The organism is Mesorhizobium sp. Pch-S, from assembly GCF_004136315.1.
In the GTDB taxonomy this organism is placed as follows: Bacteria; Pseudomonadota; Alphaproteobacteria; order Rhizobiales; family Rhizobiaceae; genus Mesorhizobium.
Map to the genome: position 1 here is coordinate 343,436 of NZ_CP029562.1, position 456,445 is coordinate 799,880.

The following is a 456,445-nucleotide window of genomic DNA, read 5'->3' on the forward strand; positions in this document are numbered from 1 at the left end:
GTCGTTCGCGAAATGGGCTACCTCACGCTTGGCAGCCGCCTCAGGCGGATCGGCGAACGTTTTCAGTCCGAGGTGCAAAGCGTGCTGGACGATCTGGATGTGCCGGTGCAGGCCAGCCAGTTTCCTGCCCTCGCGGCCATCGACCGCCTTGGTCCGCTGACGGTCGGCGATCTGGCCGAAGCGATCGGCATCACGCAGCCCGGCGCCACACGCATCATGACGCAATTGAGCGAAATCGGACTGGTCGATGTCAGGCAATCGTCGGAAGACCAGCGACGCCGGTTCCTCAGCCTGACAGACAAGGGGCGCCAGCTCGTTGAAACCTCGAAACGCAATCTCTGGCCCCGCATCGATGCCGCAGTAGCGGAAATCTGCGGAGACCTGACCGGCCCGCTGCTCGAGCAGCTGACCGCAATCGAACATGATCTCGACGCCACCCCGTTACATCGCCGTATCGCAAGGCAGCTCCATGACCCCGCTTGATCGCCCCATCTGGAGCGCACTCGCCTCACGCCATGCTCACCTTTCCGAGGGTGGCTCGCTGGCGAAACGCTACCAGCCAACGGTCTCCGCCTTTGCGGCGACCATGGACGATACCGCGTCAAGCCTGCAGGCGCTTTTCGATCTGTCGTCCGACGGCCGGAGCCTGCTTTTCCTCCAGGCCGACACGGTGAAGGTCCCGGCCGGCATGACGATCGTGTCGGCCGCCGCAGCTGTGCAGATGATCGCGAGCCATCCGTCAACGGTCGAACAGGACGACCGCATCGCGCTTCTCGGCGAAGCCGATATCCCGGCGATGCAGGCACTGGCGGAACTCACCAAGCCGGGCCCCTTCACGGCACGCGCTCTGGAACTCGGTGCTTTCTGGGGCGTGAAGGAAGACGGTCGGTTGCTCGCGATGGCTGGTGAACGCATGAAACCGCAAGGGTTCAGTGAGATCAGCGGCGTCTGTTCGCATCCGGATGCTCGTGGCCGCGGTCTCGCCAAACGACTGTCGATGTTCGTGGCGGGTCGTATCATCGAACGCGGCGAAGAGCCTTTTCTGCATGCCTACGCAACGAACACAGCCGCGATCGCGCTTTATGAATCCATCGGATTTTCAGTGCGCTCGGCCATGCGTGTGGCAGTCCTGCAGCGCGCAGCAAACTGACGAAAGACCGCCTGAACAAAAGGTCGCAGCCATGTTGTCCACGGCAGGTGACTTAGGTTTGACACATTCGACTGGTTTCTGTTTGCTTCCGTCGCCGCACACGGCCGCCGCATGGGAACGGCGTACAACAACAAACAATGAGGACCATCAATGCGTACCCTGCTCGGCGCCATAGCCGCCACCGTGCTTGTCGTGACTGCCGCTTTCGCGGGCCAGGCGGAAGGCAAGATCAAGAAGGTCGACAGGGAGACCCTGACGCTGACGCTGGATGACGGCAAGGCCTACAAGCTGAATGCCGAAATGGATCTGGAAGCTTTGAAGCCCGGCACCGACGTCGTCATTGCCTATGACGTCAGCAATGGCGAGAACGTCATCACCGACATGGAGCTGCCCCAATAAGGCAAACCAGCGACAGCTCGCTGAAAGTGCGCTGCGGTTTTTGTTGCGGAATAGAGAAAGAGTTGCAGCGTTCCGGGTAAAAGCTGAAATGCGCCGGAGCGTCATGCCGCTGCACCGGCGTTCTCTGTTGGAATTCCGGTCGCGCAGTACCCGCTCTTACTGCCGGGCCTGGATTTCGCTTGCCATCACTGTCCTGTTACGGCCCGCAGCTTTTGCCTTGAGCAAGGCCGCATCGGCGCGTGTGACAAGCGTTTCAATCGAGCCATCCTGCGGGGATGCCGCAACGCCGATGGAAGTCGACACCGTTCCGAGCACCCTGCCGGAATGGGAAAGCGTGGCGCCGCCGATCTTCCGACGCAACCCGTCCGCAAGCTCTGCGGCCTGGTCTTCTTCAAGCCCGGGCAGGAGCACGGTGAATTCCTCCCCGCCGAAACGGTAGGCAGTGCCTGCCGGGCCTACCGTCTCACGCAATATCTGCCCGACATACTGCATGACCAGATCGCCCGCGTCGTGCCCGAACTCGTCATTGAAACGCTTGAAATGATCGATGTCGACCATCAGGCAGGCTATTTGCTCGCCGCTACGGTTCTGGCCGTGCTGCTGCAACGTTTCGTCCAGGAAGCGACGATTGAACAGGCCGGTCAGGGGATCGCGCACGGCAAGCTCGATCAGCTTCTCCCGCAACTGCAGGTTTGCGATCGCAAGGCCGACATTTTCCGCAATCAGTTCAAGATAGAGCCTGGCGCCACCGGATCCGAGCGCGTTCTCTCCACGCTCTTCGGTGTAGATAAGGCCGATCATGTCACCTTGGGCCGTCAACGGCATGCAGAGCGCGGTCGGGCCTGACGCCTCGAGGTGTCGGCAAGGAACGTCGGAGCCCTTCGTCCCGCTTTCGTGCGAACGGCCGCGGCGAAGCCCCCAACAGGCAGAGGCCGGAAATGCCGCCTCCGAACGCTGCGGTTCGAGCCATACGCCGGCGCGTGTCAGCGCGGTCTTGCTGTCGTTGAGGATGTACAGACCTCCGGCGAGGTCGGGGAATATTTCGGGAATGAAGCGAACCACGACCTCGGCAAGCTCCGCCTGGTTCTGGCATGCCTGCACCCGGTGCATCATTTGCAGAATCATGTCCTTGGTGCGCTGGTCGGCCCTTTGCTCGGCATCCAGCCGCTCCCGCTCGATCAGATTCGTGCGGAATATCTCGATCGCGTCATTCATTTCGCCGATCTCGTCGGCGCGCCGCTCAACCGGCACTTCGACGGTATAGTCCTGCTTGGCGAGCCGGCTGACGATCCCGGTCATCTGCATCAACGGCTTCACCACCCGTCGCCTCAGGACGAAGTAGAGAACAGCGACAAACAGCGCGCCGGTGACCGCAAGCATGATCTTGGCAACCAGGCTCCACCAGTTGCTGCGGTCGCGAGCCGCTTCAAGCTGTGCTCCAGTGCGCGCCGCAGTCAGGTCGCGAAAATGCGCGACGGTCTGGACAAGCGCACCCTGGACCCGCTCGTATCCCGCGCCGAACAGACCCTCCTGGGCAGCGGTCTTGTCTCCGCGCTGAAAGGCCTCGATCGCTGCCAGTTCGATCTTGTCCAGTGCCTCCGCATCCCGAACGACAGCCTTCAGCGCTTCTGCTTCGCCCGGCGCCAGTCCCTGGGCGGCCAGCTTGGTTGCCGTTGCCTCCCTGCTCCGTTCCGAATTCTCCCCTGCGCGAAACGCCTCCAGGTAGCGCTCATCGCCGCGCATCACGTAGAGCCGCGCATCATCACTTCCCAGTTCGGCGCCGAGCGCAAGATCCTCGGCCAGCGTATCGAGCGCCAGATGTTCCTCGACCGCAGCGCGCTCCTGGAGGGCGCTGTGCGAAGACATCATGAAGGCGCCGCCCGAAAGCGCGGTCAGGACCACGGTGATGCCGTAGGCCCAGTTGGTGATGGAGGTGATTCTCATCGTCTTACGGTGCCAGCCGCTGTTTGAAGCAGGAATGAGGAGAAACGCGCATGCGCAATACGGTACGGTCGAACTGTACTACGCTGTAGCTCTTTGTTTTTACGCACTTCCAGACGCAAGCCGCCGCGTATGTCTGCTGGAATTGCTCTAGAGCCACTCCAGATGGCGGCCCTGCACCCTCAGAACCCGGTCCTGCGGAATTTCCAGCGAGGCTGCTTCATCCTTCGAAGCTTCGGCAATCATCCGGAACAGGCAACGTATCACACCACCATGCGTGACGCAGACGGTCTCACGTTCCATGGCCTGGAACACCGGCTGGATACGCGACAGCAGCTTCTGATAGCTCTCCGCGCCCGCGCCCGGCGGCGTGAAATCCCATTTATCTTCGCCACGGGCACGGCTTGCACCCGGATACCTGGTCTCAAGTTCGGGATAGGTAAAACCCTGCCAGTCACCAAAATTGAGCTCGACAAGCCGCTCGTCGGTCCGATAGCCGGCCGGCTCCTGTCCCATGGCCGCGCGCAACAGCTCCATCGTCTCGCGCGTACGCAGCATCGGGCTGGAGACATAGTCAAAACCGGCCTTTGCGGTGCCGATCAAATCCGCGAGCTTGCGCCCATTCTCCGATGCCTGCCGACGGCCGAGATCGTTGAGATCCGTATCGGCCTGCCCTTGCAGACGGTGCTCGGCATTCCAGTCGGTCTGGCCGTGACGCACGACATAGATAAGCGCAGACATGGCGCGCGAACGACCTCCGGTACGATGCTGGAATGCCGGGCGGAAGCCTCAGTCCTTGAGGACGGAGATATCCGGCGCGTCGACGGCCTTCATGCCGACGACGTGATAGCCCGAATCGACGTGGTGGATTTCTCCGGTGACGCCGCGCGACAGGTCCGACAGGAAATAGAGGCCTGAATCGCCGACTTCTTCGGGCGATACCGTGCGCTTCAGCGGCGCATTGTACTCGTTCCACTTCAGGATATAGCGGAAGTCGCCGATGCCGGAGGCTGCAAGCGTCTTGATCGGTCCGGCCGAGATGGCGTTGACGCGGATGCCCTTGGCACCGAGGTCGACGGCAAGATAACGCACGGATGCCTCCAGCGCGGCCTTGGCGACACCCATTACGTTGTAGTGCGGCATCACCTTTTCGGCGCCATAATAGGTCAGTGTCAGCATGGAACCGCCATTTGTCATCATCGGCTCGGCGCGCTTGGCAATGGTCGTGAAGGAAAACACCGAGATGTCCATGGTGCGCAGGAAATTGTCGCGCGTGGTCTCGACGTAACGGCCGGTCAGTTCCTCCTTGTCGGAGAAGGCGATGGCGTGCACGACAAAGTCGAGCCTGTCCCACAGCTTGGCGACATTCTCGAACACCGTATCCAGGCTTTCCGAATCGGTGACATCGCAATGGCCGACGACATGGGCGCCGAGCTCCTCGGCCAAAGGCTCGACGCGCTTCTTGAATGCCTCGCCCTGGTAGGTCAGCGCGATCTCCGCGCCGTGATCCACACACGCCTTGGCAATGCCGTAGGCAATCGAACGGTTGTTGGCGACGCCAAGGATAAGGCCGCGCTTGCCGGCCATCAGGCCCTGTCCACCCACCATATGAGCGCTCTCCGCATAGTGATCCGCTTTGAACTGCCCTATCGCACAGGCGCTTGACGCCTTCAAGCGATGATGAGATGGCCCGGCGTTGCTTGCCGGCTGCGTTTAGCCGACCGGCGAAGCTGCGAGATCAGAAAAGCCGGCGGTAGACCAGGAAGCCGGAGCGTTCGGCGACCTGGTCGTAAAGCCGCATCGCCGTCTGGTTGGTTTCGTGGGTCTGCCAGTACACTCGCTTCGAACCCGCTTCGCGGGCACGGTCATAGACCCCCTCGATCAGCGCCTTGCCGATCCCCTTGCCGCGCGCATCCTGCGACGTGAACAGATCCTGCAGGTAGCAATTCGGTTCGATGGCCGTGGTCGAGCGATGGAAAAGATAATGCGTCAGGCCGAGCAAGCGGTCGCCGCTTTCCGCCACCAGTGCATGAACCGGCTCATAGGCATCGAAAAACCGCGACCAGGTCATCTGCGTGATCGCTTCCGCAAGCGCTGTCGGACCGGAACGACCATAGAAGGCGTTGTAGCCTTCCCAGAGCGGCAACCAGCGATCGAAATCCTGGCGAAGGATCGGGCGAACAATGACTTCCGTGGACATGAAGAGGTGCCGCTGCTGTGAATGTCAGCGGCATTGCTACTCACGGTCCCCTTCGCCGCAATGGATTGCCTGAGCCAATCTTTTGGACCAGGAACTCCAATGCGCGCAGTTCAGCCTTGTTTCTTGACCAGCGCTTCCAGTTCCGGATCGCCGCCTTCCGGCAACATGATGCGGACATGGGCATAGAGATCGGCGTGACCGCCTGCCTTTTCGGGCAGTCCGCGTCCCTTGATGCGCAGCACCTTGTCGGAACTCGACCAGGCCGGCACGGCAAGCGCAATACGCCCGGTCGGGGTCTCGACCGCCACCTTGGCGCCAGTGACCGCGTCGTGCAGCGATACCGGCAGATCGACATGCAGGTCACGCCCCTCGATGCGGTAACGCGGGTGGCGTCGGAACCTGATCTTGACCAGCGCATCGCCCGGCTGGCCATAACCCTGCTCGCCCTGGCCCTTGAGGCGAATGGTCTGACCATCTTCGACATAGGCCGGCAATTTCACCGCGACCTTGCGGCCATCCGGGAAGATCGCGGTTACCTTCTCGGCACTCGCGGCTTCCTCGATCGTCACGTCCAGCGTCACGTTGATGTCGCCGCCAGCCGGCGCCTGCCTGCGGCGGTCGCCACCACCAGCGGCATTTGCGCCAGCAGCGCGCTGCTGGTTGAAGGCATCACCAAAAATCTGGCTGAAGATATCCCCTGCCCCCTCACCGAAGGGGCTGCCCCCGCCGGAGCGGAACTCAAAATGCGATGCCCCCGGCCCCTGCTGGCGACGGAAGCCGGCGAAAGGATCGCCACCGGCAGCGTTCTCGAAGCCCTGGAAGCGCGGCTTGCCGTCGGCGTCGATCTCGCCACGATCGAAAGCCGCACGCGATTTCTCATCGCCGAGAATCTCATAAGCCTGATTGGCCGCAGAAAAGCGATCCTTGGCCTTGGGGTCGTTCGGGTTCTGGTCCGGGTGGTGCTTCTTGGCGAGTTTCCGAAACGCCGATTTGATGTCCTTGGACGAGGCGTTCCTGGCAACTCCCAGCACCTCATAGGGGTCGCGCATCAATCCTGCTCATTGAACGGGTGAATTCAGAGTTGTGTCCTATATGCGCCTTGATAGGAAGAAATTCCAGTGGGCGCGGGGAAAATCAGAGCGCCTTGAATTCCTGCGTCTTCCAGGTGCCGACAGGCGTCATGCAGATCGCCCCCTTGTACATGGTGACGCCGTCATAGCTTTCGCGCGAGACGTCGAACTGGCGGCAGCGCCCCTTGCTGGCATCACCGGTCTCAGCCAGCGCGGTGATGGTACCGCGGGAACCGGTTGCGGAATTGGCCCAGGGCACAGCCTGGTTGGCCAGTCCCTGCAGATCTGCCGAAGACGCTGCGTTGCGGATCGTTGCTTCGTCGGAAGCCATGCCGGTGTCGATGGCGTTGTTCGTACCCGACGAAATCGAGCCCGTAACGATGGAGCGATCAACTTCCGCCTTCTCCAGGCTGAAGCCACCGGCGCCACAACCAGCAAGGACAAGCAATGCGCAAGGCGCCGCCGCCCTCAGACAGGACGAAAGGAAAGTGCCCACTGGCCGGCTGTCAAAAATGTGCGCGATGCGCGACAATCGGCAAATCCTCGGCCAGTTCACATCGGAAAAACTATGAACGAGACAGTCTTAACAACAGGTGACTTTACGGAGAGCGCGGAGCCTTTCCGGCTGTTCGCCGCCTGGCTGGACGATGCCTCCAAATCCGAACCAAACGACCCCAATGGCGTGGCGCTTGCAACCGTCGACGCCGACGGCATGCCGGATGTGCGCATGGTGCTGCTCAAAGGCTTCGACGACCATGGATTTGTCTTCTACACCAATTTCGAAAGCGCAAAGGGTCGCGAAATTCTGGGCAGCATGAAGGCAGCAATGTGCTTCCACTGGAAATCGCTGCGCCGCCAGGTGCGCGTGCGCGGCCCGGTCGAGATCGTGTCCGAGGCGGAAGCCGATGCCTATTATGCGTCGCGCCCGCGCGGCAGCCGGATCGGAGCATGGGCCTCGAAGCAATCGCGGCCGCTGGAGAGCCGATTCGCTCTGGAGAAGGCCGTCGCCGAATACACTGCCCGCTATGCCATCGGCGATATTCCACGCCCCGGACATTGGTCGGGTTTCCGCATCGTGCCGCAGACGATCGAATTCTGGCACGATCGCCCGTTCCGGCTCCACGACCGCATCGTGTTCAGCCGCAACGCCGACGGCGGCTGGGACAAGAGCCGCCTCTACCCATAATTTTCCCTGGTCCATTGCGCGCGCAGCCACTCGCCACCACATCCGCACGGACTGGGGTGTCAGGAGAAACGAATGCTGCGTTTGCTACCAGCGCGTTTCCGTTTTTCACGGAAACGCGGAAACACTCCACCTCTTTGTTCTCGCGCAATTCCGGACGCAAAACCGCTGCGCACTTTTGCTGGAATTGCTCTGGGAGGACTGCTCGTGATCACCACACAATTTGGAGCCAAGGCACAAGAAAAGTCCCCCATCCCACCAGACCCTGAAATCCGCCGTATCCTCGAACAGCGCATCGATGTCGAAAAACAGAGCCTCGGCATCGTCGTTGGCATCATCGACACCAATGGCCGCCGGATCGTCCCATACGGCCGTTTCGGTGCGAATGATGCCCGTAAGGTCGACGGCGACACGATCTTCGAGATCGGCTCCATCACCAAGGTCTTCACCGCGCTCGCCCTCGCCGACATGGTCGATAAAGGCGAGGTCTCGCTCGATGACCCGGTGGCAAAATATCTGCCTACCAACGTGACGGTGCCGGAGCGCGACGGCAAGACGATCACGCTCAGGGAGCTGGCCGTTCACATGTCCGGTCTGCCGCGCCTGCCCGACAATCTCGCGCCGAAAGACCAGGACGATCCCTACGCAGACTACACGATCGAGCAGCTCTACAGCTTCTTGTCCGGGTACAAGCTGCCGCGCGATATCGGCAGTGAATTCGAATATTCGAACCTTGGCTTCGGCCTGCTTGGCCACGCGCTGGCCGCACGCACCGGCACCGACTACGAAGGTCTGATCGCCCATCGCATCACCAAACCACTCGGCATGGACAGCACTGGCATCACGCTTTCGCCAGCCCTGGAAGCGCGGTTCACACCCGGCCATGACCAATCCCTGCAAAACGTGCCGGCCTGGCAATTGCCGACGCTGGGCGGTGCCGGTGCCTTACGCTCCAGCACCAACGACATGCTGACCTTCCTGGAAGCCGCGATGGGCAAGCGGGAAACGCGGCTGCAAGCCGCCTTCGCGCTCAGCGAGACCACACGACGCGACCTTGGCGGTAGTGGTGCGCCCCAAATGGGCCTTGGCTGGATGATCACCAAGGTCGGCGACGACGAGATGGTCTGGCACAATGGCGGCACAGGCGGATACCGCTCCTTCATGGGCTTCCTGGTCAAGGCGAAAGTCGGCGTCGTGGCATTGTCCAACACATCGACCGAGATCGGCGTGGACGACATTGGCCGCCATCTGCTCGACCCGACCGCCAAGCTCGCGGAAGCGCCCAAGGTCAGGGTGGCTGTGACCGTCGATCCCGCTCTCTACGATCGTTACGTCGGGCGCTATCAACTGGCGCCGAATTTCACCCTGACGATCCGGCGTGCGGGCGACCGGCTGATGGTACAGGCAACCGGCCAGCCCGAAATCGAAGTCTTCCCCGAAAGCGAGCGCGAGTTCTTCTATAAGGTCGTGGACGCCCAGATAAGCTTCGAAATCGGCGATGTCGGCAAGGCCAAGCGGCTGACCCTGCATCAGAACGGCGCCGACATGCCGGCCGAGCGGATCGAGTAGATGCTGTTCGCGTGAGGCGGATCGTGTAGGATTTGCCGGTCGCATCCTCGATGGGAAAGACCGGCAATGACCTTGTTCCTCGCATTCCTGGGGGTGTCGTTCATCGTCATCGCCACGCCCGGACCGGATACCGCGATCACGATCCGCAACAGCTTGCTCGGCGGCCGTGCCGCCGGACTGATGACGGCACTCGGCATAGCCTGCGGACAGGCGATCTGGGCGCTTGCGACCAGTGCCGGTGTCGTCACCTTGCTGACCGCCTCGGAACCGGTTTTCATGGCCGTCAAATATGCTGGCGCGGCATATCTGGTCTTTCTTGGAATTCAGGCGTTGCGCGAGGCACTCTGGCCAGGGGCAAGCGAGCACGGCGATGCCGTGCCGCAAGCCCACACCCGGCTGTCCGCTTTTTCCGCCTTCCGGCAAGGCATCATCAGTGATCTCGGCAACCCCAAGATGGCGGTGTTCTTTGCCAGCCTCTTGCCACAGTTCGTGCCCGCCAGCGGCGCCACTTTCTCGGCCCTGCTGTTCCTGGGCATCGTCTTTTCGGTGCTGACCTTCGTATGGCTCGCCTTCTACGCGACGCTCATCGCCAAGGCGGGCGACTTCCTGCGCCGGCCGAAGGTGCGACGCGCGATCGAAGGTGTAACGGGAATGCTTCTGATCGGGCTCGGTGTTCGTATTGCCGCGGAGCATCGTTAAGGCGGCACGAATCCCGTTGCGCAAAGATGTGCTGGATTCATCCGAGCAAAAGTGCGCAACGGGGCTTTGCGTAAGAACTCGCGTAAAGGAGGACTGAGAGCGTCTCCAAAAAATGCGGAAACGCTGGCGCATGGCCACCCTGGCAAGATGCCGCGGATCATAAATCCTGTGGTGGTTTGAGCAGGGCGTTCAACTGGGTCATCGCCTGGCCAATGCTTACCTTGTCACCCCGAAAGGCAGTGTCTGGGTCGATTTCGCCGCTATTAGCCTCAACCTGTCCAACCGGAAGCATCAACGCGGGCATTGTTTCAGCAATCCTCATCTTAAGGCCGCCTAGCACCTCGCGAAGCTGGGCCGCGCATTTTCCGCCACCATGCCCACCATAGGTAATGATGGCAGCGGCTTTGCCACGCCATTCGGAATAGAGGTGATCTATCGCGTTCTTCAACGGCGCAGGGTACCCCCAATTGTATTGAGGCGTCACGAACACGAAGGCGTCAGCCGCCGCGACCTCATCGCTCCACGCTTTCGTGTGCGGCTGTACGTAGCCGTCTCTTGCCGGCACTCCCGGTTCGTCGTCCATAGGCAGCGGCCAGTCACGCAAGTCCGTCACAGCAAACGTGGCCGGCATGGTTGCACGGCCGATCTCTGCAACCCACAGCGCAATTGTCGGGCCGATGCGTTTCGGACGGACACTCCCGATAATCACAAGCACGCGCGGCATGAGTCTTGTTCACCCTTAAGGAGTTCGGGCACGAAGGCCGTTTCAGGCGTTAAATGGTAGCGTGCACACCTTTTCGGGAATATCGATTGCGATTTCCGGGTGGCAAGGCGTTTATCCAGACATTACAAATATTTAATGCAGGCGTTCAGGTTCGGTTCACACCTCGGCTGCGAAGCTCCTCGCATCCGAAGTTTCTAACCGAACGAGGAATGTGATGAAAAAGCTGATTTCAACTCTTTGCGCGGCAGCAACTGTGTTCACCGCTTTTGCCACGTCGGCGACGCCGGGCCAGGCCGCTCCGATGCAGAGGCCGACCGTCGAAACGGGCAGCGACATCCTGCAGGTTCAGAACCGCCGCGGCTTCTATCGCGACGGCAACCGCTATTATTACAACGGGCACCGTGGCTACCGTGATGCGCGGCCGGGCTGGAAACGCCACAACGGCATGTGGTTCCCGCCGGCCGCCTTCATCGCCGGCGCCATCATCGGCGGCGCGATCGCCAACCAGGGACGCCCTGTCTATCGCCCTGCCTACCCTGCACGGCTCAGCAACGCGCATGTGCGCTGGTGCTACGACCGCTACCGCTCCTATCGGGTCTCGGACAACACCTTCCAGCCCAATTACGGGCCACGCCAGCAGTGCATCTCGCCCTACCGGTAAGCAGACGATCTGATGCCAACGGATCAGCCCGAAAATCGAATCCGATTTTCGGGCTGATCGTCAGGTCCACAATGTTTGGCTATCTGCTCGGCTAGCCCGCCTTCTTGCGGTTCATGAAGGCAACGAAAGCGGCGCGGGCCTCGTCGGACTGGAGGCGCTCGCCGAAATGCCGCCCCTCTTCCTCGATGCGGGCGATGACCTCCTCGCGCGAGCCCAACATCAGGTCTCGGGCGATTTTCAGCGCCTGCGGCGGCTTGGCCGCGATCTCCTCGGCCTTGGCAAGCACCGCTGCCTCCAGCGTATCCTCATTGACGATGGCATAGATCAGGCCAGCTGCCTTGGCGCGCTCTGCCGAGAAGCCTTCGCCCAGCCCAAGCAGGGCGAACGCATCCTGGCGTCCGATGATGCGCGGCACGAGCAGGCTGGACGCCGCTTCCGGCACAAGGCCGAGATCGACGAAAGGCGTGCGGAAGACGGTGCGCGGCGTGGCGAAGGTCAGGTCGCAGTGCAGGTTGAGCGTGGTGCCGATGCCGACGGCAATACCGTCAACGCCCGACAGCAGCGGCTTTTGCGATCGCGCCAGCGCCAGCAGGAAATCCCACACTTCTCGGCCACCTTCGCCACCGGTGGCGACGGCGAGGAAATCGGCAAGGTCGTTGCCGGACGAAAATGCGCCCGGCAGGCCGAAGAAGACAGTGGCGCGCACCTGCGGATCGGCATCCGCATCAGCCAGCGCCGCCGCCATCGCGGCGTACATGGCGCGGGTGAGCGCATTCTTCTTGTCGGCCCGGTTCATACGGATGACCTGAACCGCGCCCTGGCGCTCGACTACGATGTGATCCGTCACGATTGTCTTCCTTCGTTGTGAAATGGTCAGGCCGAGATCAGCGCCTTGCCGGCTTCCGCCAGGCTTTCGGCGCCACCGAGCACCCGCTCCTTGAGCGCCGCGGTTTCGCCCAGCATGTTCTCGGCATAGAAACGACAGAGTGGCAGGCGCTGCTCGGCGGCGAGTGCACCGCGTGCCAGATAGGCACCACCCGCAGCCAGCGAAATCAGCCTGAGATATGGCGTGGCGCCGGCAAGGGCGGCTTCCTGACGACCATCGGCAAGGCATGCCTGCAGGAAGTCTGTCGCTTCCGTCAGATCGGCCAGCGAACGGTCGAGCAGGTCCGCCGTCCGACCGAAGCCGGGGCGGTTCGATGCACGCACATCAGCGGCTACCGCCTTCAGTTCATCGATGTAGCCATGCACATGTCGGCCGCTGCCCAGTGGCAACTTGCGCGTCACCAGGTCGATAGCCTGGATGCCGTTGGTGCCTTCGTAGATCGGCGCGATGCGCGCATCGCGATAGTAGGCAGCGGCTCCTGTTTCCTCGATGAAACCCATGCCGCCATGGATCTGCACGCCGAGCGACGCAACATCGACGCCGGCATCCGTCGAGAAAGCCTTGGCCAGTGGCGTGAGCAGATTGGCACGGTCGCGCCAGTGGTCCGCAGCCTGGCTTTCAGCGACATGCGCCATGTCGAGTGCGTGCGCGCAGGAATAGCTGATCGAACGTGCGATCTCGGTCAGCGCCTTCATGGTGAGGAGATTGCGCTGCACGTCGGCGTGATGGACGATCGGCGCCATGCCGTTGCCGGCATAGCTGGCCGCCTTGCCCTGCCTGCGTTCATTGGCATAGGCAAGCGCCTTCTGGTACGCGGCTTCGGCCACGGCCACGCCCTGCATGCCGACAGCGAGGCGGGCGTTGTTCATCATCGTGAACATGCAGGCGAGGCCCTTGTTCTCCTCGCCGATCAGCCACCCGATGGCGCCGGGCGTGACACCTCCAAAACCGTCGCCATAGATCATCGTGCATGTCGGCGAGGCGTGGATACCGAGCTTGTGTTCGATGCCCGAGCAGAACACATCGTTGCGGGCGCCGAGCGAACCATCGTCGTTGACCAGGAACTTCGGAACCAGGAACAGCGAGATGCCGCGCGTGCCGGCAGGAGCATCGGGCAGGCGTGCCAGCACCAGGTGCACGATGTTGTCGGTGAAATCGTGCTCGCCATAGGTGATGAAGATCTTCTGGCCGAAGATTCGATAGGTGCCGTCGCCCAAAGGCTCTGCCCGGGAGCGCAATGCGGCGAGGTCCGACCCGGCCTGTGGCTCCGTCAGGTTCATCGTGCCCATCCATTCGCCCGATACCAGTTTGGCGAGGTATTTTGCCTTGAGCTCGTCGGAGGCGTGCTTGTGCAGTGCCTCGACTGCGCCCATGGTCAGCGTCGGACCGATGCCGAAAGCCATCGCGGCCGAGTTCCACATCTCGAGTGCAGCGACACCGAGCATGGTCGGCAGTGCCTGCCCACCGAATTCCTCGGGAGCGGAAAGGCCGTTCCAGCCGCCGTCGATCCAGCGGCGGTAGAGGCCCTTCCAGCCCGCCGGCATGGTCACGGCGGCGTCCTTCAACACCGCGCCGGTCTCGTCGCCGATCTTGTACAGCGGCGCGACCTCTTCCGTCGCGAAACGCCCCGCTTCTTCCAGCACCGCATCGACCAGATCCTCGCCGAGTTCACCGAAGGCCCCGGCATCGAGAGCGGGTTTCAACCCTGCGACATGTTTCAATGTAAAGGCGATATCCGCGACTGGTGCCCGATACATGCAGTCTCCTCCTCTGTGCCGCGCAATCCTGCCGCGTACCCACGTTGCAATGCAACAGTGCTATGGTGCAACGCCCACCAATATACTTTTACGTAAACGTCAAACTTTGTCACGCGGATTTTGCGGAGGTTTCAGCGGGAACGGAGCCGAAAGACTACTGTCGCGGGAGGCGGATAGCAGAGCCGATATCCTCTGCCTGGCAAGCCAGTATCCCCTATTCATGCACCAAAGCGACCTTGCCGAAGTGAGATCCACTTTCCAGGTGGTGAATCGCGGCCGCCACTTCAGTCCAGTTGAACGTCCGGTCGATCACCGGTTTCAGGTCCAATGCCTCGATCGCGCGGACCATCGCCTCGAAAGATTCACGGGAACCGACCGGTATGCCGCGAACCTGAACCTGCTTCCTGAAGATGTCGAGCGGGTTGATCGTGCCATCCTTGCCGCCAAGGTAGCCGATGACGTTGATCTGTCCGCAACGCGCCGATGCCTTCAGCGACTGCTCGAAGCTGCGCGGTCCTCCCACTTCGATGACATGGTCGACGCCACGCCCGTCAGTCAGATCGAGAACAGCGTCGGCCCATTCCGGGTTTTGCCTGTAGTTGACGCTGGCGAAGGCACCCAACGCCTGGGCGCGACGCAGTTTCTCGTCACTGCTCGAGGTGACGATGACCCGTGCCCCGTTCGCCCTCGCGAAAAGCAGCGCAAAGAGCGCAACGCCACCGGTGCCCTGAACCAGAACAGTGTCGCCGGCCTTCACTGCCCCCAGAGTGACCAACGCATGCCATGCGGTCACGGCAGCACATGGCAAGGTCGCGGCTTCGACATCGCTGAGGTTCCTCGGCGCCAGCACCGCGGCCTGTTCGTCGAGCACCGCATAGTCCGCAAGCAAGCCGTCGATCGGGCCGCCGCGCTGATAGGCTGGCTCTGCCATGCGGAACGAGCCGCCTGCCCAGCGCTGCCAGAAGGTCGAGCAGACACGATCCCCGACCTTGAAACGCGTCACTTCCTCACCGATCGCAACCACCTCGCCGACACCATCCGACAGCGGCACGAGCGGCAAGGCGAAGACGGTGTGATAGCTACCGTTGACGATCTCGACATCACGATAGTTGAGGGCTGTGGCTCGGACCCTGATCAGGATCTCCTGGCGGCGCGGTACCGGCTGCGGTCGATCAACGACACGAAGGTTTTCGACGCCTGGCCTGTCCTGCAAAACGATCGCTTTCATCAGCGGTATCTCCATTTTCGACACCGCCAGAATGGCCTTGCGTCATTCAGCCTTCAAATTCATAATATGCAAAATAATTATGTTGATACTGCATGATTGAAGAACTGCGCACTTTCGTTCTGTTTGCCGAGGAAGGCTCCATCCAGAAGGTGGCGCAGCGGTTGCCGCTGACGCAGCCCGCCGTCAGCCGGCAGATCCAGAGGCTTGAGCAGGCACTGGGGGCCCAGCTTCTCGACCGCAGGCAAAAACCGCCGACGCTGACGCCGACAGGTGTGGACGTCCTGGCGAGAGGCCGCGAGATCCTGGACGGCTTCGCGAAGCTGAGGGCCATTGCCGCTGCGCCGGAGCCGGAAGGCGTGTTCCGCCTCGGTCTCGTCAATGGCCTCGCCCATCACAGCCTGGCGGAGCGCATCGCAGCCGTCGTCGCCCGCTTTCCACAGGTGTCGCTGCGCCTCAAATCCGGCTGGAGTGCCGATCTTGCCGAACAGCATCGTCTCGGCCTGCTCGACGCGGCAATTCTGCTGTCGGACAAATCCCGGTTCCATGAAGCCCAACCCATCGGCGAGGAAGAACTGGTGACGATCGCCTCGCACACATTGATCGCAACGGGAGCCCAGCAACAGAGCCGCTGGGTGTTGAGCCCGGAGCCCTGTGACGCGCGCCGGCGCCTTGCCGGCCGCCTTGCCGAACAGGGCCGCCCCCTGCTCGTCGCCGCCGAGATCGAAGATGCCGGCCTGCAGATGGGACTGGTGCGGCAAGGACTGGGGCTCGGGCTTTTCCCGAAGCGCTTGCTCGACCGGACAAAACCCGAAGGCGTCGAGCCCGTCGAGGTCGCAGGCGCAAACCTGAAACTCGACGTCCTGATGGTGCGCTCACCGCATCTTGGCCCGATGGCCAGGGTCGCGGACGACCTGGCCGACGAGATCCGAGCATTCATGAGCGTATCTTCTTAGCCAATAAACGGCAGGAAAACCGTTCATTAACCATGGCCGTTCAGGATCGACCGTCAGAGAGCGGGGTACGCCCTTGAACGGCCGCACGCGACAGTTCTTCCGCATGGCAACGCTGGCAGCAGGCCTGGCAGCGGCGACAGGCGCGGCCACGGCATCGGACTTTTCCGAACCCTGGAAAAAAGAAGACCGCGCGCTCGTCGTCGACGCCTATGAATACAATCCCATCGACTGGAACGCGCTTGCCTCCGACAAGCGCATTGTCGGCTTCATCAACAAAGCCTCGGACGGAATGCCGCCGCCCTATTCCTGCACCGGCACGGAGACGGAGCAGCGGCTGTGCAAGGCGCTCTGGCGCCGGCATGCGGTGGCACGTGAGCTTTTCCAGACACGCAAGGTGGTGGCGAAGGCGCTGGGGTTGGAATGGGGCGCCTATCATCTCGCCCGTCCGGGCAATCCGGTAGAGCAGGCCGACAATTTCATCGATTTCGCCGAGCCGGTCCCGACGATCTGCTTGCCCTCGACATCGAGGACAACGACCCCGAAAAATGGATGTCGCTGGAGGACGCGGAAGAGTTCGTGCGGCAGGTGCACCGGCGCGTGGGTCGCTTCCCGATCCTCTACACCAACGAGGTCACCGCAAGCCACATCGCTACCAACCGTTATCGCTACCGCCTGCTGTCGCGGCTGCCGCTCTGGTATGCGCGCTACAAGCCGGAAGTCGGCGCCAGTTTCCCAAAGGGTCACTGGAACAGCTATGCGCTCTGGCAATTCGCCGCCCAGGCCAATTGCGGCCGGCTGTCCTGCCCTTACCGCGCCGCAGGGACGCCCAACGACATCGACATCAACGTCGCGCCGATGGACGCGGCTGAATTGCGCAGCCAATGGCCGTTCGGTGCATTGATCGACGTACCGGTCGACTACCTCGCAAGCGTGCCGGTGCCGTTGTCACGGGAGGCCGGCATGCGCGGCGAACGCGTTGCCTATGCGTCAGTGGCCGCGCCACCGACGCTGGATGAACTCGGCGCAGCTCTGAAAGCGCGCTGGAGTGCCTTGCGCAATGCGTTGCGGCGTCCGCCCTTGCTGGTGGCAAAACAGATGCACGGCATAGCCGGCTATGTCGCTGCAGTGAGGCAAAAAACGCAGGCTGTGCTGATATCACAGGACACGCCGCCAGATGGCATCGATCCGATCGCGACAGGATCGATCAAGCCTGCCAAAGCAGCCACCACGCCGGCGGACCGCTGATTTTCCGAAACTCGCTAGCGGTGGATCGAGGTGTGCACCACCTCGCCGTCTTCCTTGACGAAATCACCGATGTCGGGATTGGCGAGCACTTCCAGCACCCGCTCCGAGGGCCGAGCCAGAACGACGCCCTTTTCGGCCACCACGATCGGCCGGTTGATGAGGATCGGGTATTCCATCATGAAGTTGAGGATTTCTTCGTCGCTGAAGCGCGGATCATAGAGCCGCAACTCCGCATAGGGCGTATCCTTCTGACGCAGCAGCTGCTTCGGCGTCATGCCCATCAGGCGCAGCAGTTCGACCAGCCTCGCACGCGACGGCGGCGTCTTCAGATATTCGATGATCTCGGGCTCCTCGCCGGAAGCGCGGATCATGGCCAGCGCATTGCGCGAGGTGCCGCAGGCAGGGTTATGGTAGATGGTGACGCTCATTGCCCCTCTTCGCGCTCGACCGCGCGCCAGCCGATGTCGCGGCGACAGAAGCCCTGCGGCCAGTCGATGCGGTCGACGGCGGCGTAGGCGCGCTTCTGTGCCTCGCCAACGGTGCGGCCAGTGGCCGAGACATTGAGCACGCGCCCGCCATTGGCGACCAAAGCACCTGCATTGACCGCGGTGCCGGCATGGAAGACCTCGGCGCCCTCGGCCCGCGCCGCATCGATGCCGCGGATCACTGATCCCTTTTCGGGCGTACCAGGATAGCCCGACGCTGCCATCACCACCGTAAGTGCCGCCTCATCCCTCCAGCGTACCGACATGTGGCCGAGCTGACCATCGGCGGCGGCGTTCAGCAGCACGAGCAGATCGTCCTTCAATCGCATCATCAGCACTTGGCATTCGGGATCGCCGAAGCGGGTGTTGTATTCGATCAGGCGCGGACCCTGCTCCGTCATCATCAGCCCGGCGAACAGCACACCGGCAAAAGGCGACCCGAGTTCGGCCATGCCGCGCATGGTTGGCTCGATGATCTCGCGCATGGTGCGCTCGACCATGTCAGCCGTCATCACCGGCGCCGGAGAATAGGCGCCCATGCCACCCGTATTGGGACCGACATCACCATCGCCGACGCGCTTGTGGTCCTGCGCCGTGCCGAAGGGCAGCGCCGTTGTGCCATCGCACAGGCAGAAGAAACTCGCCTCCTCGCCGGTCATGAATTCTTCGACCACGACTTCGGCTCCCGCGCTGCCGAACGAACCGTCGAAACAGGCGTTCAGCGCCTCGATCGCCTCAGGCAAAGTCATGGCAACCGTAACACCCTTGCCGGCCGCAAGCCCGTCGGCCTTGATGACGATCGGCGCCCCGACCTTTTCGACATAGGCGCGCGCATCGGCGAGATTGTCGAAACGGCCGTAGGCGGCAGTCGGGATGTTGAAGCGGGCGCAGAGATCCTTGGTGAAGCCTTTCGACCCTTCCAGACGCGCCGCCGCCTTGGAGGGCCCGAAGACACGGATGCCGGCGGCGCGCAGATCGTCGGCAATGCCGGCGACCAGCGGCGCTTCCGGACCGACGACGACGAGATCGATCTTCATATCACGGCAGAATGCAGCCACGGCGGCATGATTGCCGATGTCGAGCGCAACGAGCTCCGCCTGCTCGGCGATGCCTGGATTGCCGGGCGCGGCGTAAAGCCTGGTAAGCAGCGGCGATGCGGCGAGCTTCCAGGCCAGCGCGTGTTCGCGTCCGCCGGAACCGAGGAGAAGAACGTTCATGTCGGCAACCTCGCCCATCCGTGTAGCCAGCTCTGGCTATTGGCGATGACGCGGCAGGTCAAGGCGCGATCGCCCCTATCAACCGCTACGGCATTGCCGACCGGCGGATGGCCGCCTATCTGCGCGTAACAGACACAGGATTTGTCATGCCCGTCATAATCCAACGCGCCGCCCCCCTCCTCTTCGACACCGCTGGCAAAGCCGACTTCAGCTTCGAGGTCGATGCCTATCTGGAACCTGCCTTCGGCGCACCCGTCTCCGAATGGCAGCGCATTGCCACCGAGCCCTATGTGAAGAGCTACGACAAGGCTGACGAAGACGATGGCGAATGGGATGACGACAGCGCACTGTTCGTCGCACTGCTGGACGGTGCACCCATCGGGCGGCTTTCGGTAACCCGCAACTGGAATGGCTACGGCCTGCTCGACCATTTCGGGGTCGACCGTCCGCACCGCACCAGCGGTATCGGCCATCGCCTGTTCGATCACGCGAAGAGCTGGGCGCGGGAGCAGGGCTTGCCCGGGCTCTCGCTCGAAACCCAGAACAACAACCTCACCGCCTGCCGTTTTTATGAGCGCCAGGGCTTCCAGCTCGGCGGGATCGACCGGTTTTTCTACCGCGGGCTCTATCCTGACACCCGCGAGATCGCACTGTTCTGGTATCTGCCGTTCATGCCAAACGCCTAGAGCGTTTCCGTTTTTCACGGAAACGCGGAAACGCTCTAAGTTTTTTTTCGCCGCATTTTTGTAACGCCAAGTGATCTCACTTGGCTACAAAATGCTCCAGGCGCGCAGTCTGGACAAGGCTGCGAGACACCATGTCTGCTTGACGCCCGCCCCGCAGCCTGCCACTCCACGGCGATGGAAACCATACAGTCGAAATCGGCCCAGGGACGTGTCGCCGACGCGCCGAGCGGGCACTGGGTCTATCGCGTGCTGCCGCGCTGGCTGTGGCCCTACGCGCAGCTTGCGCGCTGGGATCGGCCGATCGGCTGGCAGTTGCTGCTGTGGCCCTGCTGGTGGTCGGCCGCCCTCGCAGCCAGTGCCTATGCGCGGCCGGAAGACAGCCTGCTTTCACTGCTGCCCCTGCCTTCGACGTTGATCCTGTTCCTGCTCGGCGCCATCGCCATGCGTGGCGCCGGCTGCACCTATAACGACCTTGTCGACCAGGACATCGACAATCAGGTGGAGCGTACCCGTTCACGCCCGCTCCCATCCGGCAAGGTGAGCCGCAGGCAGGCCTGGACCTTCCTTGTCCTGCAGGCACTGGTCGGCCTGATGGTGCTTGTCCAGTTCAATGGTTTCGCCATCCTGCTCGGCGTCTTTTCACTGGTGGTGGTGGCGATTTATCCGTTCCTGAAGCGCTTCACCAACTGGCCGCAATTCGGGCTCGGCCTTGCCTTTTCTTGGGGCGCGCTGATGGGCTGGGCAAGCGAGTTCGCCGATCTCGATGCACCGGCCTTCCTGCTCTACATCGGCTCGATCATGTGGGTCATCGGCTACGACACCATCTATGCCCACCAGGACAAGGAAGACGACGCCATCGTCGGCGTACGCTCCACCGCTCGCCTGTTCGGCGAACACACCAAGTCCTGGCTGGCCGGGCTCTATGCCGGCGCGCTGATGTGTTTCGCCGTCGCCTTTGCCTCCGCACAGGTACCGGTCGTAGCGCTGGCGGGGCTGATCGCCGCCGGTGCGCACATGGCAAGACAGATCGTGACGCTGGACATCGACAATCCGGAGCAGTGCCTCAAGCTGTTCCGGTCGAACAACCAGGTCGGCTGGCTGATCTTCGCCGGCCTGATCGGCGGAGCTGTCTGGGTAGCGGTGAAGCCGCTGCTCTAGCGCAGGAAAAGTGCGCGGCAGTTTTCCGTCCGGAATTTCGTGACGCAAAGAACGGGAGCGTTTCCGAGAAAATCGGAAACGCTCCCGCCATCCCGACAACGGTATTTCGCTGTAAATGCAAAAGGTCAGCAACTTTTGAGTCGCTGACCTTTGCTTAGAGAATACACTCCAGACGGCCCTTATTCGCGGGCGATGATCTCTTCACCGCCAATGACCAGCCTGAGACCGAGATTGCCGGTACGACGGCGGGCCAGGAAGCGTGGGCGACGCGTGGTGGAAATGCGTCCCTTGCGGCGGGCACGCGGCGGCTGCGTCTTGATCGCGACACCGAGCGACTCCTCCAGTGTGCGGGCTACACCGTCCGCTTCGATCAGCAGCATCGGCAGGCCGAAGGCTTCCGCCCAGGCGCGCCAATCGGCGGCGATGTCGTCGAGATCATCGGCGACCAGCAGCGGCACCGACAGCATCGAATCCGTGTGCAGCAGTTCCAGCGTCACGGTGACATTGCCGTCCTCGTCTTCCATGGCGCGCGCGGCAACGCCACGGAACGCTCGGGCCGGGAGGGCGATCACGACGGGCATGCCGCTCATCTGCAGCTTGCGCCGCATGACGGCGCCGCGCCGGTCGATGGTGAGTGTGATGTCGCCGGCGTCGTCGCGGGCGGCGTAGCTCACCACCTGCGGCAGGCGAAACGGGTCGAGGCGCATGTTGCGCCCAGCCCAGACTGGCTTCAGTCCGGTGTTCATGGATGCCTTCCTGTCTCTCCTGAGAGCCGGGTATCCCGGTCATCTCCGTGCGGGTTTTCCCGCCTCGTTATGGGGAGAGACTAGCGGCGGCTCCTTACCGGCCCGCTTAAAAAAGTCGGTTAAATTTTGCTGATCTTCCAGATGGTTATTGGAATCCCACCAAAAGCGGCCTTCGAAACCATCAGATAACCTTACCGGGATTCATGATGCCTGCGGGATCGAAGGCAGCCTTCACCCGGCGCATCAGCTCGATCGCCATCGGCGGCGCGGTGGCGATCAGTTCGTCGCGTTTCAGCTGGCCGATGCCGTGCTCGGCCGAAATGGAGCCGTTCAGCGAACGCACGACATCGTGCACGGCCTTGTTCATCGGCCGGTAGAGATCGAGGAAGGCCTGGTCGCTGTCGTCGACGGGCCTGGAGATGTTGTAGTGCAGATTGCCGTCGCCCATATGGCCGAAGCAGACGACGCGGGCGCCGGCACTCACCGAAGCGACCGCCTTGGCGGCACGCTCGATGAAAGTCGGGATCGTCGCGATCGGCACGGAAATGTCGTGCTTGATCGAAGCGCCTTCGGCTTTCTGCGTTTCCGGCAGCGTCTCGCGGAAGTTCCAGAAGGCGTCGGCCTGCCCAAGACTCGCGGCAATCACCGCATCATCCGCCAGTCCCTTTTCCAGCCCTTCCGACAGGATATCCTCGATCAACGCCCTGGCGTCCTCGGCGGAACGCCCGGAGGAGACCTGCATCAGCACATACCAGGGCCAGTCGTCGGCCAGCGGACGGATCACACCGGCGCCATGGCGCAGCGTGAAGTCGTAAGGGGTCTTGGCGATCAGCTCGAAGGCAGTCAGCGCCGGCCCAGCGCGGTCTTCCGCCAGATTGAAAAGGCCAAGCGCCGCCTGCGGCGACGACAGGCCGACAAACGCGACCTCGCGTCCCTTCGGCTTGGGAAACAGCTTCATGACGGCGGCGGTGATGACACCCAGCGTGCCTTCGGCTCCGACGAACAGGTTCTTCAGATCGTAGCCGGTGTTGTCCTTCTTCAGTTTGCGCAGGTCGTCGAAAACCTCGCCGGTCGGCAACACCACTTCGACCCCGAGGCAAAGTTCACGTGTGTTGCCATAGGCGAGAACGCCTGTGCCTCCGGCATTGGAAGAAAGATTGCCCCCGATCTGGCACGATCCCTGCGCCGCCAGCGACAATGGAAACAGCCGGTCGGCGGCATCGGCTGCCTCCTGCAACGTCTGCAGGATGACGCCGGCTTCGACGGTTGCCGTATTCGACTGCACGTCGATCTCGCGGATGCGGTTCAACCGCGACAGCGAAAGCACCATCTGATGCCCGGACGCATCCGGCACCTGCGCACCGACCAGCCCGGTGTTGCCGCTCTGCGGCACGACCGGCGTGCGCGTCTCGGTGGCCAGGCGCATGATGCGGCTGACTTCCTCCACACTTCCGGGTCGCAGCACCAGCGGCGTCCGCCCGTGCCACAAACCACGCCGTTCGATGAGATAAGGCGCGATATCCGTCTGGTCGCGCAATGCGTACCTGTCGCCGACGATATCGGCGAAACGCTGGAGAAGGCTGGACGAAAGATCGATGTCGGTCATGTCCAAGAACTAGAGCATTTTGTAGCCAAGTGGAATCACTTGGCGTTACAAAAACGCGACGAAAACAAAAACTTAGAGCGTTTCCGCGTTTCCGTGAACAACGGAAACGCTCTAGGACGCCGCGAGAGGTTTGTCACGCGGCGCGGCAGCACGGGCGAGCCGGTCGTTGATCGCTTCGCCGAGCCCGTCCCGAGGCACCGGCTCGACGGCGATCACCGCTGCGCCAGCTCGATCGAGGTCCTGCATGAAAGCGAACAGATTGGCAGCGGCTTCAGTGAGGTCGCCGCGCTCCGACAGGTTCTTGATGGCAACGGCGTCCCGCCAGCCGGCAGCGCGCGTCGGACCGAAGGCTAGCAACGCCTCGTCCTGCTCCACCTTTTCCGCATCGAGCCGCATTGCCGCGCCCGGCGCGTAGTGCGAGGCGAGCATGCCCGGAGCCTGGATGCCGGTGGCACCGCGCAACAATCCGGAACCGGCAACGGCCTCGACATCGGCGGCAGCGATGCCGCCCGGGCGCAGGAGACGCAAGCCACCCTGCTCCGCCTTGACGATGGTCGATTCCAGCCCGACCGGCGTCGCGCCGCCATCGACGACCAACCTGATGCGTGCCCCCAGATCGTCGGATACCGCGCGCGCGGTCGTGGCGCTGATCCTGCCTGAAGAATTGGCAGACGGTGCCGCCAGCGGACGACCGAGACGACGGATGAGCTCGCCGCCGAAGCCCTTAGGCATACGCAGCGCGACCGTATCCAATCCTGCGCTCACCAACGGATGGATCCCGGCCTCCTGGCGCAACGGCAACACCAGCGTCAGTGGCCCCGGCCAGAAGGCTGCGGCCAGCTTGCGCGACAGCGGGTCGAAAATCGCGATCCGCTCGGCCATCGCCATGTCGGCGACATGGGCGATCAGCGGATTGAAACGCGGCCGGCCTTTGGCTTCGAAGATGCGCGCAACCGCCTGGCCGTTGGTGGCATCGCCGGCAAGGCCATAGACGGTCTCCGTCGGAATGGCGACAACCTCGCCGGCCTCGAGCAGAGCCAGCGCCGCCTCCAGGGCTTCGGATGCAGGTATGATGTCAGCCACGGTCACGACCTTTCTGAGCGGCTGCGTAATACGCGGCGTGGTTATGGGCAAGCCTCCCGCGCCTATCACTAAAATGCACGTGACCCGCGTAAGTCGATATCAACAGGATTGCCCTAGTGTGGTGGATGGGAACTCGGGCAAGGGGATATCTTCATGCGTGGCATGGCGGTCGCATTTTTTGGCCTGTGGATCGCAGGCACCGCGCAGGCATCGTCGCTGGTCTACTTCAGCGACGCCGCGCCAATGGCAACACCTTCGGTGATTGCCCCGACCGCCGATCCAACGGCGGGCAGATCAGTGGTACAGGCCGGTGAAACCGGAATGCCGGTAACGCAGGAAAAGGTCTCGGCCATTCCGGAGCGGAGCGGACCGGCAGGCACGACCATGGTGATCCGCGATGGCGTGGTGGGCACTGCATTGCCGCGTCACGTCGCCAAACCGGCGATGGCGAATGGTAAACTCCCGGCAACCGCGGTATCCGCAAAAACCGGCAAGGACGGTCTGGCGGGAGAACACAAGGTGACGCCTTAAGCGCACCGTCCAGGCGGGCAAGACGGCAAGAGCCACCCTGCCCGCTCGGCGAGTTTCGATCACTACAGCATCTGACGACGCAAGGCCGTCCGGCTGTTCGCAAGCCGGATCAGGCTGCGGCCTTGGCTTCGTCTTCCTCGCCGTCGTCCTCGGCGGTCTCTTCACCGTCTTCCGACTCGTCTTCGTCCTCGGCGGTTTCATCGCCATCCTCGGACTCGTCTTCATCGTCGGAATCGTCTTCGGCTCCCTCGCCGTCGTCGTCCTGCTCGTCTTCGTCGTCCGAAAGCACGACCTCGTCGTCGTCACGAGCTTCGAGTTCGTATTCAGGGGTAGCTTCGAGCAGCGCCTCGTCAGAGGCCAGGGTGTCTTCAATCATTTCGGGTTCGGCAACGAATGTCATGAAAGCCTCCGTGGGTTTTGGAGCGTTTCCGTTTTTCACGGAAACGCGGAAACGCTCTAACTCTTGTTTCCACGCAACTCCGTACGGAAAACCGCTACGCAGTCTTCCTGGAGTTGCTCCGGTTAACACCCGAGTTGTCCCACGCCGACATCATCGCCATATGACTGTAAGCCGGCTCGGCCGGCTATTTCACAAGTCGCTGAATTAGCTCGCAGGGGCGCCGCAAAACGTTCCAAATCCAGCTGTCAGCCGGCGATCTTCGAGAAATCGGCGACGCGGTCGGTGGCGGTGCGGATGCGCGAAAGCAGTGCCAGACGGTTCGCACGCACGGCGGTGTCATCGTCGTTGACAAGAACCTTGTCGAAGAACATGTCGACCGGCTCGCGCAGCGTGCTGAGCGCTACCATGGCGCCGGAGAAATCTTCTTTGGCAATGGCCTCGCCAGCCTGGGCTTCGACCTGACCAATCGCGCCGAACAGCTTTTTCTCGGCATCTTCGCGGAACAGTACCGGGTCGACGGCCGCAGCCACTGCTGTGCCCTTCTTTTCCTCGGCCGCAAGGATGTTGGCAGCACGCTTGGTGCCGGCCAGCAGGTTCCTGCCGTCCTCGGCGTCGAGCAGCTTGCCGAGCGCCTCGACCCGGCGCACGACGGTCAACAGGTCATCGGCATCCGGCGTGATGACGGCGTCGATCAGATCGTGCCGCGCACCCTGATCGCGCAGATAAACCTTCAGGCGATCGTGGAAGAAGGAAAGGAGGTCTGCGAAAAGCGCCTCCCGCTTTTCCTTGCCGACGACAAGCGGGTAGCCGTTCATTGCCAGATAGCTGACATGCCCGAGTCTCAGGCGGGCTCCGTTCTCGATCAAGATCCTGATCACGCCCAGCGCCGCGCGACGCAAGGCATAAGGATCCTTCGAACCGGTTGGCTTCTCCTCGATTGCCCAGAACCCGACCAGCGTGTCGAGCTTGTCGGCCAACGCCACCGTGACTGAAACCGGGTCGGTCGGAACGCGGTCGGAGGGGCCCTGCGGTTTGTAATGTTCTTCGATCGCTGCCGCGACGGAAGCATTTTCAACCTGGAGCAGCGCATATTTGCGCCCCATTGCGCCCTGCAGTTCCGGGAACTCGCCGACCACCTCGGTCTGCAGATCGGCCTTGGCCAAAACAGCCGCGCGTTCCGCCAGCGCAGGATCGGCGCCAACCATCGGCGCTATCTCCCGTGCAAGCCGGCGGATACGCTCGACACGTGCGCCCTGCGTTCCCAGTTTGGCATGGAAGGTGACGTTGAGATGATCGAGCCTGGCCATGCGCTGGTCGAGTGGCCTGGCAAGATCCAACGCGAATTTTGCGGCCGAGCTTTCCAGAGCGCCAAGGTCGGGCAGGTCGCCCTGGTCGGTGTTCCAGAAATAGAGTGCATCCGACAGGCGTGCACGCACGACCTTGCCGTTGCCATGCGCGATCTCGGCGCCGCCATCCTTGGCCTCGATGTTGGCGGTGAGGATGAAGCGGTTGGACAGATTTTCCGCCTCACCCTGCGGACGGGTGACAAAGCACTTCTGGTTGGCACGGATGGTGAGGCGGATCACTTCCGGCGGGATTGCCAGGAAAGCCTCCTCGAACTCGCCCATGAGCACGACAGGCCACTCGACCAGGCCGGAAACTTCCTCGAGCAGCCCCTCGTCCTCGACCAGGTCCAGCCCATTGGCGAAGGTCAGGTTGCGGGCATCGGCCAGAATGATCTCCTTGCGCCGCTCGGCATCAATGACGACCTTGGCGGCCTCGAGCTTCGCGGCATAATCGTCGAAACGCTTGACCGTGATGGCCTCTGGCGCATGGAAGCGGTGACCATAGGTGACATTGCCGGCACGGATGCCGTCGATTTCGAAATCGACGACCACCGGCTCTTCGGTTTCCGGTCCGAAGGTGCAGACGATGGACTGCAGCGGGCGCACCCAGCGCAACGCACCAGGTCTGGCCGAGGCCGGCCCCCAGCGCATCGACTTGGGCCACGGAAAGCTGCGGATGATCGCAGGCACCAGTCCGGCGATGACCTCCTCGGCGGCGCGGCCAGGCTTGGAGATATGGGCGACGTAGAAATCGCCCTTCTTGGGATCGGCATGGACGTGCGCGTCAGCGATCGAAGCGAGTCCGGCCTTGCGCAGAAAACCCTGGATCGCCTGTTCCGGTGCGTTGGTCGACGGGCCCTTGATCTCCTCGCGCACATCCTTGGAGCGTGCGGTCAAGCCACGAATGTCAAGCGTCAGACGACGGGGCGTCCAATACTCGCGCGCCGCCTCATAGGTAAGACCCGCCTCGACCAGACCGTCGGTCAGCATCTTCTTCAGGTCACCCGCAGCCTTGCGCTGCATGCGGGCGGGAATCTCTTCGCTGCGAAGTTCAAGAAGCAGATCGGGCATGGTCGGTCTCAAACGGGAAAGCTGCGGCGGCAATAGCAAGTCGCCCGCGCCCTGTCACCCTTCGTACGAAACAACGGACAAATGAAAATTTCGGCGGGTGTGTCGGAAAGCGGCCATCTCACCCGTCCTAGGAGCACAACGACATCCCCGACACACAGCGCTGAAGCGGATGACGCTCAGACGGGAACCCATTGGCCGAAACCATGAAAACGGCATCGACATTGCTCCAGGTCATCGCGCTCAGCGCCTGCTTCGTCAATCAGGTCGAAGCACCGGCCGAGTTCCGGATGCCTGGCGTGCGGCAAGCCTTGAGGACGATCGCGGGGCCTGACCGTGAGTCGCTCCTTGCCGCGATCATCGACGTTGAAATGGCCGACGAAGGGTAAGCTCAGGCAGCCAGTCCACCAGCCTCGGTCAACAGGAACGCTTCACCGCATGCCTTGGCCAGATTGCGCACGCGCAGGATGTAGCTCTGGCGCTCGGTGACCGAGATGACGCCACGTGCATCGAGCAGGTTGAAGACATGGCTGGCCTTGATGCACTGGTCGTAGGCCGGGAACACCATCCTGTGCATGGCCACATTGGCGTTCGCACTCGGCGCCCCGGCATCCAGCAGCGCCTTGCACTCGGCTTCCGCATCCTCGAAATGACGCAGCAGCATGGCCGTGTTGGCATGCTCGAAATTGTGTCGCGAATATTCCTGCTCTGCCTGCAGGAAGACCTCGCCGTAAGAAACGCGCTCCGGCCCCTCCATGCCGTTGAAGTTCAGGTCGTAGACGTTGTCGACGCCCTGCACATACATGGCGAGCCGCTCCAGCCCGTAAGTCAGTTCGCCGGCGACCGGCGCGCATTCGATGCCGCAGACCTGCTGGAAATAGGTGAACTGCGACACTTCCATACCATCGCACCAGCACTCCCAGCCGAGCCCCCAGGCGCCCAGTGTCGGGCTTTCCCAGTCGTCTTCGACGAAACGAATGTCGTGCAGCAGCGGATCGACGCCGATAGCCTTGAGCGAACCGAGATACAGTTCCTGCAGGTTGGACGGATTCGGCTTCAGAATGACCTGGTATTGATAATAGTGCTGCAGCCGGTTCGGGTTCTCGCCGTAGCGGCCGTCCTTCGGACGCCGGGATGGCTGCACATAGGCAGCATTCCAGCGACGGGGGCCGAGAGCGCGCAGTGTCGTCGCCGGATGGAACGTACCGGCACCCACTTCCATGTCGTATGGCTGCAGGATGACGCAACCATGCGCAGCCCAGTAATTGTGCAGCGTCAGGATAAGACCCTGGAACGAACGCTTGGGATCCAGATTGGCGGGCAATTCGGCGGTCACGGCGGCCTCGATGGGAGCTGCAGGATGCGCCACTCCCTAGAGCCGAGGGGCAAGGGCGTCAAGGCAAGGATACCAACGGTCATACTGAATGACCGTTGGAGCGCGCCGCGCCTGTTGGCGCGAAAGCTGGAGCGTTTCCGATTTTCACGGAAACGCGGAAACACTCCAACTGTTTAGGGGCTCTCTGGCGGCCCGGATGGGCCGTGCCGGCGATTGAGGCGTTCTGGATGTGTCAACATCCAGAACCTTTGGTATGAGACGATCACGGAAGGTTGGTGCCTGTCAGTCCGCCAACTCACCCGAGAAATTCGTGCCCTCGTTCTGGTTGTCGCAAAAGGCGAGTATTCCCTGAAATGCGGGTTTCTTGATCGCCGGCGGACCATAAAAACTGATGCTGAACGTCCCCCAATAGGTCGACCCGTTCTGCTCGGTCGGGCAATGCGTGACCTTCGCAACATCCTGCCAGGTACCGCTGAGAACATTGTCGGCCAGCTTGCCGACGGTCTTGCCTGCATAATTGTCAAAAACGATCGTGTATTCGCCCGTCTCGAGCCGGCTGATGGTTATTGGACCATTGCCCGTGTTCCAGCGGCCGTCGATCTTGATCTCGTCGGCCATGGCCAGAGAAGGCAGCAAGACAGCAGCAGACAAGCAAACCCGCAGCATCGTGCGATCCCCAGGCTGAACCAGCATGATCATGGCTGGCAGTGTGGAGAGAAGTCAACGCGATGCAGCAGTCTGAACGGCAAAAACCGCTGGAAGGCCGCTATCAGGCCTTCCAGTTCACGACACGAACCAACTCACCCCTTCGGAGCCGTCGGCTTGGGTTTGGGTGCTTCCTGGGCGGTCTTGTTCTCAAGCGGAGGCAACCCCTTGAGCAGCTTCTGTTCGACAGAGGCCAGCACGTCCGGTTCAGGCTTCAGGTCGCGGGCGTGGCGCCATTGGAAGGTCGCCTCCAGCTTGCGGCCGACACGCCAGTAGACGTCGCCCAGATGGTCGTTCAGAACCGGGTCTTCCGGCTTCAACTGTACGGCACGCTCCATTTCGCGCACGGCGTCGTCGTAACGGCCAAGCTTGTAGTAGGCCCAGCCCAGCGAATCGATGATGTAGCCGTCGCTCGGCCGCAGCTCGGCGGCCTTCTTGATCATATCCAGCGCTTCCTTGAGGTTGGTACCCATGTCCACCCAGGAATAGCCGAGATAGTTCAGCACCTGCGGCTGGTTCGGGTAGAGCTCCAGCGCCTTGCGGAAATTCGGCTCGGCCTTCGGCCATTCCTTGATGCGCTCATAGGCAATTCCGCGCTGGTAGAAGATGTTCCAGTCGGCCTTGGTCGGCGTCTTCAGCACCGAGACCGCCTTGTCAAAGAGTTCAGACGCAGAGCGGAAATCCTGCTTGGAAGCATAAACGCCGCCAAGCGCCAGGTAGCCGCGCATGTCCTGCGGATTGGCTTCGACGAGCACTTTCAGCTGCTTGATCGCTTCGTCATTGCGGCCGAGATCGGCGAGATTCAGGCCGGTCTGCAGTTCCGAAACTTCCTTCAGCGGCGAAGATGCTGGAATGCGGCGGTAGAAGTCGATGGCACGCTCACCATCCTTGAGCTGCTCGGCAACGGCGGCAAGCTGCACGAGGACGACATCGCTGTCCGGCTTCAGCGCCAGTGCGTATTCGAGGTACAGCCGCACGAACGGCTCACCGCCACCCCGATTGAGCGCGGTGGCGAGATTGAGCAGAATCTCGGACGATCCTTCCGAAGGGTTCACAACCAGCGGATCCGGCTTCTCGCCCTTGCTGATCCGGTCGCGCAGCGCGACGATCTCGATCTTACCTGGGCCGAATTCTTCCGCCTGCTTCAGCACCGACAGCGCCTTGTCCTTGTCGCCCTTGCGGGCCAGGAAGATCGCATAGGCCTGAGCTGCACGCATCCAGGTCTCGGGAGCTGCTCCTCCAGCAGAAGTATTGCCAATTGCCTCGGCATAAGCGGCATCGGCTTTTTCCGTCTTTCCGGCCGCATCGGCGATCAGCGCGCGGTGATAGGCCTTGAAGAGGTCGAACCACTCAGGCCCTTCCAGCTTGCCGACATAGTCCATCGCGTCAGTGCCCTGACCGGCACCCTGCATGGCCCAACCCGTCATGACGCCACTGATCAGCTTGTCGAGATCCGCGCCGAGCGACAGCTTCAGCCAATACTGCGCCTTGGTGAAATCCTTTTTCTTGAAACTGTCGACGGCCAGCGCCAGGCGCGAGAAGCGCTCGATATCCGGCACCTCCTTCAGCTTGTCGGCGTAGGGCAGCGATTCTTCGAAGCGTCCTTGCGCGATCAGCGAAAGCATCAGGCTTTGCTGAAGCTGGGTATCCTCCGGCGCGAAGGCCAGCGCCTGCTTGTAGTAGTTGATGGCGTTGTCGAGATCATTGTCGTTTTCTGCGACCCTGGCCGACAGGTAGGCCCCGGAGAACGAATTGATTTCGACAGGTGCTGATGTCTGCGCAGCGAAACCGGACTGCGTCTGGGCCGCAAGGCCCGCGAGAATAGCCAGGCTCGAAAGCCAGCGAGCACGTCTTTGCCGCATCGTATCCCTTTCTGGCGGGCTCCTCCCCAGCTCAAGCGGGGATCGCCAAGAATCCTTCATTCCGGCAAAGCATGGCCTTTTTGGGGTCGCGCATCAATCCGGCAGGCAGTCACAATGCGGACATCGTCTTAACAAAGCATGGCTTCCGGCAAGCTCGCCCACGCGGGGAGGAACACCGCGCCGGACTTGCAGCCAAAAACGTGCCGCCGCAAAGCCCCCGGCTCAATTCACGCGGCTGATGCAGAAATCGATGACGTCGATCAGTGCTGCTTTCTGAGGCGTCCCCTCGAGCGGCGCCAGCGCATCACGGGCGATCTCGCCGAAGTGACGGGCACGGCCGATCGTGTCGGAGATGGCGGCGTGCTTTGTCATCAGGCCGATCGCCTTTTCGAGACCGGCGTCATCGGCCGCGTTCTCCTCGATGGCCCGTTTCCAGAAAGCGCGCTCGGCAGCGGTGCCGCGCCGATAGGCAAGGATCACAGGCAGCGTGACCTTGCCCTCGCGGAAGTCGTCGCCGACATTCTTGCCGAGATCCTTGGAGGAGCCGCCATAGTCCAGCGCATCGTCGATGAGCTGGAAGGCAAGTCCGAGATTCATGCCATAGGAGCGCAAGGCCGCGCGATCGGTGCGCGAGGCGTCGGCGATGACGGGGCCGACTTCGGCGGCGGCTGAGAACAGAGCGGCAGTCTTGGCCTTGATGACCGCGAAATGTTCGTCTTCCGTGGTGTCGAGGTTCTTGGCGGCAGCGAGTTGCATGACTTCGCCTTCGGCAATGATCGAGGCGGCCGAGGACAGGATGTCGAGCGCATCGAGCGAGCCGACGTCGACCATCATACGGAAAGCCTGGCCGAGCAGAAAATCACCGACCAGCACGCTGGCTTGATTGCCCCAGATCATGCGCGCCGTCTTCTTGCCGCGCCGCATGCCGCTTTCGTCGACGACGTCGTCATGCAGGAGAGTGGCGGTGTGCATGAACTCGACGCTGGTCGCCAGCTTGACGTGACCGTCACCAGAATATCCAAACATCTGCGCCGCCGCGAGCGTCAGCATCGGGCGCAGCCGCTTGCCGCCTGACGAGATCAGGTGATTGGCAACCTCGGGGATCATCTGCACATCGGAACCGGCCTTGGACAGGATCAGCTCGTTGACGCGCCCCATATCCGACGCAGTCAGGTCGATCAGGTCCTTGATCGACGCAGTCTCCCGCTTTCCGTCTTCGAGGTTGAGAACAACACCCACGCCAAAACTCCCGTCCGCCGCGCCACGGCGCGCTGCCTTGATAGGACTCTAGCGGCCGGAGCGCATACGGCAAGTGGCGAATTGGCGCGGATTGCGCAAGAGGGTTCCGGAGCAAAGCGTTTACATCGCGGAAACAAGCTGCGAGTTTGCCGCCATGATCGAGCTCATCCGCACCAACGACGCTGTTGTCATCTCCTTTGTCGAATCGCTGATGCGCGATGCCGACATAGGCTTCCTCACCGCCGATCAGAACATGAGCGTGCTGGACGGCTCCATCGGCATCCTTCCACGCCGGATCCTGGTCGAAGACGAGCGCATCGAGGATGCCCGCCGCATCCTCACCGACGCCGGCATCGCCAACGAAATCCGTCGAACATGACAGCGGCCGCACCGGCCGGGGCGCCCAGACACACGGTGGATGCCTTCCATCGTGGCCGTTTCTGGCTTGTTCAGCCGGCCGATGCCGGACATCGCGCCGGCATGGACGCAATGATGCTCGCCGCCGCCATACCGACCGATTTTGCCGGACTGGTGGCCGATTTCGGTGCGGGCGCAGGGGCTGCGGGGCTCGCCGTCGTTTCGCGCTGCGAAGGCGCAAGGGCGACACTGGTGGAGCGTTCCCCAGAAATGGCGACCTTTGCCGAGGCGTCGCTGGCGCATCCGGCCAACCAGCATCTCAGCGACCGGGTGACGGTGCTGCGCGCCGACGTCACGCTGACCGGCAGGGCGAGAAGCGCCGCCGGACTCCCTGACAAGCAGTTCGGCTTCGTCATCATGAACCCGCCCTTCAATGCCGGCGAGGATCGCGCGACCCCCGACGCGTTGCGGCGCGAGGCGCACGTCATGGAGGATGGGCTTTTCGAGGCCTGGGTGCGCAGTGCCGCGGCCGTGGTCAAGCCGCGCGGCGGCATTGCGATCATTGCGCGACCGGAATCCCTGGCGGTCATTCTCGACGCGTTGGCCGGCCGTTTCGGCAATACAGAGATCGTGCCCGTGCATCCCCGCGCCGATCAAGCGGCAATCCGCATCGTTGTCCGTGGCCTGCTCGGCGCGCGTGGCAAGCTGACGCTGAGGCCGCCACTCGTACTGCACGATGCCTCGACCAAGGGGCTTTTGCCGTTGGCCGATGCCATCGCCAATGGAACGGCCACGCTTTTCGGAGATTGACCATCCTTCACCATTGCCGTCTCGCGGCAAATGCCTACATGCCGCTAGAGCGCCGAACGTCCTTCTGGATGCGCAAAGGATGCTCTAACACTTTGATTTTGCGTATGATCTTTCCGGAAATCGGTCCCCATTTTCGGGGTCATGTGCTAGCCCAACAGGAGAACCGCATCCCGTGCGTCGCCTTTTCAACCGCATCCTGCCGAAATCCTGGCGTTCCACCGATATCGTCGTACCCGTCATCCGGCTGCATGGCGCGATCATGGCCGGCGGCAGTCAGTTCCGGCAGAACCTGTCGCTGGCTTCCACCGTCGGCTTGATCGAAAAGGCGTTTTCCTTTCCTGGACCGGCTGTTGCGATCTCGATCAACTCGCCCGGTGGCTCCCCCGTGCAGTCGCGGCTGATCTACAAGCGCATCCGGGACCTGGCCGTTGAGAAGAACAAGAAAGTCTTCGTCTTCGTCGAGGACGTCGCTGCCTCGGGTGGCTACATGATCGCGGTCGCAGCCGACGAGATCATCGCCGACCCGTCTTCGATCGTCGGTTCGATCGGTGTCATTTCCGGTACTTTCGGCTTCACCGACCTGATCAAGAAGATCGGCGTCGAACGTCGTGTGCACACCGCCGGCAAGAACAAATCATCGATGGACCCATTCCAGCCGGAAAGGAAAGAAGACGTCGAGCGGCTTAAAACACTGATGCTGGAATTGCATGAGACCTTCATCGATCTGGTCAAGGAACGCCGCGGAGCCAAATTGAAGGACGATCCAGACCTGTTCACCGGCCTGTTCTGGACCGGCAAAAAGGGGTTGGAGCTGGGCCTTGTCGATGGGCTGGGCGATATGCGCAGCACCCTCAAGGAACGCTTCGGCCCGAAAACACAACTGAAACTCGTCAGCCAGCCCAAGGGGTTGTTCGGCCGCTTCGGACTGTTCGGCTCGTCAAGCGGCTTCACCGCCCCGGCCCTGGCTGCCGCAGGCGTCGACGCAATTTTCGATGCGGCCGAAGAACGCGCGCTGTGGAGCCGTTTCGGCCTTTGAAAAGCCACGGGAACGGTCTACGATGATTGCTTTCCCGACCCGAACGTCCACGATCAGGGACCCTTGAGGAAGGAGTTTCGATATGCCGCAGATCATCTTCTTCATCGTCATCGGCGTCGTTGCCTATGTCGGGTACCGCTCCTTCATCAAGGAAGCTGAACGGGTCACAGCCAAGGTCCGGCGCACCGAACAACAGCGAGCCAATGGTGCGATGGGAACGCTGGTGAAAGACCCCAAGACCGGCGAATATCGGCTGGCCAAGGATTGAGCACCACGGCATTTGCCCCTGTATCCGCAGATCATGCCGTGGACGCACGCCTGGCGCCCGCGAAGGTCAATCTCGCACTCCATGTTACCGGCCGACGGCCCGACGGCTATCACACCATCGAGAGCCTCGCAGTCTTCACCCGCTTCGGCGACCGGATCGAAGCGCACAGGGCAGATGAGGATCATTTCAGCGTTTCGGGCCGTTTCGCCGGCCTGGTTCCAGCCGATGAGACCAATCTGATCCTCAGGGCGCGCGACGCGCTGCGCCAGCATGTCGGCCCGGAAAATGCCCCCGCGGTGGCGATTTCACTCGAAAAGAACTTGCCGGTGGCCTCTGGTATCGGCGGCGGTTCGAGCGATGCGGCGGCGGCGCTGCGCGCGCTTGTCTCGAGCTGGGACCTCGACATCGACGAGGCGCAGCTGGCGCGGATCGGCCTTTCGCTTGGAGCCGACCTGCCAATGTGCCTCAAGGCACAGCCGCTGCTTGCCTACGGTGCGGGCGAGAGGATTTCGGCCGTATCGAAATTCCCTGCCCTTGGCCTGGTCTTGGTCAATCCGGGCGTGGCAGTCGCCACCCCCGATGTCTTCGGGGCCCTCGTCCGCCGCGACAACGAAGCCCTGCCACCGCTACCGAAGACCATCGATTTCCACAGCCTGCGCAGTTGGCTCGAGGCGACCCGCAACGACCTCGAAACCGCCGCCGAGACGATCGCACCGCTGATCGGCAAGGCCAGGGCCGCACTGCTGCAGGCCGACGCCGCCTTTGCCCGCATGTCGGGTTCGGGAGCGACCTGTTTCGGCTTGTTCGAAACCGGCAATGTCGCGAAACGCGCGGCCGCCAGTATCCGCTCGCGCCATCCGGACTGGTTCGTCGCTGCGACTCGGTCCCTGCCATCCGAGGCGCTGGAAGACCAGCATGTCTGATGCAGACCGTCCCTTCATTCCTGTCCGTTTCGCGGTGCTGACCGTTTCCGACACGCGCAGCCTCGCCGACGACAAATCTGGCCAGACCCTGGCCGACCGCATAGAATCTGCCGGCCATATCCTGGCCGCTCGCGACATCGTTCCGGACGATCGCGCCGAGATCCGCGACAGGGTCCTGGCCTGGTCCAGGGATGAAGGCGTCGATGCCGTCATCACCACCGGCGGCACCGGCTTCACCGGCCGCGACGTGACGCCGGAAGCATTGGAACCGATCTTCGAGAAGCGCATGGACGGCTTCTCCGAGGTTTTCCACCGCATCTCCTTCGACAAGATCGGCACCTCGACCATCCAGAGCCGGGCAACCGGCGGTGTCGTCAACGCTACCTTCGTCTTCGTGTTGCCCGGGTCGCCCGGCGCATGCAAGGACGCCTGGGATGGTATCCTGAAGGCCCAGTTCGACTACCGCCACATGCCCTGCAATTTCGTGGAGATCATGCCCAGGCTGGATGAGCACCTGCGGCGCAGCGGCAAGTAATTCGCGGCCAGCGGGGCTTTGCCTTCGTCCCGAAGCCGGTCAGGGTGTCTGGCCTCTGAATTGACATTTCGAAACGAAGGTCAAGGCTCTATCCTTCCCTGAAAGGGAGGCGGCGATGACCATTTACAGAGGCGGATGCCATTGCGGCAATATCCGGCTGGCCTTCGAGACAGCGATTGCCCCCACGGACATCGAAATCCGCGCCTGCCAGTGCTCGTTCTGCCGCAGACACAACTCGCTGGCGGCAGCCGACCCAGACGGCATGCTGACCATCGGCGTGCGGAGCGAAGCGCTGCTCTCGCGTTATGCCTTCGGCCTCAGAACAGCCGAGTATCTGGTCTGCCGCGACTGCGGTGTCTATGTCGCGGCGGCAACCACGGACAGCGTCGAGCAGCGGGCGATCGTCATCGTCAACGCGCTGGACGCACGCAATCAGTTCCGCAGGGAGCCAATCCCCACAGTCTATGACGCAGAAACGCGCGATGAGCGTATCGTCCGTCGCAGAACCCGATGGACGCCGGTGAAATGGTCCAGTGAACCCTGAAGCGCGCCGCTTGGTTTCTATGCAATGCTTGACGCAGAACCGCTGCGCACCTTTGCGGGGGTTGTTCTAAGGTCGCCGAAAGGCGGTCGGACCACCATAGAGATAACCGATGCGGGCAACCGCATCCTTCAAACCCTCGAGCGCCACGGTCATGGTGTGACCATTGGCATGGATCATCATCTCGCTGTCGGTCATGATCGCGACATGGCCTTTCCAGAACACCAGGTCGCCGCGCCGCAAGCCCGAGTAGTCGGCGTCTATATTCAGAAGCTCCCCCAGCGAGGCGACCTGCATGTCAGTATCGCGGAGCACATCGCGGCCAGCCATGCGCATTGAAAGCTGCACCAGGCCGGAACAATCGATGCCAAAACCGGAAGCGCCGCCCCACAGATAAGGCGTGCCGAGGAACGTTTCGGCAATCGAGACAAAGTCCGTCGCATGTTCGCCGATGGGTCGCAGATGGCCGGCGATGATCGTCTCGCCCGACGGCAGCACTGCGTAATGCGTGCCGCTCGTCTCGGCGGTGCCGGCGACCGCCACGGTCGAACCCATCGACAAATGTCCGCTGCGCGGAAAGCGCAGGTCCGGCCCCGGGTAGACGAAGGTACGCGGGGCAGAGACGATATGCGTCGCAACCGCTTCGCGTGGCTTCAACTCCTCGACCAGGACATAGCCGACATATCCGTCACGCTCACCCTGAACCCAGGCCCAACCGTCGGCTTCGTCGAACACCAGGACGTCGTCCCCGGACAGAAACTGCGTGTCGATACCGGAATCAGGTCTTGGCGTACGACGCAGATCGACGACTGAAGTCGCTATCCGGGCTGGCCGGCCGCTGACGAAACGGTCGGCTGCCACCTCACCTTTCAGGCGGATATCGGCAAGATCGGTGCGGAAGGCATGCAGGCGGGCGTCGTGGGCGGTCAAGGCATCAACTCGGCTGTTTGGAAATCAGATCGGCAAATTATGCGCCTTGGCTATGATATCATCGCCAAGGCGCTCGACATAGAGCGCACCCTCGACCGTGCGCTTGACCAGTACATTGCGCCTGTCGAGCTCGTCGCGGTGGCGTGAGACGAGCTTGAGTACGCCCATCGTGTCCAATGCGCGGGTGATGACGGGCTTGGTGACATCGAGGCGGATGGCAAGGCCCCGAACCGTGTGCGGCGGCGGATCCAGATAGATGGTAAGCAGGATCGCCAGCTGTCGCGCCGTGAGATCGGGGGCGTCGCCGCGCACCTGCGAGAGCATGACCTGCTGCCACAGTCGCAAGGCCTGGCTGGGACGCAGAGCGATCGACATCCATCCAGCATGACGGAAAATCGTTTCGTGTCCGTTTCAGTCCCGAGCTCAGCCGAAGCGGCCGGAAATCACCCGTTCCAGCGCGCGAATGGCCTGTGCCTCGCCACCGGCCGGACCATGGGGCCGCTCGGCGGGATTCCAGGCGAAGATGTCGAAATGCGCCCAACTCGAGCTCTTCTCGACAAAGCGCTTGAGGAAAAGAGCAGCCGTGATCGAGCCTGCGAAGCTGTCCGCCGTCACATTGTTCATGTCGGCGATCTTGGACGACAGCTTGGCGTCATAGGGTTTCCAAAGCGGCATGCGCCACAGTGGATCCTCCACCGCAACCGCAGCCGCCGCGAGTTCGGCAGCGAGCGCGTCGTCATCGGTGTAGAAGGGTGGCAGGTCTGGGCCAAGCGCGACACGCGCGGCACCGGTCAGCGTGGCCATGTCCACCAGCAACTGCGGCTGCTCGTCGTCGGCCAGCGCCAGCGCGTCCGCCAGCACAAGACGGCCTTCGGCATCGGTGTTGCCGATCTCGACCGTGATACCCTTGCGGCTGGTCAACACGTCGCCTGGACGGAAGGCATTGGCGGAGATGGAATTCTCCACGGCCGGGATCAGGACACGCAGCCTGACCTTCAGACCCGCGGCCATGATCATCGAGGCAAGGCCAAGCACATTGGCCGCGCCACCCATATCCTTTTTCATCAGCAGCATCGAGGCCGACGGCTTGATGTCGAGCCCACCGGTGTCGAAGCAGACGCCTTTGCCGACCAGCGTCACTTTTGGTGCGCCCTTCGGCCCCCAGGTCAAATCGATGAGGCGTGGCGCTTCCGCCGAGGCGCGGCCGACGGCATGGATCATCGGGAAGTTCTTCTTGATGAGGTCGTCGCCTTTTGTGACGGAGATATCCGCCTTGTGTTTTTTTGCCAGCGCGCGCACCGCCTTCTCAAGCGCTTCCGGCCCCATGTCGCTGGTCGGCGTGTTGACGAGGTCGCGGGTCAGAAAGACGCTTTCGGCAATACGCCCGATACGATCCGCGTCAACACCAGCCGGCAATGCGAAACGCAACGCCTTGCCATGTTTCTTGCCGTAACGGGTAAAGACGTAGCCGCCAAGCACCAGCGCCAGTGCGGAAAGCTCCGGATCAGCAGGCGGTTCCGCGAAATGCCAATCGCCGGCGGGCAGCGCCCTGGCGAGAGAACCGGCCTGCAAAGCGCCCTCGCCTGCGCCGAATAGTGCACCGCCGATCGTGCCGTCCTTCCCGGGCAGCACGAGCGTGCGTCCCGCCTCACCTGAGAAGCCGTTGGCCTTAGCCCAGGCAAGCGCGTCAGGCGGCAGCAGCGCAGCATCCAGCCCATCCTTGCGAACGAGGTGCACGGGCAGCGCGTTGCGGGGTTTCTTTGCGACGAGTTCGACTGGCATTTTCAAGCTCCGCGGGCGCCCACGACTCGGCGCTCTTAACCATCCGTTAGGGTTAACAGAATATTTCTCGGCTAGGGAAGACGGCCGGCGCACGGCCCCCGGAAGAATGGAGCCCGCCCCCATGCCCATCACCCTCCCCGCCCGCAAGACAGGCAAGCGGTTGATGACTGCAGCGCTTCTGGCCGTGCTGACGGCCGGTGTCGCCGGCTGCGGCACCACAGACCGCATGTCGACGGGCTCGATCGGGCGTGGCAGCGGCAAGCCGGTGGAACTGATGTCCTCCAGCGAACTGCGCGATGCCACTGGCCGGCTCGGCGAATCCTATGCGCGCAATCCCAATGACAAGAACATCGCACTGAAGTACGCCATTGTGCTACAGATGAACGGTGATGCCGATCAGTCCCTGGCGGTGATGCGCAAACTCGCCATCGCCTATCCAAAAGAGCGTGATGTGCTTGCCGCCTACGGCAAGGCGCTCGCCGCGAACGGCCAGTTCGAGCCGGCGCTCGACGCTGTACGACGCGCCCAGACGCCGGAGTATCCCGACTGGAGACTCGTCTCCGCCGAAGGAGCCATCCTCGACCAGCTCGGTCAACGCGACGAAGCCCGGCAGCTGTACCGAAAGGCACAGGACCTGAAGCCGAACGAACCGTCGATCCTGTCCAACCTCGGCATGTCCTACCTGCTGGAAGGAGATTTGCGCACGGCGGAAACCTATCTGCGCTCGGCCAGCTCACAGCCGAATGCCGACAGCCGCGTGCGACAGAACCTGGCACTTGCCGTTGGTCTCCAGGGTCGTTTCGACGAGGCGGAGAAGATCGCCTCCCAGGAATTGTCTCCCGAGCAGGCGCAGGCCAATGTCGCCTATCTGCGCCAGATGCTGTCCCAGCAAAACGCGTGGAGCCAGCTCAAAGCTCAGGACAAGGGCAAGAAGCAGCCTGCGGCTGCCGTCAACTGATCAAACCACGAGACTTGAAGCCATTGGAAAACCGCGCCGGTGCCGCGCGGTTTTTTCTGTCTGGAGCGACTTCCTGATCGCGGTGCTACTGCTGTGAGGACGACCGGCTTTTCTCGCCGAATATGCCGCGCTCGCTGACGGTAATGCCGGCAGGGCCGAGAATGATGGCGAAGAGCACCGGCAGAAAGAACAGGATCATGGGTACGGTCAGCTTCGGGGGAAGAGCAGCTGCTTTCTTCTCTGCCTCGTTCATGCGCATGTCACGACTTTCTGCAGCCAGCACCCGCAAGGCATGCGCGACGGGCGTACCGTAGCGCTCAGCCTGAATGAGTGCCTGGGAGACCGCCTTCACCGAATCCAGCCCCGTACGGCCAGCGAGGTTTTCATAGGCCTGACGACGTTCCTGCAGATAGGAGAGTTCGGCGTTGGTCAGCACGAACTCTTCCGCCAGTTCAGCGGATTGCGCGCCGATCTCATCCGAAACCTTGTGCATTGCGGCTTCGACGGACATGCCCGATTCCACGCAGATCAACATCAGGTCGAGCGCGTCTGGCCAGGCCTTCAGGATGGATTGCTTGCGTTTGGTGGCACGGTTGGAAACATACAGAACCGGCAGATAGAAGCCGGCATACCCCCCAAGAATGCAAACGAACAGCTTCACGAAGAAAGGCTGTTCCCCGAGAGAGCCAAGTACGAAGACGTAAAAGACTGCCAATGCCAGACCCAGGAATGGCAGCACCAGTCGAAAGAACAGGAACTTGGTGAGCGGGTTCTGGCCACGGAAACCGGCCATCTTCAGTTTCTGCAGCGTCTTCTCGTCCGCCAGCGCGCGCTTCAGATCCAGTCGTTCGACAATGTTGCGCATGCCGACCGACTGTTCCTCGCGCAGCCCCTTGCGGCGTCGATCGGCTTCGGCGGCAAGCCTTGCGCGCTGTTTGGCGCGCAGCTCGTCGCGTTCCAGTGCCACAGACTTCATTCGCACTTTGAGAGGATCGCGGGCGAAGGCCGGCAAAAGCGTGAAAACGGTGGCGAAAACGGCAATCGCCACCAGAATGGCGATCAGAAAGGCCGGATCGGTAAGGGTGCTGATTGTCTGACCGGTCATCGTCCTACACTTCGATATTCATCATTCGCCGCATCACGAAGATGCCGATCGACATCCAGAAGCCAGCGACACCCAGGATTATGTTTCCCGTGCTGGTCGTAAACAGCGGCATCAGATAGTTCGGACTTGTCAGATAGACGAGAAACGCCACGATGAAGGGCAATGCGCCGATGATCGCCGCAGAGGCTTTGGCTTCCATCGACAGCGCCTGAATCCTGGCCTTCATTTTCTTGCGGTCGCGAAGCACACGCGACAGATTGCCGAGTGCCTCTGAAAGGTTGCCGCCGGCCTGCGACTGAATCTGGATAACGATGCCGAAGAAACCGGCTTCGGCGCATGGCATTGTCTCAGGCATGCGCAACGCGGCTTCCGGGATGGACATGCCCACCTGCTGGGCATCGACGATCCGCCGGAACTCACTCTTGACCGGCTCCGCGGCTTCATTGGCGATCAGCCGAATGCCATCGTTGAGTGGCAGGCCTGATTTCACGGCGCGAACAATCACGTCCAGCGAATTGGGAAATTCGTTGAGGAAGGCTTTGACACGGCGCTTGCGGCAAAAGGAGATAAACCAGCGCGGCAAGCCCAGGGCACCGACCAGCAAGGCGGCAGGCACGGCAAACAGCGGCGCACCGGCCAGGAAGGTCAGGAAGCAGAGCGCGATGCCGCTGACAACCGAATAGACGTAGAAGCGCTCCATTGTCATGGTGAGGCCGGCCTGGCGGATCTGGATTCGCAGAGGCGGATTCTTGATGGTGCGCGTACTGGTCTTCTGCTTCTCGTCGAGATCCTTCAGCGTGTCCTGCAAGGATTTGCGGCGTTTGGCCGCCTCGTTCATCTTTTCACGAGCTGCTTTCACGACCGCCCGGTCGCTCTCCGCGGCCTTGATGGTTTCCAGGCGCTTGCCGGCCTGTTTTGCAGCGCTCATGCTGTTGAACATCAAAGCATATGCAATCGCGCCGGCGCTCGTACCGGCGAGAACGACGAAGATCAGAACGGTGCTGTCGATACCGAACATCGGCAAGATTCCTCGCGCCTTGGGATCCCTACTCGGCCCTCTTCTCCATTGCCTCGAGCGCACTCGCCAGGTGCTGCTCCTCACCGTAGTAGCGGGCTCGCTCCCAGAAATGCGGGCGGCCGATGCCGGTCGATACATGCTCGCCGATAAGCCTGCCGTTCATGTCTTCGCCCTTGATGTTGTAGAGGACGAGATCCTGCGTGATGATCACGTCGCCTTCCATGCCGATCACTTCGGTGATGTGGGTGATCCGTCGCGACCCGTCGCGCAGGCGCGCGGCCTGGATGATGACATCAACGGAACCGACGATGATCTCGCGCACCGTCTTCTGAGGCAGCGAGTAGCCGCCCATCGCGATCATGGATTCCATGCGGTTCAGGCATTCACGCGGGCTGTTGGAGTGGATCGTTCCCATCGAGCCGTCGTGACCGGTGTTCATGGCCTGAAGCAGGTCAAAGACCTCCGGTCCGCGTACCTCGCCGACGATGATGCGGTCTGGCCGCATGCGCAGGCAGTTCTTGACCAGATCCCGCATGGTCACCTCGCCCTCGCCCTCAAGATTGGGCGGACGCGTTTCCAGGCGCACCACATGCGGCTGCTGAAGCTGCAGTTCAGCCGAATCCTCGCAGGTGATCACCCGCTCCTCGCGGTCGACATAGTTGGTCAGGCAATTGAGCAGCGTCGTCTTGCCGGAACCGGTCGAGCCTGAAATGACGACGTTGCATCGAACCCGACCGATGATCTTGAGGACTTCCGCGCCCTCGGGCGAAATCGCACCGAAACGAACGAGCTGGTCGAGGGTGAGCTTGTCCTTCTTGAACTTTCGGATGGTGAGCGCGGTGCCGTCGATGGCCAGAGGCGGCGCAATGACGTTGACGCGTGACCCGTCCGGAAGACGGGCGTCGCAGATCGGCGAGGATTCATCCACGCGGCGACCGACCTGGGAAACGATGCGCTGGCAGATATTCAAGAGCTGCTGGTTGTCGCGGAAACGGATACCTGTCGTTTCCACCCGGCCGTTGACTTCGATGTAGACGTTGCGGGAGCCGTTCACCATGATGTCGGCGATGTCGTCGCGTGCCAGCAGCGGTTCGAGCGGCCCGTAACCCAGGACGTCGTTGCAGATGTCCTCAAGCAGATCTTCCTGCTCGGCGATCGACATCGCGAAGTTCTTGATCGCGATGATGTCGTTGACGATGTCGCGGATTTCCTCGCGCGCGCTTTCCGGGTCGAGCTTGGCGAGCTGCGACAGATCGATCGTGTCGATGAGAGCCGAGAAGACCTGGCTCTTGGTGTCATAGTAGCCTTCGCCGCGCTCGCGAGGTGCCCGTTTGGCTTCCACGGCCATGCTTGGGGCTTCGATCGCCCGCCGTGCCGGTGCGGCGGCCGGCGGCGTCTGCTGCGGCGCGATCGGCGCAGATGGACGAGGTGCTACCGCAACCTCCAAAGGCGCGGGTGCGAGCTGCCGGAATTCCGGCGTCGCCCGACTGCCATCGTCACTGCCTCTCTTGCCAAACATGATCTGCTACCCATCCCGCCCCAGGCGGTTACTTCTTGTTACGCCTGAGCTTGCCGAGAATGTTGCCGAGCCCGGCTTTTTTCTTCGCCTTGAGTTCGCTGCGGCCCGTCAGCACATGGGCGATCTCCTTGATCGTGGCCACGACCGGGTTCTTGGCGTCCATTTCGCCAAGCATACGACCGTTGTTGGCGGCATTGCCGAACAACAGGGGCTCGAAGGGTATGACGGCCATGGGCATGATGCCCAGAGGCTCGGCGAAGTCGTTGGCCGAGATCTCGGGGCGCTTGGGAACGCCGGCCTGGTTCAGGATCAGCTTGGGAGCCGGGTCATTCGGCCTCAGCCGTTTCAGCATGTCCACCAGGTTCTTGGCGTTGCGCAGATTGGCCAGCTCCGGCGTTGCGGTGATGACGATCTCGTCGGCCTTGATCAGCGTGTTCTTGCTCCAGCCGCTCCAGATGTGGGGCACGTCCAGAACCAGCAGGGGTGCGGTGCGCTGTGCCGTGTCGATGATCTGGCTGAAAGCTTCCGGCTCGAAGTCATAGACACGGTCAAGCGTGGAAGGCGCCGCCAACAGGGAGAGATGTTCGGCACACTGCGCCAGCAGGCGATCGAGATAGACTTCGTCGATGCGCTCCGGCGAAAAAACCGCTTCGGCGATACCTTGCGCAGGGTCCTGGTCAAAGTTGATGTTCGCGGTACCGAAGGCGAGGTCCAGGTCGGCCACGACGACTTCCGACTTGAACAACGAGGAGACGGCCCAGGCGACGTTGTGCGCGATCGTGGAGGAGCCGACGCCACCCTTGGCGCCGACGAAGGCCACCGAGCGGCCAATCGGCTCCGCTTCCGGATCGACAAAGATCGAGGTGACGACGGCGACGATATCGGCCATCGAAACCGGGGCGACCACATATTCCGAAATGCCGGAACGGATCAGTTCGCGATAGAGGCCGACATCGTTGTAGTGTCCGATCACCACCACCTTCGACGAAGGGTCGCAATATTCGGCGAGCTGTCCGAGCTGCTCGAGCATCTCCTTCGGCTCGGCCCGCGTCTCCAGCACGATCAGATTGGGTGTCGGAGCGGAATGGTAGAAGTCGACCGCCGTGGGAATGCCACCCATGTGAACTTTCAGATGGGCCTTGGCCATGCGCCGGTCCATGCCCGCGCGCTCGATCGGGTTGGCGACACCTTCAGTCTCGCAGAAGGCCTGGATGGAAATACGTGGGACAGGCCGCAACGACTGCATTGCAGCGATGTCCTGGTGCGAGACATCGCCGTCTTCCGCCGAAGGATCGTAGGCGAGATTGGTCATGCTTTTGCCCTTTGATCTCCGACCGTCAATATTCGACTTCTGTGCGCGGCGCCGGCGTGTAGAATGGCGCCTTCCGGTACCCGTCGATGACCACTCCGCGCCGCGTCGCATCGACCGGCGTCTGCTGACGCGGTCCCAGCAGATCGTTCGGATTGGCGATCTGGGCAGCGAGGTTGTTCTGATAGGAGCAGCCGAAGTTGGTGTAGTGCTTGTTCTCGGTCGTATCGCCGATGTCCGCCGACCAGCGACCGCATTTGTCGGTATGGGCACGCATGGCAGAATACGTCACGCGCACCGGCGCCGCTATATCTCCCGCACCAGCATCATAGGAGATGAATGCAATACGGTCGCGACGAATACCGTTGGTGGAGGCGACCTTTGCGAGACCACGGGCCGTGGATTGAGCAGCAATCTCATTGGCTGAGCCCGAAGGTACTGAAATGGTCAGCACTGAAGCGGCAGCGCGGTCATAGCCCTCGAGAAAGCCAAGCAGCGACTCGCTTTGTGCTCGCGTCATGCCACGGTCACTCGCTCCGACCGGGATATCCAGCGTCTTGTCCTGCTGGGAGATCATGATCGGGTGATTTGTACGATAATCGTCCGGGATTGCACCCACCGTAACGCTGTCGCGGTTGGCGCAGCCGCCGAGCAGTGCAACTGCGAGCGCCATCGCAGGCACAAACATCCTCGTGCCTCGACCCTTCAGCGCCAGCTGCGGGACCCTGTTGCTTGCCGAATAGGACATATCCATTCCCCGCTTACTTGTAGATGAAGCCGACGACGCCGTGATATCGGCCGGCGGGTTTATCGGTCTGCATGGTGCCGTAAACTCGGTTGATGCGACCGAGGAACATGCCAGCTCCATCACTGGCTGCATTGAAATTGTCGTCGGGCTTTGCAAGGTCGTTGCGCGCAGTCGGACGGGCAAGATAGGGAGTGACGATCACGACGAGCTCTGTCTCGTTGCGCACGAAGTCGCGGCTACGGAACAAGGCGCCCAGAACCGGAATCTTGCCGAGACCAGGCAGGCCGCTGACAGCCTGACGGATGTCGTCTCGGACCAGCCCGGCGATCATCATCGAGCCGCCGGAGGGCAATTCGATGGTCGTGTCGGCCAAACGCTTGCGTATCGACAGAATGCTCATGCCTGGAAGATCCCTCAGGCCCTCCAGGGTTGCCGTACCTTCGGTCGTCGGCTCGGAAACGGACGTCCGAACCTTCAAGCTTATCCGCCCTGCGGAAAGCACAACCGGCTGGAATTCGAGCCCGATTCCGTATTCAAGGCGCTCGAACGTGTATTTTACGCCTTTGTCCTCCTCACCGGTGCGTTCCTTCACCATATTGAACTCACCACCGACCTTGAATGTGGCTTTCTCCCCCGAGACCGCCGTCAGCGTCGGCTCTGCCAGTGTTTTCATCACACCGGACTGCTCCATGGCATTGATGTATGCTTTCAGCGAATTGTTGCCGATTGCTGCGGTCGAGAATTGAGAGAGCGGTTTGCCCAAGCCATAGGGCGGCGAGCTCAGGGAGCTCCAGCTGATGCCATTCGAGCCGCCATTACCGACCATGTTGACGCCGAGCTGCTTCATGACCGACCGGCTTACCTCCGCCACAGTCACTTTCAGCGTTACCTGATCGTCGCCCATGATCTGGAGCAGGTTCACGATCTGGCTCTTCTGGCGGGTCTGGTCGGGGTTGTTGATGTCCACCCCGCCATCACGAGAGCCGCCCACCGCGGTTTGCGAATATTGGCCGGTGGTCGCTTCACCGCCTGTCACGAAGATGGTGGCGAGATCGACGGCACGCTTGGAATCGAGCGGCGTGTCGACGGTGCCTGTCAGGACGACGTTGTCGTTGAGAAGTTCGACCTTGATGCTCGAATTTGGAATGAAGCGTTTGAGGTATTCCTCAAGCCCCGCGACGTCGCGCTCGACTGCGAGATCAAGGCTCACGATCTGCTCGCCGTTGGGGCCGAAGACGAAGATGTTGGTTTCGCCGACTGCCTTGCCGAACAGATAGATGCGGCGCGACGTGCGCGTCACGGCGTCAGCCACCGTTGGATTGGCGACGAGGATGTCATAGGCGTCGTTCGGCAGATCGATGACGATCGACTTGTTGAGACCCAGCTTGACGCGCTGGCTGGCAGCTGTATTGCCGACACGCGCCTTGCCGCTCGCAGCCTGCGCTTCAATGGTGCTCGCCAGACCGGTCCCGAGCAAGAGGAGACCGACGGCAAGGGTGGTGGCGAACCGGGACATGACCTTCATTTCCTTGCCCCCACCTCGGAAACTTCGCCGGATTTGATGAGACGCACCGTGCCGCGCCGTCCGTTGCCCGAGACGAGGTAGTCGGCTTCGCTCACGTTCTTCTCCTGGGTGTCCTTGATCGAGCGCAGCGCCAGCGTCAGCCGATCGGCCATCTGCTGCGCCACGGTGATGATCTCGGCCTGCTGGGGCGTGAGTTCCAGCGTCGCCGTCTGGCCAACGCGGGTCTTCTTGCCTTCTTCGTCTTCCTGGATGGTCTGGTCGATCGCCAGGACCCGGATGTTCTTCAGAATGGTTTCCGTCGTGAAGCCACCACCGCTGTTCGCCGGATCGGCCTTGCGCGTCATGATGACGTCGACGAAATCGTTCGGCAGGATAAAACCGCCGGCAGACGTATCCGCGGCAATCGCCGTTGCAACGGCCCGGGTGCCGGACGGCAGTATGGAGGACATGAAACTCTGCCCCTCGCCGATGAGCTTGGAGCGGCGGACCGGTTCACCGGTATACATGGCAACGCGCGCGACCGAGCTCTTGAGCTTTTCAGCGGCTTCGGGGTCGCTGGCGCGGGTGATGAAGTTGGGATTCACGCCGTCGGCCGGCCAGGATTCCCATTTGATGCTGGATTCGAGCGGACTTCCCATCGCGACGTCGGCGCTCAGCACCAGTACGTCCTCCAGCGCGATTGTTGGCTGCTGGGGGCCTGTTTCGACGATTTGAGGTGCCGGCGGAACGGCCATGTTCTTGGCGACATAGCCGGCACCGCCCGCAGCGGCCACCGCCACACTCAAAATAATCAACCGGGATGCCGGCATCGCCCCAATCCACCCTGACAAACCACCTTAGCCAGGTCGGACTGTGCGTCCAAAATCGTCAAATTATGGTTAATGGAGTTCTAATTCGACGATCTAGAGGAATCGGTTTCCAATGGCCGCGCAGACACCCGCAAGGACAGTACAACCAAAAACTTCCGTGATCGACACGGTTTGCAACTAGACCGAGAGCTTCGCCAAGGCCCACAGCACCAGCGGCGATTCCGGAAAAGCAAGCAAACCGCCCAGGCCCAGTGCAATTCCGTAAGGCACGCCCACCTTTTCGTCGGCGAAATGGCGAAGGAACGCATTGTGGCTGGTAAGCAATGCCAGCGGCGATTTCCGGTAGACGAGAATGGCGAGCGTCAATCGCCGCCGATGAGGGATGCAAACACCAGATACTGGAGAAGGTTCATGTTGAAGCCCATCCAGATGGAGGTTGCAGCCAGAAGCTTGGCATCGCCCCCGCCCATGCCACCGATGGCAAACAGGCCGAAAGTAACGCACAGGACCAGCATGCCGGTTGCCAGATGCAGACCGTAAGCAGCCCAATCCATGCCGGTGAACGGTGCCACTGCCATGAAGGTCACAGTCAGAACCACCGACACACGGTTGGCGATCGTCATCGACAGCATGTCTGAGACCGCCGCGAACAGCATGCAGAAGGGAAAGACGACAAAGATCAGTGCTACAAGCATGGCCTGCCATGGAATGAACAGCGATGGGAAGACTCTAGTCCAACTCAGTTAAGGATAGATGAGCCGAACCACACAAAAGCCACGTATACTGCCTGCAGGCCGAGTCCATCGCACCGTTTTGCCCCCACCGACCAGGGCCATTTAACCCTTGGTTCACCAATCTCGTTCATCTTCCTTTCGATTTTTACCGTGCCGGAGACCGAGATGTCCCTGTCGAAACCGCTGATCGTGGCCATGGCCATCGCCGCCACGATTGCCTCACCCGCCTGGGCCGAGGTCGGTATCGAGGTTACCATGAACCAGGCCAGGATCGTGAAACTGCCACGGGCTGCCGACACCGTGGTCATCGGCAATTCGGCCATCGCCGATGCTGCCGTACAGGATGCCTCCACAATCGTGCTGACCGGCAAGGGTTTCGGCGTCACCAACATCGTGGCTCTCGACAGTCAGGGCAGCCCTATCCTGGACGAGCAGGTCACAGTCGTTCGCCAGGCCGTCAGCTCGGTCCGTATCTATCGACGCTCGCAGGTCCAGACGATGTCGTGCACGCCCTACTGCGAGAGCGCGACGAAGACCGAAGCCGAGAAGGTTTCCGAGACAGAAATGAACGCCGGCCAGTAAGCGGCTTCGAAGACGTTCGGTGCTCAGTCTGGTTAAGCTCGGGTAAAGACTTCATCCGCTACTTTATGGATCTGCAAAACGGGCCTTCAACAGGTTTGGTCTAGGCTTCCGGCGGGTTCGGCTTGAGGGTTCCAGGCGTATGGGGCAGGAAGACAAACGCGATAAGGCGCGCGCGACGCGGCGTGTTGGCTTTCTTGCCCGTTTCGCACGCGATCGTCGTGGCAGCACAGCCATCGAATTCGCAGCTCTCGCCATCCCCTTCGCGCTGCTTGTCTTCGCGATCCTCGAGAGCTGCCTTTCCTTTGCCGGCCAGGAAGTGCTGACAAATGCCACCGACGATCTCGCTCGCCAGTTGCGGACCGGCCAGCTTAAGGCCAATGCCGTCACCGTCGAGTCCCTGAAGACGAAGATTTGCGACCGGCTCAACGTGCTGACGGTCAACGACTGCACCAACCGCCTGAAGATCGACCTGCGTAACTACGCATCGTACAAGGATGCAGCGGATCATTCCTACCAGATCGTCAATGGCGACATCGTGCTCATGGACGGAGCCAATGTGGATTCCAAGCAGTTCGTCGCCGAACCTGGCGGCGAACAAACGATCAACATGCTGCGCGTCTTCTACAAATGGCCGGTGTTCACCGACCTGCTGAAAAAATCGATGGCCAACCTGAAGGACGGCTCCACCCTGCATTTTGCAACCAATACCTGGTCGAACGAACCTTTTGGCAAGTGACCGGGTACCCTCGCGAAGGAACCGAAATGCAGCTTCAAATGCCGAAATGGCCGACGGTTGCAAGGCTCACGGCCGCCGCGAAGAGGCTCGGCAGGGACAATCGCGGCGTAGCAGCGGTCGAATTCGCCTTCCTGGCTCCCATTCTGCTCATGATGTACTTCCTGACCCTGGAGGCGTCGCAAGCGATCGAAACCAACAAGAAGGTAAGTCGCCTCGGCAGCATGGTGGCTGATCTGATCGCGCAGAATCCAGCGAGTTCCATCACCAAGAGCGATATCCAAAGCGTGATGGATATCGGCAAGACGACGCTGCTGCCCTATGCTCGCTCCAAACCGACGATTACGATCACCGGCCTGCAGCTGACCTCGGATCCGACACCAAAAGCCAAGGTTGCATGGTCGCGCAAGCTGGACGCCGATACTTTCAGCCAAGGTCTTGCGGTGGGCACAGAAGTCACAATTCCTTCCGCGCTCGCTATCAAGGATACATTCCTGGTCAAGGTGGACAGCAACCTCGACTACAAACCGCTGATCATCTGGTCGGCAGGGGGTGAGCAGCTTGGACTGCTCAACACCTTCAAGAGCATCGCGATGGGCGAGAGCTATCTGCTGCGGCCACGCACCGTATCGAAACTCGATTGCACGGACTGCTAACGGACAGGTTCGTCGTTCGCTCGATCAGGTTCCGGTACCGGCTGGACAACCTCGCGCAGGATCGTTTCAGCCACTGCGTAGTCACGGTGGCTGACGGCAGCGAACCCGCCGGAGTGTCTGGGCTCCAGCAGGCCGTATGTTTCCGGCGTCTGCCCCTTGAGATTGGTCAGGAAGACCAAAAGACGCCGCTTGGCTTCCGGATCGAGGTTTTTCAACACAGCGTGCGGTCCATAGCGCAGCAGACCCGATTGCCAGATCACCTGAAGCGAACCCGCAGGCAGACCCGCCTCCGTCAATCTTGCGGTCGTGCCACCGGCCGCCGCATCGCTGCCGGAACCAGACGGTGTCCAGCCGAAGATGGCATCGGCCTTGTTGTCGACCAGCATCGCCTCGGCAGCAGAGGCCGAGGGGGCGCGCTCCAGAAACGGGCTCGCCTGCGAAAAGGAAATCTGGGCCGACGCCAGTTCCGCCAGAGGCAGCAGCCAGCCCGCAATGCTTTCTGCCGGTCCCACCGCGATACGATGCGCGGCCATGGCCTGTGGTGCGGAGACCTTTCCGTCCCGGGTGATCAGGATCGAACGGATACCGGTCGCCCCGTCGTCATCCGTCGGCGCGACAAGCGGCTCGACGCAGCCGCAGCGCTCGGACGCCGCCGCATAGGCCAGTGCAGAATAGATTGCGTATTCGACGCGGCCGGCCGCCTGCGCGTCGATCAGCGTCGCGTAGTCCGGTGCGACCAGGAACTCGACCTTCATGCCGAGCGCCATGGAATAGGCCCGCGTCAAGGCTGAAAGACCAGGCACCGTGTTGCCAGCGCCTGGTTCCGCGACGATCCCGATCCTGAATGTGCCGATGTCGTCGCGCCAATCGGCGTGTGCGGGCGAAATGGCGATGGTCAGTGCCGCCGTGGTGGCCAGGATCTTCAAACGGCGCAGGAGACGAAAACGACGCAGCATCGGTCCAGGATTGATCCTCTTGCGCAATTCGGACGCGGCTTTGCAGAGAAGTCGCTTGCCTCCATTATCGACGCAAGCCGTTGCCGTTTGGTTTCCGAATTGCCAACGCCGTTGCGCGATCCTATGTCTTGGCCGACAAACAAACCGACAGGCTCGAATGGCGCGCGCTTTCATCTTCGTTCTGGATTCCTTCGGTATCGGCGGCGCAGCCGACGCCGACAAATACGGCGACGCAGGCTCTGACACGTTTGGTCACATTGCCGAAGCCTGCGCCACGGGAAAGGCAGACCGTGACGGTCTCCGCAACGGACCGCTCGCCGTGCCCAACATGGCAGCACTCGGCCTCGGTCGCGCCGCCAGGACGGCAACGGGTTTTGTGTTTCCCGACGCCCCTGCCGGACAGGGTACTTTCCACGGCGCAGCGCAAGAGGTTTCGAGCGGCAAGGACACGCCCTCCGGTCATTGGGAGATCGCTGCTCTGCCGGTTCGTTTCGACTGGGGCTATTTCCCCAATACCATCCCGGCCTTTCCCGCCTCGCTCACCGAAGCGATGATCCATGAAGGCAAGGTGCCGGGCATCCTCGCCAATCGCCACGCATCGGGAACCGGCGTGATCGAAGAGTTCGGCGAGGAACACATCCGCACCGGTATGCCGATCTGCTACACGTCGGTGGATTCCGTGCTGCAGATCGCCGCGCACGAAGCCCATTTCGGCCTCGAAAGGCTGTATGATTTCTGCAAGATCGTGCGGCGACTTGTCGATCCGTTGAACATTGGCCGGGTCATCGCACGTCCCTTTATCGGCGAAACCGCTGCAACCTTCAGCCGCACACCCAACCGCCGCGATTTTTCCGTCCCCCCGCCCGAGCCGACACTTCTCGACCGACTGACGGCGCGCGGCAGCCGCGTCATCGCCGTCGGCAAGATCGGCGACATCTTTGCCCATCGCGGCATTTCGGAGGTGCGGAAAGCGCCGGGCAACATGGCGATGTTCGACAAGGCGCTCACCGCGATCGACGATGCGCGCGACGGTGATTTCGTCTTCGCCAATTTCGTCGACTTCGATACCGATTTCGGTCATCGCCGTGATGTCGCCGGCTATGCAGCGGCGCTCGAAGCTTTCGACAAGCGCATCCCCGAAGCCCTGGCAAAACTGCGGACTGGCGATCTCTTCATCTTGACCGCCGACCACGGCAACGACCCGACCTGGCGGGGCACAGACCACACACGTGAGCGAATTCCAGTGATCGGCATGGCCCCGGGCCTTAAAGGTGGCGACATCGGACTCAGACCAACTTTTGCCGACATCGGCGAAACCGTGGCCGAACATCTCGGCCTGGCGACTGGGCGCCATGGCACCTCGTTCCTCGCTGAGCTTGGTGACCATGCCTGAATTGCCAGAAGTTGAAACCGTTCGGCGCGGGCTGCAACCGGTCATGGAAGGTGCCCGCATCACGGCCGTGGAGGCGCGCCGCCCTGATCTGCGCTTTCCTTTCCCGGAACGCTTCGTCGAACGTCTCCAGGGCAGACGTATCACCGCGCTTGGCCGACGCGCCAAATATCTGACCATGCACCTGGATGACGGGCCATTGCTGATCTGCCATCTCGGCATGTCCGGCTCCTTTCGCATCGAACAGGCCAATGGCACCGATATGCCGGGTGACTTTCACCATGAGCGTTCGAAAGCCGAAGCGCACGACCATGTCGTATTCCATCTCGAGCCGGCGCTCGGAGGCGAGGCGCGTGTCGTTTTCAATGACCCACGTCGCTTCGGCTTCATGCTGTTCGGTGAAGGCACGGCCGGCGAGCACCCCATGCTGAAGGATCTCGGCATCGAACCGACCGGCAATGCTCTGGACGGCCCGCTGCTTGCCTCCCTCTTCGAGGGCCGCAAGACGCCGCTCAAGGCGGCGTTGCTCGATCAGCGACTGATTGCCGGCCTCGGCAATATCTATGTCTCGGAAGCGCTGTGGCGTGCCGGCCTTTTACCGACGCGCGCGGCCGGCACGATTTCCGGAACCGGCAGGAAGGCTCGAGAGCAAAGCGAAAAGCTGGCCGTGGCGGTGCGTTCGGTGATCGCCGACGCGATCGCAGCCGGAGGCTCTTCGCTGAAAGACTATGTGCATACGGACGGCTCGCTGGGTTATTTCCAGCACTCCTTCGCCGTTTATGACCGTGAGGGAGAGGCCTGCTCCAAGCCGGGCTGTGGCGGGCATATCGAACGGATCGTTCAAAGCGGCCGCTCCACGTTCTATTGCCGCTCCTGCCAGGAGTAGGTTAGACGGGTCTCACCGCAATGAGGAGACCCAGCCATGGCCTATGAAACCATCATCGCCGAAACCCGCGGCAAGGTCGGGCTGATCACGCTGAACCGGCCCAAGGCGCTGAATGCGCTGAATTCACAGGTGCTCGCCGACATCCTCGAGGCGGTGAAAGCCTTCGAAGCTGACGCCAACGTCGGGGCAATGGTGATTACCGGATCCGAAAAGGCCTTCGCCGCCGGCGCCGACATCAAGGAGATGCAGACTAAGACCTATGTCGAGGCCTTCATGCAGGACTTCTTCGTCGGCTGGGAGGAGCTCACCCGCGCCCGCAAGCCGGTGATCGCGGCAGTGGCCGGTTATGCGCTGGGCGGCGGCTGTGAGCTGGCGATGATGTGCGATTTCATCATCGCCGCCGACAATGCCAAGTTCGGCCAGCCCGAAATCACGCTGGGCGTCATGCCCGGCATGGGTGGGTCGCAGAGGCTGACACGCTTTGTCGGCAAGTCCAAAGCCATGGACATGGTGCTGACGGGACGCATGATGGACGCTGCGGAAGCGGAGCGCTGCGGTCTCGTCTCGCGTATCGTGCCGGCGGCTGAGCTCCTCGACGAGGCGCTGAAGGCCGCAACCAAGATCGCCGACTTCTCTCTGCCGGCCGTCATGATGGCCAAGGAAGCCGTGAACCGCTCCTACGAGACGACGCTGGCCGAAGGCCTGCGATTCGAACGGCGTGTTTTCCACTCGATGTTTGCGCTCGATGACCAAAAGGAAGGCATGGCCGCTTTCGCCGAGAAGAGAAAAGCCAACTTCAGCAACCGTTGAGGCCGCCAATGCACGGAAAATACACGCCAACGACGTTGACGCGTCGGAAAAGCTGAACTATAAGCCGCCACGACTGAGGCGGCCCTATGGCTGCCCATTGTTTTTTGCGCCCTGCGGCACGCCGCAAACGCTTACCACAGAGATAGAAGAGAGGCAGTATGGCCAATACCTCGTCGGCCAAGAAGGCTACGCGCAAGATCGCCCGCCGTGCGGCAGTGAACAAGAACCGCCGTTCGCGCGTGCGTACCTATGTGCGGAAGATGGAAGAAGCGCTGGCAGCTGGCGACAAGGTTGCCGCCGAGGCCGCCTTCAAGGATGCCCAGCCGGAATTGATGCGCGCCGCCACCAAGGGCGTGCTGCACAAGAACACGGCTTCCCGCAAGGTCTCGCGCCTTGCCCAGCGCCTGAAGACGCTGTCGGCCTAAGCCACAAGGCATCACGAAATTCTGAGAACCCGGCGCTCACGCGTCGGGTTTTTTCGTTTGCCGGCAAGGACTTGAAATGAACGTTCAACAACTGCCGCTACGGCAGTTATCGAACATGTCGAGAACTTTGCCGGCATCTTTGTTCAGGACGCGGTCACGAAACCACGACTGAATCCCGGACGGCATAAATAACCTTTTAACTTCAGCAGGTTAGCAAAGACCGACGCGGGATTGTCCACAGCTTGTTCACATCGCCAGCCGGGCTTCGGGAAGAACTCAATGTCAAGCGATTTTTTAAAAATTATTTCGCGCCAGCTACCCTTTTTCATATTCGCCGGAAAAGGGTTTGAATCACAAGAACTTTGCCTCGGGAGGCGCGCGTAAGGGGACCAAAAAGCCCCTCGGTGGTTGCCAGATTCGTTAAAAATCCGTTAGACGCGGCCTTGCCCTTTCCACAGCGATTTCTGTAATGTCTGGTCATCGAGAGGGGCGGGCCGTTAGGCTCTCGACCTAGCCCAAAAACAGGCAAAATCTGCAACGCGGGAGCAATTCCGCGAAAGGCTAGGTCTGTCCTTTCGATGCGTAGTGGGGACCGGGGTTAACAGGGCATGGCAGGTCGGACGTAGCTGGCATTTTTTGCCGGGTGGGTTCGTTTTGTCTTTGTCGCTTCGGGTTGCATCGATGGGGGTTGTTTACCCTTCCATGCGCTAGACCATGTTTCCAGCCAGCGGCGGCTGGAAGCTTGGGAGGTACCAGACCGCGAGAAGGCCGCGAAGATCGGCCCACCGGTACAAGTCAGACAAAGTAACGAGGATCTGAATGATACAGAGTGGCACAAACAGGGAGCTCGGCGGCAGCTTTCCTTTTTCCGGGGACATCGTCGGAGAAGGCGCTATGGCTGCAAGCAACGAGGCTGAACAACGTTTCGAGCGTATCAGGGCACAGCTGAAGGCGCGCCTCGGCAGCGAGGTCTATTCCAGCTGGTTCGGCCGCATGAAGCTTGTGGAGCTCTCCAAGGGCGTCGCCCGCATGTCGGTGCCGACCGCTTTCCTGCGCTCGTGGATCAACGGTCACTATCTCGACGTCATCACCGAGCTGTGGAAGCAGGAAGAAACCGGTATCCTCAAGGTTGAGGTGGTCGTTCGCAGTGCCACGCGCCATGCCGCCCCTGATCTGGAAGCTGCCCCGCTGCGCAAGGTCGCCAAACAGGCGCAGACCACGCTGTCCTCCGGCACCACGTTGGGCGCCGGCAAGCAGGAGCGTGCTCCCCTGGCCCGCGGCGCAGCAGCCGAGCCGGATTTCCGCCAGAATGTGCTCGGTTCGCCACTCGACCCGCGCTACACCTTCGGCTCGTTCGTCGAAGGCCCGTCGAACCGCGTGGCTTTCGCGGCAGCGCGTGCCGTTGCCGAGTCCGCTTCAAGCGCGGTGCGCTTCAACCCCTTGTTCCTCCACGCTACCGTGGGACTGGGCAAAACGCATCTCCTGCAGGCGATCGCAGCGGAATCGCTGCGCCACAATCCGAAGTCGCGCGTCGTCTATCTGACCGCTGAGTATTTCATGTGGCGCTTCGCCACCGCGATCCGTGACAACAACGCGCTTACCCTGAAGGAACAGCTGCGTGACATCGACCTGCTGATCATCGATGACATGCAGTTCCTGCAGGGTAAGTCGATCCAGCACGAATTCTGCCACCTCATCAACATGCTGCTCGACAGCGCCAAGCAGGTGGTGGTTGCCGCTGACCGGCCGCCGTCCGAACTGGAGTCGCTGGAGCCGCGCGTCCGCTCGCGTCTCAATGGCGGCGTCGCGCTCGAGATGGCTGCACCTGACTACAGCATGCGTCTCGCCATGCTGAAGCAGCGTCTGACCACTGCCAAGCAGGACGACACCTCGCTCGACATCGCCGACGATATCCTCGACCATGTCGCCCGCACTGTGACCGGCTCCGGCCGCGAGCTGGAAGGCGCTTTCAACCAGCTGCTTTTCCGGCAGTCGTTCGAGCCCCAGATCACGATCGACCGCATCGACGAGATCCTCGGTCATATCTATCGCACCGGCGAACCGAAGCGCGTGCGCATCGAGGATATCCAGCGCATCGTGGCACGCCACTACAATGTCTCGAAGACGGAACTGCTCTCGAACAGGCGTACCCGCACCATCGTCAAGCCGCGGCAGGTGGCGATGTATCTTTCCAAGGTGCTGACTCCGCGCTCGCTGCCGGAAATCGGTCGCAGGTTCGGCGGCCGCGACCACACCACAGTTCTCCACGCCGTCCGCAAGATCGAGGATCTGTCGGGCGCCGACAACACGCTGGCGCAGGAGCTCGAACTGCTCCGCCGGCTGATTAACGACCAGGCTTGACGAGCCGGGCGGCAACGAAGCCGCCGGCACCCGCCGTTATCCCCGACAAAGCCCGCGGAACCGCTCGCTGCCGGTTCCGCGGGCTTGCGTTCAAGGGGTTTTTCCTGTCAGCTTGGCTAGAATCTGAATGTGTTCAGACCTTTCGCAGGGCGCCGTTTCTCGGAACCTCGAAAGTCATTCAAGCGAGCCTTTATCGTCATGCGTGTTATCCTCGAACGGTCCAATCTCCTGAAATCCCTCAACCACGTCCACCGCGTGGTCGAGCGCCGGAACACCATCCCGATCCTGTCCAATGTGCTGTTGATGGCCGAGGGCGGCAGCCTGGAGATGAAGGCCACCGACCTTGATCTGGAAGTGACCGAAGCCGCCCCCGCCAAGGTGGAACAGTCGGGCGCCACCACCGTGCCGGCGCACCTGCTCTACGACATCGTGCGAAAGCTCCCGGATGGCGCCGAGGTGATGCTGAAGACGGACGAGGACGGCAATGCCATGACCGTCATCTCCGGCCGGTCCAGCTTCCGGCTGCAGTGCCTGCCGCAATCCGACTTCCCGGAACTGTCGGCCGGCACCTTCTCCCATATCTTCCGGCTTGAAGCGACCGCTCTCAAACGCCTGATCGACAAGACCCAGTTCGCGATCTCGACCGAAGAGACACGCTACTACCTCAACGGCATTTTCCTACACACCCACGAGGTGGGCGGCAAGCTCAAGCTGCGTTCGGTGGCGACCGACGGTCATCGCCTTGCGCGCGCCGAGATGGATGCACCGGCGGGCTCGGAGGGCATGCCGGGCATCATCATCCCACGAAAGACCGTCAGCGAGCTGCAGAAGCTGGTCGACGATCCGGATGTCGCGGTAACCACCGAGCTTTCCGACACCAAGATCCGCCTCACCATCGGCAGCGTGGTTCTTACATCCAAGCTGATCGACGGCACCTTCCCCGACTACCAGCGGGTCATTCCGACGGGCAATGACAAGAAACTGGTCATTGATCGCCAGAGTTTCGCGGCCGCGGTTGACCGCGTTTCCACGATCTCCTCGGAACGAGGACGTGCGGTGAAGCTATCGATCTCCGATGGCCAGGTCACGCTGGCGGTCAACAATCCCGATTCCGGCAGCGCGACGGAAGAATTGGCGGCCGACTACGCCGCCGATCCGATCGAGATCGGCTTCAACGCGCGCTACCTGCTCGATGTTGCCGCTCAGCTCAGCGGCGGCGAGGCGAGGTTCATGCTGGCGGATGCCGGTTCCCCTACCCTGATCCACGACACCAGCGACGAGAACGCGCTCTACGTGCTGATGCCAATGCGCGTTTAGTCGCGCGCATCGCCTTGATCACATGACAAACGAACCGAGCCGGGAAGGCGCAGTCGGCGCACAGACCCACCTCACCCGGCTCGCCCTCACCAATTTCCGCAACTATGCAGCGCTGTCACTTGACCTGAAACCGGGCGCCGTTGTCTTCACCGGCGACAACGGTGCGGGCAAGACAAACCTGCTCGAGGCCATTTCGCTTTTCACTCCGGGGCGTGGCCTGCGCCGAGCGCCCTACGGCGACGTCGCCCGCGAAGGGAGCGACGGTGGTTTCGCGCTGCATGTCCGTCTCGACGGCCCTTCCGGAGAGGCCGAGATCGGTACCGGCGTTGCAGGTGGTGACGCCCCCGGCGAAGGCGGTCGGCGCGTGCGTATCAATGGCGCGGCGGCACGTTCGGCCGAAGATATGCTGGAATGGTTGCGCGTCGTCTGGCTGACACCGGCGATGGACGCGCTGTTTACAGGCCCCGCCGGCGATCGCAGGCGCTTCCTGGACCGGCTGGTGCTCGCGATCGACGGCAGCCACGGCCAGCGAGCGCTGGACTACGAAAAGGCCATGCGCGGCCGCAACCGCCTGCTTGCCGAGGGCACGCGCGACAGCGCCTGGTTCGACGCGATCGAGACGCAGATGGCTGAGACTGGCGTGGCGATCGCAGCCGCCCGCAGCGAAATGGTACGGTTGCTGTCTGCGATGATCGAGAAACTGCCGGGTGACGGACCTTTTCCGCAGGCTGACATTGCACTCGCAGGCGAGCTCGAAACTGAAATCGATACCATGCCGGCGGTCGAGCTGGAGGAGAAGTTCCGCCGGGCGCTCGCCAGTGGGCGCGACCGCGACCGTGCCGCCGGCCGCACGCTGGACGGACCGCATCGGTCGGATCTGCTGGTACGGCACCGCCCGAAGGCAATGCCGGCGGAGCTCTGCTCAACCGGGGAACAGAAGGCATTGCTGGTCGGACTGGTGCTCTCCCACGCCCGCCTCACCGGCGAGATGTCCGGTCTCACCCCCATCCTGCTGCTTGACGAGATCGCGGCGCATCTCGATGCAGGTCGGCGCTCGGCGCTTTTTTCGATCCTGGAAGAGCTGAATTGCCAGGCGTTCATGACAGGCACCGACGCAGCACTGTTTTCCAGCCTGCGCGGTCGCGCGCAATTCCTCAGTGTCGACCACGGCGCCGTTGTGCCAACCGCTGACGCCTGACAACCGCCAGGCAGGACGGTATGGTGCCCGCATGAACACCCCTGCCCTCTCCGACGAAGAACTCGAACGCTACGCGCGCCATGTCGTGCTTCCGGAAATCGGCGGAGCTGGCCAGCAGAAGCTGAAACGAGCCCGCGTGCTGGTTCTCGGCGCCGGCGGGCTTGGTGCGCCGGTGCTGGAATACCTCGCGGCAGCCGGCATCGGCACGCTCGGTATCGTCGACGACGATACCGTGTCGCTTTCCAATCTTCAGCGCCAGGTCATTCACGACACGGGCGCGGTTGGAACATCGAAAGGCGAGAGCGCCAGGGCCGCGATTGCCCGCATCAATCCGCATGTCATCGTGGAATTGCACAATTTGCGCCTGACGGCTGAAAACGCAGCAGGCATCGTTCGCGCCTATGATGTCGTGGTGGACGGCTCAGACAACTTTGAAACCCGCTACGCGCTGGCCGATGCCTGTACGGAGGAGAAGAAACCGCTCGTACATGCCGCCGTCGGCCGCTTCGACGGCTCGATCACCGTCCTGAAACCCTTTGAAACCGGGACCGACGGACGCCCGAACCCGACATATCGCGATCTCTTCCCTGAAGCACCGCCACCTGGCCTGGTGCCGTCCTGCGCGGTTGCCGGCGTCCTCGGCGCGCTCACCGGCGTTATCGGCACCCTGCAGGCAATGGAGACGATCAAGCTCGTAGCCGGAATCGGTGAACCCCTGGTCGGGCGCCTGCTGCTTTACGACGGGCTGGCCGCGCGTTTCGACACCATTCGCTACCGGAGCCAGGGATGAGCACCGAAATCGCAGTGAGCAGACTGCCCGCTGATTTCGAACGCTGGGACGAACTACTCACCCTGATCATGCGCGCCTTCGCCTACATGGATGGGGTGATCGACCCGCCATCCTCCGCGCACCGGCTGTCGGTGGATGGCCTGCGCGAAAAGGCAGGCACGGAAACCGGCTTTCTCGCGATGCAGGACAATCAGATCGTCGGCTGCATCTTCGCTGCCGAGCACGCGCAGCATTTCTATGTCGGCAAGCTGGCGGTCGAGCCTGGCTTCCAAGGCCGAAAGATCGGACGCGAGCTGATGCGAGCCGCCGAAGCTCTTGCCCGCGCCGCCGGCAAGCCTGTGCTCGAATTGCAGGCGCGTGTGGAACTGACCGGCAACCAAGCGGCTTTCAGCCGCCTGGGCTTTGTCGAAACCGAGCGAACCGCCCATGCCGGCTACAACCGACCGACATCGGTGACGATGCGCAAGACGCTGTCATAGGCCCGTTATCGCAGTGTTCGGTTCGCGACGCCCCCGCGTGCAGAGGCGCCGCCCGATATCTGTCAGAAGCGACGATCAGGCTCGGGCCGGCAGCACGCGATCCGGTGGACGATGTCCGTCGAAGAAGGTGCGGATATTGATGATGACCTTCTCGCCCATATCGATGCGCCCTTCCAGGGTCGCCGACCCCATGTGCGGCAGCAGCACCACCTTGTGCTTTGCGGCGAGCCTGAGCAGCTTGGTGTTCAGCGCCGGCTCGTTCTCGTAGACGTCGAGGCCGGCGCCGGCGATCTTGCCATCCTGCAGCAACTTGATCAGCGCATCCTCGTCGATGATGTCACCGCGCGCCGTGTTGACGATGTAGGCGGTGGGTTGCAGCAACGCCAGCCGCCGGGCTGAAAGGAGATGGAAGGTGGCCGGCGTCGAAGGGCAGTTGACCGAAATGATGTCCATGCGGGCCAGCATCTGGTCGAGGCTTTCCCAATAGGTTGCCTCGAGTTCGTCCTCTACGCTTTGCAGGACGCGATGGCGGTTGTGGTAGTGGATCGAGAGCCCGAAAGCCTTGGCGCGGCGTGCGACCGCAGTGCCGATACGGCCCATGCCGACGATGCCGAGTCGTTTCCCCCAGATACGCCGGCCAAGCATCCACGTGGGCGACCAGCCGGGCCATTTCCTGTCCCCGGCGAGCACGTTGGAACCTTCGGCGAGCCGCCTCGGCACCGCAAGCATCAGCGCCATTGTCATATCGGCGGTGTCTTCGGTCAGCACATTCGGCGTGTTGGTGACTGCGATACCCTTTTTCGAGGCCGCGGCGACATCGATGTGATCCACGCCATTGGAGAGGCTGGCGATCAGCTTGAAATTCGGCCCGGCCTGCTCGATCAGCTCGGCATCGATGCGATCGGTGATGGTGGGAACCAGCACATCGGCTTCCCGCAACGCCGCGGCAATCTCCTCGCGCGACATCGGCTTGTCTTCAACATTCAGCTTGGCGTCGAACAACTCGCGCATCCGCGTCTCGACAGGATCCGGCAATTTGCGCGTGATCACAACGAGAGGCTTCTTTTTGCCGGCCATCGTTTCCTCGTTCCCGGGATGCTGTTGAGACCTCTTTAACCAAGACCGGCGAAACTGCAAACTGGTCTCGGTAGCCATGCCTCATGTAACAAGTGGGACCGCCGAAGACAAAGAAAAAGGCGCGCGCACAGGATCGCCGACGGCGCCGGAAAAAGGAACGAACGTGTCTGGTTTCGCGTCGCTACGTCTGATTCTCTCCGCGACAATGCTTGGCCTGCTCACGCTTACTCCGGTCGCGACGGCGCAAAATGCCGCAGCGCCGGTTCAGACGGTGACGTTGGGGCCAAGCGGCCTGCCGTTGCCCCGGTTCGTCAGCCTGAAATCGGCCCGGGTCAATTCACGCGTCGGCCCGGGCGTCAATTATTCGGTCGACTGGATGTACACCAGGGCGGGACTGCCAATGGAGATCGTGCAGGAGTACGACACCTGGCGGCGCGTGCGTGATGCCGACGGTTCCGAGGGCTGGGTGAGCCAGGCTCTGCTGTCGGGCAAGCGCACCGCGATCATCGCGCCTTGGCAACGCGGCAAGGATATCCGCATCAATCTCGTGAAAAGCGCGGCCAAGGATGCCAGCGTGGTCGCTATGATCGAGCCTGGCGTCATCGGCTCCATCAAGTCCTGTGACGGGCAATGGTGCGAGATGAGCCTGAGCGGCCATACCGGCTGGATCAGCCAATCGCTGGTCTGGGGTGCCTACCCCGGCGAAAAGATCAACGAATAGCAGCAGTCCGGCGACACAGCATCACTGCCGGATCGATTCTATCGGGCGGAGATCAGTCGCGCTTGGGACGCAGGCGCACCACCACGTCGACATTGGCAATTTCCATGCCCTCCGGCGGCTCCGGGAGGTTGCCGACCGTAACCGGCCCGCTTTCAATGTCGAAAACCCGGTTTTCACCTTCGATAAAGAAATGATGATGGTCGGAGGTGTTGGTATCGAAATAGGTGCGGGAACCTTCGACAGCCAGGATGCGCAGCAAGCCGGCTTCGGTGAACTGATGCAGCGCATTGTAGACCGTGGCCAGCGAAACAGGCACACCGGCGGCCAGCGCCTCTTCATGCAGTTCCTCTGCCGACAGATGACGATCGCCCTTGGCAAACAGCAGGTCAGCCAGTGCAATACGCTGGCGAGTCGGCCTCAGGCCGGCTTCGCGTACCCGCTTGTCCACAGTCATGCCGTCTTTCCGATCGTCCAAACCGATCAACCCACCTTCATGTTCCACCCGCAACTGCCCACCGACAGCGGCAAAAATCAGGCGGAAATCCACGTCCCGTATTATGTCAGATATATTCTGTAGGCCAAATCCGATCAATAGCGCGCATTGACCCGGGGAAATGGGCAGGCTAGAGCCAGCGCGACATCTCCGGCGTCGCTTTCCGGCGCGAAGCGGACTGTGTTACTAGAAATCGGACACGGGCATGACATCGCCCGGCGAACGACGGGGAAAGACTAGATGGCGGATCGGAAATCGAGCTACGACTACGACGATCTGCTGGCGTGCGCGAAGGGCGAGCTGTTTGGCCCCGGCAATGCCCAGCTTCCTTATCCGCCGATGCTGATGTTCGACCGCATTACCGAGATCAGCGAGACTGGCGGCGCTTTCGACAAGGGTTTCGTGCGCGCCGAATTCGCCATTCACCGCGACCTCTGGTTCTTCCCTTGCCATTTCATCGACAATCCCGTGATGCCTGGTTGCCTGGGCCTCGACGCGCTCTGGCAGCTCACCGGCTTTTTCCTTGGCTGGCTCGGCGAACCGGGCAAGGGCATGGCACTGTCGACGGGCGAAGTTAAGTTCAAGGGCATGGTCACGCCTTCCGTCAAGAAGGTGGAGTACGGAGTCGATTTCAAGCGCGTCATGCGCGGCCGACTGGTGCTCGGTATCGCCGACGGCTGGTTGAAAGCCGATGGAGAACCCATATACGCGGCCACTGACCTGCGGGTGGGCCTGGCAAAACAGTCAGCTGCCTGACACCTGCACTCAACGAAAAAAAACGAGGAGCGCAACATGAGACGGGTCGTAGTCACAGGCCTCGGCATCGTATCGTCCATCGGCAACAATGCCGAGGAGGTCAGCGCCTCTCTCCATGACGCCAAATCCGGCATCAGCTTCTCCAACGACTTCGCCGAGCATGGTTTCAAGTGCCAGGTCTGGGGCGCCCCAAACCTGGATACGACAGACCTCGTCGACCGCCGTGCTGCTCGTTTCCTGTCGCAAGGCGGCATGTGGAACCATGTCGCCATGAAGCAGGCGATCGCCGACAGCGGGCTCGAGGAAAACGAGGTTTCCGGTAACGAACGCACCGGCATCATCATGGGCTCCGGCGGTCCGTCCACACGCACGATCGTCGAGGCTTCGGAAACGACGCTCAAGAACAGCAGCCCCAAGCGCATCGGACCGTTTGCCGTGCCGAAGGCGATGTCGTCGACGGCCTCGGCGACGCTGGCAACCTGGTTCAAGATCCACGGCGTCAACTATTCGATCTCGTCTGCCTGCTCGACTTCGGCCCACTGCATCGGCAATGCGGCGGAGATGATCCAGTGGGGCAAGCAGGACATCATGTTCGCCGGCGGCCACGAGGATCTCGACTGGACGATGTCCAACCTCTTCGACGCGATGGGCGCGATGTCGTCCAAATTCAACGATCGCGCCGCAACCGCCTCGCGTGCCTATGACGTCAACCGCGACGGCTTCGTCATCGCGGGCGGCGCGGGTGTGCTGGTGCTGGAAGAACTCGAGCACGCCAAGGCGCGCGGCGCCAAGATCTACGCCGAACTGACCGGCTACGGCGCAACCTCCGACGGCTATGACATGGTTGCCCCGTCCGGCGAAGGCGCTATCCGCTGCATGCGACAGGCGCTCGCGACGGTGAAAAGCCCGGTCGACTATATCAACACGCACGGCACCTCGACGCCGATCGGCGACTCGAAGGAGATCGGCGCAATCCGTGAGGTGTTCGGCGACAGGCTGCCGCACATAACCTCGACCAAGTCGTTGACAGGTCATTCGCTGGGCGCGGCAGGTGTGCAGGAATCGATCTATTCGATCCTGATGATGCAGGGCGGCTTCATCGGCGAAAGCGCGCATATCGAGGAACTCGATCCCGAATTCGATGGTGTGCCGATCGTGCGCAAGCGTATCGACAACGCCAAGATCGACACCGTGCTGTCCAATTCTTTCGGCTTTGGCGGCACCAACGCCACGCTCGTCTTCCAGCGCCATTCCGCATAGGGATTTTCACATGGACGGTTTGATGAAGGGCAAGCGCGGCCTGATCATGGGCGTTGCCAATGATCATTCCATTGCCTGGGGCATCGCTCAGAAACTCGCCGAACAGGGTGCCGAGCTGGCCTTCACCTACCAGGGCGAAGCCTTCGGCCGCCGGGTCAAGCCCTTGGCCGAGAAGGTCGGCGCTTCACTCGTCGTGCCATGCGATGTCGAGGACAGTGCCTCGGTCGCAGCCACCTTCGATACGCTGAAGAGCGCGTGGGGTAAGCTCGACTTCATCGTCCATGCCATCGGCTTCTCGGACAAGACCGAGCTGAAGGGCCTCTATGCGGACACCACGCGCGACAATTTCGTGCGCACCATGGTGATCTCCTGCTACTCCTTCACGGAAGTCGCGCGCCATGCCGCGGCGTTGATGCAGGACGGCGGGTCTATGATCACCCTCACCTACGCCGGCTCGGTGCGGGTGATGCCCAACTACAATGTCATGGGGGTGGCCAAGGCGGGCCTTGAAGCCAGCGTGCGTTATCTCGCCAACGATTACGGCCCGCGTGGCATCCGCGTGAACGGCCTGTCGGCCGGTCCGGTACGGACACTCGCAGGTGCCGGCATTTCAGATGCGCGCTACATGTATTCCTACCAGCAGCGCAACGCGCCGCTGCGCCGCACCGTCGGCATCGACGAGATCGGCAACTCGGCGCTTTACCTGCTTTCCGATCTCTCGTCTGGCGTGACCGGGGAAATCCACTACGTCGATTCCGGCTATCATGTCGTGTCGATGCCCACGCTCGACGAACTGAAGCGGCTGGATGGCGGCAAGGATTGAAGCCGCAAGGCTCGCGCTAGCCCCGTCGATTATCCTCACCAAAGTAGAAAGAGCCTATCGTCCACAGCGAAGGATGGGCCCTTGCCTTTTGGTTAACTTTCATGAAACGTTAGTCAACTTTTGTTGCCGATAAAATGCGACGAATCGCAGGAAACTTATTTTAAGAGGATCGCGGTTAGAACATCCTGCAGATTGGGACCCTGCGTATGCCCTCTGTCAAGAATCCTGGCCGAACGCCACTTTTCCGGCTGATCACCATCGCCAGCGCGGGCATGGGCAGCTTCATCCTGGGCTTGTGGGGCATCAAGATCGGTCTCGGCGACAGCCTGGCAGAACTTCCGCTCAACACACTCGTGGCCATCGTCGCAGGTCTTTGCGCGCTGGCTGCGGCCTGTGCAGCGATGTCCTTCTTCGCCGGTGTCGACGAATCCGCTGATTACGTTTTCTCCGAAACCAATTTCGACAAGCTGACGGGAACGCTGGCCAAGCACGCCATGGTCGGCAAGGTGGCGGAGGCTGCCTCCTCCACGCTCAAGACCGGCGAGCCGGTCTACCTGCTCAACATCGACATCAATCGTTTCAGCCAGATCAATGACGCGATCGGCTACACGCAGGTCGATGATCTCATCCGACTGTTCGCCCATCGCCTGAAAGCGCTTCTGCCGCGTGAAGCCGTCGTCGGCCGCGTCGGCCCGGGTGAATTTGCCGTACTGTATCCGGACAAGCGCCTGCCGGGGTCGATGGAGGCACTGGTCGAGCAGCTGATCGATGATCTGATCGCCCCCTACCAGCTGAAGACCCATCAGCAGTCGGTCAGCCTCTCGGTCGGCGTCGTGGCCATGCCAAAGGACGGCATCGATCCAGTGCTGCTTTTGCGTCGGGCCAATCTTGCCTTGCAGAACGCGCGAGCAACCAACGCCGCCGGCACGTGGTCGGTCTTCCAGCCGGAAATGGGCAAGGTCGCGGATCATCGGCAATGGGTGGAGTCCGAACTGCACACGGCGTTCGAGCGCGGCGACTTCGACTTGCACTATCAGCCGCAACTCGACCTCGCCGCAGACAGGGTCGTGGGCTACGAGGCGCTGATCCGGTGGAATCACCCGGAGCGCGGAACGATCGCGCCGATGGAATTCATTCCGCTTGCGGAAGAAACCGGAATGATCGGCCCGATCGGCGAGTGGGTGCTGCGCAAGGCCTGCAGCGACGCCCGCCACCTGCCGGAAGACTGTTTCGTGGCGGTCAACATCTCGCCGGTACAGTTCATGACCAAGGATTTCCTGGCAATGGTGCGCAACACCATCGCCAGGACCGGCATCAAGCCGTCAAGGCTGGAGCTGGAGGTGACCGAGACCGCGATGATGCAGGACAAGGAACGCGCCGCCGCTATCCTCAAAGAATTGTCCGACATGGGCATTTCGGTCGCCGTCGATGATTTCGGCACGGGCTATTCCAACCTCAGCTACCTGATCGACTTCTCGTTCCACAAGTTGAAGATCGACCGCTCTTTCGTCAGCCGCATCGACACCGATTCCGGCTCCGGAGCAGTCGTCTCGACGATTGTCGGCCTGTCGCGCGCACTGGGCGTATCAACGATAGCCGAAGGCGTGGAGACCGAGAGCCAGGCAACCATGCTGAAGGCTGCAGGCTGCGAGGTGGTGCAAGGCTACCTGTTTGGCAAGCCGGCGCCGCTGCGTGTCATTGGCGGACAGGCGCAAAGCGTCGAGCATCTGGCTCAAAACCAGCGTCGTGCCGCAAACCTGCACTAACAGACAGGCGTTCTCCGCCGATCAGCGACGCGCCAACAGCACCTTGAAAGCGTCATTGCGCCCCAGTTCCACGTGATTTGCAAAAGCGGTGGCGAGAACGGGTTCGTACGGTAACTGCCGGTTCGCCACCATGAACAGGCGCCCACCCGGTCGCAATGCCTTCGCCGCGGCGCGGATGATCGAAGCCCCAAGCTGTGGTTCTGCCGCGTGGCCCTGATGGAACGGAGGGTTCATGACGATCGCGTCATAGCGCTCGCCGACCGCTTCAGTTGCAAGATCATGCCAGAACCGCCTCGCGGGAAGGCCCGGCATCAGCCGTGCCAACGTTCGGCCCGCCGCCTGCAAAGAGGCATGGTCGGCCTCATATAGGTCAAGCCCGCTCAAGCCAGCAGCCCGCTCGGCCAGTGTGACCGACAAGTAGCCCCAGCCCGCGCAGAAATCGGCGACATGGCCCTTGATATCTGCAGGCAGATACCCGCCCAGAAGCCGTGACCCCGCGTCGACGCGATCGAAGGAGAACATGCCGGGCGCGGTCTCGTAGCGATCTTCGACCAGAAGCGACGGATTGGCAGCACGCAACCTGGATGCAGCCTCGCTACCTTGTCGGGCGAACCAGAAGACCTGACCATGGTGTTTCGAAAGATGGCCCTCTATGTCAACGAATTCCCCCAGCCGCTTGCGGAGGCTCGCAATACCATCTTCCTTGCCGCCCGCGACGACGATCCGGCCGTCGTCGGTCGTGCGTTCGATGGCTTCGGCAATGCGCGTTTCGTTGAGGCCGCGATGGCGACCCGCAACAACCAAGGTGAGGTCGTAGCCCTCCCCTTCGGGCTCAGGCGCAACCAAGTGCGCAGACGCTGCCAGATGGCGAAAATCCGGGCGAAATCCCTGAACAAGGTGCAGAGCAGCCCCGAAGCCAGCGGGCAGCCGAAACCCCGGCAGAGCGCCGAGAAAGAGCGCACGTGTGCTTTTTCCTGGCAGAGGCAACACATCGGCCTCAAAAGGATGGAACAGGGTTTTGAGCGTATCGGAACTCATGACGGGACGTTCTGCCGCGGATGACTGGGATCCACGGCACCTTGCAGATAATCGGCGATGCGAACGGACCATCCGTCGATGTCTGCGCGGAAGGCTTCCTGCGTCATCCCTGCCACCATGTCCTGCCCTTTCGCAGTCAGCGGCACATAGCCATAGGAGACAGCCACCCTGGTTCCATCACCGTCAGCACAGCAGTCCACCTGGACGAAGGCAACCCGCAAAGCCGGCGTTGTGCGGAGGTAACGGACGTGGTGTCGCCCCGGCTGCCAATCCAGGCAGGTCCAGATCGTCGCTTCCTCGCCGCTGCCGGTGCGAAAGATCATGTCCTGGCCGGTCTCACCTGTTGCTGGAAAGATGTAGTCAGGCAACCAGCCCGGCACCCAGGCTTCCTCCCCTTTCGGGCTGAACAGAAGGAATGCCTCATCGACCGGCAAGGCGACATGAATCTCATGCCTGAAATCGCGGCGCATCATCAGGCATCCTTGTCAGGATGGAGATGACTGTCCGCGCTGGTCAGCCGGCAACCGTAAGCATCCCTCAACTTTGCGATCGTAGCCAGCGTCTCGCTGGAGAAGGCCGACCTGCCTTCGAAGGCATGCAACACAATGCCTTCGAGCAAATCGCCGAGGCTCATGCCTTTTTCAGCCGCAAGGCCTTTCAGAACCTTGAGAAGCGGCGTCGCCAAGCGTACGCCCGTTTGCGTTCTATCAATCATGCCATATGTTACCAAGGTACATCGGTAACTTCAAGGCATCATGTGAAACGCCTTGTTCAGAAAAAGTCCGTCGAAAGCCTGCTCCAACCTTCTCCCGCAAGCCCACCGATGAAGATATCGTTCCGCTGAGCCGCATTCAGGAATTCGGCGCGTGTGGTGCCGATGCAGACATTGGCCCGGTGGCGAAAGAACATGACCGGCTGCTGTGACAGCGCGGCCAGGTAACGGGGCTCTACACGACCTTGCGCCGCTACATATCCCCTGTCCTGGAAATGCAGCAGCATCGCATCGACAGCCTGCTTCTCCGCACCAGACCTTGCAATGACGTTCAGGACCTCCGCCACACCGTTCGATTGGCTGTAGTAGCAGCAAAGCCCATTTGGGACGCCCGCCTGATCTTCGATCGAAAGCAGCTGAAGCATCCCCGCGGCTCGATTGTCCGCCGCCATACGAAGGAGCCAGTTCAGATCCCGCCCTGTCCAGGCCGGATGTGCCGCATAGCTCTGGAGTAGACCGGGAATGAGAGAAACGGCTTCGTCCTGTGCTACTTCCTTCACCGCGGCACGGGATTTTCCAGCGTTGCTGACCCGGGGAAGCGGGAACAGCGGATTGAGCATCCTGCCAACAGACGCAGCGCCAAGTTTGCCCAGGATAGGACGCCGCTGTGTCATGAGATTCACAGCATAACTCGCCGGCTTGAATATGCGGGTCCACCCGAGCGCGTATGTGGTGAGCGATATGCCACCGACGGCTTCGAAATGTCTAAGGCTCACCGGCGCCGCGCTGTCGCTGAATTGTACCGTCTCTTCGCCAGGGCGCAGGGCAAGCGTCAGTTCGGCGGGTCCGCGAGGAGCACCTCCCGGCTTCATCATGAAAGCACAGAGCAACCGCCCCATGATCGATCGTCCGCCGACGGTGTAGGGAACCGGCAGGATAGAGACCGCGCTGTCTATTTCCCCGCGCTCATTTTCATGCACGACGCTCCCGATGATGGGATCGTAGTAGGGATTTTCGAAGAAGAGTTGCTGAAAGTAGCGATCGAAATTTTCGTTGCAGGATGTCGAAACGGGGCGGAAAACCTGTTTGAAAAGAGCACGGATGGCCGGGATGTCATCAATCTTCATCGCGCGCACGCGTCGCGATTTCACGTCCCTTACAGATGCCGAGATATACCCCACCCAGGCCTCTTTCACTTGGTTGTCTTGGCTGGCTCCTGCATCTCGACCTTGGCAGACGGATGAATGACGTAGCCCACGATGTCAGCGCAACACTCACCTCAATTACGTAAAGAATCGCTGAAGTAGTTACCGCTGTTTCCGGGATAGGCGCAGACAACCCGGTCATGCCCCGCTGCAGCAGGGGTAAGCCGCCGCGGCCTTGTCATGAGCAGCCTCAAGCGGTGCTCGGTAGCGACATAACGCGAAGGGCGACCAGCGGGTTTGTCCGCGCTGGTCGCCCCAAGCATATATGCTGCTTAAAAGAAGTCCGTCGAAAGCCTGCTCCAGCTTTCGCCCGCGAGGCCGCCGATAAACATGTTGTTTCGCTCGACCGCATTGAGGACGTCGGCGCGCGCAGTGGTGACGCAGACATTGGCCCTGTGGCGAAAGAACATGTTCGATTGCTGTGAAAGTGCCGAGAGATAGCGCGGGTCCACCCGGCCTTGCGCCGCGATGTACCCCTCCTCCTGCAGATGGAACAGCATGACGTTGATGGCCTGCCTTTCCGTCCCGGACTTCGTGATCACATTCAACACTTCGACCATGCCATTCGGGCGACTGTAGTAGCAGAAGAAGCCGATTGGTGTGCCCGTCGGATCATTGATCGCAAAGAACCGAAGCGCGCCCGCGGCTCGATTGTCCTCCGCCATGTGCAGAAGCCAATGCAGATCCTTCTCTGTCCAGTCCGGATGCGCGGAATAGCTTTCGAGCAGGGAAGGAATGAGCGAAACCGCTTCGTCCTGCGTTATTTCCTTCACCGTGACATGGGACTTTGCGATCTTCTTTATCGGAGGAAGCGGAAACAGCGGGTTGAGCATCCTCCCCGTCGAGGTCACCCAGCCGCCCAGGATCGGATGCCGCCGCGCCGCAATGGTCGCCACATAGCTTGCCATCTGGAATATGCGCGTCCAGCCAAGCGCATGCGCTCCCAGTGTCACGCCCCCGATGGCTTCGAAATGCCTGAGGCTCACGGGTGCGGCCGTGTCGCTGAAGTTAATTGTCTTCTCGGTCGGGCGTATGCTGAGCGACAACTCGGCAGCGCCACGCGGAGAAGCTTCCGGCTTCATCATGAAGGCACAGAGCAGCCGCCCCATGACAGATTGCCCGTCTACGACGTAAGGAACCGGGAGGATCGAGAGAGCGCTGTCTATTTCCCCGCGTTCATTCTCATGAACAACACTCCCGATCTCCGGATCGTAATAAGGATTATCGAAGAAAAGTTTCTGGAAGTATTGATCAAAGTTTTCGTTACAATCTTTCGAATTCGGGCGGAAAACTTGCTTGAAGATGACACGGATTGCCGGAATGTCATCAACATTCATCGGGCGCAGCATATACCGCGATTTCACGCCGCTTACGGATGTCGAGATATGTCCCATAACAGGCCTCGATTGCTCGAATGACGTATTGGGCAATACTACATACGCGGATCGCAAATATGTAAATAAGTCCTTAATGAGTTTCTTCTAATTCAGTTAATTTTGGCGCCCTCATGCGACGAATGCAACGGGAGAAGACCGGCCGCTGTCGGGAGTCGCCTGATGGCTGAGTCAGCCTGTCGACCCAACAAAAAGGGCGCGACCGAAGTCGCGCCCTTTTCAGATTCAATAAGTTAAGTCGATCAGGCGGCGGTTTCTTCGCCTTCCGCCTTCTTTTCGCGGGCGATTTCCTTGCCAGTCTCCTGGTCAACGATCTTCATCGAAAGACGGACTTTGCCGCGCTCATCGAAGCCCATCAGCTTGACCCAGACCTTGTCGCCTTCCTTGACCACATCGGTGGTCTTGGCGACGCGCTGGTCGGACAGCTGCGAGATGTGCACGAGGCCGTCACGCGGGCCGAAGAAGTTCACGAACGCACCGAAGTCGGCAGTCTTGACGACCGTGCCCTCGTAGATCTCGCCGACTTCCGGCTCGGCCACGATGGTGTGGATCCACTTCTTCGCCGCCTCGATTTCCTTGGCGTTCGACGAAGCGATCTTCACGGTGCCGTCGTCCTCGATGTTGATCTTGGCGCCGGTCTTTTCGACGATTTCGCGGATGACCTTGCCGCCCGAGCCGATGACGTCACGGATCTTGTCGGTCGGGATGTGCATCACCTCGATGCGCGGCGCGAACTCGCCGAGTTCCTTGCGGCCTTCGGAGATGGCCTTGGCCATTTCGCCGAGGATGTGCAGGCGGCCGTCCTTGGCCTGACCCAGCGCCACCTTCATGATCTCCTCGGTGATGCCATCGATCTTGATGTCCATCTGCAGCGAGGTGATGCCGTTCGCAGTGCCAGCCACCTTGAAATCCATGTCGCCGAGATGATCCTCGTCGCCCAGGATGTCGGAAAGCACGGCAAAACGCTCATCTTCCTTGATCAGGCCCATGGCGATACCGGCGACCGGCTTGGCCAGCGGCACGCCGGCATCCATCAGCGCCAGCGAGGTACCGCAGACGGTGGCCATCGAGGACGAGCCGTTGGACTCGGTGATCTCGGAGACGACGCGCAGCGTGTACGGGAACTGTTCCGCCGAAGGCAGCATCGGATGAATGGCGCGCCAGGCCAGCTTGCCGTGACCGATTTCACGACGGCCAGGCGAACCCATGCGGCCGGTTTCGCCGACCGAATAGGGCGGGAAGTTGTAGTGAAGGAGGAAGGTCTCCTTGTACATGCCAGTCAGCGAGTCGACATACTGCTCGTCTTCGCCGGTGCCGAGCGTGGCAACCACGATCGCCTGGGTCTCGCCGCGGGTGAACAGCGCCGAGCCGTGGGTGCGCGGCAGGATGCCGACTTCCGAAACGATCGAACGGACAGTCTTGAGATCACGACCATCGATGCGCGAACCGGTATCGAGGATGTTCCAGCGCACGATCTTGGCCTGGAGTTCCTTGAACACGGTGGCAACCTGCTCGGACGAATACTTCGCTTCCTCGCCTTCGGCCGGGGTGAAAGCAGCCTTGACCTTGGCCTTGGCGGCATCGACGGCGGCATAGCGGGCCTGCTTGTCAGTGATCTTGTAAGCGGCGCGCAGGTCGCTCTCGGCTACGCCGAGCATTTCCTTCTCCAGATCGCCGAAGGACGGCGGGGTGAAGTCGCGCGGATCCTTGGCGGCAACCTCGGCCAGCTTGATGATCGCCTCGATCACCGGCTGGAAAGCCTTGTGGCCGAACATGACAGCGCCGAGCATCAGCTCTTCGCCCAGTTCCTTGGCTTCCGATTCGACCATCAGCACCGCATCGCTGGTACCAGCGACCACGAGGTCGAGCTTGGATTCCTGCATCTCGTCGATATGCGGGTTAAGCACATATTCGCCGTTGATGTAGCCGACGCGGGCACCACCAATCGGACCCATGAACGGAACGCCCGAGAGTGTCAGCGCTGCGGAAGTGGCAACGATCGACAGGATGTCCGGATCGTTCTCGAGATCGTGCTGCACAACGGTGACGACGATCTGGGTGTCGTTCTTGTAGCCGTCGGCGAAGAGCGGACGGATCGGGCGGTCGATCAGGCGGGAAACCAGCGTTTCCTTTTCGCTCGGACGACCTTCACGCTTGAAGTAGCCACCCGGGATCTTGCCGGCGGCGTAGGTCTTTTCCTGGTAGTTGACGGTCAGCGGAAAGAAATCGAAACCGGGCTTGGGCTCCTTGGCCGAAACGACGGTGGCCAGAACCACGGTCTCGCCATAAGTCGCTAGCACGGCGCCATCAGCCTGGCGCGCGATCTTGCCGGTCTCGAGGATGAGCGGACGGCCGCCCCATTCGATTTCCACTTTGTGTTGCTTGAACATATCTTGTCCTTCATATGCGGAAGGGGCCGCGCCATCCAAACATGCGCGACGCCCCCTTCCTGGCTCCTTTGTCGGGCAGCCACGGGCAAGACAACGGGAGGCTTGAAAATGCCGGGCCGGCGCCCGTGCAAGCATCCTGCAATCCTGCCCCATGACCGTCCACGGGCGGTTTCATGTGGCCCTCTGCCTACAGAAACCGGGTCGGGTCGTTAGAGCGTGATCTTTTCCGAAAACCGGTTCCCACTTTTCGGGATCGCGCTTTAGGCCCGAATGCGCGACCGGCGAGCCCTCGATGAGAACCCGCCGGCCAATTCGTCAGCGACGCAGTTCGAGCTTCTCGATCAGCGTCTGGTAGCGCGCCTCATCCTTGCGCTTGAGGTAATCAAGCAGGCTGCGACGCTGGGAAACGAGTGCGAGCAGGCCACGACGGGAGTGGTTGTCCTTCTTGTGGTCCTTGAAGTGCTCGGTCAGGTTCTTGATACGCTCGGAAAGAATGGCAACCTGCACTTCCGGCGAACCGGTGTCACCGGCGACGGTGGCGAACTGAGCCAGCAGTTCCTTCTTGCGTTCAGCAGTAATCGACATCGCATTTTTCCTTTCTCAATGGAGGAAACGAGGCGCCCAGAGCCGGGATGTCGTCCAGCAAGGGTCGGTGAGCATCACGCAATCCGGCGCGATGTTGCGGCGCGTATAGTGCAAAAGAACGCAAAAAGCCAGCGCATATTCGCAAGGCTGGCCTGAGCGCAGCGCGGACCGGCACCTTTGCCTGCTTACAGCCACTTCTTCCATTTGAAGAAACTGACCAGCCCTATCGCCACCAGAGCCATGAAAACCAGGGCAGCTGGATAGCCGTAGTAGGCCTTCAGTTCCGGCATGTTCCAGGGCGATGTCGCAGGATCGAAGTTCATGCCCCAGACGCCGACCAGGAAGGTGAGCGGAATGAAGATCGCCGAGACAATGGTGAGCAGACTGATCACCTCGTTGGTGCGTGCCTGGCTGAGCGACAGGTGCATTTCGATCAGTCCCGTCGTCATGTCGCGCTGCGTATCCGCCAATTCCACGAGCCGATAGGCATGATCCAGCGTGTCGTTCAGGAAGATCTTCGTCTCCGGCTTGATGTAAGGGGCATCAGAGCGAACCAGCCCGGCCAGCGCATCTCGCAGCGACAGCATCGTCCGGTGCAATTGGCCCGCATGCCGGCGCTGTTCGTGCAGAATGCGGACCTGCTGCTTGTGTGGATGACGCAGCATCGCGTCCTCGACCTCGTCGGTTCGGGCGCTGGCGTTTTCGATCAATGGAAAGAACGAGTCGACGATGGCATCGATAAGGGCATAGGCGAGATAGTCTGCTCCGCGCGAACGCAAACGGTTGGGCGTCGAGGCAACGATGCGCTTGCGCACCGGATCGAAAGGATCACCTTCGCGCTGCTGGAAGGTGATGACGAAGCCCTTGCCGAAAAACAGGGAAATCTGCTCGTAGCGATAGGTGGCGGGATCATCGACCATATTGACGACGACAAAGGCATGGTCGTCAAAAAACTCAGCCTTGGGCCGCTGGCCGGTGTTGACGACGTCTTCCAGAGCCAGCGGATGCAAACCGAACTGCTTGCCGATCTGCTCGATCAACTCGACATTTGCCAGGCCGACACAATCCAGCCAGACAAGTGGCCATTTTTCGCAATGCGTCTTCAGGTCATCGAGGCTGGCACCGTCGATCTTTTCGCAGCGGTCGCGATCGATCAGCGTCAGATTGAGCTCACTGCGCCGTGCCCTGGGGTCGGCAATCAATGTTCCAGGCGAAGCACCAATAGGTGAGCGCTTCGCCATTCCCGGCTCTCGCTTCCGAACCGTTTCCGCTTTTGTCATGCGAGCCTCGAGCGAATCCCTGGCGCGGATATTAGGGCATTTCCGCTTTTCTCCGAATCCCGGAAATGCCCTAACCCGTTGTTTCTACGCAATTCCAGGTACGCGGGCGTTGCGTGCTGTGGTGAAACGGGCCTCAGCCCGCAAAAACCCGCTTGGGCTTGAACATACCCTGCTCGATGGCGCCAATGGCGACCAGCTTGCCACGTGCGGTCGCACAGGCTTCTTCCGCCTCCAGCGGCGCATCGCGACCGCGGATGATGACGGAATTACCAAGCCTGATCTTCGTGGCCGCATCATCGCTGATGGCGACCTGCGGCAGGCATTCCAGCGCGGCAGCGGTGTCGATCAGGAAATCGTCGAGGGCGGCATGGCGTTCGGTATCGGAGAACGGGGCATCGTCACCTTCCGCCGCAGGTGGCAGCGCCGCCTCCAGTTCAGCGATGGTGACAAAGTCCTCGGATGTAAAGGGATCAACCTCGGTGCGACGCAAGTCCGCGATATGACCGAAGCAGCCGAGGTCGCGTCCCATGTCGCGCGCCAGTGAACGCACATAGGTGCCCTTACCGCATTCGACCTCGAAAATGGTGCGGTCACTGCCATGTTCAACGATATCGAGCCGACCGATCTCGACCTCGCGTGCCGGAATCTCGACCGTCTCTCCATCACGAGCGAGATCATAGGCGCGCTCGCCGGCGATCTTGATGGCGGAGAACTGGGGCGGCGTCTGCATGATAACGCCGGTGTAGTTGGGCAGCAGCGCGCGGATATCCGCCTCGCTCGGACGCATGTCCGAACTCTTTGTCACCGGACCTTCCAGATCGTCGGTGCTGCGCTCCTCCCCCCAGGCGACGGTGAAGCGGTAGATCTTGGCGCCATCCTGCACATAGGGCACGGTCTTGGTGGCATCGCCGAGAGCGATCGGCAGCATGCCGGATGCCAGCGGATCGAGCGTGCCGGCATGTCCGGCCTTTTCCGCCTGGAACAGCCATTTCACCTTCGACACCGCTTCGGTCGACCCCATGCCGACCGGCTTGTCCAGGATCAGCCAGCCGGAAACCGGTCGGCCCTTCTTCTTACCGCGACGCGCCATTACTCGTCGTTCTCCTTGTCCTTGTCATTCTCATCGTGGCCGAGGTCGCGCGCCACTTCCGGCGAATGCAGCAACTCGTTGATCTTCGAGAAATTGTCGTAGCTGGTGTCGAGCCGGAAGCGGAATTCCGGCATGTATTTCATCTGTCGCAATGCGGGCGACATACGCCCGCGAATGAAGCGGGCATTGCGGTTCAGCGCCTCGACAACCGCCTTGTCGTCCTTGGCGCCAAGCGGCGCCACGAAGGCAGTGGCGATCTTCAGATCAGGAGACATCCGCACCTCCGAGACCGAGATGACGGTCGTCTCGATGAGGTCGTCACGCACGTCACCGCGCTGGAGAATATCGGACAGGGCATGACGCACCTGCTCGCCGACACGGAGCATGCGCTGGGAAGGGCCGCTGGATTGCTGTCTATTCATTTCAATCTCTCGGATGTGAAAGCTGCACGGACAGGTGATTGCAATGGCGCGCCGGCCATTTGCCTAGAAATTACAATCACATGAGGCCGTCCAGCCATTGGCCGGATCTTAGGTGGATCGATGCGGGTGACCCCGAACATTAGCCGACCTAATCCGTTTGCGGAGTGGGACCGCAGCCACGGTTGTCATCAAGGGAGAGCGGCTGAAGCCGCCCTCCCGTTTTCGCCAGGCCCTTAGAGCTTGCGGGTCACCATCTCGACGCGGAAGCACTCGATGATGTCGCCGACCTGAATGTTTTCGTAGTTCTGGAAGGCCATGCCGCATTCCTGGCCGACCGGAACTTCCGGAACTTCGTCCTTGAACCGCTTCAGCGTCTTCAGCGTACCTTCGTGGATGACCACATTGTCGCGGATCAGGCGTACGCCCGCACCGCGTTCGACACGGCCTTCGGTGACGCGGCAGCCCGCAACCTTGCCGATCTTGGTGATGTGGAAGACCTCGAGGATCTCCGCATTGCCAAGGAAGGTCTCGCGACGCTCCGGCGAAAGCAGACCCGACATCGCATCCTTAACGTCATCCACCAGGTTGTAGATGATGTTGTAGTAGCGGATTTCGATGCCCGCCTGCTCGGCGGCGGTCCGGGCCTGCGCGTTGGCGCGGACGTTGAAGCCGATGATTGCCGCACCCGAGGTTTCGGCCAGCGTGACATCGCTTTCGGTGATGGCACCGGCGCCGGCATGGACGATGCGCGCCCTCACCTCGTCGGTGCCGAGCTTGTCCAGTGCAGTAACGATCGCTTCGATGGAACCCTGCACGTCGCCCTTGATGATGAGCGGGAATTCCTTCAACCCGCTCGCCTGAAGCTGCGACATCATCTGCTCCAGCGAACCGCGCTGGGTTGCATGCTTGGCAACCGCCTTGTCGCGAGCCAGGCGCTGACGATACTCGGTGATCTCACGGGCACGCGCTTCGTTGTTGACGACCGCGAAACGGTCACCAGCCTGCGGTGTCCCCTGAAGACCGAGGATCTCCACCGGCATTGCCGGCGGCGCTTCCTGGACGTGCTCGCCGCGGTCGTTGACCAGCGCACGCACACGGCCCCATTCGTTGCCGGCAACCAGGATTTCGCCTGGCATCAGCGTGCCGGTCTGCACCAGAACGGTGGCAACCGGACCACGGCCCTTGTCGAGGCGAGCCTCGATGACAACGCCTTCCGCCGTGCGGTCGGGATTGGCCTTGAGGTCGAGGATTTCGGACTGCAGCAAGATGGCTTCCAGCAGTTTGTCGAGGCCCGCGCCGGTCTTGGCCGACACTTCGACGTCGAGCACTTCACCGCCCATCGATTCGACGAACACTTCGTGCTGCAGAAGCTGCGTACGCACCTTCTGCGGGTCCGCAGCCGGCTTGTCGACCTTGTTGATGGCCACGATGATCGGCACGCCAGCCGCCTTGGCATGGCTGATGGATTCGATCGTCTGCGGCATGACGCTGTCGTCTGCTGCGACGACCAGAATCGCGATATCGGTGGCCTGGGCGCCACGAGCACGCATCGCCGTGAAGGCGGCGTGGCCAGGCGTGTCGATGAAGGTGATCTTCTGGCCGTCCTTCTCCACCTGATAGGCACCGATATGCTGGGTGATGCCACCGGCTTCGCCGGACACCACATTGGCATGACGGATGGCATCGAGCAGCGAAGTCTTGCCGTGGTCGACGTGACCCATGATGGTCACCACCGGCGGACGCGAGACGAGATCCTCGTCGCGATCGGCGATGTTGAAGAGGCCTTCCTCGATGTCCGACTCGGCGACGCGCTTGACGGTGTGACCGAATTCCGAAGCCACCAGCTCGGCCGTGTCGGCGTCGATGACGTCGCCCGGCTTCAGGATCTGGCCCTGCTTCATGAAATACTTGACCACGTCCACCGCGCGCTCGGACATACGCTGCGCCAGTTCCTGGATCGTGATGGTTTCAGGCAGCGTCACTTCACGCACGACTTTCTCGCGCGGCTCATTGTGCATCGCGCGCTTGAACTTCTCCTGCCGACGACGCATGGCCGACAGCGAGCGCGCACGCGCATCACCATCTTCCGAAGACAGCGCCGTATTGAGCGTGAGCTTGCCGCGACGGCGATCTTCCTCGGCCTTGGTCGGCTTGGCCGGACGCGCCAGTTCGGGCGTCGCGAGACGGCGCGGCGGCAAAGCAGACGACGGAGCACTACCACGGTTACGCGGCTTGGCTTCTTCCTCCTCGTCACCCCCTGCCTGCTCGGCAGTCTGCGGCGCGCGACGGCGTGCCTCTTCCTCGGCACGGCGACGTGCTTCGGCCTCGGCCTTGATACGAGCCTCTTCCTCGGCCTGACGGCGAGCAGAATCCTCGCGCTCGCGCTTGCGGCGTTCCTCTTCATCGGCGCGACGCTTGGCATCCTCGGCGGCACGCTGGCGATCTTCCATCTCGCGTGCCTGCGAGCCCTCAAGCGCCCGGCGACGGGCCTCCATCTCGCCACGCGACAGCTCGTTCAGCACCATGCCGCCACGATCGGGCTGCGGTGGCGGCGTCGGACGACGCTGCTCCTGCACGACCGGCGCTGCCTGCTGCTGCGGCCGTGGCTGCGGTTGAACCTGCTGGGGCTGGACCTGAACCTGCGGCTGCGGAGGCTGGGGCTGAGGCGCAGCCGGCTTCGGCGTGAACACCGTCTGCGGGGCCGGAGCAGGCTGCTGCTCGCCCGGCTTCACGAACTTGCGCTTGGTCTCGACCACGACCTGCTTGGTGCGGCCATGCGAGAAATTCTGGCGCACGGGCTCTGCTCGATGCCCGGGCGCTTCAGCGTCAATGTCTTCTTGGGCGTAACACTCAGCGTCTTGTCGTCGCCCGAATTCGTATCACTCATTCCATATCCTCTGCGGCATCATCATCGCCGGCAACAGCCGCAATCATTGCCAGATCGTCCGGGGAACCGCCCCGGTAACGGTCGAGCGCAACCATGCGCTTCACGGCCGCCTTACCCGCGTCGCTCGCGAGAACGGCAGCATGTATCACATTTGTCCCCCCCAATGCCAAACCCAAATCCGCTTCCGCGAAAAGTTTGTATGCGGGAATAGCGGGGCCGCCGAGATGGGCGGTCGCCCGGCGTGCCTGGGTGATCTTGCGCACTCCATCATCGGAGGCTTCGAAAGCATGCAGGACAAGTGCCGCCTTGCCGGAGCGCACGACACTATCGACCTTGGCGGCGCCGAGCGCAACAGCGCCGGCCTTGCGGGCCAAGCCGAGCGCGCCCAGGGCCGAGCGCACGAACAAGCCCTCGACCATCGCGCCGAGTTCCGGCGGAACGATGACCTGCTTCTTGAAGGCGCGGGCAAAATGCCCCTTGGCAGAGGCTTTGTCGACAGTGGCGCGGTCGGCGCTGACCCAGCAGCCCCGACCAGGCAATGATCTTTTGAGATCTGGAACGACGGCCGAATCCGGACCGACGACGAAACGGATCAGATCATCCGTTTCGGCGGTCTTCCTTGTGACGATGCAGGTGCGATCGTTCATCTCGGACAAGGGTTGCTCCGGCCGGTCTCATCTTACGCGCCGGTGGTTTCGGCTTCAGCGGCCTCGGCCTGGGCTTCCTCTTCGGAAATCCAACCAGCCTTGAGGCGCGCCGCCAGAACCATCTGCTCGGCTTCAGTCTTGGAAATACCGTGCGCGGCAAGCACGCCCGGGAATACCTTGGTCTCTCCGTCCTTGCGCTCTTTCCAGCCGACGAGATCGTCGGCAGCGTAGCCGGCAAAGTCCTCGATGGTCTTCACGCCGTCTTCGCCCAGCGTCACCATCATGGCAGTGGTCACGCCCGGGATTTCACGCAGCTCGTCCTTGACGCCCAGCTTCTTGCGGGCGGCATCGTGCTCGGCCTCGACCTTTTCCAGGTGCTCGCGGGCGCGATTCTGGATCTCGGTGGCGGTGTCGTCGTCGAAGCCGTCGATCGACGAGATCTCGCCAGCGTCGACATAGGCGACTTCCTCGACCGAAGTGAAGCCTTCCGATGCCAGCACCTGGCCGACCATTTCGTCGACGTCGAGGGCTTCCATGAACAGATTGGAGCGTTCGACGAATTCCTTCTGGCGACGCTCGCTCTCTTCCTGCTCGGTCAGGATGTCGATGTCCCAGCCGGTCAGCTGCGAGGCAAGGCGCACGTTCTGGCCGCGACGGCCGATGGCCAGCGACAGCTGGTCGTCCGGCACCACCACTTCGATGCGTTCCGCATCTTCGTCCAGCACCACCTTGGCGACTTCCGCCGGCTGCAAGGCGTTGACGATGAACGATGCCGCCGAGGGCGACCACGGAATGATGTCGATCTTTTCGCCCTGCAGCTCGCCGACGACGGCCTGCACGCGCGAACCACGCATACCGACGCAGGCGCCGACCGGATCGATCGAGGAATCGCGGCTGATGACGGCGATCTTGGCGCGCGAGCCCGGGTCGCGGGCGACCGACTTGATCTCGATGATGCCGTCGTAGATTTCCGGCACTTCCATGGTGAACAGCTTCGCCATGAACTGCGGATGCGTGCGCGACAGGAAGATCTGCGGGCCGCGCTGCTCGCGACGCACGTCATAGACATAGGCACGGACGCGATCGCCGTACTTGTAGTTTTCGCGAGGGATGAGCTCATCGCGGCGGATGATCGCCTCGCCGCGGCCGAGATCGACGATGACGTTGCCGTACTCGACGCGCTTGACGGTACCGTTGACGATCTCGCCGATACGATCCTTGTATTCGTCATACTGGCGGTCGCGCTCGGCCTCGCGCACCTTCTGCACGATGACCTGCTTGGCCGACTGCGCGGCGATGCGGCCGAAATCCATCGGCGGCAGCTGTTCGGCGATGAAATCGCCGAGCTGCGCATCGGGATTGCGCTCGCGGGCAGAGAACAGCGAAATCTGCGTGGCGTAGTCCTCGACGTTTTCAACGACTTCCATCAGGCGCTGCAGCTTCATCTCGCCGGTGTTCGGGTTGATGTCGGCGCGGATGTTGGTTTCCTGACCATAACGCGAACGCGCGGCCTTCTGGATCGCATCGGCCATGGCGGCAATCACGATCGACTTGTCGATCGACTTTTCGCGCGCGACTGCATCTGCAATCTGCAGCAGTTCGAGCCTGTTGGCGCTTACAACCATCTTAGTCTCCCTGAACAGGGCCGCCTGACCGGCAGCCGCTCATTCACTTCTCAGCTTCGGTTTCTTCTGCGGCATCAGCGTCGCCGCGGTGTTTCTTGGCATCCTTGCGGGCCCGATTGTCCTTCGACAGGGCTTCGCGGATCAAATCGTCGGTCAGCACGAGATGGGCCTCGGCGATCGCCTCATAAGGAATGCGTACTGTCGGCTCTTCGCCGTAAGCTGCCTTGTCGCGCTCCAGCAGGATGCCTTCGGCATCGGCTTCCGCGATCTTGCCCTTGAAGCGCTTGCGGTCGGCGACGAGGACCGAGGTCTCCAGCTTCACCAGATGACCGGCCCAGGCAACGAAATCCGATGTGCGAACCAATGGCCGGTCGATACCGGGCGAAGACACTTCCAGATGATACGCCTTCTCGATGGGATCGTCGACATCGAGCGCTGGCGAGATCGCCCGGCTGACTTCTTCGCAATCCTCGACGGTCATGGTGCCGTCTTCGCGCTCGGCCATGATCTGCAGCGTCAGACCGTGTTGACCCGACAGGCGTACACGCACGAGACGGAAGCCCATGCCGCGCAAAACGGGCTCGACGATGATGGCGATGCGGGCATCGATACCGCTTTCGCGGATGATACGGTCGTCGCTATCGGCCTGGCTTGAAGTCATCCGGTGTCCGCTGCTCGAATCTCTTGGCGACGGCCGGTAACAAAAAAGAGCGGGACCGGGTGGACCCACTCTTCGTCATACCGACCAAGAATTTGAAGCCGATATAGCAATGGCAGCGGCGAAATGCAAGGCTGGCAAGAAACAGGGAGCGCTTTCCTCATCCATGCGCGTCCTGCATGGCAGCCTTGCCTTCGAAGCCCTGTTAGACCAGCCGCCGGCATCCTATCTTTTGTGCAGCGCAGCAAAAAGCTGCGCAAAGAGATGGAGCAAAACCGTGCGTACCAGCAGAACCGCGATCCGCAACCTGATCGACATCGTCGGCAGCGCGATCAACGCAGCCGGCGCCGTGGAAGGCAATCGGGCGCCGAAGGGCAATGATCTTCGTCGTCTCGGCATCGACCCGGTCGAATTCGCCAAGATCCGCCGCATCTAGATACGAAAAGCGGAGGCATCAGCCTCCGCTCCGATAGATCCAGCCGGCGGGCTCGAAGCCACCGGGCACAAGAGTCGCCTCAGTCGCTGTCGCCGCCAAGCTGCGACAGGACCTGGTCCTTGCCCCGCCAGCGCAGGTAGAGCGGCACCACCACCGCCGCAATTGCGAGCACCCAAAGCCCTATCGCAATCCACGAGTGGAACAGCACCGAAGGATCGCCCTGGCTGATGGCGACCGCGCGGCGTAATTGCTGTTCGGCGAGCGGCCCCAGGATCAATCCCACCACCACGGGCGCGATCGGATAGTGAAAGCGCCGCAGTCCATAGCCGAGCAGGCCGAAAGCCAGCAGCATGCCGAGTTCGAATGTCGACGGATTGGCACCGATGGTGCCGAGGGTCGCGAACATCAGGATGCCTGCGTAGAGCCATGGCGTCGGAATGGTGAGCAGCTTCACCCAAAGTCCGATCAAGGGCAGGTTCAGAACCAGAAGCATCAGGTTGGCCACCAGCAGGCTGGCGATCAGGCCCCAGACCAGTTGCGGATTGCTGACGAACAGCAACGGCCCCGGCTGAAGCCCGAACTGCTGGAAACCGGCCAGCATGATGGCGGCAGTCGCCGTCGTCGGCAGGCCTAGCGTCAGCAATGGCACCAGCGTGCCCGCCGCGGAAGCATTGTTGGCGGCCTCGGGTCCGGCGACGCCCTCAATGGCGCCCTTGCCGAATTCCTCCGGTTTCTCCGCCAGTTGCTTTTCCACCGAATAGGACAGGAAGGTACCGATCTCCGCGCCACCGGCCGGCATGGCGCCGATGGGGAAGCCGATTGCCGTACCGCGCAGCCACGGCTTCCAGGATCGACGCCAGTCCTCGCGAGTCATCCAGACCGAACCCTTGATCGCCTGAATGGTCGAATCGCCTCCCCTGGCGGCTGCCACGGACAGGGCCTCGCCGATCGCAAACAGCGCGACGGCCAGCGTCGTCACCTCGACGCCGTCGAGCAGGTCAGGAATGCCGAAAGCAAGCCGAGCCTGGCCAGTCTGCAGGTCGATGCCGACCAGGCCGAGCAGCAGACCGATGAACAGCGAGGTCAGGCCACGCAGCGTCGATTCGCCAAAAGCCGCCGACACGGTCATGAAGGCGAGCACCATCAGCCCGAAATATTCCGCAGGACCGAAAGAAAGCGCCAGTTTCACCACTGCCGGCGCGATGAAGGCGAGGCCAATGGTGGCGATCAGACCTGCGACGAACGACCCGATAGCCGCGGTGGCAAGGGCGGGACCACCACGCCCGGCGCGCGCCATCTTGTTGCCCTCGAGCGCAGTGACGATCGAAGAACTCTCACCGGGCGTGTTGAGCAGGATCGACGTGGTCGAGCCGCCATACATGCCGCCGTAATAGATGCCGGCAAACATGATGAGCGAACCGGCCGGGTCGAGTTTGTAGGTAACCGGCAAGAGCAGCGCGACCGTCAGCGCCGGACCAATGCCCGGCAGGACACCGACGGCGGTGCCCAAGGTCACGCCGATCAGCGCATAAAGAAGATTCATCGGCTGCAGGGCAACCACAAGCCCGTGCGCCAGAAGCTCGAACGTCGTCATGGGCGTCGTCCCCTAATTCCGCTCAAAACAGAAGATGTTCGAGTGGGCCAGCCGGCAGCGAAAGCGACAGGCCGCGCGCAAAGATCACCCAGATGACATAGGCAAGCACGATGCCGAGCGGTATCGTCTTCCACAAAGGCCCCCTGCCGAAGGCGCGTGCCGTGGCTGCAAACAGCAGTCCGGTTGCGATCGAGAACCCGGCAACCTTCAAAAGCAGCATCTGCGCCGCCAGGCCGCCGACGATCCAGAGAATCGGGCTTATCTGCTGCTGTTCGCGCTCAGGGAAGTCGCCGCGCCAGGCCTCGCCCGCCGTCCAGATCGCCAGAATGAAGAAAACCCCTGCGATCACATAGGGAAACGTGGTCGGGCCGATGCGGGCGTAGCTGGCAGCACCGGCCTGCCGGGCCGTCGACCAGACAACCACGATGGCCACCACGGCCAATGCGACCGCTATGGCAAGCGCCGCCCAATCCGGGCGGCGCGACAGTTTTTTGGAGGTGTCTTGGCTCATTTGACCAGGCCGATGTCCTTCAGCACACCAGCCGTGAGCTCGGTGTCCTTCTTCAACTGCGTGGTGAACTCGTCACCAGCCAGATAGGTGTTCTCCCAGCCCTTGTCGGCGAGGATCTTCTGCCAGGCAGCGGACTTCACCATCTTTTCGATATCGGCGAGGATCGCCGTCTTCTGCTCGGCGCTGATGCCGGGCGCCGCGGCAACCATGCGCCAGTTCTGGATGGCGACATCGACACCGGCTTCCTTGAAGGTCGGCGCCTCGACGCCTGGAACGGGCTTTTCGCTGGAAATGCCGATGAGGCGCAGCGTACCGGCCTTCACCTGCTCCGAGAATTCGCCATAGCCGGAGATACCGACAGTGACCTGATTGCCGAGCAGGGCAGCAAGTGCCTCGCCACCACCGGAAAAGGCGATGTAGTTGACCTTGGTGGGATCGACACCAACCGCCTTGGCGATCAAGCCCGCAGTGATGTGATCGGTTCCGCCGGCAGAGCCGCCACCCCACGAGACCGAGCCCGGATCGGCCTTGAGCTTGGCGATCAGACCGGCCATGTCCTTGATGTCGGAAGCTGCCGGCACCACCACCACTTCATATTCGCCGGTCAGGCGCGCGATCGGCGTCACCTGATCGAGCGTCACTGGCGAATTGTTGGTCAGGATGCCGCCGACCATCACATAGCCGCCGACGAGCAGCTGCGAAGCATCGCCATTGGCCTGGTTGACGAATTGCGCAAGTCCGATGGTACCGGCTGCACCGGGCACGTTGGTCACCTGCACCGAGCCGGAAATCTTCTCGTCCTGCAAAGCGGTCTGCATGGAACGCGCGGTCTGGTCCCAGCCGCCGCCAGGTGCGGCCGGAGCCATGATCTTGTAATCGGCGGCGAAGGCCGGAATGGCCATCACGCTCGCCACGATGGTCGCCAGAAGGAATTTCTTCACGGTCTCTCTCCCTTGAGACGCAGCCCATTGGGGTCGGCTGACGTCATGTTCGCATTGGTTCGCGCCGCACGATCGGCGTCGCGTCGAGACAACCCTGGGAGAATGATGGTTCAAGCGGCGCGCCGAAGACTGCTGCCTTCGCTGCGGCGCCGTTATGGTCCCTCTCCTCCCAGACCTGCAGGCCCGGCCGCCTCCAACAGCCAGACCGACAGAAATGCTAACCGAGCAAGCTGACATCTGACTGACATCCCGCCCGCGGAGCGATCATGACCCAAACATGATGGCTTTGCCACCGCTTCGTGGTCAGCGGCCCTGCAGAGCAGCATTCCAGCGTTCGACCAGGCGGTTGCGTTTGACCTGGTCGAGATAGACGAGAAGACCGGGGCTTACCGGAACCGGCCGCAGCTGCGCGCCCATTGTCGCCTGGATGGCATTGGCCGTGTTTTCACCGGACACATCCGGATTGACCGCGGCGATGTGCAGATCGCGCGCCATGATGGTCTGCCCCTCCGCCGACATGAAGTAGGCGAGCAGGGCACGCCCGAGATCCGGCGATGCCGCCGCCTTCGGCACAAGACCGATGCGCGACATGACAACGGTATAATCCTTCGGCATGACGATGCCGACGTCAGGATTGCGCGCTGCCCAATCCGTCGCGTAGGAGCCGAGGATATTGTAACCCAGCACCGCGCGGCCATCGGCGATGCGTTCCAGGATCGCGGCACTTCTCGAATAGAGCTTCACGCCGGCCTTCCCCATGCTGCGGATCACCGACCAGATGTCGGGAAACTGCTCCTGGTCGCGCGCCATGAACATGAAGCCGACGCCGGAGCGCTCGATGTCGTAGGTGGCGATCTTGCCCTGAACCGCGTCTGCATTGCGCTCGAGATAGTCGACGAACTGCGCGCGCGTCGCCGGCGGCGAAGCGTTGCGGAAACTCGGCTTATGGTAGACGAACACCGCCGGTTCGAAGGTCAACGCGTAAGCGGTGTTGCGCCAGTTCGCCCAGCGCGGCCAACGCGCGCTCATGGGCATATTGCTTTCCTGCGCATAGCCGTCATTGGCGAGCTTGACCTGCAGGTCCATCGCGGACGAAAAGGCGACGTCGCCGGTCTTCTGGCCGGCGTTGGTCTCGTCGATGATACGGGTATAGATATCGCCGGTCAGCAATTCCTCATAGCGGACGGCGATAGCGGGATTGGCGCGGCGAAACCCCTCGATCATCCCCTTGGCCAAAGGTGCATCGAGTGCCGAATAGACGACCAGCGTGCGCGCGCCGGTATCACCGTTGAGAGCAGGGAAAAGCGTTGTCTCAGCCGCCGCAGGCTTCGAAAACAGAACCAGCAGGGCAAAGAACAGAAAACGCATGGCGGCCAACTTGCCCGAGCCCGCGATCATCCACAAGCGTCGCTCATTGTGGCGGTTTGCTGCGCACGAAAGTCTGCCGGCGCAGAATGCGGTCAGGATGGACCGGTACTCCGCCTGTCTCTTTGTCTTTGCGCATGATCCTCATCCGAAAAGTCTGCAACTTTTCGGGATCATGCTCTTTACCTTGCGCATGATCTTCATCCGAAAAGTCTGCAACTTTTCGGGATCATGCTCTAGGTTCGGCAAAACGATTTCGGCGAGGAGTTGCGTTGCGCATTCTGGTGGTGGAGGACACGCAGACCCTGGCCGATGGTCTTGTGGCCGTGCTGAAAGGCAGCGGCTATGCGGTCGATCATGTCATCGATGGCCAATCGGCACTGGCCGTGCTCGCAGCCGAACGGGTCGACCTGGTCATCCTCGATCTCAACTTGCCAGGCATGGACGGGCTCCAGGTTCTGCGGAACATCCGCGCCCGCCAGGATGGGCCGGGCGTGCTCATCCTCAGTGCACGTGCCGACCTGCACGACAAGATCAAAGGGCTGGATCTCGGCGCCGACGATTACATGACCAAACCGTTTGACGTGGATGAACTGGAAGCGCGTGTGCGCATGTTGCTGCGACGTCATGCAGGACTGAAATCGTCGACCGTCTCGTTCGGCGAGGTGGCCTTCGATCTGACCTCGCGCAGTTTTTCCGGCGGTGGTCTCCCGCTCGACCTGCCGGCCCGCGAGGTCAGTCTGCTGGAAACGCTGTTCCTGCGCGCCGGCAAAGTGGTGACGAAACAGTCGATCCTGGAATCGCTGGCCGGTTTCGACGAGGAGCTGTCCTACAACGCCATCGAGCAATATGTCAGCCGGCTGCGGCGCAGGCTTGCCCCTTACGGAGTGACCGTGCGGACGGCGCGCGGCATCGGCTACTATCTTGAGAAGGTGTAGCCAGGATATGGGGGATACCCGCTGATGGCCGTTGCCGCGCCCTATTCGCTGCGCCGTCGGCTGCTGTTCTGGCTGCTCGTGCCGCTGATCGCGATCGGGCTGATCGCCCTGCTCGACACCTGGCGCGAGGCGATCGGAACGGCAAATGCCGCATCGGACCGCGTGCTTGCGGGCTCGGCACTGGCCATTGCCGAGCGTGTTGTCGTGTCCGAAGAAGGTATCCTCGAAGTCGATATACCCTATGTGGCGCTGGAAATGCTGACGTCGGCTGCACAGGATCGGGTGTTCTACCGTGTCGACAGCCCGCCCGGTACGTTCATCACCGGTTACGAAACGCTACCGACGATGCCAGCGCCTCCGCCCGAAAAAGCCCAGTTCTCCGACGCGACCTTTCGCGGCGAACCGATCCGACTGGCGGCGCTTGCCCGTTCGGCCTCGACCGGCGTCGATTCCATCCCCTTTGTGGTCACCGTTGCCGAAACCACGATTGCGCGAACCCAGCTCGCCCAGACCATCCTGCTGCACTCTGCCCTGCGGTTGACGGTGCTGATCGGTGGCGCCGCATTGATCGCGTGGTTCGCCGTCAACGCCTCGCTGCAGCCGCTCTATCGGTTGAGGGCGGCAATCGCCGAACGCAGTCCCGATGACCTTCATCCCATCGATGATCGGGTGCCGGGTGAGGTGCGTGGGTTGGTCGAAACGGTGAATTCCTTCATGGTGCGGTTGGGAGCGGCCCTGTCTGGCCTGCGCAACTTCACCGGCAATGCCAGCCACCAGCTGCGCACGCCGATGACCATCGTGCGCACGCAACTTGCGCTCGCCAGCCGCGCAAGATCGCTCGAAGAGGCCAAGTCTGCCGCCCAGACCGCCGACGCGGCGATTGTGCGGGCGGAGCATGTGCTGTCGCAATTGCTCCTCCTGGCACGCATCGAGGCGGCTGCGTCGGACGGTATCGATGCAAAATCGGTCAACCTTGCCGCAATCGCCATGGAGAGCGTCGCCGACCGCGTGATGAAGGCAAACGCTGCCGGCACCGACCTAGGCTTCGAGGGCGGCGACCCTGTCCCGATCCGGGGAGAAGCGCTGCTCGTGGGCGAACTGGTCGGCAATCTCGTCGACAACGCCATTGCCTATGCCGGCAGCGGAGCCGAAATCACGGTCCGTGTATCGGGCGGGCGAGAAGCAGTGCTGGAGGTCGAGGACAATGGTCCCGGCATCGCGCCAGACAAACTCGCGGCAGTGCGGGCGCGGTTCTCGCGCGGTGCGGGCGCCGATAAGCCCGGCAGCGGGCTCGGGCTGCCCATCGTCGAGGAAATCGCCGAGCTGTTCGGCGGCAAGCTGACCCTTGCGGTCGGTGCGGGCAGTCGTGGACTGAGGGCGCTGGTGGCGTTTCCACCCCTTGACCCTCCAACCGCAGCCGCACTAAGCGAAGGACAATTGCCCACGAAGGACCGCCCAGCATGACAGTTTCGCGCGTATTGTCGGATGCTTTCATTCCCGAACTGCCGAACTACTACCGTGGCAAGGTGCGCGACAATTACGACCTGCCCGACGGCCGCCGCATCATTGTTGCCACGGATCGCCTGAGTGCCTTCGACGTCATCCTGACCTCGATCCCCTTCAAGGGGCAGGTGCTCACGCAGACGGCGCGATACTGGTTTGAGGAAACCGCCGACATCTGTCCAAATCATGTGCTCGACTATCCCGACCCCAACGTCGTCGTGGGCACACGGCTCGACATCCTGCCGGTCGAAATCGTGGTGCGCGGCTATCTGGCCGGCAGCACCGGGACATCGATCCTGACCAAATACCGCAGTGGCGAGCGCGACATGTACGGCATGCGCCTGCCGGACGGGATGCGCGACAACGAAAAGCTGCCCAATCCGATCATTACGCCGACCAGCAAGGCTTTCGACGGCGGTCATGACGAGCCGCTGTCAGGCGCCGACATCCTTGCCAAACGCCTGCTGAGCGAAGAGCAATGGGATACGGTTTCAAGCTATGCGCTGGCCTTGTTCGCTCGCGGCCAGGCGCGTGCTGCCGAACGCGGACTGATCCTCGTCGACACCAAGTACGAATTCGGCGTCGACCGTGATGGCCGCATCGTGCTCGCGGACGAAGTTCATACTCCGGATTCGAGCCGCTACTGGCTGGCTGACAGCTACGCCGAGAGCTTCGAGGCGGGCGAACGTCCGCGCAGCTTCGACAAGGATTTCGTGCGCGCCTGGGTGACAGCGCGCTGCGATCCCTACAAGGATGCTATCCCCGAAATCCCTGCCGATCTCATCGAACAGACCTCGCACATCTACGTGCAGGCCTATGAGGCGATTACCGGAAACAGGTTTGCCCCCGACCTTTCCGAGGGAAGCGTGCTGGAGCGGCTTCGGAAAAACCTCAGGCCGTACTTCCAGACATGATGGCGACGGGGCGAGCAGCCCGCCCTATCTCATATCCTGTGAAATGTGAGGTAGGCGGTGCGACGTCCCTCGCGGATTGCCTTGGCCTCGTAGCGCGTGCTTTCCCAGCCGGGATAAGGCGTATGCCAATCGGCCGCTTCATGCGCCTGCCACGCGAAGGCAGGATGCGCGCGGCAATGCTGCAGCGTCCAGTTGACATAGGTGTCGATGTCGGAGGCGAAGCAGAACTTGCCGCCCGGCTTCAACACGCGCGCGAAACGGTCGAGGTTGACCGGGTTCACGAAGCGCCGCTTCCAGTGCCGTTTCTTGGGCCATGGGTCGGGATAGAGAAGGTCGATCCAGTCGAGCGACGCTTCCGGCAACCAGTCGAGCAGCAGGGCAGCATCGTCGTCGAAGACGCGTAGATTGCCTGCCGGCTCCTTCGCCAGCGCCATCATCATCTTGGCCATGCCGTTGATGAAGGGCTCGGCACCGACGAAGCCGGTATCCGGATGCGTGCGTGTTTCCTGACGCAGATGCTCGCCGCCGCCGAAACCGATCTCAAGCCTGATGGAAGAAACGGGAGCCTCAAAGAGGCTTCCCAGATCTTTCGGTGCAGGCTGTTTCAGGTCGAGCCGGTAGCGCTCGAGACCTTTCTCGAGCGCCGTGGCCTGTGCCGGGCGGATGGTCTTGCCCTTTCGCCGCCCGAAGAAAGCCTCACTCAACCGGCTGCGCCTGCCCTGCTCTTCCATGGTGGCATCCGCCGTCAGGCGGCCACGGCGTCCTTGAGCGCCCTGGCCAGATCGGTCTTCTCCCAGGAGAAGGATCCGTCACGGCCCGCCTTGCGGCCGAAATGGCCGTAGGACGAGGTCTTGGCATAGATCGGCTTGTTGAGGTCGAGATGCCGGCGGATGCCCGAAGGCGAGAGATCCATGACCTTGCGCAGCGCGTCTTCCAGCCTGGCCTCGTCGACAGAACCCGTGCCATGCAGGTCGACATAGACCGACAGCGGCTGGGCAACGCCGATGGCGTAGGAAAGCTGGATGGTGCAGCGATCGGCGAGCTTGGCTGCCACCACGTTCTTGGCAAGGTAACGTGCGGCATAAGCAGCCGACCGATCGACCTTGGTGGTGTCCTTGCCGGAGAACGCGCCACCGCCATGGGGAGCGGCACCGCCGTAGGTGTCGACGATGATCTTGCGGCCAGTGAGGCCGGCGTCACCATCGGGACCGCCAATCACGAACTTGCCGGTAGGATTGATATACCAGTTGCAATCGTTGGCGATCTTCAATTCGCCCAGCGCTTCGCGGATATAGGGCTCCACGACCTTGCGCACCTTCTTGGAATCCCAGCTTTCCTCGAGATGCTGGGTCGAGAGCACGATCTGCGTGACTTCGGCGGCCTTGCCGTCGACATACTTCACGGTGACCTGGCTCTTGGCATCCGGACCGAGCCTGCCGGCATCGCCATGGTTCTTGTGACGGGCGTCGGCCAGCAGTTCGAGGATCTTGTGGCTGTAGTAGATCGGCGCCGGCATCAGGTCCGGCGTCTCGCGGCATGCGTAACCAAACATGATGCCCTGGTCGCCGGCACCTTCCTCGCCCTGGCGATCGGCGGCGTTGTCAACGCCCTGGCCGATGTCAGGCGACTGGCCGTGCAACAGCACGTCGATCTTGGCAGTCTTCCAGTGGAAGCCCGACTGCTCGTAGCCGATGGCGCGAATGGCCTTGCGTGCCACGGACTTGAACTTGGAAGGATTGACGACCGGATGACCGGCGGCGTCCTTGACGACATTGCCAGCCTTGTCCTTCTTCAGCAGTGTCTCGGGCACACGCACTTCGCCGGCAATGACGACACGGTTGGTCGTGGCGAGCGTTTCGCATGCGACGCGAACCTTCCACGGGTCCATGCCCGTCTTCTTGGCTTCGCGGTAGACGAGGTCGACAATTTCGTCGGAGATGCGGTCGCACACCTTATCGGGGTGGCCTTCGGAAACGGATTCCGATGTGAAGAGATAATTCTGCCGTGACACGGGTGATCCCTCTAGAAAGCAATCGGCAGACTGCCGATCTGGCGGGCCACGTGTTAGCGGGGCCGCGCCAGACTCGTCAAGATGATTGCAGGGTAACGGATACCGAAGGCAGGCACGGCAATAGAACAAAATACCCGGGACTGCCGGATCGTGAGCGAAGCCGACCGCTGCGCTGCAACAGCGGAAAATCGTCTGCTGGATTAGCCTGCTTCGTCGCCGGCGAGAGACTTCACCAGATCGATGATCCGCCGGCGGACCTTCGGGTCAGCGACCTTCACGAATGCGCGGTTGAGCTGAAGTCCTTCCGGGGTGGAGCAGAACTCCGCCGCCAGAGCCATGGCGTTGTCCTCTGCGAAACCGCTGCGCGTGGTACCATCCTGTCCCGGGGCGTCTTCGAAAAAGAAGGAAACAGGTACGCTCAGGATCGAAGCGATGGCCTGGAGGCGGCTGGCACCGACACGATTGGTGCCTTTCTCGTACTTCTGAATTTGCTGAAAAGTTATTCCGAGGTTCTCGCCAAGTTTTTCCTGGCTCATTCCCAACATGTTACGCCGAAGTCTGATGCGGCTGCCGACATGAGTGTCAATTGGGTTTGGTTTTTTCTTGTTTTCTTCTACCATCTTGTCCTCGCCGAATTCTTCCGGCTTCTTGTGTTTTTTGACGCCTAACCTCTGACCAGAGCTCCCACCTCACCGAAAAGCAACAGCGTGCGAAAGATGCCAACCGCTCCATAATGGATTTCTAAAATACTGGCTGTCAATTCGCCGGTAGCTTGTGCCTTACCGAAAAGACGAAAGCAATCAGGGCGAGGGCGAGCATAATCAGATATCCGTTAACGCGCCGTTGGCCGGTTGAAACGACATCGGATACCGATGCGACAGGGATGCTCAGGTCGATGGTGTCGCGTGCATTGATTGCCAGCGCGTCGAGGATTCGGCCGCGCGCATCTACGGCTGCGGAGATGCCATTGTTAGCCGCACGTAACAGAGGCATTCCATTTTCCACTGCGCGTATCTGTGCCTGACGGAAATGCTGGTAAGGGCCGGGTGTATCGCCAAACCATGCATCGTTGGTAAGGTTCACAATAAGCTGACTTGACGCAGCGTCAACTGACACTTCCTCAGGAAAAATGACTTCGTAGCAAATGAAAGGCAGCCCCCGGATCGCACCGGGCAGCAAAATCGGGTGCCGGTCGTTTCCGGCGGAGAACATCGTCGGGCCGGCAACCAGTTGTTCTATGCCGACGCGTCGCAAAAGATCAGCGAAAGGCAGATATTCGCCGAACGGCACGAGATGGATCTTGTCGAACGCATCGGCGATCTCTCCCTTGTCGTTGATGGCAACCACCGAATTGTAGTAGCGCGTGTCGGCATTGGCCGACGCCCCTTCTTCCCGCACCGCTCCGGCAATCAGCATCTGGCCGTCGGCCAGCATATCGCCGAGCGCAGTCAACGCATCCGGCCGCTCGGTGAACAGGAAAGGCACCGAGGTTTCCGGCCACAGGATCAGCTGAGGCTTTTTCTTGCCGGGCTCCGGCGTTTTCGATGACATGCCAAGCAAGGTCGCGAAAATACGATCGCGTACCGAGGCGTCCCACTTCTCCCGCATGTCGATCGACGGCTGGACAATGCGAACGTCGACCGTCTTGTCGGCCTGGACTGGTGTCGTAAGCCGCAGATAACCAAAACCGAGATGCGCGCAGACCAAGGCCAACGCCAGGATCGTGCCCACAGCAAGATTGCGCCGCCCGGCCAGCAGCGCAGGCATGGCGAAGACGAAAACTGCGAGCGCAGTCATGCCGTTCATGCCGATCGCCGATACGCTCTGCATCAGCAACGGAACGGGCATGGCCGCATAGCCGACCGCATTCCAGGGAAAGCCGGTCAGGACGAAGCTGCGCAGCCATTCCGACAGGGCAAAAGCAAAGGCGAGTGCTGCAATGCGACCCAAGCCACTGCTCCATAGAAGTCGGGCAACAGCAGTGGCGAAACCATAGAAGAAAGCCAGCAGAAGCGGGATGCCCACCACGGCGAACGGCAGTGCCCAGGCGTAGTCATCTGCTTCCACGAGCAGTGCCTGTCCGATCCACCACAAGCCTGCGAGAAAGTAACCGAAACCGAACCACCAGCCGACAGCAAATGCCGGCCGCAGCCGCCTCAGGGTACCACCGGAGACCTCGCCCGTGGTGCCATCGAGCAACCAGACCAGAACCGGAAAGGAAATGAAGCAGACGGCGAAGAAATCATAGGGAGCCTGTCCGAAAACCGCCAGCGCGCCGGCCAGAAAGGCCGCCAGCGCGCGTCGCCAACCCCAGAGCAGAACTATCCGGCCGGCGAGGCGCTCCATGCATTTTTCCGAGTCGCGAGAATCATGGCCGAAGGTGTATCAGGCCACGCCCCACGCTCCAAATGCCGGCATGTCCCGACCACGCCGGGCACTTGCCGGCATCACGCCGATTTGAGCACGAGCCGTTCGGACGGCTCGACCAGTTCGGCGAGCTGCCTGGCTACCGTGCCCCATCCGTCATGGAACCCCATCTCTTCGTGCATGTCGCGTTCAGACTTGCTCCTGTGCATGACGTGAGCCGCGTAATCCGTGCCTTGCGGATGCTCGCGCAGCGTGATGATCGCAGTCATGAAAGGCTGGTCGGCGGGGCGCCAGCCCCCGGTAAGCGTGTTGGTGAAGACGATGCGCTCCTGCTCATCGATGGCCAGGAAGCAGGCATCGAGATGCGGCTGGAACGGACCACCGTCCTCGCTGATGCGCGTGACGAGAGCGCCGCCTGGACGAAGCTCCATCTTCTCGACCTTGCATTTGGCCGGCGCCGGTATCCACCAGCGCGCGAAGCTGGCCGGATCGGTCCATGCGTTCCAGATGGCGGATCGCGGCGCCCTGATGACGCGCGACAGGGTCAGGTCGGTCTCGGGATTCACGGTCTGGGTCATTCCGGCTTCTCCTTGTTCTGTTCCGAACGAAATGCCGCGGCATTTCGCTCTGGCTCGTTTGCCGCATGATCGTTGTCCGAAAAAGTCTACAACTTTTCGGGATCATGCTCAGCGAGAACGAAACGCTCCAGGCGGTCGTTGCGGCCTTCCCAGACCGCGCGCTGCGCCGACAGCCAGGTTTCGATCATGCCGAACTGCTTGGTTTCAATGGCGCAGGTGCGTACGCGCCCCTGCTTTTGCGTGCGGATCAGGCCGCTGCCTTCGAGAAAGTGGATGTGCTTCATGAACGACGGCAGAGCCATGTCGAACGGCTTGGCGAGATCGCTGATGCTGGACGGCCCCTTGCCGAGCTCCGTCAACACCGCGCGCCGTGTCGGGTCGGCCAGCGCCTGGAAAATTCCGTCCAGATGTGTCGAATACTGATCCATAAGGCTAAGTATCACTTCAGGACACTTAGCGCAAGAGCTAACTATAATTTGCGAGAGTTCAGGCCTGCTCGGCGCGCGCGCGGCGGCGGCGCTCGATCGCCTTCTGGCTTTCGATGATGCGGACACGTTTCACGCGGCGCGGATCGGCGTCGAGGATGTGAAACTCGAAGCCCGGAATGGCCTGGACCACCTCGCCCCGCGCCGGCACACGACCCAGCGTGTTGAAGATCATGCCGCCGATCGTATCGACCGACTCGCCATGCTCACCGGCCGCGAAATGCTCGCCGATCATCTTGGCGACGTCATCGATTTCCGCCTTGCCATCGACCACGTAGATGCCGTCGCCGGCCTGGGTGATCATCGGCTCGTCGTCGTCGTGCTCGTCCTCGATGTCACCGACGACCATCTCGACGATGTCTTCCAGCGATGCGAGACCGTCTGTGCCGCCATACTCGTCGATCACCAGCGCCATCTGCGTCCGCGCCGCCTGCATGCGGCCCATCAGGTCGGAAGCCAGCATCGACGGCGGCACGAACAGCACCGGCCGGATCAGGCTGAGATCGCCGATGGTGCGGGCAAGATCGACCTGGGTAAGGTTGAGAAGTGCCGCAGCGGGCGTCTTGCGGCTGGCCCGGCCCGGTTTCTTGACGCGCGCAAGGCGCGTGATGTGGGCGAGCACGTCGCGGATGTGAACCATGCCGCGTGGATCATCCAGCGTCTCGAAATAGACAGGCATGCGGGAATGCCCGGACTGCTCGAACAGCACCAGCAGGTCGCCCAGTGTCGTGCCGATCTCGACAGCCTGGATATCGGCTCGCGGCACCATCACGTCTTCGACGCGAACTTCGCGCAGGCGCAGGATGTTGTTGAGCATCGCCCGTTCGCCGGGCGAGAAGGATTCCGTGCCGGACTCGGTTTCGGCAAGCGCGTCGGCGATTTCCTCGCGCAGCGAAGTCCCGTTGCGCTGGCGGAAAAGACCCAGGACGCGCTCAAACAGGGATGGGCCGGCAGAAGAAGGCTCGCTCGCTACACTGCCGGAGCTGGTACTCGGACTGGGTGCTTCTTCCGTCTTCCCGGAAGCCTTTAAGGCACTGCCGACGTCCGTGGGGGCGGCAGTCTCTGATTTCTCGTTCATCGTCGTCCGGTCAATTGAATGTTTAGTTACGCATAAGGATCGGGAATGGCAAGTCTCGCCAGCGCCGCGCGCTCGACCGCTTCCATCTCCTCGGCCTCGTCATCGGTCTCGTGATCATAGCCCAGCAGGTGCAACAGGCCATGGATCACCAGATGGCTGACATGGTTCTCGACCGGCTTTTTCTCCTCGGTCGCCTCGCGGGCCACCGTCTCGGCGGCCAGCACGATATCACCGAGCATCGGCGGCAGCCGGCCCCCTTTGGCCGGAGGAAAAGCCGGGAAGGACAACACGTTGGTGGGTTTGTCCTTGTCGCGCCACTGCGCGTTCAGTGCCTGGATGGCGGCGTCATCGGTGAAAACGACGCTGAGCTCGGACGTTCCTGCCAGCTTGAGCTCGGCAAAGGCAGCAGCAGCGGCGCGCTCGACAAGGCCAAGCAATCTTGCCTCGGACGGCCAGACGCCAGCCTCGACCACGAGATCGATATCGAGCGGCAGGTCAGGCAACGTCATCGAGCCCTGTACTGACAGGGAGGCATACCGAAGAAATCAGTTGTCCGCCCCAAGGCCTCGGGAAACCTTGCCATCGCGGTCGTAGGCGCGAACGATCTCGCCGACCAGCGGATGACGCACGACGTCGCCATCGGCGAAACGCACAGTGATGATGCCCGGGACCCCGTCGAGGACGCGCAGCGCTTCCACTAGGCCCGACTTGGTGTTGGGCGGCAGGTCGATCTGGGTCGGATCGCCCGTGATGATCATGCGCGAATTCTCGCCCAGACGCGTCAGGAACATCTTCATCTGCATCTGGGTGGTGTTCTGCGCCTCGTCGAGGATGACGGCGGCATGCGCCAGCGTACGTCCACGCATGAAGGCCAGCGGCGCGATCTCGATGACTCCTGCTCCGATGGCACGCTCGACCTTGTCGCCCGGCATCATGTCGTAAAGGGCGTCGTAAAGCGGACGCAGGTAAGGATCGACCTTTTCCTTCATGTCGCCGGGCAGGAAGCCCAGCCGCTCGCCCGCCTCGACCGCCGGACGCGACAGGATGATGCGCTCGACCATGCCACGCTCCAGCAGCATCGCGGCATGCGCGACCGCCAGATAGGTCTTGCCGGTACCGGCCGGACCAATGCCAAAGACCAGTTCCGAACGCTCCAGGGCGCGCATATAGGCGTCCTGGTTCAGCGAACGGGCATAGATGGTCTTCTTGCGGGTCGAAATCTGTGCGGCGGACACCTTGCCCTTGCGTTCCATCGTCGGCAGCACCAGCTGGTCATCGGCAGCAACCGCCATGCGCACGGCGCCATCCACGTCCGACTGGGCGATATCGGCGCCCTTCTGCAGGATATCGTAGAGATTGTCCAAGGCACGACGCGCCTGTTCGGCGGCGGTCGAAGAGCCCTTGATGGTGAGTTGGTTGCCACGCGAACGGATGTCGACGCCGAGCTTCTGCTCCAGCCGCGCCAGGTTCTCGTCAAACTGGCCGTAAAGCGCACTGGCCAGCTTGTTGTTGTCGAAGGTCAGAACGATATGCGCCATATCCGAGGCCCCGGATGCAGTGCTGGGGGGCACATTCTTCAGTTCAGTGGCGCTCAAACGTCTCTCCTCATCTGATCCGTTATTCAGATAGGCTCGGCGTACAGACTGTTGAAGCCCGGCCGCGTGATTCGCACCTCGATAATGTCACCGATTTCGCCGACCTTTTCATCAACAATCACTGGCTGCAGCCACGGTGACCGCCCGACCTTCTGACCGGCCTGACGGCCGGGCTTCTCGATCAGCGTCGTCATGGTGCGCCCGACCATCGAAGCGGTGAAAGCCTGCTGCTGTTCGACCAGCAGCGCCTGCAGCACATGCAGGCGTTCGTCCTTCAACGGTTCCGGTACGTGACCTTCCATTTCGGCCCCCGGCGTGCCGGGGCGCGGCGAATATTTGAATGAGAAGGCGGACGCATAGCCCACTTCCCGCACCAGCCGCATCGTGTCTTCGAAATCGGCATCCGTCTCACCGGGAAAACCGACGATGAAATCGCCCGACATCGCAATGTCTGAACGCGCGGCGCGGACGCGGTCGATCAGCCGCAGATAGTCCTCCGCCTTATGGCGACGGTTCATCGCCTTGAGGATGCGATCCGAACCCGACTGTACCGGCAGGTGCAGATAGGGCATCAGGGTCGGCAGGTCGCGATGCGCGGCGATCAGTTCGTCATCCATGTCGCGCGGGTGGCTGGTGGTGTAGCGCAGTCGGGCGATGCCGGGAATTTCGGCCAGGCGATAGAGCAGCCGCCCCAGTCCCCATTCGGCGCCATCCGGCCCTGCCCCGTGCCAGGCATTGACGTTCTGGCCAAGCAGCGTCACTTCGCGCACGCCGGCCTCGGCCAGCCGTTCAGCCTCGGCGATGATCTGGGCGACAGACCGCGACACTTCCGAGCCGCGGGTATAAGGCACGACACAGAAGGTGCAGAATTTGTCGCAACCTTCCTGCACGGTAAGGAAAGCCGCGACGCCACGCTTGGCGACCTGCGCGCGTTTCGGCTGCGGCAGGTGTTCGAACTTGTCCTCGAGCGCATATTCGGTTTCGACCACCTTACCGCCGCCACGGACACGCGCCAGCACGTCCGGCAGTCGGTGATAGGTCTGCGGGCCAATGACCAGATCGACGGCCGGAGCGCGACGGATGATCTCGCGGCCCTCGGCCTGGGCGACACAGCCGGCAACGCCAATCAGCATCTCCCGGCCCGCGGCTGCCTTCTCGTTCTTCAGTTCGCGGATACGCCCGAGCTCCGAGTAAACCTTCTCGGCAGCCCTCTCGCGGATGTGGCAGGTGTTGAGCAACACCAGGTCGGCATCTTCGATGACGCTGGTTTCGGCATAACCATCGGCCGCGAGCGCATCGGTCATGCGCTGCGAGTCATAGACGTTCATCTGGCAGCCATAGGTCTTGACGAAGACCTTCTTCGACTGAGGCGTGTCGACACCCTTTTCAGGGTCCGGTGAAAGCGTTTCCAGTTCCATGCGGCGGCTTCTAACGCTTTTTCATCCTGAAAAACAGCCGTTTCCAGCGAGGACCGCTTACTTCGCAGGTTCGCTCAGCGCTGCCTGCATCATCTCACGCACACGCGCTTCGACGACACGCGCCGTCTCCTTGCGGTTGGATCGCCCGGAGAAGGCCACCGGCTCGCCGAAATGCACCTCGACATCAAGGCCGCCCTCGGCAAGCAAGGTCATGAGATGCGGGCCCAGATCCTGGTCGCCGATCCAGGATGCAACCGGTCGCCAGCGCCTGCCGAGCGGCACGCCATGCAGGCGGGTGTAGGCGATCGCCACCGGCTGGATGAACACCTCGTCGGCCGCTCCCTCGGCGATCGCCATGGAGGCAGCGCCAAACAGCGTGGTCTTGAACGGCAGCACCATATTGCCGTCGCCGGTGGTGCCTTCCGCGAACAGCACCATGGCGTCACCCTTGGCCAGCCGGGCCCCGATCTCGTTGGCCTGGTCGCCGGAGGTGCGCTTGCGCTCGCGTTCGATGAAGACGGTGCGCTGCAGCTTCGACAGCTTCCCGATCGCCGGCCAGTTCACCATATCGGCGCGGGCAATGAACTTCACATCGACCAGCGAGCCGAGGACGAGAATGTCGGTCCACGAGATATGGTTCGAGGCAACCAGCAGCGGCCGCTGGTTGGACAAAGTGCCGTGGACGTGGACGCGAAGGCCGAGGGCGCGCGCCATGGCGCGGTGCCAGACCTTCAGGATGACGGTTTCCGGCCACCATCCTGTCTTCATCGAGATGAGCTGCAGCGGCACCAGCACAACGGTTGCCAGAACGACATAAACGAAGGCCAGAACTGTTCTGATTTTTCCGACCATCATGTCTCCGATACAGTCTACAGGCGCTAACGGAGATCGCGCCGCATGACAAGCGCGCCGGTCGGACCATGTTCTGGAGAACGATAATAGTTCGGCCGCTTGCCGACCTCGCGGAAGCCAAGCCGACGGTAGAGGGTCAGTGCCGCGACATTGGTCTCGTCGACCTCCAGGAACAGCGCCTCGGCGCGCTCGCCGTGCAGGCTGCGCAGCACCGCATCCATCAGCTGCCAGCCGAGCCCTTGCCTGCGATGGGTGCGGGCGACTGCAACCGTCAGGATTTCGCCCTCGCCCGCGGCAAGCCTCGCCAGCACAAAACCGACCGGCGGCTCGGCACCGTGGCCGACCTCACGGGCGGCGAAGCCGAAAACGGTGTCCTGGCCAAGCAGCGTGGCGAATTCGCCATCGGTCCATGGCCGCACGAAATCCTCGTGATGCAGCGACGAAACGGCAGCGGCATCCGCAATGGTCAACGGATCGAGCGCATATTCGCGACGCGGCGAAAAAAACGGAATGCGCATCACCCGGCCCTCGGCAAGACAAAACCGGCCTGCGGCTTGGCGTCGGCATCGCGCAGATAGACCGGCCTGGGCTTCTCACCCGGCCCCTTTGCCGCCGCCAAGCGCGCATAGGTGGCGATGTCGGCGGTGGCGACAAGCGGACCAAAATCGAACCCGCCGCCGGCAGCCGCAGCAACTACCTCGGCAGCCGTACCGGCAAGCACCGCTGCATTCTCCCGCGCCATCGCGGAAGCTTCCTCCATAGTGGCGATGGCGGGGCCGTGACGCATGCCGCCATCCGCGCCAAACAACGCGGCATGGATTTCGCCACGTCCACCGTCGAGCACGGCCAGCACCGAACGACCCGGAAAGGCTGACGCGGCTTCCGCGGCCAGCGCTTCCAGCGTGGTGACGCCGATCGCGGGAATCTTCAATGCCAGTGCCAAGCCACGCGCCGTGGAAACACCGACACGAATACCGGTGAACGAACCGGGCCCCGTCGAGATGGCGATGGAGGCGAGATCGGCGAAGGGGATGCCCGCTTCGGCCAGCGCCTTGTCGATGACCGCCAGCAGATGTTCGGCATGGCCCTTGCCGAGGTCGAGGACATGCCGGCCCGCAATCTGGCCCGTCGCCGTGTCGTAGACGCAGGCGGCGCACAGGTTGGCGGAGCAATCGATGGCGAGCAGTTTCATGTCCGCCTCGCGTAACCGATCGCCGCGCCGGCTACAAGCCGGCTTGATGTTGGAGCCACTCGGCCTGCCGAGGTCTGGTGCGTCCTTCGAGGCTCGCCCGCTCAGGGTTGCGCCTGCTGTTCAACAGCCTGCTGGCTCGCACCTCAGGATGAGGACCGCCGGGCATTGGCAACAAGTTCCGCAACGTCTCGAACCTTGAGTGCCGTTGCACAGCGGTCCTCATCCTGAGGTGCGAGCCAGCAAGACGCTCGAAAGTGAGCATGACATCTGGTAGGCGAGCCTCGAAGGACGCACCTCCAGCGAAGCGATGGCGAAGCGCGGCGACCAGTGCCACCAAGCCGACCGCGACTCCTTATGATCGCTTAGGCGGCGCCTAGCTTGGCCTTCAGTTCGAGACGGCGCTTGTGCAGCACCGGTTCGGTGTAGCCGTTTGGTTGGTCACGACCCTTGAACACCAGGTCGCAGGCGGCGCGGAAGGCGATGGACTGGTCAAAATCCGGCGCCATCGGGCGATAGCTCGGATCACCGACATTCTGCGTGTCGACGATGACGGCCATGCGCTGCAGCGAATCCAGCACCTGGATGTGCGAGCAGATGTCGTGGTGCAGCCAGTTGGCGATGTGCTGCGAGGAGATGCGCAACGTGGCGCGGTCTTCCATCAGGCCGACATCGTTGATGTCCGGCACCTTGGAACAGCCGACGCCCTGATCGATCCAGCGCACGACATAGCCGAGGATGCCCTGCGCGTTGTTGTCGATCTCGCGCTGGATCTCGTCCGGTGTCCAATTCGGGCGCTTGACCACCGGCACGGTCAGGATGTCGTCGAGCTTGGCCTTCGGCCGGCTCTTCAGGCCTTCCTGCACGGCGTGCACGTCGACCTTGTGATAATGCGTGGCATGCAGCGTCGCCGCTGTCGGCGACGGTACCCAGGCGGTGTTGGCGCCGGCCTTGGGGTGAGCGATCTTCTGTTCCAGCATCGCCGCCATCAGGTCGGGCATCGCCCACATGCCCTTGCCGATCTGGGCATGGCCGGCGAGGCCGCATTCCAGACCCGTGTCGACGTTCCAGTTCTCGTAAGCCGATATCCAGGCCGCCTGCTTCATGTCGCCCTTGCGCAGCATGGCGCCGGCTTCCATGGAGGTATGTATTTCATCACCGGTGCGATCGAGGAAGCCGGTGTTGATGAACACCACGCGCTCTTTCGCGGCGCGAATGCACTCCTTGAGGTTGACGGTGGTGCGCCGTTCCTCGTCCATGATGCCCATCTTGATGGTGTTGGGCTTCATGCCGATCAGATTTTCGACGCGGTCGAAGATCTCTACGGCGAAGGCGACTTCCTCCGGCCCGTGCATCTTCGGCTTGACGACATAGAGCGAGCCTTCGCGCGAATTGGCGCGGCGGCCGTTCTCGCCGACATCGTGCAGTGCGATCAGTGCGGTGATCGCGGCATCCATGATGCCTTCCGGCACTTCCGTGCCATCCGAAAGCAGGATGGCCGGATTGGTCATCAGGTGGCCGACATTGCGCACCAGCATCAGCGAGCGGCACTTGAGCGGAAAGGTCGAACCGTCCGGCGCGGTGTAGTCGAGATCGGGATTGAGCTTGCGGGTGAAGGTCTTGCCGCCCTTGCTCACCTCTTCGGCAAGGTCGCCCTTCATGAGACCCAGCCAATTGCGGTAGACGACGACCTTGTCCTCGGCATCGACGGCCGCGACAGAATCCTCGCAGTCCATGATGGTGGTAAGCGCCGATTCCAGCCAGACGTCGGAGATATGGGCGGCATCGTTCTTGCCGATGGTCGAGCTGGAATCGATCAGCACCTCGATGTGCAGGCCGTTGTTGGCCAGCAGGAACTGGTTCGGGCTGGCCGCCTCGCCGAGATAACCGGCGAACTGTTCCGGCCGCTTCAGGCCGGTTGTGCGGCCGCCGTTGAGCGATATACGCAACGCGCCGCCGGTCACCGTGAAGGAGCGCGCATCCTGCCAGGCAGCGCCGTCGAGCGGTGCCGCCTCGTTGAGAAAATCACGCGCCCAGGCAATGACCTTCTCGCCGCGTTTCGGGTTGTAGTGCTTGCTCTTCTCGGCGCCGTCGGTCTCAGGGATGGCGTCGGTGCCGTAGAGCGCGTCATAGAGCGAACCCCAGCGCGCGTTGGCGGCATTCAGCGCGTAACGCGCGTTCATTACCGGCACGACCAGCTGCGGACCGGCCACGACCGCGATCTCCGGGTCGACATTGTCGGTGGAAACGCTGAAGGCCGGACCTTCCGGCAACAGATAGCCGATCTCTTTCAGGAAATCCTTGTAGACGGCGGTATCGACCGGCGCGCCGTTGTCGCGATACCAGCGGTCGATCTTCTCCTGGAAATCGTCGCGTTTCTTCAGCAGCGCGCGGTTTTTCGGCGCGAGATCATGCACCAGTTTGGAAAAGCCAGCCCAGAAATCGGCGGCGTTCACGCCGGTGCCGGCCACGGCTTCATTGCCAACGAAGTCATGCAGTTCGCGGGCGATCTGCAATCCGGCGATCTCGATCCGATCGGTCATATAGACAGTCTCCAGAAATGCCGCCCGGGAGCAAGGCGGCCAAGCAGGTTCCGCAAAAGTGTCCCACGGTTTTGCGGCGGGAACCTGCGGCAAACAAAAAGCCGGACCAACCGTGCACGGTTGGTCAGGGATCGGCGGGCTTTGGCATGTCAGCGCCGCCTGGTCAATTCGTCGTCAGTCGCAAACCGGGTGTCGTTGCGGAACAATCGATTTAGGCTCCTGCGAAGCTGGATCGGTGAGTCAGATGTGGGATGCTTTCGAGAACCGGAGCGGAGCGTACGTTCAAGTACGTGAGCACCGGAAGCGCAGAAAGCGCCCGCAGATGGCCACCGAGACGGCTTTTAGGCAGCGATGCGCGGCCGACCGGCGGCGGTGGCCACGACATGCGCCTCGATGAACATGCGCTGACCCTCGACCACGGAAGCGCGGATGTCGCGCGCGACATCGATCTCGGCGGTATCTGTACCGGCCTCACCAGCGCGGAGGGCGACAAGCTTGCGCACGTCGGCTTCCGCCTTGGCCATCGCATCGTCTTCCCTGGTGAAATCGCGCACGCCTTCACCGGAGGAGACGCGGAACAGCCCTTCCTTCGGCTGGCTGACACGCGCCTCCGCCGTCACCCGCACCTGGCCGACCACGGCACCCAGCGCATTGGCGACATCGGTATCGACCGGCACCACGCATTCGTTGCCGACGAGTGGCGCAAGCGCCGCATAATGCAGCGGTGCCGAGGCGCCGAGGCCGATCACCGGGCGGTCGAGCGCCACCGTCAGGCGCGCAATGCCCGGATGCGCATCGACCGCGCGCTGCACCAGCGCATGCGCCACGGTGGCAGCGCCATCCAAGCCGTCCTCGGCAAAGGCGGTCTCCAGGATGACTTCCGCCGAGAACCGGGTCAGCGCCAGCAGCACCCGCTCGGAGATCTCCTCCGGCGAAGCGGCAATCGGCTGGCCACGCCCATCCTTGCGGCGGGCGAACAGCTCGGCGCCAAGCCGGGCCGCCGCAGCGTCCCAATTGGCCTGTTTGCCCAGCGTGTGTGCCGCATCCGAGGGCGTGAAGCCGACGACGTGCACCAGCCCGCGTGCAACCAGCCGGTTCAGCGTCGCATTCTGTGCGTTGGAGGTGAGCAAGCGATCGATCGGCAGCGGCACGCCGCCGATCGCCTCATAGAGCTTGGCCTCCGGCGCACTCAAACCGGCGGCCAGCCGTTCCGGTACGCCTGTGCGCACCGCAAAGCGTCCGTCCATGCGGCCAGGATTCGGTGCGCGCAGCTGCCGCTCCAGCTCGGTCATCACCGCTTCGCCATGGGCAAGACCGGCCAGCGCCAGCGGCACGACGCGCCGCGGCCCAAGCTGGATCTTCGGTGACAGCCCGCCGTCTTCCAGCGTCACTTCCGAGTCGCCGCCGAGGCCGAAGGTGCGCATGGCGACGGCTTCGACCATGGTGCGGAAGCCGCCAACGGTGGCGCCTTCCGGGTCGAGGCGCGGGCGGCCCTTGTCGAGCACGGCGACGTCGGTCGTGGTGCCGCCAATGTCAGAGACGACGGCATCGTCCAGCCCGGTCATATGACGGGCACCGACCAGCGAAGCGGCAGGCCCCGAAAGAATGGTCTCGATCGGCCGCTGGCGCGCGAAATCAGCAGAAACGAGCGCGCCGTCGCCGCGCACCACCATCAGGGGAGCGTCGATGCCACGCTCGACCAGAAAACCTTCGGTTGCCGCGACCAACCGGTCGATCATGGCGATCAGCCGCGCATTGAGCAGCGTCGTCAGCGCGCGGCGCGGCCCGCCGAGCTTCGACGACAGTTCATGGCTGCAGGTGACCGGCAGGCTGGTGACGTCGCGGATCAGCTCGCGCGCGGCAAGCTCATGCGCAGGGTTGCGGGTGGCGAAATAGGCGCAGACGGCGAAACCGGAAACGGAGCGGCCAAGCTCAGGCAGCGCCGCTTGCAACTCGGAAAGGTCGAGGGCCGCGGCATTGCCATGCACGTCGTGCCCGCCCGGGCAGAAAAACACCGGATCGGTGCCGAGCGCCGCCTTCAGGCCGTCGCGCTCGAGGTCGGCCTGCCCGAAGCCGATCATGACCAGCGCGACACGCCCGCCCTGCCCTTCCACCAGCGCATTGGTGGCAAGCGTGGTCGACATCGAGACCAGCTTGATCGAGGTTGGATTGGCGCCAGTCTGTTCCAGCACCTGCCCGACCGCGCCGGAAATGCCGACGGCAAGGTCATGCCGCGTCGTCAGCGACTTCGCCTTGGCGACCACGGTGCCATTTCCACCCGTGTCCGACCACAGCACCGCATCGGTATAGGTGCCGCCGGTGTCGATACCGAGGAAAAGCGGAGCGGAAGAGGAAACAGTCACGGCAAGGCCCAAAAAAGACAGAAGCTGCCCGGGCTTTAGACCATCGCGTCCAGTCGCGAAAGCCGCATAGGCTGGGCCAGAGGCTGGCTTGAGAACCGCAAGCGCCTAGGCTGGGCCGCGTTTCTGCTGCCCGGCTTCCTCCAGCTCCTGGCTGAGCGGCTTGATGGATGGATCGAGTGGCTCGGCGGCAGCCTCGGGCGCGGCAGTCCTGATCGGAGCCGGCGGCACTGGGCGGCCAGACGCGCAGGCGCACAACAAGACCAGCGGAATCAGGATGAAGGGACGAACCATGGCCCAAGACTGTTAGCGCGGAAAACAGAAGTGGCGGAAGCTGGCGGCTCGGAATCTGCTGCTCCAGAGTCCGTCCGGCCCACCATCCGCCTCACCCCACCAGCGTCAATTATCCCCCATCTTCAACGCCTCAATGAAGGCCGCCTGCGGGATGTCGACCTTGCCGAACTGGCGCATGCGCTTCTTGCCTTCCTTCTGCTTGTCCAGCAGCTTGCGCTTGCGGGTGACGTCGCCGCCGTAACATTTGGCGGTCACGTCCTTGCGCAGGGCCGAGATCGTCTCGCGTGCGATCACCTTGCCGCCGATGGCAGCCTGGATCGGGATCTTGAACATGTGCTGCGGGATCAGCTCCTTCAGCTTCTCGCACATGGCGCGGCCGCGCTTTTCGGCTGCGGTGCGGTGCACCAGCATGGAGAGCGCGTCGACCGGTTCCTCATTGACCAGGATCGACATCTTGACGAGGTCGCCTTCCTTGTAGTCGGTCAGGTGATAGTCGAAGGAAGCGTAGCCCTTGGAGATCGACTTCAGCCGGTCGTAGAAGTCGAACACCACTTCGTTGAGCGGCAGTTCGTAGACCAGCATGGCGCGCTTGCCGACATAAGACAGGTCGACCTGAATGCCGCGCCTGTCCTGGCAGAGCTTCAGGATGCCGCCGAGATAGTCGTCCGGCGTCAGGATGGTGGCGCGGATCCACGGCTCCTCGATATGATCGATCTTGACCACGTCGGGCATGTCGGCCGGGTTGTGAAGTTCCTTCACCGTGCCGTCGGTCAGCGCCAGGCGGTAAACGACGGAAGGGGCAGTGGCGATGAGATCGAGGTCGAACTCGCGCTCCAGACGCTCCTGGATGATCTCCAGATGCAGCAGGCCGAGGAAGCCGCAGCGGAAGCCGAAGCCGAGAGCAGCGGAGGTTTCCATTTCATAGGAGAAAGACGCGTCATTGAGGCGCAGCTTGCCGACGGCGGCGCGCAGATCCTCGAAATCGGCGGCATCGACAGGGAACAGGCCGCAGAACACCACCGGCTGCGCCGGCTTGAAACCCGGCAAGGGGTCGGTGGTCGGGCGGCGGTCCTCGGTGATGGTGTCACCGACGCGGGTGTCGGCCACTTCCTTGATCGAAGCGGTGATGAAACCGAACTCGCCAGGCCCGATCTCGTCGGCCTGGATCATCTTGGGCGTGAAGAAGCCGGTGCGCTCGACCGGATACTTCGCTCCGGTGCCCATCATGCGGATGTTCTGGCCCTTTTTGAGCACGCCGTCGATGACGCGCACCAGCACGATGACGCCGAGATAGGCGTCGTACCAGCTGTCGACCAGCATGGCCTTCAGCGGCTTGGCGGCATCGCCTTCGCGCGGCGGCGGCAGCTTGGTGACGATCGCTTCCAGCACCTCGTCGATGCCGATGCCGGTCTTGGCCGAAATCATCACCGCCTCGGACGCGTCGAGGCCGATCACCTCCTCGACCTGTTCCTTGATGCGGTCCGGTTCGGCCGCGGGAAGGTCGATCTTGTTCAGCACCACGACGATCTCGTGGTTGGCGTCGATGGCCTGGTAGACATTGGCCAGCGTCTGCGCCTCGACGCCCTGCGAGGCGTCGACCACCAGCAGCGAACCTTCGCAGGCGCGCAGCGAGCGCGACACTTCATAAGCGAAGTCGACGTGGCCCGGCGTGTCGATGAGGTTCAGCACATAATCCTGGCCGTCCTTGGCCTTGTAGTTCAGGCGCACGGTCTGCGCCTTGATGGTGATGCCGCGCTCGCGCTCGATGTCCATGTTGTCGAGCACCTGCTCGGTCATCTCGCGCGCCTCCAGCGCGCCGGTCATCTGGATGAGGCGGTCGGCCAGCGTCGACTTGCCGTGGTCGATGTGGGCCACGATCGAAAAATTGCGGATGTTGGAAATGGGCGTGCTCATGGCGCGGCCTTTATCAGGGGCGGAATGCTCCGGCAAGCGGCGGGTTCGCTGGGGTTGCGCACATCCGTTAAATCTTTAGCGGTTGTGTTAGCCGGGCGTTGCAACAGCGCATGCTATCCGTCGTGGATCGTTGCCCGGGATGCGCTCATGCGAAAACGCTGCCTGAAATTCCTCATCTCTGAAGATGCCTCGCTCGTGCCGGCCTTTGCGCTGTCCGCGCTGCCGCTTTTTGCCGTGCTCGGCCTGTCAGTGGATTATACCTCCGGCGTGAACTCGAAGGCCGAAATGCAGAATGCGCTGGACGCGGCAACGCTGGCCATCACCACGCTGCCGACCGACACCACGCTCGCCAAACGGCAGGAAGCCCTGCAGGCCTTCTACGACGCCAACAGGGGCGACGGAACGGCGACGCTGAACAGCTTCACCGTCGATCTCGACGGCACGTCGCGCGCCCAGTCTTCGGCAAGCTACAACATGCCGACCAATTTCATGCGGCTCGCCACCATCAACACCGTCACGATCAACGTCAAGTCAGCCGCGACCAAGACGCCGGCGCTCGTCGAAGCGACCTTCAAGATCGACAAGGCTTCCGGCTACTGGAACAAGAAGATGACGCTGTTCGGCACTGCCTTCGGCCAGACGACGGAAAAGGCGTTGATGCTGATCGACTACAAGTACAATGGCGGCGGCGGCACCAAGGGCTATGGCACGACCGTGGTCTACACCCCCGACAACCTGGGCAAGCTCACAATCGTCCAACAGACGCAGACCTGTGTCACCAGCGCCTATAACAGCTGGAGCAATCCGCTGAAGCCGGGGGCTTTCGTGGATGGCGACAAGCAGGTGCTGTGCACCACGACGCCCGCCAACGGCACCGGTGCCGTGATCGACGTGAAGACGATGGAAAAACTCTATCTGCAGATGGACGTGCCGTCCGGAAACCCGAAAGTCCTGAAATCGAACGACCCGGCCACCTCCAACCGGCTCTATCTGGACGGGGTGGAAGTCGAGACAGGCAAGACGGTCGACATCTTCCGCGCCGTGCCTTGCGGCAACACGAGCTCCCAGGCCTGGGAAGACGGCGGCAATGCCGTGCCGGCGCCGGTCTCCAACGCCGACTTCTTCTACACGGTGAGCGGCAAATGCGAATTCTCGCAGAAGCCTTCGACCACCGCCCTGACCCAATAGCCTCCGCCCAGTTTACTCTCGACCTCTAGACCCGCCCGGCCCTGCCCGTGGCGGGTTCTTTTTTGCCCGCAAGATCACGAAGCGGTGATCGGCGTAACATGCGGCAGCGTCGCAGCGAATGCCCCGATGAGGTCGCCGACGGCCGCAAGACGGAGCAAACGATGCGCGCGAAGATCAAGAGAGCCTTGACTGTTGCAACGAGAGGCATGGTGGCTGGCGGCCTGCTGATGGGAAGCGTGGTTGCCGCGGCGGCGCAGCCGCTCACGGTGGTCGAACTCTTCACCAGCCAGGGCTGCTCCTCATGCCCGCCGGCCAATGCCAACCTGATCAAGCTGAAGGATCGCCCGGACGTGCTGGCGCTGTCCTTCGCCGTGACCTACTGGGACTATCTCGGCTGGAAGGATACGTTCGGCAGGCCGGAATACACCGAACGGCAGGTGACCTATGAACCGGCACTCGGCCGCAGCGGGCCGTTCACGCCGCAGATGGTCGTCAATGGCCGCACCGATACGGTCGGCAACAGGCTGTCCGATATCGAGGCCCTGATCGCGAAGGACAGGCCTGCGAGCGGTCCCGTCCTTTCGCTGGCGGACGCCAAGGCGGCCATCGGTCCGGGCAAGGCACCTGCGGGCGGCGCCGACGTCTGGCTGGTGCACTACCGGGCCGGCATCATCGATGTACCGGTGGGCCGTGGCGAAAACAGCGGCCACACCTTGCCGCACGCCAATGTCGTCCACGCCCTCACCCGGCTCGGCACCTGGACCGGCGAAGCGACGACACTGCCGCTGCCGAAAGCCGGTGACGGCCTTTCCACCGCCGTCCTGGTGCAGGCGCCGCAAGGCGGACCGATCCTGGCCGCGGCCTCCGACTAGGCACCGCGCGCGAAAGCACACCACCAAGCCTGCTCGAATTGCACGGCCAGAGCGGCCGCGCGCAACCGGCGCCATGCGCCACCAACCCTCGAAGGAGAACAGCATGACCCGTCCAATCAGCCTGAAGGCGCTGGCTTTTGCCGTTGCCGCGACCGTGTTCACCGCCGCCGGAGCATATGCCGAAGACGCCATGAAGCCTGCGGATGCGATGAAAACCGAGGATGCCATGAAGCCGGCCGACGCCATGAAGCCCGCGGACGCCATGAAACCCGCCGATGCCATGAAGCCCGCAGACGCCATGAAGCCCGCGGACGCCATGAAGCCTGCCGACGCCATGAAACCCGCAGACGCCATGAAACCCCAGCAGTAACTGCCGGCCGGGGCGACGACGCACGGGAACGTGAAAGCCATTCGGCTGCGGTCATCGTATAGTGCCTCGTCGCCCGGCCCTCATGAAGGAGCCCATGCATGATCCGAAATCGTAAATCCGGCGCAGCAAAGCCATGGAAGGCAGCCGGCCTGTCCGCCCTTGCCGGCCTTGCGCTGGCCGCTACGGCGCTGACTTTCCTGCAGGGACCGACCCGCGCGGCCGAAGAGGCCGTGAAAATCCCACCGCCTGCCGTTGACGCAAAACCGGCGGCCGGATTGCAGAAGGCGGTGTTCGCCGGCGGCTGCTTCTGGGGTGTGCAAGGCGTGTTCCAGCACGTCAAAGGCGTGACGAAAGCCGTTTCCGGCTATACCGGCGGCGCGGCCGACACGGCCGAATATGAGCGCGTCGGCTCGGGCAACACCGCCATGCCGAGTCGGTGGAGATCACCTACGACCCATCGAAGGTAAGCTACGGCAAGCTGCTGCAGGTCTACTTCTCGGTGGCGCACAACCCGACCCAGCTCAACTACCAGGGGCCGGACTACGGCACGCAGTACCGCTCCACAGTGTTCGCCGCCAATGCCGAGCAGAAGACGATCGCCGAGGACTACATCGCACAGCTCGACACGGCAAAGGCGTTCTCCAGGAAAATCGTGACGACGCTGGAGACCGGCAAGACGTTCTATCCGGCCGAGGATTATCATCAGGATTTCCTCGAGCGGAACCCGACCTATCCCTACATCGTCTACAACGACCTGCCGAAGATCGAGAACCTGAAGACGATGTTCCCGGATCTCTACTCGGACAAGCCCGTGCTGGTCGCGGCCAGCCCGAAGAGTTGACCGGCTGAACGCCTTTTCGACAAAAAGACCGCGCCGATGTTACCGGCGCGGTCTTTTTCATTTGCGGCACTCTCGCCGCCGTGGAGTTTCCTACTGCAGGTTCACAGGCGCTGCCGTGACCGGATCGAATTTGATCTCGACCTTGGCGCCGTCCTTGGTGAAGTAGGTGACTTCGTAACCCTTGTTGTCCCAGTCGACCTCGTCGATGAAGGCGAAATCCTGGCGCTGCTCGACCTTGGCGACGATCTCCGAGAGTTTCTTGGCGTTCGCCGGCGGCACGTCCCTGGCCTGGGCTCCCGCCGGTGCGGCAACGGCAATCAAGGAAACGGCCGCCAAAACAGTGATGATACGCATGTATTCCCTCCGAAGCTGACGCGAGATGCGCGTTTGACCATAGCCCTTGTACCCGGTGCATAACTCACGGCATTGACGATCGTTCCGCAAGCACCAAGCCATGCCGAATGCGGAGAGCGGCAGGCAGCACGCCTCGACCTCCACCGACGCGGATGGTTTCCTTCCCAATCAGACGGGCCTAACCAGATGGCCAGTGGTGGCGAGATATGTCAGCAGCCGCCTTGATTTCGGGTTGCAGGAACCGACATTCAGGCGCACAACGCAAATCCTTTCCAATCAGACCTTTTCATCATGCAATCCGTCATCTCCGTTTCCGGTGTCTCGAAAACCTATGCCACCGGCTTCAGCGCGCTAAAAAACATCAATCTGGACATCAAACGCGGCGAAATCTTCGCCCTGCTCGGCCCCAACGGCGCCGGCAAGACGACGCTAATCTCGATCATCTGCGGTATCGTCAACCGCTCGGGTGGCACCGTCACCGTGGATGGCCACGACATTTCGAAGGACTATCGCGCCGCGCGCAGCCTGATCGGGCTGGTGCCGCAGGAACTGACCGTCGAATCGTTCGAGACGGTCAGTTCGGTGCTGGCCTTCAGCCGTGGTCTGTTCGGCAAGCCGGCCGACCCGGCTTTCATCGAGAAGGTCCTCAAGGACCTTTCGCTCTGGGAAAAGCGCGATTCCAAGATCATCACCCTGTCGGGCGGCATGAAGCGCCGCGTGATGATCGGCAAGGCGCTGTCGCACGAGCCGAAGATCCTGTTCCTCGACGAGCCGACTGCCGGCGTCGACGTGGAACTGCGCAAGGACATGTGGGCACTGGTGCGGAAACTGCGCGAGTCCGGCGTCACCATCATCCTCACCACCCACTACATCGAAGAAGCCGAGGAGATGGCCGACCGGGTCGGCGTCATCAACAAGGGCGAGATCATCCTGGTGGAGGAAAAGGCCGAACTGATGCGCAAGCTCGGCCGCAAGCTTTTGAAGCTCGAACTGCGCAATCCGCTTGCCGCTCTTCCCGCAGGCTTCGAGACCTACAATCTCGAGCTTTCGCCGGACGGCAACCGATTGACCTACACCTATGACAACCAGGCGGAACGGCCGGGCGTTGCCTCGCTGATCCGCGACCTCGACCAGGCTGGCATCCAGTTCCGCGATCTCGACACCGAAAACAGTTCGCTGGAGGAGATCTTCGTCTCCCTGGTGAGGAGGCAGGCATGAACCATCGCGCCGTCTGGGCGATCTACAAGGTGGAGATGGCGCGCACGCTGCGCACCATCATGCAGAGCGTGATCTCGCCCGTCATTTCGACTTCGCTCTATTTCGTGGTGTTCGGCGCGGCGATCGGCTCGCGCATCACCGAGGTCAACGGCGTGAGCTACGGGGCGTTCATCGTGCCGGGGCTGATCATGCTCACCCTGCTCACCCAGTCGATTTCCAACGCCTCCTTCGGCATCTATTTCCCGAAATTCGTCGGCACGATCTTCGAATTGCTGTCGGCGCCGGTCTCCTACCTGGAGGTCGTCATCGCCTATGTCGGGGCGGCCGCCACCAAGTCGATCGGTATCGGCCTGATCATCCTAGCCACCGCGTCGCTCTTCGTCGAGCTCGACATCCAGCACCCGTTCTGGATGCTCGGCTTCCTGGTGCTGACGGCGGTCACGTTCAGCCTGTTCGGCTTCATCATCGGCATCTGGGCGAATGGCTTCGAACAGCTGCAGTTGATACCGCTGCTGGTGGTGACGCCGCTCACCTTCCTCGGCGGCTCGTTCTATTCGATCGACATGCTGCCCGGCGTCTGGCGCACGATCTCGCTGTTCAACCCGGTCGTCTATCTGGTCAGCGGCTTCCGCTGGGCTTTCTTCGGCCATTCCGACGTGCCGGTGGAGATCAGCCTCGGCATCACGCTGGCATTCCTGCTGCTGTGCATCGCCGTCGTCGGCTGGATCTTCAAGACCGGCTACCGGCTGAGGACATAATTTTCCAGAACGCCTCAATCGCCGGCGCGGCCTCTTCGGGCCGCTTGGCTTTCGCGCCAACGGGCGCGGCGCGCAAGAACACAATCAATTGGCGCGCGCTCCAACGGTCATGCAAAAATGACCGTTGGGGTCAGATCGCTTTCAGCAATCTCAGCAGTGCCAGCATGCCGCTGGCGGTGCCGCGCCTGAACGCGATGTAGGCCGGTTCCTCGACGCCATGGAAACGCCGCTTGAAGGCAGCCTGCCCCTGCAGGTTGAAGCGGTGGCGGTTGACCAGCCCGGAATCGAAGGCCTTGCTGAACGCGCCGCGCCAGAACGAGCTTTCGGGAAAGCCGCTCGGGGCCATATCGGCCAGAGGCGACAACCCCAGCGTCACGGCGGAAATACCTTCCTTGCGGAACTGGTCGACGGCGAATTTGGTCAAGCCGATCTCGGCATGCGGGGTGGCACCAGCGAGCTTGCGCTTGAAGGCGGTGGTGTAGCCGGTGACCTTGCCGTCCTTGGAGATCGGATCGAAATCGAGCAAGGCGGTCAGCTTCCTGTCCGGATCCAGCAGCACGAAGCGGCGCATGCCGGGACCGGGCAAAATCGGGAACGGACGGTTGAGGAAAGCCATCTCGCGGCGCGCGACGATGCGGCCGGCACGCCACTCGTCGGAAAGCCGTCGCACCTCGTCGGCATCGGCCAGTCCGCCGGTGTCCTCAGCCAGCGTAAAGCCTTTCTTGACCAGCCAGCGTTCGGAATAGCGCACGGTTTCGTTGGGCTTGCCGGAGAAATCATGCGCCGGCAGCGGCAGCCGCGTGTCGTAGCCGATGCGGCTGACCTGGTAGCCAAGGCCGGACAGAACCTTTGCCGTCGCCTCGCCGATCTGCACGAACCAGGGCGAATCGGCGATCTCGACGAAGCGGCAAATCAGCGCGGCGCGGTCGGCATCGCCGACGACCGGATCGGCCAGCGCATAGTGACGCCCCATCATCGTCTGGAAGGCGACGTAACCGTTTTCGTCACCGAAATAGGACAGCAGCGGCTGCGTGGCCGTCGAATAGGCGAGCGAGAAATCGCCATGCTGCGCGAGCATTTCCAGCCGCTTGGCAAGCGGCAGGGTCGCGCGCGGAACAGCGGCTGCGCGGTCGTCGAGGAAGCGGTCTATGCTCTTGCGGAGCGAGCCCATGAAATACGCCCAGATGATACCCAAAGACGGCTAATCGATCCGTCTTCCGAATCAACAAGCCGCTGCCACCCCTCAACCCTCTCTTGCCATATCGCCGTCTGTGGCACATAGCGCAATCAAGTTGCGGCTGGGATGTCGCGAAAGGATTTGGTGGAAATATGACCGAAACGATCGAAGAAGTGATCGTGATCGGTGCGGGTGCGGCCGGGCTGGCTGCGGCCGACGCACTGACCCGGCATGGCATCAAGGCCCGCGTGTTCGAAAAGGAAGCCCGGATCGCCGAACCATGGCGGCAGCGCCACGAGCGGCTGGCGCTCAACACGCATCGCGACATGTCCTATCTGCCTGGCATGCCCTATCCGAAGGGCGTGCCGGCCTTCCCGCCCAAGGCGGCGGTGATCGCCTATCTCGAACATTTTGCCGAAGAACGCGGCATCGCGGTCGAATTCGACACCGAGGTCGAACGTGTCACCCGCGAAAGCCAGCACTGGACGATCCACACCAGCAAAGGCACCCGCCAGGCCAGGAACATCATCATCGCCACGGGTCACGACAAGGTGCCGTGGATGCCAGACTGGCCGGGAGCCACGGACTACAAGGGGCGCCTGATCCATGCCGCTGCCTTCGGCAGCCCGAAGGATTACGAAGGCAAGAGCGTGCTGGTGATCGGCGCCGGCAATTCCGGCTTCGACGTGCTGAACTACCTGATCGGCGCCAAGACCGCGATGATCTACCTTGCCGCCCGCGCCGGCCCCTCCATCCTGCCCAAGCGCATCGGCAAGATCGCCGTGCAGCGCTTCTCCAGAATCACCAATGCGCTGCCGATCCCGGTCGGCGACTTCATGGTGGCGCTGCTGCAACGCCTGCTGTTCGGCGACCTTCGCAAGCTTGGTTTCGCGCCGGTCAAGAAGGGCGGCATCAGCCGGTTGAAGGAAGACCATGTGGCGATCTCCGCCGACGATGGCGCGATCGCCGCCATCAAGGCGGGCCGCATCAAGGTCGTGGCCTCCGTGGCAGGCTTCGATGCCGAGCATGTCGTGCTGGCCGACGGAAGCAGGATCAAGGCCGACGTCGTCATCGCCGCAACCGGCTATCGCACCGGGCTGGACACGATGCTGGACGGCCTCGGCGTGGTCGATGACAAGGGCAAGCCGAAGGCGAACGGTGCCGAGCCGGGCAGCCAGCCCGGCCTGTGGTTCATTTCCATGCAGCCGAGCATCGTCGGCCATTTCTATGCCGCAGGCCAGGAGGCCAGGGCCATCGCGGCGAGGATTGCAGGACGCCGATAGCCTTCAGGGCGGCTTCGGCATCCCGGGCGACGATCAGAACTTCTAAACCCCGATCTTGCCGCCATCCTGCTTGGTGATGGCGACGACGGCAGGCCGCACCGGCATGTCCGGTTTGAAATCGGGCCAGCGGGTGGAGAGGTCTTCATAGTAGGATGGACGGCCGAACGGCTCCCAATCGGTGCCGCCGTCACCCGGATGCTGCACGGCGACGAAGGCGGTCTTGTCGTCCGGAGCAAATTGCGGACCGCACATTTCCGCACCCACCGGCACACGGAAGAATAGCTTGGAGGTGGCGCGCGCCGGTCCTTCCGTGTCGACCGCCCACAGGCCGTCGGTGCGCCCGGTTTCCTTGGCGTTGTTGCCATCGGTGGCCACCCAGAGCCGGCCGGCGGAATCGACCGCGCAATTGTCCGGCATGCCGAACCAGCCATTGGCCGTGGTCGCGGTGGAGAACGATGCACCGACATCGGCAACCGACGGATCGCCGCATTTCAGAAGGACTTCCCATTTGCCCTTGGTGGCGGCGAAGTCGCCACCATCTTCGGCGATCTCGATCATATGGCCAAAGGCGTTCTTGGCGCGCGGGTTGGCAGCGTCGACCTGGTCGTCCTTGCGCTTGGTGTTGTTGGTCAACATCACGTAGACCTTGCCGTTGACGCCATTGGGCTGGATGTCCTCGGGACGATCCATCTTGGTGGCGCCGAGCAGGTCGGCGGCGCGACGCGTCTCGATCAGCACATCGGCCTGGCTGGCGAAGCCGTTCTCGGCCGTCAGCGGACCCTGGCCGAAAACGATGGGCAGCCACTCGACGCCGCCGTCTTCGGCAAACCTGGCGACATGAAGCGTGCCTTCGTCGAGCAGATCCTTGTTGGCTGCCGGATTGGCCGGATCAAACTTGCCCGCGGTGACGAATTTGTAGACATAGTCGAAACGCTCGTCGTCGCCGAGATAGAAGACGACGCGGCCATCCCTGGCCACGATCGATTCCGCGCCCTCGTGCTTGAAACGGCCAAGCGCGGTGCGCTTCTTCGGCGTCGAGTTCGGATCGGCGACGTCGACCTCCACGATCCAGCCGAAGCGGTTCGCCTCGTTGGGTTCCTTGGCAAGGTCGAAACGATCGTAGTGGGCGCCCCATTCATAGGAGCCTTCGGGAATGCCGAGGCGCTTGTAGTTCTCCGTTTCCTTGTGGCCCTCGGGCAGAGCACCGGAGAAGTAGCCGTGGATGTTCTCCTCGGCCATCACATAGGTTCCCCAGGGGGTCACACCGCCGGCGCAGTTGTTCACGGTGCCGAATACCTTGGCTCCGGATGGATCGGCATTGGTCTTGACACGATCATGGCCGGCGACGGGTCCGGAGAGCGCCATTTCGGTGTTGACGGTGACACGGCGGTTCAGCTTGCCGTCGCGCACCACCTGCCACTTGCCGCCTTCCTTGCGGATCTCGACGATGGTGCCGCCATGGGCCGCCATTTCGATATCGACCTGGTCCTTGCTGAGCGGGGCAAGCTCGAGCGCCTTCTTGCCGTCCTTCTCCACCACCTTGACGATGCCGGGGAACATCAGATGCGGGTTGGTGTATTCATGGTTGACCACCAGAAGCCCGTGCTCGGGCGAACCTTCCAGCGGGATGTAACCGACGAAATCGTTGTTGTAGCCAAACTGCCTGGCCTGCGCCGCAGCGGTCTGCCTGGCCGGATCGAAGTCCGGCGCGTCGGCGAACAGCGGATCACCCCAGCGCAGCAGCACGTCGGCATCGTAACCGGCGGCGACATGGTGCTTGTCGTCAATGCCGGCCTCGACTTCGTCGAAGGTGAAAGCCGAACCGCCCTCGGCCGCGCGCGCCTCGTCGGCGCTCATCAGGGCAAGCGGGCTGACGGTGACGGCGATGGCGGAAACCGCAAGCGAGCCTTTGAGAAAGCCACGGCGCGAAAAACGCGCGGCGATGATCTCACCCATGGTGCGGTTGTCGGTCGGGTTGATCGCCGGACCTTCGTTTTCTTCAAGCAGGCTGGTGCGGAAGCGGATGTCTTCGTGGTCCGACATGACTGACCTCTGGCTTTTGGCGTTGGCTGGGCTGCGTGTCGGGAACCTGCGTAGCGGGCGGGGTTAACAGTTTCATGACGCAGGGCGCGTCCACTGCCTTGGCGACGATCGGGATGACCACATTGGATTGTCGAAATGCCTGCGCACGACAGGCGTTGGTCGTGCGAAGCCTGCCGGGCGTCAGCTCTTGCCCGGCAAAAATGCGGACAACCGGGCGAGCACACTGTCGGGCGCTTCCAGTTGCGGCAGATGGCCGACGCCGGGCAACGTTTCGAATGACGACCCTGGAATGAGGCGATGCAGCGCCCTGCCACGCTCCACCGGAATCCAGGGATCATCCTCGCCCCAAAGGATGGCGACGGGACAGCGGATTCCAGCAAAGAGAGGTTCGACCTCAGCCGTGTAGCGCTCATCGGCCTGCGCGAACTGCCCATAGAAGCTCTGGCGTCCCTCGTCGCCCAGCCACGGCTCGACCAGCCTCTCGAAATCCGCGGCTTCGATGCCGTTGACGATCGCGCCCTTGATGTAGGCTTCCACGACCGCGCGGTGGATGTGCGGCGGCAGGCCGAGGAATGCGTCAACGTGGCGACCGACATGATCGAAGAATTCGGACCCCCACGGCCGCATGGCGACGACATTCATCAGCACATAGCGTTCGAAGTCGCAGCCATGCAGGAGATGGGCGCGCAGCGTGGTCGCCCCGCCAAAATCATGGGCGAGGACGAGAGGGCGCTCGAGACGCCAATGCGCCAGCATCTCGGCGAACACCTGCCCCTGGACGTCGAGCGATGTGCGCCGTGCCGCGTCTTTTTCCGATTGCCCGTAGCCTGGCATGTCATACCAGTGGACACGATGGTGCCTCGACAGGGTCGGGATGATCCGGTGCCATGAGAAGGACGACCACGGCCAGCCATGCGCCAGCACGAGGTCCGGACCGGTGCCTGCCGTGCCGGCAGCCACACGCCCCGCGGAGGTCGACACGTTCTCATCCAAATTCCACGACATCGTGCCATCTTGCCGTGCCCGAGCACGCATCCGCAAGGGGACGCAAACCCCTGAAATACATCTGTTTTGAATCAAATGCCGGCGATGGAATTTCCGTTCCCGCAACCGAATCGCTCCATGCTTTCACTTGCGGCGGGAAATGAACGGAGCATCGATGAACAGTGATTTTGCCGCCGCGCGCCTGCATCTGGAGCGGGCAACCCACTATCTGCGCGGCAACGACCAGACCAGTACCAAGGCCTGCGAAGCGCTGGATATCCTGATCGAAGCCATCGTCACCGCCCAGCACACCAAGCCGAAAGGCCAGGTGATCGAGTTTCCGAAGACGGTTCAGCTGCGCTAGCCAGCCATCCCCGCCACTTGACCGATGTCGGCTGTTGGGAAACAAGCTTGCCTGGCGGACAATCGGGCTGGGTGGAGACAATCTGTGAACGTATTCGGCATGGCGCAACTCGGTGTTTCCACCGTGATTTTCCTGCTTGCCGCCACGGCAGCCAAACATTGGGCACTGGCACCGAGCTTCGGCAAGATCGCCATCACCCTGGCTCTTTATACGCTTGGCAATCTGATCATGCTGAAGCTGATCCGCGACTTCGGCATGTCGATTTCGCTCAGCCTCTCGGCAGTCATCCAGCTGGTGGCGGTGAATGCGGTGGCTCTGGCATTCTTCGGCGAGCGGCTCACGGCGATCCAGGGCGTCGGTGTCGCATTGGCCATCGTCGCCGTGGCGCTCGTCACGCTGGGGCCTTATTTGCAGGGCCGATGAGAGCCGTGCCGGCATTGACTAAGCCGGCTGTCTCCGACGGACGGCATTGCGACGGGATTGATGCGAAAGACACTTTCAACATTCTATGACCGGGTCGAATTTCCGGTGCTTCTGGCGGGCATCATCGTGGCCGGCGGGCTATGGGGCTTCGTCGAACTGATGGAGGTCGCGCGCGACGCGGCTCCTCACAGCTTCGACACACAGATCCTGCTCGCCTTCCGGGAAGCCGGTGATCCCAGCAATCCGATCGGCTCGCCGCGCTTCGAAGGGGCAGTACGCGACATCACCGCGCTCGGAAGTGCTGTCGTGCTGACCTTGATCACCGCCGCGACCATCATCTATTTCCTGCTCATCCGGCGCTGGACGACGGCGCTGTTCGTGCTGGCGGCGGTCGGCGGTGGCCAGATCCTGTCGGCCCTGCTGAAATTCGGCATCGACCGGCCTCGCCCGGATCTGGTGTCGAAGCTTGCGGTGGAAACCTCCCTCTCCTTCCCCTCCGGGCATGCCATGCTGTCGGCCGTGACCTATCTGACGCTCGGCACGCTCGCGGCACGCTTCCTGCCCGGGCATGTCACCAAGATCTACGTCTTTGTGCTCGCCGTGCTGTTGACATTGATGGTCGGCGTGTCGCGCCTGTACCTCGGGGTGCACTGGCCATCGGATGTGCTGGCGGGGTGGTGTGCGGGCTTTGCCTGGGCCATGCTGTGCTGGCTGGCGGCACGCTTCATGCCACGCGGCAAAAACGGCGAAGGCGAATTGAGTTAATGTATTTACAATCCAAATTCATGTTTGACACATCATTATGAACGTATCATACATTTATATTGCAGACTCAGACGGGAGTTCTGACCGGTGATTACCGCTGCACAGATGCGTGCGGCGCGGGCACTGGCCGGCATCGACCAGAAGACGCTCGCCGAACGCGCCGGCGTTTCACTGCCGACCATCCAGCGGATGGAGGCCAGCGACGGCGTGGTACGGGGCGTGGTCGACACGCTGATGAAGGTCATCCAGGCACTTGACGAAGCCGGGGTGGAATTGATCGGCGACAACCAGGCCAGCGATCGCGGCGGCAGGGGCGTGCGGCTGAAGAACTCCGTATAGATTTCCCGATCCGGGTCGGCTTGAGCAATTCCGGGAAAAGCGCGCAACGGTTTTCCCTGCGGAATTGCGTAAAAACAAAGGGTTAGAGCATTTGCGCGTTTCCGCGAAAAACGGAAACTCTCCAAGGTTCGCGACGGCGAGCGCCGACTTTCCGCAAGATCATTGCGATGCCGACGACACCGACGCTCTTGTGGAAGGCACGTCATGGATCAGCTCCGCCAGCGGCAGCTTCGCAAGGCCGGGCCGACATTCTCCGAGCTGTTCACGCCGAAGCTGGTGACAGTGCTGCGCGAGGGCTACCGTCTGCCGCAGCTGCGTGCCGATGCCGTGGCGGGCCTGACCGTTGCCATCGTGGCGCTGCCGCTTTCCATGGCCATTGCGATTGCCTCCGGCGTGACGCCAGAGCGTGGACTGTTCACGGCGATCGTCGGCGGTTTCATCGTTTCGGCGCTCGGCGGCAGCCGCTTCCAGATCGGCGGGCCGGCCGGCGCCTTCATCGTGCTGGTGGCTTCCACCGCCGACCGCCAAGGCCTGGACGGGCTGCTTCTCGCCACGATGATGGCCGGCATGTTCCTGCTCGCCATCGGCTATCTGCGGCTCGGCACCTACATCAAATACATCCCCTATCCGGTGACGGTCGGTTTCACCGCCGGCATCGCCGTCATCATCTTTTCCGGCCAGATCGTCGAGCTGCTGGGGCTGAAGCTGCCAGGCAAGGAGCCAGGCCCTTTCGTGCCGAAGCTGATGGCACTGTGGCAGGCGGGCAGCACGCTGAACCCGGCTGCCGCAGGCATCGCCCTGCTTTCCATCATCACCGTGGTGGCGCTGAAGAAATGGCGACCGCACTGGCCCGGCATGCTGGTGGCCGTGGCGCTGGCATCCCTGGTGGTGGCGCTGTCCGGGCTGCCTGTCGACACGATCGGGTCGCGTTTTGGCGGTATCCCGCGCAGCCTGCCCTTGCCCGCGCTGCCGCCGATGAGCCTGGACAAGGCGCTTGCTGTGTTGCCTGACGCCATCGCCTTCGCCTTGCTGGGTGCGATCGAATCCCTGCTTTCGGCGGTGGTGGCAGACGGCATGACCGGACGCCGTCATCGTTCGAACTGCGAACTGGTGGCGCAAGGTTTCGCCAATATCGGCTCGGCGCTGTTCGGCGGCATCTGTGTTACCGGGACGATTGCGCGCACCGCCACCAATGTGCGCGCCGGCGCGCATGGACCGATCTCCGGCATGCTGCACGCGGCCTTCCTTCTCGTCTTCATGCTGGTGGCTGCTCCGCTGGCCAGCTTCATCCCGCTGGCCGCGCTTGCCGGCGTGCTTGCGGTCGTCTGCTGGAACATGGTCGAGAAGCCGGCGATCGCTGCCCTGCTGCGCTCGTCCAGGGCGGATGCTCTGGTGCTGGCGGCAACGTTCCTGATCGTCGTCTTCCGCGATCTCACCGAAGGCATCATCGTCGGCTTCGCATTGGGTTCGGTGCTGTTCATCGATCGGATGGCCAAGGCCGTGGCCATCGCTGAAAATGAACCACCACTGATTGCCGACGATGTCGCCGATACAACCAATGGCGATCGTCGTGCCTATGACGCCATCGAGGCCAGCGACCCTGACACCGTCGTGTATCGTATTTCCGGTGCCTTCTTCTTCGGCGCCGCCTCGACGGTGGCGGCCGTGCTCGATCGTATCGCCGACCAGCGCAGGAGTTTCATCCTCGACTGTTCGCAGGTGCCGCTGTTCGATTCCACCGCCGCCAATGTCATCGAAAGCACGGCACACAAGGCAAGGAAGGCCGGCGTGCGTTTCATCATTGCCGGCGCTTCGCCACAGACCCGGCGCATGCTGATTACCCATGGCGTCAAGCGTCCGCTGGTGACGTTTGCCGCCTCGGTGAAGGAAGCGAAAGCACAGTTGAAAGCAGATGCCGGAGTTCTGCTTCACCCGAAGACATAGCCACGCGGCAGCGAGCCGAAGGTCCGCGCCAGCATCAAAGCCGGCAGGAAACCGGCGAGTATGGCGTTGGCGAGCAGGAAGCGTGTGTTGGTCGCCAGCGACGGGTCGATGCCCAGGGCGACGCCTCGGACATAGCTGACGACAACGATGGCCAGCACGATGGCAAAAGGCAGCCAGTGCCCCTTCACGGCCAGGCGGCCATCGTCGAGAGCGCGTACTGGTGTGTGGCGGGCTGCTGTCAGGCCGGCCAGTAAGCCAGCGACGATGCCACCGGCAAGCCCTACGGTCGCCTGCAAAGAGAGCCCATTGCGGGCCAGTTCGAAGACATCGAGAGCGACGAGGATCACCGGCAGCGCGAACAGGCGTGTCGGCGAGACGATGCGGTCACGGGTGCGGGCCCAGCCGGCATACAGCGCATAGAGGATCAGCGGCCACACCCACAGTGGCGTGTGGGTGACAATGTCGAGAAAGCTGGGGGTGGCGGCATCAGAAGACATGGTGAACTCCGTTTGAGGATATCGTCGGTTGAAGGCTGTCGGGCGGCGCGCTACCAGTGTGGCGCTGTCCGCCTTCTCGGTTGGCCAGCACGATGGCGGGGCACCGTCGTCGCGGCAAACGTCGTTTCGGGAAGGGACGATCCGATACGTGAAGCACGGCCTTTTGCATTCCACGCTTCGCGAAATGCAGGCTCTCGCGTTTTCACCGCGCTTCTGGAGGCTGATCCTGATCGCCACCGCGGTGCTCGGAGTGACCGGGCCGTTCGGCACCTATGAGCGGCTGACATTGCTGCCGCGCCTCGCCTACTGGCTGGCGCTGGCGCTCGCCACTTTCACCGCAGGCTATGCCGCCATTCGCCTGGTCGGCGAGGCGTTGTTCGAGAGGCGAGCCGTGCCTTCGGTGGTGCGCGCGCTGATCACCGGACTGGCAGCGGGCGTGCCGATAGCGCTCGTGGTGACCGCGTTCGACTGGGCGGCGCTGTCTGCCCCTATACCGGACACATCATCTGCCCTCACGCTTTTCCTCAACTGCGCGCTGATCGCGGCGGCATTGTCACTTGCCTCGGTGCTGATCGAAGGCGAAACGAGTGCCGATACCGAACCGCAAACGGCATCGATGCCGACGGCCCCGGGTAACGGCTTCGACATCGCGATGGTCCAGCCTCCCACAAGGCCGCCGCTGCTGGACCGCCTGCCACCGCCTCTGCGCGGCAGGCTGACGAGGCTGTCGATGCAGGATCACTATGTCGAGGTTCATACAGACAAGGGTTCGACGCTGGTGCTGATGCGCATGGCAGACGCGATGCGCGAGACGGAAGGCGAAGCGGGCCTGCAGATCCACCGTTCTCACTGGGTAGCGCTAGACGCCGTGGCAGGGATTGCCCGCCAGGACGGCAAGCTTTTCCTCAAGCTGAAGAACGGCACGCAGTTGCCGGTCAGCCGCAGCTTTGCAGGGACGGTGCGCGACGCGGGTTTCAGATAGCCTGTCTTGCCGACAAGCACGAAAATCGCGCCCCTTGCAAAAAATCTCTCATCCGATGTCACACCTCCCTGACCTATCCCGTCAAAGGCCGAGGAGAAACGACATGCGAACCTTGCTCATCCTCATCGGCCTCTACCAGAGCGCCAACGGCATTTTCATGCTGGCGGCCCCGGCACTCTGGTATGCGACCATCCCCGGCGTCACTGAAACCGGTCCCGCCAACCTGCATTTCATCCGCGACATCGGGCTTGCCTTCATTGCCGCGGGCGCCGGACTGCTCATCGGCGCCTTCAAGCAGGATCGACGGGCGATCCTGATCGCGTCCATCTTCCTGGGCGGCCATGCGCTGCTGCATCTGGCCGAACTGTTGCACGGGACAACAGCGATAGACGCGCTGCGCGACATCGTGCTGATCGCGCTGCCGGGACTGTTGCCTCTTGCCCTGATCACCACCCTGGGAAAGAGGACCGCCTGATGCTTGCGATGCTGCTCAAACGCGCCTTCCGCAAGTTCGGCGGGCGCTACGGCTACGATACCAGCTATCTGGCGGAACTCGCCGATACCGACACCACCGGCGCACTCAAGCTGGCGCTGGTCTCACCCTTCACCGATCACCGCTTCGGATTGGCGGCTGCGCCCTACTTCGCCGCGCGCATCACCGCGGCACGACAGACAGATTGTGGCTCGTGCCTGAGGCTCACCATCGCGATGGCCCGTGAGGCGGGCGTCCCGATGCGCAATATCCGGGCCATGCTCCTGGATGGCGCCGAAACCGCACCGCGCGATATGGCACTTGCCCGCCACTACGCGGAGGCCGTGCTGGCCAGCGACCCGGCGCTGCCCAACATCCTCGCTGCCTGCGAGGCGCTGTGGGGCAAGAGCGGCGTGGCCGGGCTTGCCGCCGCGACGGTTTCGGGTTCCTTCTACCCGCTGCTCAAGCGTGGCCTCGGTCACGGCAATGCCTGTGAGCCGGTTCTGGCCTGGCTGGCCGGTGAAGCGACGGAGGAGACGATGCGGGAGATGGTCGATGGCTGAAAACCCGCGGCTCACCGCCTATCTCGGCGAACGCCATCGACTGACCAGGCTTGCCTATCGCTACCTCGGCTCGACCAGCGAGGCCGAAGACATCGTCCAGGACGCCTGGCTGCGCTTCGCCCGGGTGGACGAGCCAGAGGATGCTACGAAACTGCTTTCGCGCATCGTCACGAACCTCTGCCTGGACCGGCTGCGTTCGGCGCAGGCCCGGCGCGAAACCTATGTCGGTCCCTGGCTGCCGGAACCGATCGTGGAGCGTGCAGGCTCGGTCGAACCCGACAGCAATGACGCGGCGCTCGATATCTCGTTTTCGGTGATGCGGGCGCTGGAGCGTCTCTCGCCGCTGGAGCGGGCGGCGCTCTTCCTGCATGATCTCTACGACGTGCCGTTCGAGGAGATCGCCGAGACGCTGAAGCGCACGCCAGCAGCCTGCCGGCAGATGGCATCCCGCGCCCGCAGGATGATCCGGCAGGATCAGAGCCGTTTCCCGGCCTCGAACGAGGATGTGGTGCGTTTTGTCGCCGCCTTCGACACGGCGATGCGTGCCGGCGACATCGAGCCGCTGAAAGCACTGCTGGCCGCCGATGTCGAATATGTCGCCGATGGTGGCGGCAAGGTCCTCGCGGCAACCAACGTGTTGACCGGCAGCGACGCCGTCGCGAAATTCATGCTCGGCGTGGCGCGCAAGAACCCGGACCCGGTGCACACAACCGTGGCGCCCGCCATCATCAACGGCGCGCCGGGGCTGCTCATCACGATCGCCGGCAAGGTCGAACAGACGATGAGCTTCGAACTCGATGCCGGTGGCGCGATCTCGGGCGTCTACGTGGTGCGCAACCCGGACAAGCTGGCGGATGTGGAGGTGTAGGCCTCAGGCCGCCCACAGCGTCGTGGTCGGAACCGCGGCGAACTGCAGCCGCAACCTGTCGGTCAGTTTCGCGATTCTGCGCTTCCAGTCCCTGTCGAACAGCTTTGTCGCCGCCGACAGGCATTCCTTGCGCAACCGCCTGCTTTCCCGTTTCAGGTCTTTTTCGACGGCTGCCCGCGTCTCGGCGGTAACCGCCAGGGCGTCCGCATCCTTTTCCAGCAGTGCATAGAGGACAGCGAGGTCGTTCAACTCTCCAAGCCTGCCGCCAAGCCTGTCCAGCGCCTTGTGGCGTGTCTTGTCCGACCAAAGCTTGCCCAGCAGGTCGAACTGAGCTGCATGAACTTTTACGGACTTGCGCAGGTCGTGGAAGTCCTCTTCCCCGCCGTGAGCCCGGGCCCTGGCGAGCGCCTTCTTCGTACGTTCCAGCCCGATCCTCACCCCATCGGCGACGATGGCCGCCGAGGCGTTTGGATCGGCCGGCAAGGACAGCGCACCGACCCGCAGCAGCCCCTGACGGCAGGTGGCGGTGGCCGCATCGATGACTGAAGCGAAGGCCGAGATGTCGCTCATGGCAGCCGCGCGGCGTTCGACCAGCGCGGCACGCAAACTCGCATAAAGATCGGCATGGCCTGGATGCGCCTCCGCGAGCCGGTCGATGGTTTCGATCAGCGCGGTCGCCTCGCGTGGTCCGGCCAGGCTCGCCGCCACATCCCGGTAGCGTGCATTCTCTGCCTCGAAGAACGCCTCGTCGCCCGGTCGCACGAGGCGCAACAAGGCACGCACCGCTTTCAGCCGGCGGCGGCATTTGTGAAGGTGTTCTTCCGGTTCGGCGTGCGCCCGGGCCAGATGATCCAGCGCCAGGTGCACATCCTGCCGCAGCAGGCGCATCGCGTCGTTCGCCAGGGGAAGATTTGCGTCAAGCCGCGCGCTCATGGCACCAGTTCCGGAAAACCGTTGAGCGCCAGCGACGCGTTGGAAAAGCGCAATTCCCCAGTCACCTCCCGCCCGAGCCAATTGGGCAGCAAGGCGTCCGGCACGCTGTCCCTGGTTTCAAGTTCGGCCACCACCAGCCCATCGAGCACGTCGTTGAAGACATCGACTTCGTAGACATAGCCGCAATGGCTGACATGATGGCGGGTCTTGCGGATGATGTTGCCGATGGCGAAGGCCATCATCTCACGCGCCTCGGCGAGCGGCACGGAATATTCGAACTCGTCGCGGACCCTCAGGTCGGATCCGAATTTCAGCGTCAGCTTGGCGGCCTTGCCGTCGCTGATGCGCATGCGGATCGATCGCTCCGAGGAAATGGCCAGATAAAACTGGGTGATCGCGACGCTGCGTTCCACCGCCTTGCGCCAACCCTCGTCCCTTATCAGAAACTTGCGTTCGACTTCCTTGGCCATCGGTTGGGAATAAAGCGCGGCGGCGGCGGCAAATCAACCGCAATTGCGGCCTGGCATATCACACGACCGTCACGATGCCCTGAACAGGCAATCCACCAGAAGCGCCGCCATGGCGATGACGACCCCGATGACGCAGACTGTAGGCCAGCCACCCCATGCCCAAGCAACACCCGCCATTGCCGAACCGGCAGCGCCGCCGAGGAAGAACAGCCCGACAAACAGGCCGTTGAGGCGACCCCGCGCCTCCGGCTGCAGAAGATTGATCACGCGCCTGCCCAGCGTCTGGTCGCCGGTCACACCGATGTCGAGCAGGACGGCGCTGCCTCCCAGCAACAGCAGAGGCAGGAGCCAGGGTCCGGAACGCGCAAATCCAGCCCAGGCCGAAAGGCCAAAGGCGAAAATCATCAGACAATGCGAGAGGATCGTTCCCGCTCGCGTCCAGCCACGATCGCCGGCACGCCCGAACAGCGGCGTCACGACCGCGCCGCCCGCACCGGCAAGGGCAAACAGGGCGATGCCGCGCTGACCAAGATCGAAAGGCGGCTCGGCAAGCCGCAGTGCCACGGATGTCCAGAACAGGCTGAACGCCGCCATGGCAAGGCTTGCCGTCAGGGAATGTCGCCGCAATTCGGGTTCGGAACGCAGCAGGCCCCAGAGCGAACCAACCAGCGCCGGATATCCGGTGTCGCCTGCCGGTTGCCGTCGCGGCAATCGCAGCGCCAGGACGGCACCGAGCAACAGCATTGCCGTGGCACTGGTGCCGTAGAAGGCCCGCCAGCCAAAGGTATCGGCAATCAGGCTGGCAGCGGGGCGCGCCAGGAGAATGCCGATCATCAGCCCGCTCATCACATCGCCGATGACGCGGCCGCGCCACTCGGGCTCGACCATGGATGCGGCGATGGGAACCAGGATCTGGATCGCCGAGCAGGCCGCGCCGAGAACAAAAAGAATGACCATCAGCACAACGGCGCTGGGTGCGAGCATGGCCGCGATCGCGGCCAGCACGGCGCCGCCCAGCATACGCAGCACAAGCGTGCGGTTCTCCAAAAGGTCAGCCAGGGGAACCAGGAAGAACAGTCCCGCCGCATAGCCCAGCAAGGTCGCCATCGCCACGAGTCCGCCCATCCCGCTGCCAAAACCGAAGGCCGGGCCGATCAGGCCGACAAGTGTCTGTGGAGCGAACAGGTTCGTCACGATAACGCCGACAGCGGTCGCGAACAGGATTACCTGCCAGCCGGTGATCGAAGCGCGGCGCGACACAGCACCGGCCGCGTCGCTGACGTTGCTGGACATGGACTGCTCCTCGGAATGAACTCGCATATCGATGAGGAGCTTTATTCCCAATCAGCATCATGCTACAAATCAAAATGAACAATAATGATTATGCGAAACTCGCATGAATATTCATGATCTCGAGGCTTTTGTCGCCGTTGTCGAGACCGGCTCCATCGTCGGCGCATCGGCACGGCTGAACCTGACGCAACCCGGGGTGACGCGGCGTATCCAGAACCTGGAAGAGAGGCTGAACACGACGCTGCTCGACCGCCAGTCGAAGCCATTCAAACCGACCGCCGCGGGGCGGGAGGCTTATGAACACGGCCGCCGCGTGCTGCGTTCGCTGGACGATCTGAAGGCCGGCGTTTCCCCGGTCGGCGATATCGAGGGGGAGTTCAGGCTCGGCATCATGCCTTATCTCTCGGATGCCGCGCTGGCTTTTCCGGTGGAGCGGTTGCGAACCGATTTCCCGAAACTGACGCTGCGCATCACTTCCGGCTGGTCGCCGCGGCTGGTGGATCAGGTCCTGCGCAGTGAGCTGGACGCGGCGGCACTCTGCCTTGCCGAGGGATTGCAGCCGCCCGACGAACTCTTCAGCGAGGATCTCGGCATACAATCAGTGGTGCTGGTCGTTGCGAAAGATCTTCGGCTGCCGAAGCCGACAAGCCTGGAAGACCTGTCGAAATTCCCCTGGGTGATGAACGAAACCGGATGCGGTTTTCGCACCTTCATCCGCCGCCAGTTCGAAGCCGCGCGCCTGCCATTCAATGTCGGCGTGGAAGCCTTGAGCGCTGATCTGCGCCTGTCGCTGGTCGCACGCGGCCATGGCATCGGCATCATAACTCCGGCTGCGCTGACAGGAAGCCCCTGGCACGACCGGGTCGAAATCATCGAGGTCCAGGATTTTCGTCCGCAGGTGCGGGCATGGATGCTGCATCGCCCGCCCGCCGGCCGTCTCACCCGCCCCATTGCGGTCTTTCGCGACGCGCTGCTCGAGGGGCTGCAAACTCCTTCTCCATTCACCTCATAGCCAAAAGACATCCGCTTTACTTTAATCATTCGATTGATTAAATTGTGCGTATGTCAACTGAACCATCCAGACCACCTCCCTCGCCCGCCGACATGACGAAGGCAGCGCTTGTGCGCGCCGCGCTCAAGCTGTTTGGCCGGCAAGGATATGACGGCACCTCCACGCGCGAGATTGCCGCCGCCGCCAAGGCCAATATCGGCTCGATCGCCTATCATTTCGGTGGCAAGGAGGGTCTGCGCGCCGCTGTCGCCGACCACATCGTCGAGACGATCCAGTCAATCGCCAACCAGGCGCTGGGAGGCATGGCCGAACCGGACCCTGCGGCCCTGACAGCCGAAACTGCGCGTCTGCAATTGAAGGCGACGCTGCAAGGCATGGTTGCCTTCATCGTGGCCAAGCCCGAGGCCGGTGAGATCGTGCAGTTCATGCTGAGGGAGCTTGCCGATCCCACGCCGACGCTCGACCGCATTTACGGCGGCCTGTTCGAGCCAACGCACAAAAGACTTTGTGTCATCTGGGAGCGCGCCACGGGCGAGCCTGCCGAAAGCGAAGGCACAAGGCTCGCGATCTTCTCGCTGATCGGACAGGCCGTCTATTTCCGCATCGGGCGCGAGCCCGTGCTGCGCCGCATGGGCTGGACGCAGATCGGCGAAGATGAAGCCGGCAAGATCATCGCCACGCTGCACGGCAACCTCGATGCCATGCTCAGCGCGCGGCAGAAACAAACATGAGCGGCGACGCCGATAGTTGAGGGTGAAGTCATGAGCTTCCTGTGTTCCCTGCCACTGGCGGCACAGCTGTTTTCCGCCTGCGGTGCCACCGCACCGCTCGCAGTCGGTTATGTCGAGGGCGATTTCGTGCTGCTCGCGCCGATCGAGGTGGCGGAGGTGACGACGGTCTCCGCACGGCGCGGCGACCGTGTCAGTCCTGGCCAACCGGTGGCCACGCTGGAGAAAGCCGACGCCGAGATTGCCGTGACACAGGCCAAGGCGGCGCTGGCCCAGGCGCAGGCGCAACTGGCCGACCTCCAGGTCGGCAAACGCCCGGAAGAGATTGCCGTACTGGAGGCAACCTTGCGCTCCGCCAAGGCACAGGCCGCAGATGCCGCACGCACGCTTGCCCGCACGCAGGACCTGTTGAAGCGTGGGGTCGCTACCCAGGCGCAGTATGATGACGCCGCCACCCAGGCCGAAGTTGCGGACGCCGCGATCGGCCAGGCCACCGCGAATCTGGCCGTAGGCAACCTGCCGGCGCGACCCGAGACGATCAAGGCAGCCGAAAACCAGGTCAAACAGGCGAGAACCGCGCTCGACCAGGCCGAATGGCGGCTTTCCAAGCGTACGCTTGTCGCACCTGCGGCAGGCCGCGTCGATGACATCATCCGTCATGCCGGCGACACCGCCGGCCCCAGCGCGCCTGTGCTTTCGGTCCTGCCGGACGGCGCGGTGAAGCTCACCGTCTACGTGCCTGAAGCCAGCATCTCCGCAGTGAAGGTCGGCGGTGAGCTTGCGGTGCGCTGCGATGGCTGCCCGCAGGACCTCAAGGCCCGCATCAGCTACGTTTCCCCCGACCCCGAGTTCACGCCGCCGGTCATCTACTCGCTCGAGAACCGCCAGAAGCTGGTCTACCTCGTCGAGGCGCGACCGATGGGCGCCACCGGGCCGCTGCAGCCAGGGCAGATCGTGGATGTGGATCTGGTGAGTGGTGAGTAGCCAGTCGGCGGAGGTTCTGTGATGCACGAAACTTCAACATGTATTTGCGGCCATTCGAAGCTCCTGTTGCCGACTGTGAGCTGCCTACCGCCCATTCCCGAGCGCAGCTCATGAACGCCATCGACGTCAGGAACCTCGTCAAACGCTTCGGCGATCACACCGTCGTCGACCACGTCTCGATGAATGTCGCCGAAGGTGAGATCGTCGGCTTCCTCGGCCCCAACGGCTCAGGCAAGACGACAACGATCCGCATGATGTGCGGGCTGCTGACGCCCGACGAAGGCGAAGGCACCGTGCTCGGCTATGACCTCAGGACCGAGAGCCTGAAGATCAAGAACGAAGTTGGCTACATGACGCAGAAGTTCTCGTTCTACGAGGACCTGACAATCGGTGAAAACCTGGAATTCGTTGCCCGCCTCTACCGCCTGAAGCCGATCGAGGATCATGTCGCAAGGACGCTGGAAGAGCTTGGCTTGACCAGCCGGCGCAACCAGCTTGCCGGCACGTTGTCCGGCGGTTGGAAACAGCGGCTGGCGCTGGCCGCCTGCATCATGCACAAGCCGCGCCTGCTGCTGCTGGACGAGCCGACCGCCGGCGTCGATCCCAAGGCCCGGCGCGAATTCTGGGACGAGATCCATCACCTCGCACGCGGCGGGCTGACCGTGCTGGTTTCGACCCACTACATGGACGAGGCCGAGCGCTGCCACCGCATCTCCTACATTTCCTATGGCAAGCTGCTGACCACCGGCACCGTGGCGGAGGTGGTGGAGAATGCGGGGCTCACCACCTTCATCGTCGAAGGTCCACGTCTCGACGCCGTAACGGCTGCGCTCGAAGGCCGGCCAGGCGTCGACCAAGTGGCACCGTTCGGCGCAACACTGCATGTCGTCGGTTCGGACGCCTCCGCGCTGAAACATGCATTGGCCGATGTCGAAAAAGCGCATCCCGGCGTCAAGGTGAGCCCCGGCGAAACCAGCCTGGAGGATGTCTTCATCCAGTTCATGGCCGGCTCGAAGGACAACATGGCGTGAGCAACCTGTTCTCTTTCGCCAGGCTCGGCGCACTGCTGACCAAGGAATTCATCCAGATGCGGCGCGACCGCGTCACGTTCGCGATGATGCTGGGCGTGCCGCTGATGCTGCTCATCCTGTTCGGCTTTGCCATCAACAACGATCCCAAGCGGCTGCCGGCGGCGCTGCTGGCGATGAGCAACGACCCGTACACGCGCGCCATGGTCTCCGCGCTTGAAAACACCAACTACTACCGCTTCGACTACATCGCCCGCACGGAGGCCGAGGCGGATTTCCTGCTGGCACGCGGCGACGTGTCGTTCGTGGTCACCATCCCGGCCGATTTCGGCAAGCGCGTCGAACGCGGCGACCGGCCGCAGATCCTTGTCGAGGCCGACGCGACCGACCCGGCATCGGCAAGCGGCGCCATCTCCACCCTCGGCACCGTTGCGTCGCAGGCCCTGTTGCGTGCCCGTGGCATGGAGGCAGCCGCTGCAGAGGATGCGGCAAGCCAGCTCGAAGTCATCACTCATCGTCTCTACAATCCGGAAGGCGTCTCGCAATACAACATCGTCCCCGGCCTGCTCGGGGTCATCCTGCAGATGACCATGGTGATGATGACGGCGATGGCGCTGACCCGTGAGAGCGAGCGCGGCACGATGGAGAACCTGCTCGCCATGCCGGCGAGCCCGGTCGAAATCATGCTGGGCAAGGTCCTGCCCTATGCCTGTGTCGGCGCGGTGCAGGTGGTGGTGGTGCTGTTTGCGGCCAAGCTGCTGTTCCACGTCCCCTTTGTGGGCGGCCTCGGACTGCTCCTGTCGTCGATCCTCGTCTTCGTGCTCGGGCTGGTGCTGCTCGGCTACACGATCTCGACCGTGTCGCGCACGCAGATGCAGGCCATGCAGCTCACCTTCTTCTTCTTCCTGCCGTCGATCCTGTTGTCCGGTTTCATGTTCCCCTATCGCGGCATGCCCGGATGGGCGCAGACCCTCGGCGAGATCTTCCCGCTCACGCATTTCCTGCGCATCGTGCGTGCCGTCATGCTGAAGGGCGCGGAATTTCCCGCCATCGCCGGCGAAATCGGCTGGCTGATCTTCTTCGTTGCGCTGTTTGCGGGGCTGGCGTTGATGCGTTTCCGCCGCACGCTCGATTAGAGCGTAAGTCCGGGGGCAGAGGTGCTGCCCCCTATTGCTCTAGGCTGCAGCGAGGATTTTGGCGTAGGTGCCGAAATCGACATTACCGCCAGAAAGCACCACCGCCACGCATTTGCCGGCGAGATCGATCTCGCCGGAGGACAGCGCGGCAAGACCGACGCAGCCGCCAGGTTCCACCACCAGCTTGAGATAGGCCATGGCATCGCGCATCGCCGCGGCAGTCGCCTTGTCCGACACTGCGATGGATCCGGCAAGGTTCCTGCGGTTGATTTCGAAGGTGATGGCTCCGGGTTCATGGGTGAGAATGGCGTCGCAGATCGAGTCATGGCCCGGGTCATTGCCGACGCGCGCGCCGGCCTCCAGCGAGCGGCGGGTATCGTCGAAATATTCGGGCTCCGCCACCCAGACCGCGGTCTGTGGCGAGGCATCCTTGACCGCGATCGAAATGCCGCTCGACAGGCCTCCGCCACCACAGGGCATGACCACCGCATCGAGGGTCACACCAAGAGCAGTCGCCTGAGCGACGAGCTCCAGTCCGATCGTACCCTGGCCGGCGATGATGGCAGGATCGTCGAAGGGCGGCACCAACGCCATGCCCTGCTCCACCCATGGCCGCACCACCGCCATGCGATCGTCGCGGAAGCGGTCGAAGCGTACCACTTCGGCACCCATGCGCTGCACATTGGCGACCTTGGTTTCCGGTGCATCCGAAGGCATGGCGATCACGCTCTTCAGGCCGAACATGGCCGCAGCAGCCGCGACACCCTGAGCATGGTTGCCGGATGAGAAGGCAACCACCCCGCCGCGACGTTCGTCCTCCGACAGCGAGGAAATCTTATTGTAGGCGCCACGAAATTTGAACGATCCGGTACGCTGCAGCGTTTCAGGCTTGAACAGGATACGGCCACCGAAACGCTCGTTGAGCATGGGAGACTCGATCAACGGTGTTGTCACGATCAAACCTGCCAGGCGTTCGGCGGCGTTGCGGACATCTGCGATCGCGGGAAGCAAAGCTGTCATGGGAACCTGCTCAATCACACATTCGCCGTCATCATGTGCGCGAAGCGTGGGCGAGCGCCAACGAAAAGATGTAACCGTGAAAATGTTCATTCGCCCAGAGCAATTCCAGGAAAAGTGCGTAGCGGTTTTCCATCCGGAATTGCGCAAAACAAAGAGTTAGAGGGTTTCCGCGTTTCCGTGAAAAACGGAAACGCTCTAGTGTCATCGGTTCGTCAGGGACATCGGCGGTGCTCACCGATTGTTTCTGAACCAAGCGAAATCTGACTTGAACAGGAAGGCGCCGCCTGACTTTGTGCGGCGATGAGAGGAGGCCTCCAAATGCGCAAGATCCTTACCCTTTCCACCCTCGCAGTCGCGATGGCCCTGACCAGCCTGCCGCTGACCACGGCCTCGGCCGAAGACCTCAACATCCAGATCGGCCCGGATGGTCCCAAGGTCATCATGCGCGACAAGCGCTGCGACCCCGACCGCGAATATTGCGGCGATCGCCGCCGTTCGGATGAATGGCGCAGCGAAGACGACGGCTATGGCCGCCGTCGCCCGGATGAATGGCGCAGCGACCGCAACGAGCCGGATGAATTCTCGGACCGTCGCCGCGAATGCAGCCCTGACCGCGCCCTCGACAAGGCCGAGCGCATGGGCGTGCGCCGCGCCCGTGTCGTCGGCGTTGGCCGCCGCACGATCGAGGTCCGCGGCATTACCCGCAGCGGCGAACGCGTACGCCTGATCTTCGGTCGTCGCGATCCGCGTTGCCCGCTGATGAGCTGATCAACTCCTGCCATCGCACATGCAAACGGGCGCCAATGGCGCCCGTTTTTGTTTGAATAGCGAAGGTTCAATTCGCCTGTGGCGAACCATGCGCTCAGCCCAAAAGCGTCGGCTTGCGCCTGTTTCCGCCAGCCTTGCGCCAGGAATTGAAGCGATGCGTGGCTGCGGCGAAGGAGATCTTCATCTTCTGCGAAACGGAATAGCGCGATTCACCCTTGTCGAAGAGCCGATAGCAACATTCGACGCCTTCCCCTGTCAGCTTTCCGTCCGACGTCTTGTTGTGCGGATTGGCCGGATCGAACGGCTCGATCTGAGCCGACACCATGTCCTTGAGTCGCGCAAGATCAGCTTCGATCGAGGCAATGAGGTCGAGCACGGGTTTGGGGTCGATGTGTTTCACGCGCTTGGCTGCCGTCATGCAGAAAGTCTCCGGTTTGGTTCCCTGATATATAGGTGAACATTTGCCGATAAAAAGGCATGAAAGAAGCGCCTGCCCGGGGCCGCGACTGCAACACACCCGCTTGACCGGCGGCAGGCTGCGACATAGTTTAGAATTATTCTAAACTAGAGACATCAATCATGCTTTCGCGCGTTTTCGGCTTCGGCCGCCGTCCCTTTTCCTCGCTCTCCGAACAGGAAATCCTGGCGTTGGCCATCTCCTCCGAGGAGGACGACGCCCGCATCTACCGCTCCTACGCCGAAGGGCTGCAGGAGAGCTATCCGCATTCAGCCAGGATGTTCGAGGAGATGGCAGCGGAAGAGGACAAGCATCGCGGTATGCTGATCGAGCTGCATCGCAAGCGTTTCGGCGAGCACATCCCGCTCATCCGCCGCGAGCATGTGAAGGGTTATTACGAACGCAAGCCTGACTGGCTGGTGCGACCGCTCGGCATCGAAAAAGTCCGCCACCAGGCCGAGGAAATGGAGCAGCAGGCGCAACTTTTCTACATCGAGGCAGCCAAACGCACGTCGGACGCTTCCACCCGCAAACTGCTCGGCGATCTCGCCGCCGCAGAGCAGAACCACGAAGACCTCGCCCACAGGCTCGAACAGAAACATGTTCCCGGCGACGTGCGCGACGAGGAAGCCGCGACCGAGCGACGGCAATTCATCCTCACTTACGTGCAGCCCGGCCTGGCAGGGCTGATGGACGGTTCGGTGTCGACGCTGGCGCCGATCTTCGCTGCGGCCTTTGCCACACACGATACCTGGCAGACCTTTCTTGTCGGCCTCTCGGCCTCGATCGGCGCCGGCATCTCGATGGGTTTCACCGAGGCTGCGCATGACGACGGCAAGCTGTCCGGGCGCGGTTCGCCGCTGAAACGCGGCCTTGCCAACGGCATCATGACGTCGCTCGGCGGACTCGGCCACGCCTTGCCTTATCTCATCACGAATTTCTGGACTGCAACTTCCGTTGCTGCGGTGGTCGTGTTCTTCGAACTGTGGGCAATCGCCTTCATCCAGAACCGCTACATGGAAACACCGTTCCTGCGCGCTGCGTTCCAGGTCGTGCTTGGCGGTGCATTGGTGTTCGCGGCGGGCGTGCTGATCGGCAACGCCTGACTGCTGGCGAAACGTGCCGGTCAGCCATGCACGCGCTGGCTGTCGGCCGGCACTTCGGCACGGTCGAACATGCCATAGTCACGGACAACATGGGCAATGCGCAGGCGGTAGTCCGAGAAGACGCCGGCGCGGCCGGCCTTCTGGGCCTGACGGTGATCCTCGCTGTTGCGCCATTGTCTCACCGCATCCTCGTCGCGCCAGAACGAGAGCGACAGGACGCGTGCAGGATCGGTCAAACTCTGGAAGCGCTCGATGGAAATGAAACCGTCGATACCATCGAGCAACGGGCGCAGATCGGCGGCAATACCGAGATAGACCTCACGCCTGCCCTCCGCGGGCGTGACTTCGAAGATGACTGCGATCATGGGTTCGTTTCTCCTGCAAGGAAGCGACCAGCCGTCTCAAACAGTGCCACACGGCCGGTTTCGAGGTGCATCAGATGGGTGCCCTTCGGCAGTTTGCGATCGAGTTTGATGCGGCTGCCCAGGCGCGCCATCAGCCAGGCGGCATCCGCATCGTTCGAAACGCCGTCCCAGGCACCGCGCACGATCAGCGTCGGCACTTTGATCCGTCCAGGATCATAGGCCATCCGACCGGCCCAGGCGGATGCGATGTCAGCCACGGGGCCACCCGGTATCTGGACGGCAGGTGGTGTGCGCGAAGTACTCGCCGGATCGGTGGCAAGGTATGCCGGCCCCCATGACGCAAGTTCCGGCTCGATCAGAACCGGCGGATGCCCCGGTGGCACGTCTTCAACGAAACGCGACAATTGATCGGCTATGGACACCAGCCGCCAGCCCGGGACACTGGCTGTCGCCTGGCCTGGAGCCTCCCGACGGGCGATAGGCCCGAACAGGACCAGACGATCCAGCCTTTCCTGATGCGCCGAAGCATAGAGCCCTGCGACAAGAGTGCCCCAGGAATGGGCGACCAACGAAACCTGCGACCTGCCGGTGGTTGCCAGGACATGCGCAACGACACGGGCCAGTTGCCGGCTGGCTAACGGCGCGCGGCCTCCCGGCAGCCCGCCAGCCGGCGAGCGTGAAAAATAGGCCGGACGGTCGGACCCGCCATAGCCGGCAAAATCGAACGCCCATACGTCAAAACCACGCCGATGCAGATCGTCCATCCAGGAATGGCCGTGAAACCGGTATGCGACCGACAGCGCTGAAGGAAACGTCGCACCATGGACATAGATGACGCTCGGTCCCGACGAGGCAGCACGCCTGACCAGCAATCGAGGCTCACCGGCGCGTCCATCGAGCATGGTGACCCGATCCGATGTCACGGTTTCACCAAAGCTGCATGCGGCGCGGACGCCAGTTTCAGAAAAATCCTGTCCTCCTTGCGGATGAAGTTCTCGCGCCGGGCGAACTCGAAATTGGCTTTGCCGGCTGGATCGACGGCAAGGCGGGCACGATAGGCTTCATAGGCCGCAAGGCTATCGATGTTGTAAAGTGCATAGGCGGTGGAAACCGAGCCCTCATGCGGTGCGAAATAGCCGATCAGGTCCGCGCCACAACGTGGAATAGCCTGCCCCCAGTTACGGGCATACTCCTCGAACGCCGCCTTCCTGAACGGGTCTATTTCGTAGCGGATGAAGCAGGTGATGGTCATGATCTTCTCCTCGGCAGGGGCATGGACACTTTGATCGGCATCGAAATATTGGTCTGAAAATGGGGTTAGACCGGTGGATGTGATCACAGCCGCCAGAACGACTTTGCGCATGCGCGCCTTACGTCCTCAGGTGTCAGGCCGAGATCGGCCAGCTGCCATGTCTCGATATCCGCAAGGTCGAGCCGCTGCAGATAGCGGTCATAGCGGTGCATCAGCAGCGAGAGCAGCCCGCGCGAATTCCAGCGAAAGCGGAACCTGGCATATCCGGCGTCCGCGCGGACAGATTGGAACGGGCTGGTCATCATCGCCTCCTTGAACTGCCATCAGATTAGTGCTTTTCTTGCGGGAATGCTTTGATGGAGATCAAACTATGAAGGACGGACCGGACATCGCCCGTATCGCCAGCCTCGTTGGTGATCCAGCCCGCGCCAACATGCTGACGGCGCTGATGACAGGTTCCGCGCTGACGGCGAGTGAACTGGCGCTGGAGGGTGGCGTGAGCCTGCCGACGGCATCGTCGCACCTGGCCAAGCTGATCGAGGGCGGCTTGCTCACCGTCGCGTCCCAGGGCCGCCACCGTTACTACGGCCTGGCCGGACCTCAGGTGGCTTCCATGCTGGAAGCCATCATGGGGGTGGCGGCGGGTTTCGGGCCGAAGCGAGCGCGCCCCGGCCCGCGTGAACCCGCGATGCGCGAGGCCCGTGTCTGCTACGACCACCTCGCCGGAGAACACGCGGTGAGGATGATGGACACTTTTCTCGCCCGCGACATCCTTGTGCGCGACGGCCAGGAAATCCGCTTCGGCCCGAACGGTCATTCACATTTCACCGCCGTCGGCATCGATGTGGGGAAGCTCGGCCCTTCACGCAGACCAGTCTGCCGCGACTGCCTCGACTGGAGTGTGCGCCGCTCGCACCTGGCCGGGCAACTGGGCGCCGCGATCCTTGACAAGATCCTCGCCGAAAAATGGGCACGCCGTGAAAAGGACAGCCGCGTCGTCACCTTCTCGCCCAAGGGGCGTCAGGCTTTCGACAAGGCATTCCTGGAAATCTAGCAGATCGCTATTTGCGCCGGAGATTCCTGACGAACTCGGTGAACGACGACGCCAGAGGCAGCACATAGCCCCAATCCTTGGAGCTGGCCTCCTCCAAGGTCCAATCGTCATCCTCCGGCGCGAGTTCATGGTCGATCAGGCAGAGCTTCCCCTCGTTGCCGTCATCGAACCGGAAGCAGATCGGATTGCCGCCGTGGTCATTCATGATCCACACCAGATCCCTGTGAAGAGGCCAGGGGGGAAATTTCCGATTGTGCTCCAGCGAATAACGCGAATCCTTATGCAGACCGCCGACGTCCTCCACATATCCGGCCCACACGCCATTGGGGAAATCGAATGAAACTTTTTGCACGCATCTGCCGCCGGCGCAGGTCATGAGGAATGCGCAATAGTCGTCAGGGAGAAAGATCCCTGTCGTTTCCTCGAACCGCTGCAGATCGGCAGGCGCTGCCGCGCGCGCTCCAGCCTGATTGATGGCGTCGACAAAGCGCCAGAGTTCCATTCTCACGTCCCCACAGATCGCGGTTGATGCCCGTAGCGTAGTGAAGACAAAGGCCTTTCCGCAACTGCCAAGGCGACTCGAACAGCGCATATTCCGCAGAGAAGGACCGAAACAGGACCGCGCGTTTTCGAGTCCCAAACGAAAGCCTCTGTGACACGAAAACCACATCGCCCACAAAGGCGTCAAAAGGCGTCAAAACACCGCCAATCCGCCACTTTCCGGCCACGATTCGTAAAGGTTTTGCCCGAAGATTAACATCCCGTTCACCGACTATTCACGCCTTCTCGCTAGGATGCTTTCCAATCGGACGGGGCATCCGAAAATCGGGACAGGGAATAGACGAATGACCATCTGGAGCCAGTTCAAGGGCTACGCCGCCGCCATCCGCGAATTCATCGCGCCGACCTATCGGCCCGAGCGCCATTACATGCGCGGCCCTGGCCCGGCCTGCGCTCGCCGCGCCCATGCGCTCGGCGTGAGTGCGCATTGATGACACTGGAAAGCCGTCACGACAGCCGGGTCGCCCGTCCCGCCTCCGAACACCGCACGACCACCTACCGGCCGCTGCGCCCGGGGATCCCTGCACGCCCTTAAGGTCCCCCTGACCAAAGACGTCCCGATGTTCGAACCGCCGGCCCCTCGCCGGCGGTTTTGTTTTCGGGACGGGTCAAAAAATTTTTGCACAGTGCCTGTCGAAATCGGGCAAGCTCGCGCGACATTCGTGCGGCCAGCAAGGACGCGGCCCTCGAAAACACGGGAGACCATCGTGCAATACATGCTTCTGATCCATGTCGACGAAACGGCCTTCGCCAGGATGACACCCGAAATGCAGGGTGTGATGTCGGAGCCCTACATGGCCTACAACGCCGCACTCGCAAAAGCCGGTGCGATGGTCGCAGGCGAAAGACTGCAGCCATCCAATGTCTCGACGACGGTCAAGGTCCGCGACGGCAAGACTGAAGTGCTGGACGGCCCCTTCGCCACCACCAAGGAGCAGCTCGGCGGTTTCTACCTCATCGAGGCGGCTGATCTCGACGCCGCCCTGTCCTGGGCGGCGCGCTGCCCTGCCGCCAGCCACGGCGTCGTCGAAGTGCGCCCGATCTGGCCAACGCATTGAGCAGCAATGGCCTCGGCCACGGAACAGGCACGGGCGGCGGCTGAAACGGCCGCCCGCCAGAGCTACGGCAAGTTAGTCGCGTTCCTCGCTGCGCGTTCGCGCGACGTTGCCGGCGCCGAGGATGCGCTCGCCGACGCCTTCGCCATGGCGCTGGCGAGATGGCCGCAAACGGGTGTTCCCCAGCACCCGGAAGCCTGGCTTCTCGCGGTGGCGCGCCGCAGGGCCACCGACCAGCATCGCCGGCGCCAGACCCGCGAGGCGGCGCTTCCGCATCTCAAGCTCATCGGCGATGAAATGGAGGAAGAGGCGATGCGCGAGAAGCTGCCCGATGACCGTCTCGGCCTGATCTTTGCCTGCGCCCATCCGGCGATCGACGCGGGCGTGCGTGCGCCGCTCATCCTCCAGACGGTGCTCGGCTTCGACGCTGCCACGATCGCATCCGCATTCCTGATCTCGCCCGCCACGATGGGGCAACGGCTGGTGCGGGCCAAGGCGCGCATCCGGGAAGCGGGCATCCCCTTCCGCATTCCCGAACTGCCCGAATTGCCGCACAGGCTGTCGGCGGTCCTCGAAGCGGTCTACGCCGCCTTTGCCGAAGGCTGGACCGACCCCGCAGGCACGGAAACGCGCCGCCGCAACCTGGCGACCGAAGCGATCTGGCTGTGCCGGCTGGTGACCGAACTGCTGCCGGAAGAACCGGAAGCGCTGTCGCTTCTGGCCCTGATGCTCTACGCCGAGGCCCGCCGCGAAGCACGCCGCTGCAGACAAGGCGATTTCGTTCCCCTGAGCGAGCAGGATATGGCCCTGTGGGATACCAGACTGATCGAGGAAGCAGACACACTGCTGTCTCGCGCAGGCCGTTCATCCCATCTCGGCCGCTACCAGATCGAAGCGGCGATCCACTCGGTCCATGTGGCCCGCCGCCTGACTGGCAGGACCGACTGGGCGGCGATAAGGCAGTTCTACGATGCGCTGGTCCTGGTCGCCGGATCGCCGGTCGTGACGATCAATCGCGCGGTGGCCATCGGCGAGACGGATGGACCGGCGGCCGGGCTGGTCGAACTCGATACCGTCGCCGACGACCGGCGCATCGACGACTACCAGCCCTATTGGGCAGCGCGGGCCGGCCTGCTTGCCCAGCTCGACCGGGCCGATGAAGCGCGACAGGCTTATGAACGGGCGATCGGACTGGAACGCGACGAGGCGGTCCGCCGTTTCCTGGCCGCGAAGAAGGCGATGCTGCTGAACTGAACGACTGCCTTTCGCGCGTAGTCCGGTCAGGCAGGCCACATCTCATGGGGACCGTTGAGCGCGGCCAGCATCGGATCGGCGCGCAACCTGGCGCATACCCGCTCGACATTCGGCCAGGCCGCGCGCGCCTTGTCCATATCCGGATACCAGCACACCAGCATGAGCATATAGACATCGGCGATGGTCCGGCTGTCCCCGACAAGCCAGTCGCGTCCTGCGAGGGCGCTGTCCAGGATGGTCATCTCCTTGTCCATCTCGACAACGGCCGCCTGCTTGACCGCGTCGAGGCCGGCAGAGTCGGTGGTCGAACGATGCGGGTAGTAGTAGCGCAGGTTGGCCATGTAGATGGCGGTCGCCATGAAAGCCATCCAGCGCAGGAAGTCCGCCCTGCCCGGTTCGCCGGCAACCGGACCAAGCCCCCTTCCGGGATGCAGCTCGGCAAGCAGAAGCGAGATAGCCGCTGTCTCGGGAACGGCATGACCGTCCGGCAGAACCAGCACCGGCACCTGGTGCATCGGACTGATCTTGAGAAATTCCGGATCGGGCTCCGGCGTCTTCGGCACGTCGATCTGCTCGAATGCAACGCCGGCCAGCTTGAGCGCCGCCTCGATCACGAACCCGCCCGAACCCGGACGCGTGTAGAGCTTATGCATTGTCAGTCATTTCCTCCCCGGCTCTGATTCCCAGAGCGCTTCCGTTTTCACGGAAACGTGGAAACGCTCCAAGTCTTTGTTTTAGGTGCATTTTCAACGCCAGGTGATTCCACTTGGCTACAAATGCTCTGGCCAGAGAGATTTGACCTTGGCAGGACACTGCCATCAAGCCGCGAGCGCAAGGCCAGGAGGTTTTTCATAAGGACCAGAGAGCGGAAATGTCTTCCCGCTCCGCTGGCCACCGGAGAAAAATCTTACGCGCCAAGCCCTTCGAAGAGCACGGTCGAGAGGTACCGTTCGGCGAAGGACGGGATGACGACGACAAGGTTCTTGCCCTTGTTTTCCGGTCGCGAGCCGACGACGATCGCCGCCTGCAACGCCGCACCCGATGAGATACCAACCGGCACGCCTTCCAGGCGCGCGACGAGGCGGGCATTGGCCACGGCGTCTTCATTGGAGACCTTGACGATCTCGTCATAGATGGTGGTGTCGAGGATCTTCGGCGCAAAGCCTGCGCCAATGCCCTGGATCTTGTGCGGACCGGGCTGCCCGCCTGACAGCACTGGCGACGCTTCAGGCTCGACAGCCACGACATGCAGCGACGGCTTGCGCTTCTTGATCACCTGGCCGACGCCGGTGATGGTGCCGCCGGTGCCGATGCCGGAGACGAAAATGTCGACTTCACCCTTGGTGTCGTTCCAGATCTCCTCGGCAGTCGTCTCACGATGGATCTCGGGATTGGCCGGGTTCTCGAACTGCTGGGGAATGATGGCATCCGGCAGCGACGCCGCCAGCTCATCGGCCTTGGCGATCGCCCCCTTCATGCCTTTAGGGCCTTCGGTCAGAACCAGTTCGGCGCCAAGCAAAGCCAGCATCTTGCGGCGCTCGACCGACATCGTCTCCGGCATGGTGAGGATGAGCTTGTAGCCCTTGGCGGCGGCGGCAAAGGCCAGCGCGATGCCGGTGTTGCCGGAGGTCGGCTCGATCAGCACGGTCTTGCCGGGCGTGATCCTGCCGTCGCGCTCCAGCGCCTCGATCATGGCGACGCCGATGCGATCCTTCACCGAAGCGATCGGGTTGAAGAATTCGAGCTTGGCGAGGAGGTTGGCGACAATGCCCTTTTCCTTCGCGAATTTGTCCAGCCGGACCAAGGGGGTGTCGCCGATGGTCTCGGTGATCGAATTGTAGATGCGGCCGCGGCCGGGAACACGTGCGGAGGATACAGGCTTGTTCATTGATTTTGCTCCCTGAAACGAGGCTGCCTTATGCGGCTTTTCAACGAAGGAAGATAGGCCGCCACCGGACTATATCCGAGCGGGCGGCATGCTGAAAACAACAGGCTGGTGGAACAGTTTTCCTGATTATCCCAAAATCAGGTTCAGCTTTGCGCGAACAATCTCAGGACCGTACGGCAATCGCGGTTGCTGCCCCCACCATGAAACCCGCTGCGGTGCGGTTGAGTGCCTTCAGGGCACGCGGCGAACGCAGGAACCAGCGTGCCTTGGCAGCGAGCGCCAGATACGGCACCAGGACGATGAGAAGCACGGCGGCGGTGATGGCGAGCAGAATTCCATAATCCGCGAAAGTCAGGGACTTCACGTCAACGATGGTCGGTGTGATCGCGAGATAGAAGATCATCGTCTTCGGATTGCCGAGCTGGACAGCCAGGCCGGCCAGCACCGATTGCACGAAACCATCCCGGCCTTTGCGAGCTTCGACGGTCTCCGGCGTGATGCCCGCGGTCCAGAAACTCCAGGCGAGGTAGGCAAGATAAAGCACGCCCAGCCATTTGATGACCAGGAACACGATGCCAAAACTCTGCGCCACCAGCGCCAGACCAAGTACCACGGCGGTCAGATAAGTGAGGTCGCCGGCAACGAGGCCCAGCGACATCGCGAGCGCGGAGCGGAAGCCGGAGCCCAGCGCGCGCGCCACCAGCGCGGTTATGCCGGGGCCGGGAATGGCTGCAGCAACCGCAAGGGCGGCGGAATAGGCGATAAATCCGGCAAGGGTCATCGGGAAAACCTCGAAAACAGCAGCGCTTTATCGCATGGAGCACCAGTCCGTGGAATGGCCCAGCGCTTGGGCCAGCCGCTCACATTTTTCTGAAAGTGCCCGCAAGGCATCGACATTTCATTCCTCGTCCTGTAGGCGCACGGTCCCGCTGCGGCTTGCATCGACAAGGCCGCACCTTTTTTTGCGCAAACATCCAGGACGAGACGATGCGACCGGCTTTCGGCGGCATAGACTTCGGCACTTCCAATTCCACCGTCGGCGTGATCGAGAACGGCAAGCCCCGTCTGGTGGCGCTCGAGGATGGCAATGCGACATTGCCTTCCGCGATCTTCTTCAATTTCGAAGAGGGCAGCACCCTGTTCGGGCGCCATGCCATCGCGGACTACACCGACAGCGTCGAAGGTCGGCTGATGCGTGCCCTGAAGAGCGTGCTGGGATCGTCGCTCGCGCACGAAAAGACCCGTATCCAGGCGCGCACGCTCGCCTTCACCGACATCATCGGCCTGTTCATCGCCCACCTGAAAGCGCGATTGGACAGCCATGCCGGACAGCCGGTAGAGAGTGTCGTGCTGGGCAGACCTGTGCATTTCGTCGACGAAGACGCTGCGGCGGATGCCGAGGCACAGAACCAACTGGAAAAGGCGGCACGCAAGCAGGGTTTCAAGCATATCGATTTCCAGTTCGAGCCGATCGCAGCCGCGCTCGATTACGAACACACGCTGAATCGCGAAGAACTGGCCCTCATCGTCGACATGGGTGGCGGTACGTCGGACTTTTCCATCGTGCGGGTTTCGCCAGAGCGCTCGGCAGCGAGCGACCGCAAGGGTGATATCCTGGCCAATCGGGGTGTCCACATCGGCGGCACCGATTTCGACCGGCTGCTCAGCATCGCCCATGTCATGCCCGAACTCGGCTATCTGACGCCGACGAAGGATGGCAAGCGCAACCTGCCGGCGGGCTATTTCGTCGATCTCGCCACCTGGCAGCGCATCAACCTGCTCTACACCCAGAAGGCCATGCTGGACCTGCGCCAGATACGCTATGAGGCGGCGCGGGCCGATCTCGTCGATCGGCTGATCGAGGTGGTCGAGCATCGGTTCGGGCATGCACTCGCCACCAAGGTGGAGCGGGCCAAGATCGCGCTGACCGACCATGACCAGGCAACGGTAGAGTTGGCGCTGCCCGGCGCGAGTTTCTCAGCGCTTCTGAGCAAGCAAGGCCTGGAGAACACCATCCGCAGCGAAGTCCGGCGCGTCACGCAGACGGTTGCCGATACACTGGCCGATGCAGGCGTGAAGCCGACGGATATCACGGCCGTGTTCCTGACCGGCGGCTCCACCGCCATCCCGCTGGCCAGGCACAGCATCCTGACCCTGGTGCCGGATGCCAAGGTCGTGCAGGGCGACGCCTTCGGTTCGGTCGGTCTCGGCCTCGCGCTCGACGCCCACCGCAAATTCGCCTGAGCGCTCAGTCTAGAGCGTTTCCGTTTTTCACGGAAACGCGGAAACGCTCTAAGTTTTGTTTTCTCCGCATTTTTGTAACGCCAAGTGGTCCCTCCTGGCTACGAAATGCTCTAGCCTTTGTAGGAAACACGCCAGACGGTGCCGTTGCCGTCCTCGGTCACGATCAGCGAACCATCCCTGGCGACGGCGACGCCGACGGGCCGCCCCCATACGGCGTCGTCGGAGATGACAAACCCGGTCATGAAGTCCTCATAGGCGCCGGTCGGCTTGCCGTCCTTGAACAACAGCCGCACCACCTTGTAGCCGGTCGGCATGCCACGGTTCCACGAGCCATGCAGGGCGACAAAAGCATCGCCCTTGTACTCCGCGGGGAATTGCCTGCCTTCATAGAAGGCAATGCCGAGCGGCGCCGAATGCGCCTGGATCAACACATCCGGCACCGTCACCTTGCCGGCGAGGTCGCGGCGGGTGCCGGCATGGCGGGGGTCCTCATTGTCGCCGATGTAGTACCAGGGCCAGCCGTAGAAGGCGCCCTGTTTCACCGAAGTCGCGTATTCGAAGGGTAGATTGTCGCCCAGCGCATCGCGTTCATTGACCACACACCAGGGCTGGCCGGTCGCCGGCTGGACGGTGAGCCCCGAGCAGTTGCGCAGACCGGTGGCGACGCTTCGGCGGTTGCTGCCGTCCGCATCGAAAGCAAAGAGCGCGGCACGGCCACGTTCGTAACCCCATGCCGCTCCGAGCGGCTCGTTAGGGGCCCATGCCTTTGGCCCTCCGGGAGGATCGCCCAGGTCTTCGGCAACGTTGGACGCCGACCCCACAGACAGATAAAGCGTCTTGCCATCTGGTGAAAAAGCGATGTCGCGGGTCCAGTGACCGCCGTCGGGAATGTCCGCGACAACGGTCTCCGGCTTTCCAGAAGCCTTCAGATCGCCGTCCTTGTAAGGAAAGCGCACGATGCTGTCGGTGTTGGCGATGTAGACCCAGCGGGGATTTTCGGACGGGTGGAAGGCAATGCCATAAGGTGAACTCAGGCCTTTGGCGTAAATGGCTTCTTCGGCAGGCTTGGTGCTGCCGTCGCCGGGCCGGTAGAGCCGAACCTGGTCGGCGCGGCTGTCGGCGACGAAGATGTCGCCGTTCGGGGCAACACGGACGGCGCGCGGATTGCTGATGCCAGAAGCGATCAGTTCGGCTGAAAAACCGGCAGGCAGCTTCGGCTCTGCGTTCTTTGGCCGCCGCACCTCGCCAGGGCTGTTGGAAGCGGAATCGGACACATAGGGTCTGGGCAGATCCTGCGGCGTCAGCAGGCGCCGGGTGCCGGGCTTGTCGGCGCGCCAGCCGCCGAAGGCAGCCTCCCCTTTCAGAACCTCGGACTGCTGGGCGAGAGCCAGAGACACAGGCGCTACGAAGAACGGAACCAGCAAGGCTGCAACGGCACGTTTCACATCATCCTCCTTCGCCCACCAAGGGGAAGATAGGATGGGAGACGCATCGGCGCATCACAACTGACCGTGAAAAGATGTAGCCGTCAGGCTTCCGCGCCGAAGCCGGCTTCCAGCCTCTGTTCCAGTTCGACAAGGTCGGCGGGCAGCGGCAGCCCGAGCGCGCGCAGTTCGGAGAATTTCTCGCGCAACTGTTCCTGGATTTCGTGCTCGTCTTCCGGCTGATTGACCATCTCCTGCAGAAGCAGGCTGATGCGGGCCTTGATCTCTTCCAGCGCCATGGTGTTCCCTCCTGGCTGGCAGTCTCAGCTATTATCGCAGCATGCGCGAAATCAGCTGCGCCGTATAGTCCACCATCGGCACAATCCGGGCATAGTTGAGGCGCGTCGGACCGATGACACCGAGGGCGCCGACGACGCGTGCATCCTTGTCGCGGTAAGGAGCGACGACCAGCGACGAGCCCGACAGCGAAAACAGCTTGTTTTCCGAGCCGATGAAGATACGCACACCCGATCCCTGTTCGGCGAGGTCGAGCAGCTGGATCAGCCCGTCCTGCGCCTCCATGTCCTCGAACAGGCGCTTCAGCAGCTCGATGTCGGCCTGGGCGGTGACATTTTCGAGCAGATTGGCGCGACCACGCACGATGAGGCGTGCCGGCAGGCCGCTCTCGGCACCGGCCCAGACGGCGAGGCCCTTTTCGACCAGATCCTGCGACAGCGCATCAAGCGCAGTGCGGGTTTCTTCCTTCAGCCGGGAAATTTCGCCGCGTGCTTCGGCCAGCGTGCGGCCGCGGATATGAGCGTTGAGAAAATTCGATGCCTCATGCAATTGTGACAGCGTGATGCCGGCCGGCAGGTCGATGACACGGTTTTCGACATCACCGCCATGAGAAACCAGCACCGCCAGGGCCTTGCCCGGCTCCAGCTGGATGAACTCGATGTGCTTCAGTGCCACTTCCGCCTTTGCGGCCAGGACCAGTCCGGCACCACGCGACATGCCCGACAGCATCTGGCTGGCTTCCGTCAGCATGTGTTCGAGCGACATGCCCTCGCCCGAAGCCTTGACCTGCGTCTCGATGGAACGGCGCTCGTCGTCGGTGAGATCACCGAACTCCATGAAGGCATCAACGAAGAAACGCAGGCCCTGCTGGGTCGGCAGCCGTCCGGCAGAAATGTGCGGTGCGTAGATCAGGCCGAGATGCTCGAGGTCGCTCATGACATTGCGGATCGTGGCCGGTGACAGCGACGAAGGCAGGATGCGCGACAGGGAGCGTGAGCCGACCGGCTCGCCGTCCCTGAGATAGGATTCGACGATGCGCCGGAAGATGTCGCGCGAGCGTATGTCGAGCGGCTGGAAGGCCGGCGATTGCATGATCGGATCGACGATGGGTTTGGTCATCGGGCACAAGATCTCCAGGGCCAAGGATATAGATTGCAACCGGGGCGACGCAAGCGACCCGTTTTCCTTTGCGCCCGATCCTGCATGGGGCTACAAGCCGGCCACGACTCCAAAACCAAGAAGAAAGAGCTTTGATGCGCCCCTCCAAACGCCAGCCTGATGAAATGCGTGCGATCTCCTTCGAGCGCGGCGTTTCCAAGCACGCCGAAGGTTCCTGCCTGGTGAAATTCGGTGACACGCATGTGCTGTGTACGGCCAGCCTGGAGGAGAAGGTACCGGGCTGGATGCGCAACTCCGGCAAGGGCTGGGTGACGGCCGAGTACGGCATGCTGCCGCGTTCGACCGGCGACCGCATGCGCCGCGAGGCTTCCGCCGGCAAGCAGGGCGGCCGCACGCTGGAAATCCAGCGCCTGATCGGCCGCAGCCTGCGCGCCGTGGTGGACATGCAGGCACTGGGCGAGGTGCAGATCACCGTCGACTGCGACGTCATCCAGGCCGACGGCGGCACCCGCACGGCGTCCATCACCGGTGGCTGGGTGGCGCTCCATGATTGCCTGCGCTGGATGGAAGCACGCCAGATGGTGAAGCTGGACAAGGTGCTGAAGGACCACGTCGCTGCCATTTCCTGCGGCATCCATGACGGCCAGCCGGTCATAGACCTCGACTATCTCGAGGATTCTTCGGCCGGTACCGATGCCAATTTCGTCATGACCGGCAAGGGCGGCATCGTTGAAATCCAGGGCACCGCCGAAGGCGAGCCCTTCTCGGAAGAGCAGTTCTCGGCACTGATGGGGCTGGCCAAGAAGGGTATTTCCCGGCTGGTGTCCCTGCAGCAGATGGCGGTGGCGTGAGGCGTGATGCAGCCTGCCGCCATCCTTGAATCCGCGCTCTACGTAACCGATCTGGAGGCGGCGGAGGCGTTCTATGCCGACATCATCGGCCTCGAGCGGATCGGCAAGGTGGCGGCCCGGCATGTGTTTTTTCGCTGCGGACAGGGCGTGCTGTTGCTGTTCAACGCGGAAGCGACAAGGCACCCACCGGCGCCCGACGCACGCCTGCCAGTGCCGCCGCATGGCACGGCCGGACAAGGACATCTGTGTTTTTCAGCCAATGCCGAGGAACTCGATCGCTGGAAAGCCCATCTGACGGCGCATGGCATCGCCATCGAGGCCGAATTCGAATGGCCGCAAGGTGGCCGTTCCATCTATCTGCGCGACCCTTCCGGCAACTCGCTGGAATTCGCCGAACCGAAAATCTGGAAGCTGTAAATGCATTCGCTCGATGGAAAGAAGATCGTCGTCGCCAGCCACAACGCCGGCAAGCTGAAGGAATTCGCCGACCTGATGGCGCCTTTCGGCTTCGAGGCGAAGTCGGCCAAGGAATACGGCCTGCCGGAACCTGACGAGACCGGCACGACCTTCGAGCAGAACGCCTACATCAAGGCACTTGCCGCCGCGCAGGCGACCGGCCTGCCGGCGCTTTCGGACGATTCCGGGCTGTGCGTCGACGCGCTCGACGGAGCCCCCGGCGTCTATACCGCCAACTGGGCCGAAAAGGCCGACGGCAGCCGCGACTTCGGCATGGCGATGCAGAAGACCGAAGATGCGCTCCAGGAAGTGAAGGCGACTGAACCGGCTCAGCGCACGGGACGTTTCGTTGCCGTCATCTGCCTGGCCTTCCCCGACGGGGAAGCCGAATATTATCGCGGGGAAGCAGAAGGCATCCTGGTGTGGCCGCCGCGTGGCGAACTCGGCTTCGGTTATGATCCGGTGTTCCGGCCCGATGGCCACGACAAGACCTTCGGCGAAATGACCGCCGAGCAGAAACACGGTTGGAAACCCGGACAGCCCGAGGCGCTGTCGCACCGCGCCCGCGCCTTCCAGAAGTTCGCCCGCGCTAGGCTGGGTTCGGCCTGATGCTGCTGGATCGGTCGCCCGGCTTCGGCGTCTACATCCATTGGCCGTTCTGCGCGGCCAAGTGCCCTTACTGCGACTTCAACAGCCATGTCCGGCACCAGCCTGTGGACCAGGAGCGCTATGCGCGCGCTTTCGAGGCAGAGCTTGCCACGATGCGCGAGCGCACCGGTCCGCGCGAGGTGACCAGCATTTTCCTCGGCGGCGGCACGCCATCGCTGATGAAACCCGAAACGGTCGGTGCCGTTCTTGACGCCGTGGCCAAAAACTGGACGGTGCCGGCCGGCATCGAAGTGACGCTGGAAGCCAACCCCTCCTCCGTCGAGGCCGAACGCTTCCGTGGCTATCGCAGCGCCGGCGTCAACCGCGTTTCGCTCGGCGTGCAGGCGCTGAATGACCGCGACCTGAAATTCCTCGGCCGGCTGCACAATGTCGAAGAGGCGCTGCATGCCATCGGGCTCGCGCGCGAAATCTTTCCGCGGCTCTCCTTCGACCTGATCTATGCTCGTCCCGGCCAGACGCCGGAGGCCTGGGAAGCGGAACTCGAGGAAGCGATCGGCTACGCCGCCGACCATCTGTCGCTCTATCAGCTGACGATCGAGGAAGGCACGCCCTTCCACATGCTGCATGCGGCAAAGAAGTTCGAAATCCCGGATGGCGACCACGCAGCCGATCTCTATCAGCTGACACAGGAGATCACCGCGGCGCGCGGCCTGCCGGCCTACGAGATCTCCAACCATGCCAAGCCAGGTGCCGAAAGCCGGCACAACCTGACCTACTGGCGTTATGGCGAATATGTCGGTGTCGGCCCAGGCGCGCATGGCCGCTTCGTCGAAAAGGCCACGCGCGTGGTGACGGTCGCGGAGAAGGTGCCTGAAACCTGGCTGGATCTGGTCGAAACCAGAGGCCACGGCGTCACCGGAGGCGAAATCCTCACCCGTTCGGAAGAGGCCGACGAATTCCTGCTGATGGGGCTGCGTCTCGCCGAAGGCATCGATCTTGCCCGCTACGAACAATATTCCGGCCGGGCCCTGCCCTCGGGTCGGCTTTCGATCCTGCAGGAGGAAGGGCTGGTCGCATCGATCGGCAACTCGCGCCTGCGTGCCACACCGGCCGGCATGATCGTGCTGGATGCCGTGGTCGCGGATCTGGCACGATAGAGCGGCAATGAAGACGGTCCTCTTCGTCTGCAGCCAGAACCGGTTGCGCAGCCCGACCGCAGAGCAGATTTTCTCGACCCGCCAGGACCTCGAAGTCTCCTCGGCTGGCACCAACAACGATGCCGAGAACCCGCTGACGCCCGAACTGGTGTCATGGGCCGACATCATTTTTGTTATGGAAAAATCCCACCGCAACAAATTGATGCGGAAATATCGGGCTCACGCAAAAAATGCCCGTGTGATCTGTCTCGACATTCCCGACGACTACGAGTTCATGGATCCGACGCTGGTGCGGCTGCTCGAAACGCGCGTTTCGCGCTATCTCGGCCCTCCGGGATAGCGTCGCAGCCTAAGCGTGATGCTTGGGGGTCTTGACCCGCTCTTTTTCGGCAAAGAGTTCGCGACCCGGCTTCAGCTCGTCCTTGCCGTGACGGTGATCGCCGTTTTCATCGCCGGAGGATTGAGAAGAACCCGTCTCGCGCGCGCTGCGCGCTTCCAGCTGGGACATGCAGGCATCGAAATGATTGGGCATCGTGTGCTTCCAGAATCACCCTTGAATTCCGCCGCGCCCTGTGTGCTGCGGCCCTGTGGCAAAGGTGTGGCGGCGCGCGACTTTTGCAAGTCTTGGCCACCCGTGCCAAACAAGGCCCACCGGAGGGCGCATGAACGGCGAAACAACCAGGAAGACCTATGTGATCGGGCAGACGGAGCTCACTGCCCGGCCGCTTGAGACGGCGCTCTATCTGGTCGCTACACCGATCGGCAACCTGGCCGACATCACTCTGCGCGCCCTGGAAACACTGGCCTCGGCCGATCTCGTCGCCTGCGAGGACACGCGTGTTTCGCGCGTGCTTCTGGAGCGCTACGGCATCCGGCGCCGCACCACTGCCTACCACGAGCACAATGCTGCGGAGGCTGGTCCAAAATTGATTGCAGCCCTCGAACAGGGACAAAGCGTCGCGCTGATTTCGGATGCCGGCACGCCGCTGGTTTCCGATCCCGGCTACCGGCTGGTCGGCGAAGCGATCGAGCGTGGCATTCGCGTCGTGCCGATACCCGGCCCTTCGGCGCCACTTGCCGCGCTGACCGCCTCCGGCCTGCCCTCCGACACCTTCCTCTTCGCAGGCTTCCTGCCGGCCAAGACTGGCCAGCGCCAGACGCGCCTGGAAGAGCTGAAGGCCGTGCCGGCGACTTTGATCTTCTTCGAGTCGCCGCGGCGGCTGGCTGAAACGCTGGGTGCGATGGCGGAGGTTCTGGGCGGTACACGCCAGGCTGCGATCGGGCGCGAACTGACCAAGACCTTCGAGGAAATGCGGCCCGGCACACTGGCCGAGCTTGCCGCGCACTACGCAGCCGCCGACACGCCGAAAGGCGAGATCGTCATCTGTGTCGGCCCGCCGGTGGCAAGAACCGAAGGTCCGGCGGACATAGACCGGTTGCTTCTTTCACTTGCGGCGGAAATGCCAACTTCCAAGGCAGCGGCAGAGGCAGCGAAGATGACCGGCGGACAGAAGCAGGTGCTTTACCGCAGGCTGCTGGAACTGAAGGAAGCGAGCGGTGGCTGAGGCCTCCGTCAGCAGGAAACGCAAATCCTACCGGCGGGGCCACCGCAGCGAATGGCTGGCCGCAATCGCCCTGACTTTCAAAGGCTATCGCATCCTCGCCCGCCGCTATCGCACCAGGCTCGGCGAGATCGACCTGATTGCGCGGCGTGGCGACCTCGTGCTGATCGTTGAAGTGAAGGCGCGACGGACATTGAAGGAAGCGATGGAAGCCGTGCAATACGAATCCGAACATCGTATCGAACGTGCCGCCGATCTGTGGCTGTCCCGGCAGCCGGACTTCGGCAAGCTTTCGGTGCGCTTCGACATGGTGGCCGTTCTGCCCTGGCGCTGGCCGGTGCATGTCGAGAACATCTTTCAGGGACACTAGAGCGTTTCCGTTTTTCACGGAAACGCGGAAACGCTCTAAGTTTTGTTTTCGCCGCATTTTTTGTAACGCCAAGTGATTCCACTTGGCTGCAAAATGCTCTAGCAGGCGGGGTCTTTACCGTGACGGGAAATGCCCTTAACAGCGCTTCCCAACCTTGATTTCGCGCTGCCTCGCCGCAGTCGCCGATGCGAATGGAGCACCCGATGAGCCTTCCCGACCGGTTGAGCAACGACCCGCGCAGCCCCTATTTCGACGCCGAAGTACTGGAGCGCGGTGTCGGCATCCTGTTCAACGGACGCGAGCGCGACGACGTCAGCGAATATTGCATCAGCGAAGGCTGGATTCGCGCGCCTGCCGGCAAGTCGAAAGACCGCTTCGGCCAGCCGATCACCATCAAGCTCAAGGGCACGGTCGAAGCGTTCCCGAAGCCGTGATGCAATCCGGGTGCCCGATCAGCCAGTGATGTCGAAATCCGCCAGTGCATCCGACTTATCGGCAGGACTTGTCTCGACACTTTTGACGTGAGCGCCGGACGGTCCTTGCTGGAAGCGCTTCAGCATCCCGGCCACGGCTTCGTTTGGACCGGCAATCAAGGCGCTGACCGAGCCGTCAGGCTCGTTGCGTACCCAGCCGCGCAGGCCAAGGTGCTGCGCCTCGCGTTGTGTCCACGCGCGAAAGCCGACACCCTGAACGCGGCCGGCGACGCGGACGAGCACCGCCTGGCTGTTCACCGTCTCACCACCCGCATCGGCAAACCACCCTCGGGCTGGGTTGTCAGCTTCTGGACCGGCCATGGTTTTGTCTCGGCCACCGTGTCGAAACGGTAGCGAGACAGAAGGACGGCGAGTGCGATGATCGCCTCCTGCATGGCGAAACTCGCCCCGATGCATACGCGCGGCCCTGCGCCGAATGGCAGGTATTGGAACCGATCCATCTTTTCCCGATTTCCGGGATGGAAACGCTCCGGCATGAAGGCATCGGGATGGTCCCACAGCTTGCGATGGCGATGCACCACCCAGGGCATCACCAGGACAGCGGCGCGTGGCGGGATGTAGAGCCCGTTGAAGGTCTCCGCTTCGATCGGCTCGCGGTTGATTGACGGTGCCGGTGGGTAGAGCCGCAACGCCTCCTCGAAAACGGCGCGTGTGAGCGGCATGGCATCCAGCCACTTCGTCGGATCCGTTTCGCACGCGAGAACAGCATCGATCTCGGCCTCCACCGGCTCCCGCTCCCAAGGCGCCTCGGCCAGGCAATACAGCGTCCAGCCGAGCGCACGCGCGGTCGTCTCGTGGCCGGCGCCGATGAAGGTGATGATGTTGTCCTCGACCTCGGCGCGGGTCAGCCCGTCCGGGCCTTCGGCCTTGAGCAGCAGGGTGAGAAAGTCCTGCGGTACGCCGTCCGGGTCGAGCTTCAGGCGTTCTTCGCGCATCAGCACGGTGTTGGCGACGATGTTGCGAAAATAGGCCAGCGACTTGCGACCACGGATACGGGTCAGCCTCGGCAACCAGTCCGGCGCACGCAGAAGGTCGAGTGGATCCACCCGCCCCATGGTCTCGAACAGCCGGTCGATCTGGCTGGCGAAACTGCCTGGCTCGCCGGCAATTTCGTTCGAAAACAGGGTCTCTGCCAGGATCTCGTAGGTCAGCATGGTCATGTCGTGAGCGACGTCGGTGACCGTGCCATCCTCATAGCGATCGACGAACTCGTTCGTGCGCTTCAGCATCGGAGCAGCGAAGCCGAAGATGTGGCGCGGTGTGAACACCGGCGCCATCGCCTTGCGCGAACGCTTCCACACATCGCCCTCGGCTGTGAGCAGGCCGTCGCGCAGGATGGGGCGCAGGATCTTCTGGCGCACCGTCGCCATCCTGTAGTTCCTGGCGTTGTCGACCAGCACGTGGCGGATCAGCGCCGGATCGTTGGCGACGACCAAAGGCCCGCCGATACCGGTCACCGAGATCCACGGCTCGTTGTAAGACGGCTCGCCCCACAGCTCGAGCGGATTGCGGTAGACAATGCGCATCATCTCCAGCGTCGAGGGCGGCTCCGTGCGCGGTTTCGGCGCCGGTGGGACGAAGGGGGCTGGCTTGGTATCCATGACGTCTTCCTGACTGACCACAATGTAGTGGGCGCCAATAGCGGCGTCCATGCGGCGTGGCGGCGGTATCAGGCGAGCAACCCGTTTTGTACCTTGTACGAGCCAGCGCCGCTCCTACCTGTGAGACATCCGGTCCCAAGGAGTTTCACCCATGACACGCACCGAAATCCTGGATGCCATCGTCGGATGGGCAAAGGCTCACAAGGGCGTCGAAGCGCTTGTCCATACCGGCTCCCTGGTTCGCCCCGACAACCGCGCCGATGAATTTTCAGACCTCGATATCGAAATCATCGCCGCCAGGCCTGCCAGCCTCGCCTCGAACGATGGCTGGCTGGCCGAGATCGGCGAACTCATCACCGTGCTGCGTCTCGACGAGGAAGACCAGGACTGGCCGACCCGGCTGGCCATCTTCGAGGGCGGCGTGAAAGTCGACTTCACCGTCGCCGACCGCAGACGTCTGGAAGAGATGATCAAGTCCGGCCTCGACCCGCTCTACGAACGCGGCTACCGGGTTCTGCTCGACAAGTCGGGCGTCACGACAGCTCTGCCGACCGCATCCCATCGGTTTCCGATCCCCTCGCTGCCATCACCGGACGAGTTTCGCGAACGCGTCGAGGAATTCTGGTTCGAAGCCTTCCATATTCCCAAATATCTCGCCCGCGGCGAGCTTTTCCTGGTCAAGCAGCGTGACTGGACCATGAAGGAGCTGTTGCTCGAAATGATCGAGTGGCATGCCGTCGCGACGAACCACGAGCCGGTCGACGTCTGGCACAACGGCACCCGCCTCAAGGAGTGGACCGATCCCGATACCTGGCGTGCGTTGCAGGAAACATTTGGCCGTTTCGACGCCGGCGATCAGATGCGCGCCTTCGACGAGACCACAAAGCTCTATGGCCGGCTTGGCCGCGAGGTCGCAGCACGCGCCGGTTTCCAGTACCCGCAAAAGGTCGAGGACAAGATCCGCGCACTCGGCGACCAGACCGCCCAATAGACGCTTGAAGGCGCCTGCGCGCCGAACACTGCGGCCGGAGACCTAGTTCCTCAGTTCCTTGCGTTCCAGGAACCGCTTCAGGCTCTCGCGGATATCGGCTTCGTCAAACACGCCTTGCGAGAACAGATCCATGGCGGCGCGAGCCAGATTTTCCGCGGCCACGCTGCCGCGCGTGAGCCCACGCTGGGTGCAGATGTCGTCGTAGATGTCCTTGAGCAACTTGAGGTCGTCAGGATACGCTGCCCCAGTCGATGAATGGGAGATCACCATCACTCACTCCCTGCACGCGGGTCGGAAGCCCTTTGGTTGGATGTAGTCAGCGACGCCCCGATCAAGATCGCCAACATCTCATCATACGATGACACGGCCGAATGTCCAATACGCGTCGCCACACCCGTATGCTCATCCCGCTCCAGATCGCCCTCGCATTTCTGGTGCCCCTTCGTTATCCCCGCTCAAGCACCCTGCAAACCTTGGAAAAACCGCCTTTTACCCCTATATCTGTGTCTTCGGGACGAGCACGATTCGGGCGCTTCCTGCGCCTTCTAGAACGGTATCGAACAAACAGGTTTTCATGAGCGATCAGAGCGACAACGCCAACGGCGGCAGCGCCGAGTATGGCGCCGATTCCATCAAGGTTCTCAAAGGCCTGGATGCGGTGCGCAAGCGCCCCGGCATGTATATCGGTGACACCGACGACGGCTCGGGCCTGCACCACATGGTCTATGAGGTGGTCGACAACGCCATCGACGAAGCGCTGGCTGGCCATGCCGACCTGGTGACGGTAACGCTCAATCCCGACGGTTCGTGCACGGTGATCGACAACGGTCGCGGTATTCCGACCGACCTGCACCCGACAGAAGGCGTCTCTGCGGCCGAAGTCATCATGACCCAGTTGCACGCCGGCGGTAAGTTCGACCAGAACTCCTACAAGGTATCCGGCGGTCTGCATGGCGTCGGTGTCTCGGTGGTCAACGCGCTGTCGGTATGGCTGCGCATCAAGGTTCGTCGCGACGGCAAGATCCACGAAATGAGCTTCACCCACGGCGATGCCGACGCGCCGTTGAAGGTGACCGGCACCTATGAGCAGGAGAAACTCCCCGGCACCTATGAGGGCCGCAGCGGTTCGGAAATTACCTTCCTGCCCTCCTCCGACACCTTCAAGGGCGTCACGGAGTTCGACTACGGCACTCTGGAACACCGGCTTCGTGAACTCGCTTTCCTGAACTCCGGCGTGCGCATCGTGCTGACCGACAAGCGCCATGCCGACGTCAAGACGCAGGAACTGCACTATGAGGGCGGGCTGGAAGAGTTCGTCAAATATCTCGACCGTTCCAAGAAATCGCTGATCGAGAAGCCGATCGCCATCAAGAACGAACGCGACGGCATCACCGTGGAAGTGGCGATGTGGTGGAACGACAGCTACCACGAGAATGTGCTGGCCTTCACCAACAACATCCCGCAGCGCGATGGCGGCACCCATCTGGCCGGATTCCGTGGTGCGCTGACGCGCCAGGTGACCGGCTATGCCGACACATCGGGGCTGACCAAGAAAGAGAAGGTCACGCTGACCGGCGACGATTGCCGCGAAGGCCTGACTGCCGTGCTTTCGGTGAAGGTGCCGGATCCGAAATTCTCGTCACAGACCAAGGACAAGCTGGTGTCGTCGGAAGTGCGCCCGGTAGTCGAAAGCCTCGTCAACGAGGCGCTCGGCACCTGGCTGGAGGAACATCCATCCGAAGCAAGGACATTGATCGGCAAGGTCGTGGAAGCCGCCGCCGCTCGTGAAGCGGCACGCAAGGCGCGTGAATTGACCCGCCGCAAGGGCGTGCTCGACATCACCTCGCTGCCCGGCAAGCTTGCCGACTGTCAGGAACGCGATCCGGCCAAGTCAGAAATCTTCATCGTCGAGGGTGACTCGGCAGGCGGCTCGGCCAAAAGCGGCCGCTCGCGCCAGAACCAGGCGATCCTGCCGCTGCGCGGCAAGATCCTCAATGTCGAGCGCGCACGTTTCGACCGCATGCTGTCGTCCGACATGATCGGTACGCTGATCACGGCGCTCGGCACCTCGATCGGCAAGGACGAGTTCAATGCCGACAAGTTGCGCTACCACAAGATCATCATCATGTCGGACGCCGACGTCGACGGTGCCCACATCCGCACGCTGCTGCTCACCTTCTTCTTCCGGCAGATGCCGGAGCTGATCGAGCGCGGTCATCTCTATATCGCGCAGCCGCCGCTGTATAAGGTCAGCCGCGGCAAGAGCTCGCAATACATCAAGAACGAAGGCGCCTTCGAGGAATTCCTGATTTCCTCCGGTGTCGAGGATGCTTCGCTCACCCTCACCTCGGGTGAAGTGCGTATCGGCCAGGACCTGGCTTCCGCGGTGAGCGACGCGCTGGGCGTGCGCCAGCTGATCAATGGCCTGCACACCCGCTACAACCGCAGCGTGGTCGAACAGGCCGCGATCGCCGGCGGCCTCAACCCGGCTGTCTTCAGCGACCTCGGCCGCGCCAATGCCATGGCCGAAACGATCGCAAAACGGCTCGACGTCATCGCCGAGGACACCGAGCGTGGCTGGCAGGGACGCACGTCGACGTCCAATGATGGTACAGGCGGCTATGTGTTCGAACGTACCGTGCGCGGCGTGCGCGAGGTGGTGCAGCTCGACATGGGCCTGATCAACTCGGCCGACGCGCGTCAGCTCGACCGTTACGCAACCCGCCTTGCCGAGGTCTACTCCGAACCGCCGCAACTGCGCCGTCGTGAGACCTCGGAGATGATTTCCGGCCCGCTTGCCTTGCTTGACGCGATCTTCGCGGCCGGCAGGAAGGGCCTGACCATGCAGCGCTACAAAGGTCTCGGCGAGATGAACGCCGAGCAACTGTGGGAAACGACGCTCGATCCGAACGTGCGCTCGCTGCTGCAGGTGAAGGTCAACGATGCCACCGATGCGGACTCGCTGTTCGCGAGGCTGATGGGTGACGAAGTGGAGCCGCGTCGCGAGTTCATCCAGGAGAACGCGCTGAGCGTGGCCAACCTGGATATCTGAGCGACCTGCACTACCTCGCTGACGCGTTTCCGAGACGCGTCAGCTGCTATCGATGTTTGTTCCGCCTTATTGCTGCTGCAGGCCGGTGATCATGGCGATGATCTCGTTCTTGTCGGTCTTTGCCGTCTCGCGCACGCCGATCTGCTTGCCGCGACGCAATACACAGATGCGATCGGAGAGTCGGAAGACCTGATCGAGGCTGTGGCTGATGATCAGCACACCGATGTTGCGCCGCTTCAGCGAGAGAACGATCTCCTCGACCTTGGCAGTTTCAGCGACGCCGAGTGCGGCCGTCGGTTCATCGAGCAGGATCAGCTTGCTCGCCCAGTGCGTGGCGCGTGCGATCGCCACGCCCTGACGCTGGCCGCCCGACAGGTCGCGAATGGTGGCGTGCGCGGAAGGAATGCGCACATCGAGTTCCTTCACCAAGGTTTCGGTCTCGGCGATCATGCGGCGCCTGTCCAGCAGGCCGAGACTATTCACCGGCTCCCTGCCGAGGAACATGTTCATGTAGACGCTCTGCTGATCGGCGAGAGCAAGATCCTGATAGACCACCTCGATGCCGTGCGATCGCGCCATGGTGGCATTGGACATGGTCACCGTCTCGCCCTCGATGAAGATCGTGCCGGAGGTCGGTGAATGAACGCCGGAGATGATCTTGATCAGCGTCGACTTGCCGGCCCCATTGTCGCCGACCAGCGCAACGATCTCGCCCGGATAAACCTCGAGCGAGAAGTTCTCGATCGCGGTGATGCCGCTGAACGTCTTGTGGATGTCCTGCAGCTTGAGCACCGGTGCATTTGCCTCGGAAGGGGTCATGACAAATCTCCTAGAGCATTTTTAGCCAAGTGAGATCACCTGGCGTTACAAAAATGCTTCGAAAACAAAAACTTAGATCGTTTCTGCGTTTCCATGAAAAACGAAACGCTCTAGACCGGCCAGGCAGCCGTCTCGCCAAAACCGTTTTCGATGGTCTCGACCTTCGGCTGGCCTTTCGAAATGCCGGAGACGCCGACGACGAAGGCGCGGGTGACGAAGGCCTGGCCACGGAAGCCGAAGACCGCCGTATCGCCGGGTTTGGGTGCCGACGGCCCGGTGGCGTCGATCATCGCGTAGTAGTCGATCGCAGAAGGTGGCGGCACCTCGACACTGCGCAACGCTATCGCCGCTACGGTTGGCTCGGCACCGACCAGGGCTTTCACGTCGTAATCCGGGAAGATCGGGTCGATGTAGAAGCCGCCGCCCAGGCAATAGGCCTTGCCACCCGCAAGATGCGAAACTTCGGTGAGGTAAAGCACCGCCGGCAGCTCCGGCAGGTCCTCCATGACATGCAATGCGGTGGTGCCGTGCAGACCATTGCCCGGTTCGCATTGCGTCGCGCCGGCATCGGCAAGGGCCTGCAGCATCACCGCCGAGGTCGTGCCGGGTGCGTTGATCTCGATATCCTTGCGGCCGGCTTTCGTTAGAGCCTCCGCGGCCTTCGAAAGGGTCGAGAGGTTGTGCGTCGGCAGAACCTTGCGCGTGGCCTGATCGAACAGCAGCGCCGGGAATGTGGTGATGCCGGCGAAACGCCCTCCATCCAGCGCATCCAGGCGATCGGCGACGGTGGTGACGTCGGCAGCATCGTAGCCGCCTTCATGACCGCGATAGAAAGTGTCGCCTTCGGCACGAATGCGCGCCAGCAGGTCCTGCGTGCGCCCCGCAGCCTTCGCGCCGGCTGCAGCCTCTTGTGCCTTGCTGTCGTTGAAGACCGTCCAGTAGTCGGGCGCGAATGTCTTTGCCGCGGCGGCGGCTTCGTGGCGCGCGACCTGCTGCAGGTGACCGAGATGGCCGAGTTTCAAGCCGGCCTTGTGGGTGGCACGCGCGCAGGCCATGTCGACAGCGACGGCGCGATCGATACCGCCGCGCTTGACCGCGTGGCAGAATGAACTGGAACGGCCGACCTGCTTGGTCATGGCAAAGGCTTTCAGCCCGAGCCTGGCGGCCTCGTCGGCCAGCACACGGGCGTTGCGTTCGACCATGTCCAGATCGAGGACATAGGCGTTTGCCGGAATCTTCCCCTGCTGGTGCAAGGCCATCGCGGCTTCGATGAAAGCCGGGTTGCGGTGGCGCAGAACGTCGAGAAACATGATTGCTCCTTCAGCGGGACTTTTCGCGCAGCGACACGGCGACTGCAGCCAGGATGATGAGGCCTCTGACGATCATCTGGTCCGAGACCGACAGGCCCATGAGGATGAGGCCGTTGTTGAGCATGCCCATCATCAGCGAGCCGACCAGAGCGCCGATGATCGATCCCCTGCCGCCGTTCAGCAGCGTGCCACCGACGATGACGGCGGCGATGACGGTCATCAGGTCGGTTTCACCGAGCGTGTATTTGGCGGCTTGCAGGCGACCGGCATAAAGCAGGCCGGCAAGGCCGGCGAGGCTGCCGCTGATCGCCATGACGGCCAGCCGGATGCGTGGCACGCTGATGCCGGAGACGCTGGCGGCGCGCGCGTTGTCGCCGGTCGCCAGGACATGGGCGCCGAAACGGGTCTCACGGTAGATGATGTGGCCGATCGCCACGGCAATTGCCGTCCACCAGATCAGCGACGGGATGCCGAGAAAAACGCCCGAGCCGAAGAAGCCGGTGAAGACACTGTCGGTAACCGGAATGGAGCGCAGGTCCGTCATTGATCGCGACACGCCTGCAAACAGCCCCAGTGTCGCCAGTGTCACCAGGAAGGAAGGCAGTTTTACGTAGGCGACCAGTGCGCCATTAAGCAGGCCGACAAGCAGTCCGGCGCCGAGACCGGCCAGGACACCCGCGACAAGACCGTATTGGCCAAGCGTCACTGCTGCCGCCAATGCCGCCACCGCGACCGTCGAGCCGATCGAAAGGTCGATTTCACCAGCCGACATCACGAAGACGAGGCCGATCGCCATGATCGTGGCCGGCGCGGTCTGCAGCACGATGTTGGAGAGGTTGCGGACAGTCAGGAAGCCGCTGTCTTTCAGCACAACGGCGAAGAACAGGAAAATGGCCAGGAAGCCAAGATAGACGACATATTGCTGCAGGTTGAAGCGGCTGGCCAGACTTTGGCCGGCAGCGCTCGTGTTGGCACTGGACATCATTCTTCCTCCGGGAAAGACAGGGCTGCGCCCCTGCGTCCTTCTTTACTTCGTGGCTTCCGCGATGCTCGCCGGCATGTCTTTGTGGAGCGACTTCTTCCAGCCTTCAGCAACGGTCTCCTTGGTGACGGCTAGCGAATCCACCACCAGGAAGGGTTCAGCCTGCTTGCCGACCAGCGAACCAGCGGCCGCGCGCGCGACGGTGACGCCGATGTCGTAGGCTTCGTCGGCCACCAGCGCGGCGATGTTGCCGCCCTTGACCATATCCAGTGCGGCCGGTTCGTTGAGATCGAGCGTGACGATCTTCGTATGCGTGTTGCCGGCGTTGCGCAGGATGGAAAGCACGCTGAGCGCAGGTTCCGCCCAGGTGACGTAGATGCCGTCGAGGTCCGGGTTCTGCGTGACCATCGCCTGCGCAATCTCCTCGGCGCGCGCGGGATCGGCCATTCCGGCCTCCGCGACGATCTTCATATCGGGATAGTTCTTTTCGATCGTCGCCTTGAAGGCACCGTCACGCTGGTTGGTGACGTAGAAGTCGGCGTCGTGGAAGATGTAGCCGACCTTGCCTTTCTTGCCGAGCGCTTCAGCCATGGCGATGCCGGCCTTGTTGCCCATCTGGAACAAGTCGTCGGAGACGATGGTGACGTAGTCCTTGCCATGCTCGTAGCCGGCTGGCGAATTGTCGACGAAAGCCAGCTTCACGCCGGCAGAGCGAACCGGATCATAAACGCTGGCCGCACTGGCCGGGTCGACCGGCAGCGAAACGATGATAGACGGCTTCTTGGCCAGCACCGTCTCCACATCCGCCTTCTGGCGGGCACTGTCGAAACCGGCATCGGTCTGGGCAACGACCTCGATGCCGAAGCGCCTGAACTCGTCCTGGGCGCCGCGGTTGACCGCGTTGGTGTATTCGCTCATCTCGTGCCAGACCAGCGCAGCAGTGAACTTGCCGTCCCTGATCTTCTGCTCCTGATCTTGGCTCAGCACCATGCTGGCCGCCGGCGTCGGCTTCTCGCCATGCGGACCGGTGGTCACGCCCTCGGCCGCAAAGGCCGACGTCGCCGTCAGCAGAGCAGCGAAGAGCGCGAGGCTTTTGATTTTCTTCGACATTGTTTCCTCCCCGCAGGGCAGCCATACTACTTCGCTGCGTCGAGCACCGATTTCGGCGCATCACGGTTCAGCGATTCCTTCCAGCCATCGGCGACATTTTCCCTGGTGACCGTCAGTGCCGGCGCGACCACAAACGCCGGTGTCTGCTGGCCGAGCAGCGATTTCATGCCGGCAGCAGCCATGGCACGCCCAAGCTCATAGGCCTTGTCGGCGACGAGCGCGGTGACGTTGCCACCCTTGACCATGTCGAGCGCGACCGGCTCTGCGAGATCGAGCGTGACGATCCTGGTCTTGGTGTTGCCGGCCGAGCGCAATGCGGAAAGCACGCCGTCGGCAGGTTCGGCCCAGGTCACGTAAATACCGTCGAGGTCCGGGGTCTGCAGCAGCATCGCGTTGGCGATCTCTTCGGCGCGCGCCGGATCCGAGATGCCCTTTTCGGCGACGATCTTGATGTCGGGATAGCTCTTTTCGATTGTGGTCTTAAACGCCTGGTCGCGCTGGTTGGTCACGTAGTAGCTGGCGTCGTGGTAGATGTAGCCGACCTTGCCCTTGCTACCGATCGCCTTGGCGAGCGCATCGGCTGCCTGCTTGCCCATCTGGAACAGATCATCCGTGACGATCGACGCATAGTCGCTGCCCTGCTTGTAGCCGCTCGGCACATTGGACAGGAACACCAGTTTGGTTCCGTCCTTCACTGCCTGGCGAAACGCCTCGGCAGACGTGACGGGATCGAGCGGCAGCGCCAGGATGATGTTCGGCTTGGCAGCCAGCGCCGTTTCGATGTCACTGCGCTGGCGAGCCGCATCGAAACCCGCATCCGTGGTCACGGCGATATCGACGCCGGCACGCGCGAATTCGTCCTTGGCGCCGGCAGAGACGGCATTGGTGAAGTCCGAAGAGGTATGCCACAGCAGCGCCGCCTTGTAGCCCTTGCCCTTCAGCGCACCGATGTCGGCATCACTCAGCTTGACCTCCGCGCTTGGCGTGGCGGTCTCGCCAGCCGGCCCGACCGTTTGCGCGAAGGCGACACTGGTGGCCAGCATCAGGCCACCTGCCAGTGAGACACCCAACAGTTTCTTCAAGATCATTTTTTCCTCCCTTTGTTATCTGTCAAAATTCCAAAATCATTCGACGACACCGCAGTAGCGGGCCATGAAGGCAGCGAAACCGACGACGCCGGCGAGATATTCCTCGACGTCGACGTGCTCTTCGTAGGTGTGGCAGTTGCGGATATCGCCTGGTGCGCAATAGACGGCCGGGATACCGAGCCGATTGACGAAGAAGGGCTGCTCCGACCAGAACGGCGCGCCTTCGACGACCCCGCGCCCGGTCAATGCTGTAGCCATTTCGGCCGAGAGCATGCGCACTTCCCGTGCCGTCTCGTCGATCTCGGCGGCGGTACCACCAAGCGCATGGTCACGGCCGGCCGGATAGGAGAATTCGACCAGGATTTCCGGATCGTTGATGGCCTCGCGCACGGCTTTCTCGATGTCGGCGGCAGCGACATCGAGGGACTCTCCCGGCAGCAACTTGCGGATCAGCGACAACGAACAGCGCTCCGGCACGGCGATGTAGCCACCACCGGTCAGGCCTGTGATCAGCAGGAAGCTGCGTCCAACCAGCTTGTGTTCGGCGCGTGCAGCGATCTCATCGGAATGCTTCCACAGTGCGGTCATGGCGGCATGGCTGGCGCGCAGCGCGTCCTTGCCGAGTTCCGGTACGCCGAAATAGGCGGATTTGCCGGTGATGGTGATGTCGGTGATGAAGAAGCCGATCTGCGCCGGATAGACCGAAAGCCGGGTCGGCTCGACATAGACGGTGAAATCCGGACGCTCCACGTCGCCCGCTTCGATGCGCGAGACGAAATGCTTGATGCCGGCGGATACGCCTGTGCCGGGCTGGCCGCTTTCCTCGTCGCCGACAAAGGCGAAGGCAACGTCGCCGGCCAGCCTGATACCGGCCCGATCGAGCAGGGACAGCGCGGCAAGAGATGCCGAAATGCCTGCCTTCAAGTCGCCGCTGCCTCGCCCCCAGACCGCATTGTCGATGACAGGCGCCCCGAACGGATCCTCGCGTTCGGTTCCAGCCCAATGTTCGCGCCAGCCATCGACATGAACCGTGTCGGTGTGGCCGATGAACAGCAAACGCTTGCCTTGCCCTGCCCCCTTGCGCTCCGCCCAGATGTTCGGGCGGCCAGGCAGGAATTCGCTGGTCTTCAACCCCGTCAAACCCAGGGCCGTCATTTTCTCCTCGAGATAGGCGACGAAGTTTGCCTCATTGCCGGTGATGCTTTCGTGCTGCACGGCGCCGCGGAAAAGCGCCAGAGCTTCATCGCGGTCGAGCACAGCGCGCAAGCGCCCGGTCAGATCAGCCGCCATCGTCATCACACAGCCTCCCGAAGTGCCGCGCTCATATTGGCGGGCGGCAGTGAGATCCGACCATCAGGCGCATTGACCCCGAAGAGCGAATTGTGGAGCTGACCAAGACCAATCGCCGCCGCGCCCACGATCGCTGCGCGCGATCCGAGCTCACCTGTCTCGACATTGACAGGATAGGGGAAACACTGCGGCAGGAGAGATCTCACCCGCGCCAGCATTTCCGGACGCAGGCCGATGGAGCCACCCAGAATGACCTTTTCCGGATTGGCGATGGCGGCAATGGCAGCGATGCCTCTGGTCAGGTAGCGAGCGGTCTCGTCCAGGACGGTCAGTGCAGCTTCGTCGCCGGCTTCGGCCCTCTCGAAGATGCCCGGAACGCCGAGCTGCTCGCCGGAGAGAATGGCATAACGTTCAACGATGCCGTGCGACGCAACAGCACGCTCGAAGGCGCCCGTGCGCAGCGACTCCGCTTCGAATGGGTCGGCACCCAGGGGCAGGAAACCCAACTCACCGGCAGCGTTGATAGCGCCCCGCACCAGGTGGCCACCGACCATCAGCCCGGAACCCACACCGGTGCCGAGGGCAACATAGGCAAGATTGTCGATGCCTTGTCCTTGCCCCAGCCAATTCTCGCCGAGAACGGCCAGGTTGACGTCGTTCTCCAGCATCGTGTCAAAGCCGAAACCGCGTTCGAAAGCCGCGACCACATCCATCGTGTCGAAATCGGCGATGTTGGGTGCCATCAGCACACGACCGGTCGTGTTGTCAGGCGCACCTGGAACACCGATCACCGCCAGGCGGATCTTCGCGCGAGGAATTCCGCGGCGCGACGCGGCCTGGAAAGCCAGGGCAACGATCTGATCGACGATATGCTGGCCGCCGCGCGGATCGGTCGGAACCGTATCCTCTGCAAAGATCTGGCAGGCAAGGTCGGTGATCGCTACGCGAACCTTGGTACCGCCGAGATCGACGGCGACGATGTAGGCGGCGTCATAGACCAGTTCATAGGTGACAGCCGTACGCCCGACATGGCCACTGGTACGCCCGGTCTCCTGCACCCAGCCGTCCTGCTCCAGAGTGCGTACGATCTCCGAGATCGTCTGCTTGGAAAGTCCGGTCTGCTTGGCGATCGACGCCCGCGAGATCGGCCCGCCCTGCACGACGGCCTCCATGACCGAGCGCTGCGAAAATCGCCGCGAGATGCGCAGGCTGTCCGTCATCGCCACCCCATTAATTCGTTCTATAACCGAACTTATTGTGATGAAACGAGACCGTCAATCGGAAATCTCACCTGCGGCCGGTGAAAACTCTGGATCAAAATCAACAGCGCAGCAGTGATATTCATGAAGAAAAAAATTCCATTGCTTCATGGTGATCTCATTTTCATCCGACACCAATCGGATCGCGTCGAAGTCTAAACAGCACGACTTACGGCTAAGATCGATCCAAAATACAGAAAATTTGCAACAGTTGACTCCAATATTAGCGTTCAATAATTTATGTATTGGAACGTCAGTAAGTAAGCCTCCCGGCAGTCGTGCAGTTTAAATTTGCGATGGTCGGATTCGCCCAATCTGGCTTGGAAGTACATACGCGGCGTGCCGGCGATCTATGCGAGCGAGGCAGCCGACCTGTGCGGCCGAATCCACTCCCGGCACAACACCAGCCGATGATCCTGCCATGAGGCTGCATCCTTTTCCTATTGGCCTCGGTGCCCGTCACCGTAGCGCTTCGTTGGCGAGGCAATCCAGAACGATATAGCTTGGTGGAGACAATAGATGACATCCGCAGTCTACCTTAGACGCGCTGCAAAATTCCTGCCGAACAACCCCGTCGACAACGACAACATGGAAGAAGTGCTCGGCATGATCGACGGCAAGCCGTCGCGCGCTCGCAGATTGACACTGCGCAGCAACGGCATCCGTAATCGGTACTATTCGATTTCCCGCCACACAGGCGAGTTGCGCTACACCAATGCCCAGCTCACCGCTGAAGCCGTGCGCGCACTGACCGACGACGACTTCCGCCTCGAAGACATCGAGCTCCTGTCCTGCGGCACGACTTCGCCGGATCAGTTGCTACCCAATCACGCCTCGATGGTGCATGGCGAACTGCGCAACGGCACCTGCGAAACGGCTGCATCGAGCGGCGGCTGCGTTTCGGGCGTCCTTGCCATGAAGTACGGCTACATGGCCGTGGCTGCCGGACTTGTCCGAAACGCCGTGGTAACCGGTTCGGAAATGCTCTCCGCACAGCTTCATGCGCGGAACTTTTCCTCGGAATCCGATGAGAAGGTTGCCGAGCTTGAAAAACATGCGTCCCTTGCCTTCGAAAAGGATTTCCTGCGCTGGATGCTGTCTGACGGTGCCGGCGCTGCGCTGCTGAGCGGGAGCCCGAATCCAGACGGGCTTTCGATGCGCATCGATTGGATCGAGATGCGTTCCTATGCCCACGAATACGAAACCTGCATGTTCATGGGAACGGCAAAACAACCCGACGGTAGCATGAAGGGTTGGAAGGAACATGGCTCTCTGCAGGAGGTGATCGACAATGACGTCCTTGCCCTGGAGCAGGACGTGAAGCTCCTGAATGCCATGGCTGTGCCAGTCACGGTCGCCCGGGGGCTCTCCGATATCCTCAAGACGCGCCCACTCGATCCGGACGAGGTCGACTGGTTCCTGCCGCATTATTCGTCGGCCTATTTCCGACCTATCGTGCAGCGGGCCCTGCGCGACATCGGTTTCGATATCCCCGAGCAGCGCTGGTTCACCAATCTCGAACGGGTCGGCAATGTCGGCGCGGCATCGATGTATCTGATGATCGAAGAACTTTTGAACGGGGGGCACTGCCAGGTCGGCGACGTCGTCCTATGTTATGTACCGGAAAGCGCGCGTTTCTCGACCGGCTTCGTAAAGATGACGGTGGTCGATGCACAGGGCCGCACCATCAGGCAATGAGACATTCCCCTGCCGAGACCCGAAAGTCGCAACGGATAGACGTACTGACCGCTATCGGGAGAGCGTCGGGAAATGGCAAGCGACCTTTCGCCCGGGGCGATGTTCGGTGAGTTCGGGACGTTCGACACGGCATCGATCGACTGCAACGGGGCATCGTGGATGGAACCGGCATCCTGACGGCGGCTTGAGCGGACTCGGCACGTCACCGGTCAGGATTATGCGCTTGCGCGTGCCGCCTGGCGTCGTCTCCACCACGGGAACGGCCGAGATCAGCGCCTGGCTGTAGGGATGCGCGGGGGTCTCGAAGACCTCTTCCGCCGGGCCCTCCTCCACGATCGACCCGAGATACATGACCGCGATGCGGGTCGAGACCTGGCGAACCACGGACAGGTCGTGGGCGATGAAGATGTAGGTGAGTTTGAGTTTTTCCTGGAGGTCGGCCAGCAGGTTGACGATCTGCGCCTGAACCGACACGTCGAGCGCTGAAACCGGCTCGTCCAGCACGACGAGATCGGGATTGAGCGCGATGGCGCGTGCGATACCGACACGCTGGCGCTGCCCGCCGGAGAACTCATGCGGATAGCGCATGACGTGATCCGGGAGGAGACCGACAAGATCAAACAGTTCCGCCACCCGCTTGGTGATTTCGCTGGAGGAGAGTTTGGTGTGGATGCGAAGCGGCTCCGCAACCAGATCTCCGACCCGGCGCCGCGGATTGAGCGAAGCCGACGGATCCTGGAACACCATCTGCAAGCGACGGCGGAACGGCCTCAGTTCAGCCAGCGATCTGCCGGTGATGTCGTCCCCTTCGAACAGCAGCTTGCCGTCGGTGATGTCGTAGAGCCTGACAAGGCAGCGCGCCAGGGTGGACTTGCCACAGCCGGACTCCCCGACCAGGCCGACGGTCTCGCCGCGCCGGACCGTCAGCGACACATTGTCGACGGCGTGAACGGTTCGCTTGCCTTGCGAGGAAAACCGCGTGCCGATCGAGAAGCGCTTGCTGAGCTCCCGCGTCTCGAGGATTGGCTGGTCTTTGTCGATCATCTTTCCGCTCATGCCTGAACCCGGAAACAGGCCGCGGCATGGCTGCCGTGACCAAGGTCAGGCTTGCTTGCCTTGCAAGGTTCATAGTTCACCGGGCAGCGAGGGCCGAAAGCGCAGCCTTCCGGCAAGCGCAGCAACGATGGCGGCGAGCCGGGAATTGCGGGCAGACGGTGCGGCTTCTCGCCGGTCAGTGGCGGGATCGATCCCAGCAGCGCGCGCGTATAGGGATGCTGCGGAGCGGAAAACAGGTCGGCACGGCTGCCGCGCTCGACGATCCGCCCCGCATACATCACCATCACCCTGTCGGCGAGTTCAGAGACCACGCCCATGTCGTGCGTGATGAAGACGACGGCCGAATTGTGCGTGGTGCGCAGCTTGCGCACGAGATCGAGAATACCTGCCTGCACGGTCACGTCGAGCGCGGTGGTCGGCTCGTCGGCCACCAGCAGCGCCGGGTTGCACGACAGCGCCATGGCAATCACCGCCCGTTGCCGCATACCGCCCGAAAGCTGGTGCGGATAACGCGACATCGCCTCGCGCGGATTGGGGAAATTGACTTCCGCCAGCAATTCCTCGACGCGCGCCAGCGCCTGGGACTTGCTGACGCGCTTGTGGGCGCGAATCTGTTCGGCGATCTGCCAGCCGATCGTATAGACCGGCGTCAGTGCCGTCATCGGATCCTGGAAGATCATGGCGATCTCATTGCCGCGCAGCCGCCGAAGCTCCTTCGCCGGCAACCCTACCAGCTCGCGCCCCTTGTAGCGGATCGACCCTTCGATGATGGCATTGGGATCGGTGATCAGTCCCATGACGGCGAGCAGGGATACGGTCTTGCCCGAACCGGATTCACCGACGACCCCGAGGATCTCGCCTTCCTCAAGCTCGAAAGAGACCCCGTCGATGGCTCGCACCAAGCCTTCATGCGTGCGGAAGGATACCCTGAGGTCACGCACAGAAAGCATCATGACGCCCTCACACGTGGGTCGAGAAGGATGTAGATAAAGTCCACCACGGCATTGGCCACGACAACGAACATCGAGGCATACATCACCGTGGCCATGATCATCGGCAGATCCAGACTTTGAAGCGCATCATAGGTCAGCTTGCCGATGCCCTGCAGGCCGAAAACCACTTCCGTCAGAAGGGCGGATCCGCCGACCAGCGCGCCGAAATCGAGGCCAAACAAGGTAACGAACGCGATCAGTGAGGTGCGCAGCGCGTGGCGCAGCAGGATGCGCCTCTCGGACAGGCCCTTGGCGCGTGCGGTGCGGATGTAGTCTTCCTGCATCGACTCGATGATGGCTGCCCGCAGAACGCGGCCGTAGATGCCTATGTAAAGGATGGCGAGCGTGACCCATGGGATTACCAACGCAAGGAACCAACCTTTGGGGTCATCGGAGAAATTCTTGTAGCCGAGCGGCGGCACCCAGGAAAACAGCCAGGTGTCGTGATAGCGGCTCTGGGTGATGAGGTTCATGACCTCGCCCAGCCAGTAGACAGGCATGGAAATGCCGAGCAATCCCAGCGCCATCAGAAGCTTGTCCAGCCAGCTGTCGCGCGTGGCGGCGGCAACAACGCCAATGAGGATCGACACCAGCACCCACAGAACCGCCGCGCCAAAGACAAGCGACAATGTCACCGGGATCGAATCCAGGACTGCCGGCACGACCTTCCAGCCGCGGTTGACGAAAGAGGTCAGGTCGCCGGTGACGAAGATCTTCTTCATCATCAGCCCGTACTGCACATAGAGTGGACGGTCGAAACCGAAATTGTGGCGCACCGCCTCGAGCACTTCGGGCGATGCGTTGCGGCCGGCGATGCGGGCTGCCGGATCGGAACCCGGCGTTGCAAAGAAGATCAGGAAAACGATGACCGAAATGCCGAACATCACGAACAGCATCTGACCGAAACGGCGCAGGATCGCGTAAATCATCAGTCGCGCCCCAGCCTGACTTTGGAACGAGGGTCTAGTGCGTCGCGCAGGCCGTCGCCAAAGACGTTGAGCGCCATGACGGAAATGGCAATCGCGATACCCGGTGCCAAGGCGACGATCGGGCGCGTATAGAGCAGAGCCTGCCCATCCTGAATGATGGTGCCCCAGCTGGCGGCGGGTGGCTGGACGCCGATTGAGAGGAAGGAGAGTGCCGATTCCGTCAGCATGTTCAGTGCCATCATCAACGGCACGAAGACGATCAGGGTGGTGGTGATGTTGGGCAGTATATCGCGCCACAGGATGCGCGAACCCGGAACGCCCAGATTGATGGCGGCCAGCACGAATTCGCTGTTGCGCAGCGACAGGACCTGGCCGCGAATGGGTCGCGCCACATAGGGCACATAGACAATGCCGATGATGATGATGGGCAGCCAGAGACTACCGGATTCAATCGTAATCGGCCCGATCGTGATGCCTTGCGCGATCATCACGATCGAAAGCGAAATCGCCAGGAGATAGATCGGAAAAGCCCACAATATGTCGAGGAGCCGTGACAGCAAGGTGTCGGTGAGGCCTCCGAAATAGCCGGCGACCAGCCCGGTCGCCGTCCCGAGCAGCAACGTCAAGACGGTTGCCACGGCGGATATGAGGAGCGAGTTGAGCCCTCCATAGAGCAGACGGGCCATGACATCACGACCCTGATTGTCCGCGCCGAGGAAGTAGTTGCCGAGCCGCCACGTAGGACCAAGCGGAGTGTAGCCCAGACCCAGTCCTTCCGTGGATTGTTCCATCACGGGCACATCCTGCCCATCCAGGGTAATGACCGCATCAAGCGTCGAAACGAAAGGATCGACACCGGCCCAGCGCGCATAGAGCGGCGCGCTGAGGCAGGCGACCACGATGAAGACAAAGATTGCCAAGGCCGCCATGGCGGCCTTGTTTCCCATGAGCTTTGCAAAAGCGAGGGCCCAGGGCCCCCGCGTCTTGCGCGGCACGGCGACAACGTTGCTCGACATGAAGCTAGCCCGTCAGCGCAATATCACTGCACCCAGGCCTGGGTCACAATCCAGTAGAACTGAGCGTTGAACTTGAAGTTGCCGAGACGTTTGCTGACGAAGTCCACATGCTTGGGCGTGAACAGCGGCACCGCTGCAGCCTTGTCGGTGACCGCCCGGTCGATTTCCGCCCATGCCTTGTTGGCCGCATCCTGATCGGTCACGCCAAGATCCATCGCCTGCTTCATCCTGGCGTCGATATCCTTGTCGCAGAAGCCGGAAATGTTGACCGATGCGTCCGAGCCTTCGCGGAAGCTGTCGCAACCGAACAGAATGTTGAGGAAGTTCGATGCAGCCGGATAATCCTGGTACCACTGGCTGACCGACATCTGCACCTTGTTGTTGGTGTTCTGAATGTAGGTGAACTGGATGTTGCTGGAGATCGGCTTGACGTCGGCAACATAGCCGATGCTGGTCAGCACGCTCTGGAGATAGACGCCGATCGACCGGGATACGGCGGTGTCCTCCACGATGACGGTGACCTTCTGGCCCTTGGTTCCGGATTCCTCGACCAGTTGCTTGGCCTTGTCGACGTCAGGAGCAGACCATTTTGTTCCCGGATTCTTCGTGAAGGGGCAATAGTCCTCGTGTCCCGGGAAATCCGGGGGCAGCACCTGGCACACCGGCGTGGCCAACACCTTGCCGCCGAAGAGATTGACCAGAGTGTTGCGGTCGACCGCATAGGCGACAGCCTGTCGAGCCTTCTCGTTGTCAAAAGGCGCCAGGCGCGTGTTCAACGGCGCATACCACCAGGCCGTCAATGGCGAGATGTGAACCTGGTCCATGTATTTGGTGCCCAGTTCGACCAGTCGATCCGTAGGCGGCTGATCGAACATCCAGTCTGCCTCGCCCTTCTGGATCGCTGTTACCGCCGCTTCTTCGGTCAGGCCGAAGTCGTACTGCACGACGTCCGGATAGCCATCCGGCTGCGCGTCCTCGCTCCACTGCTTGAAGTGCGGATTACGCACCATCGTCATGCCCTTGTTCGGATCGTAGGCCGAAATCGAATACGCTCCGGTGCCCGGGATCGGATTCGAACCGACATCCTCCGTCGGCGTACCGGCCGGCAAAACCACGGCATGCGGCATGGCCAGCTTGTCGATGAATTCGGCATCGGGTTTGACGATGTTGATGGTTATCGTGCCGGCGGCTTCATCGGCTGTCACGCCACCTTCCAGCGTGCAGCTCTTGGTGTCGGCGAGGCATTTGTCGGCGCCGACGATGCCAGCATAGAACGTGCCTGAGGTTGGGCCTGATACCTTGAAGATGCGCTGGAATGACGCCACGACGTCCTTCACCGTCACGTCCTGGCCATTGGAGAACTTGATGCCCTTGCGCAGCTTGAAGGTGAAGGTCTTACCGTCGTTGCTCACCGACGGCATATCCTCGGCGAGATCGGCGACGATCTTGAAGCCGTCCTTTCCGTCCGCCTTGCGGAAAGCGACGAGACCATCGTAGAGCGGCTGGAAAATCTGCCAGTATTGCAGCGTGTAGTTGATATGCGGATCGAGCGTGCCAGCCGCCGAGCGGGCCAGCAGCCGCATGGTGCCGCCACGATGTTCCTTCAGATATTCCGCATTTGCAGGCGCCTGCCACGTGCAGGTCAGCAAGGTCGCGGCGGCTGCCGCCAAGAGTAGTTTCTTCATTCTTATTCCCCTTTTTTCAGTTGTCGTTCTGGTGCAGGAATGAACCGACCACCCGCATGCATTCTTCTTGCTCTTCGACATGCGGCATGTGGCTGGAATGCTCGAATATCACCCAGCCGGCGCCCTTGATGCCATCCTTGTAGGGTTGCACCGTCGCCGGCGTGGCCTCGTCATGGCGTCCCGAGACGATCAACGTCGGAACATCGATCGCCGGCAAGCGGTCGATCACGCTCCAGGTTTTAGAGTACCGATGACGTGGAATTCGTTCGGGCCGTTCATCACATTGTAGACGGTCGGGTTGCGTGCCACCTGAGCGAGGCTTTCAGCCACCTCCGTCGGGAATGGCACCACGCGGCAGACATGCCGTTCGTAGAACACCATCGTCGCCTGCTGGTATTCGGGATCGTTGGTGGTGCCGGCCGCTTCGTGCCGGGTCAGCGTTTCCTGAACATCCTGGGGTAGGTCGGCGCGCAGGCGATTGGCTTCCTCGACCCACAATTTCATCGACGCCGGCGAATTGGCGATCGTCAGCGTTTTCAGGCCCTTCGGCTGCAGCACCGCATATTCGGCACCGAGCATGCCGCCCCAGCTCTGGCCGAGCACGTGGAAGCCCGCCCGGATGCCGAGATGGTCGACGAGGTTTTCCAGTTCATCGATGAACAGTTGCGGCGTCCAGAAGTCGGCGCCTTTCTCGGGCAGCAAGGTCGAGTTGCCGCAACCGAGCTGGTCGTAGTGGATGACGGCGCGCCCGTCGCGCGCCAGCAGCTTGTAGGCATCGACATAGTTATGCGCGACGCCGGGACCGCCATGCAGGATCACCACCGGAGGTTTCTTGCCGTCGAGTTCACCGCTTATTCGGTACCAGGTCTCATACCCCCTGAAACCGGCCCGTCCTTCTTTACCGACGATCTCAACCGACATTCCGTCTTCCCACCCTTATTGACACCATAGCGCGCCCGGCACGCCAGACCGTCAAGCCTCGCCAGCGTGTACCCATTCCTCCAGCATCCGGACACCGAATGCCGTGCCGCCCTGACGGCCGAGTGGACCGTCTTCCTCGGCCAGTTCCTTGCCGGCTATATCGAGATGCACCCAGGCACAGTCTTCGGTGAAATGGCGCAGGAAAGCCGCCGCATAAGGCGCGTCGCCATCCTCCATATCCTTGGCGTGATGCCTGAGATCGGCGAAAGGCGATTGCAGCCCCTCGTCATAGGCGCGGTCGAGCGGCAGGCGCCAGAAGCGCTCGCCAACCGTTTCACCAGCGGCGATCATTCGCGAAGCGATGGCGTCGTCGGTGCTGAACAGGCCGGCGAAGATCGAGCCGAGACCACGCATCACCGAGTAGGTCAGGGTTGCCAGGTCGACCATGGCCGCGGGCTTGAAGCGTGTCGCCGTGTAATACAGACAGTCGGCCAGAAGCAGGCGTCCTTCCGCATCGGTGTCGAACACCTCGACGGTTTGTCCGGAAGCGGTCGTGATGATCTCGCGCGGCTTGAGCGCGGTGCCCGAAGGCAGGTTCTCTGCAATGCCCAGCACGCCGACAGCGTGGACCGGGCTGCCCTGCCGGGCGAGCGCCAACATCAGGCCACATACTGCTGCAGCGCCGGCCATGTCGGCTTTCATGTCGAACATCTGCGCGCCGCCCTTGATGCAAAGGCCGCCGGAATCGAAGCAGACACCCTTGCCGACAAAGGCGAGCGGCTGCGCATTCGCGTTGCTGCCGCGATATTGCAGCACCGCCACCTTGGGCGCACGAACCGAGCCCGCCCCGACAGCCAGAAGCGCGTTCATGCCGAGTTTCTTGAGTTCTGCCGCATCGAGAACCTCGACCTCGATACCGGCCAGGCGCAAGGGTTCGAGATAATCGGCGAAACTCTCGGGATGGAGATGGTTCGGCGGCAGGTTGACGAGGGTGCGCGCATATTCGACGCCATCCGCGACAGCGAGTGTGCGGGTGAGACCCGCCTGCAGCTCTGCCGGTCCGGACGTGACCAGACGAACGCGCCAGACCTGATCGACACCGGCCTTCGGCCGCTTGTTGCGCATGTCGAAGCGATAGCGGCGGAGCCGGATGCCGAGCGCCACACGCGACAGCACTTCGGCCTCGCTCAGGGAGACGCCGGCGACGGCATCGAAAACCAGCGCGGCTTCGCTCTCGCCTTTGCCTTCCAGATGAGCAGCGAGCGCGCCGCCGGCGCGGGTCAGTGACAACGCACTCACCGCATCCGCCCTGCCAAGCGCCAGCACGATCACACGCCGAGCGCTCACGCCTTGAGGCGGGACGAGATCGACGCAGGCCCCGCTTTCGGTCAAGGCATACGGAGCTGAACAGGCCCGGGAAATGATCCCGCCCATTTCGGCATCCAGTGCGGCTGCGCCAGATCCCAGGCCGTTCCCGGCGGTCTGCAGGATGACGATGACGGACGCGTCCTTGGGAAGCTTGTCCGTCGTTTCAAAGACCGGCACTGGCGACTGCGGCATCAGGCGGCTATCTCCTCCAAATTGTCGGTGCCAGAGAAAATGCGGCCACCGCGACATGCTCCGGAATCTGCGCTGCCGCCGATCCGAAGTGTTCATGCGCGAAGCCGCGTCCGCCGATGGTGACGGTAGTTCCGGAGCCCCGAATAGTCGTGTTCTCTTGACGACTTAGTTGTTCTTGTCTCTTGGGTATCGCTGACAACGCAGGCGTTCAAACGCCAATTTTGTCCTTATCGATTGACAAAAACTCAGCTGAGAACCCATGATCGGGCAATGGCCCTACCCTCACTCAATGGCATGCGCGCTTTCGAAGCTGCCGCACGCCTCGGCAGTATCAAGGATGCCGCGGAAGAACTGCATCTGACGGCATCGGCGGTCAGCCGGCATATCCGCACACTCGAGAAGAACCTCGGCCAGGATCTGTTCGAGCGCGGGTTTCGCCAGGTGACGCTGACGACGAGAGGATCCTACTACGCGCGCAATCTGTCGGAAGCCTTCGAGGCAATATGGCGCGCCACGGAAGATGTGACCTTTCATGACGGTGCGCGCCGCGACAAGGCCCAGCGTCTCCGTGTTCTGTGTGTGCCCGCCGTTTTGAACCTCTGGCTTGCCGACCGGCTGCCAGGATTTCGACGCCAGCATCCGTCGGTCGACCTTGAGATCCTGACATCAGGCAAGCGCACCAATTTCGATTTGGCCATCGTCGACGAGTTCGACTACAAGGCTGGCCCGGCGCTGACGCTGCTCATCCCTCTGCTACTGACCCCGGTCTGTGCGCCCGCGTTGCTCGACGGCCCCATGCCGTTGCGATCACCCGCCGACCTGATCAACCATCACCTGATCCACGAGTGCGAAACCAACAGGTGGAAGCGCTGGCTCGAACAGGAAGGCGTCTTCGATGCGATGCCGAAATCCAGCACCGTGCTCGACGACTGCGTGCTGATCATGCGCGAGGCGATGAACGGCGGCGGAATAGCGCTCGCCGACACGATGATGGCCCAGGACCTGCTGCATCAGGGCAAGCTCGTCGCTCCCTTCGAAGCACGTCACACCTATCCGGCAGGCATCTATCTGTATCAACGCCGCAGTATAGGCAGCAAACAGGGCGCAGCTCTGTTCCAGAGCTGGCTGCTTGAACAGGTCACCGACCATAAGAGAGTCATGGCGATCGACTAGCAAGCACTCTCGACGCGGAGGTCAGCTTCCCCGCTGCCAGCAACGAATTGTGTGACCTTCCGCGATCGTCCTGCCCGGCGGCTCGGCTTCCAGGCAGGCGGGTTGCGCCTCTGGACAACGGCCGGCGAAAGCACAGCCCCGGCCTGGCCGGGTCTCGATTTCCGAAGCCAGGGGAGCATGCTCGACGAGACCCGGCCTCCTATTGCCGGCTGCGAGCAGCATCTCCGTATAGGGATGGTTGGGACCGGTGAAGATCTGCCCGGATGACCCTTCTTCGACAAGACGGCCACGATAGAGCACGCCGATCCTGTCGGCCATATAGCGCACGACCCTGAGATCGTGGCTGATGAACAGATAGGCCGTGTCATCGCGGCGTTGCAGGTCGTTGAGCAGATTGAGAACGGTGGCCTGTACCGAGACGTCGAGCGCCGAGGTCGGCTCATCGAGGACCACCAGCTTCGGGGTTCCCGAAAAAGCGCGGGCGATCGCCGCACGCTGGCGCTGGCCGCCGGAAAGCGCGCCCGGCTTGCGCCCGGCGAATGAGGATGCAAGCCGCACCGACTGAAGCAGTTGCGGTATCCGCTGCGCCCTGGCCGATCGCGGCAGGTCGGCCAGCCGTCGCAACGAGCGGCCAAGAATGGTGCTGATCCGCTGTCGCGGGTTCAGTGTGCGGTCCGGCGACTGGAAAACCATCTGAATGTCGCGACGCTGGCTTGGCCTGCGCCGTTCCACGCGAGTGGCAGCCGCCTGTCCCGACAGTTCGACCGTTCCCGCAGCGGGCGCCTGCAGGCCGGTGACGATCCTGGCAAGCGTCGACTTCCCGGAGCCGGACTCGCCAATCAAGCCATAGGTCTCGCCGGCCGCAATGCTGAGGTCGACCCCGTGGAGAACCGCCTGGCCACCAAAGGACTGCCGGATGTCCTTGCACCGGAGCACGGTCTCGCGTTGGTGCCCGACCGTCGAGGGATTCGCTGCCTCCTCGGCGGGTTGGTTCGGAGAAGGCGATCCCGTTTCGGCAAGACGCCCGTCGCGCTTGGTATAGGCCAATGTCGGGATGCTGCGCACCAGCATCTGCGTATAGGAGTGCCGTGGTTCGTCGAACAACGTGCTGGCGTTGCCGCTTTCGACGACGACCCCGGACTGCATCACCGCGACGCGCTCGCAGCAGCGTTTGACCAGGTCGATGTCATGGCTGATCAACAGGATGCTGGTCTGGTGGCTTCGGCGAAGATCGTCCAGGATCGCGATGATCTCGGACTGCACGCTGGCGTCGAGCGCGGTGGTCGGCTCATCCAGGATCAGCAGGGCAGGATCCAGCGCAATGGCAATGGCGATGTTGGCCCGCTGCTGCATGCCGCCCGACAGCTCGTGCGGATAAAGCCGAAGCACACGCTCCGGGTCGGCGACACGCACGCGCCGCAAGAGGTCGCCAGCCTGCAGGGTGGCATCCTGCTGGCTGGCGCTGCGGTGGCGCACGATGGTTTCGGTGATCTGCCTGCCGATCGTCAGGCTGGGATTGAGCGCTGACCCGGGGTGCTGATAGACGGCTGCAATGCGATCGCCGCGCAACCGGCGCAGTTCCTCCGCCGGGAGCGTTCGCAGGTCGCGCCCCAGAAATTGCAGTGCCGAGGCTTCCACCTGCGTTTGTTTTGGCAGATAGCGCAGGGCTGCCAACGCCACAGAACTCTTGCCGGAGCCGGACTCGCCAACCAGGCCCAACGCTTCGCCGGGCCCCACACTCAGCGAGACATTGCTGACGGCACGCTGCAGCGATCTGCCTGACCGGTAGCTGACGGAGAGGCGTTCGATGTTCAGAACGGATGACGGGGATGTCTCTTTCGGAACCACATTCTTCTCGCTTTGCCGTCTAGGGCAACGGCTTCCGGATGTGAGATCCATAATGTCTATAAAATTACTCGTATTGAATATGCGCGCAATCTAACCTTTTGCCGGTTTGGAGATTTCCAGCCGCCAACTCCGCCGATGCGGCGAAGTTTTTGACTGCAGAAGGGAAGCAACCAGCCATGGCGCATGGTCACATCATCCTCAGCGCGTTCTTCTTCAACCCGCAGGGCGATCACCGGATGTCATGGCGGCATCCGCGCGCGCCGGGCCGCGAAATCCTCGACTTCGACTATTATCGTGATCTCGTGCAGGCGGCTGAACGCGCCAAGATCGACACGATCTTCGTCGCCGATCACGTGTCGATCTGGGATTCGGTCAAGAGCGGCGTCGCCCACTACGCCAATGCCCGGCTTGAACCGTTGACGCTTCTGGCGGCGCTGGCCGGCGTGACCAGGCACATCGGCCTGATCACCACGGCCTCGAGTTCCTACAGCGAGCCCTACAATGTGGCGCGCTTCTTTGCCTCGCTCGATCACATCTCCAAGGGTCGCGCTTCCTGGAACGTCGTGACATCCGCCATGGAAGAGGAAGCCAGGAACTTTGGACGGGACGGCAACATCGACCACGCGCTGCGCTACGAACGGGCCGGCGAATATCTCGATATCGTCAAGGCGCTGTGGGACAGCTGGGAAGACGAGGCGCTGCTGATCGACAAGGAGACCGGTTACTTCGCCGACCCGGCCAAGGTCCACGCCATCAATCACAAGGGACCACATTTCAGGGTACGTGGTCCGCTCAATGTGTCGCGACCGCCGCAGGGCCATCCGCTGATCGTGCAGGCCGGTTCCTCGGAGGACGGCAAGAATTTCGCAACAGCCCATGCCGACGCGCATTTCGCGATCTTCAGCACCAGGGAAGATGGTGTCCGCTACCGCAAGGACATCAACGAGCGCCTTGCCCGCCACGGCAGGCATCCGGAGAGCTTCAAGATCCTGCCAGGCATCCTGCCGATCGTCGCCGGCTCGAAGGACGAGGCGCTCGAGCGTCAGGAATACCTGCAGACCCTGCTTCCCGATCAGGTCGGCATCGACCTTCTGTCGAGCTGGAGCGGGCTCGATCTTTCGGCTTATCCCCCGGACGGCCCCGTGCCGCCGTTGCCGGATGAAAGCACGTTCAACGGCGGCCACACCTCGCTCAATCGCGTGCGGCAATGGGCCAAGCAGAACCTCACTCTGCGCGAAGTGGCACGCCGCCTCTCCAACAGCGGCTCAGTCCCGACAGTCGCCGGAACGCCGGTCGAGATCGCCGACCAGCTGGAAGACTGGTTCGTTGCCGGAGCCGCGGACGGCTTCAACCTGATGTTCCCGCTGCTGCCGGAAGACTGGCACGCCTTTGCCGAAAAAGTGGTGCCGGAACTGCAGCGCCGCGGCCTTTTCCGGACCGAATACGAGCCCGGCACGCTGCGCGACCGCCTCGGCCTTGCCCGACCGGCCAACCGCTTTGCCGAACAGCGCGACAATACACGCGCGGTGTCCTGACCGCTGCATGGAGATGAAACAATGAACGCCCCCGTGACCAATACGAAGCTGCAGCCGCGCGAAGCCAGCACACCACGGCTCGTCAACGTCCTTTCCAGCCCGAAGCGCATTCGCGTGCGTTTCGACGGCCAGACCATTGCCGACAGTCGCGACGTGCTGGTGCTCCGCTCGAACCACTTCCTGCCGATCTACTTCTTCCCCGCTGAGGCGGCGCTGGCGTCCGTGCTCAAACCCTCCGGACATCGCGACCCGCACGAGATCGGCGGCGAACGCCAGTACTGGGACCTGGATAGCGGCGACCGGCGAACGGCAAACGCAGCCTGGACCTTCGTGTCACCGCCGGACGAGGAGTTGCATCCGCTTGCCGGCCGTATCGCCTTCGTCTGGAACGCTGTCGACCAATGGCTCGAAGAGGAGGAAGAGGTCTTCGTCCATGCGCGTGATCCCTATGCCCGCATCGATGTCCTGCACAGCACAAGCCATGTCCGGGTCTGGTTCGACGGCGAGCTGATCGCGGACAGCCGGCGCCCGGTGCTCTTGTTCGAGACCCATCTGCCGACCCGCTACTATATCCACCCCGACGATGTGCGGCTCGACCGCCTGGTTGCCTCGGACAGCAACACGCGCTGTCCCTACAAGGGCATCGCTTCCTACTGGTCCGGACGGCTGAAGGACGGCTCGATCGCCAGGGACATCGCCTGGAGCTACCGCGATCCGATCGACGAGATTCCGAAGATAAAGGGATTGATCGCCTTCTATCCGCAAGCCGTGGATCGCATCGAACTCGACGGCGAAACCGTCTCCTAGCCGCTCCCGCCACTTCCACCATTCATCGGAAAAGCCATGACCAAACGTTCTGATATCGATGCCTTGCGCGGCCTGTCCGGCGACCTCTGGAATGTCGCCGTCGACGAACATGCCGCCGGCTTCCTCAAACGCCGCGACCTGCTCAAATACGCGATGCTGATCGGCCTGACCGGATTTGCGACATCGCAGGGGCTCGGCTTTTCCAGCCCGGCGCGTGCTGCCACCGGCAAGCCTGGCGGCACGGTCCGGGTCGGCCTCGACCAGCCGACCGCCGCGATCGACCCTATCCTGGTGACCGACCCGGCGAGCATCGCGCTGATCAGCCAGGTTGGCGAATATCTGCTGCTCGACGATCCGAAGGACGGCCTGCTGCCGCGGCTCGCCGTTTCCTGGGAGGCCGACGAGACCGCCCAGCGCTGGACCTTCAAGCTCAGGCAAGGTGTCAAATTCAACGACGGCCGAGCGGTCAGCGCGAAGGATGTCGTTGCTTCCTTCGAACGGCTGGTCGACCCCAAGAGCGGCTCATCTGCGCTCTCCGCCTATAAAGGCATCCTTTCCAAGGGCGGCATCCGGCAGGTCGATGAGCAGACCGTTGCCTTCGAGCTCGATGCGCCGAACAGCAACTTTCCGTTCTATGTCTCGTCCGACGTCGTCAACGCCATCATCCTGCCGGCGGACTACAATGGCGACTTCGAAAAGACCTTCATCGGCACCGGTCCCTTCAAGCTGGAATCCTTCCGCCCCAAGCAGGGCGCGACATTCGTGCGCAATCCCGACTACTGGGGCGAGCAGGCTCTGCCCGACAAGGTGGAAATCAAGTTCTTCGACGACCCGCAGGCGCAATTGCTGGCGCTGCAAGCCGGCCAACTGGACGTGATCCCCGAGACCACCCGGTCCTCGCTGGCGATCGAAGGCAATTCCGCCTTCAGGATCATCAGCGTGCAGGCAAGCTCGCATGACGAGGTCCATCTGCGCACCGACCAGGCACCGTTCACCGACAAACGGGTTCGCCGGGCGCTGGCCTTGACGATCGATCGCGAAGCCGTGGTGAAGGGCCTGCTCAAAGGCAGGGCGATCGTCGGCAACGACACACCTTTCGCGCCGATCTTTCCATCCTCGGATCCATCGGTTCCGCAGCGCAAGCAGGATCTCGCCGAAGCGAAGCGCCTGCTTGCGGAAGCGGGCTTCGCCAACGGCTTCGACGTCACGCTGACCACCGAGCGCGCCTACGACATTCCCGACTATGCCGTGCTGATCCAGAATTTCGCAAAGAAGGCCGGCATCAACATCAAGCTGAATGTGCTGCCGCAGGACGCCTATTACGGATCGGCTACCTTCGGCAGCTCACCCTGGCTGGATTCCGTGCTCGGCATTACCGATTTCGGCCATCGCGGCACGCCCGACATTTTCCTCAACGCGACGCTCAAAAGCAGCGGCACCTGGAACGCCGCCCATTTCAACAACCCGACCTATGACGGGCTGCTGCTGGACTACAGCAAGGCCCGCGACCTCCAGGCGCAAAGGCTTGCCGCCGGCAAGATCCAGAACCTTTTGCTGGACGAGACGCCGCTGATCATCAGCTACTTCTCGCAATACAGCCGCATCACCAGCGCGAAGATCGAGGGTGTGCGCTTCACGGCGATCTCACATCTTCTGCTCGATCGTGCGTCCTTCGCATGAGGAAAAGTGACCGATGACACTCAGCCGAACCATCGCTTCGCGCATCGGTTCGCTGCTGTTGACGCTGTGGCTGGTCAGCGTGCTGGTCTTCTTTGCCGGGCAGGTCCTGCCCGGCGACGTCGGACGCGTCATGCTCGGGCCTTTCGCCGATGCCGAGGCGGTGGCCGCGCTCAACCGGAAGCTCGGCACCGACCAGCCGGTGCTCGTGCAATACTGGAACTGGTTCGAGCGGGCGATCCACGGTGACTTCGGCGTATCCTTGTCGCTGCGCCAGCCGGTCGCGCCCCTCGTTCTGGAAAGTCTCCGCAATTCGGCGGCGCTGGCTGGCGTCGCGCTCGCCCTGCTGATCCCATTGGGTATCGGCGCCGGTATCATTGCCGGCCTGAAAGCCGGAAGTCTCACCGATCGAGCGATCGTGCTTTCCGGCGTTTCGCTGGGGATCGTGCCGGACTTCGTTTCCGGTCTTCTGCTGCTGATCGTGTTCGGCCTGTGGTTGAACTGGTTTCCGATATCGGGCGTCGCTCCGGACGGTTCGGGCTTCTGGGTCAGCAGCTACTATCTGATCCTGCCGGCGCTGCCACTCGTGCTCAATCTTCTCGGCTATATTGCACGCATGACCCGCTCCGGCGTCATCGAAGCCGTCAATGCCGACTATACGCGTTCGGCGGTCCTGAAGGGGCTCACCCGGCGCGAGATCATCCTCCGGCACGTGCTGCGCAATGCGCTGACGCCGACGATCGCGGTGATTGCAACGCAGAGCGGCTTCCTGCTCGGCGGCCTCATCGTCATCGAGGCGCTGTTCGGCATCCAGGGTCTCGGCAACCTCGTTTTGACAGCGGCCAAGGCAAGGGATTTCCCGACCCTGGAAGCCGGTGTGCTGGTGATCGCCGCCATCTTCGTGCTGTCGGCCACCATCGGCGATCTGGTCCAGATGCTGCTCGACCCTCGACAACGGCGCAGGGCGTCAGCATGACCGATCTCGCCCACGCTCCCACCCCAGACGCGGCGGCGCTGAAGACGAGCTTCCGAACCAGGCTTGGCAACGGACTTCCGCCACCATCAATGCTGGTTGGTGGTGCCATTCTGCTGTTCTGGATCGTCTGCGCGATGTTTGGTCACCTGTTCGTGCCTTTTGATCCCTACGCCGAGGACTTCCTTGCCATGCTGGCGCCGCCGGACGCCACTCACTGGTTCGGAACCGATACGCTGGGCCGCGACATCTTCTCCCGCATCGTTGTCGGTTCGCGCGACATCCTGCTGGTCGCGCCGCTTGCCACCCTGGCCGGCGTCGCGGCCGGCAGCTTCATCGGCCTTGTGCTCGGCTATTTCGAAGGCTGGGTTGATGCCATCGGCGCCAGGCTGCTCGATGCGCTGATGGCGTTTCCCTTCATCGTGCTGGTCACCATGACGCTGGTTGCGCTCGGCCCTTCGAACCTGACGGTCGTCCTGGTGATCGGTATCGCTTACGCGCCGTTGGTGGCGCGCACGGTGCGGACGGCCGTGAGGCAGGAGCGCGAGCGCGACTATGTCAGCGCCGCACGGCTGGCGGGAGAAAGCCCGATCGGCATCATGCTGTTCGAAATCTTGCCTAATGTGCGCGAGACGATCCTGGTCGAACTGATCACAAGGCTCGGCTACGCCTTCTTCTCCATCGCCACGCTGAGTTTCCTCGGGCTCGGCATCCAGCCGCCATCGGCGGACTGGGGGCTGGCCATTGCAGAGGGATATGGCTTCCTCACCGGCGGCAAATGGTGGATCGTCGTCTTCAACTCCGGCGCGATCATCTCGCTGGTCATGGCCGCGAACCTGATCGCCCAGGGGATGGGTGCTTTCGAGCCCGACAAGACCTGAAGAGACTCCAGCCCCGCCCCTCAGTCAGACTGGCGTCCGACGCGGATCGCCGCCAAAATCCGGCGCGCAGGCCTGAATATGCTGCCAGAGGCGGGCGGCGACAGGCCCATGCGGCCGGTCGCGGCGGCGCGCCGCAACAAGGTCGATCTCCACGCCAGGGAAATGCTCTCCGGCTATCGACAGGAGACGCCCGTCTCGCAGTTCGTCCCCGATCATGAAGCGGGGCAGATGTCCCCAGGCCATGCCGCGCAGGATGATCTCCTTCTTCATCAGATGATCACCCACCGTGCATTGCGGCGCACCCTCGACGACATAATAATTCGCCTTCTGAGCCGTGCGGGCGGTGTCGCGGATGATGCATTGGGTCAGCACACGCATCTGCTCAGGAGCAACCGAACCGGAGAGCGGAAACGGCAGAAAGCCCGGAGCGACCACCGGCACGAATGACACTGTGCCAAGGTCGATCCATTCAAGGCGGGCGTCGGCCTTTTCGACCCAGTGCAGGATGAGATCCGCTTCGTCTTCGAAAAGCCGCTCCCACGGCCCACTGATCGTTTCGAAATGCAGATCCAGGCGCGTGTTCGGGCGGCCCGTGAAAAAACCACTCAGCAGTTCCAGGCCATCATTCAATGGACAGGTGTCGCCAACGACGACACGCAGGTGCGTCTCTTCCCCCATCGCCAGTTGCCGTGCATGCAGCGTCAGCGTCTCCACCTCGGAAAGCAGCGACTGTGCCTGGCGAAGAAACGAGCGGCCGGCGTCGGTGAGTGTCACCCTGTAACCACTGCGATCGAGCAGAGCGACCTGGAGATTGTCCTCCAGCTTGGCAACCGCAGCGAACACCGCGGCATGGGAGCGGTTCAACACCAGGGCTGCTCCCTGGAATCCGCCTTCGCGGACCACGGCGTCGAAGCATTGGACTTCCTGGAGCGTGAATGGATTCATTGTATAATTTATCTACAAAGATATCTTTATCTTTTCAATATTTATCGAAATAAACTCGCACTACCTTCGCACCATTCCCGATCAAGGCCGGCAAGAATGCCGACCGGTGCAAAGAAAGGTGCCGTCATGTCCTCCGCCCTGCGAGCCAATCTGAACCAGGAAGTATCGACCGGCCTGTTGTTCTTCGCGACCGGCGACGGTGTGAGGATCGCCTACAGGATCGATGGCTCCGTCGACCTTCCGGCGCTGATCCTTGCCAATTCCATCGCCACCACCCTGCATATGTGGGACGGCCAGATCGCCGAACTGTCAAAGCACTTCCAGGTCATCCGCTACGACTATCGCGGCCATGGCGGCTCCGAGGTGCCCGCCGGAGCCTATTCGGATGGCCGGCTTGGCCGCGACGTGCTGGAACTGATGGACCATCTCGGCATCGGGCGCGCCCATTTCATGGGACTTTCGCTCGGCGGCTTCGTTGGCCAGTGGCTGGCCATTCACGCACCGGAGCGCATCGACCGGCTGGTGCTGGCCAACACCGCCTCCCATCTCGGGCCGGCCGACTATTTCGATACGGCCATCAGCAAGGTTCTCGCGGCGGTCGACATGAAGGAGACTGCCGAAGGCTTCCTCCACAACTGGTTCCCCGTGGCGATGATCGAGGACAACGGCCCGGCCATCCGGAAATTCCGCCAGGACCTGCTCGACACGCCTCGTCAGGGACTGGCAGGTCTCTTCGCCGCGGTACGCGATGCCGATCTGCGCCGCACCATCGCACTCATCCAGAGCCCCACTCTGGTCATCGGTGGCGAATTCGACACGGTCACGTCGTATGCGATGAGCGAAGCCATTGCAGCCGGCATTCCCGGCGCTCGGCTGAAGGGCTTTCCCGCCGTGCACCTGACCAATGTCGAATTTCCGAAGGAGTTCGTCGAAGAGGTGCTGGCGTTCCTGAAGCCCGACCAGGCGTAATCACCTCAGTTACCAATGCAGCGCGGCTATCTCGCCGCGCCGCTTCTGGCACCAGGAGCCTAACCTCTGGCCTCCAGGTAACGAAGTTTGGTCCTTATCACGTCAAGGAACAGCTCAACCTTGCGGGAGCGGTGACGTTTCTGTGGGAATACCGCATAGATTCCGCCTGTCGGCAGCGCCCAGTCGGGCAGGACTTGGATGAGGCGCCCGAGTGCGACGTCCTCTGCCACCTGATAGTCCGGAAGCACCGCGAGCCCACCACCGGCCATGACCGCGGTGCGGACAGCACTTGTCGTCGATATCGAAAGACGATGGTCGAACCGCACCTGCTGGACCCTCTGATCGGGGCTGGTGAATGACCAGTTTTCAGGCCGTTCCAGGATCGATAGCTCGATGAAGGGCCAATCCACCAGATGCTGGGGGCGCTGCACGCGGGCAAGGCGATCCGACCATGACGGCGGCGCCACAAGCCATTGCGCAAAGGAACCGAGCAACGCTGCCGTGTGGCTGGAGTCACGCGGCCAGCCCAGGCGGATCGCAACATCGATCCCCTCGCCCACGAGATCGACGATCTGATCCGACGCGATCAGATCGACCTTCAGACCGGGAAACTGATTGATCAGCGAGACCAGAACAGGGGTCACCACGGTTGCGCCGAAATCCACCGAAGTGGTCACGCGCAGCAGCCCGCGAATGTCGAGGTTCTCCCGGTCCAGCGCCGTGACGGCCTCATCGACCTGGCGCAGGATCGCCGTACACGCCTCGAAGAATTGCCGCCCGGCAACCGTCAGGCCGAAATGGCGCGGATTGCGCAAAAGAAGTGCCGCGCCGACCTCGGCTTCGAGCCGCGACAGGTGCGTACTGATGACGGATTTCGCCAATCCGGTGCGACGCGCCGCCTCCGACAGCGATCCTGCCTCGATCACCGAAACGAAGATCGAGAGGCGATTGAGATTGATGTTGCGGACGTCCGTCATTCGTTCGCTTTGGTAGAACACTAAGTGCGAACCGTCACGCCTTTTATCGCTTCGATGGCGACCATATTGTTCGACGCCATCACGATCGGAGCAGCCATGCAGCACACCACCCCGAATGCCGTACTTCAGGCCTATATCGATGGCTCGGGAGAGCTCGATCGCACCAAGCTGGCAGGCTGCTTCCATCCCAAGGCAATCATGACGGGTTACCTGCTCGGCAATGCCGTGGTCGGTACACCCGAGCTCTATCTCGACGACATCGAGAGAATGGCCAGGCAGGGTGTTTCGAAGGAGGGCTACAAGGCCCATTTCGAAGGCTTGACCGTTCAAGGTTCCGTCGCCAGCGCCACCGTCGTCATGTCCGGCCTGGCCGGGCTCAATTTCAACGACTTCATGCATCTCGTCGAAGAAGATGGCCGCTGGAGTATCATCAGCAAGCTCTTCACCACCTGCTGAATCTGCTCGAGCGCGGCAGCCGCGCCGATCGCAGCCTTTTCAAGCCAGCCTGGGAACCAGACATGAACATCAAGACAGATCCTGCGATCGACTGGGCCGCACGGGACGCCCGCGTCGTCCATCACCCGCATGGCGATGCGACCGATCCGCAGCGCTTCGTGCTGGTCCGGGGCAAGGGATCAACCCTGTGGGATACGGACGGCCGTGAATACATCGACGCCCATGCCGGCGCCTGGCTGACGCAGGTCGGCCACGGACGTGAGGAGCTGGCGAAGATCGCCGCGGAGCAGATGTCGACGCTCGCGCATTTCACGATCATGGGCGATTACGCCAACATTCCGACGATCGAATTCTGCGAGAGGCTGATCGCACGCGCGCCGAAAAACATGGCCAAGGTGCGCCTGATGAGCAGCGGCTCGGAAGCGGATGACGAGGCGCTGCAACTCGTGCGGCTCTATCACCACAAGCGCGGCCAGCCGCAACGCACCAAGATCCTGGTGCTGCGCGGCTCGTTCCATGGCCGCACCTATGGCGGCGCGGAGCTCGCTGGGGGACGCCCGGGCATCGGCGATGTGCCGAACAATGCCATCATGCTGACGCCACCCCTGTCCTACCATGCCGAGCTTTTCGGCGGGGAGGACGTGACCGACTTCTGCGTGCGCGAACTGGAGCAGACGGTCGCGCACGTCGGCGCAGACAACATTGCCGCGATGTTCGGCGAACTGGTGATGGGACCGGCAGGCATGATCCCGGTGCCAGACGACTACTGGCCACGCATGGTCGCGGTGCTCAAGTCGCACGGCATCCTGTTCGTCGCCGATGAGGTGGTGACGGCCTTCGGCCGCGCCGGCGCCTGGTACAGCTCGCTCGACTACAATCTGACGCCCGACATCATCGTGCTCGCCAAGGGCATCGCCAGCGGCTACGTGCCGCTGGGCGCGCTTCTGCTCGACGGCAATGTCGCCGATGTTCTCGACGGCGCAGGCGGCGGCGGTTCCTATGCCGGCCATCTGATGGCATCGGCGATCGGCTCGGCCAACATCGACATCATCGAGCGAGAGAACCTGCTTGAAGCATCGCGGCTGCGCGGCCAGCAATTCCTCGACGAGCTCGGCGAATTGATCAACCTGCCGATCGTCGGCGATGTGCGCGGCCGCGGCCTGATGATCGGGGTCGAGCTGGTGTCCGACAAGGCGACCCGGCAGTCGCTGTTCGATCGTTTCCCGCAGCTCAAAAAGGAAATCCCGCTCTTCACGCGCAGGAAGCACGGCGTCATCACCGCCATCCATGGCGGCGCGGTCGCATTGACGCCACCGCTGGTGATCACGCCACAGGAAGTTAGCCGCGTCACCGATGCAGTGGGAGACGCCCTGGCGCGGGTCAACATCCACACCGGGCAGATCGACTGACCGATCGATACCGAAGCAGCCGCCTGGAGCCCTCAAAAGGCCAGGCGGCTGCTTCATTGAGCGCTAGTCGACAGCCAACGCAGTGACCTCGCGCCGGAACGGCAGCGCATCGCCAATATCCGGCTCGTCCAGTTCGCGGGCGAAGCGGTGGCCGGCATAGGTTGCCCAGGCGATCGGTCCGGGTGCCTCGGCATCGCCGATCACCTTGATCGTACGGATACCGTTATCGGCCCATTCCGCACGGCGCTCCTTCAATTCGGTCCAGAGCCCGTCGTTCTGCTGGCGCGACGTCACCAAAACAACGGCGTCGGCGGCGAAGTCCCGCTCGGCGCCGGTGTAGGCGCAGGCCGTGGCGACACCGCCGGCCATCACCCGTGTCACGACGCGGTTCAGAACGATCTCGACACCGAGTTCGGCCAGGCGCCGGTGGATCGCCCCCTGCTCCAGCGTGTTGCGGGTCCAGTCGGAGACATAGGCCGATGGCGTGACCAGCGTGACTTTCGCACCTTGCCGCGCCATCAGTTCCGCCAAGACGCCACCCATATAGTAGTGGTCGTCGTCGAACAGCACGACGTTGCCGCCCGGCACTTTGCCGTCCATCAGATCGTCCGGCGTGTAGACAGGCATGGCCGCATCCATCGGCATCGGCACGACATGGGCTCGCGCGACACCGTCGCGCCGCCAGGCGGCACCGGTGGCGATGGCGACATTCTCGAAGCCGAAAGCCAGGATATCGTCGGCGGAGAGCCGACTGTCGAAATAGACATCGACATTGGGCATCTGGCCAAGCTGATACTGACGATAGTCGCGCACGCGTCCCCAGGCGGAGAGGCCCGGCAGGCGGCATTCTCGCGCGACACGTCCGCCAAGCTCCGTGCCGGCCTCGGCGAGCGCGACCTGATAGCCGCGAGCGCCAAGCGCGCGCGCCGCTTCCAGTCCGGCCGGGCCGGCACCGACGATCAGCACCGTTTCGCTGGCGCCCTTCGCCTGCATGCGTTCCGGATGCCAGCCCTTGCGCCACTCTTCCATGAAGGTGGGATTCTGCGTGCAGCGCGAGATCGACATGGTCATGTCGCCGGTGATGCAGATGTTGCAGCCGATGCATTCGCGGATGTCCTCGATGCGGCCCTCCTCGACTTTCTTCGGCAGGAAAGGATCGGCGATCGAGGGCCGTGCGCAGCCGATGAAATCGAGCGTGCCGGACTTGATCATCTTGACCATCACGTCGGGCGAGGTGAAGCGCCCTACCCCGACGACAGGTTTGGAGGTGAGCTTCCTGATGCCGGCCACCAGGCTTTCCTGCGCGGCTTCGTCCTTGAAGCGGGAAGGACCGGAACAATCCTCCCACGCACCGTGCGCGAGATCCCAGAGGTCGGGCAGATCGGCGTGCATCTCGATCATGTCGCGGACCTCGGAATTGGCGAAACCGAGTTCACCGATCATCTCGTCCAGCGAGAGCCGCAGCGTCAGCCCGCAGGTGTCGCCGATGGCGTCACGCCCTTCCTCGATCAGCTCGCGCATGAGGCGCGAACGGTTCTCCAGCGAGCCGCCATACTCGTCGCTACGCTGGTTGGTAGCCGTCGACAGGAAGTGCTGGATGATGCCGAAGCCGTGGGCGCCATAAAGGCAGACGAGATCGAAGCCGGCCAGCCTGGCACGCTTGAAGGCATTGCGATGCCAGCGACGCAGATCGCGAATGTCCTGCTTGTCCATGGCACGCGCCTGCACAGGATCATTGGTGAAGGTGCGGATCGGCAAGGCAGTCGGTCCGCGCGGCACCTCGCGCGTGTAGAGGTTCGGCCCGTTGATGCCGGAATAGGCCAGCTGGATACCGGCCAGCGCGCCATGAGAGCGCATCGCGGCAGCCATTTTCGCGAGCGCCGGGATATCCTGGTCTTCCCACAGCCGCAGCTCGATGAAAGGCGTGATTTCCGAGGTGTGGTGCATCTCGGTCTGTTCGGTAAAGATGACGCCCCAGCCGCCTTCCGATTTCGTGCGCCGCATCTCGGCCGCTGCCGAAGGGTCGCGATAGCCACCGCCATTGCAATGCGGAACCTGATAGAAACGGTTCTTCGCGGTGACCGGGCCGATCTTCATCGGCTCGAACAGAATGTCGTAGCGGGGATCGCGCATGAACTCTCCTCCGGTGGCTGGCATCGGGCGCTGGCAATGTTGCCGCCTATTCATAGGGGGACGGCAGCCACACAAAACTAGAGTTTTCTTCCGTGCCGCTTAGGAGCCGCCTAATGGACGCGGGCCTGGGGACTGGATGGATGGCAAAGCCGATGCACGGCAGAAGCAAATGCGAATTCAATGATCCGCCGAGCCGATGTTAAAAGCGACCACGAACCGTGAGCCCTGCAGATGAACAGCATTGAAATTCTGGACCGACTGATCGCCTTCCCGACGGTCAGCCGCGATTCCAACATGGAGCTGATCCGTTATGTGGCCGATCTGCTGGATGCGAAAGGCATCCAGTGCCAGCTCATCCACAATCACGACGGGCACAAGGCCAATCTTTTCGCCACGATCGGTCCGGCTGACCGGCCAGGTGTCATGCTCTCCGGCCATACCGACGTCGTGCCCGTCGACGGCCAGGACTGGACGCTGCCGCCCTTCGCAATGTCGGCGCTGGACGGCAAGCTGTTCGGGCGCGGTGCCGCCGACATGAAAGGCTTCGTCGCCTGCGCGGTTGTTGCGGCGTTGAAGGCTTCCGAACGGCCATTGCGCACACCATTGCAACTGGCCCTGTCCTATGACGAGGAGATCGGCTGCCTCGGCGTGCGCAGCCTGGTGGAGATGCTTGGCACGGCTCCCCACAAGCCGCTGCTCTGCATCGTCGGCGAACCCACTTCCATGCAGGTCGCCACGGGTCACAAGGGCAAGATCGCCGCACGTGCCCACTGCAGGGGCCGCGAGGGACACTCGGCGCTGGCGCCCCTGGCGCTCAACGCCATCCATCTCGCATGCGATTTCGTCGGCGTCCTGCGCAGCGAGCAGGAGCGACTGGCGCAGGATGGCACTCGTGACGGCGACTACGACATCCCCTACACCACCGTCCACGCCGGCAAGATCAATGGCGGCGTGGCGCTGAACATCGTACCGAACCTCTGCCAGGTCGATTTCGAGATCCGCAACGTCGCTGCCGACAATCCGGACGTCATCCTGAATCGCTTGCGCAGCGAGGCTGCCCGCATCGCCGGTGCCGCTGCGAAGATCGCCCCCGAAGCCGCGATCGACATCGAAATCACCAACACCTATCCGGGTCTCGACACGCCAGCCAACTCGGAAGCGGTGGCTTTCGTGAAGTCGCTGACCGGTGCCAACGGCACCATCAAGGTGGCCTTCGGCACAGAGGGCGGCCTGTTCAGCCGTGATGTGGGGACCCCGACAGTGGTCTGCGGCCCAGGTTCGATGGCGCAGGGCCACAAGCCGGATGAATTCGTCACGGTCGAGCAGATGCAGCGCTGTGATGACATGCTGGAGACGCTTCTGGACCGGCTGGTCGAAGGCATTGCGCCGGCAGCCCGCTAGGAGTTATCCCACGACCCGCTCTGTTCCGAAAACGCCCTGCTCGACCACGAAGCGGCGGCAATGCTGGATGAACGCCTGCACGGTCTGGGTGCGATGCTCGGCGTTGGGCATGGCGATGCCCATGGTCAGCGGCCGGATGTCGCCACCCAACGGCACGAACACAAGCGGCTTGCCGTCAGGCGACAGCGTGTTGAGGGGCCGCATGTTGGCAATGCCATAGCCAAAACCGTTGGCCACCATCGACCGCATGACGGCGATGTCCCCGGTGCGCTCGGCGATGTAAGGCCGGAGCCCCTTCTGTTGGAAAGCCGACAGGAAATACTCGCGGCTGAACGGCAGGTCGAGCAGCACCATCGGCTGGTCGACCAGTTCTTCCGGCGCTATCGACTCCCGTCCGGCAAGCGCGTGTCCTGGCGGCAACATGACATAGGCCGGCAGTTGCATCACCGGCTCGAAGGCCATGTCCTGCGACAATTCGAGATCGTAGGTGAGCGCGGCATCGATTTCGCCGCGCTGCAGCATCTCGAGCAACTGACCCTGGTTGCGCTCGAACTGCCGGACACGCACGTCGGGATAGCTCTCCTCGAACCTGCGCCGCAGCGCCGGCAGGATAATCTGCGCGAAGGTCAGCAGGCATCCGATCGCAAGCGGTCCCCTCACCTTTTCGGCGATGTCGCCTGCGACATCGTGCAGGGCGTCGGCATCGGCGAGCAGGCGCGCCGCTTCCTTGAGGAATACCCGACCACCTGCCGTCAATGACAGGCCGTGAGAGTGCTTGCGGACAAAGAGCTGGACGCCGAATTCCGTTTCCAGCTGGGCGATGGACGCCGAAATCGACGGCGGCGAGACATTCACCTGTTCCGCCGCCTTGGCGATGGAACCCGCCTCGCCGACGGCAACGAAGTATTCCAGCTGTCTGAGGGTAAAGCGGAGTGGCATGGCCGGCTATGTTGCCAGTTTCGGCGCGCTGATCAAGGCATCCGCGCTTCTCAATATCTGATCCAGGTGGTCTTGAGCGCGGTGTATTTGTCCAACGCATGCAACGACAGGTCGCGGCCGAAGCCCGATTGCTTGAAACCGCCAAACGGTGTCATCGGGCTCAGCGCGTCGACGGTGTTGACCGAAACCGTGCCGGCATGAAGGCGTTCGGATATCCGGTGCGCGCGCGACAGGCTGTCAGTCCACAGCGATGCCGCCAGGCCATAGACGCTGTCATTGGCGATCCGGATCGCCTCTTCTTCGTCATCGAAGGCTATGACCGACAGCACCGGCCCGAAGATCTCCTCGCGCGCAATCGTGTCCTGCGGCGACACGTCGTCGAAGATCGTCGGCTGGACGAAACTGCCGCGACCGTTGACGGTGACCTGGTCGCCGCCGGTTACCAGCCGCGCCGTCTTCTTGCCGGCCTCGACGAAGCGCATGACATTGGCCGCGTGACGTGCATCGACCAGGGCTCCCATCTTCGAGGCGGGATCGAGCGGGTCGCCGGGCTGCATAACAGCGGCGCGCGCGGCCAGCTTCTCGACCATGGCGTCCTTGACGCTGCGCTGCACCAGCAGGCGCGAATTGGCCGAGCAGACCTCGCCCTGGTTGAAGAAGATGCCGAAGGCCGCCATGTCGGCCGCCGCATCGAGATTGCCACAGTCGGCGAAGACCAGGTTCGGGCTCTTGCCGCCGGTTTCCAGCCACACCTGCTTCATGTTGGACTGGCCGGAATACTGCAGGAACATCTTTCCAACCGCCGTCGAACCGGTGAAGGCGAGACAGTCGACATCCATATGCCGGCCGAGCGCCTGGCCTGCGGTCTCGCCAAGTCCCGGAACAACATTGAGCACGCCGGCTGGCAAGCCGGCTTCCATGGCGAGCTCGGCCAGCCGCAACGCTGAAAACGGCGACTGCTCGGCAGGCTTCAGCACGACGGAGTTTCCGGCGGCCAGTGCCGGAGCACATTTCCAGGTGGCCATGTCGAGCGGGAAATTCCACGGCACCACCGCACCGATCACGCCGAGCGGTTCGCGCCGGACCAGAACCAGATCGCCGGAACCGGTCGGGGCGACTTCGTCATAGAGCTTGTCGATCGCCTCAGCATACCACTGGAAGATGCCGGCCGAGCCCGGCACGTCGACGGTGGCGGCATCGGCAACCAGCTTGCCCATGTCGAGCGATTCCAGCAAGGCAAGTTCCTGCAGGTTCTCACGCAGCAATTGCGCCAGGCGCAGCAACACTTCCTTGCGATGGGCAGGTGCTGCCCGCGACCAACTGCCGGAGAGAAAAGCGCGGCGGGCCGATGCGACGGCACGGTCGACATCCTCTTCGCCACAGGACGCTACTTCGGCCAGCGTCTCTCCCGTTGCCGGATTGATGCTTGCAAAAGTGCGGCCGGAGCGCGCGGCGACAAACTTGCCGTCGATGAAGGCCTTGTCGCGAAAGCGGATGGCAGCCGCCCTGTCGATCCAGTCCCTGTGGCTGAGTTCGCTCATATGGGCTCCTGCTTGCTCGCTTCTGCTGCGCTGCTATTCGTCGCCCGGCACGCCGTAGCTCGGCGCATCGGAAGGGTTGATGGCGCGGGTCACGTAGGCGTCGAGCTGAGGCTTGTAGATGTCCCATAGCCTGGCCAGTTCCTCGATCGGGCACTGCTCTGTCCAGTCGCAACGCAGATCCGCCACGGGCCAGGCCACCTCGCGGACAAGCTTCATGCCGGCGGAATGGACGGGACCGGCTTCGCCGCCCGCCTTCAACGCTGCCCGCATCGTTGCGACGATGCGATCGCCGAGATGCCCTTCGGAGGCCAGGAACGCATCGACCATCGCCTGCGGCACACCGTCATTGGCCAGCAGGTTACCGCCACAGGCGACATTCTCGCCGCGCGCCTCTGCCCAGATGCCAAGCGCCTTCGGCCCTGAATGGATGGCACTGATGCCTGCATCGTCCACGGCCAGCAGCTGGCGATATTCCATGTAGCCGCCGGTGCGCCTGAGAACAGCAACGGCCTCAGCGGCAGAAGCGCCCCGCGCCATCAGTTCAAGCGCTCGGGTTCCCAGCGTCGGATCTGTGATGTTCTGGCTGGCGACCGCGCCGACACCGGCCTGCGCATAGGCACAGCGTGCGGCTACCGCCGGCGAGGACGACGAAACGGCAACGCCGAACATGCCCGTGCGGCTGCAGCGCGCGACGATGGAGAAGGTCATGGCCCGCCCCTCAGTCCGGGATGACGGCGGTGCCGTCGATCTCGACGAGCCATTCGGGACGGGCAAGTGCCGTCACCACCAGGCCGGTCGACACCGGATGCACGCCTTTGATGTACTCGCCCATGGTCCGGTAGACCGCTTCGCGGTGACGGACGTCAGTGATGTAGACCACCACCTTCACCAGGTGCTCCATCTTGCCGCCGCACTCTTCAATGAGCTGCCTGATGTTCTGCATCACCTTGTGGGTCTGCTCGACCGGGTCGTGGCTGTCGAGGTTCTTTGCCGTATCCAGATCCTGTGGGCACTGCCCGCGCAGGAAGATCATGGTGCCCCGCGCAACCACCGCCTGGCAGAGGTCATTGTCAAGCTTCTGCTCGGGATAGGTATCCTTGGTGTTGAATTTGCGAACCCGGGTATGCGCCATGCTGGTCTCCATCAGATCGGGCCACGGCTTCGCTTCGCGACCAGCCATGCCCGCATTTGTCGTTCGGATATTCGTCGGGCGAATTGAGCGCCGAAAGAACAGTCTTTCTCATCGCTGATAAGGACCCGCCTAATCAGCGAAGGGAAATGGGACAGCCGGGGCAATTGATCGGCTAGGCATCTTCGGTCAGGCGCTTGGCGGCGGCGTGATAGGCCAGATATTTCCGCCGCGTGGAGATGCGGTCGGCGAGGTGCTTGGCATCGTGCCAGACGCCCCAGATGAAGCTGGAACCCCTGCGTGACTGCCACGGCAAGCCGAGGAAATAGATATCCGGTTCGTTCGACACGCCGCGCTGATGCTTCGGCCTGCCCTTGTCGTCGAACGCGTCGACTTTCAGCCAGTCGTAGTCGACGGAGTAACCTGTGGCCCAGATGATCGAGGTGATGCCGGCATCCGCCAGGTTCAGTTCCAGAATGGGATTGGTCATGCACACTGGATCTGGGTCGAGCCTGCGTGCCTCAGGTTCTTCCGGAAGATCGAGGCCGTTGGCGAGCGCGTAGGCATCGGCTTCGTCCATCAGCGCGTGATGATTGGCGTCGCCGCGCGCGATGTTCTGGGTAAGATCCGGCGCGAAACGCATGACGCCGTCCGCATAGCTCTCAGTGCGGCCGACCAGCGTCATTCCCTGTGCCGCCAGACGGCGGAAATCAATCGTCTCACCGCCGCGGGCGCCGCTCACCGCGATCGTGACGTGCTCGGTTCCCGGTCCAGGGGTTTCGGCGTCCCATTTGTTCAGGACCCCCAGCCACCAGCAGAAATCATAACCGCGGTAGCTGCGGAACGGACGGTCATGCGGGCCGACCGAAAGATAGACCTGCTTTCCCGTGCGCGAGAGTTCATCGGCGATCTGCACACCGGAAGACCCGGCACCGACCACCAGCACGGCACCTTCGGGCAACTGCTGCGGATTGTGGTAGCTGTTGGAGTGGATCTGCGTCAGCCCGGCATTGTCCGGGACGATTTTCGGGACGATCGGGTGCTGGAAAGCCCCGGTGGCGGCCACCACGCTGTTGGCCTCGATCACCCCTGCCGATGTCTCGACACGAAAACCCGGGCGCCCGACAAGCCGCCGTACGTCCTTGACCTCGACGCCACAACGGATCGGCGCACCGATCATCTCGGCATAGGCAACGAAATAGTCCGCGACCTGCTCCTTGCCGACAAAGCCATCGGGGCCGATATCGGGGAACTCCATGCCCGGAAAACGATCATGCCAGGCGGGGCCGTTTGCAACAAGCGAATCCCAGCGTTCGGAACGCCAGCGTTCGGCGATGCGGTGCCGCTCGAGAACGAGATGAGGCACGCCGCACTTGCTCAGGTTTTCGCTCATGGCCACCCCGGCCTGGCCAGCGCCGACGACAAGCGTGTCTATTTTTTCGACCGACATTTCAGAGCCCTTCTCTAGAGCCCTTCCCGCGAAAACAGAGTCGCCGGCAATGCTCTCACTCCTCGTTTTGACGCAATTCCGGACGCAAAACCGCTGCGCACTTTTGCTGGAATTGCTCCAGGCCTCCGGGTTTCCTGCAACCCAGCGGAGGTCTGACTCCCGGTGTACTGGAGGGGTCGGATCGCGAAAATTACGATTTCACGTGGCAGTGGTTAGCCTGTCCCTAAATACCGGATCGACGCGAACGACTGCCGCCCGCGCGAGCAGGTTAAGTTCGAACCATCCTCCTGAAATCAGAGATAGAGGCTCTTCGCCGCCTTCGACGAGAGCAGTTCGCGGGCCGGGCCTTCCTGTGCGACACGGCCCTTGACCAGCACATAGCCGCGGTCGGCAATGCCGAGACCCATCTCGGCATTCTGCTCGATCAGCAGGATGGTCGTGCCACGCCGATGCACTTCACCGGTGATCTCGAAATATTCGTCGATCAGTTTCGGCGACAGCCCCAGCGACGGCTCATCCATGACGACCAGTTTCGGTTCGCCGATAAGGGCGCGCGCCAGCGCCACCATCGCCTGCTCACCACCTGACAGCGTGCCGGCCGCCTGGCGGAGCCTCTCGCGGATGCGCGGAAACAGCTCGCACATCTTGTCGAGCTGGGGCTGGAAATTCGGCCCCCGCCCGGAAACGGCATCATAGCCCAAGCGCAGATTTTCCTGCACGGTCAGGCTCGGGAAAAGCCTCCGCCCCTCCGGCACCAGTCCAACGCCGAGTGCAGCCAGGTTCTCGGTGCCGAGCGCAGCCATGTCGCGGCCCATGACGTCGACCTTGCCACGCAGTGCACGCACGACGCCGCAAACCGTCATGAAGATGGTCGTCTTGCCGGCGCCATTGGGACCAAGCAGGCAGACCAGCTCGCCGGACTGCACCTTGATGTTCAGGCCGCGCAGCATCGGCACCGGGCCGTAGGCGGTGTCGACATCGTTCAGCTCAAGCATGGACGGCCGCCTTTCCGAGATAGGCTTCCTGCACGCGCTGGTCGGACTTCACTGTCGCGAAATCGCCTTCCGCGATCTTGCTGCCGTAGTCGACGCACATGACGTGATCCGGGAAGGCCTCGACCACGCGCATGTCGTGCTCGATGAGGATGACGGAAAGCTGCGGCCGTTCCGTCTTCAGCCGGCGAATGTCTGCGATCAGCGCATCGGTCTCGACTTCGTCCATGCCGACCGAAGGCTCATCGAGCAGGAGCAGCTTCGGCTCGGAGGCGAGCGCGCGGGCGATTTCGAGCCGGCGCCGATCGGCTTGCGCCAGCGTGCCGGCTGGTCGGTGACGCTGTTCAAAGAGTTCGCCGGAGCTTGCCTTCAACAGCAATTCGGCCTTTTCCACGCACGCCGCCATTTCGCGCCGCGATGCTCCCGGCAGGAACAATGCGCCCAGGACCCCGGTTCTGGTGCGTGTGTGCATGCCGATGATGACGTTGTCGAGGACGCTGAGGTCGGAAAACAGCCGCGACGTCTGGAACGTGCGGCCAATGCCACGCGCCACCACTTCATGCGACGGGTGGCCGGTGATATCGGCACCGTCGAAGCGCACATGCCCAGAGGTCGGGCGATAGACACCAGTAACGACGTTGAACAGCGTGGACTTGCCCGCGCCATTCGGCCCGATGACAGCCAGCACTTCGCCACGACCGATCGAGAAGCTGACTGCGTTCAGCGCCACCAGCCCGCCGAAACGCATCGTCGCGTCCTTGACGTCCAGCAGGGCGTTCACCGGCTCTCTCCATAGCTGCGAATGCGCTGCGGGAACAGGCCCTGCGGGCGGATCATCAGGAAGCCGATGATGACGATGCCGAAGAAGAGCAGCCGGTAGTCGGAAAAGGCGCGCAGTTTCTCAGGCAGGATGGTCAGCAGGAATGCGCCGACGATGACGCCGAAGATGTTGTCCATGCCGCCGACGATCACCATGGTCATGATGGTGACGGAGACCAGGAAGGTGAAGTTGTCGGGCGAAATATAGGAAACGTAGAAGGCGTAGATGGTACCGGCGAACGCCGCCAGGAACGCATCCACCGCGAAAGCCAGCACCTTGAACCAGGCAACGTTGATGCCTTGCGCCCGCGCCGCGATCTCGTCGGCGCGCAGCGCGTTCCAGGCGAGGCCGATGCGCGAGGAATGCAGGCGATGCGCCGTGACGATAGCCACCACCACCAGCAGGGCGGAGAGATAGTAGAAATTGGCCTGGCTCGGCAGCTTCCAGCCGAACACCACCAGCGGGCTGGCGAAGGAATGACCGAACAGCGATGGCGCCGGAATGCCGACCAGCCCGTTCGGACCGCCGGTCCAGTCGAAATTGTTCAGGAGTTGCTGCACGACAACGCCGAAGGCGATGGTGACCAGCGCGAGATAGGTGTCGCGCGTGCGCATCGATGGGATGCCGATGAGGAAGCCGAACAGCGTAGCTGCGATCGCCGCGGCCGGTAGGGTCAGCCAGAAGCTGATGCCGAAATTGATGGCCAGCAAAGCCGAGACGTAAGCGCCGATGCCGTAGGAGGCACCGGTCGCGAAATTGGGAATGTTGGCGCTGCCGAGCTGGAAGTTGAGCGCCAGCGCCAGCACCGCGTAAAGCTGCGCGACGATCAGCAGGTGCAGTACATAGGTGTTGTTGCCGACCGCGAACGGAAACAGCAGCACGACGGCAACGGCGGTCGCCAGCGCCACGACCGGCACGCGCGCGAAGCTGGCCGTGACGAAGTCGGTGATCTGCGGCCGCTTCTCGATCAGGTAGAAGCCCGCGCCCAGCAGCGCCAGCAGGCCGATCACCTGCCAGCCACCCTCTGCCTTCAGGATGAGATAGAGGAAAGCGGCTCCCAGAAGCTGGCCGGCAACGACAACGGCTGCAGCCTGGCCCGAGCCTGGTATTTCGGAAGATGTTTGCGCGCTCATGCTACACCTTCACCATGACGGGTCGACCGAGCAGTCCTTCAGGACGGAAAAGCAGAACGCCGATGACCAGCAGGAAAACGAAGACGAGCCTGTAGGAAGCGCCGTCCGGCACGAAGGTCTGGGCCAGCACCTCGATGCCGGCGATGATCAGCCCGCCGAGGATGGCACCCGGCATCGAGCCCAGGCCGCCAATGACGGCGGCGGAGAAACCAAGCAGGCCGGCCATGACGCCGAAATCGAACCGTGTCACGCCGGCGTAGCTTGCAAAGAGCAGCCCGGCGATCGCGCCGATGGCCGAGGCGACGAAGAAGGTCGCGCGGAACACGCGCGTGTCACGAATGCCCATCATGCGCGCCACGATGCGATCCTCGGACGCTGCCCGTATCCTCAAGCCTAGTGGCGTCAGCCGCAGGAAGGCAAAGAGCAGGACCACCAGCACCAACGTGAGCGCCACCACCAGCAGTGTGAACCAGCCGACCTGGACGCCCGCAATCTCCAGCGCGACACCGGAAGCGAGCCGCGGGAATGCGTGTGGGTTGGAGCCTTGCGGGTAGAGATGACGGATCAGTTCGCGAATGACGATGCCAAGCGCGACGGTGGCAACCAGTGCCATCATCGCCGGCGCATCCCTGAAGCGGCGGATCACCACCTTGTCCAGGATGACGCCGATGAGACCGACGGCGAACACGGCAATGCAAGCGGAGACGATCAGCCAGACCGGGCCGGAGACGCCGATCGCGATGGCGAGCGCCTGCGCCGCGGCCAGTGCGATGAACGGCGACGTCATCGCGACATCGCCATGCGAGAAATGGATGACGTTGAGGACGCCGAAAATCAGGCTGAAGCCGATAGCCAGCAAAGCATAGATGCACCCGAGGGTCACCCAGTTCACCAATTGCTGGACAATCAGCTCCGTCATGCCACCCCTCTCTGGAGCGTTTCGATTTCTCACGGAAACGCTCTGTCTCTTTGTTTTTATGCAACCCCGGACGGAAAACCGTTACATGCTTTCCCGGAACTGCTCGTTCAGAGGCGGAACGATTAGCAGTGCCTCCCCCAGGCGCACATAATGAATCTCCGATGTAGCGGATAGCAATTTCCGAATTTCGCGGGCCGGTCGCGGCGCAATATAGTTGCGTCCAGATGGTGGTCCACGGACCAAAGGAACGCGGCCATCGCGTCAGAAAACGATAACAGAGGTGGAACCATGCTTAACAGGCGCCGCGCGTTCGCGCGCATATCTTCTTTGCTGGCCGGATCCGTATTCGCGCTTTCCCTCGGCATTGCCGAGGCCAGTGCCGACCAGATCAAGCTCGGCTTCATCGGCCCTCTGTCCGGCGGCAATGCACAGCAGGGCCTTGGCGCCCGCAACGGCTTCCTGCAGGCCATCGACGGGGCCAATGCCAACGGCTATCCGCACCAGGTGGAAGGCGTTGTGCTGGACGACGCCTCCGATCCCGCCGTCGGCGTTTCCGCCGCCCAGAAGCTGATCAACGATCCGGCAGTCGTCGGCGCCACCGGCCACTGGAACAGCTCGGTCGCGCTTGCCACCATCCCGGTCTTCAACCGCGCGCAGATGCCATTCATCGTCTGGGGCGCTGTCAGCCCGAAGATCACTGAGCAGAACCTGCCCAACGTCACGCGCGTGACGCCGACGCTGGTCAATGAAAACAAGCCGCTTGCCGAGGCCATTGCCAAGGAAGGCAAGGTCAAGAAGATCGCCATCATCTCCGACACCACCGACTATGGTGCGGCCAACACCAAATGGTTCGGCGACTTCTTCAAGGCGGCCGGCGGCGAGATCGTTTTCTCGGATGCGGCGGCGGTTGGAACGACCGACTTCCGCGCGATGCTGACGACAGCGAAGGCTGCGGCGCCGGATGCGATCTATTTCGGCGGCGTGGTGACGGAGGCCGCACTCGTGCGCAGCCAGATGGCCGACCTCGGCATGGGTTCGCTGCCGATGTACGGCATCTCCGGCATCTACGATCCGAAGTTCATCGAGATCGCCGGAGGCGCGGCCGAAGGCACGATCGTCGGCACGCCTGCCGTGCAGACCAATCCCAAGCTGGAGGCCTTCTACAAGGCCTATGAAGCCAAGGGTTACCCCGATCCGGCCGGCTCCTATGCGAAATATGCTTATGAAGCCACGCAGATCCTGCTCGAGGTGATCAAGGAAAAGGGCATCGAGGACAAGCAGGCGCTGAGCGAAGCCATTCGCGCGATCAAGCACGAAGGCATCCTGGGAACGGTCTCGTTCGACCAGGATGGCCAGACGCAGATGCCGGTCGAGATCGATCGCTTCATGGTGCACGACGGCAAGTGGGTCAAAATGTGATTGCTCGGCCGGCATTGCCACATCGTGCGCAATGTCGGCCGCCAATCGCATTGCGACGAGCCACGCCCCTCCTGTCGAGATCGTCTACATGGATATGAGCCGCCCCGCGCCGCACCAGAAGGCCGTGGAAATCAAGGATGTTTCCAAGGCCTTCGGCAATTTCCAGGCCTTGAAGCCGGTCAGCTTCGACATCTACGAAAACGAGTTCTTCACGCTGCTCGGCCCTTCGGGCTGTGGCAAGACCACGCTGCTCAGGATGATCGCCGGCTTCGAACAGCCTTCGACCGGTGAAATCGCGCTGCGCGGTACCAACATCCAGTCCCTGCCGCCGCACAAGCGGCGGGTGAACACCGTGTTCCAGAGCTATGCGCTGTTCCCGCACATGACGCTGGAGCAGAACATCGCCTTCGGCCTCGAAAACCTGGGCTGGCCGAAGGAGCGCCGCATGGCGCGTGTGGCCGACATGCTGCGCCTGGTGCATATGGAAAAGTTCGCCAGCCGCAAGCCGCAGCAGCTTTCGGGCGGCCAGCGGCAGCGCATCGCGCTGGCCCGCGCGCTCGCTCCTGAGCCCGAAGTGCTGCTGCTCGACGAACCGCTTTCGGCGCTCGACCTCAAGCTCAGGCAGGCCATGCGCGACGAGCTGCGCACCCTGCAGCGCCAGACCGGCATCACCTTCGTCTTCGTCACCCACGACCAGGAAGAGGCGCTCGACATGTCGGATCGCATCTGCGTGCTCGGCGACGGCGAGATCCAGCAGTTGGGCACGCCGGCGGACATCTACGAGGAACCATCCAACCGCTTCGTCGCAGACTTCATCGGCGAAACCAATTTCCTCGACGCCGAGGTGATCTCGCTCGAAGGCGATCGTGCCACGGTGTCGATCCCGCTCGGCGTCACGCTGACCGCACCGCAGAAACAGGCGTCGGTGGGCAGCAAGGCCGTCATGTCCATCCGTCCGGAAAAGATCAGCCTGTCTCCGCAGGACAGTCAGATCGCGGCCGACGGCACGGTCGTCGGCGCAAACTATCTCGGCGGCTACACCCACTATGTCGTGGACGCGAGCGGCACCTTGCTGCGCGTTTCCAAACGCAACAGCCAGAGCCGCGACCGCACGCTTGAGGTGGGCCAACCAGTTCGTCTGGGTTTCGCGGCGGAATCGGCGCGGATTCTCGGCGCATGAGCCAGCGCCCGAAATTGCCGACCTGGCCAAGATTGTCTGACTGGAATGTTCTGGGGCTGCTGCCGGCGCAGCTGATCATGCTGCTGACGCTGATCATTCCGGTCGGCATCATCATCCTGGTTTCGTTCTCGACCAGAGGCCCCTATGGCGGCTTCGACTACGTGTTCACCACCGCGCCCTACAAGCAGATCCTGTTCAACGAGGGCTGGAGCGGGGAACTCGAATTCAATCCGCAATATCTGATCGTCGTCGCCCGGACCGTCATCCTGTCGCTGGCGACCACGATCATCTGCCTGACCCTGAGCTTCCCGGTCGCCTATTTCATCTCGCTGCAGAAGACCTCGGCCAAGATGCTGCTGATCTATCTGGTGACGCTGCCGTTCTGGGTCTCGATGATCGTGCGCGTCTATTCGTGGATCATCATCCTCGGCAATGACGGCGTGATCGCCAAGGCGCTGCGCGCGCTCGGGATCACCGAGAACATGGGCAGCCTGCTCTTCACCGACACCGCGATGCTGATCGGCCTCGTCTACAGCTACATTCCGCTGATGATCCTGCCGGTGTTCGCCTCGATCGAGAAGCTCGACCCGGCCCTGGTGGAAGCCTCGCATGATCTTTACGGCGGCCGCCTGACGACGCTTCGCCGCGTGATCCTGCCGTTGTGCCGCCCAGGCATGGCGGCGGGCGCCATCCTGGTTTTCGTTCCCTGTCTCGGCGCCGTGCTGGAACCCGTCCTGCTCGGCGGCGGCAAGACGATGATGATGGGCAATTTGATCCAGCTGCAGTTCGGGGCTGCCCGCAACTGGCCGCTCGGCGCGGCCATCTCGATCGTGCTGATGTGCGCGGTGATGATCTTCCTGCTGTGGCGCGGCATCCAGGCGATGCGCAAGGAAAGCCGGGAGGACGGCGCATGACCAGCAACGTTCGCCGCTATCCAGGCTTCGGCCTGTTCAGCCTGATCTTCTTCGTCTACCTCTACCTGCCGATTGCCGTTGTGGTGTTCTATTCCTTCAACGCCAACCGCATCGTCTCCAACTGGGGCGGCTTCTCGCTGCACTGGTATACGACGGCGCTGTCGAATGCTGCGCTGGTCGGAGCAGTGAAAACGTCGCTGTTCGTCGCCACCATCGCCACTGTGCTTTCGACGATCGTCGCGCTGATGGCAGCGCTTGTGCTGGTGCGCGGCAGGAACGTGCGCTTCCGGCGCATCTCCGAGACCATCGTCAACCTGCCGCTGCTGCTGCCCGAGATCGTCGTCGCGGTGGCCGTGCTCATCCTGTTTTCAGAAGTGGGCCTGACCAACGGTCTGCTGAAACTCACCATCGCCCATACGACATTCTGCATCCCCTTCGCATTCCTGCCGATACGGGCGCGACTGCAAGGCATGGACGCCGACCTCGAGGAGGCGGCACGCGATCTCTATGCTTCGGCCTGGGTCGCCTTCCGGCGCGTGACGCTGCCGCTGATCCTGCCGGGCGTGTTCGCCGGCGCGATGCTCGCCTTCGTCATCTCGATGGATGACTTCATCACCAGCAACCTCCTGAATTCGGGTGGCGCCACGACCCTGCCAGTCTACATCTTCTCGCTGATCAAGCAGGGCGTCTCACCACAGCTCAATGCGATCTCCACGCTGATCATGATCGTTTCCGTGGTGCTCGCCACCGTCGCTTTCCTGCTGCAGCGCCGGCAGTAAATGGAAATTGTGCCGCATGATCTTGTCCGAAAAGTCTGCAACTTTTCGGGATCATGCTCTTAGCGAGCTTTTTCCTAAGCACCACGTCGGGCAAATGAAATTTATCGCTGGAGCCCGTTTTTATCGTCCCCGAAACACAACGATAAGGGGAGCTCCATGTCCGTGAAAAACCATCTCTCGATTCTGGCCGCGGCCAGCGCATTCAGCCTTCTCGCCACTGCCTCGTCGTGGGCGGAAGGATCACTCTCGATCTATGCCTGGGCAGACTCCATTGCCCCTGAGGCAGTGGCAAAATTCGAGAAAGAAACCGGCATCAAGGTCACCGTCGACGCCTTCTCCTCGAACGAGGATCTGTTGACCAAGCTGCAGGCCGGCTCCTCGGGCTACGACATCGTCACGCCGTCACAGCATTTCGTGAAGATCATGATCGACAGCGGCCTGCTCGAAGACATCGGCGCCAGCTCGATGCCAGCTTTCCAGCAGATTCTGCCGGAATGGCAGAAGCAATGGTGGGATCCGACCGGCAATTATTCGGTGCCGCTCGCCTACGGCAATGCCGGCTTTACCGTCAACCGCAACCTCTACAAGGGTCCAGTCGACAGCTGGAAGGTCTATTTCGAACCGTCCGAGGAACTGAAGGGCAAGATCGCCAGCCTGGCCCAGCCCGACGAAGTCATTCCCGCCGCGCAGAACTATCTCGGCATCCCCTATTGCAGCGAGGATCCGAAGGAGATGAAGCGCGTGCTCGACCTGCTGCAAGCGCAGAAGCCGTTCGTCGCCGCCTATTCGAGCGACAACATCGAAAACCGCATCGGTGGTGGCGAAGTGGCCATGCATTTCTGGTGGGATGGCAACACCATGCGGGTGCGCCGCAACGACAAGGCCAATGTCGAATACGCCATGCCAAAGGAGGGCCTCGTCGGCTGGCTGGATTCCTACGTCGTGCCCAAGGGAGCGGCCAATCTCGACAACGCCAAGAAGTTCATCGACTTCATGGCCAAGGAAGAAAACGCCACCATCGAGTACAACTACTACGGCCATTCATCGCCGGTGAAGGTGGACGCCAGCAAGGCGCTCTACAACAAGGAAAACGCGCCTGAGCTTTTCCCGACCGCACCGGTCAAGATGGGCCAGGCCTGCTCGCCGGCTGCCCAGGAGCTGGTCACCAAGGTCTGGACCCAGCTTCTGCAGTAGCAGCGCCCTCCACATGTCGCTCCCGCCCCGTCTTGAGGGCGGGAAGCCCTCCTGCTCCGGCATCAATCATGAATGACACATACGACTACATCGTCGTCGGCTCCGGCTCAGCCGGTTGCGTGCTGGCGAACCGTCTCAGCGCCAACCCGGCAACGAAGGTCTGCCTGATCGAAGCCGGCGGCAGCGACCAGAGCCTGCGCGTGAAAGTTCCGGCTGGCATCCTCTCGCTCTACGGCAACCCGAACTATGACTATTGCTATTTCGGGGTGCCGCAGCCGCAGTTGAACGGCCGCAGGATTCCGGTCAACCGCGGCAAGGCGCTGGGCGGATCGACCTCGATCAATTCGATGGTCTACATCCGCGGCGCGGCTGCCGACTATGACGAGTGGGCAAGCCTTGGCTGCGCCGGCTGGTCTTATGACGAGGTGCTGCCAGTCTTCAAAAGGCTGGAGCGCAACCTGCTCGGCCAGGACAGCCGCTATCACGGCACTGATGGCGACCTTTTGGTCGACAATCCGCGCGATCCCAACGAGCTTTCGCGGATGTTCGTGGCTGCGGGCAAGGACGCCGGCCTGCCGGAGAACGCCGATTTCAACGCCGCCTCGCAGTTCGGTGTCGGCATCTACAACGTGACGCAGGATCGGGGACAACGCTTCAGCGCCTTCACGGCTTTCGTCCGCCCGGTTCTCAACCGTCCGAACCTGACCGTGCTGAGCGAATGCGCGGTGAAGACGATCGTCATCTCGGGCAAGCGCGCAACAGGCGTGAACCTCCGGCACAAAGGCGCGGACACGACACTGACGGCATTGCGCGAGGTCGTGCTTTCGGCAGGCGCCATCAACTCGCCGCAGATCCTGCTGGAATCCGGGATCGGCCCGGCCGAAGAGCTTCGGCGTGTCGGCGTCACGCCGGTCCATGACCTGCCAGGCGTCGGCAAGAACCTGCAGGACCATGTCGACGGCATGATCACGGTGCGCTCGTCGAGCCCGCGCACGCTCGGACTTTCCATTGCCAACCTGCCCCGCATCCTCGCCGCGCCCTACCGCTATTTCGCGCGCCGCAAGGGCATGCTGACGACCAACTACGTCGAGGCCGGCGGCTTCGCGCGAACTCGCCTCGCGGGAGCCGAGCCCGACGTCCAGTTCCACTTCGTACCGGGCTATCGCAGCCATCGCGGCAGGCTGGTCGAATACGGCCACGGCTATGCCATCCACACCTGCGTGCTGCGACCGAAGAGTGTCGGCGACATCACGCTCGCGCGCGACGGCTCGTCAACGACCACCCGGATCGATCATCACTTTTTCTCGGATGAACAGGATGCACAGGTTCTCGTCGAAGGCATCAAGATCGCCCGCGCGATCTTCGCATCATCGGTGTTCGATCCGGTGCGCGGCGTCGAGATGCTGCCGGGAAAGGACGTCCGCTCCGACGACGAGATCCTTGCGTATCTGCGCGCCGAGGCGCTGACCGTCTATCATCCGGTCGGCACCTGCAAGATGGGTGACGACGCCATGGCCGTCGTCGATCCGGGAAGCCTGAAGGTGCGTGGTCTGGAAGGGTTGCGCGTCGCCGACGCGTCCATCATGCCGAAGCTGATCGCCGGCAATACCAACGCGCCGAGCATGATGATCGGCCAGCGAGCAGCGGACATGATCCTGCGATGATTCTGAGGTCCTGGATGTGTACACATCCAGGACGCCTCAATCGCCGGCGTGGCCCATCCGGGCCACTTGGCTTTCGCGCCAAAGGGCGCGGCGCGCGGTCGCGCGCTCCAACGGTCAATCAATGACCGTTGGTAGGTCTTGGATTGCTCCCGAGCGACCAACGTACCGCTCGGGAGCCCGCCTCAGGCACAGTGGCTATTTGGCCAGATGGTCCTGCAGCGCTTTCCAGCCGGCCGCAAACACGTGATCGGAGACGATCTCCACATACTTCCCCGCATCTTCCGGTTCCTCGTCGAAGGTTGCGACCCATTCCGCGAAGGTGCGGTTGCCATCCGTGATCGGAAGCAGCCGGATCGAGGCGACATAGTTCTTCACCGGGAATGCCGGCTTCACGAAGCTGTAGGAGAGCGAGTGCTCGCTGTCGCTGAGCGCAAGCAGTTGCTCGCGCACATGGGCGCCGTCCTGGAGATAGAAAGAACGGATGGAGCCGACGGAATCGCTGCTCGCACCGCCCTCGATTTCGCTTTTGGCGATCGCCGGATGCCAGGTCGGCAGCCCGTTGAAGTCACGCACCGTCTTCCAGACGGTTTCGATCGGCGCGTCGATCACCGCGCTTGCATAAGCCTTGGCCACATTCCTCTCCTATTGTTGGACGACTAGTTTCTTGAAGGCCTGCGTCTGTGCGACGAGGGCCTTTTCCACCGGCAGGCGCTCCATGCTCGATGCGCCATAGAAGCCATGGCAACCGGGGCATTGCTGCAGGATGTAACGGGCATCCTCCGGCTCGGCGATCGGGCCGCCATGGCACAGGATGATGATGTCGGGGTTGATCGCGCGGGCGGCTGCGGCGATGGCGTTGATCTCGCCGACGCAATCCTGGAGCGTAAGCGCCGTGTCGGCGCCGATCGTTCCGCCCGTGGTCAGGCCCATATGCGCCACGATGATATCGGCTCCGGCCTCCGTCATCGCCTTCGCATCGTCGACAGAGAAGACATAGGGCGTGGTGAGCATGTCCTTGCTGCGCGCAAGGCGAACGAGGTCGACCTCCATCGCATAACCCATACCCGTCTCTTCCAGATTGGCCCTGAACTTGCCGTCGATCAGGCCGACCGTCGGAAAGTTCTGGATGCCGGCAAAACCGAGTTCCTTCAGCTGATCCAGGAAAGGATCGAACTGGCAGAACGGGTCGGTACCGTTGACGCCGGCAAGCACGGGCGTGTGCTTGACCACGGGCAAAACCTCACGTGCCATGTCGACGACGATCTCATTGGCATTGCCATAGGCAAGCAGCCCCGCCAGCGAGCCACGGCCGGCCATGCGGTAGCGGCCGGAGTTATAGATGACGATCAGGTCGATGCCGCCGGCTTCCTCGCATTTGGCTGAAAGGCCCGTGCCGGCGCCACCACCGATGATGGGGATCTTCGCCTTGATCTGTTCGCGGAACTTGCCCAGCAACTGGCTTCGTTCAAATCTCATGCTACCGACCTTTGCTGATTTCATTGAAGTGGCGAACGACTTCGGAACTGAATTCCGGCGCATTGATCGCGTGCGGAACCCTGAGCACCTGACGTTCGGCAGTTTGCTGGACGGTGCTCTCGATGGCGGCGAACAGCGCCTCGTCGGCTTCCGGATCGTGGAATGGCTGGCCGGGAGCGTCGAGGAGCGACACGCCGCCCAGCGGCAGCAGGAAACGCACCGGACCAATGCTGCGGTTGAGGCGCTCGCCGATCCATTTGCCCATCGCCACGTTTTCCTCCAGCGTCGTGCGCATCAGCGTGATCTGGGGATTGTGGATGTAGAGATTGCGGTTGCGGTATTTCTCCGGGACCGTGTCGATGCCGGCGAAATTGACCATGTCGAGCGCACCGCACGAGCCGACATAGGGCAAAGGCGACTGTGCCAGGAAAGAAAACCGGTCTTCCGTGGCCGGCAGGATGCCGCCGAAAAGCAGGTCGCCGACTTCCGTGGTGGTGATGTCGAGCACGCCGGCGAGGAAGCCTGACGAGGCCAGCTTTTCCATCGATTGGCCGCCGATGCCGGTGGCATGGAAGACCAGGCATTCGAAGCGGTCGTGCAGCTGCTCGACCACCTGGGTGACACAGGGTGTGGTGACACCGAACATGGTCAGGCCGAGCGCCGGCTTGTCTTCCTGCTCCAGTTCCTGGCGGTTGCGAACCATGCCGGCAATCGAATTGGCGGCATTGGACAGGACGGTCCGCGATATGCGGTTGAGGCCGGCGATGTCGGTGATCGAGTTGACCATGGCGATGTCGTTCGGGCCGACATAGGCGCTCACATTGCCGGCAGCCACGGTCGAGACCATCACCCTGGGGGTGCCGACCGGGAGAACACGCATGGCCTGCGTTACCATGGCCGTCCCGCCGGAGCCGCCGAGGCCGATGACGCCGCCGACATCATCCCGCGACAGGATGAAGCGTTCGAAGGCAAGGCCCATGGCCGAAACGGCAGAACCACGATCTCCCGTGAAAACCGCTTCCACGCCGCCGGGATGAAAACCCGCGACTGTCCTTGCGCCGATATCGGCACTAGCCGACGGCTTGTCGGTGGAAAGATCGACCAGGATTGCCTCAACGCCCTGTGCCCGGATGATCCCGGTCACATAATGGAGTTCATCACCTTTGGTGTCGCAGGACCCCGCCACATAGACGGTTTTCGGAACGCTCATCTCTTCCTCCTCAAACGCTTCTTTTCTTCATGCCACGCAGGCCGAGACCGATCATCGCAAGCAGCGTGATGGCATAGGGCGCGATGTCGGTGATCTGGTTGGGCAGCCCCTGCCCTTGCAGCCGCAACCCGATGGCATCGGCGAGCCCGAAACCGAGGCAGGCTACGGCTATCCCCAAGGGATGGGCACGGCCCAGCATCACCGCAACCACCGCGATCCAGCCACGTCCGGCGGTCATGTTTTCGGCGAAGAGCGCGACGGAACCCAGTGCCAGTTGCGCTCCGGCCAGGCCGCACAGGCCACCGGCCAGGATGACGACCGCCGTCTGGTAGCGGCTGACATTCGCGCCCATCGCCGCCGCGGCAGACGGCACTTCGCCAATGCCGCGCAGGCGCAACCCCCAGGACGTACGGAACAGGTAGATGTTGAAGACGAATATCAGCAGCCAGGACAGATAGACGAGCGCGTTGTGCCCGAGGATCGCTCCAAGCACCGGCACGTCCGCCAATACGGGAACGACCAGCTTCGGCAGCGCGGTGACCGCCGGGTCGACCAGCGTGCCGGTCACGCCGAATATCGCCCCCAACAGGTACGTGGTCAGGCCGGAGGCGAGCAGGTTCAGCCCGATGCCGATGACGATCGGATCGCCGCCGAGACGTGCGCCGCCGAGCGCCAGTGGCGAAGCAAAGACCGCGGTGCACAGGACAGCCGAGAAAATCGCCAGCACTGGCGAACCGAACGCAACGCTGGTCGCGACGGCCACGAAAGCGCCGACCAGCATCTTGCCTTCCAGCGCGATGTTGAACACGCCGGCGCGCTCGCACAATGCGCCGGCCATCGCGGCCAGCAGCACCGGCGTCATCAGATCGAGCACTTGCGAAAGCAGCATGTTGAGCATGGCCTATCGCTTCCTGAACAAGATCGGCCGCGCGGCGAGGCAGAGGATGATCAACGCCTGCAGCACCCATGTCAGAACCGCCGGCAGTCCGAGCGCTCGTTCCATGGAAAAGCCGCCGACCTGGAGCGCGGCAAAGAACACCGAGGTGACGATCGTTGCGATCGGACTGGCCATGGCGAGGACGGCCGCCATCAGCCCGGACCAGGTGTAGCCGGGAGCAAGCAGAGCACCGTCGGTGAAACGGTATTGCTGTCCGAGGATCAGCAGCGCGCCGACAAGGCCGGCCAGTGCACCGCTGAGGAATGCCACCCTTTGCGTCTGTCGCGACAGGTTCACGCCAGAGTACTGCGCGAAACGGGCATTGAGGCCGGTCATCCGCCATTCGAAGCCGTTCACGCCGCTTCTGTCGTTGACCACGATGACCACCGCGACAATCGCCATGATGACCATGGCCATGCTGATCGGCAGGTCCAATATATGGGCGGGCAGACGAGCACCGGAGGCGACACGATAGGTCTCCGGCATGCCCGTAGCGGGATCGCGCAGCGGATAGCGCACGAGATAGGATGTCAGGCCCCGCGCAATGTAGCTGAACAGCAGGCTGGCGATCAGGAACGGAATGCCGAGGCTGAGCTGCAGGATGGCGGCAAGCCAGGCGTACAGCCCGCCGGCGCAGATGGCTGCCGCCAGTGCGAGGACCGCCCTCGCGGCGCCCGGAACAGGCAGGTAGAGCGCGACCAGCGCAGCGGCGAGACCACCGATCAGCATCTGCCCGTCGCCACCCAGATTGACCAGCCCCGCCCGCAGCGCGATCGCCGCCGCCAGCGCCATGCCGACCAGCGGCACCGAGCGGGCCAGCGTCTCATCCAGCCCGCGTCCCAGAACCGCGCCCTTGGCAATCTCCAGGTAGACCGAGATGGGATTGGCACCGGTGAGGCCGACGACAAGTCCTCCGAGCACGACCGCAGCCACGATGGAGAACAGGATTGCCGCCAGGCGGGATTTCGTATCGAGAGCCGCTGCAATCATCTGGTTTTCGCTCCCCCCATCATCCAGCGGCCGACAGTGTCCTCGTTCATGTCGCTTCCGGTGAGACTGGCGTTGATGCGCCCCTCGAACATCACGAGAATCCGGTCCGAAAGCGCGAGCAGTTCGGTCAGGTCGGACGACACCACCAGGATCGCCCGGCCCTTGTCGCGCTCGGCAATCAAGGTCTGGTGGATGAATTCGATGGCGCCGACATCGACGCCGCGGGTCGGCTCCTCGACGATGATCAGCGGCGAGCCATGTTCGACCTCGCGCGCGATGACGACTTTCTGCATGTTGCCGCCTGACAGCGAGCCGATCGGCAATTGCTCGGAGGCAGCCTTGACCCTGAAACGTTCGATCAACTTGCGTGCCTGGGCGCGAATGGCGTCCTTGCGCAGGAACCCCTTGCGGGAAGCCGCAGCATCGCGATGTGTACCGAAGACGATGTTTTCGGCGATCGAGGCTGCCGGAGCCGTGCCGGTCAGGTGCCGATCCTCCGGCACATACGAGATACCGGCAGCACGACGGCGCGCGATCGGGAGCCTGGAAATGTCCTGACCGCCGATGCTCACGCCACCCGTAGCCGGCTCGAGGCCCATGACTGCCGAGATCAGCTGAGGCTGCCCATTTCCTGAAACGCCGGCTATGCCGACGATCTCACCAGGGCGGACATCGAAAGAGACACCGTCCACCACCCTGACGCCCGCCTTGCGGACCGAGAGCTCCTTGACCGAAAGCATCGGCTCGGCATTGGATGTGACCTTGGCGGCGATCGTCGGCGGCACGTTGCGACCGACCATTGCCTTGATGATCTCGGCCTCGCTCGTTTCCCTGGTCACCAGAGTGCCGGAGACGCGGCCATCACGCATGACGGTGATCTGGTCGGTGATGGCGATGACTTCCGGGATCTTGTGGGTGACGAGGATGAGGGCCATTCCCTTGCTGGCCAGCTCGCGCATCGCGGCGAACAGGCCATCCCGCTCCTGCGGCGTGAGAACGGCCGTCGGTTCGTCCAGGATGAGGATGCGAGCCTCACGCGACAGTGCTTTCAGGATTTCCAGGCGTTGACGTATGCCCACCGCCAGATCGCGAACCCGGCTGTCCGGGTCGATTTCCAGGCCATGTCTGGAGCCAAGACGCCGCACGAAATCGCGCGCGGCATCAGCGGAAACCAACGGCCCTCGCCTGGGCTCGTTCTGGAACACCAGGTTTTCCCAGACCGTCAGGTCGGGAAATTGCCTGAAGGTCTGGTGGACCATACCGATGCCGGCGGCGATCGCCCCGAGCGGACTGGTAAAATCCATGGCTTTGCCGTCAACCAGGATTTCACCGGCGTCGGGTTTCAGCAGGCCGTAGAGGATGTTCATGAGGGTGGATTTGCCCGCCCCGTTCTCCCCCATCAGCGCATGGATCTCGCCGCTGTTGACCGACAGGCTGATCCCGTCATTGGCAACGACACCGTCAAATCGCTTGGTGATGCCCTTCATCTGGAGCAAGGTCATCATCGCGCTCCGGGATTGCGTTATTGCGCCATCGGATCAGGCACTGTGATGGCGCCTGAAACGATCTTCGCCTGGATGTCCTTGAGCTGGCCGATGACATCCGGCGACTCGGCGATCTTGCACCCGGATGAGGCGACCGCTTCGGTGGTCGCGACCAGCTCCAGACCACCCTCGGCGAGCCCGAAGCTGACCACCGGCTTGGCCGTGCCCTTCAGGATGCCGTCGATGGTGGCCGGCAGAACGACGTCCACCTTCTTCAAGGTGCTGTCGAGGATGGCGCCGGGCGCATCGCCGCATTGATTGACGTCCAGGCCGATCGCCATCGCGCCTGATTTGTCGGCGACTGCCTTGAAGACACCGCCGTTGCTGCCGGCGGCAACCGCATAGATGCGGTCGGCGCCGTTCGACAGTTGCAGGGTTGCCTGCGTCTGCGCCCGCACCGGATCCTGGAACGGATTGTCGCCGCCGATCCACGAGGTGGGCAGCACGTTGATATCAGGCCGGGCCGCCTTTGCGCCAAGCGCGAAGGAATCCGTGTAGCGATGCAGGAACGGGATATCGAGCGCGCCGATGACGCCGACCGTCTTGCTGGTCGAGGTCAATGCCGCTTCGGCCCCGGCCAGATAGGCGGCTTCCTGTTCGCGGAAGACCGCGCAATAGACGTTCTTCGGTGCATCCGGAATGCAGGTGTCGACGATGACGAAATTGGTGTCCGGGTATTCCGGCGCCAGATCGGCGATGATGTCTCCGAACTCGAAGCCCATGACCGCGACGATCGAAGCCTTCATATCGATCGCGGCCTGGACATGCTGCCGGCGCGTGGATGGGTCGGTGCCTTCGAAGATCTTGGCCTTGGCGCCTTGATCGGCGGCAGCCTTTTCGATGCCGGTCTTGCCGAGACCGAGGAACTTGTTCACGCCGATGCGGCTCGGCGTGACCAGGACGAACGAATTGTCTTCAGCACGGACCGGAACGGAAGCCGCGGAAAGGGCAAGCACCGAGCCCAGGCAGAGATGCAGGAATTTGCTGGCAGTCGTCATTTTTTGAACCCCACAGGCAAGCATGAATGTTGCAACGGAACGCACGGACATGCCGCGTAGTCCGCCAGGGAAATAGCCTCAATACGGCGTATCGCCGCCATCGGTGTTGATGGACTGGCCGCGAATGATCATGGCGTCGTCGCTGAGCAGGAACGAGATCGTCCTGGCCACTTCGACCGGATCGATGTGCCGGCGCAGTTGCGAACTGATGAGCTGCTCGAACACGTCGTCGGGAGCCTGCTTGACCAGGTCGCCATAAGCGACGGCGACTTCGCGAAGCATGTCGGTAGCCATGCCGCCCGGACAGACACAGTTCACATTGATGTCGTTGGGGGCGAGCACTTCCGACAGCACCCGCGTGAAATTGATCATCGCTGCCTTACTGGCGCTGTAAGCGAGCGACTGGGTGTGGCCTTTCTTGCCGGCCTCCGACGCGACATTCACGATCGCGCCCCTGATGCCCTTGGCGATCATCGCCTTGGCGACGAGACGTGACGCTTCGAAGGCGCCGAAGACGTTGATGGCGAAGACACGCTCCCAGTCGGTCCAGGGCGTTTCAAGCGGGTCGACGTGACGGACGATGGCTGCACAGTTCACAAGGCCGTCGATGCCGCCAAGACGCTGCTCGGCCTGATCGATCGCGGCCGCGATCGAGGCGGCATTGCCGAGGTCGACCACGACAGCGCTGGTGTTGCCACCGTCCTTGTTGAGGTCCGCGATCGCTTCGTTCAGCGCCTGTTCGCGCACGTCGCCGATGACCACCGAGGCGCCTTCGGCCGCCAGCAATGCAGCTGCAGCCTTGCCGGCACCACCTGCACCGCCAAGAACGAGATAACGTTTGTCTGCGTGTGACCGTACCGGCGCAACCTGACGCACGGCCAGCGGGCGATGTTCGCCCCTGGTGGCAAAAGAGCCCATATCTCCTCCCCTTGGACCTCCAGATCGAGGTCTCTTATCCGTTTTCCCGAAAGTGAAATTGCTCTACTGGGCGGCATCTGGCAAAGTCCACTTGTCGAGAAGTGGACCACGTATGAACAGGATTTCACCCGCGCGCATCAGCCGGCTCATCGGCGGCTGGCAAACGACGGAAGGCAAGGTCACCCAGCAGCTCAGCCTGGCGATCGGCCGGCTGATCACGGCGAGGGAGCTGCCGGCCGGCGCCCTGATGCCGTCGGAACGGACACTGGCAACCGCCCTGGCGGTCAGCCGCGGGTCCGTCGTTGCTGCCTACGCGTCACTGCGCGATGCCGGCGTGCTCGACAGCCGCCATGGCAGCGGTCACCGCATCATCGCGTCGGCCAATGCACCCGGCGTCGCGCACACACGTCTTGCCGGCGAGATGCAGGCGCTGCCGGAAGACATCGACATGACCAGCGGCGCATTGCCGCCATCACCCATCCTGACCGAGGCGCTGGCGGCGTTGCGCGGTGCCGATCTGGCGAGTGTTGCTTCCGGCCTCGGCTACGATGCGTCGGGGTTGCCGGCACTGCGCTGGGCCGTCGCGCGCTATTATACCGACCTGGGTTTGCCCACCCATTCCGACAACATCCTTATCACCAGCGGCGCGCAGCAGGCGGTGTGGCTGCTGGCCAATGCCCTGCTCGATGCGTCGGATGCCGTTGTCGTCGAAGATCCCGCCTATCGCGGCTCGCTGGAGGTCTTTCGCCGCCGTAACGCCAGGATCGTGCCGGTCGGCATCAGCGCCCATGGCCTGGACATGGAACAGCTTGAAAAGGCGCTCAGGAACCGGCCGAAGCTGCTTTACCTTTTCCCGGAAGTGCACAATCCGACGGGACGATCTCTGGACGACGCAAGCCGCCGCGAGCTTGTCGATCTGCTCGACCGCTATCCGACATTCCTTGTCGAGGATGGTGCGCAGAATGAACTGTCGACGATCGCCAGCGCCACACCGCGGCCGATCGCCGGGCAGACAAAATCCGACCAGATCGCCACCATCGGCACGCTCTCGAAACTGTTCTGGGGCGGCATCCGCATCGGCTGGATCCGCGCGAACCCGCCAATGATAAAACGGCTGGCAAGCTTCAAGGCGGTCAACGATCTCGGCTGCTCGATGTTCGACCAGCACCTTGCCGTGGGCCTGCTCGAAAACATCCAGGCGGCGCGGACGTATCGGCACAAGGAGATCAGCAGCCATCTCAAGGTCGCGGAAGACCTGATTTCCGAACGGGCTCAAAGCCGATGGCATTGGTCGCAACCGGCCGGCGGCACGGCCATGTGGATCCACATGCCCGGTGTCGACACGGTGTCGCTGTGCCAGGAGGCACAGCGACACCGACTCCTGCTGTCTGCCGGGCCGGGCTATTCAGCGCAGGAGAATTTCGGCGACTTCATTCGCCTGCCCTTCGTGCGCCCGGCCGCGACAATGCAGTTCGCGATCGAAACGATTTCCGAATTGGCACAGCGAAGGACAGCAGCCTAAAGAGGCAGGCTTGGCCTACTGTTCCAGATTGACGTAGGATTCCGGGAAGAACCGCGGCGTGCACAGGCAATAGAATTCCAGGTCGACCGAACCGGTATTTTCGATGCGTTGCGGCGCCTGTGCCGGAATGACCGCCTGATCGCCCACCATCAGCTTGCGCTTGACGCCGTTGACCTCAAGTATGCCTTCGCCCTGCCGAACGATGTAGCGCTCGATCACACCGGTGAGGCTGTGCAGTTGCGTGGTCACGCCAACTTCGACACGCGCGACAGCTAGTGAGGCTTCCGGGGACGCTTCGGTGTTGTGCAGCTCAGTGATGTAGCAGCGCTCGTCGGTCCAGAACTCGCCCTTGTTGTTGGCGACAACGATCTTGTGATCTTCAGCCACGATTTTCCTCCCGCTTGTTGGCAGGGCGAAGGAACCGATCAGCCTGGCGGTCCGCAAGGTCCACTTTGCGGGAAGTGGTCCGATTGTCGCCGCCGCAGCGACAGTGCGTTGCCATGCCTTCCATTGAAGCCCGAAGTCGATGTGCTACATCCTTGACCATGAAAAACATCGGCTTTCTCTCCTTCGGCCATTGGTCGCCCTCGCCGCAATCGCAGACGCGCTCGGCGTCGGATGCGCTCCTGCAATCCATCGATCTTGCCGTTGCCGCCGAGGAACTCGGCGCGGACGGCGCCTATTTCCGCGTGCATCATTTCGCGCGCCAGCTGGGCTCGCCGTTTCCGCTGCTCGCGGCAGTCGGGGCCAGGACGAGCCGCATCGAAATCGGCACGGCCGTCATCGACATGCGCTATGAGAACCCGCTCTACATGGCCGAGGATGCCGGCGCTGCCGACCTTATCGCCGGCGGACGTCTGCAGCTTGGCATCAGCCGTGGCTCACCAGAGCAGGTGATCGATGGCTGGCGCTATTTCGGCTACGCGCCGCCGGAAGGCCAGAGCGATGCCGACATGGCAAGGCGCCATGCCGAAGTCTTCCTCGACGTGATCAAGGGCCAGGGGTTCGCTCAACCCAACCCGCGGCCGATGTTTCCCAACCCACCCGGCATGTTGCGCCTGGAGCCGTTCTCCGAAGGGCTGCGGGACAGGATTTGGTGGGGTGCGGCCACAAACGCCACGGCGGAGTGGGCGGCCAAGCTCGGCATGAACCTGCAGAGCTCGACGCTGAAATTCGACGAGAGCGGCAAGCCGCTGCACATTCAGCAGGCCGAACAGATCCGTGCCTTCCGTGCCGCCTGGAAAGAGGCTGGTCACAAGCGCGAGCCGCGCGTCTCGGTCAGCCGCAGCATCTTCGCACTGGTCGATGACCGCGACCGCGCCTATTTCGGCGGCAGCGACAGCCAGGATCACTTCGGCTACATCGAGGCGGATACGCGAGCGGTATTCGGCCGGACCTATGCGGCGGAACCGGATGTGCTGATCGAGCAACTAAAGCAGGATGACGCTATCACCGAAGCCGACACGCTGCTGCTGACCGTGCCCAACCAGCTCGGCGTCGACTACAACGCCCATGTCATCGAGTCGATCGTCAAGCATGTCGCCCCGGCACTTGGCTGGCGCTAGAGCATTTTGTCGCCAAGTGGAATCACTTGGCGTTACAAAAATGCGGCGAAAACAAAACTTAGAGCGTTTCCGCGTTTCCGTGAAAAACGGAAGCGCTCTAATCGAAACTGACAGCGTTCACCGCGGTGAGCGCCCGTTCATCAACTTGGCCTGCAGGATAACGACGACCAGCAGGAAGGCGCCCCTGATGACCGATTGCCAGTAGGCAGACAGGGATATGACGCCGAGTCCATTCTCGAAGTTGAGAATGTTGAAGACCATGGCGAGCAGGATGGCGCCTGCCAGCGTCGCACCGACGGAGCCAACCCCGCCGGACAACAGCGTGCCGCCGACGACGACCGATGAGATCGCGAACAGCTCCCAGCCCACGCCCTCGGTCGGCTGGCCAGCTCCGAACTGCGCCGCCAGGATGACGCCTGCCAGTCCGGCAAGAAGGCCGGAAGTCCCGTAGACACCAAGCAGCGTTCGCCCGACTTTCAGCCCCATCAGTTTCGCGGTCGCCTCGCCGTCGCCAACGGCCAGAATGCGCCGGCCGACCGGATGCCGCTCCAGCGCGACCCAGCCCAGTACATAGCAGGCGATGGCGATCCAGGCCGGGATCGGAAAGCCGAGAAAATCGTCCTGGCCAATCGAGATGAAGGCGGTGTCATAGGAAACGGAGACCGACTGATTGCCGGAGAGCAGCAAGGCCGTGCCGTAGGTGGCCAGCATGGCCGCCAAAGTGGCGATGAAGGGCTGGATGCGCAGCCGCGTGACGACCAGCCCGTTGATGATGCCGACGGCAAGCCCCGCAGCCAGTCCGCCCAGCAGTCCGGGCAGCCAGCCATAAGGCGACAGCAATGCTGCGACCACGCTGGTCATCGCCGCCGTGCCGCCTACCGACAGGTCGATGCCGCCGGTCATGATCACCAGTGCCATGCCGAGCGCGATCAGCATGAACATAGAGTTGTAGCGCAGGAACGAGAGGATGTTGTAGCTCGACAGGAAGTTGTCGTAGCGCAACGCTGCGAAGATCAGCAAAGCGAACACGACCGTGATCACGCACAGCCGCGCGAGCTGAAGATTGGAACGCGGGATGAGCGCCGCGACGACATTCGAGCGCGAGGTTTCCTGCATCATGTCCGGTCCGCGCTTTGCTGGATGTAGACAGCTGCCACGATAAGCCCGGCCTTGACGACGAGCGCCGCGGCATCCGGCACACCATTAGCAAGCAAGGTATAACGGACGAGCTGGATGACGCAGGCACCGAGCAATGTGCCGATGATGTTTGCCCTGCCGCCGGTCAGCAGCGTGCCGCCGACAGCGACCGCCGCGATGGCGTCGAGTTCCATGCCGAGCCCAACCAGATTGGCGTCACTCGCCGAATTCCGGGCCACGACGATAAGCCCGGCGAGACCGGCCAGAACACCGCTGATGACATAGACGAAACGCTTCACGCGCTTTGCCGGAATGCCCGACAGCCGTGCCGCCTTTTCGTTGCCGCCGACAGCCAGGATCTGCCGCCCGAGCGCGGTTCCCTTGATCAGGAAGGCTGCCGCAGCCACCACCACGATCATGATCAGCACCTGCGTCGGGATGCCGAACACATGCCCGAGCGCCACGAACTGGAAAGCCTCGTTCTTGAAAACCTGCAGATTGCCGTTGGTCATCACCTGCGCGATGCCCCGCCCCGCGGTGAACAGCACCAGCGTCGCCACGATCGGCTGGATCGAATAGTGGGTGACGAGGAAGCCGTTGAACCAGCCGAGCAGCCCCGCCACGACGAGCGGCACGATGAAGGCCAACGGCAGAACCAGCAGCGGGTTCGCGGTTGGCGCGAGCGCACCCATCAGGATCATTGGCGCGAGCGCACCGGAAATCGCCATCAGTGAGCCGACCGAGAGATCGATGCCACCTGTGGCGATCACCAAAGTCATGCCGACCGCGACGATGACAATCGTCGCAACCTGGGTCAGGTTCACATTGAGCGTCTGAAGCGACAGGAAGTTCGGCGTGGCGATGACGTTGAAGGCAATCAAAAGCAGGAATGCCAGCAAGGTGCCGTAGCGGCTGAGCCATGCGGCAAGGTTGAAGCGCCTGCTCGAGCCGGTCGTCTCTTCCGCAACGGTCATGCCGGCACCTCCTGATGCGCCATGGCGGCCAGGAGATTGGCCTCGGTGATGTCCTCGGAGGCCAGCCGGCGGACAGAGAGGCCGTCACTCAGCACCGTGACATGATCGGCGGCAGCAATCAGTTCCTCGAGTTCGGAAGAAATCATCAACACGCTCAAGCCCTCGTCCGCCTGGCTTCGCAGCAGTTTCAGAATCTCTGCCTTGGCACCAACATCGATGCCACGTGTCGGCTCGTCGACGATCAGCAGGCGTGGGTTCATGCAGAGCCAGCGCGCCAGCAACACCTTCTGCTGGTTGCCGCCGGACAGTTCGCGGATCGGCTGCTCAGGCGAGGAACATTTGACGCCAAGTGCCGCAATATATTTCTCGACGATCGCACGCTGGGCGACCTTGTCTACGATGCCGGCCCTTTGCAGCTTCGGCAGGATGGCGAGTGTCATGTTTTCGCGCACGCTCATCTCCGGCACGATGCCTTCGATCTTGCGGTCTTCGGAAACGAAACCCATGCCGTCGGCGATCGCATCGGCGGGAGTGGTATAGTTGGTCTCGCGCCCGTCGACCCTCACGGTACCCCGCTCCTTGCGGTCGGCGGCATAGATCAATCGCGCGGTTTCGGTGCGGCCGGCGCCGAGCAAACCTGCCAGGCCGGCGATCTCGCCCTTGCCTATGCTGAGCGAGACATCGCGCACCCGAACACCGGCGCCCAGGCTCTCGACGCCGACGAGCACTGCCCCTTCGCTGTCGCCATGCGCGCGTTTCTTGGCGGTGAATGCGGCCAGTTCCTTGCCGAGCATGGTCCTGACCAATTCGACCTTGGAAATATCCTTCATCGGGCTGACCGCCACGGTGCGGCCATCGCGCATGATGGTGACGCGGTCGCAGATGGCGAACAGCTCGTCCAGCCGATGGCTGATGAAGATGGCCGCGACACCGTCGGCCTTCAGGGTCCGGATGGTTTCGAACAACACGGCGACCTCGCGCTCGTCGAGCGAGGATGTCGGCTCGTCGAGGATGAGGAGCCGCGCATTCTGGGTGACCCCACGCGCAATCGCGACCATCTGGCGGGTTGCGGCTTCGAAATCCTGCAACGGCCGGTTCACGTCGATGTCGAGCTTGAAACGCCGCAGTACCGCCCTGGCATCGGCCTGCATCCTGCCACGATCGACCAAGCCAAAACGACGCGGTTCACGGCCAAGAAAAATGTTCTCCGCCACGGTACGGTTGGGCGCGAGATTGATCTCCTGGTAGATGGTGGCGATGCCGCCGGCCTGGCTTTCGGCCGTGGATCCGAACCGAATTTCCCTGCCCTGGAATTCTATCCTGCCGGCATCGTGTGAATAGGCACCGGTCAGGATCTTGATCAGCGTCGACTTGCCGGCACCATTCTGGCCGATCAGCGCCATGGTTTCGCCCGGCTCGACCTGAAGCGAAGCATCGTAAAGAACGCGGACATCACCGAAGCTCTTGTTGATGTCCGTCATCGACAACAGCATCGCAAATCCTCCCTTGGCGATGGTTCCTACACTCAACCCGGAATGCGCAAAAGAAAAGCGGTCGAAACGTCTCCAGAGCGTTTCCGATTTCTCGGAAACGTGGAAACGCTCTGGTTTTTTGTTTACGCAATTCTAGACGCAAAACCGCTGCGCACTTTTGCTAGAATTGCTGCTGCAACGCTCCGACCGCAGGTGGGGGAGAACGATCAGTAGGCGCCGGAGACCTCGGCTGCGGCGTTGGATGTGTCGTAGAACTTGTCCTTGTTCTTCACCCAGGCCTCGATCTTTTCGCCGCCGGCGTAGCGCTTCAGCGTCTCGTAGGCGATCGGGCCGAAGCGCGGATTGCACTCGACCACGGCTCCGATCTTGCCATCGGCGATCGCCTGGACGGCTTCCTTGCCACCATCGATGGACAGGACCAGCACATCGGTGCCCGGCTTCTTGCCCGCGGCCTCCAGCGCAGCAATCGCGCCCAGCGCCATCTCGTCATTATGGGCGTAGATGACATTGGCATCGGGATGCGCCTGGAGCAGCGCTTCTGCAACCTGGCGTCCCTTGTCGCGCGCGAAATCACCCGACTGAGATGCGACGATCTCGAAACCGCCGGCGGCCTTGATGGCTTCGTCGAAACCCTTCTTGCGATCATTGGCCGGCGACGAGCCTGTGGTGCCTTCGAGTTCGATGATCTTGGTCTTGCCATTGGCGTTCTTGACCAGCCATTCGGCAACACGCTTGCCTTCCTCGACGAAGTCGGAGCCGATGAAGGTGACATAGTCCTTGCCGGCGACAGCCAGCTTCGGATCGACGCTACGATCGAGAAGGATGACCGGGATACCGGCCTTCTTGGCAGCGAGCACCGCCGGGATCAGCGGCTTTTCCTCGCGCGGCGCCAGGAAGATCAGATCGACGCCCTGCGCAATCATCGAATTGACATCTGCGACCTGCTTGGCCGCGGAGCCAGCCGCATCCGTGTAGACAAACTGATAGCCGAGTTTGGCAGCCTCGGCTTTCATGCTTTCTGTCTGCGCAATGCGCCATGGATTGTTGGACTCGGTCTGGGCAAAGCCAACCTTGTAGGTGTCCTTCTTGGCCAGCGGCGGCAGATCTGCGGCCACGGCCACGCTGGACACGAGGCTCAGTACGCCGAAGGCGCTTGCGGTCATCAATAAAGTACGGCGGGTCAGTGACATCGAGGGCTCCTCCACATGGGCAACCGGCTCCTCCAGCCGGGCAGACATCGGTCTGCTGATCACCACTCGATCCTACGATAATTTTATTAGCAGTCAATGCGCGATATTCGCGAGATGGCGCGGGCGACCTTCCGCGGCAAAATTGAAGGACAGATCGCACGAAACCCTACGATTATATGCCAAACTCTGCTCAAATCAGTGGGTTAAGCGCCATCCCGCATCGAAAAAGCTCATAAATTCAGCCATACAGAAACCTGCAAATCTCAATGTCGATCACCGCTTGATAATTTTATGATCAAATGACTATGATGCCAACGGCGGGCCTGGAAACCATTGCGGGGACATTTGTGAATTCAAGGCGAGGACCAGCGTCGTGAGTCAAAGCAACGGCGGCGATAAGCGCCAGGGACGACCGACCATGACGGACGTCGCCCGCATTGCCGGCGTTTCGCAGTCAAGCGTCTCGCTTGTGTTGAACCAGATGACGGGCGCGCGGATATCCCCGGAGACGCGGCAACGCGTGCTGGAGGCTGCCCGGCAGGTAAACTACCAGTTGCCGGGCATCAGGGGGGAGATTTCGTCTGATGCCGAGGGGCGGACAATCGCCTACATCGTCGACGAAATCTCCACCAGTCCGCACCCGGTGGTCAGCTTCGACGGCGCACGTGACTTCGCCTTCGAGCAGGACTTCCTTGTGGCCGCCTATGTGACGCGCTCCAATCCACAACTGGAAGCAGCGACCATCGAAGCGATCAAGCGCGACAAGTCGATCGTCGGCGTGATCTACTCTTCGATCTTCACCAGACGCGTCACGGTGCCAGAAGCCCTCCTTGGAATTCCGACTGTCCTGCTGAATTGCTACGGTGAAGCGAGACGGCATATCTCGATCCTGCCGGGCGAAGTCGCGGGAGGTTTCACCGCCACCGCCCATCTCACCAACCTTGGACATCGCCGCATCGGCTTCATCAACGGCGAACCGTGGATGGATGCTTCCATCGACCGCCTCAAAGGTTATCGACAGGCACTCGCTACTGCCGATATCGCCTTCGACGAAACACTGGTGCGCAGCGGCGACTGGCTGCCGTTGACCGGTTATCACCATGCACGTGACCTGCTGTCGACCGGCAATCCACCAACAGCCATATTCTGTGGCAACGATCTCATGGCGCTGGGCGCGCTTGAGGCTGCCAACGAGATGGGCATCAAGGTTCCGGGTGAACTGAGCGTGATGGGTTATGACGATCAGGAGCTCGCCCGTTACACCCACCCGCGCCTTTCGACGCTCGTGCTGCCGAACTACGAAATGGGACAGCGCGCGACCGAGATGCTGATCGACATGGTGGCGCACCACAAACAATTCCGTCCTATGACCGTGAAGATCGACGGCCCACTCGTCGTGAGGGAGACGACGGCGTCACCGCGGCTGCGTTGAGATTCTACTGTCTGCGGCCGGAGTTTTGCGGCTGCCGACACGTTCCAATCGCGCGACCTGGTATCACCTTAGTGCAAATGCACTAGCCCAAGATGGGGTATCCTTGGGGTAACCCGTGTTGTTTGACCATTTGGTCAATGCTACATAGCGCCGATGCGACAGCCGAGCTTGACCTGCCCCCGATAGCCAACCGCCGCCAGGGGGAAGCAGTGCCAAAAGATCTGATCATCGTTGCCGACGACCATCCCGTTTTTCGGGAAGGGCTTCGCCGTGTCGTACAGACGGTCGAGACCGATGCCGACATCGTCGAAGCCGAAACAATGGACGAAGTCCTGGCGGCCGCGCGCGCAGGGCGCCAACCCAAACTCTTCATCATGGACCTTTTGTTCCCGGGCCTCGTCGCGGAACGCTCGCTCGCCGAGTTGCGTCAGGAATTCCAGCGGTCGTCGATCATGGTCGTATCGATGGTCGACGATCGTCGTACCGTCGATACGGTGATGGCCGGCGGCGTCGATGGGTTCGTCTCCAAATCCGTGCCGCCAAGCGAACTGATGGAAGCCATCGCCGCCGTCCGCGACGGCGAATATGTGATCAAGCTCAAATCGTCGGACCGGGTGCCCTACCCCGCCGAAGACGCCGACATCCTGAACAGCCTCACGCAACGCCAGCGTGAAGTGTTGCGCCTGCTTGCCGACGGCAAATCCAACAAGGAAATCGGGCGCACGCTCGACATTTCGCACTACACTGTGCGCATCCACGTTTCGGCACTCCTTCGCGTGCTCAATGTCGGCTCGCGCTCGGCAGCAGCCGTCAAGGCGCTCAACGAGGGCTGGGTCGACCGGATCTAAGCCCGTCAGGCACGGGCACGCTCCTTGGTGCGCCCCAGTGACAGCGCGATCATCGTCGAGCGCAGTTCGGAAGGCCGCACCGGCTTGGACAGGATGGGGATGTCCTGCTGGCCGAGCTCCGCGCGCACCCGGTTCTCGTCGTGTCCGGTCATCACGATGGCGGGGATGTCACGGCCTGCCTGCCGGCGCACTTCCTGGATGAAGTCGGCGCCGACGATACCACCGCCGAGGTCGAAATCGGTGACGACCAGATCGCATGCCGTGACAGACAGCTCCGCCCCCGTCTCTGCCTGCACGATGCAGCCCCATTTCTCCAGCAGCGACGCTGTTGCCAGAAGCACATCCTCGTCGTCCTCCACCAGGAGCACCCGCAACCCTTCCAGCGGCGAGGAGAAGCGTTCCGGCGCGATCTTCCTGATGCGCTCCGGCGCCGACACCATGGGCAGGCCGGCGATGCGCACGCTGGTGCCACGCCCCCTGGCCGAGCGGATCGAGACCCGCAGCGACATCAGGTGCGCCAGCCGCTTGACGATGGAAAGACCGAGGCCGACACCTTCGACGTCCCTGTCGCCGCGTTCGCGCACCTGGTAGAATTCGTCAAACAGAAGCGGCAGATGTTCCTCGGCGATGCCCTCGCCGCGATCGTGGATCTCGATCGACAGGCCGTAGCGATGGCGGCGGCAGCCGATCAGCACCTCGCTGCCAGGCGCATATTTCAGCGCATTGGAAACGATATTCTGCAGGATGGTGGTCAGCAGGGCGGCATCGATACGCACATGATGCCTTGTACGGACCAGTTTGAACGTCGTTTGCGACCATTCAGCCCGGCTGGCATTCTGGGTCAGCACCTCGTCGATAATATCCTGCACGGCCACGACCTCGAAATGCGGCGTGACCTTGCCGCTGTCGAGCGTCGAGATGTCGAGCAGCGAGCGGAACAGGCCGGACACCGAATGCAGCGAGCGGTCGATGTTCTCGACCATCTGCTTCTGTTCGCGGTCGAGCCCGGTGTCGCGCAGGCAGGCGGTGAACAGGCTGATGGCATGGATCGGCTGGCGCAGGTCGTGGCTGGCCTGGGCCAGGAAGCGCGACTTGGCAAGGTTAGCCTCATGCGCGGCGTCATAGGCCTCGTAGACCTTTTGCAGCAGCGCGTAGATATAGGCCGGCACCAGGATGGTGGTCATCACCAGGGTCAGCGCCACATAGGGGTTCTCTTGCCAATAAGTGTTGAAATAGGACGACAGCGCAATCGTCAGCAGCGCCATGGCGGTGGCCAGGATCAGGTAACGGGGTCCGAAGCGTAAGCCGTTGCCAACCGTCACCCAAAGCAGAGCAGCGTAGAGGGGCAGCAAGGCCGCGCCGCCGATCGACATCGCCGAGAAGAAGGCGATGTAGTCGCAAGCCATCGAAACCAGTCGCCGCGGCTTGTAGACGACCGGTTTGGCGACCACCCACCACAACAGCAGCCACGAAACCGGCACATAAGCGAAATAATAGGTGGCAAAACCATTGGCGTAGGATGTCGCCGCATTGTCGAGCCAGGCGACAATCCAGATGTAAAATGCCAGGATCGGCACAAAGATAAGTCGCACGACAGCCTGAGAGCGCTCGGCATCGTAGCTCTCCTGCTCCCTGGCCTCGGACGTGCCTGCTACTCTGGCGGGAGGAAGTCCTGTGCCGTCGCGTCGCTTGAACATTGCCCTCTCCACTGGGCGTATGGCGAAATAATAGGCAGCCAAGCCATTGGCGTAGTATTTTGCCGCATTGTCGAGCCTGGCGACAATCCAGGCGTAGATTGCCAGGATCGGCGCAAAGACAATTCGGAAGACAGCCTGGGAACGCCCGGCGTCTTGGCTCTTCTGCACCCTGGCCTCCGGGGCGTCTCCGATTCTAGCCGACGGAAGATCCGCTTGATCCCGCTTCTTGAACATTGCCCTCTCCATGGGCCGCATCCGGCACCAGCACTTCCCTACACCGGCACCATCCTTGTGTGAATTCGCCAACCTGCGCAGTCAGCGGGAGCTCTCAACCGCCTTCTTCGCCAAACGGTCGATCTTCAGCTTCTCCGCCGTCATCATCGAGCGAAGTTCAGCCGGACGGATCGGCTTGGCCAGGATCGCGATCTCCGGATCACCGAGATCAAGCCTCACCCTGTTCTCATCGTGGCCGGTCATGACGATGGCCGGCACCTGACGTTTCAGCACTTGACGGACACGAGCAATGCAATCGGCTCCCGTCGCCTTCGCACCGAGGTCGAAATCCGTCACGATCAGATCGCATTCGGCCACTTCATCGGGGATCGACAGCTGAATGTCGACGATGCAGCCCCATTTCCGCAACAAGGTGGCGGTGGCGAGCAAGACATCTTCGTCGTCTTCAACGAGCAAGACACGCAGGCCTTCGATCGCCGGCCTCGGGCCCTCCGATTTCGGCTTGGCCAGAGCTGCCTGCGATGCGATCTGCAGGCCTTCGATGATCACCGTGGTGCCGCGACCGGGGACAGAGCGCAGGTAGGCCGACAAGCCCATCAGCCGCGTCAGTCGCCTGACGATCGGCAGGCCGAGACCAACGCCGTCGACATCACGGTCGCCGCGCTCCCGGACCTGATAGAACTCATCGAACACCTTCGGCAGATGATGCGCGGCGATGCCGTTGCCGCGGTCATGGACCTCGATGGCGAGTTGCCCGTTACGGCGACGGCAACCGATCAGGACCGGGCGGTCCGGCGCATATTTCAGAGCATTCGAGATCACGTTCTGCAGGACAGTGGTCATCAAGGTGGCGTCGATGGTAACGTAGGCTCGTGTCGGGACCGCCCGCAAATCGACTCCGGCCCATTGCGCCGCTTCGGAATTCTGCCTGACTATATCTTCGAACAGATCCTTCACCGCGACCGGCTCGAAAAACGGCGTCACCTTGCCACTGTCGAGTGTGGAGATGTCGAGCAAGGAGCGGAACAGACGCGACACGCTCTGCAGCGAACGATCGACATTCTCGACCATCTGGCGCTGTTCCCGGTCGAGACCGGTATCCTTGAGGCAGGCGGTGAACAGGCTGATGGCATGGATCGGCTGGCGCAGATCGTGGCTCGCCTGCGCCAGGAAACGCGACTTGGCAACATTGGCTTCGCGGGCGGCATTGAAAGCCGTGTAGACCCGCTCGAGCAGGCTGTAAGCGTAGGCAGGAACGAGAACCGTGGTGAGGATCAGGGTGATCGTCACATAAGGGTTCTCGCGCCAGAACGGGTTGAAATAGGCTGTGACCAGGATGCTCAAAAGCGCCATGCAGGTCGAGGCGATCAGGTAGCGCGAGCCGAAGCGCAGACCATAGCCGACCGTCACCCACAACAACGGCGCATAGGCAGGCAGCAGGGCCGCACCTCCGAACGTCATGATGCCGCCGACGGCGATGTAGTCGCTGACCATCGAAATGGCGCGTCGAAGCAGGTTCTCGCCCGGCCGCTTCAAAATCCAGAACAGGATCAACGCCGAGACAAGGATATAGGACGAGAACGACAGGATCGTCTGGGTCGTGCTGAATGCCGTGTCGCCTCTCGACGAGAAGACGCTCAGCATGCCGACCGTGAACAGCGTTGCGGCGCCGAGACGAAAGGTCGCCTGCGCCCGTTCGGCATCGGTCGGCCTGTCGTTCCGGGTAACGAAAAGGTCGGCAAGTTTCGTTCGCAAGCCACCAGGCATGATGTGCATCCCGATCAAGGGGCAGAAGCTGATCGCCTGGGGCACGACAATCAGGGGCATTTCGAATGCCGTTGGAAATTGCAGTAAAGCGTGTAACGGCTTTCCGTCAGGAATTGCGTAAAACCGAAGAATTGGAGCGTTTCCGCTTTTCCGCGAAAAGCGGAAACGCTCTGGATAACCGACATTCCAGAATGCGAAAGGGAGGTCCAGCCTCCCTTTGTCATTTCCCCAGCTGCATGGTTCTTTCGAGTGCGTTGTTGAAGCCCTTGAGGGAGATGGAGAAGGCGACATCCTTTTCGGTGTCGGAAGCGAAGGCGCCGAGTTTCAGCGCGGTGCCGGTCTTCAGCGCCTTGGTGGTTGCCGGCGTGAAGGTGAGCCGCACGACACAGCCGCCAGGCAGGCAGGTGCGGAAGCGCGACGGCTTGCCAGGCGGCGTGTCGTCGACCGAGAAGGTGACGCCCTTGTCGAGATTGAGCCCGAACGGCATCACCAGCAGCCCCTTCAGGCCGCCATCATCGGCAGGCGTCAGCTCGATGGTGAGCACACGCTGGCCGTTCTGGCTGACCTGTGCCTGCGAGAAGGCGCACTGCTTCTTGTTCTCGGGCGCCGCCACGCAGGCGACGCGCCAGTCCTCATAGGTCTCCGACAGCGACGACGGACCACCGGCAGCGGTGGCCGGGCCGGCGGCCGGCTGCTGTTCCTGGGCGGAAGCGGCAGACGCGGCAGCCAGGAAGGCCGCCGCGCCGAAAAGCAGTCTGATGTGTGGCATCAGAAGCGGATGCCGAGCCTTGCGTCGACGCCATTGGTCGACGACCCGGAGCCGAACTCGCCATTGTAGGAGATGCCGAGCGTGGCGTTGTCGGTCACCTTCATATCGAGACCGGTCTGCAGCACGAAGGTGTTCCTGGCGATCGGCACACCGGTCACCGTGAACAGGCTGGAACCGGCAAAGCCGACCTTCGAGAACGGCGTGGTATCACCGAAGGCATGCTTCCAGCCGACCGTGCCGTTAGCCGATGCCGCGACCGAGCCGAGCATGAAGTCGGTCGAGGCACGCAGGCCGAGCGTGGAGAAGGTAGTGTTGGTGGTCTGCGCCTCGGCGCTGAGGGCCGCCGCACCACCCTTTTCGGTGAAGCCGTCGGTGTGCAGGCTGACATGGGCGAGGTTGACGAACGGCTCGAAGGCAGCACCGGCCGCATCGAGGCGATAGCCCAGTTCACCGAAGGCCTGGAAGGCACCGGCATCATAGTCGGCCGACAGCCCGTCATTGAAGCCGCGGAAGGAGACGGTGCGACCGGTCTCGATGTTGCTCCAGGTGTAGGACAGCCCGGTGCGCAGGGCCAGCGCACCCCAGCGCGTGCCGCCATAGAGGCCAAGGTGATAGTTGTCGCTGTCGCCGGACGACGAACGATCCTTGGCATCGAAGGAGGTGCGGCTGTAGCCGGCGAGCACGCCGACGCGCCAGGCTTCAGCAAGCTCGGTGTCGATGCCGGTGATGAAGCCGCCGGTCGACTGCTTCATGCGGGATGCATTGCCGTCGCCGTCGATGCTGCTCCAGGCACCGAAGACCTGGCCCCAGGCCGCGGTCCTGGCGGTGGTAGCAGCTTCGATGTCCTTGCCGTCGGGACCATAGGCCATGACCGGCAGCGAGGCTGCGGCGACATCGCCGAAGGCGGCACGGACGCGGTCATTGGCTGCATTGCGCACATATTGCGAGGAGTTGATCAGCGCGGTCGCACCCGATGCATGCACCTCGCCAGACAGCTGCTCGAAGGCAGCACGGCCGTCGGCGGCATTGAGCGGCAGCAGCGCGTTGTAGAGCGCATGGCCGGCGCCACCATCCTGCGGCAGCGAGTTCAAAGCCACCGCCGTCTCGTACTGGTTCTTCGTCTCGGTCGCATCATCAAATGGACCGCTGACATTCGGACCTGGGCGTGAAGGCTTGCCGGGTTCGGTAGGTTCACCGGGCTTACCAGGCTCGGTAGGCTCACCGGGCTTACCGGGTTCAGTCGGCTCACCAGGTTCGTTCGGGTCTTTCTTGACCTGGATCTTCAGGTCGACCTGGTTGGCCTGCTGATCGAGCGACACATCCAGGAAGGCCGACTCCGAAAGAGCCTGGGCGAACTGACCGGTGATGCCACCGGCCGCCGTCAGGATGGTATAGGTCTGGCCCGTCTGGTAGTTCGCCGCAGCGTCCAGCGCCGTCACTTTGACGTTGACGTTGTTCTTGATGTCGGCAACGCCGTTTTGGTTCACAGACTCGACCACGATCTTGTCGCTCGTGCCATTGCCTGCAATGTCGACGTTGTAGATCGAGTCAGCATAGAATGTCAGGTTGCCCTTGACCGTAATCGTGCCGATGCGGTTGTCGGATGTTCCAGGCGCGATCACACCCCCGTTGACATCCGTCGAACCGATGGTGCCCCAGCCTTCAAGCCGGCCCTTGGCGTTCACATCAAACACGCTGGAGTAATAGCTGTTGTTCGCAACCATCTGGCCGGTCGCGCCGCCGAGAACCAGCGTACCGTTGTTCACCCTGAAGCTCGTTCGGGTCGGACTGATCGGGTGCGGATCGGACGCGGCCGTGCCCAGATCACCCTTCAAGACCAGTTTGGCGGTATCACCATCGACGACAACACCGCCACCCAGCCTGCCGGCGGTGGAATAGAACTTCGTCAGGTCACCCGACAGGATGGTCTCGCCGGCCAGTGCGGTGATGATGCCGTCACCAACCAGGGCGTTCTCCATCGTATAGGCATTGCTGCCGGTACCCGTATGATTGAAGCTGAGATGCCCCTCGCTCTTCGTCGATCCAAAGGTGATGACAGCTTCCTTGTTGATGCTGCCCGCAGCTTCGGCGGCAAGCGGCTTCGGCTCATCGAAGACATCCGACATGTCGATCTTACCGCCGATGGTCAGATAACCATTTTCGCCGGTCAGCTTGATGCCGTTGGCGACATTCAGTTTAGCGCCGTTCGCAACTGAAAGATTGCCGTCTTCAATGGTCAATCTGTCGCTGACGTTGAACGATGATTTATCGCCGGTCAGATAGAGCGTATTTTCATTGATGATGGAATTGTCAATCAAGGCAGTCGAGGTGGTGACGCTAGCGCCGTTTTCAATGGTCATATCGCCGCCGAGCTTGAAGTTGCCGGCATTGACCCACTTCGATCCTTCGCCGGTGACAAGCACGTTCGCGCTCAGATGATCCGACGAACCTTTGCCGAATGTCTCGACAGAATTGGTGGCGATGGAACCACCGTTCGCAATCGTGATGGTGCTGCTTCCGGTGGCGTCCAAACCCGTGCCGAGACGAAGCTCGTCCGTGGTCAACGACGAACCCTGCCCCGTGACGACCAGTGTTCCCTTGGCCTTTTGTCCGTAACCGACATAGGTGTACTTGGCGTCCGCCTTGCCACCATTTTCGATACGCAAGGTGCCGTCGCCACCGTAGATCGGGACCGCTGCATAGCCGTCACCGCCACCGCCGATGTTGAGTGTCTTGTCTCCGGTGCCGGTGCGCAGAACATTCAGCTCCGAACCGGGACCGGTGACGACAACAGTGCCCTGGGAACCACCGTTACCAGCGATGATGACATTGTCACCGACCGTGACCTTGGCACCGCTGTCGATCGTCAACACCGCGCCCTGTGTATACAGGCCGATGATCAGGTCGTCGGTGAACGCACGATCGCTCGACCACGTGTCACTCTCGCCGACACCGTCCAGCAGGGTATCTTTCGAATCCGGCGGCGTTGCCGCGAATGCCTGACTGACGCCAGCCAGCGACACAGCCGCAGACAACGCAATCGCGATACCTGCCCCACCGCTGCCCAGAATCGTGGAAGCCAGGAGAATTTTGGTCCAGCGCGCTGCGCCTGATTTTCCGATCGTATTTCCGATCAAGACACGTCCCTCATTAAGTGCAAAGCGTTCGTCGCCGAACAACGAAGCATGACCGTCAAAGCCCGCCCGCTCGACGACCACGCTCAAACCGCAACGGCGCGATCTAGCCTTTTGAGGAGTACGGCGGCCATTAGCACACATGCACTAGCGGAAGGTCTGCGCTCTTCCACCTCGGACGCCATTCGATAAAATCAAAATAAAACAAGCGCTTGCGGGGCAAGCGCTTGTTCAATCCATTCAGGCCGCCTGTGGCGGCGAGCACTCATGCAGTTGCTGCGTCCTAGAGAGCGGAGCCCTGCGCCATCTGGGACAAAGCGTCCGCAGAATCGTTTACCCATTTCACTGCCGACGGCCGAAGAGCGAGATCGAAATGCTCGCGGCCCAGCAAGGCATTGACGATGACAGCGCTGCGCCATGCCATCAGACTTAGCTGCGGCTCGGCAATCCCATGGCTGTGGCGACCGGCATTGAGCGCGAAGATGCGCGCGGCGTCGGGCCCATCCCATTCCACCGAGAAATCCTCGCGCAGCTGGTAGAGGCCACGCTCATCGAGATCGAGGCGCTCACCGAGCGGCGCCAGGAATTCCGGCACCGTGAAAACATAGCCGGTGGCGAGCACGACAGCGTCAGCGCTCACCATCTCCACGCTGCCGTCAAAGCCGTTGCGCATCACGAGGCGGAACTCGCCGCCTTCGTGCCGAAGGTCGAGAACTTCGCGATGCGGCAGGAAGGCAAGATCGTGCTCCTGGCCCGAAAGGTGACGCAGCGCATAGCTCTTCTGGTAGATGGCGCGCAGCGTCGAAGCCGAAATGCCGTCGCCCGCCAGCTTCTGCTGAGCCACGGTCGGCAGCTTGCGCGAACGCGGCAGCGCATGGAACCGTTCGACATATTGCGGCGTGAAGAACTCGTCGGTGAAGGGAGAATCGTCCAGCGTCTGGAAATTCTGCCGACGGCTGATCCAGGCAATGGACTGATCCGCCGCTTCCGGCTGCGACAGCAGATGCTGCATGATCTCGGCGCCGCTCTGGCCTCCGCCAATGACGACGATACGGCGTCCGTCCAATCCACCCAGCCGGTAGGCCGCCTGGCTGGTGTGGAAGCAGGTTTCGCCCAGCGCCGCCTGCGCCCAGTTCGGGACGTTCGGCTTCAACCCGACGCCGAGCGACAGAGTGCGCGCCAGCCGCGTTTCGTCATCGAAGCGAACACGGAAAGTCCCCTCCTCGAAGCGGACCTCGCGCACGGATTTCCAGAAGCGGAGATTGTCGAGACCGGAAGCGACCCAGGAGAGATAGCGAGCGAACTCGCGTCGCGGAATCGCGTCGAAATCGGCATTGAGGAATTCATAGAACCGCTTCTGCGAAACCAGATAACTGGCAAAACTCCAGGGGCTGGTCGGCAGCGTCGCCGTCACCAGATCCTTCATGAAGGACGTCTGCAATTCCACGCCTTCCAGCATCATGCCTGGATGCCAGTCGAAGGCCGGTTTGTCGTCGAAGAAGCACACATCGGCGGAAGGGATCGCGTCGAGATGTGCAGCGAGGCTCAGGTGAAAGGGACCGACACCGATCCCTGCGAGGTCGAGGACTGGGGATGTCATGGACAGCTCCGTTGTTGATCAGGCCGCTTTTCCCCGGCCGATGGTCAGGCCGAGATACAATGGATTGTCGAGTTCGGTGCCGAGCGCGGGGACAGGCCGCTCGCCGGCATCGCCGTAGCCGATGGCAAAACGCACCTTGTTGATGGCGATGCGCGGCATTTTCGGCTGGAGCAGATCGAACAGGCGGAAACGCTCCGCCAGTTCCGGATGCCGTGCCTGGTAGGAAACGATGCAATCCGCGAGCACACGGTAGAACACCGCCTCATCCAGCCCGTCGAAATCGGCCAGCGCAGCCGAAACGAAGCGCAGCACGCTGGCGATGTGGCCGGTCTGCAGATGCTGCAGCAGATGCGCCGGCGGGCGTCGTTTCAGCGTCGCGCGAACGGCCGGGTCGAGCGAGGCCAGTTCCGGGAAATCGGCGTCGACCAGGTCGAGATCGCCCTGGAAATCCTTGACCGCGACGCCGACGGGAACATCACCCTCAAAGATGATGGTGATGTTCTGGCCGTGGGCAATGAAGCCGACGCCGTAGCGGCAAAGGAAGTGATAGAGCGGCACGAAGACGCTGGAGAACAGGCGCTGCAGCCAGACCTCGTGGCCGAGACCCGAAAGCTCGATCAAGGCGCTGATCACTGGACGCCCCTGCGCATCGGTCTGCGTCAGTGCGCCCATCATCATCGGCCGCCTGCCCTTTGGCAGATTCTGGAGCGGACTCTCGCGCCAGATCGCGCCCAGCATTTCCAGGTGCTGGTACGGCACGTCTTCGATACGCTCGAATTGAGGGTGCGGATAGAAGGCACCCGCCACTTCGCCGAGGACAACAGCCGGCTTCAGCACCGGGTCTGCAGCCGCAACGTCGGCCAGCCAGCGCGACAGCAGCGGGCCGATGTCCATATATTTGCCGGGCACGCCACGCCAGGCCGAGGTGTTGAGCACGGTGAGCGGCAGCTTGACATGCAACGCCTCGGGCCGCGAGACATTCGCCAGGGTGCGCAAGGATTGCTGAGCGGCGAAGTAGTCGCCGAACCGGCCGAGCGGCACGATGCGTCCTGCAGCGATCTCGCCGGCATAAGTCGCAGCAAGCATAGCCTGCCATTGCCAGGGATGGACAGGCACAAGCAGATGCGCCTCCGCAGAGGCGCCCGCTGCATCACGAGCAGCTTCGAGCCGAACTCGTTCGGTCCGGTTGAGGGCAGCGTCGAGCAAAGTGTCTTCGGCTATCCTGGGATCGATCGAAAAACGCAGATGCGTGCGCTCCGCAGCAACCCAGAACAGCTGGAACTCGGACACGAACTCGGGTGAATAGGTCTCGAAAGCCTCAAGCCCCCAGCCGATGCGGCCTTTGTTCGCCGGAGCCTTCGGGTGGCCGTCGAGCAGACGCTGCAGGTCAAGATCCGGCAACCTGGCAAGGTCGAAGGCCGTGAATGCCTGGCGCTCGGCAAGGATGCGCACATCCGCCATCAGCGTGCTGTACAGTTCCCTGGCATAGGTGCTCAACGTGGGCGCGGAGATTTCAAGCGTGGCACGCGCGTCAACGAAGAACGCCACGGCATCTTCTGCCGACCGGCTATCGACGGCCGTGACACGCGTCAGCGTTTCCGGGGCGATCGACAACTGACCCCAGATGCGGCGCTCGGCTTCGAAACGATAGGCAACATCGTCGCCGAGCGGCACTTCCCAATACCGGCCAGCCGCATTCAGCGGCCGGACTGGAAGCACCTCCTCATAGATCAGTTCCGAGATGGCGCGCGCCAGGATGGCCTGGTTGGCACGACGCCAGAGCTCGCCGGTGACGGCTCGCCCCTTGGGCAAAGGGCCGAGTGATGTGCTGTACCCGCTCACAGCGGCACCTCGCTGAAGAAGCGCTCGCGCTGGCAGCAGACGAACATCGCACGCTTGTGCGGGAAGTCGAATTCCTTGACCTTGTCATAGGCGGCATCCGCGCAATAGCTCAGCATCTTGTGGTTCGATGCGCGGGGCTCGCCGACGATGCGGTGCGTGCGGGGATCATCGAGAAACAGGTAGTGAGTCACCGAGCGGAACAGCGCCAATGTCTTCGGCCTGCCGAGATGCCGCTTGTTGCCGATCAGCCCGTGCCAGCCACGGTCATAGTCGGTCGGCTCATAGTAAGGCCCGAGGCGGTCTTCCTTGCCCCAGTAGAACTCGAGATAGCCGCTCGGCTCGCCGTCCAGGCTAGCGATGACACCGAAGATGTGTGGATCCTGTTCCTGCGCGGCGAGATAGCCGTCCAGCTCCTCCCGGCTCTGCGCCAGTTCCCAGAAGAAGGAGACGCGCCCGTCATTCATCCATTCATGGAAAAGATCGAGGTCGTTTCGCCGATCGATCGGCCGGAACGACAGCGTTAGATCGAGGTCGGGCAGCCACCGCTCGTACATGACGCCATTGGGACGCGGCGAACGCAGCGGCGGCAGCCGATCGGCCGGGCCGATCGAGGTCTCGATGGCAGGATAGGTCAGGTGCGACGCCTGCTTGCGCCAGAGCAGAGGCAGCTGCCGCAGCACGGAACGCTTGAGCACCGTGCGCGACTTGCCCGCCACAGGCTCCGCCGCACGCGCCGTCGCCAGCCGATCACCGGCCAGGTCTCTTCTACCGGCGGCAGCAGGATCTGCCCGGCGTCCGGAAAACGGGTGAAGACCGCGTCGGCAAGTGCTGCAAGCATTTGCGGCTGGTCCTGCCTGCCGGCTTCGAAGACAACATCATCAAGCAACAGTTCCCCCTGGTGCCGGATCAGTGCCGCCTGCGCGACCCGGACACCAGTTGGACACGCCAGGGTCAGCCTGCTGCCGTCATAGCGGACTTCGAACGTGCCATCGTCAGAGGCCAGGAAATGCTTGCTGACGGCAAGAATGCCATCGGCTCGGTCGGGTTTTTCTCTCAGCTGGATGTTCATGCGGGCTTCCTCGTGAAAAGCGGGTTTGACATCGGAACGTAGCCGGCGAGCGGGTCGGTCACCTCGGTGTTCTCGTTGGTGTTCCTCAGCGAAAACAGGAAATTGCCCTTGCTGCCGAGCGTGGGCGAATTGAGCAGATAGTCGAGGCAGGCCGGGTTGCCGGGTCCACGCGCAGCGAGCCGCTCCAGCAGCAGGCGAAAGCGGGCGAGCAAGGCGTCCTCACTCGATAGTCCGGCATCGGCGAGCGCCGAAACGACCGCAAACACTCCGTTGATGACGAGGTAGTAGCCGAACAGCCGGGCAGCGGCTTCCGCATCGAAGACATGATCGCCCTTGCCGCCGGCGGCGGGCAGGTGCTCGCGCAGCATCGGCAGGAATTCCTGGACATAGCCAGTGCCCTGGCAGTCGCGGAAATAGAGATGGCTGGGCCAGCCATCGTTCAACCCGACGACGAGATTCTGCTGATGCGCGCCAAACAGCAGTCCGAATTCCGAGAAGGCAAGGAAGAAAGGTTCGATCGCCGTATCGAGAAACCGTTCGAACCAGCATTCCGCAACCACGGACGGCTCCAGACCTTCCTGCTTGGCAACAAACCGGACGAGATCGGAAAGATGGCTTTCCGCCTGTCCCGGGTGGCGCTCGCACAGGGCGCCCAGTACGGCTGCCTTGGGCGCATTGTCGCGCTGGAACGGGTTCTCGCGGAAGGACACGATGGTGCTGGTGAGCACGGTCCCACCCGGCCCATCGCGCAATGCCATCCATGCCGGTTCGCCGAGCACAGTCAGCGTCGGGCAGATGCCCCTCAGCCTGTCGCCCAATGTACCCTTGACCAGGCTGTGCACCGAAAGTCCGCGGTCGCATTCGTGCCGCTCGATGATCCGACGCGAATTGGTCAGCTTGAGGTCAAGCGAGAATTTCAGCATCCAGGTGCTGTCCGCAGAATGGATGGTGCGCAGCGACGTGGTCGCGCGCCATAAAGGTCCGCCCAGTCCGAGATCTCGCACGAGGCCGGCGGCGAAGAGACTCTGCACGGCCGGCACCAGCATCAGCCGCGAGGCCTGCCAGGGGTGCATGGGAAAAAGCCGCGAAGCTCCGGCCTTCTCCAAAAGGGATGCGACGTCGTCTCCGGCGAGGGCCGGCACCATTTCAACGACATCATGCGGTTCAACGCTGCCATAGGCGAAGACTTCCGGATGCACTGCCCACCAGCGCAATTGGAAAGCACAGCCATACTCGTGACCGAAGCGACGCGAATCTTCCTCGGAAAACTCATCGCGGCTCATCGGCGTGGGATGGACGGCGTGACCGAAACGCAATGCGCTCTCCGCCTCGATGAAGTCCGGCACGCCATCGGCAAACGGTCGCGTAGCCCCTCGTGTTGCGACAGTTTGGGCGACCGCCGCGACGCTGGCGGCCGACCGCCTCTGCAGGTTCAGCCTGCTGGCGCTGCTGGAACGGCCACGAATATCCGGCTCACGCAACAGCATGGCCAGAACATCGAAGAGTTCGATCTCTATGGTCCCGCCGTCGGTCAGCAGCCACATCCGGCCTTCGAAACCGTGATAGCCGACGCGAGACCGATGACGCAGCGGTGCGACAACAACCGCGCCTGTCGTTGGCAAATCAAGGACAAGAACGTCTTTGTCTCCTTGTGGAATACCAAAGCGTTCAGCGAGATCGAAACGGCATCCACTCCACTCCCGAATAAGAGCATTTAATAATCTATCGACAGATGGTGCAGTATTACTTCTGTCATCTACATAAGTAATGGCATCCATTGTTTTAACTCTCAGCAGTTGCAATTACATATTTATTGTGAAATTGAACGGTGGCGTCTTCCGAATAACCTTGCCACATCTGCGATGACCTCCATTCCTCCTCTCGAAGAAACAAAGCTGACGCGGCGCCTGGCGCTCGGCGTCATGTCGATCGGCTTCGGTCAATCGGCCTTTATCGTGCTGGTGCCATTGGTGATGGCTCGGCTCGGGCTGACCACACTCGACCTCGGCCTGGCCGTGGCCGCGGGCACGCTCGCCTTCCTGGTCGGCGCGCCGCTGTGGGGCAGTGCCAGCAGCCGGATCGGCCACGGCAGCATGATCCGCCTGCTTGGGCTGGCGATGCTGGCTGCGCAGGCACTGCTGGTGGTTCAGCTGTCGGCCGGGCCAACTGCTTATGCCATCGCATTGGTCGGGCTGATCCTCTCGCGGCTGATCTACGGCTTTGCCGCCGCCGGCGTGATGCCCGCGGCCCAGGCATGGCTTGCAGGTACGGTCGAAGCAGGTCGACGGCAGGCGGCCTTCGGGTTTTTGAGTGCCGGTCTCAACTTCGGCCGGCTTGCGGGTTCGGTGGCTGGCGCGGCCGCCGCGATCGCTGCACCGCTCACCGTGGCGCTGTTCATGCTGGCGCCACTGATGCTGTGGCTGACGCCCAAGGGCACGGCGAAGGCCGAGGCCCTTGCAAAGGTCGGCACCACCAGGCTCTCGCCATTCGACAAGCGGATCCTGCCCTTCCTGCTGATCGGCGCCTGCATGACCGCCGGTTTTGGACAGGTGCAGATCATGCTCGGCCCACTGCTGCAGTCGAAGATCGGCCTCGACGCCGCCCAGGCGACGGCTGCGACCGGCGTTGCGCTCGCGCTGGTGGCCGTTGCCATGATCGTGGTGCAGACGCTTGTGCTGCCCAGGCTGCGCTGGAGTGAGCGCAGCGGCATCCTTGCCGGAACCGCACTGGTTGTGGCCGGTATGGCCGGCCTCGCGATTGCCAGCAACTATGGCGTCGGTGCCCTGGCACTGGCGGCAACGGGCTTCGGCACGGCGCTGGCGACGCCAGCGTACACTGCCTGGCTTGCACGACGTGTGGACACTCATGAACAGGGTGCCGCCGCCGGCTGGCTGTCGAGCGCCCATATCATTGGCCAGACGGCCGGCGCCCTGATGGGCGGTTTCGCTTTCCAGCTGGCAGCAGAGCTGCCGCTGTTGGGCTGCGCGGGCCTGGCGCTTGCCGCCGCCGCGATTGCTGCCGCACTCGACAGGCGCGGCGGCACGCAGGGATGACGACACCGACCCGCGCGCGTTCATGAAATAGCCTCCGCCGGACGTTCGGCCGCAGCGGCGCTGCGCAGCATGCCATAGGTCATGATCACGGCGATGCCGGAGATTGCCGTTGCCAGCGCGAACAGCGGACCGTAGCCCATCATGTCTGCGAGACGGCCGGCAACCATCGACCCCACCAGATAGACGATGAGCTGGGCACAGGAGAGGATGGTGAAATCGGTGCCAGGCTGCTGCGACGAGGTCACCGACATGAACAGGCTGTAGAGCGCGACGATCTCCATGTAGCGCACCATCGTCTGCAGGAAGGACGCGCCGAAGATCGGCGCGGCATCGGAGAACAGCGCGAAGGCATGCAGCATGAAGATGGCAAAGCAGACGGTGCGCAGGCCGCCAAGCAGCGCCAGCACGGATGCCGAGCCATATCTGCGCAGCAGCAGCGCCGCGACGAAGGAACCGCCGAGACCGACGGTGACGGCGGCGCCGCCTGAGAGATAGCCGATCCAGTCGAGCGGGACACCGGCATCGACGAGATAGGCGCCTTCCATCGATTTCACCAGGCCTTCACTGGCGCGGTAGACCAGCGCGATCCACAGGATCCGCCGCGCTTCCGGCCGCGCCAGGAAGTTGCGGATGGACGGTCTTGTCAGAGCCGCCTGATTTTCGGCCGCCGGATCGGTCTCGCGCATGGCGAGCGCGGCGACCAAAGGAATGAACGACAGCACCGCGATCGTGACAATCGTAACGTCCCAGCCGTAGCGATGATACAGGATCAGCCCCAGCGTCCCGCCGATGACGACGCCGAGCGCCACCGCACCGCCCTGGATGGCATTGCCGATCGGCCGGTCGGCCGGGTCGAGATATTTCGCGGCATAGCCGTCGGTGGCGATATCCTGCGTCGACAGGAGCATGGCGACGAAGAAGCCGACGGCAAAGATCGCCCAGACGTCTGTGGGTTCGACAGCCAGCATGCCGAACAGTGCCGCGATGATGCCGAGCTGGGTGATGATGACCCAGCTGGCGCGATGCGCGCGCGCGAAGGGACGATAGCGGTCGATCAACGGCGCCCACAGGAACTTGAGCACCAGCGGCAGCATCAGAAGCGACAGCATGCCGATGGCCGTTCGTGACACGCCCTGTTCGCGCAGGATCGGCGGTATTGCCGCCGCGAACAGGTAGGTCGGGATGCCTTGCGCCAGATAGAGGCCGCCGAGCACGGCGAAAAGCCTGAGCCGCGAGCGGTTTTCCTGGATTTTTGGGAATTCCGCTGCGCTCATGCCGCCACTCCCTAGAAGGTGACCTTGAAGGACGCCGCAATGGTGCGGCCAAGACCCGGCACGTCGGCACCACGCGTCGCGGACGCAGTCGGGTTGACGTAGTAGGTGTCGAAGATGTTGCGCACGGCGAAGTTGAGTTCCTGACCACCGGCGAATTTCTTGGTCACGCCGATGTTGGCCAGAACCGCGCCATCCAGTTCCTGGCTCGCGATGCGATCGCGACCGGAGAACATCTCCAGTTCCGTGCGCAGCGTCAGGTTGTTGTCGAAATGCGTTACGACGTAGGCCAGACCCTTGTAGGTGGTGGGGATGCGATTGTTCGGCAGATATTCGTTCGAGCCAATCTTGCCGTCCCGATTGGCGTCGTACTTGCCTTCGACGTAACCGACCGAGCCGCCCAGCGTGAACATCTCGTTGATGTCGTATTCGGCGTTGGCCTCGAAGCCCCAGATGCGCTCCTTCTGCTGCGAAACGCGGTTGGCAGCGATGTCGTAGTTGACACCGTTGTCGGAGGTCGACAGGTAAGCGCTGGCACCACCCCGCACATTGCCCCAGTCACCGCGAAGACCGCCCTCCCAGGTGTTGACCACCTGTGGCTCCGGCGCGATGTCGGCATAGCTGATGCGATAGTCCGGCGCATTGGTGCAGGGCAGAAGCGGCCGGATGCTGGTGCCATAGGCATCACAGGTCTCGGCATTGGTGTTGAGACCGGCGCGGCGGGTGAAACCGCCGATATCGGTGAGACTGAAGCCCTGCGAGAAATTGCCGAAGGCCTGCAGTTCCTGGGTAATGTCGAAGACCGCGCCGGCATTGAACGTGGCGGCGTTGTAGTCGAAGGATCCGCCGATGACGTCGATCGCGGGCAGTCCGACGAGATTTGAGCCGACCAGAACCGCAGCGGCCGGCCGCTTGAAGTTATCGACATCGAGATAGAACTGGTCGAAGCGCACGCCGCCCTGCAGACGGAAGCGATCGGTGACCGGCACTTCCGCCTGGGCAAAGGCAGCGACGGAATTCTGCGACGACGGGGCAATGGCATCCTGGCCGTTCAGGAGGGTCTGGCCTGTTTGGTCATGGGTGAAGTCGAAGCCCCAGGTCAGCGTGCTGCCCTGAGTGATGAAGTCGACCGGTGTGTTGACGGTGACGTTGAGACCCGAGCGCTGCACATCCAAGGCCGTCTGGTTGAAGGACGCCGTTGGGTCGCGGTTGATCGGCAAAAGGGTCGGTCGCGCCGGGTTGGTCGGAAGATAGACCTGCGAGTTGACCCGGGAGAATTTGGTGAAGGGCGACTGCTTGAAGATGTCGTTGTAGAACGCCTTCACTTCGAGCTTGCCGAACAGGAAATCGCTGTCGGTGAACTTGGCAGCGAGATATTTGGAATCCTCGATGAGTGGCTCGCCGGTGTAGGCGTCGGAGAAGTTCGGCTTGACCGGGTTGCTCAGATAATCCGTGAACCAGTCAGCCTTCTGCCGCGCATAGGTCCAGTCGGCGCTGAGTTCAATGCGCTTGGAGCCGTTCTCGTAGCCAATCACGCCGGAGAGATCGCCCCAGCCGGTGCGATCGCCACCGCCCTGCCCCAGCATGGCATCCGAGGCCATCTCGTTGCCGTGACCATCATAGGTGCGGCGGCTGAAATTGCCCGATGCGGATGCAAAATAGTCGAAGTCGCCGCTACGGCCTTCGACCTGGACGTTGCCGCTGGGCGCTGCCGACTTGCCGAAGTTCTCGGTGAAGGCGGTGACACCGGTACGCACCGTGACTTTCGGTGTATCGCTGGTGCCGCGCTTGGTGATGAAGTTGATGGTGCCGCCGGTGGCGCCGGCGCCGTAGAGGCTGGAGGCGCCATTGATGATTTCCACGCGCTCGACCGTGTCGAGGTCGATGGTGGCGAGGATGCGAGACACATCGCGCAGCGGCGTGTTGCGCGGCACGCCGTCGACCATGATCAACACGCTGCGACCACGGAAGGTTTCAGAGGCGCCCGAGATCGTTTCATTGCGCGGCGCGTAGCCCGGCACCAGGCGCGCGATCAGGTCCGAGGCATTTTCCCCCTGCCCCACCGCCGTTCCGATGGCATTCTGGTCGATGACCTGCACCGACTGCGCAACGCTCGAGATCGAGCGGTCGTCGCGCCCGGTGATGATGATCTTGTCGAGCGTCGTCGCGTTGTTGGAAGCCGGTTTTTGCGCATCCTGCGCAGTCTGCGCAAGGGCCGGTCCAGCCAGGATCGAGGAAGACAGCAACGACACCACGACAAGCTTCTGCATTTACACCCCCAGATTGCGGAGCCGGCATGCCCTCTCGCGGCCCTCTGAAGCGCGCCTAAATAACTTAACCAAACGAGTCAAGTTTGAAGGCTACAAAAACAGTCAAGTTTTCGCGATGAGATGTTGCAGTGCGGCATCAAGGGCACACAGCAGGATTTCCATACCGTTGGGGCAGGCAGCCGTCTGCGGCCGACGCGTGACCGCAAACGGTTGGAGTGCTCACGTAATGAGGAGAGCTTGCACGGCTGACAAAGCGACGCTGTCGCTTCAGCGGCGCTCCACCGGACGTCCGGTCGACTGGCGCACATGCAGCTCAGGCTTGATGAGTTCCTGCGAAGGGCGCACGGTTTGTCCGTTCAACTTGTCCAGCAGCGCGCTGGCGGCCCGGCGGCCGACTTCACGCTGGCCGTTCCAGACTGTGGTCAGCGCCGGCGTAGCGATCTGCGCTTCCTCGAGATCGTCATAGCCCGTCACGGAAATATCAACGCCCGGCACGAGGCCGGCTCGCGCAATGCCGTTCATCAGTCCAATGGCAACGAGATCGTTCCAGCAGCAGGCGGCGGTCGGCTTGTCCTTCAGCGCCAGGAACTGCGCCGCGGCTTCGAAGCCGCCCTGCTTGGTGCGCGGTCCCGGAACGCGCCAGGACGGCATCACTTCAAGACCTGCAGCCTCCATGGCATTGACATAGCCCTGATAGCGGTCGCGGCCCGTGGAGGTCTGGTCGGTGCCGCCAACCATGGCGATACGCTTGTGGCCGAGCGAGATCAGGTGATTGGTGGCAAGCGCCGTGCCATAGGCATCATCGCCGCGGAACACCGGCACATGCGCGCCATCGACATCGCGCGCGATCAATACCGCCGGCAAGCCGTTTTCTTCTGCCATGATGATGTCGGAAGCCGGCGTGTCGATGGCTGGCGACATGATCACGCCATCAGCGCCGAGCTGCAGCAGCGTGTCGATGAAAGTGCGCTGCTTGTCGAGCTGGTCGTAGTGATTGGAGAGCAGGAAGGTCTGCCGGCTGCGATCCAGTTCGTGTTCGATGGAGCGCAGGATCTCGGCATAGAACGGGTTCATGATGTCATGCACGACAACGCCGACAATGCCGGAACGCGAGGTTCGCAACGAGGCAGCACGGCGATTGTAGATGTAGCCGATTTCGCGGGCATGTTCCTTGATCTTCTCGCGGGTCGAACCCGCCACCAGCGGGCTGTCGCGCAGCGCCAGGGAAACAGTGGCCGTGGAGACGCCGAGCGCATCGGCAATGGTCGAAAGCTTGATCTTCTGTGCCAGCGCTCTGGGCTCCCGCTCGCGATTTAAACTGTTTAAAAGCGGCTTATGCCATCGAACGACGGCAAATCAAAGCTTTTTTGCCAGCTCGCCGGTTTCGGCGTCCAGAGCGGCCTTGTGATGGACGCGCAGCCGGTGTTCGCGATGCAGGATGTAAAGCCCGCTGGCAACGATGATGGCAGCACCTGCAAGCGTCCAGCCGTCGGGAAACTGGCCGAAGATGAAGAAGCCGAAACCGATCATCCAGATCATCTGCGAATACGGATATGGCGCCAGCGCCGTCGCGGTCGCCAGCTTGTAGGCGCGGATCAGCAGCCAGTGACCGCAGCCACCAAAGACACCGAGCAGGAGCAGGATCGTCCAATGCCAGGCATCCGCTGGCAGGGTGATGGAAAAGAACAGCGTCGGCGAAAGGATGACAGCCGGCGCCAGCGCCGAATAGAAAATCAGGCTTTCCGGCGTCTCGGTCCCAGCCATGCGCCGCGTCATGATCACGTACAGCGAGTTGGAGAGCATCGAGCCGAGTGCGAACAGATGGCCGACGCCGAACACGCCGACACCCGGACGGGTGATCACCAGCACGCCGATGAAACCGGCCAGGATCGCCAGCCAGCGCCGCCAGCCGGCCCATTCGCCAAGCAATGGTCCTGCCAGGGCGGTAATCACCATCGGGCCAAAGAAATAGATCGATGTCGTCTCGGCCAATTGCAGCGTGCGCAGCGCGACGATGTTGCAAAGGGTGGAACCCGCCAGAAGCATGCCGCGCAGGATGTGAGCCTTGAGGTTCACAGCCCGGAACCGCCCGATGCCTTGCCACGCCCGGAACAGTCCCATCACCAGCACGACATGGACGCTGAAACGAACCCAGGCGATGAACAGTGGCGCCAGGCCGGCAAGCACCAGATACTTGATCGACGTGTCGAGGAAGGAGAACACCACATAGACGGACAGCATGTAGGCGATCGCCGCGGGCGGCGTCGCGCTCTCATCCTGTCTGTCTGGCTGGTTCACGGTGGCAGGCGTCTTGAAAATGATCTTGCCCGCTTGTGCGGGAAGAGGCGTAAAGCGGCAACACAAAAGATGTCATCCGCCTTGGAATTTTGCGCCTCGGAGACTGCCACGGACGATTTCGTCGATCACGCGTGCATGCGCGCGCCCTTGGTGATCTTGTCGACGATCTTCTTGTCGGCACGCAGTGCAATGCCGACGACCCTGGCATCGTCCGGTGCGAACTTGGCAAAGGTCTCGCGGTTGAGCGCATCGAAACCGGTCGAGAACATCTCCTCGACATAGAGCGACACCTGCACGTCCCTTTCCAATGAGCGGCGATGGATCGTGGACAAGGTCGCCTGATCCGCCGACAACACGATGACCGGCTGTATCGAAAGCGCGTTGTAGAGATTGCCAGTGCGGTCGCGATAAGGTTCACCGATCATGTCCGGAAACTGAGCAGCGATCCCGGTGCTGAGGAATGCAGTGACGTTGAGCTTCTGCCATACGGCAAGATCCTCTCTCAGCACGACAGTAAATTTCGTATCGAACATGGCAGCTTCCTATATTGAGCACGATGGATGAGATGACGCCCACCGATCTAGTTGCCGAGGCCTTTCAGGGTCTTGGACGTTTGTGCGCAAACGACAGCGGTGACCGCATCGTGCAGGCACCGGGCGCCATGGGCATGGAGCGCATCGAGGCCTGGTTCCACGGTCCGGTTTTCGACCCGCATCGCCATGACACCTATGCGATCGGCGTCACGCTTTCCGGCGTGCAGAGCTTTCACTATCGCGGCACGATGCGGCACAGCCTGCCCGGCCAGCTGATCGTGTTGCATCCGGACGAAGTGCATGATGGCGGTGCCGGCACGGAAAGCGGCCTGCGCTATCGCATGCTCTACGTGGAGCCGTCGCTGCTTGCCGCGGCCATGGGCGGCGCGCCACTTCCTTTCGTGCCGGAAGGCATCGTTGACGACGCAGGTTTTCGCACCACCCTCGGCAGTGCACTCGGCGATCTCGATCGGCAACTGGATGAACTGTTCGTCGACGATTTCATCGCCCAGCTTGCGGGTTTCATGCAGCAACATGCGGGCCGCCCGGCCAAACCGCTGGGCAAGACAGCCTGGCGTACCGCGAACCTCGCACGAGACTATCTGACGGACAACGCACTCGATCCTGTGCGATCGGAAGAGCTGGAAGCGGTGACCGGTCTCGACCGCTACGCGCTGTCACGCCATTTCCGCGCGGCCTTCTCCACCAGCCCACATCGCTTCCTGGTGATGCGGCGGCTGGAACAGGCAAAGAAAATGATGGCAGTCGGGACACCGCTGGCCGAGATCGCCGCCGCTGCCGGTTTCAGCGACCAGAGCCACTTCAACCGTCAGTTCAAGAAGGCATACGGCATGACACCCGGGCGCTGGTCGGCGCTTGTCCGCTGCGAGAGGTCGATCGAAATCAGAACTGCCGCCTAGACCGCCGCGACAACCGGACGGATTTCCTGTTCGTCCTCGTCCTCGTCTGCGAGCACGATCTCTTCATCCGACAGGTTCGCCTCGATACGGGCCAGCAGCTTGAACAGCGTCTTCTGGTCCTTCTTGTCGAGGCCGCGCAGCGCCTGCTTTTCGGTCTTCTTCACGGACTTCTCGATGGCGTGGATGGTCTCGCGGCCCGAATCGGTCAGGAAGATATGGGCCTGTCGGGCATCGGCATTGGAAGCGCGCTTTTCGAGAAAGCCCTGGGCCTGCAGCCTGTTGATCGTCTTGGTGATGGTGGGCGGACGAACACCCAGCCGGTCGGCCAGCGTACCCGGTGTCTGGCCATCCTCGCGGCTCAGAGCCAGCATGATCTGATCCTGCCCGGCATAAAACCCGTGCGTCAGCAGCCGGGCGGCAAGGGCAGTTCTTGCCAGTCTGGCCGCAGAATGCAGCCGGCTCATCGTTGCACTTTTGTCAGCCTTGGCCATGGTCAGTCTCCTGGACCGCGCCGAAATCGGCACAATAGCCGCGGCGCTCGGATTGGCAATGAGTGTTCAAAGAGGCCGGCCAATGAACCGCTTTGCCGGCAAGCCACGCAACATTCGCCGTGGCTAATGACAGATCATTATTTCAGTTAGATGACAAAGCATTATTGCATCGCAAAATGCTCGCGCGGCACTGACAGCAGACCTGCCTGGATCAGCGGTTTGGCAGGTGCAAAAGCGGGAGCGACGTCCTATATGGAGGGAAATTTCCCTTCGAGGCCCCGACATGAGCGAAACACAGACTCAGATCCCCGTAACCGTGCTGACCGGCTATCTCGGCGCCGGCAAGACGACGCTGCTCAACCGTATCCTCTCCGAGAACCACGGCAAGCGTTATGCCGTGATCGTCAATGAGTTTGGCGAGATCGGCATCGACAACGACCTGATCGTGGAGTCCGACGAGGAAATCTACGAGATGAACAATGGCTGCGTCTGCTGCACGGTGCGCGGCGATCTCATCCGCACCGTGGAAGGCCTGATGCGCCGCCCGGGCCGCTTCGACGCCATCCTGGTCGAGACCACCGGCCTCGCCGATCCGGCGCCGGTTGCGCAGACCTTCTTCATGGACGAAGACGTCCGTTCCAAGACCAAGCTTGACGCAGTGGTGGCGCTGGTCGACGCCAAGCACCTGCCGCTTCGGCTAAAGGACTCCAAAGAGGCCGAAGACCAGATCGCCTTCGCCGACGTGGTGGTGCTGAATAAGACCGACCTGGTGACGCCGGAAGAGCTCTCCGCTGTCGAAGCGACCATTCGGGCCATCAACCCGTCAGCCCGTATCCATCGCACGCAGCGCTCGGGAGTCGCTTTGACCGAGGTGCTCGATCGCGGCGCTTTCGACCTCAAGCGCGCACTGGAGAACGATCCGCATTTCCTGGAAGCACATGATCACGACCACGATCATGAATGCGGTCCGGACTGCGATCACGACCACCACCATCATCATCACGACCATGATCATCATCACCACGATCATGACCATCATCATCACCATGCCTCGCCGATCCATGACGTGACGGTGCAGTCGGTGTCGTTGCGCGGCGGCGAGATGGACCCGAAGAAATTCTTCCCCTGGATCGAGAAGATCACCCAGATGGAAGGCCCGAACATCCTGCGCCTGAAGGGCATCATTGCCCTGAAGGACGATCCGGACCGCTATGTGCTGCAGGGCGTGCACATGATCATCGAAGGCGACCACCAGCGTGCCTGGAAGGACGGCGAGAAGCATGAGAGCCGGCTGGTGTTCATCGGCCGCAAGCTCGATGCCGAACGGCTGAAGTCGAGCTTCGACGCATGTCAGGCCGCATAGGCGCCTCGCGATCGCACTTTTCTTGCCTGCACCGGCAAGGTCGAGTAAGCCCCTCACCGGCTTTCAGCTGATGAGGGGCTGTTTTTTGATGGCCTGTTCGAACCACCGCATGGAATTTCTGCCCGATGCCCACAGTCGCCCCGCTTGATATCGACGGCCATTGCGTCGCCGCTGTTTTCCTCAACGACGTGCCGCATTTCGCATTTGCCGACGGCTCGGTGCACAGGCTGGACAATGGCCACAAGACCGTTCAGGCCAATGACGGTCTGCTTGCCGCAGTCCATGACCCGCTCAACGAGCGGCTGATCACCGGGGGCGAGGACGGCAAGGTGTTCTCGGTCAAGCCCGATGGCGTTGTCGAGGAGCTGGCCGCGGCAGGTCGCAAGTGGATCAGCAGCGTTGCCGCCGGACCGCAGGAAGCGGTCGCCTATGGCGCGGGCAAGAGCGCTTTCGTCCGCTTCAAGGACGGCAAGGTGAAGGAGTTCCAGCATCCACGTACCGTGGAAGGGCTGGCTTTTGCACCACGCGGCATGCGTATCGCCGTCGCTCGCTACAATGGCGCCACGCTGCATTTCCCGGCCACCGACGGCAAACCGACCGAACTGGAATGGGCGGGCGCGCATACCGGCGTCAGCTTTTCGCCAGACGGCAATTTCCTGGTCACCACCATGCAGGAAAATGCCCTGCATGGCTGGAAACTGGCCGATGCCAAGCACATGCGCATGTCGGGTTATCCCGCCAAGGTGAAGAGCCTGTCGTGGAGCGCGCGCGGCAAGTGGCTGGCCAGCTCCGGCGCGCCGGCAGCGATCGTCTGGCCATTCCAGGCCAAGGATGGGCCGATGGGCAAGGCGCCGTTGGAACTCGGCACGCGTGGCAATACGATGGTCACCTGCGTCGCATGCCATCCCAGCGAAGACGTCGTCGCGATCGGCTACGAAGACGGCATGGTCATCGCTGCCCGCTTCCAGGACGCCAAGGAAGTCATGCTGCGCCGCCCAGGCAAGGGCGCCATTACCGCGCTGACCTGGGACAAGGCCGAGCGTCGACTGGCGTTCGGCAGCGCCGTGGGCGACTGCGGCATCATCGACATCACTGCCTGATCGTCAGCCGGGCCTTGCGAGCGCGGATGGCCTGCGCCGCAGTGCCAGCCCGTCGCGCATGTTGAGCGACAGCAGGATGATGTTTGCCGCCCCGGCCATGAGCTCCAGCAGTTGAACGACGACGAAGGTGGCATCGAAACGGCCCTGCTCCGCCCAGTTGGCGAGCATGTTGGCCGACGGCAGCAGAACCAGCATGCCATTGGCGGCGATGAAGCGCATGCGGCGTTTCTTGCGCTGGACGACAGGGCTCTTCCAGCCTTTGCCTAGCGAAAAGCCGGAAACTCCAGCCAACACCATGGCGGGAATGAGCACGAGCATGCCGGCGAGTATCCCCGATTTCACGACTGCGATCGCGGCGACATCACCAGACAATTCGGCCACCGCCGTCGACAGCCAGAAACAGACGACGGCAAGCAGCGCGACGGCACCAGCCGCCGCGTGGATCTTCGCTTTCATCGCGATCTCCTACGATTTGAATAGCATGCTATATATCATTGCATAGCATGCTATTCAATAGCTATTCCTGAGCCATGAGATTCCAGAAAGAACGCTCGGCCGGGTTCCTCGCCAACCAGATGGCACGCCTGTTCGCCAAGGGCCTGCAACGACGCATCGGCCCGCTGGGTCTGGCGCCGGCGCAATTCATGACCCTGCTTGCGCTTTGGGACGAGGATGGGTTGACCCAGAGTGAACTGGTGCGTCGCCTCGACGTTGAGCAGGCTACAATGGCCAACACCTTGACACGCATGGAGCGCGACGGGCTGATCGAGCGGCGATCCAACCCGTCGGACGGGCGATCGCAGTCCATTCATCTGACGGAAAAGTCAAAACATCTCTGTGACCCGGCCACCGATGCCGCCCGCGCCCAGAACGCCACCGCCCTGGCTGATTTCACCGACCAGGAGAAGGAAATGTTCCTCGCGCTGATGCGCCGCGCCATCGCGGCCATGCATGACGACTAATCTGCGCGCATCGCCGCAGATATTTCGACCCGAATCCGGAATAAAATCGCTGAACCAACACTCCTTTGCCAGGCGGCCAATTGCGGTCTGCGATCGCATTTGCTTAGAGTGCGCCACGCTAACAGGGGGAGTGAATGAGCGTAAGCAAGGGTTCGAACAGCATCATCGGCGGCATCGACGCCAGGCGCATCGCCGAACTGCGTGCGGCAGAGGCCGAGATTTTCAAAAAAGCCCGTCCGAAATCGCAGGCCCGCACGGGCAATGGCATCGCCGGCTATTTCGACGGCGTGCCGATGCACTGGATGACCGATTGGCCGACGCCGTTCCCGATCCTTGTGGAAAGCGCCAGGCGCGCCACCATCACCGACGCCGACGGCAACCAGCTCGATGACTTCTGTCTCGGCGATACCGGCTCCATGTTCGGCCATTCGCCGGCACCGGTCGCCCGCGCCATCCGCAAGCAGGCCGGGCGCGGCCTCACCTACATGCTGCCGTCCGAAGATGCGCTGGCCGTCGGCACGCTGCTGCAGGAGCTTTTCGGCCTGCCCTACTGGCAGATCGCCACCACCGCCACCGACGCCAACCGCTTCGCACTGCGCGTTGCGCGCGCCGTGACCGGCCGCGACAAGATCCTCGTTTTCAATGGCGCCTACCATGGCTCTGTCGACGAGACGATGGTGCGCATCAAGGACGGCAAGCCGATCAACCGGCCCGGACTTGCCGGCGAATTCCGCGACCTGACCCAGCGCGCCAAGATCGTCGAGTTCAACGACCTGCCGGCTCTGGAAGCAGCGCTGCAGGCAAAGGACGTGGCTTGCGTCATCACCGAGCCGGTGTTGACCAATTCCTGCATGGTTCTTCCGCAACCTGGCTTCCACGAGGCGCTGAGGCGCCTTACCCGCGAGACAGGCACGCTGCTTTTGATCGACGAGACGCACACGATCTCGACCGGCCGCGGCGGCTACACCCAAACCCATGGCCTCGAGCCCGACCTTTTCGTCCTCGGCAAGCCCGTCGCTGGCGGCGTGCCAGCGAGCGTCTGGGGCATGAGCGAAGAGACCGCCTCGCGTTATGCCGCCTACAACCGTGGCAAGGAGCCCGGCTATTCCGGCATGGGCACGACGCTATCGGCCAATCCACTGCAGTTCGCCACGATGCGCGCCACGCTGGAAGAGGTGATGACGGCAGAAAACTACGCCCATATGGAAAGGCTGGCGGGCAAACTCGCCGCCGGGCTGGCGGCGGCGATAAAACGTTATCACTTGCCCTGGCATGTCATGCGTGTCGGAGCCCGTGTCGAGTTCATCTGCGCACCCGGTCCGCTTGGCAATGGCGCCGAAGCCGAAAGCGCGCATGCGCCGGAACTGGAAGCAGCCGTACACGTGGCGCTGGTCAATCGCGGCGTGCTGATCGCGCCGTTCCACAACATGATGCTTATCTCGCCCGTCACCACGGCGGCACAGGTGAAACGGCTGGTTGCCGCCTTCACCGAAGTTGCCGCCAGGCTCGCGGCATGAGACAAGCCAGACAACAATCGAGTGCAATCATGACTTCACCTTCCGGCTCGACGCCTGCCGAGGCTACGGCATTCCTTGATGCCCATCCCGAAATCGAAGCCTTCGACATCATCCTGACCGACGCCAATGGCGTCGGGCGCGGCAAGATCCTGCGCCGCCATGAACTTGCCGGCGTCTATGAAAACGGCCGTCATATGCCGATCTCCATTCTCGGCCTCGACATTACCGGTGAAGATGTCCACGAAACCGGCCTGATCTGGGACTCCGGTGACGGCGACCTGCGCGCCTGGCCGATCCCCGGCACGCTGGTGCCCCTGCACGGCACCACTCCGCCGCGCGGCCAGGTCCTGATGGCGATGTATCATCTCGACGGCGAGCCGATGACATCGGACCCCCGCCATGCACTCGCCCGCCAGGTCGAGGCGCTGGCCGCCAAGGGGTTCCATCCGGCCGGCGCCTTCGAGCTCGAATTCTTCCTGCTGGCCAACGACCGTGACGCCGACGGCAAGGTGCAGCCGGCCAACGCCGTGCTCGACGGGCGCCGCAGCGGCAAGACCGAAGTCTATTCCGTCGACCATCTGCACGGCATGGAGCCGCTGTTCTCCGACATCTACGCGGCGGCCAAGGCGCAAGGCATTCCAGCCGAAACCGTGATCTCGGAATATGCGCCGGGCCAATACGAGCTGACGCTGAACTATCGCAAGGACGTGATGCGCGCGGCCGATGACCTGATCATGCTGAAGCGCGTGGTGCGCATGCAGGCGCGCCGCCACGGCGTCACCGCCTGTTTCATGGCCAAGCCGATCGAAAAATACGCCGGCTCCGGCATGCATTTCCATGTTTCGCTGCTGGACGGGGCTGGCAAGAACGTCTTCACCGAGGCGACGCCTGGCACCTGGTCGCCGCTGCTGCTCAACGCGCTTGGCGGGCTCGCCGAGACGATGGCAGAATCCATGCTGGTGTTCGCTCCGCACGCCAATTCCTGGCGTCGATTCGTTTCACAATCCTATGCCCCGGTAGCCCCGACCTGGGGCGTCAACAACCGCTCCGTGGCTTTGCGCGTGCCGGCCGGCGATGCAAAAAATCGACGCATCGAACACCGGCCATCCGGTGTCGATGCCAATCCCTATCTGGTTGCAGCGACCATTCTGGCAGGCGTTGCCAAGGGCCTCGACGAAAAGCTCGATCCAGGCCCGGAGGTCACCGGCAACGGCTACGAGGCTGCGGGCGAGGCTAAGACAAGGATGCCCATCGACTGGCGGGCAGCGATCGACGCCGCGCGCGCTTCATCCTTCCTGAAGAGTGCGCTCGGACCAGACCTGCACAAGACCTTCGTCGAGATCAAATGGGCCGAATATCTGCGCGTCGCCCGTACGGTCAGCGAACTCGACTACCACCTCTATCTGCACGAGGTGTAGGCGCTCGCCGAAGCTTGGAGCGTTTCCTTTGCGCAATTCTGGACGGAAAACCGCTACGCGCTTTTCCTGGAATTGCTCTAGCGCACCAGGATAGCCCTGAGGTCGTTGACGTTCGTGCCGGTCGGCCCCGGCACGAACAGGTCGCCCACGGCGTTGAAAGCGGTCCAGGCGTTGTTGCCGGCGAGCAGCGCCTTGGCGTCAACGCCGTTACCGCGCATCCGCATAACGGTCGAGCTGTTGCAGAACGCACCGGCATTGTCTTCCGAACCGTCGATACCGTCAGTGTCGGCAGCCAGGGCGTCGATGCCCTCGACGCCGTCGACGCCGATAGCAAAGGCCAGCAGGAATTCCGAATTACGGCCACCCTTGCCCTTGGCACGCAAAGTCACCGTGGTTTCACCACCGGACAGGATCAAAACCGGCTTGTTGAAGGGCCGGTTGCGCACGGCGACCTCGCGGGCGATCGCGGCATGCACGGAACCGACCTCGCGCGCCTCACCCTCCAGTGCATCGGAGAGGATGACCGCCTCGATGCCGCGGCGCTTTGCCTCCATGGCGGCGGCTTCCAGCGAGACGGCGGCAGAGGCGATGACGTGCACCTCGTTGCGGGCAAATTTCGGATCGTCCGGACGCGGCGCTTCAGACGTCGGCGAGTTGATGTGCGCCATCACCGCGTCCGGCAACTTCATGCCGTAAGCCTTGATGGCGGCGAGCGCTTCGGCGCGGCCGGCCTCGTCCGGAACGGTCGGCCCGGAAGCGACAAGTGCCGGATTGTCACCCGGGATGTCGGAAACGATCAGCGACACCACCCTGGCTGGCCATGCGGCAGCAGCGAGTCGTCCGCCCTTGATGGTGGAAACATGCTTGCGGATCGTGTTCATGGCCGAAATCGGCGCACCGGAAGCCAGCAGCGCCTCGTTGACGGCGATCTCGTCCGCCAGCGTCAAGCCACCGGCCGGCGCCGGCAGCAGCGCCGACCCGCCGCCGCAGACCAGCGCGACGACCAGATCGTCCTCGCTGAGCCCCGAAACGATCTCCTGCAGGCGCTTCGCAGCGGCAAGGCCGGCGGCGTCTGGCACCGGATGCGCAGCTTCGACCACCTCCAGATGCCTGGTCGGCGCGCCATAGCCGTAGCGCGTGACGATCAGCCCTTCGATCGGTCCGTCCCAAACCTTTTCAAATGCCGCGGCCATCTGGGCCGAACCCTTGCCCGCGCCGATGACGATGGTGCGTCCCCGTGGTTTCGCCGGCAGATGCCTGCGGATCGTCAGCTCTGGGTCCGCCGCGGCCACGGCAGCCTCGAAGATCGCGGTGAGGAAGGCCTTCGGATCGAGGGTCATGGAGAAGCCTTTGTTTAGCGGCGGATGGAGAAGTCAGTCACCGGATGGCGGCAGGGCAAGCTCGGCGCGGTCCACGCCGAGGTGCACGCACAAAGCATCGACCACGACATTGTGGTCTTCGCGTTCCGGCAATCCGGAAACGGCGATCACGCCGATGACGCCGGCTCCCTTGACGGTGACCGGAAAGCCTCCGCCGGCCAGAACATATTCCGAAATGTCCAGTCCCTCGCCGACCTTGAAAGTGCGGTCCGGTCGCTGCTGTTCGAGGACAAGGCGATAAGTACTGCGCAGATAACGCTTCACGACATTGATCTTGCGCCGCGCCCAATCGGGATTTGAGGCATTGGAGCCTGGCATGGCGGCGTAGAACAGCGGACGGTCGAAGGTGCGGATCTCCACGATGATCGGCATGTCCTGCTTCAGCGCCCGCTCGCGGATCGCGCTGCCGATCTCGAAGGCCACAGCCTCATCGAAGCGTTCGAAAACCAGCGTCGCCTCCTGACGCTTGATCGTCTCGATATCGTCGCTCGCGGCCATGCTTCCTCCCAGAAGGCACGAATATCCTTTCGCGTTTACGGCAAACTGCCCTTGGGTCAAGGGCAGATCAGGAATTCGCCATCACCAGATCGCTCTTGGCCGGCTTTCCGGCGACATAAACCTCGCGCACGACGCGGTCGTCGCCGACCGTCTGCAGCAGGAACAGCTCCTCAGCCAGCGAGTTGATGCGTTCCGAACGCACCTGCAGCAGCGGCGTCGCCCGACTGTCGAGCACGACGATGTCGGCGTCAGTTCCTGCCTCCAGCGTGCCGACGCGGTCGGCCACCGACAGCGCCTCGGCATTGCCACGCGTGATCTGCCAGAACGACTGGAACGGATTGAGCTTTTCACCCTGCAGCGCGATGATCTTGTAGGCTTCGTCCATGGTGCGCAGCATCGAATAGTTGGTACCGCCGCCGACATCGGTCGCCGTCGAAATGCGCAGCGGCTTTTCGCGGCTCCGGTAGGCCTGATAGGCGAACAGGCCAGATCCGAGGAAAAGGTTGGAGGTCGGACAGAAGACGGCGACCGCGCCTGTATCCGACAGGACGTCGGCTTCCCGCTCGGAAAGATGGATGCAGTGGCCCAGAAGGGTTTTCGGGCCCATCAGGCCATAGTGTTCGTAGACATGGGTATAGTCCTTCGACCAGGGATAGAGTTCCTGGGTGAAGGCGATCTCGGCGTGGTTCTCGGACAGGTGTGTCTGAATATGCAGGTCCGGATGCTCGCGGGCGAGCGCCTGCGCCATTTCCATCTGCTCGGGGGTGGAGGTGATGGCGAAGCGTGGCGTGATCGCGTAGAGGCCGCGGCCCTTGCCATGCCAGGCGGCGATGAGCGCCTTGGTATCGTCATAGCTCGATTGCGGCGTATCGTGCACGGCTTCCAGCGCGTTGCGGTCCATCATCACCTTGCCGGCGATCACCAGCATGTCGCGATCATAAGCCTCGGCAAAGAAGGCTTCCGCGGATTGCTTGTGCACCGAGCAGTAGGCGGCCACCGTCGTGGTGCCTTGACGGATCATCTCGTCGAGGAACAGCCGGGAGATGCGGCGGCCATGCTGTGCGTTCTCGAATTTCGACTCTTCGGGGAATGTATAGGTGTTCAGCCAGTCGAGCAGTTCGGCGCCGTAGCTGGCGATGATCTGCATTTGCGGCATGTGCACATGCGCATCGATGAAACCGGGCAACAGCAGGTGCGGGCGGTGATCGATCACGCGCGCGGCGGAACCGGCACGAGTCGATACCTCGGCGTAGGAGCCTGAAGCGACGATCTTGCCGTTGGCGACGAGCACGGCACCGTCTTCCTCATAGGCGTAGGCGGCGCGATCATCGATCGTTTCCGGCCAGCGCAGGAAGGACAGGGTGCGGCCGCGCAGCAGTGTTGTGGTCATTGTCGCTCTTGCTTCCGTATCAGGTTTTCACTTCGCATCCGCTTCGCAGACACCTTCACCCCGAACGGCGATGGTCCTGCTGCCCGAGCCTTGCCCACCGGTGGTCCGGCACGAAGGTGTCAGCGAAACGGATCAACCGGCATTCCCTAAGGATGCCGACGATGCCTACTTCTTCTTGCCGGCTTCTTCGAACCAGGTGACCAGCAGCGCGCGCTCCTGGTCGGTGATCTGGGTAACATTGCTGGGCGGCATGGCGTGGCTGCGGCCGGCCTGCAGATAGATCTCTCGGGCGTGTTCGGCAATCGTCGCATCGCTGTCCAGGATCACACCCTTGGGCGCGTGATAGATGCCTTCATAGACCGGCTCCTGGGTATGGCACATGGAGCAACGGCCGAGAACTGCGTCGCGCGCTGCCGGGAAATGTGTGGAGGTCGTGTAGACCTCGGCGGCCGAAGAGACCTTCTGCTCGCCGGTCAGCACCTTCGGCACCGTCGACAGCCACATGATGATGACGAAAAGGATGGCAGCGGCGAGCCAGGTCCAGGTCGGATTGCCCTTGCGGGCATGCTGCGTGTTGAAGAAGTGGCGGATCAGCACGCCGATCAGGAACACCAGCGAGGCAATGATCCAGTTGAACTGCGTGCCGAACGCCAGCGGATAGTGGTTCGACAGCATCAGGAACAACACCGGCAGCGTCAGGTAGTTGTTGTGCGTCGAGCGGGTCTTGGCGATCTTGCCGTATTTCGGATCGGGCTTGCGGCCGGCGATGAGGTCGGCGACCACGATCTTCTGGTTCGGAATGATGATCATGAAGACGTTGGCCGACATGATCGTGGCGGTGATGGCACCGAGATGCAGGAAGGCGGCACGTCCGGTGAAGAGATGCGTCAGGCCCCAAGCCATGAACACCAGGATCCCATAGAGAACCAGCATCAGCAGCGTGTCGTGATTGCGGAGCGGCGAGCGGCACAGAAGGTCGTAGACGATCCAGCCGGAGGCCAGACAGGCGAGCGAAATCAGGATGGCGACGGGCGCCGAGACGTCGAGCACGTTGCGGTCGATCAGGAAAAGGTCTGCCCCGGCATAGTAGACGATCGCCAGCATGGCGAAGCCGGAGAGCCAGGTGGCGTAGGATTCCCATTTGAACCAGGTCAGGTGTTCCGGCATCTCGGCGGGTGCCACCAGATATTTCTGGATGTGGTAGAAGCCGCCGCCGTGGACCTGCCACTCCTCGCCATGCGCACCTGCCGGCAGGCCGGGCCGCTGGCGCAGACCAAGGTCAAGCGCGACGAAGTAGAAGGACGAGCCGATCCAGGCGATGCCGGTGATGACGTGCAGCCAGCGCACCGCGAATGCCATCCAATCCCAGAAAATCACATAGTCGAGCATGCTCCACCCCTTCGTGCCGATCAGTCGACATTACGGACTGGCGCGCAAATCGAAAGAGGCGGGTGACACGATGACTTTCAAAAAAAATTGGAAAATAGTAGCCTGCTATCAAAATCAGGCGCAAAGGGGACGCCCTGGACAATGGCTTATCTCGACAACATCGCTGTCTTCGTTCGCGTCGTCGAATTGGGCAACCTGTCGGCGGCGGGGCGCGACATGCGCATTTCGCCGGCGGTTGCATCGAACCGCATCAAGGAACTCGAAAAACACCTTGGCGTGCGCCTGTTCAACCGCACGACCAGACAGTTGATGCCGACCGAGCATGGAACCGTGTTCTATTCCGGCGCCAAGCAGGTGCTGGACGCCATCGTCGAGGCGGAAGCGGCCGTCGCCGCCCTGTCCGGTCAGCCACGCGGCACCATTCGCGTCACTGCGCCGCTCGGACTCGGACGGCGCCTGATCGCTTCCGGCATACCGGATTTCCACGACACCTATCCCGATATCGAGGTTCGCCTGCGCCTGTCCGACCACAATGTCGATATCTTGAAGGAAGGCATCGACGTGGCTTTCCGGCTCGGCGTGATCGAGGATTCGTCGCTGAGAATGCGCGGCATCATGGAATGCGAGCGCGTGCTGGTCGCGTCGCCGAAATATCTCGCAGCGCGCGGCGAACCGACCGACTCCAGCGAACTCATCGGCAGGAAACATGACTGCCTGATGCTGCGCTATCCCGGCAGCAGGGAATTCTTCTGGATGCTGCAGACGCCGGAAGGCGTGGTGAAGTTCGAGGTGCACGGCCCCTTCGACAGCGACGATGGCGACGTGCTGACCGAATGGGCGCTGGCCGGCCGCGGCATCATCAACAAACCACGTTTCGAGGTCGAGCCGTACATCCGCGACAAGCGGCTGCAGGTCATCCTGACCAAGACACCGCCGACACCGGTGCAGTTCGCCGCTGTCTATCCACACAAGAAGCTGCAGGACCCCAAGGTGCGACTGCTGCTCGACTTCATGGCCGACCGCTGCCAGAAACTGATCCGCGACATCCTGGCTGGGAAATAGCTGGAACCATCGGGCCAGACTGTTCGTTGCGACTTGTATGGCAAGCGGGAAGACGCCACTCTCATCTCGCTAGCCGAGTCCGCAAGCCTCCCCCATAAAATCAGGAGATCCCGATGGCTGAAGTCCAGACCAAGAACGATTTGAAATCGAATACCCGCACGACCGCGATCGCCATCCTGAACGCGCGTCTCGCCGAAGCCATCGATCTCGCGCTGATCACCAAGCAGGCGCACTGGAACGTCAAAGGCCCGCAGTTCATCGCCATCCACGAAATGCTCGACGGATTCCGCACCGAACTGGATGGCCATGTCGACACCATCGCCGAACGCGCGGTGCAGCTCGGCGGGACTGCCCATGGCACTTTGCAGGATGTCACCAAGGCGACCACGCTGAAGCCCTATCCGACCGATATCCACAAGACCAAGGATCATCTGGCGGCGCTGATCGACCGTTATGCAGCGATCGCCAAATCCGCCCGAGCCGCGATCGATGAAGCCGACGAGGCGGGTGATGCCGACACGGCCGACATCTTCACCGCCTATTCACGCGCGCTCGACAAGTCGTTGTGGTTCCTGGAAGCCCACACGCAGGAAAAGGAATGAGGGACGAAGCGTAGCTCTCAGGCGGCTTCCGCGCCTGCCCCGACCTGATGCCGGACCAGCGCCGTCATCATTTCGGAAGCCGCAAGTGCCGCAATGACCGGCGGACGCTTGTCCTTCACGGCATCACCTCCGATCGGCGAGACGAGCCGTTCGAATTCCGTCTCCGAACCGTTGGCGGTCTTCAGGAACCAGCTCCTGAAGGTCGCCTTCTTGGTCTTGGAGCCGATCATGCCGACATAGGCGGTGTCATCGCGTTTCAAGGCTTCGGCGGCGATCAGGAAATCCAGCGCGTGGTCATGGGTGAGCACGGCGAAAGCCGACCCCGCCGGCGCCTGCCGGACCATTTCCTCGGGCATGGCGGTCAGCCTGGTCTCGACGGCTTCGGTGATACCCTCCAGTTCCTCGGCCCGCGTCTCCACGACGACCACATGGATGGGCAACAATGATACCGAGGCGGCAAGCGCCTTGCCGACATGGCCACCACCGAAAATGTAGAGATGCGGTAAATGCTCTTCTTCGGCTTCGGCCGCGACGATCAAATCGGCAGCCATCGCGTCATCCACCAGCCTGATCAGAACTTCGACACGCCCCCCGCAGCACTGACCGATTTCCGGCCCCAGCGGCACATCGAGCGTCGCACAGACTTCCTGTACGTCGATGCGGTGAACCGGCGCCTGTACGCCCTTTCGCGACGGCAGCACGCCCGACATCTGGCGGGCCTTGTCGATCGCCATGTATTCGAGCTGGCCGCCGCCGATCGTGCCATAGGTCGCCAAAGGCGAGACCAGCATATAGGCGCCCTTCTCGCGCGGCGTCGACCCGCGCGTGCCAGCCACTTCGACCAGCGCAATCGGGCCGGAGCCGGCAAGGAATTCTTTCAGGTCCTGCACTTTCAAGGTCATGATCGCATTCCCGTCCTGGGAATATAACACTTGTTGCGTCGGATTGCCCGGTCGGCAGGCCTACGCCTTACCGCGCGCTTCCTTCTTCAGCCGCTCGACCGCCATCAGCACCCGCTCCGGCGTGGCCGGTGCATCGAGGCGCGGGCTGATCTTGTGATCGGCCACGCTGGCGACCGCGTCGGACAGCGCCTGCAACACCGAAATGCCGAGCGGCAATGGCGGCTCGCCGACCGCCTTGGAGCGGTGGATCGTCGGTTCATAGGCCTGCGACCAGTCGGTCAGGGCGACGTTGAAGATCTTCGGCCGGTCCGACGCCAGCGGGATCTTGTAGGTCGACGGCGCGTGCGTGCGCAGCCGACCCTTGCCGTCCCACCACAGCTCCTCGGTGGTCAGCCAGCCCATGCCCTGGACGAATCCGCCCTCGACCTGACCGATATCGATCGCCCGGTTCAGCGAGCGGCCGGTGTCGTGCAGAATGTCGGTGCGTTCGATGACGTATTCACCTGTCAGGGTGTCGATCGAGACTTCCGAGCACGCGGCGCCATAGGCGTAATAATAGAAGGCGTGGCCCCGACCCTTGGCGCGATCCCAATGGATCTTCGGCGTCTTGTAATGCCCTGCCGCCGAAAGCTGGATACGATTGAGATAGGCCTGCTTGACCAGTTCGTTGAAGGAAATCTCCTGGTTGCCGATACGGACCCGGTTGGGCAGGAACACGACCTGATCGGCCGGCACGGAGTATTTTTCCGCCGCGAAATCGATCAACCGGTCCTTGATCTGCCGGGCAGCGTTCTGGGCAGCCATGCCGTTGAGATCGGCACCCGACGATGCCGCCGTCGGCGCGGTGTTCGGGACCTTGGCCGTGGTCGTTGCCGTGATCTTCACCCGCTCCAGGTCGATCTGGAACTCTTCGGCCACCACCTGCGCCACCTTGAGATGCAGGCCCTGCCCCATCTCGGTGCCACCGTGGTTCATATGCACCGAACCGTCATTGTAGATATGCACCAGCGCGCCGGCCTGGTTGGACTCGGTCTTGGTGAACGAGATGCCGAACTTGACCGGCGTGAGCGCAATGCCGCGTTTGATGAAGCGGCTGTTGGCATTGAACGCCGCGATCTCGCGACGGCGCCCGGCATAATCGGCGCTTTCCTCCAGTTCCGCCACGATGCGGTGGATGATGTTGTCCTCGACCTTCTGGTGGTAGGGCGTGACGTTGCGTTCGCCGGTCGCGCCCATGGCATCGTAGAAGTTGAGCTTGCGGATCTCGAGCGGATCCTTGCCGACGGCGAAGGCTACCTCCTCGATGACACGCTCGGCGCCGACCATGCCCTGCGGGCCGCCAAAGCCACGGAAGGCGGTGTTGGATACGGTGTTGGTGTAGAGCGGCGCCGACTTGGCGTGCACGTTCGGATAGAAATAGGCGTTGTCGCAGTGGAACAGCGCGCGGTCGCCGACCGGACCGGACAGGTCGGCCGAGAAGCCGGCATTGAGCGCGAACATGAAGTCGACACCAAGGATGTTGCCCTCGTCGTCGAAACCGACATCATAGTCGATGACGAAATCGTGCCGCTTGCCGGTGGCGGTCATGTCCTCGTCGCGGTCGAGGCGCACCTTGACCGCACGCTTGTGTTTCTTGGCGGCGATCGCAGCGATGGCTGCACACTGATTGGCCTGCGTTTCCTTGCCGCCGAAGCCGCCCCCCATGCGCCGTACTTCCACGGTGACCGCGTGGCTCGGTACGCCGAGCACATGCGCAACGAGGTGCTGAGTCTCGCTCGGCCCCTGCGTGGAGCAATGGACGATGACCTCGTCATCCTCGCCCGGGACCGCGAGAGAAACCTGACCCTCCAGGTAGAAATGATCCTGCCCGCCTAATTTCATGCGGTTCTTGATACGGCGCGGCGCTGCCGCAATCGCCGCATCCGGATCACCACGCTTCAAAGTCAGCGGCGTCACCACCTGCCTGTCCTTCAAAGGATCGAGGTCCCAGATGTTGAGGATCGCCGGCAATTCTTCGTATTCGATCTTCGCCAGCCGCGCGGCGCTGCGTGCCGCTTCACGGGTCTCGGCGATGACCGCAAAGATCGGCTGGCCGTGGAACTGCACCTTGCCATCGGCAAAGACCGGGTCGTCATGCATGCCGCTGGGCGACACGTCATTCTCGCCGGGCACATCCTCATAGGTCAGCACGTCGACCACGCCGGGCGCGGCGCGCACTGCCGACAGATCGACCTTCTTCAGCCTGGCATGCGTGACATTGGAGAGGCCGAGGCCGACATGCAGCGTGCCTGCCGGCTCCGGCAGGTCATCGATATAGACCGCGGTGCCGGCGACATGCTTGTGCGCGGAATCGTGACGCTGGTCAGTGTGGACACCGCCGACGATTTTCTGCGCCTTGAGATTTGGGGTGTGCTTGGTCATCTCACGCCGCCTCATAACGCGACACCTGGAACGGCGCGCTGGTGCCGGTGGTTTCCGTGTAGAAGCGCAGCAAAAGATTCCTTGCCGCCAGCGCCCGATATTCGGCGGTCGCGCGCATGTCGGTCAATGGCGCGAAGTCTTCGGCGTATTTCTCCATCGCCGCTTCCACCGTCGCTTCGGTCCATGGCTTGCCGATCAGCGCCTTCTCCACCGCGCTTGCCCGCTTCGGCGTCGCTGCCATGCCGCCATAGGCGATGCGGATCGAAGCAACCGTGCCATCCCTGGCGAGCTTCAGGCTGAAGGCGCCGAGCGTCGCGGTGATGTCTTCGTCGCGGCGCTTGGTGATCTTGTAGACCGCGAACTTTTCGCCCTTTTCCGGGATCGGCACATGCACGGCCTCGACGAATTCGCCGGGCTGGCGGTCCTGCTTGCCGTAGGCGATGAAGAACTTCTCGAGCGAGATGGTGCGGCGCTTCTTGCCCTTGCGCAAGGTGAGCTTGGCATCGAGCGCGATCAACGGCGGCGGCGTGTCGCCGATCGGCGAGCCGTTGGCGATGTTGCCGCCGATGGTGCCCATGTTGCGAACCTGCTGGCCACCGATGCGGTCGATGAGTGGTCCGAGCGCCGGAATACGCCTGGCGAGCAGCGAAAACGCTTCCGTGTAGGTGACACCGGCGCCGATCGTGATGACACCCTTGTCTTCGGAGATGGTGCGCAGGCCCTCGATCCCGGCGATGAACACGACGGGCGCGATATCGCGCATATGCTTGGTCACCCACAGGCCGACATCGGTCGAGCCTGCCACGATGGTGGCCTGTGGCTCAGCTTCCAGCACCCTGGCAAAGTCGTCGGCGTCAGCCGGCACGATGAAACGATCCTTGCCGGCGCCGACCTCGACGCGCGAGCCGTCCTGAAGCTCTGACAGGCGGGCGATCACGGCCTTGCGCTCGGCCTGCAGCGGATCCTTCGCAGCCTTGCCATAACTGGAAATGGCACGCGCGGCGCGCATGATCGCCTCATAGCCAGTGCAGCGGCAGAGATTGCCCTGAAGCGCCTTCTCGATCTCGGCGTCAGACGGCTCGGGCGACTTCATCCAGAGCGCATAAAGCGACATGACGAAACCGGGCGTGCAGAAGCCGCATTGCGAGCCGTGGAAATCCACCATTGCCTGCTGCACGGGATGCAGCGTGTCGCCCGCGCCGGCGAGATGTTCGATCGTCACGACATGGGTGGCGTCGAGCGAACCCATGAAGCGGATGCAGGCGTTGACGCTTTCATAGACCAGCTTGCCGGCCACCAGCTTGCCGACCAGAACCGTGCAGGCACCGCAATCGCCCTCGGCACAGCCTTCCTTCGATCCCTTGAGCGAGCGGGAGAGGCGCAGCCAGTCGAGAAGCGTCTGGTCGGGTGCGACATCGCTCAGGGCGACATCGCGGCCATTGAGGATGAAGCGCAGCTCGGAGCGGGTCTTGAGTTTGGCCATTGCTCAGCTTCCCCGGTAGGTCGAATAGCTGTAGGGCGAGATCAACAGCGGCACGTGATAATGCTTGGCCTCGGCCATGCCGAAGCGGATCGGCACGATGTCGAGGAAAGCCGGTTCTGGCAGCTTGGTGCCGGAACGGCGCAGATAGTCGCCGGCCGAAAAGATAAGCTCGTATTCACCGAGCTTGAACTCGTCGCCGGCCAGAAGTGGCGCATCGCAGCGGCCGTCGCTGTTGGTGGTCACACTCTTCAGATGCGTGCGCTTGCCGTCCTCGAGACGGAACAGATCGACGAGCAGGCCGGCCGCCGGTTTGCCCGTCGCCGTATCCAGCACATGCGTCGTCAGACGCCCGCCATTGTTGTGCGACGTTTCCGCCAATTGCCGCCTCCCATTCCGGTACAATCGAACATAGTGATGAATTGTGCGCCAATTAAAGGCGATGCATAAGCCCTGGTCGAGCGGACGGCACCAAAAAGCACTTTCAAAAATTTCGTGGTAATGGCCGCCCAAACCTTTGGATATCTTGGGGCCACTTCCGGAGCAACCGGCAGGGAGGAATGATGCGTTACGTACGGGATATGCGCGGTTACGGAGCCAATCCGCCGGACCCGAAATGGCCGGGTGGCGCCCATGTCGCCGTGCAATTCGTCGTCAACTACGAAGAAGGCGGCGAGAACTGCATCCTGCATGGCGATGCGGCCTCGGAGGCCTTCCTGTCGGAAGTGGTTGGAGCTGCTCCCTGGCCCGGCAAGCGCCACTGGAACATGGAGTCGATCTACGAATATGGCGCCCGCGCAGGCTTCTGGCGCTTGCACCGCATGTTTACCGAGGCCGGCGTACCGGTGACGGTCTACGGTGTCGCCTCGGCGCTGGCACGTTCGCCTGACCATGTCGCGGCCATGGATGCCGCCGGCTGGGAGATCGCCTCGCATGGCCTGAAATGGATCGACTACCGCGACCATCAGGAGGCAGACGAAAAGCGCGACCTCGACGAAGCGATCCGCCTGCACAGGGAAGTGGTGGGCGAGCGCCCGACCGGCCTCTATCTCGGCCGCACCTCGGTGAATTCGGTGAAGCTGGCGGCTGCCGAAGGCGGCTTTGCCTGGATCTCCGACACTTATGACGACGACCTGCCCTACTGGCTCGACCATGACGGCCACGGCAACGCGATCCAGCCGCAGCTCGTTATCCCCTACACGCTTGACGCCAACGACATGCGTTTCGCAACCCCGCAAGGGTTCAATTCGGGCGACCAGTTCTTCGCTTACCTGAAGGACGCGTTCGACACGCTTTATGCCGAAGGCAAGGCCGGACGCGGCGGCATGATGAGCATCGGCCTGCATTGCCGCCTGATCGGCCGGCCAGGACGCGCCGCGGCGCTGCAGCGCTTCATCGATTATGTGAAGAGCCACGACAAGGTCTGGCTGCCGCGACGCATCGACATCGCCAACCACTGGCGCGACCATCATCCCTATGAGCCCGCGGCCTTGCGCCCGTCGCGCATGGACAAGCAGGAGTTCGTGCAGCGCTTCGGCGGCATCTTCGAACATTCGCCTTGGATTGCCGAGCGTGCCTTCGAACTGGAGCTCGGCCCTGCCCATGACAGCGCCGGCGGCCTGCACAACGCGCTCTGCCGTGCCTTCCGCTCGGCTTCCGAGACCGAACGTCTCGGCGTGCTGACCGCGCACCCGGACCTCGCCGGCAAGCTGGCGCAGGCCAGACGGCTGACCGAGGACTCGACCAAGGAACAGGCTTCGGCCGGGCTCGATGCGCTGACGGACGCGGAGCGCGAACTGTTCTCCAAGCTGAACGCCGCCTACGTCACCACTTTCGGCTTCCCCTTCATCATCGCGGTAAAGGGCAAGACCAAGGATGAGATCCTGGCGGCATTCGAGACCCGCATCGGCAACAGCCGCGGCGAGGAATTCGAAACCGCCTGCAAACAGGTCGAACGCATCGCGCTGCTGCGCCTCAAGGATATTTTGCCCGAATAGGCCTGAACTGATGGATATGATGAAGATGGCTGATCGCACCTACTACGCGCCGAAAGGCGGATTGCCGCCGCAGACCGACCTGATCACCGACCGCGCGGTGTTCACGGAGGCCTATGCGGTCATCCCCAAACGCGAATTCAGCGACATCGTCACCTCCTATCTGCCGGGGTGGGACCAAACGCGGTTGTGGATCATCGCCCGCCCGCTGTCGGGTTTCGCCGAGACCTTCTCGCAATACATCATGGAAGTGCAGCCGGGCGGCGGCAGCGACAGACCCGAACCGGACAGCAGCGCCGAAGGCGTGCTTTTCGTGGTCGAGGGCGAGGTCACCGTTACGCTTGCCGGCAAGAACCATGACATGAAGCCGGGCGGCTACGCGTTCCTGCCGCCGTCGAGCGGCTGGACATTGCGCAACAACGGCAAGGCGACCGCGCGTTTCCACTGGATCCGCAAGGCTTATGAAAAGGCCGAGGGCGTCGATGTGCCCGAGCCGATCTTCACCAACGAGAACGACATCGCTCCCAATCCGATGCCGGACACAGAAGGCCGCTGGGCGACGACGCGTTTCGTCGATCCTATGGACCTGCGTCACGACATGCATGTCACCATCGTGACGTTCGAGCCGGGCGGCATCATCCCGTTCCCGGAAACGCATGTGATGGAGCACGGGCTCTACGTGCTGGAAGGCAAGGCGGTCTACCGTCTCAACCAGGACTGGGTGGAGGTGCAGGCCGGCGACTACATGTGGCTGCGCGCCTTTTGCCCGCAGGCCTGTTATGCAGGCGGGCCCGGTAAATTCCGCTACCTGCTCTACAAGGACGTCAACCGCCACGCCAGGCTCGGCGGCTTCGGACGCTAACACCCGTCTGCAAAGAGGTCAGACCATGACGCGCATCATCACCGCCAAACTTCTGACGCGCGCGAACTTTGCCGAATTCGGCGAGGTCATCGATACCGAGACCGACAGCCATTACCCGATCAACAACGGCCGGTGCGAGCGGTTTCACGCACTCGCCCGCCCGGAAGCGATCGGCCCGAACGGCCATGTGCTGATCAACCTCTTCAAGGGAACGCCCTACGAATTTCCGCTGAAGCTCTCCATGGTCGAACGGCATCCCTTCGGCAGCCAGGCTTTCGTGCCGCTTTCACCCCGCCCCTTCGTAGTCGTGGTCTGCCACGACAGTCCTGATGGACCCGCCGAGCCGCGCGCCTTCGTCACCAGGCCGGGCCAGGGCGTCAACTATCCGCGCAATCTCTGGCATGGCGTGCTCACGCCCATCGGCGAGCCGCAGGACTTCGTCGTCGTCGACCGCGGCGGGGACGGCTCCAATGTCGAAGAATTCCACTTTTCGCATCCCTACGAAATCCACCTGCCCGAAGGGTTCCAGTCATGACCGATGTTTCGCTGATCGACCGCCTGCTCGACGTCATCGAGCATGACATCGTGCCGAAGACCGAAGACGGTGTCGCCGATGGCAACAAGCTGTTCGGGGCCGCAATCCTGCGCAAGAGCGATCGCTCGCTGGTGTTGGCGGAAACCAACAACGAGACCGAGAACCCGCTCTGGCATGGCGAAGTGCATTGCCTGAAGCGCTTTTACGAGATGCCGAAGGCCGAGCGGGTCGACACCAAGGACGCGATCTTCTTGGCCACGCATGAACCGTGTTCACTGTGCCTTTCGGCGATCACCTGGACCGGCTTCGACAATTTCTACTATCTGTTCAGCCATGAGGATTCGCGCGACAGCTTCGCCATTCCGCATGACCTGAAGATCCTGAAAGAAGTCTTCACGCTCGAGCCGGGCGGCTACAATGCCGAAAACGCTTACTGGAAAAGCTATTCGCTGCGCCGCCTGGTGCGGGACTTGCCCGAGACCGAGCGCGCCCGGCTGGAGAAACGCATCGGGACCATCTCGGATAAATACGACGCGCTCTCCTCCGACTACCAGGATGGTAAGGCCGACAACGACATCCCGTTGAACTAGCTCCGCGGCCAACATTCGAGAAAATACCGGAACGTCGCCCCCCGTAAGGGTGAAAGACGGCATGTCATATGCGGCAATCAATGTCGCATACTGCCTTGCGACCAAATTTCCCTTACGTCCATTATCTCCTCACAGAACAAGAAATCGACCACAACGGTCGACCCAAAAGAGTGAGGAACCAATGTCGAATGAACTCGAATACCTCAGCCGCCGCGTTGCCGCCGGCAGGCTGAACCGGCGCGATTTTCTGGGTCGCGCCGCAGCACTTGGCGTCAGCGCCACCTTCGCCAACACGCTGCTCAGCGATGCGGCAAGGGCCGAAGGCCCGGTCAAAGGCGGTGTGCTGAAGGCAGGCATGCAGGGAGGTGCAGCCACCGACAGCCTCGATCCCGCGCTCTGGGCCAGCCAGGTCCCCTACACGTTCGGCCGCTGCTGGGGCGAACAGATGGTGGAGGTGACACCAACGGGCGGCATCGAACCCAAGCTCGCCGAATCCTATGAGTCGTCCGACGACGCCAAGACCTGGATCTTCAAGATCCGCAAGGGCGTCACCTTCCACAATGGCAAGGAGATGACGCCTCAGGACATCGTGGCAACGCTGGAGCGCCATGGCGACAAGAATTCGAAGTCGGCGGCACTTGCCTTCATTTCCGAATTCGAAAGCGTCAAGGCCGATGGCGGCAATGTCGTCATCAAGCTGAAGGAGCCCAACGCCGACCTGCCCTATGTCTGCGCCGACTTCCACCTGATGATCCAGCCGAATGGCGGCAAGGACAATGCGACTGCTGGTATCGGCACAGGCCCCTACAAGATCGTCACCAACGAGCCGGGCGTGCGCCATGTCGGCGCCCGCCACGAGGGCCATTGGGATCAGGCCCGACGCGGTCATGCCGACCAGATCGAGATCATCGTCATCAACGACGCCACTGCACGCACCTCGGCACTGCAGGGCGGCCAGGTGCATATGATCAACCGCGTCGAGCCGAAGATCGTCTCGCTGGTCAAGCGCGTGCCGGGCGTTACCATTCGCAACGTCGCCGGCAAGGGCCATTACGTCTTCATCGCTCATTGCAACACCGCGCCCTTCGACAACAACGACCTCAGGCTGGCGTTGAAATACGCGGTCGACCGCGAGGAGATGGTGCAGAAGATCCTGGGTGGCTACGGCACCGTCGGCAACGACATGCCGGCGAGCAAAGCCTACGCGCTGTTCTCCGACGACATCGAGCAGCGAAAATACGATCCAGACAAGGCGAAGTTCCACTTCAAGAAGTCCGGGCATTCAGGACCGGTGCTTTTGCGCACTTCGGACGTCGCCTTCCCCGGCGCGGTCGATGCCGCCCAGCTCTACCAGCAAAGTGCCGCCAAGGCCGGCATCCAGATCGAGGTCAAGCGCGAACCGGGTGACGGCTACTGGTCGGAGGTGTGGAACAAGCAGCCTTTCTCCATGTCCTACTGGACAGGTCGCCCGACGCAGGACCAAGTCTATTCCATCGCTTACCTCAAGAACGCGGAGTGGAACGACACCCGCTTCTTCCGCGACGATTTCGACAAGCTGATCCTGCAGGCGCGCTCGGAGCTCGATTCAGCCAAGCGCAAGGCGCTCTATCGCCAGGCGGGCGTCATGCTGCGTGACGAAGGCGGTGTCATCGTTCCGATGTTCAACGACTACATCGATGCGACCAGCGCCAAGGTCGGCGGCTGGGTCGACGATGTGAACAGCGAACTGATGAACGGTCATGCCCTGACCAAATGCTGGCTGCAGGCGTGAGGGGAAATTTTCGCGAAAGCAATGCCTGACCTTGCAGTGATCGGTTGCGTGGAACTTTCGACAATCCGCGCAACCGCATGCCGCAAACAGGACATCCACATCATCTCTGGCCCAAAGCAGGCTGCCAGACCACCGACAAACAGCGTCCAACTCTGCAGAATCCCCATTTTCACCGGAGAAGGGTGCGATTTCGAGACAATCCGGCGGCTGTTTTCCAAAACGCCAAAAGCCGTACACGCACGAGCATCTCAAAAACGACATGCCATATGCGGCAGTCGATGTCGCATGCGGCCTTGCGCTGAAGTTTCCCTTACGTCCATTATTCTCCCGACAAAAACAAGAAATCGACCAAATGGTCGAGCCAAAAGAGTGAGGAACAAGAATGTCGAATGAACTCGAGTACCTCAGCCGTCGCGTTGCCGCGGGCCAGCTGAACCGCCGCGATTTCCTCGGCCGTGCGGCAGCGCTCGGCGTCACTGCGGCTTTCGCCAACACGCTTCTCAGCGATGCCGCCAGGGCGGAAGGCCCGGTCAAGGGCGGAACACTGAAGGCCGGCCTGCAGGGCGGCGAATCCTCCAACGTGCTCGATCCGGCGCTGAACCTCAGCCAGGTGAACTTCAACTTCGGCAAATGCTGGGGCGAGATGCTGGTCGAGCTGAATCCCGACGGCAGCCTCGACAACCGTATCGCGGAGTCAATCGGCTCGTCGGACGACGCCAAGGTCTGGACGATGAAGATCCGCAAGGGCATCGAGTTCCACAACGGCAAGACCGTCGCGCCCCAGGACGTGGTCGCCACGCTCGAACGCCACAGCGACGCGAAGTCGAAATCGGCCGCGCTCGGTATCCTGCAAGGCATCGACAAGATGGCGGTGAATGGCGACGAGGTCGTCATCACTCTCAAGGATCCAAACGCCGACTTCCCTTATCTGATGGCCGACTACCATCTCGTCATCCAGCCGAACGGTGGCAAGGATGATCCGAATGCCGGCATCAGCGCCGGCCCCTACAAGGTGACCGTCAACGAACCGGGTGTACGTTACGGCGGCGAGAAATTCGCCAACTACTGGCAGGGCGACAAGATCGGCCATGCCGCGCAGGTCGAGATCATCGTCATCAATGACGCCACCGCGCGCACCGCCGCGCTGCAGGGCGGCCAGGTGAACATGATCAACCGCGTCGAGCCGAAGATCGTCGACCTGGTCAAGCGCGTGCCGGGCGTCACCATCCAGGCCGTGTCGGGCAAGGGCTTCTATCCATTCAACATGTTCTGCGACACCGCGCCCTTCGACAGCAACGACCTCAGGATGGCGCTCAAGCTCGCCATGGACCGCGAGGAGTTGCTGGAGAAGATCCTCCGCGGCTACGGCAAGGTGGGCAACGACATTCCGGTCAACGAAGCCTATCCGCTGTTCCCGACCGATCTCGAGCAGCGCAAGTTCGATCCCGAAAAGGCCGCCGAGTTCTACAAGAAGTCGGGACATTCCGGTTCCATCCTGCTGCGAACCTCGGACGTCGCCTTCCCCGGTGCCGTTGACGCTGCGCAGCTCTACCAGCAGAGCTGCGCCAAGGCCGGCATCAAGATCGAGATCAAGCGCGAGCCGGGCGACGGCTACTGGTCGGAAGTCTGGAACAAGCAGCCATTCTCCCTCTCCTACTGGGGCGGACGGCCGACGCAGGACCAGATGTATTCCACCGCCTACATCTCCAGCGCCGACTGGAACGACACGCGCTTCAAGCGCCCGGAGTTCGACAAGATGGTGCTGGCCGCACGCGGCGAGCTCGACCAGGACAAGCGCAAGAAGATGTACACCGACATCGCCACAGTGATGCGCGACGAAGGTGGCCTGATCGTTCCGTTCTTCAACCAGTATATCGACGCATCCGGCAAAGGCGTGCAGGGTTGGGTAAGCAATCCCGCGCAGGAGATGTGCGGCGGCTACGCCCTGTCGATCTGCTGGCTGGCGGCCTGATCCAGGCCGCCCGGTGAGTTCGCCCATCCTGAAGCTGATCGCCCAACGCATCGCGTTGGGCCTTCTGCTGCTGTTCGCCGTCTCCGTGCTGATCTTTGTCGGCACGCAGATCCTTCCGGGCGACGTTGCCCAGTCCATCCTCGGCCAGTCGGCCACTGCGGAGTCGCTCGCCAACCTGCGCGAGGCGCTCGGCCTCAATGATCCCGCCTATATCCGTTATTTCAGATGGCTGGGCGGCATCCTCACCGGCAATCTCGGCACGGCATTGTCGTCGGGCCAGGATATCGCATCCGCCATCGGCGGGAGGCTGTGGAACACGCTGTTCCTCGCCTTCTGGGCCGCTGCGGTCTCGGTACCGCTGGCAATCGGCCTCGGCCTGCTTGCCGTGCGTTATCGCAACGGCTTCGTCGACAAGCTGATCTCCGGACTGGCGCTGGCATCCACGTCGCTGCCGGAATTCTTCATCGGCTACCTGCTCGTCTATTTCTTCGCGGTGCAGTGGCAGATCTTCCCCGGCATCTCCACCGTCTATGACGGCATGCCGTTCCTGGAACGCATGAAGGCGATCGCCCTGCCCGCCACCGCGCTGACGCTGGTGGTACTGGCGCATATGATGCGCATGACACGCGCGGCGATCCTCAATGTCATGCAGTCGGCCTATATCGAGACGGCCGAACTCAAGGGGCTGTCGCCGTTCAACATCATCCGCAAGCACGCGTTCCCGAATGCGATAGCCCCGGTGGTCAATGTGGTGATGCTGAACCTCGCCTATCTGATCGTTGGCGTCGTCGTGGTCGAGGTCATCTTCGTCTATCCGGGCATGGGTCAGTATCTGGTCGACCATGTCGCCAAGCGCGACGTGCCGGTGGTGCAGGCCGTCGGCCTGATCTTTGCCGCCGTCTACATCACCTTGAACATGATCGCCGACATTGCCGCGATCCTCGCCAATCCGCGTCTGCGGCATCCGAAGTGAGGGCGGCATGAGACAGATCCCCCTCACGGCCTGGATCGGCCTGATCCTGACCGGAATGTTCCTGATCTGCGCGGTCTTTGCGCCCTGGATCGCGCCATATGGCAATGGCGAGATCGTCGGCGACGTCTGGGCGCCGATGTCGTCGGCCAACGTGCTTGGCACCGACAATCTCGGCCGCGACCTGCTTTCGCGCATGATCTATGGTGCGCGCATCACCATATTCATCGCCGTGCTGGCGACGGCGCTGGCGTTCGGCCTGGGCTCCATCCTCGGCTTCACCGCAGCGACGGTCGGCGGCAAGTTCGACATGATCCTGTCACGTTTCGTCGACCTTCTGATGGCAATCCCGACGCTGATCTTCGCGTTGGTGGTGCTGTCGGTGCTGCCTTCCACGATCGTCACGCTGATCCTGGTGATGGGCATCCTCGATTCGACCCGTGTCTATCGCCTGTCGCGCGCGGTCGCCGTCGACATCAACGTCATGGATTTCGTCGAAGCCGCCAAGCTGCGCGGCGAAGGCATGGGCTGGATCATCTTCCGGGAGATCCTGCCCAATGCGCTATCGCCCCTGATCTCGGAACTAGGCCTGCGTTTCATCTATGCAGTGCTCTTCCTGTCAGCCCTGTCCTTCCTTGGCCTGGGCGTGCAGCCGCCGGACGCCGACTGGGGCGGCATGGTGAAGGAGAACAAGGACGGCATCGTCTTCGGCATCCCGGCAGCGCTCATCCCGGCGGCCGCGATCGCACTGCTCGCCATCTCGGTCAACCTCGTCGCCGACTGGGTGCTGAACCGCACCTCGGACCTGAAGGGAGGACGCGGCAATGGCTAAGGCGCAAGCGGCAACGCAGAAGCCGGAAATGCTGCTCGACATCCGCGATCTCAGGATCGAGGCACGGGTGTTCCCACCCGACGAGGCGCCCAAGACCGTCACGCTGGTGCATGACGTCTCCCTGACATTGAAGCGCGGCAAGGTGCTGGGCCTCATCGGAGAATCCGGCGCCGGCAAGTCGACCATCGGCCTGTCATCAATGGCCTATGGTCGTGGTGGCGTGAAGATCACCGGTGGCCAGGTCCTGCTCAACGGGCGCGATATCCTGCCGCTCGGCCTGTCGGGCGTGCGCAAACTGCGCGGCCGCGAGGTCTGCTATGTGGCGCAGTCGGCTGCGGCCGCTTTCAACCCTGCGCACAAGCTGATGGACCAGGTGGTGGAGGCTGCGCTGCTGCATGGTGTCGCCACGCGCGCCGAAGCCGAGAAACGGGCGGTGGCGCTGTTCAAGAAGCTCAGCCTGCCCAATCCCGAAACCATCGGCAATCGCTACCCGCACCAGGTCTCGGGCGGCCAGCTGCAGCGCGTGATGACGGCGATGGCGCTGTGTTCGGAACCCGATCTCATCGTCTTCGACGAGCCGACGACGGCACTGGACGTGACGACGCAGATCGACGTGCTGGCCGCGATCAAGGATGCCATCCGCGACACCCATGTCGCGGCGCTCTACATCAGCCACGACCTTGCCGTCGTGGCGCAGGTCGCCGACGAGATCCTGGTGCTGCGCCATGGCCGGCTGGTCGAGCGCGGCGACACCCACCAGATCATCAAGCTGCCGCAGCAGGACTATACGCGCGCCCTGGTGGCGGTGCACGAAATCGACCACACCGAAAAGCAGCCGAGCCCCACCCCGGTTCTCTCGGTGAAGAATGTGACGGCCGCCTATGGTGGCGGCGCCGTCAAGGTGCTCAAGAACGTCTCGGTCGACCTGCATCCCGGCCAGACGCTGGCGGTGGTCGGCGAGTCCGGCTCCGGCAAGTCGACGCTGGCGCGTGCCATCACCGGGCTTCTGCCGCCGGAAGCAGGTTCGATCAGCTTTGCCGGCCGCACCTTGTCCAACCGCCTCGCCGACCGGCCGAAGGAAGACCTGCGCCAGTTGCAGATGATCTACCAGATGGCCGATGTCGCCATGAACCCGCGCCAGACCGTTCGCACCATCATCGGCCGGCCGCTCGAATTCTATTTCGGCATGCGTGGCAAGGCGCGCGACCAGCGTATCACCGAACTGCTCGACAAGATCGAGATGGGCCAGGGCTTCGCGGACCGGTATCCGGCCGAGCTTTCCGGTGGTCAGAAACAGCGCGTCTGCATTGCCCGCGCCCTGGCGGCGAAGCCGAAGCTGATCATCTGCGACGAAGTCACCTCCGCGCTCGATCCGCTGGTTGCCAACGGCATCCTGAAACTGCTGCTCGAATTGCAGCAGGAAGAAAAGGTAGCCTACCTGTTCATCACGCATGACATCGCCACGGTGAAGTCGATCGCCGACGCGATCGCGGTCATGTATCGCGGCGAAGTCGTGCGTTATGGCCCCAAGAGCCAGGTGCTGGCACCGCCCTTCGACGCCTACACCGATCTGCTGCTTTCCTCGGTGCCGGAGATGGAACAGGGCTGGCTGGAAAGCGCGATCCAGGGACGGCGCATGGAAAGTGCCGGAAACTAGAGCAATTCCAGGAAAACCGTGCAACGGTTTTCCGCTTGTAATTTTGTAAAAACAAATAGTTAGAGCGTTTCCGCATTTCCGTGAAAAACGGAAACGCTCCGGGTTTCGGGCAGACTGTCATCCGGCCGCAACGCGCGGCCGCCACTGTGATCTCCTTGGGGTGAACAAGCCCGAAACAGGGAAGGGAGCAGACAATGACAAGCGAACTCGATCATCTGGCCAGGCTGGCCGGCAAAGGCGGCATCACCCGCCGTGATTTCCTGGGCCGTGCTGCGGCCCTCGGCGTTACCGCCGCCCTGGCAGGCACGCTTGCCGATCGTGCCTTTGCGCAGACCCCGGCGAAAGGTGGCATCCTGAAGGCCGGGCTGCAGGGCGGCGAGTCGACCAACAGTCTCGATCCGGCGACGAATCTCAGCCAGGTCACCTTCAATTTCTGCAAGCAGTGGGGTGAGTTCATCAACCGGCTGAAGCCGGATGGCAGCCTGGAAAACCTGATCGCCGAGGAGATCGGTTCGTCCGACGATGCCAGGACCTGGACGATCAAGGTCCGCGACGGCATCGAGTTTCACAACGGCAAGACCGTCAAGGCCGAGGACGTGCTCGCCACGCTGGAGCGGCATGCCGACGAAAAATCGAAATCAGGCGCGCTCGGCGTGTTGAAGAACATCAAGGCGATGAAGGCCGAAGGCAAGGAAGTGATCGTTTCGCTGGCCGAGCCCGACGCCGATTTCCCCTACCTGATGGCCGACTATCACCTTGTCATCCAGCCGAATGGCGGCAGGGACAACCCCAATGCCGGGATCAGCGCAGGCCCCTACAAGGTCACGGTCAATGAGCCGGGCGTACGTCATGGCGGCGAGCGCTTCGCCAATTACTGGGGCGGAGACAAGCTCGGCCACGCCGACCAGGTCGAAATCGTGGTCATCAACGACGCCACGGCACGCCTCGCAGCCCTGCAGGGCGGCCAGGTGCATTTCATCAACCGGGTTGAACCCAAGGTGGTGAACCTCGTCAAGCGGGTGCCGGGCGTCTCGGTTGAGGCGACTTCCGGCCGCGGCTTCTATCCGTTCAACATGTTCTGCGACACCGCACCCTTCGACAATGCCGACCTGCGCATGGCGTTGAAGCTGGCGATGGACCGCGAGGAACTGCTTTCCAAGATCCTGTTCGGGTACGGTTCGCTCGGCAACGACTTCCCGATCAACGCTGCCTATCCGCTGTTTCCGGACGACATCGAGCAGCGCAAATTCGATCCCGAAAAGGCGGCCGAACTTTACAAGAAATCGGGCCACTCCGGGTCGATCCTGCTGCGCACCTCCGATGTGGCATTCCCGGGCGCGGTCGATGCCGCACAGCTTTATCAGCAGAGCTGCGCCAAGGCCGGCATCAAGATTGAAATCAAGCGCGAGCCCGGCGACGGCTACTGGTCGGAAGTGTGGAACAAGAAACCGTTCTCGCTCTCCTATTGGGGCGGCCGCGCCACACAGGCCCAGATGTATGCGACCGCACTCGTCTCCACCGCGGACTGGAACGACACCCGCTTCAAGCGCCCGGATTTCGACCAATTGCTGATGAAAGCGCGTGGCGAACTCGATCAGGACAAGCGCAAGGTTCTGTTCCACGACATGGCCATGCTGGTGCGCGATGAAGGCGGCACGCTCGTGCCGTTCTTCAACCAGTTCATCGATGCTGCGGCAACCAGCAAGATCGATGGATGGGTCGCCAATCCGCAGGGTGAGATGATGGATGGCTATGCCCTGGGTGCCTGCTGGCTGAAGGCCTGAAGGCACAGCGCCATGCGGCAGGAAGGGATCGCCGCATGGCGCTGAAGACGGTGGCTCAGCGCATGATTTCGGAGAGGATCTTCATGCGCGAGTTGTCAGGGCATTCCTTGTCCGTCTGAACGGGCAAGGTTCGCCCTAGTGCCACCAGTCATAGATGTGAACCACGTGATCCATCCGGGCGTTATCCGCCTGAATGTTTGCATTGCTCAACTCATAGGCGCGGATGTAGTCCACCTGCATTTCGGCGGGTGTCGCGAGCCCATCGGCTGGCGTACCGGCGGCACCTCCCACGGCCAGATTGACCAGCATATACATGGGCTTGTGCATGTCTGACGGTGTTTGGGCCCGAAAGATCTCGGTATCGTCGAAATACCAGACCAGTTCGTCCTCGGTCCAAAGCAGGCCGTAGTTGTGGAAGCCCTCGGTATCAGGCACGCCGACCGCCGACCCGACCGTGGTACGGCTGCCGGTTTCGTTTGAATGCGCGGCGACGTTGACCGTGTTCGGATCCTGGCCGCGCATTTCCACCACATCGAGTTCCGGCGGCCAGGAGCCGTCCGCAGGCAACAGCCAGAAGGCCGGCCAGACGCCATGGTTTTCCGGCATGTCGGCGCGGATTTCAAAATATCCGTAGGTCTGGGCGAACGATCCGTAGGTGTTGAGCAATCCCGACGTGTACTCGTAGTTGTTGATGTAGGGCTTGATCGAGTCATCTGCCCGGGCAGCGGTGATGGTCAGCACGCCATTTTCGACATCGACCGGATGGACCGAAGCGGTCGGCGCATAGTCGTGGTCGATGTACCATTGCTTTTCGCCGTTCGAAGTCAGCGTGCTGCCGTTCCTGGCACCCCACCAGAAATTGGTGTCCCAGGTGCCGCTGGTGCCATTGCGCAGGCTCAGCGTGTCGAACTCGTCCGAAAAGGAGAGTTTGAGATGAGATCGATCCAGGCTGAGTTCGAACTGATCCACCTTGAACTGCTCGACGGTGGTATTGGCAAAGACCAGGAATTCGCTCGACCCAAGGTTCAGCCGCACGTCGCTGCCCGACTGGACCATGTTGGCTTTCACTTCGGCGAAAGAGCTGAAGCCGTAGCGCGTCAGGCGGACATTGTCGTCGCTGCCGAAATCCAGGATCAGGTCGCTGCCATTGCCTTTCTCGAACAGGAAGATGTCGGCGCCACCGCCGCCCTTCAGGACATCGTCGCCCAAACCACCGTCGATCGTCTGCTTGCCGGAACCGCCGCTGATGATGTTGTCGAGATCGTTGCCGATGGCATAGCGCCCATTGCCGGTAACGGTCAGGTTCTCGATGTTGGCGGGCAGCGTGTAGCTCATCCAGGTTTCGACGGTGTCGATCCCTTCACCCGGGCGTTCGTCCGCCCGGTTGATGGCCGAATAGAGATGGTAGATATCGTCGCCCTGCCCGCCGTGCATGGTGACGTTTACCCTGCTGTCGCCCCACAGCGAATCGTTCCGGACGCTGCCGTAGAGATCCGGGCCGGAATTGGTCGCCGAAAAATGGCTGACCGAGGGATCACTGTAGGGAAGCAGCACGCCCTTGGCGTTGCGCACGGTGGCCATGACGATCTCCTGTCGTCGTAAATGCCACCCACCTTCAAGCTAGCATCCGCCCAGGCATCTGACGACCCGCTAAAATGCTAACATTATGATACAGGCTGTTACCGATGGCCGCCGCTCAATGCGGCCATTCGCTCCTGCCCAGTCGCTGCACGGCTTCCACGATGCGCGCAAAGCTTTCGCGGGCACGCGTCACAGTGTGGCGGGCGCGCAGATAGCCGTGCACAAGGCCCTCTTCCTCTCGCCAGAACGCCTTGCCACCTGCCGCCAGGATGCGGTCGCGATAGGCTTCGCCGTCGGAAGACAACGGATCGCATTCGGCGGTGATGACGACCGTGGGCGGCAGGTCCGCGAAATCGCGATCGAGCATCGGTGCGATGGTCGGGTCGAGCATGCGCCCTTCCCCGCCGGTGCGAACGTTCTTATAGAAGATCAGGTCGCGCATCGTCAGCATCGGCGCCTCGGCATGGGTGACGTAGGATCCCTTGGACTGATCACCGCCAAGACCGGGATAGATCAGCAGTTGACCGACGGCCCGGCGTGGATGCGTGCGCGTCGCGTGCGCAACCGCAGCCGCCAGGTTGCCGCCGGCGCTGTCGCCGACCAGCAGGATCGGCACCTGGTAGCGCGACGCCGCCCAGTGAAACGCCGCCATCGCATCGTCGAAGGCAGCGGGATGACGATGCTCCGGAGCCAGCCGGTAATCGACCGAAACGACCTCATAGCCGGTGCGGCCGCACAGTTCGGCGCAGACGTCGTCATGGCTGTCCAGCCCGCCGAGAATGAAACCGCCGCCGTGGAAATAGAGGACCAGCGCTTGCGGTTCTGCGCCAGCCTGTCGGTAGATGCGGATCGGAATGGCATGATCTGGCGCTGCGATGGCGACCGTCTCCGCAGTGACGCCCTCCGGATACCCCGCAAAGAATTCCCGGCACATGCGGTTGTAGACGTCGCGCTGCTGCTCGATCGTGTAGTCGATCGTGTCGGGTGGATAGTAGGAATTGGTCTTCTCGATGAAGGCCCAGGTCTCGGCGTCGATCAGCTTCGCGTAGTCGGTCATGGCCGTGGATAACTCACTTGCCCTTCCACACCGGATCGCGCTTCTCCGCGAAGGCCTTGAAACCTTCGAGATTGTCCTCCGAGGCGTAAAGCTCATCCACCGTGCGGAACTGGCGTTTGGTGATGCGGTTCATGGTCTCCTGGAAGCCCATGGTCTCGGCGGCGCGCGCCACCTCCTTGATGGCTGCGAAGACGAGCGGCGGGCCGCCGGCAAGCAGACGGGCGACTTCCCAGACACGATCCTCAAGCTTGTCGGCCGGCAGCACCTCGTTGACGAGGCCCCAGCGATGCGCTTCCTGCACGTCCATCCAGCGGCCGGTGAGCAGCAAGTCCATGGCGACGTGATAGGGAATGCGTTTCGGCAGCTTGATGGTGGCGGCATCCGCCAGCGTGCCGGCGCGGATCTCGGGCAGCGCGAAGCTGGAATGATCCGAGGCGTAGATGAGGTCGCAGGACAGCGCCAGTTCGAAGCCGCCGCCGACCGCCATGCCGTTGACACAGGCGATGACCGGCTTGTTCAGGTCGCGCAATTCCTGCAGGCCGGCAAAGCCGCCGACACCATAATCGCCGTCGACGGCGTCGCCAGCGGCTGCAGCCTTCAGGTCCCAGCCGGCGGAAAAGAACCTCTCGCCGGCCGTCTTGACGATGGCGATGCGCAGCTCCGGGTCGTCGCGAAAGGCCTTGAAGGTTTCGCCAAGCAGCCGCGACGTCTTCAGGTCGATGGCGTTGGCCTTCGGCCGGTCGAGCGTGACTTCGAAGATGACACCTTCGCGGCGGGTCTTTACGACATCAGACATTCTTCTTCTCCTTCGGCCGGAACGCCGCTTGTCTTTTCGGCAGGCTGATGAGCGGCCACGACCAGCAGGGCGTCGGCGATCCACGCCCCCTTGCCTTCGGCGCAGACGATCAGCGGATTGATGTCGAGCTCCTCGATGCCGCCGGCATGGGCCATGGCAAAACGAGCGATCTTCTCGATTGCCGCAATGGCTGCATCCAGATCAGCCTTGGGTCGGCCACGATAACCATCGAGCAGCGGGAACATGCGCAGGCTGCGAAGCGCTGTTTCGATGTCACCGCGCGTGGTCGGCAGCAACAGTGTGGCGCTGTCCTTCAACAGTTCCACCAGCACCCCGCCGGTGCCGACCGTCATCACCGGACCGAAAACCGGGTCGCGGGTCAGACCGACGATGAGCTCCGCAACGCCACCGCCCACCATCGCCTCGACATAAAGGCCGCTGCCCAGCGGCAGTAACGCGGTGGCGGCATCGTGGACATCGGCAGCACTTTTCAGATTGAGCCGGACGGCGCCGAGTTCGCTCTTGTGCGCCACGCCAAGCGCCTTGAGCGCTACCGGAAAGCCGAGCGCCTCGGCTGCCGTGACGGCCTCGGCAACGTCCGCAACCCGGCGACCTTGCGGCACCGGCAGGCCGGCAACCGCCAGCATGGCCTTGGCGACGGCTTCGTCCGGTTGCCGTTCCGCGGCAACGCTTTCGCCGGGCTCGGAACCAGAAACTCCAACAGGGGGTGAAGACGGGTGCTTCCATGCTTCCGCAACGAACACAGCTGCCTCGGCTGCATCGAATGCCTCGGCGATGCCATGGATCGGGACGATCCCGCGCCGGGCCAACTCGACCGAATGATCCTCCGAAAGGTTCTCGCCCATCGAGGCGACGATGGCACCGTGCGCACCATTGGCCTTCAACGCCGCTTCGAACGCATTGACCGTCGGCCACCAGTCGGCATCGGAACAGCGGTCCGTGCGCGGGAAATCCAGCACCAGCATGTTCAGGCCAAAACCGCCGGACGCCATCGCCGAGAAGGTTGCGGTGAGCGCTTCCTGCTTGCCCCAGATGTAGGTGTTGTAGTCGAGCGGATTGGCGACGGCGACGAGCGGCCCGAGTGTCTCCTGCACACGTGCCCTGTGCGCTTCCGTCAAGGCAGGAAAATACACGCGCCGACCTTCGGCGGTATCGGCCATGACGGACGCCTCGCCGCCGGAACAGCTCATCGACGACAGGGTTGGTTTCGAAAGAGGACCGACCACATGCAGAAGCTTCAGCGTTTCCAGGAACGACGGGATCGTGTCGACACGCGGAATGCCGAGCCGCTTCAGGAAGGCATCAGACGCGGCATCGGAGCCCGCAAGCGAAGCGGTGTGCGAGATGGTGGCGGCGCGCGCCTGTTCGGAGCGGCCGACCTTCATCGCGACGATCGGCTTCTTCAGCTGCCGCGCCCGTGCCGCCAGCCGCTCGAAGCCGTCGACCTTGTCGAAACCTTCAATGTGCAGGCCAAGGCAGGAAACGCGCTCGTCCTCGATGAGACCGAGCGCCATTTCGGAAAGGCCGGTCTGTGCCTGGTTGCCTGCCGTCATCAGAAACGCCACGGGCAGACCGCGCGTCTGCATGGTCAGGTTGCAGGCGATGTTGGAGGACTGGGTGATGATGGCCGCGCCCTTCTCGCCGTCCTGCAGCCGGCGACCGCCATGCTGGTCCGGCCACAGCAGGGCGCCGTCGGCATAGTTGATCAGCCCATAGCAGTTCGGGCCGATGATCGGCATGCCACCCGCGGCCTCGATCAGCGCCAGCTGCAGGTCCTGGCCTTCGGCCTCGTAATGCGCGGTCTCGCGGAAGCCGGCCGCAAAACAGATGGCGCCACCGGCACCGCTCGCACTCAACGCGCGCACCACATCGATGGTGAGATGCCTGTTGACACCGATGAAGGTGGCGTCCGGCGCATGTGGCAGATCGGCAAGGGAGCGGTAGGCCTTGACCCCCGCCACCTCGTCCTTGCTTGGATGGACCGGCCAGATATCGCCGGCAAAGCCCATCTTGAGCGATTGCCTGACGACATTGGGGGCAAAGAAACCACCACCGACGACGGCGATGGATTTCGGGCGCAGCAGGCGTGAAAGATCGCGAGGCATTGTCATGGGGTCACAGCTGCATTGTCCGCGCGGGTCGCTCGGAGCTTTTCGAGTTCGGTAAGATAGTCCTCAGTCGCCTTCACGCCCTTCGGGCTCAGCGCGTAGATCCCGGTACCGACCCGCTCGAACCATCCGTAGTGGTTGTCGGCCATCAGACGGCGGGCATGCGTTATGCTGGTCTGCCTGGCGACCTCGGCCGCCTTTGTCGGCCCCTGTTCGACAAGCAGGTTGAGGCAGCGCAGCGCTTCCTGGCGATATCCGGTCACCAGGTTGCGGCGGGTTGCTCCGCCGAGGTTCGGATCTCCGACCAGCCGTTCGAATTCACGCAGCAAGCGTGTCTTGCGCGGTTTCGACTGGCGCGGCTTGTAGGGTGCGGGATCGCAATGGATCTCGGTATAACCGTCGGCAAGCCGGACCGTGATCAAGCCCAGCCCGAGCCGGCGGCACAGCTTTCTGTTGTCGACCAGCGCCTTGAGCGAAGCGCGCCCGGCGCCGCGCGGCACGGCGACATAGACCGCGTCGCTGATGGCCTGGCGCTGGATCGCCTGGTGGAACAGGGACAGCGAAAAACCGGCTTTAAGTTCGACAATGACCGGATCGTCACCCTCACGGACGGCGACGATGTCGGCGGCACCGACCTCCCCCTTCACCGTGTAGCCCTGCGCTTCGAGCAGGTGCTTCACGGGAAGATAGAGATCGGTTTCCCTGATGCCGGTCTTAGCCATGAAACGGAGCCATGATGCGAGGCTACCCTCCGACGGCCCGCAACAGGGCGCGCGAAATGATGTGGCGCTGGATTTCCGACGTGCCTTCCCAGATGCGCTCGACGCGAGCATCGCGCCAGATACGCTCCAGTGGCAGGTCGTCCATCAGGCCCATACCGCCATGTATCTGGATCGCCTCGTCGGCGATATAGGCCAGCACCTCTGTGGCCTTGAGCTTCGCCATCGCCATGTCCTGGTCGGTCACGCTGCCCTGGTCGTACTTCCAGCCGGCTTCCATCACCATCAGATTCGCGGCTTTCAGCTCCGTCGCCATGTCGGCCAGCTTGAAGGACACGCCCTGGAACTTGCCGATCTGCTGGCCGAACTGCTCGCGCTGCGCGGCATAGTCGATGGCGTGCTGCAGCGCGCGCTCGGCTCGGCCGAGACATGTGGCACCGACCTGCAGGCGGGTGGCGCCCAGCCAGCTGTTGGCTACCTCAAAGCCCTTGTGGATCTCGCCCAGAACCTGTTCCTGCGGGATGCGGCAGTCGTCGAACTCCAGCACCGAGTTGGTGTAGCCGCGATGCGAGACGTTGCGATAGCCATCACGCACGGTGAAACCGGGCGTGCCCTTGTCGACGAAGAAAGCGGTGATCTTCTTGCGTTTGCCGCGCGGGCTGTCCTCTTCGCCCGAGGCCATGAAGCAGATGGCGAAGTCGGCGATGTCGGCATGGGAGATAAAATGCTTGGTGCCGTTCAGCACCCAGTCGCCGCCTTTTTCGACCGCGCTCGCCTTCATGCCGCGCAGGTCGGAGCCTGCGCCGGGCTCGGTCATGGCCAGGCAGTCCCATTTCTCGCCGCGAATGCAGGGAAAGAGGTATTTCTCACGCTGCGCGTCGGTGCCGGCGAGCAGGATGTTCGACGGCCGCGCCACGCAGGTCCAGTGCAAGGCATAGTTGGCGCGACCAAGTTCCTTTTCGTAGAGCAGCCAGGTAAGCGTATCCAGGCCGGCGCCACCGACTTCGGCCGGCATGTTGGCGGCGTAGAGACCGGCAGCGATCGCCTTGGCTTGCAGTTCCCTGATCAGGTCCATGCGCAGATGGCCGCTGCGCTCGACCTCCAGTTCATGCGGATAGAGCTCGTTCTCGACAAAGGCGCGCGTGGTATCGACGATGAGCTGCTGTTCTTCAGTCAGGCCGAAATGCATGGCTCAGCCCTTCTTCCCGGCGGCCTTCCTGGCCGCCTTCTTCACTGGCTTGGTCGCCTTGGCCTTCGCTGCGGCGCTGGACGTCTTTGTCTTCACTGAAGCCAGGTCGGTCAGCTGCTTGGTGTAGCTGTTGTGCAGCGCACCGGCACCCCAGCCCTTGCCCTTGTTCTGTCTGGACAACGCTTCCATGATCGCGACGAGATTGTCATCGCGGATCTTCTCGAGTTCGCGGATCGACCATTTGGACGACTGGTCGTCTGACTGACCGGCGATCAGGTCGACCAGTTCGTCGTTGAACTCCGGCACGTTGGTGAGCTTGGTCCACGGCCATTGCAGGCATGGCCCGAACTGCGCCATGAAGTGGCGCATGCCGGCCTCACCGCCGGCGATGCGGTAGACCTGGAACATGCCCATCTGCGCCCAGCGCAGGCCGAAACCGTAGCGCATGATGTCGTCGAGTTCCTCGACGGTGCAGATGCCATCCTTGATCAGCCAGAGCGCCTCGCGCCAGGCGGCCTCCAGCAGACGGTCGCCGACAAAAGCCTCGATCTCCTTGCGGATGACCACCGGCTTCATGCCGATGGACGCATAGATCTCCTTGGCGACCTCGATCGCCTCCGGGAAGGTCTGTGCGCCGCCGACGATCTCGACGAGGGGCAGGAGGTAGACCGGATTGAACGGATGGCCGACGACCAGCCGCTCAGGGTGTTTCTTCATCGCCACCTGCATGTCGGACGGCTTGATGCCGGATGTGGATGAACCGATGATCGAATTGGCGGGCGCATGGAGGTCGATCTCTGCCAGCACCTTGTGTTTCAGGTCGAGACGTTCCGGTACGCTTTCCTGGATGAAATCGGCATCCGTCACCGCTTCGGCGATGGTCTTGGCGAAGGTGAGCTTGCCTTCCTTGGGCAGACCGCCGGGCAGCATCTGCTTGTAGGCGCGGCGTGCGCCTTTCATCACTTCGCTGACCTTGCGCGACGCCTCGGGGTCGGGATCGTAGATCGAGACGTCGATGCCGTTGAGCAGAAGGCGCGCGACCCAGCCGGCGCCGATGACTCCACCGCCGATGGCGGCCGCTTTTTCGATTGTCATTTTTGTCGTTCCCCGAAAGGGCTTCAAGTTTCGACGAAGCTTACGCGGCCAGCGGCGCGCGCTTGGTGAGGTTGAGCTTCTTACGCACCTCTTCCGGCCCGATCACGCGAGCGCCGAGATTTTCGACGATGTTGGCCGCACGTTCGACCAACTGCGCGTTGGTGGCAAGCACGCCCTTGTCCAGCCAGAGATTGTCTTCCAGCCCGACGCGCACATTGCCGCCGGCCAGAACGGCCGCCGCGGCATAGGCCATCTGGTTGCGACCGAGCGCGAAGGCCGAGAACGTCCATTCCTTCGGCACATTGTTGACCATGGCCATGAAGGTATTGAGGTCGTCCGGAGCGCCCCACGGAACGCCCATGCACAGTTGCACCAGCGCGTCGGGCGCCAGCACCTTCTCTTCCACCAGTTGCTTGGCGAACCAGAGGTGGCCGGTGTCAAAAGCCTCGATTTCCGGCTTCACGCCCATTGCCGTCATCATGCCCCCCATCGCGCGCAGCATGCCGGGCGTGTTGGTCATGACATAGTCGGCTTCGTTGAAATTCATCGTGCCGCAATCCAGCGTGCAGATCTCGGGCAGGCACTGGCGCACATGCTCGACGCGGTTGCTGGCGCCGCCCATGTCGGTGCCCTGCTGCTTGAGGGGCAGCGGGTTTTCGACATCGCCGAACACCATGTCGCCACCCATGCCGGCCGTCAGGTTCAGGACGACGTCGACATTGGCGTCGCGGATTCGTTCGGTGACTTCGCGATAGAGATGGATGTCGCGGCGTGGCTTGCCGGTCTCCGGATCGCGGACATGGCAATGCACGATCGCTGCGCCCGCCTTGGCGGCCTCGATCGCCGAATCGGCTATCTGTTTCGGCGATCGGGGCACATGTGGGCTGCGGTCCTGGGTGCCGCCGGACCCGGTCACGGCACAGGTAATGAAGACCTCGCGGTTCATCGCAAGCGGCATCGCTTTTCCTCCCGAAATGCTTTTGACGGATCATTGCGCCGCTTGCCGAAGACTGTTTTGCGTTTTACGAAACAAACATGGCAAAAACCGAAAGGCGTTCAATCTTTCTTGCGGAGCGCACGCCGCTCAGGGTCACCCTGCTCGTCTTCTCCGGCTCATCCATCATGTGCGTGGCTTCCGCGGTCGACCCATTGCGGGCAGCCAACCGTATCACCGGCGAGACGCTGTTCGACTACCGGCTCGTCTCCATGACCGGCGACGCCCCGGTGACCACCTGCGGCCTGCCCGTTGCCGTTTCTGGACGTTTCGACCCGGCGGAGGCCATCGACATGCTGGTGGTGATCGCCGGCTTCGGCACGCAAAACTATGCGACCTCGGCATTGCTGGCCGGCCTGAGGCGGGCAGCACGCACGGCACGCGCCGTCGGCGGCGTCGAGGCGGGAACCTGGCTGGTTGGGCGTGCCGGACTGCTGGAGGGCCGCAGCGCCACCACTCATTGGGAGGACATGGAGGATTTCGCCGCCGCCTTCCCCGGCAGCGACGTGCGGCCTGACCGTTATGTCATCGACGGCCCTGTCTTCACGTCGGGCGGCGCATCGCCGACCTTCGACCTGATGCTGCATCTGGTGCGCTCGCGGCTCGGCATGGCAGTGGCGCTCGATGTCGCCAGCGTCTTCATCTACGACCAGGCCCGCGCTGCAACCGACGCGCAGCCACTTGTCTCGCTCGGCCGCCTCGATGGTTACGACCCGCGCCTTGCCCAGGCAATCCGGCTCATGGAAGCACATGTCGACCAACCGCTGACGATCGCCGCAATCGCCAGGCGTGCGGGCGTCACTGCCCGCACGCTGGAGAGCATCTTTCGCGCGTCGATCGACGAGACGCCGGGCGCCTACTATTTGCGACTCAGGTTGGCCGCCGCCAGGCGACTTGTGGTGGATACACGCGTCGCCATGACCGACATTGCCGAACGGACGGGATTTTCATCCGCGGCGGCATTTTCCAGAGCATTTTCGAAAGCGTTCGGCGAAGCACCGACGAAGGTAAGAAGCGGTTAGACCGCCCAGGATCAGGCGGCGTGGCTGCGAGGCCCGTCGATGAGATCGCGCATCTGCTTGGCAAGATGCGCCTCGAAGCGGCCAGCCACCGCGCGGTCCCATTCGTTGGCCGCCTTGGCATCGCTGGCAGGGCGCGGCATCGACATCAGCCGGTCGATGATCGAGCCGGCATGCTCACGCGACAGAAGAGCGTCGATTTCATGTTCGGTCTGCATTCTTCGCCTCCTTTCGATTCGTGTTGGCGAGGCCTGTATATAGGAAACCTGTGACGGCTTCTTGAAGGCAAGCTCAAGGCGATTGAAAGGCGAACGTAGAAAATTGAGTCACGAATTTGTGCGGATGCGGTGATTTCGTTTCACCAGCGCTTATTCGACTAAGCGATTCTAGAATTTCTTTTCGAACGCCACCGTCGTCAAATCGCTCTCCCACTCCAGGTCGGGATAACGGCCTGTCTCCTTGTAGCCAAGCGCCTTGTAGAAGCCCTGGCTTTGCTGATTGAAGCTGTCCGTTTCCAGCCGCACTTGGCCATGACCGGCATCCCGTATGGCTTTTTCAGTCTCAATCATTAACGCGCGACCGATACCGAGACGCTGATGGCGCGTGCCGACATGGAGGGCGTCGATGAAATCGTCCTGCCAGCTGACGAGCCCTGCGACATCACCGTCAACCGTGGCAACAAGGAAATCGAGGCCCTGCTCCTCGACGAAGCGACCACCGACATCTGTCTCGAGATACCGCCGCGCAGCCTCGGCCGTGATTTCAGGCTGCCAGGTGCTTGCGAAGGTTTCGCTCAGGATGCGCTTCATAGCCGGGAAATCCGCCTCGGTCGCGGGCCGGACGACAACCTCAGGAGCTTTTACACCCTCTCTGTGCGAAGCGTCACCCGTTGCCATTTCCATATACTCCTGCCGGCCGCGCGGACGCCGTTGTCCATGGCCGCGATCTCGCCCGGAACAGCGTTTTTCGCAAGCGCCTTCTCTCTCCCCTGTGCTGGACCAGCACTGCCCGGGCCAACGAAGAACATCGCGCCCATTACCTGCCGCGTAATTGGTTCCGTTCCGCGGTCGGGCGACAAGGTCAGCGTCAAAACCGAAACGAAGGACCCGACCATGACCGACCTCACCGCCATTGCCCGCAACTACTTCGCCGCCTGGAACGAAGCTGACGCAACACGCCGCATCGGCCTGCTCGACGCCGCCTTCACCCGGGACGTCAGCTATCGCGACCCGATCATGCAGGGTGACGGCCACGACGGCATGACGCAGTTGATCGAGGGCGTGCAACAGCGCTTCCCTGGCTTCCGCTTCTCGCTGCGCGGTACGCCTGACGGTTTCGGCGAGTTCATTCGCTTCTCATGGAATCTCGGCCCCGAAGGCACGGAGTCGGTGATCGAAGGCACCGATATCGGCCTGATTGAGAACGACCGGCTGAAAAACATCACCGGCTTTCTCGACAAGGTGCCTGCAAGTTAATACCGGTCCTGGATGTGGCCATATCCAGGACGCCTCAATCGCCGGCGTGGCCCATCCGGGCCACTTGGCTTCGCGCCAACGGGCGCGGCGCGCGGTCGCGCGCTCCAACGGTCATTCAAGATGACCGTTGGGAAATGCGCAGCCACCGCACTCCCCTTTGGGGAGGGTTTGGCGTCTACATCGTCCCGCGGATGGCCGGATAAAGCGCGCGATAGCGCTTGTAAGCATCCTCGAAGGCAACAGCCAGGGCCTGCTCCGGCTCGATGGTCGCCGCGACGGCGGGGGCCGTACAGACCGCGAGCGGATCTGCACCGCTTGCTGCGATGAGGCCTAGCCGCGCCGCGCCAAAGGCGGCGCCGAAGTCGCCATCGGCAGGCACGTCCACGGGAATGCCGAGCGCGGTGGCGATCGCCTTCAGCCAATAACGCGAGCGCGAGCCGCCGCCGATCGCTGTTACGCGTTGCAGCGTCGTTCCAGCCGAACGCAGGGCTTCGAGGCTGTCGCGGAAGGCAAAGGCGACCCCTTCCAGCACAGCCTGGGTCAGCGCAGCCCGATGCGATTCATGCTCTAGCCCGACAAAGGCACCACGAATGGCGGCGTCGTTGTGCGGCGTCCGCTCGCCCGACAGGTAAGGCAGGAAGGTGACGCCGCCCGGCGTCTTGAGCGCATCGCCGAGTTCACCGGTCAGCTCGCCGGCACTCTTGCCCGTGATGTTCGAGAGCCAGTTGAGCGAATCCGTCGCCGACAAGATGACGCCCATCTGGTGCCAGGTCGCCGGCAAGGCATGGCAGAAAGTGTGCACCGCGCTCTGCGGATTGGGCAGATAGGACGCGTTGGCGGCAAACAGGACGCCCGAAGTGCCCAGCGAAACAAAGGCATGGCCTTCCCCGACCGTGCCCATGCCGCACGCCGAGGCAGCGTTGTCACCGGCGCCACCGGCAACCGGAATGCCGGCGTTCACACCCCATTCGGAGGCAAGCTCAGCGCGCAGACCACCTGCCCGTTCGGTACCTTCGACCAGGGCCGGCATGTGCTTTTCATCGAGTTCCGTCGCGGCCAAAAGATCTGGCGACCAGCGCCGCTTTTCGACATCGAGCCAGGAGGTGCCAGCCGAATCCGACATTTCGGACATATGCTCGCCGGTCAGCCAGAACCTCAGATAATCCTTCGGCAAAAGGACCTTTGCGACCTTCGCAAAGATTGAGGGTTCATTTGCCTTCACCCAGGCGAGTTTGGGCGCGGTGAAACCCGGAAAAACGATATTGCCGGTGAGCTTGCGGAAGCGTGGATCGACGTCGAGTTTCGCGGCTTCGGTAAAGCTGCGCGTATCATTCCACAGGATGCAGGGCCGCAGCACGGCATCGGCGGTATCGAGCAAGGTAGCGCCATGCATCTGGCCGGACAGGCCGATGCCCTTGATCGCTGCGAATTCCTTGGCGTGCACCGCCCTCAGTTCGGCGATCGCCTCGCGGCAGGCGCGCACCCATTCGGCTGGATCCTGTTCCGACCAGCCGTGATGCGGACGCGATACGTCGAGTGAGCCGTGACCCGAGCCGATTATGGCCTGACCGTCGTCAATCAGCAGTGCCTTGATGCCGGACGTGCCCAGATCGAGCCCGAGATACATGCCTTCCTCCCCGTCTGGTCGACTCGCGACCTGGAGCATTTTGTAGCCAAGCGGGATCACTGGCGCTACAAAAATGCTGAGAAAACAAAAACTTAGAGCGTTTCCGCATTTCCGTGAAAAACGGAAACACTCTAGTGTCGTTCGATCGCACCTTCTTATATTTTTCGAGTATCGAAAAATATACTCGCCAGTTCTACTTTAAGGGCCCGATCAGGTCAATTCGCGTCCAGGGTGGCGGCGCGCTGCATGAACAGGGTCGACAAGGGGCTTTCAGGCCGGGCCAGCGCCCGTTCCGCCGTCAGTGCTCTTGCCAATGGTGTATTGCCGTCGCGCAGCGCTGCCTCGATCAAGGTCAGATCGATGACATCGCGTTGTGCATGGCTGCCGCCGAAACTGTGCGCAACAGCACGTATAGGTCTCAGCAGCCGCACAGTCTCGGCATAATTGCCTTCGCCGAAGGCTTTCACCGCCAGTGTCACCGGATGGCCGACATCGCGGGTGAAAGCAGCATTGTCGTCACCCGCCTGCATCGCTTCACGCTGCGTTTCGAGCAGCGTTCCCGCCGGTGCCTCCAGCCCCGCGCCGACGAAGGCCATCATGGCGTGGGCATCGTTGAAGGCGTAGTTGCCTGCAGCTGCCTTCGGCGCCCAGTTGGCGGCCAGTTCCGCCCAGCGGCTGCCGACATCGAACCCGCCCAGATGAAGGCGCCAGAGGATCGCCGAGGCATCGACCATGTTGAGCGACAATGTCGAGCGCTTGCCATAGATCGGTCCGTCGAACAGCGAAAGCACCTCATCGGTCTCGCCGAGATCGTAGTGGAACAGTGCCAGATGCCACCAGTTGTGCACCTGCAGGAAGCTCTCCCGCGTCCAGCCGTCCTTGTTTGCGTGCATCCAGGCAATGCCATCGCGCTGGCGACTTTGCATCTCCATGACATGGGCAACCGCGTGCTGCGCCCAGCCGTCACGAGGCTCGAGCTCGATAGCGGCACGGCCAAACTGCTCGGCCCGTTTGTAGTCACCGGTTTCTTCAAGCCCGAAGGCCTGCATGCCGAGAATGGAGTGGCACCCAGGCATCGCCTTGTCCCAGGCTGGCAGGGCGCGGCCGATACGATCACGCAACATGCGGGCATTGCCGGTGAAGAAGTCGATCTGGTGTCCGGCCTGCAGGGCCAGTGCATCGAGGGGAAAGTCGATCGTGATGTCCTCCAGCACGCGCGACGCTTCGTGCCAGCGTCCCGCAGCCAGATGACCGAGGGCCATGACGTGGCCCTGCTCACGCGCCGTCGCGGCAAGCGGCAACGCGGCTTCGTGGCAAGAACGTGCGACACCCATCGCCTCGCGTTCCGTCGCCAGACCGAACAGGTAGCCCTTCAGCACATGCGCCATGACAAAGCCGGGCGCCTCGGCGATGGCCAGATCAACCGAGCCGACGGGATCGCCAACGAAACGCTGCAGTTCCGAGAGGCCGCGCAGATAGTGCTCACGGGCAGTCGCCGAAGCGCCTGTCAAAGCGAGGCCGGATGTGTCGGTGATCGTCATCGGCGTTCAGTCCTGTCCACTGACAAGCAATATGATTTACGGAAATGTTTCAAGGAAAGCGCGGTCTTGCTCAAAAGCCCGTATTTCCGAATATTCGCAAATCATAAACCATGGCAACAAACCGTGTTTGGAAGCACGGGGCAAATCATGGCTTCTTTGTGGCAGCCAGCCTGATCGGCGGTGCGGGGACATTAAACGGGGTTGTCGAGACGAAAGGTTCTTAGACCAGCAAAAACAGGCAATTGAGAGGGACGATATCCATGCGGCAACACCACTCGACCCGGCCGAACCGGGTCAGGTTATCCGTGCGCGGCAAGCTCGGATTGCTGGCCTCCACCTCTCTCCTTCTCGGCTTGCTGCCGTTGTCCCCCGCTTCGGCCGCCTGTGTGCTTTCGACCTCGCCCGGCGACGACACCGTCATCTGCGACAGCGGCACGGTGGTCGGCAACCTTGTCGACACCGGCGGCAACAACACGCTGGTCTTTCCGGCTGGCGGCACCGGACAGATCACCGGCGACGTGACTTATGGCGCCGGCGTCGACCGCATCGAGATGCAATCCGGCACCATCACCGGTACGGTGGATCAGGGCGATAGCGACGACAACTTCGTCATCGGCGCCGGCACGGTGAACGGTAACGTGCAGCAGGGCGCCGGCATCGACAATTTCCAGATGAGCGGCGGCCAGATCGGCTCACTCAATCAGGGCAACCAGATCGATACTTTCTTCATGTCGGGCGGCCGTATCGTCGACTTCTTCGACGACGGCGATCAAGCCTTCATGAGCGGCGGCCGCATCGGCCGCGTCAACATGAAACTCGACAAGAACTACTTCAACATGTCGGGCGGCATCATCGACCGCAACCTCGTCACGGGCTTCGACCAGGACACGGTCATCATTTCCGGCGGAACGATCGGCGGCAACATCAGCGTCAGCGGCGGCAACGACAGCGTGACGGTGACAGGCGGCTCGATCGGCGGCGACATCCTGCTCTCCTTCGGAGAAGACACGTTCACCTGGAGCAATGGCGGCATCATCTATGGCACGATCGACCTCGGCGGCGACAACGACACTGCCACGCTGAGCAATCTCAACAACGGCAATCTCGGCGCCACGAAAGCGGTCAACGGCGGACTCGGCACCGATGCCATCACTCTTTCCAATGTCGACTTTGCCAATGTCTCCCGGTTGCAGAACTGGGAAACCGTCAACGCCACCAACGATACGGAACTGAAATTCGGCGGAACGCTGGCTCTCGGCGACACCGGCACAGGAACCGGCACGCTCAACGTCGACGCAACCAGCACGCTCTATGGCGGCGGTAGCAATGGCGGGGTATCGGCGTTCACGGCGGGACAACTTGCCAATGTCGTCAATGCCGGGCGCATAGATCTCACCAATGGCGGCAACAGCCTGACAGACACCTTCACCATTGCCGGCAACTACACCGGCAATGACGGTCTTCTGCTGTTGCAGACGGCTCTCGGCGACGATTCCTCGGCGTCCGACAAGCTGGTCATTTCCGGCGGCTCGGCAAGCGGTGGAACCAGCATCACCGTTGTCAATGTCGGCGGCGCGGGCGCGGCCACGACAGTGGACGGCATCATGGTGGTGCAGGCCGTCAATGGCGGATCCACCACGGCGAACGCCTTCGCACTCAATGGCCCGGTCGCGGCTGGCGCCTACGAATACTATCTCTTCAGGGGTGGGGTCAGTGCCGGCAGCAACGAGAACTGGTATCTGCGCTCGACGCTGATCACCTCCAACCCGGCTCCGGGGCCGGATCCTCTGGAGCCGACACCGCCGCCGCCGCCGCCAATACCGCCGGAGGTGGAGCCGCCGGCACCGCCACCTGTCACACCACCGCCTCCTGTGCCACCGGAGGCCACACCGACCGATCCCGATCCGGTCGATCCGGCACCGCCGGTGAACCCGACCGATCAACAGCCGGTGGCACCACCGCCACCGCCAGCCGTAGCGCCGCCGGATCCACCTCCGCCACCGCCGGATGTGCCGACGACAACACCACCCACGGATGGGAGCGTCGCACCACCGTCACCCGGCGCCACGCGTGTCACCGGCACCGCCGTACCGCTCTATCGCGTCGAAGTGCCTACCTATGCGGTGCTGCCGCCAGCCGGCTACTATCTGATGAGTGCCAATCTCGGCACCTTCCACGAACGGCGCGGCGAACAGGTGCTGCTCGGTGGCGTCGGCGTGGTGCCCGGAAGCTGGGGCCGCGTGTTTGGCCAGGACGCCGAGGTGAAATGGGGCGGCACCGTCGCACCAACGTTTGACGGCCACCTGTTCGGCTTCCAGGTGGGCACCGACCTGATCGGCTGGGAAGGAACCGCAGGGCATGAGAACCGCGCGGGCCTGTTCATCGGCCACACCCGCATGGACGGCGATATCCGCGGCCAGGCTCTGGGCTGGAACAATCTCAGCGTCGGCGACCTCGACCTCAATGCAACGAGCCTTGGCGCCTACTGGACACATATCGGACCGGGTGGCTGGTATCTGGACGGTGTCGTCATGGGTACCTGGCTCGACGGCAAGGCGACATCCAATCGTGCCGTCGGCATCGATGTCGACGGCACCGGTGTCACGCTATCACTCGAGGGCGGCTATCCGATCCAGCTTTCGTCGGAATGGACGCTGGAACCGCAGGCCCAGTTGATCTGGCAGCATCTGTCACTCGACGGGCAGAGAGACCGGTTCTCGACTGTCTCCTTCGACAATGACGACAGCGTCAGCGGCCGCCTCGGCCTGCGCCTGCAAGGTGCAATGCCGCTGGGCGCCGCCGTGCTGCAACCCTACCTGAAAGCCAATCTCTGGCACGACTTCGACGCAACCGACCGCGTCAATTTCGGTGGCGACCCGATCGATGTCGAGCGCGGCGGCACATCGCTGGAAGTTGGGGGCGGCGTGGTCGCCAAGCTTTCGCAAACGCTGAGCATCTTTGCGACGGCCGACTACACCACCAACCTCGGCGGCGAAAAGCGCCGGGTCTGGGAAGGCAATCTCGGCCTCAGCGTGAAATGGTAAAGACAGGCGGGGCTGAGCAAGCCCCGCCGCCGCCTTCAGTTACCGGATCGTATCGCCACAGTGGCGATGCCGGCGCCAACCAGCAGCGTACCGCCGGTACGATTGAAGATGCGGATCGCCTTCGGGTTGCGCACCACGTTGCGTGCCCGGGAGGCGACCAGTGCGTAACCGAAGGCATTGGCAAAAGCGAGCGTCAGGAAGGTTGCTTCGAAGATCGCCATCTGCGTCCAGAAATTGCCGTGCCGGTCGATGAACTGCGGCAGGAAGGCAACGAAGAAGGTGATGCTCTTCGGGTTGAGTGCCGTGACCAGCCAGGCATGCGCCATCATCTTCGCCGCCGACACGGCATCGTGGCGCGGTGTCGCCTCCAGCGTGCGACCGGCACGAAACAGCTTGATGCCGAGATAGACGAGATAGGCGGCGCCGATCACCTTGAGCACCGTGAAGACGGTGGCCGAAGCTGCCAGCAACGCGCCGATGCCAAGCATCGACAGCGTCATGGCGGTGAAATCGCCGAGCGCCACGCCAACCGCCATCGGCAGCGCCGTGCGCCAGCCCTGCCCTAGCGCATAGGAAACGACGAGCAGAATCGTCGGGCCCGGGATGATGAGAAGGATGGAAGATGCGGCAGCAAAGGCTGCCCAGCTTTCGAAGGACATGGGTCTCTCCTGTTAAAGAACAGGATAAATCCCTGCCTTCAGGCGGATGTAAAGCGGTTTTTGCAGCACGGTCTGGCGGCGCAGACAGGCGTCAGGTCGCGTCGCTCGACGCGCATCGCGCACCTGCCGCGGCAACGCACGCGATGGCCATCGTGGCCAATGAAGGCAGTGCCATATCGGTCGTCGCGGTTCGCCATGCGAAGGCCCGTTCCAGGTTCAAAATCGGTGCTCAAGGATCGGAGGAACGGATAGGCACAAGCCGCGCCGGCATTGTGACGGAAGCAAGGAGTTTTGGTGCGGAAGCCGCCGGAACTGCGGCGGCGCGGGCGCTGCGAAGTCGACGTGGAGACTGGAAAAGCAGGTCTCGCAAGGGTTTCACGCTTTTTAAACCATGAATCGTGAAAATGCGACGCATCCGGCGGGCATGTGATCCCGGCCGTTCGTATGGGGTAGAGTGTGCATGCGTAAGCCGCAAGACCTGACGCCTTCGTCCAGCGTCGACTTCCCGCAGTCCGATACAATCCTTTCCCGCCGCTCGGTGCTTTCCGGCCTCGGCATCATGACCCTGCTTGGCGCCTCCGGCTGCTCGCAGACCCTCGACCTCCCTTCGCTCGGGCCGATCACCCCGTCGAACGGCATGCCGCCGCTCGATGACATGTCGACCGGTTCGATCCGTCCGATCCCGCCGATCAGCGTCGACAGGAACATCACCGACAACAGCGCGATGTATGCCTCGCTGACCGACAACGGCTTCGTCATCCCGGCCATTCCCTTCCAGAAGGTCAAGGCGGAATTCCGCCGCCAGATCGTCGTCGACCCGACCGGCGAAGCGCCCGGCACGATCGTCGTCAGGCTCAATGAACGCCATCTCTACTGGGTGCAGGAAGGCGGCGAAGCGATCCGCTACGGCGTCGGTATCGGCAAAGCCGGCTTCGAATGGAGTGGCCGCGCGGTGATCCAGTACACCAAGGAATGGCCGACCTGGACGCCGCCTCGGGAAATGATCGCGCGCAAGCCGGAACTGGTGAAATGGGCAAGTGGCCAGCCGGGCGGTCTCGACAACCCGCTCGGAGCGCGTGCGCACTATATCTACAAGGATGGCCAGGACACGGGCTACCGCGTGCACGGCTCGCCTGAATGGTGGACCATCGGCACACAGGCTTCATCCGGCTGCGTGCGCATGATCAACCAGGACGTCATCGACCTGTACAACCGGGTCAAGGCATCGCCGAACAAGGTGCCGATTGTTGTGGCTTAGGGCAGTCGGCAGTCGGCAGTCGGCAGTCGGCAGTCGAAGGCTCTCACCTTCGCATCGATTGCAAGCGCTATCCAGCTGGCGAGCCATCTCGCCCAATTGCCAGATACCATTCCCCACTGCCGACTGCCCACTCCCGACTGCCTCCCCACTAATCGATTGAATTCCCCCGTTGCGTCAGGCCGGAATACAGGCGAAAGTTCTGGTTCAGACGTCTCGGGAGGATCGAACAATGGCCGGAACTTTCGTCATCGCTCAGGGTGGCGGTCCTACCGCGGTTATCAACCAGACGGTGGTCGGCGCGGTCCTCGAAGTCCGCAAGAAACATCCTGGCGCGCGTGTCCTCGGCGCACGCCATGGCGTGCGTGGCGTGCGCGACGGCGACTATGTCGACCTGACCGACATGCGTGAGGATCAGCTCAGGCTGATCGGCCGCACACCTTCAGCAGCGCTGGGCTCGACCCGCGACAAGCCGGATGCAGCTTACTGCGAACTGGTGCTGCAAGGCCTGCAGAAGGCTGGAGCCGACGCCTTCATCTATATCGGCGGTAACGACACGTCCGGCACGCAGCAGATCCTCACCGATGCGGCGGGCGGCAAGATCGCCTTCGTGCACGCGCCGAAAACCATCGACAACGATCTTGTCGAGAACGACCATACGCCGGGCTTCATCTCGGCGGCGGAATTCGTCGCCGGCGCTTTCCTGTCGGTCGATCTCGATTTCCGTGCCCTGCCCGGCATCTATGTCGGCATCGTCATGGGCCGCCACGCCGGCTTCCTCACTGCCGCCTCCGCCGCCTGGCGGATCGACGGAGACAGTGGCCCGCATCTTGTCTACGTACCTGAACGGGCCTTCTCGGTGGACCGTTTCATCGAGGATGTGAAAGCGACGATGGACAGGCACAAACGTTGCATCGTCGCCGTCTCGGAAGGCGTCTCGACTGCCGATGGCCGTTCGCTGGTCGAGACCATCGTCGGCTCCGACAAGGTCGAGCGGGATGCTCATGGCAACGTCAAGCTTTCCGGCAGCGACCTCAACCGCGCTTTCGAACAGGCGCTGGCCGAGAAGCTGCCCGGCAAGCGCGCCCGCGTCGACGCGCTCGGTTACATGCCACGCGGCTACATCGGGGCAATCAGCCCGGTCGACGCGCAGGAAGCCTTCGATGCCGGCGCCTTCGCCGTCGGTGTGGCTGCCGAGGGCGGCGGTTCGGTGGCATTGCAATATGACGGCAGCAAAACCGTATTCAGGAAAGTGCCGCTGAGCAGCGTCGCCGCCAAGACCAGGCATATGCCCGACGACTTCATGCTGCAGGACGCCAATAGCCTTTCGGAGGCGGGTCTAGCCTATCTGCACCGGCTGGTTCCAGCCAAATACCAGGTCGGCAAACCGTTCGTATAAGGGTGCCGGCGTGACAGGCTGGTTCGACAGGAAGGCGCTCGATCCAGCGCTGACGCTGATCACCGAACCCTTCGTGCATCCTTATATGAGCGCCAACATCTGGCATCTGAAAGGACGAGACGTCGACCTTCTGGTCGACACAGGCATGGGCATCTGCCCATTGGCACCGGAGATCGACAGGTCCGCAGGCAAGCCGCTGCTGGTGGTCGCAACCCATATCCATCTCGACCACGTCGGCTCGTTGCACGAATTCGCACAGCGCGCAGGGCCGCAAAAGAGTGCGGCCGAATTCGCCCGCATGAGCGATGCCGCCACTTACGCGCACGAATTCCGCCAACTTGAAGGTGCGGTGTCACGCCTGCCCTATCCGGGCTGGAGCCGCGAGGCCTATCACATAGAACCGGCGCCGCTGACGCGCGTTCTCGGTGAAGGCGACGTCGTCGACCTGGGCGATCGGCGCTTTGCCGTGCTGCACCTGCCTGGCCATTCGCCGGATTCGATCGCGCTTTTCGACGAGCGCGACGGACTCTTCTTCAGCGGCGACGCCATCTATGACGACACTTTGCTCGACGACCTGCCGGATTCCGACCCAGCCATCTATCGCCACACCATGCAGCGGCTGCTCGAACTGCCGATCAGCGCGGGCCATGGCGGCCATGGCCCGAGCTTCGATCGCAGCCGGATGCAGGAGATTGCGCGCACTTACCTGGGTATCCGCTGATCGTGACTGAAGCGATTTCTCGTCACACGCCAGCGTGAAGCGCAGTGACAAAGAAAAAGGCGCCGCTCTGAGCGACGCCCTCTTTTCAGCAGTCAGGCGCGGCCGACCCGGTCGGTTCAATCGACCCGGTTGGCTCAGCCAACCCGGTCGGCTCAGCCGACCTGCTCGTCCCAGCCGGAGATCGCCTTGACTTCAAGGAAGTCCTCGAGGCCCCACTTGCCGCCTTCGCGGCCGAGGCCCGAGGCCTTGTAGCCACCGAAGGGGCTGCCATAAGGCCGATCAGCGCCATTGATCTGGACCATACCGGCGCGGATCCGGCGCGCCACGCGCTGCGCTTTGACCTTGTCCTGCGTCTGCACATAGCCAGACAGCCCGTAAGGCGTATCGTTGGCAATGGCGATGGCATCTTCTTCCGTATCGAAAGGGATCATCGCCAACACAGGCCCGAAGATCTCTTCGCGTGCGATGGTCATGTCATTGTTGACATCGGCAAAGACGGTTGGACGCACGTAGTAGCCGCGGTTGAAGCCCTCGGGACGGCCAAGGCCGCCGGCGACGACGCGCGCACCTTCCTTGATGCCCGCCTCGATCAGGCTCTGTACCTTGTTGAACTGAACCTCGGAAGAGAGCGGACCGATGTGGTCGCCGTCCTCGGCAGGGTTGCCGACCTTGACAGTGGCGGCATAGTCGGCAGCGAGGCCAACGGCCCGGTCATAGACGGGCCGCTCGACCAGCATGCGGGTCGGCGCGTTGCAGGATTGGCCGGTGTTTTCGAAACAATGCGCCAGACCGCGCGCGATCGCATCCGGCAGATCGCTGTCGGCAAAGACGATGTTGGGCGATTTGCCACCGAGTTCCAGGGCGACACGCTTGATGCCGTCGGCGGAGGACTTGGCCACGGCAATGCCGGCGCGGGTCGAACCGGTGAAGGACATCATGTCGATGCCGGGATGACGCGACAGCGCCTCGCCGACGGTCGGGCCGTCACCGTTGACCATGTTGAACACACCGGCAGGGAAACCGGCATCTTCCATCATTTCGGCGAAAACGATGGACGAGACCGGTGCGATCTCGGACGGCTTCAGCACCACGGTGCAGCCGGCGGCGAGGGCCGGAACGACCTTCAACGTCACCTGGTTCATCGGCCAGTTCCATGGCGTGATCAGGCCGCAGACCCCGATCGGCTCATAGACGATATGTTCTTCCTTGTTGCGCTCGCTGAGCGGTGTTTCGAAGTGGAAATCCTTGAGCGTGCGGATGAACGCCTTGATATGACCAGCACCGCAGGCAGCCTGGGCTTCCAATGCCAGCTTGATCGGCGCGCCCATCTCGTCCGAAATGGCCTTGGCCATGTCGTCCATACGCTTGTTGTAAGAGGCAAGCAGGCGCTCCAGCGCGGCAAGACGTTCCTCCCGGCTGGTGCGGCTCCAGCTATCGAAAGCGCGGCGGGCAGCGGTGACTGCCTTGTCGACATCGGCAGCGGAACCCAGCGAAATGACGGCAAAGGGTTGCTCGTCAGCTGGATTGATGACTTCGAGTTCCTTCGGCGCGACCGGCGCGACCCACTTGCCGTCGATGAAGAAATCCGTCTTACGCAGCATTCTGTTTCCCTGTTCACGACTGCTTTAACAGCCGGCCCGGTTAGCACGGGCGGTGAAACCGACATGGTTTTTAGTGTTGCGGCAGTGTTCTAGCCTTGCCTCGAGGGGCGGCTCAAGCCTCAGCGCGGAGCCTGCGTGAGGCCAGCAGATGAAAAAGAGGGAGGCTTTCAAGCCTTCTTCGAGCGATTTTGGTATGAGATCAGTTGACGATGCGTACACGACGCCATGAACGTCGACTTAGTATCCTTTTGCATATCAGCCAACGATCGCCGATCATACCACATTGTAATCGTTGCAATAATTTCCAAAGCTAGAGTTCGCGCTGGTTGTTTCAAGGACCATTTCCATGGTCCAGGCGGCACTTTTTCGTGATTGGAAACCTGGCCGTGGCTTTCCCAGATACGCCCTGTCCGAACGACGCGAATTCCTCCCAAGAACACGCCGCATGACGGACAGACATTGAAATTCGGAGTACGAAAATGAAAAAGATTGCTCTTGCTACTGCTGCTCTCCTGGTCGCCGCTGGTTCGGCTTTCGCGGGCAGCGACAACTTTGATGCCTATGCCGGTTCCAACCCGCATGCTCTCGGTTCGACCGTCGACAGCGGTTACACCGCTTCGGTGAAGAGCGGCTCGCATGACATCAACAATGCAGCAAAGCCGATTACCGATGGCGCTCCGCGTCTCGGCGGTAACAGCTAATCGTAGCTGATACAGTGGCCGGCCTGTTGGTCGGCACCGAACAAAGCGGTGGGCTTGCCCGCCGCTTTTTTCGTTTGAGTTCCATTCAGCTTCCTGGCCCGGCCTTCCAGCACAGCAGCCTCGCAGCCTCGCAGCCTCGCAGCCTCGCAGCCTCGCAGCCTCGCAGCCTCGATGATTTTTGATCCGCCTAACGTCAATCGTTTCGCATCGAAAACCGCTTATTCGTTCACAATATAGAGACAATCCGTTCGGGATTCACTGAACGATGGTTCAGTATGTTTTTTGATACCGGTTCCCGATATGCAACCTATCCAATTGAAAATTAAAAACTTTTTGCAGTCCCTGTGTCACCAAAATCAAACTTCAAGAGCCATTTTTGCATGGCTGCTAAACATTCTCGTGATTGGAACCTTTTGAGGGCCAATCCCATTTCTGTGTGGTCCGAACGACGAGATTGCCTCCCAAGAAGACCACGCCGCTTGACGGACGGAAAAAGAAATTTGGAGTACGAAAATGAAGACCATTGCTCTTACTGCTGCTGCCCTGCTCGTTGCCGCCGGTTCTGCTTTTGCCAACGGTAGCGACCACTACGGCTCGAACTTCACCTACTCGAACGTCGACAGCTCCTACACCGCTTCGGTCAAGTCCGACGCGGCCAAGCACGACCTCGGCAATGTTGTGAAGCCGATCACGGATGGCGCGCCGCGCCTTGGCGGCAACAGCTAATCATCGATCAATAGACAAACTCACCCCAGGATTTGGAGTACGAAAATGAAAACTCTCGCTCTCACTGCTGCTGCGCTGCTCGTTGCCGCCGGCTCCGCTTTTGCCAACGGTAGCGACCACTACGGCTCGAACTTCACCTATTCGAACGTCGACAGCTCCTACACCGCATCGGTGAAGTCCGACGCCACGAAGCACGACCTCGGCAACAACGTTGTGAAGCCGATCACCGATGGTGCTCCGCGCCTCGGCGGCAACAGCTAATCACAACCAACATATCAAACCATTCCTAATTGGAGATACGAAAATGAAGACCATTGCTCTCACCGCCGCCGCCCTTCTGGTTGCCGCTGGTTCCGCTTTCGCCGGCAGCGATCACTACGGCTCGAACTTCACCTATTCGAACGTCGACAGCTCCTCTACGGCTTCGATCCAGAATGGTTCGGCTTCCTCGCAGGAAACCGTCAAGACCATCACCGACGGTGCTCCGCGTCTCGGCGGCAACAGCTAATCTGGTCGCCGGCGCCAGCCGGCATCCAGCCTCAAAAAGCGGTGGGCTTGCCCGCCGCTTTTTCTGTTTTTAGGGTGTCCTGGAATAGTCTTCCTGTGAAGATCTCCGTCGCTCATCGACATACGACACTTCCTTCAAGAAATGGCGTGCACCGACAGCGTGATAATATCAAATGATATTTGGCACTCTCTCACAAACATTGAAAACAAAGATTTTTATCCACGGCGGCGTAGACCCAAGCAAAACTTCAATAGGCAATCATCACATTTCGATAAACATTCTTGTGATGGGAACCTTTGGCCATCCTTTTTCATTTATCCCTTGTCCGAACGACGCGATGACCTCCCAAGAACACGCCGCTGACGGACGGAAAAAACCGAACGTTGGAGTTTGAAAATGAAAACCCTTGCTCTTACCGCCGCCGCGCTTCTGGTTGCCTCGGGCGCCGCTTTCGCAGGCAGCGACAACTTTGATCCTTATGCCGGCTCAAACCCGTACAAGACGACGGTCGATGCGGGACATACCGCTTCGATCGCCACGCACAGTGCCACCGCAGAGTGGCTGGCTGGTGGCAAGCTCAGCTCTGCCGACAAGGCCGGCCAGGCAGCCATTGATTATCGGGTTGACCATTTCGGCAACCGCTAACAGTGGTTTTATCCAAAACGCGAAAAGCGGCGGGCTTGCCCGCCGCTTTCTGTTTTGTGGAACAGGGCCATTCCCGGCAAATAAAGCGCGCGGATATACCGGTTGCATTTTAAAAGCAGTTATTCTATAACCAGTTGCAATTCGCAATCAGTTATAGGAGCCTGTGATGTCCAAGCTGGTGGTTCGAGCATTCTCGATTTCGCAGGATGGTTACGGCGCCGGACCGAACCAGAGCCTGGAAAACCCGCTCGGCGAGAACGGCGAAAAACTGCATGAATGGTTTTTCGAGACCGACACCTTCCAGAAGATGGTTGGCCAGGGAGAAGGATTGAAAGACGTCGACAATGAATTCGCCACGCGCAGCTTCGACAATCTTGGTGCCTGGATCTTGGGCCGCAACATGTTCGGGCCCGTGCGCGGTCCATGGCCGGACGAGAGCTGGAAGGGTTGGTGGGGCGACAACCCGCCCTATCACGTCCCGGTTTTCGTGCTGACCCATCACGCTCGCACACCCATCACCATGGAAGGCGGCACGACCTTTCATTTCATCACAGGCGGCATCGAGGACGCGCTGGCGCAGGCCAGGCAAGCAGCAGCGGGCAAGGACGTCCGTGTCGGCGGGGGCGTCGAGACGCTGAAGCAATATCTCAGGGCGCGGCTCGTCGACGACCTGCATCTCGCCGTCTCGCCCTTCCTGATGGGCTCCGGCGAGAACCTGTTCTCGGACATCGATCTTGCAGCGCTTGGCTATCGTATCACCGATCGGGTGCTCACGAAAAAAGCGACGCACCTCACTCTCGTGAGAGACGACAACTGACAGCCGCCACGGCCCGCCAGGCGTTCAAAATACAAGAGGGCCGCGCGGCCCTCCTGTTGCGTGGGTCTGTTGAGGAGCCTCAAGCGGCTTTGGCTGCCGCCTCATGCTGTGCAAACGAGCGACCGTCGGCGTCGAAGATGTGCAGGTCTTCGGCGCTGGCCGTGAGCTTCAGGCTGCTGCCACGCTGGACTTCGACATTGCCCGGCAGCTTGGCGGTGAGCGGCTGTTCACCACGACCGATATCGACATAGACCAGCTGCACCTCGCCAAGCTGTTCGATGTAGTCGACCTTGCCTTCGAAGAGGTAGTCCGAACCCGTGGCGATCGAGAGATCTTCCGGTCGCACGCCGAACGAGATTGCCGCACCCTGCGCCCCGACAGGCGTTGCGATCGGCACAGAGGCTTTGCGGCCGCCGACATGGCTGACCGTGGTGGAAGCACCAGATTTCTCAACCGTCGCCGGCAGGATGTTCATGGCCGGCGAACCGATGAACTGCGCGACGAACAGGTTGCCCGGCCGCTTGTAGAGCTCCATCGGTGTACCGACCTGCTCGATATGGCCGTCCTTCAGCACCACGATGCGGTCGGCCAGCGTCATCGCTTCGACCTGGTCGTGGGTGACGTAGATCATGGTGGTGTTGGGCATCGATTCCTTCAACTTGGCGATCTCGATACGGGTAGCGACGCGGAGTGCCGCGTCGAGGTTCGACAATGGCTCGTCGAACAGGAACACCTTGGGATTGCGAACAATGGCCCGGCCGATGGCGACACGCTGGCGCTGACCACCCGACATCGCCTTGGGGAGACGGTCGAGATATTTGGTCAGCTGCAGGATCTCGGCGGCCTGCTTGACGCGGCGGTCGATCTCTTCCTTCTTCTCGCCGGCGATCTTCATGCCGAAAGCCATGTTGTCGTAGACCGTCATGTGCGGGTAGAGCGCATAGGACTGGAAGACCATGGCGATGCCGCGTTTCGACGGCGGCACGTCGTTGACCCGCTCGCCGGCGATGTTCAGATCGCCCGAGGTGATTTCCTCAAGGCCGGCGATGGAGCGCAGCAAGGTGGACTTGCCGCAGCCGGACGGGCCGACGAACACGATGAACTCGCCCGATTTGATGTCGAGGTCGATGCCGTGAAGAATATGGATGTTGCCGTAGGACTTCTTCACCTGCCTGAGGGTCAGATCGGCCATTGTTTCCTCCCTGTATTGTTTTCTCGGTTCAGGCGAGACGCCCGAACCAGGCTCCATAACCGCCAAGGCGAAGCTTGCCGGTCCCCGACTGCGAAGAAAAACCATGCCCCGGCAACGGTTGCAAGGAACGTCCGCCACCGAAATCCACTTCGGTGATGCTGTTGCCGAGATTGAAGGCGCAGACGATGCGTTCATTGCCTTCCTGGCGCGAGAAGACGACGACATCTCCCTGCCCCTGCACGAACTCGATGTCGCCTTTTGCCAGCGCCGGATGGGCGCGGCGGAAGGCAAGGAAGCGGCGGTAATGCTGAAGCAGCGAAGTGCTGTCACTTTCCTGGACGTTGACCGCCTTAGACAGATGTTCGCCCGGCACCGGCAGCCACGGCTTGGCGCTAGAGAAACCGCCATTGGGTGATGCGGCTTCCCACACCATCGGCGTGCGGCAGCCGTCACGGCCTTTGAATTCCGGCCAGAAACGGATGCCGTATGGATCCTGCAGGTCTTCGAAGGTCAGGTTGGCTTCGCCGAGGCCAAGCTCTTCGCCCTGATAGATGCAGGCGGAGCCGCGCAGCGACAGCAGCAAGGCCGACACGACCTTGAGATAGGCAACCGGGTCAGCCTCGCTGGCAGCCCAGCGCGAGGCGTGGCGCACGACATCGTGGTTGGAGAAAGCCCAGCAGGACCAGCCGTCGCTGGCGACACGGCCGAAAGCCTCGAGCACGGCGCGCACCTTGGCTGCACTGATCTTTTCAGGCGCCAGGAAATCGAAGGAATAGCACATGTGCACGCGCTTGCCGCCCGCGGTGTAGGCAGCAACAACCTCCAGCCCGCGCTGGGAATCTCCGACTTCGCCGACGGCCGCTGCCGCCGGATATTCATCCAGCAGGGCGCGGAACCGCTCGAGGAAGGCCAGGTTTTCCGGCCGGCTCTTGTCGTAGATGTGGTCCTGGTAGTTGTAGGGATTCACCGACGGCGCGGTCTGGTCGTTGCGCTCCTCCGGCGGCAGCGCCGGATTGTTCTCCAGCCCTTCGCTGTGGAAATAGAAATTGATCGTGTCGAGACGGAAACCGTCGACACCACGCTCCAGCCAGAAACGGGTGATGTCGAGCAACGCGTCCTGAACCTCGCGGTTGTGGAAGTTCAGGTCCGGCTGCTCGGCAAGGAAGTTGTGCATGTAATATTGCTGGCGACGGGTATCCCACTGCCAGGCTGAACCACCGAAGATCGACAGCCAGTTGTTGGGTGGCGTGCCATCCGGCCTGGCGTCGGCCCAGACATACCAGTCCGCTTTCGGATTGTTACGGCTGGACCGGCTTTCGACAAACCAGGGGTGGCTGTCGGCGGTGTGCGACAGCACTTCGTCGATCATCACCTTGAGGCCGAGACCGTGCGCCTCGGCCACCAGCGCATCGAAATCCGCAAGCGAGCCGAACATCGGATCGACGTCGCAATAATCGCTGACGTCGTAGCCGAAATCTTTCATCGGCGATTTGAAGAAGGGCGATATCCAGATGGCATCCACCCCCAGTGAGGCGATGTAGCCGAGCCGGGCGGTGATGCCCTTGAGGTCGCCGATGCCGTCGCCGTTCGTGTCCTGGTAGGAGCGCGGATAGATCTGGTAGATCACCGCCCCGCGCCACCAGTCGCGATCGACCGCCGGCATGGCCGCCTCGGCCTTGCGCTGCACCGCTTGCTTCACCATCAACCTCCTTTGACCGAACCTGCCAGCAGGCCACGTACGAAATAGCGCTGCAGTGAGAAGAACACGATCAGCGGCAGAATGATCGTGATGAAGGCGGAGGTCGTCAGGATGTCCCAATCGCCGCCACGCGAACCCAGCAGCGCGTTGAGCTTGCCCGTCAGCACCAGTTCGTTCGAGCCGGTTCCCAGGAAGACCATCGCCACCAGAAGATCGTTCCATACCCACAGAAACTGGAAGATGGCGAAGGAAGCCAGCACCGGGAAGGACAGCGGCAGAACGATCTTCATGAAGATCTCGAAATCGCTGGCGCCGTCGATACGGGCGGATTCCATGATCTCGCGCGGCAGGCCGGCGATGTAGCTCCTGAGCAGATAGATGGCAAAAGGCAGGCCGAAGCCGGTATGCGCCAGCCAGATACCGAGATAGGTCTTGGAGGGAACGCCGAACAGGTTGCCGACGCCGTTGTACATTTCAAGCAGCGGGATCAGCGCCATCTGCAGCGGCACGACCAGCAGGCCGATGATGACCGCAATCAGCAGCGCGCGTCCCGGAAACCGCATCCAGGCCAGGGCATAGGCGGCGAAGGCGGCAATCATGATCGGGATGATCGTTGCGGGAATGGTCACCGTCAGCGAGTTCAGGAAGGAACGGCCGACGCCCTCGGAGGTCAACACGTTGCCGTAATTCTCGGTCGTGAACCTTGGCGGGACAGTCGACGAGAAATAGACGCGCTGACCGCGCGATCCCTCGAATTTCTTCGTGGAAGACTGCATATAGCTGCCGTCGGCATTGATTTGCAGCGTTTCGCCCTCGCCGAGGTCGGCCGTTGTTCCAACCTGGAACTTGGTCGGCTCCTGGGCGCGGGCACCGAAGGCCGAAACCTGGCTCGTGCTCGGATTTTCAAAGACATTGCCTTCGATGACGAACTTGCCGTCCTTCTCGACCTGCTTGTCAGGCCCGGCCAGACGCACCTGCTGGACCTGCGTCGAGGCAAAGAAGGAAGCCCACCAGCCCGATCCGACGATCTGATCCTTGTCACGCAGGGACGTGACGAGGATGCCGAGTGTCGGGATCGTCCAGACCACCACGAAAAGCAGCGCCGCGATATGGACCGCCCATTTGCCGAGGGAAGACCTGCCTGCCGATTTGCCGCTTGCCTGCGCCATCTCACAAGCCCTCCCGGTTTGCCTGACGGATGTTCCAGATCATGATCGGCAGGACGGCGATCATGATGATGACCGCAATGGTCGCGCCCTTGCCGAAATCACCACCGCCCCGGAACATCCAGTCGAACATCAGATTGGCGAGTACCTGGCTGTTCCATTGCCCGTTGGTCATGGTCAGCACGATGTCGAAGACCTTGAGCACCAGGATGGTGATGGTCGTCCACACCACGATGATCGTGCCCCAGATCTGCGGGATCATGATCTTCCAGAAAATCTGGAAGGGGTTGGCGCCATCGATGACGGCCGCCTCGATGGTCTCCTCGGGAATGCCGCGCAACGCCGAGGACAGGATGACCATCGCGAAACCGGTCTGGATCCAGATCAGGATGACCATCAGGAAGAAGTTGTTCCAGAACGGCATGGATATCCATACCTGCGGGTCACCGCCGAGCCACTGCACGACGGCATTGAGCGCGCCGATCTGCACCTGCCCCTCGCCGCGATATTCGTAGATGAACTTCCAGATGACGCTCGCACCGACAAACGAGATGGCAAGCGGCAGGAAGATCAGCGACTTGGCGATGGTACCCCACCAGATCTTGTCGGTGAGCACGGCAATGACGAGGCCGAGGAACGTGCAGGCGGCAGGCACGACCAGCAGCCACAACAGGTTGTTGAAGATCGAGTTGCGGAACTGCCCGTCGCCCAATGCCCATTGATAGTTCGCGAGCCCGACGAAGCCGTGGCCCGACTTGTCCTGGAACGAGGTGATGACGGTGCTGATGACCGGATAGATGAGATAGACGACCAGAAGGATCAGCGCCGGCCCGATGAACAGCCAGGGCCGGATCAATCCCTGCCGGCGCAGATTGTCGATCGCCGCCTGGCCGCTGACACCCCTCGAGGGAAAGATGAGATCGACAAATTTGTTGGCGCCCCAGAAATAGGCGACACAGCCGCCGACGCCGATCAGAATGACGAGAATGGCTGAAAAGATCTGAGCCGCCATGGGTTCCTCCCCTTGCTGCGGATCTAGAGCAATTCCAGCAAAAGTGCGCAGCGGTTTTGCGTCCGGAATTGCGTAGAAACAAAAGTTAGAGAGTCTCCGCGTTTCCGCGAAAGGCGGAAACGCTCTATCACTGCGCAAGACCATGCAGCGCCGACACGCTACCGGACCGTTGCGGGTTCCCCTTCCCGACCTCGTCTCCTCAGGCCGATCCGGGGCCTATGTGCCCGGACCGGCATGCCTTGGGAGGCCGCACTCATTGTTGCTGCATGAGGGCGGCGGATGCCGCCCTCCTTGTCCGAAAAGTCTGCAACTTTCCGGGATCACGCTCAGGATTTCCTACTTGATGCCGTCCCAGCTCTTCTGGATATCGGCCGCAACGGCATCGGGCGCCTTGCCACCGACCATGTCGATCATGCCGGTCCAGAAAGCGCCGGCGCCGATCTTGCCGGGCATGAGGTCCGACCCGTCGAAACCGAAGGTCGACGCATTGAGCAGCACCTCGCCTTCACGCCGCAGGATATCGTTGGCATAGGCTTCGGGCTTCGTCGTCTTCAGGGCCGACAGGAAGCCGGACTGCGCCATCCAGATCTCGTGCGACAGCGGCATCTTCAGGAAGTCTATGAAGGCGCGCGCCGCCTTGGAGTCCTTCGTGACCATCGCGAAAGTTCCTGCGCCCAGCACCGGCTTGCCGAGATCCGCATGCGACGCCATCGGCGGCAGGTAGAAGAAGTCGGCATCCTCGCCGAGTTTCTTGCCTTCCGGGAAGAAGGACGGGATGAACGACGCCATGCGGTGCATGTAGCATTTCGGCGGTACGCTGAAGAGGCCCTTGGGTGAATCGCGGAAGTCGGTCGCCGCAACCGCGGCGGTACCACCGTCGACCATTTTCGGGTTCTGCACGATGTCGTTGAAGACCTTCAGCGCGTTCACCACCTGCGGATCGGTGAACGGAACCTCGTTCTTGGTCCATTTGACGTAGACGTCGGGTTTGACCGTGCGCAACATGATGTCTTCGACCCAGTCGGTCGCCGGCCAACCGGTGGCGCCGCCAGAGCCGAGGCCGATGCACCATGGCACACCGCCGTCGGCAATGATCTTTTCGGAGAGGGCCATCATGTCCTCCCAGGTCTCGGGGACCTTGTAGCCACTTTCCTCGAAATTCTCCGGCACGTACCAGACCATCGATTTCAGGTCCTGCTTCCAGGGATAGGCGAAGAACTTCGCGTTGCCGTCCTTGTCCTTGTAGGTACCGAGATCGACCCAGCTTTGGCCGGCGCCGTAATTGTCCTTCACATAGGCGGCAGTGGCATCATCCAGCGGCGTCAGCATGCCCTTCGAAGCGAGATCCTGGATCAGGCCCGGCTGCGGAAGAATGGCGATGTTCGGCGGGCTGCCGGCCTGCGTGTCGATGACGATCTGCTGTTCGTAGTTTTCCGAGGAGGAGTAGTTGATGGTCGCCCCGGTCGCCTCGCGGAAGTAATCCAGGACGGATTGGAACTGCGTCTCGTCCGGTCCGCGCCATGGGCCAAAGACGGTCAGCGTCTCGCCCTTGAGATCGACTTTCTTCAGGTCCTCGTAATTGGCCCAGTTGAATTTGGAATCCTCGCCGGGCTTGAACTTCAGCTCGGCGGCCTGTGCAGGCACGGCCAGGGCCAGCGCAGCAAACGCCGTGCCCAGCAACAAAAGCTTCTTCATCTGCAATCCTCCCTCTGGATCGGATACCGACGGAACCTCCATTCCGCCGCCGACGTCGCCCGACTGTGCCCGAGCCCGGAAATGTCTGCAACCTTCCGAAACCGGCATTCAAAGCGCTTTGGCTTCACGTATTTCGCCACCAAAACCAAAAAGAGTCAAGGGCGACCACAATTAATCGATTTAAATGACTGAAACATGCCGTGAAAATCGCAATGCAGCATAGTTTTTCGGCATTGCAGCAGCAAATTCGCTTCAAAGCCGCATCACTTGGACCTAATGTAATCCTCTTTGCAAACTTGGCTGACAAGGCCGAGAAGGCTCTCCAAGCGCTTTGGGAGGCGCAATTGAACCTCAAGCAGCTGTCGCAGATGCTGGAGCTCTCGCAGACCACGGTAAGCCGCGCGCTGAACGGCTATCCTGAGGTCAACGAGGAGACACGCCGACGGGTCGTCGACGCTGCCAAGCGCCACGGCTATCGTCCCAATCCTTCCGCGCGCCGGCTGGCTACCGGCAAGACCGGCATGATCGGCTATGTGTTACCAACGGGCTCGGCCGTCGATATCGATCCGCATTTCGTCGAGTTCCTGTCCGGACTGGGCGACTATGCCCGCGCGCATGAACTTGATCTCGTGCTGTCGCCCGCCGATGCCGAGGAGCAGGAAACCACCTATCGGCGCATCGTTGCCAACAAGCAGGTGGATGCCGTCTATGTTTCCTCACCGCGCCCGCAGGACAGCCGCGTCGCCCTGCTCGACACGCTTGGCCTGCCCTTTCTGGTGCATGGACGCAGCGACGGCTTCGATTTCGACTACCCTTTTCTCGACATCGACAATGAGGGTGCATTCCATGAGGCGACACGCCTCATGATCCAGCTCGGCCATCGGCGCATCGCGCTCATCAATGGCGATGACAGGGAAACCTTTGCCATCCATCGCGCGCGAGGCGTGCGGCGCGCCCTGGCCGGCAGCGGGCTTGCCTTGCCGGACGACCAGATTTCTTCGACCGTCATGACAGAGGAGAACGGCTACCGCGCGGCAAGGCGCGTGCTGGAAGGCAGCAACGCACCAACAGCGATCCTCTGCTCCAGCCTCATCATGGCGCTCGGCATCGTGCGGGCCGTTCGAGAACTCGGCCTGACCATACCGGGCGACCTGTCGCTGATTGCGCATGACGACGTCTTCTCCTGGCTGAAGCCGGAGAACTTCTCGGTGCCGTTGTCGACCACCCGCTCCTCGATCCGCGCCGCCGGCGCCAGGGTAGCGGAGCGGCTGATCGCGCGACTGTCGGGCCTGGAGGATGGTGCTCGTGGCGAGGTGTGGCCCGTCGACCTCGTTGTCAGGGGATCGATCGCCGGTGCCCCTGCCGGCAGTTGACCCGAGGTCTAGCGGCCAGGAGCCGGCCAGATGTCTGCCGGCAGCGACGCGGCACGCACACTGGCGGCAAACGCCTGTGCACCGTTTGCCACTTGTTGTGATGCTGCTGCCTGTTTGCGGCTGATGACGAGGCCGTTGGCGACAGCATTCCGCTGCCGAAGCAGCCTCCTGAACCAGGGCGTACGAGCGCCGCGAGCCGATGAAAAGCGTGCCGGCTTGCCGGAGTGCGCGATATGTTCGGCGACCACGTCCGCCCAGCCTTCGACCAGCCTCGCCCCCGGCTCCAGCACCAGCAACCAGTCGCCCTTGGCCACGGCAATACCCGCGCCGATGCCGCCGGTCGTCAGATGGCGGCAGCCTGCGTGCTCGGCCACCTTGGCGGTCTGATCGGTCGAACCCAGGTCGCAGACGATCACTTCGCGCACCATGCCTTCGACAACGCCGCCGACCAGCGACGCCAGGGTGCGCGCCAAGCCCTCTTCATTGTTTCGCGTTTCGATCAGGACGCTGAGCATTCCTGCGCAATAGCCGAAAGCAGCGACTGGCACCAGCCGTCTTCGTCAATTCAAGTTCTTGCTTTGTTCTAAAAACAGAGATAGGAATAATTTCATGAGGACAGCGATTCGACGCCCCGCAGAGAGCCCCTGGGAAAGAGCCAAGATGGAACAGGTTGTGCGTGCCGACATTGCCGCTTTCGGCGCAGGAAGGGCCGAGATGGCGAACGCCATCCTGGACCAGAGCGGAATGCGCGTGCGGCCCGAGCGCAATCGTGGCCGCTCGGCCGGCATCAACCCGTCGGGTCGTTTCGAACCGGTCAGCCGCCATGTCTTCGACGACGGATGGGAATCGCTGGAAGAACTGCCGCCGTTCAAGACCGAGGTGCAGGTGGAGAAACCGCGTACCATCATCACGCGCAATGAATCGCCGGATATCTCCTTCGACCGCTCGATCAATCCCTACCGCGGCTGCGAACATGGCTGTGTCTACTGCTTTGCGCGGCCGACACATGCCTTCATGGGTCTGTCGGCCGGGCTCGACTTCGAAGCCAAGCTGTTTGCCAAGCCCGACGCTGCACGTCTGCTCGACAAGGAACTGTCGAAAGAAGGTTACCAGCCACGCACCATCGCCATCGGCACCAATACCGACCCTTACCAGCCGATCGAACGGCAGTACCGGATCATGCGCGAAGTCCTCGAAGTGCTGGAAGCGCGTGGCCATCCTGTCGGAATCGTCACCAAGTCGGCGCTGGTGACGCGTGATATCGACATCCTGTCGCGCATGGCCGAGCGCGGCCTGGCCAAGGTCGCGCTGTCGGTGACGACCATGGACCGCATGCTCGCCCGCACGATGGAACCACGCGCCTCGACACCAACCAAACGTCTGGAGGCGATCCGGCAGCTGTCGGATGCCGGCATCCCAGCCTCCGTGATGGTGGCGCCGATCGTTCCCGGCCTCACGGATCCCGAGATCGAGCGCATTCTCGATTCCGCCCATGCGGCCGGTGCACGGGAAGCGGGATACGTGGTGCTGCGGCTGCCTCTGGAAGTCAGCCCGATCTTCAAGGACTGGCTGCTGCGTCACTATCCCGACCGCTACCGGCACGTGATGTCGCTGATCCGGTCGATGCGCGACGGCAAGGACTACGATTCGGAATGGGGCAAGCGCATGAAAGGCGCCGGCCCCTATGCCTGGCAGATCGGCCGGCGCTTCGAGATCGCCGCCAAGCGGCTCGGTCTCAATCTCGAGCGGCGGCAGTTGAGGACGGACCAGTTCGTTCCGGCCGCACGCCCGTTCGAACAGCTGACGCTGCTGTGAACCGGAGCGTTTCCGTTTTTCACGGAACGCGGAAACGCTCCAACTTTTTGTTCTTGCGCAATTCCGGACGGAATACCGTTACGCACTTTTCCTGGAATTGCTCTGTTCCCGCAGGCTCGTCCTGCCAACTCAGCCGCTGCCGTAGGCACCCGAGCAAACCATCCCGTCCGGCCCTGTCCCCCGGCCGTCAGACGGTGCCCTCCGCCAGCTACCCCGGCTGGCCTGAGGGCTTGCGGAGAATCGGGACGGGTGCGAGTCTTCGCCGTATTATGGCTCGCATGCGTCCTGATTCTCCGCTCTTGTTCGAAATCATCGAAAAGCCGGACTTCTCGATCGAGAAGAAGGCTATTGCGCAAGGCCTGTGGCCGGTTGCCGGCATGGACGAGGCGGGGCGTGGGCCACTCGCAGGTCCGGTTGTCGCCGCCGCGGTCGTGCTCAATCCCGACGACATTCCCGAAGGACTGGACGATTCCAAACGGCTGACTTTGCCGCAGCGCGAGGCGTTGTTCGAGCTGATCCTGGCCAAGGCGCAAGCAATCGGCATGGCTTCGATCTGTGCCGAAGGCATCGACGGCTCCAACATCCTGCGCGCGAGCCTGGAAGCGATGCGGCGGGCCCTGGAAGGGCTTTCGATACGACCGAAACTGGCGCTGGCCGACGGCCGCGACATTCCTCCGGGCCTGCCCTGCGAAGGCCGGGCCCTGGTCAAGGGTGACCAGCGCTCGCAGTCAATCGCGGCCGCCTCGATCGTCGCCAAGGTGATGCGCGACCGCATGATGACCGGATGCGGTCGTCGCCATGAGCATTATGGCTTCGAGGTGCATATGGGCTACGCCACGGCGCGCCATCGGTCCGCCATTGCGACCCATGGCGCGCTGCACCGCCTGCACCGGGTTTCCTTCGCACCGTTTCGTCTTGAAGCGGCGACAGTCGAGGACTGAACAGCCTTCTCCCCTTGTGGGAGAAGGTGGCCGAGCCCTCGGCTGCGAAGCCGCTGAGGACGAGGTCGGATGAGGGGTGCTGGACAGAGCGCCACCTTATCGAGCACCCGCCAAAATCCATGCTAAGAGATTGATTTTTCTTAGTTATAGTTTCTTCCAACACCCCTCATCCGTCTCGGCTTCGCCGAGCCACCTTCTCCCACAAGGGGAGAAGGCAAGATCTGCCACAGAAAAAAGCCGCCGGGTTTCCCCAGCGGCTTTCAAAGATCAATCGAACTCGACGGCTCAGTTGAGCTTGGACTTCACGTCCTGAAGCGAGGTCTTGAAAAGATCGGCAGCGGCCTTGGCGTCGACCTTGCCGGCGAGAACGGTGCGGGCAGCCTCGACCGCCAGATCGACGGCGCTGGCGCGAACCTCGGCGATCGCCTCGCGCTCGGCCTGGCCGATCTTCTGTTCGGCAACCGCGGTGCGGCGCGAGACATAGTCCTCGGTCTTCTTGTGCGCTTCCTCGGCAAAAGCCTTGGCTTCGCGCTTGGCGGCCTCGACGATGTCGGCGGCTTCCTTTTCGGCCTCCTTGCGCTTCTTCTGGTATTCAGCCAGCAGCGACTGCGCTTCTTCACGCAGCTTGCGGGCTTCGTCCAGCTCAGAGCGGATCTTGTCGGCGCGGGAATCCAGCGACTTCGCCAGCGTACCCGGGACCTTGAGATAGATCATGGCACCGAGCAGGATGAACAGCGAAATCGTTGCCCAGACTGTCGCGAGAGATGTGGCGTCCATGACGGGTCTCCTCAGCGAGCGGCTTTGACAGCTGCGGCCACTTCGGCCTTGTCGGACTTGCCGACCAGACTGTCGAGAATGGCGGAGGCGGTCGTCTCGGCAATCGAGCCGACATCCTTCATCGCGCTTGTCTTGATCGCGGTGATGCGTTCTTCGGCTTCGGCCAGCTTCTTCTCGAGGCCGGCTTCGACGCTCTTGCGAGCCGTCTCAGCTTCCGCCTTGGCTTCGTCGCGGGACTTCTGGCCGATGGTGTTGGCATTGGCCTTGGCCTCGGCCAGCTCCTGCTCGTAAGCAGCAACCGCGGCATCCGCTTCGCCTTTCAGCTTGGCTGCCTGGTCGAGATCCTGAGCGATGCGGTTGGAGCGTACTTCAAGGATGCCGCCAAGACGCGGCATCACGACCTTCTTCAGGAAGATGTAGAACAGGCCGAAGGTTATCACCAGCCAGAACAGCTGCGAGGAGAAGGTGGCAGGATTGAAAGGCGGGAAGGTATTTCCGCCATGGCCGCCTTCGGCTGGCACCTGGGTGCCGGCTTGCGTCTCGCCATGCGCGGCATGATCGCCGGCAGCGGCAGGCGCGGCCTCTTCAGCATAGGCTGGTGTCACGAACATCTCGTGGTTCCTGTCATTCTGGCTCAGAAGTCAGGCCGGCCGCGGTAAACGGCCGGCTGGCCTGATAATCAGGCCGGCAGCAGCGTGCCGCCGGCCGGCATCAGGTTTGTATCAGCCGAACAGCGCCAGCAGAGCGATGAGCAGCGAGAAGATGCCCAGAGCTTCCGTCACGGCGAAGCCGAAAATCAGGCGGCCGAACTGGCCGTCAGCAGCCGACGGGTTGCGCAGAGCGCCAGCCAGGTAGCTGCCGAAGATGTTGCCGAGGCCGATGCCTGCGCCGCCCATGCCCAGGCAAGCGATACCAGCACCGATGTACTTTGCGGCTTCAGCGTCCATTTCAATTAACTCCTTGATGAATCTGGATTGCTTGGATTGGCCGGCGGACTACGCCGGGTATTCGCTTAGTGTCCGCCCGGATGGACGGCGTCGTTGAGATACATGCAGGTCAGCACCGCGAAGACATAGGCCTGCAGGAAAGCGACCAGGATTTCGAGCGCGGTGATGGCGACCGTCATGATCAGCGGCAGCACCGCACCGGCAATGCCGACAGCGCCCATGGAAGTCAGCGTCACCACAAAGCCTGCGAAGACCTTGAGGGTGATGTGACCGGCCAGCATGTTGGCGAAAAGACGAACCGACAAGCTGATCGGGCGCGAGAGGAACGAGATCACCTCGATCGCAACCACCAGCGGCAGCAGCACACCCGGCACGCCGCTCGGCACGAACAGCTTCAGGAAGCCGAAGCCGTGCTTGTAGAAACCGTAGAGGATCACCGTGCAGATCACCAGGGCGGCGAGCGCGAAGGTGACGATGATATGGGTGGTGACGGTGAAGAAATAGGGGAACAGGCCGAGCAGGTTCGCAGTCAGCACGAACATGAACAGCGAGAACACCAGCGGGAAGAACTTCATGCCGTGCGAGCCGGCGGAATCGCGCAGCATCGAGGCGACGAATTCGTAGGACATTTCCGACACCGACTGCAGGCGGGTCGGGATCAGCGCACGTCCCGAGGTGGTCAGGAGAAGGAAACCCGACGCCAGCACCACGGTGACGACCATGAACAGCGCGGAATTGGTGAAGGAAACATCATAGCCGCCGATATTGAGCGGAACGATGTTGTTGATGTGGAACTGATGGATCGGATCGACCTTGTCAGCTGCTGCCACTTTCTAACCCTCTCGAAAGCCATTTCAGGCTTTTTGCGTTCATTCCGGCTTCGGTGCGAGGCCGTACTTCAGTTCTTTGGTCCGTCCGGGCCCTTACCGCCCTTTCCGAACTCGGCGACAGACCCCGCAGAGCGCAGCACATTCAATATGCCGGCTCCGAAGCCGAGCAGCAAGCCGACGATCAACCCCCAGGGCGATGAACCCGCCAGACGATCGACCATCCAGCCAAGCCCGGTGCCGACCGCTATGCCGGCAATGAACTCGCTCGACAGCTTGAAAGCCTGACCATACCCTGAGGTACGGCCGGCATTCGCCGCTTCTTCCCCCTGGCTCCTGTCCGGATGCCTCGTCGCCAGACCGGCTTCAAGGGCGCGCCGGCGGCGCTCAAGATCGTCGTCGTGAAAGCCCGGCTTGCCGTCGCCGCCTGTCCGTCCGGTTCCGTCTGGCTTGTCGGCCATCGTAACCTCCCTACCCGGCCAAAACGTCGCCGTTCGCCCGCTTTCAAGTCGCGGGCAACATAGTTAGAGGCCTTCCGCCCGTCAAGCCGAGGGGGAAGCTTTGTCGGCAAGTATTTTATGGAATGAAATCATGCACTTAAATAAGTGCGACATCGTGCCCGACATGAAGTGGACAGGCAGGGGAGAGAATCTGCCCTCTTGGCCGGGCCGAATGCGGCGCCGTCAGGGTCAGCTCCAGCCGCCGCCATAGGTGCGGTAGAAGATGTGCAGGCCGATCCTGGTCATCTTCTTCATCGCCCGTGCCCAGCCGGGGCTTACATAGGCGGCATAATAATGCGTGGAGGAGCCGACTTCCGGCAGGAAGATCTTGCCGGCGGTGACGGCCATGCCGATTTCCTGTGCGACCTTGTAGTTCTGCGGCTCGGTGATGCGCTTGCGGCGGCCATCGCAGGCGAAGGAGAACTGGCAGCGGTTCAGCCAGTCGTCATTCTGGTAAACGACGCCGCAGATCGACTTGGGATAGGCCGGATTGCGGACACGGTTGAGGATGACCTGGGCGACGGCAGCCTGGCCGCGTAGCGATTCGCTGCGCGCTTCGAAATAGATGCCGTTGGCGAGGCACTTCTGCTCGGGCTGGGAGAAGACCGAAGCCGGCAACGGCGTTTGCATCCAGGCGTGGTCACCCTTGCCGAGCGGCGGGATGAAACGCCCGCCAGCCGGCTTTTCATCCTGCAGCAGCGCCTCGAAGGGCGATGCCTTGGCATAGTCCGGCTCGGCCGGGCCATAGGCGGTGGCGAGGATGTCGGCGTTGTTGTTGTTGACGAGGCTGGCCAGCATCGTCGGTACGCCGTCGTCCTTCTTCTTCTCTTCACGCAGGTGAAAGGCAGAGGCGATCTGGACTTCCTTGCCCTTGATGTCGGGCTTGGCGAAGGCAAGCTTCAAACCGCTGTCGAGGCTCGGGCGCAGCAGCGACGAGGTGCGCTGGAAGATCGACCCGGCGGAGAAGTTCTTCGGCGGCGCCACCGGCGCGATCTTGACGATGCGGCTCTTCTTGTCGGCGCGCTGGACACGGGCTTCGTCGGAAACCTCTCCGGTCTTGGCGACCTTGCCGCTGAAGGCGACGGTGCCGACACCGGGCAATTGAACACCCGAGCCTGCGAGCGATCCGGTGACGGCATCCTTGTCGACGAAGGGCAGCTCGGCTGCATGGATGGAGCCGGCGGCGGCCTTCTGCACATAGGCGTTCCAGCGGGCATTGGACGATTCGAGGCCGGAGATCAGACTGGTCATGTCCTGATAGGCGACGGCAGTGGGAAAACCGATCCAGATGCCAAGGCCGACGGCGAGTGGAGGCAGGAAGGAGCGTTTGCGGTCACCGGCGGCGGCAAGAAGCCGCTTTGCGATTCGTCGATGCACGGAACTCTCCAGGACGCTGATCAAAAGCCACTGGAAAACAAAATGAAGCATTAACCTTGATGGTCGGTTAACGATCGGCCGACCATCCGTCCGAAACCGGGACTCCTGCCCCGCATGGTCGCGTCAAGCCTGCGGTTCGGGCTTCAGCAGGATCGGCCAGGCAATCAGCGCACATGCCGCCGCGGCCATCCAGATGCCTGCCCATGACGTTGCCGCCAGGAGATGAGGGATCGACAGCGGCACGAGGAAGAAGCCGACGAAGACCAGCGTGTTGGCGAGGCCGAGCGCGCTTCCGGCGCGGCTGGCGCCGGCCAGCGTGGCGATCTCGGCATAAGCGACGCCATGCCAGGACGAGACGCTGATGCCGGCAAGGACCAGCGTGGCGACGAGCGCTGCGGCGAATGCCGCACTGCCGGGAGCGGCGAGTGCAACGAGCAGAGTGAGGACAGCGAAGGCGATCCCACTCAACAGCGCACAGAAGCGCAGATAGGCGCGGCGGTTGCGATGACGGTCGGTCCAGCGCCCGCTCCACACGCGCATCACCATCGCGCCGATCTGCACGGCGGCAAGGGCGGCGCTGGTGACCAGCGTGCCGATGCCGGCAAAGTCGTGCAGAAAGACCGTCGTGAAGGTCAGCACCGCCACCTGCGGAAAGCAGAGAACGCCGACGGCCACGGCCAGACGCCAGATGGCGACACTGCGCAATGGAGCGGTAGCGGGCTTTGCGAGCGGTATTCCGGGCTTCACCGCCCGGTGCGATTGTGGCTCATGCAGCCAGAGCCAGGTGAAAAAGGTGCAGGCCGCAGCCGCTGCGGCCAGGAGGGAGTAGACCGCTGCGAAGCCAAAGGCTTCGGCCAGCGACGGCAGCAACAAGGCGCCGAGACCGCCGCCGAGCGGGATGGCGGTCTGCCGGATGCTCATGGCGAATCCACGCTCGCCTTCACTGAACCATGCCATGATCGCGCGGCCACTGGAGCCGTTGACGCTGCCGCCGAGCAGGCCGACGACCAGCAGATTGGCGGCCAGGAAAGAAACGGTCGGAGCATAGGCCTGCGACGGCACCAGCAAGGCGAGCATCAACACGAGCCAGACCACCAGGGAGCCGAGGCCGGCCAGCAGCACGCGGCGATCACCCCAGCGATCCGTGAGCAACCCCCAGGGCAGCTCACTGAGGGCGACACCGAGACCAAGACAGCCCAGCACCAGGCCAAGGTCGGAATTGGAGAGATGATAGTCGCTCCGCATCGCAACAGCCGTGCTGGGCAGGCCGGCGAAGATCATTGAAAAGCAGGCGTTGGCAGCGACGCCCACGCCCAGCACCTTCCAGCGATGGCCGGCAGCAAACTGGGGGCCGGCGGTAAAGCTATCGGCTACGGCACAGGCGGCTGCCTGCGGCGGGAGGTGATCCATCGACATTTCCGGCATCCTTGTTTCGGCATGCCGCCGGGCGGCGGCCTTGACGAAACCTGACTACACCCATAGTTTCGTCCGAAAAATCAGGAAGTTTTTGACAAATAATCCTGATAAACAGGACAATCTGCATGAGCCGCACCACTTTCGACCTCGACGCCTTGCGCAGTTTCGTTACGGGCATGGAACTCGGCAGCTTCGCCAAAGCCTCGGAACGTCTCGGCCGGTCGACCTCGGCGGTGAGCGCTCAATTGAAGAAGCTCGAGGATCAGGCGGGCACCGCGATCTTCCGCAAGGCCGGGCGCGGGCTGATGCTGACGGAAGCGGGTGAGGTCATGCTCGGCTACGCGCGGCGGCTGATCGATCTCAACGACGAGGCGGCATCCGCCGTGCGCGACGTCGAGCTGGAAGGCTGGGTGCGGCTCGGCCTGCAGGAGGACTTTGGCGAGATGGTGCTGCCACAGGTGCTTGGCCGCTTCGCCCGCGCGCATCCCAAGGTGAAGATCGAGGCCAGGATCACCCGCAGCCAGGAACTGGCCGAGCGCGTCATGGCCGGCAACCTCGATCTGGCATTGGCATGGGACAATGGCGCGGCCCCACCCAACAGCGATCCGGTCGCCGATGTGCAGTTGCGCTGGATCGGACCAGCCAATGTCGACATCGCGGATTGGCATGTCTCGCCGCTGCCACTGGTGTCGCTGGAAGCGCCGTGCCTGCTGCGCACGATCGCTACCGAAAGGCTCGACCGCGCCGACCGGCCATGGCGGCTGGCTTTTTCCAGCCCGAGCCTTGCCGGCATCTGGGCGGCGGTGGCTGCCGGCCTCGGCCTAACCATCCGCACCGATATCGGCCTGCCGCCGACAGTGAAGGCATTGTCTTCCGACACCACGGGATTGCCCGTACTGCCGAAAATCGGATTGCGTTTGCACAGGAAAGACGCGGAGGCCGACCCGGTCACGCAACGGCTGGCCTACATCCTGCTCCAGGCCGCGCGTGCGGCGTTGCCTGGCAATCAGGGACAGGCGCGCCTTCGCAGCGTCGCCTGATCGGAAGCGTCAGCTCTTCTTCCTGGCGCGTCCGGCGAAAGGATTGTCCGACGTGCGCAACGCCATGCGGATCGGCACGCCCGGCATATCGAAGGATTCGCGCAGGCTGTTCACAAGGTAACGCACGTAGGATTGCGGCAGGGCATCCGGGCGCGAGCAGGAAACGACAAAGCCTGGCGGGCGCGTCTTGGCCTGCGTCACATATTTGATCTTGAGCCGGCGGCCGGCGACGGCGGGCGGCGGGTGATGCGCCAGAATGCCTTCGAGCCAGCGGTTCAGCTTACCGGTGGAAACACGGCTGTTCCAGACCCTATGGGTGCGCACGACCGCATCCATCAGCTTGTCGAGGCCGCGCCCGGTTTCAGCCGAAACGGTGACTGCCTGGATGCCCCGCGCCTGCGGCAGCAGACGCTCGGTCTTTTCGCGTAACTCCGCCAGCACTTCCTGCGGATGGTCGATCAGGTCCCACTTGTTGAAAGCAATGACCGGCGCCCTACCCTCCCGGATGATCAGGTCGGCAATCTGCAGGTCCTGCTTTTCGAACGGGATCGTCGCATCGAGCACAATGATGACGACTTCCGCAAACCGCATGGCACGCAGGCCATCGTGGACCGAAAGCTTCTCCAGCTTTTCCTGCACCTTGGCCTTGCGGCGCATGCCGGCCGTATCGAACAGCTTGATCTGGCGACCGCGCCAGTCCCAGTCGACCGAGATGGAATCGCGGGTGATGCCGGCTTCCGGGCCGGTCAGCAGGCGCTCTTCGCCGATCAGCGCATTGATCAGGGTCGACTTGCCGGCATTGGGGCGGCCGACCACGGCGATGCGCAGCGGCTTTTCCTCGTCATAGGCCGGTATTTCCTCGGCGTCGGGATCCGCAATGTCTTCGCCGATCAACACTTCGGAGATGGCGATCTCTTCGCTGGCCTCGTCGTCTTCACCGAAGACACGTTCCGCACCGAGTGCTTCGATCACCGCATCACGCAGATCCGGCATGCCCTGGCCGTGTTCCGCCGAAATCGGCACCGGCTCGCCAAGCCCAAGCTCCCAGGCCTCCAGCATGCCACCCTGGGCGCCCCGGGCTTCGGACTTGTTGGCGACCAGCACAACCGGCTTGCCGGAACGGCGGACAACTTCGGCGAAGGTGCGGTCGTCCGGCATCAGGCCAGCCTTGGCATCCATCAGGAAGAAGATGAGGTCGGCTTCGCGGATGGCGATCTCGGTCTGCTGGCGCATGCGGCCAGGCAGCGTCGAAGCCGGCGCGTCCTCGAAACCGGCGGTGTCCACTACGTCGAAGGTGATGTCGTAGAGTTTGGCAGGATGAACGCGACGGTCGCGGGTGACGCCAGGCGTGTCGTCGACGAGGGCCAGCTTGCGACCGGCGAGGCGGTTGAAAAGCGTGGACTTGCCGACGTTAGGCCGGCCGATGATGGCGACTTTGAAGCTCATTGCCCATCACGATGCGTTGCCGGAGCCGCGGATCAGATCGGCCATCATCGTGGCACGCTGGCGGGCATTGCCCGGCGCGCCTTCGTCGGCGGCGATCTGTTCGAAAAGCTTGAGCGCGTCCTTGGCCTTGCCTTCCTTCCAGGCAGACAAGCCAAGTGCCTCGCGCGCGGTATGGCGCAGCGGACTGGTGTCGGCGGTCAGCGCCTCGACACGGCTAGAGACGTCGGCAAAGCTACCGTGGTCGACCAGAAGCAGGCCGGCGCGCAGACGTGCGATGTCGCGGATCGAAGCCGGGATCGCGCCGTCGGCAGCAACGTCATCGAAATCCTTCACGGCACCGGCGAAGTCACCCTTGTCAGCCTTGACGGTGGCGGCGCGCATGCGGGCCAGCAACGGATAGGCCCCGTAGCCATCCTTTTCCAGAGCCGACAGCGCGGTCAGCGCCTCGTCCTGCTTGCCGGTATTGGCCAGCGTCAGCGCCTGCGAGAAAGCGTCGCCGGAACGGTTGGCGCGGCTGGTGTCCCAATAACGGTAGCCGACGAAAGCCGCAGTGCCGAGCACGATCAGCACGGCAGCGCCGAGCAGGATCGGACCATAGCGATCCCACAGCGCCTTGGCGCGGTCACTGCGGATCTCTTCATTGACTTCGCGGATAAAACTGTCGTCGGACATCAATCAAACCGTTGCCGCCCGGCCAAAATGCCGAGCCAAAAGATGAGCCCCGCCTTGTAGCGGAATTTTGTCGGCATGGAAGGGGGGAGCCGGAAAATCGGCATTGTTGCCCTTTTCCTCAACATCTTCGCGCATTTTGCAGTCATGTGGAATCACTTGGCGTTACAAAAATGCGGCGAGAACAAAATCTAGAGCGTTTCCGCGTTTCCGTGAAAAACGCAAACACTCCAGGGACCGCATCGGCGCCACATTTCACGATTAGGCGATTGAAGCATCACCATTGCCCGGGCAGCGGCAATCGCTTATCCAACTGGACGAATTGCAGTTTTTGTACCGATGATGCCCAGTTTGTTCCGCGTGCTTGCGTGTTCCAGCCTGATCGCAGCCACCACCACGGTGGCGTTTGCCGATCCGCCGCGATCGCGCGCGCCTGCCACGCCCAAGCAGGTCGTCATCATCTCCTTCGACAACGCGCGCGATATCGCGCAATGGAAACGCAGCCGCGCGCTGGCGCAGCGCACCGGCGCGCATTTCAGCTACTTCCTGTCCTGCGTCTTCCTGCTGTCGAAAGAAACCCGCAAGGACTACGTCACGCCGCCCAAGGGAACCGGCAAGTCGAACATCGGTTTTGCCGCGTCCAGGGAAGAAGTGGCGGAACGGCTGGAGCAGATCAACCTGGCAGTCGCGGAAGGGCACGATCTCGGCAGCCATGCCTGCGGCCATTTCGACGGCAAGGACTGGAGCAAAAGCGACTGGCTGGCCGAACTCGGCGCCGCGCGACGCATCCTGAAGAACGCCTACACGATCAACGGCATCAGCGGCGAACCCGCCGGCTGGCGCGAGCTCGCCGGATCGGTGACCGGTTTCCGGGCGCCTTATCTTTCGACCGGCAAAGGTCTCTATCAGGCACTGCCTGAAGCAGGCTTCAGCTATGACGCCAGCGGCGTTTCGCAGGGACCTGCCGTGCCGGCGAAATCCGGTGGCATGACGCGGTTTTCGCTACCGCTGATCCCGGAAGGGCCCAAGCGACGCCCTGTCATCGCGATGGATTACAATCTGTTCGTGCGCCACTCCGGTGGTTTCGAACGGCCGAGCCAGGCCAAGGAATTCGAGGAACGCACCTACGAGGCCTTCCGCGCCGCCTTCGACAGGCAATATGGCGGCCAGCGCATCCCGCTGGAACTCGGCTTCCATTTCACGCTGATGAACGACGGCACCTACTGGAACGCGCTGGAGCGTTTCGCGGGAGAAGTCTGCGTGAAAGCAGATGTCGAATGCATCAGCTATCGCGACTATCTGGCCAGGGGCAAACCGGTGAAGCCGGCGACAGCAGGCGGCTGAGCCGCCCGTGTCGGTTGGTCAAGACTGGTCACGAAGCCGGCTGATCTTCGGGCCGCATGCCGCTGTTCTGGCGATCCAGATAATGCTGGTCGATCGTCGGCAAAGGCTCGCCCGCCAGCGTCGCTTCGAAGGCACGCAGGCGTTTGTGGATCGACTGCAGCTCGACGATGGTCGACCACGAATTGAGCAGGAACTGCAGGGAGTTGGCGACCCGGTCGAACGCGTTCGAAATCTGGCTGAACACACCGAAGGTGATCTTGTGCGCCACCAGTGACGGCCCCAGGATCAACAGGGCATAGATGCCGTCGGCCTGCAGATAGGTGTAGCGAACGACGTTGAAGTAAACGTAGTGGGCATAGAGCGTGAAGTAGTTGCGGCGGACGTTGTTGAACAACTCCCTCGTGGTGACGGGCTGCGCCCTGTCGGCATGGTCTTCGCCGTATACGAGCTCCTTGCGGTAGGCGGCCTCGACGCGCTGATTGCGGAACTGCAAGCCAGGCAGCTTGACGCCGGCCACCATCACCGCGACCGTACCGAACACACACCAGACCAGCGCCGCGATGACGAGCGGCTGCGGAATGGCTCCGACGATCGGCAGTTCAGTGATGTGCTGCTGCAGTTGAATGAGGACAGGCAGGAAGGCGATCAGGGTCATGATCGACTTGACGAACGTTGCACCCAGATCCTCCATGATCTGGGAAAAGCGCATGGTGTCTTCCTGGATACGCTGGGACGCACCTTCGATGTGGCGCAGCTTTTCCCAGTTGGCCATGAAATAGTCGTTCATCGCCGTGCGCCAGCGGAAGATCCAGTGCTGGACAACGAATGCGTTGATCACCTGCACGTTCATACCGAGCAGTGCCAGCCATGCGAAGCTGGCGACACCCCAGTAAAACTCGGCATTTGTCGACTGCCGGCTTCCGGACATCAGACCCTGCACATAGTCGTAGAACGGGCCGTACCAGTTGTTGACTGCGACACTGACCTGCACGGTGAAGTAAATGAAGAACAGCACGACGGCGGCGACCAGGATCGACCAATTCTGCCAAGGGTGCGGCGCAAACCAGGCCCAGAACGCGTAAAAGACCAGAACACTGACGGTGTAGTAGATGTAAAACCACAGGAATGGCTTTGACCAAAACACGTTGATGCCGATGATCGGTGGCGCGCCGGGATCAGCGGGTCCAAGGCCCAATACCGAGCCGAACTGATGTCCGCCGAAAAACCAAAGCAAAATCAGGAAAAGCGACCACGCCGCGGCCGAAAGGAAAAACAGCTTCGGCTTCGGAAAGAAAGATACGAACACGTTAGCCAGCCCCAGATGATGCGCAAGCGCGATTGCGATTCGCAGTCATCAAGTCATAGTTTTTACGGCAAAGGAATGGTGGCTCGGCCTGCCGGCGAATTACTTTTTCGTCACGTTGGCGAGCGGGCTTATTCTTGGGCTTTCTGTCTGACGTCACGGCCAGCCGACCAGACGATCGCTGCCGAGATGACCAGGACAATGGCAGCGGCAATCGACGGCACGAAAAAACTGCCGCCGGACCGCTCCGCAAGTACGCCGGCCACCAGCGGGCCGATCAGCTGACCGATGCCGAAACTCGCCGTCATCAATGCAAAGGCACGACGCGGCGCCTGCGGCGACAGCACCCTGCCCGCCTGCAGGCCGAGTGCGGTGATGGCGATGAACGTGCTGCCCAGGAAAAAACCGCCGAGCAGCGGCCCGATCGGCAGACTCATCGCCACGCTGGCCGTCACCCCCACCGCTTCAACAAGGGAAGCCAGGGCATAGGCGACATAAAGCCCGGTCCTGCCGGCAATCTTCTGCCACAGCCAGATCGAAGGCATGCCGGCAAGCCCGGTCACCATCCAGACCATGGCCTCGAAAGTGCGGCTGCCGCCGCCCTGACGCACGATGGCAACGAGGAAGGTGGCCGTGACGATGTAGCCGAAGCCGAACATGCCGTAGGCGATGGTGACTTTCACCAGCGGGGCACTCCAGCTCAAAGCCGGCTCCCGCCCCGAACCGGTGGTCAGCGCAGGACCACGATCGATCATCAGAACCGTAATGGCGAACCCCACCAGGGAGAGCGCCGCGGCGACCATCCAGCCTGCTACCCAGGTGGCGTGGCTGCTCACCAGCAGGGCCATCATCAGGGAAGAACCGGCAATGCCGAGGCCGACGCCGCTGAAATGCAGCGCCTGCAGCCCGTTGCGGCCGGCGACGGCAAGGTGGCTGAAGACGATCGCGGCCAGGAAGACGATGACGAAAGCGCTGGCAACCCCCGCCAGGAAGCGGATGAGAAGGAAAGCCACGGTAGAGTCCGTCAATCCCATCAGTCCGGCCAGCACGCCACTGGCCGCCAGCGCGCCCAGCATCACGACACGCTCACGGCCATGCGCCCAGCCGCCGGCGGCTGCGAAGGCGCCGAGCAGGTAGCCAAGATAGTTGGAGGAAGCGATCAAGCCGGCATCGCCGGCCGACAAATGGAGCTCTTCCATCATGCCGGGCAGGATCGGCGTGTAGACAAAACGGCCGATGCCCATGGCGACGGCCATGGCGACCATGCCGGCAAGGGCAAAACGCAGTGGAGAGGCCGGTGTCTCGTTCATTGCAGCGCACAATAAAACTGTGCGCCTGCGAGGCAATGCGTTTCGTTTGGGCCAGTTGCGCCCTCGCCTTCAGGCGCCGCAGCAGCGTGCCGTCTCAAAGTCAGTCCGGCATGCGGTAAGCCTGAACGGCATGTCGCCCAATTCACGCTCCGACATGGTGTCGAGTATCGGATGCGAAAGCGGATCACGCACCCAGCCGGCAATGTCTCCGTCGGTCGGCCGGGCTGGCAACAATTCCCTGAACGGATTCAGCAAGGAGAAAAGCGTCATGGCGGCAGCTCCTCTTTTAGCCTCGGGATTTTGCCACCGAACCAAAGGGATTCAATTGAGATTTGCGCCGCACGAGTTTAGAAAAACTTCATGGCTCCCTTGAACCGAATTCATCTCAATGGTCTGCGCGCCGTGGAGGCCGTAGCGCGGCTGGGCTCGCTGTCATCGGCGGCCGGTGAACTTGGCGTTTCACCGAGCGCGGTCAGCCAGCAGGTCAACCGCACCGAACGGCAGCTCGGGCTCGCGCTGTTCGAGCGCACGCCCTCCGGTCTTGTGCTGACCGATTTCGGCAACCAGTTCGCGACACGGCTCGGCAAGGGTTTTCGCGAACTGACGCAAGCCGTGGCTCTCGCGGACGACGCCTCGCGCTGCACTTTGGTGGTGTCGGTGGCCCCCGCCTTCGCTTCGAAATGGCTGATGCCGAGGCTCTCGCGGCACTTCACGCGCTATCCCAATGTGCTGCTGCGCATCGACGCCTCGGTCAGGCTGGTCGATCCCGGCAATTCTGAGGTCGATATCGGCATCAGGCTTGGCGATGGAAAATGGCCGGGCCTGCATGCGGAACTGCTTCTGGCACAGGAGATCTTCCCGGTCTGCGCGCCGTCGATCGCAGCGAAACTCAAGACGCCCGCCGACCTGGCGCATGCCTATGCGATCACCGACGAGCGTACGATGATCGCCTGGGAGAACTGGTTCCGGGCGGCCGGCACCGAGCCGGTGACCTTGCTCAAGGGCGCTTCCTTCACGGACCCTATGCTGTGCCTGGAATCGACCATTGCCGGCCACGGCGTCATGCTGGGTTGGCAGTTGTTGTGCGCGGACGCGCTGGTCGACGGCCGCCTGGTTGCTCCCTTCGGCGTACGAGCCCCGAGCGGGCTCGGTTACTGGATGGTGACCGCCCCGGACGAGCCGGAGAGCCGCAAGGTCCGCGATTTCAAGGCATGGCTGCGCGAAGAGATCGACGTGACCATGGCGACATTCGCCACGCCCAGCGAACCCGTCATCGCCTGAGGCCAACGCTCGGCTCCTTCGATTGCGTATCGCGCTTTCCGAAAATCGACTGACGATTTTCGGGCCGATGCGGTGTGGAAAGCAGCGCAGCAGCGGTCTATGTAGAAGGATATCTCCAACAGCCGAGGCCTGACCATGACATCCCACGCCCGCGATTTTTCCGCTGCCATCGATCCGGTGAAGCTCGAACGCCTGGCCGAAGTGGTGGTCAAGGTGGGCCTGCAGCTGCAGCCCGGCCAGGACCTGGTGCTGACGTCCTCGATCGCCGCGCTGCCGCTGACCCGCAAGATTGTCGAGCATGCCTACAGGGCCGGCGCCGGGCTGGTGACGCCGATCTTCAACGATGACGAGATCACGCTCGCCCGCTTCCGCTACGGCGCCGATGCCGGTTTCGACCGCGCCGCAGGCTGGCTTTATGAAGGCATGGCCAAGGCCTTCTCCAACAATGCCGCGCGACTGGCCGTGCGCGGCGATGACCCATCGCTGCTGTCCGCCCAGGATCCGTCCAAGGTCTCACGCGCCAACAAGGCGAACTCGATCGCCTATCAGCCGGCACTGGAAAAAATCACCGGCTTCGACATCAACTGGAACATCGTCGCCTATCCGGAGCTGGCCTGGGCGAAGCAGGTGTTTCCGGGCGAAACCGACGACGTCGCGGTGGCCAGGCTGGCGGACGCGATCTTCGCGGCCAGCCGCGTCGACAATGATGATCCGATCGGCGCCTGGAAGGCACACAACGCCGCACTGGCCGAACGTACGAAGTGGCTGAACGGGCACAATTTCCACGCCCTGCATTTCAGGGGGCCGGGCACCGACCTGACCGTCGGCCTCGCCGACGGGCACGAATGGATGGGCGGCGCCTCGACCGCGAAGAACGGCATCACCTGCAATCCGAACATTCCGACCGAGGAAGTCTTCACCACGCCGCACGCGCACCGCGTGACCGGCCATGTGTCCTCGACCAAGCCGCTGTCCTACCAGGGCACGCTGATCGACGAGATCTCGGTGCGTTTCGAAGAAGGCCGCATCGTGGAAGCGAAGGCCGCCAGGGGCGAGGACGTGCTGCAGAAGGTGCTGGATACCGATGAAGGTGCGCGCCGGCTGGGCGAAGTGGCGCTGGTGCCGCATTCCTCACCGATTTCGGCAAGCGGCATCCTGTTCTACAACACGCTGTTCGACGAAAACGCCTCGTGCCACATCGCGCTCGGCCAATGCTATTCGAAGTGCTTTGTCGGCGGCGACAAGCTTTCGCAGGACGAGATCGCAGCGCGTGGCGGCAACAAGAGCTTCATCCACATCGACTGGATGATCGGCTCCAACAAGGTCGACATCGACGGCGTCAACAAGGATGGCAGCACCGTGCCGGTGATGCGCCAGGGCGAATGGGCCTGACGCAGATTTTCTAACCACAGTCGGGCGGGGATCCCTGCCCGACTGGACGCCCGACGCACCATGGAGGTAAACCCATGGCTTTCAATATCGTCGTCAAGCGGATCTACGAGCCGGCTCAGGCTTCGGACGGCCTGCGTGTCCTGGTCGATCGCGTCTGGCCACGCGGCATGACCAAAGAAAAAGCCGCCTTGACCCTATGGCTGAAGGACATCGCGCCGAGCGATGCCCTGCGAAAATGGTTCGACCATCAACCCGAGCGCTGGGAGGAATTCCAGAGGCGCTATCATGACGAATTGGCCAGCAAGCAAGAGCCTTTGCGCGAACTAGCCAGCTTACTCGAACACGGCCGCGTCACCCTACTCTATGGCGCGCATGAAGAGCGCTACAACAATGCCGTAGCGCTGGCGGAGTATCTCAAGGAAACAGAATAGGCGGGTGCGTCCTTCGAGGCTCGCCCGCGAAAGACCGTGGTGTGCTTTCAGCCACTGTGTGGGCTCGCGCCTCAGGATGAGGGCCGTTGTGCAACGGCGCCTGGTGATTTCACTTGGCTACAGAATGCTCTAAGTTCTGAGGCATCTCAGAATTCTCGGCCCAGTGGCACAACGGCCCTCATCCTGAGGTGCGAGCCCGCAAGACGTTGTCATTACAGCGAAAACTCACGTGGGCGAGCCTCGAAGGACGCACTTCGGTCAGCCGAGCTCGCGCTCGTAAACATCCGGCTTGAAACCAACCAGCAGGCGGTCACCCAAATCAAGCACAGGGCGCTTGATCATTGTCGGGCTGGCCAGCATCAGCGCCTTTGCCTTCCCGGCGTCAATGTCCTGCTTCTTGTCGTCGGGCAATTCCCGAAACGTGGTGCTCGCCTTGTTGAGCAGCACTTCCCAGCCGAGCCTGTCGATCCAGCCCTGCAAGCGCTCTGCTTCCAGACCCTCGGCGCGATAGTCATGAAAAGCGTAGCCGACCTTGTGGCCTTCCAGCCAGACGCGCGCCTTCTTGATCGTGTCGCAGTTCGGGATGCCGTACATGGTGATGGTCAAGGCGAAGTCCTCAGATCGTGATTTGAGATCGAGTAGCCGATTCTCGACGTGGGCGCCGCATCGAAGCTGCTACTCTCTCCCCGCTAGCGGGGAGAGATGTCCGGCAGGACAGTGAGGGGCAGAGCCAGCGTCCGCCGCTTGGTGCCGCCCCTCATCCGCCCTTCGGGCACCTTCTCCCCGTGAACGGGGAGAAGGGAGAGACTATTCGCCGTAGGGCACCCAGATGTTCTTCACCTGGACGGCGCGGGACAGGAATTCCCTGCCCTCGCCCTGGCGCGCGTCGTACCAGTCGCGCTGGACCGTTTCAGCCCACACCTGCTTGAGGTTGCCTGTCGAGGCCTTTTCGATCTTCGCTGCCGCATCGCGGCCGCCGAAATACCAGATGCCGTCGACTTCCTCGTGCTTGGCCAGCTCGAGCGCCAGTGCATCGCGATCACCGGTGACGATGTTGACGACGCCGTCCGGCACGTCGGATGTCTCCAGAACCTGGTAGAAGTCCGTGGCGGCGAGCGCCTGGCGCGAGGATGGCAGCACCACGACCCGGTTGCCCATGGCGATCGCCGGCGCGAAGGTCGAGACGAAACCGAGCAAACCATGTTCCTCCGGGCAAGCGATACCCAGGACACCGAGCGGCTCGTTCATGGCCAGCGCAACACCACGCAGCGGCGGCTTGTGCACCGCGCCTTCGAACTTGTCGGCCCAGGCGCCATAGGAGAACAGCCGCGAGACGGAGGCGGCGACTTCCCTGGCGGTATCCTGCTTGCGTTTGCCGGTCATCGCGGCAAGGCGATCGGCGAACTCGCCCGCGCGCGCATCAAGGTTTTCGGCGATGTAGTAGAGGATCTGCGCGCGGCTGTGCTCGGCGGTCATCGCCCAGCCGGTCGCCTTGCGCGCGGCCTCCACGGCGTTGCGGATATCCTTGCGGTTGCCGTCGCCGACCTCGCCGACCAATGCACCCGACGGCGAAACGATCGCGCGCGAATAGCCGCCATCCGGCCTGGCCTGCTTGCCACCGACATAGAGTTTGGCGGTGCGGTCGATGAAGCCGGTCGAAACAACGTCGCCATTGGGCTCGACAGCCGGCACGGCGGCAATGGGCTTCGCCTTGGCCAGCCATTTCGGTTTGCAATAGGCGGCCAGGCCTTCACGGCCGCCTTCGCGGCCGTAGCCGGATTCCTTGTAACCGCCGAAGCCGACGCCGGCATCGAACATGTTGGTGCCGTTGACCCAGACAACGCCGCATTTCAGCTTGGGCGCGATGTCGAGCGCCAGCGACAGCGTCTCCGACCAGATCGATGCGGCAAGCCCATATTCGGTGTTGTTGGCGAGCTCGACCGCCTCAGCCGGGGTGCGGAATGTGGTGGCGACCAGCACCGGCCCGAAGATCTCGACACGCGAGACAGTGGCGGCAGGGTGCACGCCGGTGAGCAGCGTCGGCGGATAGAAACAACCTTTCGCCGGCACGCCCGATTTGGGCTGGTGAAGAACCGCGCCTTCCTTGACACCGACATCAACCAGTTCGCGGATGCGCGCCAGTTGCACCGGATGCACGATCGCGCCAATGTCGATCGCCTTGTCGAGCGGATCGCCGACGCGCAGCGTTTCCATGCGGGCAATCAGCTTGGCCGTGAAACGATCCTGCACGCTTTCCTGCACCAGCAGGCGCGAGCCGGCGCAGCAGACCTGGCCCTGGTTGAACCAGATGGCGTCGACGACGCCTTCCACCGCGGCATCGAGGTCAGCATCGTCGAAGACGATGAAGGGCGACTTGCCGCCGAGCTCCAGGGTCAGGTTCTTGCCGGAGCCCGCGTTGCCTCGCGGATGCGGCGACCAACCTCTGTCGAGCCGGTGAAGGCGATCTTGGCAATACCGGGATGATTGACGATGGCCTCGCCTGTCGCGCCGTCGCCAGTGACGATGTTGACCACACCTTCTGGCAGGCCGGCTTTCTGGCAGATCTCCGCGAACAGCAGCGCGGTAAGCGACGTGTATTCGGCCGGCTTCAGCACCACAGTGTTGCCGAGCGCGATCGCCGGCGCGATCTTCCAGGCCAGCATCAGCAGCGGGAAATTCCAGGGGATGATCTGGCCGCAGACGCCAAGAGGCTCCCTGTCGGCCAGCTCGCCGTCCATCAACTGCGCCCAGCCGGCGTGATGGTAGAAATGGCGGGCGACCAGCGGGATGTCGATGTCGCGCGTTTCGCGGATGGGCTTGCCGTTGTCGAGCGTTTCCACCACCGCAAACAGGCGGCTGTGACGCTGGATGAGCCGGGCGATGGCATAGAGGTAACGGGCCCGGACATGGCCGGGAAGTGCGGCCCAGCCCGGCTGTGCCTTGGCGGCGGCCTTGACCGCGGCGTCGACGTCGGCGGCATTCGCTTGTGCCAGGCGCGTCAGCACCTCGCCGCTTGATGGCGACGTGGTTTCGAAGCTTTCACCCGACTTTGCCTTCTTCCAGGCACCGCCGATGAACAGCCTGGTTTCGCTACCCAGCCCCTTGATCCAGGCGCGGGCTTCCTTGTCGCTCTCCGGCGCCGGGCCGTATTCCATCGTGTCCAGGATTTCTGCGATCGACATGGAGACCCCCGTTACGCCATAGCGTGGTGGCTGAAGGCCGCGTAACGACCGGTGACGTAGTGCTCGAGCTGGCGTTCGATGTCGGCGAGCAATGATGAAGCGCCGAAGCGGAACAGATTGGGCTGCAGCCAATCGTTGCCGAGCTCTTCCTTCATCAGCGCCAGATAGGCCATCGCGTCCTTGGCGGTCGAGATACCACCGGCCGGCTTGTAGCCGACGACGTGGCCGGTCATCTCGCGGTACTCGCGGATGGCACGGATCATCACCAGCGTGACCGGAAGCGTCGCGTTGATCGCTTCCTTGCCGGTAGACGTTTTGATGAAGTCGGATCCCGCCATCATAGATACCCAGGAGGCGCGGGCGACATTGCGCAGGGTCTGCAGGTCGCCGGTGGCCAGGATGGTCTTCATGTGCGCCGGCCCACAGGCTTCCTTGCAGGCCTTGACCTCGTCATAGAGAGCCTGCCAGTTGCCGGTCAGCACATGTTCGCGGGTGATGACGATGTCGATCTCCTCGGCGCCATCGGCGACGGAAGCCTCGATCTCCTTCAGCCGCGTGTCCAGCGGCGAAAGGCCGGCCGGAAAGCCGGTGGAGACGGCGGCGACCGGAATGCCCGAACCCTGGAGCGCATCGACCGCGGTGGCGACGAAGCGATGATAGACGCAGACGGCACCGGTGGTGATGGTGCGGTCGCCAAGCCCAAGCGCGTCCTGCAGGTCGGCGCGCAGCGGCTGGCGCGCCTTGGCGCAGAGACGGCGCACGCGACCGGCAGTGTCGTCACCATTCAGCGTGGTGAGATCGATGCATTGCAGCGCGCGCACCAGCCAGGCCGCCTGCCATTCCTTCTTGACCGTGCGGCGACCACCGAGCGAGGACGTGCGGCGTTCCGCTGCGCTCAGATTGACGCGGACGGCTTCGATCGGGTCGAGCGAAAACGGGATCGGCGGATTGTACGGGTGCAACTGGTTGGCGAAGACGGCGGCGCCGGCCGGCTGGCCACCCCTGTGCTTGTCGACGACATTCATCTCACACCTCCCATACGCCCGGACGGTGACAGCTAAAGGACGACCGCGCCGAAACATCCATATTGCGCGAATCGCGAAGCCCGCCAAGGCTCAATCGGCCTTGACGGGCTGTCGCTGCTTCAGAGTTGAATGCGGGCTTTCGAAGGCCGGCGCTTATTTCCGCTCTGGAAACAAGGCAGCCAGTCCATCGCGCGAAGCCTTGGCAACACCGCGTTCGGTGATCAGGCCAGTGACGAGACGCGCCGGCGTCACGTCGAAGGCGGGGTTGCCGGCTGGCGACGCTTCCGGCGATACGCGCACGCGGGCGATCTCGCCGGTTTCGGTCTTGCCCTGCACGAAGGAAACCTCATCGCCGGAACGTTCCTCGATCGGGATTTCCTTCAGTCCGTCCGACACCGTCCAGTCGATGGTCGGCGACGGCAGCGCGACATAGAAGGGAATGTCGTTGTCCCTGGCGGCGAGCGCCTTCAGATAGGTGCCGATCTTGTTGCAGACATCGCCATTGGCGGTGGTGCGATCGGTGCCGACGATGACCATGTCGACCTCGCCATGCTGCATCAGGTGACCGCCGGCGTTGTCGACGATCAAGGTGTGCGGCACGCCATGCCCGGCCATTTCCCAGGCGGTGAGCTGGGCGCCCTGGTTGCGGGGGCGTGTCTCGTCGACATAGACGTGGACCGGGATGCCGGCCTCGACCGCCAGATAAATCGGGGCGGTGGCGGTGCCGTAGTCGACCGTCGCCAGCCAGCCGGCGTTGCAATGGGTGAGGATGTTGACGCGTTCGCCCGGCTTCTTCCGGGCAGCGATCTCCTTGATGATGGCAAGGCCGTTGCCGCCGATCGAGCGGTTGAGCTCGACATCCTCGTCGGCGATCTCGGCGGCGCGCTTGTAGGCGGCGGCAACACGCTCGGAAACCGGCAGCGGCTTCAGGAGCTTGCGCATCTCATCCAGCGCCCAGCGCAGGTTGATCGCCGTCGGACGCGTCTCATTGAGCTGTTCCCAGGCGGTATCGAGGGCAGCATCCGACGCGTCGGCCTGCATCTGGATCGCCATGCCGTAGGCGGCGGTAACGCCGATCAACGGTGCGCCGCGCACCCACATGTCACGGATGGCGACAGCGACATCCTCAACCGTCGACAAGGTGACGACGCGAAACTCGTGCGGAAGCCAGCGCTGGTCGATGATGTCGACGGAACGGCCGTCCTCGTTCAGCCAGATGGTGCGAAAATGCTTGCCGCCTACGTTCACGCGTATGCTCCTTTTTCGATCAGCGCGGCAAACGCGTTGACCTCCTCGATGCTGTGGATGGCGCGGCGGTTGACCGCGATGTGACGGCCGAACCGCAGCGCCTTGGCCTCGCAGACCGCACGCACGGCTTCGTCCCCGATGGTCTCAAAATCGGCATTGTGGGCGAGGCCGAGGATGCGGCGGTGGCATTCGACACCGGCGAACCCCAGAAGATCCTGCCAGATGTCGTGCAACACGCGGTCGAGCGCCTGTTCGGCACCGAGCGGGTCACCGCGATCCTCGAACAGGCTGCGGGCATAAAGCATGCCGGTGCGTTCGCTGCGCCAGAGGCGCGAAAACTCGGTGCGGAAGACCGCCCAGATCGAGGTGACCGTCTCAAGAAGATAGGCGCGCATGGTTTCGCGCGAGCCATCCTGTTCATGGCCGCTTTGGGAAAAATAGGACATCCAGAAATTGGCCAGCAGCATGCCGACGTCGAACGCCATCGGCCCGTAGAAGGCGAATTCGGGATCGATGACCCTTGTGTCGGTGTCGGTCACCATGACGGAGCCGGTGTGCAGGTCGCCATGCAGCAGCGTTTCCGCATTGGCCGCAAACAGATGCTTGAGACGCTGTGCTTCCACCTTGAGGTCGCGGTCGGCACGCAGTTCGGCCACCAGCGGTTCGAGCGCCGGCGTGTAGTGGTTCAGCTTCGCTTCGAAATAGGGATCGGTGAAGACCAGGTTCTCGGTGATGTCGCACAATTCGACATTGTCGGCGAACAGCGCAAGGTCGGCCTTGCGGTCGCGCGCCGCCATATGCAGGTCGGAGCCGCGGAACAGCGTGCGTGCCACGAACAGGCCGAGATCCACGCCGATGCGTGGCAGTTCGCGGCCGGCGATCAGCTCCTTGCGCAGGATGATGTGCGGCGTGAGATATTCCATGACGATCAGCGCCTGCGCCTCGTCGAAATGCAACACCGCAGGCACCGTGCCGACGCCGGCGCGCGCCTCCTGCCTGACCAGTGCATGATATTCGAAGAAGGACCGTTTCAGCGGCAGCGGCCAGCTTTCACCCACCAGCCGGACATAGGGCAGTGCCTGCTTGACGACGGCCGAACCGGCCGGCCCTTCGACAATGAAGACGAGGTTCAAATTGCCGTCGCCAACCTCGCGTACACGCCAGGCAGAAACATCGTCGCCGAGCTGATCGGTGAGTGCGGCGAGGGCGCCGAGCCTGGCAGGCAAAGTTTCGACCGTCAGCGCCTCGAACGAAGCATTTTTTGCCATGTCGGCCTCCCGATCCGCGTCCCCGTTTCTGTTAGCGAACGGTCATGACAGGTAAAAGGCTAGGAACCATTCTGTCATTTGTCAATCGTGTTGACAAATGACGAGATTGTTCCTAGCGTCGGGGTCAAGGAGGAGAATATGGCCGCAGAAGCCGTGTTCCGCATCGCGGATCTGAAGAAATCCTTCGGCCCGACCCAAGTTCTTGGCGGCGTCAGCCTCGACCTGCATCCAGGCGAGGTGACGGTGCTGATGGGCGCCAATGGAGCGGGCAAGTCGACGCTGGTGAAAGTCATCAGCGGCGTCTATTCGCGTGATGGCGGCGCCATGACATTGGGCGCCGCCGACTTCGCGCCAAGGACCCCGGCGGAAGCCATCCGCGCCGGTGTCGTCACGGTGCACCAGAACATCAATGACGGCGTCGTCGCAGCTCTCGACGTCGGCACCAACCTGACGCTCGACCGGCTCAGCGGCAAAGGCCAGCCCCTCATCCTCAACCCGCGTCGCATCCAGCGCGAGGCCCGCGCCGTTGCCGAGCGCATGGGGCTCGACATCGACCTTGGCGCTTCGATCGGTGACCTTACATTGGCCGACCGCCAGATGGTGGCGATCGCACGCGCCATGGCGCACGAGCCGAAGGTGCTGATCCTCGACGAGCCGACCTCTTCGCTCTCCAGCGCCGAGGCCAACCGGCTGTTCGCACTCGTGGACCGACTGAAATCGCACGGCGTCGCCATCCTCTACATCTCGCACCGCATGTCGGACATCCGCCGGCTAGCGGATCGCATCGTCTCGCTGCGCGACGGCCAGATCGTCGGCACGTTCGACAGCAAGCCGCTCGATTATGAGGGTGCGGTCAATGCCATGCTCGGCCGCAAGGTTCACCAGAGCGCCTTTGCCGCCAAGCCGGGCGGCAGGACGATCTTCACCGCCGACAATCTGGTGATCGCCGACGGCGCCAGGCCGATCTCGCTTTCCCTCGGTGACGGTGAAATCGTGGCGATCACCGGTCTGGTCGGTGTCGGCAAGACGGCACTGGCCGAGACGTTGTTCGGGCTGCGCCAGCCGCTTGCCGGGTCGATGACCCTGAACGGCAACAGCTACACCCCTCGTACACCGGCGGAAGCGATTGCCGGCGGCGCCTTCCTTGTCGCCAAGGATCGCAGCGAAAGCGGCATCGTCAGCGCCTTCAACATCTACGAGAATATGAGCCTGCCGTTCCTGAAGCGGATCTCTGCTTTCGGCGTGCTGCGCCGCGGCGCCGAACGCGCCATCGCCCGCCGCCAGATCAGCGAACTGGGCATCGTCTGCCGCTCCGAGAAGGACGAGATGTCGACGCTGTCGGGCGGCAACCAGCAGAAGGTGATGGTGGCGCGCTGGATGGCGCAGCCCTCCTCCCTGTTCATGCTGGACGAGCCCTTCCAGGGCGTGGACATCGCCGCAAGACGCGACATCGCCGCCAAGCTGAGGGCGAATGCGTCCGGTCGCGCGACACTGGTCTTCGTCACCGAGATCGATGAGGCGGTCGAAACCGCCGACCGCATCCTGGTCATGTCCGAGCACACCATCGTCGGCGAACACAGGAACGAGCGCATCGACATGGACCGCCTGCTGGCGGAAGTCGCCGGCCAGACGGCGCGAGGCGCGGCCTGAACAATGAGAACGATAAAGGGGGCGCGAATGGCGCAGCTAGCCGGTGGTGGGTTTGTGAGCAGCGAGGTCTGCGCCTAAATGCGTGATATTGCCGTGCGTTATGGCTTCCTCGTGCTGTTCGCGGCACTGGTTGCCTATTTTGCCTCCACCGCCGACGGCTTCGTGTCGCCGCAGAGCGCGGTGTTCATCTTCCAGTCGGTGGCGATCACCGGCATCCTGGCACTCGGCGTGACCGCGACCCTGGTGGTCGGCGGCTTCGACCTGTCCATCGGCTCGGTAGCGACCAGTGCCATGATGGCGGCCGCCTATGTCATGGTGGTGCTGAACCAGAATGCGCTGGTAGCGGTGCTGGTCTGCCTGGCCATCGGCGTGCTGATCGGCCTGATCAACGGCTTCCTCATCGTCTACATGCGCGTGCCGGATCTGCTGGCGACGCTCGGCATGATGTTCCTGCTGCTCGGCCTGCAGCGCATCCCGACCGAAGGCCGCTCGATCGCCACCGGCATGACCATGCCCGACGGTTCGGTCGCCCCCGGCAAGTTCAGCGACGCCTTCCTCGCGCTCGGCCGCTACCGTTTCGATTTCTTCGCACCGAACCTGGTGCCGGTGTCCGTCGTGGTGCTGGTGGTGCTGGCGGTGGCGATCTGGTTCTTCCTGGAATACACGCGTTTCGGCCGCATGATGTACGCCGTCGGCTCCAATGAGCGCGCGGCCGAACTCGCCGGCGCGCCTGTCAAGGCATACAAGATCTGGGCCTATGTCATTTCCGGTATATTCGCCTCAATCGGCGGGATTTTGCTCGCTGCCCGGCTTGGACGCGGCGACATCGCCTCGGGTAACAATCTGCTGCTCGACGCGGTGGCGGCGGCGTTGATCGGTTTTGCCGTGCTGGGCGCCTCGAAGCCCAACGCCTTCGGCACGGCCGTCGGCGCCCTGTTCGTCGGCGTGCTCCTGCAGGGCCTGACCATGATGAACGCGCCCTACTACACCCAGGATTTCGTCAAGGGTGGCGTGCTCGTGGTCGCGCTCGTCTTCACATTTGCCCTGTCGACCAGGGCCAAAAGGTAATTGCGGCAATCAACGACTAAAAAACCAAGCGGAGGACTTAGATGAAATTCGATCGCAGAACATTCGCCAAGCTGGCCGTCGGCCTGCTCGGCGCGACGACGCTGGGCTTCTCGCCAGCGCTGGCGCAGGACAAGCCGGCGCCGTTCGACAAGCCGGGGCAGGTCAAGATCGCGCTGGTGCGCTATCTCTCCACCGGCGACTTCTTCCAGGCCTATCTGGCCGGTGTTGAATCGCAGGCCAAGGCGCTTGGCGTCGACCTGCGCGTGCTGGATTCCAAGCAGGATGCGGCCCTGCAGGCCGACATGGTCGACCAGGCGATCGCGCTCGGCGTCAACGGCATCATCATCCAGCATGGCTTGACGGAATCGATGAAAGAAGCCGCCCAGCGCGCGGTCGACGCCGGCATCAAGGTCGTGGCCTTCGACGTCAATGTCGAAAATCCGAAGATCCCGCAGATCGAGCAGTCGGACCGCGACCTCGCCCGCCTGGCGCTGGAGCAGGCGATCAAGGACAATGGCGAAAGCTGGAAGGCCGGTTACGTCTACGTCGCCGGCATCGCGCCGCTCGACCGCCGCAACGAGACCTGGGTGGAGTTCAAGAAGAAGTATGCGGGCATCAAGGAAGCCGCACAGTTCGGCACCCTCGACAATCCGATCGCCAACTCGGTCGCCAACCAGGCCCGTTCGGTGCTGTCGGCGAACCCCGACATCAAGGTGATGTTCGCGCCCTATGACGAGTTCGCCAAGGGTGTGAAGATCGCGGTGGATGAGGCCGGCCTGTCGAAGGACGTCAAGATCTATTCGGCCGACATCTCGACCTCCGACATCGCTGCCATGCGGGAGCCTGACAGCGCCTGGGCTGCAACCGCTGCTACCAACCCCGCCGTCGTCGGCCAGGTCTCGGTACGCGCTCTGGCACAGCTTCTCGCCGGTGAAGATCCGGGCAAGAGCGTGATCGTGCCGCCGACGCTGATCACCCAGAAGGAACTGGTCGAAAAGGACATCAAGAACATGGAAGAGCTGTCGGCCAAGCTGCCGCAGTTCGCCCATGCCGATGTCGCCATGCCGAAGTGGATGCCGAACCCGAACGCCAAGTAAGCACCAACGACAAATGACAGCAAAAAAGCAGCCCGCTTCGGCGGGCTGCTTTTTTGGTGCGGAATGTTTCCCACGCACCGCTGCATGGGCCGCGGTTCTGAAGCATGCTTCAACGCAACGCACAGAGCGGCCAGCTTACATTCAAAACAACAATGGGCGCCCAAAAGGACGCCCATTGTTGTTCAAGATGATCAAGCTCTCCGCGAAGACAGAGAGCAGGTCAGATTATCTCAGCGCTGCGGCGATGTTGCCGCCGTCCACCGTCGTCACATCCGCCGTGGTGCGTTCGGCCAGCGCCTGATGCAAGAACGCCTGGGCGACGTCGTCGGCGGTGACCTCCTGGCCGAGCAGATTGCCGGACATGTAGTCCTTCTCCGAAAGGCCACGCGCGGTGGAGCGGCTGGCGATCATGGCGTCGGTCAGCAGGCCGGAGCGGATGCGGTCGGCATTGACGGCGTTCGAACGGATACCGATCGGACCATATTCCAGCGCATACTGGCGCGACAGGAACAGCGTCGCAGCCTTGGGCAGGCCGTAAGCACCGAACTTGGCGCCCGGGTTCACCGCCTGCTTGGAAGCGTTGAACAGCAGCACGCCGCCCGTGCCCTGCTCGCGCATGATGCGCACCGCGTTCTGCGCCACGCTCTGATGCGAGAAGAAGTTGAGTTCGAAGCTCTTGCGCAGCAGCGCGTCGTCGATATCGGCGATCATGCCTTCCCAGGCGGCGCCTGCGTTGGAGACGACGATGTCGATGCCACCGAACACCTTAACGGCTTGATCGAAGGCAGCGCGCACTTCGGCCGGATTGGTGATGTCTGCGCCGACGCCGATCGAATTGTTGCCGGCGGCCTTGGCCGCTTCCGCCGCCTTTGCCGCGTCGAGGTCGACCACCACCACATGCGCACCTTCACGGGCGAAGGCCTTGGCGGTGGCAGCGCCGATGGCGCCGGCGCCACCGGTGACCAGCACGATCTGGCCGGTCAGGGGCTTCGGCTTGTTGGAAGCGAGCTTGGCCTGTTCGAGCGACCAGTATTCGAGCGGGAAGAGATCGGACTTGGCGAGCGGACGGAAGGTGCCGACGCTGGCCGCGCCCTTGACCGCCTCGATCCACATCTCGCCGACATCGGAAGCGATCCTGGCATCCTTCAGCGTGCGGCCATGGCCGAACATGCCAAGACCCGGCACCAGCGACAGACGCGGCATCGGATCGAGCATGGTGCGCTTGACGTCGTCCAGCGCGTCGTTCTCTTCGAAATAGCGGGTGTATTCGGCCATGTAGGCGGCGACACGCTTGCCGATCTCGGCCTTGTAACCGGCAAGATCGGACGCATCCGGCGCCGGCAGCACCATCGGACCGGTCTTGATGCGGATCGACAGGTCCGGCGTCGAGACGCCGGCGGCGGCGTAATCGGCAATGGCGGCCGAGTTGACGAATTCCAGGATGGCATCCGACGTGCGGAAATCGCTGACCATGCGATCGAAGCGCCCCTCGCCCCTGGCGACGGCGACTGCGCCGCGCAGCATCGAGGCGACCTCTTCCGGCTTCGCCAGCGTGGCCGGCAGCGACGCAGGCTTCAGCGGGTTGCTGCCGTTCTTGGCGACATAGTCCTCGGCCATCGTCACATAGTGGATCATGCGATCGTAGGCCTGCCTGGCGTCATCACCGAAGGTGAAGATGCCATGCTTGTCGAGGATCAGGCCTTCGACGCTCGGGTCGGCGTCGTAGACGTCGGCCGCGACCTTGGCGAGGTCGAAACCCGGCTTGATGTAGGGCACGAAACCCATCTTGTCGCCGAACACCTTCTTCGACAGCGCCTCGCTGTCGCCGCCCTGGTCGACGATGGCAAGGATCGCGGTCGAGTGGGTGTGATCGACGAATTTGTGCGGCAGGAAGGCATGCAGCAGCGTCTCGACCGACGGGTTGGGCGAAGACGGATCGATCAGGTTGGCGCGCTGCAGCGCGACCATGTCCTCGTCCGAGAGGCTGTCCAGCCTGCGTGCCTTGAGCAACGCGCCGAGCTTCACCGCCGGCAGGCCCTGCGGCTCGATGACGGCCATGTCCCAACCGCTGCCCTTGACGCAGAGCACATCCCATTCGTCGCCGACAAAGTCGGTGACCTTGGTCTTCACCGAGGTGTTGCCGCCGCCATGCAGGACGAGCCTCGGCTCGCCACCGAGCAGGCGGGTGGTGTAGACCCGCAGTGCCAGATCACGGTCCACGCCCTTTGCCGCATAGGCCTTCACCACATTTTCGGCTTCGGCGTCGTTCCAGAGATTTTTCATCGGGTCGTCCACATTTTCAATTGGGATAGAGAGGGTCGGGTTGCATACACCAGCCATCGAGCAGGCGTTTCGGCCTGCCAAGTCGGCTTTCGGATTTCTTATAGGTCAGGCCGATCTTGCTTTTGCGACAGGCGCGAACCCTGCGCGTCGAGCAGGCGTCGCGCCAGGCCGGCCGGGAGTACGAGATGCGAACAGAGCCCGCCTGCAAGGGCTGCCTGCAGCGGCTCCAGCTTGTTTTCTTCCTGCACCACCATCATGCGCTTGGGGATAGCGCGCATCGAGGCAAGATCGGCGGAGATGACACGGCGGTTGTAGTCGCAGTCGAGCAGCTTGCCGGTGGCATCGATGAGCTGGCCGGCGATGACACCCGTCGCTCCCTGATCGCGCAGCGCGAACATCTCGGCCGGCGTCAGGGCGCCGCATTTGACGATATGGCTCTCGGCATCGATGGTGCCGACGGAAAATAGTGCCAGATCGCAGCGTGCGACCAGCGAGAGCTGCTCCTTGATGACCGGCTCGTCGCGCAGTTCGCGCGCCAGCCTTTCGGAACTGAGCGACAGCGGCGCGTAGAAATTGAGGCCCCTGGCGTTGAGGCGCCGGGCGATCTCCATGGTGCACTGGTCCGGGCGCTGCGAATAAGGCGCACCGAGATTGCCGCAGAGTTGCACGACGGTGACGTCCTGCAGGTCGGCGAAGGACATCACATCGGCAACGGCATAGACAGTGCGGCCCCAGGCGACGCCGATACGGTCACCGCGATTGACGAGTTCGAGGAAGACACCCGCGGCAAGGGCCGGCACTTCGACGCCGGTATCGAGCGCCTGGCGATCCTGCGGCGCGATCCAGACAGTGGTGAGCCCGAACGCATCTTCCACTTCCCGAGCCAGCGTGTCCTCGGTGAAAAGCTGGGTAGACGTGGAGATGTTGACGATGCCGGTCTCACGCGCCTTGCGCAGATAGGTGGCAACGGAAGCGCGCGAGATGTCGAGCTTCTTCGCCACCTCGTCCTGGCGCAGTCCATGCGTGTAATAAAGCCACGCCGCCTTGTGAATGATCTGGTCTGCCGCCCGGATCGCCATGCTCGAAAATCTCGTTTTCGACATTATTCACGACGACTGACAAAAGTCAAACAAGCTCATTGCACCGGGATGTGCAGCCGCCGGGGCAGACGGCAGGTCCCGGATTTTGCGCATGTCGTTATCACAAATCGCTGCACAGTTTTGCGCGACATGCTTCAGATTGTCGAGCCGACAAAGTTGCAACCGAAAGCTGTTCAGCAAGGGTTCATACCTTGCTTCTTATGAGCACCACAGGGAGACAGTCCGGCCAGTCCACATCTCAAGCAGGACTGGCCAGCCATGGAAAGGATTGCCACGATGAACCTCAACCGCCGCCACATGATCGGACTGATGGCCGTCGCCTTTGCCTTGCCTGCGGTGCAGGCCGAAGCGCGGAGCATGACACTGACCGGAACGGTGACCTATCGCGAACGGATGATGCTGCCGCCGAACTCGACAGTCGAGGTCTCTCTGGTCGACATCTCCCTGGCCGACGCACCCTCCAGGACCATCGCCCGCCATGTGATCCGTCGCGCCCGCGCCAGCCCGGTTCGCTACAGGCTGGCATTCGATTCCAGCCAGATCCGCAAGGGCCGCACCTATGCGCTGCAGGCCCGCATAACCCAAGGCAAACAGCTGCTGTTCATCAACACGACGCGCCATACGGTTTTCGATGGCGGTCCGAACAACACCGAGATTCGCGTCGAGCGTGTTGCAGGTGAACCGAGCGCCGAACTCGGCATTGCCGGGGAATGGCTTGCCGAGGACATCAACGGCCGTGGCGTGATCGACAACCTGCAGACCACGCTGAAGATCGACGCCAATGGCGGCGTGTCCGGCAAGGGCGGCTGCAACGGCTACGGTGGCAGTGCCAAGATCACCGGCACCCGCATCCGCTTCGGTTCGCTGATGAGCACCCAGATGGCTTGTGCACCGGCGATCATGGACCAGGAAAGCAAGTTCCACGCAGCGCTCGGCGAGGCGCGGAGCTGGCGCATCGACCAGCGCCGCCGCAAGCTCACCTTGCTGGACAGGCGCGGTCGTGCCGTAGCGGTGCTCGCGCGTATCGGCTGATTGCCATCAAAAAAGGCCGGTCAGGTTCCCCCTGACCGGCCTTTTTTCTCAATTTGTGGAATTCTACTCTACGCCCTCGGATCGGCCTTGGAACGCTGCTCCAGCCAGCTGACCAGCCGCACCAGCGGCCACAGGAACAGCAGATAGATCAGGGCCGCGCCGACCAGCGGCGTCGGGTTGGCCATGAGGGCCTGCGCGTCCGTCGCCTGCTTGAGCAGATCCGGCATCGCCACCACGGAAGCCAGCGCGGTGTCCTTGAAGATGGAAACCGCATTGCTGGTGAGCGGCGGCACGACGATTCGCAGCGCCTGCGGCAGGATCACCTTGCGCATGGCAGTCCAGAACGGCAGGCCAAGCGCCGCGGCCGCCTCGAACTGGCCCTTGGGGATGTTCTCGATGCCGGCGCGGCAGACTTCCGCCGTGAAGGCGCCCAGAACCATGGAGAGGGCGAGCGTGGCCGAGGTAAAGGCCGACAGGCGGATGCCGACGAAGGGCAGTGCGTAGTAGATCATGATCAGCACGACCAGGATCGGCGTCGCACGGAAGATATCGATGAAGCCGACCGCCAGCAGGCGCAGCGGTTTCGGCGCATAGAGCCGCATCAGGCAGACGCCCAGGCCGAGCAGTCCGCCGAAGAAGATAGCGGCACAACCGAGCAGCAGCGTGTTGCCGAGGCCCCTGACCAGCATCGGGAAGGCGCGGACGAGAACGTCCCAGTTGAAGAAGGTTTCTAGCAATCCCATCGTGACGATCCGTCCGCGTCGTTACGGCCGCATGCCGGGAGCCTCTGACTTCCGGCAGTCCTGCGACAATCAGAGTTGATCCTGGTCACAATTGTAACCCGGTGAGCAGCCCGTGGCAGCCTCCCGAACAACACGATGCCGGCGGCGTCCAACGTGTCGCCACCGGCATCGGCCGAGCCCCCGCCCGGCTTACTGAGCCTGCGGAATGGGCAGGATCTTGTTGGTCGATGAATCAGCGGCGGCCTCCGCACCCAGCCACTTCTTGTGAAGTGCGGCCATGGTGCCGTCCTTCTTGATGGCATCGATAGCGCCGTTGACCTTTTCGAGCAGAGGCGAGCCCTTCTTCATCATGATGCCGAACTTGTCGCCGGTCGGGATCGCCGTCACCACCGCCATGTCGGGCATCTTGGTGAAGGCGAACTGGAAACCGGCGATATCGCCGATGGCACCGTCGAGACGGCCCGACTGTACGTCGAGAATGAGGTTCTGCTGCGTATCGTAGCCGCGATATTCCTTGATGCCGTATTTCTCGGTGTTGGCCTTGATCCAGGCCTCGCCGACCGAGGCAGAGATGGCGCCGACGGTCTTGCCCTTCATGTCGTCCAGCGTCTTCAGCGGTGTGTCCTTCTTGGCCACCAGCGCGATGTCGCTGTCGTAATAGCCCTGCGTGAAAGCCTGGTTCTGCAGGCGATCATTGTTGATGGTGATCGAGGAGATCGCCAGATCGATACGGCCGGAAACGGTGGCCGAAAACAGCGCCTGGAAGCCGAGATCCTGGATTTCGACCTCCGAGCCGATGCGCTTGCCGATCTCCTTGACGAGATCGACCTCGAAGCCTTCGAACTGGCCGGTCTCGAGCTTGTTTTCCCAGGGCGGGTTGGCCGGATAGGCGCCCACTAGCAACGTTTCGGCATGCGCCAGCGACGCAGCACCGAGACCCATCGTCAGCGCCGCGAAGGCGCCGATCAGATTGCGGCGGTTAAGAAGCATTTGGTTCCCCTTATATTGACCCGCCGGTTCGTTGCGGCGGGATGGGTCTGTCCGGACGCGACCCTTCGTCATGAAAGTGCCGACACCATGCGGGCGGCGGCTTGCCGGATCTGATCCGGGTCGCGCAGCACGCACATTCTGAGGAAAGAGCGGGACGCATTGCCGAAGAGGTAGCCGGGCGACAGGCCGACGCGCGCCTTCTCGATGACGCGGGCGCAGGCCTCGCGCGAATCCTCCTGCCCTTCGAAAGCGAAGAAGGCATACATGCCGCCCTTCGGCTTCGACGGCAGGATGATGCCGTCGAGCTTCGCCAGCGCCTCATAGGCGATGTCGAGGCCAAGCCTGGCCCGCTCGCGGATTTCAGTCACCAGCGGCTCACCCTGGCGCAATGCCGCCTCGGCGCCGGCCTGCACGAAGGCAGCGGTACCGCTGTTGGCATATTGCGTCATGGCAGCGACCTGGTCAGCGACACCGGTCGGATGCGACAGCCAGCCAATGCGCCAGCCGGTCATCGCCCAGGCCTTGGAGAAAGAATTGACCACCAGGACACGATCGTCGTCCTCGGCGATCTGCAACATGGAAGGCGCGACCTCACCGTCGAAGTAGAGGCGGCCATAGACCTCGTCGGAGACGATCCAGATGCCGGTGCGGCGCGAGAAATCGAGCAGCGCCTGCAACTCCTCGCGCGTCGCGGTCCAACCCAACGGGTTGCTTGGTGTCGACAGGAAGATAGCGCGTGTGCGGGCATCGCAACGTGCGAACACGGCGTCGAGATCGAGCCGCCATTCGCCATCGAAGGCCAGCGCCACCGGGCGTGGCTCGCCGCCGACCAGATGGATGGCGTTGTGGATGTTGGGCCATTGCGGCTCGATATAGACGGCGTTGGTGCCGACATCGACCAGCAGTTCCATCGCCAGCATCACGGCATGCATGCCGCCGGGCGTCACAGTCGAACGCTCGATCGCAATGTGCCGTCCATGCAGCCGGCTCTGATAGTCGGAAAGCGCGGTCGTCAGCGAACCCAGGCCACGCATATTGGGAATATAGAAGGTCTGGCCGGCATCCAGCGCCGCCTTGGCGGCGTCGATGATGAAGCCCGGCGTGACCATGTCGCCTTCGCCGTACCAGAGAGGAATGACATCACCGAGGCTCTGCGCCTTGGCGGCCAGCTGGGCGATGTTTTCGGTGCGCAGGTCCTGGATCTGCGGGCGGATGCCCTCGAGCGGCGGAAAGGGCCGGACATTCGCCGGATAGGCGGATGCGCCGCTTCTGCTCAAGGTCATATGGCAGTTCCTCCCGAAGACACGCCGGCCAAAGACGCGCCGGAACGAGGCCCGGCACACACAGCGCATCCAGCCTCATCAACGGGTTTAATAACGCATGAAACAGTATACTGTTCAAGCCTAAAATTTTTTATCCACCCGCTTGCGCTTCTTGCAAAATACGCGCTAGCTTCAGCGAAATTCGCCGTTTTTGGCCTTTCTTATCGCTTGCGGGTCGTAAAGTTCGGGCCGCATACATCGAGAAATCGGCTTTAAACAGTATACTGAATGCGGAGAAGTCTGATGTCTGACGAAAGGCCGTTCAAAGGCTCCGGCGGCAGTCTGCGCGCCCAGATCTATGAAGACATCCGCGATCGCATCCATCGCGGCGCCCTGGGCGCCAACGACCGGCTGGTCGATGTGGAGATCGCAGGCAACCTCGGCGTATCCCGCATGCCGGTACGCGAAGCCCTGCTGCAGCTCACGCATGAAGGCTATCTCGTCGGCACCACGCGCGGCTTCATGCTGCCGACGCTGACGCCGACCGATGTCGCCAACATCTTCGAAGTGCGGCGCTGTCTCGAGCCGCGCGCTGCGGCCCATGCCGCACGCACGCTGGATACCGCCGGGATGGAACGGCTCGCCGCTGCGCTGAAGGATGCCGAAGAAGCCGTCGCGACCGCCGATGCCGAACTTCTGTTCCAGGCCAATGTCCGCTTCCGCCGCTCATGGCTGGAAGCCGTCGACAATGACAGGTTGGCCTCGGCCATCGCGCGTTTTGCCGACCATGTGCAGGTCGTGCGCCTCGGCACGCTGACGCACCAGCCGACGCAGGCGGTCGTGCTGGCAGGCATGCGCAGGCTCTATGACGCCTTCGCGAACCGCGACTCGATGGCTGCCTTCGACCATATGACCACCTTCATCCAGCATGCCGAGGAGCGTTTCGTCGCACTCACCAAGGCACTGGAATCCGCCGGTGACGAAGGCCGGCGCCCGCAGGGATAATCCTTATGATCAAGCCGCATCCGCTCAAGGGCCCGAACAAGTTCAAGCTCGGCGTCTTCTCCATGAACGCCGATGGCGGCCTGGCGATGACGACGGCGCCCGAGCGGTGGCGTGCGCGCTGGGACGACAATCTGAACGCGGCGCGCATCGCCGACAGCGCGGGGCTGGAGTTCCTGCTGCCGATCGCGCGCTGGCGCGGCTTCGGCGGCGTCACCCATGCGCGCGAATGGTCGTTCGAGACCTTCACCTGGGCGGCGGGACTGGCGACGGCGACAGAAAACATCGCCTTGTTCATGACCGTGCACGTGCCGCTGGTCCATCCGCTGCAGGCCGCCAAGGCGCTGGCCACCGTCGACCACATCTCAGGTGGCCGTGCCGGGCTCAATATCGTCTGCGGCTGGAACCCGGATGAATTCGCGATGTTCGGCCAGACGGTCGGCGAGCGCACCTACGACCAGGCCGAAGAATGGATCACCATCATCGAACGCGCCTACAAGTCGCGCGAGCCGTTCGACTTCGCCGGCGAATTCTATGACCTGAAAGGCGTGGTGAGCCGGCCGGCCAGCCTGCAGGCGCCGCGCCCGGTGACGATGAATGCCGCCTTCGGCGCACCGGGCCGCAACTACGCGGCGCGCCACTGCGACTATCTGTTCTCGACCTTTTCCGAAATCTCGGAAGGCCGCGCCCATGTCGTCGATATCGCCAACCGCGCCGCCGAAGTTGGCCGCGACGTCGGCGTCTATACGGTCTGCCACGTGGTCTGCCGCGAAACGCAGCAGGAGGCGGAAGACTATTACCGTCGCTATGCACTCGAACTCGCCGACAAGGGCGCCGTCGACGAGCATATGAAGAAGAAGAAGGAATTCGCCCATTCACATGACGACAAGGCGTTCACCGAATACCGGCAGCGTTTTGCCGGCGGCGCCGGCACCTACCCGCTGGTCGGCACGCCGGAGAAGATCGTCGACGACCTGATCCGCATCATGGAGCAGGGTTATGCAGGTGCCGCCCTCTCCTTCGTCAACTACACCTACGACCTGCCATTCTTCTGCGACCGCGTGCTGCCGCTGATGCGCCAGGCCGGGCTGAGGATGAACTGATGGACGTGGCAACCGGCGCGCTGCCCGCGCACGGCACGGTCGACCCGCGCGGCTTCAAGCAAGGCATGCGTGCGATGGCCGGCGCCGTGGCGATCCTGGCTGCCGAAGATGCCGAGCATGGTTGCTTCGGGCTGACGGCAACCGCCGTCTGTTCGTTCAGCGCCGAGCCGCCTTCGCTGCTGGCCTGCGTGCACAAGAACAGCACCTTCGCTTCGCTTACCCGGCAGGACATGGCCTTTTCCGTCAATCTGCCGGCGGCGGACCAGGAGAATGTCGCACGCGTCTTCGGCGGCATGACGACGGCCAAGGGCGTGGCGCGGTTCTCGGCGGGCTCCTGGGTTCGCGGCGAAGCCGGCGCTCCACTGCTGGTCGGCGCGCGCGCCGTGTTCGAATGCCGGGTCGGCGAAATCATCGCACGCGCCTCGCATCTGATCCTGATCGGGCTGGTGACCAAGGTGACGCTCGACCGTGTCGAGCGCGAGCCGATCTTCTACGCCCACGGGCGCTTCCTCACCATTAACGGCCAATAACGTAACGGAGACCAGCCGATGTCCCCTGTCCTGTCCGGCCGGCTGAAGACCCGCCTTGCCGCCAACGACCAGCTCGGCCTGGTCTGGCTGACGCTCGGCCATGCCTCGATCACCGAAATGGCAGCGCACTCCGGCGCCGATGCGCTGGTCATCGACCTGCAGCACGGGCTGTGGGATCGCCGCTCGCTGGAGACGACCGTCGGCATTGCAGCCGGCACCGCTCCGGTGATCGCACGCGTCGCGGACAGTTCGACGACAGCGATCGGCAACGCACTGGATGCCGGCTGCGACGGCGTGTTGGTGCCGCTGATCGAAAGCCGCGCGCAGGCCGAGCAGGCGATCTCCGCCGCCCGCTTCCCGCCGCACGGCCATCGCTCGGGCGGCGGCGTGCGACCGCTTTCGATGGGATTCGGCACCTATCTCGAACGGGCGGGACATGTGGCCGTCGGCCTGATGATCGAGACCGCTGCCGGGGTCGAGCAGGCCGAGGCGATCATCACCACACCCGGACTGGACTTCGTGCTGATCGGCACCGGCGATCTCGGCATCTCCTATGCGGCACAAGGCCAGGGCGGCGACGCCACGGAAAAAGGCTGCCTGCGCGTGAAGGAGGCCTGCGCTAGGGCCGGCATCCCGTGCGGCATCTTCACCGGCAATGTCGACAAAGCGCTCGAACGACGCGCCGAGGGTTATCACCTTGTCGTGCTCGCTTCCGATGTCGACGTGGTGCGTGACGCCTTCAACGGTGTGGTGCGCGATTTCGCCGGAGCGGCATCGTGAAGCCGCCTTTTCGCGAGCGGCTGGATTTCGACGGCGGCAACGGCCAGGTGCTCGACGAAAGCCGCCGCTACATGCTGATGCGGCCCGAGGCGCTGATGGGGATGTTCCGTCGCCTCGACGACGAGACCCGGCGGAAGGCGCTGGAGGCGCTGGCGGCTTCGGTGATCGAAATGGGCGGCGACAGCGCGCGTGCCTACAAGGCACATGGTGGCGGCGATGCCGACGCCCTGCTGGCAACGGTGGCCAACACCGCGCCCGATCTCGGCTGGGGTGCCTGGTCGTTCGCGCGCGGCAGCGACAGCATTGAACTCACCGTCCGCAACAGCCCGTTCGCGGCAGGCTACGGCTCCGCTTCAAAGCCTGTCTGCCATGCCATCGCCGGCATGGCGACGGCGGTCGGTCGCATGGTGCTGGACAGCGACGATGTCGTGGCGCGCGAAACCGAATGCGTCGCCTGTGGCGCCGCGGCATGCCGCTTCGAGGCGCGCCCGGTCTGAGGTTTTAGCTTTCCAGCAATATCCGGGTCAGCGGATGCGTGGCATCGGCCAGGCCATCGATGACGCTGAAATGATGGCGGTCAGGCTCGGCATAAAAACCTGTCGAAGCTCCTAGTCCGGTCCAGATGTTGGCGAGCAGTTCGGACTGGCGGATGAATTCCGCGCGTTCGCCGCCACCGACCCAGCAGACCAGCCGCGCGCCATCCATCGGCAGCAGCAAGGCGGGGCTCTCGACAGCGGCTTCCGCGGCATCGATCTTCAGCGTCCTGTTCATCCCCGTCTGCATGATCGGCCGCAGATCGTGCACGCCGGACAGCGAGACCGTGTTGACGACGCGGCGCCGCACGGCCTCCGGCAAGGGTGACGTCGCCGAGATCATGCGCGTGACCAGATGACCGCCGGCGGAGTGCCCGGTCAGGCGGATGTCGCCATCGACCAGCTCCGCCGCTTTCGTTATCGCAGCGCCGATTTCGGCCGAGATCTGGCCGATACGCGCCTCGGGAGCCAGCGTGTAGGACGGCATCGCCACCGCATGGCCGCTTTCAACGGCGCCGCGCGCCAGATGTGACCAGAAGCTCTTGTCGAGCGCCATCCAGTAACCGCCATGCACAAAGACGACGAGCCCCTTCGGCGTGCCTACCGGCAGGAACAGGTCGAGCCGGTTGCGTGTTCCCGGACCGTAGGCGATGTCGAGCTGTGCGCGGCCGGACGCCGCCAACTCGTCGCGATAGGCTGCCGCCGGCGCTACCCAGGCCGCCGGCCAGCGGTCGCCGCCGGCGATGTTGGCGCCGTTGGTGTAGGCATTGTCCCAGTCGACGATCTTGTGAACGACCATGTTCGCTGTCCCTTCCCTACCGGCTGCGGCCGGCATCCTCGACCTCTACCATAGGCAAGCGCCGGGCCAGTGCAACGATAAACTTTATGCTTGAAATAACTTTGGCGCTATGCGAGCGTTTCCCTCAGCGGAACGGATGGAGACGCTGCAGGGCTGCTCCTACCGCCGCAGAACAAGGCCCCACCAAGATGGCCGGCGCAGACCTTACGGAAGCTGGGAGATCGAACGAGATGCTTGGGCCGACGGCGCATACCGACACGTTTGCACGAGACAATCTCCCGCCTCCGGACCTTTGGCCGGACTTCCTGCTCGACGGCTTCGACTATCCCGACCACATCAATGCCGGTGTCGAACTGACCGACCGCATGGTCGAAAAGGGCTTCGGCGACCATACCGCGCTGATCGGCAACGGCCGCCGCCGCACTTACAAGGAGCTGGCCGACTGGACCAGCCGGCTGGCCCATGCGCTGGTCGAGAACTACGGCGTCAAGCCGGGCAACCGGGTGCTGATCCGCTCGGCCAACAACCCGGCCATGGTGGCCTGCTGGCTTGCCGCGACCAAGGCCGGTGCCGTGGTGGTCAACACCATGCCGATGCTGCGCGCTGGCGAGCTTGCCCAGATCATCGACAAGGCCGAGATCACGCTGGCGTTGTGCGATACCAGGCTGATGGAAGAGATGGTGGCCTGCGCCAAGCAGAGCAATTTCCTGAAGCAGGTCATCGGTTTCGACGGCACCGCCAACCATGATGCGGAACTCGACCGCATCGCGCTCGACAAGTCGGTGCGCTTCGATGCGGTCAAGACCGGGCGCGACGACGTCGCCCTGCTCGGCTTCACCTCCGGCACCACCGGCATGCCGAAGGCGACGATGCATTTCCACCGCGACCTTCTCATCATCGCCGACGGCTATGCCCGCGAGGTGTTGAGCGTGACGCCGGAAGACGTCTTCATCGGCTCGCCGCCGCTCGCCTTCACCTTCGGCCTCGGCGGGCTGGCGATCTTCCCGCTGCGCTTCGGCGCGGCCGCGACCCTTTTGGAGAACGCCTCGCCGCCCAACATGGTCGAGATCATCCAGACCTACCGCGCCACCGTCTGCTTCACCGCGCCGACCGCCTATCGCGCCATGCTGGCGGCGATGGACAAAGGCGCCGACCTGTCCTCGCTGCGCGCCGCCGTCTCGGCCGGCGAAACGCTGCCGGCCCCGGTCTACGAGGAATGGATGGAGAAGACCGGCAAGCCGATGCTCGACGGCATCGGCGCCACCGAGATGCTGCACATCTTCATCTCCAACCGTTTCGGCGATTCCAAGCCGGCCTGCACCGGCAAGCCCGTCGGCGGCTATGAGGCCAAGATCGTCGACGACGACATGAACGAGCTGCCGCGCGGCGAAGTCGGGCGGCTGGCCGTGCGCGGACCGACCGGATGCCGCTATCTGGCCGACGACCGCCAGACCAAGTATGTGCGCAAGGGCTGGAACCTGACCGGCGATTCCTTCTTCCAGGACGAGGATGGTTATCTGCACTTCGCCGCGCGCTCCGACGACATGATCATCTCGGCCGGCTACAACATCGCCGGGCCGGAGGTGGAGGCAGCGCTGCTGTCGCACGCCGACGTCAAGGAATGCGCCGTCATCGGCGCGGCCGACGAGGAGCGTGGCCAGATCGTGCAGGCGCATGTCGTGCTGATGGAAGGCGTAGCGGCCGATGACCTGACAACCAAGCGCCTGCAGGACCATGTCAAGGCGACCATCGCGCCCTACAAATACCCGCGCTCGATCAAGTTCATCGATGCGCTGCCGAAAACCCAGACCGGCAAGATCCAACGTTTCCGCTTGAAAGACACCCACTGATCATGACCGACTTTACAAGGACACGCAGCCTCTTCCACATGCCGGACGGCGTGTTCTATCTCGACGGCAATTCGCTGGGGCCGCTGCCGAAAAGCGCCACCCAACGCGTGCAGGAAATGATGACCGCGCAGTGGGGCGAACAACTGATCCGCGGCTGGAACGCCTCCGGCTGGATGATGCAGCCGCGCAGGCTTGGCGACCGCATCGGCAAGCTGATCGGCGCGCCGGAAGGCACTGTCGTGGTCGGCGACACGCTGTCGATCAAGGTCTACCAGGCACTCGCCTCCGCCCTGGAGCTCAATCCATCCCGGCGTGTCGTGCTCTCCGACAACGGCAACTTCCCGTCCGACCTCTATATGGCTCAAGGCCTGCTGCGCTCGCTCGACAAGGGCTACGAGCTGAAGGTGGTCGATCCGGAAGAGGTCGAGGCAGCGATCGATGAAAGCGTCGCCGTGCTGATGATCACCGAGGTCGACTACCGCACCGGCCGCCTGCACGACATGAAGAAGCTGACCGCCAAGGCGCATGCCGCCGGCGTGCTGACCGTCTGGGATCTGGCGCATTCGGCCGGCGCCCTCGCCGTCGATCTCGAAGGCGCCAGGGCCGACTTTGCCGTCGGCTGTACCTACAAATATCTCAATGGCGGCCCCGGCGCCCCGGCCTTCATCTATGTCGCGCCGAAACATGCCGGCAAGGTGCGGCCTGCCCTGTCCGGCTGGCTCGGCCATGAAAGCCCCTTCGCCTTCGACCTCGACTACCGCTCGGGCGCCGGCATCGACCGCATGCGCGTCGGCACGCCGGCAGTGATCGCCATGGCCGCGCTCGATGCCGCCATGGATGCCTGGGAAGGCGTGTCCATGGCCGATGTGCGCAAGCAGTCGATCGCGCTCGCCGATCTCTTCATCCGCGAGGTCGAGACACGCTGCCCGGAGCTGACGCTCGCCTCGCCGCGTAACGGTGCTGAACGCGGCAGCCAGGTTTCGTTCCGCCATCCCGAAGGCTACGCCATCATGCAGGCGCTGATCGCGCGCGGCGTGATCGGCGACTTCCGTGCGCCCGACGCCGTCCGCTTCGGCTTCACGCCGCTCTACATCGGCGAACAGGAAGTGCTCGGCGCGGTCGGCGTGCTCGAAGACGTCATGAACAACAAGCGCTGGGATGAGCCGCAATACCGCAAGAAAGCCCTGGTGACATGAGCAAGCCCTACGATCCTTCCCGGGAAGGCGCGCAGATGTCGTTCAAGGAACGCATGTCCTATGGCGACTATCTGCATCTCGAGCGCGTGCTCGATGCGCAGGAACCGCTTTCCACCGCGCATGACGAGCTGTTGTTCATCGTGCAGCACCAGACGTCGGAACTGTGGATGAAGCTGGCGATCCACGAGATCCGTTCGGCGATGCGCGAGATCCGTTCCGACCGGCCGCAGCCGGCGTTCAAGATGCTGACGCGCGTGGCGCGCATCTTCGAGCAGCTGAACAATTCCTGGGACGTGCTGCGCACCATGACACCCAGCGAATATACCGAGTTCCGCAACTCGCTCGGCCAGTCTTCCGGCTTCCAGTCCTATCAGTATCGCGCCGTCGAGTTCCTGGTCGGCAACCGCAACACCGCCATGCTCGGGCCGCACGCGCATCAGCCGGACCTGATCGCCAAGCTCGAGGAAATCCTGGCCGAGCCCAGCCTCTATGACGAGGCGCTGCTGCTTTTGTCACGCAACGGCTTCGACATCGGCGCCGACGCCAGCCGCACCAGCTGGCGTGAGACCCGCGAGGAAAACCCGCAGGTTCTGGAAGCATGGAAGGCGGTCTATGCCGCGCCGCAGAAATACTGGGACCTCTACGAACTCGCCGAAAAGCTCGTCGATTTCGAGGACTACTTCCGGCGCTGGCGTTTCAACCATGTCACCACAGTGGAGCGCATCATCGGGCTGAAGCGTGGCACCGGCGGCACCGGCGGCGTCTCCTACCTGCGCAAGATGCTGGAAGTGGTGCTGTTCCCGGAACTGTGGACCGTTCGCACGGTACTGTAGGGCATCTGCCTCGAACTTTGCCTTCTCCCTTTGTGGGAGAAGGTGGCCTCGCCGCAGGCGAGGTCGGATGAGGGTGCTGGAAGGAGTGCCATCTTCCCGGTTTGAGCGACGCCGACACCAGCGTAATATTGATAATACTCGTTTCTTCCAACACCCCTCATCCGTCTCGGCGCTGCTCCGGCGGCAAAAGCCGCCGTTGCCAAGCCACCTTCTCCCACAAGGGGAGAAGGGAAAGGACGTCAATCCGGGACGACCGCGGTCGCCTGGATTTCGACCAGCGCCTCGTCCTCGATCAGGCCCGATACCTGGACCACCGCCATGGCCGGGAAGTTGCGGCCCATAGTCGCCTTCCAGGCAGCGCCGATCTCCTTCAGCGACGAGGAGTAGGCTTTGCGGTCGATCACGTACCAGGTCATGGTCGTGATGTGCTCGGGGCCGGCGCCGCCCTCGTGCAGGATGGCGATAACGTTCTCCAGCGTCTGCCTAATCTGGCCCGGCAGATCATGCACTTCGAACTTGCACTGGCTGTTCCAGCCGATCTGGCCGCCGACGAAAACGGTACGGCCGCGCGCTTCCATGCCATTGGCATATCCGATCGGCTTCGCCCAGCCTTCGGGTTGCAGCACCCGATGCGGAGTCGTGGCGGCCTTGTGTTCGGAGATTGCGGTCACAGTCATGTCTACTCCACTCATTTCCCAGCCTTCATCAGCTCACGGCCGATGATCAGCTTCTGAACTTCCGTTGCGCCCTCGTAGATGCGCAGCGCTCGGATCTCGCGGTACAGCGTCTCGGTGATCTCGCCGACGCGTACGCCGCGCCCGCCGAACATCTGCAGCGCCTGGTCGATCACCCATTGCGCGTTTTCCGTGGCCGTCATCTTGGCCATCGCCGCTTCGCGGGTGATCGGCAGTTTCTGCACGTCGCGCCGCCAGGCGGTGCGCACGGTCAGCAGCGATGCGGCATCGATAGCCGTTGCCATCTCGCCCAGCGTGCTCTGAGCGGTCGGCAGATCGGCAAGCGTGGCGCCGAACATCTTGCGCGACTTGGCGTGTGCCACGGCCTCGTCGAGCGCGCGCCGTGCAAAGCCGAGTGCAGCTGCGGCAACGGACGGCCGGAAGATGTCCAGCGTGCGCATGGCGATCTTGAAACCCTCGCCCGGCTGACCGAGCAGGTTGGCCGCCGGTACGCGACAGTTTTCGAAGCGGATGCGGGCTAGCGGATGCGGCGCGATCGTCTCGATGCGCTCGGCGATGTGGAAGCCGGGCGTATCGGCATAGACGACAAAGGCGGAGATGCCGCGCGTGCCAGGTGCCTCGCCGGTGCGGGCAAAGACGGTATAGACGTCGGCGATGCCACCGTTGGAAATGAAGACCTTCTCGCCGTTGAGCACGAATTCGTCGCCCTGACGCTCTGCCGACGTGCTCATGGCGGCGACGTCGGAACCGGCTTCCGGCTCGGTCAGTGCGAAGGCCGATATCAACTCGCCTTTGGCAATCCTCGGCAGGATCGCCTGCTTGATCTCCGGCGAGCCGGACAGGCTGATGGCGCCGGTGCCCAAGCCCTGCATGGCAAAGGCGAAATCCGCCAGTCCGTCGGCATAGGCGAGCGTCTCGCGGATCAGGCAGAGCGAACGGCTGTCGATTTCCGCAGCCGCGCCGCCGAATTCCGACGGCACGCAATGGCGCAGGAAACCACCGGCGCCGAGCTTGCGAACCAGCCCCTTGCAGGCGCCGTCGGCATCGTGATGGTCGATATGACCAAGACCGCCACCGGCAACGAAATGATCGAGGTCGGCGGCAAGCTTCCTATGGTTCTCGGCAAAGAACGGCCAGTCGAGATGATCCCGTGTCGGGCCGCCGGAACGCTGCGGATTGTCCATCGTCAGTTCCCTTCGAAAACCGGCTTCGTCTTGGCAGCGAAGGCCTCGAAAGCACGACGGAAATCGCCCGTCGCCATGCAGATGGCCTGCGCCTGGGCTTCGGATTCAATCAGTTCCTCGATGCCCATAGACCATTCCTGATCGAGCATCTTCTTGGTCATGGAATGCGCGAACCAGGGTCCATCGGCGAGATTACGGGCGAAACGCTGTGCCTCGGCCAGCATGACGGGACGCTCATGCAGCGCATTGTAGAACCCCCAGGCATGGCCTTCGGCGGCCGACATCGAACGGCCGGTGAACAGAAGCTCTGCAGCGCGGCCCTGGCCTATGATGCGCGGAAGAATGCCGCAAGCGCCCATGTCGGCGCCGGCCAGACCGACGCGGGTGAACAGGAAGGCGGTCTTGGCTTCAGGCGTCGCGACACGATAGTCGGCACTCATCGCCAGGATCGCGCCTGCGCCAGCGCAGATGCCGTCAACGGCGGCGATGATCGGCTGCGGGCAGGCGCGGATCTGGCGAACCAGGTCTCCGGTCATGCGGGTGAAGGCCAGAAGCTCCGGCATCGCCATCTTGGTGAGCGGCTCGATGATCTCGAACACGTCACCACCAGAACAGAAATTGTCGCCGGCGCCCGCCAGGACGATGGCACGGACGTCGCTGGCTCGATGCAGCGAACGGAACAGGTCGCCCAGCTCCTCATAGCTTTCGAAGGTCAGCGGGTTCTTGCGCTCCGGCCGGTTGAGCGTGATCGTGGCGACACGGCCGTCCGCATCGGTCTCGAACAGGAAGTGCTTGGCCTTGTGGCCCTTGAAGGGGCGCTTCTTGTCCAGCATCGCGTCGGTCATCGCTCATTTATCCTTGCTTGCTTCCGGCACGCCCATCGGCGTGCCGGTCTGTCGTCCTGTTGTGCGGGCCGGTCGTCAGTCGTTGGCCGACGGCGGCAGGAAATCCACGTCATGCTCTGCCGAAAGCCGCACCACTTCCTCGACATCGGTGAGATTGTGCAGCTTCTTGAACAGGTCCTCGAGCCTGCCGGCCGGAGATACCCAGAACAACGCACGGGCCGGCTTGTCGGACTTGTTGAAATAACCATGCGGGACACCGCGCGGCATGCGCACCAGATCGCCGGCCCTGGCCGTGAACCACTTGCCGTCGAGCTTCAGCTCCAGCTGCCCTTCCTGCACGAGGATGAACTCCTCCTGCGTCGGATGGATGTGGACCGGTACGAACTGGCCGGCGTCGCTGTTGGTCTCGAAGGCAAAACTCGATGCGCAGGTGGCCTTCGGAAAGTAGCGCTGGCCCAGGATGTTCCACTCGGTCGCTTCGTAACCGGTACCGTTTTCGGTGATGCCTTTCTCCAAAGCTTTGTCAGTCATGCGTTCCTCCCTTTGATTGTTCTCAACCGGCCATGACTTCGCCGCCGGCGACCGCGATGGCCTGGCCGGTGATGGCGCCCGCTCCTTCGGACACCAGCCACAGCACCGCATCGGCAACCTCCTGCGGTGTCACCAGGCGGCCTTGCGGATTGGCACGGGCAAGGTTGGCGCGTGCCTCATCGGCAGTGCGGCCAGTCTTGCCGACGATGGTGTCTACCGCACCGTCGAGCAATGGCGTGTCGGTGAAACCGGGGCAGACGGCATTGACGGTAACGTCGGTGCGCGCCAGTTCCAGCGCAAGCGCCCGGGTCAGGCCGACGACACCGTGCTTGGAGGCGCAGTAGGCCGAAACATAAGCATAACCGGTCAGGCCGGCGGTGCTGGCAACGTTGACGATGCGCCCCTTTCCGGCCTTGCGGATCGAAGGCAGCAAAGCCTGCGTGACGAGGAAAGTGCCAGTCAGGTTGATACCGATGACGCGGCCCCAGAGTGCTGCATCCGTGCGCTCGAAGGGCGCCGAGGGTGCCTCGCCGGCACAATTGACCAGAACCGCGACTTCGCCCGAGGCGGCAATAGCTTTGGCGCAGCCAGAGGCAATCGTCGCGGCATCGGTGACATCAAATCCGTCGATCACGACGGATTTGCCACCGCCGGCCGCGATCTCCCTGGCAACGTCTTCCAGTGGTGCAGCGCGACGCCCGGCCAGCGAGACGGCATGCCCGCTTTTTGCCAAGGCGAGCGCAATGGCACGGCCGATGCCGCTGCCGGCACCGGTGATGAGGGCGTGACGCGCTGCGCTCATTTGCGCCCCGACGCTTCGGCCGCCGCGCGGGCCAGGTTGGCCTCATATTGCTGCCGGCTCGCATAATACTGCTTCGGCCAGACCTGGCCGGAATAACCGACTTTGGCGGCTTCGTGCATGACGAAGGACGGGTCGGCCAGATGCGGACGGGCAATGGCGCAGAGATCGGCGCGGCCGGCCGCGATCACCGAATTGGCGTGGTCAGCCTCCGAGATCGCACCGACGGCGATGGTCGGCACCTGTACCTCGTTGCGGATCTTGTCGGAGAAAGGCGTCTGCCACATGCGACCGAACACCTGCTTCTCCTGCTTCACCACCTGCCCCGACGAACAGTCGATGAGGTCGGCGCCAGCTTCCTTGAACATGGCCGCGAAGATGGCGGCGTCTTCCGGCGTGTTGCCGCCTTCGTACCAGTCATTGGTCGAGAGGCGGACCGAGATCGGCTTGTCCTCGGGCCAGACGGCACGGATGGCGTGGAAGACCTCGAGCGGATATCTGGCGCGCGCAGCATGGTCGCCGCCATATTCGTCGTCGCGCAGATTGGTCAGCGGCGACAGGAAGGCGGAGAGCAGATAGCCGTGGGCGCAGTGCAGTTCGAGAATGTCGAAGCCGACTTCGTCAGCCCATTTCGTGGCCTGCACGAAATCCGCCTTGATCCGCTCCAGATCTTCTTTCGTGGCAGCGCGCGGCACGTCCGAATGCGGCAGGTAGGGGATGGCGGAAGCCGAGATCAGCGGCCAACCACCCTGCTCCACCGGCTGGTCGGTACCCTCCCAAGCGACCTTCGTGGCACCCTTGCGACCGGCATGACCGAGCTGGATGCCGATCTTGGCCGGCGTGTCGTTGTGCACGAAATCGACGAGGCGGCGATAGCCTTCCTTCTGTTCCTCGTTCCACAGGCCAAGACAGCCCGGCGTGATGCGCGCGTCCGGCGACACGCAGATCATTTCCGGAAACACCAGCGAAGCGCCACCCATGGCGCGCGAGCCGAGATGGACCAGATGGAAATCGTTCGGCATACCGTCCTTGGCCGAATACATCGCCATCGGCGAGACGATGACGCGGTTGTGCAAGGTCAGTCCGCGCGCCCTGTAAGGCGTGAACATCGGCGGGATCGGGCGGCCGTTCGGCTGGGCCGGCGCGCCGGCGCGCTCGGCGAACCAGCGCTCGTAGCCCTCCAGCCAATCCTTGTCGCGCAGGCGCAAATTCTCATGGCTGATGCGCTGCGAGCGCGTCAGCATGGAATACATGAACTGTTCCGGTTCCAGCGTGTCGGCGTAACGCGTACCGACCACCTCGAACCATTCCATGGCGTTGCGGGCCGCGTTCTGGATGCGCGCAACATCGACGCGGCGTACTTCTTCATAGGCCTCGAGCACGGCTGGAATGTTCTTGGCGTCGTGCCCCGCGATGTTGAACTGGTTGGTCAGTTCGATCGCGTCATCGATGGCAAGCTTGGTACCTGAACCGATGGCGAAATGCGCTGTGTGGGCACTGTCGCCCATCAGCACGACATGGCTGTTGCCGTTGAAATGGCTCCACTTGCCGCAGATCAGGCGACCGAAATTCAGCCAGGCCGAGCCGCGCAGATGGCGCGCGTTGGTCATCAGGCTGTGGCCATCCAGCGTTTCTGCAAACAGCTTCTCGCAGAAGGCGATCGACTGGTCCTGGTCCATCTTGTCGATGCCATGCGCCTGGAACACCTCGTCGGTGGTCTCGACGATGAAGGTCGAGGTGTTGTCGTCGAAACGGTAGATATGAGCCTGGAACCAGCCATGCTCGGTACGCTGGAAATCGAAGGTGAAGGCATCGAAAGCCTTGCTGGTGCCGAGCCAGATGAAGCGGTTCGGCCGCATCACCATGTCCGGCTGGAAGACGTCGGCATATTTATTGCGAATGCGCGAATTGACGCCATCCGAAGAGATGATGAGATCGGCGTCGGGGAATTCCTCGTCGCCCGTAACCTCGCGCTCGAAAACCATCTCGACGCCGAGTTCGATGCAGCGATCCTGCAGGATGTTCAGCATCTTCTTGCGGCCAATGCCGACGAAGCCATGGCCGGTGGTGCGGATCTTGCGACCCTTGAATACCAGCTCGATGTCGTCCCAATGGTTGAAGGCATCCTCGATGGTTGCAGCGGTTTCCGGATCCCACTTGCGCATCGACTGCATGGTGGCGTCGGAGAACACCACACCCCAGCCGAAGGTGTCGTAAGGGCGGTTGCGCTCGACCACGGTGACCTGATGTTCGGGGTGCTGCTTCTTCATCAGCAGGGCAAAATAGAGCCCGGCCGGTCCGCCACCGATACACACGATCTTCATGGTCATCTCCGCTCTGCTCACGGCCGGTCAAGGCCGTGCGTGAACCATGAAGCGATAGTGGGCTCTCTCCGAAGATATTTCAAGCTTAAAGTGATTGCCGTGTACGATCTTTCACCCCGCGACGCGAGGCCGCGCCCTCAGCCACCCTCTTTACTCGGGGGCCGCCGGTTGTCTGGCGATGTATTCTTGTGCTGTTTCTGGAGAGCGCCAACGCCACCAGACCTGCAGGGACTCGCCCTCTGACGCGCAGGAGCGCTTGCCGGGCCGCGTCGTCTGCGGCTAGGCGGCCTCGCCGGCATCGACACCTTCAAAAGTGACGAAGGCCTGCAGGGTGAAGGAAATGTGCTCCGTCATCAGCGTGCGAGCGCGTTCGATATCGCGATCGAAGGCCGCGTCCATCAGCTCGGTGTGGTGGTCGATGCCCATCGCGTCATGCAGCGCCGCAACCGCCTTCTCGAAATTGCCGCCGCGGCCACGCGCGGCGCGCAGCATCGGCGCCAGGCTCAGGTAATGCTGGTGGCGGCGAAGCTGGTCGTAGACCATCGCCTGGAAGCGCAGCAGCCAGGCGGAACTCGCGGCACTGACAAGCGCCGCATGGAAGGCGGCGTGGCGTTCGTCCCACTCCTCGATCGCGGCTTCGGACGGATCTTCAGGCGAGAACTTGCAACGCGACAGCCGGTAGTGCGCCGTCACCACGGCGGATTCCCACTCGGCCCCGCCCTTGCGGATGGACTCCTCCAAAAGCGGCAGCTCGACCACTTCGCGGGCCCGGATGAGGTCCTCCAGTTCCGCGCGCGAAACCGGCGCAACCGCGAAGCCACGGTTGCTCACCGCCGTGACCAGTTTTTCCGCCTCCAGCCGTGACAATGCCTCGCGCAACGGCGTCCAGCCGAAGCCGTAGATCTGGTTCAATGCACCAAGTTTCAGCGGCGTGCCCGGCTCCAGCCGCGTGGTCAGAATGTCCCGCCGCAGCCGCCAGTAGGCCGCTTCCGTCTTGGTCGAGGGCTCCTCATCCCGCATCGCACTTTTCCTCCACGCAAGGATCATATATTTGGCGGGCCCATCGGCAAAATAATATATCAAACATCCACAGCAGATATTTTATATATAAACCTTTTGACAAGGTTTGCCGACCCGTTATGATGCAATCTGGGGCGCCGGGGAGAGACGGCCGCTTGCCAAATCTGGGAGGAAAACATGATTTCGTCTAAGGCCGGATGGCTGTCCGGAATAGTACTTGCAGGTTCGCTGATCGCCAGCGTGGTCAGCGCCGCCGCAGATCCGATCCGTATCGGCATCGCCAATTTCGGCGAACATCCGCAGCTCAACGCCTCGATCGCCGGCTTCAAGAAAGGCTTGGCCGAAAGCGGCTTCGTCGAAGGCAAGGATGTGGTCTTCACCGAAAGCCACACCAATTTCGACGCCACGCTGGTTCCGCAGATGATCGAGAAGCTGAAGGCCGAAAACCCGAAGCTGATTTACACCGTGACCACCCCGGTCTCGCAGATCGCCAAGCAGCAGCTCGCCGGCAGCGGCATCAACATCGTCTTCACCGCCGTGACCGACCCGGTCGCTGCCAAGCTGGTCCCGTCGTGGGAAGCCGGCGACACCGGCATCACCGGCTCGTCCGACCTGCAGGACGTGGCCGCCGTGATGGAATTCACCAAGAAGCTGCTGCCGGAAGCCAAGCGCTTCGGCGTGCCTTACAACCCCGGCGAAGCCAATGACGTCGCCGTGCTCGAGAAGATCAAGGAAGCCGCTCCGAAGGCTGGCTTCGAAGTGGTTGCCGTCGGCGTCGACAACGTCAACGACATCCAACAGCGCATCGCCTCGCTCAAGGGCAAGGCAGATGTGATCTACACGCCGGCTTCGAACCTGCTGCAGCCCGCGATTGCCGCGGTTTCTGCAGCTGCCCGCCAGGCCGGCATCCCGATCGTCAACTCCGACGACGGCGCCGTGCGCAAGGGCGTGGTTCCGGCCAGCTTCGCGGTCAATTACGACCAGGTCGGTCTCGCTGCCGGCAAGATCGCAGCCGAGATCCTGAAGGGCAAGGACCCGAAGGAAATCGCGCCGTTCCGTCCGGCCTATGCCGACCACAGCCCGCTGATCTCGAAGAAGGTCGCGGCTGACTTCGGCCTGAAGATCCCGGCAGCGCTCGACGACTGCAAGTGCTTCGCCGACTGAGTTCAGTGCGATAGAACTGCGTGGCGGCGCCCGGACATAACACTCGGGCGTCGCTTTTTCTTAGAGCGTTTCCGTTTTTCACGGAAACGCGGAACAGCTCTAAGTTTTTGTTTTCGTTGCATTTTTGTAACGCCAAGTGATTTCACTTGGCTACAAAATGCTCTAGCGCCAGGAAGCTGCTGCCATCATGGCGCAAGGCGGCTCCTGAAAAGATTGGACAGCGCTCGTCAGGGCTGGCGAAAATACGCCGCCGGACCATTGCGCCAGGAGGTGCGGATGCTGGAAATAAAATCGGCGCGCAAGGTATTCTTCAAAGGACAGGCCGACGAGAAGATCGCGCTCGACGGTTTGAACCTGTCGCTCAAGACGGGCGATTTCGGCGTGGTCATCGGCTCCAACGGCGCCGGCAAGAGCAGCATGCTCAATGCCATCTCCGGCGCGTTGATCCTCGACACCGGCAAGGTCCAGATCAACGAGACCGACGTGACCGGGATGCCGGTCTACAAGCGCGCCGCCAAGCTTGCCCGCGTTTTCCAGGATCCGATGAAAGGCACTGCCGCTTCGATGACGGTGGCCGAGAACATGCTGCTTGCCGACCTGCGCAGCCAGAAGCGCCGGCTGCGCCAGGGTCTCAACGCGACGCGGCTTGCTGCCTACAAGGAACGGCTGGCACTGCTCGGCCTCGGTCTCGAGAACCGTCTGGATACCCGTGTCGAACTGCTTTCGGGCGGCCAGCGACAGTCGCTCTCGCTGATCATGGCGGTGGGCGGCGAGCCGGAACTGCTTCTGCTCGACGAACACACCGCGGCGCTCGATCCGCGCACGGCCGACATTGTCATGAAAGCGACGGTAAAGGCAGTCGAGGCGCTGAAGCTCACCACGCTGATGGTGACGCACAACATGCAGCATGCCGTCGACTACGGAAATCGCATCATCATGCTCGACGCCGGCAAGGTACGCCTTGAAATCGGCGGCGAGGAAAAGAAACAGACCTCCGTTGCGGACCTGATCGGCCATTTCGCCGTCAAGAGCGACCGCATGCTGCTCGCGAGCTGACCCCCATGGCCATGATTCAGGACATTTTCTCGAGTTTTGTCGCGCTCGTTCCCGTCACCCTGGCGCAGAGCCTCATCCTCTCCTTCGTGGTGCTCGGCATCATGATCCCGTTCCGGATGCTGTCCTTCCCGGACCTGACCAGCGAAGGCGCCTTCCCGCTCGGCGGCTGTGTCGCCGGCGTGCTGCTGGCCGCCGGCCAGTCACCGCTGACGGCGATCGCCGCCGCGCTCATTGCCGGTTTCGCTGCCGGCTGCTGCACCGCCTACATTCATCTGCGCTTCCGCATCCATACGCTGCTGGCCGGCATCCTGATGATGACAATGCTCTATTCGATCAATCTGCGCATCATGGGACGTTCCAACCTGTCTGTGTTCGGCATGGAATCGCTGTTCAACTGGTCGCCTTTCGGGCAGCCCGGCTTCCCGAGCACCAAGATCGTCATAGCCGGCGCCATCGGCCTGCTCGTGCTGGTGCTGCTCTATCTCTACTTCAAGACCGAGCGCGGCACAGGCGTGCGCGCCGTCGGCTCCAATCCCGACATGGCCGAAGCACAAGGCATCAATGTATGGACGGCGACCATCGGCGGCGTCGGCCTGGCCAGCGCGTTCTCGGCGCTCAGCGGTTCGCTGATGGTGCAGTCGCAGGGCTTCGCCGACGTCAATATGGGTCTCGGCATCCTCATCAACGGCCTCGCCGCGCTGATGATCGGTGAAGCGATCACCGGCAAGCAGACGGTGCTGCGCCAGCTGGCGGCGCCTTTCGTCGGCGCCGTCGTCTATTACCAGCTCGTCTCGCTGTGTCTGGCCGCCGGCATGCCGCCGCCCGACCTGAAGCTGGCCACCGGCCTGTTCGTCCTGCTGATGCTGGCGCTGCCCAGCCTGAAGCGCGGCCGGGCACCCGGCGCCGCCCGCGAAGTGATGCGGGAGTGACAAAGAAGGGCCGCGCAACGAAAGCTGCGCGGCCCTTTCAATGTAAATTCCGGAAGAAATTCGCGATCAGGCGTTGTCGGCAAGCGCGCCGCGGATCGAGCCCTTCAGCTTGCCGAGTTCCTTCATCAGCACCTCGCGGTCGCGCGTCGAAAGCCCCTGGAACAGCGCACCGATCCAATCGCCATGGCGGTCGGCCATCTTGCGGAATTCCTTGCGCCCGAAGGCAGTGAGCGCCACGATCTGCACGCGGCGATCGGTTGGTGACGTGGTGCGGCTGATATGGCCGCTTTCGACCAGGCGCTCCACCAGTGCGGTCAGGTTGCCGGCCGACACCATCATGCGGCGCGAAACCTCGCCAAGCACCATGCCGTCTTCCGCCCGTTCGAGCTGTGCCAGCAGATCGAAGCGCGGCAGGGTGAAGTCGAATTCCTCGCGCAGCTGACGGCGGATCTCCGCCTCGATCAGTGTGGTGCAGGTGAGCAGCCGCAGCCACAACCGCGTCTCGTCACCATGATCGGCCGGCGCTTCGACCGCCTTGGTCTCGCTGTCCAGCCACCCTTCGATATCAGCTTCCGTCATCGATGAATCCACCCCTGCCGCATCTCGCGGGCGCCCCATCAAACACACCGCGCCCCCCGGCACGGCTCGCAGATGGCCTCGACTCCATCCGTGATGGTCAAAGCATAAAGTAACTGCCGGGTCCGTCAATCGGAGCGGACCCGGCGAATTCAGCCAGCCAGCGTGCCGGGATCGTCCGCGAAGGAACGTACCGTCTTGATGGCGCCGTCGAGGGCCACACCATCGGCATCGGCAAGAGCTGCTTCGCGCAGACGCCTCACCCAGTCCGCCGCGTCGGCGCGGCCGCGCAGCATGGGCAGGCAGGCCAGCACCTTGTCGAATTTGGAATGGCCGCGCGCATGGGTGTCGGAATAACCCTTGATCAGGCGCCGGCATTTCAGCACCTCGACGCCAAGCGCGTAATCCCGGCCGCGTTCGGCTTCCGCAAGCTGCAGCCATTCGCGCATATGCGCCGCCTCGACCTTGTGGCGCAACAGGCCCCTACGCCAGCGGCGCAGGCCACCGATCGTCCACAACATGCCGAAGCCGAAGATCGTATCGGTGCGGATGCGACGGCCTCGGTCGATGAAGCGGTTGAACGTCTTCATCATCTTCGGCCGGGCCTCCAGCGCAGCGCCGAGGCCGGCCGGCATCAGGCCAACCATTTCTTCCATGCGCGGGTGGAAATATTCGGTCGTTGCAAGTGTCTGGCTTTTGCCGAGGTGCACTTCGTCGCGCACGCGTTGCGAACGTCCTGGCCGGGTCTTCAGGTCGGCGACACGGATGATGTCGTCATAGACCATGGCGTTGGCGACATATTTCGCCGCTTCGCGTGAGAAGGCATAAGCCTCGGCCTCGCTGTCTGCCGCCACAAGACGTTCCAGTTCCGACAGATAGTCCTCGCCATAGGCGAGATCGAGGAAGTCGACCACCTTGCGCAGGCCAGGCTCGGCCATCTCGCGCACCGGCTGCGGCAGGGCATTGGCACGGGCAGACAGCGCCTCCCATCCACGCTGCAGCGACTTCGGCAAAACCACGCCTTCGGGCGGCTTTGCTTTCGTTTCGGAAACAACAGCAGGCGCCTCGCCACCGGCGGCGCGATCGTAAGCCAGCGCAAAAGCGGCTAGACTGGCCTCGGCACCCTTGCCGCCGGCCTTGATGGTGGCTTCGAACTGTTCACGCGTGAAAGGCAATTCGCCCGAGCCGGCCAGCGCACCGAACAGGCTCGCGGAGACCACGCTGCCGGCCTTCTTGGCCATCGCCTCCATGTCGAAATGGATCAGCCGCCTCGCCGCCTCACCGGCACGGCGCGACACCGTGTCGGAATCGGCGCGGCCGTCGCCCGGCACGATCTTTTCCGACACCGCCAGCATGCGATGGCTGGAAGCGATCAGCGTGGTGCGATCGGGCGTCACGAAACCGCGCAGCACAGCGCGGCCGGCTTCGGCCAATTCCGCAGCAACCAGGATGTCGACGTCACCAGGCGACGGGCTGAGCGAGAGCACCGGACGGTCATTCGGCCGTTCCGGATCGCGCGGCAGCATCTCGACATAATAGATGGTGGCGCCGGTGCGCTGGGCGACGCCGGCCACCGACGTCGACTGGACATGCCAGCCGGCGCGCTGAGCGACATCGGTTACCCAGCCGCTCAGCACGCCGCCGCCCTGCCCGCCCACGGCCAGGATACAGATCTTGATGATGCGGCCGGTCGTATCCGGCCCTTCCGGCAACCCGAACTTCATGCCGTGACGTCTCCAAACACCGGCCTGCCGCGCTCGCGCCAGCCCTGCAGCGCGGCGATGACACGCTGGCGCAGGCCGAACCAGAAACGATCCCAGCCGGTCGGGTTGGAAATCACATCGGCCTGGTAGAAGGACGGGCACAGCACGGCGGCATCGGCGACCTCGCCGCAGTTGCCGCAGCCGACGCAGTTCTCATCGATCGCCGCCACCGGATCGTCGCGCAGCGGATCGTCGAGATGCTTGACCGTCAGCGACGGACAGCCCGAGAGGCGCATGCAGGCGTGATCGCCGGTGCAGACATCCTCGTCGACGCCGAACTTGGTCTTCACCATGCGCTTGCCCTCGGCAATCGCCTTTTTCTTCAGCGGCGCTTCGCGGCGCTGGCGGTTGAGCATGCATTCGGACGAGGCGACGATGACCTTGGGTCCCTTCTCCTCCGTCGTCAGCGCCTCCTTCAGCACATCGCGCATGGTGCCGACATCATAGGTGCGCTCGATATGGCGCACCCACTTCACGCCCATGCCCTTGATGGCATCGGTGATCGGATGCTTGGTCGACTTGGTGCGGTTGGAGGCACGCGAAGACAGGATATCCTGGCCGCCGGTCGCCGCCGAATAGTAGTTGTCCACGACTACGATGACGCCGTCGTTCTTGTTGAAGACCGCGTTGCCGATCGAAGACGTCAGGCCATTGTGCCAGAAGCCGCCATCGCCGACGAAGGAGATGGAGCGCCGCTTGGCTTCCGGCGAATTGAAGGCGGAAGCCGAAGCCGGGCCGAGGCCATAGCCCATCGTCGTGGCGCCCAGTTCGAAGGGCGGCATGATCGAGAACAGATGGCAGCCGATGTCGGATGCGATGTGGTGCTTGCCCAGTTCCTGCTCGGCCAGTTTGGTGGCCGCGAAGATCGGCCGTTCCGGGCAGCCGATGCAGAAGCCCGGCGGGCGCATCGGCACCGTCTTGGCGAGATCATCGAAGATCGGCGGCGCCGGCACGTTGGGCGCGCGGATTTCCGGGGCCAGCAGGTCGCTGCCATGCTTGCGCATGAATGCACCGATGCCGGACAGCATGACGTCGCCGGAATATTCGCCGGCCATCGGCAGCACGCCCTTGCCTTCCAGCTTTACCGAAGCGCCGGCCTTGTAGAGCATCGACCCGAGCGCCTGCTCGATGTAGTCGGGCTGCCCTTCTTCGACGATCAGCACCGCATCCTTGTCGGCACAGAAAGCGACGAGGTCGTCCTCGACCAGCGGATAGGTGACATTGAGCACGTGTAGCGGCACCTCGGTCTCACCATAGACATCGGCAAGTCCAAGCCGCTGCAGCGCACGAATGACGCCGTTGTACATGCCCCCCTGCATGACGATACCGACCTTGCCGGAGCCGCCGAAGGTCTCGTTGAGCTGGTGGCGCTTGATGTAGTCGATGGCAGCCGGCAGGCGCTTGGAGATCTTTTCCTTCTCGTGAAGGAACGAGGCGGGCGGCAGCACGATGCGCTGGGTGTCGCGGCGCGGATTTTCCAGTGCGTCGGCAACGGTCATGGCCGGCCGGACATTGTCCTTGGCGGTGAAGGAACCATGCACGTGGCAGCAGCGGATGCGCACCTGCAGCATGACTGGCGTGTTGGAGGCTTCCGACAGTTCGAAACCGTGCTCGACCGCGGCCACGATCGACGGCAGGTTCGGGCGGGGGTCGAGCAGCCAGACCTGGCTCTTCATGGCAAAGGCATGGCTGCGCTCCTGCATGATGGAGGAGCCTTCGCCATAGTCCTCGCCGACGATGATCAACGCACCGCCGGTGACGCCACCGGAGGCGAGGTTGGCCAATGCATCGGAGGCGACGTTGGTGCCGACCGTGGACTTGAAGGTGGCAGCGCCACGGATCGGATAGTGCACGGAAGCCGCCAGCATCGCGGTGGCGGTGGCTTCGGAAGCGCTCGCCTCGAAATGCACGCCAAGCTCGGCCAGTATCTCCTGGGAGTCCGCCAGCACATCCATAAGGTGGCTGATCGGCGCCCCCTGGTAGCCGCCGACATAACCGACACCGCATTGCAGCAGTGCCTTGGTGATGGCCAGAATCCCCTCGCCGGTGAATTCCTCACCGGCTCCGAGCTTCAGCTTCTTCACCTCCTTGGCGAATGACCGTTCAGCCATGGCGTGTCTTCCTTATTTCGATGGGTCCGTGTTCGACCACAACACCGTGCCGCCGTTCTTCTCGTAGGCCATGCCCTTCGGGAACGAGATGGCCTCGAGCTGCAGGCCCCACGGCGTGAAGAAGTAGAGAATGGACTGGCCGGCAACGGGACCTTCGTTGATCGGCATCGGCCCCTTGAGGGTGCGGATGCCCTTGGCGGTCAGGTATTTCGCCGCCGCATCGATGTCGTCGACATAGAAGGCGATGTGGTGTCCGCCATTGTCGGAATTGCGCGGCCGCACGTCCTTCTTGTCGGGCGCGCTGTAGTCGAACAGTTCGATGTTCGAACCGGACTGACAGCGCAGCAGGGTGATCTCGTTGATCACCGCACGTGGATCAACGTCGACGAGGTCTTTCATAAAGTCGCCCTTGTCGTCGCGGAACGGGCCGAAGCTCGTCGCCTTCTGGCACCCCATCACGTCGACGAAGAACGCTTCGGCCGCCTTGATGTCCGGCACGGTGAGGCCGATGTGGTTGATGCCGCGAACCCCGGGCATCGGCTCGGCCATGGCATGTGCCGGCCAGAGCATGGCGGCGAAGGCGCTAACGATCAGGAAATTCTTGCTCATCTCGGTCCTCGGATCGACACTTGGCTGGAATTCTATGCCTTCAGATCATTCGTTTGTTGCGTCGGAGCTGGAGCGTTCCATGGAGGAAGGGAAATGCTCCAGGTCGGTCAGAACTCGTGCTTGCGCACGTTGAGCAGCATCTTCTGCAAGGTCGCCACGAAAGCGGTGCGCTCGGCCACGTCGATGCCGGCAAACATGTGCTCGTAGCTGTGGCGCATGGTCGGCCACAGCGTCTCGAACGCGGCGCGGCCGGCTTCCGTGATGGAGATACGCGTCGCCCTGCTGTCTTCCGGATCGGCGGTGCGGCGCACCAGCCCATCCGTTTCCAGCGCGTCGAGCGCGCGACTGAGCGTCGACTGCTCGGTGATGGCATAGACGGCAAGGCGGCTGATGGCGAGGTTGTCGATCACCGACAGCACGGCCAGTGCACGCATCTTCGGCGTGGTCAGGCCGAGCTTGGCGAGGTCTTCGCGCAGCGAGGCATTGTAGCGACCCATGATGCGGTTCATCAGATAGGGCGCGAACTGCTGCAGCCCGATCTCACCGAGCCGCGGGCCATCGGTATCGTCGCCTATGATCGTGCGTTCGTTCACCGGAACTCCTTGGTCACGAGGAAGCCCGACCCGCCGCCGAGGCCCGGACCCGGATGGGTCGAAGCGCCGATGTGATAAAGGGATTTGACCGCGCTGCGGTGGTTGACCGATCCTGCGAACGGCCGCCAGACGAAGAACTGGTCGATGGTGCAGGCGCCGCCATAGGGATCGCCGCCGACCAGATTGATGTTCATCGCTTCGAGATCGGCCGGAGAATAGGCCCGCCGCGCCAGCACGGTCTCGCGGAAGCCTTCGATGTGGTTCGCCAGGATCGCTTCGAGGCGATCGGCGAACGCCTCGCGCGTCGCGTCGTCCCATGCGCCCTGCGTGGCGATCTCGCCGGCGGCGTCACCCTTGATGAAGCGCGGCGCATCCGGCACCTGGATCCAGAGGATCGCCTTGCCTTCGGGGCAGCGCGACGGATCGAGCGAGGCCGGCTGTCCGACACACATGGTCGGCGTAGCCGGCAGCATGCCGCGGGTCGCCTCGTTGTGCGACCTGGAAACGGCGTCGATGCCATCGGTGAGATGGATGAGCGCTACCTTCTCCAATCCCTCGGCGCGCCAGCGCGGCGCGCGGTCGAGCGCATAGTGAAGCTGGAAGTTGCCACGACCGTGGCGATAGGTACGTGTCGCGTCCTTGGCTGGTGATGGTGCATCCGGACCGAGCAGGCGCCCGTAGAGCTGGCCTGGCGCAACGGAGGCGATGACGGAATTCGAAGCGCCGATCTCCTCGCCGCCGGCAAGCCGGACACCGGTCGCCTTGCCGCCACGAACAAGAATGCGCTCGACATCGGCGCCGGTCCGGATCGTGCCGCCCTGTTCCTGGATCAGCGCACGGAACGCGTCGACGGCCTTGCCGGCCCCGCCCTTGACGATGGGGGCGCCTGCCGCTTCCAGCGCGAAGGCGATGACCTTGCCCATCTGGGCGGAATAGGTGTCTTCCGGCGACAGGCCGCAATGCAGCGCCCATGGCGCATGCAAGGCCTGGATGTTCGGCGACTTGTAGCTTGTCTCCAGCCAGCCGCGCGCCGGCGCCAGGGCACCGCCGAAATATTCGACGAGGCCGCGCAGGCCGCGCCGCCAGGCTTCGCGCGCCAGCAGTTTGGCCGTGGCGAGGCTCCACAATTGACCGCCCAGCAGACCGAACAGCAATTCAGCGCTGGCTTCGATCGAGCCGACATCGGTGGCGTGACGGTCGCCATCGCCCGACGACAGGCCATTGAAGGCCTTTATATTGGCGGCACGGTTGGTGGTCAGCACCACGCTCGAGCCATCGGGGCGCAACGCCGCCGTCGGATGCGGCGTATGGCAGAATTCGAGCCCGTGACGGGCAAGATCCTGACCGAGCGCACCATGGGCAGGCCCGGTCAGGAAAAGAACGAAAGTGGCTGCCATCACGTCATGGGTGAAGCCCGGCAATGTCGCCTCGGCGCTGAGCATGCAGCCACCGAGCCGCTGCTCGCGCTCCAGAAGCAGCACCCGCGCGCCCGACTTGGACAGCATTGCCGCCGCCACGAGCCCGTTGATGCCGCTGCCGATGATGATGTGATCGTAGGCCACGATGATCAGCCCTAGCCGCGAGGGACCAGCGCCATCGCGCGCACCGGACTGCCGGTGCCCTTGACGATCTTCAGCGGCGCCGCGATCAGGATCGCGCCCTTGGCCGGCAGCTTGTCGAGATTGCACAGGCTGGCCAGACCATAACGGTTGGCCTTGTGCATCAGGTTGTGCGCCGGGAATGGCGGGGTCATGCCGCCGGCAGCACCGGCGTCGGTGCCGATGCACTGGGTGCCCCAGCCGATCGCGCCGCGCTCGATGATGTATTCGATGCAGTCGACCGTCGGTCCAGGCGAATGCGGGCCATTGGCGTCGGCATTGAGGAAGGAAGCTTCGGAACCGTTGCGCTTGTCCCAGTCGGTGCGCATCACCACCCATTCGCCCTTGCCGATGGCGCCATGCTTGGCTTCCCAGGCCTTCACGCCCTCCGCGGTGAGCAGGTAGTCGTTGTCGGCCGCGGACTCGGCCGAGCAGTCAATGACATTGACCGGCGCGACATAGTTGCGGACCGGAATCGTGTCCGTGTAGCCGTCGGAATATTCCTTGCCGGTGATCCAGTGGTGGGGCGCATCGAAATGCGTGCCGGAATGCTCACCGATCTTCAGCCAGTTCCAGGCCCAGAACGGACCGTTCTTGTCGTATTCCGAGATGGTGTGAATCTCGATCTTGGGCGTATCCACCGCGAATTCCGGCGGCAGCTTGAGAAGCGGCGTGTCGGGACCCAGCGGCGCGGACAGGTCGACGACGTCAACCTTTCCACTCACCAGAAGCTCGGCCAGGCTGGCCAGCGCGCTTGCAGCGGTCATGTTCAATCCTCCTGATTGCGTGTTCTTCATTCTTTTGACCGGCCACCTGGCAATCGCGGCGGCTCCGGTTTTTCCCGAAGATCAGGCTAGACGAGTTTAGATGCGTATGCAAATATCATTTTAAGGGTGAACTAATTCCATGACCAAATACGACGCCATTTTCATTGGCGCGGGACACAACGCACTTGCCTGTGCGGCGCATCTCGCCAAACGCGGTTGGAAGGTCGGTCTGTTCGAGGCGGCAGACCGCCCGGGCGGCGCCGTGAAGACGCTTGAGCTGACCGAACCCGGTTTCCGCCACGACCTCGCCGCGATGAACCTCAGCCTGTTCGCAGGCTCAGCATTCAACCGGGTTTACGGCGCTGAACTGGCACAACACGGACTGGAGTTTGCACCAGCACAGGACTGTTTCGCCTCGGTGTTTCCGGGCGGGCGCTGGCTCGGCGTCTCCACCGACCTGGCCACGACGACGGCCCGCATCCGCGCGGTTTCGACACGCGACGGCGAGACCTGGGAGACGCTGGTGAAGGCGTTCCCGGCGCGGGCGGAGCGGATCTTTTCGATCCTCGGCAGCTCGATGAAAAAGCGTGCACTTGCACGTATCTTGTTTTCGCTGCTGCGCAGGGACGGCATCTCCGGCACGCTCGACCTCGGCCGCTTCCTGCTGTCGTCACCGCGCGCCTGGCTGGACGAGACCTTCGAAAGCAACGAGGTGAAAGCGCTGCTGGGCGCCTGGGGCATGCATCTGGATTTCGCGCCCGACATCGCCGGCGGTGCCGTCTTCCCTTATCTCGAAGGCATGGCCAACCAGAGCTTCGGCATGGTGCTGGGCAAGGGTGGCGCCGACACCATGATCGGGGCACTGACGGCAATGGTCGAAGGTCATGGCTGCACCATCGAGTGCAATGCCAAGGTCGAGCGTGTCGTCACCGCCGGTGGTCGCGCGACCGGTGTTGTGCTGGCTGATGGGCGCCGCTTCGAAGCCAGCCGCGCCGTCATCGCAACCGTCTCCCCGAAAGCTCTCGCCGGGCTGTTGCCCGAAGGGTCCGGCAACAGCGGCTTCGATCGGAAAATGCGGGATTTCCGCCATGCGCCGGGCACGATGATGATCCACCTGGCGGTGGATTCGCTGCCCGACTGGGCCGACCCTGCCCTGCAGCGTTTCGCCTATGTGCATGTCGCGCCGTCGCTGGATGTCATGGCGCGCGCCTATCAGGAAGCGCAGGCCGGGCTGCTGCCCGCCGAGCCGGTGATCGTGGTCGGCCAGCCAACCGCGATCGATCCTGGCCGTGCACCGGGCGGCAAACACATACTGTGGCTTCAGACGCGCGTCGTGCCGGCAGAAATCAAGGGCGACGCTGCCGGCATCATTCAGGACCGCGACTGGACAACGGTGCGCGAGGCCTACGCCGACCGGGCGATCGCCATCATCGAGCGTTATGCGCCAGGACTGTCGGCCAAGATCATCAAGCGCACGGTGGTGAGCCCGCTCGACCTCGAAAGCGGCAATGCCAATCTGGTCGGCGGCGACCAGATCTGCGGCAGCCATCATCTTTCGCAGAACTTCCTGTTCCGGCCGGCAACGGGCTCGGCCGACTGGAGCACACCAGTGCGCAATTTCCATCTGGCTGGGGCCGCGACATGGCCAGGCGCGGGCGTCGGCGCCGGCTCCGGCTTTCTGCTCGCGCAGCAGCTTGCGGGCGGCTGATACGAAACTGCAATGAACATGGCTCGCGGGGAGCGGGCTCCAGAGGTGGGAGGACCCATATGAAGCGCAAGGCGATCAACCCGGACAGCATGTACAAGTCGCTGCCGTTCGGATTTTCCCATGCCGTCGAGCAGAACAGCGGGCGCACCCTGCATATGGCAGGCCAGGTTGCCTGGAACAGCGCCGGCGAACTCGTAGGCCCGGGCGACCTGGCAGCGCAGGCACGCCAGGCCCTGGCCAATCTCAAGACCGTCCTGGCGGAAGTCGGCGCCACGCCAGGCGACGTGGTGCGGCTGCGCACCTATGTCGTCAATCACACGCCCGACAAGCTCGGCCCGATCGAGGCCGAAGTGAAGGCCTTCTTCGGCGACGCCACGCCGGCCGCCAACACCTTGATCGGCGTCCAGACGCTGGCCATGCCGGAATTTCTCATCGAGATCGAGGCAACGGCGGCACTCTGAGCAAGCCGTTCGACGCCTCGCACCACACAATAATGGGCATCACAATAATGGGGAACACAACGATGAACGGACATCCAACCAGACGTACCCTGCTGAAACTGGCGGGCGCCGGCGTGGCTGCTGCCAGCCTGACGCTGCCAGGCAAGGTCTTTGCCCAGGGCAAGGACGAACTCACCATCGCCTACAACGTCAACCTGCCCTCCTGGGATCCGACGGTCGGCCCGTCGGCGGTGAACCCGACCATCCAGGGCTTCTACCAGTCTGTCTTCGACATGTTCATCCACCAGAACCCGGACTTGTCCTTTGCGCCGGGGCTGATCACCGAATGGGGCTGGAACGACGACCGCTCCAAGATCTTCCTGGTGGTTCGCGAAGGCGTCAAATGGCATGACGGCAGCCCGTTCACGGCCGAAGACGTCGCCTGGTCGCTGGCACGTGCCGGCAAGGCCGAAACCGGCAATCCGATCCAGTTCGTGTGGTCGAAGGTCGGTAATTTCAAGGTCACCGGCAACCGTGTCGAGGCCGACGTCATCGAGTTCGAGCCGACCATCTTCAAATGGATGTCGTTCCTGACCGGCTATGTGCTGCCGAAGGCGTATTACGAAAAGGTCGGCGCTGAAGGCTTCGAGGCCAAGCCGATCGGCACCGGGCCGTACATGGTCGACCGCTATGAACGCAATGCCTTCGTACGCCTGAAAGCCAACCCCGATTATTGGGGCGGCAAGCCAGATTTCGAAACCGTCACCATCAAGTTCGTCACCGACGCCGCCAGCCGCGTCGCCGAAGTCGAATCCGGCAATTCCGACGTGACGCTGGAAATCCCGTATGAAGAGTATGACCGGCTGATCGGCGGCAAGCTCAAGGGCAGCTGCGAAACCATCTCCGACATCGCGATGATCTTCATCAACGACGTCGACCCGATGCTGGACAAGAATGTCCGCCTCGGCGCCATCAAGGCCATCGACAAGCAACTGCTGATCGACCGCCTGCTGCGCGGCTACGGTGTGCCGTTGTCGACGCTGGAGACGCCGGAATACGCAGCCTATGACGCTTCGATCAAGGTCGATGCGAATGTCGAGGAAGCCAAGAAGCTGTTGGCTGCTTCCGGTTACTCGCCGGAGAAGCCGGTGAAGTTCAAGATCCAGACCACACGCGGCTTCAAGCCGAAGGACTACGAGATGATCCAGGCGATCGTCGGCATGTGGCGCAAGGTCGGCATCGAGGCCGAGATCGAGGTCTACGAGATCGCACAGCACTACGAGCTGCGTGCCGCCGACAAGCTGGCACCGGCCGCCTTCTACAACTGGGGCAACGCCGTCGGCGATCCGACCACCTCGACCGGCTTCGCCATGTTCGGCCCGAGCCCGCATTCGGTCTGGGACGGCAAGGATCTCATCGACCGCATCATCCCGCTGTGGGGCGAGAAGGACGAAGCCAAGCGCATCCAGGGCTGGAAGGACGTCGACCGCTACATCGCCGATGAAGGGCTGGTGATCCCGCTGCTGCAATATGCGCAGCCGATCGTGCACCGCGAGGGCCTGAAGGTGACGCCGCACAAGTCGGGTGCGCTGCTGCCGCACCTGATCAAGCGCGCATAAACTGAAATCCCCGGCCCGGTTTTCGCCGGGCTGGGGCCTTCTCCTCATGATGCTTCTTCGCCAGACCGTCTCCCGGCTCATCACCACGCTGATCACGCTGTTCGGCGTGGCGGTGATCGTTTTTGTCGTCATCCGCGTGGTACCAGGCAATCCCATCGCCATGATGCTGCCGCCCGGCGCGTCCGAGGCCGATATCGAACGACTGAAAACACTCTACGGGCTGGATAAATCCATCTTCGAGCAGTTCGTCATCTGGTTCGGTAATGTGCTGCATGGCGATTTCGGCACGTCGATCTCCACCCGCCAGCCAGTACTGTCGTTGGTGCTCGACCGGCTGCCGGCAACGCTGGAACTGTCGATCATGGCGCTGGTCATGGCGGTAGCGATCGGGGTGACGCTGGCCATTCTTGGAACACGCTTCCGGGGCCGCAAGACGGAAGCCGGCATCGACGTCGCCAACGGCATCGGCCTGTCGGTTCCGGATTTCCTGTGGGGGCTGGCGCTGATCCTGCTGTTCGGCGTGCTTTGGCCCGTCTTCCAGATTTCGGGGCGCGTCTCGCCACGGCTGGAGCTGCCTTTCACCAGCCAGTTCTATCTGTTCGAAAGCATCCTGCGCCTGCGCTTCGACATCCTGGCAGACCTGCTTTCCCACATGTTCATGCCGGCGCTGGCGCTCGCCTTGCCGCTGGCCGCGATCATCTCGCAACTGCTCAAGCAGTCGCTGAAGGAAACGGTCAATCTCGACTATTCCGTGCTCGCCCGCACCAAGGGCTATTCGGAAACCAGGGTCATCCTGTCGGAAGCCCTGCCCAACTCGATCCTGCCGACGCTGACACTGGTCGGCGTGCAGTTCACCTTCCTGATCGGCGGCACCGTCATCATCGAGCGGCTGTTCTCCTATGAGGGGCTCGGCAACATGGCGATCGACGCCGTCATCAACCGCGACCTGCCGCTGATCCAAGGCATCGTCATCCTGTTCGCCATCCTGTTCACCTTCGTCAATCTGGCCGTCGACATGACCTATGCCTTCCTCAACCCGAAGCTGCGCCATGCTTGACGGACGCGGTTCGATACGCCGGCGCGCCGGCGCAAGGCTCTGGCTGTCGGCGCTGTGGCTGACCCTGTTCGTGCTGGCCGCGCTGCTGGCGCCATGGATCAGCCCGCATGACCCGCTCGCGCAGGACCTGATGCTCGGCCGTCTCCCACCAGCCTGGGTGGCGGGCGCGGAGCCCGGCTACTGGCTGGGCACCGACAGCCTTGGCCGCGATGTGCTGTCGCGCATCATCCATGGCGCGCGCATTGCGCTGATCGTCGCCCTGATCGCCGGCACCGCCACCTGCCTGCTCGGCTCGGCGCTCGGCCTCGTCGCCGGCTTCTATCGCGGCTGGGCCGACCGGCTGATCAGCCGGCTGGTCGACATCTGGATGGCGTTCCCGCCGGTGCTGTTCGCGATCCTGCTGATCGCGGTGCTCGGCACCGGCCTCACCTCCGTCATCCTGGCCATCGTCATCATCGACTGGACGCGCTTCTGCCGCGTCGTGCGTGCCGAAACGCTCAACCAGTCGAAGATGGATTATGTGCACAGCGCCAAGGTGGCAGGCTTCACGCGGCTGCGCACGCTGGCCGGCGAGATCCTGCCCAATGTGCTGCCCACCATCATCGCGCTGCTGACGCTGGAAATGGGCATCGCCGTCATCGTCGAAGCGATCCTGTCCTTCGTGAACCTGTCGATCTCGACCGACCAGCCGACCTGGGGCGGCATGATCGCGGAAGGCCGCACCAGCATCCATCAGGCCTGGTGGGTGCTTGTGTTCCCGCTCATCGCGCTCTTCTTCACGGTGCTGTCGTTCGCGCAGTTCGGCGACGGCCTGCGCGAACGTTTCGATCCGGTGCTGCGATGAACGGCTTCCTCGAGATACGCGGGCTGTCGGCCCGGCTTGCCGGCACCGGCCAGCGCCTGCTGCGCTCAGTCGACATCAGCCTGCCGTCCGGCTCGGTACGTGGACTGGTCGGCGAAAGTGGTGCCGGCAAGAGCATGATCGGCAAGGCCGTACTCGGCGTGCTGCCAAAAGCCGTCGAGATCATCGAAGGCGAGATCCTGCTCGACGGCCAGGACCTGCAGAAGGTGTCGGCGGCCGAACGCAGGCGATTGATAGGCGCCAAGGCAGCACTGATCCCGCAGGATCCGCTGACGGCGCTCAACCCGTCGCGACGCATCGGCCCGCAGATCACCAACCGTCTCGTCGACATCCTCGGCTGGACCAAGGCGCGGGCCGCGACGCGCGCGCTGGAGGTGCTGGCGGAAGTCAGCATCCCGGAGCCCGAGCGCATCATGCGGCTCTACCCGCACGAGCTGTCCGGCGGCATGCGCCAGCGCATCCTGATTGCCTCGGCCTTCGCCGCCGAGCCAAAGCTGATCGTTGCCGACGAACCGACGACGGCGCTCGACGTCACCGTGCAGAAGCAGATCCTGAAACTGATCTCCGAACTGCAGGCGCGCCATGGTACGGCACTGCTGTTCGTCACCCATGACCTCGGCGTGGTCTCCAAGGTCTGCGACACACTTTCGGTGCTTTATGCCGGCAAGGTGGTCGAAGACACCACGGTTGAGCGCTTCTTCGCGGCTCCGCAGCACGCCTACAGTTCGGCGCTGCTGGCGGCGACGCCACGCCACACCGATCCAGCCTCGTCACTGCAGCCGGTGCCACGCGCGGTGCTCGATGCCGTCGCCGCCGAAATCGTGGCCAGCGACAGCGCCTGGCGTCCGAATGGAGGCGCCGGTGGCTGACAAGATGGCTGACAACATCTTCGAGATTTCGGACCTCATCGTCGATGTCGCCGACATGACACGAAAGCCGCTGTTCGGGCCGGCACCACGGCTGGAGATCCTGAAAGGCGTCAGCTTCACCATCCCGCGCGGCGCGGTGCTCGGCATTGTCGGCGGGTCCGGTTCCGGCAAGACGACGCTCGGGCGCACGCTGGTGCGCCTGTCCGAGCCGAGCGGCGGCCGCATGTTGTTCGACGGGCACGACATCGCGCATCTATCCGACGCCGCTATGCGGCCGCTGCGGCCGCGCATCCAGATGATCTTCCAGGACCCGCTGTCGTCGCTCAACCCGCGCCTGACGGTCGGGCGCACGGTGGCGGCGCCGCTGAATGCCAAAGCGAACGATCCACGCGTCAGCGAGGCGCTCGAACATGTCGGCCTGCCCGCTGATTTCACGCGGCGCTATCCGCACGAACTCTCCGGTGGCCAGCGCCAGCGCGTCGGCATCGCCCGTGCCATAGCCATGCGGCCGGAATTCATCCTCGCCGACGAGATCGTCTCCGGCCTCGACGTGTCCTCGCAGGCGCAGGTCCTGATGCTGCTTGAAAAACTGGTGGCGGAACTCGGGCTGACGCTCGCCTTCATCAGCCACGACCTGTCGGTGATCCGCCGGCTGTGCAGCCGTGTCATCGTGCTGCGTGCGGGCGAGATCGTCGAGGACGCCGCGACCGCCGACCTGTTCGAACGGCCGCAGCACGCCTATACGCGCGAACTGCTCGACGCCATTCCGACACCGGATCCTTCGATACGCTGGTAGAACAGGCGGGACGTCGCCGGAACAGGTGTTGGCGGTTTGAACATCGCAAACATCGATCGTTCGTGCCGCCCCTTACGCTGCGCGGATCGTCTGGCGTTAAGCGGGTGGCACAGCAATGCGTGGCACACGAGCCTTTCTCCCAGGTTCAGAGCGGGGTACACATCGGCACCGTCGCATCCTTGCCGAGGTCATCATGAAAATCCGCCTGTTCCGAAACGCCGCGCTGAAGATCGAAGTCGGCGGCAAGACGCTGCTTGTCGACCCGGATTTCGGCGACAGGCACAGCCGTCCCTCCTTCACCGGGCGTTCGCCGAACCCGATGGTCGACCTGCCCGCAAGCATCGAGGAAATCCTCGACGGCGTCGACCTGGTCATCGTCTCGCACCTGCATGCCGACCATTTCGACACGGTGGCGCAGACCGTCATCGCAAAGGACCTGCCGCTGATCTGCCAGCCGGGCAACGAGGAGAAAATCCGCGGCTTCGGCTTCGAGAATGTCACGACGCTTGCTTCGGATCTGACCTGGAACGGCATCCGGCTGACCCGCCGCGACGGCAGCCACGGGCTGGGGCCGGTGGTCGAGAAGATGGGGGCGGTGATCGGCTTTTCGCTGGAGGCGGAGGGCGAGCCGTCGCTCTACTGGGCTGGTGACACGGTGCTTTATCCGCCGGTCGCCGAGACGATCGCCACGACGAAACCGGATATCGTCGTCACCCATTCCTGCGGTGCGCGCTGGGACGGTGAACTCATCGTCATGGACGACAGGCAGACCGTCGAGGTGGCGCGTTCGGCACCGCAGGCCAAGGTGATTGCCGTCCACATGGAAGCGCTCGACCATGCCACGATCGACCGAGCTACGCTGCGCCGGACAGCCGAGGCCGCCGGCATCGGAGCCGACCGCCTCCTGATCCCGGCGGATGGTGAGACCGTGCGCATAGACAAGGCGTGAACCGAGCCCTCCTTCCTCCTGCCCACAGACGGAAGGGACTGGCCAAGCGGGACTTCCGCGCCATATGCTTGCCTGTGAACGGCGAAAACCATTCCCCTGCAAGGACTGAAATGGCCATCAGAGGAATACAATCCCGGAGAACTGAAACGACATTCTACTGATCGTCATTCAAAGGAAATTCTTTCCTTCGACAAGAAGCGGTCGCTTCTGCGATCAGGACGCATGCCGGCAGCGACCCGGTGACGTGGTTTGGTTTGTCGCATGATCTTGATCCGCAAAGCTGAAGCATTGCGGGATCATGCTCCAGGGAGCGTTGCGATGGGCACGAAGGCTGAGGCTGAATCTGGTACCGTGATGAAGCGGCTGCAGCCGCCCGTTGCGTCGGTGCTCGACCTGATCGGCGAGACACCGATCGTGGAGCTGAAGAAGTTCGACACCGGCAAGTGCCGGCTGTTCATCAAGCTGGAAAGCCAGAACCCCGGTGGCTCGATCAAGGATCGCATCGCCCGCTCCATGATCGATCAGGCCGAGCGCGACGGGCGGTTGCAACGTGGTGGCGTCATCATCGAGGCGACCGCCGGCAACACCGGTCTTGGCCTTGCCCAGGTCGGCATTCCGCGCGGCTACCGCATCATCCTCATCGTGCCCGACAAAATGTCGCGCGAGAAGGTACAGCATCTGCGGGCCCTCGGCGCCGAGGTGCGACTGACCCGTTCCGATGTCGGCAAGGGTCATCCCGAATATTACCAGGACATGGCCGAGAAACTGGCCGCCGAAATCCCCGGCGCCTTCTACGCCAACCAGTTCTCCAATCCGGCCAACCCGCTGGCGCACGAGACCACCACCGGCCCCGAGATATGGCAGCAGCTCGACGGCGACGTCGACGCGGTCGTGGTCGGCGTCGGCTCCGGCGGCACCCTGTCTGGCCTTGGCCGCTTCTTTGCCGGCGTCTCGCCCAAGACAGAGATGGTGCTGGCCGATCCGGTCGGCTCGGTGCTGGCGCCACTGGTAAAGACCGGCGAGATGGTCGAGGCCGGCAGTTGGACGGTGGAAGGCATCGGCGAGGACTTCGTGCCGCCGAACTGCGACCTTTCGCTGGTCAAGAAGGCCTATTCGGTCTCCGACCGGCACTCGATGCTGGCGGTGCGCGATCTGCTGTCGAAGGAAGGCATCCTGGCCGGCTCATCCTCCGGCACGCTGTTGTCGGCGGCGTTGCGCTATTGCCGCGAACAGAAGGTGCCGAAACGCGTCGTCACCTTCGTCTGCGACAGCGGCAACAAATACCTCTCCAAGGTGTTCGACGATTTCTGGCTCGCCGAACAGGGCCTGGCAGAGCGCGAGCAGCATGGCGATCTCTCCGACCTCGTCGCTCGCTCGCATCGCGAGGGCGGCACGGTGTTCGTCGGACCGGACGACACACTGCTCACCGCCTATGGCCGCATGCGGCGCGGCGACGTTTCGCAATTGCCGGTGCTGGAAGACGGCAGACTGGTCGGCATCATCGACGAAGGCGACATCCTGGGTAATGTCGACGGGCCGTATGACGGCCGCTGGCAGCGCTTCGACCAGCCGGTGCGTACCGCCATGACCGCCGACCTGCACACGCTGCAGGCCAGCCAGACGCTGGATGCGCTGCTGCCCGTCTTCGACCGCAACGAAGTCGCCATCGTCTTCGACGGCGACGAATTCGTCGGTCTCATCACCCGTATCGATCTGATCAACCATCTGAGGCGCAACCGATGACCATCCAGGGCAAGAACAGGCTCGCTTTCTCGACCCGCACCATTCATGGCGGGCAGAGCCACGACCCGACCACCGGCGCCGTGATGGTGCCGATCTATGCCACCTCGACCTATGCCCAGCAGTCACCGGGCGTGCACAAGGGCTTCGAATATGCCCGCAGCCAGAACCCGACCCGTTTCGCCTTCGAGCGGGCCGTGGCGGATCTCGAAAGCGGTTCGGCGGCGTTTGCCTATGCGTCGGGCCTGGCAGCGATCGCCAACATCCTGGAATCGCTCGACGCCGGTGCGCATATCGTCGCGACCGACGATATCTATGGCGGCACGTTCCGCCTGCTCGAACGCGTGCGCAAGCGCTCGGCCGGGCTGCAGGTGAGCTTTGTCGATTTCACCGATCTCGCCGCGGTCGAGGCTGCGATCCGGCCGGAAACCAAGCTGCTGTGGGTGGAGACGCCGACCAATCCGCTGTTGCGCCTTGTCGACCTCGCGGCGGTCGCGACGCTGGCCCGACGCAAGGGCGTGCTCACGGTTGCCGACAACACGTTCTGCAGCCCCTACATCCAGCGGCCGCTGGAACTCGGCATCGACATTGTCGTGCATTCGGTGACCAAATATCTCAATGGCCATTCCGACATGGTCGGAGGCGTCGTTGTTGTGGGCGACAATGCCGAACTGCGCGACCAGTTCAAATTCCTGCAGAACGCCGTCGGCGCCATCTCTGGGCCGTTCGACAGTTTCCTGGCGCTGCGCGGCCTGAAGACGCTGGCGCTGCGCATGGAACGCCATTCCGCCAACGGGCTGGCGATCGCGCGCTGGCTCGAGGCACGTCCGGATGTCCGCCGTGTCCTCTATCCCGGCCTGGAAAGCCACCCGCAGCATCAGCTCGCCAAGGCGCAGATGGATGCGTTCGGCGGCATGATCACGGTCGAGCTCGACCGCGACCTCGCCGGCACCAAACGCTTCCTGGAACATACGCGACTGTTCGCGCTGGCCGAAAGCCTGGGTGGTGTCGAGAGCCTGATCGAACATCCGGCACTGATGACGCATGCTTCGATCCCTGCCGCGCAGCGGGAAGCCCTCGGCATCTCGGATTCACTGGTGCGGCTGTCGGCCGGCATCGAGGACGCCGACGACCTGATCGCCGACCTGGCGCAGGCACTGGCGGCCTAGGTAACCTTTCCCTTCTCCCCTTGTGGGAGAAGGTGGCCTCGCCGAAGGCGAGGTCGGATGAGGGGTGCTGGACGGAGTGCTCCCTTATCAGACCTCGCATTATTCGGAGTCAGCACCTAGTCCTAAGTCGCCTCGCTTCTTCCAACACCCCTCATCCGTCTCGGCGCTACGCGCCGAGCCACCTTCTCCCACAGGGGGAGAAGGCAGATCATCGCCAAGGCTCGAGGCTCTTGTCGTGGGTATACGCAATGATGGTGTCGCAAACGGCATTCATTTCACGCAGCACTTCATCATTCCAAAATCGCAGAACCCGAAAACCAAGTTCCTTCAGAGCCACGGCTCGCTGTCGATCATGCATGGAATCAGCATGTTGGCTGCCGTCGACTTCGACGATCAGCATGGCATCTGCGCACAGGAAATCAGCTACATATGACCCGACTGGCACCTGTCGACGGAATTTAAGTCCGTTCAACCGCCGGCCACGAAGCTCTTCCCAAAGCCGCCCCTCAGCCTCGGTCATATCGCGCCGCAGTATCTTGGCAAAACTGCGCTTCCCAGGTGGAACAGGTGTATGTGGCATGCGAACAGCCTAGCTTGGCCAGCCGCTGGGCACCATTCCCGGAGAAGGATCCTCAATACTCCAGCTCCCTGCGCAGCCAGATGACACGGCTTTGCCAGGGAGCTGCTTCACTTATCCCTTCATAGGCGCGCTGGGCGGCGGCGTTGTCTTCCGGCACGAGCCAGCGCAGGTGCACCCAGTCCCGTTCACGGCCGATCTCGGTGAGGTGCGCGATGAGTGCCCTGGCAAGGCCATGGCCACGCGCGCCCGGCGATACGTAGAGATCGTCCAGCTGCCCTGCCCTTTCGCCCGAGATCGCCTCGGGCAGGTCGAAAAACAGAGCGAACGCGACCAGCGCGCCACCGCTCCAGGCACCGACGAGACCAACCGTCGGTTCATCGAAAAGACGCAGTACGTCATCCGGCTTCGGCTGCCGGACAGCCCCGCCCATGACGGTGGCATAGTCAGCCACCAAAGTGGCGAAGGCCGGCGCATCATGGCGATCGAGCGGCCTGATCTCGATGCTGGTCTCTGACGGCATGGCGATCTCCGGTGAGACGATCGCTCTAAGGTCAATGATGGGGTGCCCTCAGCCGCGTCTCCAGCCAGCGGCTATAGCGCGAGCCGCCGAAGCAGAACAGGAAATAGATGACGCCGGCGACCAGATAGGCCTCGTCGTAGAAACCCAGCCATTTCGGGTCGGTGGTCGAGGCGCGCGCCGCGTTGAGAAGGTCGAAAATGCCGATGACGGCAAGCAGCGAGGTGGCGAGCAGGAAACCGATGGCCAGGTTGACCATGCCGGGAATGACCTGGCGCAGGGCCTGCGGTAGCACGATCAACTGCATGGTGCGCCAATAGCCGAGGCCAAGCGCCTTGGCCGCCTCTTCCTGGCCCTGCGGGATGGTCTGCAATCCGCCGCGCACCACCTCGGCGACGTAGGCCGACCAGAACAGCGTGATCATGATGATGGCGCGCACCGTCTTGTCGACGAACTGGCCGCCGGGGGTGGCCATCGGCAGGATCAGCATCGCGACATAGAGGATCGCCACCATCGGCGTGCCGCGCATCAGTTCGATGAACAGCACCGCCAGCGTGCGCAGGCCGCCCATCTTCGAACGCCGTGCTAGAGCCAGGAGCACCGCCAGCGGAATCGAGAGCCCGAAACAGACCGACCAGACCAGCAGGGTGACCGGCAGCCCGCCCCACTGGTTGGACGGCACCGGCGATCCGGTCAGCGTGCCGGTGAGCAGCGCCCAGCAAAGACCGACGACCAGCAGCCAGGCGATCAGCAGCTCGCGCCGCCAGAAGCGCGGCTGGGCGGTGACGGCGAGCAGGCCGAGCAGCAGCACGAGTGCCGCCGTCGGCCGCCATTGCAGGTCCTGCGGATAGAAGGCGAACAGGATGAAGCGCAGCTTGGCCGTCACGAAGGCCCAGCAGGCGCCGGATGCCGCCGCGCAATCCTGCGCCGTGCCGGTCCAGGTGGCGTCGAGCACCAGCCAGCGCACCAGCGGCGGCGCCAGCCAGACGAGGAAGGCAAGGGTCAGCACCGTCAGCGCCGTGTTCAGCCTGGTTCCGAACAGGCCGTTCCACAGCGGCTTCCAGTCGAAGGAGCGGCGCATCAGCGGCAGCGAAGCGATATCGACGAGGCTCATCGCGAAACGTCTCCGCGCAGGGCGACCCTGCGGTTGTAGACATTCATCAGCGCCGACACCGACAGGTTCAGGACGAGATAGATGCCGATCAGGATGGCCAGCGCTTCGAAGGACTGGCCGGTGGTGTTGGCGGTGGTGTTGATGATGGACACGAGGTCCGGATATCCGATGGCGACCGCCAGGCTGGAATCCTTGGTCAGGTCGAGATAGCTCGACGTGATCAGCGGCGTGATCACGCGCAGCGCCTGCGGCAGCACCACCAGGCGCATGATCTGCCCCGGGTGCAGGCCAAGCGCCCGCGCCGCTTCCCATTGCCCGCGCGAGACCGACTGGATGCCGGCACGCACGATCTCGGCGATCGCCGCCGAGAACTTGACCGTCAAGCCAGCCAGCAATGCCGCGAATTCCGGTGTCAGGCTGTAGCCGCCGCGAATGTTGAAACCGCCCAGCACCGGCGTGTCGAGCGCAAGCGTGGCACCTGTGGCCGGAAACGTCGCGCCAGCGGCAGCCAGCAGAACAAGCGTCGCGACCACACCGTTGCTGAACTTCAGGCGCCGGCGACGATACGCGGCGTAGAGATAGAGCCCATAGGACAGCGCGATGGCGACCAGCAGCAGCACGGTCCGGCTGGAAAACCCGTCAACGATGATGCCCGGTACGAAGACGCCACGATTGGACAGGAACAGCGCGTCGAAGGCCGACAGCGCCTGCCGCGGTGGCGGAAAGGATTTGGCAAGCGCGATCCAGAAGAACAGCTGCAGCAGCAGGGGCGTGTTGCGGATCAGTTCAACGTACCAGCGCACCAGCGTCGCCAGCAGCAGGTTGCCGGACAGGCCGGCGACACCGAGCGCGACACCCAGAACAGTCGCCAGCACGCAGCCGAGCGCGGCGACCTTCACGGTGTTCACGAGACCGGCAAGGATTGCCCGGATGTAGAGATCGCCGGCCTTGAAGGCGATCACGCTTTCGCCGATCTCGAAATTGGCCGAACGTTCGAGAAAACCGAAACCCGGCGTGACGCCGATGCGCCGCATGGTGTCGGCGACATTGGCGCCCAGCTGCCAGAACAAGGCGACGACCGCGACGAAGACGGCAAGCTGGATGAGGGGCCGCGGCCCCCACCAGCCAACCAGTCGGCTCAGCAGGCCGGGCCGATGACGGCCCGGCACGATTTCGGTCGTCGCCATGGTTCAGGAAGCTCGGTCAGCTCAGCGGAAAGGCGGCGAATAGAGCAGGCCGCCGTTCGACCACAGATTGTTGTAACCACGCTCCCAGCCCAGCGGCTTCAGGTTGCGGTCGAAGATCTCGCCGTAGTTGCCCACCGTCTTGATGATGTTATAGGCCCATTTCGGATCGAGGTTGGTGGCCTGCGCCAGCGAAGGATCGACGCCGAGGAAGCGCTGGATCGCCGGATCCTCCGACTTCAGGAACTCGTCGACATTCTTCGAGGTGATGCCCCATTCCTCGGCCTGGATGGTGACGTTGACTGTCCAGTTGACCAGTTCCTGCCAGCGGTCGTCGCCGCCGGCGATGGCCGGAGCCAGCGGCTCCTTGGACAGGCGCTCCGGCAGGATGACGTAGTCGTCCGGCTTCTTGAGCTGGGTGCGCTTGCCGACGAGATCGGAGCTGTCCTGCGTGATGGCGTCGACGCGGCCGGATTCCAGCGCGTTGATGAACTCGCCGGTCTCCTCGATCGTCACTGGCGTGAACTTCTTGCCGGTCTTGCGGAAGAAGTCGGCGATGTTCAGCTCGCCGGTGGTGCCGCTCTGCACGCCGATGGTGGCGCCATCGAGTTCAGCTGCCTTGGTCACGCCGAGGTCCTTGCGGACCAGGATGCCCTGCCCGTCGTAAAACACGGTCGGACCGAAGTGGAAACCGAGCTGCAGGGCTCGGGCGATGGTCACCGTCACGCCCGAAAGCAGGATGTCGAACTCGCCGGCCTGGAGGGCAGGCAGGCGCTGCTGCGGCGAGGAATTGGTGAACTCGACCTTGTCCGGCGTGCCGAACACGGTGATGGAAAGCGCCTTGCCGTAGTCGACGAAGAAACCCTTCCACTGGCCGTCGTCGCCCGGTGCGAAGAAGCCCGGCGTGGTGCCGACGCCGACCTTGATTGCACCGCGTTGCTTGATCTTGTCCAGCGTCGGGCCGGCATCGGCCACGCTTGAAAACGCGGTCGCTGCCACGACCAGCGATGCCGCCACCGCACGGCGCAACAGGCCGCCGGGTTGCGATAAAAATGTCATCTCGATAACTCCTGATCTGTAACAGGCCGACCCGAAACGATCGCGCTCAGCCCCCTTTCGCCGACCCTGCCAGACGGTAACTCCATAAAATTTGTAGACTAAGGAACGACAATCCAAAATTGCGCCGTTCCGGGAAGCGCTTTGCCGAAAAAAGGCGGCTTTGGAGGTAGAAGCGGCGTGCCACCTGACATTCACTGCCGCATGATCTTTGTCCGAAAAGTCTGCAACTTTTCGGGATCATGCTTTAAAAAAATGGCCGGGCGTGAACCCGGCCGAGGTGAGAGGAGACGGAACAAGGATCAAGCTGCGACCGAAGCGAAGCCGCTTTCAAGCAGGTCCGAATAGTGCCGCCTGGCGACGTCGGGATGCGAGCGCAGCCGGCTCTTCAGGACGTTGGTGCCGACATTGCGAAACAGCGGGTTCTCTGGATCGCTGGCCGGGCCACGTGCTTCCGCCGCCAGGTTGGGCGGCAGGTCGAGCAGCGGGATGGAGGCATCCAGCCGTGCGCTGAAGAAGAATGGCACCGACAGGCGCTCGATACCGGCAGGCGGCGTGACGACGCGGTGCACCGTGGCGCGCAGATAACCGTTGGAAGCCAGCTCCAGCAGCTCGCCGATGTTGACGACGAGCGTACCGGGGATCGGATCGACCGGCACCCAGCGTTCGTCGTACTCGACCTGCAAGCCTTCATTGTGATCCTGCAACAGAAGCGTCAGGAACCCGCCATCCTTGTGCGCGCCGACGCCCTGCTCGCTGCCGGTGAGATCGCGGCCGGGATAGCGCACGATCTTCATGCGATGGTTGGGCTCGCCGGCATAGATGGCGTCGAAGGCATCCTCCGGCTGTTCCAGCGACAGCGCGAAAGCCTTGAGCAGGCGGATCGCCACCTCGGTCACCTGTGCCTGCCAGGACAGCAGCACCGGCTTCAAGTCGGGATAAAGCCTCGGCCACTGGTTCGGTCCCTGCAGGCGCGTCCAGGCGGCGGCGCCCGGCTTCTGCGCGATCGGCTCGCGTTCGACACCGATGTCGAGCTGTTCGCGCCAGTCGGCCTTGCCGCGCGTCAGCTCACCGCCGGTGCGGGTATAGCCGCGGAACTGCGGCGAGTTGACCATGGCAATCTTGAGCTTCTCGTCCTCCGGCAATTCGAAGAAGCGCTTTGCCGAAGCGAGTACGCCTTCGATCTCGCCGACGGCAATTCCGTGGCCGGCCAGATAGAAGAACCCGACATCGCGGGCCGCTGACCTGAGGTCCGCCAGGAAGGTGCGCCGCTCCGACGCGCCCTGCTCCAGGCGGCTGAGATCGAGCACTGGTACAATTCTGGTCATGTTCAGGATTCCTCCGGTCTGTCCGTGTTGCCGAAAAACCCACCCGCCAAGATTGCGATCGCCGCTGCAGCCACCCCGAGCCACAGCAGCTCTGCCGAATACCGTTTGATGCCGAGAAAGTGCCAATCCTTGCACAGCGCCATCGCCAGCGAGCAGCGGTCCGACGTGTAGAGAAGGCACGGCAGCGTGCCTGCGGCGGAAAAGCCGGTGTTCGCCATCACCTGCGCATAGACGACGGCCCACCACAGGATGCTGACCATCACCAGCAGAACGCCGGCGAGTTCAAGCCAAGGCAAGGCAGTTCCGGCCACTCTTCTCGACCGGACGCTCATTTCGCGAACCCCAGTCGCATGCTCTAGGCCGCCTTCAGTTCCTGTTCGCCGATGGCACCGTCGAGCGCCTGCTTGAGATCGCGGATGATGTCGTCGGGGTGCTCAATGCCGATCGACAGCCGCACATAGCCAGGCGTCACGCCGGAGGAGAGCTGGTCCCCGGCGGAGAGCTGCGAATGCGTGGTGGTCGATGGGTGGATGGCCAGCGAGCGCGCGTCGCCGATGTTGGCGACATGATAAAGCAGCTTCAGCCCGTTGATGAAGCTGCGGCCGGCCTCGCACCCGCCCTTCAGCTCGAAGCCGACCAGCGCGCCATAGCTGCCTTCGCGGAAATAGGCATCGGCGCGGCGTTTGTCCTCACCCTCCTGGTAGCCTGGAAAAATGACCGAGCTGACCTTGGGGTGACCCTTGAGATATTCCGCAACCTTCAGCGCGTTCTCATTGTGCTGGCGGATGCGCAGCGGCAGCGTCTCCAGGCCCTGCAGGAGCTGGAAGGCATTGAACGGGCTGATGGCCGCGCCGACGTCACGCAGCAGCACGGTGCGGATGCGCAGCACATAGGCAACCGGGCCAAGCGGCTTGGCGGCCTCCACCCAAACCTTGCCGTGATAGCTGGGATCCGGCTGGGTCAGTGTCGGGAACCGGTCGCCATGGTCCTCCCAGGGGAAATTGCCGCCATCAATGACAACGCCGCCGATCGAGGTGCCATGGCCGCCGATGTATTTGGTGGCTGAATAAACGACGACCGCCGCCCCATGCTCGAACGGACGGATGATCAGGGGAGCCGCAGTGTTATCGACGATCAGCGGCACGCCGAGCGACCGGCCGATGTCGGCCACCTCCTTGATCGGGAAGACCTGCAGCTTCGGATTGGGCAGCGACTCCGCATAGTATGCACGGGTGCGCCCATCGGTGGCACGGCGGAAATTTTCCGGGTCTGACGCGTCGACGAAACGTACCTCGACGCCGAAGTGCTTGAGCGTGGCGGCAAACAGGGCCCAAGTGCCGCCGTAAAGGCCGGTGGACGAGACGATGTTATCGCCGGCCCCGGCCAGGTTCAGCACAGAATAGGCGGACGCCGCCTGACCCGATGAGAGAAGCAGCGCCGCGGCACCGCCCTCAAGCGCGGCGATGCGCTGCTCGAAGGCATCCTGCGTCGGATTGGAAACGCGGGTGTAGATGTGACCGACTTCATCAAGCGAGAACAGCCGGTCAGCATGATCGGTATCCTGGAACTGATAGGATGTGGTCTGGTAGATCGGCACCGCCACGGCTCCCGTGGCGGGATCGGCGCGCCAGCTGCCACCATGCAGGGCAAGCGTTTCGGCAGAGAGATTTTCCAGCGTCATGTCATCTGCTCCTTGTGTCTACCGGGGGGGGGTTAGCGTTTCAAGCGACAGGCACGGCCTCAGTGCGCGCCTGTGCCGCGAGTAGATCGGCGTGGTGGCGCGCGGCGACATCCGGATGCGAGCGCAGCCGGCTCTTCAGCGTGTTCTGTCCTGAATTGCGGAACAGCGGATTGTGCGGATCACGCGTGATGCCGACGGCCTGTGCCTTGAGGTGCGAGGGCAGGTCGAGCAGCGGCACTTCGGCGTCGAACGGTGCGCCGAGGAAGAAGGCGACCGACAAACGATCAGTGCCAGCCGGCGGCGTGACGACACGATGCACGGTCGCCTTCAGATAGCCGTCGGTGACCAGTTCCAGCAGCTCGCCGATGTTGACGACAAAAGTGCCCTGGCGTGGCTCAGCCTCGATCCAGCGGCCATCCTCGGTCTCGACCTCCAGCCCCTTCTGCTTTTCCTGCAGCAACAGGGTAAGGAAGCCGCTGTCCTTATGGGCGCCGACACCCTGTTCGCTTCCGGTGGCATCCCGGCCCGGATAGCGGATGATCTTGATCAGGTGATTGGGCTGTCCAGCATAGATGGTCTCGAACACGTCGCGGTCCTGCTCCAGCGCCACGGCGAAAGCCTTGAGCAGGCGCGTCGCCAGCCTGGTCAGTTCCGACTGCCATCCGAGCAGGATCGGCTTGAGTTCCGGCAACGCGTTCGGCCACAGGTTCGGCCCCTGCAGCCGGGTCCATGCCGGCTGGTCCTTGCCGAACACAAGCGGGGGTGCCTCCGAGCCGATGTCGATCTGCTCGCGCCAGTCGCGCTGGCCCTTGGTCAGCTCCTGGCCGACACGGTTGTAGCCGCGGAAATGCGGCGAGTTGACCATTTCGATTTCGAGCTTGTCGGCCTCCGGCAGCGCGAAGAAACGGCGCGACGACGCCAGCACGTCATCGATCAGGCTTTGCGGGATGCCGTGGCCGGTGAGGTAGAAGAAGCCGACGTCGCGCGACGCAAGCTTCAACTGACTGAGGAAAGCGGTCGGATCGGTTTCAAACAGGGAGAAATCCAGAACCGGAATGGATTGGATGGCATTGGTATTGCTCACTTTCGGGCCCTCTTGGCTGGTCCCTAAGGGTGGCAATGACATTGGTAAAATCAAAGGAACGAGCGACCCTTTGACACTGGAACGCGAAAAATCCCGCGTGCCGAGCCCCGCGATCGGCGCGATTTTTTGCTAACCCTACAAAATTCGTAGACTAAAGAGGCGCGGCATGAATGGTGCCGGAACACGGATGGCGTCATGCCTGATCGGCGCGCTCATCGTCGATGAGGATGCGCTCGGCACTGCCGTCGAGATCTTCATACTGGCCACTGCGCAACGCCCACAGGAAGGCGACGAGGCCAGTCCCACCAAGCAAAAGCGCTACCGGGATGAGGACGACGAGATTGCTCATTGCGCCGGCCTTCCAATCAGGCCGACCGGCGCCGATGCGGCGATCCGGACGTCCCTGCCAACAGCACATGAGCCGCCGGCCAGCCGCATGGCATTGGCGATGACGATGATCGAGGACAGCGACATGGCAATCGCGGCGATCAGCGGCGTGACATAGCCAAAGATGGCGATGGGCACCGCGACGAAATTGTAGGCGATTGCAAAGGCCAGATTCTGCCGGATCAGCCGGCCAGCCCTGCATGAGATCTCCAGCGCAAAGGGGATCACGGCAAGGCTCTCACGCAGGAAGACGAAATCGGCGGCGTTGCGACCGATATCGGCGGCGGTCGCCGGCGCCATGGAGACATGGGCGGCAGCCAGCGCTGGCGCATCGTTCAAACCATCGCCAACCATGAGAACCCTGCGGCCGCTGTCGGCAAACGCAGCGATGCGCGCCACCTTTTCGCCCGGCAGCATGCCGGAACGATAAGCATCGATGCCGAGCTGCCTGGCTATAGGTCTTGCATTGGCGTCATGGTCACCGGTCAGCATCTCCACAGCCAGGCCTTGCCCTGACAATTCGGTCACGGTTTGGGCCGCGCCGGCGCGCAGCCTGTCCTCGCAGACGAAACTGGCGCGCGGGATACCGTCGCATGTCAGAACGGTGCCGATTGCTTCGTTGCCATCCCTGAGCGCCCATTGCGCCCGGCCAAGACGCCAGACGGCGCCGTTCATCGACGCTTCCAGCCCGAAGCCGGGAATTTCGCTGACGGTTGCCGAAAGGTCGCGCTGGAGCGATATACCTGGACAGGCATCCGCGATGGCACGAGCGACGGGATGCCTGGAATGCGCCGCCAGTTGTGCAGCCACGGCCATGTCGCTGGATGCGATCCGGTCGCCGTTCACCAGCCTGGGCGTCCCGAGCGTCAGGGTGCCGGTCTTGTCGAACACCACCATGTCGATACCGGCGAGCCGTTCCATCGCCGAACCGTCCTTGACCATGATGCCGCGTTCGAACAGACGGCGTGCGGCCACAACCTGCACGATCGGCACAGCCAGGCCGAGCGCACAGGGACAGGTGATGATGAGCACGGCAATGGCGATGGTGATCGCCCGGTGCCAGTCGCCCGAAACGACCATCCAGCCGATGAAGGTGAGCAGCGCGGTCAGATGCACGACCGGCGCATAGAGCGCGGATGCCCGATCAGCGATACGACGGTAGAGCGCCCGGCCGCCTTCCGCGGCCTCCATCAGCCGCACCATCTCGGCCAGGAAGGAATCCTGCGCCACGGCGGTCGCCCGAACCGTCAGCGCACCGGTGAGGTTCAACGTACCTGCCTCCAGCACGGCGCCGCGGTCTACCGCCTGCGGCTCGCTTTCACCGTTGACCAGGGACCGGTCGACTTCGGAAGTACCCTGCGTGACAAGGGCATCGACCGGCACGCGCTCACCGGGAGCGACGAGGATCACGTCGCCTTTGGCGATCTCCTCGACCGGCATGTAGCTCAGCGAACCATCGCCGGCGACAACCGTGGCGCCGCGCGCCGCCAGCCGCCTCAGGCCGCTCACCGCGGTGCGCGCCTTCTCTCGCATGACGTGGTCGAGCGTGCGACCGATCAGCAGAAAGAACAGCAGCGACACCGACGCGTCGAAATAGGCATGCGGGCCATGGTTGACCGTCTCGTAGAGACTGAGGCCATAAGCGAGCGTGATGCCGACCGCGATCGGCACATCCATGTTCATGCGGCCATGGCTGAGTGCATTCCAGGCCGAGCGGAAATAGATGCGGCCGGCAAAGACGAGCGCGGGGATGGCGATCAGTGCCGAGACCCAATGGAAGAGGTCGCGCGTTGCATCCGTCGCGCCGGACCACACGGAGACAGACAGCAGCATGATGTTGGTCGCGGCGAAACCGGATATGGCGACGGCGCGGATCAGTTCGGCCAGCACCGGGTCCTTGCCAGTGTCGTTTTCGCGGTCGAACAGATGCGCTTCGTAACCAAGCCCGGAAAGTGTCGCGACCAGTGGCGGAAGTTCTCCTTCGCGCAGCCGCACGGAGACCCGTTTGGTCGACAGGTTCACGCGCGCGCCAGCCACGCCCGGCAATTTCTGCAAGGCGGTCTCGACGGTGCCGATGCAGGCAGCGCAATGCACGCCGGGGACAGCGAAGTCGACCTGCGAAAGCCCTCCGCCGAGCGCACGGCTGGCAAGCCTGATCTCGTCGACGGATGGGGCGCCGGCTTGATCGAGGTCGAGCGCGGATTCGATGCCCGGTGCGCAGCAGCTCACTGGATTGCTCCGCCACGCACAAAGACACGCTGCACCAACCGGTACGGCGAGCCGCGCCCGACATCGGCATCGACCTCGATGATCCAGGCACCGTCGCGCACCGCCTGCCTGGCGCTGAAAGCCCCGCCCGGCTCCGGCGCAAGTTCGACCGCGCGGTCCTCGGCATCATAGGCAGGATGCCGGAGCGTTACCTTCACGCCGGCGGGGATGACGGGCCTGCCGGCGGCATCGACCAGCACATAGCGGATCATGCCATCGGCGACCGTCAGCTTGCTTTGCCAATGCAGCGCCGCCTGCGCACGTCCCTCCTCCGCCTTCCTGTTGAACTGCTGGCTGGCGACATAGCTGTTCTGCACCACAAGACCGGTCCAGCTCGACCGCGCCAGCGTGGCCATCGTCATGTTGACGGCGATGATGACACCGAAGAGGTGAGGGTGATGATCAGCATGTGGCGGCCGGTGAATTCACCGGTGGAGCGACGGCGTGTGCTCATCTCGATGCCTCCGGGGCGATGAAATTGGCGTCATAGCTGGCAGTCTCGGCGCCCCCAGCATCCCTGGCGACGAAGCGGAAGGCAGTGCTGCCGGGCCGCACCAGATCGCGCGCCTGCCGCACGTAGATTTTGAGCGATTTCAGCCGGTCCGGCTCGACCTCGACGACGAGCGTTTCGCCTTCCGCCTGCTCGGTGCCGACGGCGTTCATGGCGCTCCCCTGCAACCCCTCCAGCGTGATCCGGATGGTGCGCGGCTCGGGGATCATGTTGAGCAGCTTGACGGTGTAGCCATTGCGGATGGCGCCGTCCGACAGCACCACGAACTGCGGATTGCGATCATGCAGGACATTGAGCTGCAACCGTTCGCGCGTCAGCAGCGCATACAGCATGGCAAGGCCGATCAAGGCCCACACCGCTGTGTAGACGAAGGTACGCGGCCTGAAGATCTTGCCAAGATGGAACTGGGCGACCCTCTCCGAGAGACGCCCACCGGGCTGCCTGACCAGGGCCGGCTCGATCGCATGGGCGCCGTAGCCGGTGGCGAGCGCCATGTTGGCGTTGTAGTCGTTCAACGTCGCATAGGCGATCAGCCCGCGCTCCTTGCCGATCTTGTCCATGACGCCGTCGCAGGCGTCGATGCAGAGCGCGCAGGTGATGCATTCGAGCTGCTGGCCGTCACGGATGTCGATGCCCATCGGGCAGACCGCGACGCAGGCGTTGCAGTCGACGCAATCGCCGACACTCTCGCCGGCAGCAAGCGCCTTCTTGGCGTGGCGTGAACGCGGTTCGCCACGCCAGTCATTGTAGGTGACGGTAAGCGAGTTCTCATCGAGCATCGCCGCCTGGATGCGCGGCCACGGGCACATGTAGGTACAGACCTGCTCGCGCATCAGTCCGCCGAAGATGTAGGTGGTGGCGGTCAGCACGGCGATGGTCATGTAGGCGACGGCGGCGGCCTGGCCGGTCAGCACCTCGCCGAGCAGCGTCGGCGCATCGGCGAAATAGAATATCCAGGCACCGCCGGTGGCGATGGCGATCAGCAGCCAGATGGTGTGTTTGGCAAAACGTTTGACGATCTTGCCGGCTGTCCAGGGAGCTGCGTCCAGCTTGATACGGGCATTGCGGTCGCCCTCGATGGCGCGCTCGACCACGAGAAAGAGATCGACCCAGACGGTCTGCGGACAGGCATAGCCGCACCAGGCGCGGCCGACCGTCGACGTGATCAGGAACAGGCCGATGCCCGCCATCACCAGCAGGCCGGCGACGAAGAAGAACTCCTGCGGCCAGATCTCGATGAAGAAGAAATAGAAACGGCGGTTGGCGAGATCGACGAGCACGGCCTGGTCGGGCGCATAGGGACCACGATCCCAGCGCAGCCAGGGCGTCAGGTAGTAGATGCCCAGCGTGATCGCCATGACGATCCACTTGAAGCGGCGGAATTGGCCGGAGGCGCGCTTGGGAAAGATCTTCCTGCGCGCTGCATAGAGAGGCTGGCGGATCCTGGCGGAATTGACCGCCTCCGCTTCCAGCCTTTCGATCTCCTCGACATCGAGCATCACGCATTCCCACGCTTCTCACCCTGCATGCGCCTGCCTGGGTGGATTTGCCTTGACCGAGATCAAGCGGTCGGTGTGCTGTCGGGACCCGCCTTTCGACGGGTCCCGTCGCTGGGCCCCAGGGGAACAGATTTAGGCGGACCCTATTCCCCTCCCCCCAGCGAATGCACATAGACGGCCAGTTCCTTGACCTTGATGTCGCCCAGCCTCGCGCCCCAGGCCGGCATGACGCCGTTTCTGGGTGCCCTCACCTGCTGGGCGATGGCATGCTCGCCGGACCCGTAGAGCCAGATCGCATCGGTCAGGTCCGGCGCACCGAGCTCGCGGTTGCCCTTGGCGTTGGCGCCGTGGCAGACGGCGCAGTTGTCCGCGAAGACCTTGGCGCCGGGCTCGACTTTCGCGGGGTCGCTGACCGGCCCCGACAGGCTCGCCACGTAGGTGCTGACATCGCCGATCTGGCCGGCACTGAGCATTTCGGCAAAGGCAGGCATCTCCGAGGTGCGGGTGTCCGGATCGTCGGCGAAGCGGATGCCGTGGGTGATGGTCTTGTGGATCTGGTCGGCCGAGCCGCCCCACAGCCATTCGTCGTCGTTGAGGTTGGGAAAACCGGGCGACCCTTGCGCGCCCGAACCATGGCACTGCACGCAGTTCACGCGGAACGTCGCGGCGCCGGCAGCGGCGGCGAAGTCGCGCAGGCTGCCATCGGCTTCGATCTCATCCACCGTTTTGGCCTTGATCGCGGCGATGTATTTTTCCTGGGCAGCACTGGCGGCCGCCAGTTCCTGCTTGACCTCGCCGCGGCTCGAATAGGCGAGCACGCCGCTGGTGGCCGATGTCAGAAGCGGCCATGCCGGATAAGCGACGGTGTAGCCGATGGCCCAGATGACCGTCGCGTAGAACGTCCACAGCCACCAGCGCGGCATCGGGTTGTCGAGTTCGCGGATGCCGTCCCATTCATGGCCGGTGGTCGAAACGCCGGAAACCTCATCGATGTGTTTTTCGGTCATGGCTTGTCGTCCTCGAACGGGATCCTGGCTGCCGCGTCGGCATGCTTCCTGCTGCCGGGGCGAAGGGTGAAGAGCACCACGCCGACAAAGAAGACGGTCATGCCGAGCAGCCCCCAGCTGTCGGCGAAGTGGCGCATGGCTGTGTAGGTTTCCATCTCGCGCCTCCGTCAGCGGTAGCCGGCGGCTTCGTCATAGGTCGAGAAATCGACCAGAGTGCCGAGCATCTGCAGATAGGCGACCAGCGCGTCCATCTCCGTCACCTTCTGCGGATTGCCGTCGAAGTCGCCTGTTTTGGCTTTCGGATAGCGCTTCGAGAGGGCGGAGGTGTCGGCATCGGGATTGGCCTGGGCGACGAGATCGGCTTCCGCGTTGTCGATCATCTCCTGCGTGTAAGGAACACCGACATCGACATTGGCGACGAGCTGCGTGGAGAAGCCCTTCGGCGACAGCGGCACGTCCTTCAGGAAGGCGTAGCGCGGCATGATCGATTCCGGCACCACCGAGCGCGGATCGCTGAGATGCTGGACATGCCATTCGTTGGAATAGCGGTCACCGACGCGTGCGAGGTCCGGCCCGGTCCGCTTCGACCCCCACTGGAAAGGATGGTCGTACATCGACTCCGCCGCCAGGCTGTAGTGGCCGTAGCGCTCGACCTCGTCGCGGAAAGGCCGGATCATCTGGCTGTGGCAGAGATAGCAGCCTTCGCGGATGTAGATGTTGCGGCCTGCCAGCTCCAGCGGCGAATAGGGCCGCATGCCTTCCACCTTCTCGATGGTGTTCTCGAGATAGAACAGCGGCGCAATCTCGACGATGCCGCCGATGGTGACGACCAGGAACGAGCCGACGAGCAGCAGCGTCGCGTTGCGCTCGATGAGAGCGTGTTTGTCCATCAAAGCCATTTGAGAACTCCTATGCGGCCGGCTGCAGGGCGGGCGTCGTGCCGGTGGTCGGCACCTCCTCGCGCTGGTGGCCGCGAATGGTCATGAAGATGTTCCAGGCCATGATCACCACGCCGGAGAGATAAAGCGCGCCGCCAAAGGCGCGCATGACGTAGTAGGGGTGCATGGCAGCGACGGACTCGGCGAAGGAATAGATCAGGAAGCCCTGCTCATCGTATTCACGCCACATCAGGCCCTGCATGATGCCCGACACCCACATGGAGGCCGCGTAGATGACGATGCCGAGCGTCGCCAGCCAGAAGTGCCAGTTGACCATGCGCACCGAATAAAGGCGCTCGCGGTTCCACAGGCGCGGCACCATGAAATAGACCGCTCCGAAGGAGATCAGACCGTTCCAGCCGAGCGCGCCGGAATGCACGTGGCCGATGGTCCAGTCGGTGTAGTGGGACAGCGAGTTGACGGCCTTGATCGACATCATCGGCCCTTCGAAGGTGGCCATGCCGTAGAAGGCCACCGCCGTCACCATCATGCGGACGATCGGGTCGGTGCGCAGCTTGTCCCAAGCGCCGGAGAGCGTCATCAGGCCGTTGATCATGCCGCCCCAGGACGGCATCCACAGCATGATCGAGAACACCATGCCCAGCGTCTGCGCCCAATCGGGCAACGCCGTATAGTGCAGGTGATGCGGCCCGGCCCAGATGTACATGAAGATCAGGGACCAGAAGTGGATGATGGACAGCCGATAGGAATAGACCGGCCGGTTCACCTGCTTGGGGATGAAATAATACATCATGCCGAGGAAGCCGGCGGTGAGGAAGAAGCCGACCGCGTTGTGGCCGTACCACCATTGCGTCAGCGCATCCTGCACGCCGGAAAACAGCGAATAGCTCTTCGACCCGAGGAAGGAGGCGGGCACCGCCAGGTTGTTGACCACGTGCAGCATCGCGATGGTCACGATGAAGGACAGATAGAACCAGTTGGCGACGTAGATATGCGGTTCCTTGCGCTTCAGGATGGTGCCGAGGAAGACGGCCAGATAGGCAACCCAGACGACGGTCAGGAACAGATCGATGTACCACTCCGGCTCGGCGTATTCGCGGCTCTGGGTGATACCGAGCAGATAACCGGTGGCGGCCATCACGATGAAGAGCTGGTAGCCCCAGAACACGTACCAGGCGAGATTGCCACCGAAGAGGCGCGCACGGCAGGTGCGCTGCACGACGTAGAAGGAGGTCGCGATCAGCGCGTTGCCGCCGAAGGCAAAGATGACCGCCGAGGTGTGCAGCGGCCGCATGCGGCCGAAGTTGAACCAGGGCTCCAGGTTGAGGTCGGGAAAGGCGAGCTGCAGCGCGATGACGACGCCGACCAGCAGCCCGACCAGCGCCCAGAAAACCGTGGCGATGGCCCCGTAGCGGATGGGGCCGTCCATATAGGCGGATTGATCCACCGGCGGTTCCGGCTCGAAACTGACGTTGCGCAGCAGCACGATGGTGCCGATGGCCAGCACGGCGAACAGCACCCACATGTGCGCGCGGAACGGAGCGTCGGCGGCGAAGCCGGCGCCGAGCAGCGCCAGGAACGTCGCCAGGCTCATCCAGGCAATTTCGGCTCCATATCTCATCGAGCGATCCCTCGGCTTGTCCAGCATCGAGACCACATCCCCATGCGGTCTTTCCTGCCCCGTTTCCGACAAAGCGCAGGCGTCCGCCTTGATCCAGGTCAAAGCCTCGCCCGGCTCGACACGCCAGTCTGGGCAAGGAAAAAGACGCGGAGGATCGTTTGTGCGGCGCGAATGGCTTGTAAAAACCGTAACGGCTCGCAGATCGCCGAAGCATCGCGCAGCGGTGCTTGAGCTAAACCGGCCAAGACATCCGGCGCTGGTCATCCAGCGCGTGCATGAAGACAAGCTCGCTCTGTGCGCAGCGCTGGAAACGATCGCCGATGCCTTGCCCAATGGCGTGTGCCGGGCCGAGTGCCTGCGCATCGCCAGCCTGCTGCTGCCGCTGCTGCGCAAGGCGCACGCCTATGAAGAGGACGTGGTTTTCCCTGCCTTCGCCGCCGCTGAAACCGAGGCTGATCCCGACCTGACGATCCGGCGCCTGCGTGCCGAGCATGTCGAGGACGAGAGCTTTGCCGACGAAGTGACCGAGATCCTGCTGGCTGTCGGCCATGGCGAACCAATCGGCAACGCAGAGGCCCTGGGCTTCATGCTGCGGGGATTGTTCGAGACGCTGCGGCGCCACATCGCCTTCGAGCGTGAGCATGTGCTGCCGGCCATCCTGGCCGGCTAGAGCATTTTGTAGCCAAGTGGAATCAGTTGGCGTTACAAAAATGATACGAAAACAGAAGCTTAGAGCGTTTCCGTGAAAAATGGAAACGCTCCAGGCCTCAGTGTCCGGCGCGGGCCTCCAGCCTTTCACGCCGCGCCACGGTGACGTGGCGGTTGTTCTCGATGCTGATGACGCCATCGGCGCGCAGCTTGGTGAGCTGCCGTGAAACGGTCTCGATGGTGAGGCCCAGAAAATCGGCGATGTCGGCGCGTGTCAGCGGCAAGTCGAAGGTTACCGTCTCCTCGCCTTCATCCAAGGTCGGGTCGATGTGATTGGCGATCAGCAGCAGGAAGCTCGCGACCTTCTCCGCAGCCGTCTTGCGGCCAAGCGTCAGCATCCAGTCACGCGCCTCGTCGAGTTCCTTCAGCGTCTGGCGTAACAGCCGGTTTTCAAGCTCGGGGCTCTGCTTCATCATCCGTTCGATGGCAGCCTTGGGAAAGCTGCACAGCGACACGTTGGTCGCAGCCTCGGCATTGACCGCGCTTTCGCTCTTGAACGGGCGTCCGAGGAAATCCGGGGCGAACTGCAGGCCGACGATCTGCTGGCGGCCATCGGACAAGGTCTTGGTGAGTTTGACGACGCCGGCCAGCACGTTGGAGTAATGATCCACCGTCTCCATGTCGCCGACCAGTTCCGCACCCGGTTCGATGGTCTGCTTGGACGAAGCCCTGGCGAGCGTCACCAGTTGGTCGGAGTCGAGTGCGCCGCAGACACCGCGGTGGCGTGCCTCGCATGCCTGGCAGAGAACCGGAATCCCTGCGGTATGAACGTCCTGTCGCAGGTTCATGCCAATCGCGCCCCCGCGTTGCTTAACCTCTTTCTTTTAGCTCTTCTTGCCCGAGAAATCCCGCGTCAGTTTGTCTCCGATGTGAATTGACATGGATCAAGCAGGAGAATTGATGTCTGGCACATGATCAGCGCCAACAGAAATCGATGATTTCGAAGGCCGCCATGCAGGATATCTTTCTCGACCGTTATTCGACTCCGGTGCCCCGCTACACCAGCTACCCGACGGCACCGCATTTCCACCAGGGCGTCACGGCGCAGACCTATCGCGACTGGCTGACGGCACTGCCTGCCGGCAGCACGCTGTCTCTCTACGCGCATGTTCCCTATTGCGACCGGTTGTGCTGGTTCTGCGCCTGCCACACGAAACAGACGCTCTCCTATGCGCCGGTACGGCGCTATGTCGATGCGTTACGACGGGAAATCAGGACAGTCGGCGCCCTGCTCGACGGTCAATGCGAAGTCAGCGCGCTGCATTTCGGCGGCGGTTCGCCGACATTGCTCAGCCCTCAGGACATGATCCTGGTGGACACGGCGCTGCGCACGGCATTCCAGTTCCATGCCGACGCTGAAATCAGCGTCGAGATAGACCCCAACGACATGGACGACGCGCGTTTCGATGCCCTGGCGGCAATCGGCATGACCAGGGCAAGCCTCGGCGTGCAGGACTTCGATGAGACCGTGCAGCGGACGATCAACCGCGAGCAGAGTTTCGAACAGACCCGCTGGGTGGTCGAAAGCGTCAGGGCGCGCGAAGTCTCTTCGGTCAATCTCGACGTGCTCTACGGCCTGCCGTACCAGACGATCACCACTGTCGCGCGCACCATCGAACAGGTGCTCTCGCTGCGTCCCGACCGCATCGCGCTGTTTGGTTATGCGCATGTGCCGTGGTTCAAGAAACACCAGACGATGATCGATGAGGCCGCCCTACCCGACGCGGCCGAGCGGCTGGCGCAATCACAGCTGGCGGCGGAAATGATTGCCGGCGCGGGCTATGTGGCAATCGGGCTGGACCATTTCGCCTGGCCGGATGACAGCATGGCACGAGCGTTGGCGGATGGCTCCCTCAAGCGCAATTTCCAGGGCTACACCGTCGACGGCGCCGATGCGCTGATCGGACTGGGCGCCTCGTCGATCGGACGGCTGCCGCAAGGCTATATCCAGAACATGCCAGCGACCGGCGAATACCAGAAGCTGGTGGAGAAAGGCGAACTGGCGACGGTGCGCGGCATCGGTCTGACGCAGCAGGATCGAGCACGGGGCTGGGTGATCGAGCGGCTGATGTGCGATTCTGCGTTCTCGCACGCCGAGCTTCTGGCACGGTTCGGCGAGGCGGCCAAACCTGTCCTGCGCGACGCACACATCCTTGCCGTCGATCCGTCGAGCGGCCTCGTTGCCTATAGCGGCACGTTCAGCATCGCCGAGCAGGCCAAGCCTTTCGTGCGCTCGATCGCGGCGCATTTCGACAGCTATCTGGCGACCGGCGCCGCCCGTCACTCAGCGGCCGTGTGACAACCTGATCCAGCCCGCCTGCCGGAAACCGGTTTCGAAAGCCGGCGACATCGTCTAGGGCCAGAGCATGGATTTTCAGGCACTGACCCAAACCGCCGTCGATTTTGTCCGCGCCAACCAGGGATGGGGTTTCCTCGTCGTCATGGCGCTGGCCTTCGGCGAATCCCTGGCCTTCATCTCCCTGCTGGTCCCGGCCACCGTCATCCTGCTCGGCATCGGCGTTCTGGTCGGCGAGAGCGGAATCCCGTTCTGGCCGCTGTGGGCGGCAGCGGCGATCGGCGCGTTCTTCGGCGACTGGCTCTCGTTCTGGATCGGCCAGAAGCTGAAGCACGACGTGGTGCGCTACTGGCCTTTGTCGCGCAATCCAGGCCTGCTCGAGCGCGGCCACCGCTTCTTCGAACGCTGGGGCCTGCTCGGCGTCTTCATCGGACGCTTCTCCGGACCGCTGCGCGCCTCGATGCCGCTGGTGGCCGGCATCTGCGAGATGTCGCCGGTCGCGTTCCAGCTTGCCAATGTGACGTCGGCGATGCTGTGGGCAGCCGCCATACTCGCGCCCGGCGCATTCGGCCTGAAGTGGGTGCAAGGCTGGATCTAGAGCATTTTGTAGCCAAGTGGAATCACGTGGCGTTACAAAAATGCGGCGAAAACAAAACTTAGAGCGTCTCCGCATTTCCGTGAAAAACGGAAACGCTCCAAGGCTGAACCACACCAATCACGCAAAGTTCATCTGCGCGTGACTTAATCCCGCCAGCCTGCTTGGCGACAGAGTCGGGACGGCCGCGATGATCTGCGACCGTGGGGACGTGGAGAGGGACCATCATGGCGAACGCATGTTCGGAAGGCGTCGATATCGGCTTCGCGACGCTGGGCTACGCGAAGGTCGCGGTGCTCGGCGTGGTACAGGGCATCACCGAATTGCTGCCGATCTCATCGACAGCCCATATGCGCATCGTGCCGGCGCTGCTCGGCTGGCAGGATCCGGGTTCCGCCTTCTCCGCAGCCATGCAGCTGGCCGCATTGGCGGCGGTGGTCAGCTATTTCTGGCGCGACGTGACCGGCCTTGCCGGCGGCACGGTAACCGCGCTGCGGACCGGCAACTATGCCAGCCCGACCTGGCGCCTGGCCGTGGGCATCGTGCTGGCAACCATTCCCATCGTGATCGGCGGCCTGTTGCTGTCGCCTCTGCTCAACCGCTGCGACTCGCCGCTGCGCGGCATCGTCGTGATCGGCTGCTCCATGGTGGTCCTGGCCGTGCTGCTCGGTGTCGCCGAGCGGATGGCAAAGCATCGCCGGACGGTGGAGGAGATGCGGCTGCGCGACGCCCTGATCGTCGGCGTTGCCCAGGTGGGTGCGCTGATCCCCGGTATCTCGCGGTCCGGCTCGACACTGACGGCGGCGCTGTTCCGCGACCTCAAGCGCGAAGAGGCCGCGCGCTTCTCCTTCCTGATCGGCATTCCGGCAATCGCACTGGCCGGCCTGCACGAGATCTGGGTGCTGCACAAGGCGCATATCCCATCCGAAGCCTGGCATGTGCTGATCTTCGGTCTCGTGATCGCCAGCCTGTCGGCCTTCGCGGCGATCTGGGGGCTGATGCGTTTCCTGGAAAGGTTCTCGACCTGGCCGTTCGTCTTCTACCGCGCCGCCATCGGTATCCTGCTCCTGGTCGGCGCGACCGTGGGCTGGCTGGCATGACCCAGCCAGTCTTGCCTATTGCGGGTTTTCCAGGCTGAACAATTCGCTGTGCTCGTCATAGGCGAACAACTCAGCGTAGCGCGCCCATGAAATCACCGTCTTCAGCGTTTCGTCGGCATAGTCCTCGGTCATGTAGTCTTCCAGCTCATTGCGGAAGCGCGCCACGGGCGCGACATGCGAGGGGCGCTCGTCAAGTACCCTGCGGATCAGGCCGATCAGCGGCACATAGGCCGAGATGTGCTCGGCGAACAGCCGTTTGCGGTCGTCCGTTTCCATATGAGCAAAACGCTTGCCGGCCTCCGTCAGTTCGATGTCACCTTCGCTGAGCTGGGCAAGGCGCAGCAGTTGCAGCGTCTCGCCGAGATGGAAGATCTCGTCGGCCTCCATCTGCAAGGCACCCGCCAGCACCGGCAGGTCGGCGCGTCCGTCATAGGGTGGCGCCGCCAGTGCCTCGATCAGTCCGGCGAGCACGTTGGTCGAGACATGGGTCAGCACCATGCCGATGCCTCCGCCCGGAATGCCTTCCTTCGAAGGCAGGCGCGGTTCGGCGCGCTGCGTCATGATGGCGTAGATCGAATCGACCAGCTGCCGGAAGAGCGGGTCGAGGCGGTTGCGCGGATGCGGCAGGTCCACCTTCAGCTCGCGCGCGACACGGCCCGGGTTTGAAGAAAACACGAGGATGCGGTCGCACATCAGCACCGCCTCCTCGATGTTGTGGGTGACGATCAGCACCGACTTGATCGGCAGGCGACCTTCCACCCACAGGTCGATCATGTCGGTGCGCAGCGTTTCGGCCGTCAGCACATCAAGCGCCGAGAACGGCTCGTCCATCAACAGCAGGTCGGGATGCACCACCAGCGCCCGTGCGAAGCCGACGCGCTGGCGCATGCCGCCGGACAGCTCCTTGGGAAATGCGTTCTCGAAACCATCCAGGCCGATCAGGTCGATCGCCGCCAGCGCGCGCGAGCGGCGCTCGGCGCGGTCGACCCCTTGAGCCTCCAGGCCGAGTTCGACATTCTGCAAAACCGTGAGCCAGGGAAACAGCGCAAACGACTGGAACACCATGGCGACACCGGAGGGCGGCCCCTGGATCTCCGCGCCCCTGCACTCCGCCACACCGGACGACGGCGCGACGAGACCGGCAATGATGCGCAGCAGCGTCGACTTGCCCGAACCGGAACGGCCGAGCAGACCGACCAGCTCGCCTTCGCGAATAGTCAGGTCGACATTTTCCAGCACCATCACGTCCTTGCCGCTGCCCTTCGGAAAGGATCGCGAGACCTGACGGATATCGATGAGCGGCTTCCTGGCGACTTGATCGAGCATGACAAGGCTCCCGATGGAATGGTTCACGCAAGGCGCAGCCGGCGCTCGCCGAAGGCATAGAGCGGGCGCCAGACCAGACGGTTGAAGAGAGTGACGAAGAGGCACATGACGACGATGCCGAGCACGACGCGCGGGAAATCGCCGGCGGACGTCGCCTTGGAGATGTAGGCGCCGAGGCCACGCGCGGTGAGCTGTTCATTGCCCCAGCTTGCCACTTCGGCAACGATCGAGGCGTTCCACGAACCACCTGACGCGGTGATCGCACCGGTCACGTAATACGGGAAGATGCCAGGCAGGATCACCTTGAACCACCAGCGCCAGCCCGCGATGTGAAAGCTGCGCGCCGCTTCCTTGAGGTCACTGGGGAAGGCCGAGGCGCCGGCAATGACATTGAACAGGATGTACCATTGCGTGCCCAGGATCATCAGCGGGGAGAGCCAGATGTTCGGGTTGAGGTCGTAGTGCGCAATCAGCACCACGAAGACCGGGAAGGCGATGTTGGCCGGGAAGGCAGCCAGGAACTGCACCAATGGCTGCACTTTCTCGGCAAGCTTCGGGCGCAGGCCGATCCAGACCCCCACCGGCACCCATAACAATGTCGCCAGCGCCATCAGCACGATGACGCGCGCCAGCGTGATGAAAGCGTCGGCAAGCACGGTGGCGACATCGATCCAGCCGACATTGGTTTTGAGATAGCCGATGCTGACATAGGCACCGTAGGCGGCGCCGAGCGCGATGAGGCCGATCCAGAGCCCGTCGGCCAGGCGCGAGCGTGTCGCGGCGTCTCCAGCCTCAACGGTCCCGAAAGTCGGCATGGCAGGCAGGCGCAAGGTCCATACCGTGCGCGCCAGCCAGGCAAGAGGCGTGACAAGGACGCGCACCAGCCGGGAGCGGCGAAGCAGGTCGAGCATCCACGACTGCGGCGCATCGGCGGAAGCCGTCGTCTCGAAACGGAACTTGTCGGCCCAGGCCACCAGCGGACGAAACAGCAACTGGTCGTAGAGAATGATGACCACCAGCATGGCGATGACGGCGTAGACTATGGCCGCGATGTTCTGCTGCTGGATGGCCAGCGCCACATAGGAGCCGACGCCCGGCAAGGTCACCGTGGTGTTGCCGACGGTGATCGCCTCGGACGCGACCACGAAGAACCAGCCGCCCGACATCGACATCATGGCGTTCCAGACCAGGCCCGGCATGGCGAAGGGCACGTCGAGACGCCAGAAGCGCTGCCAGCCGGTCAAATGGAAGCTGCGGGTGGCTTCCACCAGGTCGGCCGGCGCATTGCGCATCGACTGGTACATGGAAAAGGTCATGTTCCAGGCCTGGCTGGTGAAGATGGCAAACACCGATGCCAGCTCGGCGCCCAGCACCGAACCCGGGAACAGATTGAGGAAGAAGGTGACCGTGAAGGTGAGGAAGCCGAGAATCGGCACCGACTGCAAGATGTCCAGCATCGGCACCAGCACCATCTCGGCGCGTCGGCTTTTCGCGGCGGCAGCGGCATAGATGAAGGTGAAGACGGTGGACAGCACGATCGCCAGCAGCATGCGCAGCGTGGTGCGCAGCGCATAGACCGGCAGATTTGCCGGATCCAGCGAAAGCGGGCTCGCGTCGAGCGCCGACAGCGGCTCGGTGGTGACTTCCGCGCCATAGGCGATCAGCACGATGGCGCCGACCACCAGCAGCAGCGCCATGATATCCCAAGCGCTCGGCAGCACCGAGCGCCGGATGGCCAGCGGAACGTATTTCTGGACCGGCATGACGCACCCCCGTCAGCAAGGGGAAATGGATGATTGTGAGCGAAGGCTCCGTCTCATCGACGCAACTTTCGCGCAAGTCCTATTTTCAGGCGTGTGTCGGCATTGTGACGGCGGATTCCGGCCAAGGCTGAAAAGCGAACACAAAACCGTGAACAGCCGAAAAAACGAAGGGCAAGCAGGCGGTTGGTGCGGTTGTCACCCCTTGACCGCGGAACTCACGATCGAGTCGACGAAGAAGCGCTGCAGGAAGACGAACAGGATCAATGGCGGCAGCACGGCGAGCGTGGCGCCGGCCATGACCAGCCCGGTGTTCATGGCGCCACGGTTGTAGCTCAGCAGCCGGCTGAGGCTGATGACGATCGGATAGCTGTCGGCATTGCCCTGCAGCACGGTGAGCGGCCACAGATAGCTGTTCCAGTGATAGACGAAGGCGAACAGTGCCAGCGCCGCGATGGCCGGTGCAACGGTCGGCGCCACGATCTTGAACAGGATGAGCAACTCGGATGCGCCGTCCATGCGGGCGGCGTCGATCAGGTCGTCCGGCACGCTGGCGATGAACTGGCGCATCAGGAAGATGCCGAACGCGTTGGCGAGATTGGGGACGATGATGCCGGCCAGGCTTGCATTGAGGCCTATCGAGCCCACCATGCGATAGAGCGGAATGAGGGTGACGATCGGCGGCAGGAACATGGTGGCAAGCAACGCCGAAAACAGCAGCGTGCGACCGGGAAAACTGTATTTGGCAAAGGCATAACCAGCCATCATCGAGGTGACGAGGATGCCGGCCGTGGTGATGGTGGCAATGACCAGGGAATTCCACATCGAACGGCCGACATTGACCACGCCGGCCACCTTCTCATAGGCCTCCAGCGTCGGCGTGCGCGGAATCCACACCGGCGGCACCTGCATGGTTTCGGCCGTCGTCTTCAGGCTGGACAGCACCATCCACAGCAGCGGAAAGGCCGAAGCGACCGCAACCAGCAGCATCAGCGTGGCAAGCAGCGCCTTGCGCCCGGCGGGACGGCGGCGCGGCAAGGTGCTCGATGATCCGGCGGCCACGCTCATTCGTCGTCTTTCCGGCTCATGAGGGCAAACAGCGCGCATACCGCGACGATGAGCGAAAGCATCAGCATCACCGCCATGGCCGAGCCCAGGCCACCCTGCGCGCGCTCGATGCCGACGCGGCGGATATGATAGGTCAGCACATTGGTGGAACCGACCGGACCGCCCTGCGTGATCAGGGCCACCGGCTCGAACACCTGCACCGCATTGATGATGGCAATGACGGCGCTGAACAGCAGCGTGCGGCGCAGGAGCGGCAGCGTGATGAAACGGAACTGTTCGCTGCGACTGGCGCCGTCGAGTGTCGCTGCCTCATAGAGACTGCCGGGGATCTGGGTCAGGCCGGCAATGGCCAGCACGGTGAAATAGCCGACCTGCTGCCAGACGTTCAGAAGCACGATCGAGACCAGCGCCGAGCGCGGCGACGACAGCCAGGGCTGCGGGCCGATGCCGACGAGGCCCAGCATCTGGTTGAACGGACCTTCGCTCGGTGAATAGAGTTTCGACCAGACCAGCGCCACCGCGATCATCGGCACCATGTAGGTCGAGAAGAGAACGGTCCTGAGCAGCGTGCCGCCGCCAACGTCGCGCTGGTAGACGAGCAGGCCGAACAGGACCGACAGAGGCAGGATGATGGCGACCGACAGGGCGGTGTAGATCGCCGTATTGACCAAAGCGCCCTTGAAATCGCGGCCGACGGAGGTCGGCCCGAAGATATCCTGGAAATTGGCCAGTCCGACGAAGCGGGCCTCTGAAAAAGGCGTCTGCGTCGACCAGTCGTTGAACGACAGCCAGACCGTCAGAAGCATCGGCAGCAGGATGAAGACACCGATCAGCGTCACGGCGGGCGCCAGCATGATGCCCGCCGAAGCGCGATAGCCATTGGTCATCGATAGCCTTCCGAAACCCTATATGCGTCCAGGCAATTCCGGCAAAAGTGCATGGCGGTTTGCCTTCTGAATTGCGGAAAAAAGTAGGAGCGTTTCCGTGTTTCCGTGAAAAACGGAAACGCTCCGGAACAGGCGGCCTACCTGGTAGCGCGTTCCAGAATGGAGATTGCATCGGCCTGCGCCTTCGCCTGCGCCTCCTTTGCGGAAATCTGGCCGTACTGCAGCGCCTCCAGCGTCTGCTGCAGCGACTCCGAGAACTCCTGCCCGCCGGGAACGACCGGGAACGGTTTGGCATCGGAAAGAACACTGACATAGCCGGCGAGGAATTCGCTGCCGAGCTTGTCCTTGTGCGCCTCGATGTCGGAGCTGCGCGACGGCAGGATGCCCATCGACATCAGGATGTCGGACATGGCGGAGGCGCCGTTCTGGCCCGACTTCGCACCGTTCAGCCAGGCCAGGAAATCCCAGGCGGCCTTCTGCTCGGCCTCGCCGGCTTTCGCATTGACCACGGTCATCCAGGAATAGGAAATCGAGTGCGGTTTGTCGCCGCTTGGACCGACTGGAATCGGCGCGGTGGCAATGTTGGCGAACTTGTCGCCCATGCCGGTCTTCAGCGCGCTTTCCCACCAGTTGGCCATGATGATCATGCCGGTCTTGCCGGAAACGAAATTGTCGAGGAACGGGCCAGTGGTGTTGGCATCGGCGGTAGCCATGGATGGATCGCTGGAGCCGTCCTTGATCAGGCTCTCGTAGAATTCGAACGTTTCGCCGGCCTGCTTGGCGTCCAGCACCGGCTTGCCATCGGCGACAAGCTCGCCGCCATTGGAGACGAGCAGCGAGGCGAAGGGATGCACCACACCCGCCGCCCAGGAGTTGATCATGCCGAAACCCTGCTGGCCGGCATCCTTCCTCGTCAGCTTCTTCGCTGCCTCGCGGAATTCGTCCCAGGTCTTCGGTGCCGCTGCCACGCCTGCCTGCTTGAACAGGTCCTTGTTGTAGTTCAGCGCGTAGACATCGATCTCGTTCGGTATGCCGTAGAGTGCGCCACCGACCGAGGCGGCGCTGACGACACCGGCCGGCCAGGCGCCCTTGACCTCGGCGGCCACGGCTTCCGGCGCCGGCGCGACAAGCTTGTCGCGCGCCAGTTCCGGCAACCAGAGATCGTAGATGCCGCCGATGGTCGCGTCATCCGAACCACCGCTCTGTGAGCGCAGCGTGGTCAAAAGATCGCCGAACGGCACGGCACGCACGGTGACTGTCACATCGGGATGGGTCTTGGAATATTCCTTCGCCGCATTCTCCAGCAAGGCGACGGTCTCGGGCGACCAATGGGTCAGGTAGGAGATGTTTACGGTCTCGGCCCAGCCCGAGCCGGGCAGGACCATCAGCCCTGCCGCCAACGCCAGTTTCGAAGTCCAGGCCAAAGACATTCACTCCCTCCCATTGTCCGTCAAGGCAGAATGACGTTATGACAACTTAAAGCGATCAGGCAAGTGATAACTTGCGCGGAATGACCTCTCGGCTGACCTTTGGCCTTTGCCGCAGATCAGAAGAACGCAATTTTCATAACAAAATCAGGGTACTTCGAACTGGCTTTCGGGATACCTCCTGACATCGCCCGAAAAATCCGACGTGAGTTGTCTTGCGGTCTTGCTTATGTCGTTATAATGAATTTTCAGAAAGAAATCCTGGCGAGACGGAAACGTCGGAATGCAAAAGCGCTCAAGAAACATGCTTTCAACACACCGTCACACCCCAGGCGGCGTGCCGGCACCAACGGTCGTGAAATACTGCAAGCCATGACATGCGTACTGGCCATCGACCTCGGCGGCACCAATCTGCGCGCAGCCCTGCACAACGGTGACATTGCAGCGCTGCAGATGCTGACGCATGAGGCGGCACCTTCGAGCCTCGATGATTTCCGGAACCGTGTCGGCGCGCTGGCCGACGAGGCCGGCGACATCACGGCGATCGGCCTTGCCGTGCCGGGCCTCGTCGAAGGTTCGAGCTGCCGCTGGATACCCAACCTGCCCTATCTCGACGGGCAGAACCTGCAGGAGCTCTTCCCCGAGTTCACGGTCGCAGTCGGCAATGACGCGCAGATCGCCATGCTGGCGGAAGCTGTCGAGGGTGCAGCAAGATCACTGACCGATGCACTGCTGCTTGCCATCGGCACGGGCATAGGCTCGGCGGTGCTCGCCGGCGACCGCATCGTCGCGGGAGCACAAGGCGGCGCCTGTTCCTTCGGCTGGGCCTGTGCCGACACCAACGATGCCGGTGAAGACCGCAGCGGCTGGCTGGAGCGCTCCGCTTCCGGCCGCGCACTCGACATCGTCGCTGCCAGACTAGGGCTTGCAAACGGCAGCGCGCTGATCAGCGCGGCCCGTTCGGGCGAAGGTGCAGCGATCGCGGCACTCGAAGTACCGATGCGAAGCCTGGGCACGGCGCTGGCCGGCGCCGTCGCGCTGCTCAACCCGCAAGCAATCCTGATTTCCGGCGGCATCGCGGATGCGCTCGATATGATGAAGCCGCCTTTGCTCGCGGCGCTGCGACGCCAGCTGCCGCCGCACCTTCGTGACATCAACATCAGGCCAGGCGCCTTCGGGTCACGCGCCGGCCTTGTCGGCGCAGCGCTTGCGGGCGCTGCCGGAGCCGGATGGAGGCAGATACGATGACCGAAGCCAGCTTTCCACAACCCGACCGCCGCCGCCCCGAGCCCCTGTGGTTCCAGGTCGAGGAAGCGATCCGCGCCATCATCAAGAGCGGCGAGTGGGCGACCGGAGACCAGATTCCGGCCGAGGATCGGTTGTGCGCGATGTTCGGGGTGAGCCGCATCACGCTGCGCCATGCCTTGCGCAACCTGGAAGAAACCGGGCTGCTGCGGCGCGAGCACGGACGTGGCACCTTCGTGCGCTCGACCACGCTGGTTGCCGGCACGCGCGAACTGACCAGCTTCACCCAGGAGATGGGCAATATCGGCGTCGTCGCCGGATCGCGGCTGCTGGATTGCAGCCTGACCACGGCGGACGCGGCCGCGGCCGCGGCGCTCGAGATCGATGAAGGCGACCCGGTGGTGCGCATCAGGCGGCTCAGGCTGGGCAACAACGAGCCGATCGGCATCCAGACTGCGCAGCTCGCCGGTGCCCGCGTGCCGGGCTTCCTCGATTCCGGCCTGTTGCAGGGTTCGCTCTACGAAGCGCTGGAGCGCCGCTACGGCATCGTGGCGATGGAGGCGCGCGAAAGCTATCGCGTCGGCACGGTCCCCGTTGCCGATGCCGATCTGCTCGGACTGGCCGCCGGCACACCTGCCTTCATCGTCGAACGCGTGACCATCGACGAGCGTGGCCCCTTCGAATTCACCGTCTCGACCATGCGTGGCGACCGGTATGAGATCCGTTCGACGCTGCGCGCCGGTCGCGCGCCCACCAACAACCGAAGCTGACACCTAGCAGGAGTATCCACGTGTCCGATTTCTACATTCCCCGCCTCACCGCGCTCATCGAGAAGGCATCGAAGGAAAATGCCGAAGCCTTCGAGCAGGCGGCGGGCCGCTTTGCCGACTCTCTGCAGAATGGCGGGCTCGTCCATCTCTACGGTTCCGGCCACTCCGTGCTGCCCTGCCAGGAAGTGTTCCCGCGCTATGGTTCCTATGTCGGGTTCAACCCGCTGACCGACCCGCGCGTGATGTGGAACAACGTGCTCGGCGCCGGCGGCGTGCGCGAACTGCTCTGGCTGGAGCGCACGGAAAACTACGCCGAGAAATTCCTCGACCACCAGCCGCTCAACAAGGGCGACTCCATCATCATCTTCGGCCACAGCGGCCGCAACGCCTCGGGCATCGACACCGCGATCTACGCCAAGAAGCGCGGTATCTTCGTGGTGGCGATCACCTCGAAGAACAATCTCGACAAGCCGGCCACGCATTCGTCCGGCATGCGGCTGGCCGATGCGGCAGACCTCGTGATCGACACCTGCTCGCCGATCGAGGACGCAATTGTTCCCGTGGAAGGCTGGAGCCGCCCGGTTTCGGGCTCGTCGACGGTCCTGGCCATGATCATGGCGCATGAGCTGATCGCCCGCACCGCCGATCAGCTGTCGAAGCGCGGCGTCGAGCTACCGGTCTTCGCCTCGCCGACGATCGCCGGCGTCACCCTGCACGACACCGACGTGATCTATGGCGTCTACCGCGAGCGCATGCTGGAAGCGCAGAAGAAACATCTTCCGACCTTCCAGGCCACGATGCGCGGCGAGTGATCGAACAGGAAAGGCCGGTCTCGCCGGCCTTTTCCTCTCCAGGCTGGAGCGTTTCCGTTTTTCGCGGAAACGCACCACTTTTTGTTTTCACACAATTCCGGACGGAAAACCGCTACGCACTTTTCCTGGAATTGCTCAGTTGCCGTTCCGGCAGACGGCGCCGGGTGATGGCAACATGGAAGCCGGCTCCGTACAGCAGGCCCGCATCGTTGAAATCGAAGGTCGGATTGTGCAACGGCGCCGAAGTCTCGCCATTGCCGACGAAGACGAAACAGCCCGGGACATGGTCGAGGAACCGGGCGAAGTCCTCCGAACCGGTCATCGGCTCCCTGGCGGTTGCGATCGCCCCCGGCTCGAAGACCGTTGCCGCAGCCGCGAAGGCTTCCTCGACCAGCGCTGCGTCATTCACCAACGGCACGAACTCGCGCGTGTAGATGACCTCGGCGCCGACATTGTGGGCGAGGGCGGTGCCTTCGGCGATGATGCGCATCTGCCGCTCGATCTCGGCGCTGACTTCCGGGCGAAAACTGCGGGCATCGCCGAGGATCCGGGCAAGGCCGGGCAGCGCGTTGCGTGTGCCGTCGGTGATCAGTTCGGTCACCGAGACGACGCCGATGTCGGTCGGGCTGAGGCGCCGCGACACGATGGTCTGCAGGTTGGTGACCAGCGCGCAGGCGGCAACCAGCACCTCATTGCCCCAATGCGGGCGGGCGGCATGACCGCCGACGCCCTTCAGCACGATCTCGAAATTGTCCTCGGCCGACATGAACGAACCGGCACGCGTTTCGAAGTGACCGATCGGCAGACCCGGCATGTTGTGCAGGCCGTAGATCTCCTCGAACGGGAACCGTGCCATCAGCCCGTCGTCGAGCATCGCCAGCGCGCCCTTGCCCCACTCTTCCGCCGGCTGGAAGATGAAACGAACGGTGCCGTCGAAACCGCCCTCCTCTACCAGTCGCCGGGCCGCGCCAAGCAGCATCGCGGTATGACCATCATGACCGCAGGCATGCATGACGCCCGGGTTCTGCGACCGATAGTCGGCCATTCCCTGCTCGGAGATGCGCAGGGCGTCCATGTCGGCGCGCAGTGCGATCGCTCGATTGCTTGAGCCGCGTCGCAGCGTACCGACGACACCGGTGCCACCAACGCCTTCGGTGACATCGTCGATACCGAATTCACGCAGCTTCGCGGCAACGAAGGCAGCGGTGCGTTTTTCCTCGAAACCGAACTCCGGATGCGCGTGCAGGTCGCGCCGCCATGCCGTCATTTCGCGTTCCAGCAAAGCCGTTTCGGTCATGCGGGCATTTCCTCATAGGTCGCAATGACGGACGGACTTACGCCGACCAGCAATTCGTAGAGCCCGGGATCGGTCGCGCCTTCGGTGTTGACCAGAAGGATCCGAGACGCGGCGTCGAGGCGCAGCGCCGCCTTTAGCGCCGGCTCGGCCAGCGCACGGGCCAGCCCGGCAAGGCCGACACAGCCGCTTTCCCCGGAGACGATCGCTGGGTCGCGACCTCCTGGCCGGGCCAGCCGTTTCATGGCCGCAATGGCATCTTCCTCCTCAACCGTCATGAAGGCGTCGGCAACACGCGACAGCACGCGCCAGGCGACCAGCGAGGGCTCATAACATTCCAGCATCGCCATCACGGTCGGCTCGCCGTGCTCGATCCTGGTCACGCGACCGGTACGGGCGGTTTCCAGGATGCAGGCCGCGCGGGCCGGTTCGACCACGACGAACGTCGGGCGTTCGCTTGCAAGCGTCTCCGCGAAATACCCTGCCAGCGCCGCGGCGATACCACCGACGCCGGCCTGTACGAAGACGTGGGTCGGTGGCTGGTCGAGCTGGTTCAAAGCCTCATGGGCTATGGCCGTATAACCCTGCATGACCAGACCGGGAATGCGTTCGTAGCCGGGCCATGAGGTATCCGACACGATCGACCAGCCTTCGCGCTCCGCCGCACGCGCAGCCTCGGACACGGTCTCGTCATAGGTGCCGTCGACACGGACCATCTCGGCGCCGAAACGGGCGATCGCAGCGACCCTCTCATCGCTGACGCCGGCATGCACGAAGATGACGGACCGCGCACCGACAAGCTGCGCGCCTTGCGCGACCGAGCGGCCATGGTTGCCGTCGGTGGCACAGGCGAAGGTCATTTTGGCGGCAACGGCGCGTACGCGCGGGCGATCCAGATCGGTAAAACCGACGTCACATTCGAAATGGCGGGCGGCTTCTTCCAGCACAAGCCGGATCACCGCATAGGCGCCGCCGAGCGCCTTGAAGCTGCCGAGACCGAGACGCTGTCCCTCGTCCTTCACATGGATGGTTCCGACACCCAACGCGTCCGCCAGCGCGGGCAGGGCCACGAGCGGCGTGGCAACGGCGTTCTCCCTGAACTCCAGGAAGCGTTCCACCTCATGCGCGCCGGCAGCACCGAGAACTTCGGCATCGGCCGGAAGCAGGGGTGCATCGTGGTCCGGATGGGTGTTGATCAGGAACATCTGCACCTCTTTCACGTCATCGGCGAAGATGTATTGCATCGCAGGCGCAAATTGCGCTGTATTCCGCCGCGATCCGCGCAAGTTTGTTTCATGAGGCAGCATGGTGGCGAAACCGGCAATCGAACTCGACAGTTTCGACCTGGCGATCCTCGCCATCCTGCAGAAGGACAACGCGACGCCGCAACGGCTGGTGGGCGAAGCGGTCAACCTCTCCGCCCCCGCCGTGCAACGGCGCATCCGGCGTCTTGAAGAGGCCGGCGTCATCGCGGCCAACGTCGCCATTGTCGACCCCGCCAAGGTCGGACAGGCCATCACCATCTTCGTGGAGGTGGAGGTGGTCAGCGAGACCGCCGAACTGCTCGACGCCGCCAAGCGCGAGTTTTCCGCCGCGCCGGAAGTGCAGCAATGCTACTATGTGACCGGCGAAGCTGATTTCATCCTCATCATCGTCGTGGGCACGATGGCCGACTACGAGGCCCTGACGCGCCGGCTGTTCTTCTCCAACAACAACGTCAAGAAATTCCGCACCTTCGTCGCGATGGACCGCGTCAAGGTCGGGCTCACCGTGCCGTTGACGGACGCAGGCAAGGCATGACGCTAGCTATCTGCCGATGCGGCTCGAAATTGCCTGGGTAAAAGATACGCAAATTGAAGTCGCAAATTCTTGATAATCATACTCAACAATGGTAGGTCGCTCTCGCTCGTATGAGCCGAGACCTGAGTGGATCATCATCAAACCGCCGGATCGTCTCGGCTCCGTAAAGTGGAGACGAGACCTTGCAAGACGATATGCGCCCCGACGTCGCGAACCGGACAAGTCGGAAGAACCCATTCGGCCAAGCCGCCCGCATTGTTGCTGTTGCCAGCCTGATTGCAGTGAACGTCGCTCCGGCGCTGGCACAACAGACGACCCCGGTTGAAAGCAGTGCGCCAGTTGTGGCGCCCACCGGAGAGAACACGGCGCCATCTGCGCCAGACACGAATTCAGCGCAAGGTGGAGCGACGGCTCCCGCGGCCCAGCCCGCACCGGCTCCGGCAACTCAGCCGGCACCTGCGATGTCGGCCCAGCCTGTGCCTACTGAAATCGCCCCAGCGCCTGGCGCACCGAACGCTGCAGAAGCACCCTCGATCGCCAAGGCAACCCTGCCGCACAATCTGTCCCCCTGGGGCATGTTCATGAGCGCGGACTGGGTGGTGAAGGGAGTTATGATCGGCCTCGCCTTCGCGTCGCTGGTGACCTGGACGGTGTGGCTTGCCAAGTCGCTGGAAATCGCAGGCTCCAAGGCGCGCCTGGCCAAGGCCTTGCGCGGCATCACCGGCGCACGCCGGCTCGACGACGCGACGCAGGCGCTCGGCAAGGGTGCAGGCATTGGCGGCGTGCTGGTGCGGGCCGCTGCCGAAGAACTGGAAATGTCGCGCCAGGACGATGGCGGCTACGATGCCGCCGGCGTGAAGGAACGTGTGGAATCGCGCCTGATGCGCATCCAGGCTCAGGCCGGTCGGCGGCTGAGCCGCGGCACCGGTGTGCTTGCCACGATCGGCTCGACCGCCCCCTTCGTCGGCCTGTTCGGCACGGTGTGGGGCATCATGAACTCCTTCATCGGCATCTCCGAGGCGCAGACCACCAACCTTGCCGTCGTCGCGCCCGGCATCGCCGAAGCGCTGCTCGCCACCGCCGTCGGCCTGATCGCCGCCATCCCGGCGGTGGTGATCTACAACGTCTTCGCCCGCTCCATCACTGGTTATCGCCAGGGGCTTGCCGATGCTGCTGCCGGTGTGCAGCGCCTTGTCAGCCGTGACCTCGATCGTGTTTCTTCGGTCCATGCCACGGCGCGTTCGCATGTCTCAACACCTGCCGCCAGGCCCACAAATGGCCATCAGGCACCCGCGGTAGCCGTCTAGGAGAAGCGCGATGGCTGGCGGCATCAAGCAATCGTTCGATGACGACGATATGCAGGAGAACCATGAGATCAACGTGACGCCGTTCATCGACGTCATGCTGGTCCTGCTCATCATCTTCATGGTCGCCGCACCGCTGGCGACAGTCGACATCAATGTCGACCTGCCAGCTTCCACAGCGAGGCCCGCACCCAAGCCTGAAGAGCCGCTCTACGTCACGCTGAAGGACGACCTCAGCCTGGCAATCGGCCAGCAGACTGTGGACCGGTCCGCCTTCCAGCAGCAACTGGACACGATCGCCAAGGGTGACAAGCAGAAGCGCATCTTCCTGCGCGCCGACCGTGGCGTCGCCTATGGCGAGCTGATGGAGGTGATGAACCTGATGCGCGGCGTGGGCTACCTCAAGGTCGCGCTGGTCGGGCTGGAAACGGTTCCAACGACAACGCCTGCGGCGGGAGCGGCGCAGTGACAGCCGCAACGGCACAAGGCGGCCTGTTCGGCGGCTTCAGCCGCCGCGAACTGGCGCTGTGGTCGGGCGCTGCATTTATCGTTGCTTCACTTCACGCCGGCGGCGGCTGGTATCTGGGCAGGAGTGGATCGGAAAGCACACCGCCACCTGCGGCCCCTCCCGCCATCATGCTCGACCTGCCACCAATGGTCATCAATGCCGACACGGTACCGCTCGATACGGCCGACCCGATCGACAACGTGTCGGAGACACCACAGGAAATCAACGAGCAGATAGACCCTGTCGAAGAAGAGGTCGCGAAACCTGTCGAAGAGGTAACGGAACCGGAACCGGAGATAGAAGCGCCGAAGCCTGAAGTCGCCGAGGAAGTCGTTCCGGACCTCGTTGAAGCGCCACTGCCCGAAGTCGCGATGGCTATTCCCGAACCACGCCCCGAGACTGAGAAGCCGAAACCGGTGGTGAAGCCGGTTGAGAAGAAGAAGCCGGTCAAAAAGAAGAAGCCTGAGCCCGTAGAGGAAGCCAAGACCGAAAAGCCCGAGAAAGTCGAAAAGAAGAAGCCGGTCAATTCGCTCGCGCAACAGAAAGCTGCCCGGGACGGTACCAACATCCCGAAGGCGGGTGGCAGCAGCGGCACCACGGGCAGTTCAGTCACGCCATCGCAGTGGACCAGCAAAGTTGGCGCACATATCCTCCGCTACAGGCGTTCAGTGAGCTTGGGCCGGCGTGGGGGCGGCGATGCCACGGTACGGTTTACCTTCGATTCCAATGGCACAATCCTGTCTGTTGCCCTTACCCGATCCTCGGGAGACAAGGCTCTCGATGATGCGGCAGTCACAATGATCCGACGGGCATCGCCGATTCCCACACCTCCACCTTCGGTTACAACCCGGTTCCTCGTTCTCCCGGTCGGCTCACGCTGACAGATCGGCATCTTCCCGGAAATGAAGACGGCGCGGATTTGAATCCGCGCCGATTTCGTTTTCAGAGCTGCTCTAACGGTGAAATCGGATCTCGCTGCGATCTCAAGCTTTTGCCGTCTTCGGTCCGAGCAGGAAAGCCGTCACTGCCGCCAGCAACGTCGCGATGCCAGCATAGGCGAAGGCGCTGGCAACACCGATGTTGTCGACCAGAAGACCGCCGACGACAGCGCCTGTCGCAATCGCCACCTGGAAGGCCGTGACCATGAGGCCACCGGCACTTTCAGCCTGGTCGGGCGCGGCGCGCAACATCCAGGTCTGCACCGAAACCGGGATGGCGCCGAAGGCGAAACCCCATGCCGTGACGGCGATGGCCGAGGTCATCGGCGAGGCACCGAAGACAAGCAGAACCAGCGTCGAGATCGCGATCAGCAAGGGCGACAGGCCGGCGGCAAGCTTCAGGCTACGTTCGACGATGAAGCCACCGACGAGATTGCCGATGAAGCCACCGATGCCGAAGGCAAGCAGCACCAGCGAGATGTTCTCGACAGTCAGCACCGGCACCTGCTCGAGGAAAGCGCGGACATAGGTGAAGCCGGCGAAATGACCGGACGCGATGAACAGGATGAAGAGCAGGCCGACCTGGATGGCCGGGCGCCGGGCGACATCCAACAGGGTGCGCAGGCTGGCAATACCGGAAGGCGGCAGGCTGGGAAGCGTGGCGACCTGCGCCAGCAGCGTGACGGCGCCGACGATGGCTGCGATCAGGAAAGCGGTGCGCCAGCCCCAGATATCACCGACATAGGCCCCGACCGGGGCGGCGCAGACGGTGGCCACCGAAACGCCGCCGAGAATGATCGACATGGCTCGCGGCAGCAACCGCACGGGCACCAGGCGCATGGTCATGGCGCCCGACATCGCCCAGAAACCGCCGAGCGCGACACCGAGGACGACACGCGCTGCCAGCAGCATGCCCAGCGAGGACGCGAAGGCGGCGATGAGGCTCGAGACGATGAGCAGGAAGGTCAGCACCCACATCAGGATCTTGCGGTCGAGACGGCGGGTGATGATCGCCATGGTGGGCGCAGCGATGGCACCGACGATCGCCGTGGCGGTTACGGCCTGGCCGGCAGCGCCTTCACTGACGCCGAGGTCTTGCGCCATCGGGGTGAGCAGGCTGGCCGGAAGGAATTCAGCTGTCACAAGCCCGAACACGCCGAGCGCCAGTGAGACGACGGCTCCCCAGGCCGGATCGGCACGCTCCTCGACAGAAGACAATGCGGGCGCGTCCAGCGCCGCTGTCGCGGGGTCGGTCATGGTCAGTCTCCGAATTGGTTGCAGTGCAACAAATGGAGGTGACCGCCTGGAGTTTCCATGTTAGAAACACCATTATGCTTGATCGTTCGTCCAAAAATTCGTCACCGTCGGTCTCTCCGACCGGAGATCCGCTGACCGACATCCTGCGCGGACTGCGCCTCGACGGCGTGCAGTACGGCCGCTGCGAGATGAAGGAGCCGTGGGGACTGGAGTTCCCGGCACAGGACGCTGCCCGCTTTTATTTCGTCGGCCAGAAGGCTTGCTGGATGCGCATGCCCAATGGCGACTGGTTCGAGATGAAGGCCGGCGATGCCGTGCTGGTGCCACGCGGCGCGCCACACGCGCTGGCCAGTTCGCCGGACGTGCCGACCACGCAGTTCAAGGGCTATGAAGTCACCGAGATCTGCAAGAACGTCTACTGCATGAGGACGGAGACAGAGGCAGAAAGCTGTGTACCGGGCACGCTGCTGTTCTGTGGCACCATGTACTTCAACCTCGACAGCCTGCACCCGCTGCTCGGCATGATGCCGGATGTGATGCGCACGCACGGCCTGGAAGAACACGAGCCAAGCATCCCGCATTTGCTGGAAGCGATGGCGCGCGAGATCAAGATGGAACGCGTCGGCTCCGCCGGAATCGTCGCCCGGCTGGCGGACGTGCTGGCCGCCTCGATCATCCGCTCATGGGTGGAGCGCGGTTGCGGTGATTCCAAGGGCTGGATCGCGGCGGTCCGCGATCGCGAGCTCGGCAAGGTGCTTGCTGCAATTCATCTCGAACCGAACCGCGACTGGAGCGTCGAGACGCTGGCACGCAGCATGGGCGCCTCGCGCTCGGGCTTTGCCGAACGGTTTGCTTCGACCGTCGGCGAGACGCCGGCCAGGTACGTCACCCAGGTTCGCATGCACCAGGCCAGGCAATGGCTGACGCATGACCGGCTGAGGATCGCGGTCGTCGCCAACCGGCTCGGCTACGAATCGGAAGCCGCCTTCAGCCGCGCCTTCAAGCGGGTGATCGGCGCGCCGCCGAGCCATTTCCGCGGCGAGGACCACATCGAAGTCCCGAACATCTGACATTAGAGCGTTTCCGTTTTTCACGGAAACGCGGAAACGATCTGAGTTTTTGTTTTCGCTGCATTCTTGTAACGCCAAGTGCTTCCACTTGGCTACAAAATGCTCTGGGACGCCGCGCGTCCTTTTAGACGTGCAAAGGTTGCTCCAACACTTTTGTTGGGGCGCACGCCCGGCGGCGAATGCCGCCCAGCTAGGAGCGCTGGCGCGCCGGTGCTGTCAGCCGACGGCGCCGCCCTGTGCATCCAGCATACGCCGTGCGCTTTCCTCGTCGGTGATCAGCACCGTCGGCTTGACGAGATGCATGGCGCCGAGCAGCGCCTCGATCTTCTCCTGTCCACCCGAGGTGAGGATGCGCAGGGGCGCCCGGCGCAGGCGATCGACTTCCACCGACATCACGCGATCATTGACCGGATGCTCGACAAGGTCGCCATTGCGGTTGAAGAAATGGAACAGGAGATCGCCGACGGCGCCGCGTGCGACGAGCGCTTCGCGGTCTGCCTCCTTCAGAAACCCTCCGCGATAGAAGGTCGTTGCTGAAGCGATGCCGCCGATCGACAAAAGCACGGCATCCAGCGCATCGGCCATCTCGAAGATCTCTTCCAGACCGCAGCGCTCCACCAGCGCCACCTTGGTCTCGACGCTGTCGACCACGGCAGGCGCCGGAATCAGATAGCCGTCGCCCTGGAAGACCTGGGCGAAGCGCCAGGCGAATTCGGCCGGATTGTAGCGGCGCGCGACACCGACGCCGCCGAGCAGCGAGATGACCTTGAAGTCGTTCAGCGATTTGGCGCCGATAAAGGGCAAGGTCGAGAACAGTGTGCGCCCCCAGCCGACGCCGACACGCATGCCGGATCGCATCGCTTCCGAAAGATAGGCGCCCGTCTTGGCGGCGATACCGGGGATCGGGTCGGAATCCGCGCTGGAGAGCGGCGCGACGAGTGCCTGTTCCAGGCCGAAGGTCCTTTCCAAGGCCCGCTCCAGCCGCACGATCTCGGACAGTTCGCTTTCGATGGCGATCTTGACCTCGTTACGGGCGCGCGCCTCGGCCAGCATCCGCACGACGGTGACGCGGCCGACACCAAGCACGTCGGCGATCTCGTTCTGGGTCATCTGTTCGATGAAATACATCCAGGCGGCACGGATACGCAGGCGATCGGCCTTGCTTTCCGCTGCAACCGTCCCGTTCTCGCCGGCTCCGCCCTCCGTTGTCCCCGCCTGCCGCTGCGGCTTTCTTGCCACTGCATCCCTCCCCGTAAGCACTGCAACCGAACCGTTCCCGATTCGTCATATGGCCACTATCGTCTTTTGACCGGTCCTGCACGATATAAACAATTGGCTGATACGGCCATGCCGCCTATACCCGGCAGATAGGAAGCAGAGAACAGACGATGCTGCGTGAAATCTCCGAAGAGGTCCGCGTCAACCTGAAGGACCGTTTGCGCGACGTTCGCCACGTGATCCGCAGGCACCGGCACGACAGCCCAGCCCAGCAGGCGCGGCAGGGCGAAGAGGCTCGTCCATCGTTTCCGATCCGCGAGATCGAGGGACTGCTCGGTCATGCTGCAAGTGCTTTCGACGACATGATGTCGGTGGCCGAAACGCTGGTGCCGCGCGAGCGCAGCGGCCGTATGAGCGGGCTGACGCCAAAGCCGCTTGGTGTGTATTTCGCGTCCGGCGATGCAGCGCTGGCCGGCGAACGCGCCTTCCGGCGCGACATGTACGCGCTGGCCAAGGCCGTACTCGCCGAACGGAAGGCGGATGGCGTGCGGGTGCGCGAGGCGAACTTCACGGCCGTGCACACGGCGGTCGAGCGGCAGCATGCCGAGCTTTTTCAGAGGCTGACCCGCGAAGGCGACTGGGCAGGGCGTGTCGCATTGGTCGCGGCGCTGAGCGCGGCATTGTTGGTGGAGTTCCTCAACCACGACCCGTTGCGGCAAGGCGAGACAGCGGCAACGGCTGTCCGTTCGGGCCGCACATTCGCGATCTCCTGCCTGGCGCCTGTCGCGCTTGCGGTCGGACTTGCCAGCGTCGACACCAGCTCGAAACCCGAACCAGACCTGCTCGAGATCGCCTTGCTCGCCACCGACGCCAGGTTCGACCGCATCCTGGCGGCGTGCAACGGCAACGACCCGCTGGACGAGCTGACGACGGTGTTTGCCACGCTGCTGGCACATCTGCTGTAGGATCTCTTCCTTCACCCCGTTTACGGGGAGAAGGTGGCCCGAAGGGCCGGATAAGGGGCAGCACGAAGCAGACAAATGTTGGCTCCGCCCCTCACTGTCCTGCCGAACATCTCTCCCCGTACACGGGGAGAGAAAAGCAGCTTCGATGCGGCTGCTCGACAGTTCAGTGTTTATTGTTTGCCCAACTCGACGATGCGCTTCTTGGCGCGCGAGATCGAGGCCGGGCTCATCGACAGTTCGGTCAGCCCCATACGCAGGAATTCCGCAATCAGATCCGGACGAGCGGCGGCCTCGCCGCACATGCCGACCATGATGCCGGCTTCGACGCCGGCCTTCGCGGTAATCTCGATCGCCGCCATCACCGCCGGATTGGCGACATCGTTCAAGGCGGCCACCGTCGGGTTGAGGCGGTCGGCAGCCATGACATATTGGGTGAGGTCGTTGGTGCCGATCGAGAAGAAGGAAACTTCCTTCGCCAGCAGCGGAGCTATCAGCACAGCCGCCGGCGTCTCGATCATCACGCCGAGCTGGAAGTGGGCATAGGGCACGCCGTCACGCTGCAATTCGGCGGCGCATTCGTCGACCAGCCCCCTCGCCCGCCGCACCTCATCAATATCCGACACCATCGGCAGCATCACCTTGACGTTGCCGTGCACGGCTGCACGCAGCAGCGCCTTGAGCTGCGGCTTGAAGATGTCCGGCCGGTCGAGGCACATGCGGATGCCGCGCCAGCCGAGGAACGGGTTTTCCTCCTCCGGGAACTCGATGCCGGCCACCGGCTTGTCACCACCGATGTCGAGCGTGCGCACGATGACCGGATGCGGCGCAAACGCCCGCGCCAGTGCCGCATAGGTCTCGGCCTGCATGTCTTCTGACGGCAGGTGCATGTGGCGCATGAAGAGAAGTTCCGTGCGGAACAGGCCGACACCCATGGCGCCGGCAGCCTGCGCGGCTTCGATCTCTTCCAGCGAGCCGATGTTGGCAGCCACTTCGATGACTTTGCCGTCGGCACGCTTCGGCACCACATCCTTGAACACGTCGAGCGCGTGGCGCTCCCTGGCGGCTTCCTCGATGCGACGGACATGGTCGGCCTTCACGTCCGCGACCGGATCGGCGACAACCAGGCCGCTGTTGCCGTCGAGCGCGACTTCCTTCGCATCCCGCAGGTCCGAAACCCGGGCGCCAAGGCCCAGCACCGCCGGAATGCCATGCGAGCGAGCAATGATGGCGATGTGCGAGGTCGCACCGCCATGACCGCAGACGATGCCACCAATGCGCTTCAGCGGCGCACGCGACAGGTCCCATGCACCAATGTCGTCGGCAATCAGGATGGCTCCCTGCGGAATATCCTCCAGGCTGATATCGTCCTGGCCGAGCAAGGCGAGGCAGATCTGGCGGCCGACCGCCTGGACGTCGTCGGCGCGGGCATTGAGATATGGGTCTTCGACAGAACCGAACTCGGCGGCAAGCCTGGCGGCGGTGGCGATGACGGAGGCGACCGCATCGGTACCGGCCCGGATCATCGCTTCGGCTTCACCGATCAACGTGTCGTCGGCGGCGAGATCACGCAGGGCAGCGACGATGCCACGATCACCGCCGGCCAGGCTTTCGCTGGCCAGCGCCTTGTCCATGCGGGCCTGCACGGCAGCGACGGCATGACCGAAACGCACGATCTCGGCCTCGGCTTCTTCGGCGGTCAGCGTGCGCGCCTGCGGGCGGATTTCTGGCGGGAAATGCGCGAAGGCAGGACCGACGGCAACGCCCTCGCTGGCCGCGATACCACGCAGACCACCTGATGGCTCGGCCTCCGGGGCAAGGGTTACCGCGACTGGCTTGGGGGCCTCGCCATTGGTTTCCTTGTGCTCACCAGTGGCATCGTCTTCGTCGAGCCCGGCGCGCGGATTCTCCAGATAGCCGATCAGCGCCTCGACTGCTTCGGCAGCGTCGGCGCCATTGGCACGCACAGTGACTTCCTGGTTCTCCTTGACGCCCAGGAGCATCAGCTTGACCGAGCTCTTGGCGCTCACCGACTTGCCCGCCTTCACGATTTCGACTTCGGACTCGAAACTCTTGGCGAGCCGCACGAAGCGGGTCGCGGGGCGGGCGTGCAAACCTTCATGCACTCTGACGATGGTCGAGCGTTCCATACGGGCAATCCTATCAGATATTCCGGCCGATCCCGGAAGGGGCGCAATCGAAAAGAAAGCGCCGTGGCCTTGCGCAGAGGCCGCGGCGCCAGGGATTTCAGGCGGCGATGGTGATCAATGCGTCCTGCCTGAGGGCCTGGACGAGGTCACCTGTGTCGACGGCGCTGGCGCAGATTTCGCCAGGACGCTCCGCTTCCGTCGCACCGTTGAACGAGATGACGACATGGCCGATCTCGCGCACCTTGCTCCATGCGCTGGAGCCGATTGCGGTGATCGTTGCCGACACCGCGCCGATGGCGATCGACGCGCCGACTTGCGGCGCGCCGTCGCTGGGGCCCTGTACGGCCTTGTGCATCACCGAAACCTCGGCGAGTTCCGGCGGCGAGCCATCCGCGAACAGGATGACCACACCACCCTCGGCGAGATCCGCCACTTCGGGTCCAACTGCGGTTACCCGCGTTTCCAACAGAACCGTCATGATGCGGCGAATCTCCTTCTTGTCGTTACAGGACCAGCAGACTGACTACCCATGCAAGAAGCACGGACACGGGACCCATGATCTGGCGGCTGATGAGCACCGCCGGCACACCGATCTCGATCGTCTTGGGCTTGGCTTCGCCAAGCGCCAGACCGACCGGGACGAAGTCGCAGCCGACCTGGGTGTTGTAGGCAAACAGCGCCGGCAGCGCCATCGCCGGCGAGATGGTGCCGTTGGCGATCTGCGGGCCGATGATGGCGACACCGATGACCTGGGCGATGACCGCGCCCGGCCCTAGGATGGGCGAGAGGAACGGCAGGCCACAGATCGCCGAGATGATCAGCAGGCCGACGATATTATTAGCCAGCGGGCCCATCGGCTGCGCCAGCACGTCGCCGATGCCGGTGTAGAGGATCAGGCCGATCAGCATGGTCACGAAGGCCATGAAGGGCAGAACGTTGCGGATCACCTGGTCGATGGTGCGGCGGCCGGCGTTGAAGAAGATGCCGACGACACGACCCATGACGCGGCCGATCGACGAAATCAGCCCGATCATCCCGCCTTCGCTCGGCAGCGGCTGGGCCGGCGCCGACGGCGAATTGCTGTTGCTTGAACTCATTGCCGCTGCTCCCCCCGAGTGGTTATCGTCTCCGAGCCGTCGGCCATGACGATGTTGGCCGGCTTGACGCCCGAAACATAGATGTCTTCCAGGATGAACTGGGCGAGAGGCCCGGACTGGCCGACCGGTGTGACGTTGACGGTCGGGATGCGCTTGCGGGGATAGACGCCGCAACGTGCGGTGCCGCCGCAGTCGACGACGACGACAGCCATTTCGCCTTCGATGGGCGGCGATTTGAAGCCATCGACGGCTTCAGCCCCGGTCATCTCGGCGATCTGCTGTGCGATCGGATGAATGCCGCCGCCGGTGACGGAGACCACCTTGTTGCGCTGCGCGGTCGGCTCGATGACGAGCGGGCCGCCCCAGCCCCCGGAGCCCTTGGAGATTTTTACGGCCTTGTAGGTCTTTGCCATGATGTTTCCCGCCCCTTACAGCTCGACGCCCTGACGGCGTGCCATGATGGCGGTGATGCGTTCGGTCAGCATGCCCTTGAGCAGGATCACGACGAGACCGACGATGGCGTACCAGATGGCCACCTTGATGTGGTAGCCGGCAACGACCACGCCCTTCTTCTCCAGCTCGAGCAGCGCGACCAGCACGCCGCCCCAGACGAAATATTCGCCGGGATTGATGTGCGGGAACAGGCCGAGCGGCGGATGCACGTAGGATACGGCCGCGTCATAGAAGGCCGGCTTGTGCTTCTCTTCGAGGAAGGAACCGAAGGTATAGGCCATCGGATTGGTGAGGAAGAAGACGGCGAGCAGCGGCAGCACCGTGTAGCGGGTGAGCGCGATGCGGCCGGCGCCGCGGGCAAGGCCGTGCACGCGCTCCTCGCCGACCAGTTCCGTGATGGCGTAGAACGCCGTCATCAGCACCACCAATGTCGGGATGATGCCAGTGACGAAGCCGGCGAAGACCTCGCCACCCTTCTGGAAGATGCCTATGAAATACTTGCCGATGGCGGTCAGCCAGCCGAGCTGCTCTTCCTTGGCGACTTCGTTCAGCTTCTCCTTGAACTGTTCGACGGTGATCGGGCCGCTGTCGGCCTGCGCCAGGACGACAAGATTGTCGCTGGCATGAGAAACGGCAAGCTTGCCGTGCAAGGCAGCATCCTGGACGACCGCGCCTGCTGCGTGCAGGTGCTGGACGGCCATGTCGGCGTGCTGCGCCAACAATGAAATTACAGACATATCTCCTCCTTGGGCCGTCCGCCGTCTGTCCCCTACGGCAGCGGCGTTTGTTTTATGCGCTGACTGTCTTCAAGCCGGTCAGACCCGGCTTCTTTCCCGGCTCCAGCCGTGCCCGGTCGATCTGTTCGATCGCCCGCTTCACGGCCTCGGCCACACCGGGTTCCCCCTCTCCCATGATCGTAGGATTGGACCGGATACGATCGAGGGCAACGCCCTCGAATTCTTCAAGTCGCCTGAACTTGGCGAACACCGAACGGCCGCTCATGACAAGCAGGCGGCGCACGACGAGATCAGGCGTCACCACCATCAGGACGATGATGCCCTTGGCAAAGCGGCCGCGATAATTTCCGGCACCGACGAAGCCGTCGGCGTATTTGTTGGTGATGCCTTTGAAGACGTCGGAATAGTGCCGCATCTGCAGCCAGACGCCGAGGGACTGCAGCCCCCAGACGAGCGCAAGCGCGAGCAGTGCCCACTGCCAGATTGCCATCAGGATATCTCCTCCCAAGCCCCTGGCGCCGCCATGACTTCATGACAGTACCAAGACGAAAGTTAGAGAACATTTGTTTTCTTGGATGTCAATATGTATGATTTTCAGACGAACCTTGGAAACGATTGATCCACCGCATTTGGTGGTGACGACGCCTGTGCTCGCGGTTCCAGGAGTGGGCGGCGGTTTCCCTGGAACTGCGTAAAACAAAATGAGAGCGTTTCCGCGAAAACGGAAACGCTTTAAAGTCGGCTTCAAAGGAAGTGTCATGGATCTGCGATTCAAAGACGAACTGGCCCTGATGCCGGATCTTCGCCACCAGCTGCGGCGCCTGCGGTGGTTCAGGGCGACATTCCGCGCGAGCGCACGATCCGTGGAGGCGACCTACGGTCTTCGGTTCGACATCGACGAAACACGGCTGACCAGGGCTTTCCTCGACTGGATCGAGATCATGGAAGCGCAGAAGCGTTTTGCCGAGGTCAACCGCGCCGATTTCATCATCTTCGCCGCCGGCCTCGTGCTGCGCGAACTGATCCGTCAGGAGCCAGCCAAGGCGATGGGCAACGGGCCGCGCCCGGACCTGCCGCCCGCCGAGGCCGGCATGGCCGAGATCGTGCAATTTTGGCCGGAAGGTTTTCTCTATACCAACTACTGCGTAGCGGCGATCGCGGCCGTATACGAACAGGAGTTCGGTCATGCGCCGACCATCGACCAGTGCGCCGACGACCTGCGCACCTGGTGGTCCTACCGTGAGAACGTCACCGAGATGCCCGCCTATGCAGTGGCCTTCCTCGACCGCTTCCTGGGCGCCGAGCCGAACTGGATCGTGCCCGACAGCGCACAGTCGAGACAGGCGATGCAGGACGCGCTTGAAACGACAGACCAGCGGAAAGTTGGGCATCAGGCCTGATCGCCTTCTTGAACATTCGTCTCTTTGCCGATAGCGATGTGCCAAAATTATCGGACATTCGGGGCATGGCGTGGCGGCACAACAGTTGATCATCTTCGATTGCGACGGCGTCCTGGTGGACAGCGAACCGCTGGCCGCGGAAGCCTATGAGCGCGTCTACGAAAAACACGGCATGAGCGGCGTCGGTGCGGACATCATCGCCCAATGCGTCGGCATGAAGCAGGCCGACATCATCATCCGCATCAAGGAACTGACCGGCCATCACCTGCAACCCGAGCAGGAGGGCGACTTGTGGACGGTGACCCGCGACCTTTTCAGCGAGAAGCTCAATCCGACCACCGGTATAGGGTCATTTCTGCGCACGCTGGAGGCGGGTCGCTGCGTCGCCTCTTCATCGTCGTTGCAACGCATCCACCACAGCCTCGACGTCACCGGCCTCGCACCGCATTTCGGCGACGCGATCTTCTCTTCCTCCATGGTGAAGCGCGGCAAACCGGCTCCGGACATCTTCCTCTACGCCGCCGAGAAGATGGGCGCGGATCCCGCGAACTGCGTGGTCATCGAGGACTCGCCTTTCGGCGTCGAGGGCGCCGTTGCCGCCGGCATGACGGCAATCGGCTACACAGGAGGCGGCCATACCTATGCCGGCCATGGCGAGCGGCTGAGGGCGAAAGGCGCCCATGCAGCGTGTGCGAACTGGCGGGAAATCTCCGACAGGCTGAGCGGGCTCGGCTTCCGACTCTAAAGAGCGATCCGGCATCGATGCTCGGGCCGGCTAGATATCCGGCGCGTTGCCGATAATCGTCTTGAGTTCGATGGCCCAGGCGCGGCCCTCGTCGCCACCCCACAACAGCCACGCCACATAGCCGGCGGAGGGATTGTCCTCATTGCCGAAGTTCCTGGCGCGCTTGTCGACTTCATGGCGGGCGAAGAAACTCACCATGCGCCGGATGGTCGAAGGCTGCAGTGCCCGGCGTTCGACCAGTTCGCGGGCACGACCGACGCCGATCTCGGTGCCGCCACGTCCGAACCTTTCGCGCAGACGCAGCCCTTTGGCGGCATTGTCGGCAACAACCTGCGGGGGAACGAGCGAGATTTCAGGCGGATTGGTCACGGCATGTCCCGGCGCATTGTTGACGCTCGTGCCAGCTAGCGCGATTCCCAGCCGGTCCGCCATTTGGAACTGTCCGCGCAATGACCTGGGCACCAGCAGCCAAGGTCTATCGCCGCCTCCCCGAAGGGAGACGGCGCCCCCGCCGGGAGGAATTCTAGACCAGCATGGTCATCGGGTTTTCGATGATGCGCTTGAAGGCGCCGAGCAGTTCGGCTCCCAGCGCACCGTCAACGGCGCGATGGTCGGTCGACAGCGTCACCGACATCACGGTGGCGATCCTGATCTCGCCACCCTTCACCACCGCCCGTTCCTCGCCCGCGCCAACCGCCAGGATCGTCGCATGCGGCGGGTTGATGACGGCAGCGAAGTCCTTGATGCCGAACATGCCGAGGTTCGACACCGCCGTGGTGCCGCCCTGATACTCTTCCGGCTTCAGCTTGCGGTCGCGCGCCCGTTTGGCCAGGTCCTTCATCTCGTTGGAGATCACCGACAGCGTCTTCTGGTCGGCCTTCCGCACGATCGGCGTGATCAGCCCGCCCGGGATCGACACCGCCACGCCGACATCGGCATGCCTGTGCTTGACCATGGCACTATCCGTCCACGACGCATTGGCATCCGGCACGGCGACCAGCGCCTGTGCCATCGCCTTGATGATCATGTCGTTGACCGAAAGCTTGTAGGCCGGGACATCGCCCTTTTCGGTCTTCCGCATCGGGGCGGCGGCATTGAGTTCGGAGCGCAGCTTCAGCAGTGCGTCCAGCTCGCAGTCGAGGGTGAGGTAGAAATGCGGGATGGTCGACTTCGCCTCGACCAGACGGCGGGCGATGGTCTTCCTCATATTGTCGTGCGGGACGAGGTCGTAGGAGCCCTGCTCGAACAGCTTGAGCACCGCTTCGTCCGACAACGGCTTGACCGCAGGCGCGGCAGCCGGAGCGGCGGCAACTGGCGCCGCAGCCGGAGCAGCAGCAGCCTTGGCCACGCGACCACCGGCAATCGCCGCCTCGACATCCGCCTTCACCACGCGACCATGCGGGCCGGACCCGGTGACGACTGCCAGATCGAGCCCCGCCTCACGTGCCAGCCGGCGCGCCAACGGCGTGGCGCGGACCGCGCCTGCCGACGCAGGCGTCTCCTGCACGGCGAGCGCAGTCTGCGCGGGCTTGTCCTGGGAGGAGGACATCGGTGTCTCGGCTTTTCCGTTGGCGACAGGCTGCGGTTCGACAGGGCCCGGCGCCGTCGCAACAGGCGCAGCAGCTTCTTCGCCTTCGGCATAGATCCAGGCCACAGCGGCGCCGACCGGAATGTCGACGCGTTCCTTGCCGGTGATGTTACGCAGCGTACCGGAAGCCGGCGCATCGATCTCCATCGCCGCCTTGTCGGTCTCGATCTCGAACAGGACATCGCCCTGCTTGACGCTGGCGCCTTCCTCGAAGAACCAGCGCGAGATCTGCCCGGTCGCCATGTCCATGTCGACCTTGGGAAGGATGACTTCGACCGGCATCGTCAGCGCTTTCCCTTGGCAAGGTCGCGCGCGGCCGCGATGATGTCCGGCACCTGTGGCACCGTCGCCTTTTCGAGATCCGGATTGTAGGGGATCGGGATTTCGGCGCCGCCAAGGCGCACGATCGGTGCATCGAGATAGTCGAAAGCGTCGCTCTCGGCGACCGCGGCGCTGACCTCGGCGCCGATGCCCAGCGTCTTCACCGCCTCGTAGACACACAGCAGCCGCGAGGTCTTCTTGACGCTGTCGATGATGGTCTGCTTGTCCATCGGGCGCACGGTGCGCAGGTCGATGACCTCGATGTCGATGCCCTCGGCCTGCAATGCGGCGGCCGCTTCAAGCGCCTTGTGCACCATGATCGAGGTGGCGACGATGGTGAGGTCGCGGCCCTGGCGGCGGACATCGGCCTTGCCGATCGGCACGGTGTAATGGCCTTCCGGCACCGGGCCCTTCATCTTGTAGAGCAGCTTGTGCTCGAAGATCATGACCGGGTCCGGATCGGCAACAGCTGCTAGCAGCATGCCCTTCACATCATGCGGAGTCGCCGGCTGGATGACCTTCAGGCCAGGCACGTGGCCGAGCCAGGCTTCCAGGCTCTGGCTGTGCTGCGCGGCAGCACCGGTGCCGGAACCGGCCGGGAAGCGCATCACCACGGGAACCGAAACCTCGCCGCCCAGCATGAAGCGCATCTTGGCGGCCTGGTTGACGATCTGTTCCATGGCGAGCGTGGCAAAATCGGAGAACTGGAATTCGAAGATCGGTCGCAGGCCAGTCAAGGCCGCGCCGACGGCAACACCCGCACCGCCCAGTTCCGAGATCGGCGTGTCCATGACGCGCTCGGAGCCGAAACGCTCGACCAGATCGCCGGTGACCTGGAAGGCGCCGCCATAGACGCCGATGTCCTCGCCCATCAGGAACACGCGCTCATCCTGCTCCATGGCGATCGCCATGGCTTCCTGGATGGCCTGGGCATAACTCAGTTCACGCACTGCGACGTCCATCACGCAACCTCCGTATAGACGTAGTTCTCAAGGTCGCGGATTTCCGGGCTCGGGCTGTCCTTGGCGAACTCGATGCCGTCGGCAATCTCCTTCTTCACCGCTTCGCGCACCGCCTCGATGCCGGCGTCGTCGATGATGCCGAACTCCTTCAGCTCGGCTTCGAACAGCGCGATCGGATCGCGGTTGGCCATCCAGTCCTCGATCTCTTCCTTGGTGCGATAGCGATTGCGATCGCTCTTGGAATGGCCGCGGTAACGGTAGGTCTTTGATTCGATCAGCGTCGGACCTTCGCCGGCGCGGGCTCTCTCGACAGCTGCATCGGCAGCTTCGGCCACTTCGGAGAAATTGTTGCCGTCGACGATGACGCCAGGCATCGCATAGGCGCTGGCGCGGTCGGCGATGTTCTTCACAGCGGTCGACCGTTCGGTCGAGGTCGACATGCCGTAGCCGTTGTTCTCGCACACGAAGATCACCGGCAATTTCCAGACGGCAGCCATGTTGAGCGCCTCGTGGAAAGCGCCCTCGTTGTTGGCGCCGTCGCCGAAGAAGGAGACGGCGACCTTGCCGGTCTTGAGCTTCTTGGCGGCCAGGGCTGCGCCGACTGCGATCGGGATGCCGCCGGCGACGATGCCGTTGGCGCCGAGATTGCCCTTGGTGACGTCGGCGATGTGCATGGAACCGCCACGGCCTTTGCAGTAGCCTGTGGTCTTGCCGAAGAACTCGGCGAACATGCGCTTTACATCAGCACCCTTGGCGATGCAGTGACCATGGCCGCGATGGGTCGAGGTGATCTGGTCCTGGTCGGTGAGCGGCATGCAGATACCCATGGCGCTGGCTTCCTGGCCGATGGACAGATGCATGGTGCCGTGGATCAGGCCGCGCATGTAGGCGTCCTCGGCGCCCTCCTCGAAGCGGCGGATCAGATACATCTTGTGCAGCACTTCGCGCAGCTGCTCAGCCGTATACTTGCGGAAGGCAAATGGCAGGTTGGGTTGCGCCGCGTCGCTGTTTGCGGCTTTCCTGGCGGTGGCCATGATGATGCTTCCTCAGTTTCCGTAGACGAGCTTGTCCTGCCGGGCGCGCAGCTCGGCGATCTTGGAGCCTGGCGCCGGAGCGGCGTTGGCATAGGTGATCAGGTCGCCCTTCCTGATAGGCGCGGTCACCGAACCGCCCTGCAGCAGGCCGCATGGAATGGCCTTGGCGGCGCGGGCTTCCGGCGCAGTCATGATCCAGGCGCGGTAGCAGTACTCGCCAATGGCATCGAGCCTCTCGCCCGGCTGCATGTCCTTCTTGGCGACGGCGCAGACTTCCGCGACGGGCTTGGCCAGCGGCACCATGTCGGCCTTGCCATAAAGGACGACGCGGGCGCAGGTGAGCGGCACTTCGAGCGACGTCAGGTGATAAGGCCGATGGAAAGTGAAGTATGGGCCCTTGCCCATCTTCAGGTCTTCCATACGCTCCGAGACACGCGGATGCGACATGTCGGCGACGACGAACACGCCAGGCGCGACGCCCTTGCCGATGGAGTAGTCGACGACGCCGACCCTGGAGAGGACGCCGCCATCCTTTTCCGGGACCAGCACTTTGTTGAGTTCGCCCAGCGTTGCGGCAGGCCCATGCATGCCGGCCTTGTCGGGCACGAGGCCGGTGGCGTTGGCGATCGCCGCCATCTCGACCATGGTCTTGGAGCCGTCGACGAATTCGACCAGCATGCGCACGTTCATATGACGGCGCGCTGCCTCCTCCTCATAGGCGGGAGGGGTGGCGTCGATGTTGAGCGGATTGTTCTTGCCCTTGCCGGCGGCGACGATGGGATGGCCCATGGCCGAGACGAATTCGATCAGCTCCATGCAGGAGGATGGCTCATCGCCCGCACCCAGCGAGTAGGTGACGCCGAGCCGATCGGCCTCGCTCTTCAGATAGGCGCCGATGGTGACGTCGGCCTCGACATTCATCATGACGAGGTGCTTGCCGTGCTCCATCGCACGCAGGCCGATTTCCGCGCCGACGGCCGGAACGCCCGTAGCATCGATGACGACGTCGATCAGGTCGTTGTTGATGATGAGGTCGGCATCGTTGGTGACGGCAACCTTGCCGGCTTCCATGGCCTCGGTCATGGCCGAAGCGTTCGAGACTTCCTTCGAATGGCCGCCCTCCTGGAAGGCGATGTCCACGGCCTTGTGGGCGTTGGGAATGTTCAATTCGGAGATCGCGCCGATCTCGATGCCGGACATGTGGGCGACGCGCGTGACGATATCGGTGCCCATCTCGCCCGAGCCGATCAGGCCGATGCGGATCGGCTTTCCGGACTTGCCGCGCTCCTCGAGATCACGGGCAAGGCCCGTCAACGCAATATTGGAAGCCATAGCAGTCACTCCTCCCACATGCAGGCTGTTCTGATGCCTGACGGGTATTGAACATATGTATTTCTGTCAAGACTAATGTCCATTCATCTCAGCGTCATCCGAGGGTTTGTAGAGGTGACGCAGCGCTTCTACCTTCTCCCCTTGAGGGAGAAGGTGGCTCGGCGCGCAGCGCCGAGTCGGATGAGGGGTGCTGGAAGAGATGAGACGATGAAGAATCATACGCCGGGCATGAAAATAAAGACGTGACGGGGCAAGCAATACTCCGTCCAACACCCCTCATCCGGCCCTTTGGGCCACCTTCTCCCACAAGGGGAGAAGGCAAGTCAGGCGCTGGCCCGCAGCCAATCGGCCAGGGATGGCCGGGGTGCGCCGCCCCTGCCCTCGAAAGCAGGCGAGGCAAGCAGGGAGTTCAGCACCGCTTCCTGGGTTGCCTCGGCGGCGGCCTGGAACAGCAGGTCGATGCGCGACTCACTCAGGACGCGGATCGGAACGAGGCCGCGCTTCTCGTCATGGTCGACCGGATCGGCGGTCGAGAAAGCTATGGCGATGTCGCCGCTGCCATGGCCCCAGAATGCGCCAAGCCTGGCAATGCCGGCGCCAGCGCGGCGCGCGACACGCTTCAGCTGCCGGTGTTCGAGCGGGATGTCGGTGGCCAGCACGATGATCACCGAGCCGCTCTCGGCCTCGCCCGGCCGGCGCGGATCGGGACGGCGGCCATCCGGCAGGACGAGGTCGCCAGCGCGACCGAAATTCGAAAGCACAAGCGCGCCGAGATGGTGATCGCGACCGTCGAGCCTGATGCGGCGTGACGTGGTGCCGATGCCACCCTTGAAGCCGAAGCAGGTCATGCCGGTGCCGGCACCAACGCTGCCCTGCTCGACCGGCCCTTCCCCGGCGACTTCGATGGCGGCCAGCGCATGCTCCTCGCCAACCGCCAGCGCCTGGATGTCGTTGAGCGGACCGTCATTGCATTCGGCGACGAGCGGATTGACGGTGCCGGTGCGGCGACCGATGTCGGGGTTTTGCCGGATCGCCTGCCGGATCAGGGCGGTGGCGCAGGTGCCGACGGAAAGCGTGTTGGTCAGAAGCAACGGTGTCTCGATGGTTCCGAGTTCATCGAGCTGCACCAGCCCGACGGTCTTGCCGAAGCCGTTGATGACTTCGGATGCCGCCCTCACCTTGCTGCGGAAAAGATTGCCGCCATGCGGCAGGATGGCGGTGACCCCGGTGTTGATATCGCCATCGCGCAGCGTGAGATGGCCGACGCGGACGCCGGCGACATCGGTGATGGCGTTCAACGCACCCGCAGGCAACGAGCCGCAGGCCAGACCGAAATCCCTGATGCCGTGGGTCATCACCGTTCCTCGCAAGCTGTTGCCGGGTCAGGCACGGCCTTGCCAGTTGCCAGAACCGGTACGGTTCGCGCAAGTGACAGTCACCTGCATTTTCCGGCCAAATCTCCGGTTGATGTGAAATATATTTCAGTATATGAATTTTATTGACAGTATCGTCGCATGCTGCAATGATCCTGCTGCTGGCTTCGGGAGGAAGTCCGGCTGCAATCAATCCATGAAACGGCGCAAAAGCGCCGCGACGGTTCTTGAGGAATGGCTTCGGCCAAGGGAGGAAACTTGCGCAAATTTCTGAGCACGCTCGCCATGGCGGCAGCGGCGTCGACCTTCATGAGTTCGGCTCCGGCGCTTGCTGAAACCGCCAACCCGTTCAAATGCCAGCCCGGCGAAAAATACGTCATGAACGTCATGGTCTCGGGCGTCGAATACTGGTTCCCGGTCTATGAGATGTTCAAGCAGGCCGGCCAGCAGTTCGGCTGCGAGACCGCCTATACCGGCACGCCGGAATATGACGTGAACAAGCAGATCGCCAGCTTCGACCAGGCGCTCGCCCAGAAGCCGGCCGGCATCCTGGTTCATCCGATGAACTCCGATCCCTTCATCGAGCCGATCAACCGCGCCATCGAGCAGGGCACCGCTGTCGTGACCTTCGCGGCCGACTCGCCGAATTCCAAGCGCGTCTCCTACATCACCTCCGACAACGTCGCCGAAGGCACCTATGCTGCCGACGCCGTCGCGGAATCGATGGGCGGCAAGGGCGAATATGCCGTGCTGGAGAACCCCGGCCAGGACAATCATGACAAGCGCGTCGCGGCTTTCGTCGCCCGCATGGAAGCCAAGTGGCCCGACATGAAGCTCGTCGGCCGCGCCGCTTCCAACCAGGACCCGACCAAGGCCTATCAGGCGGTGCTCAGCCTCGCCCAGGCGCATCCAGACCTCGGCGCCGTCTTCATGCCGGAAGCCAATTCGGCGATCGGCGCTGCCCAGGCAGCCAAGGAAGGCGGCGGCAAGATCAAGGTCATGCTGGCCGACGTCAACGCCAAGATCCTCGACATGATCAAGGCCGGCGAGATCTTCGGTTCGGTCAACCCGAACCAGGGCATGCAGGGCTATATGGGCTTCATGCTGCTCTGGCTGGCCAAGCACCCCGAGCTGATCGACCCGATGAACGACGCCAAGCGCGCCGGCACCAACGCCATGAAGGTGCCGTTCGTCGACAACGGCTTCTCGATCGTGACCAAGGACAACGCCGACGATTTCTACTGGGACAAGTATCTCAAGCGGCGTGGCACCAAGGGCATCGAAGAGTAAGCTTCGGCCCGAACGACAACTGGCCGGAAGGGACAGTCCCTTCCGGCACCTTTTCAGACCCTTTCGCAGGAGCATGGCGTGACCGACGCGCCCGTCCTTCAGATCCGCAACCTTTCCAAGGCGTTCGGCCCGGTCAAGGCGCTGAGCGGCGTCGAGCTCGAGCTGCGGCGCGGCGAGGTGCATGCACTGTGCGGCGAGAACGGCGCCGGCAAGTCGACGCTGATGAACATGATCGGTGGCGTGCTGCAGCCCGACGAAGGCGAAATCCTGATCGATGGCAAGCCGGTCACGATCGCATCGCCGGCAGCAGCTCAGAAACTCGGCATCGCGCTGGTGCACCAGGAGATCGCGCTCTGCCAGGACGCGACAGTGGCCGAAAACATCTGCATGGCGGCGATCAACGCCCGCCGCGCACCGCTGATGAACTATGGCGAAGTCTACGCGCAGGCCGAAAAAGCGATGAACCAGCTCGCGCCCATTCCGGTGCGGACCAGGGTCGCCGACCTTTCCATTTCCAGCCAGCAGCTGGTCGAGATCGCCAAGGCGCTGACCCTCGACTGCAAGGTGCTGATCCTTGACGAGCCGACCGCGGCGCTGACTGAAACAGAGGCGCAACGGCTGTTTTCCATCGTGCGCGACCTGAAGGCGCGCGGCATCTCCGTGATCTATATCAGCCACCGCATGGCCGAGATCTTTTCGCTCTGCGACCGTGTCACCGTTTTCCGCGACGGGCGCTATGTCGCAACAGAGGCCATCGCGGCGACCTCGCCCGACGATGTCGTGCGCAAGATGGTCGGACGCGAAATCACGCAGCTCTATCCCGACAAGCTTGCCGCCGATGCTATGCCCGGCCTGACGCTTCTCTCCGTCAAAGGCCTGTCAGACGGCAGCCGCTTCGCCGATATCGACGTTGACCTGAAGGCCGGCGAGATCCTCGGCATCGGCGGCCTCATCGGCGCCGGCCGCAGCGAGATCGCCCAGACGATCTGCGGCCTGCGGCAGGCCAGTGCCGGCACCGTCGCGCTCGACGGCAAGCCGCTCACCATCCGCAGCTATGCCGACGCCGTGCAGGCCGGCCTTGTCTACCTTTCCGAGGACCGCAAGGGCTCCGGCGTGTTCCTCGACCTCTCGATCGCGGCCAATGTCTCGGCGCTCGACCTCGGCAAGCTCACCGGCCGCTTCGGCCTGCTCGACCGTCGCGCCGAAGCCAACCAGGCGACGAGCCTCGCCAAACGCCTTGGCGTGCGCATGGCCGGCATCGACGCGCCGGTCTCGACGCTTTCCGGCGGCAACCAGCAGAAGGTGGCAATCGCCAAGCAGCTTTCGGTTTCGCCCAAGGTCATCATCATGGACGAGCCGACGCGCGGCATCGACGTCGGCGCCAAGGTCGAGATCCATCGCCTGCTACGCGACCTCGCCAACCAGGGGGTCGGCATCCTCGTCATCTCCTCCGAACTGCCCGAACTCATCGGCCTGTGCGACCGGGTCCTGGTCGTGCGCGAAGGCGCGATCGCCGGCGAACTCGGCGCTGGCGAACTCGACGAGGAAGCCATCATCATGCTGGCCTCCGGCGTACAGCCAGGCGCAGCAAACCAGGGACTAGCAAACCATGTCGCCTAGAGCGGGAGAAACCGTCATGCATGCCGACATCAAGGCCACGGGCCCGAGCCGTTCCAGCTTAGCCCGGCTTGCCTCGATGCGCGAAGCCGGCCTGATCGTGATCATCCTGGCGCTGTGCATCGCCATGAGCTTCGCCTCGCCGCACTTCCTGACCTGGGGCAACTTCCGCGCCATGCTGATGAGCTTCTCGATCGAGGGCATCGTCGTGGTCGGCATGACCATCCTGCTCATCGTCGGCGGCATCGACCTGTCCGTCGGCTCGGTGGTCTGCTTCTCCATGGTGGTTTCCGGGGCACTGTTCCTGATGGGACTGGACCCGTGGACCGCCAGCCTGATCGGCATCGCCGTCAGTGCACTGATCGGCGCTGTGATGGGTTTCTTCGTCACCGTGGTCGGGCTGAACCATTTCATCACCTCGCTGGCCGCGATGGTGATCGTGCGCGGGCTTTGCCTGGTCATCACCAAGGGCACGCCGCTGTCGCTGTTCACGCTGCCGCCGGAGTTCAAGGCGATCGGCCAGGGCAGCTTCCAGGGCATCCCTTACGTCATCATCATCTTCGTGGTCGTGGTGGCGATCTTCGACTTCCTGCTGCGGCGCGCCACCGCGTTCCGCAAAGTGTTCTACACCGGCTCCAACGAGAAGGCGGCGCAGTTCTCCGGCATCAAGACCAACCAGGTGAAGTTCTGGGTGACGGTGCTGTGCGCAACGCTCTCAGGCGTCGCCGGCGTCATCTACATGGCGCGCTTCGGTGCCGCGACGCCGACCTTCGGCGCGGGCATGGAGCTCAACATCATCGCGGCGGCGGTCATCGGCGGCGCTTCGCTC

The 456,445-nt window shown here is 62.7% G+C and carries 429 protein-coding genes, 1 tRNA gene and 8 pseudogenes (2 of these 438 cut by a window edge); 184 read left to right on the forward strand and 254 right to left on the reverse strand.

Features of this window, described 5'->3' with window-relative positions; translation table 11 throughout:
• The 3 genes from C1M53_RS01575 to C1M53_RS01585 all read left to right on the forward strand — a co-directional run.
• Window positions 1-483 carry the 3' portion of a MarR family transcriptional regulator gene (locus tag C1M53_RS01575; RefSeq protein WP_129410632.1) on the forward strand. The gene continues 12 nt to the left of window position 1, outside the view, so only the last 483 of its 495 coding nucleotides appear in the window; the start codon falls outside the window, past its left edge; it ends in the stop codon at window positions 481-483.
• The gene (locus tag C1M53_RS01580) at window positions 470-1,150 is read left to right on the forward strand and encodes a GNAT family N-acetyltransferase (protein ID WP_129410633.1); all 681 of its coding nucleotides are present in this window, start codon (window positions 470-472) and stop codon (window positions 1,148-1,150) included. The genes C1M53_RS01575 and C1M53_RS01580 overlap by 14 nt, the downstream gene beginning before the upstream one ends.
• A gap of 150 nt (window positions 1,151-1,300) precedes the next feature.
• The gene (locus tag C1M53_RS01585) at window positions 1,301-1,549 is read left to right on the forward strand and encodes a DUF1344 domain-containing protein (RefSeq protein ID WP_129410634.1); all 249 of its coding nucleotides are present in this window, start codon (window positions 1,301-1,303) and stop codon (window positions 1,547-1,549) included.
• A 156-nt stretch (window positions 1,550-1,705) separates the two neighbouring features.
• Here the strand turns inward: C1M53_RS01585 and C1M53_RS01590 are convergent, their stop codons facing one another.
• From C1M53_RS01590 to C1M53_RS01615, 6 genes are all read right to left on the reverse strand, one after another.
• Window positions 1,706-3,493, reverse strand: a complete 1,788-nt coding sequence (locus C1M53_RS01590; protein ID WP_129410635.1) for a diguanylate cyclase — start codon at window positions 3,491-3,493, stop codon at window positions 1,706-1,708.
• Between the two features lie 147 nt (window positions 3,494-3,640).
• Entirely contained in the window at window positions 3,641-4,231 is a 591-nt protein-coding gene (locus C1M53_RS01595; RefSeq protein WP_129410636.1) for a histidine phosphatase family protein, read from the reverse strand.
• Window positions 4,232-4,279: 48 nt separating this feature from the next.
• Entirely contained in the window at window positions 4,280-5,098 is an 819-nt protein-coding gene (gene fabI, locus C1M53_RS01600) for an enoyl-ACP reductase FabI (protein WP_129410637.1), read from the reverse strand.
• A 130-nt stretch (window positions 5,099-5,228) separates the two neighbouring features.
• Complete coding sequence (locus C1M53_RS01605; protein ID WP_129410638.1) at window positions 5,229-5,690, reverse strand: GNAT family N-acetyltransferase; 462 nt, start codon at window positions 5,688-5,690, stop codon at window positions 5,229-5,231.
• Between the two features lie 110 nt (window positions 5,691-5,800).
• Window positions 5,801-6,739 carry a DnaJ C-terminal domain-containing protein gene (locus C1M53_RS01610; RefSeq protein WP_129410639.1) on the reverse strand — a complete coding sequence of 313 codons (939 nt, stop codon included), beginning with the start codon at window positions 6,737-6,739 and terminating at the stop codon, window positions 5,801-5,803.
• Between the two features lie 85 nt (window positions 6,740-6,824).
• The gene (locus C1M53_RS01615; RefSeq protein WP_245488398.1) at window positions 6,825-7,208 is read right to left on the reverse strand and encodes an RT0821/Lpp0805 family surface protein; all 384 of its coding nucleotides are present in this window, start codon (window positions 7,206-7,208) and stop codon (window positions 6,825-6,827) included.
• 120 nt (window positions 7,209-7,328) lie between these two features.
• Here C1M53_RS01615 and pdxH point away from each other — a divergent pair, with 120 nt between their 5' ends.
• From pdxH to C1M53_RS01635, 3 genes are all read left to right on the forward strand, one after another.
• Window positions 7,329-7,946, forward strand: a complete 618-nt coding sequence (gene pdxH / locus C1M53_RS01620) for a pyridoxamine 5'-phosphate oxidase (RefSeq protein ID WP_129410641.1) — start codon at window positions 7,329-7,331, stop codon at window positions 7,944-7,946.
• Window positions 7,947-8,150: 204 nt separating this feature from the next.
• Window positions 8,151-9,512, forward strand: coding sequence for a serine hydrolase (locus C1M53_RS01630; protein WP_207213065.1), 1,362 nt, complete (start codon window positions 8,151-8,153; stop codon window positions 9,510-9,512).
• 66 nt (window positions 9,513-9,578) lie between these two features.
• Window positions 9,579-10,211, forward strand: coding sequence for a LysE family translocator (locus C1M53_RS01635; RefSeq protein ID WP_129410643.1), 633 nt, complete (start codon window positions 9,579-9,581; stop codon window positions 10,209-10,211).
• A 157-nt stretch (window positions 10,212-10,368) separates the two neighbouring features.
• Here the strand turns inward: C1M53_RS01635 and C1M53_RS01640 are convergent, their stop codons facing one another.
• Window positions 10,369-10,935 carry an NAD(P)H-dependent oxidoreductase gene (locus C1M53_RS01640; RefSeq protein ID WP_129410644.1) on the reverse strand — a complete coding sequence of 189 codons (567 nt, stop codon included), beginning with the start codon at window positions 10,933-10,935 and terminating at the stop codon, window positions 10,369-10,371.
• 214 nt (window positions 10,936-11,149) lie between these two features.
• Between C1M53_RS01640 and C1M53_RS01645 the strand changes: the two genes are divergently transcribed.
• Window positions 11,150-11,596, forward strand: coding sequence for a BA14K family protein (locus tag C1M53_RS01645; RefSeq protein ID WP_129410645.1), 447 nt, complete (start codon window positions 11,150-11,152; stop codon window positions 11,594-11,596).
• A gap of 91 nt (window positions 11,597-11,687) precedes the next feature.
• Here the strand turns inward: C1M53_RS01645 and C1M53_RS01650 are convergent, their stop codons facing one another.
• The 3 genes from C1M53_RS01650 to C1M53_RS01660 form a co-directional block, all read right to left on the reverse strand.
• Window positions 11,688-12,443, reverse strand: coding sequence for a crotonase/enoyl-CoA hydratase family protein (locus C1M53_RS01650; RefSeq protein ID WP_129410646.1), 756 nt, complete (start codon window positions 12,441-12,443; stop codon window positions 11,688-11,690).
• Window positions 12,444-12,469: 26 nt separating this feature from the next.
• Window positions 12,470-14,239 carry an acyl-CoA dehydrogenase gene (locus C1M53_RS01655; protein WP_129410647.1) on the reverse strand — a complete coding sequence of 590 codons (1,770 nt, stop codon included), beginning with the start codon at window positions 14,237-14,239 and terminating at the stop codon, window positions 12,470-12,472.
• A gap of 214 nt (window positions 14,240-14,453) precedes the next feature.
• Window positions 14,454-15,467 carry an NAD(P)-dependent alcohol dehydrogenase gene (locus C1M53_RS01660; RefSeq protein ID WP_129410648.1) on the reverse strand — a complete coding sequence of 338 codons (1,014 nt, stop codon included), beginning with the start codon at window positions 15,465-15,467 and terminating at the stop codon, window positions 14,454-14,456.
• A gap of 92 nt (window positions 15,468-15,559) precedes the next feature.
• On the opposite strand from C1M53_RS01660, the gene C1M53_RS01665 reads away from it, so the two are divergent.
• Entirely contained in the window at window positions 15,560-16,420 is an 861-nt protein-coding gene (locus C1M53_RS01665; RefSeq protein WP_129410649.1) for a LysR family transcriptional regulator, read from the forward strand.
• Window positions 16,421-16,523: 103 nt separating this feature from the next.
• Window positions 16,524-17,665, forward strand: a pseudogene (locus C1M53_RS01670) (GH25 family lysozyme).
• A gap of 14 nt (window positions 17,666-17,679) precedes the next feature.
• On the opposite strand, the gene arsC reads toward C1M53_RS01670, so the two are convergent.
• A complete protein-coding gene (gene arsC, locus C1M53_RS01675) occupies window positions 17,680-18,093 on the reverse strand; it encodes an arsenate reductase (glutaredoxin) (protein ID WP_129410650.1) in 414 nt (137 codons plus the stop codon).
• Entirely contained in the window at window positions 18,090-19,367 is a 1,278-nt protein-coding gene (gene purD, locus C1M53_RS01680) for a phosphoribosylamine--glycine ligase (protein ID WP_129410651.1), read from the reverse strand. Before purD ends, arsC begins: the two co-directional genes overlap by 4 nt.
• 146 nt (window positions 19,368-19,513) lie before the next feature.
• Here purD and C1M53_RS01685 point away from each other — a divergent pair, with 146 nt between their 5' ends.
• Both C1M53_RS01685 and ubiA read left to right on the forward strand, forming a co-directional pair.
• Window positions 19,514-20,053, forward strand: a complete 540-nt coding sequence (locus tag C1M53_RS01685) for a GNAT family N-acetyltransferase (protein WP_129410652.1) — start codon at window positions 19,514-19,516, stop codon at window positions 20,051-20,053.
• Between the two features lie 174 nt (window positions 20,054-20,227).
• The gene (gene ubiA, locus C1M53_RS01690) at window positions 20,228-21,211 is read left to right on the forward strand and encodes a 4-hydroxybenzoate octaprenyltransferase (RefSeq protein ID WP_129410653.1); all 984 of its coding nucleotides are present in this window, start codon (window positions 20,228-20,230) and stop codon (window positions 21,209-21,211) included.
• A 179-nt stretch (window positions 21,212-21,390) separates the two neighbouring features.
• On the opposite strand, the gene C1M53_RS01695 is transcribed toward ubiA, so the two are convergent.
• The 3 genes from C1M53_RS01695 to C1M53_RS01705 all read right to left on the reverse strand — a co-directional run bounded on the left by C1M53_RS01695 (window position 21,391) and on the right by C1M53_RS01705 (window position 24,646).
• The gene (locus tag C1M53_RS01695) at window positions 21,391-21,957 is read right to left on the reverse strand and encodes a DUF6101 family protein (protein WP_129410654.1); all 567 of its coding nucleotides are present in this window, start codon (window positions 21,955-21,957) and stop codon (window positions 21,391-21,393) included.
• A 181-nt stretch (window positions 21,958-22,138) separates the two neighbouring features.
• Window positions 22,139-23,563 carry an FAD-binding oxidoreductase gene (locus tag C1M53_RS01700; protein ID WP_129410655.1) on the reverse strand — a complete coding sequence of 475 codons (1,425 nt, stop codon included), beginning with the start codon at window positions 23,561-23,563 and terminating at the stop codon, window positions 22,139-22,141.
• 111 nt (window positions 23,564-23,674) lie between these two features.
• Window positions 23,675-24,646, reverse strand: a complete 972-nt coding sequence (locus C1M53_RS01705) for an L-threonylcarbamoyladenylate synthase (protein WP_165358017.1) — start codon at window positions 24,644-24,646, stop codon at window positions 23,675-23,677.
• Between the two features lie 153 nt (window positions 24,647-24,799).
• On the opposite strand from C1M53_RS01705, the gene C1M53_RS01710 reads away from it, so the two are divergent.
• Window positions 24,800-25,177 (forward strand): hypothetical protein, encoded by a 378-nt coding sequence (locus C1M53_RS01710; protein WP_129410657.1) that lies wholly within the window; start codon window positions 24,800-24,802, stop codon window positions 25,175-25,177.
• A 109-nt stretch (window positions 25,178-25,286) separates the two neighbouring features.
• Here C1M53_RS01710 and C1M53_RS01715 read toward each other — a convergent pair whose 3' ends face one another.
• Together C1M53_RS01715 and glyS are read right to left on the reverse strand one after the other, a co-directional pair.
• A complete protein-coding gene (locus C1M53_RS01715; protein WP_129410658.1) occupies window positions 25,287-25,577 on the reverse strand; it encodes a hypothetical protein in 291 nt (96 codons plus the stop codon).
• A 245-nt stretch (window positions 25,578-25,822) separates the two neighbouring features.
• On the reverse strand, window positions 25,823-27,994 hold the full coding sequence (gene glyS, locus C1M53_RS01720; RefSeq protein WP_129410659.1) for a glycine--tRNA ligase subunit beta: 2,172 nt from the start codon (window positions 27,992-27,994) through the stop codon (window positions 25,823-25,825).
• A 203-nt stretch (window positions 27,995-28,197) separates the two neighbouring features.
• Between glyS and C1M53_RS01725 the strand changes: the two genes are divergently transcribed.
• On the forward strand, window positions 28,198-28,380 hold the full coding sequence (locus tag C1M53_RS01725) for a hypothetical protein (protein WP_129410660.1): 183 nt from the start codon (window positions 28,198-28,200) through the stop codon (window positions 28,378-28,380).
• A 2-nt stretch (window positions 28,381-28,382) separates the two neighbouring features.
• Here C1M53_RS01725 and C1M53_RS01730 read toward each other — a convergent pair whose 3' ends face one another.
• From C1M53_RS01730 to C1M53_RS01745, 4 genes are all read right to left on the reverse strand, one after another.
• Window positions 28,383-29,327, reverse strand: a complete 945-nt coding sequence (locus C1M53_RS01730) for a glycine--tRNA ligase subunit alpha (RefSeq protein ID WP_129410661.1) — start codon at window positions 29,325-29,327, stop codon at window positions 28,383-28,385.
• Between the two features lie 282 nt (window positions 29,328-29,609).
• Complete coding sequence (locus C1M53_RS01735; protein ID WP_129410662.1) at window positions 29,610-30,026, reverse strand: hypothetical protein; 417 nt, start codon at window positions 30,024-30,026, stop codon at window positions 29,610-29,612.
• Window positions 30,027-30,127: 101 nt separating this feature from the next.
• Window positions 30,128-31,894, reverse strand: a complete 1,767-nt coding sequence (locus C1M53_RS01740; RefSeq protein ID WP_129410663.1) for a tetratricopeptide repeat protein — start codon at window positions 31,892-31,894, stop codon at window positions 30,128-30,130.
• Between the two features lie 222 nt (window positions 31,895-32,116).
• A complete protein-coding gene (locus C1M53_RS01745) occupies window positions 32,117-33,133 on the reverse strand; it encodes a polyprenyl synthetase family protein (RefSeq protein WP_129410664.1) in 1,017 nt (338 codons plus the stop codon).
• 154 nt (window positions 33,134-33,287) lie between these two features.
• Here C1M53_RS01745 and C1M53_RS01750 point away from each other — a divergent pair, with 154 nt between their 5' ends.
• The 7 genes from C1M53_RS01750 to C1M53_RS01780 all read left to right on the forward strand — a co-directional run bounded on the left by C1M53_RS01750 (window position 33,288) and on the right by C1M53_RS01780 (window position 37,606).
• A complete protein-coding gene (locus C1M53_RS01750) occupies window positions 33,288-33,512 on the forward strand; it encodes a DUF2007 domain-containing protein (protein WP_129410665.1) in 225 nt (74 codons plus the stop codon).
• Window positions 33,509-34,300, forward strand: a complete 792-nt coding sequence (locus C1M53_RS01755; RefSeq protein WP_129410666.1) for a methyltransferase — start codon at window positions 33,509-33,511, stop codon at window positions 34,298-34,300. The genes C1M53_RS01750 and C1M53_RS01755 overlap by 4 nt, the downstream gene beginning before the upstream one ends.
• A gap of 172 nt (window positions 34,301-34,472) precedes the next feature.
• Window positions 34,473-35,336, forward strand: coding sequence for a S49 family peptidase (locus C1M53_RS01760; RefSeq protein WP_129410667.1), 864 nt, complete (start codon window positions 34,473-34,475; stop codon window positions 35,334-35,336).
• Window positions 35,337-35,418: 82 nt separating this feature from the next.
• Window positions 35,419-35,604 carry a hypothetical protein gene (locus tag C1M53_RS01765; RefSeq protein WP_129410668.1) on the forward strand — a complete coding sequence of 62 codons (186 nt, stop codon included), beginning with the start codon at window positions 35,419-35,421 and terminating at the stop codon, window positions 35,602-35,604.
• A 38-nt stretch (window positions 35,605-35,642) separates the two neighbouring features.
• Complete coding sequence (locus tag C1M53_RS01770) at window positions 35,643-36,527, forward strand: 4-(cytidine 5'-diphospho)-2-C-methyl-D-erythritol kinase (RefSeq protein WP_129410669.1); 885 nt, start codon at window positions 35,643-35,645, stop codon at window positions 36,525-36,527.
• Window positions 36,520-37,062, forward strand: coding sequence for a molybdenum cofactor biosynthesis protein B (moaB, locus tag C1M53_RS01775; protein WP_129410670.1), 543 nt, complete (start codon window positions 36,520-36,522; stop codon window positions 37,060-37,062). The genes C1M53_RS01770 and moaB overlap by 8 nt, the downstream gene beginning before the upstream one ends.
• 115 nt (window positions 37,063-37,177) lie before the next feature.
• Window positions 37,178-37,606, forward strand: a complete 429-nt coding sequence (locus C1M53_RS01780; protein ID WP_129410671.1) for an aldehyde-activating protein — start codon at window positions 37,178-37,180, stop codon at window positions 37,604-37,606.
• Window positions 37,607-37,672: 66 nt separating this feature from the next.
• Here C1M53_RS01780 and C1M53_RS01785 read toward each other — a convergent pair whose 3' ends face one another.
• From C1M53_RS01785 to C1M53_RS01795, 3 genes are read right to left on the reverse strand one after another with little or no spacing between them, the layout of a single operon-like run.
• Complete coding sequence (locus C1M53_RS01785; RefSeq protein ID WP_129410672.1) at window positions 37,673-38,533, reverse strand: NlpC/P60 family protein; 861 nt, start codon at window positions 38,531-38,533, stop codon at window positions 37,673-37,675.
• Window positions 38,534-38,557: 24 nt separating this feature from the next.
• On the reverse strand, window positions 38,558-38,908 hold the full coding sequence (locus tag C1M53_RS01790; protein WP_129410673.1) for a MarR family winged helix-turn-helix transcriptional regulator: 351 nt from the start codon (window positions 38,906-38,908) through the stop codon (window positions 38,558-38,560).
• A gap of 48 nt (window positions 38,909-38,956) precedes the next feature.
• Window positions 38,957-40,315: a leucyl aminopeptidase family protein gene (locus tag C1M53_RS01795; protein ID WP_129410674.1), complete on the reverse strand. Its 1,359-nt coding sequence runs from the start codon at window positions 40,313-40,315 to the stop codon at window positions 38,957-38,959.
• Window positions 40,316-40,436: 121 nt separating this feature from the next.
• On the opposite strand from C1M53_RS01795, the gene C1M53_RS01800 reads away from it, so the two are divergent.
• Window positions 40,437-41,273 (forward strand): tetratricopeptide repeat protein, encoded by an 837-nt coding sequence (locus C1M53_RS01800; RefSeq protein ID WP_129410675.1) that lies wholly within the window; start codon window positions 40,437-40,439, stop codon window positions 41,271-41,273.
• Window positions 41,274-41,358: 85 nt separating this feature from the next.
• Here C1M53_RS01800 and C1M53_RS01805 read toward each other — a convergent pair whose 3' ends face one another.
• The 8 genes and pseudogenes from C1M53_RS01805 to C1M53_RS01840 form a co-directional block, all read right to left on the reverse strand.
• Entirely contained in the window at window positions 41,359-42,378 is a 1,020-nt protein-coding gene (locus tag C1M53_RS01805; protein ID WP_129410676.1) for a type II secretion system F family protein, read from the reverse strand.
• A gap of 4 nt (window positions 42,379-42,382) precedes the next feature.
• The gene (locus C1M53_RS01810; RefSeq protein WP_129415974.1) at window positions 42,383-43,396 is read right to left on the reverse strand and encodes a type II secretion system F family protein; all 1,014 of its coding nucleotides are present in this window, start codon (window positions 43,394-43,396) and stop codon (window positions 42,383-42,385) included.
• A gap of 28 nt (window positions 43,397-43,424) precedes the next feature.
• A complete protein-coding gene (locus C1M53_RS01815; protein ID WP_129410677.1) occupies window positions 43,425-44,915 on the reverse strand; it encodes a CpaF family protein in 1,491 nt (496 codons plus the stop codon).
• A gap of 28 nt (window positions 44,916-44,943) precedes the next feature.
• Entirely contained in the window at window positions 44,944-46,227 is a 1,284-nt protein-coding gene (locus C1M53_RS01820; RefSeq protein WP_129410678.1) for a CpaE family protein, read from the reverse strand.
• A 25-nt stretch (window positions 46,228-46,252) separates the two neighbouring features.
• Window positions 46,253-46,897 carry a CpaD family pilus assembly protein gene (locus C1M53_RS01825; RefSeq protein WP_348630021.1) on the reverse strand — a complete coding sequence of 215 codons (645 nt, stop codon included), beginning with the start codon at window positions 46,895-46,897 and terminating at the stop codon, window positions 46,253-46,255.
• Between the two features lie 88 nt (window positions 46,898-46,985).
• Window positions 46,986-48,497: a type II and III secretion system protein family protein gene (locus tag C1M53_RS01830; protein ID WP_129410680.1), complete on the reverse strand. Its 1,512-nt coding sequence runs from the start codon at window positions 48,495-48,497 to the stop codon at window positions 46,986-46,988.
• Complete coding sequence (cpaB, locus tag C1M53_RS01835; RefSeq protein ID WP_129410681.1) at window positions 48,494-49,306, reverse strand: Flp pilus assembly protein CpaB; 813 nt, start codon at window positions 49,304-49,306, stop codon at window positions 48,494-48,496. The genes C1M53_RS01830 and cpaB overlap by 4 nt, the downstream gene beginning before the upstream one ends.
• Window positions 49,307-49,483: 177 nt before the next feature.
• Window positions 49,484-50,001: pseudogene (locus C1M53_RS01840) on the reverse strand (prepilin peptidase).
• A 204-nt stretch (window positions 50,002-50,205) separates the two neighbouring features.
• Here C1M53_RS01840 and C1M53_RS01845 point away from each other — a divergent pair.
• From C1M53_RS01845 to C1M53_RS01855, 3 genes are all read left to right on the forward strand, one after another.
• Entirely contained in the window at window positions 50,206-50,622 is a 417-nt protein-coding gene (locus C1M53_RS01845) for a pilus assembly protein N-terminal domain-containing protein (RefSeq protein WP_129410682.1), read from the forward strand.
• A gap of 139 nt (window positions 50,623-50,761) precedes the next feature.
• Complete coding sequence (locus tag C1M53_RS01850) at window positions 50,762-51,358, forward strand: TadE/TadG family type IV pilus assembly protein (RefSeq protein WP_129410683.1); 597 nt, start codon at window positions 50,762-50,764, stop codon at window positions 51,356-51,358.
• 26 nt (window positions 51,359-51,384) lie between these two features.
• Window positions 51,385-52,011: a TadE/TadG family type IV pilus assembly protein gene (locus C1M53_RS01855; protein WP_245488402.1), complete on the forward strand. Its 627-nt coding sequence runs from the start codon at window positions 51,385-51,387 to the stop codon at window positions 52,009-52,011.
• Here the strand turns inward: C1M53_RS01855 and C1M53_RS01860 are convergent.
• Window positions 52,008-52,967, reverse strand: a complete 960-nt coding sequence (locus C1M53_RS01860; protein WP_129410684.1) for a PhnD/SsuA/transferrin family substrate-binding protein — start codon at window positions 52,965-52,967, stop codon at window positions 52,008-52,010. The two genes, C1M53_RS01855 and C1M53_RS01860, sit on opposite strands and share 4 nt — an antisense overlap.
• Before the next feature lie 157 nt (window positions 52,968-53,124).
• On the opposite strand from C1M53_RS01860, the gene C1M53_RS01865 reads away from it, so the two are divergent.
• From C1M53_RS01865 to C1M53_RS01905, 9 genes are all read left to right on the forward strand, one after another.
• Entirely contained in the window at window positions 53,125-54,360 is a 1,236-nt protein-coding gene (locus C1M53_RS01865; protein ID WP_129410685.1) for a phosphopentomutase, read from the forward strand.
• Window positions 54,353-55,243: a bifunctional DNA-formamidopyrimidine glycosylase/DNA-(apurinic or apyrimidinic site) lyase gene (mutM, locus tag C1M53_RS01870; RefSeq protein WP_129410686.1), complete on the forward strand. Its 891-nt coding sequence runs from the start codon at window positions 54,353-54,355 to the stop codon at window positions 55,241-55,243. The genes C1M53_RS01865 and mutM overlap by 8 nt, the downstream gene beginning before the upstream one ends.
• Window positions 55,244-55,279: 36 nt before the next feature.
• Window positions 55,280-56,053, forward strand: a complete 774-nt coding sequence (locus tag C1M53_RS01875) for an enoyl-CoA hydratase (RefSeq protein ID WP_129410687.1) — start codon at window positions 55,280-55,282, stop codon at window positions 56,051-56,053.
• Window positions 56,054-56,211: 158 nt separating this feature from the next.
• Entirely contained in the window at window positions 56,212-56,478 is a 267-nt protein-coding gene (rpsT, locus tag C1M53_RS01880) for a 30S ribosomal protein S20 (protein WP_129410688.1), read from the forward strand.
• Window positions 56,479-57,300: 822 nt separating this feature from the next.
• Complete coding sequence (dnaA, locus tag C1M53_RS01885) at window positions 57,301-58,839, forward strand: chromosomal replication initiator protein DnaA (RefSeq protein WP_129415976.1); 1,539 nt, start codon at window positions 57,301-57,303, stop codon at window positions 58,837-58,839.
• Between the two features lie 198 nt (window positions 58,840-59,037).
• Window positions 59,038-60,156, forward strand: a complete 1,119-nt coding sequence (dnaN, locus tag C1M53_RS01890; RefSeq protein ID WP_129410689.1) for a DNA polymerase III subunit beta — start codon at window positions 59,038-59,040, stop codon at window positions 60,154-60,156.
• 22 nt (window positions 60,157-60,178) lie between these two features.
• Window positions 60,179-61,354 carry a DNA replication/repair protein RecF gene (gene recF / locus C1M53_RS01895; RefSeq protein ID WP_129410690.1) on the forward strand — a complete coding sequence of 392 codons (1,176 nt, stop codon included), beginning with the start codon at window positions 60,179-60,181 and terminating at the stop codon, window positions 61,352-61,354.
• Window positions 61,355-61,385: 31 nt separating this feature from the next.
• Complete coding sequence (locus tag C1M53_RS01900) at window positions 61,386-62,144, forward strand: molybdopterin-synthase adenylyltransferase MoeB (RefSeq protein ID WP_129410691.1); 759 nt, start codon at window positions 61,386-61,388, stop codon at window positions 62,142-62,144.
• Complete coding sequence (locus C1M53_RS01905; RefSeq protein WP_129410692.1) at window positions 62,141-62,623, forward strand: GNAT family N-acetyltransferase; 483 nt, start codon at window positions 62,141-62,143, stop codon at window positions 62,621-62,623. Before C1M53_RS01900 ends, C1M53_RS01905 begins: the two co-directional genes overlap by 4 nt.
• Before the next feature lie 75 nt (window positions 62,624-62,698).
• Here C1M53_RS01905 and C1M53_RS01910 read toward each other — a convergent pair whose 3' ends face one another.
• The gene (locus tag C1M53_RS01910; protein WP_129410693.1) at window positions 62,699-63,700 is read right to left on the reverse strand and encodes a D-glycerate dehydrogenase; all 1,002 of its coding nucleotides are present in this window, start codon (window positions 63,698-63,700) and stop codon (window positions 62,699-62,701) included.
• Between the two features lie 163 nt (window positions 63,701-63,863).
• Between C1M53_RS01910 and C1M53_RS01915 the strand changes: the two genes are divergently transcribed.
• Window positions 63,864-64,421, forward strand: coding sequence for an SH3 domain-containing protein (locus tag C1M53_RS01915; RefSeq protein ID WP_129410694.1), 558 nt, complete (start codon window positions 63,864-63,866; stop codon window positions 64,419-64,421).
• Window positions 64,422-64,473: 52 nt separating this feature from the next.
• Here C1M53_RS01915 and irrA read toward each other — a convergent pair whose 3' ends face one another.
• Entirely contained in the window at window positions 64,474-64,875 is a 402-nt protein-coding gene (gene irrA / locus C1M53_RS01920) for an iron response transcriptional regulator IrrA (RefSeq protein WP_129410695.1), read from the reverse strand.
• A gap of 279 nt (window positions 64,876-65,154) precedes the next feature.
• Here irrA and fabA point away from each other — a divergent pair, with 279 nt between their 5' ends.
• The 4 genes from fabA (at window position 65,155) to C1M53_RS01940 (ending at window position 69,519) form a co-directional block, all read left to right on the forward strand.
• Window positions 65,155-65,670 carry a 3-hydroxyacyl-[acyl-carrier-protein] dehydratase FabA gene (fabA, locus tag C1M53_RS01925; protein WP_054309101.1) on the forward strand — a complete coding sequence of 172 codons (516 nt, stop codon included), beginning with the start codon at window positions 65,155-65,157 and terminating at the stop codon, window positions 65,668-65,670.
• Between the two features lie 36 nt (window positions 65,671-65,706).
• Window positions 65,707-66,930: a beta-ketoacyl-ACP synthase I gene (fabB, locus tag C1M53_RS01930; RefSeq protein ID WP_129410696.1), complete on the forward strand. Its 1,224-nt coding sequence runs from the start codon at window positions 65,707-65,709 to the stop codon at window positions 66,928-66,930.
• Between the two features lie 10 nt (window positions 66,931-66,940).
• Entirely contained in the window at window positions 66,941-67,753 is an 813-nt protein-coding gene (gene fabI, locus C1M53_RS01935) for an enoyl-ACP reductase FabI (protein ID WP_129410697.1), read from the forward strand.
• A gap of 206 nt (window positions 67,754-67,959) precedes the next feature.
• Window positions 67,960-69,519: a bifunctional diguanylate cyclase/phosphodiesterase gene (locus C1M53_RS01940; RefSeq protein WP_129410698.1), complete on the forward strand. Its 1,560-nt coding sequence runs from the start codon at window positions 67,960-67,962 to the stop codon at window positions 69,517-69,519.
• Window positions 69,520-69,540: 21 nt separating this feature from the next.
• Here the strand turns inward: C1M53_RS01940 and C1M53_RS01945 are convergent, their stop codons facing one another.
• The 14 genes and pseudogenes from C1M53_RS01945 to rimP form a co-directional block, all read right to left on the reverse strand.
• On the reverse strand, window positions 69,541-70,557 hold the full coding sequence (locus C1M53_RS01945; protein ID WP_129410699.1) for a class I SAM-dependent methyltransferase: 1,017 nt from the start codon (window positions 70,555-70,557) through the stop codon (window positions 69,541-69,543).
• Entirely contained in the window at window positions 70,554-71,030 is a 477-nt protein-coding gene (locus tag C1M53_RS01950) for an SRPBCC family protein (protein ID WP_129410700.1), read from the reverse strand. The genes C1M53_RS01945 and C1M53_RS01950 overlap by 4 nt, the downstream gene beginning before the upstream one ends.
• Window positions 71,030-71,242: a hypothetical protein gene (locus C1M53_RS01955; RefSeq protein WP_245488404.1), complete on the reverse strand. Its 213-nt coding sequence runs from the start codon at window positions 71,240-71,242 to the stop codon at window positions 71,030-71,032. The genes C1M53_RS01950 and C1M53_RS01955 overlap by 1 nt, the downstream gene beginning before the upstream one ends.
• Before the next feature lie 86 nt (window positions 71,243-71,328).
• Window positions 71,329-72,465 carry a hypothetical protein gene (locus tag C1M53_RS01960; protein WP_245488407.1) on the reverse strand — a complete coding sequence of 379 codons (1,137 nt, stop codon included), beginning with the start codon at window positions 72,463-72,465 and terminating at the stop codon, window positions 71,329-71,331.
• Window positions 72,466-72,746: 281 nt separating this feature from the next.
• Window positions 72,747-73,868 carry a hypothetical protein gene (locus tag C1M53_RS01965; RefSeq protein ID WP_129410702.1) on the reverse strand — a complete coding sequence of 374 codons (1,122 nt, stop codon included), beginning with the start codon at window positions 73,866-73,868 and terminating at the stop codon, window positions 72,747-72,749.
• A gap of 242 nt (window positions 73,869-74,110) precedes the next feature.
• A complete protein-coding gene (pnp, locus tag C1M53_RS01970; RefSeq protein ID WP_129410703.1) occupies window positions 74,111-76,258 on the reverse strand; it encodes a polyribonucleotide nucleotidyltransferase in 2,148 nt (715 codons plus the stop codon).
• A 315-nt stretch (window positions 76,259-76,573) separates the two neighbouring features.
• The gene (rpsO, locus tag C1M53_RS01975) at window positions 76,574-76,843 is read right to left on the reverse strand and encodes a 30S ribosomal protein S15 (RefSeq protein ID WP_129410704.1); all 270 of its coding nucleotides are present in this window, start codon (window positions 76,841-76,843) and stop codon (window positions 76,574-76,576) included.
• A gap of 185 nt (window positions 76,844-77,028) precedes the next feature.
• On the reverse strand, window positions 77,029-78,123 hold the full coding sequence (gene corA / locus C1M53_RS01980; RefSeq protein WP_129410705.1) for a magnesium/cobalt transporter CorA: 1,095 nt from the start codon (window positions 78,121-78,123) through the stop codon (window positions 77,029-77,031).
• A 133-nt stretch (window positions 78,124-78,256) separates the two neighbouring features.
• Window positions 78,257-79,213 carry a tRNA pseudouridine(55) synthase TruB gene (gene truB / locus C1M53_RS01985; RefSeq protein ID WP_129410706.1) on the reverse strand — a complete coding sequence of 319 codons (957 nt, stop codon included), beginning with the start codon at window positions 79,211-79,213 and terminating at the stop codon, window positions 78,257-78,259.
• Entirely contained in the window at window positions 79,213-79,635 is a 423-nt protein-coding gene (rbfA, locus tag C1M53_RS01990; RefSeq protein ID WP_129410707.1) for a 30S ribosome-binding factor RbfA, read from the reverse strand. Before rbfA ends, truB begins: the two co-directional genes overlap by 1 nt.
• A gap of 233 nt (window positions 79,636-79,868) precedes the next feature.
• A pseudogene (infB, locus tag C1M53_RS01995) lies at window positions 79,869-82,522 on the reverse strand (translation initiation factor IF-2).
• A complete protein-coding gene (locus C1M53_RS02000; protein WP_129415978.1) occupies window positions 82,519-83,169 on the reverse strand; it encodes an RNA-binding protein in 651 nt (216 codons plus the stop codon). Before C1M53_RS02000 ends, infB begins: the two are co-directional and overlap by 4 nt.
• Window positions 83,170-83,201: 32 nt before the next feature.
• The gene (nusA, locus tag C1M53_RS02005; protein ID WP_129410708.1) at window positions 83,202-84,794 is read right to left on the reverse strand and encodes a transcription termination factor NusA; all 1,593 of its coding nucleotides are present in this window, start codon (window positions 84,792-84,794) and stop codon (window positions 83,202-83,204) included.
• Window positions 84,795-84,837: 43 nt separating this feature from the next.
• Window positions 84,838-85,455: a ribosome maturation factor RimP gene (gene rimP, locus C1M53_RS02010; RefSeq protein ID WP_129410709.1), complete on the reverse strand. Its 618-nt coding sequence runs from the start codon at window positions 85,453-85,455 to the stop codon at window positions 84,838-84,840.
• Between the two features lie 274 nt (window positions 85,456-85,729).
• On the opposite strand from rimP, the gene C1M53_RS31565 reads away from it, so the two are divergent.
• A complete protein-coding gene (locus C1M53_RS31565; protein ID WP_165358018.1) occupies window positions 85,730-85,888 on the forward strand; it encodes a hypothetical protein in 159 nt (52 codons plus the stop codon).
• A gap of 79 nt (window positions 85,889-85,967) precedes the next feature.
• Here the strand turns inward: C1M53_RS31565 and C1M53_RS02015 are convergent, their stop codons facing one another.
• The 4 genes from C1M53_RS02015 to C1M53_RS02030 all read right to left on the reverse strand — a co-directional run bounded on the left by C1M53_RS02015 (window position 85,968) and on the right by C1M53_RS02030 (window position 90,302).
• Window positions 85,968-87,482, reverse strand: coding sequence for a tripartite tricarboxylate transporter permease (locus C1M53_RS02015; RefSeq protein ID WP_129410710.1), 1,515 nt, complete (start codon window positions 87,480-87,482; stop codon window positions 85,968-85,970).
• A 22-nt stretch (window positions 87,483-87,504) separates the two neighbouring features.
• Window positions 87,505-87,993 carry a tripartite tricarboxylate transporter TctB family protein gene (locus tag C1M53_RS02020; protein ID WP_129410711.1) on the reverse strand — a complete coding sequence of 163 codons (489 nt, stop codon included), beginning with the start codon at window positions 87,991-87,993 and terminating at the stop codon, window positions 87,505-87,507.
• A complete protein-coding gene (locus C1M53_RS02025) occupies window positions 87,990-88,934 on the reverse strand; it encodes a tripartite tricarboxylate transporter substrate binding protein (RefSeq protein ID WP_129410712.1) in 945 nt (314 codons plus the stop codon). Before C1M53_RS02025 ends, C1M53_RS02020 begins: the two co-directional genes overlap by 4 nt.
• 303 nt (window positions 88,935-89,237) lie before the next feature.
• Window positions 89,238-90,302, reverse strand: coding sequence for an ABC transporter substrate-binding protein (locus C1M53_RS02030; protein WP_129415979.1), 1,065 nt, complete (start codon window positions 90,300-90,302; stop codon window positions 89,238-89,240).
• Window positions 90,303-90,571: 269 nt separating this feature from the next.
• On the opposite strand from C1M53_RS02030, the gene C1M53_RS02035 reads away from it, so the two are divergent.
• From C1M53_RS02035 to C1M53_RS02045, 3 genes are read left to right on the forward strand one after another with little or no spacing between them, the layout of a single operon-like run.
• A complete protein-coding gene (locus tag C1M53_RS02035) occupies window positions 90,572-91,237 on the forward strand; it encodes a response regulator transcription factor (protein ID WP_129410713.1) in 666 nt (221 codons plus the stop codon).
• A 24-nt stretch (window positions 91,238-91,261) separates the two neighbouring features.
• Window positions 91,262-92,701 (forward strand): sensor histidine kinase, encoded by a 1,440-nt coding sequence (locus C1M53_RS02040; RefSeq protein ID WP_129410714.1) that lies wholly within the window; start codon window positions 91,262-91,264, stop codon window positions 92,699-92,701.
• Window positions 92,698-93,654, forward strand: coding sequence for a phosphoribosylaminoimidazolesuccinocarboxamide synthase (locus C1M53_RS02045; RefSeq protein ID WP_129410715.1), 957 nt, complete (start codon window positions 92,698-92,700; stop codon window positions 93,652-93,654). The genes C1M53_RS02040 and C1M53_RS02045 overlap by 4 nt, the downstream gene beginning before the upstream one ends.
• A 29-nt stretch (window positions 93,655-93,683) precedes the next feature.
• Here the strand turns inward: C1M53_RS02045 and C1M53_RS02050 are convergent, their stop codons facing one another.
• From C1M53_RS02050 to lepA, 16 genes are all read right to left on the reverse strand, one after another.
• Entirely contained in the window at window positions 93,684-94,385 is a 702-nt protein-coding gene (locus C1M53_RS02050; RefSeq protein WP_129410716.1) for a tRNA (guanine(46)-N(7))-methyltransferase TrmB, read from the reverse strand.
• Window positions 94,386-94,399: 14 nt separating this feature from the next.
• Window positions 94,400-95,665, reverse strand: a complete 1,266-nt coding sequence (metK, locus tag C1M53_RS02055) for a methionine adenosyltransferase (RefSeq protein ID WP_129410717.1) — start codon at window positions 95,663-95,665, stop codon at window positions 94,400-94,402.
• Window positions 95,666-95,865: 200 nt separating this feature from the next.
• Window positions 95,866-96,285: a helix-turn-helix domain-containing protein gene (locus C1M53_RS02060; protein ID WP_129410718.1), complete on the reverse strand. Its 420-nt coding sequence runs from the start codon at window positions 96,283-96,285 to the stop codon at window positions 95,866-95,868.
• A gap of 136 nt (window positions 96,286-96,421) precedes the next feature.
• The gene (gene lnt, locus C1M53_RS02065) at window positions 96,422-98,011 is read right to left on the reverse strand and encodes an apolipoprotein N-acyltransferase (RefSeq protein WP_129410719.1); all 1,590 of its coding nucleotides are present in this window, start codon (window positions 98,009-98,011) and stop codon (window positions 96,422-96,424) included.
• Window positions 98,012-98,112: 101 nt separating this feature from the next.
• A complete protein-coding gene (locus C1M53_RS02070) occupies window positions 98,113-98,610 on the reverse strand; it encodes an SRPBCC family protein (protein ID WP_129410720.1) in 498 nt (165 codons plus the stop codon).
• Between the two features lie 86 nt (window positions 98,611-98,696).
• Complete coding sequence (locus C1M53_RS02075) at window positions 98,697-99,038, reverse strand: metalloregulator ArsR/SmtB family transcription factor (RefSeq protein WP_129410721.1); 342 nt, start codon at window positions 99,036-99,038, stop codon at window positions 98,697-98,699.
• 58 nt (window positions 99,039-99,096) lie between these two features.
• Window positions 99,097-100,173, reverse strand: a complete 1,077-nt coding sequence (locus tag C1M53_RS02080; protein WP_129410722.1) for a hemolysin family protein — start codon at window positions 100,171-100,173, stop codon at window positions 99,097-99,099.
• 26 nt (window positions 100,174-100,199) lie between these two features.
• Window positions 100,200-100,682 carry an rRNA maturation RNase YbeY gene (ybeY, locus tag C1M53_RS02085; RefSeq protein ID WP_129410723.1) on the reverse strand — a complete coding sequence of 161 codons (483 nt, stop codon included), beginning with the start codon at window positions 100,680-100,682 and terminating at the stop codon, window positions 100,200-100,202.
• Window positions 100,683-100,718: 36 nt separating this feature from the next.
• Entirely contained in the window at window positions 100,719-101,768 is a 1,050-nt protein-coding gene (locus C1M53_RS02090; RefSeq protein ID WP_129410724.1) for a PhoH family protein, read from the reverse strand.
• A 26-nt stretch (window positions 101,769-101,794) separates the two neighbouring features.
• Window positions 101,795-103,186 carry a tRNA (N6-isopentenyl adenosine(37)-C2)-methylthiotransferase MiaB gene (miaB, locus tag C1M53_RS02095; RefSeq protein ID WP_129410725.1) on the reverse strand — a complete coding sequence of 464 codons (1,392 nt, stop codon included), beginning with the start codon at window positions 103,184-103,186 and terminating at the stop codon, window positions 101,795-101,797.
• Window positions 103,187-103,243: 57 nt separating this feature from the next.
• Window positions 103,244-104,038 carry a 1-acyl-sn-glycerol-3-phosphate acyltransferase gene (locus C1M53_RS02100; RefSeq protein WP_129415980.1) on the reverse strand — a complete coding sequence of 265 codons (795 nt, stop codon included), beginning with the start codon at window positions 104,036-104,038 and terminating at the stop codon, window positions 103,244-103,246.
• A 26-nt stretch (window positions 104,039-104,064) separates the two neighbouring features.
• A complete protein-coding gene (locus C1M53_RS02105; protein WP_129410726.1) occupies window positions 104,065-104,556 on the reverse strand; it encodes an N-acetyltransferase in 492 nt (163 codons plus the stop codon).
• Window positions 104,556-105,230 carry a tRNA (adenosine(37)-N6)-threonylcarbamoyltransferase complex dimerization subunit type 1 TsaB gene (gene tsaB, locus C1M53_RS02110; protein WP_129410727.1) on the reverse strand — a complete coding sequence of 225 codons (675 nt, stop codon included), beginning with the start codon at window positions 105,228-105,230 and terminating at the stop codon, window positions 104,556-104,558. The genes C1M53_RS02105 and tsaB overlap by 1 nt, the downstream gene beginning before the upstream one ends.
• Window positions 105,231-105,592: 362 nt before the next feature.
• A complete protein-coding gene (locus C1M53_RS02115; protein ID WP_129410728.1) occupies window positions 105,593-107,770 on the reverse strand; it encodes a malate synthase G in 2,178 nt (725 codons plus the stop codon).
• 341 nt (window positions 107,771-108,111) lie between these two features.
• The gene (locus tag C1M53_RS02120) at window positions 108,112-110,133 is read right to left on the reverse strand and encodes a hydantoinase/oxoprolinase family protein (protein WP_129410729.1); all 2,022 of its coding nucleotides are present in this window, start codon (window positions 110,131-110,133) and stop codon (window positions 108,112-108,114) included.
• Between the two features lie 396 nt (window positions 110,134-110,529).
• Window positions 110,530-112,338 carry a translation elongation factor 4 gene (gene lepA / locus C1M53_RS02125; RefSeq protein ID WP_129410730.1) on the reverse strand — a complete coding sequence of 603 codons (1,809 nt, stop codon included), beginning with the start codon at window positions 112,336-112,338 and terminating at the stop codon, window positions 110,530-110,532.
• A 147-nt stretch (window positions 112,339-112,485) separates the two neighbouring features.
• Between lepA and C1M53_RS02130 the strand changes: the two genes are divergently transcribed.
• From C1M53_RS02130 to msrA, 4 genes and pseudogenes are all read left to right on the forward strand, one after another.
• Window positions 112,486-113,526 carry a TadE/TadG family type IV pilus assembly protein gene (locus tag C1M53_RS02130; protein WP_129410731.1) on the forward strand — a complete coding sequence of 347 codons (1,041 nt, stop codon included), beginning with the start codon at window positions 112,486-112,488 and terminating at the stop codon, window positions 113,524-113,526.
• A gap of 161 nt (window positions 113,527-113,687) precedes the next feature.
• Entirely contained in the window at window positions 113,688-114,398 is a 711-nt protein-coding gene (locus tag C1M53_RS02135; protein WP_129410732.1) for a DUF1223 domain-containing protein, read from the forward strand.
• A gap of 103 nt (window positions 114,399-114,501) precedes the next feature.
• Window positions 114,502-114,768, forward strand: coding sequence for a hypothetical protein (locus tag C1M53_RS02140; RefSeq protein WP_129410733.1), 267 nt, complete (start codon window positions 114,502-114,504; stop codon window positions 114,766-114,768).
• Window positions 114,769-114,866: 98 nt separating this feature from the next.
• A pseudogene (gene msrA / locus C1M53_RS02145) lies at window positions 114,867-115,609 on the forward strand (peptide-methionine (S)-S-oxide reductase MsrA).
• A 90-nt stretch (window positions 115,610-115,699) separates the two neighbouring features.
• Here the strand turns inward: msrA and C1M53_RS02150 are convergent.
• Complete coding sequence (locus C1M53_RS02150; protein ID WP_129410734.1) at window positions 115,700-115,963, reverse strand: PepSY domain-containing protein; 264 nt, start codon at window positions 115,961-115,963, stop codon at window positions 115,700-115,702.
• A gap of 291 nt (window positions 115,964-116,254) precedes the next feature.
• On the opposite strand from C1M53_RS02150, the gene C1M53_RS02155 reads away from it, so the two are divergent.
• Complete coding sequence (locus C1M53_RS02155) at window positions 116,255-117,181, forward strand: ABC transporter ATP-binding protein (RefSeq protein WP_129410735.1); 927 nt, start codon at window positions 116,255-116,257, stop codon at window positions 117,179-117,181.
• Window positions 117,178-117,939, forward strand: a complete 762-nt coding sequence (locus C1M53_RS02160) for an ABC transporter permease (RefSeq protein WP_129410736.1) — start codon at window positions 117,178-117,180, stop codon at window positions 117,937-117,939. The genes C1M53_RS02155 and C1M53_RS02160 overlap by 4 nt, the downstream gene beginning before the upstream one ends.
• A gap of 130 nt (window positions 117,940-118,069) precedes the next feature.
• Here the strand turns inward: C1M53_RS02160 and C1M53_RS02165 are convergent, their stop codons facing one another.
• Entirely contained in the window at window positions 118,070-119,110 is a 1,041-nt protein-coding gene (locus C1M53_RS02165; RefSeq protein ID WP_129410737.1) for a phosphatidylglycerol lysyltransferase domain-containing protein, read from the reverse strand.
• A gap of 158 nt (window positions 119,111-119,268) precedes the next feature.
• Between C1M53_RS02165 and C1M53_RS02170 the strand changes: the two genes are divergently transcribed.
• A complete protein-coding gene (locus C1M53_RS02170) occupies window positions 119,269-120,399 on the forward strand; it encodes an NAD(P)/FAD-dependent oxidoreductase (protein WP_129410738.1) in 1,131 nt (376 codons plus the stop codon).
• Window positions 120,400-120,441: 42 nt separating this feature from the next.
• On the opposite strand, the gene C1M53_RS02175 is transcribed toward C1M53_RS02170, so the two are convergent.
• Window positions 120,442-122,442, reverse strand: coding sequence for a PhoX family phosphatase (locus C1M53_RS02175; protein ID WP_129410739.1), 2,001 nt, complete (start codon window positions 122,440-122,442; stop codon window positions 120,442-120,444).
• 180 nt (window positions 122,443-122,622) lie between these two features.
• On the reverse strand, window positions 122,623-123,423 hold the full coding sequence (locus tag C1M53_RS02180) for an alpha/beta hydrolase (protein ID WP_245488410.1): 801 nt from the start codon (window positions 123,421-123,423) through the stop codon (window positions 122,623-122,625).
• 178 nt (window positions 123,424-123,601) lie between these two features.
• On the opposite strand from C1M53_RS02180, the gene C1M53_RS02185 reads away from it, so the two are divergent.
• The 5 genes from C1M53_RS02185 to C1M53_RS02205 all read left to right on the forward strand — a co-directional run bounded on the left by C1M53_RS02185 (window position 123,602) and on the right by C1M53_RS02205 (window position 127,261).
• Window positions 123,602-123,790 (forward strand): hypothetical protein, encoded by a 189-nt coding sequence (locus tag C1M53_RS02185; protein WP_129410741.1) that lies wholly within the window; start codon window positions 123,602-123,604, stop codon window positions 123,788-123,790.
• An 84-nt stretch (window positions 123,791-123,874) separates the two neighbouring features.
• Complete coding sequence (locus tag C1M53_RS02190) at window positions 123,875-124,213, forward strand: hypothetical protein (protein ID WP_129410742.1); 339 nt, start codon at window positions 123,875-123,877, stop codon at window positions 124,211-124,213.
• A 60-nt stretch (window positions 124,214-124,273) separates the two neighbouring features.
• Window positions 124,274-124,978 carry a phosphatase PAP2 family protein gene (locus tag C1M53_RS02195; RefSeq protein ID WP_129410743.1) on the forward strand — a complete coding sequence of 235 codons (705 nt, stop codon included), beginning with the start codon at window positions 124,274-124,276 and terminating at the stop codon, window positions 124,976-124,978.
• A gap of 87 nt (window positions 124,979-125,065) precedes the next feature.
• Complete coding sequence (locus tag C1M53_RS02200) at window positions 125,066-125,317, forward strand: helix-turn-helix transcriptional regulator (protein WP_101936049.1); 252 nt, start codon at window positions 125,066-125,068, stop codon at window positions 125,315-125,317.
• Window positions 125,318-125,521: 204 nt separating this feature from the next.
• Entirely contained in the window at window positions 125,522-127,261 is a 1,740-nt protein-coding gene (locus tag C1M53_RS02205; protein WP_129410744.1) for a SulP family inorganic anion transporter, read from the forward strand.
• Here C1M53_RS02205 and C1M53_RS02210 read toward each other — a convergent pair.
• Window positions 127,246-127,758 carry a DUF6622 family protein gene (locus C1M53_RS02210; RefSeq protein WP_129410745.1) on the reverse strand — a complete coding sequence of 171 codons (513 nt, stop codon included), beginning with the start codon at window positions 127,756-127,758 and terminating at the stop codon, window positions 127,246-127,248. The two genes, C1M53_RS02205 and C1M53_RS02210, sit on opposite strands and share 16 nt — an antisense overlap.
• Before the next feature lie 28 nt (window positions 127,759-127,786).
• On the opposite strand from C1M53_RS02210, the gene C1M53_RS02215 reads away from it, so the two are divergent.
• From C1M53_RS02215 to sigJ, 4 genes are all read left to right on the forward strand, one after another.
• Window positions 127,787-128,740: a LytTR family DNA-binding domain-containing protein gene (locus tag C1M53_RS02215; RefSeq protein WP_129410746.1), complete on the forward strand. Its 954-nt coding sequence runs from the start codon at window positions 127,787-127,789 to the stop codon at window positions 128,738-128,740.
• A 103-nt stretch (window positions 128,741-128,843) separates the two neighbouring features.
• Window positions 128,844-129,215 (forward strand): hypothetical protein, encoded by a 372-nt coding sequence (locus tag C1M53_RS02220; protein WP_129410747.1) that lies wholly within the window; start codon window positions 128,844-128,846, stop codon window positions 129,213-129,215.
• Window positions 129,215-129,775, forward strand: coding sequence for a hypothetical protein (locus C1M53_RS02225; RefSeq protein ID WP_129410748.1), 561 nt, complete (start codon window positions 129,215-129,217; stop codon window positions 129,773-129,775). Before C1M53_RS02220 ends, C1M53_RS02225 begins: the two co-directional genes overlap by 1 nt.
• Window positions 129,768-130,643: an RNA polymerase sigma factor SigJ gene (gene sigJ / locus C1M53_RS02230; RefSeq protein WP_129410749.1), complete on the forward strand. Its 876-nt coding sequence runs from the start codon at window positions 129,768-129,770 to the stop codon at window positions 130,641-130,643. The genes C1M53_RS02225 and sigJ overlap by 8 nt, the downstream gene beginning before the upstream one ends.
• Window positions 130,644-130,646: 3 nt before the next feature.
• Here the strand turns inward: sigJ and C1M53_RS02235 are convergent, their stop codons facing one another.
• The 3 genes from C1M53_RS02235 to C1M53_RS02245 all read right to left on the reverse strand — a co-directional run bounded on the left by C1M53_RS02235 (window position 130,647) and on the right by C1M53_RS02245 (window position 133,339).
• The gene (locus C1M53_RS02235; RefSeq protein WP_129410750.1) at window positions 130,647-131,576 is read right to left on the reverse strand and encodes a CHAD domain-containing protein; all 930 of its coding nucleotides are present in this window, start codon (window positions 131,574-131,576) and stop codon (window positions 130,647-130,649) included.
• Window positions 131,573-132,046 carry a CYTH domain-containing protein gene (locus tag C1M53_RS02240; protein WP_129410751.1) on the reverse strand — a complete coding sequence of 158 codons (474 nt, stop codon included), beginning with the start codon at window positions 132,044-132,046 and terminating at the stop codon, window positions 131,573-131,575. Before C1M53_RS02240 ends, C1M53_RS02235 begins: the two co-directional genes overlap by 4 nt.
• A 69-nt stretch (window positions 132,047-132,115) precedes the next feature.
• Window positions 132,116-133,339, reverse strand: coding sequence for an MFS transporter (locus C1M53_RS02245; RefSeq protein WP_129410752.1), 1,224 nt, complete (start codon window positions 133,337-133,339; stop codon window positions 132,116-132,118).
• A 103-nt stretch (window positions 133,340-133,442) separates the two neighbouring features.
• On the opposite strand from C1M53_RS02245, the gene C1M53_RS02250 reads away from it, so the two are divergent.
• From C1M53_RS02250 to C1M53_RS02270, 5 genes are all read left to right on the forward strand, one after another.
• A complete protein-coding gene (locus tag C1M53_RS02250; RefSeq protein WP_129410753.1) occupies window positions 133,443-134,351 on the forward strand; it encodes a LysR family transcriptional regulator in 909 nt (302 codons plus the stop codon).
• 92 nt (window positions 134,352-134,443) lie between these two features.
• Window positions 134,444-135,082, forward strand: a complete 639-nt coding sequence (locus tag C1M53_RS02255; RefSeq protein WP_245488412.1) for a DUF1956 domain-containing protein — start codon at window positions 134,444-134,446, stop codon at window positions 135,080-135,082.
• A gap of 30 nt (window positions 135,083-135,112) precedes the next feature.
• Window positions 135,113-136,063 carry an HlyD family efflux transporter periplasmic adaptor subunit gene (locus tag C1M53_RS02260; RefSeq protein WP_129410755.1) on the forward strand — a complete coding sequence of 317 codons (951 nt, stop codon included), beginning with the start codon at window positions 135,113-135,115 and terminating at the stop codon, window positions 136,061-136,063.
• 110 nt (window positions 136,064-136,173) lie between these two features.
• On the forward strand, window positions 136,174-137,094 hold the full coding sequence (locus C1M53_RS02265) for an ABC transporter ATP-binding protein (protein ID WP_129410756.1): 921 nt from the start codon (window positions 136,174-136,176) through the stop codon (window positions 137,092-137,094).
• Window positions 137,091-138,227: an ABC transporter permease gene (locus tag C1M53_RS02270; protein ID WP_129410757.1), complete on the forward strand. Its 1,137-nt coding sequence runs from the start codon at window positions 137,091-137,093 to the stop codon at window positions 138,225-138,227. The genes C1M53_RS02265 and C1M53_RS02270 overlap by 4 nt, the downstream gene beginning before the upstream one ends.
• A gap of 39 nt (window positions 138,228-138,266) precedes the next feature.
• Here C1M53_RS02270 and C1M53_RS02275 read toward each other — a convergent pair whose 3' ends face one another.
• The gene (locus C1M53_RS02275) at window positions 138,267-139,247 is read right to left on the reverse strand and encodes a threonine/serine dehydratase (RefSeq protein ID WP_129410758.1); all 981 of its coding nucleotides are present in this window, start codon (window positions 139,245-139,247) and stop codon (window positions 138,267-138,269) included.
• Window positions 139,248-139,565: 318 nt separating this feature from the next.
• Here C1M53_RS02275 and C1M53_RS02280 point away from each other — a divergent pair, with 318 nt between their 5' ends.
• Window positions 139,566-140,015: a hypothetical protein gene (locus tag C1M53_RS02280; RefSeq protein WP_129410759.1), complete on the forward strand. Its 450-nt coding sequence runs from the start codon at window positions 139,566-139,568 to the stop codon at window positions 140,013-140,015.
• Between the two features lie 94 nt (window positions 140,016-140,109).
• Here C1M53_RS02280 and C1M53_RS02285 read toward each other — a convergent pair whose 3' ends face one another.
• The gene (locus C1M53_RS02285) at window positions 140,110-140,433 is read right to left on the reverse strand and encodes a hypothetical protein (RefSeq protein WP_129410760.1); all 324 of its coding nucleotides are present in this window, start codon (window positions 140,431-140,433) and stop codon (window positions 140,110-140,112) included.
• Window positions 140,434-140,594: 161 nt separating this feature from the next.
• On the opposite strand from C1M53_RS02285, the gene mbfA reads away from it, so the two are divergent.
• Entirely contained in the window at window positions 140,595-141,578 is a 984-nt protein-coding gene (gene mbfA, locus C1M53_RS02290) for an iron exporter MbfA (protein ID WP_129410761.1), read from the forward strand.
• A gap of 20 nt (window positions 141,579-141,598) precedes the next feature.
• On the opposite strand, the gene C1M53_RS02295 is transcribed toward mbfA, so the two are convergent.
• The 4 genes from C1M53_RS02295 to C1M53_RS02310 form a co-directional block, all read right to left on the reverse strand.
• A complete protein-coding gene (locus C1M53_RS02295) occupies window positions 141,599-141,943 on the reverse strand; it encodes an antibiotic biosynthesis monooxygenase (protein WP_129410762.1) in 345 nt (114 codons plus the stop codon).
• Complete coding sequence (locus tag C1M53_RS02300) at window positions 141,940-142,866, reverse strand: alpha/beta fold hydrolase (RefSeq protein ID WP_129410763.1); 927 nt, start codon at window positions 142,864-142,866, stop codon at window positions 141,940-141,942. The genes C1M53_RS02295 and C1M53_RS02300 overlap by 4 nt, the downstream gene beginning before the upstream one ends.
• The gene (locus tag C1M53_RS02305; protein WP_129410764.1) at window positions 142,863-143,195 is read right to left on the reverse strand and encodes an NIPSNAP family protein; all 333 of its coding nucleotides are present in this window, start codon (window positions 143,193-143,195) and stop codon (window positions 142,863-142,865) included. The genes C1M53_RS02300 and C1M53_RS02305 overlap by 4 nt, the downstream gene beginning before the upstream one ends.
• Before the next feature lie 83 nt (window positions 143,196-143,278).
• Window positions 143,279-143,500, reverse strand: a complete 222-nt coding sequence (locus C1M53_RS02310; protein ID WP_129410765.1) for a hypothetical protein — start codon at window positions 143,498-143,500, stop codon at window positions 143,279-143,281.
• Window positions 143,501-143,565: 65 nt separating this feature from the next.
• Here C1M53_RS02310 and C1M53_RS02315 point away from each other — a divergent pair, with 65 nt between their 5' ends.
• Window positions 143,566-144,249: a winged helix-turn-helix domain-containing protein gene (locus C1M53_RS02315; protein ID WP_129410766.1), complete on the forward strand. Its 684-nt coding sequence runs from the start codon at window positions 143,566-143,568 to the stop codon at window positions 144,247-144,249.
• Between the two features lie 7 nt (window positions 144,250-144,256).
• Here C1M53_RS02315 and C1M53_RS02320 read toward each other — a convergent pair whose 3' ends face one another.
• A complete protein-coding gene (locus C1M53_RS02320) occupies window positions 144,257-144,751 on the reverse strand; it encodes an SMI1/KNR4 family protein (protein WP_165358019.1) in 495 nt (164 codons plus the stop codon).
• A gap of 343 nt (window positions 144,752-145,094) precedes the next feature.
• Between C1M53_RS02320 and C1M53_RS02325 the strand changes: the two genes are divergently transcribed.
• The 3 genes from C1M53_RS02325 to C1M53_RS02335 all read left to right on the forward strand — a co-directional run bounded on the left by C1M53_RS02325 (window position 145,095) and on the right by C1M53_RS02335 (window position 147,119).
• Entirely contained in the window at window positions 145,095-145,241 is a 147-nt protein-coding gene (locus C1M53_RS02325) for a hypothetical protein (protein ID WP_129410768.1), read from the forward strand.
• 276 nt (window positions 145,242-145,517) lie between these two features.
• Window positions 145,518-145,868: a YciI family protein gene (locus C1M53_RS02330; protein WP_129410769.1), complete on the forward strand. Its 351-nt coding sequence runs from the start codon at window positions 145,518-145,520 to the stop codon at window positions 145,866-145,868.
• Window positions 145,869-145,874: 6 nt separating this feature from the next.
• Window positions 145,875-147,119 (forward strand): RNA polymerase sigma factor, encoded by a 1,245-nt coding sequence (locus tag C1M53_RS02335; RefSeq protein WP_129410770.1) that lies wholly within the window; start codon window positions 145,875-145,877, stop codon window positions 147,117-147,119.
• 26 nt (window positions 147,120-147,145) lie between these two features.
• Here the strand turns inward: C1M53_RS02335 and C1M53_RS02340 are convergent, their stop codons facing one another.
• From C1M53_RS02340 to C1M53_RS02350, 3 genes are all read right to left on the reverse strand, one after another.
• Entirely contained in the window at window positions 147,146-147,772 is a 627-nt protein-coding gene (locus tag C1M53_RS02340) for a glutathione S-transferase family protein (RefSeq protein WP_129410771.1), read from the reverse strand.
• Window positions 147,773-148,026: 254 nt separating this feature from the next.
• Window positions 148,027-149,007, reverse strand: coding sequence for a cysteine synthase A (gene cysK, locus C1M53_RS02345; protein WP_129410772.1), 981 nt, complete (start codon window positions 149,005-149,007; stop codon window positions 148,027-148,029).
• A 163-nt stretch (window positions 149,008-149,170) separates the two neighbouring features.
• On the reverse strand, window positions 149,171-149,788 hold the full coding sequence (locus C1M53_RS02350) for a LysE family translocator (protein WP_129410773.1): 618 nt from the start codon (window positions 149,786-149,788) through the stop codon (window positions 149,171-149,173).
• Between the two features lie 206 nt (window positions 149,789-149,994).
• On the opposite strand from C1M53_RS02350, the gene C1M53_RS02355 reads away from it, so the two are divergent.
• Window positions 149,995-151,251, forward strand: coding sequence for an Hsp70 family protein (locus C1M53_RS02355; protein WP_129410774.1), 1,257 nt, complete (start codon window positions 149,995-149,997; stop codon window positions 151,249-151,251).
• A 110-nt stretch (window positions 151,252-151,361) separates the two neighbouring features.
• On the opposite strand, the gene C1M53_RS02360 is transcribed toward C1M53_RS02355, so the two are convergent.
• The 3 genes from C1M53_RS02360 to hrcA form a co-directional block, all read right to left on the reverse strand.
• The gene (locus tag C1M53_RS02360) at window positions 151,362-152,672 is read right to left on the reverse strand and encodes a sorbosone dehydrogenase family protein (RefSeq protein WP_165358309.1); all 1,311 of its coding nucleotides are present in this window, start codon (window positions 152,670-152,672) and stop codon (window positions 151,362-151,364) included.
• 107 nt (window positions 152,673-152,779) lie between these two features.
• Entirely contained in the window at window positions 152,780-152,974 is a 195-nt protein-coding gene (locus tag C1M53_RS02365; RefSeq protein WP_129410776.1) for a hypothetical protein, read from the reverse strand.
• A 31-nt stretch (window positions 152,975-153,005) separates the two neighbouring features.
• Complete coding sequence (gene hrcA / locus C1M53_RS02370; protein ID WP_129410777.1) at window positions 153,006-154,091, reverse strand: heat-inducible transcriptional repressor HrcA; 1,086 nt, start codon at window positions 154,089-154,091, stop codon at window positions 153,006-153,008.
• Window positions 154,092-154,225: 134 nt separating this feature from the next.
• Between hrcA and rph the strand changes: the two genes are divergently transcribed.
• From rph to C1M53_RS02395, 5 genes are read left to right on the forward strand one after another with little or no spacing between them, the layout of a single operon-like run.
• Complete coding sequence (gene rph / locus C1M53_RS02375) at window positions 154,226-154,942, forward strand: ribonuclease PH (protein ID WP_129410778.1); 717 nt, start codon at window positions 154,226-154,228, stop codon at window positions 154,940-154,942.
• Window positions 154,943-154,948: 6 nt separating this feature from the next.
• Window positions 154,949-155,359, forward strand: coding sequence for a VOC family protein (locus C1M53_RS02380; RefSeq protein WP_129415981.1), 411 nt, complete (start codon window positions 154,949-154,951; stop codon window positions 155,357-155,359).
• A complete protein-coding gene (gene rdgB, locus C1M53_RS02385) occupies window positions 155,360-156,007 on the forward strand; it encodes an RdgB/HAM1 family non-canonical purine NTP pyrophosphatase (protein ID WP_129410779.1) in 648 nt (215 codons plus the stop codon).
• Window positions 156,007-157,164, forward strand: coding sequence for a radical SAM family heme chaperone HemW (hemW, locus tag C1M53_RS02390; RefSeq protein ID WP_129410780.1), 1,158 nt, complete (start codon window positions 156,007-156,009; stop codon window positions 157,162-157,164). Before rdgB ends, hemW begins: the two co-directional genes overlap by 1 nt.
• 7 nt (window positions 157,165-157,171) lie before the next feature.
• Window positions 157,172-157,504 (forward strand): low molecular weight protein tyrosine phosphatase family protein, encoded by a 333-nt coding sequence (locus C1M53_RS02395; protein ID WP_129410781.1) that lies wholly within the window; start codon window positions 157,172-157,174, stop codon window positions 157,502-157,504.
• A 9-nt stretch (window positions 157,505-157,513) separates the two neighbouring features.
• On the opposite strand, the gene C1M53_RS02400 is transcribed toward C1M53_RS02395, so the two are convergent.
• Complete coding sequence (locus C1M53_RS02400; RefSeq protein ID WP_129410782.1) at window positions 157,514-157,696, reverse strand: hypothetical protein; 183 nt, start codon at window positions 157,694-157,696, stop codon at window positions 157,514-157,516.
• Window positions 157,697-157,826: 130 nt separating this feature from the next.
• Here C1M53_RS02400 and rsmI point away from each other — a divergent pair, with 130 nt between their 5' ends.
• The 3 genes from rsmI to C1M53_RS02415 all read left to right on the forward strand — a co-directional run bounded on the left by rsmI (window position 157,827) and on the right by C1M53_RS02415 (window position 159,530).
• Window positions 157,827-158,729: a 16S rRNA (cytidine(1402)-2'-O)-methyltransferase gene (gene rsmI, locus C1M53_RS02405; protein WP_129410783.1), complete on the forward strand. Its 903-nt coding sequence runs from the start codon at window positions 157,827-157,829 to the stop codon at window positions 158,727-158,729.
• On the forward strand, window positions 158,722-159,096 hold the full coding sequence (locus C1M53_RS02410) for a YraN family protein (RefSeq protein ID WP_129410784.1): 375 nt from the start codon (window positions 158,722-158,724) through the stop codon (window positions 159,094-159,096). Before rsmI ends, C1M53_RS02410 begins: the two co-directional genes overlap by 8 nt.
• 203 nt (window positions 159,097-159,299) lie before the next feature.
• Window positions 159,300-159,530 carry a DUF3297 family protein gene (locus C1M53_RS02415; protein ID WP_129410785.1) on the forward strand — a complete coding sequence of 77 codons (231 nt, stop codon included), beginning with the start codon at window positions 159,300-159,302 and terminating at the stop codon, window positions 159,528-159,530.
• An 18-nt stretch (window positions 159,531-159,548) separates the two neighbouring features.
• Here the strand turns inward: C1M53_RS02415 and C1M53_RS02420 are convergent, their stop codons facing one another.
• Together C1M53_RS02420 and C1M53_RS02425 are read right to left on the reverse strand one after the other, a co-directional pair.
• Window positions 159,549-159,890 (reverse strand): acylphosphatase, encoded by a 342-nt coding sequence (locus C1M53_RS02420; protein WP_129410786.1) that lies wholly within the window; start codon window positions 159,888-159,890, stop codon window positions 159,549-159,551.
• The gene (locus C1M53_RS02425; RefSeq protein WP_129410787.1) at window positions 159,824-161,191 is read right to left on the reverse strand and encodes a cytochrome P450; all 1,368 of its coding nucleotides are present in this window, start codon (window positions 161,189-161,191) and stop codon (window positions 159,824-159,826) included. The genes C1M53_RS02420 and C1M53_RS02425 overlap by 67 nt, the downstream gene beginning before the upstream one ends.
• A 151-nt stretch (window positions 161,192-161,342) precedes the next feature.
• On the opposite strand from C1M53_RS02425, the gene C1M53_RS02430 reads away from it, so the two are divergent.
• Window positions 161,343-162,182 carry an aminoglycoside 6-adenylyltransferase gene (locus C1M53_RS02430; RefSeq protein ID WP_129410788.1) on the forward strand — a complete coding sequence of 280 codons (840 nt, stop codon included), beginning with the start codon at window positions 161,343-161,345 and terminating at the stop codon, window positions 162,180-162,182.
• A gap of 42 nt (window positions 162,183-162,224) precedes the next feature.
• Here C1M53_RS02430 and C1M53_RS02435 read toward each other — a convergent pair whose 3' ends face one another.
• The gene (locus C1M53_RS02435) at window positions 162,225-162,452 is read right to left on the reverse strand and encodes a hypothetical protein (protein ID WP_129410789.1); all 228 of its coding nucleotides are present in this window, start codon (window positions 162,450-162,452) and stop codon (window positions 162,225-162,227) included.
• A 304-nt stretch (window positions 162,453-162,756) separates the two neighbouring features.
• Here C1M53_RS02435 and gyrB point away from each other — a divergent pair, with 304 nt between their 5' ends.
• On the forward strand, window positions 162,757-165,234 hold the full coding sequence (gyrB, locus tag C1M53_RS02440; RefSeq protein ID WP_129410790.1) for a DNA topoisomerase (ATP-hydrolyzing) subunit B: 2,478 nt from the start codon (window positions 162,757-162,759) through the stop codon (window positions 165,232-165,234).
• 66 nt (window positions 165,235-165,300) lie between these two features.
• Here gyrB and C1M53_RS02445 read toward each other — a convergent pair whose 3' ends face one another.
• The 7 genes from C1M53_RS02445 to C1M53_RS02475 form a co-directional block, all read right to left on the reverse strand.
• Window positions 165,301-166,053, reverse strand: coding sequence for an ATP-binding cassette domain-containing protein (locus tag C1M53_RS02445; RefSeq protein ID WP_129410791.1), 753 nt, complete (start codon window positions 166,051-166,053; stop codon window positions 165,301-165,303).
• A 110-nt stretch (window positions 166,054-166,163) separates the two neighbouring features.
• On the reverse strand, window positions 166,164-167,363 hold the full coding sequence (locus tag C1M53_RS02450) for an alanine racemase (protein ID WP_129410792.1): 1,200 nt from the start codon (window positions 167,361-167,363) through the stop codon (window positions 166,164-166,166).
• 10 nt (window positions 167,364-167,373) lie between these two features.
• Complete coding sequence (locus tag C1M53_RS02455; protein WP_129410793.1) at window positions 167,374-168,348, reverse strand: ABC transporter permease; 975 nt, start codon at window positions 168,346-168,348, stop codon at window positions 167,374-167,376.
• A 42-nt stretch (window positions 168,349-168,390) separates the two neighbouring features.
• Window positions 168,391-169,455, reverse strand: coding sequence for a substrate-binding domain-containing protein (locus tag C1M53_RS02460; protein ID WP_129410794.1), 1,065 nt, complete (start codon window positions 169,453-169,455; stop codon window positions 168,391-168,393).
• A gap of 26 nt (window positions 169,456-169,481) precedes the next feature.
• On the reverse strand, window positions 169,482-170,543 hold the full coding sequence (locus tag C1M53_RS02465; protein WP_129410795.1) for a substrate-binding domain-containing protein: 1,062 nt from the start codon (window positions 170,541-170,543) through the stop codon (window positions 169,482-169,484).
• A gap of 36 nt (window positions 170,544-170,579) precedes the next feature.
• Window positions 170,580-171,839, reverse strand: a complete 1,260-nt coding sequence (locus C1M53_RS02470) for a M20/M25/M40 family metallo-hydrolase (protein WP_245488413.1) — start codon at window positions 171,837-171,839, stop codon at window positions 170,580-170,582.
• Window positions 171,839-173,053 (reverse strand): ROK family transcriptional regulator, encoded by a 1,215-nt coding sequence (locus C1M53_RS02475; RefSeq protein WP_129410796.1) that lies wholly within the window; start codon window positions 173,051-173,053, stop codon window positions 171,839-171,841. The genes C1M53_RS02470 and C1M53_RS02475 overlap by 1 nt, the downstream gene beginning before the upstream one ends.
• A gap of 558 nt (window positions 173,054-173,611) precedes the next feature.
• On the opposite strand from C1M53_RS02475, the gene C1M53_RS02480 reads away from it, so the two are divergent.
• Window positions 173,612-174,790 carry a beta-ketoacyl-ACP synthase III gene (locus C1M53_RS02480; RefSeq protein WP_129410797.1) on the forward strand — a complete coding sequence of 393 codons (1,179 nt, stop codon included), beginning with the start codon at window positions 173,612-173,614 and terminating at the stop codon, window positions 174,788-174,790.
• A gap of 51 nt (window positions 174,791-174,841) precedes the next feature.
• On the opposite strand, the gene C1M53_RS02485 is transcribed toward C1M53_RS02480, so the two are convergent.
• From C1M53_RS02485 to C1M53_RS31575, 6 genes are all read right to left on the reverse strand, one after another.
• On the reverse strand, window positions 174,842-175,834 hold the full coding sequence (locus C1M53_RS02485; protein WP_129410798.1) for a dipeptide ABC transporter ATP-binding protein: 993 nt from the start codon (window positions 175,832-175,834) through the stop codon (window positions 174,842-174,844).
• 8 nt (window positions 175,835-175,842) lie between these two features.
• Window positions 175,843-176,799, reverse strand: coding sequence for an ABC transporter ATP-binding protein (locus C1M53_RS02490; RefSeq protein WP_129410799.1), 957 nt, complete (start codon window positions 176,797-176,799; stop codon window positions 175,843-175,845).
• On the reverse strand, window positions 176,796-177,767 hold the full coding sequence (locus C1M53_RS02495; RefSeq protein ID WP_129410800.1) for an ABC transporter permease: 972 nt from the start codon (window positions 177,765-177,767) through the stop codon (window positions 176,796-176,798). Before C1M53_RS02495 ends, C1M53_RS02490 begins: the two co-directional genes overlap by 4 nt.
• Window positions 177,767-178,783 (reverse strand): ABC transporter permease, encoded by a 1,017-nt coding sequence (locus C1M53_RS02500; RefSeq protein ID WP_129410801.1) that lies wholly within the window; start codon window positions 178,781-178,783, stop codon window positions 177,767-177,769. The genes C1M53_RS02495 and C1M53_RS02500 overlap by 1 nt, the downstream gene beginning before the upstream one ends.
• Window positions 178,784-178,806: 23 nt before the next feature.
• Window positions 178,807-179,799: an ABC transporter substrate-binding protein gene (locus C1M53_RS31570; RefSeq protein ID WP_165358020.1), complete on the reverse strand. Its 993-nt coding sequence runs from the start codon at window positions 179,797-179,799 to the stop codon at window positions 178,807-178,809.
• Window positions 179,800-179,840: 41 nt separating this feature from the next.
• A tRNA-OTHER gene (locus C1M53_RS31575) sits at window positions 179,841-179,901 on the reverse strand.
• Between C1M53_RS31575 and C1M53_RS31580 the strand changes: the two genes are divergently transcribed.
• Window positions 179,902-180,066 carry a hypothetical protein gene (locus C1M53_RS31580; RefSeq protein ID WP_165358021.1) on the forward strand — a complete coding sequence of 55 codons (165 nt, stop codon included), beginning with the start codon at window positions 179,902-179,904 and terminating at the stop codon, window positions 180,064-180,066.
• A gap of 418 nt (window positions 180,067-180,484) precedes the next feature.
• On the opposite strand, the pseudogene C1M53_RS02510 reads toward C1M53_RS31580, so the two are convergent.
• Together C1M53_RS02510 and C1M53_RS02515 are read right to left on the reverse strand one after the other, a co-directional pair.
• Window positions 180,485-181,389, reverse strand: a pseudogene (locus C1M53_RS02510) (proline iminopeptidase-family hydrolase).
• Window positions 181,390-181,440: 51 nt separating this feature from the next.
• Window positions 181,441-182,949, reverse strand: a complete 1,509-nt coding sequence (locus C1M53_RS02515) for a leucyl aminopeptidase (protein ID WP_129410803.1) — start codon at window positions 182,947-182,949, stop codon at window positions 181,441-181,443.
• A 270-nt stretch (window positions 182,950-183,219) separates the two neighbouring features.
• On the opposite strand from C1M53_RS02515, the gene C1M53_RS02520 reads away from it, so the two are divergent.
• Window positions 183,220-184,122, forward strand: coding sequence for a LysR family transcriptional regulator (locus tag C1M53_RS02520; RefSeq protein ID WP_129410804.1), 903 nt, complete (start codon window positions 183,220-183,222; stop codon window positions 184,120-184,122).
• Between the two features lie 21 nt (window positions 184,123-184,143).
• On the opposite strand, the gene C1M53_RS02525 is transcribed toward C1M53_RS02520, so the two are convergent.
• Window positions 184,144-185,970, reverse strand: a complete 1,827-nt coding sequence (locus C1M53_RS02525; RefSeq protein WP_245488415.1) for an ABC transporter ATP-binding protein — start codon at window positions 185,968-185,970, stop codon at window positions 184,144-184,146.
• Between the two features lie 176 nt (window positions 185,971-186,146).
• Here C1M53_RS02525 and C1M53_RS02530 point away from each other — a divergent pair, with 176 nt between their 5' ends.
• Genes C1M53_RS02530 through C1M53_RS02550 form a run of 5 tightly spaced genes read left to right on the forward strand, consistent with a single transcriptional unit; the run spans window position 186,147 to window position 191,843 of the window.
• Window positions 186,147-187,505 (forward strand): LLM class flavin-dependent oxidoreductase, encoded by a 1,359-nt coding sequence (locus C1M53_RS02530; RefSeq protein ID WP_129410806.1) that lies wholly within the window; start codon window positions 186,147-186,149, stop codon window positions 187,503-187,505.
• A 21-nt stretch (window positions 187,506-187,526) separates the two neighbouring features.
• Entirely contained in the window at window positions 187,527-188,312 is a 786-nt protein-coding gene (locus C1M53_RS02535; protein WP_129410807.1) for a DUF427 domain-containing protein, read from the forward strand.
• Between the two features lie 36 nt (window positions 188,313-188,348).
• Window positions 188,349-189,992 carry an ABC transporter substrate-binding protein gene (locus tag C1M53_RS02540; protein ID WP_129410808.1) on the forward strand — a complete coding sequence of 548 codons (1,644 nt, stop codon included), beginning with the start codon at window positions 188,349-188,351 and terminating at the stop codon, window positions 189,990-189,992.
• 13 nt (window positions 189,993-190,005) lie between these two features.
• On the forward strand, window positions 190,006-190,965 hold the full coding sequence (locus C1M53_RS02545; RefSeq protein WP_129410809.1) for an ABC transporter permease: 960 nt from the start codon (window positions 190,006-190,008) through the stop codon (window positions 190,963-190,965).
• Window positions 190,962-191,843, forward strand: coding sequence for an ABC transporter permease (locus C1M53_RS02550; RefSeq protein ID WP_129410810.1), 882 nt, complete (start codon window positions 190,962-190,964; stop codon window positions 191,841-191,843). Before C1M53_RS02545 ends, C1M53_RS02550 begins: the two co-directional genes overlap by 4 nt.
• A 24-nt stretch (window positions 191,844-191,867) precedes the next feature.
• On the opposite strand, the gene C1M53_RS02555 is transcribed toward C1M53_RS02550, so the two are convergent.
• Window positions 191,868-192,788 carry a LysR family transcriptional regulator gene (locus C1M53_RS02555; protein WP_129410811.1) on the reverse strand — a complete coding sequence of 307 codons (921 nt, stop codon included), beginning with the start codon at window positions 192,786-192,788 and terminating at the stop codon, window positions 191,868-191,870.
• Between the two features lie 126 nt (window positions 192,789-192,914).
• On the opposite strand from C1M53_RS02555, the gene C1M53_RS02560 reads away from it, so the two are divergent.
• A complete protein-coding gene (locus C1M53_RS02560) occupies window positions 192,915-193,757 on the forward strand; it encodes an alpha/beta fold hydrolase (protein ID WP_129410812.1) in 843 nt (280 codons plus the stop codon).
• Window positions 193,758-193,816: 59 nt separating this feature from the next.
• Here C1M53_RS02560 and C1M53_RS02565 read toward each other — a convergent pair whose 3' ends face one another.
• The gene (locus C1M53_RS02565) at window positions 193,817-194,734 is read right to left on the reverse strand and encodes a LysR family transcriptional regulator (RefSeq protein ID WP_165358022.1); all 918 of its coding nucleotides are present in this window, start codon (window positions 194,732-194,734) and stop codon (window positions 193,817-193,819) included.
• 24 nt (window positions 194,735-194,758) lie between these two features.
• Here C1M53_RS02565 and C1M53_RS02570 point away from each other — a divergent pair, with 24 nt between their 5' ends.
• Window positions 194,759-195,190: a nuclear transport factor 2 family protein gene (locus tag C1M53_RS02570; protein ID WP_165358023.1), complete on the forward strand. Its 432-nt coding sequence runs from the start codon at window positions 194,759-194,761 to the stop codon at window positions 195,188-195,190.
• Between the two features lie 62 nt (window positions 195,191-195,252).
• The gene (locus C1M53_RS02575; RefSeq protein WP_129410815.1) at window positions 195,253-196,599 is read left to right on the forward strand and encodes an aminotransferase class III-fold pyridoxal phosphate-dependent enzyme; all 1,347 of its coding nucleotides are present in this window, start codon (window positions 195,253-195,255) and stop codon (window positions 196,597-196,599) included.
• Between the two features lie 63 nt (window positions 196,600-196,662).
• Here C1M53_RS02575 and C1M53_RS02580 read toward each other — a convergent pair whose 3' ends face one another.
• Window positions 196,663-198,732 carry an NAD(P)-binding protein gene (locus C1M53_RS02580; protein WP_129410816.1) on the reverse strand — a complete coding sequence of 690 codons (2,070 nt, stop codon included), beginning with the start codon at window positions 198,730-198,732 and terminating at the stop codon, window positions 196,663-196,665.
• 231 nt (window positions 198,733-198,963) lie between these two features.
• On the opposite strand from C1M53_RS02580, the gene argE reads away from it, so the two are divergent.
• Window positions 198,964-200,133: an acetylornithine deacetylase gene (argE, locus tag C1M53_RS02585; RefSeq protein ID WP_129410817.1), complete on the forward strand. Its 1,170-nt coding sequence runs from the start codon at window positions 198,964-198,966 to the stop codon at window positions 200,131-200,133.
• A 3-nt stretch (window positions 200,134-200,136) separates the two neighbouring features.
• Here argE and C1M53_RS02590 read toward each other — a convergent pair whose 3' ends face one another.
• The 9 genes from C1M53_RS02590 to C1M53_RS02635 form a co-directional block, all read right to left on the reverse strand.
• Window positions 200,137-201,072 carry a LysR family transcriptional regulator gene (locus C1M53_RS02590; RefSeq protein WP_129410818.1) on the reverse strand — a complete coding sequence of 312 codons (936 nt, stop codon included), beginning with the start codon at window positions 201,070-201,072 and terminating at the stop codon, window positions 200,137-200,139.
• Between the two features lie 50 nt (window positions 201,073-201,122).
• A complete protein-coding gene (locus tag C1M53_RS02595) occupies window positions 201,123-202,613 on the reverse strand; it encodes an aldehyde dehydrogenase (RefSeq protein WP_129410819.1) in 1,491 nt (496 codons plus the stop codon).
• 33 nt (window positions 202,614-202,646) lie between these two features.
• Entirely contained in the window at window positions 202,647-203,321 is a 675-nt protein-coding gene (locus C1M53_RS02600) for a DUF1028 domain-containing protein (protein ID WP_129410820.1), read from the reverse strand.
• Between the two features lie 10 nt (window positions 203,322-203,331).
• Entirely contained in the window at window positions 203,332-203,745 is a 414-nt protein-coding gene (locus C1M53_RS02605; RefSeq protein WP_101935965.1) for a RidA family protein, read from the reverse strand.
• A gap of 172 nt (window positions 203,746-203,917) precedes the next feature.
• Entirely contained in the window at window positions 203,918-205,192 is a 1,275-nt protein-coding gene (locus C1M53_RS02610; RefSeq protein ID WP_129410821.1) for an NAD(P)/FAD-dependent oxidoreductase, read from the reverse strand.
• A gap of 293 nt (window positions 205,193-205,485) precedes the next feature.
• Complete coding sequence (locus C1M53_RS02620; protein ID WP_129410823.1) at window positions 205,486-206,187, reverse strand: ABC transporter ATP-binding protein; 702 nt, start codon at window positions 206,185-206,187, stop codon at window positions 205,486-205,488.
• Complete coding sequence (locus tag C1M53_RS02625) at window positions 206,180-206,965, reverse strand: ABC transporter ATP-binding protein (protein ID WP_245488417.1); 786 nt, start codon at window positions 206,963-206,965, stop codon at window positions 206,180-206,182. The genes C1M53_RS02620 and C1M53_RS02625 overlap by 8 nt, the downstream gene beginning before the upstream one ends.
• On the reverse strand, window positions 206,962-208,137 hold the full coding sequence (locus tag C1M53_RS02630; RefSeq protein WP_129410824.1) for a branched-chain amino acid ABC transporter permease: 1,176 nt from the start codon (window positions 208,135-208,137) through the stop codon (window positions 206,962-206,964). Before C1M53_RS02630 ends, C1M53_RS02625 begins: the two co-directional genes overlap by 4 nt.
• Window position 208,138: 1 nt before the next feature.
• Entirely contained in the window at window positions 208,139-209,056 is a 918-nt protein-coding gene (locus tag C1M53_RS02635) for a branched-chain amino acid ABC transporter permease (protein ID WP_129410825.1), read from the reverse strand.
• A gap of 288 nt (window positions 209,057-209,344) precedes the next feature.
• On the opposite strand from C1M53_RS02635, the gene C1M53_RS02640 reads away from it, so the two are divergent.
• From C1M53_RS02640 to C1M53_RS02665, 6 genes are all read left to right on the forward strand, one after another.
• Window positions 209,345-210,475 carry a branched-chain amino acid ABC transporter substrate-binding protein gene (locus tag C1M53_RS02640; protein ID WP_129410826.1) on the forward strand — a complete coding sequence of 377 codons (1,131 nt, stop codon included), beginning with the start codon at window positions 209,345-209,347 and terminating at the stop codon, window positions 210,473-210,475.
• An 88-nt stretch (window positions 210,476-210,563) separates the two neighbouring features.
• Window positions 210,564-211,655: an ABC transporter ATP-binding protein gene (locus C1M53_RS02645; RefSeq protein ID WP_348630022.1), complete on the forward strand. Its 1,092-nt coding sequence runs from the start codon at window positions 210,564-210,566 to the stop codon at window positions 211,653-211,655.
• Complete coding sequence (locus C1M53_RS02650) at window positions 211,652-212,569, forward strand: ABC transporter permease (RefSeq protein ID WP_129410828.1); 918 nt, start codon at window positions 211,652-211,654, stop codon at window positions 212,567-212,569. Before C1M53_RS02645 ends, C1M53_RS02650 begins: the two co-directional genes overlap by 4 nt.
• Window positions 212,566-213,348, forward strand: a complete 783-nt coding sequence (locus tag C1M53_RS02655) for an ABC transporter permease (RefSeq protein ID WP_129410829.1) — start codon at window positions 212,566-212,568, stop codon at window positions 213,346-213,348. The genes C1M53_RS02650 and C1M53_RS02655 overlap by 4 nt, the downstream gene beginning before the upstream one ends.
• 156 nt (window positions 213,349-213,504) lie before the next feature.
• The gene (locus C1M53_RS02660) at window positions 213,505-214,542 is read left to right on the forward strand and encodes an extracellular solute-binding protein (RefSeq protein ID WP_129410830.1); all 1,038 of its coding nucleotides are present in this window, start codon (window positions 213,505-213,507) and stop codon (window positions 214,540-214,542) included.
• A gap of 68 nt (window positions 214,543-214,610) precedes the next feature.
• On the forward strand, window positions 214,611-216,206 hold the full coding sequence (locus C1M53_RS02665; RefSeq protein ID WP_129410831.1) for a GMC family oxidoreductase N-terminal domain-containing protein: 1,596 nt from the start codon (window positions 214,611-214,613) through the stop codon (window positions 216,204-216,206).
• Window positions 216,207-216,401: 195 nt separating this feature from the next.
• Here the strand turns inward: C1M53_RS02665 and C1M53_RS02670 are convergent, their stop codons facing one another.
• The 8 genes from C1M53_RS02670 to C1M53_RS02705 form a co-directional block, all read right to left on the reverse strand.
• Window positions 216,402-216,839 carry an SRPBCC family protein gene (locus C1M53_RS02670; RefSeq protein WP_129410832.1) on the reverse strand — a complete coding sequence of 146 codons (438 nt, stop codon included), beginning with the start codon at window positions 216,837-216,839 and terminating at the stop codon, window positions 216,402-216,404.
• Between the two features lie 9 nt (window positions 216,840-216,848).
• Window positions 216,849-217,682 carry a phosphoenolpyruvate hydrolase family protein gene (locus C1M53_RS02675; RefSeq protein WP_129410833.1) on the reverse strand — a complete coding sequence of 278 codons (834 nt, stop codon included), beginning with the start codon at window positions 217,680-217,682 and terminating at the stop codon, window positions 216,849-216,851.
• Window position 217,683: 1 nt separating this feature from the next.
• On the reverse strand, window positions 217,684-218,892 hold the full coding sequence (locus C1M53_RS02680) for a Tm-1-like ATP-binding domain-containing protein (protein WP_129410834.1): 1,209 nt from the start codon (window positions 218,890-218,892) through the stop codon (window positions 217,684-217,686).
• Window positions 218,893-218,902: 10 nt separating this feature from the next.
• Window positions 218,903-219,790 carry an ABC transporter permease gene (locus tag C1M53_RS02685; protein WP_129410835.1) on the reverse strand — a complete coding sequence of 296 codons (888 nt, stop codon included), beginning with the start codon at window positions 219,788-219,790 and terminating at the stop codon, window positions 218,903-218,905.
• Between the two features lie 3 nt (window positions 219,791-219,793).
• Window positions 219,794-220,819 (reverse strand): ABC transporter permease, encoded by a 1,026-nt coding sequence (locus C1M53_RS02690; protein ID WP_129410836.1) that lies wholly within the window; start codon window positions 220,817-220,819, stop codon window positions 219,794-219,796.
• Window positions 220,816-222,324 (reverse strand): ABC transporter ATP-binding protein, encoded by a 1,509-nt coding sequence (locus C1M53_RS02695; RefSeq protein WP_245488418.1) that lies wholly within the window; start codon window positions 222,322-222,324, stop codon window positions 220,816-220,818. Before C1M53_RS02695 ends, C1M53_RS02690 begins: the two co-directional genes overlap by 4 nt.
• 17 nt (window positions 222,325-222,341) lie before the next feature.
• Window positions 222,342-223,361 (reverse strand): BMP family ABC transporter substrate-binding protein, encoded by a 1,020-nt coding sequence (locus tag C1M53_RS02700; protein ID WP_165358024.1) that lies wholly within the window; start codon window positions 223,359-223,361, stop codon window positions 222,342-222,344.
• Window positions 223,362-223,439: 78 nt separating this feature from the next.
• Window positions 223,440-224,279 carry an SDR family oxidoreductase gene (locus C1M53_RS02705; RefSeq protein ID WP_129410838.1) on the reverse strand — a complete coding sequence of 280 codons (840 nt, stop codon included), beginning with the start codon at window positions 224,277-224,279 and terminating at the stop codon, window positions 223,440-223,442.
• Window positions 224,280-224,391: 112 nt separating this feature from the next.
• Here C1M53_RS02705 and C1M53_RS02710 point away from each other — a divergent pair, with 112 nt between their 5' ends.
• A complete protein-coding gene (locus C1M53_RS02710; RefSeq protein WP_129410839.1) occupies window positions 224,392-225,801 on the forward strand; it encodes a PLP-dependent aminotransferase family protein in 1,410 nt (469 codons plus the stop codon).
• 15 nt (window positions 225,802-225,816) lie between these two features.
• Here the strand turns inward: C1M53_RS02710 and C1M53_RS02715 are convergent, their stop codons facing one another.
• Window positions 225,817-226,188 (reverse strand): cupin domain-containing protein, encoded by a 372-nt coding sequence (locus C1M53_RS02715; RefSeq protein WP_054309254.1) that lies wholly within the window; start codon window positions 226,186-226,188, stop codon window positions 225,817-225,819.
• Window positions 226,189-226,346: 158 nt separating this feature from the next.
• On the opposite strand from C1M53_RS02715, the gene C1M53_RS02720 reads away from it, so the two are divergent.
• Window positions 226,347-227,366: an LLM class flavin-dependent oxidoreductase gene (locus C1M53_RS02720; RefSeq protein WP_129415985.1), complete on the forward strand. Its 1,020-nt coding sequence runs from the start codon at window positions 226,347-226,349 to the stop codon at window positions 227,364-227,366.
• Window positions 227,367-227,483: 117 nt separating this feature from the next.
• Here C1M53_RS02720 and C1M53_RS02725 read toward each other — a convergent pair whose 3' ends face one another.
• From C1M53_RS02725 to C1M53_RS02740, 4 genes are all read right to left on the reverse strand, one after another.
• The gene (locus C1M53_RS02725; RefSeq protein ID WP_129410840.1) at window positions 227,484-228,485 is read right to left on the reverse strand and encodes an ABC transporter permease; all 1,002 of its coding nucleotides are present in this window, start codon (window positions 228,483-228,485) and stop codon (window positions 227,484-227,486) included.
• A complete protein-coding gene (locus tag C1M53_RS02730; RefSeq protein ID WP_129410841.1) occupies window positions 228,482-229,477 on the reverse strand; it encodes an ABC transporter permease in 996 nt (331 codons plus the stop codon). The genes C1M53_RS02725 and C1M53_RS02730 overlap by 4 nt, the downstream gene beginning before the upstream one ends.
• On the reverse strand, window positions 229,474-230,970 hold the full coding sequence (locus C1M53_RS02735; RefSeq protein ID WP_129410842.1) for a sugar ABC transporter ATP-binding protein: 1,497 nt from the start codon (window positions 230,968-230,970) through the stop codon (window positions 229,474-229,476). Before C1M53_RS02735 ends, C1M53_RS02730 begins: the two co-directional genes overlap by 4 nt.
• Before the next feature lie 206 nt (window positions 230,971-231,176).
• Window positions 231,177-232,160 carry an ABC transporter substrate-binding protein gene (locus C1M53_RS02740; RefSeq protein WP_129415986.1) on the reverse strand — a complete coding sequence of 328 codons (984 nt, stop codon included), beginning with the start codon at window positions 232,158-232,160 and terminating at the stop codon, window positions 231,177-231,179.
• 418 nt (window positions 232,161-232,578) lie between these two features.
• Here C1M53_RS02740 and C1M53_RS02745 point away from each other — a divergent pair, with 418 nt between their 5' ends.
• A complete protein-coding gene (locus C1M53_RS02745; protein ID WP_129410843.1) occupies window positions 232,579-233,592 on the forward strand; it encodes a LacI family DNA-binding transcriptional regulator in 1,014 nt (337 codons plus the stop codon).
• Between the two features lie 209 nt (window positions 233,593-233,801).
• Entirely contained in the window at window positions 233,802-234,440 is a 639-nt protein-coding gene (locus C1M53_RS02750) for a response regulator transcription factor (RefSeq protein ID WP_245488419.1), read from the forward strand.
• A 5-nt stretch (window positions 234,441-234,445) separates the two neighbouring features.
• On the opposite strand, the gene C1M53_RS02755 is transcribed toward C1M53_RS02750, so the two are convergent.
• The 9 genes from C1M53_RS02755 to C1M53_RS02790 all read right to left on the reverse strand — a co-directional run bounded on the left by C1M53_RS02755 (window position 234,446) and on the right by C1M53_RS02790 (window position 248,330).
• Window positions 234,446-236,305, reverse strand: coding sequence for a hybrid sensor histidine kinase/response regulator (locus C1M53_RS02755; protein ID WP_245488420.1), 1,860 nt, complete (start codon window positions 236,303-236,305; stop codon window positions 234,446-234,448).
• Window positions 236,306-236,452: 147 nt separating this feature from the next.
• The gene (locus C1M53_RS02760; RefSeq protein ID WP_245488421.1) at window positions 236,453-238,138 is read right to left on the reverse strand and encodes a hybrid sensor histidine kinase/response regulator; all 1,686 of its coding nucleotides are present in this window, start codon (window positions 238,136-238,138) and stop codon (window positions 236,453-236,455) included.
• Window positions 238,139-238,358: 220 nt separating this feature from the next.
• Complete coding sequence (locus tag C1M53_RS02765) at window positions 238,359-238,907, reverse strand: invasion associated locus B family protein (protein WP_129410845.1); 549 nt, start codon at window positions 238,905-238,907, stop codon at window positions 238,359-238,361.
• Complete coding sequence (locus C1M53_RS02770; RefSeq protein ID WP_129410846.1) at window positions 238,907-242,044, reverse strand: autotransporter domain-containing protein; 3,138 nt, start codon at window positions 242,042-242,044, stop codon at window positions 238,907-238,909. Before C1M53_RS02770 ends, C1M53_RS02765 begins: the two co-directional genes overlap by 1 nt.
• Before the next feature lie 280 nt (window positions 242,045-242,324).
• Entirely contained in the window at window positions 242,325-243,641 is a 1,317-nt protein-coding gene (locus tag C1M53_RS02775; protein ID WP_129410847.1) for a SidA/IucD/PvdA family monooxygenase, read from the reverse strand.
• Between the two features lie 18 nt (window positions 243,642-243,659).
• Entirely contained in the window at window positions 243,660-245,483 is a 1,824-nt protein-coding gene (locus C1M53_RS02780) for an IucA/IucC family siderophore biosynthesis protein (RefSeq protein WP_129410848.1), read from the reverse strand.
• Window positions 245,480-246,178, reverse strand: coding sequence for a GNAT family N-acetyltransferase (locus tag C1M53_RS02785; RefSeq protein WP_245488422.1), 699 nt, complete (start codon window positions 246,176-246,178; stop codon window positions 245,480-245,482). Before C1M53_RS02785 ends, C1M53_RS02780 begins: the two co-directional genes overlap by 4 nt.
• Window positions 246,115-246,552, reverse strand: coding sequence for a hypothetical protein (locus C1M53_RS31975; protein ID WP_245488423.1), 438 nt, complete (start codon window positions 246,550-246,552; stop codon window positions 246,115-246,117). The genes C1M53_RS02785 and C1M53_RS31975 overlap by 64 nt, the downstream gene beginning before the upstream one ends.
• A complete protein-coding gene (locus C1M53_RS02790; RefSeq protein ID WP_165358027.1) occupies window positions 246,549-248,330 on the reverse strand; it encodes an IucA/IucC family protein in 1,782 nt (593 codons plus the stop codon). Before C1M53_RS02790 ends, C1M53_RS31975 begins: the two co-directional genes overlap by 4 nt.
• Window positions 248,331-248,414: 84 nt before the next feature.
• Here C1M53_RS02790 and C1M53_RS02795 point away from each other — a divergent pair, with 84 nt between their 5' ends.
• Complete coding sequence (locus C1M53_RS02795; RefSeq protein WP_129410849.1) at window positions 248,415-249,605, forward strand: MFS transporter; 1,191 nt, start codon at window positions 248,415-248,417, stop codon at window positions 249,603-249,605.
• Between the two features lie 20 nt (window positions 249,606-249,625).
• Here the strand turns inward: C1M53_RS02795 and C1M53_RS02800 are convergent, their stop codons facing one another.
• From C1M53_RS02800 to C1M53_RS02820, 5 genes are all read right to left on the reverse strand, one after another.
• A complete protein-coding gene (locus tag C1M53_RS02800; protein WP_129410850.1) occupies window positions 249,626-250,879 on the reverse strand; it encodes an MFS transporter in 1,254 nt (417 codons plus the stop codon).
• Window positions 250,880-250,890: 11 nt separating this feature from the next.
• Window positions 250,891-253,146, reverse strand: a complete 2,256-nt coding sequence (locus tag C1M53_RS02805) for a TonB-dependent receptor (RefSeq protein ID WP_129410851.1) — start codon at window positions 253,144-253,146, stop codon at window positions 250,891-250,893.
• Window positions 253,147-253,413: 267 nt separating this feature from the next.
• Window positions 253,414-254,436, reverse strand: a complete 1,023-nt coding sequence (locus C1M53_RS02810; protein WP_129410852.1) for a LacI family DNA-binding transcriptional regulator — start codon at window positions 254,434-254,436, stop codon at window positions 253,414-253,416.
• Window positions 254,437-254,502: 66 nt separating this feature from the next.
• On the reverse strand, window positions 254,503-255,387 hold the full coding sequence (locus C1M53_RS02815; protein ID WP_129415990.1) for a DMT family transporter: 885 nt from the start codon (window positions 255,385-255,387) through the stop codon (window positions 254,503-254,505).
• Between the two features lie 182 nt (window positions 255,388-255,569).
• Window positions 255,570-255,977 carry a DUF2000 family protein gene (locus C1M53_RS02820; protein ID WP_129410853.1) on the reverse strand — a complete coding sequence of 136 codons (408 nt, stop codon included), beginning with the start codon at window positions 255,975-255,977 and terminating at the stop codon, window positions 255,570-255,572.
• A gap of 32 nt (window positions 255,978-256,009) precedes the next feature.
• Between C1M53_RS02820 and C1M53_RS02825 the strand changes: the two genes are divergently transcribed.
• Window positions 256,010-256,897, forward strand: a complete 888-nt coding sequence (locus C1M53_RS02825; RefSeq protein ID WP_129410854.1) for an AraC family transcriptional regulator — start codon at window positions 256,010-256,012, stop codon at window positions 256,895-256,897.
• Here C1M53_RS02825 and C1M53_RS02830 read toward each other — a convergent pair.
• Window positions 256,894-257,388: a MarR family transcriptional regulator gene (locus tag C1M53_RS02830; protein WP_129410855.1), complete on the reverse strand. Its 495-nt coding sequence runs from the start codon at window positions 257,386-257,388 to the stop codon at window positions 256,894-256,896. The genes C1M53_RS02825 and C1M53_RS02830 overlap by 4 nt on opposite strands.
• Before the next feature lie 283 nt (window positions 257,389-257,671).
• Between C1M53_RS02830 and C1M53_RS02835 the strand changes: the two genes are divergently transcribed.
• Window positions 257,672-258,751, forward strand: coding sequence for a GTP-binding protein (locus C1M53_RS02835; RefSeq protein ID WP_129410856.1), 1,080 nt, complete (start codon window positions 257,672-257,674; stop codon window positions 258,749-258,751).
• 125 nt (window positions 258,752-258,876) lie between these two features.
• Window positions 258,877-259,851 (forward strand): WD40 repeat domain-containing protein, encoded by a 975-nt coding sequence (locus C1M53_RS02840; protein WP_129410857.1) that lies wholly within the window; start codon window positions 258,877-258,879, stop codon window positions 259,849-259,851.
• A 3-nt stretch (window positions 259,852-259,854) separates the two neighbouring features.
• Here the strand turns inward: C1M53_RS02840 and C1M53_RS02845 are convergent, their stop codons facing one another.
• Window positions 259,855-260,307, reverse strand: coding sequence for a hypothetical protein (locus tag C1M53_RS02845; RefSeq protein WP_129410858.1), 453 nt, complete (start codon window positions 260,305-260,307; stop codon window positions 259,855-259,857).
• Between the two features lie 74 nt (window positions 260,308-260,381).
• Here C1M53_RS02845 and C1M53_RS02850 point away from each other — a divergent pair, with 74 nt between their 5' ends.
• The 3 genes from C1M53_RS02850 (at window position 260,382) to C1M53_RS02860 (ending at window position 263,748) form a co-directional block, all read left to right on the forward strand.
• Window positions 260,382-260,813, forward strand: coding sequence for a MarR family transcriptional regulator (locus tag C1M53_RS02850; RefSeq protein ID WP_129410859.1), 432 nt, complete (start codon window positions 260,382-260,384; stop codon window positions 260,811-260,813).
• A 134-nt stretch (window positions 260,814-260,947) separates the two neighbouring features.
• Window positions 260,948-262,330, forward strand: coding sequence for an aspartate aminotransferase family protein (locus tag C1M53_RS02855; protein WP_129410860.1), 1,383 nt, complete (start codon window positions 260,948-260,950; stop codon window positions 262,328-262,330).
• 29 nt (window positions 262,331-262,359) lie between these two features.
• Complete coding sequence (locus tag C1M53_RS02860) at window positions 262,360-263,748, forward strand: glutamine synthetase family protein (RefSeq protein WP_129410861.1); 1,389 nt, start codon at window positions 262,360-262,362, stop codon at window positions 263,746-263,748.
• 77 nt (window positions 263,749-263,825) lie between these two features.
• Here C1M53_RS02860 and C1M53_RS02865 read toward each other — a convergent pair whose 3' ends face one another.
• The 4 genes from C1M53_RS02865 to C1M53_RS02880 form a co-directional block, all read right to left on the reverse strand.
• Window positions 263,826-265,088, reverse strand: a complete 1,263-nt coding sequence (locus C1M53_RS02865) for a glycerate kinase (protein ID WP_129410862.1) — start codon at window positions 265,086-265,088, stop codon at window positions 263,826-263,828.
• Window positions 265,089-265,121: 33 nt separating this feature from the next.
• A complete protein-coding gene (locus C1M53_RS02870) occupies window positions 265,122-265,625 on the reverse strand; it encodes a heme-degrading domain-containing protein (protein WP_129410863.1) in 504 nt (167 codons plus the stop codon).
• Window positions 265,626-265,692: 67 nt separating this feature from the next.
• Window positions 265,693-267,015 carry a guanine deaminase gene (gene guaD, locus C1M53_RS02875; protein WP_129410864.1) on the reverse strand — a complete coding sequence of 441 codons (1,323 nt, stop codon included), beginning with the start codon at window positions 267,013-267,015 and terminating at the stop codon, window positions 265,693-265,695.
• Window positions 267,016-267,180: 165 nt separating this feature from the next.
• Entirely contained in the window at window positions 267,181-268,404 is a 1,224-nt protein-coding gene (locus C1M53_RS02880) for a urate hydroxylase PuuD (RefSeq protein ID WP_129410865.1), read from the reverse strand.
• Between the two features lie 141 nt (window positions 268,405-268,545).
• Here C1M53_RS02880 and C1M53_RS02885 point away from each other — a divergent pair, with 141 nt between their 5' ends.
• Window positions 268,546-269,466 carry a LysR family transcriptional regulator gene (locus C1M53_RS02885; RefSeq protein WP_129410866.1) on the forward strand — a complete coding sequence of 307 codons (921 nt, stop codon included), beginning with the start codon at window positions 268,546-268,548 and terminating at the stop codon, window positions 269,464-269,466.
• Window positions 269,467-269,579: 113 nt separating this feature from the next.
• On the forward strand, window positions 269,580-270,068 hold the full coding sequence (gene dps / locus C1M53_RS02890; protein WP_129410867.1) for a DNA starvation/stationary phase protection protein Dps: 489 nt from the start codon (window positions 269,580-269,582) through the stop codon (window positions 270,066-270,068).
• 17 nt (window positions 270,069-270,085) lie between these two features.
• On the opposite strand, the gene xdhC is transcribed toward dps, so the two are convergent.
• From xdhC to uraH, 4 genes are read right to left on the reverse strand one after another with little or no spacing between them, the layout of a single operon-like run.
• A complete protein-coding gene (gene xdhC / locus C1M53_RS02895; RefSeq protein WP_129410868.1) occupies window positions 270,086-270,970 on the reverse strand; it encodes a xanthine dehydrogenase accessory protein XdhC in 885 nt (294 codons plus the stop codon).
• A 60-nt stretch (window positions 270,971-271,030) separates the two neighbouring features.
• Complete coding sequence (gene xdhB, locus C1M53_RS02900) at window positions 271,031-273,391, reverse strand: xanthine dehydrogenase molybdopterin binding subunit (RefSeq protein ID WP_129410869.1); 2,361 nt, start codon at window positions 273,389-273,391, stop codon at window positions 271,031-271,033.
• 1 nt (window position 273,392) lies between these two features.
• A complete protein-coding gene (xdhA, locus tag C1M53_RS02905) occupies window positions 273,393-274,874 on the reverse strand; it encodes a xanthine dehydrogenase small subunit (RefSeq protein WP_129410870.1) in 1,482 nt (493 codons plus the stop codon).
• A gap of 3 nt (window positions 274,875-274,877) precedes the next feature.
• Entirely contained in the window at window positions 274,878-275,252 is a 375-nt protein-coding gene (gene uraH, locus C1M53_RS02910; RefSeq protein ID WP_129410871.1) for a hydroxyisourate hydrolase, read from the reverse strand.
• 182 nt (window positions 275,253-275,434) lie between these two features.
• Here uraH and puuE point away from each other — a divergent pair, with 182 nt between their 5' ends.
• From puuE to C1M53_RS02960, 10 genes are all read left to right on the forward strand, one after another.
• The gene (gene puuE / locus C1M53_RS02915; protein WP_129415991.1) at window positions 275,435-276,868 is read left to right on the forward strand and encodes an allantoinase PuuE; all 1,434 of its coding nucleotides are present in this window, start codon (window positions 275,435-275,437) and stop codon (window positions 276,866-276,868) included.
• Between the two features lie 25 nt (window positions 276,869-276,893).
• A complete protein-coding gene (locus tag C1M53_RS02920) occupies window positions 276,894-277,727 on the forward strand; it encodes a bifunctional allantoicase/(S)-ureidoglycine aminohydrolase (protein WP_165358028.1) in 834 nt (277 codons plus the stop codon).
• 25 nt (window positions 277,728-277,752) lie between these two features.
• A complete protein-coding gene (locus C1M53_RS02925) occupies window positions 277,753-278,262 on the forward strand; it encodes an ureidoglycolate lyase (protein ID WP_129410873.1) in 510 nt (169 codons plus the stop codon).
• Window positions 278,259-278,852: a nucleoside deaminase gene (locus tag C1M53_RS02930; protein ID WP_129410874.1), complete on the forward strand. Its 594-nt coding sequence runs from the start codon at window positions 278,259-278,261 to the stop codon at window positions 278,850-278,852. Before C1M53_RS02925 ends, C1M53_RS02930 begins: the two co-directional genes overlap by 4 nt.
• Before the next feature lie 181 nt (window positions 278,853-279,033).
• A complete protein-coding gene (locus C1M53_RS02935; RefSeq protein WP_129410875.1) occupies window positions 279,034-280,623 on the forward strand; it encodes an ABC transporter substrate-binding protein in 1,590 nt (529 codons plus the stop codon).
• A gap of 382 nt (window positions 280,624-281,005) precedes the next feature.
• Entirely contained in the window at window positions 281,006-282,595 is a 1,590-nt protein-coding gene (locus C1M53_RS02940; RefSeq protein ID WP_129410876.1) for an ABC transporter substrate-binding protein, read from the forward strand.
• Window positions 282,596-282,608: 13 nt separating this feature from the next.
• Window positions 282,609-283,568 carry an ABC transporter permease gene (locus C1M53_RS02945; RefSeq protein WP_129410877.1) on the forward strand — a complete coding sequence of 320 codons (960 nt, stop codon included), beginning with the start codon at window positions 282,609-282,611 and terminating at the stop codon, window positions 283,566-283,568.
• A 7-nt stretch (window positions 283,569-283,575) separates the two neighbouring features.
• On the forward strand, window positions 283,576-284,397 hold the full coding sequence (locus C1M53_RS02950; RefSeq protein ID WP_129410878.1) for an ABC transporter permease: 822 nt from the start codon (window positions 283,576-283,578) through the stop codon (window positions 284,395-284,397).
• Window positions 284,390-286,054 (forward strand): ABC transporter ATP-binding protein, encoded by a 1,665-nt coding sequence (locus C1M53_RS02955; RefSeq protein ID WP_129410879.1) that lies wholly within the window; start codon window positions 284,390-284,392, stop codon window positions 286,052-286,054. Before C1M53_RS02950 ends, C1M53_RS02955 begins: the two co-directional genes overlap by 8 nt.
• 194 nt (window positions 286,055-286,248) lie before the next feature.
• Window positions 286,249-287,838 carry an ABC transporter substrate-binding protein gene (locus C1M53_RS02960; protein WP_129410880.1) on the forward strand — a complete coding sequence of 530 codons (1,590 nt, stop codon included), beginning with the start codon at window positions 286,249-286,251 and terminating at the stop codon, window positions 287,836-287,838.
• Window positions 287,839-287,973: 135 nt separating this feature from the next.
• Here the strand turns inward: C1M53_RS02960 and C1M53_RS02965 are convergent, their stop codons facing one another.
• The 8 genes from C1M53_RS02965 to C1M53_RS03000 form a co-directional block, all read right to left on the reverse strand.
• A complete protein-coding gene (locus tag C1M53_RS02965; protein ID WP_129410881.1) occupies window positions 287,974-289,419 on the reverse strand; it encodes a family 16 glycosylhydrolase in 1,446 nt (481 codons plus the stop codon).
• A 115-nt stretch (window positions 289,420-289,534) separates the two neighbouring features.
• On the reverse strand, window positions 289,535-290,476 hold the full coding sequence (locus tag C1M53_RS02970; protein WP_129410882.1) for an alpha/beta hydrolase: 942 nt from the start codon (window positions 290,474-290,476) through the stop codon (window positions 289,535-289,537).
• A gap of 13 nt (window positions 290,477-290,489) precedes the next feature.
• Window positions 290,490-291,272, reverse strand: a complete 783-nt coding sequence (locus C1M53_RS02975) for a carnitinyl-CoA dehydratase (protein ID WP_129410883.1) — start codon at window positions 291,270-291,272, stop codon at window positions 290,490-290,492.
• Window positions 291,257-293,404 carry an acetate--CoA ligase family protein gene (locus C1M53_RS02980; RefSeq protein ID WP_129410884.1) on the reverse strand — a complete coding sequence of 716 codons (2,148 nt, stop codon included), beginning with the start codon at window positions 293,402-293,404 and terminating at the stop codon, window positions 291,257-291,259. The genes C1M53_RS02975 and C1M53_RS02980 overlap by 16 nt, the downstream gene beginning before the upstream one ends.
• A complete protein-coding gene (locus C1M53_RS02985) occupies window positions 293,401-294,123 on the reverse strand; it encodes a DUF2161 family putative PD-(D/E)XK-type phosphodiesterase (RefSeq protein WP_129410885.1) in 723 nt (240 codons plus the stop codon). Before C1M53_RS02985 ends, C1M53_RS02980 begins: the two co-directional genes overlap by 4 nt.
• Before the next feature lie 22 nt (window positions 294,124-294,145).
• A complete protein-coding gene (locus tag C1M53_RS02990) occupies window positions 294,146-295,309 on the reverse strand; it encodes an acyl-CoA dehydrogenase family protein (RefSeq protein ID WP_129410886.1) in 1,164 nt (387 codons plus the stop codon).
• Between the two features lie 3 nt (window positions 295,310-295,312).
• Window positions 295,313-296,404, reverse strand: coding sequence for a 3-hydroxyacyl-CoA dehydrogenase NAD-binding domain-containing protein (locus C1M53_RS02995; protein ID WP_129410887.1), 1,092 nt, complete (start codon window positions 296,402-296,404; stop codon window positions 295,313-295,315).
• Window positions 296,405-296,444: 40 nt separating this feature from the next.
• Window positions 296,445-297,362 carry a 3-keto-5-aminohexanoate cleavage protein gene (locus tag C1M53_RS03000; protein ID WP_129410888.1) on the reverse strand — a complete coding sequence of 306 codons (918 nt, stop codon included), beginning with the start codon at window positions 297,360-297,362 and terminating at the stop codon, window positions 296,445-296,447.
• A gap of 77 nt (window positions 297,363-297,439) precedes the next feature.
• On the opposite strand from C1M53_RS03000, the gene C1M53_RS03005 reads away from it, so the two are divergent.
• Window positions 297,440-298,420: a GlxA family transcriptional regulator gene (locus C1M53_RS03005; RefSeq protein ID WP_129410889.1), complete on the forward strand. Its 981-nt coding sequence runs from the start codon at window positions 297,440-297,442 to the stop codon at window positions 298,418-298,420.
• 11 nt (window positions 298,421-298,431) lie between these two features.
• Here the strand turns inward: C1M53_RS03005 and C1M53_RS03010 are convergent, their stop codons facing one another.
• Together C1M53_RS03010 and C1M53_RS03015 are read right to left on the reverse strand one after the other, a co-directional pair.
• Complete coding sequence (locus C1M53_RS03010) at window positions 298,432-298,635, reverse strand: hypothetical protein (protein WP_129410890.1); 204 nt, start codon at window positions 298,633-298,635, stop codon at window positions 298,432-298,434.
• A gap of 168 nt (window positions 298,636-298,803) precedes the next feature.
• Window positions 298,804-299,319 (reverse strand): N-acetyltransferase, encoded by a 516-nt coding sequence (locus C1M53_RS03015; protein ID WP_348630023.1) that lies wholly within the window; start codon window positions 299,317-299,319, stop codon window positions 298,804-298,806.
• A gap of 210 nt (window positions 299,320-299,529) precedes the next feature.
• Here C1M53_RS03015 and C1M53_RS03020 point away from each other — a divergent pair, with 210 nt between their 5' ends.
• The gene (locus C1M53_RS03020; protein WP_129415993.1) at window positions 299,530-299,892 is read left to right on the forward strand and encodes a nuclear transport factor 2 family protein; all 363 of its coding nucleotides are present in this window, start codon (window positions 299,530-299,532) and stop codon (window positions 299,890-299,892) included.
• 175 nt (window positions 299,893-300,067) lie between these two features.
• On the opposite strand, the gene xylB is transcribed toward C1M53_RS03020, so the two are convergent.
• Both xylB and C1M53_RS03030 read right to left on the reverse strand, forming a co-directional pair.
• Window positions 300,068-301,519, reverse strand: a complete 1,452-nt coding sequence (gene xylB / locus C1M53_RS03025) for a xylulokinase (RefSeq protein ID WP_129410891.1) — start codon at window positions 301,517-301,519, stop codon at window positions 300,068-300,070.
• A 215-nt stretch (window positions 301,520-301,734) separates the two neighbouring features.
• Window positions 301,735-303,060 (reverse strand): tetratricopeptide repeat protein, encoded by a 1,326-nt coding sequence (locus C1M53_RS03030; RefSeq protein WP_129410892.1) that lies wholly within the window; start codon window positions 303,058-303,060, stop codon window positions 301,735-301,737.
• Between the two features lie 260 nt (window positions 303,061-303,320).
• Between C1M53_RS03030 and C1M53_RS03035 the strand changes: the two genes are divergently transcribed.
• Window positions 303,321-306,104, forward strand: coding sequence for an autotransporter outer membrane beta-barrel domain-containing protein (locus C1M53_RS03035; protein WP_129410893.1), 2,784 nt, complete (start codon window positions 303,321-303,323; stop codon window positions 306,102-306,104).
• Between the two features lie 35 nt (window positions 306,105-306,139).
• On the opposite strand, the gene C1M53_RS03040 is transcribed toward C1M53_RS03035, so the two are convergent.
• Window positions 306,140-306,763 (reverse strand): LysE family translocator, encoded by a 624-nt coding sequence (locus C1M53_RS03040; RefSeq protein WP_129410894.1) that lies wholly within the window; start codon window positions 306,761-306,763, stop codon window positions 306,140-306,142.
• A 460-nt stretch (window positions 306,764-307,223) separates the two neighbouring features.
• Here C1M53_RS03040 and C1M53_RS03045 point away from each other — a divergent pair, with 460 nt between their 5' ends.
• The 3 genes from C1M53_RS03045 to C1M53_RS03055 all read left to right on the forward strand — a co-directional run bounded on the left by C1M53_RS03045 (window position 307,224) and on the right by C1M53_RS03055 (window position 310,138).
• The gene (locus tag C1M53_RS03045) at window positions 307,224-308,021 is read left to right on the forward strand and encodes a L,D-transpeptidase (RefSeq protein ID WP_129410895.1); all 798 of its coding nucleotides are present in this window, start codon (window positions 307,224-307,226) and stop codon (window positions 308,019-308,021) included.
• Window positions 308,022-308,250: 229 nt separating this feature from the next.
• The gene (locus tag C1M53_RS03050) at window positions 308,251-309,417 is read left to right on the forward strand and encodes a diphosphate--fructose-6-phosphate 1-phosphotransferase (RefSeq protein ID WP_129410896.1); all 1,167 of its coding nucleotides are present in this window, start codon (window positions 308,251-308,253) and stop codon (window positions 309,415-309,417) included.
• 10 nt (window positions 309,418-309,427) lie between these two features.
• Window positions 309,428-310,138 carry an MBL fold metallo-hydrolase gene (locus tag C1M53_RS03055; RefSeq protein WP_245488425.1) on the forward strand — a complete coding sequence of 237 codons (711 nt, stop codon included), beginning with the start codon at window positions 309,428-309,430 and terminating at the stop codon, window positions 310,136-310,138.
• A gap of 152 nt (window positions 310,139-310,290) precedes the next feature.
• Here C1M53_RS03055 and C1M53_RS03060 read toward each other — a convergent pair whose 3' ends face one another.
• Entirely contained in the window at window positions 310,291-311,739 is a 1,449-nt protein-coding gene (locus tag C1M53_RS03060; protein WP_129410897.1) for an aldehyde dehydrogenase family protein, read from the reverse strand.
• Window positions 311,740-312,218: 479 nt separating this feature from the next.
• On the opposite strand from C1M53_RS03060, the gene C1M53_RS03065 reads away from it, so the two are divergent.
• From C1M53_RS03065 to C1M53_RS03090, 6 genes are all read left to right on the forward strand, one after another.
• Window positions 312,219-312,440 carry a DUF680 domain-containing protein gene (locus C1M53_RS03065; RefSeq protein WP_129410898.1) on the forward strand — a complete coding sequence of 74 codons (222 nt, stop codon included), beginning with the start codon at window positions 312,219-312,221 and terminating at the stop codon, window positions 312,438-312,440.
• A gap of 513 nt (window positions 312,441-312,953) precedes the next feature.
• Entirely contained in the window at window positions 312,954-313,166 is a 213-nt protein-coding gene (locus C1M53_RS03070; protein WP_129410899.1) for a DUF680 domain-containing protein, read from the forward strand.
• Between the two features lie 45 nt (window positions 313,167-313,211).
• Complete coding sequence (locus C1M53_RS03075; RefSeq protein WP_129410900.1) at window positions 313,212-313,427, forward strand: DUF680 domain-containing protein; 216 nt, start codon at window positions 313,212-313,214, stop codon at window positions 313,425-313,427.
• A gap of 43 nt (window positions 313,428-313,470) precedes the next feature.
• Window positions 313,471-313,674 carry a hypothetical protein gene (locus C1M53_RS03080; RefSeq protein WP_129410901.1) on the forward strand — a complete coding sequence of 68 codons (204 nt, stop codon included), beginning with the start codon at window positions 313,471-313,473 and terminating at the stop codon, window positions 313,672-313,674.
• A 396-nt stretch (window positions 313,675-314,070) separates the two neighbouring features.
• Window positions 314,071-314,319 (forward strand): DUF680 domain-containing protein, encoded by a 249-nt coding sequence (locus tag C1M53_RS03085; RefSeq protein ID WP_129410902.1) that lies wholly within the window; start codon window positions 314,071-314,073, stop codon window positions 314,317-314,319.
• Between the two features lie 166 nt (window positions 314,320-314,485).
• A complete protein-coding gene (locus C1M53_RS03090) occupies window positions 314,486-315,136 on the forward strand; it encodes a dihydrofolate reductase family protein (RefSeq protein WP_129410903.1) in 651 nt (216 codons plus the stop codon).
• Window positions 315,137-315,215: 79 nt separating this feature from the next.
• Here the strand turns inward: C1M53_RS03090 and ugpC are convergent, their stop codons facing one another.
• From ugpC to C1M53_RS03115, 5 genes are all read right to left on the reverse strand, one after another.
• Entirely contained in the window at window positions 315,216-316,328 is a 1,113-nt protein-coding gene (gene ugpC / locus C1M53_RS03095) for a sn-glycerol-3-phosphate ABC transporter ATP-binding protein UgpC (protein ID WP_129410904.1), read from the reverse strand.
• Between the two features lie 28 nt (window positions 316,329-316,356).
• Window positions 316,357-318,030 carry an alpha-glucosidase gene (locus C1M53_RS03100; RefSeq protein WP_245488426.1) on the reverse strand — a complete coding sequence of 558 codons (1,674 nt, stop codon included), beginning with the start codon at window positions 318,028-318,030 and terminating at the stop codon, window positions 316,357-316,359.
• A complete protein-coding gene (locus C1M53_RS03105) occupies window positions 318,030-319,196 on the reverse strand; it encodes a carbohydrate ABC transporter permease (protein ID WP_129410905.1) in 1,167 nt (388 codons plus the stop codon). The genes C1M53_RS03100 and C1M53_RS03105 overlap by 1 nt, the downstream gene beginning before the upstream one ends.
• A 1-nt stretch (window position 319,197) precedes the next feature.
• On the reverse strand, window positions 319,198-320,205 hold the full coding sequence (locus C1M53_RS03110) for a sugar ABC transporter permease (protein WP_129410906.1): 1,008 nt from the start codon (window positions 320,203-320,205) through the stop codon (window positions 319,198-319,200).
• A gap of 336 nt (window positions 320,206-320,541) precedes the next feature.
• Window positions 320,542-321,900, reverse strand: a complete 1,359-nt coding sequence (locus C1M53_RS03115) for an ABC transporter substrate-binding protein (RefSeq protein ID WP_129410907.1) — start codon at window positions 321,898-321,900, stop codon at window positions 320,542-320,544.
• Window positions 321,901-322,244: 344 nt separating this feature from the next.
• Between C1M53_RS03115 and C1M53_RS03120 the strand changes: the two genes are divergently transcribed.
• Window positions 322,245-323,273, forward strand: coding sequence for a substrate-binding domain-containing protein (locus tag C1M53_RS03120; RefSeq protein ID WP_129410908.1), 1,029 nt, complete (start codon window positions 322,245-322,247; stop codon window positions 323,271-323,273).
• Window positions 323,274-323,281: 8 nt separating this feature from the next.
• On the opposite strand, the gene C1M53_RS03125 is transcribed toward C1M53_RS03120, so the two are convergent.
• Window positions 323,282-323,821, reverse strand: a complete 540-nt coding sequence (locus tag C1M53_RS03125; protein ID WP_348630024.1) for a glycosyltransferase — start codon at window positions 323,819-323,821, stop codon at window positions 323,282-323,284.
• Window positions 323,822-323,933: 112 nt separating this feature from the next.
• Here C1M53_RS03125 and C1M53_RS03130 point away from each other — a divergent pair, with 112 nt between their 5' ends.
• Window positions 323,934-325,088, forward strand: coding sequence for a PA0069 family radical SAM protein (locus C1M53_RS03130; protein ID WP_129410909.1), 1,155 nt, complete (start codon window positions 323,934-323,936; stop codon window positions 325,086-325,088).
• A gap of 269 nt (window positions 325,089-325,357) precedes the next feature.
• Window positions 325,358-326,029: a ribonuclease HII gene (locus C1M53_RS03135; RefSeq protein WP_129410910.1), complete on the forward strand. Its 672-nt coding sequence runs from the start codon at window positions 325,358-325,360 to the stop codon at window positions 326,027-326,029.
• A 285-nt stretch (window positions 326,030-326,314) separates the two neighbouring features.
• Here the strand turns inward: C1M53_RS03135 and C1M53_RS03140 are convergent, their stop codons facing one another.
• The 7 genes from C1M53_RS03140 to C1M53_RS03170 form a co-directional block, all read right to left on the reverse strand.
• Window positions 326,315-326,806, reverse strand: a complete 492-nt coding sequence (locus tag C1M53_RS03140; RefSeq protein WP_129410911.1) for a F0F1 ATP synthase subunit B — start codon at window positions 326,804-326,806, stop codon at window positions 326,315-326,317.
• An 11-nt stretch (window positions 326,807-326,817) separates the two neighbouring features.
• Window positions 326,818-327,417, reverse strand: coding sequence for a F0F1 ATP synthase subunit B (locus C1M53_RS03145; protein ID WP_129410912.1), 600 nt, complete (start codon window positions 327,415-327,417; stop codon window positions 326,818-326,820).
• Window positions 327,418-327,528: 111 nt separating this feature from the next.
• The gene (locus C1M53_RS03150) at window positions 327,529-327,753 is read right to left on the reverse strand and encodes a F0F1 ATP synthase subunit C (RefSeq protein WP_006206606.1); all 225 of its coding nucleotides are present in this window, start codon (window positions 327,751-327,753) and stop codon (window positions 327,529-327,531) included.
• A gap of 65 nt (window positions 327,754-327,818) precedes the next feature.
• On the reverse strand, window positions 327,819-328,583 hold the full coding sequence (locus C1M53_RS03155; RefSeq protein ID WP_129410913.1) for a F0F1 ATP synthase subunit A: 765 nt from the start codon (window positions 328,581-328,583) through the stop codon (window positions 327,819-327,821).
• 68 nt (window positions 328,584-328,651) lie between these two features.
• Window positions 328,652-329,041 carry an AtpZ/AtpI family protein gene (locus tag C1M53_RS03160; RefSeq protein WP_129410914.1) on the reverse strand — a complete coding sequence of 130 codons (390 nt, stop codon included), beginning with the start codon at window positions 329,039-329,041 and terminating at the stop codon, window positions 328,652-328,654.
• A gap of 228 nt (window positions 329,042-329,269) precedes the next feature.
• The gene (locus tag C1M53_RS03165; RefSeq protein ID WP_129410915.1) at window positions 329,270-330,457 is read right to left on the reverse strand and encodes a cell wall hydrolase; all 1,188 of its coding nucleotides are present in this window, start codon (window positions 330,455-330,457) and stop codon (window positions 329,270-329,272) included.
• Window positions 330,458-330,580: 123 nt separating this feature from the next.
• The gene (locus tag C1M53_RS03170; RefSeq protein ID WP_245488427.1) at window positions 330,581-331,867 is read right to left on the reverse strand and encodes an MFS transporter; all 1,287 of its coding nucleotides are present in this window, start codon (window positions 331,865-331,867) and stop codon (window positions 330,581-330,583) included.
• 131 nt (window positions 331,868-331,998) lie between these two features.
• On the opposite strand from C1M53_RS03170, the gene C1M53_RS03175 reads away from it, so the two are divergent.
• On the forward strand, window positions 331,999-332,913 hold the full coding sequence (locus C1M53_RS03175) for a LysR substrate-binding domain-containing protein (protein WP_129410917.1): 915 nt from the start codon (window positions 331,999-332,001) through the stop codon (window positions 332,911-332,913).
• Between the two features lie 9 nt (window positions 332,914-332,922).
• Here C1M53_RS03175 and der read toward each other — a convergent pair whose 3' ends face one another.
• Together der and C1M53_RS03185 are read right to left on the reverse strand one after the other, a co-directional pair.
• The gene (gene der, locus C1M53_RS03180; RefSeq protein WP_129410918.1) at window positions 332,923-334,359 is read right to left on the reverse strand and encodes a ribosome biogenesis GTPase Der; all 1,437 of its coding nucleotides are present in this window, start codon (window positions 334,357-334,359) and stop codon (window positions 332,923-332,925) included.
• 6 nt (window positions 334,360-334,365) lie between these two features.
• Window positions 334,366-335,031, reverse strand: a complete 666-nt coding sequence (locus tag C1M53_RS03185; RefSeq protein WP_129410919.1) for a tetratricopeptide repeat protein — start codon at window positions 335,029-335,031, stop codon at window positions 334,366-334,368.
• A gap of 339 nt (window positions 335,032-335,370) precedes the next feature.
• Here C1M53_RS03185 and C1M53_RS03190 point away from each other — a divergent pair, with 339 nt between their 5' ends.
• The gene (locus tag C1M53_RS03190; RefSeq protein ID WP_129415997.1) at window positions 335,371-336,372 is read left to right on the forward strand and encodes a polysaccharide deacetylase; all 1,002 of its coding nucleotides are present in this window, start codon (window positions 335,371-335,373) and stop codon (window positions 336,370-336,372) included.
• Window positions 336,373-336,400: 28 nt separating this feature from the next.
• Here C1M53_RS03190 and sbmA read toward each other — a convergent pair whose 3' ends face one another.
• The 3 genes from sbmA to C1M53_RS03205 form a co-directional block, all read right to left on the reverse strand.
• The gene (sbmA, locus tag C1M53_RS03195) at window positions 336,401-337,678 is read right to left on the reverse strand and encodes a peptide antibiotic transporter SbmA (protein ID WP_129410920.1); all 1,278 of its coding nucleotides are present in this window, start codon (window positions 337,676-337,678) and stop codon (window positions 336,401-336,403) included.
• Window positions 337,679-337,806: 128 nt separating this feature from the next.
• Window positions 337,807-338,985, reverse strand: a complete 1,179-nt coding sequence (locus C1M53_RS03200) for a YbfB/YjiJ family MFS transporter (RefSeq protein ID WP_245488428.1) — start codon at window positions 338,983-338,985, stop codon at window positions 337,807-337,809.
• A gap of 69 nt (window positions 338,986-339,054) precedes the next feature.
• Window positions 339,055-339,255, reverse strand: a complete 201-nt coding sequence (locus tag C1M53_RS03205; protein WP_129410921.1) for a hypothetical protein — start codon at window positions 339,253-339,255, stop codon at window positions 339,055-339,057.
• Window positions 339,256-339,345: 90 nt separating this feature from the next.
• On the opposite strand from C1M53_RS03205, the gene C1M53_RS03210 reads away from it, so the two are divergent.
• The 3 genes from C1M53_RS03210 to C1M53_RS03220 all read left to right on the forward strand — a co-directional run bounded on the left by C1M53_RS03210 (window position 339,346) and on the right by C1M53_RS03220 (window position 342,089).
• Window positions 339,346-340,266, forward strand: a complete 921-nt coding sequence (locus C1M53_RS03210) for a LysR substrate-binding domain-containing protein (RefSeq protein WP_129410922.1) — start codon at window positions 339,346-339,348, stop codon at window positions 340,264-340,266.
• A 135-nt stretch (window positions 340,267-340,401) separates the two neighbouring features.
• On the forward strand, window positions 340,402-341,658 hold the full coding sequence (locus C1M53_RS03215; protein WP_129410923.1) for an aminopeptidase: 1,257 nt from the start codon (window positions 340,402-340,404) through the stop codon (window positions 341,656-341,658).
• Window positions 341,659-341,732: 74 nt separating this feature from the next.
• On the forward strand, window positions 341,733-342,089 hold the full coding sequence (locus C1M53_RS03220; protein ID WP_129410924.1) for a DUF488 domain-containing protein: 357 nt from the start codon (window positions 341,733-341,735) through the stop codon (window positions 342,087-342,089).
• A 258-nt stretch (window positions 342,090-342,347) separates the two neighbouring features.
• On the opposite strand, the gene C1M53_RS03225 is transcribed toward C1M53_RS03220, so the two are convergent.
• The 5 genes and pseudogenes from C1M53_RS03225 to mtnK all read right to left on the reverse strand — a co-directional run bounded on the left by C1M53_RS03225 (window position 342,348) and on the right by mtnK (window position 348,812).
• A complete protein-coding gene (locus C1M53_RS03225; protein ID WP_129410925.1) occupies window positions 342,348-342,695 on the reverse strand; it encodes an ArsC family reductase in 348 nt (115 codons plus the stop codon).
• Between the two features lie 201 nt (window positions 342,696-342,896).
• Window positions 342,897-345,271 (reverse strand): annotated as a pseudogene (locus C1M53_RS03230) (aldehyde dehydrogenase family protein).
• Between the two features lie 11 nt (window positions 345,272-345,282).
• Window positions 345,283-346,296, reverse strand: coding sequence for a deoxyribose-phosphate aldolase (deoC, locus tag C1M53_RS03235; protein ID WP_129410926.1), 1,014 nt, complete (start codon window positions 346,294-346,296; stop codon window positions 345,283-345,285).
• A 153-nt stretch (window positions 346,297-346,449) separates the two neighbouring features.
• Window positions 346,450-347,544 (reverse strand): S-methyl-5-thioribose-1-phosphate isomerase, encoded by a 1,095-nt coding sequence (gene mtnA / locus C1M53_RS03240; protein WP_129410927.1) that lies wholly within the window; start codon window positions 347,542-347,544, stop codon window positions 346,450-346,452.
• A complete protein-coding gene (gene mtnK / locus C1M53_RS03245) occupies window positions 347,541-348,812 on the reverse strand; it encodes an S-methyl-5-thioribose kinase (protein WP_129410928.1) in 1,272 nt (423 codons plus the stop codon). Before mtnK ends, mtnA begins: the two co-directional genes overlap by 4 nt.
• 138 nt (window positions 348,813-348,950) lie before the next feature.
• Here mtnK and C1M53_RS03250 point away from each other — a divergent pair, with 138 nt between their 5' ends.
• The 3 genes from C1M53_RS03250 to C1M53_RS03260 all read left to right on the forward strand — a co-directional run bounded on the left by C1M53_RS03250 (window position 348,951) and on the right by C1M53_RS03260 (window position 352,627).
• Window positions 348,951-350,462 carry a sugar ABC transporter ATP-binding protein gene (locus C1M53_RS03250; protein ID WP_129410929.1) on the forward strand — a complete coding sequence of 504 codons (1,512 nt, stop codon included), beginning with the start codon at window positions 348,951-348,953 and terminating at the stop codon, window positions 350,460-350,462.
• Between the two features lie 78 nt (window positions 350,463-350,540).
• On the forward strand, window positions 350,541-351,530 hold the full coding sequence (locus C1M53_RS03255; protein WP_129410930.1) for an ABC transporter permease: 990 nt from the start codon (window positions 350,541-350,543) through the stop codon (window positions 351,528-351,530).
• Between the two features lie 41 nt (window positions 351,531-351,571).
• Window positions 351,572-352,627, forward strand: a complete 1,056-nt coding sequence (locus C1M53_RS03260; RefSeq protein ID WP_129410931.1) for a substrate-binding domain-containing protein — start codon at window positions 351,572-351,574, stop codon at window positions 352,625-352,627.
• Between the two features lie 225 nt (window positions 352,628-352,852).
• Here C1M53_RS03260 and C1M53_RS03265 read toward each other — a convergent pair whose 3' ends face one another.
• Both C1M53_RS03265 and C1M53_RS03270 read right to left on the reverse strand, forming a co-directional pair.
• Window positions 352,853-354,910 carry a bifunctional aldolase/short-chain dehydrogenase gene (locus tag C1M53_RS03265; protein ID WP_129410932.1) on the reverse strand — a complete coding sequence of 686 codons (2,058 nt, stop codon included), beginning with the start codon at window positions 354,908-354,910 and terminating at the stop codon, window positions 352,853-352,855.
• A 98-nt stretch (window positions 354,911-355,008) separates the two neighbouring features.
• Window positions 355,009-355,989 (reverse strand): sugar-binding transcriptional regulator, encoded by a 981-nt coding sequence (locus C1M53_RS03270; RefSeq protein ID WP_129410933.1) that lies wholly within the window; start codon window positions 355,987-355,989, stop codon window positions 355,009-355,011.
• 279 nt (window positions 355,990-356,268) lie between these two features.
• On the opposite strand from C1M53_RS03270, the gene C1M53_RS03275 reads away from it, so the two are divergent.
• Entirely contained in the window at window positions 356,269-357,042 is a 774-nt protein-coding gene (locus C1M53_RS03275; RefSeq protein ID WP_129410934.1) for a YbaY family lipoprotein, read from the forward strand.
• Window positions 357,043-357,110: 68 nt separating this feature from the next.
• On the opposite strand, the gene C1M53_RS03280 is transcribed toward C1M53_RS03275, so the two are convergent.
• The 3 genes from C1M53_RS03280 to C1M53_RS03290 form a co-directional block, all read right to left on the reverse strand.
• On the reverse strand, window positions 357,111-357,785 hold the full coding sequence (locus tag C1M53_RS03280; protein ID WP_129410935.1) for an amino acid ABC transporter permease: 675 nt from the start codon (window positions 357,783-357,785) through the stop codon (window positions 357,111-357,113).
• 189 nt (window positions 357,786-357,974) lie between these two features.
• Window positions 357,975-358,775: an ABC transporter substrate-binding protein gene (locus C1M53_RS03285; protein ID WP_129410936.1), complete on the reverse strand. Its 801-nt coding sequence runs from the start codon at window positions 358,773-358,775 to the stop codon at window positions 357,975-357,977.
• Between the two features lie 68 nt (window positions 358,776-358,843).
• Complete coding sequence (locus C1M53_RS03290; RefSeq protein WP_129410937.1) at window positions 358,844-360,058, reverse strand: pyridoxal phosphate-dependent aminotransferase; 1,215 nt, start codon at window positions 360,056-360,058, stop codon at window positions 358,844-358,846.
• Window positions 360,059-360,340: 282 nt separating this feature from the next.
• On the opposite strand from C1M53_RS03290, the gene C1M53_RS03295 reads away from it, so the two are divergent.
• From C1M53_RS03295 to C1M53_RS03315, 5 genes are read left to right on the forward strand one after another with little or no spacing between them, the layout of a single operon-like run.
• Window positions 360,341-361,042, forward strand: coding sequence for a GntR family transcriptional regulator (locus C1M53_RS03295; RefSeq protein ID WP_129410938.1), 702 nt, complete (start codon window positions 360,341-360,343; stop codon window positions 361,040-361,042).
• Window positions 361,043-361,047: 5 nt separating this feature from the next.
• The gene (locus C1M53_RS03300; protein ID WP_129410939.1) at window positions 361,048-362,142 is read left to right on the forward strand and encodes an LLM class flavin-dependent oxidoreductase; all 1,095 of its coding nucleotides are present in this window, start codon (window positions 361,048-361,050) and stop codon (window positions 362,140-362,142) included.
• The gene (locus tag C1M53_RS03305; protein WP_129410940.1) at window positions 362,142-362,672 is read left to right on the forward strand and encodes a flavin reductase family protein; all 531 of its coding nucleotides are present in this window, start codon (window positions 362,142-362,144) and stop codon (window positions 362,670-362,672) included. Before C1M53_RS03300 ends, C1M53_RS03305 begins: the two co-directional genes overlap by 1 nt.
• Window positions 362,673-362,690: 18 nt before the next feature.
• On the forward strand, window positions 362,691-363,452 hold the full coding sequence (locus C1M53_RS03310) for an aldolase/citrate lyase family protein (RefSeq protein WP_129410941.1): 762 nt from the start codon (window positions 362,691-362,693) through the stop codon (window positions 363,450-363,452).
• Window positions 363,449-363,949, forward strand: a complete 501-nt coding sequence (locus C1M53_RS03315; protein ID WP_129410942.1) for a 4-vinyl reductase — start codon at window positions 363,449-363,451, stop codon at window positions 363,947-363,949. Before C1M53_RS03310 ends, C1M53_RS03315 begins: the two co-directional genes overlap by 4 nt.
• Window positions 363,950-363,953: 4 nt before the next feature.
• Here C1M53_RS03315 and C1M53_RS03320 read toward each other — a convergent pair whose 3' ends face one another.
• Window positions 363,954-364,784, reverse strand: coding sequence for an alpha/beta hydrolase (locus C1M53_RS03320; RefSeq protein WP_129410943.1), 831 nt, complete (start codon window positions 364,782-364,784; stop codon window positions 363,954-363,956).
• Window positions 364,785-365,014: 230 nt separating this feature from the next.
• Here C1M53_RS03320 and C1M53_RS03325 point away from each other — a divergent pair, with 230 nt between their 5' ends.
• From C1M53_RS03325 to kynA, 3 genes are read left to right on the forward strand one after another with little or no spacing between them, the layout of a single operon-like run.
• Window positions 365,015-366,634, forward strand: coding sequence for an AMP-binding protein (locus C1M53_RS03325; RefSeq protein ID WP_129410944.1), 1,620 nt, complete (start codon window positions 365,015-365,017; stop codon window positions 366,632-366,634).
• A 2-nt stretch (window positions 366,635-366,636) separates the two neighbouring features.
• Window positions 366,637-367,830, forward strand: coding sequence for a kynureninase (kynU, locus tag C1M53_RS03330; protein WP_129410945.1), 1,194 nt, complete (start codon window positions 366,637-366,639; stop codon window positions 367,828-367,830).
• A complete protein-coding gene (gene kynA / locus C1M53_RS03335; RefSeq protein WP_129410946.1) occupies window positions 367,827-368,663 on the forward strand; it encodes a tryptophan 2,3-dioxygenase in 837 nt (278 codons plus the stop codon). Before kynU ends, kynA begins: the two co-directional genes overlap by 4 nt.
• Before the next feature lie 239 nt (window positions 368,664-368,902).
• On the opposite strand, the gene C1M53_RS03340 is transcribed toward kynA, so the two are convergent.
• The 7 genes from C1M53_RS03340 to C1M53_RS03370 form a co-directional block, all read right to left on the reverse strand.
• Window positions 368,903-369,340, reverse strand: a complete 438-nt coding sequence (locus C1M53_RS03340; protein ID WP_129410947.1) for a RidA family protein — start codon at window positions 369,338-369,340, stop codon at window positions 368,903-368,905.
• A gap of 11 nt (window positions 369,341-369,351) precedes the next feature.
• A complete protein-coding gene (locus C1M53_RS03345) occupies window positions 369,352-370,542 on the reverse strand; it encodes an acyl-CoA dehydrogenase family protein (protein ID WP_129410948.1) in 1,191 nt (396 codons plus the stop codon).
• Between the two features lie 2 nt (window positions 370,543-370,544).
• Window positions 370,545-371,387, reverse strand: coding sequence for an enoyl-CoA hydratase family protein (locus tag C1M53_RS03350; RefSeq protein WP_129410949.1), 843 nt, complete (start codon window positions 371,385-371,387; stop codon window positions 370,545-370,547).
• A gap of 75 nt (window positions 371,388-371,462) precedes the next feature.
• Window positions 371,463-371,918 (reverse strand): cupin domain-containing protein, encoded by a 456-nt coding sequence (locus C1M53_RS03355; protein WP_129410950.1) that lies wholly within the window; start codon window positions 371,916-371,918, stop codon window positions 371,463-371,465.
• A gap of 22 nt (window positions 371,919-371,940) precedes the next feature.
• Window positions 371,941-372,720, reverse strand: coding sequence for an SDR family NAD(P)-dependent oxidoreductase (locus C1M53_RS03360; protein WP_129410951.1), 780 nt, complete (start codon window positions 372,718-372,720; stop codon window positions 371,941-371,943).
• Window positions 372,717-375,041: a bifunctional salicylyl-CoA 5-hydroxylase/oxidoreductase gene (locus C1M53_RS03365; protein ID WP_129410952.1), complete on the reverse strand. Its 2,325-nt coding sequence runs from the start codon at window positions 375,039-375,041 to the stop codon at window positions 372,717-372,719. Before C1M53_RS03365 ends, C1M53_RS03360 begins: the two co-directional genes overlap by 4 nt.
• 279 nt (window positions 375,042-375,320) lie before the next feature.
• Complete coding sequence (locus C1M53_RS03370) at window positions 375,321-376,061, reverse strand: GntR family transcriptional regulator (RefSeq protein ID WP_129410953.1); 741 nt, start codon at window positions 376,059-376,061, stop codon at window positions 375,321-375,323.
• 177 nt (window positions 376,062-376,238) lie between these two features.
• Here C1M53_RS03370 and C1M53_RS03375 point away from each other — a divergent pair, with 177 nt between their 5' ends.
• The 3 genes from C1M53_RS03375 (at window position 376,239) to C1M53_RS03385 (ending at window position 379,210) form a co-directional block, all read left to right on the forward strand.
• A complete protein-coding gene (locus C1M53_RS03375; protein WP_129410954.1) occupies window positions 376,239-377,225 on the forward strand; it encodes an ABC transporter substrate-binding protein in 987 nt (328 codons plus the stop codon).
• Window positions 377,226-377,501: 276 nt separating this feature from the next.
• Window positions 377,502-378,281, forward strand: coding sequence for an ABC transporter ATP-binding protein (locus tag C1M53_RS03380; protein ID WP_129410955.1), 780 nt, complete (start codon window positions 377,502-377,504; stop codon window positions 378,279-378,281).
• Window positions 378,282-378,286: 5 nt separating this feature from the next.
• On the forward strand, window positions 378,287-379,210 hold the full coding sequence (locus C1M53_RS03385; RefSeq protein WP_129410956.1) for an ABC transporter permease: 924 nt from the start codon (window positions 378,287-378,289) through the stop codon (window positions 379,208-379,210).
• A 66-nt stretch (window positions 379,211-379,276) separates the two neighbouring features.
• Here the strand turns inward: C1M53_RS03385 and C1M53_RS03390 are convergent, their stop codons facing one another.
• From C1M53_RS03390 to C1M53_RS03420, 7 genes are all read right to left on the reverse strand, one after another.
• A complete protein-coding gene (locus C1M53_RS03390; protein WP_129410957.1) occupies window positions 379,277-379,789 on the reverse strand; it encodes a MarR family transcriptional regulator in 513 nt (170 codons plus the stop codon).
• A 149-nt stretch (window positions 379,790-379,938) separates the two neighbouring features.
• On the reverse strand, window positions 379,939-381,510 hold the full coding sequence (locus C1M53_RS03395; RefSeq protein ID WP_129410958.1) for an indolepyruvate oxidoreductase subunit beta family protein: 1,572 nt from the start codon (window positions 381,508-381,510) through the stop codon (window positions 379,939-379,941).
• Window positions 381,507-383,660, reverse strand: coding sequence for an indolepyruvate ferredoxin oxidoreductase subunit alpha (locus tag C1M53_RS03400; RefSeq protein ID WP_129410959.1), 2,154 nt, complete (start codon window positions 383,658-383,660; stop codon window positions 381,507-381,509). Before C1M53_RS03400 ends, C1M53_RS03395 begins: the two co-directional genes overlap by 4 nt.
• Before the next feature lie 12 nt (window positions 383,661-383,672).
• Window positions 383,673-384,230, reverse strand: coding sequence for a VOC family protein (locus tag C1M53_RS03405; RefSeq protein ID WP_245488563.1), 558 nt, complete (start codon window positions 384,228-384,230; stop codon window positions 383,673-383,675).
• A 146-nt stretch (window positions 384,231-384,376) separates the two neighbouring features.
• On the reverse strand, window positions 384,377-384,862 hold the full coding sequence (locus tag C1M53_RS03410; RefSeq protein WP_245488429.1) for a MarR family transcriptional regulator: 486 nt from the start codon (window positions 384,860-384,862) through the stop codon (window positions 384,377-384,379).
• Window positions 384,859-386,427, reverse strand: coding sequence for an NAD(P)/FAD-dependent oxidoreductase (locus C1M53_RS03415; protein ID WP_129416000.1), 1,569 nt, complete (start codon window positions 386,425-386,427; stop codon window positions 384,859-384,861). Before C1M53_RS03415 ends, C1M53_RS03410 begins: the two co-directional genes overlap by 4 nt.
• Window positions 386,428-386,435: 8 nt before the next feature.
• Window positions 386,436-387,227, reverse strand: a complete 792-nt coding sequence (locus tag C1M53_RS03420) for a cyclase family protein (protein WP_129410961.1) — start codon at window positions 387,225-387,227, stop codon at window positions 386,436-386,438.
• A gap of 139 nt (window positions 387,228-387,366) precedes the next feature.
• Here C1M53_RS03420 and C1M53_RS03425 point away from each other — a divergent pair, with 139 nt between their 5' ends.
• From C1M53_RS03425 to C1M53_RS03470, 10 genes are all read left to right on the forward strand, one after another.
• Entirely contained in the window at window positions 387,367-388,935 is a 1,569-nt protein-coding gene (locus tag C1M53_RS03425) for an NAD(P)/FAD-dependent oxidoreductase (protein WP_129410962.1), read from the forward strand.
• Between the two features lie 59 nt (window positions 388,936-388,994).
• Entirely contained in the window at window positions 388,995-389,396 is a 402-nt protein-coding gene (locus tag C1M53_RS03430) for a RidA family protein (protein WP_129410963.1), read from the forward strand.
• Between the two features lie 62 nt (window positions 389,397-389,458).
• Window positions 389,459-390,994, forward strand: a complete 1,536-nt coding sequence (locus C1M53_RS03435) for an ABC transporter substrate-binding protein (RefSeq protein WP_129410964.1) — start codon at window positions 389,459-389,461, stop codon at window positions 390,992-390,994.
• A 49-nt stretch (window positions 390,995-391,043) separates the two neighbouring features.
• The gene (locus C1M53_RS03440; RefSeq protein WP_129416001.1) at window positions 391,044-392,051 is read left to right on the forward strand and encodes an ABC transporter permease; all 1,008 of its coding nucleotides are present in this window, start codon (window positions 391,044-391,046) and stop codon (window positions 392,049-392,051) included.
• On the forward strand, window positions 392,044-392,895 hold the full coding sequence (locus C1M53_RS03445) for an ABC transporter permease (protein ID WP_129410965.1): 852 nt from the start codon (window positions 392,044-392,046) through the stop codon (window positions 392,893-392,895). The genes C1M53_RS03440 and C1M53_RS03445 overlap by 8 nt, the downstream gene beginning before the upstream one ends.
• A complete protein-coding gene (locus C1M53_RS03450) occupies window positions 392,892-393,782 on the forward strand; it encodes an ABC transporter ATP-binding protein (RefSeq protein ID WP_129410966.1) in 891 nt (296 codons plus the stop codon). Before C1M53_RS03445 ends, C1M53_RS03450 begins: the two co-directional genes overlap by 4 nt.
• Before the next feature lie 4 nt (window positions 393,783-393,786).
• Window positions 393,787-394,578, forward strand: a complete 792-nt coding sequence (locus C1M53_RS03455; protein ID WP_129416002.1) for an ATP-binding cassette domain-containing protein — start codon at window positions 393,787-393,789, stop codon at window positions 394,576-394,578.
• A 193-nt stretch (window positions 394,579-394,771) separates the two neighbouring features.
• Complete coding sequence (locus C1M53_RS03460) at window positions 394,772-395,527, forward strand: MBL fold metallo-hydrolase (RefSeq protein ID WP_129410967.1); 756 nt, start codon at window positions 394,772-394,774, stop codon at window positions 395,525-395,527.
• Window positions 395,528-395,881: 354 nt separating this feature from the next.
• Window positions 395,882-397,270 (forward strand): pyridoxal-phosphate dependent enzyme, encoded by a 1,389-nt coding sequence (locus tag C1M53_RS03465; protein ID WP_129416003.1) that lies wholly within the window; start codon window positions 395,882-395,884, stop codon window positions 397,268-397,270.
• Window positions 397,267-398,436, forward strand: coding sequence for a cystathionine gamma-synthase (locus C1M53_RS03470; protein ID WP_129410968.1), 1,170 nt, complete (start codon window positions 397,267-397,269; stop codon window positions 398,434-398,436). The genes C1M53_RS03465 and C1M53_RS03470 overlap by 4 nt, the downstream gene beginning before the upstream one ends.
• Window positions 398,437-398,644: 208 nt before the next feature.
• On the opposite strand, the gene C1M53_RS03475 is transcribed toward C1M53_RS03470, so the two are convergent.
• From C1M53_RS03475 to ccoN, 17 genes and pseudogenes are all read right to left on the reverse strand, one after another.
• Window positions 398,645-399,016, reverse strand: a complete 372-nt coding sequence (locus C1M53_RS03475) for a DUF559 domain-containing protein (RefSeq protein ID WP_129410969.1) — start codon at window positions 399,014-399,016, stop codon at window positions 398,645-398,647.
• Window positions 399,017-399,068: 52 nt separating this feature from the next.
• Window positions 399,069-399,536, reverse strand: a complete 468-nt coding sequence (locus C1M53_RS03480; protein WP_129410970.1) for a GNAT family N-acetyltransferase — start codon at window positions 399,534-399,536, stop codon at window positions 399,069-399,071.
• 31 nt (window positions 399,537-399,567) lie between these two features.
• On the reverse strand, window positions 399,568-400,647 hold the full coding sequence (locus tag C1M53_RS03485; RefSeq protein ID WP_245488430.1) for an amino acid ABC transporter permease: 1,080 nt from the start codon (window positions 400,645-400,647) through the stop codon (window positions 399,568-399,570).
• Window positions 400,644-401,834: an ABC transporter permease subunit gene (locus C1M53_RS03490; RefSeq protein WP_165358030.1), complete on the reverse strand. Its 1,191-nt coding sequence runs from the start codon at window positions 401,832-401,834 to the stop codon at window positions 400,644-400,646. Before C1M53_RS03490 ends, C1M53_RS03485 begins: the two co-directional genes overlap by 4 nt.
• Before the next feature lie 21 nt (window positions 401,835-401,855).
• Window positions 401,856-402,890 carry an amino acid ABC transporter substrate-binding protein gene (locus C1M53_RS03495; protein WP_129410971.1) on the reverse strand — a complete coding sequence of 345 codons (1,035 nt, stop codon included), beginning with the start codon at window positions 402,888-402,890 and terminating at the stop codon, window positions 401,856-401,858.
• Between the two features lie 299 nt (window positions 402,891-403,189).
• Window positions 403,190-404,215 (reverse strand): isopenicillin N synthase family oxygenase, encoded by a 1,026-nt coding sequence (locus C1M53_RS03500; protein ID WP_129410972.1) that lies wholly within the window; start codon window positions 404,213-404,215, stop codon window positions 403,190-403,192.
• 2 nt (window positions 404,216-404,217) lie between these two features.
• Window positions 404,218-404,511, reverse strand: coding sequence for a hypothetical protein (locus C1M53_RS03505; protein ID WP_129410973.1), 294 nt, complete (start codon window positions 404,509-404,511; stop codon window positions 404,218-404,220).
• Between the two features lie 59 nt (window positions 404,512-404,570).
• Entirely contained in the window at window positions 404,571-405,896 is a 1,326-nt protein-coding gene (locus tag C1M53_RS03510; protein WP_129410974.1) for a PLP-dependent transferase, read from the reverse strand.
• Between the two features lie 40 nt (window positions 405,897-405,936).
• Window positions 405,937-406,980 (reverse strand): isopenicillin N synthase family oxygenase, encoded by a 1,044-nt coding sequence (locus C1M53_RS03515; protein ID WP_245488431.1) that lies wholly within the window; start codon window positions 406,978-406,980, stop codon window positions 405,937-405,939.
• 193 nt (window positions 406,981-407,173) lie between these two features.
• A complete protein-coding gene (ccoS, locus tag C1M53_RS03520) occupies window positions 407,174-407,329 on the reverse strand; it encodes a cbb3-type cytochrome oxidase assembly protein CcoS (RefSeq protein WP_129410976.1) in 156 nt (51 codons plus the stop codon).
• Entirely contained in the window at window positions 407,326-409,596 is a 2,271-nt protein-coding gene (locus C1M53_RS03525) for a cation-translocating P-type ATPase (protein ID WP_129410977.1), read from the reverse strand. Before C1M53_RS03525 ends, ccoS begins: the two co-directional genes overlap by 4 nt.
• Window positions 409,593-410,089 (reverse strand): annotated as a pseudogene (locus C1M53_RS03530) (FixH family protein). Before C1M53_RS03530 ends, C1M53_RS03525 begins: the two are co-directional and overlap by 4 nt.
• On the reverse strand, window positions 410,086-411,645 hold the full coding sequence (gene ccoG / locus C1M53_RS03535; protein ID WP_129410978.1) for a cytochrome c oxidase accessory protein CcoG: 1,560 nt from the start codon (window positions 411,643-411,645) through the stop codon (window positions 410,086-410,088). The pseudogene C1M53_RS03530 and the gene ccoG overlap by 4 nt, the downstream one beginning before the upstream one ends.
• 143 nt (window positions 411,646-411,788) lie before the next feature.
• Entirely contained in the window at window positions 411,789-412,652 is an 864-nt protein-coding gene (gene ccoP / locus C1M53_RS03540) for a cytochrome-c oxidase, cbb3-type subunit III (RefSeq protein ID WP_129410979.1), read from the reverse strand.
• Window positions 412,649-412,807, reverse strand: a complete 159-nt coding sequence (locus C1M53_RS03545; RefSeq protein ID WP_129410980.1) for a cbb3-type cytochrome c oxidase subunit 3 — start codon at window positions 412,805-412,807, stop codon at window positions 412,649-412,651. Before C1M53_RS03545 ends, ccoP begins: the two co-directional genes overlap by 4 nt.
• A 12-nt stretch (window positions 412,808-412,819) precedes the next feature.
• Window positions 412,820-413,551 (reverse strand): cytochrome-c oxidase, cbb3-type subunit II, encoded by a 732-nt coding sequence (ccoO, locus tag C1M53_RS03550; RefSeq protein ID WP_129410981.1) that lies wholly within the window; start codon window positions 413,549-413,551, stop codon window positions 412,820-412,822.
• A gap of 10 nt (window positions 413,552-413,561) precedes the next feature.
• Window positions 413,562-415,172: a cytochrome-c oxidase, cbb3-type subunit I gene (ccoN, locus tag C1M53_RS03555; RefSeq protein ID WP_129410982.1), complete on the reverse strand. Its 1,611-nt coding sequence runs from the start codon at window positions 415,170-415,172 to the stop codon at window positions 413,562-413,564.
• A gap of 223 nt (window positions 415,173-415,395) precedes the next feature.
• Here ccoN and C1M53_RS31980 point away from each other — a divergent pair, with 223 nt between their 5' ends.
• Complete coding sequence (locus C1M53_RS31980) at window positions 415,396-415,842, forward strand: hemerythrin domain-containing protein (protein ID WP_245488432.1); 447 nt, start codon at window positions 415,396-415,398, stop codon at window positions 415,840-415,842.
• 97 nt (window positions 415,843-415,939) lie between these two features.
• Here the strand turns inward: C1M53_RS31980 and C1M53_RS03565 are convergent, their stop codons facing one another.
• Window positions 415,940-416,668, reverse strand: a complete 729-nt coding sequence (locus C1M53_RS03565; RefSeq protein WP_129410984.1) for a Crp/Fnr family transcriptional regulator — start codon at window positions 416,666-416,668, stop codon at window positions 415,940-415,942.
• A 146-nt stretch (window positions 416,669-416,814) separates the two neighbouring features.
• On the opposite strand from C1M53_RS03565, the gene hemN reads away from it, so the two are divergent.
• The 3 genes from hemN to C1M53_RS03580 all read left to right on the forward strand — a co-directional run bounded on the left by hemN (window position 416,815) and on the right by C1M53_RS03580 (window position 419,871).
• The gene (gene hemN / locus C1M53_RS03570) at window positions 416,815-418,179 is read left to right on the forward strand and encodes an oxygen-independent coproporphyrinogen III oxidase (protein ID WP_245488433.1); all 1,365 of its coding nucleotides are present in this window, start codon (window positions 416,815-416,817) and stop codon (window positions 418,177-418,179) included.
• Window positions 418,180-418,246: 67 nt separating this feature from the next.
• Entirely contained in the window at window positions 418,247-418,774 is a 528-nt protein-coding gene (locus C1M53_RS03575) for a DedA family protein (RefSeq protein WP_129410985.1), read from the forward strand.
• 224 nt (window positions 418,775-418,998) lie between these two features.
• Window positions 418,999-419,871: an undecaprenyl-diphosphate phosphatase gene (locus tag C1M53_RS03580; RefSeq protein WP_129410986.1), complete on the forward strand. Its 873-nt coding sequence runs from the start codon at window positions 418,999-419,001 to the stop codon at window positions 419,869-419,871.
• Window positions 419,872-419,886: 15 nt separating this feature from the next.
• Here C1M53_RS03580 and C1M53_RS03585 read toward each other — a convergent pair whose 3' ends face one another.
• The 5 genes from C1M53_RS03585 to C1M53_RS03605 form a co-directional block, all read right to left on the reverse strand.
• Complete coding sequence (locus tag C1M53_RS03585) at window positions 419,887-421,197, reverse strand: nitrate/sulfonate/bicarbonate ABC transporter ATP-binding protein (protein WP_129410987.1); 1,311 nt, start codon at window positions 421,195-421,197, stop codon at window positions 419,887-419,889.
• 23 nt (window positions 421,198-421,220) lie between these two features.
• The gene (locus C1M53_RS03590) at window positions 421,221-422,960 is read right to left on the reverse strand and encodes an ABC transporter permease subunit (protein WP_129410988.1); all 1,740 of its coding nucleotides are present in this window, start codon (window positions 422,958-422,960) and stop codon (window positions 421,221-421,223) included.
• 195 nt (window positions 422,961-423,155) lie between these two features.
• On the reverse strand, window positions 423,156-424,025 hold the full coding sequence (locus tag C1M53_RS03595) for a carbohydrate ABC transporter permease (RefSeq protein ID WP_129410989.1): 870 nt from the start codon (window positions 424,023-424,025) through the stop codon (window positions 423,156-423,158).
• On the reverse strand, window positions 424,022-424,912 hold the full coding sequence (locus C1M53_RS03600) for a sugar ABC transporter permease (RefSeq protein WP_129410990.1): 891 nt from the start codon (window positions 424,910-424,912) through the stop codon (window positions 424,022-424,024). The genes C1M53_RS03595 and C1M53_RS03600 overlap by 4 nt, the downstream gene beginning before the upstream one ends.
• Window positions 424,913-425,049: 137 nt before the next feature.
• Window positions 425,050-426,342: a sugar ABC transporter substrate-binding protein gene (locus tag C1M53_RS03605; protein WP_129410991.1), complete on the reverse strand. Its 1,293-nt coding sequence runs from the start codon at window positions 426,340-426,342 to the stop codon at window positions 425,050-425,052.
• A 369-nt stretch (window positions 426,343-426,711) separates the two neighbouring features.
• Between C1M53_RS03605 and C1M53_RS03610 the strand changes: the two genes are divergently transcribed.
• From C1M53_RS03610 to C1M53_RS03620, 3 genes are read left to right on the forward strand one after another with little or no spacing between them, the layout of a single operon-like run.
• Window positions 426,712-427,587 (forward strand): ROK family protein, encoded by an 876-nt coding sequence (locus C1M53_RS03610; protein ID WP_129410992.1) that lies wholly within the window; start codon window positions 426,712-426,714, stop codon window positions 427,585-427,587.
• Window positions 427,584-428,354 carry a GntR family transcriptional regulator gene (locus C1M53_RS03615; RefSeq protein WP_129410993.1) on the forward strand — a complete coding sequence of 257 codons (771 nt, stop codon included), beginning with the start codon at window positions 427,584-427,586 and terminating at the stop codon, window positions 428,352-428,354. Before C1M53_RS03610 ends, C1M53_RS03615 begins: the two co-directional genes overlap by 4 nt.
• 20 nt (window positions 428,355-428,374) lie before the next feature.
• Window positions 428,375-429,166 (forward strand): SIS domain-containing protein, encoded by a 792-nt coding sequence (locus tag C1M53_RS03620; RefSeq protein WP_129410994.1) that lies wholly within the window; start codon window positions 428,375-428,377, stop codon window positions 429,164-429,166.
• Window positions 429,167-429,278: 112 nt separating this feature from the next.
• On the opposite strand, the gene C1M53_RS03625 is transcribed toward C1M53_RS03620, so the two are convergent.
• Together C1M53_RS03625 and C1M53_RS03630 are read right to left on the reverse strand one after the other, a co-directional pair.
• Entirely contained in the window at window positions 429,279-430,463 is a 1,185-nt protein-coding gene (locus C1M53_RS03625; protein ID WP_129410995.1) for a M20 aminoacylase family protein, read from the reverse strand.
• Window positions 430,460-431,665, reverse strand: a complete 1,206-nt coding sequence (locus C1M53_RS03630; RefSeq protein ID WP_129416007.1) for a diaminopropionate ammonia-lyase — start codon at window positions 431,663-431,665, stop codon at window positions 430,460-430,462. Before C1M53_RS03630 ends, C1M53_RS03625 begins: the two co-directional genes overlap by 4 nt.
• A gap of 100 nt (window positions 431,666-431,765) precedes the next feature.
• On the opposite strand from C1M53_RS03630, the gene C1M53_RS03635 reads away from it, so the two are divergent.
• From C1M53_RS03635 to C1M53_RS03650, 4 genes are all read left to right on the forward strand, one after another.
• Window positions 431,766-432,260, forward strand: coding sequence for an Lrp/AsnC family transcriptional regulator (locus C1M53_RS03635; protein ID WP_129410996.1), 495 nt, complete (start codon window positions 431,766-431,768; stop codon window positions 432,258-432,260).
• A gap of 194 nt (window positions 432,261-432,454) precedes the next feature.
• Window positions 432,455-433,567: a tonB-system energizer ExbB gene (gene exbB, locus C1M53_RS03640; RefSeq protein WP_129416008.1), complete on the forward strand. Its 1,113-nt coding sequence runs from the start codon at window positions 432,455-432,457 to the stop codon at window positions 433,565-433,567.
• A gap of 10 nt (window positions 433,568-433,577) precedes the next feature.
• On the forward strand, window positions 433,578-434,033 hold the full coding sequence (gene exbD / locus C1M53_RS03645; protein ID WP_129410997.1) for a TonB system transport protein ExbD: 456 nt from the start codon (window positions 433,578-433,580) through the stop codon (window positions 434,031-434,033).
• Window positions 434,030-434,953: an energy transducer TonB gene (locus tag C1M53_RS03650; RefSeq protein WP_129410998.1), complete on the forward strand. Its 924-nt coding sequence runs from the start codon at window positions 434,030-434,032 to the stop codon at window positions 434,951-434,953. The genes exbD and C1M53_RS03650 overlap by 4 nt, the downstream gene beginning before the upstream one ends.
• Before the next feature lie 102 nt (window positions 434,954-435,055).
• On the opposite strand, the gene C1M53_RS03655 is transcribed toward C1M53_RS03650, so the two are convergent.
• On the reverse strand, window positions 435,056-436,267 hold the full coding sequence (locus C1M53_RS03655; RefSeq protein WP_129410999.1) for an MFS transporter: 1,212 nt from the start codon (window positions 436,265-436,267) through the stop codon (window positions 435,056-435,058).
• A gap of 74 nt (window positions 436,268-436,341) precedes the next feature.
• Between C1M53_RS03655 and C1M53_RS03660 the strand changes: the two genes are divergently transcribed.
• Window positions 436,342-437,337, forward strand: coding sequence for an AraC family transcriptional regulator (locus C1M53_RS03660; RefSeq protein ID WP_129411000.1), 996 nt, complete (start codon window positions 436,342-436,344; stop codon window positions 437,335-437,337).
• Window positions 437,338-437,553: 216 nt separating this feature from the next.
• On the opposite strand, the gene C1M53_RS03665 is transcribed toward C1M53_RS03660, so the two are convergent.
• Window positions 437,554-438,576 (reverse strand): sugar-binding transcriptional regulator, encoded by a 1,023-nt coding sequence (locus C1M53_RS03665; RefSeq protein ID WP_129411001.1) that lies wholly within the window; start codon window positions 438,574-438,576, stop codon window positions 437,554-437,556.
• A 149-nt stretch (window positions 438,577-438,725) separates the two neighbouring features.
• On the opposite strand from C1M53_RS03665, the gene C1M53_RS03670 reads away from it, so the two are divergent.
• On the forward strand, window positions 438,726-439,520 hold the full coding sequence (locus tag C1M53_RS03670; protein ID WP_129411002.1) for a hypothetical protein: 795 nt from the start codon (window positions 438,726-438,728) through the stop codon (window positions 439,518-439,520).
• Window positions 439,521-439,690: 170 nt separating this feature from the next.
• Here the strand turns inward: C1M53_RS03670 and ptsP are convergent, their stop codons facing one another.
• The 5 genes and pseudogenes from ptsP to C1M53_RS03695 form a co-directional block, all read right to left on the reverse strand.
• Complete coding sequence (gene ptsP, locus C1M53_RS03675; protein ID WP_129411003.1) at window positions 439,691-441,667, reverse strand: phosphoenolpyruvate--protein phosphotransferase; 1,977 nt, start codon at window positions 441,665-441,667, stop codon at window positions 439,691-439,693.
• A gap of 97 nt (window positions 441,668-441,764) precedes the next feature.
• Window positions 441,765-442,145 (reverse strand): PTS glucitol/sorbitol transporter subunit IIA, encoded by a 381-nt coding sequence (locus C1M53_RS03680; protein WP_129411004.1) that lies wholly within the window; start codon window positions 442,143-442,145, stop codon window positions 441,765-441,767.
• Window positions 442,146-442,170: 25 nt separating this feature from the next.
• Window positions 442,171-443,177, reverse strand: a pseudogene (locus C1M53_RS03685) (PTS glucitol/sorbitol transporter subunit IIB).
• Window positions 443,178-443,192: 15 nt separating this feature from the next.
• Window positions 443,193-443,954, reverse strand: coding sequence for a PTS glucitol/sorbitol transporter subunit IIC (locus tag C1M53_RS03690; protein ID WP_101937913.1), 762 nt, complete (start codon window positions 443,952-443,954; stop codon window positions 443,193-443,195).
• Window positions 443,955-444,006: 52 nt separating this feature from the next.
• Complete coding sequence (locus tag C1M53_RS03695; RefSeq protein WP_129411005.1) at window positions 444,007-444,444, reverse strand: transcriptional regulator GutM; 438 nt, start codon at window positions 444,442-444,444, stop codon at window positions 444,007-444,009.
• 268 nt (window positions 444,445-444,712) lie between these two features.
• Here C1M53_RS03695 and C1M53_RS03700 point away from each other — a divergent pair, with 268 nt between their 5' ends.
• A complete protein-coding gene (locus C1M53_RS03700; protein WP_129411006.1) occupies window positions 444,713-445,354 on the forward strand; it encodes a hypothetical protein in 642 nt (213 codons plus the stop codon).
• Window positions 445,355-445,424: 70 nt separating this feature from the next.
• Window positions 445,425-446,099 carry an HAD family phosphatase gene (locus tag C1M53_RS03705; protein WP_129411007.1) on the forward strand — a complete coding sequence of 225 codons (675 nt, stop codon included), beginning with the start codon at window positions 445,425-445,427 and terminating at the stop codon, window positions 446,097-446,099.
• A gap of 30 nt (window positions 446,100-446,129) precedes the next feature.
• Here C1M53_RS03705 and C1M53_RS03710 read toward each other — a convergent pair whose 3' ends face one another.
• From C1M53_RS03710 to C1M53_RS03735, 6 genes are all read right to left on the reverse strand, one after another.
• A complete protein-coding gene (locus tag C1M53_RS03710) occupies window positions 446,130-446,531 on the reverse strand; it encodes a hypothetical protein (RefSeq protein WP_245488434.1) in 402 nt (133 codons plus the stop codon).
• Between the two features lie 91 nt (window positions 446,532-446,622).
• Window positions 446,623-447,969 (reverse strand): pyruvate dehydrogenase complex dihydrolipoamide acetyltransferase, encoded by a 1,347-nt coding sequence (locus C1M53_RS03715; protein WP_129411008.1) that lies wholly within the window; start codon window positions 447,967-447,969, stop codon window positions 446,623-446,625.
• 2 nt (window positions 447,970-447,971) lie between these two features.
• Window positions 447,972-448,970 carry an alpha-ketoacid dehydrogenase subunit beta gene (locus C1M53_RS03720; RefSeq protein ID WP_129416010.1) on the reverse strand — a complete coding sequence of 333 codons (999 nt, stop codon included), beginning with the start codon at window positions 448,968-448,970 and terminating at the stop codon, window positions 447,972-447,974.
• Complete coding sequence (locus C1M53_RS03725; protein WP_129411009.1) at window positions 448,970-450,004, reverse strand: thiamine pyrophosphate-dependent dehydrogenase E1 component subunit alpha; 1,035 nt, start codon at window positions 450,002-450,004, stop codon at window positions 448,970-448,972. Before C1M53_RS03725 ends, C1M53_RS03720 begins: the two co-directional genes overlap by 1 nt.
• A gap of 12 nt (window positions 450,005-450,016) precedes the next feature.
• Entirely contained in the window at window positions 450,017-451,336 is a 1,320-nt protein-coding gene (locus tag C1M53_RS03730; protein WP_129411010.1) for an NAD(P)H-dependent oxidoreductase, read from the reverse strand.
• 323 nt (window positions 451,337-451,659) lie between these two features.
• Window positions 451,660-452,691 carry a P1 family peptidase gene (locus C1M53_RS03735; RefSeq protein ID WP_129411011.1) on the reverse strand — a complete coding sequence of 344 codons (1,032 nt, stop codon included), beginning with the start codon at window positions 452,689-452,691 and terminating at the stop codon, window positions 451,660-451,662.
• Window positions 452,692-452,967: 276 nt separating this feature from the next.
• On the opposite strand from C1M53_RS03735, the gene C1M53_RS03740 reads away from it, so the two are divergent.
• The 3 genes from C1M53_RS03740 to C1M53_RS03750 form a co-directional block, all read left to right on the forward strand.
• The gene (locus C1M53_RS03740; protein ID WP_129411012.1) at window positions 452,968-453,999 is read left to right on the forward strand and encodes a substrate-binding domain-containing protein; all 1,032 of its coding nucleotides are present in this window, start codon (window positions 452,968-452,970) and stop codon (window positions 453,997-453,999) included.
• Window positions 454,000-454,077: 78 nt separating this feature from the next.
• The gene (locus C1M53_RS03745; RefSeq protein ID WP_129411013.1) at window positions 454,078-455,619 is read left to right on the forward strand and encodes a sugar ABC transporter ATP-binding protein; all 1,542 of its coding nucleotides are present in this window, start codon (window positions 454,078-454,080) and stop codon (window positions 455,617-455,619) included.
• A 16-nt stretch (window positions 455,620-455,635) separates the two neighbouring features.
• A protein-coding gene (locus C1M53_RS03750; RefSeq protein ID WP_129411014.1) for an ABC transporter permease crosses the window boundary here: on the forward strand, window positions 455,636-456,445 show its 5' portion. It continues 174 nt past the right edge of the window; 810 of the gene's 984 nt are visible here — the first part of the coding sequence; it begins with the start codon at window positions 455,636-455,638; its stop codon lies off the right edge, out of view.

Bases quoted from the DNA above. Each gene is read 5' to 3' on its own strand.
- C1M53_RS01580 (WP_129410633.1), top strand. From the start codon at position 470: ATGACCCCGCTTGATCGCCCCATCTGGAGCGCACTCGCCTCACGCCAT.
- C1M53_RS01585 (WP_129410634.1), top strand. From the start codon at position 1,301: ATGCGTACCCTGCTCGGCGCCATAGCCGCCACCGTGCTTGTCGTGACT.
- C1M53_RS01590 (WP_129410635.1), bottom strand. From the start codon at position 3,493: ATGAGAATCACCTCCATCACCAACTGGGCCTACGGCATCACCGTGGTC.
- C1M53_RS01595 (WP_129410636.1), bottom strand. From the start codon at position 4,231: ATGTCTGCGCTTATCTATGTCGTGCGTCACGGCCAGACCGACTGGAAT.
- fabI (WP_129410637.1), bottom strand. From the start codon at position 5,098: ATGGTGGGTGGACAGGGCCTGATGGCCGGCAAGCGCGGCCTTATCCTT.
- C1M53_RS01605 (WP_129410638.1), bottom strand. From the start codon at position 5,690: ATGTCCACGGAAGTCATTGTTCGCCCGATCCTTCGCCAGGATTTCGAT.
- C1M53_RS01610 (WP_129410639.1), bottom strand. From the start codon at position 6,739: ATGCGCGACCCCTATGAGGTGCTGGGAGTTGCCAGGAACGCCTCGTCC.
- pdxH (WP_129410641.1), top strand. From the start codon at position 7,329: ATGAACGAGACAGTCTTAACAACAGGTGACTTTACGGAGAGCGCGGAG.
- C1M53_RS01635 (WP_129410643.1), top strand. From the start codon at position 9,579: ATGACCTTGTTCCTCGCATTCCTGGGGGTGTCGTTCATCGTCATCGCC.
- C1M53_RS01640 (WP_129410644.1), bottom strand. From the start codon at position 10,935: ATGCCGCGCGTGCTTGTGATTATCGGGAGTGTCCGTCCGAAACGCATC.
- C1M53_RS01645 (WP_129410645.1), top strand. From the start codon at position 11,150: ATGAAAAAGCTGATTTCAACTCTTTGCGCGGCAGCAACTGTGTTCACC.
- C1M53_RS01655 (WP_129410647.1), bottom strand. From the start codon at position 14,239: ATGTATCGGGCACCAGTCGCGGATATCGCCTTTACATTGAAACATGTC.
- C1M53_RS01660 (WP_129410648.1), bottom strand. From the start codon at position 15,467: ATGAAAGCGATCGTTTTGCAGGACAGGCCAGGCGTCGAAAACCTTCGT.
- C1M53_RS01665 (WP_129410649.1), top strand. From the start codon at position 15,560: ATGATTGAAGAACTGCGCACTTTCGTTCTGTTTGCCGAGGAAGGCTCC.
- arsC (WP_129410650.1), bottom strand. From the start codon at position 18,093: ATGAGCGTCACCATCTACCATAACCCTGCCTGCGGCACCTCGCGCAAT.
- purD (WP_129410651.1), bottom strand. From the start codon at position 19,367: ATGAACGTTCTTCTCCTCGGTTCCGGCGGACGCGAACACGCGCTGGCC.
- C1M53_RS01685 (WP_129410652.1), top strand. From the start codon at position 19,514: ATGCCCGTCATAATCCAACGCGCCGCCCCCCTCCTCTTCGACACCGCT.
- ubiA (WP_129410653.1), top strand. From the start codon at position 20,228: ATGGAAACCATACAGTCGAAATCGGCCCAGGGACGTGTCGCCGACGCG.
- C1M53_RS01695 (WP_129410654.1), bottom strand. From the start codon at position 21,957: ATGAACACCGGACTGAAGCCAGTCTGGGCTGGGCGCAACATGCGCCTC.
- C1M53_RS01700 (WP_129410655.1), bottom strand. From the start codon at position 23,563: ATGACCGACATCGATCTTTCGTCCAGCCTTCTCCAGCGTTTCGCCGAT.
- C1M53_RS01710 (WP_129410657.1), top strand. From the start codon at position 24,800: ATGCGTGGCATGGCGGTCGCATTTTTTGGCCTGTGGATCGCAGGCACC.
- C1M53_RS01715 (WP_129410658.1), bottom strand. From the start codon at position 25,577: ATGACATTCGTTGCCGAACCCGAAATGATTGAAGACACCCTGGCCTCT.
- glyS (WP_129410659.1), bottom strand. From the start codon at position 27,994: ATGCCCGATCTGCTTCTTGAACTTCGCAGCGAAGAGATTCCCGCCCGC.
- C1M53_RS01725 (WP_129410660.1), top strand. From the start codon at position 28,198: ATGAAAACGGCATCGACATTGCTCCAGGTCATCGCGCTCAGCGCCTGC.
- C1M53_RS01735 (WP_129410662.1), bottom strand. From the start codon at position 30,026: ATGATCATGCTGGTTCAGCCTGGGGATCGCACGATGCTGCGGGTTTGC.
- C1M53_RS01740 (WP_129410663.1), bottom strand. From the start codon at position 31,894: ATGCGGCAAAGACGTGCTCGCTGGCTTTCGAGCCTGGCTATTCTCGCG.
- C1M53_RS01750 (WP_129410665.1), top strand. From the start codon at position 33,288: ATGATCGAGCTCATCCGCACCAACGACGCTGTTGTCATCTCCTTTGTC.
- C1M53_RS01755 (WP_129410666.1), top strand. From the start codon at position 33,509: ATGACAGCGGCCGCACCGGCCGGGGCGCCCAGACACACGGTGGATGCC.
- C1M53_RS01765 (WP_129410668.1), top strand. From the start codon at position 35,419: ATGCCGCAGATCATCTTCTTCATCGTCATCGGCGTCGTTGCCTATGTC.
- moaB (WP_129410670.1), top strand. From the start codon at position 36,520: ATGTCTGATGCAGACCGTCCCTTCATTCCTGTCCGTTTCGCGGTGCTG.
- C1M53_RS01780 (WP_129410671.1), top strand. From the start codon at position 37,178: ATGACCATTTACAGAGGCGGATGCCATTGCGGCAATATCCGGCTGGCC.
- C1M53_RS01790 (WP_129410673.1), bottom strand. From the start codon at position 38,908: ATGTCGATCGCTCTGCGTCCCAGCCAGGCCTTGCGACTGTGGCAGCAG.
- C1M53_RS01795 (WP_129410674.1), bottom strand. From the start codon at position 40,315: ATGCCAGTCGAACTCGTCGCAAAGAAACCCCGCAACGCGCTGCCCGTG.
- C1M53_RS01800 (WP_129410675.1), top strand. From the start codon at position 40,437: ATGCCCATCACCCTCCCCGCCCGCAAGACAGGCAAGCGGTTGATGACT.
- C1M53_RS01805 (WP_129410676.1), bottom strand. From the start codon at position 42,378: ATGACCGGTCAGACAATCAGCACCCTTACCGATCCGGCCTTTCTGATC.
- C1M53_RS01810 (WP_129415974.1), bottom strand. From the start codon at position 43,396: ATGTTCGGTATCGACAGCACCGTTCTGATCTTCGTCGTTCTCGCCGGT.
- C1M53_RS01815 (WP_129410677.1), bottom strand. From the start codon at position 44,915: ATGTTTGGCAAGAGAGGCAGTGACGATGGCAGTCGGGCGACGCCGGAA.
- C1M53_RS01820 (WP_129410678.1), bottom strand. From the start codon at position 46,227: ATGACCAATCTCGCCTACGATCCTTCGGCGGAAGACGGCGATGTCTCG.
- C1M53_RS01825 (WP_348630021.1), bottom strand. From the start codon at position 46,897: ATGGCGCTCGCAGTTGCACTGCTCGGCGGCTGCGCCAACCGCGACAGC.
- C1M53_RS01830 (WP_129410680.1), bottom strand. From the start codon at position 48,497: ATGAAGGTCATGTCCCGGTTCGCCACCACCCTTGCCGTCGGTCTCCTC.
- cpaB (WP_129410681.1), bottom strand. From the start codon at position 49,306: ATGCCGGCATCCCGGTTGATTATTTTGAGTGTGGCGGTGGCCGCTGCG.
- C1M53_RS01845 (WP_129410682.1), top strand. From the start codon at position 50,206: ATGTCCCTGTCGAAACCGCTGATCGTGGCCATGGCCATCGCCGCCACG.
- C1M53_RS01850 (WP_129410683.1), top strand. From the start codon at position 50,762: ATGGGGCAGGAAGACAAACGCGATAAGGCGCGCGCGACGCGGCGTGTT.
- C1M53_RS01855 (WP_245488402.1), top strand. From the start codon at position 51,385: ATGCAGCTTCAAATGCCGAAATGGCCGACGGTTGCAAGGCTCACGGCC.
- C1M53_RS01860 (WP_129410684.1), bottom strand. From the start codon at position 52,967: ATGCTGCGTCGTTTTCGTCTCCTGCGCCGTTTGAAGATCCTGGCCACC.
- C1M53_RS01865 (WP_129410685.1), top strand. From the start codon at position 53,125: ATGGCGCGCGCTTTCATCTTCGTTCTGGATTCCTTCGGTATCGGCGGC.
- mutM (WP_129410686.1), top strand. From the start codon at position 54,353: ATGCCTGAATTGCCAGAAGTTGAAACCGTTCGGCGCGGGCTGCAACCG.
- C1M53_RS01875 (WP_129410687.1), top strand. From the start codon at position 55,280: ATGGCCTATGAAACCATCATCGCCGAAACCCGCGGCAAGGTCGGGCTG.
- rpsT (WP_129410688.1), top strand. From the start codon at position 56,212: ATGGCCAATACCTCGTCGGCCAAGAAGGCTACGCGCAAGATCGCCCGC.
- dnaN (WP_129410689.1), top strand. From the start codon at position 59,038: ATGCGTGTTATCCTCGAACGGTCCAATCTCCTGAAATCCCTCAACCAC.
- recF (WP_129410690.1), top strand. From the start codon at position 60,179: ATGACAAACGAACCGAGCCGGGAAGGCGCAGTCGGCGCACAGACCCAC.
- C1M53_RS01900 (WP_129410691.1), top strand. From the start codon at position 61,386: ATGAACACCCCTGCCCTCTCCGACGAAGAACTCGAACGCTACGCGCGC.
- C1M53_RS01905 (WP_129410692.1), top strand. From the start codon at position 62,141: ATGAGCACCGAAATCGCAGTGAGCAGACTGCCCGCTGATTTCGAACGC.
- C1M53_RS01910 (WP_129410693.1), bottom strand. From the start codon at position 63,700: ATGGCCGGCAAAAAGAAGCCTCTCGTTGTGATCACGCGCAAATTGCCG.
- irrA (WP_129410695.1), bottom strand. From the start codon at position 64,875: ATGACTGTGGACAAGCGGGTACGCGAAGCCGGCCTGAGGCCGACTCGC.
- fabA (WP_054309101.1), top strand. From the start codon at position 65,155: ATGGCGGATCGGAAATCGAGCTACGACTACGACGATCTGCTGGCGTGC.
- fabB (WP_129410696.1), top strand. From the start codon at position 65,707: ATGAGACGGGTCGTAGTCACAGGCCTCGGCATCGTATCGTCCATCGGC.
- fabI (WP_129410697.1), top strand. From the start codon at position 66,941: ATGGACGGTTTGATGAAGGGCAAGCGCGGCCTGATCATGGGCGTTGCC.
- C1M53_RS01940 (WP_129410698.1), top strand. From the start codon at position 67,960: ATGCCCTCTGTCAAGAATCCTGGCCGAACGCCACTTTTCCGGCTGATC.
- C1M53_RS01945 (WP_129410699.1), bottom strand. From the start codon at position 70,557: ATGAGTTCCGATACGCTCAAAACCCTGTTCCATCCTTTTGAGGCCGAT.
- C1M53_RS01950 (WP_129410700.1), bottom strand. From the start codon at position 71,030: ATGATGCGCCGCGATTTCAGGCATGAGATTCATGTCGCCTTGCCGGTC.
- C1M53_RS01965 (WP_129410702.1), bottom strand. From the start codon at position 73,868: ATGGGACATATCTCGACATCCGTAAGCGGCGTGAAATCGCGGTATATG.
- pnp (WP_129410703.1), bottom strand. From the start codon at position 76,258: ATGTTCAAGCAACACAAAGTGGAAATCGAATGGGGCGGCCGTCCGCTC.
- rpsO (WP_129410704.1), bottom strand. From the start codon at position 76,843: ATGTCGATTACTGCTGAACGCAAGAAGGAACTGCTGGCTCAGTTCGCC.
- corA (WP_129410705.1), bottom strand. From the start codon at position 78,123: ATGACAAAAGCGGAAACGGTTCGGAAGCGAGAGCCGGGAATGGCGAAG.
- truB (WP_129410706.1), bottom strand. From the start codon at position 79,213: ATGGCGCGTCGCGGTAAGAAGAAGGGCCGACCGGTTTCCGGCTGGCTG.
- rbfA (WP_129410707.1), bottom strand. From the start codon at position 79,635: ATGAATAGACAGCAATCCAGCGGCCCTTCCCAGCGCATGCTCCGTGTC.
- C1M53_RS02000 (WP_129415978.1), bottom strand. From the start codon at position 83,169: ATGAACGATCGCACCTGCATCGTCACAAGGAAGACCGCCGAAACGGAT.
- nusA (WP_129410708.1), bottom strand. From the start codon at position 84,794: ATGGTTGTAAGCGCCAACAGGCTCGAACTGCTGCAGATTGCAGATGCA.
- rimP (WP_129410709.1), bottom strand. From the start codon at position 85,455: ATGACTTCAAGCCAGGCCGATAGCGACGACCGTATCATCCGCGAAAGC.
- C1M53_RS02015 (WP_129410710.1), bottom strand. From the start codon at position 87,482: ATGACGACGTTCGAGCTTCTGGCGCACGGGCTTGTGGTTGCCCTGCAG.
- C1M53_RS02020 (WP_129410711.1), bottom strand. From the start codon at position 87,993: ATGAGCCAAGACACCTCCAAAAAACTGTCGCGCCGCCCGGATTGGGCG.
- C1M53_RS02030 (WP_129415979.1), bottom strand. From the start codon at position 90,302: ATGCGTTTTCTGTTCTTTGCCCTGCTGGTTCTGTTTTCGAAGCCTGCG.
- C1M53_RS02040 (WP_129410714.1), top strand. From the start codon at position 91,262: ATGGCCGTTGCCGCGCCCTATTCGCTGCGCCGTCGGCTGCTGTTCTGG.
- C1M53_RS02045 (WP_129410715.1), top strand. From the start codon at position 92,698: ATGACAGTTTCGCGCGTATTGTCGGATGCTTTCATTCCCGAACTGCCG.
- C1M53_RS02050 (WP_129410716.1), bottom strand. From the start codon at position 94,385: ATGGAAGAGCAGGGCAGGCGCAGCCGGTTGAGTGAGGCTTTCTTCGGG.
- C1M53_RS02060 (WP_129410718.1), bottom strand. From the start codon at position 96,285: ATGGTAGAAGAAAACAAGAAAAAACCAAACCCAATTGACACTCATGTC.
- lnt (WP_129410719.1), bottom strand. From the start codon at position 98,011: ATGGAGCGCCTCGCCGGCCGGATAGTTCTGCTCTGGGGTTGGCGACGC.
- C1M53_RS02070 (WP_129410720.1), bottom strand. From the start codon at position 98,610: ATGACCCAGACCGTGAATCCCGAGACCGACCTGACCCTGTCGCGCGTC.
- C1M53_RS02075 (WP_129410721.1), bottom strand. From the start codon at position 99,038: ATGGATCAGTATTCGACACATCTGGACGGAATTTTCCAGGCGCTGGCC.
- C1M53_RS02080 (WP_129410722.1), bottom strand. From the start codon at position 100,173: ATGAACGAGAAATCAGAGACTGCCGCCCCCACGGACGTCGGCAGTGCC.
- ybeY (WP_129410723.1), bottom strand. From the start codon at position 100,682: ATGACGTTGCCTGACCTGCCGCTCGATATCGATCTCGTGGTCGAGGCT.
- miaB (WP_129410725.1), bottom strand. From the start codon at position 103,186: ATGGAACTGGAAACGCTTTCACCGGACCCTGAAAAGGGTGTCGACACG.
- C1M53_RS02100 (WP_129415980.1), bottom strand. From the start codon at position 104,038: ATGGTCGGAAAAATCAGAACAGTTCTGGCCTTCGTTTATGTCGTTCTG.
- C1M53_RS02105 (WP_129410726.1), bottom strand. From the start codon at position 104,556: ATGCGCATTCCGTTTTTTTCGCCGCGTCGCGAATATGCGCTCGATCCG.
- tsaB (WP_129410727.1), bottom strand. From the start codon at position 105,230: ATGAAACTGCTCGCCATCGATTGCTCCGCCAACCTGTGCGCCGCCTGC.
- C1M53_RS02115 (WP_129410728.1), bottom strand. From the start codon at position 107,770: ATGACCGATCGGATCGAGATCGCCGGATTGCAGATCGCCCGCGAACTG.
- lepA (WP_129410730.1), bottom strand. From the start codon at position 112,338: ATGAGCACGCCCATTTCCAACATCCGCAATTTTTCGATCGTGGCCCAC.
- C1M53_RS02130 (WP_129410731.1), top strand. From the start codon at position 112,486: ATGCGAAAACGCTGCCTGAAATTCCTCATCTCTGAAGATGCCTCGCTC.
- C1M53_RS02135 (WP_129410732.1), top strand. From the start codon at position 113,688: ATGCGCGCGAAGATCAAGAGAGCCTTGACTGTTGCAACGAGAGGCATG.
- C1M53_RS02140 (WP_129410733.1), top strand. From the start codon at position 114,502: ATGACCCGTCCAATCAGCCTGAAGGCGCTGGCTTTTGCCGTTGCCGCG.
- C1M53_RS02150 (WP_129410734.1), bottom strand. From the start codon at position 115,963: ATGCGTATCATCACTGTTTTGGCGGCCGTTTCCTTGATTGCCGTTGCC.
- C1M53_RS02155 (WP_129410735.1), top strand. From the start codon at position 116,255: ATGCAATCCGTCATCTCCGTTTCCGGTGTCTCGAAAACCTATGCCACC.
- C1M53_RS02160 (WP_129410736.1), top strand. From the start codon at position 117,178: ATGAACCATCGCGCCGTCTGGGCGATCTACAAGGTGGAGATGGCGCGC.
- C1M53_RS02165 (WP_129410737.1), bottom strand. From the start codon at position 119,110: ATGGGCTCGCTCCGCAAGAGCATAGACCGCTTCCTCGACGACCGCGCA.
- C1M53_RS02170 (WP_129410738.1), top strand. From the start codon at position 119,269: ATGACCGAAACGATCGAAGAAGTGATCGTGATCGGTGCGGGTGCGGCC.
- C1M53_RS02175 (WP_129410739.1), bottom strand. From the start codon at position 122,442: ATGTCGGACCACGAAGACATCCGCTTCCGCACCAGCCTGCTTGAAGAA.
- C1M53_RS02185 (WP_129410741.1), top strand. From the start codon at position 123,602: ATGAACAGTGATTTTGCCGCCGCGCGCCTGCATCTGGAGCGGGCAACC.
- C1M53_RS02195 (WP_129410743.1), top strand. From the start codon at position 124,274: ATGCGAAAGACACTTTCAACATTCTATGACCGGGTCGAATTTCCGGTG.
- C1M53_RS02205 (WP_129410744.1), top strand. From the start codon at position 125,522: ATGGATCAGCTCCGCCAGCGGCAGCTTCGCAAGGCCGGGCCGACATTC.
- C1M53_RS02210 (WP_129410745.1), bottom strand. From the start codon at position 127,758: ATGTCTTCTGATGCCGCCACCCCCAGCTTTCTCGACATTGTCACCCAC.
- C1M53_RS02220 (WP_129410747.1), top strand. From the start codon at position 128,844: ATGCGAACCTTGCTCATCCTCATCGGCCTCTACCAGAGCGCCAACGGC.
- C1M53_RS02225 (WP_129410748.1), top strand. From the start codon at position 129,215: ATGCTTGCGATGCTGCTCAAACGCGCCTTCCGCAAGTTCGGCGGGCGC.
- sigJ (WP_129410749.1), top strand. From the start codon at position 129,768: ATGGCTGAAAACCCGCGGCTCACCGCCTATCTCGGCGAACGCCATCGA.
- C1M53_RS02235 (WP_129410750.1), bottom strand. From the start codon at position 131,576: ATGAGCGCGCGGCTTGACGCAAATCTTCCCCTGGCGAACGACGCGATG.
- C1M53_RS02240 (WP_129410751.1), bottom strand. From the start codon at position 132,046: ATGGCCAAGGAAGTCGAACGCAAGTTTCTGATAAGGGACGAGGGTTGG.
- C1M53_RS02245 (WP_129410752.1), bottom strand. From the start codon at position 133,339: ATGTCCAGCAACGTCAGCGACGCGGCCGGTGCTGTGTCGCGCCGCGCT.
- C1M53_RS02250 (WP_129410753.1), top strand. From the start codon at position 133,443: ATGAATATTCATGATCTCGAGGCTTTTGTCGCCGTTGTCGAGACCGGC.
- C1M53_RS02255 (WP_245488412.1), top strand. From the start codon at position 134,444: ATGACGAAGGCAGCGCTTGTGCGCGCCGCGCTCAAGCTGTTTGGCCGG.
- C1M53_RS02260 (WP_129410755.1), top strand. From the start codon at position 135,113: ATGAGCTTCCTGTGTTCCCTGCCACTGGCGGCACAGCTGTTTTCCGCC.
- C1M53_RS02265 (WP_129410756.1), top strand. From the start codon at position 136,174: ATGAACGCCATCGACGTCAGGAACCTCGTCAAACGCTTCGGCGATCAC.
- C1M53_RS02275 (WP_129410758.1), bottom strand. From the start codon at position 139,247: ATGACAGCTTTGCTTCCCGCGATCGCAGATGTCCGCAACGCCGCCGAA.
- C1M53_RS02280 (WP_129410759.1), top strand. From the start codon at position 139,566: ATGCGCAAGATCCTTACCCTTTCCACCCTCGCAGTCGCGATGGCCCTG.
- C1M53_RS02285 (WP_129410760.1), bottom strand. From the start codon at position 140,433: ATGACGGCAGCCAAGCGCGTGAAACACATCGACCCCAAACCCGTGCTC.
- mbfA (WP_129410761.1), top strand. From the start codon at position 140,595: ATGCTTTCGCGCGTTTTCGGCTTCGGCCGCCGTCCCTTTTCCTCGCTC.
- C1M53_RS02295 (WP_129410762.1), bottom strand. From the start codon at position 141,943: ATGATCGCAGTCATCTTCGAAGTCACGCCCGCGGAGGGCAGGCGTGAG.
- C1M53_RS02305 (WP_129410764.1), bottom strand. From the start codon at position 143,195: ATGACCATCACCTGCTTCATCCGCTACGAAATAGACCCGTTCAGGAAG.
- C1M53_RS02310 (WP_129410765.1), bottom strand. From the start codon at position 143,500: ATGATGACCAGCCCGTTCCAATCTGTCCGCGCGGACGCCGGATATGCC.
- C1M53_RS02315 (WP_129410766.1), top strand. From the start codon at position 143,566: ATGAAGGACGGACCGGACATCGCCCGTATCGCCAGCCTCGTTGGTGAT.
- C1M53_RS02320 (WP_165358019.1), bottom strand. From the start codon at position 144,751: ATGGAACTCTGGCGCTTTGTCGACGCCATCAATCAGGCTGGAGCGCGC.
- C1M53_RS02325 (WP_129410768.1), top strand. From the start codon at position 145,095: ATGACCATCTGGAGCCAGTTCAAGGGCTACGCCGCCGCCATCCGCGAA.
- C1M53_RS02335 (WP_129410770.1), top strand. From the start codon at position 145,875: ATGGCCTCGGCCACGGAACAGGCACGGGCGGCGGCTGAAACGGCCGCC.
- C1M53_RS02340 (WP_129410771.1), bottom strand. From the start codon at position 147,772: ATGCATAAGCTCTACACGCGTCCGGGTTCGGGCGGGTTCGTGATCGAG.
- cysK (WP_129410772.1), bottom strand. From the start codon at position 149,007: ATGAACAAGCCTGTATCCTCCGCACGTGTTCCCGGCCGCGGCCGCATC.
- C1M53_RS02350 (WP_129410773.1), bottom strand. From the start codon at position 149,788: ATGACCCTTGCCGGATTTATCGCCTATTCCGCCGCCCTTGCGGTTGCT.
- C1M53_RS02355 (WP_129410774.1), top strand. From the start codon at position 149,995: ATGCGACCGGCTTTCGGCGGCATAGACTTCGGCACTTCCAATTCCACC.
- C1M53_RS02365 (WP_129410776.1), bottom strand. From the start codon at position 152,974: ATGGCGCTGGAAGAGATCAAGGCCCGCATCAGCCTGCTTCTGCAGGAG.
- hrcA (WP_129410777.1), bottom strand. From the start codon at position 154,091: ATGACCAAACCCATCGTCGATCCGATCATGCAATCGCCGGCCTTCCAG.
- rph (WP_129410778.1), top strand. From the start codon at position 154,226: ATGCGCCCCTCCAAACGCCAGCCTGATGAAATGCGTGCGATCTCCTTC.
- C1M53_RS02380 (WP_129415981.1), top strand. From the start codon at position 154,949: ATGCAGCCTGCCGCCATCCTTGAATCCGCGCTCTACGTAACCGATCTG.
- rdgB (WP_129410779.1), top strand. From the start codon at position 155,360: ATGCATTCGCTCGATGGAAAGAAGATCGTCGTCGCCAGCCACAACGCC.
- hemW (WP_129410780.1), top strand. From the start codon at position 156,007: ATGCTGCTGGATCGGTCGCCCGGCTTCGGCGTCTACATCCATTGGCCG.
- C1M53_RS02395 (WP_129410781.1), top strand. From the start codon at position 157,172: ATGAAGACGGTCCTCTTCGTCTGCAGCCAGAACCGGTTGCGCAGCCCG.
- C1M53_RS02400 (WP_129410782.1), bottom strand. From the start codon at position 157,696: ATGCCCAATCATTTCGATGCCTGCATGTCCCAGCTGGAAGCGCGCAGC.
- rsmI (WP_129410783.1), top strand. From the start codon at position 157,827: ATGAACGGCGAAACAACCAGGAAGACCTATGTGATCGGGCAGACGGAG.
- C1M53_RS02415 (WP_129410785.1), top strand. From the start codon at position 159,300: ATGAGCCTTCCCGACCGGTTGAGCAACGACCCGCGCAGCCCCTATTTC.
- C1M53_RS02420 (WP_129410786.1), bottom strand. From the start codon at position 159,890: ATGGCCGGTCCAGAAGCTGACAACCCAGCCCGAGGGTGGTTTGCCGAT.
- C1M53_RS02425 (WP_129410787.1), bottom strand. From the start codon at position 161,191: ATGGATACCAAGCCAGCCCCCTTCGTCCCACCGGCGCCGAAACCGCGC.
- C1M53_RS02430 (WP_129410788.1), top strand. From the start codon at position 161,343: ATGACACGCACCGAAATCCTGGATGCCATCGTCGGATGGGCAAAGGCT.
- C1M53_RS02435 (WP_129410789.1), bottom strand. From the start codon at position 162,452: ATGGTGATCTCCCATTCATCGACTGGGGCAGCGTATCCTGACGACCTC.
- gyrB (WP_129410790.1), top strand. From the start codon at position 162,757: ATGAGCGATCAGAGCGACAACGCCAACGGCGGCAGCGCCGAGTATGGC.
- C1M53_RS02445 (WP_129410791.1), bottom strand. From the start codon at position 166,053: ATGACCCCTTCCGAGGCAAATGCACCGGTGCTCAAGCTGCAGGACATC.
- C1M53_RS02450 (WP_129410792.1), bottom strand. From the start codon at position 167,363: ATGTTTCTCGACGTTCTGCGCCACCGCAACCCGGCTTTCATCGAAGCC.
- C1M53_RS02455 (WP_129410793.1), bottom strand. From the start codon at position 168,348: ATGATGTCCAGTGCCAACACGAGCGCTGCCGGCCAAAGTCTGGCCAGC.
- C1M53_RS02460 (WP_129410794.1), bottom strand. From the start codon at position 169,455: ATGTCGAAGAAAATCAAAAGCCTCGCGCTCTTCGCTGCTCTGCTGACG.
- C1M53_RS02465 (WP_129410795.1), bottom strand. From the start codon at position 170,543: ATGATCTTGAAGAAACTGTTGGGTGTCTCACTGGCAGGTGGCCTGATG.
- C1M53_RS02470 (WP_245488413.1), bottom strand. From the start codon at position 171,839: ATGACGATGGCGGCTGATCTGACCGGGCGCTTGCGCGCTGTGCTCGAC.
- C1M53_RS02475 (WP_129410796.1), bottom strand. From the start codon at position 173,053: ATGACGGACAGCCTGCGCATCTCGCGGCGATTTTCGCAGCGCTCGGTC.
- C1M53_RS02480 (WP_129410797.1), top strand. From the start codon at position 173,612: ATGACATCCGCAGTCTACCTTAGACGCGCTGCAAAATTCCTGCCGAAC.
- C1M53_RS02485 (WP_129410798.1), bottom strand. From the start codon at position 175,834: ATGATCGACAAAGACCAGCCAATCCTCGAGACGCGGGAGCTCAGCAAG.
- C1M53_RS02490 (WP_129410799.1), bottom strand. From the start codon at position 176,799: ATGATGCTTTCTGTGCGTGACCTCAGGGTATCCTTCCGCACGCATGAA.
- C1M53_RS02495 (WP_129410800.1), bottom strand. From the start codon at position 177,767: ATGATTTACGCGATCCTGCGCCGTTTCGGTCAGATGCTGTTCGTGATG.
- C1M53_RS02500 (WP_129410801.1), bottom strand. From the start codon at position 178,783: ATGTCGAGCAACGTTGTCGCCGTGCCGCGCAAGACGCGGGGGCCCTGG.
- C1M53_RS31570 (WP_165358020.1), bottom strand. From the start codon at position 179,799: ATGACGATGGTGCGTAATCCGCACTTCAAGCAGTGGAGCGAGGACGCG.
- C1M53_RS31580 (WP_165358021.1), top strand. From the start codon at position 179,902: ATGCGGCATGGCCAGCTTGTCGATGAATTCGGCATCGGGTTTGACGAT.
- C1M53_RS02515 (WP_129410803.1), bottom strand. From the start codon at position 182,949: ATGCCGCAGTCGCCAGTGCCGGTCTTTGAAACGACGGACAAGCTTCCC.
- C1M53_RS02520 (WP_129410804.1), top strand. From the start codon at position 183,220: ATGGCCCTACCCTCACTCAATGGCATGCGCGCTTTCGAAGCTGCCGCA.
- C1M53_RS02530 (WP_129410806.1), top strand. From the start codon at position 186,147: ATGGCGCATGGTCACATCATCCTCAGCGCGTTCTTCTTCAACCCGCAG.
- C1M53_RS02535 (WP_129410807.1), top strand. From the start codon at position 187,527: ATGAACGCCCCCGTGACCAATACGAAGCTGCAGCCGCGCGAAGCCAGC.
- C1M53_RS02540 (WP_129410808.1), top strand. From the start codon at position 188,349: ATGACCAAACGTTCTGATATCGATGCCTTGCGCGGCCTGTCCGGCGAC.
- C1M53_RS02545 (WP_129410809.1), top strand. From the start codon at position 190,006: ATGACACTCAGCCGAACCATCGCTTCGCGCATCGGTTCGCTGCTGTTG.
- C1M53_RS02550 (WP_129410810.1), top strand. From the start codon at position 190,962: ATGACCGATCTCGCCCACGCTCCCACCCCAGACGCGGCGGCGCTGAAG.
- C1M53_RS02555 (WP_129410811.1), bottom strand. From the start codon at position 192,788: ATGAATCCATTCACGCTCCAGGAAGTCCAATGCTTCGACGCCGTGGTC.
- C1M53_RS02560 (WP_129410812.1), top strand. From the start codon at position 192,915: ATGTCCTCCGCCCTGCGAGCCAATCTGAACCAGGAAGTATCGACCGGC.
- C1M53_RS02565 (WP_165358022.1), bottom strand. From the start codon at position 194,734: ATGACGGACGTCCGCAACATCAATCTCAATCGCCTCTCGATCTTCGTT.
- C1M53_RS02575 (WP_129410815.1), top strand. From the start codon at position 195,253: ATGAACATCAAGACAGATCCTGCGATCGACTGGGCCGCACGGGACGCC.
- C1M53_RS02580 (WP_129410816.1), bottom strand. From the start codon at position 198,732: ATGCGCGATCCCCGCTACGACATTCTGTTCGAGCCGATGAAGATCGGC.
- argE (WP_129410817.1), top strand. From the start codon at position 198,964: ATGAACAGCATTGAAATTCTGGACCGACTGATCGCCTTCCCGACGGTC.
- C1M53_RS02590 (WP_129410818.1), bottom strand. From the start codon at position 201,072: ATGCCACTCCGCTTTACCCTCAGACAGCTGGAATACTTCGTTGCCGTC.
- C1M53_RS02595 (WP_129410819.1), bottom strand. From the start codon at position 202,613: ATGAGCGAACTCAGCCACAGGGACTGGATCGACAGGGCGGCTGCCATC.
- C1M53_RS02600 (WP_129410820.1), bottom strand. From the start codon at position 203,321: ATGACCTTCTCCATCGTCGCGCGCTGCAGCCGCACGGGCATGTTCGGC.
- C1M53_RS02605 (WP_101935965.1), bottom strand. From the start codon at position 203,745: ATGGCGCATACCCGGGTTCGCAAATTCAACACCAAGGATACCTATCCC.
- C1M53_RS02610 (WP_129410821.1), bottom strand. From the start codon at position 205,192: ATGTCGGTCGAAAAAATAGACACGCTTGTCGTCGGCGCTGGCCAGGCC.
- C1M53_RS02620 (WP_129410823.1), bottom strand. From the start codon at position 206,187: ATGCTTGAGCTGAACGATGTCGACACCGCCTACGGCCCGGTGCCGATG.
- C1M53_RS02630 (WP_129410824.1), bottom strand. From the start codon at position 208,137: ATGAGCGCGCAAACATCTTCCGAAATACCAGGCTCGGGCCAGGCTGCA.
- C1M53_RS02635 (WP_129410825.1), bottom strand. From the start codon at position 209,056: ATGACGGAGCTGATTGTCCAGCAATTGGTGAACTGGGTGACCCTCGGG.
- C1M53_RS02640 (WP_129410826.1), top strand. From the start codon at position 209,345: ATGCTTAACAGGCGCCGCGCGTTCGCGCGCATATCTTCTTTGCTGGCC.
- C1M53_RS02645 (WP_348630022.1), top strand. From the start codon at position 210,564: ATGGATATGAGCCGCCCCGCGCCGCACCAGAAGGCCGTGGAAATCAAG.
- C1M53_RS02650 (WP_129410828.1), top strand. From the start codon at position 211,652: ATGAGCCAGCGCCCGAAATTGCCGACCTGGCCAAGATTGTCTGACTGG.
- C1M53_RS02655 (WP_129410829.1), top strand. From the start codon at position 212,566: ATGACCAGCAACGTTCGCCGCTATCCAGGCTTCGGCCTGTTCAGCCTG.
- C1M53_RS02660 (WP_129410830.1), top strand. From the start codon at position 213,505: ATGTCCGTGAAAAACCATCTCTCGATTCTGGCCGCGGCCAGCGCATTC.
- C1M53_RS02665 (WP_129410831.1), top strand. From the start codon at position 214,611: ATGAATGACACATACGACTACATCGTCGTCGGCTCCGGCTCAGCCGGT.
- C1M53_RS02675 (WP_129410833.1), bottom strand. From the start codon at position 217,682: ATGAGATTTGAACGAAGCCAGTTGCTGGGCAAGTTCCGCGAACAGATC.
- C1M53_RS02680 (WP_129410834.1), bottom strand. From the start codon at position 218,892: ATGAGCGTTCCGAAAACCGTCTATGTGGCGGGGTCCTGCGACACCAAA.
- C1M53_RS02685 (WP_129410835.1), bottom strand. From the start codon at position 219,790: ATGCTCAACATGCTGCTTTCGCAAGTGCTCGATCTGATGACGCCGGTG.
- C1M53_RS02690 (WP_129410836.1), bottom strand. From the start codon at position 220,819: ATGATTGCAGCGGCTCTCGATACGAAATCCCGCCTGGCGGCAATCCTG.
- C1M53_RS02695 (WP_245488418.1), bottom strand. From the start codon at position 222,324: ATGATGACCTTGCTCCAGATGAAGGGCATCACCAAGCGATTTGACGGT.
- C1M53_RS02700 (WP_165358024.1), bottom strand. From the start codon at position 223,361: ATGACGACTGCCAGCAAATTCCTGCATCTCTGCCTGGGCTCGGTGCTT.
- C1M53_RS02705 (WP_129410838.1), bottom strand. From the start codon at position 224,279: ATGGGCTCTTTTGCCACCAGGGGCGAACATCGCCCGCTGGCCGTGCGT.
- C1M53_RS02710 (WP_129410839.1), top strand. From the start codon at position 224,392: ATGAACAGGATTTCACCCGCGCGCATCAGCCGGCTCATCGGCGGCTGG.
- C1M53_RS02720 (WP_129415985.1), top strand. From the start codon at position 226,347: ATGAAAAACATCGGCTTTCTCTCCTTCGGCCATTGGTCGCCCTCGCCG.
- C1M53_RS02725 (WP_129410840.1), bottom strand. From the start codon at position 228,485: ATGATGCAGGAAACCTCGCGCTCGAATGTCGTCGCGGCGCTCATCCCG.
- C1M53_RS02730 (WP_129410841.1), bottom strand. From the start codon at position 229,477: ATGACCGTTGCGGAAGAGACGACCGGCTCGAGCAGGCGCTTCAACCTT.
- C1M53_RS02735 (WP_129410842.1), bottom strand. From the start codon at position 230,970: ATGCTGTTGTCGATGACGGACATCAACAAGAGCTTCGGTGATGTCCGC.
- C1M53_RS02740 (WP_129415986.1), bottom strand. From the start codon at position 232,160: ATGTCACTGACCCGCCGTACTTTATTGATGACCGCAAGCGCCTTCGGC.
- C1M53_RS02745 (WP_129410843.1), top strand. From the start codon at position 232,579: ATGACGGACGTCGCCCGCATTGCCGGCGTTTCGCAGTCAAGCGTCTCG.
- C1M53_RS02760 (WP_245488421.1), bottom strand. From the start codon at position 238,138: ATGCCTGGTGGCTTGCGAACGAAACTTGCCGACCTTTTCGTTACCCGG.
- C1M53_RS02765 (WP_129410845.1), bottom strand. From the start codon at position 238,907: ATGCCACACATCAGACTGCTTTTCGGCGCGGCGGCCTTCCTGGCTGCC.
- C1M53_RS02775 (WP_129410847.1), bottom strand. From the start codon at position 243,641: ATGACATCCCCAGTCCTCGACCTCGCAGGGATCGGTGTCGGTCCCTTT.
- C1M53_RS31975 (WP_245488423.1), bottom strand. From the start codon at position 246,552: ATGAACATCCAGCTGAGAGAAAAACCCGACCGAGCCGATGGCATTCTT.
- C1M53_RS02790 (WP_165358027.1), bottom strand. From the start codon at position 248,330: ATGGATGCCATTACTTATGTAGATGACAGAAGTAATACTGCACCATCT.
- C1M53_RS02795 (WP_129410849.1), top strand. From the start codon at position 248,415: ATGACCTCCATTCCTCCTCTCGAAGAAACAAAGCTGACGCGGCGCCTG.
- C1M53_RS02800 (WP_129410850.1), bottom strand. From the start codon at position 250,879: ATGAGCGCAGCGGAATTCCCAAAAATCCAGGAAAACCGCTCGCGGCTC.
- C1M53_RS02805 (WP_129410851.1), bottom strand. From the start codon at position 253,146: ATGCAGAAGCTTGTCGTGGTGTCGTTGCTGTCTTCCTCGATCCTGGCT.
- C1M53_RS02815 (WP_129415990.1), bottom strand. From the start codon at position 255,387: ATGCTGTCCGTCTATGTGGTGTTCTCCTTCCTCGACACGTCGATCAAG.
- C1M53_RS02820 (WP_129410853.1), bottom strand. From the start codon at position 255,977: ATGTTCGATACGAAATTTACTGTCGTGCTGAGAGAGGATCTTGCCGTA.
- C1M53_RS02825 (WP_129410854.1), top strand. From the start codon at position 256,010: ATGACGCCCACCGATCTAGTTGCCGAGGCCTTTCAGGGTCTTGGACGT.
- C1M53_RS02830 (WP_129410855.1), bottom strand. From the start codon at position 257,388: ATGGCCAAGGCTGACAAAAGTGCAACGATGAGCCGGCTGCATTCTGCG.
- C1M53_RS02835 (WP_129410856.1), top strand. From the start codon at position 257,672: ATGAGCGAAACACAGACTCAGATCCCCGTAACCGTGCTGACCGGCTAT.
- C1M53_RS02840 (WP_129410857.1), top strand. From the start codon at position 258,877: ATGCCCACAGTCGCCCCGCTTGATATCGACGGCCATTGCGTCGCCGCT.
- C1M53_RS02845 (WP_129410858.1), bottom strand. From the start codon at position 260,307: ATGAAAGCGAAGATCCACGCGGCGGCTGGTGCCGTCGCGCTGCTTGCC.
- C1M53_RS02850 (WP_129410859.1), top strand. From the start codon at position 260,382: ATGAGATTCCAGAAAGAACGCTCGGCCGGGTTCCTCGCCAACCAGATG.
- C1M53_RS02855 (WP_129410860.1), top strand. From the start codon at position 260,948: ATGAGCGTAAGCAAGGGTTCGAACAGCATCATCGGCGGCATCGACGCC.
- C1M53_RS02860 (WP_129410861.1), top strand. From the start codon at position 262,360: ATGACTTCACCTTCCGGCTCGACGCCTGCCGAGGCTACGGCATTCCTT.
- C1M53_RS02865 (WP_129410862.1), bottom strand. From the start codon at position 265,088: ATGACCCTCGATCCGAAGGCCTTCCTCACCGCGATCTTCGAGGCTGCC.
- C1M53_RS02870 (WP_129410863.1), bottom strand. From the start codon at position 265,625: ATGGCCGCGAGCGACGATATCGAGACGATCAAGCGTCAGGAGGCGACG.
- guaD (WP_129410864.1), bottom strand. From the start codon at position 267,015: ATGACCACAACACTGCTGCGCGGCCGCACCCTGTCCTTCCTGCGCTGG.
- C1M53_RS02880 (WP_129410865.1), bottom strand. From the start codon at position 268,404: ATGCTCGACTATGTGATTTTCTGGGATTGGATGGCATTCGCGGTGCGC.
- C1M53_RS02885 (WP_129410866.1), top strand. From the start codon at position 268,546: ATGGCTTATCTCGACAACATCGCTGTCTTCGTTCGCGTCGTCGAATTG.
- dps (WP_129410867.1), top strand. From the start codon at position 269,580: ATGGCTGAAGTCCAGACCAAGAACGATTTGAAATCGAATACCCGCACG.
- xdhC (WP_129410868.1), bottom strand. From the start codon at position 270,970: ATGACCTTGAAAGTGCAGGACCTGAAAGAATTCCTTGCCGGCTCCGGC.
- xdhB (WP_129410869.1), bottom strand. From the start codon at position 273,391: ATGACCAAGCACACCCCAAATCTCAAGGCGCAGAAAATCGTCGGCGGT.
- xdhA (WP_129410870.1), bottom strand. From the start codon at position 274,874: ATGGCCAAACTCAAGACCCGCTCCGAGCTGCGCTTCATCCTCAATGGC.
- puuE (WP_129415991.1), top strand. From the start codon at position 275,435: ATGCGTTACGTACGGGATATGCGCGGTTACGGAGCCAATCCGCCGGAC.
- C1M53_RS02920 (WP_165358028.1), top strand. From the start codon at position 276,894: ATGGCTGATCGCACCTACTACGCGCCGAAAGGCGGATTGCCGCCGCAG.
- C1M53_RS02925 (WP_129410873.1), top strand. From the start codon at position 277,753: ATGACGCGCATCATCACCGCCAAACTTCTGACGCGCGCGAACTTTGCC.
- C1M53_RS02930 (WP_129410874.1), top strand. From the start codon at position 278,259: ATGACCGATGTTTCGCTGATCGACCGCCTGCTCGACGTCATCGAGCAT.
- C1M53_RS02935 (WP_129410875.1), top strand. From the start codon at position 279,034: ATGTCGAATGAACTCGAATACCTCAGCCGCCGCGTTGCCGCCGGCAGG.
- C1M53_RS02940 (WP_129410876.1), top strand. From the start codon at position 281,006: ATGTCGAATGAACTCGAGTACCTCAGCCGTCGCGTTGCCGCGGGCCAG.
- C1M53_RS02950 (WP_129410878.1), top strand. From the start codon at position 283,576: ATGAGACAGATCCCCCTCACGGCCTGGATCGGCCTGATCCTGACCGGA.
- C1M53_RS02955 (WP_129410879.1), top strand. From the start codon at position 284,390: ATGGCTAAGGCGCAAGCGGCAACGCAGAAGCCGGAAATGCTGCTCGAC.
- C1M53_RS02960 (WP_129410880.1), top strand. From the start codon at position 286,249: ATGACAAGCGAACTCGATCATCTGGCCAGGCTGGCCGGCAAAGGCGGC.
- C1M53_RS02965 (WP_129410881.1), bottom strand. From the start codon at position 289,419: ATGGCCACCGTGCGCAACGCCAAGGGCGTGCTGCTTCCCTACAGTGAT.
- C1M53_RS02970 (WP_129410882.1), bottom strand. From the start codon at position 290,476: ATGACCGACTACGCGAAGCTGATCGACGCCGAGACCTGGGCCTTCATC.
- C1M53_RS02975 (WP_129410883.1), bottom strand. From the start codon at position 291,272: ATGTCTGATGTCGTAAAGACCCGCCGCGAAGGTGTCATCTTCGAAGTC.
- C1M53_RS02980 (WP_129410884.1), bottom strand. From the start codon at position 293,404: ATGACAATGCCTCGCGATCTTTCACGCCTGCTGCGCCCGAAATCCATC.
- C1M53_RS02985 (WP_129410885.1), bottom strand. From the start codon at position 294,123: ATGGCTAAGACCGGCATCAGGGAAACCGATCTCTATCTTCCCGTGAAG.
- C1M53_RS02990 (WP_129410886.1), bottom strand. From the start codon at position 295,309: ATGCATTTCGGCCTGACTGAAGAACAGCAGCTCATCGTCGATACCACG.
- C1M53_RS02995 (WP_129410887.1), bottom strand. From the start codon at position 296,404: ATGACAATCGAAAAAGCGGCCGCCATCGGCGGTGGAGTCATCGGCGCC.
- C1M53_RS03000 (WP_129410888.1), bottom strand. From the start codon at position 297,362: ATGCCGCTTGCGATGAACCGCGAGGTCTTCATTACCTGTGCCGTGACC.
- C1M53_RS03005 (WP_129410889.1), top strand. From the start codon at position 297,440: ATGGCAAAAACCGAAAGGCGTTCAATCTTTCTTGCGGAGCGCACGCCG.
- C1M53_RS03010 (WP_129410890.1), bottom strand. From the start codon at position 298,635: ATGCAGACCGAACATGAAATCGACGCTCTTCTGTCGCGTGAGCATGCC.
- C1M53_RS03015 (WP_348630023.1), bottom strand. From the start codon at position 299,319: ATGGAAATGGCAACGGGTGACGCTTCGCACAGAGAGGGTGTAAAAGCT.
- C1M53_RS03020 (WP_129415993.1), top strand. From the start codon at position 299,530: ATGACCGACCTCACCGCCATTGCCCGCAACTACTTCGCCGCCTGGAAC.
- xylB (WP_129410891.1), bottom strand. From the start codon at position 301,519: ATGTATCTCGGGCTCGATCTGGGCACGTCCGGCATCAAGGCACTGCTG.
- C1M53_RS03030 (WP_129410892.1), bottom strand. From the start codon at position 303,060: ATGACGATCACCGACACATCCGGCCTCGCTTTGACAGGCGCTTCGGCG.
- C1M53_RS03035 (WP_129410893.1), top strand. From the start codon at position 303,321: ATGCGGCAACACCACTCGACCCGGCCGAACCGGGTCAGGTTATCCGTG.
- C1M53_RS03040 (WP_129410894.1), bottom strand. From the start codon at position 306,763: ATGTCCTTCGAAAGCTGGGCAGCCTTTGCTGCCGCATCTTCCATCCTT.
- C1M53_RS03045 (WP_129410895.1), top strand. From the start codon at position 307,224: ATGCGTAAGCCGCAAGACCTGACGCCTTCGTCCAGCGTCGACTTCCCG.
- C1M53_RS03050 (WP_129410896.1), top strand. From the start codon at position 308,251: ATGGCCGGAACTTTCGTCATCGCTCAGGGTGGCGGTCCTACCGCGGTT.
- C1M53_RS03060 (WP_129410897.1), bottom strand. From the start codon at position 311,739: ATGCTGCGTAAGACGGATTTCTTCATCGACGGCAAGTGGGTCGCGCCG.
- C1M53_RS03065 (WP_129410898.1), top strand. From the start codon at position 312,219: ATGAAAAAGATTGCTCTTGCTACTGCTGCTCTCCTGGTCGCCGCTGGT.
- C1M53_RS03070 (WP_129410899.1), top strand. From the start codon at position 312,954: ATGAAGACCATTGCTCTTACTGCTGCTGCCCTGCTCGTTGCCGCCGGT.
- C1M53_RS03075 (WP_129410900.1), top strand. From the start codon at position 313,212: ATGAAAACTCTCGCTCTCACTGCTGCTGCGCTGCTCGTTGCCGCCGGC.
- C1M53_RS03080 (WP_129410901.1), top strand. From the start codon at position 313,471: ATGAAGACCATTGCTCTCACCGCCGCCGCCCTTCTGGTTGCCGCTGGT.
- C1M53_RS03085 (WP_129410902.1), top strand. From the start codon at position 314,071: ATGAAAACCCTTGCTCTTACCGCCGCCGCGCTTCTGGTTGCCTCGGGC.
- C1M53_RS03090 (WP_129410903.1), top strand. From the start codon at position 314,486: ATGTCCAAGCTGGTGGTTCGAGCATTCTCGATTTCGCAGGATGGTTAC.
- ugpC (WP_129410904.1), bottom strand. From the start codon at position 316,328: ATGGCCGATCTGACCCTCAGGCAGGTGAAGAAGTCCTACGGCAACATC.
- C1M53_RS03100 (WP_245488426.1), bottom strand. From the start codon at position 318,030: ATGGTGAAGCAAGCGGTGCAGCGCAAGGCCGAGGCGGCCATGCCGGCG.
- C1M53_RS03105 (WP_129410905.1), bottom strand. From the start codon at position 319,196: ATGGCGCAGGCAAGCGGCAAATCGGCAGGCAGGTCTTCCCTCGGCAAA.
- C1M53_RS03110 (WP_129410906.1), bottom strand. From the start codon at position 320,205: ATGGCGGCTCAGATCTTTTCAGCCATTCTCGTCATTCTGATCGGCGTC.
- C1M53_RS03115 (WP_129410907.1), bottom strand. From the start codon at position 321,900: ATGAAGAAGCTTTTGTTGCTGGGCACGGCGTTTGCTGCGCTGGCCCTG.
- C1M53_RS03130 (WP_129410909.1), top strand. From the start codon at position 323,934: ATGGAACAGGTTGTGCGTGCCGACATTGCCGCTTTCGGCGCAGGAAGG.
- C1M53_RS03135 (WP_129410910.1), top strand. From the start codon at position 325,358: ATGGCTCGCATGCGTCCTGATTCTCCGCTCTTGTTCGAAATCATCGAA.
- C1M53_RS03140 (WP_129410911.1), bottom strand. From the start codon at position 326,806: ATGGACGCCACATCTCTCGCGACAGTCTGGGCAACGATTTCGCTGTTC.
- C1M53_RS03145 (WP_129410912.1), bottom strand. From the start codon at position 327,417: ATGTTCGTGACACCAGCCTATGCTGAAGAGGCCGCGCCTGCCGCTGCC.
- C1M53_RS03150 (WP_006206606.1), bottom strand. From the start codon at position 327,753: ATGGACGCTGAAGCCGCAAAGTACATCGGTGCTGGTATCGCTTGCCTG.
- C1M53_RS03160 (WP_129410914.1), bottom strand. From the start codon at position 329,041: ATGGCCGACAAGCCAGACGGAACCGGACGGACAGGCGGCGACGGCAAG.
- C1M53_RS03170 (WP_245488427.1), bottom strand. From the start codon at position 331,867: ATGGATCACCTCCCGCCGCAGGCAGCCGCCTGTGCCGTAGCCGATAGC.
- C1M53_RS03175 (WP_129410917.1), top strand. From the start codon at position 331,999: ATGAGCCGCACCACTTTCGACCTCGACGCCTTGCGCAGTTTCGTTACG.
- der (WP_129410918.1), bottom strand. From the start codon at position 334,359: ATGAGCTTCAAAGTCGCCATCATCGGCCGGCCTAACGTCGGCAAGTCC.
- C1M53_RS03185 (WP_129410919.1), bottom strand. From the start codon at position 335,031: ATGTCCGACGACAGTTTTATCCGCGAAGTCAATGAAGAGATCCGCAGT.
- C1M53_RS03190 (WP_129415997.1), top strand. From the start codon at position 335,371: ATGCCCAGTTTGTTCCGCGTGCTTGCGTGTTCCAGCCTGATCGCAGCC.
- C1M53_RS03200 (WP_245488428.1), bottom strand. From the start codon at position 338,985: ATGAACGAGACACCGGCCTCTCCACTGCGTTTTGCCCTTGCCGGCATG.
- C1M53_RS03205 (WP_129410921.1), bottom strand. From the start codon at position 339,255: ATGACGCTTTTCTCCTTGCTGAATCCGTTCAGGGAATTGTTGCCAGCC.
- C1M53_RS03210 (WP_129410922.1), top strand. From the start codon at position 339,346: ATGGCTCCCTTGAACCGAATTCATCTCAATGGTCTGCGCGCCGTGGAG.
- C1M53_RS03215 (WP_129410923.1), top strand. From the start codon at position 340,402: ATGACATCCCACGCCCGCGATTTTTCCGCTGCCATCGATCCGGTGAAG.
- C1M53_RS03220 (WP_129410924.1), top strand. From the start codon at position 341,733: ATGGCTTTCAATATCGTCGTCAAGCGGATCTACGAGCCGGCTCAGGCT.
- deoC (WP_129410926.1), bottom strand. From the start codon at position 346,296: ATGAATGTCGTCGACAAGCACAGGGGTGGCCAGCCGGCCGGCGCCGCC.
- mtnK (WP_129410928.1), bottom strand. From the start codon at position 348,812: ATGGCAAAAAATGCTTCGTTCGAGGCGCTGACGGTCGAAACTTTGCCT.
- C1M53_RS03250 (WP_129410929.1), top strand. From the start codon at position 348,951: ATGGCCGCAGAAGCCGTGTTCCGCATCGCGGATCTGAAGAAATCCTTC.
- C1M53_RS03255 (WP_129410930.1), top strand. From the start codon at position 350,541: ATGCGTGATATTGCCGTGCGTTATGGCTTCCTCGTGCTGTTCGCGGCA.
- C1M53_RS03260 (WP_129410931.1), top strand. From the start codon at position 351,572: ATGAAATTCGATCGCAGAACATTCGCCAAGCTGGCCGTCGGCCTGCTC.
- C1M53_RS03265 (WP_129410932.1), bottom strand. From the start codon at position 354,910: ATGAAAAATCTCTGGAACGACGCCGAAGCCGAAAATGTGGTGAAGGCC.
- C1M53_RS03270 (WP_129410933.1), bottom strand. From the start codon at position 355,989: ATGGCGATCCGGGCGGCAGACCAGATCATTCACAAGGCGGCGTGGCTT.
- C1M53_RS03275 (WP_129410934.1), top strand. From the start codon at position 356,269: ATGGAAAGGATTGCCACGATGAACCTCAACCGCCGCCACATGATCGGA.
- C1M53_RS03280 (WP_129410935.1), bottom strand. From the start codon at position 357,785: ATGGGATTGCTAGAAACCTTCTTCAACTGGGACGTTCTCGTCCGCGCC.
- C1M53_RS03285 (WP_129410936.1), bottom strand. From the start codon at position 358,775: ATGCTTCTTAACCGCCGCAATCTGATCGGCGCCTTCGCGGCGCTGACG.
- C1M53_RS03290 (WP_129410937.1), bottom strand. From the start codon at position 360,058: ATGACCTTGAGCAGAAGCGGCGCATCCGCCTATCCGGCGAATGTCCGG.
- C1M53_RS03295 (WP_129410938.1), top strand. From the start codon at position 360,341: ATGTCTGACGAAAGGCCGTTCAAAGGCTCCGGCGGCAGTCTGCGCGCC.
- C1M53_RS03300 (WP_129410939.1), top strand. From the start codon at position 361,048: ATGATCAAGCCGCATCCGCTCAAGGGCCCGAACAAGTTCAAGCTCGGC.
- C1M53_RS03305 (WP_129410940.1), top strand. From the start codon at position 362,142: ATGGACGTGGCAACCGGCGCGCTGCCCGCGCACGGCACGGTCGACCCG.
- C1M53_RS03310 (WP_129410941.1), top strand. From the start codon at position 362,691: ATGTCCCCTGTCCTGTCCGGCCGGCTGAAGACCCGCCTTGCCGCCAAC.
- C1M53_RS03320 (WP_129410943.1), bottom strand. From the start codon at position 364,784: ATGGTCGTTCACAAGATCGTCGACTGGGACAATGCCTACACCAACGGC.
- C1M53_RS03325 (WP_129410944.1), top strand. From the start codon at position 365,015: ATGCTTGGGCCGACGGCGCATACCGACACGTTTGCACGAGACAATCTC.
- kynU (WP_129410945.1), top strand. From the start codon at position 366,637: ATGACCGACTTTACAAGGACACGCAGCCTCTTCCACATGCCGGACGGC.
- kynA (WP_129410946.1), top strand. From the start codon at position 367,827: ATGAGCAAGCCCTACGATCCTTCCCGGGAAGGCGCGCAGATGTCGTTC.
- C1M53_RS03340 (WP_129410947.1), bottom strand. From the start codon at position 369,340: ATGACTGTGACCGCAATCTCCGAACACAAGGCCGCCACGACTCCGCAT.
- C1M53_RS03345 (WP_129410948.1), bottom strand. From the start codon at position 370,542: ATGGACAATCCGCAGCGTTCCGGCGGCCCGACACGGGATCATCTCGAC.
- C1M53_RS03350 (WP_129410949.1), bottom strand. From the start codon at position 371,387: ATGACCGACGCGATGCTGGACAAGAAGCGCCCCTTCAAGGGCCACAAG.
- C1M53_RS03355 (WP_129410950.1), bottom strand. From the start codon at position 371,918: ATGACTGACAAAGCTTTGGAGAAAGGCATCACCGAAAACGGTACCGGT.
- C1M53_RS03360 (WP_129410951.1), bottom strand. From the start codon at position 372,720: ATGAGCGCAGCGCGTCACGCCCTCATCACCGGTGCCGGCAGCGGCATC.
- C1M53_RS03365 (WP_129410952.1), bottom strand. From the start codon at position 375,041: ATGAAGATCGTGTGTATCGGTGGCGGACCGGCCGGGCTCTATTTTGCC.
- C1M53_RS03370 (WP_129410953.1), bottom strand. From the start codon at position 376,061: ATGCGGGATGAGGAGCCCTCGACCAAGACGGAAGCGGCCTACTGGCGG.
- C1M53_RS03375 (WP_129410954.1), top strand. From the start codon at position 376,239: ATGATTTCGTCTAAGGCCGGATGGCTGTCCGGAATAGTACTTGCAGGT.
- C1M53_RS03380 (WP_129410955.1), top strand. From the start codon at position 377,502: ATGCTGGAAATAAAATCGGCGCGCAAGGTATTCTTCAAAGGACAGGCC.
- C1M53_RS03385 (WP_129410956.1), top strand. From the start codon at position 378,287: ATGGCCATGATTCAGGACATTTTCTCGAGTTTTGTCGCGCTCGTTCCC.
- C1M53_RS03390 (WP_129410957.1), bottom strand. From the start codon at position 379,789: ATGACGGAAGCTGATATCGAAGGGTGGCTGGACAGCGAGACCAAGGCG.
- C1M53_RS03395 (WP_129410958.1), bottom strand. From the start codon at position 381,510: ATGAAGTTCGGGTTGCCGGAAGGGCCGGATACGACCGGCCGCATCATC.
- C1M53_RS03400 (WP_129410959.1), bottom strand. From the start codon at position 383,660: ATGGCTGAACGGTCATTCGCCAAGGAGGTGAAGAAGCTGAAGCTCGGA.
- C1M53_RS03405 (WP_245488563.1), bottom strand. From the start codon at position 384,230: ATGCTCTGGCCGGCACATGCCATGGCCGAGCCGATGCCCGGGGTTCGC.
- C1M53_RS03420 (WP_129410961.1), bottom strand. From the start codon at position 387,227: ATGACCGCTGCAAGCGCGCTGGCCAGCCTGGCCGAGCTTCTGGTGAGT.
- C1M53_RS03425 (WP_129410962.1), top strand. From the start codon at position 387,367: ATGACCAAATACGACGCCATTTTCATTGGCGCGGGACACAACGCACTT.
- C1M53_RS03430 (WP_129410963.1), top strand. From the start codon at position 388,995: ATGAAGCGCAAGGCGATCAACCCGGACAGCATGTACAAGTCGCTGCCG.
- C1M53_RS03435 (WP_129410964.1), top strand. From the start codon at position 389,459: ATGAACGGACATCCAACCAGACGTACCCTGCTGAAACTGGCGGGCGCC.
- C1M53_RS03440 (WP_129416001.1), top strand. From the start codon at position 391,044: ATGCTTCTTCGCCAGACCGTCTCCCGGCTCATCACCACGCTGATCACG.
- C1M53_RS03445 (WP_129410965.1), top strand. From the start codon at position 392,044: ATGCTTGACGGACGCGGTTCGATACGCCGGCGCGCCGGCGCAAGGCTC.
- C1M53_RS03450 (WP_129410966.1), top strand. From the start codon at position 392,892: ATGAACGGCTTCCTCGAGATACGCGGGCTGTCGGCCCGGCTTGCCGGC.
- C1M53_RS03455 (WP_129416002.1), top strand. From the start codon at position 393,787: ATGGCTGACAACATCTTCGAGATTTCGGACCTCATCGTCGATGTCGCC.
- C1M53_RS03460 (WP_129410967.1), top strand. From the start codon at position 394,772: ATGAAAATCCGCCTGTTCCGAAACGCCGCGCTGAAGATCGAAGTCGGC.
- C1M53_RS03465 (WP_129416003.1), top strand. From the start codon at position 395,882: ATGAAGCGGCTGCAGCCGCCCGTTGCGTCGGTGCTCGACCTGATCGGC.
- C1M53_RS03470 (WP_129410968.1), top strand. From the start codon at position 397,267: ATGACCATCCAGGGCAAGAACAGGCTCGCTTTCTCGACCCGCACCATT.
- C1M53_RS03475 (WP_129410969.1), bottom strand. From the start codon at position 399,016: ATGCCACATACACCTGTTCCACCTGGGAAGCGCAGTTTTGCCAAGATA.
- C1M53_RS03480 (WP_129410970.1), bottom strand. From the start codon at position 399,536: ATGCCGTCAGAGACCAGCATCGAGATCAGGCCGCTCGATCGCCATGAT.
- C1M53_RS03485 (WP_245488430.1), bottom strand. From the start codon at position 400,647: ATGAGCCTCGTCGATATCGCTTCGCTGCCGCTGATGCGCCGCTCCTTC.
- C1M53_RS03490 (WP_165358030.1), bottom strand. From the start codon at position 401,834: ATGGCGACGACCGAAATCGTGCCGGGCCGTCATCGGCCCGGCCTGCTG.
- C1M53_RS03495 (WP_129410971.1), bottom strand. From the start codon at position 402,890: ATGACATTTTTATCGCAACCCGGCGGCCTGTTGCGCCGTGCGGTGGCG.
- C1M53_RS03500 (WP_129410972.1), bottom strand. From the start codon at position 404,215: ATGACCAGAATTGTACCAGTGCTCGATCTCAGCCGCCTGGAGCAGGGC.
- C1M53_RS03510 (WP_129410974.1), bottom strand. From the start codon at position 405,896: ATGACGCTGGAAAATCTCTCTGCCGAAACGCTTGCCCTGCATGGTGGC.
- ccoS (WP_129410976.1), bottom strand. From the start codon at position 407,329: ATGAGCAATCTCGTCGTCCTCATCCCGGTAGCGCTTTTGCTTGGTGGG.
- ccoG (WP_129410978.1), bottom strand. From the start codon at position 411,645: ATGCTCGATGTCGAGGAGATCGAAAGGCTGGAAGCGGAGGCGGTCAAT.
- ccoP (WP_129410979.1), bottom strand. From the start codon at position 412,652: ATGACCGAAAAACACATCGATGAGGTTTCCGGCGTTTCGACCACCGGC.
- C1M53_RS03545 (WP_129410980.1), bottom strand. From the start codon at position 412,807: ATGGAAACCTACACAGCCATGCGCCACTTCGCCGACAGCTGGGGGCTG.
- ccoO (WP_129410981.1), bottom strand. From the start codon at position 413,551: ATGGCTTTGATGGACAAACACGCTCTCATCGAGCGCAACGCGACGCTG.
- ccoN (WP_129410982.1), bottom strand. From the start codon at position 415,172: ATGAGATATGGAGCCGAAATTGCCTGGATGAGCCTGGCGACGTTCCTG.
- C1M53_RS03565 (WP_129410984.1), bottom strand. From the start codon at position 416,668: ATGAACCTGCGACAGGACGTTCATACCGCAGGGATTCCGGTTCTCTGC.
- hemN (WP_245488433.1), top strand. From the start codon at position 416,815: ATGATTTCGAAGGCCGCCATGCAGGATATCTTTCTCGACCGTTATTCG.
- C1M53_RS03575 (WP_129410985.1), top strand. From the start codon at position 418,247: ATGGATTTTCAGGCACTGACCCAAACCGCCGTCGATTTTGTCCGCGCC.
- C1M53_RS03580 (WP_129410986.1), top strand. From the start codon at position 418,999: ATGGCGAACGCATGTTCGGAAGGCGTCGATATCGGCTTCGCGACGCTG.
- C1M53_RS03585 (WP_129410987.1), bottom strand. From the start codon at position 421,197: ATGCTCGATCAAGTCGCCAGGAAGCCGCTCATCGATATCCGTCAGGTC.
- C1M53_RS03590 (WP_129410988.1), bottom strand. From the start codon at position 422,960: ATGCCGGTCCAGAAATACGTTCCGCTGGCCATCCGGCGCTCGGTGCTG.
- C1M53_RS03595 (WP_129410989.1), bottom strand. From the start codon at position 424,025: ATGAGCGTGGCCGCCGGATCATCGAGCACCTTGCCGCGCCGCCGTCCC.
- C1M53_RS03600 (WP_129410990.1), bottom strand. From the start codon at position 424,912: ATGACCAATGGCTATCGCGCTTCGGCGGGCATCATGCTGGCGCCCGCC.
- C1M53_RS03605 (WP_129410991.1), bottom strand. From the start codon at position 426,342: ATGTCTTTGGCCTGGACTTCGAAACTGGCGTTGGCGGCAGGGCTGATG.
- C1M53_RS03610 (WP_129410992.1), top strand. From the start codon at position 426,712: ATGACATGCGTACTGGCCATCGACCTCGGCGGCACCAATCTGCGCGCA.
- C1M53_RS03615 (WP_129410993.1), top strand. From the start codon at position 427,584: ATGACCGAAGCCAGCTTTCCACAACCCGACCGCCGCCGCCCCGAGCCC.
- C1M53_RS03625 (WP_129410995.1), bottom strand. From the start codon at position 430,463: ATGACCGAAACGGCTTTGCTGGAACGCGAAATGACGGCATGGCGGCGC.
- C1M53_RS03630 (WP_129416007.1), bottom strand. From the start codon at position 431,665: ATGTTCCTGATCAACACCCATCCGGACCACGATGCACCCCTGCTTCCG.
- C1M53_RS03635 (WP_129410996.1), top strand. From the start codon at position 431,766: ATGGTGGCGAAACCGGCAATCGAACTCGACAGTTTCGACCTGGCGATC.
- exbB (WP_129416008.1), top strand. From the start codon at position 432,455: ATGCGCCCCGACGTCGCGAACCGGACAAGTCGGAAGAACCCATTCGGC.
- exbD (WP_129410997.1), top strand. From the start codon at position 433,578: ATGGCTGGCGGCATCAAGCAATCGTTCGATGACGACGATATGCAGGAG.
- C1M53_RS03655 (WP_129410999.1), bottom strand. From the start codon at position 436,267: ATGACCGACCCCGCGACAGCGGCGCTGGACGCGCCCGCATTGTCTTCT.
- C1M53_RS03660 (WP_129411000.1), top strand. From the start codon at position 436,342: ATGCTTGATCGTTCGTCCAAAAATTCGTCACCGTCGGTCTCTCCGACC.
- C1M53_RS03670 (WP_129411002.1), top strand. From the start codon at position 438,726: ATGCTGCGTGAAATCTCCGAAGAGGTCCGCGTCAACCTGAAGGACCGT.
- ptsP (WP_129411003.1), bottom strand. From the start codon at position 441,667: ATGGAACGCTCGACCATCGTCAGAGTGCATGAAGGTTTGCACGCCCGC.
- C1M53_RS03680 (WP_129411004.1), bottom strand. From the start codon at position 442,145: ATGACGGTTCTGTTGGAAACGCGGGTAACCGCAGTTGGACCCGAAGTG.
- C1M53_RS03690 (WP_101937913.1), bottom strand. From the start codon at position 443,954: ATGTCTGTAATTTCATTGTTGGCGCAGCACGCCGACATGGCCGTCCAG.
- C1M53_RS03695 (WP_129411005.1), bottom strand. From the start codon at position 444,444: ATGGCAATCTGGCAGTGGGCACTGCTCGCGCTTGCGCTCGTCTGGGGG.
- C1M53_RS03700 (WP_129411006.1), top strand. From the start codon at position 444,713: ATGGATCTGCGATTCAAAGACGAACTGGCCCTGATGCCGGATCTTCGC.
- C1M53_RS03710 (WP_245488434.1), bottom strand. From the start codon at position 446,531: ATGGCGGACCGGCTGGGAATCGCGCTAGCTGGCACGAGCGTCAACAAT.
- C1M53_RS03715 (WP_129411008.1), bottom strand. From the start codon at position 447,969: ATGCCGGTCGAAGTCATCCTTCCCAAGGTCGACATGGACATGGCGACC.
- C1M53_RS03720 (WP_129416010.1), bottom strand. From the start codon at position 448,970: ATGGACGTCGCAGTGCGTGAACTGAGTTATGCCCAGGCCATCCAGGAA.
- C1M53_RS03725 (WP_129411009.1), bottom strand. From the start codon at position 450,004: ATGGCCACCGCCAGGAAAGCCGCAAACAGCGACGCGGCGCAACCCAAC.
- C1M53_RS03730 (WP_129411010.1), bottom strand. From the start codon at position 451,336: ATGGCTTCCAATATTGCGTTGACGGGCCTTGCCCGTGATCTCGAGGAG.
- C1M53_RS03735 (WP_129411011.1), bottom strand. From the start codon at position 452,691: ATGACCCACGGCATCAGGGATTTCGGTCTGGCCTGCGGCTCGTTGCCT.